The organism is Thermosyntropha tengcongensis, from assembly GCF_055381335.1.
This window is the reverse complement of sequence record NZ_AP042437.1, coordinates 1,356,544-1,817,916: the sequence shown is the minus strand read 5'-3', so window position 1 is coordinate 1,817,916 and position 461,373 is coordinate 1,356,544. Positions and strand designations below refer to the sequence as shown.

Genomic DNA, 461,373 nt, shown 5'->3' with positions numbered 1-461,373 from the left:
GAGGCAGTGGAAAAAGCGGGGGACGCTGTCATAAGGGTGTTCTTGAGGAGCCTGTTTTTAAAAAGGGTAAAAGGGGAAGAAGAGGTAAAGATTTTGTTGAGGGAGACCTTAAAAGAGGTAAGGGAGATAGGAGGAGAGTACGGCTATTTATTAAAGAGCGTAATTTTGTATATAATAAAGACAGCGGAGAAGCTGGAAAAAGAAGTGCTGTTTGACTATGTGGAAGAGCTGATCCCGGAGAGGAGGGGTGAGATAATGACGATAGCTGAGCAGCTTATAAAGGAAGGCATGGAGAAAGGTATAGAAAAAGGTATAGAGAAAGGCATAGAGAAAACAGCTATAAACGCGTTAAAGAAAGGATTACCCATAGAGACCATAGCTGAACTTACCGGTCTTTCTGTTGAGAGGATAGAGGAGTTGAAGAAAGGGCTTAATTAAAAAGAAAGTGACAGATTTAAAGAGATGGCAAATTTGAAAAACAAATGAAAAAGAGCGGGGATTTGTTTCCTGCTTTTTTATTTTGATTTTTAATGGCTCCTGAATAAGGGGCTTTACCTTCAGAATGTCTTTTACTTAAAATCAAGGCCTGTAAAATTAAGGCTCATCCAAAAAAGGAATTTCTTTTGTTTTAAAGAAATATTTTCCTGAAGCTAAATCCTTGCCCTGGATTTAGCAAGCTGAAAATTCCGGCTTATTTGGAGACCTTTAAAAATTGCCTTTTAACCTTTGAGAAGAGCCACCAGACCTTGCCTTGATAGATTTTGCCCTATTGGAATAAGCGGGCTTTTTAAGGGCGGGGTAAGCGCTTTTAAAGCTTTATTTAAAAATCCTTGCTTTTTAAAACGCTTTTTAAAAACGTTTCAAAAAACTTTCTAAAAAAGGAGGATGATTTTATGTTTAAAACCTTGAAGAAAGCGATAGCTTTGGTAATGATAACAAGCTTTATGTTTTTAGTACCCGGCCGCATGGCAGCTGCTGACGAGGCTGTAGCCGTACCCAACAAGCTGGTGGTATTCAAGATAGGTGATTTCAACTATTATGAGCAGGATCTGAATACCGGGGCAACAAAGAAAGTGAAGATGGACACTTACGCACAAATAATGCCGCCTGGAAGAACCTTTGTGCCTGTGAGGTATCTTGCCAACGCACTGGGAGTAAATGATGAGAGCATAGTATGGGACAATGCGTCAAGGAAGGCAACCCTTAAAGGGGGAAGGGTGCTGGAGCTTTTCATAGGCAGGAAAGAAGTGGTAATAAACGGCAAAGCACAGGGAATAGATGCAGCACCAGCGATAGTCCCTCCGGGCCGCACCATGCTTCCAGCCAGGTATGCAGCCGAAGGATTGGGATTTAAGGTTGAGTGGGACGAAGCAAAAAAGCTGGTTATAGCATATCCTGAGGAAAGTGCAAAGCCTGACATGAGTAAAGTGTTAGAGCTGATAGAGCCAAAAGCAGATCCGAATGCACCAGTGATACCTGAATTCAAGAGCGTAAGCCCCAAAAATGCTATAAAAGACAGGCAGGAAGCGTACATGGCCCACAAGGCTCTGGTAGACACCATAGTGAACAACCGCCAGACGGGTGAGTTTTCGTTTATTGCCCCCATACTGCCGAAGGGATTTAAGTGGAGCATAACTCTTTATTACAACACGAAGCCTACAATAATGCATTCTACTTCTTTATTGGAGTGGCATGAATATATGATTCCCGGCAAGAAATACACCTTCAACATACCACCGGAGAAGTCGAAGGGAGAGGCATTAATGATATTCGACATAGTTCCAGAAACCCCGCCCTGGAATGATGAATGGAGGTCTATTTACGACATAAATACGGGCAAGCACGAGTTTTTCTCCTTCGTAACAGGCAAATAAAAGCCTCATAGAGAAGAGAAAAATAAAGGGGGAATAGCTGGGCGGCATTGGATTATCTCAGGTATACGACTTAATTTAATTCCTGTTTTGAAAAGGTTTCTGCGATGGCTTTCCGGGCAGCTTGAAAAGGGGGCAGACGCTCCCTTATTTTTATGGTTGTAATATTTTCCTCAGGAAGGTATTATAATCTAAATAATAATTATTATCATTTAGGGGTGATGTATTTTGTCTGTTTTTTTGGAAAAAATATCAAGTAATGGGTATAAGCTTACTCCGCAGCGCAGGCTTATTTTAAAGGTTATGGAAGATAAGGACATGCCTATGACGGCAGAAGATATAGCAAGGGAGATAAGAAAAGAAAGGCCGGGGGTTTCGCTGGCTACTGTTTATAGAAACCTTAATTTACTGGTAGGGATTAACCTGGTTAACAAATTTCATGGAGGCGGAGAAGCGGCTTTATACCAGCTGGCCAGAAGGCATGAGCATCACATGACCTGCCTTGTCTGCGGCAGGATTATAAACCTTCCTTTTTGCCCTTTAAAGGGAGAAATAAATGATATTGCAGGCAGGTACGGCTTTGAGATAAAAGGCCACTACTTTGAGATAACTGGCTATTGCGGCGATTGCAGGCTGAAAATTGACAGGGGGAATACAGGATGTCAAAAAGATTAAAGGCCAAGCTCAGTATTTTTATACTTCTGGTTTTTGTTCTGCAGCTTGCTGGCTGTATCAGGAAAGAAGAAAGCAAAGTGCCAGAAGAGGGGGGGATAAAAGTTTTTGTAAGCATTTTGCCGCAGGCTGACCTGGTAAGGAAGATAGGGGGAGAACTGGTAGAGGTTGAGGTTTTGATACCTAAAGGGGCAAGCCCGGAGAATTATGAACTGCCTCCTGATAAACTTAAGGATTTGAACGAAGCGGATGTATATTTCATGGTTGGAAAGCTGCCTCTGGAAAAGGCGTGGGCAGAAAGGATAAAGGGAGTAAATAAGGATTTGCTGATAGTTGATACTTCCAGAGGCATAAAAATCATAGATGACAACCCTCATATCTGGCTTTCCCCCCGTTTGGCTGTTATACAGGCATATAATATCCTGGAGGCTTTAAAAGGGATTGATAAGGAAAATGAGGCCTATTATGAAGAAAATTATTCTGCTTTAAAAAATGAACTGGAAAAAATGGATAAAGATATAGCTGACTTATTTGCGGATGTGAAAAACAAGGTGTTTCTTACCTATCATCCGGCCTGGACTTATCTGGCCAGGGATTACGGGCTTACGGAACTGGCTATTGAAGAACACGGCAAAGAACCAGCGGCTAAAGATATGGCCCGTATTATTGATATAGCCAAAAAGAATGGAATAAAAACGGTTTTTGCCACTCCGCAGCATAATATAAAAAGTGTCCAGACGATAGCTAGAGAGCTGGGAGGGGAAGTGAGGGTGATTGACCCCTTGATGGAAGATTATGGACAGCTTTATGAAACAGCCCGTTTAATAGCAGACAGCATGCGAAATGCGGAGAATGAAAGATGAGGGGTTTAAAATGGGGAAGGAAATGAACATAATAGAACTGCAGGGCTTGTGGGTAAAGATAAATGGGCGCAGTGTCCTGGAGGACATAAATCTTAAAGTAATGGAAAAAGATTTTCTGGGGATTATTGGCCCCAATGGGGGCGGCAAAACTACCCTGCTCAAAGTGATAGCCGGGCTTATAAGACCGCAAAGGGGGACCATAAGGATTAAGGGAGAAAACCGTGTAAAACCGGGATATGTTGGCTATGTCCCCCAATATGCCTATTTTGATTATGATTTTCCCATTACGGTGGAAGAGGTGGTTTTATCCGGGCGTTTAATGCATAAAAGGGGAAGAAGGTTTTCAGGTGACGATTACAGGATTGCTTATGCTATGCTGGAAAAGGTAGAAATGTATGATTGCCGAAAAAGGCAGATAGGAGAACTTTCAGGAGGCGAAAGGCAGCGGGTTCTGGTAGCCAGGGCTCTGGCGGTAGAACCGGAGATCCTTCTTCTGGATGAACCGACTGCCAGTGCTGACCAAAGCTTTGCTGCAGGTTTTTATGAGCTTTTGCGTGATTTAAACCGGGATATTACCATTATACTGGTTTCCCATGATATAACGGCTGTATCCAGGTATGTGAAGACTCTGGCCTGTTTGAACCGGACTTTGTATTATAGTGAAGATAAAATACTTACCCCGGAGCTTATCGAAAAAGTGTATCACTGCCCTATTGATTTGATTGCCCACGGTATGCCGCACCGTGTGCTGATGCCGCATGATGGGGTGGCAGGTGATATATGATGGATTTTCTGCAGTATGATTTTGTTCAGCAGGCTTTATTGGCCGGGGTTCTGGTAAGCATAGCCTGTGGCATTGTGGGGACTTATGTAGTAATAAAGCGTATAGTTTTTATAAGCGGCAGTATTGCTCACATTGCATATGGCGGTATAGGCCTTGGCTATTTTTTGGGAATAAATCCTATCTGGGGGGCTTTTGCTTTTACGGCTTTGTCAGCCTGGGGAATGGGGGTTATAAATTACCGGGCCAGGCAGCATGAAGACACCCTGATAGGGATAATGTGGGCAGCTGGTATGGCGATAGGGATTATCCTGATACAGATGTCTCCCGGTTATGCAGCCGACCTTATGAGCTACCTTTTCGGCAATATATTGACGGTTCCCCGGGAAGATCTGATATTTACAGGGATTCTGGATATAATAATACTTATAACCGTATACTTCTATTTTGATGAATTCAGGGCGGTAGCCTTTGATGAAGAGTTTGCCCGGACTATAGGGGTTAATACTGAAAAGTTTTATCTTATTATGCTGTTTTTGATAGCCATGACGGTAGTGGTTATGATAAGGGCGGTAGGGGTAATCCTGGTAATAGCACTGCTCACCATTCCTCCTACGATTGCCCGTCAGTATACGGGAAGCCTTTTGCATATGATGATAACCTCGATTTGGCTGGGAATTGTTTTTACAGGAGGAGGGCTTTGGCTTTCTTTTCAGTTTAACCTGGCTTCCGGAGCTACCATAGTGCTTCTGGCAGCAGGAGGGTTTTTGGTTTCTCTGGCCGTGAACTCGCTTAGGAATAAAAAGATAGATATAGTACTGGAAAAAAATAATTTTTATGAAAAAGGCTAATTATTTATTATTTAGGAAGAAAATAAGGCTTGTGTTATAATTGAAAATATAATGAATATATAATGTACAGGTAGCTGGCATCTGAAGGTTATACGGAATGGGAGGGATAAGGATGGAAACCCTGGAATGCATACTTACCAGGCGGAGCATACGCCGTTTTACAGATAAACCGGTATCCGATGAGGTTTTATATAAGGTGCTGGAAGCGGTAAGATGGGCTCCTTCCTGGGCTAACACCCAGTGCTGGGAAGTTGTTGTGGTGAGGGATGATGAAACGAAAGAAAAAATAGCTTCTCTCCTTTCCCCCAATAATCCTGCCACCAATGGGGTAAAGGAAGCACCGGTAGTGCTGGTGGTGTGTGGACGAACCGGTTTGGCTGGCTTTAAAGACGGGGTGGCCAGAACTGATAAAGGCGACTGGTATATGTTTGACCTGGGGATAGCCTGTCAAAATCTTTGTCTGGCTGCTCATGATCTGGGATTGGGAACTGTGCATGTAGGAAGCCTTGACCATAAGGCTCTGGATGAACTTTTAGGGTTGCCTCCGGATGTAAAGAGTGTGGAGGTAATTCCTCTGGGATATCCAGCTAAAGAGGGAAAAGCGCCTCCTCGCAAGGAGTTAAGGGAGTTTGTGCATTTAAATAGATATGGCAATAAAATAGACTTATAGTATACGGCAGAGCCTCATGCTCTGCTTTTTTAAAAAATGGGTGGGGAAGGGAATTTGCGTCAGGGAGTGATTGTTACGTCAGTCAGCATATTTGATATAATAGGACCGGTTATGGTGGGGCCTTCCAGTTCCCATACCGCAGGGGCTGCCAAAATTGGCAGTGTAGCTCGCAGGGTGTGTAAAGGGAAAATCGTGGAAGTAGATTTTTATCTGCACGGTTCTTTTGCTCAGACTTATAAGGGACACGGGACTGCCAAAGCCCTTTTAGGCGGTATTTTAGGCATGAGCCCCTGTGATGAAAGGATCAGGGATTCCTATAAGATAGCCAGAGACCAGGGGATAAGATTTACTTTTCACCAGGTGGATCTGGGAGATGTACATCCCAATACGGTAAAGATAGTTATGCGGGATGACACGGGAGAACAGCATGAACTTACAGGTTCTTCTATCGGGGGAGGCAAGATCCTGATAACCAATATTGACGGTATGGAAATGGAGTTTACAGCGGAGTATCCTACCATTATAAATAAGCATCTGGACAAGCCGGGGACGGTAGCCAAAGTTTCCTCTATACTGGCCAGGTATGACATAAATATCGCTTTTTTAAAAGTTTTCCGCAAAGCCCGTGGAGGTTTGGCTTCTATGGTAATAGAAACTGATAATCCGTTAACTCCGGAGATTTTGGAGGAAATAAAGACTATCCCGACTATAAAGCAGATTATGTTTATAGATGTAAATGGCATATAAATTATGGAGGAGTAAATAGTTATGTATCATTTTAATCATGCATGGGAAGTTTTAAATTTGTGCCGGGAGCATAAATTGAGCTTGCCGGAAGTTGTCATGCGTTCGGAAGCGGAAGAAACCGGAAGGACACTGGAAGAGATATGGGGTTTGACGGAAAGAAATTTTAAGGTAATGGAAGAAGCGGTAAGAAAAGGATTGGCTCCTGATATTAAATCGGTAGGGGGATTAATAGGAGGCAATGCCTGTAAGCTAAGCCTTTATGCGAAAGAAGACAGCTTGAGCGGGGATAAAGTACTTAAAGCTGCCAGTTATGCCCTGGCGGTTAGCGAAGTTAACGCGGCCATGGGGAAAATAGTGGCCGCTCCTACAGCGGGGTCAAGTGGAGTGGTGCCGGGAGTCATTATTTCTATAAAAGAAGCAAGAGGCCTTAAAGTCGAGGATGCTATAAATGGGCTTCTGGTAGCAGCGGCAGTAGGCAAGATTATAGCTGTTAATGCTACCCTTTCCGGGGCGGAAGGGGGATGTCAGGCAGAAGTGGGAGCAGCTGCTGCCATGGCTGCTGCGGCAGCGGTTTTTATGAGCGGCGGCAGCAATGAGATGTGTTTTGATGCAGCTTCTATTGCTTTGAAAGGACTTTTAGGGCTGGTGTGTGACCCGGTGGCCGGGTTAGTCGAAGTGCCCTGTTCTAAACGGAACGCTCTGGCAGCTGCCATGGCGCTTACTGCAGCTGACATGGCTCTGGCAGGCATAAAAAGTTTTATACCATTTGATGAAGTGGTAGAAGCTATGTATCGTGTAGGCAGGCAAATGTCACCCGATTTAAGGGAAACGGCACGCGGGGGATGTGCAGCAACTCCTACGGCTTTAGCTTTTGCCAAACGCATACTGGAACAGGACAATAATCTTTAATTTGCAAGAAAAACCTGGAAAACCTGGCTTGTGCCAGGTTTTTCTTATTATAAGGTTAGCCAGGAAGGGATAAAATATAGCGAAAACAAATTGCTTTAAAAAATAAGGGGGTTTTTATGGCCAAAAATATTTTTAGGATTTTAGTATTATCTTTGTTTTTTATTATTATTCCCGTACGGACAGATGCTGCCTATAAACCAGCCTCGCCGGCTAACAAGGATAATGTTGTTATTATAAACCGCACTGATTTTCCGGCCCTTTATCTAAGTGAACCTCATGTTAAAGGGGAAGCGGTTTGGCTTTTGCAGGCCAGGTTAAAAGAATTAGGTTATGATGTGGTACCCAATGGAATATATGATGAAGATACGGAAAAGCTGGTAAGGCTTTTTCAGCTGGCCAATGGAATGAAGGATAGCGGGGTGGTTAACCGCCAGGTATGGCTTAAATTGATGGAAGAAGAGAAAGGGGAAGACTGTTTTACGGAAAACAGCGGACAGCTTAAAGGCCGGGTAATTATTGTTATTGATACTGCCACCCGCAGGCTGACAGTTTACGAAAACGGAAAAGAAGTAGTAAGCTATCCGGTGGCAGTAGGCAAAAGTTCCACTCCTTCCCCGATTGGGGAATGGCGTATAGTGCATAAGTCGTTAAACTGGGGAAACGGATTTGGCACCAGATGGATGGGGCTTAATGTCCCCTGGGGAATTTATGGCATACATGGCACAAATAAGCCGGGTTCCATAGGCACGTATGCCTCACACGGCTGTATAAGGATGTTTAACCGGGATGTAGAGAAGCTTTATCCCATGATACCCTGGGGGACTACGGTGCGGATAGTCAAAAACGGCAAAATGTATCCGGAAAAGGTGGTCCCCAAACCCCTGAAAAAAGGGAGCAGTGGGCAGCAGGTAGTTTATGTGCAGGCCAGGTTGAAAGATTTAGGCTATGTATTTGACCGGGCTGATGGCAGATATGGAAATATGACTGAACTTGCAGTAAAATATTTCCAGATAACCCACGGCCTTGAGCCAACCGGAGAAGTAGATGAAGAGTTTTATCGTGTTTTAGGCTTGATCCCTTAAAAAATTATTGACATATGTTCATATACCTCCTAAAATAAAAATAGACATATGCCCAAAAAAGGAGGTGTAGATTATGCCGGGTTTTGACGGAACCGGTCCTTTAGGATATGGACCAGGAAGCGGAAGAGGTTTGGGATTTTGTGGCAGAGGATTAAGGTACGGTTTTGGCTATGGCAGGAGAAGAGGCAGAGGTTTTGGATGGAGCAGAAGTTTTGGTTGGGGACCTGCCGGGTATGCATTTGATCTTAAAGGATATAAAAAATATCTGGAAGAAGAGTTGAAGGCAGTAAACGAAGAACTTTCCCGGGAAGAAAAAGAATAAAATATAATTCCCCCTTTTGTACTGTAAAGACGGCTTGCCATACAAGAGCCGTCTTTTTTTATTTTAATAAAAATATTTTTCAGGTTTATTATTTCGACAGGGAAAAGATGGGCTGAATAGGTATAATTTATATAAATATTACAAATTTTATTATTTTTATGTTCTTAAGGTAACAGATAATTAACAAAAAGTGCCCATTATTTTTAAAACCGGGAGGTGCAGTTTTGGATTCAAATCTTTTATACCGTAGGACGGTAGGTGCTTTGAGGGAAAGAACAGGTTTTAATATTTATAATAATAATATAGAAAGACTTGAGGATTTGGATATTTTTTTCCTGATAACAGATGAAGCTTTTAATATGCTGATAGGGAGCCAGGAAGTCAGAAATTTATGGCATTTAGATGGATTAAGAAAAGAGATAGCCTCTTTTGATATAGAAGATAAGTCAAAAATCATAGAAGTGAAGATGGATGAAAAAGGGGTAAGAAATTTTAAGATATATAAGAAAGAGTTTATTGATTATACAGGAGAAAAGTGCTTTGTTTTTTACGGTGTGGATATTACAGATGTTATTAGCCAGAAGAAGAAGGCGGAAGAGGTTAACCGGATTAAAAGTGAGTTTCTGGCTAATATAAGCCATGAGATAAGAACCTCCCTGGTAGGTATTCTGGGATTTTGTGAAATAATGGAAAACCGTAGTGGATTATTAATCCAAAAAGAAAGCATAGAAACTATACATTACTGTGCTAAACAGCTTCTGGGTCTGGTAAATGATGTGCTTGATTTATCCAGGATTGAAGCGGGACAGGTAACGATAAGGCAGGAAAGGTTTAATCTTTTCAGGTTGATAAAAAAGACTGCTTTTGCTTTTCAGCCCAGGATAGAAGAAAAAGGGCTTGCTTTTTGCCTGTTAATTGATGAAAGAATACCGGAAGAGGTAATAGGGGATGAAGTGCGGCTAAGGCAGATACTGAACAATCTTTTGCTTAATGCGGTACAGTATACGGATGAGGGCTATGTCAAGCTGGAAGTTGTCCTGGAAGAAGAAGGAAAAGTCGGGTTTAAGGTTTATGATACGGGAAGAGGGATTAAAGAAAATGATGTGGAGCTTGTTTTCCGGCCTTTTGTGCGTCTGGCAGTTGCGGAAAGGGAAAGCACGGGCAGTGGATTGGGATTGGCTATTACCAAACAGATGGTTGAACTTATGGGAGGGAATATATGGTACAAGCCTAATGGTGATAAAGGGTCAATTTTTGGCTTTTCTTTGCCTTTAAAAAGAGTTGAAGAGGGAAAAGGAATGACGGAACAGGAAAAGGATGATATCTCTAAATCTTTATATAATTTATCTTCCGCCAGGCAGGTTTTACTGGTAGAAGATATAGCTGTAAACCGCAAATTAATCAGCTATATGCTTAAAAATCTGGGCTATGAAGTGATAGATGCTGAAAATGGGAAGAGGTGCCTGGAAATTTTACAGGAAAAGAGGCCTGATGTTATACTGCTTGACATGCAGATGCCCGTTATGGACGGATACCAGACAGTTAGGATTATAAGGCAGACGGAAGGGATAAGGGATATACCGGTTGTTGCTTTGACTGCCTATGCGATGGAGGGAGATGGGGAGAAATGCCTGGAGGCAGGCTGTGATTATTATCTGAGCAAGCCTTTTACCCAGGAGCAGCTTAAGAAAGTTATAGAAGTATGCCTGAGTGACAGGTTATAGAATTTTAATGTCGTTTAATGTAATATGTCGCGAAATATTTTTTATTATTAAAAGGATTTTATGCCTAAAATGTTAAATATAATGTATATTATAAATTAAGGGAGAATTTTTAAAGTAGCCTGGTTTAAGGCAGGATGAGGAGGGTTAGAAGATGGCTGATGAAATACAGCTGGTTGTATTTACTCTAAAACAGGGTGATGTTACCTGCGAATATGGGGTACCGATAACGAAAGTGCAGGAAATCATACCTATGACTACCCCCACTAAATTGCCGCAAACTCCTGATTTTGTAGAAGGCATCATAAATCTGCGGGGCAAGATTATACCTATTATTGATTTGAAAAAAAGATTTAATATGGGAGCTTCAGAAATTACAGGGGAAACCCGCAGTGTAGTGGTAGAGGTGGAAGGACAGACAGTAGGCATAATTGTGGATGAGGTAAGTGAAGTGCTGCGGCTGCCGGTAAGCAGTATTGAACCTCCTCCTGCAGTTATGGGCGGAATTACCGCTGAATATTTGAAAGGGGTAGGTAAATTAGGGGATAGGCTTTTGATACTTCTGGATATGGATAAGATACTTACTGAGCATGAAAAAAAAGAGCTGGCAGAGGTAAAGGAATAGATTTTATTGTTGGCATAAACAGCCCTGGAGGGATAAAGTTTCCAGGGCTATTATTTTTGGGTTATAATGCATATATAATAATTTACAGGGTGGGTTAATATGTTGATAGGTATAGATATTGTGGATATAGAGCGTATAAGAGAGGTGGTTAACCGGACTCCGCGCTTTTTAAAGCGGGTTTTTACTCCCCAGGAGATTGCTTATTGTTTTGGCAAAAAAAATCCTTACCCGTCCCTGGCGGCCAGGTTTGCAGCCAAAGAAGCATTGCGCAAAGTACATCCCTGTTTTGCTAAAGGGATAAAGTTTCAGGAAGTAGAAGTGAGAAACAGGAAAGATGGAAGGCCTGAGATCGTATTATATGGAAATGCTTTGCTTTTTAAGGAGAAGGCAGGGATAGAAACTATATCCCTCAGCTTGTCCCATTCCAGAAATCAGGCAGTGGCGGCTGTCATAGCAGAAGGAGGGATAGAGTGAAGATATTGAAAGCGGAAGAAATGAGGATTATTGATAAGACAGCTATTGAGGAATATGGGATACCTGGCATTGTCTTGATGGAAAATGCCGGGATAAGAACCGTGGAAGTTATAAATGAAATACTGGGAGATATAGTGGATAAAAAAGTGGTGGTAGTCGCGGGAAAAGGGAATAATGGAGGAGATGGGCTGGTAATAGCCAGGCAGCTTATGAATGGTGGCGCAAAAGTTGCAGTTTTTCTTATGGGCAGAGCAGATGAGCTTACTCCTGATACGAGGATAAATTATGAAATTCTGCAAAAAATAAAAGGAGACATTTATCCTCTGCATGAACCGGAACATATGGGCGAATTTGCCGAAAAAATCAGGGAGGCTGAAATAGTAGTTGACAGCATATATGGAATAGGATTTAGGGGAAGTTTAAGCGAATTTGAAGCCGGGGTAGTAAATATAATTAATAAGAGGGAAGTGCCGGTAGTGGCAGTAGATATACCGTCAGGAGTAGAGGCTGATACAGGCAGGGTACATAACATAGCGGTAAAAGCGACCCATACCGTTACTTTTGCAGCACCCAAACTGGGCCATATTTTAGAACCGGGAGCAGTTTTTACAGGACAGCTTACGGTGGCTGATATATCTATACCCCGTTTTTTGCTTAAGCAGGAGACTTTAAAAAATAATCTTATTATGCCAGAACTGATAAGGCCATATATAAAAAGGAGAAAACGGGAAACCCATAAGGGAACTTATGGACATGTGCTGGTAGTAGGAGGTTCCCTGGGGATGACCGGGGCGGTAAGCATGGCTTCTTATGCTGCTCTGCGTGCTGGAGCTGGGCTGGTTACCGCTGCAGTTCCTGAATCCTTGCTTCCTGTAGTGGCAGCTTCCCGGCCGGAAATTATGACTTTTCCCCTGGCGGAAACCGGGAAGGCAGCTATTGCCCTGGAGGCACTGCCGGCTATAGAAAATCTTTTGGGGGCAGTGTCTGTTTGCGCGGTAGGCTGTGGCATGTCCCGCTATACAGAGGCTAAGGCCATAATGAATTTTATACTTGAAAAATCAGGGGTGCCTCTGGTAATAGATGCTGATGGCATTAATGCCCTGGCGGAAGATTTAAGTATTTTGGAGAACCGGCAGGTACCCGTGGTTTTGACTCCTCATCCCGGGGAGATGGCAAGGCTTTTGAAAAAGAGCACAAAAGAGGTACAGTCTGACAGACTTAATATAGCACGCAGATTTGCGATGGAATGGAATGTAACTTTAGTTTTGAAAGGCAATAAAACCGTGGTGGCAACTCCAGGCGGAGATACCTATATAAATTTGACCGGAAATCCAGGTATGGCAACTGCAGGCAGTGGAGACGTGTTATGCGGCATTATTGCCGGTTTTATTGCCCAGGGTCTTAATCCCCAGATGGCAGCAGTAGCCGGGGTATACGTCCACGGAAGGGCAGGCGATCTGGCTTCTGACTCTAAAGGGGAAAGAGGGCTTATAGCTCTTGACCTGGTGGAGTGGTTGCCGGAGGTTTTAAAGGAAATGGAAAATAGCCAGTACTAAAGATAATAATTAAGTGAAAAGAGGGGTTAAAAATATGCTGGCCAAGGACATAATGACAAGAGAAGTTATTACGGTTAAGCCGGATACAACAGTGGAAGAAGCTGCCAGGATTATGGTGGATAACAAAGTAAGCGGGCTTCCGGTAGTAGATGAGGAAGGGAAAATACTGGGCATAGTTACTGAAAAAGATTTGATGGTTAAAGCGTCTGAGCTTAAGGTGCCTTTTTATATTACTTTATTTGACAGTATTATTTTTTTAGAAAACCCCATAAAATTTAATAACCATATAAGAAAATATTTTGCTTCCCAGGTGAAAGAGGTAATGACTGCCCGGGTGATTACGGTAGACGAGGATACTCCGGTTAAGGAAGTAGCCCGCATTATGCAGGCAGAAAAGGTGAACCGGGTGCCGGTTACCAAAGATGGAGCTATAACCGGAATTATTACCCGGAACGACATTTTAAAATCGCTGGTAAGAAAAGATGGATAATAAAAGGCCTACCTGGGCAGAAATAGATTTAGGAGCTTTAAGGCACAATATTCGCAAAATCAGGGAAGCAGCAGGCAAGGCCAAAATAATGGCAGTAGTGAAGGCTAATGCTTATGGGCATGGGATGCTGGAAGTATGCAAGGTTTGTCTGGAGGAAAAGGTTGAATATTTTGGGGTAGCCAGCCTGGATGAAGCTTTATCACTGCGCAGGGAGAATGTAAAAACTCCGCTGCTTATTCTGGGGTTTGTTCCTCCCTGCTATGCCGACATAGTAGTAGAAAATGGCATAACGAGCACGATTTTTAACTGGCAGGCGGCCAAAGCCCTGTCGGAAGCAGCAGTTAAGAGAGGGGAAAAAGCCCGGATACATCTTAAGATTGATACCGGTATGGGAAGATTAGGTTTTTTGCCGGATGACAGCAGCATTGAGATAATAGAAAAAATAGCCAATCTTCCTGCAATATTTATAGAGGGCATATTTACCCATTTTGCTACTGCGGATGCTGAAGATAAGACTTTCGTCTATGAACAGCTGGCCAGGTTTAATCAATTTGTAGCCGAAATTGAAAACAGGGGGATAAAAATTCCTTTAAGGCATTGTTCTAACAGTGCCGCTCTTATTGACATACCGGAAGCTCGTTTTGATATGGTTAGGGCAGGCATAATTTTATACGGGCTTTATCCCTCAAGACAGGTAAACCATGATAAGCTGAAAGTTATCCCGGTAATGCGTTTAAAGAGCAGGATAAGCTTTCTAAAAGAATTGCCGCCTGGATATACGGTAAGCTATGGCAGGACTTACTGCTGTACTAAACCGACCAAGGTGGCAACTGTTCCTATAGGATATGCCGATGGATACAGCCGGCTTTTATCCAACAAGGTGTGGGCGATGGTAAGAGGGGTTAAGGTCCCTTTAATTGGGACAGTATGTATGGATCAGTGCATGTTTGATGTATCAGAAGTAGAAGGGGTAAAGGAAGGAGATGAGGTTATTCTCTTTGGACGTGAGGAGGATGGAATAACTGCTGATGATTTGGCTTCTATCATAGGGACGATAAATTATGAGGTGGTATCCTGCATAGGACCCCGGGTTCCCCGGGTGTACATTGATGGTTAAAGGAAGAAGAAATTATTGGATTTGCGAGCACCTTTCTATTTTATATATAATGTTTATATCGGTTTATATGTTTGGTTATTTTGGAGGTGCTCGTCTTGCCAGCCTCAAAGAGGATAATAATTACAGTTCCGGAAAACCTACTTTCCGAGGTTGATAATATAATGCTTGCTGATTCTAAAACGCGCAGTGAAATAATAAGGGATGCTATAAAGTTTTATCTGGGGGAGCGTAAAAGAATTTTAATGAGAGAACAGATGAAAAAGGGATATATGGAAATGGCAGAAATAAATCTGCGCATAGCCTGTGAAGATGTGGGAGTGGAAGATGTGAGTGTGAAAAATAGCCTAGAAAAATTGTTGGAGTGATATACTTGATGATAAAACGAGGTGAAATTTATTTTGCTCAGCTAAATCCGGTTATAGGATCAGAACAGGGCGGAATAAGGCCGGTTTTGGTTGTGCAAAATGATATTGGCAACCAGTATAGTCCTACCACGATTATACTGGCCATAACCTCACAAATAAATAAAGCAAAGCTTCCTACCCATGTTGAGTTAAAAGCGGAAACTTATGGTTTGGAAAAAGATTCAGTTATACTGGCAGAACAGATAAGGACGATTGATAAAACCAGGCTGAAACAGCGTATTGCTGTATTGAATGAAGAAACGATGAAAAAAGTCGATGAGGCTTTACTTATAAGCCTGGGTTTAACCGAATTATAAATCATACATAAAAAGGATTCCCGGTCTTAAAAGGCCGGGATAATTTTTTGTTTAGATAATAATGTTTTTCTAACCGGGGTGGTTATATGCATATGTATAATTAACTTACAGGTGGGAGGGGATTTTTTGCGGCCGATTATTGGTATAACAGGAAATTTTATAGAAGATGAAAATTTTACCGGAGTCAGGAAATATTATATTGATGCGGTATTAAAGGCAGGGGGGAATGGGATTATTTTGCCTCCTGTTGTTGATGAAGTAATAGTAAATAGCTACCTTAGTATATGCCAGGGCTTTATTTTTACAGGAGGAGGGGATATAGACCCTTTTTACTGGGGGGAGGAACCGTCGCCGGCAGTAAGAAAAATAAACCCCCTGCGGGACAAGTTTGAGATGATGCTGGCTACGAAGGTTTTGGGAGGGGTTAAACCGGTTCTGGGTATATGCCGGGGATGTCAAGTTTTGAATGTAGCTGATGGGGGAAGCCTTATCCAGGATATTTCTACTTCTTTGTCTCACGAACAGAATGCCCCGGAAAATCACCCTTTTCATGATGTATTTATAGCCAAAAACAGCATCTTGTACAGGATACTGGGAGAAGACAGGATAAGGGTGAACAGTTTTCACCATCAGGCGGTATATAAACCTGGATTAAATATGAAGGTGACCGCCAGATCATCTGATGGGACGATTGAAGCAGTTGAAAGCAGGAATCATCCTTTTGTTGTAGGTGTGCAGTGGCATCCGGAATGCATGGAAGATAAATACTCTTTTTACTTATTTAGGTCTTTCATAAATGCTTGTCTTCAGTATAGCTGTTAGTATTATAATATATTAAATCCATGCGGATAGGTATTTGAACATATAAGCTTCCTGATTCATAAGATAATAAGGGAGAGGAAAGGGGAAAACAATTCTATGCTGGCCATAAAAAACGGCAGGATACTTACCATGGACAGGGAAGGGTTAATAGAAAACGGTACTATAATTATTGAGGACGGTTTTATTAAAGAAGTAGGCACGGATATAGAAATAGGGCCGGAATATGAAGTTATTGATGCTAAAGGATGTTTTGTAACGCCGGGGTTTATTGATGCTCATACCCATATCGGGCTGGAAGAAGAGATATACCGGGTAGAAGGGGATGATGTGAACGAAGTAAGTGACCCGGTAAGCCCCCAGCTGCAGGCAGTTGACGGGGTTAATTTTGCAGACCTGGCTTTTGCTGATGCTTTAAAAGGTGGAGTAACCAGAACGGTAAGTATGCCGGGGAGTGCCAATATCATAGGCGGGCAGGCAGTTTTTTTAAAAAACCTGGCCTGCAGCATGACCGAAATGGTTTATAAAAATCCTCTGGCGGTAAAAGCAGCTTTGGGTGAAAATCCTAAAAGGGTATATGCAGCAGAAAAGAAATCCCCCAAAACCCGGATGGCCAATGCCAGCCTCTTAAGGCAGGCTTTTTATACTGCCTTAAAGAAAATGGATAAAAAGGATTTGCCACCTGAAGAGGAGTTCAGGCTTTTGCCGCTTTTTAAGGTTTTAAGAAAAGAGATGCCGCTATTTTTGCATGCCCATCGGGCAGATGATATTTTAACGGCTTTGCGAATAAAGGATGAGTTCGGTTTTGACCTGGTAATTCAGCATGGGACCGAAGCTTTTATGATAGCTGACGAACTTGTAAAAAGGGATGTACCGGTATTTTTGGGGCCACTTCTTGTTAACCGGGCTAAAGTGGAGATGAAGGAGGTTTCCTTCCGGAGTGCTTACCTTCTGGATAAGGCAGGAGTAAATTTTGCTTTTGTAACTGACCATCCGGTAATCCCGGTTGAACATTTGCGAGTTTGTGCGGCTTTAGCGGTAAGGGAAGGCTTGCATGAAGAAAAGGCTCTTAAAGCATTAACCCTGAATCCGGCCAGAATACTGAAATGTGATGGTGAACTGGGCTCTATCACTCCTGGCAAAAGGGCAGATATAGTTATTTTTGATGGACATCCGCTGGAATTCCGCTCAAAAGTAAGATATGTCCTGGTTGATGGGCTTTTATGGGGGGATAATCTTGAATAAGGGAGATATTTTTACCGTATATATTGATGGCAATATCCTTACCGTTTGTGTATTGGGCTTTTATAAGGAAGAATACAGCGGTGAGGAAATGGTTATTCTGGCGGTAGTAAACCAGGATAATCTGGTGCATATTCCAGCAGCAGATTTTGAGGCTATTTTCCCCCATAAAAAATATTTGAATTAAAGAGTGCTATATTTAAGGCTCCCTCTGAGCGGGGAGCCTTTTAATTTGGCATTATTTACATAAAGGAACGGAGGGGTTTTATGCGAATTTTGTAAAAAAATGATGTTTTTAAGAGGTGAAATAGACTTGACTAAAAAATTAGCAGCAACGGGGCTTATATTCTGCATTTTATTTGCCATTTTTGTTTATCCTTCCCAGGCAGCCAGTATTAACATAAAAATTGACGGACAGCTGTGCACCTTTGAAACTGAACCCCAGCTGGTAAATAACCGCGTTATGGTGCCGGTGCGCTTTGTAGTTGAACATCCTTCATTAAAGGGGGAAGTTTTTTGGGATGGAAGTGCGCGCAAGATAGCCATTAACTGTCAGGGAAGGTACATAGAATTTTACATAGGCAGCCTTAATGCTCTGGTGGACGGCAAGGTTTGTTATTTTGACGCACCTCCCTATATTTATAAAAATCGGACTTATATACCTTTAAGATTTTTAGTTGAAACTTTGGGAGCCAAAGTGGCCTGGGATGGGAAAAAGCGAGAGGTTGCCGTAAATTTTGGTGATGCAGGGGCTAGAAAAATTGTATTTGCTTATTATTATTACCGGGCATTTGATGAATTAAAGCAGAATGCTGACCTTTTTACGGATGTGGCTTTCCGCTGGTTTATAACTAATGGCAAAGGGGACCTTAATTATGAGTACCGGGATGATTACGGGGAGATTTTAAAATTTGCCCGGGAACGCGGAATAAGAACCCATGCGAGTGTGGCTTTAATGGTAAAAGATCCGCTGCATGAGCTTTTGACCAGCAGCCAGAACCGAAAAAGGCTTATTGATAATATTGTTTATGTAGTAAAAAGGGATGGGTATAATGGCGTAAATATTGACTTTGAGTTTATAGATCCTGCTGATGGGCCTTATTTTACCACTTTTTTGCGGGAACTGAAAAATGCGCTGGGCAGTGATGTTACCCTTTCAGCAGCGGTTTTTGCCCGTACTGGCAAAGAAAAATGGCCGGTAGCTTATGAATATGAAAATATAGGGAAAATAGCGGACTATGTGGTAGTTATGGCTTATGATTACAGTTATTCTACCTCATCTCCGGGGCCAGTTGCTCCTTTATGGTGGGTAAGACAAGTGGCAGCCTATATGTCGGCACGTATCGATCCCGCAAAGGTGCTCCTGGGAGTGCCTACTTATGGTTATGATTGGTCTTCCGCTGGAGGAAAGGCAACTACGGTTACTTTAACCAAACTTAACAGCCTGAAGAGCAAATATAAGCTTAATGAGTATTTCGACAGCTCAAGCATGAGTCCGTATTATATATATTATGATGAATATGGAAATAAGCATACCATCTGGCTGGAAAATAAAATGAGCCTGGGGGAAAAGCTTAAGGTAGCGAAGGATTATGGGTTGGGGGGGATTTCCTTCTGGCGGATAGGAAACGGTTTTGCAGATTTATACGAGATTTTAAGGGAGTAAAGAGAAAATTAAAAATTTCGTCAAATATTGTGATTTATAATATATAATTAATGTGTAAAGCAGGCCGCCTTTTTGAAGGCGGTTAAATTTTGCCTTTCAAAAAGGTAATTTAAGGAGGAGAAAAGGTTATACTTTAGGGAGGGGATATTGTGGAAAGGCAGCCTGATCTTTTTGAAGGGTTATTTCCAGAATTGGAAAAGGAAGAGGTAAAAGATGTAAGCCGGGAAGAAGTAACCTTGCCTTTTCTGGCAGGAGTTAAAATAGAAGAGGCTTATCCTCATATCAATGATCTGGATGAACTTAAAAAGATAGCGGTTAATTGCCAGGGCTGCCGTTTAAGGTCAGGCTGTAAACAGGTGGTATTTGGAGAAGGACCTCATAACAGCCGTATTATGTTTGTTGGCGAAGGTCCAGGCCAGGATGAGGATGAACAGGGAAGGCCTTTTGTAGGACGAGCAGGACAGCTTTTGGACAGGATACTTAAGGCGGCGGAAATCCCGCGAGAAGAAGCTTATATTACCAATGTGGTAAAATGCCGTCCTCCCGGAAACAGGCTGCCTAACCCGGATGAAGTAAATATTTGCCGGGGTTATCTGGAAGCCCAGATAAGGATAATAAAACCAGATATTATAGTCTGTTTAGGGTCTCTAGCCAGTCAGGTGATTATAAGCCCTAAAGCCCGCATCACCCAGATAAGGGGAAAATGGTTTAGCAGGCAGGGAATAATGATAATGCCTACTTTTCATCCAGCAGCGCTTCTTCGCAATGAGTCTTATAAGCGTCCCTGCTGGGAAGACTTCAAGCTTATACGGGATCAGTTCAATAAACTTAAATAAATGGGTATTTAATGAGGTGAGTAAATGGAACTGGTGGTTACAGGTGCTGAAGATATGGAAAAATTGGGGGAAAAGCTGGCTAAGATGCTTGAAAGAGGGGATATAGTCTATTTAATCGGGGAACTGGGAGCCGGCAAAACTACCCTGGTAAGAGGCATAGCACGGGGATTGGGATATAGGGGCAAGGTTACCAGTCCAACCTTTACCCTTATGAATATTTATGAGGGATCAGTGCCGATTTTTCACTTTGACTTTTACCGACTGGACAAGGATGCAGATTTGCAGGATTTGGGCCTGGATGACTATGTGGAAAAGGAAGGGATATCCCTTGTTGAGTGGCCCAAGCTCCATTCAGGCTTTTTGCCGGAAGAAGCCCTTTTTGTAAATATAGATATTCTGGATAATGATTATGATAAGGGAAGGATAGTAAGTATTGTCGCTAAAGGTAAAAAATATGAACAAAAGATTAAGGAGTTGAAGGGGATTGCTGCTTTTGGCAATTGACAGCGCTACTCCGGTAGCCGGGGTAGCTATTTTAAATGGGGATAAGGTTTTATATGAGGAATTTTGTCATTATAAAAAAACCCATTCCGAAACCTTGTTGCCCATGATTGATCGTGCCCTTAAAGTTTGCGAATGTACTCTTAATAATATTGATGTGATTGGTGTTACAGCCGGGCCAGGTTCGTTTACCGGACTCAGAATAGGAATGGCAGCTGCAAAAGGTTTAAGTTTAGCAACCGGAAAGCCGCTGGTTGGGGTATCTACCCTGGATATGCTGGCAGCTAATGTTTTGCCCTGTGAAGATATACTTGCGGTGCCTGTTCTTGATGCGCGCAAAAATGAGGTTTACAGTGCAATTTATGCTTTCAGGTATGGGACCGTGCAGAAGGTAGTGGATGAAAAGGCATGGGGAATAGAAGAATTGGCTTTAAAAATAAACGAGAAAAAAGAAAGCCTTTTTAAAAAACATGTGGTGATGCTGGGCGATGGCTATCATCCTTATGCTGAATACTGGCAGGAGGTTTTGGGGGAAAACCTGATCCTGCCTCCGGAACATCTGATGTATCCCCGCTCAGCTGCTATGGGTAAAATAGTTCTGGCCAGGGCAGAACGAGGGGAGTTTGCCGATGTGTTTACGTTGACACCAGTTTATTTAAGGCTTTCAGAGGCTGAATACCGTTTGGGAAGAGGAGAGCTCTAAATGGAAGCAAAAAGCATTCCTTTTATTATAAGGAAAATGACAGAAAGGGATCTGGATGAAGTAGTGCGTATTGAAAATGAGTCCTTCCCGGTCCCCTGGTCCCGGGAAGCTTACCGGCATGAGCTAAAAAACAATTTCGCCGTATATCTGGTTTGTGATTTTGAAGGTGAAGTAGTCGGCTATGGCGGCATGTGGATAGTATTTGAAGAAGCGCATATAACTAATATTGCCGTAGATAAAAATTTTCGCGGCCGGGGGATGGGAAGAAGGCTTCTTGAGGAACTGGAAAGGATAGCGCGGGAGAAGAATGTCCTGCGCATAATACTGGAGGTTAGGCCTTCCAATGAGGTAGCCCGCAGGCTTTATCAGAGCATGGGCTTTGTGGAAACCGGTATCCGCAAGGGCTATTATTCTGATAATGGAGAAGATGCTATTGTAATGACCAAGCTGCTTTTTTAAGGACGAAATTAATGACACTTTTCAACAGAATTCACTTTTTATCCACAGATTTTTGTGGATAAACTCATAAAACTGGGGATAAATTTTGTGGAACTGAGGGTGAAAAGAGTGCAGGATATAAAGATTTTAGGGATTGAAACATCATGTGATGAAACAGCGGCTTCGATTGTGAAAAACGGCAAAGAGATAATGTCGAATGTGGTGAACTCTCAGATAAAGGTTCACCAGCAGTTTGGCGGGGTAGTGCCTGAGGTAGCTTCCCGCAAGCATATTGAGAATATAGCTATGGTGGTTGATACTGCTTTTAAAGAAGCAGGCATAGGTTACGAAGATATTGACGCTGTGGCGGTTACCAACCGGCCAGGGCTTATTGGCGCTCTTCTGGTAGGGGTTTCATTCGCCAAATCATTTGCTTATGCCCTCAATAAACCACTTATAGATGTAAACCACCTTTACGGGCATATTTATGCTAATTTTCTGGAACATGACGATATAGAGTTCCCTCTTGTTTGCCTGGTGGTTTCCGGGGGACATACCAGCCTTCTTTTTATGCAGGATATGGAGAAGTATGAGGTTATTGGGGAGACGCTGGATGATGCGGCAGGAGAAGCTTTTGACAAGGTGGCTCGTTTTCTGGGATTAGGCTATCCTGGAGGGCCAGCAGTTCAGAAGGCGGCAGAACAGGGAATAAAAGGACGCTATCAGCTGCCCCGGGTTTTTTTGGACCGGGAAGATTTCGACTTCAGTTTCAGCGGGCTTAAGACAGCAGCTATGAATTTGTGGACCAGGCTTAAGAGACAGGGAGAAGAAAATGTTTACGATATGGCAGCAGAATTCCAGGCTGCTTTAGTTGAGGTACTGGCAGTTAAAACGGCTCGTGCTGCTGAAAAATATAGAGCCAGAAGTATTCTTCTGGCGGGAGGGGTAGCTGCCAACAGCGAACTCAGAAGGGCAGCAAAAATGGAAGCTGATAGATTAGGAGTTGAGCTTTATTATCCTTCTTTAAAGCTGTGCACAGATAATGCAGCTATGATAGCAGGCAGTGCTTATTATAAGTTTGTCAAACAGCAGTTTGCTCCCCTTAACCTGAATGCTTATGCTTCCATGACTGTTTTGTGAAGAAAAGCTGTGGATAATGTGTATAAGTCTGTTGATAACTTTTAAAGTTTTTTGGGATATCTGATAAAGAAAATAAGGGATGAACATGGAAACAGAAAAGCTGATTAATTTTTTTGTGGATAAGTAAAGAGGAGGAGTGAAAATATTGCATCCGGTTTTATTAAAGCTGGGGCCTTTTACGGTATATTCCTGGGGTTTTATGCTGGCTCTGGCGGTTGTCATAGGTATCTGGGGAGTAGGAAAGTTATTTGAAAGGGAAGGCTTTTCTCCCGATACTGCCCTTAATATGTCCATATTTATGGTTTTGGCCGGGGTTATTGGTGCCAGGTTGCTTTATATTGTAGTTTATGAATGGCAGGATTTTTTAAATAGCCCTTCATCAGTTTTATGGAGAGGCAATTTGGCTGGTTTAATATGGTATGGAGGCTTTATAGGAGGGTTTTTGGCCTATTACATATATGTTAAGAAAAATAGGCTTCCTTTTTTTAAAATAGCTGATATGTTTGCTCCTTATATAGCTTTGGGCTATGCTATCGTAAGGATAGGCTGTTTTTTGAACGGCTGCTGTTATGGGGCAGTAACTGATTCCGCCTGTGGCGTAGTTTTTCCTTATGTAGACCATTTTAACCGTTATCCGACTCAGCTTTACAGTTCTTTTCTAAACCTGGTATTGTTTTTTATTTTATGGCGGCTTTATGAACAGAAAAGGTTTGACGGGCAGGTTTTTGCAGTTTATATAATAGGGTATTCTGTCTATCGCTTTATAATAGAATTTTTCCGGGAAAGCCTTATAAACTACGGCATTTTTACATTGGGACAGGTATATACTATAGCCCTTTTTGTAATAGGGATTATACTGTACTGGTGGCTTAAAACCAGATCTCATATAAACAGCGGCAGGGGTGGTAATAATGGATGATCGTCGTGATGAGCTAAGAAAAATGATAAGTGAGAAGCGCAAAAGCCTTTCTCCGGAAGAGGTAGAAAAATTGAGCCAGAGGATATGCCAGAAACTTCTGGAAATAGATAAGATTCGCAAAGCACGGGTTATTATGGGTTTTTCCAGCATCAAGAATGAGGTTAACCTGATGCCTTTTCTTGAAGAGCTTAGAAAAGAGAAGACTATTGTTTTGCCGCGGGTTATGGATAAGGAAAACATGGAGGCTATAGAATACCGGGGTAAGGAGTATACCAGCAGCGGGCCTTTTGGCATAGTGGAACCGGTGGGGGAACCTTTTGATCCTTACAGGATTGATGTAGTGCTGGTACCCGGGTTAGTCTTTGACTATAAAGGGTATCGTCTGGGTTATGGAAGAGGGTATTATGACCGCTTCCTTCCCCGCTTAAGAAAAGATGCTTTCTTATGCGGCATATGTTATGATTTTCAGGTAGTCGAGACAGTATATCCCCATGAAGCAGACTTCCCGGTCCACTGGATTGTTACAGACAAATCTGAAGTAGCTGTAAACCTGGATTATTTTTAAAGATACAAAGGGGAAACGGTTTATGTTTTATACGTTTCCCCTTTTTTAACTTCGGTTATTTATTTACTTCTTTAAGAGCGGCAAATACTCCGCCCAGGCCTGCCAGGTCGCTGGGGATGATAAGTTTGGTAGCCTGCCCGTCTCCCAGTGCTTTTAAGGTTTCCAGCGCTTTTAAAGCGAGGACTTTGTCGTCAGCAGCTGCCTGTTTTATCATGACCAGGCTATCAGCAAAGGCTTTTTGCACCATGAGTATAGCTTCTGCTTCTCCCTGGGCCTGCAGTATTTTGGCCTGCCTTTGCCCTTCTGCTTCTCTTATCTGGGCTTCTCTTATCGCTTCCGCATTAAGGATGGCAGCCTGTTTTTTACCTTCTGCTTCCAGAATAGCTGCTGTTTTTTGCCCTTCTGCCCTTAATATGGCCTCCCGTTTTTCGCGTTCAGCGCGCATCTGTTTTTCCATGGCATCCTGGATATCTTTGGGGGGGAGGATGTTTTTGAGCTCTACCCGGTTTACTTTTATGCCCCATTTATCCGTAGCTTCGTCGAGTATCGAACGCAGCTTGGTATTTACTATGTCGCGGGAGGTTAAGGTTTCATCAAGTTCCAGTTCCCCTACGATGTTGCGCAGGGTGGTAGCGGTCAGGTTTTCGATGGCCAGGATGGGGTTGGCTATTTCATAGGCGTATTTAAAAGGGTCAGTTACCTGATAATATACTACGGTGTCAATCATCATGGTAACATTGTCTTTGGTAATTACCGGCTGAGGCGGAAAATCTACTACCTGTTCCCGCAGATCGATGATATAGCGAAAGCTGTCAATAAAAGGAATTATGATATTTATGCCCTGCTGGGCAGTTTTATGGTATTTTCCCAGCCTTTCCACTATTCCCACGGTTGACTGTTTGATTATTTTGATAGAAGAAAAGCCGATTATTATGACAAATATGACAATAAGCACCTGCAGAATAACACCTAACATAAAAACACTCCTTTCCTTTTTATGTTTATGGACCAGGGGGAAGGTTCTTGTGGCTTAATCCCTGGTCAGGCTTTTTTTACCTTGAGCTTTACTCCGTCGATGCCGACTACTTCGATGCGGGTGTCAGGTTCTATTTCTTCATCAGATATGGCTGTCCATATTTCCCCATTTACCTTAACTTGCCCGGTAGAAAGCGGTTTTATTATACTGAGGGTTATGCCGTGCTGGCCGATGAGGGCGCTTACATTGCTGGCTTTGTCTTCAGTGCGGATAAATTTGATAACCAGCGGACGGGTAAATATGATGAATAACAGGGTAAGAAGAGCAAATACCAGGAGCTGGCTTTCCAGATGGGAAAGGATATTGAGGCTTACCCCCAGGGCTACTAAAAGCGCGGAAAGAGACAGCCACAGGAACCAGAAACCGGCTGTGAATATTTCAATTACTCCAGCTATGATAGCTGCTATAATCCAGTAAGAAGCAGGCAAAGCAAAACCTCCTTTCGTTTTATTCCTAAATGTATGATAACATAATAAACTTTATCTATTACAGATAATTGCCGTATTATTTTAAAAATTTTTTGGAAAAAGTTATTTATTATTACAGGTTGTTGGTGTTTATTCGTTATACTATAATAAGAATAACGAATAAGGGATATAATTATTTAATATTTGAGCATGGTTTTGTTTTATGATTTACTATTACTTAGCGTTATATTAATTGGGGTATAAGGAGGAAAAATAGGTGAAGAAGGTTTTTTTGGTTTTGGTTTTAGTGCTGGCTGTGCTCACAGGTACTGCCTGCAGCAGCGGGCAAAAAGAGAACGAAAACAAGAAGGCGGAGTTGAAAAAAGATGCTGCTTTGCTCGTTTTTGCCGGGGCAGCCAGCAAACCCCCTACGGAAGAAGCAGCCAAAGCTTTTGAGGAAAAGACGGGGGTAAAGGTGGATCTCGTTTTTGGTGGTTCCGGTTATGTGCTTTCCCAGATGGAACTTGGCAAAACCGGGGACATATATTTTCCAGGTTCCTCCGACTATATGGAATTGGCCAAGCAAAAGGGCCTTGTAATCCCGGAAACTGAAAAATATGTAGTTTATCTGGTAAATGCTATAAATGTGCAAAAAGGAAATCCGAAAAATATCCACTCCTTAAAGGATCTGGCCAGGTCGGGCATCAAGGTGGGCATAGCCAATCCGGAAGGGGTTTGTGTAGGGCTTTATGCGGTAGAAATAATAGAAAAAAACCTTTCCCCTGCTGAAAAAGAGATGCTTAAAAAGAATATTGTAAATTATCCGGAAAGCTGTGAAAAAACAGCTAATGCTGTAGCTATGGGTACTGTGGATGCGGTTATCGGCTGGAGCGTTTTTGAACACTGGGATCCGGAAAAAATAGAAACTATTCCCCTTAAGAAAGAAGAGATTATAAGGGTGGGCTATATCCCGGTAGCAGTATCTTCGTTCAGCAAGAATAAGGAGCTGGCTCAGGAATTTATAGATTTTCTGGTTTCCGAAGAGGGACAGAAATTTTACAGGAAATATAAATATTTTACTACTCCGGAAGAGGCATTTGCTTATATAGGGGAGAAGCGCCCGATTGGTGGAGTATATAATCTGCCGGAAGGCTGGGTTATAAAATAATGAGCTTTAAAAAAATATGCATATTATGTGCTGCGGTTATATTTATTGTTTATGCAGGTTTGATAGCAAGCCTGTCCAGTTTTTTTTCCCTGGAAAGGATGTTTAATATAATAGCTTCAGGGAGAACCCTTTATGCTATAAAGCTCAGCCTTTTAGCCGCTACCGCAGTTACTTTTCTTTCCATGCTGGTGGCGGTGCCGGCTGCTTTTGCCCTTTCGCGCTATGATTTTGCAGGCAAGAAACTGGTGGATACGGTGCTGGAGCTTCCCCTTTTTGTTTCTCCAGCTGCCCTGGGGGCCATGATTCTAATATTTTTTAATACCTCGCTGGGGATCTGGATACAGGCTAATATAGAACAGTTTGTCTTTACTGTTTATGGGGTTTTGCTGGCTCAACTGGTGGCAGTTATGGGAATCTCGGTAAGGCTTGTTAAGGCCGTGTTTGACCAGATACCTGTCCGCTATGAAGAAGTGGCGCGTACCCTGGGAGCTTCAGCCGGCAGGGCTTTTTTCACGGTTACTCTGCCCAATGCCTGCAGAGGGTTGCTTTCGGCTTTTGTTCTTACCTGGGCTAAAGCTATCGGGGAATTTGGTGCTACGGTAACCGTGGCAGGGACTATAGCCTTGAAGACCGAAACTCTGCCGATTTCTATATATATGAGGCTGGCTACTGCTGATATAGAAGGAGCAGTTGCATCTATAATTATTTTAATAGCTATAAGCCTTCTGGTGCTTTATGTTTCCCGGTTTTTGCTGGCAGGTGATAATTATTATGCTGGAAGTTGAAAATCTCCGGGTGCAGGGTGGAGATTTCACGGTGAAGGATATAAGTTTTGCAGTTGCCAAAGGGGGCTGCCATGTCTTGCTGGGGCCTACCGGGAGCGGCAAAACTTTGGTGCTGGAAACTATAGCCGGGCTGCGCAGGGTGCAAAAAGGCAAAGTGAAAGCATATGGACGGGATATTACTTATCTTTTGCCGGAGAAGAGGGAAATAGCTTATTTGCCTCAGGATTTGGCCCTTTTTCCGAATATGACTGTACGGGAAAATATAGCTTACAGCCTGCGCATGAAAGGTTTCCCCAAAAAAGAGCAGGAAAAAAGGATAGTTCCCATAGCAGAAGCTTTAGAAATAGGAAGCCTCCTTGACAGGAAGATTCATTTCTTGAGCGGAGGGGAAAAACAGCGGGTGGCTTTGGCCAGAGCGCTGGCCAGCAACCATAAAATTATGCTACTCGATGAGCCTTTGTCTTCTTTAAATGTGGCGCTCAGGCGTGATATATGGAGGATTATCAAGGAATTGCAGAATAAGCATGAGCTTACCCTGGTAGTGGTTACCCATGACCTGGAAGAAGCTTTGTTTCTGGGTGACAGTATAAGCCTGATGGCCAGAGGGGAAATTTTGCAGTCAGGAGAAAAAAGAGAAGTTTTTTATAATCCTTTAACGGTAGAAGCGGCCAGGATACTGGGGGTAGAAAATTATTTTGCTGCAGTGGTGGAAGAAGTAAGGGAAGGATATGTAAATGCTTATGCCCCTTCGCTGTTTTCTCATCTCTTTATAAAAGACAGGCATCCTGAAAAACATAAAGGAAGTGAAGTAGTTTGCGCAATAAGGGGAGGAGATATCCTGATAGCTGGCCAGGATGCTTCTGATGAGGGATTTAATACATTCGACTGTGTTATTCAAGATATATGGGATAAGGAAAATAATATAGTACTATCAGCTGCTCCCCTTGAAAATCCTGGTTTTCAGCTGCAGATTGCGTTATTCAGGATGCGCAGCTTTGCATACTGCAAGGGGCAGAAGATAACGGTCAAACTGCCCCCCGATGCGCTGATTATTTTAAATTAGGGTTATGAATCAGGAAGAAAAATGTTATATAATGTTTATAAAAAATAAAAACTCCGATTCAGTTTAGCCTAAGGCTTAAAGCTATGGCGGCTGAACGACAGGGTATAAAGGGAAACCTTTATGCCTCCCGGGTAGGAAAGGAGTGTAATTCTAAAAGCAGGGATTCTTACACCCTTTTCCGGGGTGTTTTATTTTTATTATGGGGAGGATGGCTATGGACAGGGAAAAGATAGCGGCTTTGTTAAAGGAGAGGGCTAAAGGAGGCAAAATAACCTGCACGGAAGCAAGAAAAATAGCAGAAGAGCTTAAAGTTTCCCCCAGAGAAGTAGGCAATATGTGTGATGAGCTCAAGATAAAGATTTGTGCCTGTGAATTAGGCTGTTTTTAAACAGGGGGCATTTAAAATGGTAGATGGATGGGGAAGAGAAATAAATTATATGCGTATTTCGGTAACCGACCGCTGTAATCTGCGCTGCCTTTACTGTATGCCTGAAGAAGGGATAGATGATAAACTTAGTCATAAAGGGATTTTGAGTTTGGAAGAGCTGGCCTATCTTGCCAGGATAGCGGCTATGGTAGGAATAAAAAAGGTGCGGCTTACTGGAGGAGAGCCTCTGGTCAGACGGAATATTGAAAAACTTGTTGAATATATTGCCGGAATACCGGAAATAGATGATATTGCCCTTACTACCAATGGCATAAGGTTCAAGGCTTTGGCAGACAGGCTTAAAGAAGCGGGCCTTAAGCGGGTAAATTTCAGCCTGGACAGCCTGAAAGGGGAGAGGTATTACTATATTACAAGGGGTGGAGATATTAGGCCTGTTAAGGAAAGTATATTTAAAGCTCTGGAATTAGGCTTAAATCCGGTAAAAATAAATACCGTAGTTATAAAAGGCTTTAATGATGATGAGATAATGGATTTTGCTTCTCTGGCTTACAGGTATCCTCTGCATATAAGGTTTATTGAGTTTATGCCGGTAGGGGATCTTCTTTTCTGGCATAAGGACAAGCTGATTAAGAGTGAGGAAATAAAATCACAAATAGAGAAAGAGTTTGAGCTTACCGTTCCTGAAAAAATTGCGGGAAGCGGCCCGGCCAAGTATTTTAAGATAAACGGTGGACAGGGGTCAATTGGCTTTATAAGCCCCATGAGCAATCATTTTTGTCATGAATGCAACCGCATCAGGCTTACAGCTGATGGCAAACTAAGAGGATGCCTTTACGGCAAGGAAGAAGTGGATTTGTGGGAAGCCATGAAAAAGGGAGCTTCTGATGAGGAAATGGTTTGCCTTTTTATGGAAGCCATTAATAATAAGCCAATCAGACATAAAATGAATGCTGGCTGGGGAGCAGAAAATGAGCGCAAAATGTATCAGATAGGGGGATAAAAGTGGATTTTACCCACATTAATGAACAGGGCAGAGCTAAAATGGTGGATGTCACCTGTAAAGCTGATACGGAAAGGCTGGCTGTGGCACAGGCCCGGGTGGTCGTGAGGCGGGAAACCCTGGAAAAGATTAAGAGCGGTGGCCTGAAAAAGGGGGATGTTTTAGCAGTGGCCCAGGTAGCAGGGATAATGGGGGCCAAGAAGACTTCTGATATTGTTCCCATGTGCCATCCCCTTATGCTTACGGGTGTAGATATAAATTTTGTGCTGGATGAGGAAAACAGTGAGATAATAATAACTTCCGAAGTAAAAACAACCGGTAAAACAGGAGTGGAAATGGAAGCCTTGACGGCAGTAAGCATTGCTGCCCTTACTGTTTATGATATGTGTAAGGCAGTAGACCGCTGGATGAAGATTACAGATATAAAGCTTATCGAAAAAAAGGGAGGCAAAAGCGGGCATTTGATAAGAGAGGAAGATTAAGGGGGATTTGGTTTGAGAGAAGGAGTTTTATATTCTATAAGCATAAGTCCGGAAAGAGGACAGCTGAAGACAGAAGTCCCTGAGGCCAGGGTGATTGAGAATTATGGGATTGAAAACGATGGGCATGCTGGCGACTGGGACCGGCAGGTTACCTGCCTTAATAAAGCCAGTGTGGATAGAGTGAATAAGGAATATGGGCTTAATGTGGGACCGGGAGGATTTGCCGAAAATCTTCTGATCGAAGGGATAGACCTGGTAAGTATAGGGGTAGGCGGAATGCTTAAAATCGGTTCTGATGTTGTCTTAAAGGTTATGCAGATAGGAAAAGAAGATCATCCCAGTGTTGTTACCAGAACTTATGGGGGGATAACCCTTCTACCCTATGAAGGATTGTTCTGCAGGGTGATAAAGGGAGGAATTATCCGCAAAGGGGATAAGGTTGAGGTGTTATGATGTACAGGACAGGCATTTTAATAATGAGCGACAAGGGATCTAAGGGAGAGAGGGAGGATTTGAGCGGAAAAGCTATAAAGGAAATACTGGGGGAAAAGTATGTTTGTGAATATTATGCCATACTACCGGATGAAAAGGAGATTATAATTGATAAACTCAAATATGCCTGTGATGAACTAAGGCTGGATCTGGTTTTAACTTCGGGAGGAACTGGTTTTTCTATGCGGGATGTTACCCCGGAAGCTACCAGTGAAGTGGTGGAGAGATTAGTTCCTGGCATTCCGGAAGCTATCCGTTTTTACGGCCTTCAAAAAACCCCCCGGGCCATGCTGTCAAGAGGAATAGCAGGAATAAGGGGGAAAACCCTGATTATTAACCTTCCCGGAAGTGTAAAAGGGGTAAGGGAAGGCCTGGAAGCTGTCCTGCCGGCTTTAGAACATGGGCTTGATATACTTAAAGGAGAAGATGGAGAATGTGGGCAGCCTTGATAATTTATTAAAAACTATGATTTTTAAAGGTATAAAAAGAAAAAAGAAGGAGCATAATATAAATCGGAAATATTGGGCAGATTTAATAAGTGTTGTTATTTGAAAGCTTATTAAGTCTTGCCTAATATTATAGATAGCGATTAGCACTCGCACTTAATGAGTGCTAACAACAAACGGAGGAAAAAACTAAATATAAAAGGAGGTATACCTGTGAAGATTCAACCGTTAGGAGATCGTCTGGTAGTTAAAGTAGCCGAAGTAAAAGAAGAAAAGACTAAGAGCGGACTTTATGTTCCGGATACTGCCAAAGAAAAACCGCAGGAAGGCGAAGTTCTGGCAGTAGGCCCAGGAGCACGCAATGATAAAGGTGAAAGAATGCCGATGGACATCAATGTGGGCGACAAGGTTATTTTCTCCAAATATGCAGGAACCGAAGTAAAGATTGATGGTGAAGAATACCTTATACTCTCAGAGCGGGATGTTCTGGCTATAATTAAATAATTACCAGCAGAAAAGGAGGTAAAAGTAGATGATTGCAAAGGAAATCAAGTTTGGCGAAGAAGCTAGAAGGGCTTTGGAAAGAGGAGTAGACGCATTAGCTGATGCGGTTAAGGTTACTTTAGGTCCTAAAGGAAGAAATGTAGTATTGGACAGAAAGTTTGGTTCTCCTACTATCACCAATGACGGTGTTACTATTGCACGTGATATAGACCTCAAGGATCCCTGGGAAAATCTGGGATGCCAGCTGGTTAAAGAAGTTGCCACCAAGACTAACGATGTAGCTGGAGACGGAACTACTACGGCTACTGTTCTGGCACAGGCTATGATTAAAGAAGGCCTTAAGAATGTAGCTGCTGGTGCCAATCCGATGATAATGAAGAAAGGAATTGAAAAGGCAGTTAAGGCAGTAGTGGAAGAAATCAAGAGAATAAGCAAACCGGTTGAATCCAAGGAAGCTATTGCCCAGGTTGCCTCTATTTCTGCCAGTGACCCGGAAATCGGACAGCTCATCGCTGATGCTATGGACAAAGTAGGAAGAGACGGAGTTATTACGGTGGAAGAATCCCAGTCTGTAGGAACTTCTCTCGAAGTAGTTGAAGGAATGAGCTTTGACCGCGGATACATCTCCCCCTATATGATCACCAATGCTGAAAAAATGGAAGCTGTTTTAGAAGAACCCTATATCCTCATTACTGACAAGAAAGTTTCCTCTATACATGAAATTCTGCCTGTATTAGAAAAAGTTGTACAGACCGGCAAACCGCTTCTTATCATAGCTGAAGAAGTAGAAGGAGAAGCTTTGGCTACTATCGTAGTTAACAAATTGAGAGGAACCTTTACCTGTGTAGCTGTAAAAGCTCCTGCTTTTGGCGAAAGAAGAAAAGCTATGCTTGAAGATATAGCTATACTTACTGGCGGTAAAGTTGTATCCGAAGATATGGGAGCTAAACTGGAAAATGTAGACCTTGACATGCTGGGCCGTGCCCGTCAGGTAGTAGTAAAGAAAGAAGAAACTATCATCGTTGACGGCGCTGGTTCTGAACAGGCTGTAAAAGACCGTATTGCCAACATCAAGATGCAGCTTGAAGAAACCGAATCTGAATATGACCGTGAAAAACTGCAGGAAAGAATGGCTAAACTGGCTGGTGGGGTAGCTGTAATCCATGTTGGTGCTGCTACTGAAACCGAGCTTAAAGAAAAGAAACACCGCATTGAAGATGCTTTAGCTGCTACCAAGGCTGCTGTAGAAGAAGGTATTGTTCCGGGTGGCGGGACTGCTCTTATCAATGCCATGAAAGTGCTGGACAGCCTTGAAGCTGAAGGAGATGAACTTACCGGAATTAAGCTGGTTAAGAAAGCTATGGAAGAGCCGCTGCGCCAGATTGCTAACAATGCTGGTGTAGAAGGTTCCGTAGTGGTAGAAAAGGTTAAAGAAGCTGCTCCTGGCATAGGCTTTAATGCCCTTACCGGAGAGTATGAAGATATGATTGCTGCGGGAATTATTGACCCGGCAAAAGTAACCCGTTCTGCAATCCAGAATGCTGCAAGTATTGCGGCTATGCTGCTTACCACCGAGGCCGTAGTTGTAGAAATTCCGGATAAGGATGAAATGAAAGCTATGACCGGTGGCGGCGGAATGCCGATGATGTAATAAGGCTCTCCCCCCTTTAAATATAGATAAAACTGCTGCAAAACCGCTTTCGGGCTTTTAGCCTGAAAGCGGTTTTTTGTTAGTGAAACAGGGGACGGTTCTCTGTTTCAAAATGAAACAGAGAACCGTCCCCTGTTTCACCTTCTTGTTTACAAGATTTGTCAGAAAATTCTGAAAAATACATTGACTTTTTTGTTGAGATTGATTTATTATATGCGTAACCGTGAAATAAAAAGGTTGAAAAAAGGAAAAATAAAACAGATGCTTGATGGTGGTGGAGTATATGAAGGTGAAAATTTTAGGCATGGGGCATGCCCTGCCTGATAAGATACTCAGCAATAAGGATCTGGAGATGATGGTAGATACAAGTGATGAATGGATAAGAGAGAGAACAGGCATCATGGAAAGAAGGATAGGAGAAGAAGGTATAACTACTTCTGACCTGTGTGTAAAGGCAGCTTGGGATGCCCTTTTTAAGGCTGGGATAAAACCGGAAGAGCTGGATTTGATAGTGGTAGCCACGGTTACCCCGGATATGCTTTTTCCATCTACAGCTTGCATCGTTCAGGACAAGCTGGGTGCCTATAATGCGGCTGCTTTTGATCTGGGAGCAGGGTGCACCGGTTTTGTTTATGCTATGGCAGCAGCAGAAAAATTTATGCTGGCTTCTTCGTATAGGTATGCGCTGGTAATAGGGGCAGATATGCTTTCCCGGATAACTGACTATACTGACCGGGGCACCTGTATCCTGTTTGGAGACGGTGCCGGGGCAGCTGTTTTAGGCAAAGAGGAAGGTGAATGCGGTATTATCGCAACTTATCTGGGGGCTGATGGAAGGGGGGCCGACCTTCTTTATATGCCAGCTGGAGGGGCTAAACTTCCTGCCTCGGAAGAAACAGTAAAAAACCGCTTGCATTATATAAAGATGAATGGCAATGAAGTATTTCGCTTTGCTACCAGGATTATGGGTTTGGTAAGCGACAGGCTTATAGAGATGGCCGGCCTTACTTATGATGAAATTGATTATTTTGTGCCGCACCAGGCCAATATCCGCATCATTCAGACGGCTATGAAGAGGATGGATATTGGGGAGGAAAAGACGATTATCAACCTGGAGCGGTTGGGGAACATGTCGGCAGCCTCGGTACCGGTAGCTATGTCTGAAGCCAGCGGGGAAGGGAAGTTTAAGGAAGGGGATATTATTTTAACTGTGGCCTTTGGAGCCGGGCTTACTTTTGGCGGAGCCCTGATAAGGTGGGGGAGGGGTTAGATGTTTCAAAATAACCGGGTTTGTAAGCTTTTGAATATAGAATACCCCCTTTTGCAGGGGGGGATGGCCTGGATTGCCGGTGGGAAACTGGCAGCCGCTGTATCAGAAGCGGGGGGCCTGGGGATTATAGGCGCAGGAGGGGCCGATGCAGGATGGCTTAAGAAACAGATAAAGCTGGTTAAATCTTTAACAGATAAGCCTTTTGGGGTTAATCTTATGCTGGCTTCTCCCAATATTCAGGAACTTGTTGAAGTAGTAGTTGAGGAAAAAGTGCCGGTAGTTACAACTGGAGCTGGCAATCCGGGCATATACATGGAGAAGTTTAAAGAATCAGGCATTAAGGTTATACCGGTAGTAGCTTCAGTAGCTTTGGCCAGGAGGCTGGTGCGGCTGGGAGCTGATGCGGTTATCGCGGAAGGGATGGAGTCAGGAGGCCATATAGGGGAGATGAGCACTATGTGCCTGGTCCCCATGGTAGCTGACGCGGTAGAGGTGCCGGTTATTGCTGCAGGAGGCATTGCTGATGGAAGAGGTTTTATGGCGGCATTTGCGCTGGGGGCTGAAGGGGTGCAGATAGGGACCAGATTTATCTGCGCTGAGGAGTGTGAAGTCCATCCGGCATATAAGGAAAAGGTTATAAAGGCCAGGGACCGGGCAACGGTAATTTGCGGAATGTCAACCGGGCATCCGGTAAGGGCTATCCACAATAGGTTTACCCGTTATTACCTGGAATGTGAATTTTCGGGGATGAAAAAAGAAAGCCTGGAAGAACTGGGCAGGGGAAAATACCCCGCTGCAGCTCTGGAAGGGGAAGTAGACAGCGGTACCGTACTGGCAGGTGAAATTGCCGGGCTCGTAAAGGATGTAAAGCCGGCAGGGATTATCGTGAAAGAGATAATAGAACATGCTTTAGCTGTAAAAGCGAAGTGGGAGGAGTTTTAGATGCGGCTGGGATTTGTGTTTCCAGGACAGGGTGCTCAGTATAAAGGTATGGGAAAAGAGATAGCAGATGCTTTTCCGGAAGCCAGGGAAGTTTTTGAGATGGCTGACGAGATACTGGGGTATAAGTTGAGTGCAGTTTGTTTTGAGGGTGAACAGGAAAGATTGGATGAAACTTTGTATGCTCAGCCGGCAGTTCTTACTGCCAGTTTGGCTATCCTGAATGTGGTAAGAAAGCAGGGGATTACTGCTTCGGTTTATGCAGGGCTAAGCCTTGGTGAATATACAGCTTTAGTGGCTGCTGATTATATAGATTTTGAGGAAGCATTGCCCCTGGTGGTTAAAAGGGCAGAAATTATGCAGAATGCGGTCCCTTTGGGGAAAGGGAAGATGGCTGCTGTTTTAGGCATGGAAGCTAAAAAGGTGGAAGCTGTTTTGAATGCGGTGGAAGGAATGGTTGATATTGCCAACTATAACTGCCCGGGGCAGGTGGTGATTTCCGGGGAAAGCAGGGCAGTGGAGGAAGCAGCGGCCAGGATTAATGCTGAGGGAGGAAAAGCCAAACTGTTGGCGGTAAGCATTCCTTCCCACAGCCCTATGATGCGAAAGGCAGCTGAAGAATTAAGGCTTTATCTGGAAAAGGTAAATTTTAAGCCAGGTAAAGGAAAGGTAATAAGTAATGTTAATGCCAGGGAAAATGATTATACAGATTTGGCGGATATTCTTGTAAAACAGCTTTATTCCCCGGTTAGATGGGAAGAATGTGTAAGGTATATGCTGGGCGAAGTTGACTATCTGGTAGAAATTGGGGCGGGAAATGTTTTGTCAGGCCTTATAAAACGTATTGACAGGACCAGGCTGCTGGGTAATGTCCAGGATATTAAGTCACTTGAAGCACTGCTAAAGGAGGTAGAAAAGCTTGGAAAATAGAGTGGCGATAGTTACCGGCAGTTCAAGGGGAATAGGAAAAGCGATAGCTTTGCGTCTAGCCAGGGAAGGCTATAAGGTAGTAATAAATTACCTGAATGATGAGAAAGAAGCTGAAGGGGTACTGGAAGAGATAAAAAAGGCAGGGGGGGAAGGTATAACTGTTAGAGCTGATGTTTCTTCTCCCCCGGAAGCGGAAAATCTGGTTAAAAGCGCAGTTGATGCTTATGGGCGGCTGGATGTCCTGGTTAATAATGCCGGGATTAATAAAGACCAGCTTATGCTGCGCATGAGTGATGAGGAATGGGAAAAGCTCATAAAGACTAATCTCAATTCTGCTTTTTACTGCAGCCGGGCAGCTTTAAGGCCGATGATGAAAAACAGGTTTGGACGCATAATAAATATTTCTTCTGTAGTAGGGATAAGCGGAAATGCCGGACAGGCTCACTATGCAGCGTCTAAATCCGGGCTCATAGGGCTTACGCTTTCTATGGCCAAAGAATATGGAGGACGCGGGATTACTGTGAATGCAGTAGCCCCTGGATATATAAAAACCGACATGACTGATGTTTTGCCTGCAGAGGTTAAAGAGCGCATCATTGCAGGAATAGCTGTGGGCAGGATGGGAAATCCTGAAGATGTAGCAGCTCTAGTTTCTTTCCTGGCTTCTCCGGAAGCTTCTTTTATAACCGGTCAGGTTATAAGGGTTGATGGAGGCATGTCTATTTTATAAAAATACAAAAATTTATGAAGGAGGAATACTGTATGTCAGTTTTTGAAGTTTTAAAGGAGATAATAATTGAGATTAAAGATGTACCGGAAGAAATAGTAACCCTGGATGCTTCTTTTGAAGAAGATCTGGATGCTGACTCTCTGGATATCGTAGAAATGCTTATGCTCCTGGAAGAAAGGTATGACATCCAGATTCCGGAGGAAGCAGCGGAAAAGATGAAAACAGTAAGGGATGCAGTTGAATATATTGAGGAAAGGCTAAAAGAAAAAGTCTAAATAATTGGGGTGGGTTGAATTTGGCAAAAAGGGTAGTTATAACTGGCCTGGGGATGGTTTCACCCCTGGGCCATAATAAGGATATTTTTTGGGATAACCTGGTAAGTGGCCGTACCGGTATAGGCTATATTGACTATTTTGATACTTCTGGCTTTCCGGTCAAGATTGCAGCCCAGGTAAAGGATTTTAAGGCAGAAGATTATTTGCCAAAGAAAGAGGTAAGAAGGATGGACAGGTTTGTCCAGTATGCCTGTGCGGCTGCCCGGATAGCCCTGGAAGATGCCAGGCTTAATCTGGAAAAGGAAAATAGGGAAAAGATTGGGGTATGGATTGGCTCCGGCATCGGCGGCATTGAAACCCTGGAAAAAAACCACCGGCAGATGCTGGAAAAAGGAGTAGGCGGAATCAATCCCTTTTTTATACCTATGCTTATTCCCAATATGGCCTCCGGGCAGGTAGCTATAATGCTGGGAGTAAAAGGGCCTAATGGCTGTACAGTTACTGCCTGCGCTTCCGGGACCAATTCGATTGGCGAGGCTTTCCGCATAATCAGGGATGGGCAGGCAGAAGTGATGATAGGGGGAGGCAGTGAAGCAGCCATCACCCCTCTGGGAGTAGGGGGGTTTTGTGCCATGAAGGCACTGTCTAACCGCAATGATGAGCCACATAAAGCCTGCCGGCCCTTTGACAGCGAAAGGGAAGGTTTTGTCATGGGGGAAGGGGCCGGTATTGTAGTTTTGGAAAGCCTGGAACATGCGCTTAACAGGGGTGCTCATATTTATGCTGAAATAATAGGTTATGGGGCCAGTGCTGATGCCTGCCATATGGTGCAGCCGGATGAGGAAGGAAGAGGAGCGGTCCTGGCTTTTAAAATGGCACTTGCCCAGGCGGGCATAGAACCTTCGGAAATAGATTATATTAATGCACATGGGACAGGCACCAGGCTCAACGACATGATTGAAACCAGGGTAATAAAAACGGTTTTTGGGGAATACAGCTATAATTTGCCGGTAAGCTCAATTAAGGCAGCTACCGGGCACATGCTGGGAGCAGCGGGAGCCATTGAACTTATTGCTTCGGCTCTGGCTCTGGAAAATAATCTTATTCCTCCTACCTTGAATCTGGAAAACCGGGATCCGGAATGTGACCTGGATTATGTACCTCTTAATCCCCGGAAAAAAGAGATAAGAACCGTGCTGTCTGATTCTCTGGGTTTTGGGGGACATAATGCAGTCTTGATATTACGCAAGCTGGGTTAGGTGATGTTTATGCAGAGTGAAGAGATAATGAAGATAATCCCGCACCGCTATCCTTTTTTGCTGGTAGACAGGATAGTGGAACTGGTTCCGGGGGAAAAGGCAGCGGGGATTAAAAATGTTACGGTTAATGAACCTTATTTTGCCGGGCATTTTCCGGGCAATCCGGTTATGCCGGGGGTTTTGATGATAGAGGCAATAGCCCAGGTAGGAGCGATAGCCCTTTTAAGTGATGAAAGGCATAAAGGGAAGCTTGCTTTTTTAGCCGGAGTTGACAAGTTTCGCTTTAAAAAGAGGATAGTGCCGGGAGATGTCCTTTATATTACAGCTGAACTTATTACGGTAAAAGGGAATATCGGCAAGGCTAAAGGGAGTATAAGCCTTGATGGGAAGCCGGTCTGCGGAGGTGAGTTCCTGTTTGCCTTATCCTAGCAGGCAGGGATAAAGTATGTTTAAAAACAGAAAGTATTATGTAGTAAATCCGACAGCAGGCAAGAATCCTGAACTGGAAAAGAGGGGGGAAGGGAAAGAAGCATGTCCTTCCTGTCTTATAAGGCTTAATCCGGAGGTTTTAGCTGAAAACTGCCGGGTTTGCCCAGAATGCGGGTATCATTACCCATTGAGCGCTCCAGAAAGGATAGAAATGCTGGTTGATGAGGGCAGTTTTACCGAATTTGATAGAGAGCTTACCTCCCATAATATTTTGGGATTCCCTGATTATGATTTAAAACTTAAGGAAGCTAAAGAAAAATCAGGGCTCAATGAGGCTGTTGTAACCGGCAAAGCCTCTATAGGCGGCTATAAAGTGATGCTGGGGGTTATGGATTCCCGATTTGCCATGGGAAGTATGGGCTCGGTGGTGGGGGAAAAAATTTGCCGGCTGGCAGAAAGGGCGATAGAAGAAAAGTCTCCTTTGATATTATGCACTGCCTCCGGAGGAGCCCGCATTCAGGAAGGCATGTTTTCCCTCATGCAGATGGCAAGGACCAGTGCGGCAATAGAAAGATTAAACAGGGCAGGGCTCCTTTATATATCCCTGATGACCCATCCTACTACCGGGGGAGTAGCAGCCAGTTTTGCGGCTCTGGCTGACATTATTATTGCTGAACCGCAGGCCTTAATCGGTTTTACTGGACCCAGAGTGATAAAACAGACGATAAGGCAGGAACTGCCGGCTGATTTTCAGCAGGCAGAATTTCTTCTGGAACACGGGATGATTGATATGGTGGTAAAGAGAAATGAATTAAGGGATATGCTTATTAAACTGCTAAAACTCCACCAGGGAGGAAGATATGAGCAAAAAGTTTCAGTTTGAGGAACAGCATGAAACGCTTTTAAACAAGCTTAACGAACTTAAAAATATTTCATCTTCTACTGGCTTTAATCTGGATAAAGAAATCAGGCTGCTGGAAGAAAAAATCAAAAAACTTAAAGAGGAAAGATACTGTAATTTAAGTCCATGGGAAAAGGTGGTTTTAAGCCGGCAGATGGATAGGCCGTCCTGCCGGCAGTATATAGAGGAATTGTTTGCTGATTTTGTGGAGCTGCATGGCGACCGCACTTTTGGCGATGATAAGGCGGTTATAGGGGGGATAGCTTTTTTTGAAGGGATTCCGGTAACGGTAGTAGGACACCAGAAAGGTAAAAATACCAGGGAAAATATAGAACGCAATTTTGGTATGCCGCATCCGGAAGGTTTCAGAAAAGCCAAAAGGCTGTTTCTGCAGGCTGAAAAATTTGGAAGGCCGGTAATAACCTTTATAGATACCCCGGGGGCTTATCCCGGAGTAGGGGCTGAGGAAAGAGGGCAAGCCTGGGCTATTGCTGAAAACTTGATGCTTTTATCTGGACTTAAGGTTCCCATTATAAGCATTGTTATTGGAGAAGGCGGAAGCGGCGGAGCTTTAGCCCTGGCAGCAGGAGATAAGCTTTTTATGCTTTCCAATTCTGTTTTTTCCGTAGCTTCCCCGGAGGCCAGCGCTTCTATCCTGTGGAAAAGCCTTGATGATGTGGAAAGGATGGCGGAAGCCTTAAAGCTTACTGCTGATGACCTCAAGGCTTTTGGCATAATTGATGATATTATACCAGAACCGGTAGGGGGAGCTAATCAGGATTTGTCCTCGACGGTGAAAAGTATAAAATCCTGTCTGCAAACTGCTTTGGAAGAATTATTAGTTTTAGGGACAAAAGAGCTCTTGCTGAGAAGATATGAAAAGTTCCGCAATGTAGCCAGAGTATGTTAAACAAAAAGCTGCTGGAGTTGCCAGCAGCTTTTTGTTTTTACAGGTCATAATACATTTCAAATTCCATAGGATGAGGAATGTCGTTGACCTTGCGCGCTTCTTTCCTTTTGGCCTCGATCCAGATTTCAATGAGGCGCTTCGGGAATACTCCGCCAGCTAACAGGAACTCATGGTCTTTTTCCAGGGCATCCAGAGCTTCATCCAAAGATTTGGGCAGAGATTTTATTTTAGCCTGTTCTTCCGGCGGCAGGGTATAAAGATTTACGTCATAAGGACCGAATCCTTCTGCTACCGGGTCAATCTTTTTCTGGATTCCATCCAGCCCTGCCATCAGGATAGCGGAAAAGGCCAGATAAGGATTGCAGGTAGCATCAGAGGAGCGGAACTCAAACCGCTTCTGCTCCGGCGCTTTGGCATAGGCCGGGATTCTTATCACTGCACTGCGGTTGGCAGTAGCGAAACATATGCTTACAGGTGCTTCGTATCCGGGAACCAGACGCTTGTAGGAGTTAGTGCTGGGATTGGTAAAGGCAAGAACAGCTGGTGCGTGTTTTAAAAGGCCGCCGATAAAGTACAGGGCTTCTTTGCTGAGGCCTGCATAGCCGTTTTCATCATAGAATACCGGCTTGCCTTCTTTGAACAGGTGTATATGTACATGCAAACCGCTGCCTGCTTCTCCATAGAGAGGTTTGGGCATGAAGGTAACTGTTTTTCCTTCCTGGAAAGCCAGGTTTTTGATAAGGTATTTGGCCAGCATGGTTTTGTCAGCCATTTCCCGCATGGGTCCGAATTCTACTTCAATTTCAATCTGGCCAGGGCCGCCTACTTCATGATGGTGGTATTTTACCGGTATGCCGTTTTGTTCTAAAAGCATGCTCATACGGGAGCGCAGGTCATACAGCACATCCTGAGGGGCAGCTATATGATAACCGCCTTTTAAGGGGATTTTATATCCCAGGTTCTGGTATTCATTGTTCCCGCTGTTCCATATCGCCTGTTCGGCATCAATCCTGAAGCCGGTTTTGTTAGGAAGGGCTTCATAGCTTACATGGTCAAATACATAAAATTCATATTCCGGGCCAATTCTCATTTCATCAGCTATGCCGGTAGATTTCATGTATTCTTCAGCCTTAAAGGCTACTGTGCGGGGATCCTGGTCGAAGCGGTAGTTTTCCGGTTCGGCAATAACATACACATCGCCTATCATGCTCAGGGTAGGAACTTCAGTGAAAGGGTCATATACAGCAGTAGATATGTCAGGGATAAATACCATATCGCTTTTTTCAACCGGAGCAAAACCGTAGTTGGAGCCGTCAAAACCTATGCCGTATTTTAAGGTATCAGGCTTAAAACGGCCGACAGGAATGCTTAAATGCCTCCACCTTCCGATAAGGTCAATCATTTTGAAGTCAATCATCTGGATGTTTTCACGTTTGCAGAATTCCATCACTTCATCGTATGTTTTAAACACAAGAGAACCCCCTTTGGTTTTATAAAATTTGTGTATATAAAATTGCATTACGGAATAAGTATAACTTATGGCCTTGCATAAATTCAATTGTTATTTTTGGCATAATATTCTTGTTAAAAAGGGAAGCATATATCAGCCTCAAGCTTAATATCTATGTAGCAGCTGGATTAAAAATATTTATGAAAAGCTTGAGGTGAGAAGTTATCAAAAATAAAAGATGGATTATAATCATTTTTCTCCTTGTGCTGGCTTTATGCCTCCTCTTTGCAGCTCCCTATGCACATGACTGCTATGTAAAATCAAAACTTGACCCCCGGGTAGAATTAGATAAAGCTCTTAAGCGAATGGCAGAGATTAAAAGTTTTCGCTATAGTTTGCATTCAGGGTTTACGGTTGACGGCAGGGGGGAGGTGATAAGCAGGGTCGAAGGAGAGAAAAATGGCGATAATACGCATATAAAGGGGGAGATGGTTAACACACCGGTTGATATCTATTATATCGACCAGACGATTTACAACTACGACTGTTTTGCTAATAAATGGCTGGTAATTGAAAGCGATCAGACTAATTTTGAAGACTTGATGATAAGCGAAATGCACCCGCTTTCTAATTTCAGGTTCAATGATATAGCCTCTGTTACGAAAAAGGGTTTTGAAAAACTAAAGGGGCGGGAATGTCTGGTGGTGATGTGCAAACCGGCAGTAGAAAATAAACTTTTAGAAACTTTATGGCATAATTTCACTTACACTATCTGGATAGATTATAAGGATAATGTTATAAAAAAGGCGCTTCTTACAGCTGATAACAAACAGGCTGCCAATACCAGGCTTAAAATAAAAGCCGAATTCTGGGATTTTGGTGAAGATATAAAAATAACTCCTCCAGATACAAGTACCAGGAAAAAATAAGCGCATAAGGGCCAAATGGGAAATCCATTTGGCCCTGGTTTATTTTATTTAACCCGCGTGCCTTCCTTAAGGTCCAAACTTCCGTTTTTCACAATAACATCTTTTTCATGCAGGCCTTTTTTTACCTCTATGTCCCCATCGCTGACTAATCCCGTAACAATCGGCTGATATTTTATTTTCCCATCAACTATTTTCATTACTGCCGGCTTGTTATTCAAGATGCGGACTGCTTCCCGGGGAATAGTGAGTACATGCCGGTGCTCTTCGGTTATGATGGCTATATCTACTTTATAGCCAGGTTTAAGATATGATTTTTCATTAAGGCTTATCAGGACCGGAACCCGGTATTCAACTACTCCCAGGGCGGATTTTTTTTCTTCTGCTTTAGGATAGATTTTTTTAACCTGGCCTTTAATCCTGGCATTTTCCAGAGCCGGAGAGGTGATGATAACCTCCTGGCCTATTTTTATTTGGGGCATGTAATCAATCAGTATATCTGCTTTTATTTCCAGATTTTCAGAGTCTCCCACCACTGCCAGCAAGGTGCCTGTGTTTACAGGCTGGCCTTTTTTAACATTTATTTCCATGAGGATTCCTTTTATAGGGCTTTTTATTATTAAATTGTCCTGCTTTTTTTCCAATTCTTTTATTATTTTATAAAGCTCGTTTTTTTGCCAAAAAAGGTTATCCCGATAGGCCAGCTCTTTTTGCAAGCTGTTTTCCAGTTTTTTGACCAGGGATTCCGCTTCTTCCAGCTTAGTTTGGCTTACTGCTCCTTCTTTAAAGAGAGCAGCTGTGCGCTCCAGGTTAATCCTGGCATCATTTAACTCCAATTCAGCCTGTTTTATAGCTCCTTCCGATGCCGCCAGGCTAGCTTCCAGTGCCAGCAGATTAGCTCTGGTTTCAGAGATTTTAAGGCTTAAATCCGTGTTTTCCATAACAAACAAAGTCTGTCCTGGAGCTGCTTTTTGGCCGATTTCCACACTTATATTTTTTATCGTACCGTTTTGTTCCGCAAAGATTTTACTTTCCAGAGCCGGCTGTATTATGCCTGTATCTTCGATGGTTTTTGTTATAGTGCCTTTTTTTACGACTATAGTTTCGGTTTCTATTCCCTGGTTTCTAAAAAAAGCAAGACTTGCCAGGATAATAATACATAGTATAATCCCTGACATAAGAAAGTATTTTTTGGGCACTAGCTTCCTCTCCCCTCGCCATGTTTTTAATCAACAGTCTTGAGTATTTCAGCAGGTGCCAGGTTTTTTAACCTGCGTATACCCAGATAGTGGCCGATAATAATAAATATTATGCTGCCTACTGCTGCCAGAAAATAGGTAGAGGGATAAATTATTACCGGCATGGAATAAAGGTCGGTGCTGACTGTTTTTATATAGGCATGAGCCATGGCACGGCCTAAAGGCAGTCCGAAAATTATGCCAGGAACAGCCTGCAGAAAGGTTTCTTTAAATATCAGGCTGGAAATCTCATGATTCAAAAAACCCATAGCCTGCAGGGAGGCCAGTTCCAGCCTGCGTTCCGTAAAACTCATTATGGATGTATTATAGATGATGGCAAACCCCAGTATGACAGCAAATACTGCCATTATACCTACGAAGTATATAGTGCTGTCCAGCATTTTGATGATATTGTCTTTTTCATTCTGCCGGCTTATTATAGATGTTATTCCGGTTATATCCCCAAGCTTTTCCGTAATATATGCTGTTTTGCTTTTATCGATTCTAAGCATGGCTCCGTTAATAAGAAAGGCTTCTCCTATTATCTGGTTGGCCTGGCTTATGGAGACAAAAGAGTTTCCTCCGATAAGCTGATGGTTTATCCCCAGCACTTTCAATCTGGTTTCTCTGTTTTTACAGGAGGGGAGCAAAGGTTCTACTGTTACGGTTTCTCCTATATCGAGATTAAGCTTGCGGGCAGTCTTTTCCCCTATGATTATCCCTGTTTCAGGGATGGCAATCTTAGAACCTTTTTTGTCAACCGGGTTTTCCAGGGAGCTTTTTTCCAGAAGCCCTGACAGCACAGCGTTTTCTATTCTATTTTTTGCTTTGATTTTAACCGGCACTTCCAGGAAAGGTTCTATTTTTGTGATGCCGTCTATATTAGCCAGGCTGTTAATTTCGCTGATGCTTACGGGAGAAGCAAATTTTATGAGCAAATCATATTTGATTTCCCGGTTGAAATGCTGGTCAAACATATAGTCTATGGAATCATTTATAAAAAACGAAATTATAAGAAGGGAAACGGCCAGGGCAGTTCCCAGGGAGGTTATGAAAAAGCGCATACGGTTGCGGTTTATAGTTCTCAGGGTCATTTTAAGGGAAGCACCCAATTTTTCCCACAACCACGGCCACTTCTCTACAAGGGAATGTCTGCTCACAGCTGGCAGCTGGGGACGCATTGATGCAGCTGGATTAATTTTGGTGACCGAGAAGGCAGCGGAAAATCCTGCTATTATACCTATAAGCAGGCTTAACAGGGTGCTGTATATTATAACCTGCAGGTTAATTCCTCCTATAGCATAGGGAAGATTAAAAAATTGAGCATAGAGATCGGAAATAGCAGAAGCGAATACCAATCCCAGAATTATACCCAAAATTGCTCCCATGATGCTTACCGCCAGGGTATAGCTGCTGAAATGCAGCATCAAGCTGCGGTTGCTGTATCCTAAAGCTTTCAAAATACCTATTTCCTTATGCTGCCCTTTGATCATGCGGTTTAACAAAATGAACTGGATGGCAGCAGCTGTTATCAGAAATAAAAAAGGCAGAAAGCGGGAAGTTGTTAAAAGTCCGTCCAGTTCTCCCTGCAGGACGGCATGGCTTAACTGCTGACTGCGGGGAAAGCTGCTTAAAATGCCATAAGGAGCCAGGATTTTTTCGATTTTTTGGACGGCTTTTTTTTCATCAGCCCCCGGATTAAATTTTACCAGTACCTGGTTTATTTGCCCGTCAAGGTTTAATATTTTTTGTGCCTGGCAGGTAGGCAGCATTAAAATGGCAAAGTTGTAAGGCTGGGGAAAAAGGGTAGCTGCATCTTTTATAATATAGGTAAATTCAGGCCCGGTAGCAGTTCCTGTTATAGTTAAGGTTATCAGCCTGTCTTCTGCTGCTGCGGTTATTTTATCCCCTAAAGCTAGACTGTTGGCAGCCAGGTATTGAGGGTCAATCATAGCTTCTATTCTATTTGGTGAAGTATTTTTTTCAAAAAAACGTCCTTTAAGCAGTTCAATACGGTTAAGTTCACCATCAAGGGGCAGGCTGTAGCTGGTAAGCCTTCCGGTAGCCCGGCTTTTATCATTTTTTATAATAGTGATATCCTGCTGGATTCTTCCTGAGGCTTTATTTATTTCCGGGAGCTTTTCGATTTGTTTGGTTATATCTTCCGGGGCTTTTACCACCTGAAAATAGTAGTCGGCAAAATCGTTGCGCTGATAAAAAAGATCGCGGGATCTGGTGAGATTTTGAAATCCGGTGGCAACAGCTATATATACTGATATGCCTATGGTTACAATAGCTACCATAGCCAGAAACTGGCCTTTAGTTTTCCAGATGGTGCGCAAAAGTTTTTTGAAAAGGATATACATTACCATTCAATCCTTTCCGGATGAACAGGATTTTTGTTAACGGTTATTTCTAGTATTTTTCCGCTGCCCATACGTACTATTCTGTGGGCCATAGCGCTGATGGCAGAGTTGTGGGTAACTATGATGATAGTAGTACCCAGTTCTTCATTTATTTCTTTTAAGAGGGATAAAATTTTTTGACCGGTGCTAAGATCGAGAGCTCCGGTAGGTTCATCACACAAAAGCAGGCGGGGCTTTTTGACTATGGCGCGGGCAATGGCTACCCTTTGCTGTTCACCTCCGCTTAACTGGGAAGGAAAATGGTCTTTTCTATCTTCCAGGCCTACTTTTTTTAGTATCTGGTAACTGGAAAAAGGATTTTTGACCAGACTGGCAGCCAGTTCTACATTTTCCAGGGCGGTAAGGTCAGCGATGAGATTATAGAACTGAAAAACAAAGCCTGTCTGGGTTCGGCGGTATCTGGTCAATTCCTGATCACTTAGCCTGCTCAAGTCGAGATCGTAAAAAAATATTCTCCCTGAAGAAGGGCGGTCCATGCCTCCGATTATATTTAAAAGGGTACTTTTTCCTGAACCGCTGGGGCCAAGTATAACTACTATTTCATTTTCGGGGATTTCAAGATGGATATTTTTAAGTGCCGTAGCGGTTATTTCTCCTGAATAATAAATTTTGCTTACATTTTCAATTTTCAATGCGGTTTTCTTCATGACAGTCCTGAACTCCTTCTAGTTTATGGATTTATTATATCAAAATGCCTTATTTTTGGCTGGTCAATTCTATTTTTTAATATTATTTGCACCAAAGGAAAGTTGTTGATATAATCCTTCATATAGAGGAGGGATAGAATTGAATCGGAATGATGTAGAAATATTATATGATAAGGAAACTATAAGCAAGAAGGTAAAAGAACTGGCTGAACAGATTAGCCGGGATTATGCAGGCAAGGATCTTTTGCTGGTGGGGATACTGAAGGGTGCTTTTGTTTTTATGGCTGACCTGATAAGGGAAATTGATATACCGGTAGAGCTGGATTTTATGGATGTTTCCAGTTACGGCATGTCTACCGTTTCTTCAGGTGAAGTGCGTATTTTAAAAGACCTTGATTACTCCATAAAAGACAAGGATGTTCTGGTAGTAGAGGATATTATTGATACCGGCCTTACTCTTAAATATATAAAAGACCTTTTGTTAAAGAGAGAGCCTAGAAGTGTCAAAACCTGCTGCCTCCTGGACAAGCCGGCCAGGAGAAAAACTGATATTGATGCCGATTATGTAGGCTTTGTTATCCCGGATGAGTTTATTGTGGGATATGGCATAGATTATGCGGAAAAATACCGCAACATTCCGGAAATATGTATTTTAAAACCTTCAGTTTATCAGAAGTAGAGGTGTAGTAATGAAAAAAGAGTTAGTTTTGGTTCTTGATTTTGGCGGACAGTATAACCAGCTTATCGCCCGCCGGGTAAGAGAATTATCAGTATACAGCGAGATGGTTCCCTATGATATATCGCTGGAAGAGATTAAAGCCAAATCTCCGGATGCTATAATTTTAACCGGAGGACCTTCCAGTGTGCATGAAAAAGATGCTCCTTCCTGTGATCCGCGCATTTTCGAACTGGGAGTCCCGGTTCTGGGAATATGTTATGGCATGCAGCTTATGGCCTATAAACTGGGAGGAGTAGTGGGAGAAAGCACTATAAGGGAATATGGGCGCAGCTATCTTAAGGTAAAAGAAGATGATCCCCTGTTTAAAGGCTTGGACAGGGAAATGCAGGTTTGGATGAGCCACGGGGATTCGGTAAACCGTTTGCCGGAAGGTTTTCGGATTACTGCCAGCACCGAACATTGTCCGGTAGCAGCCATGAGCTGTCCGGAAAGAAAATTATACGGGGTACAGTTTCATCCGGAAGTTAAGCATACCGTTTATGGTATGGAGATATTGAGGAATTTTCTTTTTGAGGTAGCCGGGCTTAAAGGCGACTGGGACTTAAGCGATTTCATAGCTGAGAGTGTTGAAGAAATAAAGAATAAAGTAGGGGACAAGAAGGTTTTATGTGCTTTAAGCGGTGGGGTTGATTCTTCTGTAGCCGCTGCTCTGGTGCATAAGGCAGTAGGAGACCAGCTGGTGTGCGTATTTGTTGACAACGGCCTTCTGCGCAAAGGGGAAGCTGAACAGGTAATAGAGACCTTTAAAAATAAAATGGGCATGAATCTTATATTTGTCGATGCTGAAGAAAGGTTTTTGAAAAAATTGGCAGGAGTAACTGACCCGGAGAGAAAACGCAAGATTATTGGTGAAGAATTTATCAGGGTATTTGAAGAAGAAAAGGCTAAACTGGGAGAAATAGATTATCTGGTACAGGGAACGGTATATCCTGATATAATTGAGAGCGGTACCAAAACAGCCCATACCATAAAGAGCCATCATAATGTGGGCGGACTGCCTGAGGATATGGATTTTGAGCTTTTGGAACCCTTAAGGCTTCTGTTTAAGGATGAAGTAAGGTTAATTGGGGAAAAGTTAGGATTGCCCAGGGAAATCGTGTGGCGCCAGCCTTTCCCGGGACCAGGGCTTGGAGTAAGGGTTCTGGAAGAAGTTACTAAAGAAAAGCTGGAAATTTTAAGAGAAGCGGATGCCATTGTGCGTGAAGAAATCAAGAAGGCTGGACTGGAACAGGAATTATGGCAGGCTTTTGCTGTGCTTCCGCCTATCAAGAGTGTTGGAGTTATGGGAGATGCCCGTACCTATGCCTATCCTATAATTATCCGGGCGGTGGTAAGCGATGATGCCATGACGGCTGAATTTGCCCGTTTGCCTTATGAATTGCTGGATATAATGGCAAGAAGGATAGTAAATGAAGTAAAAGGAGTAAACCGGGTAGTATATGACATAACCAGCAAACCTCCGGGAACCATAGAATGGGAATAATAAAAGGAGGGGGAATACCATAAAGGTATTCCCCCTTTAAAATTTAGTCCAAAATAATGACTTTTACTGTTCTCATGCCCCAGTTATAGGCTTCGGTTTTGGAATCCATGAACAAGTCAATACGGTTGCCTTTTATCTTGCTTCCCTGGTCAGCTGCTATCGCTTCCCCGTAGCCTTCAATGTAAAGCCTGGTTCCCATGGGGATAACATCAGGGTCAACCGCTACTATACCTCTTCTTAAAGGTTGGCCGTCATATGCTACATTACCCCACGGGCCGTTTTCGGCCGGGTCAGCAGTATAAGCAGTTGCTACCATGGTTATCGTTTTTTGCTCTTCTTGTTTTGCTTTTTCAGTTTCAGGTTTATCTTCTGCTTTTGTTTTTTCTGTTTGTTTTTTTTCTATTTGTTTGATTTCTGCCTTATCATTTTTGAATTCTTCTGCTGCCATGGCATTATCGATATGGGAAGCCATATAACCAGCAGCAGTTACCAGAGTTAAAAGGCACCATATTATAAGCAAGCCATAAGCTGAAAATTTTCTGTTTTTAATCATAACCAAATCCCTCCTTCTAGAAACAAAATGGTGCTTTAAAATTAAGCACCATGTGAAAAAATATTTTATTTGTCAAAGCCTTGTTAATCTTATCAGGAAATTACGCAGGATTCAAACAGGCTTACCTTTTTTTAAAGGCAGTCTGAAAGTATAAATTTATATAAACCATTATAGCTCGATTTTAAAAGCATAATTCGACGGTATAAGGCTTTATGCTGCCTTATGTAAAATATTTACATAAAGATTCTGGTTTCTAGTCAGTTTGAAAAATAGCATCGGAAGGGCAGCTGTCCATACATTCACCGCAGTCTATGCATTTATCCAGGTCGATTTTATAAACCCCAATAGGGCTTATGGCTTCACATGGACATACATCAGCACATAATCCACAGGAGGAACATTTATTTTCATCGATTATAAAGGCCATAGTATTTTCTCCTTCAGCTTATAGCTGGGAAGCTATAAGTATTTTTTGTATATTGTTGGTGCCTTCCAGAGTGGAAAGAGACCTGGCATCCCGCACCAGGTGTTCTATGTAGGAATTTTTGTCATAGCTTCTGGCTCCTATTATGTCAGCAGCTTTTAAGGTAATTTCCTGAGCTGTGGTACTGGCAGCCAGTTTAGCCATGGAAGAATGCATGGAAAAATCACTGCCGTGGTCCATAAGCCAGGAGGCTTTCCAGGTTAGCAGGCGGGCCATTTCCAGTTTGGTGGCCATTTCTGCCAGATCAAAAGCTACTGCCTGATGGTTTCTTATTTTGGAGCCAAATTGTATTCTGTTTTCTGCAAATAAGAGAGCTTCTTCGTAAGCTGCCCTGGCAATTCCCAGGGAAGCTGCTGCTACCATGACCCTTCCCAGGTCGAAAGTTTGGGTAAGCAGGAAATATCCGCTTCCCGGTTTACTTTCTTCGATCACATATTCATGAGGGAGAAGAACATTTTCAAATATTAAACGGCATATATTAAGATATTCCAGTCCGGAAGTATTATATTTGTGGCCTATTTTAAGTCCATCAGTGTTAGAGGGTACCAGGAATATTCTGAGCCATATTTTATCTACCGGCTTCTGCGTGAAGGCAGCCAGGGTTATGAGCCTGGAAACTCCAGCGTTTATGATAAAGTCTTTGGTTCCGTTAATTATAAAGCCTTCGTCAGTTCTGGCGGCCATAGTATGCATTTGCGCCAGGTCGGAACCCCCCTCAGGTTCAGTCAAGGCAAAAGAAGCCAGTTCGGCTTTTTTACCGGTAAACCAGGGCAAAAAACATTCTTTTTGCTTTGCATTGCCGGCCAGCATTATGGGTTCAACCGCATGAATGGTAGCTACTATCATAGCTGCAGCATCCGGGAAAAAAGAAGCTATTTCTTCTATGATGAGGACGGTGGTAGAACGGTTAAGTCCCAGCCCTCCATACTCTCTGGGGATAGTGGGACAAACCAGATTATATTCGGCAAGGGTAGATAATATTTCTTTTTTGAAACCCGGTTTGTTAAGGTATTTTTCGCGGATTTTTTTAAGTTTGATTCCTAATTCTTCGCGTATAAGCATTATTAGTTCCATCTGTTCCGGGGAAATGCTAAAATCCATCTCTATCGCCTCTCCTTTTTACGCCATTGTAGATATTCAATATAGCATAAGAGTTCTCTGAGGTTTTCTTCATCCAGTTCTTTAAGCAGAAGGTTTATTTTCTCAATAAGTTCAGTATTGTTTATAGATGAGCTTGTAAAATCTTTGCCAGTCAAAGAAGATTCCAGAAAGTACTCCAGCGGCTTATCCAGGATTTCGGAAAGTTTTTCCATATGCGAAAGATAGAGACGCCTTTTACCCTTTTCGTAGTTGGAAAGGGCTGATTGGGAACATCCCAGAGCTTTGGCCAGTTGTTCCTGGGTAAGCCCTTTCTCTTCCCGGGCCATTTGTATTTTGCGTCCGATTTCCTTAAAGCTCATCTGACTTCAAGCCCCCTTTAATCTATATAATAGTCTATTATTTGTTTTAATCCTACTGTTTGACTCAATTTTAAGCATAAAAAAAGGGAGGTTTTCCTCCCGTATCTTAATAATGGATTAAATATAGTTAAGCTTTTTGGCTTCAAATGTAAGCCAGTCTCTAAAGTCCGGGTGGGCTATTCTTATCAGGGATTTTACCCGATCTCTCATATTATAGCCTTTAAGATAGGCTACCCCGTATTCGGTTACCACATACTGGGTATCATTGCGGGTGGTAGTTACATAGGCACCTGGGGTGAGAGTAGGCACTATTCTTGATTTCAGCTCTCCGGTAGTTTTGTCTTCATAGGTAGAATACAAAGCCAGGAAAGCTTTGCCGCCTTTTGATCTCCAGGCTCCTTCAACAAAGTCCATCTGGCCTCCAGCTCCTGAATAGACTTTGGTTCCAATGGCTTCGGAGGCACACTGCCCGGCCAGATCAACTTCCAGGGTAGAATTTATAGAAATTACATTGTCATTAAGGCCGATGTAATAAGGGTCATTAGTTATTTCACAGCTGTGCATTTCTACCATGGGATTTTCCCGTACGAAATCGTAAAGCTTCTGGCTGCCAAAGGCAAAGCAGGCTACCCATTTGCGGGGCATGAAATTTTTCCTGCGTCCGGTTATCACTCCCTGTTCATAGAGGTCAACCATAGAGTCGCACAGCATTTCTGAATGGATTCCCAGGTCCTTCTTATCTTTTAAATGGAGGGCGACGGCATTGGGAATAGTGCCGATTCCCAGCTGCAGACATGCGCCGTCAGGAACCAATTCCGCTATATATTGCCCTATAAGCTCATCTTTTTCGTTTACCGGGATTTCGGGCAGGCAAACTAGAGGTTCATTATTTTCAACTACGGCTGCAATTTCAGAAATGTGAAAATGGTTGTTGCCGTAAGTGCGGGGCATATTTTCATTTACTTCGACGATTATTTTGCATCCTGGACTGTGGTGGATAAAGCCGTAGATATAGTCAGGATGGATGCCGGTGCTGAAAAAGCCGTGCTCATCCATGGGAGATACAGTGATAAGTGCTGCTTTCATATTGGCAACTTCTACCATTTTGGGACCGTCAAAAAGGCGGTGGGGGACAAAAGAATACAGGCCTTCGTTTATGAAATACCTTTCAATAGGACCGCTGTACATGACATCAATTGTATTGTATTTATTGATTTCGGCAAGTATTTCGGGCTTGTGAATATCCATAAATCTTACGCTCAAGCACCCTAAAAACTCACATCCTCTAAGTTCACCTGATGCCATGCAGTGAGCCATGGCATTTATCAGCTTTGGTGGCTGGCCGTTAGTTAAAGGGGTTGCGATAAAGGAATTTTGCGGAATAAGCTTTACCGCTTCTTCAGCAGTCATAAGCTTGCTTTTATATAAATCTTTAACTTTATTTTTATTCATTTACCCCTTCCCCCTTAAAAGTTTACTGCTTGCGGAATTATTCGTAAATCTTTTCCCCTTCGGCAAAGGCATTGAGGGCATCAGCTTCACTGTCGCGCTTATTGGTGTTTTTGATTTCTTCTGCTCTTTCTTTGTACCATTCATGCTGGCTTATAAGGGTCATGATTTCATTGGTGCCTACCCATATCATGGAAAGCCTCAGGTCGCGCACGATTTTTTCAATCGGGTAAACATCGGTATAGGCTATGCCGCCCATTACCTGCATGGCCAGGTTTACAGCATCCCAGCATTGTTCGGTAACAAATTTTTTGGACTGGGATACCAGCCTTCTTACCCGGGAAGCTTTTACCTTTGGATCATCAGCGGCAATAGCGGTGGTGTATATCACACTGCGGCAGGTGTCCAGCTTGAGGACGGCATCAGCCACTTTAAAGCTTACTGCCTGGAAGTTTTTAATCTGGGTGCCGAATGCTTTGCGTTTGGTAGTATAATCAGTCGCTATTTCTACTGCCGGCCTGGCTGCTCCGATAGTCATGGCAGCCGTTCCCAGCCTTTCTGGAACCATCATCTGATAAAATATGGGGGCAGCTCCGTTAACTTCTCCAATCACATTTTCTTTGGGAACCCGGACATCTTCAAAGACTACCCTGGCAGTTCCCCCGCCGCGGCATCCCATCAACCCGTAGAGGTATTCGGTCTTAACTCCCATTTCCCTTTCCACCATAAAACAGGTCATGCCTTTATGGGGAGGGGCATCAAGGTCGGTTTTGGCATAAACCAGAAAATAGTCGGCGCCTTCACCGCCAACAATAAATCTTTTTTGCCCATTCAGGATAAAGTCGTCTCCGTCGCGTCTGGCTACCGTAGTTGCCCCGAAGAAATCAGAGCCCCCGCGCGGTTCAGTTAAACATTCAGCAGCAAATTTTTCCCCTTTGCAGATAGGAGGCAGGAACCTTTTTTTCTGTTCTTCGGTGCCGAAGTGTACGATGGCTTCTGTTACTACATCCCCGGTAACTCCCCAGGTGCAGCCGAAAATATAGCCAGGTACGCATATTTCTTCGGCTACCATCACGTCATCTACCCATTTTAAGCCTCTGCCGCCGTATTCTTTGGGGACTCTTATGCCGATGAGGTTCCTTTTTCCACATTCCCGGATGAAATCTTTAGGGTATTTTATCCTGTCAGCGTCCATATCCAGGATATATTCCCGGGGAATCGATTTTACAAATTCTCTTACCTCATCCCGCAATTTTAGCTGTTCAGGTGTCATCAAAAAATCAAACATAAATCCTTCTCCCCCTTGATGTAAAATGCAAATTTTATTACATTATGTAATTAAATTATTACATTTGTAATAGAGATATGTCAATTTGATTTTGCAATATTATGTAAAAAGCAGGCATAAAGCAGGTATTTATTTATCAAGTGCGGGCTTGACGGGAGGGAGAAAATAGGAATAGAATTTTTTTACCAGCATCAGAATGGAAAATGACAGGGCTAAATGGGGGAGGATGTTTTACATATATAATGGGTGAGATAAGGGTTAGTGGAGGTAGGCATGTATAATCTGAAATTTAAAATATGGCTGGATAAAGAAGGCAAGGTATTTGGACCGGGGCCTTATGAGCTTTTAAAGGGGGTTAGGGAAACCGGTTCCTTATCCAAAGCTGCCAGCAGTATGCATATGTCCTACAGCCAGGCTTACAACCTTATAAAAAGCCTGGAAAAAAGGCTGGGTTTCCCGCTTATCATAAGCCAGAGCGGAGGGAAAAAAGGAGGGGGTTCTGCCCTTACCCCGGAAGCGGCAGAACTTGTGGATAAATATGCTGCTTTTTATAAGGAATGTGAGGAAGCTTTGCAGAATATATTTGAAAAGTATTTTAAATAAATCATCATTCATGCAGTTCCCTGAATAGCAGTTTTTAAGCTTTATTAAAAAATTTTACCCCTGGCACAGGGGATAAATTCCTGGCTGCCAGGGGCAGAAGAATTAATTTTTATAATAAAATATTTGATAGTTGTGCATCAATGCTTTTTTAACAATGCATTTATTGTATAACCATGACTGGAGTAAACCGCATATGCAGAATAGTGGCAGCAGATAGAAAGCATGATTTTTACAAAAGCGTTTATTTGGAAAAGTAAATTTTTTGTAAAGACACTTGCCGTTAAGGAATTTTTTCTATATAGTTTAAAAAAACTGCATACCAGGTATGCGCAGGGGTGCCGTTAAAGGCTGAGATTATACCCTTTGAACCTGAACTGGGTAATACCAGCGGAGGGAGCGCAGTGAGGGGTTTTTATACCTGACGCATGCCTTTTTGGGCAAACGTCAGGTTTTTTTATCTGGAAAGGGGGGATGAAAAGGTGAAGAAGCGTAATTCCCCCTTCGCCTGCCTGGTATCCAGGGGAAAATATAAAGGGGAGGAAAGAAAATGCTCATAAATGATATAAAAATAACTGCTTCTATTATTGATGAGTATTATTCAGTGCTGAAAGAAAATCTGGAGTGTGATCTTATAATCGTGGGAGGGGGACCGGCAGGGCTTACGGCTGCTTTTTATGCCGCTAAAAGCGGGCTTAAGACAGCAGTCCTGGAAAGCCGCTTATCTCCCGGCGGCGGCATGTGGGGAGGCGGCATGTTCTTTAACCAGATAGTTTTCCAGAAAGAAGCAGCTGAAATTCTGGATGAAATAGGGATTGTGCACCGGATAAACCAGGACGGCTATTTGGTGGTGCCTTCCTACCGGGCGGTAGCTCAGCTTATCCTGGCTGCGGATAGGGAAGGAGCCAAGATTTTAAATGGCATAACGGCAGAAGATGTTATGGTGAGGGAAAAGCGCGTCTGCGGGGTAGTCGTAAACTGGACTGCTGCGGTAAAGCTTGGTATGCATGTGGATCCCCTTTCTCTGGGGGCTAAGGCAGTTATCGACGCTACCGGGCATGATGCGAGTGTAGCCAGAATTTACCTGGCCAAATCCGCTGAAAAGCTCCCGGAAGACAGGGAAGATAGGGTTAGGACTTCTTCCATGTGGGCGGAAAAAGGAGAAGAAATGGTGGTAGAATATACGGGTTTCATAGCAGAGGGGCTTATAGCAGCCGGCATGAGTGTAAGTTCCCTTTTTAATACCCCCCGTATGGGGCCTATTTTCGGGGGCATGCTCTTATCAGGACGCAAGGCAGCAGGGCTGGCTTTAGAATATGTAAAGAAGGTGAGTTTATGACCCAGCTTATAAAGGCGAAGCGCGGAGAGGTTACTCCCCAGATGCTGGAGGTGGCGGCTAAAGAAGGCCTGTCCCCTGAAGAGGTTAGAAAAGGGGTGGAGGAAGGTTACATAGTTATACCTTTTAATATAAGGCATCAGGGATTAAAAGCCTGCGGCATAGGCAGAGGCCTTACGGTAAAGGTAAATGCCAATCTGGGGGTATCCAAGCAGGCATCCAGCCTGGAAAAGGAAATCAGAAAGCTTAAGGCGGCTTTAAAAATTGGGGCTGATACGGTTATGGACCTTAGCACCGGCAGGGAGCGCGACAGGATAAGGCAGGAGTTTGTAAGGGTTTCTGAGGTGCCGGTAGGCAGTGTGCCTGTTTATCAGGCTGCTGCGGAAGCGGAAGAGAAAAAGGGAGATATCCTGGCTATGACCGAAGAAGATATGTTTAAGGCTGTGGAAAAACACATCCAGGACGGCATAGATTTTATAACCGTCCACTGCGGCATAACCAGGTCTTCCCTGGCCGTTCTTGATAAAAACCCCCGACTTATGGGGATAGTGAGCCGGGGAGGGGCGATAACCGCAGCCTGGATGAGAAAACACGGCCGGGAAAACCCTTTTTATGAAAACTTTGATTATCTTCTGGAACTGTGCCTGCGCTATGACACTACCTTGAGCCTGGGGGATGGTTTGCGGCCAGGGTCCCTGGCGGATGCCAATGACCCGGCCCAGATAGAGGAGATGGTTATCCTGGGAGAGCTGGTGAAGAGGGCCCGGGAAAAAGGGGTGCAGGTGATGGTGGAAGGTCCCGGGCATATGCCTTTAAACAGCATAAAAGCATGTATTGACCTGGAAAAAAAGCTCTGCCATAATGCCCCTTTTTATGTGCTGGGGCCTCTGGTAACCGATATTGCAGCTGGCTATGACCATGTGGCAGGGGCTATCGGCGGGGCGCTGGCTGCTTTTTATGGAGCCGACTTCCTCTGCTGTGTAACCCCTGCTGAGCACCTGGGGCTTCCGGATGAAGAGGATATAATAGAAGGGGTGGCGGTTTCCCGGCTGGCTGCCCACGCTGCCGATTTGGCCAGGGGCAAAAAGCGTGCCTGGGAAAGGGATATGGCGGTATCAAGAGCCAGAAGGGAACTGGACTGGGAGAAACAGATAGGGCTTTCGCTTCATCCGGAAAAAGCCTTCTTTATATACAAGGACAAAAACCCTGATGCCTGTAAAGGCCAGCCCTGCAGCATGTGCGGAGAATACTGCGCGGTCAGGATGGATAAGGACAGTTTGTCCAGGCTTTTTTGAGCAGAAAGGCAGCTTCTTCAGGGTCAGGGCTTTTAAGGATAAATGAAGAAACGGCTATACCGCTTGCTCCTGCTCTCTTTATCTCAACTGCCCGGTCCGGGTTTATGCCTCCTATGGCTACCACCGGTATCTTAACCCGGGCTGTGAAAATTTTAAGTTTTTCAGGGCCGATTACCGGAGCTGGATTTTCCTTGGTGGCAGTAGGAAAAACCGGGCCTATGCCCAGGTAGTCGGCCCCTTCTTTTTCACCTTTTTCTGCCTCTTCCAGCTTGTTAGCCGTAAGGCCGATGATTTTATGCGGGCCGAGTATTTGCCGGGCGGTTGGAACAGGCAGGTCTTTTTGCCCCAGGTGTACTCCGTCCGCGTTTACAGCCAGTGCTATATCTACCCGGTCGTCTATTATGAAAGGTATGGAACAGGGGGAAAGGGCTTCTTTTATATTAAGGGCCAGGCTGTAAAAATCCCGGTCAGCTAATTTCTTGGCCCGCAGCTGGACGATAGTCGCTCCTCCCTTTACGGCCTTAACTACCTGTTCTGTCGGGTTAAAAGGGGAAAGAAGGTCAGCGTCTGCTACAAGATACAGTGAATAGTCAGGCTTTGTTTTCATATCCGGTTATCCTCCTTATATAAAATGCTTGAGGACAGGGCATCCCTGGCCGGGGCGAAAACTTTGCCTTATCGCTTCTTCGAGGTAAGTTTTGGTTTTGCTGACTGCCTCCGGAACTTTAAGCCCGGCAGCCAGGTAGAAAGCGAGGGCAGAAGAAAAGGCGCAGCCGGTTCCCCTTATTTCCCCTTTTTCTATGCGCTGGCTCTTGAAGCGGTGAATTTTTTCCTGGCTGGCTGCTATATCAACCGGTTCCCCTTCAAGATGCCCTCCTTTCACGATAACCCATCCAGGGCCGTATTTAAGGAGTTCTTTTGCTGCTTTTTCCATATCTTTCACTTCTTTTACCGTATGGCTGGATAAAAATTCAGCTTCCGGTATATTGGGGGTTATAGCTGTGCACAGGGGGAAAAGCTTTTCTTTTAGCGCTTCTGCTGCCTCTTTTTCCAGAAGCGGATAACCGCTGGTTGAAATTATGACCGGATCCAGAACTACCGGTATTTCCGATTTTAGCCCCTTTAAAAACCTGCTTACAGTTTCGATGTTTTCCCTGCTGTACAGCATGCCTATTTTTATGCCGTCTATCCTGAAATCTTCGGCTACCGCTTCAAGCTGCCTCTGCAGGAAAGCATCACCTGCTTCTTTGACGGCGCTGACCCGGGAAGTGTTTTGGGCGGTAAGGGCAGTTACTACTCCGGTAAAATAACCTCCCAGAGAAGATACTGTCTTGAGATCGGCCATTATCCCTGCAGCTCCTGAAGGGTCGAAACCGGCAATGCCTAAAATATTAAGCATAAAAATCCCCTTTCTTTAGGTTCGCATTTTTATTCGGCGAAAGCTTTTTTCGTGCAATAATTACAGAATAATTAGGGCTAAAGTTTTAAAATCAAAAACTGCAAAATATTTCATGCTGGTGATGAAGATTTTTGCTGCCATTCCCTTATGCCTTTGCATAAAATTCTAATTTATTCAAAGGCGAAATTTAAGATGTCAATGACAAAATAATTTTTTGAATTGTTAGCTTGGAGGAAATCAAATATATTTAGTTAAGCTTTATTTAGTTAAACTTTATGGTTGGGAGTTTATTAAGGATTAGGGAAAGGAGAGTTTTTATGCGCATAAAAAAGGTAATAGCCTGGGTGCTTATTTTGAGCTTCAGCCTGAGGCAGGTATGGTATATAAACACCTGCCTTTTTGCTTGATATTTTGCATACATTGTTCATATTTTTGGCGTCATAAATTGTAAAATTTGCTGGATAACTGGTGCTGATAAATGGTTGCTTTGAGCCAGGCAGAACATAAAATAATATTGAATAATTTTAATTTTCCTAATAAAATAAATATTAAGAAAAATAAGTTAAATTTAGTTATTAAATGACAAAAAAGGTTGAAAAAGGGAGGTGCTGTTATGAGGCTGATGGCTGATGTTACGGTTACGGTGACTTCCAATGGAAGGGATTATATGGACACAGTGAGGATGGAGTTTGAAGACGAAGATTATGCGGAATTTGATTTTGGCGGATTTTTCAGGGAACTGGTAAACAAACTGAACCCGCTGGTAATAGAAAAACTGCCCAAGGAAAGGATTGTAGTCGACATTAAAAACATAAGAAAAAGCATGGTAGATAAGGAGAAAATCGAAGAAGCCTACACCAAATGCGAAAGATAGCCTCCTTTTTTGAGCTGCTTTTTGCTGCACATAATGCCGCTTATTTTCCTGCCTGGCATTTTTGGAATATTTTCCTCTGGATTTGAAATATCACTGGACTTAGATGAGATGGGTAATGATTTATGGGATACTGTTAAAGCTTTTCTGATAATAAAATTCGAATTCCACTACCCTTTAAACAGCAGTTTTTAAAGCTTTTATGCCGGTTTTTGCGTATCTGTAAATAAAACATTTCCAGCATTTGCCTTAAATTAAAGAGATGGGGTGGTGGAATTTTATTTTGTCTTGATTTTTATTTTTTTCGTCCCCGTTATTTAATGCTTATGGATTTATTCCTTATAGATTTGAGGGATAAACAGGCAGAATGGCTATTTTAAAGGTCTTCGATTTTGTTGTAGCGGAGTATCTCTTCCCGCTTGCGCAGCATATTTTCATAATCAAGGCGGTATCTTTTTTTATGATAGTATTCTTTAAAGGCGGCGATATATTTTTCAGATGTGAAATATTTTTTCATCCGTTCTGAAATATAATGCACCTGTTCGCTTGGTTCATACAAAACCGGTCTGTCTTCTGCAATATCTATGATGGTTCCGGTAATTATGCCCCAGGAAATGTCAGCCAGGGAATAGTCGTCAAGGTCCCTTATTATTGCTCTAAGGAAGGCTTCCTGCACGGGGTCAAAAAACTTGAACTGTTTGGAGTACATGATAGCTCCATGTATGTGGTTGGGTATATCGAAATAACCGTCTTTAAAGATTTCACTGGACAGATTGTAGAGAAGCCTGAAGCAGTATTTGAGAATGCCAAGGCCTGGGCTGCTCTGGCCTGGAAGCTGAGGCCTTTCTTTGGTGAAAGTTCCCCGGGGGTTTCTGGCGGAGAGCCATTCGATAAGAATCATGTCATAGGGAAATATTTCTTCATCTGCCTCAAAAAACTTTTTATCCGGCATGAAAAAATTTTCGCTTACCCGCAGGTCAAGGAGCTGGTTTTCGGGAATAATATCCTTCCAGTACAGTTTTAGATAATGTATATGATTTTCGTCCCGGTCGATGACAAGCTCAATATCATCAAACCCTATCGATTTGAGATGGGAAAGCATGCCAGTTTCTGCAATCTTTTCATACATCTCCTGTTTCGTAAATCTTCCCAGGAATAAATCATTGAAGCTGTTGAAGTTCTGCAGGTTGCCCAGATTGCCTATTATATCAAGTTCGCTGAAACTTATGTCTGCTGGTTCGGGGATGGCCAGGTCGACTTTGGTAAAATTTTTGAAATTTTTCCCTTTAGGGTGCTGGTCAGGCAAGGGAAATCCCCTCTCTTCCTGGAAGGTTTTTAAATAAAAAAGGTATCAGCGGCATATTTCAGTATGTGGCAGTTTTTCTGCCGTATCAAGAGCAGATGTAAAAACGGAGAATAAACTATTTTATCAATAAACAGGCTTCTTTTAAAATTATAACAGCAAAACGGCAAAGATTATACTGCAATTTATTTTAGCACAATTTAAGGAGGGCAGGTTAAAAGAATTCGTTTCCCAATTTTGAGAATTCAAAAAATTAACCTGTTAGTCCTTACTTGCCATCTTTGTCCTTATATATTACATAAAAAATTAAAGTTGATGTTCTGTATGTCAAATCTCCTCCAGTGTATGATGATATTGGTGTGCTTATATTGGCATTTGATGGTTTTACTTCTCTGTTGTAGGTTGATTTCCATGTCCATTTGATATGGTCTAGTTGGGAAGTGCAGGGGTCTTGTCCTGTGAATTTTGATTTGTAGTCGTTTAATTTGGAGGGTTCGACTATTTCTTCCCATACTCTGGTGTCGGTTGTGTAGTAATACTTCCAGCTACCATTATTTAATTTGCGAATTTCCAATGCTAATTTCGAAAAACTTGCTGCTTCAACCTTGGGAGTTAAAATTACAAATGACATAACAAATGCTAAGAGAATAATTAAACCAGTCAACCTGTTATTATAATTTCTGCCAATCAACTTACACTCCTCCTTACCATTTTATTTTACCTTCATCAAAATCTGCAGTTTCTGTTATATCGTGAACAAGCTGAGCCTCCATTACATATCCCTTTCCATTAGATGTTAAATAAACCTGCAATACGACTACATGGTTGTCTCTTGTGTCAATGCCATATATCACTTCTTGTTCTCTCCCAAATGCTCCTGGTGTAGTACCTAACAAACTTCTGTCAAACTTGACATAAGGATATTCCTTCTTTATAAATTCTGCCAGTTCATTGTAGCGTTCGTCACTCAATACTGAAGGATTGGGAGTAAACTTGGCATCGCAATCATTTGGTGCGTGCTTTGCATATCTTGCAAGTTCACTTTTCACATATGCTATCTCCTGTGGGGTGAGGGTTGAGGGAGCGGGGTTGTTCTTTTTGTTGATTAGGTCGATGATGTCGTTGATGTCGGGTTTTTCCATTCCTTCAGGGTATGCGATGACAAGTTTGTGATTGCTGTCCCAGTCAACCTTGAACCCAAGACCTTCTGCTACATACCTTGCAGGCAGCATGGTGCGACCTGGCTTTTCGATAAAGGGGGCTACATCCATAGTTAAACCTTCCTGCTGGGAGTCTGGCTTGGTTACCTGCATTGTCTTACTGCCGATTTTGAGTTTGAGGGTGTTTTTGCCCTTGAGGGTTGCGGTTTGCTGTTGCGCGTTCCAGTTGATATTGTCGTTGTCTACTCCAAGAGCATTGGCTAAAAATCTGACAGGAACAAAGCTTCTATTGCTTACTACCTTGGGGGCTGCGTCCATCCTTGTCGCTTCAATATACCCACTGTCCACATCCTTCACATAATAATTATAATCCCCCATCCTGAAAACAATCACCTTATTATACCCGGCATATAAAACCTCATCCCGGGAAAAATCATCCCCTATATACTCATAACCAGCTGTAGCAGGAGGAGAAAAAACCAGAGAAAAAACAGCTAAAGAAAACAAAAACCTTCTAAAAAACGAAAAAGGAGAAAAAGCCATAAAAAACCATCCTTTCCTAAAAAATATTAAAGCAGCCAGAGAAAAAATTCCTCATAAAAAAAGAAAATCCTTTCGTAAGGAATAAAAAATAACAAAAAAACCTCTTTAAATCTTTATCCTGAAAATTAAAAAAATAGATTTTAAAACTTAATTTTCTAAGAACAAAAAATGATTTTAGGTTTTAAAATTTAATTTTTATTAAAAATTTAAATTACATTTAAAATCCAATTGATAAAGAACAGATGTTTGAGGATTAAACATAAAACTCCTTGTCTAAAGCCATTTAATTCCATATAATCTAAACAAAAAAGGAGAAAGCCTTAATGAGCGACATAGCAAACCTCCACGACAGATACTTCAAAGAATACCTGGAAAACCCCGGGATAGCGGAAAAATTCCTTAATGAAATCCTTCCCGAGAGGATAAAAAACATAGCTGACCTGAAAACCCTTACCTTCCAGAAAGAAAGCTTCATAAGCCAGGAACTGAAAGAAGCCTATTCCGACCTCCTTTTCAAAGGCAGGCTAAAGAGCGGGAGAGATATATACATATACTTCCTGATAGAACACAAAAGCTACCTGTATGAACTGACCCCCTTTCAGCTCTTAAAATACATGGTAAACATCTGGGAAAGGGAGATAAACAAAGAGAAAAAGAAAAAACTGACCCCCATAATCCCGGTAGTCTTCTACCACGGGGAAGAGAAGTGGAGGTCCTCTTGCGAATTCACAGAGCTTATAGAAGGGGAAAGGGAAAAAGGGGAGCTAGAAGAATACCTTCCCCGCTTCAGGCATATATTATATGAGCTGGGGGAAAAAGAGGCAGTGGAAAAAGCGGGGGACGCTGTCATAAGGGTATTCTTGAGGAGCCTGTTTTTAAAAAAGGTAAAAGGGGAAGAAGAGGTAAAGATTTTGTTGAGGGAGACCTTAAAAGAGGTAAGGGAGATAGGAGGAGAGTACGGCTATTTATTAAAGAGCGTAATTTTGTATATAATAAAGACAGCAGAGAAGCTGGAAAAAGAAGTGCTGTTTGACTATGTGGAAGAGCTGATCCCGGAGAGGAGGGGTGAGATAATGACGATAGCTGAGCAGCTGAAGCAGGAGGGAAAAATGGAAGGTATAAGGGAAGGGATGGAGAAAGGCATAGAGAAAGGTATAGAGAAAGGGCGTGAAGAGACATTAAAGCAGACAGCAATAAATGCTCTAAAAAAGGGATTGGACATAGAAACTATAGCTGAACTCACTGGGCTTTCTGTAGAGAGGATAGAAGAGTTAAGGAAAGGGCTAAATTAGGAAATTATATTCTTTAAAGAAGATAACTTGAAAAAGCAGCCAGATAAAGAACAGAGAGGGCGGGGATTTGCTTCCTGCCCTCTCTGTTTACCCTTTTTGTGGTTCCTTAATAATGGGTTTTGCTTGCAAAAATATATTTTATCTTTTTAAAATTAAGGCTCAACTAAAGAAGAATCCCATCTAAAGGAAATATTTTCTTTAAAATGAAAAACCTGCTGTAATTTTAGCGGGCTAAAAAATTCCCGGCTGCCGGGGAAGAGTTTTTTAAAAAATTTGCCTTTTAATGGAAAAAACATAAAAAAAGAAGTATATCCATGCTTCCTACCTTTTTACTATGCTCTCATCTCTGGCTATCGGTGTGCTTATATCTATATGACCGGCCAGGGTTTCCTGTTTTTCACCATTTATCAGGATCTGTACCTTTTCTACTCCAGCTGTTTCGGCTGCTGTATTTACTATAGACATTATGGTCAGGATTTCCCCGGCGCTTCCCCCTGGATGTTCAGTTTGCAGCTCGCGGGAAAAGTCAAGGTATAAGATGCTGTCTTCCTTTTTTACAGATAAAATGCCTGTTTCTGGGGGTATAGTCGGATAATGGCCTTCCTTTTGGGGGCCTTTTATTAATTCTTCTATGGCGGTTTTGACGATGTCTTCTGAAGAGGCCTTACTGGAAACTGTAATCTGTCTGGATTCCGGAAGCAGGTACATGGCCTGCTGATCGGCGAAATAAAGGGTTATTTTTTTATTTATTGTTTTGGGCTCCGGGTTTTCCGGCGCTTTTTTGGGCAGGCAGCCGTTTAAGGCGAAAAAGGATATTATGCATAAAAGCAGGATAATATAAAAGGTTTTTTTATTCCGCAATTTTCTTCCTTCCTTTCTTTGCATGATAGATTAAGTTTTCTCTATTATAACTTATATGCATATTATATGGTATAACTTGCAGTTTAAGAGGGAAGAATCCGGATAAAAAGGGAAAAGTGAGGTAAAACAGGGTGAGGGAGGAAAAATTTTTGGATAGCTTCGGCGATAATGCCTGGCAGGAATTTGTCAGGCTGCTGGGGGCCAGTATTATTACCCGTCTGGAAGAGATAGAAAATGAAGTAGACTGGGATAAACTATTGAATCTGGGGGACGATGAAATAAAGAGGGAGGCTTATCAGCTTAAAGAAGACCTGGCGCGCATCAAAAAGTTGATTAAAGATTTGTAAAGCTTTTGTTAAAAGATTTTTTAGCACGTTGACATCGTTTTAAACCTTTGTTAGTATCAAAATGAGGTCAAAATTTAATAAAGAAACGCGAAAGTGTGCCTAGGGTTCCGCATGTAGCAGTACATGGTCTGGTCCAAGTGGCACAGGTGCCTTTGGGGGATAAAGGCACTACACCGTATAGGGATAAAAGCCCAGGCGGACAGGTTTCGTTTCAGAGCCTGTCTCCTGGGCTTTTTAAATTGTTACATAATAATCAGGGAGGGATATCATGCCCAAGGTTGGCATTATTATGGGGAGTGATTCTGATCTCCCGGTTATGAAGGAGGCCGGGGATATGCTGAAAGAACTGGGCATAGACTATGAGTTTACGGTTTGTTCTGCCCACCGTTTGCCGAAGGAGACTGCAGAGTATGCCGAAACGGCTGAAGAAAGGGGACTTGATGTCATTATAGCTGGAGCAGGAGGAGCAGCTCACCTTCCCGGGGTTATTGCCGCTTCTACTGTAGTGCCGGTTATTGGGGTACCAATAAAGACTTCTACTTTATCGGGAGTAGATTCGCTTTATTCGATTGTGCAGATGCCAAAAGGGATTCCAGTGGCAACGGTAGCGATAAACGGCAGTGCCAATGCTGCTATTCTGGCAGCAGAGATAATCGGCGTAAAAGATGAAAAAATAAGGCAAAATATTAAGGAATACCGCAGGAAGATGGCAGAAGAAGTGAAAAATAAAGATAGAAAGCTTAAAGAACTTGGGGTTGAAGCTTATCTGGAACAAAAAGGAGGTAAATAGATGATTGAAAGATATACCCTGCCGGAGATGGGAGCTATCTGGAGTGAGGAGAACAAGCTCAAAAACTGGCTGAAGATTGAGATTGCTGCCTGTGAGGCATGGGCAAAACTGGGCAAGATTCCAGAAGAAGCGGTGGAAGCGATTAAAAGGAAGGCCAATTTTAACATAGAAAGGATAAGGGAGATTGAGGCGGAAGTCCACCATGATGTTATCGCTTTTCTTACCAATGTGGCGGAATATGTGGGGGAAGAATCCAAGTATATACATCTGGGGATGACTTCTTCAGATATTCTGGATACAGGCCTGGCTATGCAGATGCGGGATTCTGCTGACCTTATAATGGACAAGCTTGTAAAGCTCAAGGAAGTTATCGGGGAAAAGGCCAGGAAGTATAAATATACCCTGATTATCGGGCGCACCCACGGGATACACGGGGAACCTACCACTTTCGGGCTTAAGATGGCTTTATGGTATACGGAGATGGAAAGGAATATAGAAAGGCTAAAGCAGGCCAGGGAAATGATATCTTATGGGGCCATTTCAGGCGCGGTAGGCAATTTTGCCCACCTGGACCCCAGGGTAGAAGAATATGTGTGTGAAAAGCTGGGCTTAAAGCCGTGCAAGGTTTCTACCCAGATTATCCAGAGAGACCGTCATGCCCAGTTCATGTGCAGCCTGGCGGTTATTGCCAGCTCCCTGGAAAAGATGGCTACGGAAATAAGGAACCTCCAGCGTACGGATATTCTGGAGGTGGAGGAGCCGTTCCGCAAAGGGCAGAAAGGCTCATCAGCCATGCCGCACAAGCGCAACCCGATGATGAGTGAAAGGGTGGCCGGGCTTTCCCGCGTAGTACGTGCCAATGCCCTGGCGGCGCTGGAAAATGTGGCGCTCTGGCATGAAAGGGATTTAACCCATTCTTCGGTAGAAAGGGTAATCATACCGGACAGCTGCATACTTGTAGATTATATGCTGGCCAAGTTTACCGGCATTATGGAAGGCCTGGTGGTATATGAGGATAATATGCGGGAAAATATAAACCGCACCCGGGGACTTGTATTTTCACAGGAATTGATGCTGGCTCTGGTCAAGAAGGGGATGCTGAGGGAAGAAGCTTACCGTCTGGTACAGAGAAATGCCATGAAGAGCTGGGAAGAAAAGCTTGATTTTAAAGAGCTGGTGCTGGCTGATGAAGATATTATGAGGGTTATTACTCCGGAGGAGCTGGAGGCGGCTTTTGATTTGTCTATCTACACACAGAATGTAGATTATATTTTTGAACGCTGCGGGCTTTAAAACCTTAAATAACGGGAGGGGATTATGATGGCGGCAAGAGGAGAATTTTTGTATGAAGGCAAAGCCAAAAAGATTTATGCTACTGATGACACCAGGGTTTTGTGGATGTATTACAAGGATGACGCTACGGCTTTTGATGGGGCCAAAAAAGGGATTATCAATAATAAGGGGATAATGAACAACCGGGTAGCCAACATGCTTTTCCGTCTTCTGGAGAAAAACGGCATAGAAACCCATCTGGTGGAAGAAATAGATGAAAGAAATGTGCTGGTAAAGAAGCTTGACATGATACCGGTAGAGATCGTGGTGCGCAACCGGGTGGCAGGAAGCCTTGCCAAAAGGCTGGGTTTGGAAGAAGGCACTGCCCTTAAGGGGACTATCCTTGAGCTCTACTATAAGAGTGATGAGCTGGGCGATCCTATGATAAATGAATACCATGCGGAAGTTATGGGCTGGGCTACCAGGGAGGAACTCAAGGCTATGCAGGAAAAAGCCCTGGAGATAAATGAAGTGCTTACTCCTTTCTTTGACAGTATTGGCATTATACTGGTGGATTACAAGCTGGAGTTTGGGCGCATAGATGGCCGCATAGTCCTGGGGGATGAAATATCTCCCGATACCTGCCGTTTGTGGGACAAGGAAAGCCTGGAAAAGCTGGATAAAGACCGTTTCCGCAGAAATCTGGGCAAAGAGGAAGAGGCTTATATGGAAGTGGTAAGAAGGATTGAAGGAAAGCTTGGCAATTTAAGGTAGATTTATAAAGCAGGGGAGGGTATATGTTTTGTATAAGGCGCATGTTTATGTAGTTTTAAAGCCCGGGGTCCTTGATCCCAGGGGGGACGCGGTGAAAAAATCGCTGAATGTCATGGGATATGCCGGGGTTAATGAAGTGCGTATAGGAAAGTTTATCGAAGTATGGCTGCAGGCTGGAAGCAGGGAAGAGGCCTTAAGGGAAGTGGAGAAGATGAGCGGAGAGCTTCTGGCCAATCCGGTAATTGAGGATTACCGGGTAGAGATAGTGGGGGGAGAGTAAGGGCTATGCGTTTTGGGATAGTGGTATTCCCGGGTTCGAACTGTGATGTGGACTGTTATTATGTGATAAAAGAGGTAATGAAGGAAGAGGCCTTTTATGTTTGGCATAAGGAGACTGATTTGCGCTCTTTTGACGCTATTATTCTCCCCGGAGGATTTTCCTACGGCGACTACCTGAGGGCAGGGGCGATTGCCCGTTTTTCCCCGGTAATGTCGGCAGTAAAGGATTTTGCTTCCCGGGGAGGGCTGGTTATAGGCATATGCAATGGATTCCAGATTCTTCTGGAAGCCGGCCTGCTTCCGGGAGCCATGCTGCGCAACCGGAGCCTTAAGTTTATATGCGACCAGGTACACCTCAAAGTAAACCGCACTGACACACCATTTTCCCACCTGTTTTCGGAAGGAGAAGTTGTAAAAATCCCTATCGCTCATGGAGAAGGCAATTATTACTGTACTCCGGAAACCCTTGCTGAGCTTAAAGCCAACCGGCAGATAGTCTTTAGCTACTGCAGCCCCGGGGGGGAAGTAAGTGATGAATATAACCCTAACGGGGCACTGGCGAATATAGCCGGGATTGTTAACAAAGAAGGCAATGTCCTGGGAATGATGCCTCACCCGGAAAGGTGCAGTGAAGCTATTTTAGGCGGAACTGACGGCTTTAAGGTTTTTGCTTCGATGATTAAATGGGCAAAGGAGGCATCAAGATGAATTACCGTGATCTGGGATTAACTGATGATGAATATAAAATGATTGTTGATTTTATGGGGCGGGAGCCGAATGAACTGGAACTAGGCATGTTTTCGGTTATGTGGTCCGAACACTGCGGCTATAAAAATTCCCGTCCGCTTTTAAAGCTTTTTCCCACGCAGGGAGAATGTGTAATTCAGGGGCCGGGGGAAAATGCCGGCATAATCGATATAGGCGATGGAGATGCCCTGGTTTTTAAGATTGAAAGCCACAACCATCCTTCAGCCATTGAGCCTTATCAGGGGGCAGCCACCGGAGTGGGAGGCATAGTACGGGATATATTTACCATGGGGGCAAGGCCGGTAGCCCTCTTGAATTCCCTGCGCTTTGGACAGCTTAATGATGACAGGGTAAAGGAACTGTTTGCCGGGGTAGTAGCCGGAATAGGGGATTACGGGAACTGCCTTGGCATACCTACCGTAGGGGGAGAAGTATATTTTAATGACTGCTATAAAGAAAATCCGCTGGTTAACGCTATGTGTATAGGCCTGGTAAAAAAGGATGAAATAGCAAGGGCAGTGGCCGGGCGGGAAGGAAGCCCTATTATGCTGGTAGGGGCCAAGACAGGAAGGGACGGCATTCACGGGGCTACTTTTGCCTCAGAGGAGCTTTCGGAAGCTTCTGCGGAAAAGAGGCCTTCTGTGCAGGTAGGGGACCCTTTTATGGAAAAACTGCTTATTGAGGCATGTTTGGAGCTTATCAAGGAAAACCTGGTAGACGGGATGCAGGATTTGGGAGCAGCTGGCCTTGTAAGTTCGGTTGCGGAAACGGTAAGCAAAAAAGGGCGGGGAGCCTGTATAGATGTCCTTAAAGTGCCCAGGCGGGAAGAAGGGATGACTCCCTATGAGGTTATGCTGTCAGAATCCCAGGAGAGAATGCTGGTTATCCCCCGGGAGGGGTGTGAGGAAAGGATTGCCCAGATTTTTGATAAATGGGGATTAGATGCCTCTGTTATTGGGGAAGTAACCGGAGATGGCATTTTTCGGGTGCTGGAAGGAGAACGGGAAGTGGCGGCTGTTCCGGTAAAGGCGCTTACTGAAGGGTGCCCGGTTTATGTAAGGGAAGGCAGGGTGCCCGACTATTACCTGGAAGCGAAAGAGCTAAAAGAGGAAGATTTGCCTGAAATAGATGTGAAAGAAGCCCTGGTAAAACTCCTCTCTTCCCCCAATATTGCCAGCAAGAAATGGGTTTATTCCCAGTATGACTATCAGGTGATGACCAATACGGTTGTTCTGCCCGGGAACGGGGATGCTGCGGTGTTGAGGGTTAAGGGGAGAGAAAAAGGCTTTGCTGCCACGGTAGACTGCAACAGCCGCATGGTTTATCTTGATCCTTATAAAGGCGGGATGATGGCAGTGGCAGAGGCTGCTTTAAACCTGGCCTGTGTAGGAGCCAGGCCTTTGGCCTTTACCAACTGTCTCAATTTTGGCAATCCGGAAAAACCGGAAATCTACTGGCAGCTTAAAGAGGCGATAAAAGGCATGGCTGATGCGGCTTCTGTTCTCAATACACCGGTGGTTAGCGGCAATGTAAGCCTATATAATGAGAGCACAGAACGGGCGGTTTACCCTACTCCGGTGGTAGGCATGGTAGGGATTCTGGAGAATATCCAGAATCGCTGTGACATGGCTTTTAAAGAAGAAGGGCACTTAATCTGCCTTCTGGGCAGAATGCGCAGGGAACTGGGAGGTTCTGAATACCTGGCCGTATGTCATGGAATAGAAAAGGGACAGGTTCCGGATATAGATCTTAAAGAGGTGAAAAGGCTTATAGACCTGCTCCTTTGTCTTACACGGGAAAAGGTTTTATCCTCCTGCCATGATGTGAGCGAAGGGGGGCTGGCGGTAGCCCTGGCAGAATGTGCCATAAAAGGGGATAAAGGTTTTAAGGTGAAGCTGCCGGTACTGGATAGGGGAGTTATGTTTTCCGAAGCCCCTGGAAGGGTAGTAGTAAGTTTGCCTGAAGGTAAATGGGAATTTTTGAAAAAGGCATGCGCAGAGGCTGGGATTGCCTGCACGATTATAGGAAGAGTAGAAGGAAGGAAACTGATTTTTGCTGATGAACAGGGGAAAGAAGTAGTGCTGCCCCTTGATAAAGCCAGCAGCCTGTGGGGGGAGGCGATTGCGTGTTTGATGAAATAGAAGACAAATTTAAGCATGAATGCGGGGTTTTTGGGATTTTTGCCAAAGGGAGCGAGGATATAGACGTAGCGCGTACCGCTTTTTATGGCCTTTATGCCCTGCAGCACCGGGGCCAGGAAAGCGCAGGCATTGCGGTGTCTGATGGCAGGCGGATAAGGCTGGAAAAAGGCATGGGATTGGTTACCGAAGTTATACGGAGTGAAAATATAAGAAATCTTAACGGCTATATGGCTATCGGCCATGTACGCTATTCTACCACCGGGGAAAGCAGTGCTGTAAATGCCCAGCCTCTGGTTTTCCATTACCTTAACGGTATGGTGGCTCTGGCCCATAACGGCAACCTGGTTAATACGGAGGAAATGAGAAAACGTTTGGCTACCTATGGATCGGTTTTTCAGACTACCACTGATACTGAGGTGGTAGCCAACCTTCTGGCCCGCTATTCGCAGGATAAGCTGGAAGATGCCCTGGCCAAGTGTATGATTGATATGAAAGGCGCTTATGCCCTTCTTATCATGACTGAAGATAAGCTGATCGGGGTAAGGGATCCCTTCGGGATAAGGCCTCTTTGCCTGGGAGCGATAGGCGATGCTTATGTGCTGGCTTCGGAATCGGCAGCTCTGGATACGGTAGGGGCAGTTTTAATAAGGGATATAGAACCGGGAGAGATTGTAGTCATTGATGACAGCGGCATGCGTTCTATAAAAGCGTCTAATCTTCCTGTACGTGCTCACTGTGTTTTTGAATATATCTATTTTGCCCGGCCGGACAGCACCCTGGATGGGATTAATGTTTATAAAGCGAGAAGAGAGCTGGGGAAGCAGCTGGCCCGGGAAAACCGCATAGATGCGGATCTGGTAATCTCTGTTCCCGACTCCGGAACGGCTTCTGCGCTGGGCTATGCGGATGAAGCGGGGCTTCCTTTTGAAGAAGGTTTGATGAAAAACCGCTATGTAGGGAGGACTTTTATCCAGCCTACCCAGCAGATGCGGGAGCTGGGGGTTAAGCTTAAGCTCAACGCTATTGAGGAAGTGGTAAAGGATAAAAGGATTATCATGATAGATGATTCCATTGTACGGGGTACTACCAGTAAAAAGATAATCCAGATGTTAAGGGAAGCTGGAGCCAGAGAGATACACATGCTCATAGCTTCACCTCCTACCCGTTTTCCATGCTTTTACGGCATAGATACTTCAAGAAGGGAAGAACTTATAGCCAGCAAGATGGATATAGAAGCGATAAGGGAGTTTATAGGGGCAGACAGTTTGGGATATATAAGCATGGAAGGGATGTTTAAAGCCCTGAAGCGGGATGACAAATTTTTCTGCGCTGCCTGCTTTAGCGGCAATTATCCGGTGAAAATAGAGTAGTGGAGGAAAGGTTATGGAAGAAAAGGGGATTACCTATAAGGACGCGGGAGTAGACATTGAGGCAGCCAGCAGGTCAGTGGAAATGATAAAAAAGTGGACAGAGATGACGAGGAGGAAAGAGGTATTATCCAGCATAGGCGCATTTGGAGGTTTTTTTGCCCTGGATGTTAATAAGTATAAGGAGCCGGTTCTGGTTTCCGGCACTGATGGGGTAGGGACCAAGCTTAAAATTGCCCAGCTTACCGGCAGGCATGATACGGTAGGGATAGACCTGGTAGCCATGTGTGTAAATGACATACTGGTACACGGTGCTGAACCCCTCTTTTTTTTAGATTATATCGCGGTTGGCAAATTGAAGCCGGCAATGATAGAAGAACTGGTGAAAGGGATAAGCCTGGGGTGCCTGGAAGCGGGATGTGCCCTGATAGGAGGGGAAACCGCGGAACTGCCTGGTTTTTACGGTGAAGATGAGTATGATCTGGCAGGCTTTGCTGTGGGGGTGGTAGATAAGGAAAAGCTTATTGACGGCAGCCGGATTGAGGAAGGGGATGCAATAATAGCCTTGCCTTCTTCTGGACTCCATTCCAACGGTTATTCCCTGGCCCGCAGGGTGCTTTTGGAGGAGGCCGGCTATAACCTGGAAGACCGGGTGGAGGAGCTGGGAAAGACCCTGGCGGAAGAGCTTTTAACCCCTACCCGCATTTATGTAAAACCGGTGTTTTCTCTGCTGGCGGAGGTTGATGTAAAGGGGATGGCTCATATTACGGGAGGAGGCATTCCGGAAAATTTGGCCCGCATAATGCCGGATGGCTTGATGGGAGAAATAGAAGAGGAAAAGCTTCCTTTTTACCCGGTTTTTAAACTGATTCAAAAATGGGGAAAGGTGAAAAAAGAAGAAATGCTTAGAACTTTTAACTTAGGAGCCGGATTTCTTATTATAACCCCTTTACATCATCTTGATAAAGCTTTAAAGCATTTGCATATTAAAGGAGAAAAGCCTATAGTAATAGGAAAGGTTAAAAAAGGCGAAGAAAGGGTAAGGATAGTATGATAAGGATAAAAGAGCCAGGAAGATTAAATCTTGGGATTCTGGCTTCTGGAAGGGGGAGCAATTTCCTGGCCATATATGAGGCAGTAAAGAAAGGAAAGCTTGATGCTGACATAAAGGTTTTGCTGAGTGATAAAAAAGAGGCTTTAGCGCTTTTGAAAGCCCGGGAAAGAGGGATAGACGCTTTTTTTATCGACCCTCTGCATTATTCCTGCCGGGAAGAATTTGAAGAGGCGATGGTTAAGGTTTTAAAAAACTGCGGAGTAGATGTGGTAGCCCTGGCAGGTTATATGCGGCTTCTGGGAAAAAATTTCCTTAAGGAATTTCCTCTGCGGGTTTTAAATATACATCCTGCACTTCTGCCTTCTTTTACCGGCCTTGATGCACAGAAACAAGCCCTGGAATACGGGGTAAGGTACAGCGGGTGCACGGTGCATATTGTGGATGAAGGAATGGATACCGGGCCTATTATCCTGCAGGAGGTGGTTCCGGTTTATCAGGAAGATACAGTGGAGACTCTGTCTATCCGTATTCTGGAAAAAGAACACCAGATTTACTGGCAGGCTCTGCAGCTTATGGCAGAAGGCAGGCTTTATCTCGATGGACGCAGGGTGATTATAAGGTAAAAAAGGAGAGGGGAAAAATGAAAAAACGTGCGCTTATAAGCGTTTCTGATAAAACAGGAGTAGTCCCTTTTGCCAGGGGGCTTAGTGAACTTGGCTATGAAATAATATCTACCGGTGGTACCTACAAGCTGCTCAGCGAAGCGGGGGTAAAGGTTGCCAAAGTATCAGATATTACAGGTTTTCCGGAAATACTTGACGGCAGGGTGAAGACTCTGCATCCTGCTATTCACGGCGGCATTCTGGCTTTAAGGAATGAAGAACACCTGAACCAGCTTGCGGCTAACCATATTGGGACTATTGATATAGTGGCGGTCAATCTTTATCCTTTCCGGGAAACTATAAAGAAGCCAGGGGTATCGCTGGCAGAAGCGATTGAAAATATTGATATAGGCGGGCCAGCTATGATAAGAGCCGCAGCCAAAAATTATCAGGGTGTTATTGTGGTTGTAAATCCTGCCTGTTATGAGAAGGTTCTGGCTTCCCTGAAGGAAAAAGGGGATGTTGACCAGGATATGAGGTTTATGCTGGCAGTAGAGGCTTTCAGCCATACAGCAGCTTATGACAGCATGATAAGCCGCTATCTGGCGGAGATAAAAGGTGAGGCGCTGCCGGATAGCTTTGCCCTGGCAGGAGAAAAGGTGTATGAACTGCGGTATGGCGAAAATCCCCACCAGAAAGCAGCTTTTTACCGGGACATGATGCCGGTAAGGGGGCTTGCCGATGCAGAACAGCTTAACGGCAAAGAGCTTTCCTATAATAACATAATCGATGCGGAAGCTGCTTATCTTCTGGTACAGGAATTTGAAGAGCCGGCCTGTGTTATTATAAAACATACCAATCCCTGCGGGGTGGCTCTGGGAGAGAATCTGCGGGAAGCTTTTGACAGGGCTTTTGCAGCGGATCCGGTATCTGCCTTTGGAGGTATTGTAGCTTTTAACCGGGTGGTAGATATAAAAGCGGCTGAAAAGGCGGCCGAGTTTTTTATGGAAGTGGTTATTGCCCCTGGTTATGAAGAAGAGGCTCTGGATTTTCTGAAAAGTAAAAAGAACCTGCGCATACTCAAACTGGAAAACGGACTTAAGCCTAAGCTGGCTGTAAGAAGTGTTCTGGGAGGATTTCTGGTGCAGGAAAGTGGTGATAAAGATCTTGCCCCGGATGGTCTGCAGGCAGTAACCCGCTTGAAACCCGGGGAGGAAGAGATAAAAGACCTTATCTTTGCCTGGAAGGTAGTAAAACATGTAAAATCCAATGCTATTGTTATTGCCAAAGATAGGGCTACGGTAGGCATAGGAGCTGGACAGATGAACCGGGTAGGGGCAGCGCGCATAGCTCTTGAACAGGGTGGGGAAAAATGCCGGGGGGCAGTTATGGCTTCCGACGCTTTCTTCCCCTTTAAGGATACAGTAGAACTGGCTGCCCGTTATGGCATTAAGGCTATAATCCAGCCGGGTGGTTCCATGCGGGATGGAGAAAGCATAGAAGCCTGCGACGAACATGGTATAAGCATGGTATTTACAGGCATCAGGCATTTTAAACATTAGGGGGGAATATGGTGGGTAAAAAGGTGCTGGTAGTAGGCCAGGGAGGAAGGGAGCATGCCCTGGTGTGGAAGCTGTCATTAAGCCCTCAGGTGGAAAAGATATATGCTGCTCCTGGCAATCCGGGAATAGCTGAATTGTCGGAATGTGTAGATATAGGGGCGGAAGATATAGAAGGGCTGGCAGATTTTGCCCTGGAGAAAGGTATAGACCTTACCGTGGTGGGGCCGGAAGCTCCTTTAATGAAAGGGATAGTGGATGTTTTCAGGGAGAGAGGACTTTTAATATTTGGACCGACAGCAGCTGCTGCCCGGCTGGAAGGGAGCAAGGTTTTTACCAAAAATCTTTTGCAAAAATACGGTATTCCCACTGCTTTTTATGAGGTTTTTGATGATGCTGAAAAAGCACTGGATTTTGCCAGACATTATACGGAAAAAGGGAGAAAGATAGTTATAAAAGCAGACGGCCTGGCGGCCGGCAAAGGGGTAGTAATAGCTGAAGATTTTTCCCAGGCGAAAGAAGCTATAGAAAATATTATGGTAAAAAAGGCTTTGGGGGAAGCAGGGAACAGGGTAGTAATGGAAGAGTTTTTGCCGGGAGAAGAGGTCAGCGTTTTTGCTCTGAGTGATGGCAAGGATTTTGTAATCCTGGGGGCTGCCCAGGACCACAAACAGGTTTTTGACGGGGACAAAGGTCCTAATACAGGAGGTATGGGGGCCTATATAAACCCTCCGCTGTATGATGATATTTTAGCCTCTAAAGTAGAGGAGAAAATTATAGGTCCGGTTATTGAGGCTATGAAAGAGGAAGGGAGTCCCTATTCCGGAGTCCTTTATGCCGGGCTGATGGTGGTTAATGGTGAGCCAAAGGTTTTGGAATTTAATGCCCGCTTTGGCGATCCGGAAGCCCAGGTTTTGCTTCCCATGATTAAAGATGATGTTTATACCCTTTTTGAAAAGGTGGCTTTGGGAGAACTAAACGGTTACAAGCCGCAGATGGAGGAGGGGAGCTGTGTATGTGTAGTTTTGGCTTCCGGCGGCTATCCGGGAAGTTATGAAAAAGGAAAGGCGATAACTGGAGTAGACAGGCTTAATGAGGATACCCTCCTTTTTCACGCAGGAACTGCGTTAAAGGATGGAAAGCTGGTAACAGGTGGGGGAAGGGTATTGAATGTAGTTTGCCGGGGGCAGAATATAAAGGAATGTATAGATAAAGTTTATAGAGAAACTGAAAAGATATATTTTGAAGGTATGCATTACAGGCGCGATATAGGACATAAAGCACTGCACAGGAAAGGTTTGGAAACATGAGGATTAAAGGTTATGGCTGGCTTATCCTGCTTCTGGCTGTTGTTTTGATGGTATTTTCCCTGCCTTTGCGGGAATTTTTGAAGATTACCTTTATTTTAGGAATTCCTTTTATATTTCTGCTGGGGTTTTGGGTTAAAAGGCCCAGGTATTCTGCTTCCTGGTTTATATCCCTTATCGGGTTAGTTTTAATTGCCGGGATATACGGTTATATGCTGGTTAACCTCCCTGAAAAAATAGAAACCAGGAAAATAATAATAGAAGGGGCTAATCTGGAAGCTGAAGGCAGGTATGATGAAGCGATTGCTAGATATAAAGAACTTGGCAGATTGGGCAAGACTTCCAAGATGGAAGAGAAGATAGAACATGCCGAAAAAGAAAAAGAAGCTTATCTTACTTTAAAACAGGCAAAAGAGCTCATAAAAGAAGGCAGGGAAGAGGAAGCCTTAAAACTTCTGGACAGAATACCTGAAGGTACCAGAGCCTATCATGAAGCAAAGAGCCTAAAGGACAAGACAGAACAAAAAGACCGGGGGGACGGTTCTTCTGTTCCATAATCATGCAGTCAGGAGGAAAGTATGGTAACACTGGAGGATGTAAAAAAGAGCCAGGTTTTAAAACAGTACATGTTGAGCGGCAATGAATATATAGGGAATATAGGGGCTATTGAGCATAATATGAAGCATGCCGAATGGACAGCAGAGCTTTGCCGGGATATTTTGCTTAAGGTGGGTTCTACTGAAAGGGAGGCAGAATTGGGAGCTATTGCCGGCTATCTCCATGATGCCGGCAATCTTGTAAACCGTTATGGACATGGTTTATCCGGTGCCATGATTGCTTTTTATGTACTTCTGGATTTAGGTATGGATTATGAAGAAATAGCCACTATTATGGGTGCTATAGGCAATCATGAGGAACAGGCCAGGGGAAGCAGTGTAAACCGGGTGGCAGCAGCTCTTATTCTGGCTGATAAGTCTGATGTACACCGCTCCCGAGTCAGAAAAAGGGATAAATCCCTGTTTACAGCCAGAGACCGGGTAAATTATGCGGTAACTAAATCTACAATAAAAGTTGATAATGAAAACCGGCGTATTCTGCTGCTCATGCGTATAGATACCAGGGTCTGTTCGGTTATGGAATATTTTGAGATATTTTTAACCAAGATGCTTATGTGCCGGCGGGCAGCTGATTATTTAGGTTATCAGTTTGCCCTTATTATAAATGACCATCAGCTCCTGTAAATTTTAAAAGGTTAGGGGGAATCGTTTTGGGTTATTTCCCAAATTGGCGAGATGAAAAGACAGATGTGCTGGTAAAGGCTTTTTTGTGCCTTAAAGATGAGGAAGATGTCTATCGCTTTCTGGATGATATATGTACCATAAGCGAAATAAAGGCGATGGCACAAAGGCTGGAAGTAGCTCAGATGCTGATGGACAACACCACTTATAATACTATTGCCAGGGAGACAGGGGCCAGTACGGCTACCATCAGCCGGGTCAAGAGATGTCTTGATTATGGGGCTGATGGTTATAAAAGGGTACTAAAAAGACTGAAAGAGGAGATAAAGGATGAAGAATAAGAAGATACCTAAAGGGCTAAGGGATCTTTTACCGGAAGAAGCCAGGAAAAAACGGATAATCGAAGAAAGGCTCATGCGGCTTTTTGAAAGCTACGGCTACCGTGAAGTGGTGACTCCTACCTTTGAATATCTGGAAGTCATAGAAGCCGGAACGGGAAATATAAGAGAGGAATTATTCCTTTTTATGGACCGGGAAGGAGGAATTTTATCCCTGCGTCCGGAAATGACAGTATCTATTGCCCGGTTTGCTTCTATTCATCTGGCTGAGGAAAAATTTCCCCAGCGTCTTTATTATATAGCCAATGTTTTTCGGCATGTTCAGCCTCAACTGGCCAGGTACCGGGAATTCTGGCAGGCGGGGATTGAACTTTTGGGAGCCTCCGGGGTATGGGCAGACGCGGAGGTTATAAGCCTGGCGGTTAAGGCTTTAAAAACGATAGGTGTTAAAGATTTTAAGGTAAGCATAAACCAGATAGGGATTTTTAACAGTCTGCTGGAAGACGGAAGTTTAGAGTATGAAGATAAAACCAGGATAAGAGAGCTTATTGAAAGGAAAGACCTGGTAGAACTTGCCAGGCTGCTGGATGGGATGAACATAAATGATGAGCTTAAGGAAACCCTGGTGAAAATGCCGGTCTTGCATGGAGGATTGGAAATACTGGATAAGCTTCCCTATATTGAAAAAAATGCCAGGGCTTATGCTGCTGCCAGGGACCTTGTGGAAATATATGAAGCACTTAAGCTTTGCGGAGTAATAGATAATATTGTCGTGGATACCGGGGTTTTAAGAGGGCTTGATTACTATACAGGCATAGTTTTTGAAGGATATTCTCCTGACCTGGGATACGGCCTGCTGGGAGGGGGACGTTATGACAACCTCCTTGGGAAATTTGGCCTTAATCGTCCAGCTACCGGTTTTGCCATAGGTATAGACAGGCTGTCTCTTATTATTGATGAACCAGGTGAAGTGGTGCCTTTTTATCTGGTAGGAGGAAATGATATCGGAAAGGTAATGAAAAAGTGCGAGGAACTCCGCTTGATGGGATATATAGCCGAAATGGATGTCAGCAGGAACACAAGGAGCGAACTGGAGGAGAAAGCCAAAGCGGTTCCGGGCTGTCAGGTAATTTATATAGATTAAATGGTTATGGAGGAATTATAGATGACTCAGGATTATCTTACTATCGCTTTATCTAAAGGGACGCTTTTGAAGCCTACCCTGGAGCTTTTTCAAAAGTCCGGGATGCCGGTTGCAGGGGTAGAAGAAGAAAGCCGGGCTATGGTTTTTAATTTTGATCGGGAAAAAATAAGATACATAATGTGCCGGCCTACTGATGTGCCCACTTATGTGGAACAGGGAGCAGCGGATCTAGGGATAGTAGGCAAAGATGTGATAGTGGAACAGAGGAAAGATGTGTATGAGCTTTTGGATCTGGGTTATGGCTACTGCCGTTTTGTGGTGGCAGTACCCAAAGAAAAGGAACATATAAGTCTGCGAGAACTCAATTACAAGCGGGCAGCCACCAAGTTTCCGGTGGTGGCGGAAAATTTTTTTAGAAGCCAGGGGCTGCAGGTGGAGATTATAAAACTGCACGGCAATGTGGAGCTGGCTCCCATTATGGGGATTGCTGATATGATAGTCGATATAGTTTCTACTGGCAGGACATTGAAGGAGAATAACCTGGTAGAACTGGTGAGGATAATGGATTCTACTACCCGTTTGATATGCAACCGGGTAAGTTACCGCACCAAGTATGACCAGATTAAGCCTCTTCTGGAATCTTTTGCAGAAATAATAGAGAAAGGTGGTAGTAAGTAATGAAGGTAAAAAGGTTTAAGGCAGGAAGTGAGGAGTTAAAGTCGTTTCTGGCCTCCAACCTGGAAGACCTGAAAAAGTATGAGGAAGGGGTGGCCCAGATAGGACAGGAGGTAAAGGCAAGAGGCGATCAGGCGATATTTGATTTCAACCTCAAATTTGACAGGGCCCACATTACCCGGGAAAATTTTCGGGTTAGCCCGGAAGAGATTGAAGAAGCTTACAGCCTGGTAGATGATGATTATATATATGCCCTGGAGGCAGCCATAGAGAACATAACTGCTTTTCATGAAAAGCAGCTTAAAAATTCCTGGCTTTCTACCGATGAAAGAGGCAATATAACAGGCCAGATATATCGCCCTCTGGAAAGGGTAGGCATATATGTGCCTGGAGGAACTGCTGCTTATCCTTCTTCGGTATTGATGAATGCCATTCCAGCTCTGGTGGCAGGAGTAAAGGAAATTGTCATGGTAAGCCCTCCGGATGCCAGAGGGAAGATGAATCCCTATACCCTGGTAGCTGCAGCTGAGCTGGGTTTAGAGGAAATATATAAAATGGGAGGAGCGCATGCTATTTTTGCTCTGGCCTGGGGAACAGAAACGGTAAGAAAAGTTGACCTGATAAGCGGGCCAGGCAACATATATGTAACGATTGCCAAGAAGATGGTCTATGGAGATGTGGATATAGACATGCTGGCTGGGCCCAGTGAGATACTTATTGTGGCTGACAGCAAGGCAGATCCTGTATATCTGGCAGCTGACATGATGTCCCAGGCTGAACATGATATTTTGGCCCGCAGCATTCTGGTAACCGACAGCAGTGAGCTTATAGACAAGGTAGAAGCTGAACTTAACCGGCAGATACAGCATCTTTCCCGCAGGGAAATAATAGAAAAGTCGCTTGGCGACTATGGGGCCTTGATTCTGGCTTCTGATATGGATGAAGCCTGTGAGGTGGCTAATGAAGTGGCTCCTGAACACCTGGAGCTTATGGTGGAAAATCCTTTTGACTATTTGAGCAAAATCAAGAATGCGGGAGCCATATTTATGGGACAGTATACACCTGAGCCGGTGGGAGACTATTATGCCGGACCTAACCACATTCTGCCTACAGGAGGCACTGCCAGATTTTATTCTCCGGTAACGGTCGATACTTTTATGAAGACTTCCAGCATAATTTATTATTCAAAGGCAGGAATTAAAGCGAGTGCTGATGACATAATAAAGTTAGCAGAAGTGGAAGGGCTTACGGCTCATGCCAATTCAGTAAGGGTAAGAAAGGAGAGATTGAATGATTAAGGACAGCCGGGTAGCAGAAGTTCAGCGCAAAACGGCGGAAACGGAAGTTCTGGTGCAGCTGGATCTGGATGGGACCGGCAACCACCAGATTGATACTGAAATTCCTTTTTTGAGTCATATGCTTACCCTTTTGGCGGTACACAGCCTCTGCAACCTTAAGGTTACGGCCAGGGGAGATATTGAGGTTGATGACCACCACTCGGTAGAGGATATAGGGATATGTCTGGGGGAAGCCCTGCGCAAGGCCCTGGGAGATAAAAGAGGCATCAATCGCTATGGGGAAGCTACTGTACCTATGGATGAAGCCCTGGTAAGGGTAGTTATTGATCTTTCCGGGCGTTCTTACCTTGCATATAATGTAAAATTTAAACGGGGTAATATTGGCAATTTTGCCCTGGAAAACATAAAGGAATTTTTCAGGGCGGTTGCCAGCAATGCGGGAATGAATCTGCATATTGACCTTATTCGGGGTGAAAATGACCATCATATTGCGGAAGCTGTTTTTAAGGCTTTTGCCAGGGCTTTGAAGATAGCCATAGATTATGAACCGCGTATAGAAGGGGTATGGTCATCCAAAGGAAATTTATAATAACCTGGTGGTGGAGGAGTTAGTATTGATAACGGTAATTGATTATGGCATGGGGAATTTGGCCAGTGTTAAAAACGGGTTTAATAAGCTGGGACATGAGGTTTTGATAACCGACCGGGCAGAAGATGTTCTAAAGGCAGAAAAAGTGGTTTTACCCGGAGTGGGTGCATTTGGGGATGCTATTTTTAACCTGAAAAAACTGTATCTTGATGAGGCGGTAAAGGAAGTTATAAAGCGGGGGACCCCTTTTCTGGGAATTTGCCTGGGTATGCAGCTTCTTTTGAGTGAAAGCTATGAAGATGGTTTTAATGAAGGGCTTGATATTGTTCCTGGAAAAGTGATAAGGTTTGAGCTGCCTCCTTCCTATAAAGTTCCACACATGGGGTGGAATGCAGTCAGGATAGATTCCTCAAGCCGTCTTTTTAAGGGGGTCCCTGATAACAGCTATTTTTATTTTGTTCATTCTTATCATGCAGTTCCCCTGGATGAAAGCTGGGTAGCCGGCAGGACTGAGTATGGCATAAATTTTGTCTCTGCCCTGGAAAAGGATAATGTTTTTGCCACCCAATTTCATCCAGAGAAATCAGGGGAAGCCGGTTTAAAAATTTTGCGCAATTTTGGAGAGATGTGAGATGATTATATATCCAGCTATAGATATAAAAGAAGGGAAATGTGTCCGTCTTATACAGGGAAAAGAGGAAGAAAAGAAGGTTTATGCCTTGAATCCATCTGATGTAGCCAAAGATTTTGCCCAAAAAGGGGCCAAATATCTGCATGTAGTTGACCTGGACGGAGCTTTCAGGGGAAGCCCCCAGAACAAAAAGGTAATAAAGGATATCGCAGAAGCGGTGTCTGTTCCGTTCCAGGTAGGAGGCGGGCTTAGAAGTGAGGAAGATGTAAAGGATATTTTGAGTCTGGGGGCAAGCCGGGTTATTATAGGCACCCGTGCGGTAAGCAGCCCGGATTTTGTGAAGAAGCTCCTTGATATTTTTGGGCCGGAAAAGATTGTGCTGGGCATTGATGCCAGGGATGGCATGGTGGCAGTTGATGGATGGGTGGAAACTGCCGATGTAAAGGCAGTGGAGTTTGGGATTCAGATGAAAAGTTTGGGAGTAAAAACAGCGGTAGTGACTGATATAGCTAAAGATGGCATGCTGAAAGGGCCTAATCTGGAATTTATAAAAGAGATAGCCCAAAGTACAGGCCTTAAAGTTATAGCCTCCGGAGGGGTTTCCAGCCTGGAAGATGTAAGGGCGATTAAAGCGTTAAAACCCTGGGGAGTAGAAGGGGCTATAATAGGCAAGGCTCTGTATGAGGGTAAAATAAGCTTGCAGGAAGCTTTAAGAGAAGCAGAAGAATAGTTTGGGAAAGATGAGGGGTTTTAAATGTTGGCCAAAAGAATAATTCCCTGCCTGGATGTCCATGAAGGAAGGGTAGTAAAAGGGGTTAATTTTGTAAACCTGAGGGATGCTGGCGATCCGGTCGAACTGGCTTCCTTTTATGACAGAGAAGGGGCTGATGAGCTGGTATTCCTGGATATAAGCGCTTCCCATGAAGGAAGGAAAACTATGATAGATGTCGTAAGGCGTACAGCCAGGGAGGTTTTTATTCCTTTTGCTGTAGGGGGCGGGATACGGAATATTGATGATATACGGGAGATGCTGAAGGCAGGTGCTGACAAGGTTTCCATAAATTCTGCCGCTGTTAAGGAACCCGGTTTAATTACTGAAGGAGCAAGGAAGTTCGGCAGCCAGTGTATAGTGGTAGCTATCGATGCGCGTAAGGCAGGGGAAGAAAGATGGGAAGTATACATAAATGGAGGGAGAATTCCCACCGGGATTGATGCGGTAGAATGGGCAAAGAAAGCAGAAAAGCTGGGAGCCGGGGAGATACTCCTTACCAGTATGGACAAGGATGGGACCAGGGATGGTTATGACCTTGATCTTACCCGGGCCATAAGTGAAAATACAGGCATCCCGGTTATCGCGTCCGGGGGAGCGGGAAATCTTGAACACCTGTATGAAGGATTGGTAAAGGGCATGGCTGATGCAGTTCTGTGCGCTTCTATTTTTCATTACCGGGAGTATACGATAAGACAGGCCAAAGATTATCTGAAAGCTAAAGGGGTGCCGATAAGAGTATGATGGAGGACTTGAAATTTGACAGCAATGGACTTATTCCTGCCATAATTCAGGATTATAAAACAGGACAGGTTTTAATGATGGCTTACATGAATGAGGAAGCTCTAAAAAAGACAGTAGAAACAAAAAAAACCTGGTTTTATTCCCGCAGCCGGCAGAAGCTTTGGATGAAAGGGGAAGAGTCCGGGCATGTGCAGGAGGTAAAGGAGATACGCTATGACTGTGATGCAGACGCGTTGTTGATAAAGGTGGAGCAGACGGGTGTAGCCTGCCATACCGGGCATTATTCCTGCTTTTACCGGGATATAGAGGGAAGAGAAGTGGAAGAAAAGGTTCTAAACGAGGAGAATATTTATGCATTGGGGAAAGAGGGACCTTCTATCCTGCTGGAACTGTATGAAGTGATAAAGAACAGGAAACAGGAAATGCCGGAAGGTTCTTATACCGCCTATCTTTTCAGCAAGGGAATAGATAAAATCCTTAAAAAAGTAGGGGAAGAAACGGCAGAAGTTATAATTGCTGCCAAAAATCCGGATAAAGGGGAAACCATCTACGAAATAGCTGATCTTTTTTATCACCTGCTGGTGCTGATGGTGGAAAAAGGGGTAGAATTGAGTGAGGTATTTGGTGAATTGAGGAAAAGAAGGTGAAAAGCCGGGGCATCCCGGCTTTTATATATTTTTTAGAAGTACCAAAAGACCTTCGCTTATAGGCTTTAGTATATAACTGTCTACTCCTATGGCGGTTGCTTTTTGAACAGTTGCTCTATCAGCTATGCTGGTGAATATTACAACTTTTGTATTTATTTTTTGTTGGCGTATTTCTTTTAATACCTCTATTCCATCTATACCAGGCATAACAATGTCTAAGAGGATGATTTCCGGTGGTGGATTGTTTTTAAGATATTGCAGGCATTCTTCCCCACTGCTTAAAGTCCCTAATACGTTAAACCCTGCTTGTGTAAGGGTATCGCGTGCGGTTTGCCGCAAAAGAGGACTGTCATCGACTATGAGGATAGAACGTGGCTTAGTTTCCTGTAAAGAAAGAGAAAGCCTTATCTGGACATTATGGTCTTTTACGTTAAATATTAGAGAGGTTAAAGGATACGACATTTGCAAATATACGGATGAACCACTTATTACGGTAGGCGGTGTTAAATCAATTTTTTTCTGGACTTCATACATGCGGGTAGCAGCTCCTCCAGCTGCCACATTGAGGAATTCTTTTAAGGCGCTTAATGATATTTCGTCTAATGAAGATAAAGTCATTCCGCCCATCATGAGGCTGGCGGTTTTAAGAGCCGTTTCTTCTGTAAAACTCAATACTGCATGCCCGTAAACATCGCCAGTTATGCCAAGCATAATGTGCAGGGAGGCATCTGAAGGCATAGTGGTGAGTGATTCTGTTTTGGAAAGCTGACAGTCAGCATTTAGCAGCATAGATGCTGTATAGAGCATTGATTGAGCGAAAAATTCCAGAATTTGCATAATATATCCTTCCCTCGTATTAGCGATTATATTAAAAATTATATCTTAAAATTTAATGTTATAGGTATAAAAAAATTAAGCCAGCATTATCTGTTTTTTATGCTGGCTTTTTTTATTAATTTAATAATTTTTTATTTTTAAGGTTTGTATATTTTGCAAGGTATTCATGTTGTGGGATTTTATTATTGCTGGTGATATTGTATAAAGATAATTGCCTATATACATGATGCGCTGGATGTTTTTATGGCTTTCATACCAAGAGTCCCCTGCTTTCAGGTAGTCTTCTTTTTCCAGGTGGGTGATGGTGCCTTTGAGTTTAAGCCCTGTCTTTAAGTCTATGGTGTATATATATGCCCCCTGGAAAGAGAAGCTGCCGTACGGGGGTATTTCCTGGTCAGGATTTTGTTTTTGCTCTGGTTTTATCTTCATTACTGTAACCGGAAATGCTAATATATTTTTTTCTTTGGAAAAGAGCAGGGCTTTGTGATTATGAAGAAGTTCAGATTCAGTTCCTCGATCGCCGATTATGACTTTGCTTTTTTCTACTGGATTATTTACATCACTTACATCAAAAATGGCTATTTTCATCCCCTGGTAGAAAGCCTGGCCTTTTATTTCCACGGTATCTTTACCAAAGCCTATGATATGGTTCTGGTCATAAGGGTGCAGATAATCACTGTAGCCGGGTATTTTTAACTGGCCTAAAATTTTTGGTTTTTGGGGATTTTTAAGATCGATAACAAAGAACGGGTCTACATTGCGAAAAGTAACCATATAAGCACGTTCCCCCATGAAGCGGGCAGAATAAATCTTTTCTCTGGGGGCTATGCCTTCCAGTTTGCCTATAAGTTTCAAGTCTTTATCAAGTATATAGATGTTGTTTTTTGAGGTATATTCGTTTTCTTTCCATATATCCCCACTGGTGGTGGCTATGCGAAAAGTTTCCTTATATTCATCCATGGAAAACTGGTTTAAAATGCGCCCCTTTACTTCACCTTTTCCGGTATAGACTGCCCTGCCATTTTGAAGGGCAAATTTATAGATTAAAGTTTTGCTTTCCTCTTCAGCTGGCTGGCTGGAATCCTTCATTATGCGGTATACGGGTTCTTTGCTAAGGACAATGTACAGATTGCTGGGTGAGGCATATATGTTTTCACTGTATCCCAGGTAAGCGTTTACTTCCGCGGTATTAGAAGTATCGTCCAGATTAAAGCCTGCCACTACCAGATAGGAGGTAGAGATATTGTCCGGGAAATAGCGTATTTTTTCGCACGGCACTTCTTTGAAATCCTTGCTGTTTTTGTCATTGGTATCCCTGTAGGCTGGAAGTTCCACTTCTTTTATCCCCTGATACCAGTAAAAATGATGGTTGGCAACCAGATACACGGAGTTTTCTATCCGGCGGGAAGACAAAAGATAGCCCTTTATTTCTACTTCTCTGGTTTTTTGGGGATGGTAAGGATTTTTTATATTGTAAACTATGGCTTTGGTAGTAACTGTATTAAAATAAGGAGGACATATCTGCACCCGGGCATAAGGAGCAGGTATTATCTGGTCCGGCGGCAGGCAGCTGCTGGTACCCAGAACTACCAGGTAGTCTTTCCCCAGATATATTTCTCCAGGGGCAAAATTAGGGTCGTCAAATTTTATTCTGGAAACCAGGGACATATCATTGGCAGGTACTGCCTTTACTATGTCTATTTCTTCTGTATTGACATAATAGATATATTTCCCGTCAGTTTTTACTATATCTGCTTCATCTACCCCTGCTACTTGAATATTGGTGGCTGAATAGTCAGAGGTTCCTTCGTTTTTAGTTTCCGGCAGGGCGGTTTTAGCCTGCCCGTCGGCGTAAAGGGTGCGTATGGGCATAGAAAGTGAAGAATTTTCCAGAAGATTGATTAATTTGGCCATGCTTCCTATTTTGGGAAGATCTCTGTCTGCATAATTTTGCTTTTCCTTGGCGCATAATATTTGTCCTCCAGCTAAAAATAAGGTCAAAAGAAAAACTATAAACAACGGGATACGAATTTTTTTGGCTTTCATTTTTTTTCCCTCCTTTTGCCCATTTATACGCAGGAGGGATTAAAAATCTTACACATTTATTTTACAGGGTGGATTTATGAGATACATTAAAAACATTTTAAGCGGTATTATATTAGCTTTACTTGCAGGGATAGTCCTGTATTTTTTTATACTGTGGAGGTTTAATCTGTAAGAAGAATAAATGTCCTGGATAAAAGCATAATAGATAAAAGATAAATTGTTTAAGGAGGGAAAAGGTGAAGAAGGTAATTGCTGTTGAGGATAGTTTAAATGAGGTAAAAGATTTTTTGTCATCCAAAGGCTGTTATGTTGTTGATGCAAGTGAAGTAAAGAAAGAAAAAGTAGACGCTTTTGTCATAGCTGGCAACAGTGATTTGAGTTCGAGCCGGGAAGCGATGCAGAAAAGCCTGGTTATAAATGTAAATGGCAAAACCATGGAGGAACTGTGGGCAGAAATCGATAGCTAGACAAAAAGGAGGCTTTTTGCCTCCTTATATTTTTTATTTGATTTATGGTGCGGATGAAGGGATTCGAACCCCCACGGATGAACCGCCAGATCCTAAGTCTGGTGCGTCTGCCAATTCCGCCACATCCGCATGAGATTTGGTACAAAGATATTATACCTTGATATACTTACTATTTCAACTTTCTTTTTGGCCAATATTAGAAAAAAATTACATCAAAAACAAAATATACCTGAAAAAACTCTGCAAAAAAAATTAAACCGGGAGAAAAACTAAAACTAGTTTTATTAACAATTTTATATTATGAAGGGGTTGAAAATATGCTTGATACCATAGTCAAAAATGCCATGATTCCCCAGGGTGATGAACTGGTCAGGGCCAACATTCTGGTGGAAGATGGCAAAATAGTGGGGATTACCCGTAAAGAATTTGAAGCCAGAAATGTTATTGATGCGGAAGGTAATATGGTATTGCCTGGATGTATTGATTCCCATACCCATTTTATGGATCCTGGCTTTACTCACCGGGAAACATTTACTACTGGCTGCCGGGCAGCTGCTTATGGAGGGATTACTACTGTTATAGACATGCCCTGCTGCAGTGTCCCTTCTGTTAGAGGCGTGCCGGAAATGGAACATAAGCTGGAGGCTATACAGCCCCAGGCTCTTATTGATTTTGCTCTCTGGGGAGGAGTAACTGGTGAAGATGTGAGAGAAGAAAAGCATTTCCGCATAGTAAGAGAGCAGGCTGATGCCGGGGTAGTTGCCTTTAAGGTTTATATGACTCCTTCAGTTCCTTCTTATCCCCGGGTTACAGACCCGGAAATGCTGGAAACCTTCAAAGCAGTAGCGGAAACCGGCCTTCCAGTAGGGATTCATGCTGAAAATTTTTCCATGACTGATTTTTATACCCAGAAGTTTATCCGCGAAGGGAGATTGGATGCACCAGCCTGGGCAGAAGCAAGGTCGATTTTGGCTGAAAAGGTAGCTATCGAACTGGGGATAAGCTTTGCTGAAGAAGTAGGCGCAAGGCTGCATATTGTGCATATGAGTACCGGTATAGGGGCTCAGCTGGTGGGAGAAGCCAAAATGCGCGGTCTGGATGTGACTTCCGAAACTTGTCCTCACTATTTGGTATTGAACTACAAAGATGCCATGAGTGAATATGGCGCCTTTGCCAAAATAGCTCCTCCTTTGCGTACTGAAGAGGATAATGAAATGCTGTGGGAAGGATTGAGAGATGGCAGTGTAGATTTTATTGCCACTGACCATGCCCCTTATGAAATAGAAACCGAAAAAGCTAAACCAGGTATGACTATATGGACAGCCTTCCCTGGCATACCAGGAGTAGAGACTATGGTACCGATTATGGTGAGTGAAGGTTATAACAAAGGAAGGCTTACCCTTTCGCAGCTGGTTGATGTTTTAAGCCGTAATGCAGCTATCCATTATGGGCTTTATCCTAAAAAAGGAGCCATGTTTATAGGTTCCGACGCTGATTTTACAGTTATTGATGTGGACAGGGAATGGGTAATCAATAAAGAAGATCAGCAGAGTATGGCAAAATATACTCCCCTGCACGGCATGAAGCTTAAGGGGAAGGTAGTAAAAACCATTGTCAGAGGGAAAGTAGTTTTTGATGAAAAGAAAGGTATACTGGTTAATCCGGGATATGGACAATTTATAAAGAGGCAGACTATAAGCAAGCTGGATAAGGTAATAAGGTTTTCTTCAATAAATGATGTTTTTTAAAAAATAAAAATTTAAGGAGGTAGTTTTTATGCCGGAAAGACATTGTATAACTATTATTGATATGTTAAATGACTTTATAGGACCTAAAGCACCTTTAAGATGTCCTGGAGGGGAAGCTATTGTCCCTAATCTGCAGAGGCTGGTAAAATGGGCTCATGAACATGAAAATGTGCGTGTAGTTTTTGTACAGGAAGCACATCGCAAGAATGATGCTGATTTTAAGGTAAGGCCTGTCCATGCTATAAAAGGGACCTGGGGATCTGATTTTATTCCTGAGCTTAGGCCAGATGAGGAAAAAGGGGACTACATTGTACAAAAAAGAAGACACAGTGCTTTTGCCTATACTGATTTAGATTTGTACCTGCGGGAAGAAGGCTGTGATACTGTAGTAGTTACCGGAGTTTGGACCAATGTATGCTGCCGTTCAACTGCTTCGGATGCTCTGTACCGTGCCTACAAGGTTATTGTTATAAGCGACTGCAATGCTTCAGCTACTGAAGAAATGCATCAGTCAGGCTTGAGAGATATGGCTTTGTTTGCTGAGGTCATTACCCTGGATGAATATATGAAGAAATATGATTATCTATAAATTAAAATAAAAATTTAAGGGCCTTTGTGAACTGGCAAAGGCCCTTTTATTATGATTTTTTTTCGGCATACATGCGTTTATCGGCCAGTTCTACCAGCAGATAAGGATTGTCAGCTTCATCAGGATATACAGCTGTTCCTATGGATACACTTCTAAAATAACCCAGATTTATGATAGCTTTGCGCAAACGTTCGACTATATTTTGACAGAGGTTATACCCAATCTCGGGCAGTATAATGGCGAATTCATCCCCGCCATAACGGAATACCATGTCAGAATCCCGCAGATTTAATAGTATAGAATTGGCTACGTCTTTTAAAGCTTGATCTCCGACCAGATGCCCTTTTTCATCATTTAACTTTTTGAAATCGTCAAGATCTATCATTATAAGGCTGAAGCTTTTTATAGGGCTATTGGAAGATGTTAGAACATGAAGGACTTCGAAAAAAATTTTATGTGTAAAAAGCCCGGTTAAACCGTCTTTGGAAGCAGCTGATGTCAATGTCCTGAGTTCGTCATATATAAGCATGTTGGCAAATATGGCTATGAGGGATATGGTAGCTGATAAATGCAGAAAAGTTTTTATATGTAGGCCGGTTAAAATCCCCAAAAGGGAAATTATTCCCCAGTTCAGGGCAACTGCTTTTAATAATTTTTGCCGGGAAGGATGTACGGCAAAAATTAGCAAAGGCAGTGCAAATCCGAATATAAAAGGAGATTCCAGGCCTCCGGAAAAATAACATAATATAAATACTATGGTATTATCACTCAAAGCAGTAGCCAGATTAGGATATGAAAGCACAGGATGAAGAGGCGGGAAGATTAAAATTATTCCTGCGTATATTATCAGAGAAGCTATAATAAACAGAAATTTTATATCGTAGGCAGGTTCAATTAACAGGTATAGAAACAGGCCTATAATCAGAACCATTAATCTTAACCTGGCTATAAGTTTCTCTTTATGCAGTTTATTTTTTTCCTGCCATATTAATTTCAGATTATTTTCCATATTTTTTATATCCATAAGGTGTACCGCCTCAATTAAGATATACATACAGGTGAAGTGAAGATTATTTTAGAACACAGGTCAAAAATATGCAAGAACAATTTCCAGATAACTTCCAGAACAGGGCTAAATTATCATTATGCAGATGGTTTTCAATTTATGTTACTGTTTTTTAAAAGGCTGGCTGGCATTATTTTGGCTGCCGGAAATCTGGTTTTCAATTCATCCAGTGTTTTATCAAGATTATCGGATTTAAAATCGAATAAAGAGGGCTGTTCTATAATACTGCTTGAAAGATTGCTGCTTTTTATACCGATAAGCCTTATTTTTTTGCCTTTTGTATCTATTTTTTTCATAAGACTACTGGCTATTTCAAATATAACCAGATTTTTATCAACTGGATATTCCAGAGTTTGGCTTTTGCTTAAGGTAGTAAAATCAGACAGGCGGAGCTTAAGGGTTATGGTTTGGGCCTGCAGCTTTTCTTTGCGCAGCCTTTCTCCTAATTCAATACTCAGTTTAAGCAGGATTTTACTTATTTCTTCAATATTACCTGTATCTGCTGGGAGGGTTATTTCCTGGCTGATAGATTTGGTTTCCTGATAAGGCTCAACCGGTCGGCTGTCTTCTCCTCTGGCCAGCTGCAAGATGAAATCGGTACTGGAGCCCAGGATTTTATTTAATATGGTTTTTTCTGTTTTAAGAAGGTCTCTGATAGTATATATACCTATATTATTAAGATTTTGGGCGGTTTTGGGGCCTATCCCCCATATTTTTTGTACTGGCAGGGAAGGAAGAAGGTTTTGTACCATATCAGGCGTAAACATGAGAAGGCCGTCTGGTTTAGACAGGTCGCTGGCAAGCTTTGCCAGGAACTTGTTGGGAGCTATGCCTATCGATATTTTTATTCCTACCTTTTCCCATACCTCCTGTTTTATTTTTAAGGCTATGTTGTATGAAGAGCCGAACAGATGGTGACAGCCGCTGACGTCTAAAAAAGCTTCATCAATAGATAATTTTTCTATAAGCGGGGTAAAACTGGCCAGGATGGAAAAGACCTGCCTGGAAACCCCGGCATATTTTTTCATATCAGGCCTTATAAATATCCCTGTGGGACATAGGCGGTAAGCTTCTGAGATCGGCATGGCAGAGCGTACTCCATATTTTCTTGCCTCATATGAACAGGTGGCTACTACACCTCTGTTCCCGGGAAGGGCTCCTATAATTACCGGTTTTCCCTGTAGAGAAGGATTATCGCGCTGTTCTACAGATGCATAAAAGGCATCCAGGTCACAATGCAGTATATCCACTTCTCATCTCTCCGAACATTTGTTTTATAAATTATATTATAAGTATAAAACAGATAAAATGAAGACTTATTTTTAAAAAGAAGGCTTTTCCTTGAGAAGGTGGATATCATGAGCATTAAAGACATACCTGCATTCAGCTTTTATCCTGGCAAGTGGTTCTGCCGTCGGAACAGGAAGCTCAAGAACCTGCCTGGACAGGAGAAAGTTTTTAATTTTTTCCCGGGTATCCGAAGGCCAGAATTTGTCTTTTCCGCTACCCTGCCGGTATTTTTCCCACAATTCTTCGGGGATGTTTTTCCACCATTCACCATAGTCAAATAAGGCGTCTCCCAGGAGAGCAACTTTGCCTTTTTCGGTATCGATGGTTACCACCTGGTGGCCGGGGGTATGTATTCCTGTTAGATAAACTTTTATGCCAGGGAGTATTTCACAATGGCCATTTACCAGCTCAAAACGGGATAAAGCTGGCATAAAATGGCGGGCAAAAAAGCCGGTTTCTGCATATAAAGGCAGGTTTATGAGTTCTTTTACTTCCATGGCCTGCACAAAAATTTTGGCTTCAGGGAAGTGAGGGATTCCTCCAGTATGGTCCCAGTGGAGGTGGGTTTGAATTATGGCTGAAACATCTTTTGGGTATATGCCTTGCTCATATAAAGCATTCACCAGCTCTTCTTCCGGGTTTCTTTCATAGGTTGATCTGGAACCGGGAAGAGACGAGGGTTCAAATCCGGTATCTACCAGTATATTTTCTCCTTCCGGACTTTTTAGCAGGAATACAAAGCTGGGTATTTTTATGCTTTTTTTGAAAAAATTTTTACCGCTGGCCAGTGTTATTATAAAAAAACCATTAAATACAGGAATTAATTTATATTTCATAAATATTAACCTCCGGTTTAATTGTATTAATATAGAATATATTGCAGGCAAAACTGAAATATTTATAATTTGGATATACTATTTTAATATTAAATTTACCTGCTTAAAAATAAAAAAACTGAAGGAAGTATGCGGCCTTCCCCCAGTTAAAGATTTTTTAGGTTAAATCTTCCCAATCGCTGTTTTGGTCTATAATTTCGTAATAGTCGCTATTTAGCGAATCTTTTATGAGTGGGTTGTTGCAGATTATATCCTGTAGATAAGCTACTCTTTTGCGGGAATTATTGTCCTTTTCTATAGTTCATCACCTCCTGTACCTAGTTTACCCTGGTTTTAAGTTTATATTAGGCTGAATTTACAGAATATAAAGATTATCTTGCTTTTCTATACTGTTTTTAAATTTTTGTTATAATGTATATAAAAGATGGGACAGTAGGGGTACAGGAGGGAAATATTTTAAATATTGCCAGGGGGTGGAGAAAATGATTAATGTAGCAATTGTTGGGTTAGGAGCCGGAGGAACATCGGTTTTAAAAGCTTTACAGGGAATAAGCCAGGTCAGGGTACTGGGAGTATGTGATGTAAATGAAAGGGCTCCAGGAGCTATACTGGCACGTGAAAAAGGGATTCCGTTTTATACAGATATAAACCGCATACTTGACTTATCAGGGGTTAATGTTATTATTGAGGCGACAGGGAATCCTAAGGTAGAGCAAATCATATATGAAAACAAAAAGGAAAATGTGGCGGTAGTTGATTCCCATGGTGCGGATCTTATGATGACTATGGTGGAAGCCAGGGAAGAAATGATAAGGAAATTGCATGATGAAGCGCGGAGATTGGCTGATATGGCATCTGAAATGACAGCCACCATGCAGAATGTAAGCAGGATAGTGGAAGAAGTAGCCAATTTTGCTCAGGAAGTAGCCAATGGAGGCCAGACTCTGCTGGAACTGGGCAATTTGGCTTCTATGCATCTGGGAGAAACGGGAGAAGTGTTAAATATTATAAATAATACTGCCAAACAGACCAAGCTCTTAGGTTTTAATGCAGCTATTGAAGCAGCCAGAAGTGGTGAGCACGGCAAAGGTTTTGCGGTAGTGGCTGATGAAGTGCGCAAACTGGCTGAAAACAGCTCGGCTTCAGTGCAGAGGATTTCCAGTATACTGGGTAATATAGAGGATTCGGTGAAGAAAATTACCAAAGGGGTTACAACTGCTGCTCAGGTAGTACAAAAGCAGGCGGATTTAACCCAGTCGGTTTTTGCTAATATAGAACAGCTGGAGGCTATGGCAGAAGAGCTTGACAGAATGGCCCATAATTTGGCTAACCTGGGTTAAATGGAAGGCCGTCTTGAGAATTTGCTTAAGACGGTTTTTTTTAATTTTATGATTTTTATGTTTTAAGATTATAATAACTTAAATACTACAATTTATATATGTCAGGCTGCTTTTAAGGGGGCTTAAAATGTTTGAAGAATACAGCATGCTGAATAAAGGGGTAGTACTTATAACCCCTTTTTATTACCAGCAAAGAGGCAATAGGGTTACTGCTTCCCGTTTGCTGGAAGGATATATAAAAAGCGGCATTAAAGCTGATCTGGTTTCCCTGGATGACGAAGGATGGGTTACAAAGATAAAAAATATTTTATCAAAAAATGACATACAGGTTTTACATGGATTTAATATCCGTTATATGGCAAAAGCTTTAGAAAAAATGCCAGCCTTAAGGGAATGGCCGCTTTTGCTTACTCTTACCGGAACAGATATAAACCTGGACATGAAAAGGGAGAAAAACAGCGATTTTGCTTCCATATTAGATTGGGCTTCTTATATTGTGGTTTTTCAGCCTTATTTTGCCGATATGCTGACGGAAATTTACCCTGATACAGCGAATAAAATTAAGGTTATTCCTCAAGGGGTAAAAATACCTCATGTGGAGGGCAAAACCAGAAAGGATATAAACTGGGGTGATAAGGAAATAATTTTTATTCTGCCCAGTGGAATAAGGCCGGTAAAAAATATTATGCTGGCTGTAGATGCCTTAAAGGAAGTTTACCCGGTATATTCCGATGTAAGGTTAGTTTTGGCAGGGCCGGTTATTGATAGAGGCTATGGAGAAAAGGTTTTTAAGGCTATAAAAGGGCATAAATGGATAAGATATCTGGGTGAGATTGAACATGATAATATCGGCGATTATTTGGCCTTGAGCGATGTGGTTATAAACTGTTCTCTATCGGAAGGCCAGCCGCAGGCAGCTTTGGAAGCTATGGGGCTGGGAAAGCCTGCTGTATTAACAAGAGTGCCAGGCAATCTGGGGGTAATAGAGGATAAAAAAGAAGGGCTGTATGTGAACGGTATTGATGATTTAATAAGGGCAGCTAAATTTTTGATTGAAAATCCCGAAGAGAGAAAAAGAATGGGCAAGAGAGCAGAGATACTGGTTAAGAATAAATACAGGCCAGAATGGGAAATAAGGCAGTATATACAGCTGATTAAGAAAATAAGCAGCCAGGAAGCAGAACAGCGGAGGTTTTGATTCGTTCATAAAAACCGGCTGGAAAAATAAGATGGCCGCAAACTGTTAATAGAATGATTGCGAACTAAAAAAGTGAAAGGAAGTAGAATTCAAGCAGGGCATGAAATTTTGCAAAAAATATAAAAATCGTCTTCAGTTTAAACTGAAGACAATTTTTTAAGAGCATCTGATTATTATATTTTTTACCTTGTGCCCAAAAGCACAAGGCTGATTTTTCAAGATGGTGGGTCATCCGCGACTCGAACGCGGGACACCCTGATTAAAAGTCAGGTGCTCTGCCAACTGAGCTAATGACCCATGCATTAAACTGGCTGGGGTGGCTGGATTCGAACCAACGAATGACGGAGTCAAAGTCCGTTGCCTTACCGCTTGGCTACACCCCAACGGTACGCATTATATCAACTTTCACCTGGGGTTGTCAAGGGTAATTTATGGGGTGGATGATGGGACTCGAACCCACGACCCCCAGAGCCACAATCTGGTGCTCTGACCAGCTGAGCTACATCCACCACGAATGGCGTCCCCGGGAGGATTCGAACCCCCGACCTACGGATTAGAAGTCCGTTGCTCTATCCAGCTGAGCTACAGGGACATAAAAATGGAGCGGGTGAAGGGAATCGAACCCTCGCAACCAGCTTGGAAGGCTGGGGCTCTACCATTGAGCTACACCCGCCCGCAAGGAGTATTATACTACGTCTAAATTATAAATGCAAGAGAATTTTAAAAAATTTTTTAGATCCTGTAGAGTGTCCATAAAATCAGGTATGGACAAGGTATTATTTTTTGACAAGCTTTAAGCAATAGATTAAATTATATAACACAATATAACATAAAAAGCCTTAACTGGCTATAGAGGAGGTAAAAACTATGAAGGTAGTGGGAATAGAAAAAGAGGCCCATCGTTTTATACTGGATAATGGAGGAGCGGTAGTAGTAGATATTATATACCAGCCGTGTTCGTGAGCTCCTCCTCAGCCGATGAGGTCCGTGAAGTTAGGCCGACCTCAAGAAAATGAGAAATTTGTTTTAAATATAATTGATGGTGTGCATGTCTATATTTCTGAATACTTCAGCCAGTCTAAAGGAAAAGACCAAAAAATAGGCCTCAGGCATCTTTACTGGGGAGATGATCTTTACCTCCTGGATGCAGAGCAGGAAACCCCATAATTATATTATTGTGGAAAAGCAGGAGGAAAAAACTTTAATCCTCCTTGCTTTTTTTATTCTTGAAAATTATCCTCTACAAAGTCCCAGTTTATTATGTCCCACAGCTTTTCTACATAAGAGGCGCGTGCATTGCGGTAATCAATATAGTAGGCATGTTCCCACACATCAAAGGTTAAAAGCGGTTTTTGCCCTTTTACAATAGGGGTGTCTGCATTGCTGGTACTTTCAATATAAAGGTTCCCTTTTTCATCTTTAACCAGCCATACCCAGCCGGAACCGAATAGTGAAACAGCAGCTTTGCTGAATTCTTCTTTGAATTTTTCAAAACTTTCCCACTTCTGGTTTATAGCTTCCAGAAGCTTGCCGGAAGGTTGGCCTTTGCTGTTTGGAGTTAAACAGTTCCAGTAAAAAGTATGGTTAAATACCTGAGCAGCATTGTTAAATAGAGGGCCTGAGGAGCGAAGTATTATTTCCTCCAGGGTTAAGTTTTCCATGGGAGTGTCTTTAATCAGGCTGTTGAGGTTGTTTACATAGGTCTGGTGGTGTTTCCCGTAGTGATACTCAATAGTTTCCCGGGAAATTACTGGTTCCAGTGCATTCATTTCATAAGGTAGAGGGGGAAGCAGATATGCCATGCTAATGCCTCCTTTTTCTTGGGTAGTAAAAATTTTCTATATTGAGATTATAATATATGAAAATTATAAATACAATGGGATATCAGATGGAATATAAAAATAAGTTATTTAATGGATGCTTTATGCTAATATTTTGCCTTTTTTTCATAATTTTTACTTTTCAATGTGCGAAAATGATAAAATATAGTTATACAAAAATACAAAAAAAGAAGGAGGGCATGGCATGCTGGTAACCAGAAAAGCTCCTGATTTTGAAGCAGATGCTTTTTATCAGGGAAAAATTGTTAAAGTAAAGCTGTCTGACTATCGTGGAAAATGGGTAGTTCTTTGTTTTTATCCGGGAGATTTTACCTTTGTATGACCTACCGAGCTTTCACACATAGCTGTAAGCTATGATAAACTCAAAGCTCTTGGGGTAGAAGTCCTGGCAGCAAGTGTAGACAGTGTGTTTTCCCATAAAGTATGGAATGAAACTGAGCTTTCCAGGATGGTGGATGGAGGAATACCTTTCCCGATGCTGTCGGATAGAGGAGGACGCATAGGGAGTTTATATGGCGTGTATGATGAGGAAGCTGGTGTGGATATAAGGGGAAGATTTTTGATTGATCCAGATGGAGTAATTCAGGCAGCTGAAATTTTGGCGCCGCCGGTGGGAAGAAATCCAGAGGAACTCTTGAGGCAGATAAAGGCCTTCCAGCATCATAAAAATACCGGTGAAGTAATGCCCTCAGGCTGGCAGGAAGGAGATCCTACCTTGAAGCCTTCTACTGATTTGGCTGGCAAAGTTTGGGAAGTATGGCAGCCTCCCAAAGCTTAAAACCGCTTTTTATCCTTCTTGACAGGAATTTATTATAAATGTTAAAATAAACACGCTGTCCGGGGCGTGGCGCAGTTTGGGAGCGCGTCTGATTTGGGATCAGAAGGCCGCAGGTTCAAGTCCTGTCGCCCCGACCATTTTTGCATGACAAGAAAATAGAAGAAACAAAAAGGGCTTTTATTGCAGTGGTAAACTGTGATAAAAGCCTTTTTATAATTTTGCAATATGCATAAAAAGAAGGCAAAGCTTAAAGCTTTGCCTTTTGTAAATGTTGGAGTCCAGTACAGGAGTATATAGCTCGGGTTTAAAACCAGGGAAGAGCTTTCATTACTACATAGACTATTATGGTAGTTACGGCCATGGAGGTTACATTGCCTATAGTAGGATGAAAGTCTTCGGGCAGTTTGCTGTTCAAGTATTCTGCATAAGGAGCGCCGATGATTCCGCTGAGAATTCCGGCAAAAAGTGCTACTGGTATACTTCCGCCAAATGCCAGTACGCAAGCTGGAGCTGAACTTACTACCGGAACAAAGGTAGCATACCAGCCTTTTTCTATCCACTTGTTAAAGTAGAGCAAGATACCAGTAGCAGAGCCGACAATCTGAGCCAGGATCATGGCTGGAAGCAACCCGGAACCGTAGGCAGGATGCTGGGTATTAAGAATAAAGTCGACAGTTACTCCTATCAGTAAAAAGAGGCCTGCGATTTCGTTACCATAAAATTGCGCTTCTGAAAAATCGGCCAGAATTCTTCTTATAAACCAGGAGGGTTTGGACATATCGCTGATTAATTCTTCCCTGGTTTTTTCTACTGCTGGCTTATCCAGTTTTTTGTAGGGTACTTTTTCCATCCAGGGAAGCACTTTGAATATCTGACATAATATGATACCTATCAGGGCCATGGTAGTAACATTGGCAACTACTACCGGCACTTCGACTACAGATATTACTTTAGTCATGAGCCAGAATGCTATAGGAAATGCTATAAAAGCCCCTAATATGGAACCGGTTATAAGAGCGCGCGGATTGGGGCCGTAAATTAACATCAAGGCAGGTGGGCCGCCTACTACGGTTATGAAAGTGGGCAGCCAGGTATATTCGTTAAAAAGATGGGTATAGTTCAAGAAATATAGAACAATAACCATCGATAGTACCTGGGAAGCAAAAACCCAGGGCCACATGTTGGTTCCATAACATATGCTGAACCCGGCCAGATGTGAATTTTTAACATCCAGACGCCAGGCTATAAAAGCACCGATTATTAAAAAGATGCCTGCAAATACTCCAGCGTAAAATTCAGCTTCTGTAAAGTCCATAAGCATCCACAAAAGCTTGTAGAAAGGATCACTGCCAGCTTTAGCTACGATTTGGTTATAGTTTAAGAAAGTTTGAAGGCTTTTTATGGAGTTAAGACCCCAGTATATAAGCAAACCAATAAATAAAGCCAGTACAAATCCAGTTATAGAACCAGCAGGGCGATTAAGAAAGCTGGATGAATTTTTGGCGTTAGCATCTGACATTATCTTTCCCCCCTTGCCAATATATAACAGATGTAAATTTGGGCAGCTTTTGCTATCGAATCAATTTGAATATACTCGTCTTTTTTATGAGCCATATGGTCATCACCAGGGCCTATAATTATAAAAGGTATATTTTTATAAGGTATGAGCTGGGAAGCATCGGTGTAAAAATGGATTCCAGTAAACTCAGGTTTGCTTCCATCGTCGCTTATGACTTTGGTCATTATTTGCACCAGAGTGCTGTCAGCAGCAGCCTGCAGAGGTGGACGGTTATTTTCTACCTCTACTTTTATATCCAGATTGGAATATTTATGAATAAACATATCAGCCAGCTTGTAGGCGGTGTTCAGGATTTCTTCATGGCTGTCGCCGGGGTTGGTGCGGATGTCTAAAGTAGCCTGGGCCTGATCGGGAATGATGTTAGTTTTAAATCCTCCCTTGAATTGAGTAACAGCTGCTGTTGCTTTGCCGAGCAGGGGATGTTTTTTTTCATGCTGGAGTATTTTTTGTTTTAGCTCATTTAAATAATTTATAAGATACTCTACTGCATTTACCCCTTCATCAGGGTGGGAAGCGTGGGAAGATTTGCCGCGGACTGTAATATTAAGCCACAGAGCCCCTTTTTCACATATGCCCATTTTGCAGTTGGAGGGTTCGCATATTACCGCTTCTATAGCGTCATCTAAATAGCCCTTGTCTCGCAAAGCTCTTATTCCCAAGCCAGTTGCTTCTTCATCGGCAGTAAAGCAGAATTTTAATGTGTAAGGCGGCATGATTTTGTTTTGTAAAAAATATTGCAAAGTGAGCAGCATGGCAGTTATGCCGCCTTTCATATCTGATGCTCCCCGGCCGTAAACGTAATTGTCTGCTATTATTCCTGAAAAAGGCTCAAAGGTCCAGACATCTTCTTTATTTACAGGTACTGTATCTATATGGCCGATGAAAGCCAGGGATTTTTCCTGGCATCTGCCTGGCAGTACAATAATAAGAGAAGACCTATTTTCTGTGTGATCGATAATTTCGTAGCTGATTTGGCTATCAGAGAGAAGGGAAAGTATGAGATTAACTATTTTTTTCTCTTCCCCTGGAGGATTGGAAGTATCGGTCTGGATAAGCTTTTGCAATATTCTCACATAGTCGGAGTTATTTATAAATTTTTTGATATCTGCAAACATTTTCACCACTCTAATCCTGGTAGGCTATGGCTGCCAGGTCACCTACTCCAGTTTTACGCACCATACCGAATTTGCTTATCCAGCCACCGGCTCCATGTCCTCTTCTTACAGCACGATTTTCAAAAGCTACTATTTCGCCGTTTACTATGGTATAAGTAGCCAGCTTATCATAAGGGTCGATAACCGTTATATTGGCCAGGGATCCTTTCCCTAAATGGCCGACTTCTTCTACCCACCAGCTGCATTCGGTCCTTTCGGCTATTAGCCGGGCCGGGTTACAGGTCATGGTAGCAATAGCATCTTTTAGAGACAGTACTCCGATTTCGGCCAGTTCCAGAAGAGCAGGGATATTGTCGCGGGTATCTCCAAAGCCTTTCATGGTCGCATCATTTTGTCCATCAGAAATAAGGATATTTACTATTCCTTTTTCCAGGGCATCATAAGCAAGTTTTTGCGCAGCTTCCGGCATGAGGAGACCTTCGCGGCTGCCCTGGCCTTTTCTGAGCATGGTAGTTACAAATTCTCCGCTTATGTGATCTTTTTTGCAGAGTTCAATAATTATTTCCATGCTCTCTACAGGATCCCCGTGTGTTCCGCAGCCGGCTGCGGTAGCATGTGCCAGATGAAGTGGACGGCCTTTGGAAAGACTGGCCAGACGCTCTGCGTGAGCAGGATCCTGGGTATGTGACATATATACCAGTTTGGCTTCGGATGTAATGGTAAATATTTTTTCAATATTTTCATCAGACATTATGAAATGTCCCATATGATCTTTAATACCGACTGTAAGGGGAGCGGTGGTGAAGGTGATGCGATTGCGGGTCATCTTGTTTAATCCGATTTCCTCGCTTAATTCGCCTTTAAAAAGCTGGATGAGCTCTTCCACTGAGAGCATGGTCCCCAGTACATTGGCAGCTCCCAGGTATACTCCCAGATTTATGGGAAGTCCCCGGTCAACTTCTGCTCCCAGGAGAGCAGGAGCCATAAAGGTATTGCCAGCTCCCGGCGATAACCCCATGGTTACTCCATCAGCAACTGCATTTTCGATAGGATGGGTACTTATTTCAAATAAATCGCCCAGGTGCAGGTGCATGTCAATTAATCCCGGCACAACCAGAAGATTTTCGCAGTTGATGACTATATCGCCTTTTTCTGGTTTTATATCTTGAGCAACTTCTGCAATGCGGTCCCTGATTATAGCAACATCTTTTACTTCTTCCACCTGGTTAGCGGGATCTATTACTTTCCCGTTTTTTAATATCATCCTTCCTGAGAAGCCCATTTTGCTTATCGGATCATGGAGCTGGCTGTTTTTTACTGAAGCCAGGGTATCCGGCAATGAACCTACTTTAGTTCTGTACATAATATTTTCCTCCTTTTTATGAATAATTTCACTAATTTGAGCTTAACAAAATTTATACATTATGTCTTTGTCCATAAAAGACAAAAAAAATCCGGATTTATATTCCGGGATGACAAGAAATTTCGTTTTTTATATGCCAAAGCTTTAAAGCCAGGGCCAGGTTTAATTTTTCTTCTGCATCTATCTCATTTATCCCCAGAAGTGAACATATTTTGTTAAATCTATATTTAATAGTGTTGTAGTGAAGGAACAATTCCCTGGCAGCTGCTTTAAGGTTCCAGTCGTTTTTGGCTATATACCATAAAGTGGGAAGCAGATCACTTTGGTTGTTTTTGTCATATTCGATAATTTTGTGTAGATATTTATTTTGGATTTCTTCCGCTATTTCGGTATGGCAGACACTTCCCAGTAATTTGTAGATTCCAAGCTCATCATAAAAAATAATTGTATTTCCTTTATACATGTTGCGACCAAGCTGTATGGCTTTCAGGGCATCCTGATAGCTTTTATGGGCCTCGGTTATACAGGGATAGAAATTGCCTATACCTATGGTAACAGTGAAACTGGTTTCTTCGGCTATTTTTTGCTTGATTTTATTGCAGGTCTCTTTTAAGTTGGCTTTTTTCTTATCCAGGTCTATTTCTGCTGTTTCTAAGAGAAATACTATGTTATCTGTGAAAGCCGTCCAGACTGCTTCCGGACAGCAGTAGTGAAAAGTATTTTTCGCAATTTTGAGGGCTTTCTCCTGAATATATTCAGGTTTTACATTTTTTTTCAGATATTGAGCTTTTAAGTTGTCGATATCTATTACCAAAACTATTATTCCTTCGGTGAATTTCCAGCCGTATATCTGGGCGCGGCTTAAAACTTCCTCCCGGGATTTAATGTTATTGAATATGATGTCATGAATAAATTGATCCCGGTAGCGGGTTTCAATCTGCCTTTGCAAAATTCTTTTCTGCAATTCGAGAATAAGGACGGTTACAGCATGTTCTACTGCTTTATTTTCATATTCATTAAGATTAAGGTTTTTATTCATATTTATTATTAGGTATCCGCAGGTGTTGTTGTTTACTATGACAGGATAAGATTTGTATTGATTTAAAATCTGGTTTATTGATTCAAGGTTAAGGTAAGAAAAAGAAGGAGTGATCCATATTTTGTTAAACTCAAGGTCTATATAGGCTATTTCCCTGCTGGTTATATCAGAAAGGGTGGCTATTATCTGCTGGGGATCACTCCCTTCTATTACCATGCGGGTAAATGAATTATGAATATTTTCAGATAGTTCCAGCAAGCGGGCCTGGTTGTTTACAATACGGCTTAAAACGGGATTTATAATGTCCGTAAATGCATATTTATTTGGAATATGGATAAGGGGTATCCCCAACTCGTCTGATTTTTGTATTACGGCTTCCGGCAACTTTTTTATAAAGCGGTCCAGTTTGATGCCCAAGGCAGCTGCTCCTGCATTGTTTATATTGGCAAGCAAATCCATGATTTCAAGGGGATTGTCGCGCATTATGTAGCCGGTAGTTATTAAAAATTCCCCGCCCTTCAGCCATTCATGTATATCAGGCGCATCCATGACGCTTACAGTAGTTACCCGACGGTTAATTCCGCTAACTCCAGCAATAATTTTAAAGTCAGGGAATATATCAAACATATTTTTGACTGTTAAGTGCAATTTATCACCTGCTTTCCTGATTTTTACTGTCTTTTAAGGGGGGTTAAGATGTGCTAAACACTAATTTAACATGAAAATAATATTAAATACATCTGAACATATGCTAAAATTAAATGGAAAATTAATGCATGATTAAGAAGAGAAGGGGAGAAGAGGATGCCAGGGTTCATGAACAGCATGAAGACAAGGATTATAATCTATCTGGTCTTATTTAATGTGATTATTTTTTCGATATTCTACTGGAATAATATGGCTCTGCAAAAAAAGCTTATAGACGACTTTGAAAAAGAATATGCGCTTAAGGTTATGGGGACTGTTGCTGACAGTGTGAAAAACGCGGAAGAGGAGGCGGTGATTCTTTCTGGTTCCCTTTTGGCGCATGAGGATATTATAAAGGCTTTTGCGGAACAGGATCGGGAAGGGTTGAAAGCTATAGCTGATCCTATTTTTAAAAGTTGGAAGGAAAAACATGGTGTATCACTTTTGGTTTTTGTAAATTCGGATGCTTCTGCTTTTTACAGGGCAAATTTACCGGAAAAATATGGAGATGATGTAAGCTTTCGCCCTGCCCTCATGAAGTCTATACAGGAGAAAAAACAGGTAGTGGCGGTAGAAAAAGGAGTGGCAGGCTATGGGATACGCTGTATCAATCCGGTATACTATAACAACAGGTTTATAGGGGTAATAGAGGTTGGCATGTCTCTGGAAGGAGAGTTGGGAGAAAGGCTTAGTAGGCTGGAGGGAGTATATGTAGTTAAAAACAGCGATGGGCAGGTTTTATGGCAGAAAGAAGAGGCTAAGCTGGAACTGTCAGATGAAGATAGGAAGAAGGTTTTGGCGGGAGAAACTTTTTATCGGGTAAGTGCGGATAAAAAATACCTGTTAACATTAATTCCTGTTAAAGATATTGAAGGCAAGGTAATAGCCTTTGTACAGGGAGAGGTTCCCCGGCAGGCTTTCCTGGCGGCAGAAGCTAAGGCTAAACAGAGGGCTTTGCTGGTTATAGTAATGGGGCTTTTATTTCTTTGTCTGGCTGCTTATATAGTCCTGCACAGTGTGTTTAAATATGTGGCTCCCCTTAAAGAAGTGATTGGGGAAGTTAGCGAAGGGGATTTGACCAAAGTTGTTGACATTACTTCCAAAAATGAAATAGGGATGATTGCTGAAGATTTTTCCCGGTTGCTTGAAAAAATCAAAAATGTTTTCTATGAACTTTTCCATGATACTTCTTCTCTTACTACCAATGCGTACTTTATGAATGATGTGGCAGGTTCGGCAGTTTTTAAGCTTAAAAGGAGCATAGAAGAACTGGAAAGTATAGGATTAAGGCTCAAGGAAGCAGGTGAAAACCTGAAAGAAGCAGATGCGGGGGTAGAAGAGATTGCAGGTGCTTCCCAGATGGTGGCAAAACAGACCCAGCATATGCAGGAGGCTTACCTCAAACTGGCTGATGATGCCCGGAAAGGGAAAGAAGATATTGGACAGATAAAAGAAGTGATAAATACCCTGGAAGTAAGGGCAGAAAAAGCAGTAGAAAAGGTGAGGGAACTTACTTCTATATCCAATGATATTGGACAGATTACCGATACTATTATGGCAGTATCTGAACAAACCAATCTTCTGGCCTTGAATGCAGCTATTGAATCAGCCAGAGCTGGCGAACACGGAAGAGGTTTTGCGGTAGTCGCGGAAGAAATCCGCAAGCTGGCGGAAGAAACCGCAGGCTATACCAAACAGATAAGCAGCCTTATTGAGCGGGTACGGGCTAACATTAACAGTTTTGTAGTAGAGATTGAATCAGTAGGGCTGGCAGTAAGGGAAAGCGGCAGGATAACCGAAGGAGTAGTAAAGAGTCTGGAAAGTATAATTAATAATATTGTGGCGGTAGAAGGAAGCATACTTGATATCAGCAGCGCTGTGGAAGAACAGAGTGCTTCCTCGGAGGAGATTTCTGCAGTAGTAAATGAGGTAAGTTCAGCAGTGACTTCTCTTATCTCTGCTTTGGCAGGGCAGATCAGGGAAGCGGAAAACCGTATAGGGGATTTCGAAGAACTCATCAAAGTTATTGAGGAAACCAACAACATATCTGACCGTTTGCGTGGAATATTAGCCCAGTACAAGCTGCCTCCGGAGGTAGTTCTCGACCAGGTGAAGCAGGATCATCGGGGATTTGTAAAGAAACACGAGTTTATTGTAGAACATAATCTGTATATAGATCCGGAAACTATATTTGACCATGAACAGTGCCGGCTGGGTAAATGGATTAAGAATGTGCAGGATGAGAGGATACTTGGGGCATTTTTTGAATATGTAGATAAACCGCATAAAGAACTGCATGGTTTGGCCAGAGAAGCGGTAAGGCTGAACAATGAAGGAAAAAGAGATGAGGCAAAGCGTAAGATTGAAGAGATGGAAGAAGTTTCACGGGCAGTTATAGCAGGTATAGACAAGTTATTGGAAATCATTAGCAAATAAATTAATAAATGGAAGGAATTGGCACCACCTTTGTGGAAATAGTTATCCTGATAAACTATGAAACAAGGGTGGTGTAATTTTGCTGATGAAAAGCTGTGTTAACAGCCAGGTAGAGATCTGGCGAGGGCAGATTTTAGAGATGCTTTGCAGCCAGGATATAAGCGGGGCGGTGAAAAGGTTAAAGGAAGCTTTGCTGGCCAATTCTAGAGATGTAACTATTCTTAACCTGATGGCTAATTGCTGTTATATTCTGGGAGAGTTTGCCGGTGCTGAGTGGTACTGGAACGAAGTTTTAAAGTTTGAACCTGCCAATAAAATTGCCAGGAGCAAGTTAAAGAATATTAAAAATCCCGCTTTTGGGTTCTGGCTTAAACGTTATTATAAAGCTCTGGATTTAATACAGGTTCGAGAGTATGAACAGGCTAAAGATATTTTAGAGGAACTCCTTAAGGAAAATGATGGATTTGTAAGCATATACAAGTTTTTAGGCATCTGTCATAAGGAACTCGGGGAAGACGAAAAAGCTCTTAAGATGTGGAGGCAGGGGCTTAAGCTGGACAAGAATAATGAAGAACTGCACAGTTTTATTGCCCAGTCCCTGGCCAGGAATGATAAGGGTTTGGCTTATTTCAAGCAAGATAGGAAAGAAAAGAAGGTAAGGGAATTTTCACCTTATTTGCCTTCAGGCAAAAACCGGATTGCCTGGGCGGTTTCCGGGATCATAGCTTTGGCTTTAGGTGTGCAGATTATTTCATCAGTAGATAACCGGGATTCATATAGAACAGATATTGATAAAGCTGCTGTATCGGGAACGGTTGTTGACGGTAAGAAAGAAAAAGCAGGTAATGCGGTACCTGTTTTGAGTACTGTACAGGCAGCGGATAAAACGGATGGGAATGCCAAAAAAGAGGAAATATATTCCAATAAAGATAATGAGATTTATTATTATACACAGGGATATAAATTATATAAAAAAGGGGATTTGAAGAATGCAGCTGTGCATTTTGAAAAGGTGGTAGCCATAAATTCGCACAGTTATATAAATCGGGAAGCGCTGTATTATTTGGCGCGGGTTTGCTATATCCAGAACGATTATAACCGTGCGGAGCAGTATTATCTTACCTATTTAGATTTATTTCCCGGATCTAACTACCATGATGAGAGCCTTTATTATCTGGCGGCGTTATATTATAAGAAAGGGGATATTGATAAGGCTGAACAGATGCTGAAGAGGCTCAAGGAACTTTTTCCTAATAGTGGTTATATTACAAGTGATTTATATAAAAAAATTATGCAATGATAAAAAAAGTTAAGGGGCTGCTGTTTTTGTGTTGAGGGCAGGACCCCTGTTTTATTTTTCTTAAAATAAATATACAAATTATTATAAAATTTGTTATCATGGAAGTAGAATATTATATCATTTTGTTATAATAATCTTTTATTGTCATAAAGCTGAGGGAGGAGTATTGGGGGGGTCTTGTATGACCAGGCTGGATGGACCAGATGCCCATATTTATAGTGAAAATAAGGGATATGATGTAAAACCGTGTTTTGTTAGTGAATGCTTGGTAATTCATTTTCCATTGGGCAAAAAAAATCAGTATGGAAAGTATCTGGAAAATGCTATAAATAATCTCACTACTTATGCCAGGAGTTACTATTATAACTGGGAAAGAAGTGCCAGGGATAGGTTTATGTCTTATACGCAGAATACAGAGATAGATGAAAAAATGAATCAGGTTTTCTGGCTGTGGTATTTGACTAATTACAGATTTTACCGTGATGTATCACCTATTATCGATTTTTACTTTGTTGAATATGAAGACAGGTTTGATGAGAAGATGAAGGAGGTTTTGCGGGCTTTAAAAAGGTCTTACCTGTCTGTTTACCAGGTAGAGTGGATTAGGAATAATACGGTGGCGATAAGGGATATATTTTGCGGCAAAGAGTTTGTTATAGAGAGAAATTTTGGTGATGTGACCAAATTTGTAGGAGAAGGGGATCTTCTGCTTTTAAGGCTTGTCCAGATAAATAATGCAGTAATAGCAGCTGGCAAAACAGTAGTTATTTCTTCAGAAAATAAAGAGTTTTTATGTGAAGAGATAAATTCACATCGTATACATGGGCAGATTAATGATATGGAAGTTTTCTTGCGGGAGTATGGGGAGATTTTATGCGGATTGGTGATGGATTTAAGTTTAGGGATAAGAAAAAATAGTATAAAGAGCCGGAGTTTTTGCTGGAAACAGGGTAATAGAGATGAAATGATAAGGCTGTTTAAAAAAAATAATTTTGTTGTTCTTGATAGAGGTTATAAGTATATAAAAATGGCCTGTAAAGAAAGTGATAATAGTTTCAAAAGGATTTATCTGGGCAAGAGTTTGCTGCTTATTGTTGCTGAAAATAAAAGCTGTTTAGATTTGCTGACAGACAAGGTTAATGAGATAATCAGCAGATCTGATTTTAAAGGCGAATGGAGCGAAGGTTTTAATTTTACTGATGCGGAAGAAGCTGAGGAAATATTAGGGGAAATAATGAATGATAAGCATCTGGAAAACTGGCTTAATACTCCTAAACGGGAATTAGATAATATGAGCCCTTTGGAAGCAGCAGGCAGTTTGCGCGGGAGGGCTTTGCTGGAACAGCTTCTGGATGAGCTGGAATTGGCAGAAGTTAAGGCCAAAAGCCTGGGAGAGTATTGTCTTTCTGTAAACGTTATAAGAAAAAAACTTAATCTGGATAAAAGCAGGATTGGGAAAGAAATCCTTGATACAGAGGCGCTGGCATTAAGAGTGGCAAAATTCAGGGCTAGACAGGAAGTAACTCCTTATGTAGCGGCTTATACCTGGATTAATGAGTCTTATCGCCAGGTGGCAGCAGCATTTTATAGATTGTATTATCATATTCCAGAAGAGAGAAATAAGCTGGCCTGGATAGTTTTTATGTGGAATGAATTTTCAAGTATTTTTAAGCCTTATGTTTATAAAATGGAATGGTGGATGGCGGCATTGGAATATGCTTATGCCGAACTGTCAGGGAATAAGAACTGTTTTTCGAAAGTTGGCAAAAGATTTGGAGTGGCGAGCAGCTTAATAAGAAAAAATTCCGGGGAGATAATTCGCCATTTTACTCAATATCCCCTTGATTTTTCGCTTTCACTTGCCCAGTATCCCCGTTTTGAGGAGCTTGATGAGGGGGATAAGATAAGGGCTTATGAAGAAATTTGGACTTATTTGCAGATTTTTAAAACTACTATTGAAAAGGGAATAAAAAGCAAAGAGGAGGAATATAGGGAAGATTTTTATAATTTTATAGATGAAAATCGCAAGTTCTGGAATAAAAACTTTCAAGCTACCTACAGACAATTTTGGCAAAGGGCTGTACTGCTCGATTGTATGGATGAAAATAATAGAACAATAGCTAATGCTTTTTGGGATATGCATGCCTTTATGTTTCCGCCCCACTTAAAGACGGCTGCTTTTAACCTTATGATGAGTTATGTGGGAGCTTACTGGGTAAAGGTTTTGAATTCGGCTGAAATATGGCTGGAAGATATTTTTACCGGCGAAAAATATAAAATATATGGAGTAGTAGATGGAAGATTAAAAGAGAAGATAGTCCCAGGCATGATATGTATAACCCGTTTGCTTCCCTTAAATGAAAGTTTTTGGCTTTTTCCCCCTATTTTTATAGTGATGCCTGAACTTACTGAATCATTTATGGCCAAGGTACCTGTGTTTCTGGAAGAATATAATCCTTATGATTTAAGTGATTTTAATTATCTTAAAGCAAGAGGAAACATACTTCTCAAATCTTATTTAATAGCTTTGGATGAAATGGAACAAAATACTTTGAATCTGATTAACCAGCCTCTGGAAATTTCCTGGCAGGTAGGGGAAATCATAGACTCTTCTAAAGCTTTGAAACAGCTCAAAAATTACAGCAAATTCCAGTTATTAGAGCAAAAAGGGGACAATGCATCTTTTCTCTGGATAACTTTTTCTCCTGATCAAAATTACCAATGGGGATATGTGATCATTATCAACAATAAGATTTTTTTTACTATTCCCCCGGGCAAAGATAAGAATAAGCTAATCAGGGATATACGCAGGGCTTTGAAAGGAGAAGACATAGTAATTTTTTTCCAGGATTATAAAGGAAGTTTGGCAAGCCTCAAACGTCTGGAAACTTACATGGTAGGGCATTTGGCTAGATTTTTTAACCGGTATCCGGAAATGTCTCTGGCTCTTCTTAGGCAAGATGATTTAGGTGATGAAGAATTGGAGATGAAACAGGGAATTTTTCTTTTAAAGCTGGGGGCCAGGCTTATGGAATGTTTGAAAGAAGAGGAAATTTCAAATTAATTATTTTAAGGTCAGTGATTTAAAAATTTTTGTCTATGGCAATAATGATTATAGATGGTGTGCTTTATAAAAAATATGGCCAAGGCTCTTGACTAAAAGGGGAATAATTATATATCCTTATAAAGGAGACAATCGAGTGCGGAAGTGGCTCAGTGGTAGAGCATCGCCTTGCCAAGGCGAGGGCCGCGGGTTCGAATCCCGTCTTCCGCTCCATAAAGAAAAAAGTACCTCGGCATAAGCCGAGGTGTTGTGTTTTTAATAAAATTAGGGTAAATTCTTTAAGAGGGCTTTTTAGTATGTAAGGGTAAATATACTCTAAGCCTTTGATTCAATATTTATTTAATCTAAATATTATCGGTTAGGAGGAGCATAAATGGAGGCCAGATTAGAAAAGATAGAAAACAGTGAGGCATGCATACAGATTGAGGTGGATGCGGAAAAGCTGGAAGAAGGTTTGCAGTATGCCTACCGCAAAATAGTAAAGAAAGTTTCTATTCCAGGATTCCGTAAAGGGAAAGCGCCCAGACCCCTTCTGGAAGCCTACTATGGCAAGGAAATTCTCTATCAGGATGCTCTGGAATATATAGTTCCTGACGCTTATGAAAAAGCTTTAGAAGAACTTAATATTGAGCCTATTGCAGAACCTGACTTTGAAATAGGTGAGATCGAGGCAGGAAAACCTTTTACTTTTAAGGCTATTGTTCCGGTAAAACCGGAAGTTAAACTTGGCAACATAGAAGGCTTAGAGATAGAAGTACCTGAATTGGTAGTAACAGAAAAAGAAGTGGAAAAGAGCCTTGACAATTTACGGTCAAGTTATGCTGAGCTGGTAACTAAAGTTGATGAACCGGCTGAATTGGGGGATACCGTAGTTATTGATTTTGAAGGATTTATAGGTGATGAACCGTTTGCTGGAGGCAAAGGAGAAGATTATCCGCTGGAATTAGGATCCAAGACTTTTATTCCAGGTTTTGAAGAACAGCTGGTAGGAGCCAGGGCAGGAGAGACAGTAGAAGTAAATGTAACTTTCCCTGAAAATTATCATGCAGAAGACCTGGCAGGGAAAGAAGCTCGTTTTGTAGTTAAGGTAAATAAAGTGGAAACTAAAAAATTAAAGGAATTAAATGATGAGTTTGCTCAGGAAATAAGTGAATTCAATACCTTGGAAGAATTAAAGGCCGACATAAGAAAGAGGCTTGAAGAAACTGCGGAAAGACAGAAGAAGGAAATAATGAAAAATGAAATAGTGGAAAAGCTTTTAGAAGTGTGTGAACTTACTGTACCTAATGCCGCAGTTGAAGATCAGGCCAGAAGGATGATGCAGGAATTTGAACGGAATCTTTATATGCAGGGGCTTAATCTGCAGGCCTATTTTAATGCCTTGAATATTACCGAAGATGAATTTATGCAGGATATTCGGCCGGAAGCTGAAAAGAGAGTAAAAACCAACTTTATTTTGGAAAAAATTATAGAAGAAAAAGGTTTTGAGGTTACCGATGAAGAAATAGATAAGGAAATAAAAGAAATGGCAGAAAATATGGGCATGGAATTTGAAAAGGCTAAAGAAACCTTTAAGGGGATGAGGGAAAGAATGGCCTATGCCCTTAAAGTGGACAAGGTTTTTGACTACTTAATAGATAATGCTAATGTAAAGGTTAAGCAGCCAGAGGAAAGGGAAGAAAAATCGGAGTAAAAAAATTATAGGGTAAAGAATAATATAGTTTGTAAGCAAAACGCATAATCATAAAATGTGTGCTGTTTAGAAAGGGGTGGAGCAGATGTCTTATCTGGTTCCTATGGTAGTAGAACAGACGAACCGCGGAGAGCGAGCCTATGATATTTATTCCAGGCTATTAAAGGATCGTATAGTGTTCCTTGGCAGTGCAATAGATGATACAGTGGCTAACCTGGTAATAGCCCAGCTGCTTTTTTTGGAAGCTGAAGACCCTGATAAGGATATATATCTCTATATAAACAGCCCAGGCGGATCTATAAGCGCAGGAATGGCCATTTATGATACCATGCAGTATATAAGGCCTGATGTTTGTACTATATGTGTAGGATTGGCTGCCAGCATGGGGGCGTTTCTTTTAGCAGCAGGCACAAAAGGGAAAAGATATGCTTTGCCAAATGCGGAGATTATGATTCATCAGCCGCTGGGAGGAGCTCAAGGACAGGCAACCGATATAGAAATTCATGCTCGCCGTATACTGAAGATGAAAGATTCTCTAAACCGCATACTGGCAGAACGGACCGGGCAGAAGCTGGAAAAAATACAGCAGGATACGGAAAGGGATTATTTTATGACTGCTCAGGAAGCCAAGGAATATGGTATTATTGACGAGGTGATAACTAAAGCTAAAAAAGCTAGCTCTAAATAGCTTTTTTAAAGAAGAGGTGAAGTTATGCATAAATACGGGGACGAAAGAGGCCAATTAAAATGTTCATTTTGTGGGAAAAGCCAGGATCAGGTTAAAAAACTGGTGGCAGGACCTGGTGTATATATCTGTGATGAGTGTATTGAGCTTTGTAATGAAATAATTGAGGAAGAACTGGCCGATGATTTTGATTTTGAACTGGGAGATATTCCAAGGCCGCAGGAAATAAAAGCTATACTTGATGAGTATGTCATTGGACAGGAAAAGGCGAAAAAAGCTCTGGCAGTAGCAGTTTATAATCATTACAAGCGTATAAACCTGGGGAATAAGTTAGATGATGTTGAACTGCAAAAGAGCAATATTTTGCTCCTGGGTCCGACTGGCAGCGGAAAAACCCTGCTGGCTCAGACTTTGGCCAAAATTTTGAATGTTCCTTTTGCTATTGCTGATGCTACTTCTCTTACCGAAGCTGGATATGTTGGGGAAGATGTAGAGAACATTCTTTTAAAACTTATCCAGGCGGCTGATTATGATATAGAGAAGGCAGAGAAAGGCATAGTATATATTGATGAAATAGATAAGATAGCCCGTAAAACGGATAACCCCAGCATTACGCGAGATGTTTCCGGGGAAGGGGTACAGCAGGCTCTGCTTAAGATACTGGAAGGGACTATTGCCAGTGTTCCTACCCAGGGAGGGCGCAAACATCCGCATCAGGAGTTTATACAGATTGACACTACTAATATTTTATTCATATGTGGAGGAGCATTTGAGGGCATCGACAAAATTATTCAGCAGCGTATAGGACAGAAGAGCATAGGTTTTGGGGCTGATATAAAGAGTAAAGAAGAAAAGAAAATTGGTGAGATTTTAGAAATGATTCTGCCGCAGGATCTTTTGCGCTATGGGCTGATTCCAGAATTTGTTGGCCGAGTTCCCATAATAGTTACTCTTGATGCTTTAGATAAACAAGCATTGATTAGAATTCTTACTGAGCCCAAAAATGCTATTGTAAAACAGTACAAGAAGCTGTTTGAGCTGGATGGAGTTGAGCTTGAATTTACTGAAGATGCACTGGATGCAGTAGCTACGGAAGCTCTAAAGCGGAATACCGGAGCTAGAGGGCTCAGAGCCATTATAGAGGATATTATGCTCGATGTTATGTATGAGGTTCCTTCCCGTGCTGATGTGACGAAAGTGGTAATAACCAAAGAAGTTATTGAAAAAAAAGAAAAGCCTTTGCTGGTTACTATAGATGCCAAAAGAAAAGTCAATTAATTTAAAATGAGGAAAAGGTAGCAGGCGCTACCTTTTTTTACTTGTGCTTTTTTTTCATTCCTTGGGGAATTAGCGGGGATAATATTAAAAAATTCCTTAAGGAAAGGAAAAAATTTATGAATGAATTTTTTATAAAATATGGCGGGGTTTTATATTTAGTCCAGCTGTTTTTGGCTGTAATAATAGGGATTTATTTTTGGACTCTCCTTAAAAATCAGCAGAGTAAAAAGGTTATTGTATCAAGAGAATCAGAACGGGAAAGCTTGAAACTGAAAAAAATGCGCAGCATAAAGCTTACTGAACCTTTGTCCAGTTTGACCAGGCCTACCAGCTTGGAAGATGTTATAGGACAGGAAGAAGGCATAAGCATTTTAAGGTCTGCTCTTTGTGGGCCTAATCCCCAGCATGTGATTATTTATGGCCCACCGGGAGTGGGAAAAACAGCAGCTGCCAGGCTGGTTCTGGAGGAAGCCAAAGCCAACCCTTTATCTCCGTTTGGCAAAGATGCTAATTTTGTAGAAGTAGATGCTACGATTACCCGTTTTGATGAAAGGAATATTGCTGATCCCCTTATTGGTTCCGTACATGATCCTATTTATCAAGGAGCCGGAGCTATGGGAGTGGCAGGTATTCCTCAGCCCAAACCCGGTGCCTGTACCAGGGCTCATGGCGGAATACTTTTTATTGATGAAATAGGCGAGCTGCATCCTATGCAGATGAATAAACTTTTAAAGGTTTTGGAAGACCGCAAGGTTATCCTGGAAAGTGCTTATTATAACGAAAATGACCGTAATATTCCTCCCCATATTCATGATATTTTCCAGAATGGACTACCGGCTGATTTCAGGCTGGTAGGCGCTACTACCCGCATGCCGGAGGAACTGCCGCCTGCCCTCAGGTCACGCTGTGTAGAAATCTTTTTTAAACCCCTGGAAAAGGAGCATATAAAAATTATAGCCTCTAATGCCGCTTCCAAAATTTCTTTTGAACTTGAGGAAGAAGCCTTGCAGGAAATAGTCAAGTATGCCAGTAATGGACGGGAAGCGGTAAATATGGTCCAGCTTTCCGCAGGGATAGCTATGATGGAAGGAGAGAAAAAGATAGATGCAGGAATAATAGAAAAGGTTTTAAATAATGGAAGATTTTCGCCCCGAATAGATGTAAAGCCTTCTGATATACCGAGGGTAGGAGTGGTTAATGGATTGGCTGTTTACGGTGCCAATGTGGGAACTTTAATAGAAATTGAAGCTTCCGTATTCCCGGCTTTAAAAGGGAAAGGGGAAGTAATAGTTACCGGGGTAGTAGAAGAAGAACAGGTGGAAAATGGAAGCCGCAAAATAAGGCGCAAGAGCATGGCCAAAGGCGCTGTGGAAAATGTGCTTACCGTATTAAAAAGCGGATACAACCTTAACATCCGGGATTATGACATTCATATAAATTTCCCGGGAGGGATTCCCGTAGATGGGCCTTCTGCGGGAGTAAGCATAGCCGTGGCTGTTTATTCTTCTATGTTTAAAATTGCTGTAGACAATACAGTTGCTATGACTGGTGAGGTTTCAGTACATGGAAGAATAAAACCGGTAGGCGGGGTAATAAGCAAGATTGAAGCAGCCAGACGCGCCGGAATAAAGAAAGTGATAATACCTGCAGACAATTGGCTGGGTATTTTTGATGAATTTCCGGAGTTAGAGGTTATACCGGTGCAGAAACTTGATGAAGTATTTAAGATAGCTTTGCTCCCTGAAAAAACAACTGTTTTAAGGGAATATAATTCGTTATCTTTTTGAAAGGAAAGGTATTGCTTGTGACAGCTTATCTTTATATAGTAGGTAATAAAATAAAGAATTTGTTCTGGATTAAACAGGAATTATTGCGCAGTGTATCCACTTGTAGTAGAATGTATTTGCTTGGGAGGTGTTATAGTTGCAGCAAGAAAATGCATACCGGATTATGCCGATGCTTCCGCTACGGGGAGTATTAGTTTTCCCTTATACTGTCATACATCTGGATGTAGGAAGAAAGAAGTCGGTTAATGCTATAGAAGAGGCTATGATGGTTGATAAAGAAATATTTCTGGCGACGCAAAAAGACGCACAGAATGATGACCCTTATGAAGATGATGTTTATCATATAGGGACGATTGCTGAAGTACGGCAGATATTAAAGATGCCGGGCGGAACCATGCGCATACTGGTAGAAGGGATATGCCGGGCCCAGGTTAAAGAATTTATAGCTATGGATCCCTATATAAAGGTGAAAGTGGAGGAGTTTAAAGAGAATAACCTGGAAAAAGATGCCGAAATCGAAGCCTTGATGCGTACATTGGTTTCCCAGTTTGAACAGTATGTGCGGATGAGCAAGAAAATTCCTCCGGAAACCGTAATATCAGTAGTGGCTATTGAGGAGCCAGGAAGGCTGGCAGATGTAATTGCTTCTCATTTAACCCTGAAAATAGATGAAAAACAGAAGATACTGGAAGCTCTTGATGTAAATGAACGTCTGGAATATCTCTGCGAAATTTTAGCCAAAGAAATGGAAGTTCTGGAGCTGGAAAGAAAGATAAATATCCGCGTACGCAAGCAGATGGAAAAGACCCAGAAGGAGTACTATTTAAGGGAACAGATGAAAGCTATTCAGAAAGAGCTGGGAGAAAAAGACGAGAAGGGCGCAGAGATTGAGGAATTAAAAGAAAAGATTGAAAAGGCTAACTTGCCCAAACATGCGCGGGAAAAAGCGTATAAAGAACTGGAGAGGCTTGAAAAGATGCCACCTATGGTGGCAGAGGCAGTAGTGGTAAGGAATTATCTGGATTGGCTTTTATCCCTTCCCTGGTCGGTAGAAACCAGGGATCGGCTGGATATAAAAGCAGCTGAGGATATACTGGAGAAAGAACATTATGGCTTAAAAAAGCCCAAGGAAAGGATTATAGAATATCTGGCCATTCGCAAGCTGGCTAAGAAGATGAAAGGGCCCATACTGTGCCTGGTTGGCCCTCCGGGGGTAGGAAAAACTTCTCTGGGAAGGTCGGTTGCTCATGCCTTAAATCGTAATTTTGTACGCATATCGCTGGGCGGGATAAGGGATGAAGCGGAAATAAGAGGGCATCGGCGTACTTATGTTGGTTCTATGCCGGGAAGGATTTTGCAGGGAATGAAACAGGCAGGCTCAAAAAATCCCGTTTTTCTCCTGGATGAAATAGATAAGATGACTATGGATTTTAGAGGAGACCCTGCTTCTGCTTTATTGGAGGTTTTAGATCCTGAGCAGAACAACAGCTTTAGCGATCACTACCTTGAGATACCTTTTGATCTTTCCAAGGTCATGTTTATAACAACTGCTAACTCTGTACACAATATTCCGCGTCCTTTGCTGGACCGTATGGAAATAATAGAACTGGAAGGATATACCGAAGAGGACAAAGTGCATATTGCCATGGATTATCTTATACCTAAACAGATAAAAGAGCATGGCCTGAAGGATACTAATATATCTTTTAGTGAAGGGGCTGTGCGCAAGATAATAAGAGAATATACAAGGGAAGCTGGTGTCCGCAATTTGGAACGCCAGATTGCAGCCATCTGCCGCAAAGTAGCCCGTAAAGTAGTAGAAAACGGGGACTATTATGCTAATATAACCGCAAGCAGTGTGGTAAAGATGCTGGGGCCTGAAAAGTATCGCTACGGGACGGCAGAAAAAGAAAATCAGATAGGGGTAGCTACTGGTCTGGCCTGGACCGAGATGGGAGGGGATATTTTAGCTGTAGAAGTAGCCCTGCTTAAAGGGAAGGGAAATCTAACCCTTACCGGAAAACTGGGGGATGTAATGAAGGAATCTGCACAGGCAGCCCTTACTTATGTGCGTTCAAGGGCAGAAGCGCTGGGGATAAGCGATGAGGTAAGGGACAGCTATGATGTACACCTTCATGTTCCAGAAGGGGCTATCCCCAAAGATGGTCCGTCAGCAGGTATTACTATCGCTACTGCTTTGGCCTCAGCTATGTCAGGAAAACCGGTCAGAAGTGATGTGGCCATGACGGGAGAGATAACATTGCGGGGCAGGGTGCTTCCGATTGGCGGTGTAAAGGAAAAAGTTCTGGCTGCTCACCGGGCTGGTATTAATACAGTTATTCTGCCAGTAGAAAACAAAAAAGACCTGGAAGAAGTTCCGGTTAATGTAAAGAAAAAGATGCGGTTTGTACTTGTAGAACATATGGATGAAGTTTTAAAAGAGACTTTAGCCGAAAAATAGAAGTAAAGACCAGGTTTAAGGCCTGGTCTTTAGATTAAAATGTGTTTAAAAGGTGATAGAAAATGCTGCAGATCAAAAAAGCAGATTTTAGGGGTGCTTTTGTAGATTTGGATAAGCTGCCCAAAGGGGAATATCCGGAGATAGCGCTGGTAGGCAGGTCTAATGTAGGAAAATCTTCTCTTATCAATAAAGTTGTAAATCGCAGAAATCTTGCCAAGTCCAGTTCAAGTCCTGGAAAAACGCGCACCATAAATTTTTATATGATAAATGACAGCTGGTATTTTGTAGATTTACCTGGTTATGGCTTTGCTCAAGTTTCCAAACAGGAAAGATTGAAATGGAAAAGAATGATAGAGGGCTATTTGAGCAGTAGAGAGCAGCTTAAAGGAGTAATTCAACTTCTGGATATAAGGCATGAGCCTACGGAAAATGATGTTTTGATGAAAGAATGGCTTATGTATCATCAAGTTCCGGTTTTAATGGTAGCTACCAAAGCAGACAAGATTTCAAGAGGCGCCAGGCACAAACATTTACAGCAGATAAGAAGAACATTAGGGTTGGGCGAGCATGATATTTTAATACCTTTTTCCGCGGAAACTGGTGAAGGGGTAAATGAGGTTCTGGCAGCTATAGAGGAAATTTTATAAAAATAAAAGGCCGGGACATCCCGGCTTTTTATTTTATTCTCGCTTTCATGTACTGGACTAATTCTTTCTGCGGCTCAGAAGTTATTTTGGAGAAAAATTCCTCCAGCATCTGGATTACCGTTTCCCTGCCTTTTTCTTCTTTCAGGAGTTCCCTCGGGGTTTTGCCTCCTGTTTGTTCATAAGGCATATCCAGCCAGCGCTCGGTTTCGTAATCTTTTATCAGGGTAAACCATATATCTGCTGCTGGAGGAGAAGGAGGCTTGGTAAGGAAAAAGCTGCTTAGGATTTTAAATTCTTTATCAGGCAGGATGTTTTTAACCGTTTCCTGCAGTTTAACCACATCTTCCAGTACATCAGCACAAATAGCTGCATATTCATCACTTACGGCAATCCTTATATAACCACGGTTTTCCTCAACTGGCTTGAACCAGTTTATGCCTGAAGTTTCATGCACAAGCTCATACTGGGGATTTTCATAAAGCTTTGATAAGATAACCTCTTTTTCTCCTTCTAAAATGGGAGTATACCGCATATCGTGCAGATTTATCCAGGTTTTGTGCAGGGCATGGTCAAAGATGCCGTATAATATTTCCCCTTTAAATTTTAAAAGCCAGTTTATATCTTCTTCTTCTATTTCTTTGAGGTATTCCATGTGGTTTATTATAAATTCCCTGGTTTCCGGTTCATTTTTTATAAGTAAAACCATACCAGAAAAAAGGCTGATGTCAGGAAGTTTTAAGAGCCTTCCCAGGAGCAGGTAAGAATCGGGTGATTCTTTTGCTTCCCAGGCTTCTTTAAGCAGGACTTTTTCTTCTTTATTAAGGAATATATCTTTTACTGTCAATGTTCGCTCTTCAGCCTTTATTATTTCATATACCGAAAGATATGACATAACCAGGGCTGATAAGCAGGACTTAAGGTTTTTTTCCATAAAATTCCCGTTTTCATTAAGATAATAGTAGCCTAAAGTATTTCCTTTAGAATCGGTTTTGTCAAACCACAGCCAGTCAGAAAATATAGATTCATTCTGGTTAGGCAAGGTTTTGCTGGTGGTAAAACGTAAAAAAAGCTCTTTAGCTTCGTTTCTTATTTTTTTAAGGCCTGTCTGATAATAATTGTCCAGTTTGGCTTTGGTGGCAAGTATAAGCTGGCTGTAGTGTATAAAAGGATCAGATGAGATCTGGGCAAGCTCTTCCAGCTGTCCGCAGCATTTTTTGTATTTTTTTCCGCTTCCACAAGGACAAGGTTCGTTTCTGCCTATTTTTAGGTTAGCCATTATTTATACCCCCAAGTGATTTTAGTGATTTGACCACTGCTTAAGGTTTAGCTTATCATAATACAGGCAGGATGAACAATGATTAAATTATGTTTATCAAAAGGCATTTTGTTTAATAATTTGATATATACAGAAATGCTTGCCTTGGATAACTTATATTAATTAAAATTTATAAAGTATAGCTTAAAAAATAAAATCAGAAGGTATTTCCTTATTTAGAGGAGGTTTTTGAATGTCAGCTGATAATTTGCTGCCGAGTGTTTATAATCCCGGGAATGTAGAGAAAAAGTGGTATGAATACTGGCGTAATAATGGCTATTTTACTCCTAGCGAAGATCGCAGCAAGAAGCCTTTTTCTATAGTCATGCCTCCCCCCAATGTTACGGGATCACTTCATTTGGGACATGCTCTGGATAATACTTTACAGGATATTCTTGTGCGCTGGCGAAGGATGCAGGGGTATAATACCTTGTGGCTGCCGGGGACTGACCATGCTGGTATTGCAACCCAGGCCAAGGTAGAAGAAGCTTTGGCTAAAGAAGGTTTAAGCAAATATGATCTGGGCAGGGAAAAGTTTCTGGAAAGGGTATGGGAATGGAAGAATCTTTACGGCAGCCGTATAACCAGTCAGCTTTGCCTTTTAGGAGCTTCCTGTGACTGGACGAGAGAACGGTTTACTATGGACGAAGGTTGTTCACGAGCAGTACGGGAAGTTTTTGTTAACCTTTATGAAAAAGGGCTTATTTACCAGGGAGACTACATAATAAACTGGTGCCCGCGCTGCCATACTGCTATTTCTGATATTGAAGTGGAACATGAGGAAACAGCAGGTAATTTATGGTATATAAAGTATCCCGTAGAAGGGGAAGATGAGTATATAGTAGTGGCTACCACCAGGCCAGAAACTATGCTGGGGGATACGGGAGTAGCAGTACATCCTGAAGATGAAAGGTATAAACACTTGATCGGAAAAAGTGTGCGGTTACCCCTTGTAAACAGGGTAATACCGATTTTTGCTGATGAATATGTGGATAAGGAATTTGGAACTGGTGCCGTTAAGGTTACTCCTGCTCATGATCCTAACGATTTTGAAATGGGGCTGAGGCACAACCTGGACCAGATCGTAGTCATGGATAAACATGGAGTAATGAATGAAAATGCTGGGAAATACCAGGGATTGGATCGCAGTGAATGCCGCAAGGCTATTGTAAAAGATCTGGAAGAACAAGGGTATTTATTAAAGGTAGAACCCCACAGCCATGCAGTTGGACACTGCCAGAGATGTGATACGGTAGTTGAGCCTATGGTATCCAAGCAGTGGTTTGTAAGGATGAAACCTCTGGCTGAGCCGGCTATTAAGGCAGTTGTTGATGGACAAATACGTTTTGTACCGGAAAGATTTACTCGTATTTACCTTAACTGGATGGAAAATATAAAAGACTGGTGTATATCAAGGCAGTTGTGGTGGGGACACCGCATTCCGGTTTGGTATTGCCAGGATTGTGGTGAAGTTATCTGCAGCAAAGAAGATCCTGACAGATGTACTAAATGTGGGTCAGATAACCTGAAACAGGATGAAGATGTTCTGGATACCTGGTTTTCCAGTGCTTTATGGCCTTTTTCTACCATGGGTTGGCCTGATGAAACCCCAGATCTGGAATACTTCTTTCCTACTGATGTTTTGGTAACGGGAAGAGATATAATATTCTTCTGGGTAGCCAGGATGATTTTCTCGTCCCTTGAGCATACCGGTAAAATTCCTTTCCGGGATGTAAATATTCACGGGCTTATCCTTGATGCTCAGGGGCGCAAGATGAGCAAGTCTTTAGGAAATGGTATAGATCCTATTGAGGTAATTGAAAAATATGGAGCAGATACCTTGCGCTTCTCTTTAATTACTGGCGTAACTCCCGGTAATGATGTGCGTTTTCACTGGGAAAAAGTTGAAAACACGCGCAATTTTGCCAACAAGATATGGAATGCTTCCCGCTTTGTGCTGATGAACCTTAAAGGGTATGAAAAGATAGAACTTAATTTAGAAGAGATGGGCCTTCCTGACAAATGGATTACTGCAAGGCTTAATCTGACCATAAAAGAGGTAGAAAGGCTTCTGGAACAGTATGATGTAGGGGAAGCAGCCCGTATGCTGTATGACTTCATATGGGATGAATTTTGTGACTGGTATATTGAACTGGCCAAACCCAGGCTCTTTAGGCCCAGAAATAACCGGGAAAAGCTGCTGGTACAAAATGTTCTGGTAGAGGTGTTAACTACTACTTTAAGGCTTTTACATCCTTTTATGCCTTTTATAACCGAGGAGATTTATCAACATTTGCCGGGACATACAGAAACTATCATGCTGGATCCCTGGCCTGAGGCTAAGGAAAATGAAACCCTTTTGGATGCCCTGGAAGAAATGCAGCATATAATGCAGACCATAAGAGGGATAAGAAATATAAGGGCTGAATTTAATGTAAGCCCGGGGGCTAAAATAAAAGCAGTGATACTGGTTAAGGATAAAAATAGGTTATCAGTGTTTACAGAAAATAAACTGTATATAGAAGAGCTTGCTAATTTAAGCGAAGCCGAAATAGTCGAAGAGATGAAGAGTAAACCTGAACAGGCGGCAACCGCGCTTACAGCCTGGGCTGAAATTTATGTTCCTCTGGAGGGGATTATAGATATTGAAAAGGAAATATCCAGGCTAAATAAGGAATTAGCCCAGGTAGAAAGCGAACTTTTAAAGGCGGAAAATAAGCTTAAAAATGAGAACTTCCTTGCTAAAGCCCCGCAGGAAGTAATTGAAAAAGAAAAGAGCAAGGCAGAAGAGGCCAGATTGAAGAAGGAGGGAATTTTACAACGATTAGCAATATTGAAAAACTCATAGAAGAACATTTATACAATCTTACGGCTTTGGGAAGCCAGCCAGGATTGGAACGTATAGAACAGCTGTTGAAAGAGATGGGAAATCCAGAAAAAGATTTGAATTATGTGCATATAGCCGGGACTAACGGAAAAGGTTCGACTTCGCTTATCATCGCTTCAGTTCTTGCTGAAGCAGGATATAGGGTGGGGAGATTTATTTCCCCCCATGTGCACTCTTATCGGGAAAGGTTTACGATTAATGGGCAGGAAATTGATGCTCCCACTTTAAAACGTTATATAGATGAGGTAGAAGAAAAAATAAGGAGCATGACGGAAAAAGGGTTTCCTCATCCTACTGAATTTGAGGTACTTACAGCTATAGCTTTTCAGTACTTTAAAGATGAAAAAGTTGATATAGCTGTTATAGAAGTAGGAATGGGTGGTTTGTATGATTCTACCAATGTTATTACCCCGCTGGTTTCCGTAATAACCAGCATAGGGCTTGACCATGTTGAATTTTTAGGCGGAACCATAGCTGAGGTTGCCTATAATAAGGCAGGTATAATAAAAAATGGGGTTCCGGTAGTGGTAGGAAGGCTTCCCGAGGAAGCTTTTAAAGTGGTGCTCAAGGTAGCTCAGGATAAAGCAGCTTCCATATATGACAGCAGTATGACCTGGGTAGAAAGGGAAGAACAGAATATTTACGGCCAAAAGGTTACTATTGAATTTAATGGCCATGAACTTAGAGGGGTTTCTTTTTCTCTTCTGGGTGATTATCAGCTGGATAATCTGGCTACTGCCTATACAGCCTTGATGATTTTAAAAAGGCAGGGGTTAAAAATAGAAGATGAAGATGTAAGAAAGGCGCTATCTTCCCTTAAAATACCGGCCAGGCTGGAGATAGTAAGCAGAGACCCCCTGGTAATAGTAGATGTAGCTCATAATCCGCATGGTGCCGAGGCTCTTTTAAGTTCACTGAATAATTTGCTTCCCGGTAGGGAAAAAGTGCTGGTATGCGGGATAGTCGATGATAAGGATGCTTATGAAACTTTAAGGTTTTTGGGACAGAACACCATTAAATGTATAGTAACCAGGCCTGAAGGCCCCAGGGGTAATAACTGGACGAGGGCAGCTGATGTTTTAATTTCTTTGTATCCGCAGATGGAAGTATATCAGATAGAAAATATTGAGGAAGCAGTTAAGAAGGGCCTGGCAGTTTTGCCATCCGATGCTTATCTGCTTATAACGGGTTCTTTTTATGTCATAAATCAGGCTAGGCGTGTTTTTATAGACCCTTAGATTGTTAACACATTCTTAACAGCAAGTTAAATTTATTATTGATATAATGTATACAGAAACTATTAAGGGGGCTAAAAAGTGTTTTTTCGCTTAAAGCCGCGTGATGAAAAATTTTTTGTCTACTTTGACCAGATGGCGGATATTTTGTGTGAAGCTTCCAGGATTTTGAAAGAATTTTTATCTGAATATAAAGAACCGGAAAAAAATCTGGAAAAGATGAATGAGGTAGAGGAACGGGGAGACCAAATATTATCAAGGGTTATGAAACAGCTTAACAGCTCATTTGTCACGCCTTTTGACCGGGAAGATATTTTACTTCTGGTAAGAGAGCTTAATAATGTGATTGACCATATACAGGGCACTATGGAAAAGATAGTGATCTACAAAGCTGGAAAACCGAAAGCAGATTATATTTTAAAACTGGCTGCGGTTTTGGAAGAAGCGTCTTTAGAGATCAGAAGTGCGGTTAAAAAGCTCCCTGAAATACGCGAACAGTATAAAGAAATAATAAAATCCTGTGACAAGATAAGAACACTGGAACATGAAGGGGATTACCTGTACCGGGCAGGTATTGCCCTTCTTTTTGAGAAAACGGAAAATGTGGTAGAGGTTATCAAATGGAAAGAAATTTATGAACATCTGGAAAGCAGCCTGGATGATTGTGAAAATGTAAGTAATGTATTAAAGGGAGTAGCAGTGAAATATGTTTAATTTATCGCTTATAGTTTTAGTTGTTTTGCTGGCTCTCGCTTTTGATTATATAAATGGCTTTCATGATACGGCCAATGCTATAGCTACTTCGGTATCTACCAAGGCTTTATCGCCGCGTACAGCCATAATTATGGCTGCTTTTTTAAATTTTTTAGGAGCCTTAAGTGGAACAGCTGTAGCTACCACCATCGGAAAAAATATCGTACCCCCGGAGGTTATTTCACCTCTCGTATTGATTGCCGCTCTTTCAGGGGCTATTTTTTGGAATTTGTTTACCTGGTATTTTGGCATTCCCAGCAGTTCTTCGCATGCCTTAATTGGCGGATTAAGTGGAGCTGCTGCAGCAGCGTTTAGTTTTGATATCATAAACTGGCATGGGTTTGTAAAGATATTTGCAGGACTTATTATTTCCCCAATTATAGGTTTTGTTATGGGAAGTATAATAATGACTGTTTTTTTCTGGCTTTTTAGATGGTCTTCCCCTGCTAAAACCAACAACAAGTTCAGAAAGCTGCAGGTATTGGCGGCAGCTATGGCTTCTTTTGCTCATGGCTCCAATGATGCTCAGAAATCGATGGGAATTATAACTATGGTTTTGTTAGGGGGAGGTTTAATAGAAAGCTTTCTGGTTCCTTTGTGGGTAAAGGTGGCCTGTGCTACCGCTATGGCTATGGGAACAGCGGTGGGAGGCTGGAAGATTATCCGCACTATGGGAGGCAAAATTTTTCGTATTGAACCAATAAATGGTTTTGCTGCTGATTTTACTTCTTCTATAACTATTTACAGTGCTACCCTGCTGGGAGCACCGGTAAGTACCACCCATGTAGTTTCCTCATCAATAATGGGAGTAGGTGCCGCTAAAAGGTTTAAAGGAGTAAGGTGGAATATTGCCCGTCAGATTGTGCTGGCCTGGTTGATAACCATTCCTTCTTCAGGACTGGTAGCTGCTATATTTTACAGGGTTTTAAATATATTAAGCTGAACAGGTGTATAATGTTATAGCTATTTTTTTCACAAAATGTTAAAATGGATTATCAATAGATAAAAGGAGTGGGAGATTTTTGAAGGTCTTCAAAATTCCAGAGGCAACGGTAATGAGGCTTTCGGTTTACTCCCGGTACCTTAATCAATTAGCCAGAGAAGGGGTCGAAACTGTTTCTTCCGGAGATATAGCTAAAGGAACAGGAGTAAGTTCAGCACAAGTAAGGAAAGATTTGGCCTATTTTGGAGAGTTTGGTACTAGAGGAGTAGGTTATAAAGTTGATGAATTATACAATCATCTTATTAAAATATTAGGCCTGGACAGGGATTGGAATGTTATAATTGTGGGAGCTGGGAAACTGGGATCAGCGCTTGCCCTTTATCAAGGTTTTGCCGAAAGAGGTTTTAAGATTACCACTGTGCTGGATGTAGATCCTGATATAATTGGTACCAGGCTGGGAAATATAGAAATAGAACCTTTAGAGCTGCTGGAAGACAGGGTAAGGGAAAAAAATATAACTATAGGGGTAGTTGCAGTACCAGGTTCAGCTGCTCAGGAAGTTACAGACCGGCTGGTTAAAGCAGGGGTAAAAGCAATACTGAATTTTTCTCCCCGGGTTTTAAAAGTGCCGCGGGATGTAGTTTTGCGCAATGTTGATCTATCAGTAAACCTGGAGGTATTAAGTTTCAACCTTGCCTTTAACAGATAAACCGGATTAATGAAATTATAATAGTTAAAAGCTCTCCTTATGAGGGCTTTTACTGTTTTTAAATACCTTGTTTTTACCAGTAAGTAATGCTAAACTTTAGAAAAACATGGTATAAGAGGGGAATGTATAGTGGCCAAATCACGCTCATATCCTGGCTGGCAGGTATTATTGCTGCTGGCTGTTTTGGGTGGAATTGTTGGGGGATGGATAGGGAATGCTATAATAAATTGGGTGCCTGCTTTAAATTTTTTAGGTATGACCCAAAGCCTGGGCATACCAGGTTTTACACTTGATTTACAGGTATTCACTTTTACTTTTGGCTTTGTCCTTAATGTAAATTTTTTTACTCTGCTGGGATTTATTTTAGCCTATATCTTTTATCGCAGACTATAATTGGCTAAGGGGAGATAGTTTGAACAGGATAATACTTGCCTCAGCTTCACCAAGACGCAGTGAACTTTTAAAAAATATAGGATTGCCGTTCATAAAATATCCTGCTCTTACCGATGAACAGATTTTCCCTGATGAAACCCCGGAGGAAGGGGCAAAAAGGCTTGCTTTAGATAAAGCAGAGTATGCAGCCAGAAACTGTAATTGTGATGAAGGCATAATTATTGCTGCTGATACGGTGGTAGTTTTAAATGATAAAGTTTTGGGAAAACCTGTAGATGAAAAAGAGGCTTATGATATGCTAGCTATGTTAAGTGGGAAAAGCCATCAGGTAATAACTGCCGTGTGCCTGAAAAATTTAGCTGACAATAGAACTCTGCTGGAAGCAGAGACTACCAGGGTTTATTTTCGGGTTTTGGAAGAAGGGGAAATACGGAATTATATAAAGACAGGAGAACCCATGGACAAGGCAGGTGCCTATGGAATTCAGGGGTTAGGGGCTTTGTTTGTGGAGAAGATAGAGGGATGCTACTTTAATGTGGTAGGCTTGCCTTTATATCGCCTGTATAATATGTTAAAGGATATGGGGGTTAATATTTTAGGGGGGTAAAGGTTTGGGCGAGTATAATATTGGGATTAAGGATATGCCTGTTGATATGCGCCCCCGGGAAAAAATGCTGGCCAAAGGAGAGAAAAGTTTAAGTGAAGAAGAACTCCTGGCTATAATATTAGGGATGGGGACCAAAAACTTAAGTGCCCTTGATCTGGCAAAACATCTGCTGGTCAAATACCGGGGACTTCGCAATTTAAGAGAAGTAAGCCTTAATGAGCTTACCAGCGAGTATGGGGTAGGGTTAGCTAAAGCAGTTGCTATCAAGGCCGCTTTTGAATTGGGAAGGCGTGCTGCTTTGAGCATTAGTCAGAAGGAGGTTGTAAAATCTCCGGAGGATGTCAAAAATATAGTGATGGAAGAAATGCGGTATTTTGACCGTGAGCATTTTCGAGTTTTGTATCTGGACCGCAAAAATGGAATTATTTTTATGGAAGACATATCGGTAGGCGGACTGCACAGTGCAGTGGTACATCCCCGGGAAGTTTTTAAAAATGCTATAAAGATGAGTGCAGCTGCTGTAATATTGATACATAACCACCCCAGCGGTGATCCTGCCCCCAGCAGGGAAGATATAGAGATTACCAGGCAGCTTATGGAGGCTGGTAAAATACTGGGGATTGAAGTTCTTGACCATATAATAATTGGCGATAACAGATACTGCAGCTTAAAAGCGGAACATTTTATATGATGAAGGAGGAAACAGCTTTGTTTGGAAAAGATATGGGAATAGATTTGGGAACTGCCAATACTCTTGTGCACGTTAAAGGAAAAGGAGTAGTAATAAATGAACCTTCTGTAGTAGCTATCCAGAATGATACCGGAAAAGTGCTGGCAGTAGGCGATGAAGCGAAAAGGATGATAGGGAGGACTCCAGGAAATATTGTAGCCATAAGGCCTATGAAAGATGGGGTTATTGCTGATTTTGATGTAACCCAGGCTATGCTTAAATATTTTATAACCAAAGCCTTAGGGCAAAAAACTCCGCTGGCAAGACCCCGGGTGGTAATAAGCGTTCCTACTGGATGTACCACTGTAGAAGAAAGGGCAGTAAGGGAGGCAGCTCTGCAGGGAGGGGCCAAGGAAGCTTATCTTATAGAAGAGCCTATGGCAGCAGCTATTGGAGCTGGTCTTCCTGTACATGAACCTACAGGAAATCTTATTGTCGATATTGGAGGAGGTACTACGGAAGTAGCAGTTATATCTTTAGGTGGCATTGTAACCTCCAAATCAGTAAGGGTAGCTGGAGACGACATGGATGAAGCCATAATTAACCATTTAAAGAAGAACTATAATCTTTTGATTGGGGAAAGGACGGCAGAAGATATAAAAATCTCCATAGGTTCTGCGCTGTGGGAAGGCCCGGAAGAATTTTATGAAGTAAAGGGCAGGGATTTGGTAACCGGTTTGCCCAAGGTTATTAAAGTGTCCAGTTTGGAAATACAGCAGGCCTTGAAGGAAACTATTGATGCTATTATAGATGGAATAAAGGTATGTTTGGAAAAAACACCTCCTGAACTGGCTTCGGATATTATGGACAGGGGCATAGTTATGGCAGGAGGCGGTTCGCTCTTAAGAGGGCTGGATAAGCTGATAAGTAAAGAAACTAACATGCCAGTCTATGTATGTGAAGATCCATTAAGGGCGGTGGCCAGAGGAACCGGTAAAGTGCTCGAAAATATCGAAGTTTTAAAACGTGTATTAATTTCTCCCAAAAAAACATTTTAGACAGGTGAAGGGCTTTGTTCAGATTTATAAAAAGGAGATATTTTTGGATAATAATTTTTATATTTTTTGTTTCGCTTATTCTAATTAAATGGAGTCCGGACGAACGAGAAGATATAACGGTGGCTGAAAATTTAATTCGTGAAATTTATACCCCGCTTTTTGGCGGGGTTAGTGGCGTTAAGGAAAAAATCTCGCATGTGGGGGTTTTTTTTGAGGATAGGAAAAAATTGCAGCAGACTATTTCTGAACTGGAAGAGGAAAATAAAAAACTTAAGCTGCAGAATCAAGCCTTGCAGGAATATAAAATGGAAGCTGTGCGGCTTAAAAAGATTTTAGGGTTTAAGAATGACAACCTGGAAGTTTACAGTTTGGTAGCTGCCAAAGTTATAGGGAGAAAGCCGAATAACTGGTATCAGGTAATTATTATTGACAAAGGGGAAGCAGACGGGATTACCAAAGATATGCCGGTAATAACTCCCGAAGGGCTGGTGGGAGTGGTAACCAGCACCAGCCTTAATGCATCCTATGTAAGCCTTTTGACGGACAGGTCGGTAGCAGTTGGAGTACTAATCCAGAACACGCGCGAAACTAATGGGATAGTAGAAGGAACCGGGGAAAGCAATATTCTACGCATGACCAATATTCCCTATTATTCAGTTATTAAAAAGAATGATATTATTGTAACCTCAGGTTTGTCTCTTATTTATCCTAAAGGGATAAGAGTTGGCAAGGTGGAGAAAGTATACCGTGATGCAGGAGGTATTTTGCTGTCAGCTGATATAAAACCGGCGGTTGATTTTGATAAATTGGAAGAAGTGCTGGTGGTTACTGATTTTAAACCGGTTATAGAAGAGAAGACTGAGGAGAAGGAAGAATGAGGTATTTTGTTCTTACTATATTACCAGTTATGGCATTATTTTTACAGTCGACATTTTTTGGTTTTTACAGTATAAGTGGTGTTATACCTGATTTAGTTTTGATTCTGGTTGTTTTTTTTGCCTTGTTTAATGGTCCTGTTCAAGGTGCAATTTATGGTTATTTATGCGGTTTGCTGGAAGACTTGTTTTTGGGAAGGCTTATTGGAGTTAATGCCCTCTCCAAGGCTTTGACTGCCTATATTATCGGCCGCTTACAGGGGAATGTTTTTAAAGAAAATTTGCTGGTAGGCGTTCTGGGAGTGCTGCTGGCCACATTTATCAACAGCTTTTTTGTTTTAGTTTTAAGTTTTGCTGCACTGGACGGGTTTCCTTTAGATTTTGATATTTTTAAGATAACAGCTTTCCAGATTGTTTATAATCTTTTTTTGGCAGTCCCTGTTTATGTATGGTATTACAATGCTGCCCATTTTGGAGTGCTGAAACAGGGTGGGGATAGATTCAATGAAATCAGCAAAATTAGAAAAAAGGTTTAAAATATATACTTATGTTATTATTGGGCTTCTGGCCGTATTGAGTATCAGATTGGCTGTACTTCAGCTCTTGCATAATGAGGTTTATCAAACCCAGGCCAAGCAGAACCGTATAAGGATTCTGGCTATAAAACCTCCCCGGGGGGAAATATATGCATTAAAGGGGGAGGTCTTAGCCACCAACAAATTAGTTTATACCCTGACTATATCTGCCCTGGAAGGAAATCAGGAGCCGGTAATTCAAAAGTTGGCGGATATTTTAAAAGATTATTATCCGGAGATAACTGCTGATAAAATTAAGGAAAAGATTAATGAACAGCGCTACCGACTGTATGAACCAGTAGTTATTATGCGGGATATTCCCTGGGATCTGGTAGTAAAAATTGAGGAAAACCGCAGATATTTGAGCGGAGTCGATGTGGATGTCGAACCGCTGCGCAGCTATCCTAATGCTGCTTTAGCTGGCCATGTTTTAGGCTATATTCATTCTATAACCCAGGAAGAGCTCACCGCAGCGGGCGAAGGTGTTTATAATATTAACAGCCTGGTAGGAAAGTCAGGTATAGAAAAGCAGTATGAAAAGTATTTACGGGGAAAATACGGAGCCCGCAGGGTAGAAGTAGATGCTAAGGGGCAGCCGGTAAGAGAACTGGTTACTCTTGAACCGGTGCCTGGCAATAATATATACCTTACTTTGGACATGAATCTGCAGAAAGTAATGGAAAAAAGTATGGATGAAGTGCTAAAAAACCTTCAAAAATCCGGACATCCCAAAGCCAAAGTGGGGGCAGCTGTAGCTATAGATGTAAAAACTGGCGAAATTTTAGCTATGGTAAGCAAGCCGGATTTGAATCCAGATGATTTCAAGGGCAATTTATCACCTGATAAAGCAGCCTATTATTTTCCGCAGGGGCAGGTTTATGATCCCCTGCAGCCCGGCGCAGTTACCAACCGGGCCATACAGGCAGTATATCCTCCAGGATCAACTTTTAAACCTGTGACTGGAATGGCAGCTTTGGAAGCAGGAGTGATGGATCCCTTAAAAGATTATGTCAATTGCCAGGGAAGGTACTGGGTGCCTCCGTATATAAAATGTACAGGGGTTCATGGCAATGTTAGCTATTATAAGGCTCTGGCGGTATCCTGTAATACCTACTTTCAGGAGATGGGACGCCGGGCAGGCAAAGATGAATTGATAAGGGTAGCTTCTGAATTTGGGCTGGGCAAGCCTACAGGCATTGACTTGCCTGGAGAGAAGAGCGGACTTTTACCTACTCCGGAGTGGAAAAGGGAGCTTAACGCTTTGCTTATTGACCGCAAGTATGAACAAAAAAGAAAAGATTTGGAAGAAAAATACAATAACCTGTTGAGAGAGGCCTCTTCCAGGGAAGAAAGAGAACGTTTGCTTAAGAAGAAAGAGGATGAAAAAGCTATACTGGAGGCCCAATATAAAATTGATTACAATTTTAATACCAAGTGGCAGCCTTTTGATACCTTCAATATGTCAATTGGACAGGGCTCCAATAACTATACTGTAATCCAGCTGGCTAATTATGTAGCAGCCATTGCCAATGGCGGGAAACTTATGCAGCCTCATGTAGTAAAAAAGATAGTTACTCCTCAGGGGAAAGTGGTAAAAGAGTTTAAACCAGTGGTGGTAAGAAAAGTAAATGTTAGTCCGGAGACTATTGCGGAAACTAAAAGAGCTATGCTGGAAGTTACCCAGCCGGGAGGAACTGCTTATCATCTTTTTGCTAATTTTCCTCCCGATATCAAAGTAGGGGCTAAAACAGGAACTGCAGAAACAGGAAGAGCAGGTGATAACCGCAAACGTGACTTTCATGGCGTGTTTATTGCTTTTGCACCGGTAGATGATCCGCAGATAGCTTTTGCTGGTATAGTAGAATATGGTTTTAGTGGTGGAGGATCAGCAGGTTATGTAGCCAAAGCAGTTTTTGAACAGTATTTTGGAATAAAAGATTATATTGCTGAGATGGAAGCAAAGAACGAAAATACACAAAAAATGGCAAGCGGCGATCGCGAATAATGGAATAATTTTTGAGTTTATTTATGCCTAAAATAGGGAGATTTAGAATTTATTCTCCCTATTTTTTTATTTTTCTTCAAAGGAAAAAAAAAGAAATAATAGAATTGATAGGTAAAAATATTAATAGTGAATGGAGGGCTATACAGTGTCAGCAGCAGTAAAGGTTTTAGAGGGAGAAAAAGTAATCGACCTTAGCCGGTATGACACTTTTGGGGATATCAAGAACGGGCTTAAGGAGGAGATAAAGAGGAAAAAAAACTTTGTCGTTGGCAGCCAGGTATATGTGTATATAGGTGATAAGAAACTTACACATAAGCAGATACGGGAACTGGAAGATATTTTGCTGGATTATGGCTTGCATTTAAAGGAATTAATGACTAATGGTCCTCCGGAAACTGAAAGTGGCAGCTTGGCGGATAATGAGAGGGAAAAACCTGGCGGATTTCCAGATGATATGCCAGAATACGAAGAAACTGCCCTGATCAGGAGAAACCTGCGTTCCGGGCAAAAATGTTTTGCCAAAGGAAATATAGTAATTTTAGGGGATGTAAATCCGGGAGCAGAAGTTATAGCTGGCGGTAATATTCTGGTGATGGGAGTTTTAAGGGGAATGGCACATGCGGGAGCTTTCGGAGATGAAAAGGCTATTATAGCTGCTTACCGGTTAAGTCCTACGCAGCTTAGGATAGCCAATCATATTACCCGCCCTCCCGATGGAGAGGTAATTATGGTAAATACTCCTGAATTAGCACGTATAAGAGCTGGTAAGGTAGTTATTGAAAAGTTAAAAATATGAGGAGGAAAAAGAATGAAGGGAAAAGTTATTGTTATTACTTCCGGGAAAGGTGGGGTAGGCAAAACAACAACCACCGCCAATATAGGGGCTGCTTTAGCTATGATGAATAAAAAGGTGGTGCTTATTGATACTGATATCGGTCTGCGCAATCTTGATGTGGTAATGGGGCTGGAGAACCGTATAGTATTTGATATTGTTGATGTGGTGAACAATAACTGTAAATTAAGGCAGGCTCTTATTAAAGACAAAAGATTTGAAGGGCTTTATCTTTTGCCGGCGGCGCAGACAAAAGATAAAACAGCGGTAACTCCACATCAGATGAAAAATCTTACCAATGAGCTTAGAGGGGACTTTGATTTTATTCTGGTTGACTGCCCGGCCGGGATAGAGCAGGGTTTCAAAAATGCTATTGCCGGGGCAGATGATGCCATAGTGGTAGCTACTCCTGAAGTTTCTTCTGTAAGGGATGCAGACCGCATTATAGGACTTCTGGAAGCAGCTGGACTTAATAATCCGCGTCTTATAATAAACCGTTTGCGGAGTAAAATGGTTAAGCGGGGAGATATGATGGATATAGGGGATATAATTGAGATTTTGTCCATAGATCTTTTAGGAGTGGTGCCGGAAGATGAAGCTATAGTTATTTCAACTAATAAGGGAGAACCGGCAGTAACTGATAGCAATTCCAAGGCGGGAGCAGCCTATCGGCGTATCGCACGCAGGATAGTGGGAGAAAATGTGCCTATTGAGTCCCTCGACGAAAGTAACTTTATGGAGAGGTTCCGCAGAATGCTTAAATTAGCGAGATAGGTGAGGGAGGGTATGGTTTTGTTAGATATTTTAAGTAAAATATTTAATAAAGACACGGTGGCCAGCAAAGATATTGCGCGTGAAAGGCTGAGATTAGTCCTGGTACATGATAGGGCTTCAGTATCTCCTGATTTTTTGAATGCGCTTAAAGAGGACCTGATAAGGGTTATAAAAGAATATCTTGATATAGATGAAGAGGCCCTTTTGGTTAACCTGGAAAATGAAGAAAATTCAGTGGCTCTGGTTGCCAACATTCCGGTAAGAGGGTTTAAGCGGGCAGTTAATGCTTAAAAAGGAATAAGAAAAGGAGGTTAAAAATTCCTCCTTTTCTTATTTTTTATATACATTTATTGGGTTATAGCTTTACTTTAAGGCTAGCCTCCTGTGATATAATAGGCGTGGGAGGTAATATATAGTGGAACTTAAAAGGCTTAAATTTATAGATAAATCATTTGTTTTTGCCTGGGCTATGCTTATGGCCCTGGGTTTGGTTGTTTTATTCAGTGCTTCCAGCGGGATGTCTTCTGATCCCTATTTTTATGTCAAAAAACAGCTGGCTGCTATTATTGCAGGCTTGATATTAGCTTTTTTTATCATGAGGTATGATTATACACAGTTTTCGCGCTACAGCTGGATTTTGTATGGATTAGCAGTTGTCATGCTGCTTATGGTATTGATTTTAGGTCAAGAAGTGCGGGGAACGACGGGATGGATAAGCATAGGGCCGCTTCCTCCTGTGCAGCCGGCAGAATTTACTAAGGTTTTAGTTATACTGGCTTTTGCTGATTTTATAAATAAAAAAAGAAGCAAACTTGATTCTCTGGAAGGAATAATGCTCTGTCTGCTTTATATAGGCGTACCTTTTGGCCTTATAATGCTGCAGCCTGATCTGGGTACCGGACTTGTATATATTGCTTTTACTCTGGTAATGCTGTTAATAGCAGGAGCCAATCCCCGTATAATATGGTCTCTGGTGATAATATCCCTTGTGGTGGCTTTAATAATGATTTTTATGCATTTTAGATTTGGGACCTGGCTTCCCCTGGAAGATTATCAGATAAAAAGGCTTTTGGCTTTTGTTGATCCATATAATGATGGACAGGGAGGAAGGGGATTTGGCTGGAACACCATCCAGTCTTTGATCGCCATAGGATCAGGAGGTTTAACGGGAAAAGGGCTTTTTAACGGGACCCAGGTGCAGTTAAACTTTTTACCTGAGCATCATACTGATTTTATTTATGCCGTTATCGGGGAAGAGCTAGGTTTTATTGGTGGGGTTTCCGTTATCATCCTTTATGGCATCCTGCTTCTTAGAGCTATTTATATAAGCTACAGTGCACGTGATTTATATGGTACATTAATAGTAGCTGGCATAAGTGCTATGTGGCTCTTTCATGTTTTTGAAAATATAGGGATGTCTATAGGTATTATGCCGATAACCGGGATTCCGCTTCCTTTTTTAAGCTATGGTGGAAGCTCGATTCTTACCAATATAGTGGCGGTAGGCTTAGTTTTAAGTGTCAACCTGAGAGGCAAAAAGATAGTTTTTTAAAAAAATTTTAAGGGGGTAAAATGGTGGATTTTAATCCAGATGATAAACATGAAAAAAATAGTGCTGATGAAAGCTGGCTGAAAGAGGCACTGCTTTTTATCCCTAATTTTATGAAGCTTATGTACCGGCTCATGAAAGATGAAAGAGTGCCTAAAGGGGATAAAATCCTGTTAGGGGCAACGGTAGCTTATGTTTTATCTCCTTTTGACTTTTTGCCTGATGTTATACCTTTTTTAGGAAAATTAGATGATCTTTTGCTTTTAGCCTTAACCACTAAAAGGATTATGGATAGTGTTGATCAGGAAGTACTGCTGTCTTACTGGGATGGAAGTGAAAATCTTCTGCAGATGACAGAGAAGATTATCGATCTGGCGGTAGGCTTTGTTCCTCCTGGTATTTACCGAAAGTTAGTAAAGAAAACCGAATCACCGCAGAATGAGAGAAAAGAGGAATATATCGATGTGGAATATGAAATAAAGTAAAGGACAGGGTTTTTTAATTCCCTGTCCTTTTTTAGTTAGCTAAAACGGGCCAGCTGTTTTTCCAGGGTTTCTTTGGCTTCTTTTACCATGGAGGTTATGAGTTCTTCACAGGTGAGCACTTCTTTAATCATTCCTATCGATTGGCCTACCATAAGAGCGGCATTGTCGACCTCTCCTGTAGCCCAGGCTTCTTTGGCCCTCTGGCCGGAAAGGAGAGGTATGATTTCCATCAGATCACCGCCTCTAGCTTCTATTTCCAGGACCTGTTCGGTAAGCTTGTTTTTAAGTGCTCTTCCCTGCAAGCCAACTGTTTTACATATAAGGGTAGTTTCATATTCTTCGCGCTTGATAAGCTCTTCCCAGATTTTTGGATGTACCGGGCATTCTTTGGTAGCAATAAAGCGGGTGGCCATAAGTACTCCTTCCGCGCCTAAAGCCAGGGCCGCTGCCATTTGTTTGCCGGTAGCAATACCACCGGTTGCTATTACCGGAATATTGACACTTTCCACTATACGGGGGAGCAGTACCATGGTAGTGACATCATCATTGAGGGGATGGCCGCCTTCTTCAATGCCTGCTGCGATTACTGCATCATAGCCGTATCTTTCTATGTTTTTGGCATGGCGTACTGCACCAACTTTATGCATGACTTTTACTCCAGCTTTATGCAGCATATCCAGGTATTTTACAGCAGGTTTTCCTGACACTTCGATAACTTCTACTTTTTCTTCCGCACAAACTTTGAAGAAATCGTCAAATATTTCTTCTGTAAAGCGCATGGAGGGAAGCAGGGTGATGTTTACCCCTATGGGTTTGCTGGTAAGTTCGCGTGCTTTTTGGATAGCCTCCCTGAGTTCTTCTCCGGTGTTGTAATTGCAGGCGGTTATGTTTCCCAATCCTCCCGCATTGGAGATAGCAGCACATAGTTCTGGTGTAGCAAGCCACAGCATTCCTCCACATATAATGGGATATTCGATGCCGAATAACTCAGTTATCCTGGTTTTCATAGTTATTTTCATAAATAGTCCTCCCCTATAAAAAGTATATATTAATTATATATTACAATAGCAAAATATTTAAATCAAAATATTTTTTGCGTTCAGGATAAAAAATAGAAGTAATAAAAAAAGCTGTATTTTTATATTTATGTAAAAAAGTATGTCCTATAAAAGGAGGGGGAGCTGTGTTAGGAAGTTTCAGGCTAAGGATGCTGTTAGCCCTGTTGCTTGCTATACTCACCAGTTTGTCTTTGCAGTCGGAAAAAGGGAGTCATGAAGTGGTAGAACCTGTATTAAGATACATAATGAAAGATTATGGTATAGAGGATAAAATTATTTCTTTATTAAAAGCGGACCGGGAAAAGGATGAGGTTTTGCCTGCCTCTTCTGAAAGCATCAGCTGGCAGAAACCTTGTGATTTTTTATATGTAGAAAAACCTTATGGATGGTACTGGAATGAAAGCAGAAAAAGGCAGGAGTTTTCCACAGGCATAAAATTTAAAGTAAAAAATAATTCACCTATAAAGCCGGTAGCCAAAGGGGTAGTAAGTGAGATAGGAGAAAACGATGAAGGAAGATATTTGATAGTAAAACACGAAGACGGCTTTTTTTCCATCTATGGAGGCATGAAAGAGATTTTGGTGGGAAAAGGGGATAGAGTGGACAAAAACGATATTCTGGGTAAAAGCACTGATTTTTTATATTTAGAGCTGAGAGATGAGGATGGTCCGATAAATCCGGGAAGTATCAGCGAGTAGATGAGAATAGGGCGATTTGGGGAAATAGGCTTAAAAGTCAATCTTTTGGTAATGATATTATGTCTTGTTTATGTACTGATAGGCCTGGAACAGGAAATAATGATGATAGGGGCTGCTGTATTGGTACATGAACTGGGGCATATTTTTGTGGCTAAAGCTATGCAGGTTAAGATACTGGAAGTGGAATTTTTCCCTTTTGGGGGGCAGGCAAAAATAGAAGACTTTACTGGCCTTAAGCCGGATAAGGAGATATATGTTTCTTTAGCCGGGCCAGCAGCCAGTTTGTTTACTGCAGCGGTTTTTTATTTTCTTGCCGATAAAAGCCTTAATTATTTTATAAAAGTTAATCTATTGCTGGCTGCTTTTAACATACTGCCGGCCTTGCCTTTAGATGGAGGCCGTATTTTAAGAGCTTTTTTGTCACGCTTCACAGGTTACAGGAAAGCAACTGATGTTGCTGTCTTTTTAGGAGGATTTTTTGCTTTTTTGCTGGCAGGTTATGGAGGATACAAACTGGTTTTTTTTGATCTAAAAGGCATAAATTATGTATTTATTGGGATCTTTTTGTTTTTAGGGGCCAGCAGGGAAAAATGGCTTTTGAATTATGCTTTTATGCGCTTTCTGGTTAACAAGAAAAAAGAGCTGGCCGCGAAAGGGTTTATGAAAAGCCGCCAGCTGGTAAGCTATCCTGATACAGAAATAAAAAAAATCCTGGTTACCTTAAAGCCGGAAGAATATACCCTGGTAGTAATAGTGGATAGAGAACAGCACATACTGGGTATGTGCGGGGAAGCAGAACTTATTGAGTGCATACTGACCAAGGGGCCAGCTGCCAGGTTGAGCGATTTGTAACAAAATCGCTACAGGTTTTCCTTTATGGCTTTAAGCTTTTGTATCATTGCCTTTTTTTGCTGATGATAAGAGTTTTTTATATTTTTTAGTTCTTCTGCATAGGTATAAAATGCGTCTGTCATATAAGGATGGTTGATAGCAAAAACGAGAAAGGGATAATCTTTTTTGGTTACTATTACTCCTGTTTCGTCTTTAATGGAGATATTCAAGTTAGTGTAGCTGTTATCAGATACCGTGAACAGTTCATAATTATTAAATCTTTCCATAGCCAGAACGATTTCTTCCAGATATTGCTTGTAAGTTTCAGGGCTTAACCTGGCCTCTATTAAGCCTTTTTCTGTAAACAGGGGTATTGTTATTTCTTCCGGATGCTGCCTTTTTTCCAGAAAGAGCATGCTTATGATGTCAGTATGGTTGTTATACATTAAATTATCCATAAAATTATGGTGGATTTTTTGATGCTGTTTTAGAACCTGATTTTTTTCATCCCTATCCAAACTGGAAGCAGCAAGGATTTTATCTAAAAGGCTGGCAGAAATAAGGAATCTGCCGGGTATGGTGTCAAGGGTTGTACTGTCGGCTTTAGCCTGGGTAAATCTAACCTGCAGTTTTATTATGTTTTTTTCTTTGCCGATAGACAATACCTGCATCAGAGGGCGGCACATAGCCAGGAATTTTTCAAATTCTTTTTGCATACATTCTACCAGCCTGGGGTCGGTGGAAAAAATGCGCAGAGCTTGATTTTCAAAGCCTTCCAGGGTGGTAGAGGTTAAAACGGCTGTTTTTTCTGCCACAAAAATAGTGCGATAAAAATGGTAAGGCCGGTAAAGCGGACAGTAATAAGGTTCCACATTGCCGGTCATATATAAGGGAAGCCATAATTCTATGCCGGCAAACATTTCCTGCATATCCCGGCTTATGTTGTGCACCATTTTTACGCGGCAGCTTTTTTTTATAATCTGATAGGATTTGTAAAAAAAGACTTTGAAAAACTCGGGATCGCTTCTAAACCAGTCTATTTTTTCATCACTGTAAAGCCACAGGGTGCCAGGTTCAGTACAAAGGCTTGCAGCTTCCAGAAATTTTAATGCCCCCTCTTTTTGCCCTTCTATTCCGTAAAGGAATTCTGTTTTGCCAGCTGAGATTTCTCCCCATGTTCCGCCGGTATTTTCAGGTAAAGGGAATAGCGAAAAGTTATCTGCGGAAAATGATTCTACTTTTTGTAAAAACTTTTCTACCAGTACCGGATCGGGAAGCCGATCATCCAGCAGCCATTTATGTATAAAAGAGGCTATATCTTTTTCGCCGTCCAGAAAAGAAGGCTGCAGGCCGGTTATTTCTAAAAGCTTGTTTTTTTGTGAGTCGTTTTTAATCTGTTTGGCCACTATCTCGGCTATTTTTTCTATATAACTGCTTTTTTGGGCAGGAAATCTGGTGCCTTTTCGCCAGCGGCTGACCAGAGAAGGGTCAATGGCCAGCGAACGGGCCAGGCGGCTGTTGGATATATTAAATGCGGAAAGCAGGAGGTTTAATTTTTCATGAAAATGCATGTTTTTATCACCTCAAGAAAATTTTAACACAGGGAATAAAGTTTAGGATTAAAAAAGTTAAGGACAAGCTTTTAGCTGCAAACAGGCTTTTGTTATTGATGAAGCAGTGCTAGACTTTTAGTTAAGAGGTTTTTGGGATGGCTATTACAGGGCAGGGAGGTGAAAATATGAGGGTGAAAGTAAAACTTTTTGCCACTTTCCGCAAAGGGCGTTTCAAGGAAGAAGTGTTTGACTATCCGGAGGGCATTAAGGTGCAGGATGTAATTGAAGAACTTAGAATCCCTTTAAAAGAGCTGGGGATAGTTTTTATAAACGGAAAAGATGCTGCTATGGATGCTGAACTTAAAGATGGGGATGTCCTGTCTATTTTCCCTCTGGTAGGAGGCGGTTAGAATTGGATATAAGGGAGATACCTTTACGGTATATGCGCAATATGGAAGCGATAGCCCCTGAAGAACAGAAAAAAATATTCAAGTCTCATGTAGCGGTAGCAGGCTGTGGAGGGCTGGGCGGCTATGTAATTTCTTACCTGGCCAGGATGGGGGTAAAAAGGATTACGGCTTTTGACCCGGATTGTTTTGCAGAACATAACCTTAACCGGCAGCTTTTTTCCGGGATATCTTCTCTGGGAAGGAGCAAAGTCGAAGTTGTCCAAGAAGCGATAAAGGATATTAATCCTGACGTGCAGTTTTACGGGTTTAAAGGCAGGTTTCAGGAATTTCTGGATAAAGAGAAAGGAGACTATACAGTAGTGATTGATGCTCTGGATAATCTGGGGGATCGGCTGGAACTTGCGAGCTGGTGTTCTAAAAAAGGGATTCCCCTGGTTTACGGTATGGTAGGTGGATGGTACGGACAGGTGGGAACGCAGTTTCCGGGCGAAAATACCCTTGATAAGGTTTGCCAGTTGAACATAAGCAAAAAAGGGATAGAAGAAAAAGAGGGGGTTTTGCCATTTGTGCCTCCCCTGATAGCCGCACTTCAGGCAGCAGAAGCGGTAAAGATTATACTGGGACGGGGAGAGCTTTTAAGGAATAGGCTCTTGCTGATTGATCTTCTGGATATGGAAACCGAGATTCTGGAATGGTAAATTTGTGTTATATATATGTAACATTGGTGTCAATATAGTGACAATAATGTGACATATATGTTGCAGAACATGGACGACAGTTACTGGATTTAAGGCACCTCAGGTGCCTTTTTTGCTGGCATAAAATTTGCATTAAATCATATTTTGAAAGATAGGTACGGGAATTAGCTTTTTAAAGAAGGTTTACAAAAAAAGAGCAAGGGAGGGAGTAAACTGGCTTGCTTCAAGGTAAGCCAGGAGAGGTATGGGAAAGAGTCTTTATGTGCAACCAGAAAAGTGTACTGGCTGTCGTACCTGTGAACTAACCTGTTCTTTCCTGCATGTGGGAGAGTTTAATCCTTTGCGCTCCCGGATAAGTGTAGTGAGCTTTGAGAAAGAAGGCTTTTTTTATCCAGCAGTATGCCAGCAGTGCAATCCGGCTCCCTGTATGATGGTATGCCCGGTAGGGGCTATAGTGCACAATGAGTCTACAGGAGCCAGAGAGGTAAACCATGAGGTATGTATCCGCTGCAAGATGTGCATGATAGCCTGTCCGTTCGGCGCAACTTTCTATGATGACAGGGCCAATCAGATTATCAAATGTGATTTGTGTGGAGGAGAACCGGCCTGTGTGAAGATGTGCAAGGGAGAAGCATTGAGTTTTACAGTTTTAAGCCCGGCAGTAAACAGTAAGAAACGGGCAGCAGCAGCCAAGATTAAAGAAGTTTTAGAGGAGGTAAGGTAAAGATGTATGGATGGATGGGGAGAGTTTTACGGGTTAATCTTACCGCAGGCACCATCACTAAGGAAAACCTTAATCCTGAGCTGCTGCACAACTATATAGGGGCACGCGGATTGGGGACCAAAATTTTCTGTGATGAAGTAGACCCGAAAGTGGAACCTTTAAGTGAAGAAAATAAGGTAATCTTTATGACAGGCCCCTTAACTGGTACGCTGGCCAGCTCCGGCAGCCGCTATAATGTAGTTACCAAGGGGGTTTTAAATGGCACCATTGCTGCTTCCAACTCAGGAGGAAGCTTTGGGCCGGAGTTAAAATATGCCGGGTATGATGGCATAATCATCGAAGGAAAGGCTAAAGAACCTGTATATCTGTGGATAAATGATGAACATGTAGAATTGAGAAGTGCATCACATCTCTGGGGGGCTGATGTAGTAACAACTGTTGATACCATAAAGGCAGAAACAGATGAAGAAGCCAAAGTGGCCTGCATAGGGCCAGCAGGTGAAAACCTGGTCAAGTTTGCCTGCATAATGAATGAATATAACCGGGCAGCTGGCCGCTCCGGAGTAGGCGCTGTGCTGGGCTTTAAGCAGCTTAAGGCAATTGCGGTAAGAGGAACGGGCGGTATTAAAGTAGCCGACCGGGCAGGTTTTAAAGAGGCAGCTCTGGATGCAAGGAGAAAACTGAAGGAACATCCGGTAACTGGTGCGGGATTGGCTGCTTACGGTACCAATGTTCTTATAAATATACTGAATGAGCATGGCGGGCTTCCTGTCAAGAATTTCAGCGAAGCTGCGGTATTCCCCAATGCAGAAAAAATCTCAGGAGAATATCAGGCGGAAAAATACCTGGTAAGAAACAAAGGGTGTTTTGGCTGTTCCATAGCTTGTGGACGTGTAACCCGCATCAAGGAAGGACCTTTTAAGAGCTTCGGGGAAGGTCCGGAGTATGAAGCTACTTGGGCTTTTGGTTCTAACCTGGGTATTGATGATTTTGAGGCTATAAGTAAAGCTAATTTCCTATGCAATGAGCTGGGGCTTGATCCCATAACTATGGGTGGGACTCTGGCCTGTGCGGTAGAAATGGTACAAAAAGGTATTATCCCCCGGGATAAGGCAGATTTGAACTGGGGTGATGGAGCTATGCTGGTAGAAATGGTAAGAAAGACAGCTTACCGGGAAGGCTTTGGTGATGAACTGGCAGAAGGCTCTTATCGTCTGGCTGAAAAATATGGGCATCCGGAATTTTCCATGACCGTTAAGAAGCAGGAGCTTCCTGCCTATGATCCGCGGGGGCAGCAGGGTATTGGGCTAGAATATGCTACCTCTAACCGGGGAGGATGCCATGTAAGAGGTTACATGACTTCTCCGGAAGTTTTAGGAGTCCCGGAAAAGGTGGACCCGGATGCTACGGAAGGCAAGCCAGAACTGCTCAAGTTATTCCAGGATTTAACTGCTCTGGTTGATTCCGCAGGGATTTGCCTTTTTGTAACTTTTGGCATTGGGCTCCCTGAAATAGCTGAACAGCTCAGGACTGCTACCGGGCTTAATATAAGCGATGAGGAATATTTAAGAGCAGGTGAACGTATCTGGAATCTGGAGCGACTCTTTAACCTTAAGGCAGGCTTCAGCAAGAAAGATGATACCCTCCCGGAAAGATTGCTTAAGGAGCCTATGAAAGGTGGACCTCATGCTGGAAATGTTGTCAAGCTTGATGTAATGCTTCCCGTTTACTATAAGGTGCGCGGCTGGGATGAAAACGGTGTACCTACCGAAGAAAAACTTAAAGAGCTGGGCTTAGCTTAAGGCAGATTCTTAGCGCTCTTAATAAAAGAAGCCTTTCCTGTTTGAAGGGATTATCTCTTCTGGAAAGGCTTCTTTGTTATGCATTCTCTATTTTTTCTGTTAAGGAGGAATTTTCATGCAAGGGGTTTTAGATGAAGCAGCTGTAAAAAAATCCTGTGAAGAGATATTAAGAAATTATCCTCCCGAACCCCGGTATATTCTGGCTGTTATGCAGGATATGCAGAAAAGGTTTAATTATCTTCCCAGGGAAGGGCTGAAGATGCTGGCGGTTTATACAGGGGTTCCCTTCAGCCGTGTATATGCTATGGCTTCTTTTTATAAAGCTTTTAGCCTTAAGCCTAAAGGACGTTATGTAATAAGGGTTTGTGACGGAACGGCCTGTCATATAAAAGGCTCAGAGACGCTGGTGGAGCAGATTTATAAGTATCTGAAAATAAGGCCGGGCGAAACCACCCCTAACGGAGATTTTTCTCTGGAAACAGTAAATTGTCTTGGGGCCTGTGCTTTGGCGCCGGTAATGGTAATAAATGAAAAAGTCTATGGCAAAGTTACCCCGGCCGATATAGAAAGAATTATCAAGGAATATGGAGGCTGTACCGATGAAGGAAAATCTTGCTAAAAGCGAAAAAACTGTAAAGATAATGGTATGCTGCGGAACAGGCTGTACAGCAAATGGAGCCCGGGAAGTTCTTAGCCGCTTTGAGGAAAAACTTAAAGGAAACGAAAATTTTGAGGTAATACCGGTGTTGAAAGCTACTGGATGTAATGGATGGTGTGAAAAAGGGCCTCTGGTAAAAATTATGCCTGAAGACATCACCTACTGTCAGGTGAAAGCGAAAGATGTAGACGAGATAGTGGAAAAAACCCTGCTGAAAGGTGAAAAAATAAAGCGGCTTTTATATCGGGATCCAGTAAGCAAAGAATTTTTGCAGTCTTTGCATCAGACGGATTTTTATCGCAAGCAGAAAAAGATAGCTTTGCGCAATATCGGGGAAATTGATCCTGGTTCCATAGATGACTACATAGAACGTGGGGGCTATAAAGCGTTAGAAAAAGCCTTGCGGAATATGACGCCTGATGAAGTGCTGTCTGAGGTTATCAAATCCGGTTTAAGAGGCAGGGGAGGAGGAGGTTTTCCTACCGGGCGCAAGTGGAAGGCCTGTAAAGATACCCCTCGCTTTCCCAAATATATAATATGCAATGGGGATGAAGGAGATCCTGGCGCTTTTATGGACCGCAGCATAATGGAAGGAGATCCCCATACTATCATTGAAGGGATGCTCATATGTGCCTATGTTTTACAGGCGGAAAAAGGTTTTATTTATGTACGTGATGAATATGACCTGGCTGTCAAATATCTGGGACAGGCTATTATGGATGCGCGCAAGCGGGGCTTTTTGGGAAGGAATATTTTAGGAAGCTCGCTTTCGTTTGATATAGAACTGGTGAGAGGTGGCGGGGCTTTTGTCTGTGGTGAGGAAACGGCCCTTATTAAGTCCATTGAAGGTTATCCCGGAGAACCGCATGACAAATATGTTTTTCCTACCGAAAAAGGCTTGTGGGGACAGCCTACAGTTATAAATAATGTAGAAACCTGGGCTAATATACCGGTAATTGTCCTTGAAGGAGGAGAAAAATTTGCTTCTATAGGCACCAAGGGAAGTCCGGGAACGAAAGTTTTTTCTCTGGTTGGCAAAGTGGTAAATACCGGATTGGTAGAAGTGCCTATGGGTATAACCTTGAGGGAAATAATTTATGAAATCGGGGGAGGGGTGCCAAACGGACGGCAGTTTAAGGCTGTCCAGACAGGAGGCCCTTCCGGAGGATGTATTCCTGCTCACCTGTTAGATTTAGAAGTAGATTTTGATACCCTTACCCGGGAAGGTTCCATGATGGGTTCAGGCGGCATTATCGTCATGGATGACACTACCTGTATGGTAGAAGTTGCCCGCTATTATACTAATTTTCTGGCCGGGGAATCATGCGGAAAATGTGCGCCCTGCCGGGAAGGTTTAAAGGCACTTCTTACTATACTTAATCGTATAGTTAAGGGCGAAGGGGTAATAAAGGACTTGAAACTTTTGGAAGACATTGCTGAAGTTATGCAGGAAGCTTCGCTTTGTGCCCTGGGACGCACAGCACCTAATCCGGTTTTATCCACCCTTAAATATTTCCGGGATGAATATATTGCCCATATTGTTGATAAACGGTGTCCCGCGGGGGTGTGCCCTGAGCTTACTGTCTTTGAAATTGATGATAAATTGTGTAATGGATGTACTCTTTGTAAGAAAAACTGTCCGGTAGATGCCATTATAGGGGAAGCCAAACAAGCGCATGCTATTTTGCAGGATAAATGTATACACTGTGGTGAATGTTATCGCAATTGCCGGTTTAGAGCTATCAAGGTAAAGTAGGGGAGGCGTTCTGATTTGAAGCTTATAATTGATGGTCGGGAAGTTGCAGCTTATCCCGGAGAAACTATTTTGGAGGTGTGCCGGAGGGAAAACATATTTATACCTTCTTTATGCTATCATCCGGCCTTTAAGGGGCAAGGGGTATGCCGCATGTGTATGGTGGAGCTGGAAAATGAAAAGGGAGAAAGAAGGCTGGTTGCTTCCTGTACTTATCCGGTACAGGAAGGTTTAAAAGTTATTACTTCTTCCGAAAAGATAGACAAAGTGAGAAAGACCATAGTCAGATTGCTGGCCGGGCGGGCTCAAGGCAGCACTTATATGAAGGACCTGGCAGAGCAGTACGGGGTAGAGCCTTTTATGCTGCCGGGTTTAGATAATGAAAAATGTATACTTTGCCGCCTTTGTGTCAATGCCTGCCAGAAGGTGGGAAGCTCAGTTCTGGCTGCAGTTTGGCGGGGAATTGACAAGAAGATAAGCACTCCTTATGACCAGGCAGCTGAAGAATGTATAGGCTGTGCAGCCTGTTATGAAGTATGCCCGACAGGTGCGATTGAAATGAAAGAAGAAGACGGCGTAAGGATTATATGGAATAAAACTTTTAATCTGGTTAAATGTGCCTCCTGTGGCAGGCCATATGCAACAGAAGAGCAGATAGCCGTGCTTAAAGATAGAGCAGATTATAGCGGTTTAAATCTTTGTGATACCTGCCGAAGAAAAGAAATGGCTGTTAAGCTGAAGCACCTGAGTTTTTAAAATTTATGTACTTCAGGCCAGCCCTGTAAAATGAGGCTGGCTTTTTGTGTTATTATTTTTATTAGGACTTGCTTTTTAAATTCTGCTTGCGGGCAGGATTTAAAAGGAGGGAGAAGATGAAAGAAGTAAAAAGGGCCTGGCAGGGTTTTGTGGCTACAGGTAAGCTGGATGGTTTTGAAGTACGGAAGGAAATTGGGGAATCCTGGCTTAGATGTTATAAAAATAAGGTTAATCCGGTTGGCGAATATAAGCTTCCGGTTATTAGCAGAGAGGAAATAGAGAAAATAAAGGAGAAAAAATCAGCGCTTTTAAAGCTGGCTCTTCCATTAATGCAAAAACTTTATCAGTTTGTGGCAGGTTCGGGGTTTATCGTGGTTTTGACCGATGAAAATGCTCATGTGCTTGAATCTATGGGGGATGAAGAAGTTATATCCAGGATTGAAGAACTTCTGGTTCCAGGTACCTGCTGGGCAGAAGAGTTTGCTGGTACTAACGCTATAGGGACAGTTATAAAACTTGGCCGGCCTTTGCAGGTTTCTGGAGAGGAGCACTACTGTTCTTTTCTGCACAGCTGGACTTGTTCAGGAGCTCCTATCAGGGGAGAAAACAATGAAATTATTGGGGTTTTGGATATTTCCGGACCCTGTGACCTGAGTCATATACATACCCTGGGTATGGTGGTGGCAACAGCAGAAGCTATTATGTCCAACCTGAAAATAGAGAAAAAGAACCGGGAACTTAAAACGGTTAATAAGCAGATGCAGGATGTTTTTTTAAATATGTCAGATGGAGTAATTTTTGTGGAAAGAGACGGTACCATTGGGCATGTTAATCCAGCAGCGGAAAAGATTTTGCAAAAGGGCAGCCGTATGCTTAAAGGTAGTTTTATAGGAGATATAATAGCTTTCCCGCGGGATATAAGAGGCAGCTGGGAAAAAGGGGAACCTCAGGAATACAGTGATGTTGAAATTACAGTTAAAAACGGCGAGGAGGATGTAAACTGTATTGCTTCAGGGATTGTAGTACGGGATGAAAAAGGAGAGATAACCGGTACACTTATTATAATAAATCCGGTAAAAAGAATAAGAAGGCTGGTAAACAGGTTCAGCGGAGCCCATGCCACTTTTTGTTTTTCAGACATTATAGGAAAAGATCCCCGGTTTGTGGAAGCGGTTAAAATGGCGAGGATGGCGGCAGCTACCAGTAGCAGTGTCCTTTTGCAGGGAGAAAGCGGAACGGGAAAGGAACTTTTTGCCCAGGCCATACATAACGGCAGCGCTCGCTGTAATGAACCTTTTGTGGCGGTAAACTGCGGTGCTATTCCCCGTGAACTTCTGGGAAGCGAACTTTTTGGTTATGCAGATGGAGCTTTTACCGGAGCTAAAAAAGGAGGAAGACCGGGAAAGTTTGAACTGGCTTCGGGAGGAACCCTTTTTCTGGATGAGATTGGGGAAATGCCTCTGGGAAAACAGGTAGCCCTTTTAAGGGCTATTCAGGAAAAGGAGATTACCAGGCTGGGGGATGATAAGGTGATCCCGGTAGATGTGCGTATAATATGTGCTACCAACAAGGATCTTTATCAGGAGGTTTTAAAAGGCAACTTCCGCCAGGATTTATATTACCGGCTTAATGTTATATCTATTGTACTTCCACCTTTGAGGGAAAGGATAGCTGATATTCCACTGCTTTTTTATCACTTTTTGGAAGATATAAGTGAAAAGATGAAGATTAAGGTGCCTCAGGTAGATAAAGAAGTTTTAGACTACCTTTCTGTTTACAGCTGGCCCGGTAATGTACGGGAACTGCATAATGTAGTAGAAAGGCTTTTAAATATAACTGGAGGGGATAAGATAACTGCAGCTCATCTGCCGGAGGAGATAACCGGGGTAAGGAGCAGGTTACGGGAAGCGGGAACTAGCAGCTACCATACTTTAGAGCCTTTTTTATCGGTGGAACAGGAAAGGCAGAGGTATAAAAGGAATTTGGAGGGGGAAGAGTACCGTATGCTTTTAGGCTTGATAAGCAAATATGGGGGGAATGTAACCAGAATAGCGAAAGAAATGGGGGTTTCCCGCAATACGGTATACCGAAAAATGAAAAAATATGGTATTTTAATATAAAAATAGCAATGGGGGAATGCTGATGGAGGCATTAAAAATAAAAGAAGGGATATACTGGGTGGGGGTTCAAGATCCTGATTTACGGACTTTTGATATAATAATGTATACTTCTCATGGCACGAGTTACAATTCTTATCTTATAAAAGATGAAAAAATAGCGTTAATAGATACGGTTAAAGAAAAGTTTGCTGTTGAATTTATAGAACGTGTTAAAAGCGTGGTTGCCATTGAAAATATAGATTTTTTAATACTCCAGCATGCTGAGCCTGACCATGCGGGAGCGGTGCGAAAAATTTTAGAGCTAAATCCTGATATTACTGTTGTAGCACATCCTAATACTATTGAATTTTTACATGAAATATTGAATCAGGATTTTAAATATAAAAGGGTAGGAAATGGCAAAGAACTTTCACTGGGGTATAAAAAACTTTATTTTCTAAGCGCTCTTCTTATGCACTGGCCTGACAATATTTATACCTATTTAAAAGAAGATGGCATACTTTTTTCCGGGGATTCTTTTGGAAGCCATTATTCTGATGAAAGGCTGTTTGATGATGTAATAGGGGATGTTTTTTGGCCGGAATTTAAATATTACTATGAAAAAATAATGCATCCTTTTAGGGAAAGGGTTTATATTACTTTGCCTAAACTAGATAGGCTAAATATAAATATGATATGTCCAGCTCATGGGCCTTTATTGCGAAAAGACCCGCAAAAATATATTGAATTTTATAAAGAATGGTCTTCTCCCGTGTTGATGGAAGAAATACCCAAGGTAGTGATAGCCTATGTAAGCGCATACGGCTATACGCGAATGCTGAAAGATGCTATTGTTAAAGGATTTGAAAAAAACAGGAAAATTTCAAATAAAATGCTATGATCTGGAAAAGACAGAACCCGAAGTGGTGCTGAAAGATCTGGAAAATGCATGCTGTCTTTTGGTGGGTTCGCCAACTATAAATAAGGATGCTCCTTTGCCGATTTGGCAGTTTTTAAGTTTATTATCTCCTGTTATCCATCAGAACTTGATTGCTTCAGCTTTTGGCTCTTATGGCTGGAGTGGGGAAGCTGTTCATAACATTGAAAAACGGCTGGGCATGTTGAGGATGAAGGTTCTGCCAGGGCTGAGAGTTCGGTTAAAACCAGGGGAGGAAAAACTGAAGCAGGGAGAAGATTTTGGCCAAATGGTAGCCAGGGCAGTTTTGGAAAGAAGAGAAGCTGACATTAAAAATGTTTTTTTGCCTGTAAACTGTAATACGAATAAGCATAGAATAGCCAGGATGCGAAAGTATCAGAATAATGACATAATAGTCTACTGGTTTCCGAATAAATGTATACATGACACTAATTGTTTTGTCAATTTGCCGCAGGTTTTTGATCCTGAAAAAAGGCCCTGGGTAAATCTTAACGGGGCAGATCCGGTAGACATTATGAGAAATATAGACAATTGCCCTTCCGGTGCTTTGCAATATTCTATCCCAGAGAGTTCCAGTATCTCTGCCGAATTTGAGGGTGGAGCTGGATTAAGAAGGGACTATAGAAAAAGAGATTAGTTGAACTGGCTTCCTTAAAAAGTTTTAAGGAAGCTTTTTTATTGTCTTAAAGAGAATTTATGTTATAATTGTACTATATGTAGTAATACACATATGATGATTTTTAAAGATGAAGCAGGCATTGAAAGGGGGTGCCTTATGTTTGAACTGGATGTCAAGAGCCGCAAGCCTATATATGAACAGCTGGTAGAAAAGATAAAGGAACTTATTATTAATGATGTATTAAAACCTGATGAACAGCTGCCCCCGGTAAGGATCCTGGCGCGGGATTTGTCTATAAATCCCAATACTATTCAGAAGGCGTACCGGGAGCTGGAAAGAATGGGTTATATTTATTCTATTCCAGGCAAAGGAAATTATGTTAATCCTGAAAAACCTAAAGAGAAAGAAGGAAGGATTATGGAGTTAAAAGAAGAGCTGAAGAAGATAATTATGGAGATGATTTTTTTAGGATTGACCCTGGAGGAGATTGACAGGCTGATAGATGAAATAATAACCCTGGAAGGAGGGGAAAAAGGTGATAGAAGCTAGAGGGGTAGCCAAGAGTTTTTATGATATAAAGGCTTTGCAGGATGTAAGCATGTATGTAGAAAGGGGCTCCATATATGGACTTCTAGGTTCCAATGGGGCAGGCAAGACCACCCTTTTAAAGATACTGGCAGGTATTTACCGGCAGGATGCTGGTGAAGTGTCGATAGAGGGAAAACCAGTTTTTGAAAATCCGCTTGTTAAAGGGAAAATAGCTTTTATTCCTGACCAGCTTTATTATTTCCCTAACTATACCATAAATGACATGGCTGCCTTTTACAGGCGGGTTTATCCCTGCTGGAATGAAGAGAAATATTTAAAGCTGAGGCAGGTTTTTGGCATTGACCAGGATAGAAAGATAAGGACTTTATCCAAAGGCATGCAGAGGCAGGTCGCTTTTTGGCTGGCTTTATCGCTGGAACCGGAGATTATGATTCTTGATGAACCCCTGGACGGTTTGGAGCCGGTTATGCGCAAAAAGGTAAAAAGCTTGCTTATAGGGGAAGTGGCGGAAAGAGATGTGACCATAGTTATTTCTTCCCATAATTTAAGGGAACTGGAAGATTTGTGCGATTATATAGGCATACTGCACAAGGGCAAAATGCTTGTACAAAAAGAACTGGACGAATACCGCTCAAACATCCATAAGGTACAGCTGGCTTTTAACCGGGAAATCCCGGATAACCTTTTTATTCCCGAAAATGGCCAGTGTGTGGAAAGGCGCGGAAGTGTGCTGGTTTTTATAAGCCGGGGGCAGAGAGATGAGATATTAAATCGTTTCAAGGCTTATGAGCCGGTTATTCTTGATATTTTGCCTCTTACCCTGGAGGAAGTATTTATATATGAGATGGGAGGAGAGGGTTATGCCGTTAAACAGCTATTTGAATAAGGGGATTTTGAGAAATAACCTGAAGAGGTTTGGCTGGATAGGTGTTTCGTATTTTATAGGCCTGTTTTTGTTTGTCCCTTTCCGTATAATCATGCTGCAGTATGCTTACCCCCAGGTTCAGGTTGTGCCTTACAGCGCATATAATTATGTTGCTGTTTTTAACCCTAACCATTCTCCCGTACTGTTGCTGTTTCTGGTGGGTATGCCGGTTCTGGCAGGAACCCTTCTTTTCCGCTATTTGCATACCGGGGAAGAAGTCGCCTTTAACCATGCCCTGCCGGTAAACCGCAAAGTTTTTTACCATACCCATATGTTAACTGGCCTTATATTGCTTCTGGTTCCGCTTTTATTGACATTTTTCATATCCTGGATGCTTAGCGGGATTTATGGCTTAGAATTTATAAGTTCTGTCTTTCTTATCAGGTGGCTCTTTATATCAGCGGTTCTCAACCTGGTTGTTTTGTCTACCTGTGTGCTGATGGGTGTCATAACCGGCATGTCTTTTTTGCAGGTGCTTTTAACTTTTATTCTGCTCGTTTTACCCAGCGGGATTATAGCCATATTAAATCATAACCTGGGATACCTTCTCTATGGATGGCCGGCAGAATACTACAGCCATGGGCTGGACAGATATTCTCCCCTGTTAAAGCTCATTGCTTTTTATGGGTCCAGTGCTTATGAATATGTAGCTAAGTCTCCTCTCAGTATAAAGATTGACTACCACGTAATCGCACTTTGTCTGGTTATTGCTGCGGTCTTCTATTTTTTGGGCCTCTACCTTTACAATATGCGCAAACTGGAAAGGGCGGGGGAGGCCATAACCTTTGACCTCCTGCGGGAAATCTTCCGCTACGGAGTAGTATTCTGCTTTATGCTGGCAGCAGGCAGCTATTTTGGCGAAACCCAGGGAAGCAGAGGCTGGATTTATATCGGCTATTTTATAGGCTCCATCCTTTCTTATATAGGAGTAGAGATACTGCTGTCCAGGTCGCTTGATATTTTCAGGTTAAGGGTCTGGAAAGGTTATATGGCATATGCCCTGGTAGTTGTGGCTCTGCTGGGTATATTAAATAATGACCTTACTGGTTATGAGAAGAGGATACCTTCTTTTGACGAAATAAAGTATGTGTATATGGATGAAACTTTTGGCTATTTCCAGTCTAACCGCGAATTTGAAGAACTTTTGGAGAGAGGGGCTGATATTAAGGAACTGGAAAGCCAGGGCTTGACCAGGCCAGTTGTGACTGTATTCCATGAAGGAGAAAATATAAAAAATATTCTTCGTTTACAGAAGGATATAATAGCTGACCGCAGAAGCGGAAAAGAGACGGCAGGGAAACGTTTATGGCCTAAATACCGTCAGGTGTGCCTGGTCTATGCCACAAAAGACGGAAGACTTTTTTGCCGGCAGTATAACATAGAGTGGAAAAAGTATGCCAGCGAATTAAAGCCTATTTATGAATCAGAAGAATATAAGAAGGCACACTTCGGTATTTACAGGCTTAAGGTTGCTGAAGTAAGGGAAATGTCGATAATTTCTTATGATGCAAGCGATAAAAAGGTTGTAATAAAAGATCCGTCACTTATCGCACAGGCCATAGAAGCATTGAAGAAAGATGTAAGCGCCATGACTTATGAAGAGATGTTTAAACCGGGGCGCGCCAGCTGGGGAAGCGTAGATTTCTTGCGGAAAAGTGAAAATCCGGGAACAATAGGGGGATATCAGACTGAGTCAGTTAGCTGGGAAAAATCTTTTGTCTATTTTGATGAATGGCTTAAGAAAATAGGCAAATATGAAAAAGCCCGGGTTATAGCGGGAGAAGATGTGAAATATGTGCTGGTAAAAAAGATAGAAGATAAAGATCCCCAGCAGTTTGTCCAGAAAATGGAGAGACAAAATCTTGAAGTGGATGAACTTATCCAGGAAAAAGGGTTTAAAAAGATAGAAGATGTTAAAATAATAGAGTACTGCCTTAAAAACTGCCTCTCCCTGTACGGGGTAAATGAAGAACCGGATTATTTGAAAGGGTACACGGTGATTTTTGTGTATAAAAACAAAGATGGGGAAAGCCCTGGATTTCCTTATATTATAACCAGTTTGCCGGCAGGGGTTTAAAAGGGTGTTTAAACGCTGGGTTTTATAGCCCGGCGTTTATTTTTCTAAAGAAAAGGGAATAAATATACAGTCCGCGTATTTTTTATGAGAAAAGGATTTTTGAGGTGATTAAAATATTTTTGCTTGACGGGCAGGATTTCGATTGGGTAAAATTTTTATTTAAATATGCGTTTTTTTGGTATAATATTGACCATGAATGCTGGTAAGAGAAAATTAGGAGGTAGTCTTGAAATGGCTTTAACTATAAAGGAAGTGGAACATGTGGCCATGCTGGCCAGGCTAAGCCTTTCCGAAGAGGAAAAGCAGATTTTTGCAGAACAGCTGGGAGCTATTCTGGATTATGTGGAAAAATTGAATGAACTTGATACCGAAGGGGTAGAACCCCTGGCTCATATACTGCCGGTTTTTAATGTATTTCGGGAAGATGAGGTTAAGCCTGGCAGTACCAGGGATGAAATATTGTCTAATGGACCTCTTACGGAGGATGGATATTATAAGGTGCCGAAAATAATTTAAGGAGGTTCTCCTGGATGCAGCTTTATGAAATGACAGCACATGAGGTAAGAAATCTGCTGGCTAAAAAAGAGGTTTCAGCCAGGGAAGTTTTAGATTCGGTAATGGAAAGGATAGAAAAAGTAGAAGATAAGGTAAAATCTTTTGTAACGATAACTTCTGACTTAGCTTATGATAAAGCAGACTGGTGTGATAAAGAGAGTGCAGAAGGAAGCATAAAAGGTATTCCCTATGCCTTAAAGGATATTATCTGCACGAAAGGGATAAAGACTACCTGTTCTTCAAAAATGCTTAAGGATTTTGTGCCCTTTTATGATGCCACCGTGGCACGTCTTTTAGGTGAAGAACACGGGGTGCTGGTAGGAAAGCTTAATATGGATGAGTTTGCCATGGGCTCTTCTACTGAACAGTCAGCTTTTTTCCCCACCCGTAATCCCTGGGATTTAGAAAGGGTTCCAGGAGGGTCTTCCGGAGGTTCAGCTTCTGCAGTAGCTGCTGATGAGGTGTTTTTTACTCTGGGGACTGATACCGGGGGCTCCATCAGGCAGCCTGCTTCTTTTTGTGGCATAGTAGGGATGAAACCCACCTACGGCAGAGTTTCCCGCTGGGGCGTGGTAGCTTTTGCTTCTTCTCTCGACCAGGTAGGGGTTTTCAGCAAGGATGTGGAAGATTGTGCCCTGGTTATGAATATAATCTGCGGCAAGGACCCTCTTGATTCTACCAGTGTTGAGATTAAAGTTCCCGACTTTACTTCTTTTTTGAGCACCGATATAAAAGGTATGAAAATTGCCTACCCCAGGGAATATTTTGGAAAAGGGATTGATGAGGATATCAAATCTGCGGTTATGAAAGCTTTAAAGCATTATGAGGAAATGGGAGCAGTGGTAGAAGAAGTATCCCTCCCGCATAGTGAATATGCCCTGCCTGCCTATTATATAATCGCACCGGCAGAAGCGAGTGCAAACCTGGCTCGCTTTGATGGGGTAAGGTACGGCTTGCGGGATTTTAAAGCGGAAAATGTTGTAGATATGTTTTCTAATACCAGAAAGGAAGGATTTGGCCCGGAAGTAAAAAGAAGGATCATGCTGGGGACTTATGCGCTAAGTTCTGGCTATTATGATGCCTATTATCTCAAAGCGTTAAAGGTTAGAAGGCTTATATATAACGATTTTGCCCGGGTTTTTGAAAAATTTGACATTATAGTTTCTCCCACCACCCCTACGGTTGCTTTTAAATTAGGGGAACAGAGCGATCCCTTAACCCTTTATATGAATGATATTTTAACGGTCCCGGTAAATATGGCCGGACTTCCCGGAATGTCTATACCCTGCGGTTTTAAAGATGGGCTTCCTATTGGTATGCAGATAATAGGAAAAGCGTTTGATGAAGGGACTATGCTTAAAGCTGCTTATGCCTTTGAACAGACTACTGATTATCACAAGGTTAAACCGGCACTGGAGGTGAAGTAATTGAACAGCGAATTTGAAGTAGTAATCGGGCTGGAAGTTCATGTAGAACTTAAAACCAGGACCAAGATATTCTGCTCCTGTTCAACTGAATTTGGAGCAGAGCCTAATACTCAGGTATGTCCGGTATGTTCCGGCTTTCCAGGTATGCTTCCGGTCTTAAACCGCAAGGTAGTGGAATATGCTATCCGGGCTGGTTTAGCCTTGAACTGTGAAATTGCAGAATTTTGCAAGTTTGACCGCAAAAATTATTTTTACCCGGATTTGCCCAAGGCTTACCAGATTTCTCAGTATGACCTGCCTATCTGCAAAAATGGCTATGTAGATATAGAAGTGAATGGAGAAAAGAGAAGAATTGGGATTATAAGGGCCCATATGGAGGAGGATGCAGGTAAACTGGTACATCAGGGAACGATTACCTCTACACCTTTTTCCCTGGTAGACCTTAACCGTTCCGGGGTACCGCTTCTGGAGATAGTTTCGGCACCAGATCTCAGAAGTGCGCAGGAAGCAAGGGCTTATATGGAAAAACTCCGCTCTATACTCCTTTTTGCCGGGGTATCTGACTGCAAGATGCAGGAAGGCTCTTTAAGGTGTGATGCCAATGTATCGGTAAGACGTCGGGGAGAAACTAAACTGGGAGTTAGAACGGAGATTAAGAATCTTAATTCATTTAAGGCTTTGGAAAAAGCTATTGAATATGAAGCGAAAAGGCAGATAGAGGCTATTGAGGACGGGGAAGAGATTATCCAGGAAACCCGCACCTGGGATGAGGAAAAACAGGTTACCCGTTCGATGAGGTCCAAGGAAGAAGCGCATGATTACAGGTATTTCCCGGACCCTGACCTGCCGCCTTTGAGAATCAGCCGGGAATGGGTAGAAGAAATAAGAAGGAGTATGCCGGAACTGCCAGAACAGGCTAAAAAAAGGCTTATGGATGAATATGGACTGCCCAGCTATGATGCAGAAATTATAACTTTAACTCCTGAATATTTAGCCTTTTTTGACCGGTGTGTAAGCCTTTATCCGGATGCTAAAACGGTGTCTAACTGGATGATGGGTGAATTGAACAAATATTTAAATCAGAATAACCTGGAAATAACGGAGGTAAAGTTTAAGCCAGAACATTTGGCTGCTATGCTAAAGCTTATTGATAACGGAACTATAAGTGGCAAGATGGCCAAGACAGTGTTTGAGGAAATGTTTAATACCGGGAAAGAACCGGAAGTTATCATAAAAGAAAAAGGCATGGTGCAGATTTCTGATACTGATACCCTGAAAGGGATTATAGAAGACGTAATCAAGGGTAATCCCAAGGTAGTGGAAGATTATCGAAGCGGAAAAGAAAAGGCGTTTGGCTTTTTGGTCGGACAGGTAATGAAAGCTACCAGGGGGCAGGCTAACCCGGCACTGGTAAATGAGCTGTTGAGAGAATATTTGAACAAGGAGTGATGTTATGAAATGGGAAAGGATGAACCTGGACTGGTTTAACCAGGCAGGGGCTAAGGTTTATATAGTTGATACTACTTTGCGGGATGGTGAGCAGACGGCCGGGGTAGTATTTTCCAATGAAGAAAAGATAAAGATTGCCAGATACCTTGACCAGATTGGAGTAGACCAGATTGAGGCTGGTATACCGGTAATGGGCGGTTTTGAGAAAGAGTGCATTAAGGAGATTGTAAATCTGGGCCTAAAAGCCAGTATAATGGCCTGGAACCGGGCAGTAATAGGTGATATTAAGGAATCCCTGTCCTGCGGAGTAGATGCGGTAGCTATTTCTATCTCTACTTCTGATATTCATATTGAATATAAGCTAAGGACTACCCGGCAGGATGTCCTGAATCGCATGTCGGATGCAGTCAAGTTTGCCAAAGATAATGGAGTCTATGTTTCAGTAAATGCAGAAGATGCTTCCCGTTCCGATATAGATTTTCTTACCGAATTTGCTCTGGTAGCCAAGCATGCAGGAGCCGACCGTCTGCGCTTTTGTGATACGGTAGGTATCCTTACTCCTTTGTCTACTTACAGGTATATAAGCACTCTGCGGGAAGCTGTAGGTATTGATATAGAAATGCATACCCACAATGATTTCGGGATGGCAACTGCCAATGCGCTGGCTGGGGTTTATGCAGGTGCCAACTATGTAGGGGTAACGGTCAATGGATTGGGAGAGAGGGCAGGTAATGCCTGCTTACAGGAAGTTATAATGGGTTTAAAGTACCTCATGCGTATTGATATGCCCCAGGATACCAGATTGTTCCGGGAGGTAGCCGAATTCGTAGCTAATGCTTCCGGAAGGCCGCTGCCAGTAAGCAAGCCTATAGTAGGAGCCAATATTTTTGCTCACGAATCCGGAATTCATGGGGATGGCGTATTGAAAAACCCGCTTACTTATGAAGTTTTTAGCCCGGAAGAAGTGGGATTGGAAAGGCAGATAGTAATAGGCAAACATTCAGGAACGGCTGCCCTTAAAGCCAAGTTTCTGGAGTATGATATTGAGCTTACGGAGGAAGAAGCCAGAGACATACTGGCCAGGGTGAGAGAAAAATCTATAGAATTAAAGCGGCCTTTATTTGATAAGGAGCTGCGGGTAATATATGAAGAATATAGAAAAGAGAGGGGATAAACTTTGGGTAAGACGATTGCCGAAAAGATTTTATCGATTAAAAGCGGCCAGGATGCTAAGGCTAATGACATAGTGATAGCTGATCTTGATTTTGTTATGGGCCAGGACGGTACTTCACCTTTAGCTATCCGGGCATTCAGGGAAATGATGGCGAAAAAGGTTTTTGATCCTAAGAAGATAGCGATGGTTATTGACCACAGTGCCCCCAGCCCCTTGCAGGGAGTATCCGAACTGCATCATCAGATGAGGGAATTTGCCAGAGAGCAGGGGATTTATCTGTATGACATAGGAGATGGAGTATGCCACCAGCTGCTTCCGGAGCAGGGACATGTGGTACCTGGCAATCTGGTTATCGGTGCAGATTCCCATACCTGTACTTATGGAGCCATAAATGTTTTTTCTACCGGGGTGGGATCTACTGACCTGGCTGCTGGCCTTATATCCGGCAAGCTTTGGTTTAAAGTGCCGGAAACCATAAAGTTTGTGCTTAATGGCAAACTTCCTCACGGGGTATTTTCCAAGGATCTTATTCTTTACCTTATCGGTGATGTTACTGCTGATGGTGCTACCTACATGGCAGCAGAATATACCGGTGAGGCGATAAGGGATTTATCGGTGGAAGCCCGCTTCACCATAAGCAATATGGCTATTGAGATGGGAGCCAAATGTGGCCTTATGGAGGCTGATGACAAAGTTATTGAATGGGTAAAACAGCACACCGATAAACCTTTTGAACCGGTAAGCCCGGATCCGGATGCGGTTTATGCCCAGGTGAGGGAATATGATGTGTCTAATCTGGAACCCCAGGTAGCCAAACCGCATACCGTAGACAATGTCTGTCCGGTAAGAGAAGTGGCAGGAACTCCTATTCAGCAGGGAGTTATTGGTACCTGTACCAATGGCAGGATGGAAGATTTAAGAATTGCGGCTAAAATTTTAAAAGGAAGAAAAATACACAAAGATACGCGTCTGGTGGTAGCCCCGGCTTCCCGTCAGGTTATGCTGCAGGCGATAAGGGAAGGAATACTGGAAATCTTTGTAGAAGCAGGTGCAGCAGTTGTAACTCCCGGCTGTGGGCCGTGTGTAGGAACCCATAATGGGATACCTTCTGATGGAGAAAATGTAATATCAACAGCAAACCGTAATTTCAAGGGAAGAATGGGGAATAACAAAGCTTTCATATACCTGGCATCTCCTGCTACGGTGGCTGCGTCTGTGCTGACCGGTAAAATTACGGATCCGCGGGAATTTTTATAAAGGAGGCTAAAGGTGAGGCATGGAATTAAAAGGTAAAGCGCATAAATTTGGGGATGATGTAAATACCGATTATATTATATCGGGGCGTTATAAATTTAAGACTCTGGATATGAAAGAACTGGCCAGACATGTAATGGAAGATTTGGATCCGGATTTTTATTCCAAAATTACTCCTGGCGACTTTATCGTGGCAGGACGCAATTTTGGCTGCGGATCTTCCAGAGAACAGGCTCCTTTGGCGATTATACATGCTGGCATAAGTGCGGTAGTAGCCAAATCATTTGCCCGCATATTCTACCGCAACTGTATAAATACCGGTTTGCCGGTAATTGAGTGTGATACAGACATGATTGATCCTGGGGATGAATTGTCTATTGATTTAGAAAAAGGGGTTTTGCATAATCTTACTAAAGGCATAGATTTAAAAATAACTCCTCTGCCCAGGGTTATGCTTAAAATTCTTTCTGATGGCGGCCTGGTGGAACATTTTAAAAAATACGGCACCTTTAATTTTGACTAAAAAAAGGGGGAAATATCCCCCTGTTTGTATTAAAGGGGATTTGCATATTGTATGCATTTTTCTGTATTTTAAATTAAAAAAGGAGGAATATATATGGTTATGGGGGAAAAAATTACTGTCAATAATGGGGTTTTAAATGTGCCTGACTATCCTGTTATACCTTTCATAGAAGGGGATGGGACAGGGCCTGATATTTGGGCTGCTGCTTCCCGGGTTTTTGATGCGGCAGTGGAAAAGGCTTATGGGGGAAAGAGGAAGATTGTCTGGAAAGAGGTTTTGGCCGGGGAGAAAGCCTTTAATACGGTAGGTGAATGGCTGCCTAAGGAAACCCTGGACATTATAAAAGAATATATAATTGCCATAAAAGGGCCTTTGACTACTCCGGTAGGAGGCGGTATACGTTCCTTAAATGTCGCTTTAAGACAGGAGCTTGACCTTTATGTGTGCTTAAGGCCGGTGCGTTATTTTACTGGGGTGCCATCTCCGGTGAAAAGGCCGCAGGATGTGGATATGGTTATTTTCCGGGAAAATACGGAAGATATTTATGCCGGAATAGAATATCCCATGGGTTCTGAAGAAGTCAAAAAGCTTATAAGATTTCTCCAGGAAGAGATGGGAGTAAACAAAATCCGTTTTCCGGAAACTTCAGGAATAGGTATAAAGCCTATATCCAAAGAAGGAACAGAAAGGCTGGTTAGAGCTGCTATTGAATATGCCATAAGAAATAAACGGAAAAGCGTTACCCTGGTACATAAAGGCAATATCATGAAGTTTACCGAAGGGGCTTTCAGAAACTGGGGTTATGAACTGGCAGAAAGGGAATACGGGGATAAGGTGTTTACCTGGGAACAGTATGACCGCATAAAGGAGGAAAAAGGCACTAAAGCTGCTGATGAGGCGCAGAAGCAGGCAGAAGCAGACGGCAAGATAATAATAAAAGACACTATTGCTGATATATTCCTGCAGCAGGTTTTGACCCGCCCCCGGGAATTTGATGTGGTGGCAACCATGAATCTTAATGGAGACTATATTTCTGATGCTCTGGCTGCCCAGGTGGGAGGTATAGGTATTGCCCCAGGGGCTAATATTAATTATATGACCGGACATGCTGTTTTTGAGGCAACTCACGGTACAGCACCTAAATATGCAGGTTTAGATAAAGTTAATCCGTCTTCAGTTATCCTGTCAGGGGAAATGATGTTCCGCCATCTGGGCTGGAATGAAGCGGCAGACCTTATTATTTCCGCAATGGAAAAGACTATTGCGCAAAAGATAGTAACCTATGATTTTGCCCGTTTGATGGAAGGGGCTACGGAAGTTAAATGTTCTGAGTTTGCTGATGCTTTGATTTCCAATATGTAAATAATTTTTAAAAGGGTATATGTTATTTATGCGGAAGGTGTTAAAATTACTTTAAATAAAAGTGGCAGTTATAGAGAAAACGGGGTGGGGAAAATGAAAATAGGCGAATTTTATAAAAAAGACGCACCAGTTCTTTCATTAGAGATTTTTCCTCCGAAAAGGGATTATCCGCTGGAAACGGTATTTGAAACGATAGAGGAACTTAAAAATTTAAACCCTAAATTCATAAGTGTAACCTATGGTGCAGGAGGAAGCAGCCGGGGAAGAACGGTGGAGATTGCTGCCAGGATTAAAAGGGATTATGGAGTTGAGCCTTTGGCCCACCTTACCTGTGTAAGCCATACCCGGCAGGAAGTTTTGGAAATTCTGGAACAGCTGGTTAAAGAAAATATCCATAATATTTTAGCTTTAAGGGGCGATCCGCCGGAAGACGATCCGAATTTTGACTTCAGCAAACAGGAATACCACTATGCCTATGAACTTATACGCGATGCCAAAAAGGTATATGATTTTGGTATTGCAGCAGCTGCTTATCCGGAAGGACATAGGGAATGCAAGAGGCTTAGCGAAGATTTGAAGTATCTAAAGCAAAAGGTGGATGAAGGGGTAGATTTTTTAATTACCCAGATGTTTTTTGATAACCGTTTTTACTATGATTTTGTTGATAAGGCGGTGGCTATGGGCATTAACTGTCCCATTATTCCCGGAATTATGCCAGTTTTAAATCCCAAGCAGGTAAGGCGCATAATATATTTATCGGGAGGCGCATCTATACCATCCAAATTATTGGATTTGGTGGAAAAATATGGGCTCAAACCAGAAGATATGGAAAAAGCGGGGATAGATTATGCCAGTGAGCAGATAAGGGATCTTCTGGAGGAAAAGGTTGGGGGAGTACATCTCTATACCATGAATAAAGCCAGGCAAATAGCACAGATTGTAAGAAATGTAGGGTTGGCTTAAAAACAAAAGCTGAGTGTTATTTGTAAGGCACTCAGCTTTTGTTTTCTAATACCAGGCTAAGCCTACGGAGCCGGGACCTACATGGGAACCGATTACCGGCCCGGCTTCGGTTATAATAACAGGCCCCCTATAAAATTCTTTAACCTGTTTATAAATGGCTTCTGCTTCAGAAGGCGCGTCTACATGAGCTACGGAAACTATCTGAGCAAAAGGGGCTTCTTTTTTTAATTCTTCGATGATCCTTTTTACTGCTTTCCCTTTGGTGCGTACTTTGTCATACACTTCTATACGCCCGTTGCCGATAATGGATAGTATAGGTTTAAGCTGCAGGAGATTACCCAGAGTTTTGGCAGCATGGCTTATTCTCCCGCCTCGATGCAAATATTCCAGATTGTCTACTACAAACAGTATTTTGCTCTTTTCCTGCACCTGTTTTAGTTCAGCGATTATTTCCTCCATGGCCATTCCTTTTTCACTGAGTTCGCATGCTTTCATTACCTGGAAGCCCAGGCCAATCACAGTGGAAAGTGAATCTATAATTTCTATGCGTACTTTATCATTATTAAGCATATTTTTAGCGATCTGGGCTGCCTGTACGGTCCCGGAAATCTGGGATGATATCAGGATAACCAGGGCTTCGTCTCCTGGCTTTAGGGTTTTAAATATTTTAAGAAAATCCCCGGATGAGGGCTGGGAAGTTTGCGGAAAAACAGGCTTGCTCCGCAAAATTTTGTAATATTCCCGGTTAGATATATCTATACCGTCGCGCAAGGATTTTCCTTCGATGTTAACTTTAAGGGGTACTATTGTTATGTTGTTGGTTTGTGCAAATCCTGGAGGCAAGCTTGCTGTGCTGTCGGTAATTATTAGCCGCATAATCTATCACCTTGTAATCCTGTTTTGTTATCTATTATGCTGTGCTTATCTGTTTGATGACATACCTTATATAAAACAAAATTTTCTTCTTAAGTTTACAACTTGTTCAGGATTTATGTAAAGGGAAAAATCTAAGAAACCTGGCTTTCTGTGTTTTGATACAATGAATAAAGTTTTTGCTGCATAATATATATGGTTTCCCAGGTATGCGATTTGGCAGCTTTTTCCATTCTGGCTGCGGTTTCAGAAATTTCATTAAAGCCATACATGCCAGCCATGCCTTTTATATCATGGCTTATACTGCAGATTTTATCTACATTTCGATTAGCTATGAATATATCAAGTTCTTCCAGCATCTCTCCCAGAGTAGATAAAAATTCAGGAATAAGTTCAGCTATAAACAGATTAGGGGAAAGAGGGGAAACTTTTTTGGGTTTGACCTGTGTTTTTAAATATTTTTTGATTTCTTCAATTAATTCTTCCGATTTAAAAGGTTTGGCAATATATGAGTTGCATCCGCAGGCCAAACACTTTTCCCTGTCTCCGGTTATAGCATGGGCAGTTATAGCTATAATGGGAATATCTTTAAGCTTTTCATCCTGCCTGATAAGACGGGTAGTTTCATAGCCGTCCATCAAAGGCATCTGCATATCCATAAGGATTATATCAAAATACTCTTTTTGCAGTATATTAAGGCATTCTAAACCATTAGCTGCGGTTGCCACTTCAAAGCCGTAGCCAGTAAGCATTTCGGATATAATTTTCTGATTTAATTTATTATCCTCAACTAAAAGGATGCTGCGAGGAAAAAACTCGATTTGGTGGCTCACATCATTATTATTTATTGAGGCTTGTGTATTTCCCTGGTTCTGGTTATAAACTTCTTCCCTATCAGAAACTGGTGTTACAGGGATTCTCAAACTTACAGCAGTGCCCTGCCCTATTTTGCTCTTTATATTTATAGTTCCTCCCATGGCTTCCACCAGTTTATAGCAAATGTAGAGCCCCAGTCCCGTACCTCCATAACTGCGGGATGTTGAATTGTCTACCTGGGTAAAAGGATTAAAAATGTTTTTAAGTTCATTTTCAGGGATGCCGATGCCTGTATCCGTTATAGCCACAGACAAAAAGGTGCTATCTTCTGCATTGATTATTTCCGCACTAAAGCTTATTTTGCCTTTATGTGTAAACTTTGCGGCATTAAAAAGGATTTGCGATAAAATTTGCCGTACCTTTACAGGGTCAGCCAGCACATAAGCAGAAGATCCCAGGTTCAGGCTGAATTCCAGTTTAAGGTTCTTTTCCGTTATTAAAGGTTCTATTATGGTAAGCAGGTTTTGAAAAACTTCATATAGATTGCACGGCTGGGGTACTACTTTAAGGAGTCCGATTTCTATTTTGGAGACATCCAGTATTTGGGTTATTATATTCAGCACTTCTTCACTGCACTGGCGAATTATAGATATATTTTCATGTTGCTTTTGGGTAAGGTCGCTTTTTTCCAGAAGATCCACCGCCCCTAAAATACCTATGAGAGGGGTTCGAATTTCATGGCTCATATTAGCCAGAAACAGGCTTTTGCTGATACTAGCAGTTTCGGCTTCTATTTTTTGTTTTACCAGTTCTGTTATATCACTGGACATTATAAGCAATCCTTCCAGATAATAATGATTATATAGTGGTGTTATTTTGTGCAAAAACAGCCTTTCCTCACCTTCTACAGTGAGCGGTTTTTGTATTTTGTACTGCTTACCTGATTTTATATGTTGCTTTATTTCTTCTATTTCTTGCTCAGACAGGGAAAGTTTGCAGCGCATAAGATCCAGATCGCCCTTTTTGTAGTCTCCGTATAATCTTTTAGCCTGTTCATTCATATAGAATATATTATTGTTTTTGTTTAAAGCTACCGCGACTATGCTTTCCTGAACATTTTCCAGGATGTGGGCCTGATATCTTGCAGGCATGAAGCGGGTTTTAAGTCTAATGTAAAAGTCACTTTGACTGAGTTTGAATATAAAAAACAGGATATGCAGTATTAACAGCAAGGCTAGATAGATGGCTGCTATTACTACTATTGTTTCAGCTGTTTTTATTAAATCTTCATATTGTAATATCCCATATTTATTTATGAAAACTAAAAAAATGACACCTGTCAATGTAAAGAGCAAAATCCAGTAGGCATAAAAATGATAGTGTATTTTTTTTGACACTTTTTGTTTCCTCCTTGGAAAAAAGAAATTAAAGTCTTAAAATGGGTGACAAATATAAGATACACCATAGGCTATGAAAAACATGTCTTCTCTTGCCATAAAACATGGAAAATTTTTGCAAGATTATGTTGAATTAAAGGGTTTTACGGGTATTTTTGCGGACGGATCTGAAAAATAAAACGAATAGTTGCTGAAAGAAATAAAAAGGGTGCTGCATATAAAAATAATGACAGGTTTTAAAAAATAAAGTGTTTTTAAAAAGGAATAACGGAGGTGATGCTGAATTAAGTAAAAAGTAAATTAAACAGGAGGTGCAGTACAGGATGAAATATGGTCGTAGTTTAAAAAATGTATGGTTTTTGCTGGCTGCTTTTTTTATAATAAGCATGTTTTTTTATCTATCATATCCGGCTGAAGCAGGCCCGGCTCTGCAGGTATATGTAAATGGGCAGAAAATAGAATCCGATGTTCCAGCTCAGATAATCGGGGGACGCACCATGCTGCCGGTAAGGGCGGTAGCTGAGGCTTTGGGCTTCAGTGTAGAGTGGGATCCCAAAGAGTACAGGGTTTACATAACAGGCAGGCAGGCAACAGATAATAGTCCTTTGCCGGTTGTTGATACAAATATACCTATAATGGGAGAAGCGGTAGCTACATCTGAACAGCTGCGCCAGCTCCTTAAGCAAAATAACCCGGAAGCTCCTGATTTGGTTGACCTGTATCTGCAGATAGGCAAAGAATATGGAATAAGGGGAGATATAGCTTTCTGCCAGGCAGCCAAGGAAACAGGATGGTGGCGTTTTGGGGGATTGGTAAGGCCCGAGCAGAATAATTACTGTGGGCTGGCAGCTACCGGAAGAGCCGCTACTGGAGAAGAAAGCTTAAATGGAGCGGATCCTTCGCTGGTCTGGTATGAAGCAGGCAAGCACGGAGCTTTTTTTGCTGCTCCTTCTGTAGGGGTAGAAGCCCATATTCAGCATCTTTATGCCTATGCTACAGATGCTCCTCTCCCGCCGGGTAAGAAGCTGGTGGATCCGCGTTTTACTCTTGTGAAAAGAGGGACAGCCAGGTACTGGACAGATTTGAATGGAAAATGGGCAGTTCCCGGTAATGGTTATGGAGAAAGTATTTTAAACGATTATTATCGTAAAGCTTTAGCCACAGGAAGTAATGGGACAGGCTATACCGGTGATAAAGTGCGGGCTCTGCAGATAGAAAATGAACAGCTCAAGGCAGAAATTGCACGGCTAAAAAGGGAATTGCAAAATAAAACCAGATAAGGCAGGCTTTGGCCTGCTGTTTTTATTTATTAAAGTTGCAAAAATTTTTAAACTATAACCTCTAGGGTTTAAAATTCCGACTAAAATTAATATAATAAAATAAGTACATAGTTTTTCGTGCTTTATTGTCGAATTTGTATCTAAATAGCATAATTCGTCAGGGAAACAGCTGGTTGGGGGTGATGGATAAGAGGCTGTTTATTGGGGTAAAAGGTGAGTTTTTACTTAATTTGTCTAATTTTTGGAGGGGGTATAAAAGGTGGCTTCTAATTTTCTTTATTCAACCAGGGATCATAAATTTATTCTAAAAGAATGGCTGGACATGGAAAAGATTTTGGCATTTGATGCTTATAAAGATTATTACAGTTTAGATGATATCGACATGATTCTGGAACAGGCTTTAAAGGTAGCCAAAGAGGTAGTAGCACCCAGCCGGGATGATAATGACAGGGTACAGGCAGTATTCAAAGATGGCAAAGTAACGGTTCCCCAGTCTTTCAAAGATGCTTACTGGTTCCTGCAGAAAAATGGCTGGGGTGCTACCAATGAATGGGAAGAATATGAAGGAAGGCTTCCTGAGCCTTTGTTCCGTGCATGTGGGGAATATTTTGCCGGTGCTAATGCAGCACTTATGCCTTATGTTCTGGCAACTGCCGGGGCAGCCAGACTGATTCAGAGTTTTGGCAGTGAAAAAGTTAAAAAGCTGTTTATGGAAAAAATGTTTACCGGTGAATGGGCTGGAACTATGTGCTTGACTGAGCCTAATGCCGGTTCTGATGTAGGGGATCTTTTGACCAAGGCTATTCCCACTGAACAGGAAGGGGTTTATAAAATAAAAGGTACCAAATGCTTTATCACCGGTGGGGAACAGGATATTACCGAAAATATAGTACACCTGGTTCTGGCTCGTGTAGAAGGGGCCAAGAAAGGGACCAAAGGTATCTCTTTATTTGCAGTTCCCAAAATGTGGGTGGATGATGATGGCAATATCATAGGGCCTAATGATGTACAGTGTGTTGGTATTGAACACAAGATGGGCATTAAAGGTTCCGCTACCTGTGTAATGTCTTTTGGTGAAAACAACGAATGCCGCGGCTGGCTGTTAGGTAATCCTCCGGATGCAGAAGGTAATGCCGAAGGTATGGCTCAGATGTTCCAGATGATGAATGGAGCCCGTATGGAAACAGGACATGCTGCCCTTTCGGAAACTGCGGTAGCTTATCATAATGCTGCTGATTATGCGACTCAGAGGATCCAGGGACGTCCGATTACCAATCCTAACTCTGATCGGGTTCCGATTATTAAACATGAAGATGTAAGAAGAATGCTTCTGGATCTCAAGGCTTATACAGAAGCTATGCGGGCTTTGATTTTCAGGACTTATTATTTCTTTGACATCGTTCATCACACCCAGGATGAGGAAGAAAAGAAGAAGCTGCAGGGCTTTATTGATGTAGCTACTCCAATAGTTAAGGCTTATTGTTCTGATCGTGCCTGGGAACTCTGTGCGGAAGCTATGCAGGTATTTGGCGGCAACGGCTATTCCGAAGAATATCCTATTGCTGAACTTTGCCGTGATGTAAAGATTTATTCCATCTGGGAAGGAACCAACTATATACAGTCCATGGACCTGGTAGGGCGCAAGTGGATGCTCGGCAAAGGCAAGGTTTTTGCTGCCTGGCTGGCGGATATCGAAAACTTTGCCAATGAATATGCCAATACTCCTGGCTTAGAAACTGAAATGGCTATTTTGAAAGATGCTGTTAATGCTTATCGTGAAATTCAGGCTACTATTGGCAAATATGTAAGTGAAGGCAATATTAGAATGCTTCCTATGTATGCTACCCGCATTCTTAGAGCAACAGGAGACCTGGCTTGTTCCCATGTAATACTTGACCAGGCCCGGGTAGCCTTGAAGAAGATTGAGGAATACGGCAAAGATCATTATGACTATGCTTTCTATCAGGGTAAAGTAATGGCTGCCAAGTATTTCGTTCACAACATTCTGCCGCATCTCTTCATGATAAGAGATATAATTAAGGATGGGGATAAGTCAGTATTAGAAATTGAAGAAGAAGCTTTCCTTACTTATAAATAATTGAAAGCTGGTTTGATAAAAATCCATATACGGAAAGGATAGGCCAAAAGCCTGTCCTTTTTTTATGTAAAAACAAAATTGATAATTTATTCACAAAAGAGGAATTATTCAGACATATACAGAAATATACAAATAAAATTGCAACCTGTTTTGATAAAAAATAATTATGTTAAATACATAGCAGGAAATAAAAAGAAGAAAAAGAATAATATGTATTATATGCTAAAGTTTATCATCATATAATAGTTGCTGGAGAGGAGGCTTAGCAAACAAATATTTAGTTGGGGGGGATGAATGGATAAACATCTATTAAATATAGTTAAGGTAAATAAAATTGATACTTGTATCTACTGGGGGATTATTGGGGTATTGAAACATGTGAGAGGGGTGTAAAATATGGCAGCTAATTTTGCGTACGGCAATATAAGGGATTTAAAGTTTATAGTTAAGGAATGGTTGCCTACAGAAGAGATTTTTTCATATGACCGGTACAAAGAATATTACTCCAAGGAAGATGTGGATTCAGTTTTGGAGCCTTGCTTAAAAATGGCCAAAGAACTTATTGAGCCTACCAATGATGATGGGGACAAAAACCCGGTGAAATTTGAAAATGGAAAGGTTATCCTTCCCAAATCTTTTGGCCCTCTTTTTAAGAAACTGCAGTCGGAAGGATGGGGTACCAGCAATGTAGATGAATCGGAAGATTCTATGGTATTGCCGCATCTTCTGCATGCTATGGTTTGGGAGATGTTTTGGGCGGCTAACCCGGCTTTTATGCCGTATATTGCTCTAACAACTGGAGCTGCTAGATTAATTCAAAAATTTGCTGATGAAGATTTGAAAAAGATTTTTCTTCCGAAGATGTTTTCGGGGGAATGGGCAGGGACTATGTGCCTTACGGAGCCTACAGCCGGTTCCGATGTAGGAGATATTTTATCCAAGGCTTATCCTACTGATGATCCGCGTATTTTTAAAATTAAGGGAAATAAAATATTCATAACCGGTGGCGACAATGATTTTACCGAAAATATAGTGCATATGGTTTTGGCCAGGGTAGAAGGGGCAGTGCCTGGTACAAAAGGTATTTCGCTTTTTATAGTTCCTAAATACTGGGTAAATCCGGACGGCACCCTGGAAGACAACGATGTGCAGACTACCGGAGTAGAACATAAGCTGGGACAGCACGGCTCATGTACAGCAGCTTTAAGCTTTGGGGAAAACGGCAACTGCCGGGGATGGCTTTTGGGAGCTAATCCGCTCAATAATAATGGCCTGGGTGAAGGAATGGCCCAGATGTTTAATATGATGAACGAAGCCCGACTGGAAACTGGGCATGCGGCGTTAGCATGTATTGCCAATGCTTTTTACAATGCCAAGGATTACTGTAAAGAGAGGGTGCAGGGAAGGCTTATAACTAATCCCAAAGGCGACCGGGTAGCTATCATTAACCATGAGGATATAAGGCGCGCACTGCTGATGGGCAAGGCCCATGTAGAAGCTATTAGAGCTATGATGTACAGGACTTATTTTGCTATTGATGTGAAGCACCATGATCCAGATCCGGAAAAGAGGGAAAAGGCAAGCGAACTTATTGAAATTACTACTCCGATATTGAAGGCTTATCCTTCTGATGAGGCATGGTGGCTTATAGGTGAAGCTATCCAGTGTTATGGCGGATATGGATATTGTGAAGAATATCCGGTAGCTCAGATAGCCCGTGATGTGAAGATTTATTCTATCTGGGAAGGAACCAATTATATCCAGTCCATGGATTTGGTTGGACGCAAGTGGCTTTTGAAAAAAGGACAGGCTTTTGCCCGCTTTATCCAGGAAATGCGTGATTTTTATGAAGCTAATAAGGAAAGCGAAGTAGTAAAAGAGATTGCTGCTGCCAGAGAAAACAATGGCGGGATAGATTTAAGCCTGGATAGGGAATTTGCTATTTTGGGCAAAGCTTTGGATGCTTATGGCAGAATACAGGCAGCTATTGGCAAGTATTTTGGAGAAGGCAAGATATCCATGATGCCTTTGTATGCCAGAAGGATACTTACGGCTACCTCACAGCTTTACGCAGGAAGGTGCATACTGGATCAGGCTCTGGTAGCGGCCAGGAAAGCCCTGGAAGTTGGGCCAGATTATTATGATTACAGCTTCTATGTCGGGAAGGTTATGTCAGCCAAGTATTATCTGCGCAATGTAGTGCCTAATGTTTGGTTAACCGCTGAAATAATAGAAGAAGGAGATACTTCAGCTTTAGATATACCGCTGCAGGCTTTTGAATATTAATACAGCCTTTTATACCCCCTTTTTCGAGGGGGCTTTTTTATTTTCTGAAGCCTTGTATTTTTGTTAAGATTGCCAACAAAAATTTAGAAAATTTAAATTTTAATCGAAAAAAGGATTTATGAGAATATCTGCGAAAATATACCATTATATAATAAAAAATAACTGGGGAGGGTTTATGATGGCGTTTAACTGGGCGTATCATACCAGGGATTTCTTGTTTATTCTAAAAGAATGGATGGACACCGACAGAATTTTTGCCTATGACAAGTTTAAAGATTATTACAGCAAAGATGATGTCGAAATGATTCTGGATCCGGTGTTCAAAATCTGTCGGGATATGATTGCACCGAGTAATGATGATGGGGAAAAGAATCCAGCTCGCTTTGAAAATGGCAAAGTATATGTACCGGAATCTTTTGCCAAGAACTTCAAGTATATCCAGGAAAATGGATATGGAACTGCAAACATTGATGAAGAAGCAGAAGGTACCCTGCCTTATGTAGTTTATGCTGCCATCCAGGAAATGATAGCTTCTGCTAACCCGGCCTGGGCTCCTTATGTTGCGCTTACTACCGGTGCTGCAGGGCTTATACAGGCTTTTGGCGATGAAAACTTAAAGAAGATGTTCCTGCCCAAGATGTTCTCCGGAGAATGGTCGGGAACTATGTGTTTGACTGAACCTACAGCAGGCTCTGACGTAGGCGACATTCTGTCCAAGGCTTATCCTACCGAACATCCTCGCATCTTCAAGATCAAAGGCAACAAGATATTCATAACCGGCGGCGAACAGAATATGACCGAAAATATCGTCCATCTCTTCCTGGCCCGTGTAGAAGGAGCAGTTCCTGGAACAAAAGGAATCTCCCTGTTTGTTGTTCCTAAATACTGGGTAAATGAAGATGGAACTTTAGAAGATAATGATGTACAGTGTGTAGGAATAGAACATAAGATGGGTCAGCATGGTACTGGTACAGCTGCATTGAGCTTTGGTGAAAACGGCAGATGCCGCGGCTGGTTACTGGGAGTAAATCCTCTGGAAAATGAAGGTAAAGGCGAAGGCATGGCTCAGATGTTCAAGATGATGAATGAAGAGCGTCTGGGTACCGGGCATGCAGCTCTGGCAGTTATGGCCAATGCTTACTACAATGCAGCCCAGTATGCTAAAGAGAGAATTCAGGGTAGGCCGCTTACCAATCCTAATGGCGATCGGGTAAAGATAATTGAGCATGAAGATGTAAAGAGAATGCTCCTTTATGCCAAAGCTCATATCGAAGCAATAAGAGCCATGATATTTAAAGCCTTCTACTATGTGGATGTTAAAGAACATGATCCGGATCCGGCTGAAAGAGAACGGGCACAGGAAATGGTAGATATTTTAACTCCTCTGGTAAAAGCTCATGCCTCTGATGAAGCATGGCCGGTAATTGCTGAATGTATCCAGACTTATGGTGGATATGGATATTGTGAAGAATATCCGGTAGCTCAGGCTGCTCGCGATGTAAAGATCTATTCTATCTGGGAAGGAACTAACTACATCCAGTCTATGGACCTTATCGGAAGAAAATGGATGATGAAGAAAGGCCAGGCTTTTGCCCGCTTTATCCAGCAGATAAGAGATTTCGTAGAAGCCAACAAGAATACTCCTGGATTTGAAAAAGAATTTGCTAACCTGGAAAAAGCACTCAATGCTTATGGTGAAATCCAGATGGCAGTAGGCCAGGCTTTTGCCAACAAGCAGTTTGGACTGGTACCCACCTATGCCCGCAGAATTTTAACCGCAACTTCTTATCTGTACTGCGGAATGCTGATTCTGGACCAGGCTATGCTGGCTGATGCCAAGATTAAAGAATTAGGAACCGATCATTATGATTACAAGTTCTATGCAGGAAAGGTGGCAGCTGCCAGGTATTATCTCATGAATACAGTGCCTTATGTATGGACTCTGGCTGAAATAATGAAATCTGGCGATACTTCTGTAATTGACGCTCCGGTAGAAATTTTTGATTATTAATACTATATTCGATTTGCAATTAAGCTAATAAAAACAGCAGCTTTGCTGCAAGGCAAGGCTGCTGTTTTTTTGGCTTAAAATGAAGTGAATATTTTGGCATAGGGATTTATTATAATTTATTTACAGGTTTTTGTGCTTTATATAGCATAGTTATTGGGAAAATTGTGCAAAAAGGAAGTGGTTTTAATGGCTGAATATCCTGCTCCCTGGGATCTTAACGGATACGGGTATATTTTGGTTTATCGCTTTCCTAGGGATTTTAGCTTGAAAAATGCGTTTATTCCGGAAGAAGATAAGGCTTGTTTTGCTGGTGGTTTTGGTTGTGTAATGCTGGTGAACTACGAAAATTCCAACGCCGGGCCTTATAAGGAGCTGCTTTTTATACCGGGCAGGTTAAAAAAACCGGAGGGAAAGTTTTATTCCATAACCAAGATTTATGTAAGTACAAAAGAAAGCGTGGAAAATGGGAGGGCTAACTGGGGGATTCCCAAGGAACTGGCGGCAGCTTCTTTTGACAGCATAAGGCAGAATGAGGAGCAGGTAAGTTTTATTAAGGATGGACGGCAATTTTTCCGTGCCACTTTGCAGGCCAGGGGGCTAAAGTTCCCTTTAAATACGGGTATTATACCCGGTATTCTCTATCAAAAAATGAATGATAAAGTTTTTTATACCCGCTTTAAAGGAAAAGGCTGGGCTAGGTTGGCAAGTTTAAAAGAAGTTTATTGTGATCCCGATTTCTTCCCTGATTTATCAGCAGTAAAACCTCTTCTGGCGGTAAAGGTGGAAAGTTTTAGGATTACTTTTCCCCCGGCAGTAATAAGGGAGGGTTAAAAACTATGCAGATAAAAGGTAAAAGGATAGTTATAACTGGTGCAGGTTCTGGTATTGGCCAGGCTATTTTATGCGAAGTGCTTAAATATAAGGATGTAAAAGTGGTGGCTGCAGATTTGACGGGAGAAAATTTGCGGGTAAACGATGAAAGGGTTTCTTTTTTTACTGGTGATTTATCTTTTAGAGAAAAGATTGACGAACTTATAGATTATGCTCTGAAGCAAATGGGAGGAATTGATATATTTTTTGCCAATGCCGGTTTTGCATATTATGAGAAAATAGATAAGCCGGATTATTCGCATATCGAAAATATTTTCCGGGTAAATGTTTTTGCCCCTGTTTATATTGCGGAAAAGATGGAAGCTATAAATAAAGGCCAGCAGTATAAGATAGTGATAACTGCTTCCGCGATGGCGAAATTGCCTCTCCCCGGCTATGCACTTTATTCGTCGACCAAGGCAGCTGTTGACAGCTTTTTTGATGCCTACCGTTTTGAAAAAGAAGATAAAAAATGTATATGCCTGGTTTATCCTATTGCCACCAGGACTAATTTTTTTGCGCGGGCGGGGGAAAATATACCTGTACCTTTTCCGGTGCAGAAGGCTGATACGGTGGCCAGAAAAATTATAAAGGGAGTTGAGAAGGATAAGAGCGAAGTTTATCCTTCCAGTCTGTTTAAGTTTATTAACCGGTATTTACCTTTTGTATTGCCTCTATATAAGGTTTATATGAATAAGAAATTTAAAGATTATTTGCGAAGTATGGCGAGTTGATTGGCCATGTATACTGTACTTTAGAGGAAGGAATATTGTTTTACATGTCCCGGGTGTTATATACTCAAAAAGAAAAAATTATTAAAAAAGGAGTTTGGAGGAGTTTATGAGCGGGAAAATAAGGGTAGCTATTGTAGGTTACGGCAATATAGGAAAGTATGCTCTGGATGCAGTAAAGGCAGCTCCTGATATGGAGCTGGCAGGGGTAGTGCGCCGTTCGTCATCCCTGGGAGATAAACCGGCAGAACTGGCAGACATTCCGGTAGTAGGGTCCATCAAGGAACTGGAAGGTGTAAAGGTAGCCCTTCTCTGTACTCCTACCCGTTCTGTTCCCCAGTATGCCAAAGAAATACTGGCCTTGGGAATTAATACCGTTGACAGCTATGATATTCATGGGGAACTGGCCGATTTAAGAATTGAACTGGACAGAATAGCCAAAGAAAATAATGCAGTAGCAGTAATATCTGCTGGCTGGGATCCGGGAACTGATTCTATGGTACGCTGCATGTTTGAATTTATGGCTCCTAAAGGCATAACTTACACCAACTTCGGCCCAGGGATGAGCATGGGGCATTCTGTGGCTGTAAAAGCTATTGAAGGGGTAAAAAATGCCCTTTCCATGACTATCCCGCTGGGTACCAGTGTACATCGCCGCATGGTTTATGTAGAACTGGAAGAAGGTGCTGATTTTGCCGCAGTAGAAAAGGCAGTAAAAACTGACCCTTACTTTGTAAAAGATGAAACCCATGTAATCCAGGTAGAAGATGTAGATGCCCTTATTGATATGGGGCATGGCGTGCTTATGGAAAGAAAAGGGGTATCAGGTGGTACCCACAATCAGCTTTTGAGCTTTTCCATGCGCATAAATAACCCGGCTTTAACAGCTCAGATTATGGTAGCTTCAGCCAGAGCCAGCGTAAAGCAGAAGCCAGGCGCTTATACCATGATTCAGATACCTATTATTGATTACATGTATGGAGATGTAGATGAAATTATCCGCAAACTGGTATAACCATTTGCCAAACTTTTCCCCTGATGCTTTAAAGGTATCGGGGGATTTTATTTTTATGAAAATTATAGATTGTTGTTTTATAAGATTTTTTGGGTTAAGATATAAATATATGGAAAAAGGAGGGGTTAAATGCCAGTTTTACCTGTGAGTGATGGGGTTTACTATGTAGGGGTACAGGATCCAGAATTGCGTATTTTTGACATTGTAATGTACACAGAATATGGAACCAGTTATAATGCCTATCTGGTAAAAGGAAGTGAAAAGACAGCTCTTATCGAAACCGTAAAGGTAAAATTTTTTGATGAGTACATAAGAAACTTGCAGCAAGTAGTTGATTTATCGAGCATAGATTATCTCATCATGAACCATACCGAACCTGATCATGCCGGCTCGGTAGAGAAGCTGCTGGAAAAGATTCCTAATTTGACGATACTGGGCAGTTCCACCGCTTTAACTTTCCTGAAAGGTATTACCAACACTAATTTCCCCGGACGTTCACTGGCAGATGGAGAAGAGATTGATCTGGGAGGAAAGACATTAAAGTTTATAAGCGCTCCTTTTTTGCACTGGCCTGATTCTGGATATACCTACCTTAAGGAAGATAAAATCTTGTTTACCTGTGATTCTTTTGGCTGTCACTACGCGGATGACAAGGTGTTTAGTGACCTCATAGAGGGAGACTTTTATGATGCGTACAAATATTACTTTGATGCTATAATGGGGCCTTTTAAGCCTTATGTGCGGGAAGCTTTGGAAAAGATAAAAGATCTGGATATAAAGATCATATGTCCGGGACATGGGCCGGTTCTGCGCAGCAACCTCGATTATTATGTAGACCTTTACCGTAAGTGGTCAGAACCGGTGGTAAGAGAAAGCGATAAGCCGCTTATTGTCATAGCTTACGTTAGTGCGTATGGCTATACGGAAACATTGGCCAGCAATATTGCTGAAGGTATAGAGACGGCTGGCGATTTCGAGGTAAAGAAATATGACCTGGTATATGCAGACAGGGAAGAAGTGCTTAAAGATATAGAACTGGCAGATGGCATCCTTATCGGTTCCCCTACTATAAACGGGGATGTTCTTCCTCCGGTATGGGAGCTTTTAATAAGGCTTTCCCCGATTGTACACGGGGGGAAAGTAGCCGCTGCTTTTGGGGCTTATGGCTGGAGCGGGGAGGCAGTTCCAAGTATAGAAAATCGGCTTAAGGCTTTGCGTATGAAGGTGTTGCCGGGGCTTAAGGTAAACTTTAAGCCTTCGATGAGAGAGGAGGAGTTGGCATTTACTATGGGTATGGAATTTGGCAAGGCAGTTATAGCCCAGAAACAGGATGTTTCCAAAATGAGATGGCGCTGTGTAATATGCGGGTATGAACATGAAGGGGCTGAGCCTCCTGAAGTATGCCCAGCCTGTGGGGTAGGCAAAGAAAACTTTGTTCCTGTAAATCCTGAAGATGAATTTGTAAATGATACAGGAAGAAAGTTTGTCATCATCGGAAGCGGCATAGGAGCTTTGACAGCTGCCGAAAATATCAGGAAGCGCGACCGCAGTGCAACTATAACTATGCTGACAGACGAAAAGTATTTGCCTTATTATAGACCGGCTTTGTCTGACCTTTTGAGTGAGGATTTGCCGGAGGAAAGGCTTTATATTCATGATGAGGCATGGTATGCGGAGAGGAATATAGATTTAAAACGAGGCCTGCCGGTTGTAAGGATAGAATTAAAGGAGAAAAAGGTTATAACCGGAGATGGACAGGAATTCCCCTACGATAAACTGATAATTGCTACCGGTGCCAGCAGCAATATCCCCCCGATTCCGGGAGTAGAGCTAAAAGGTGTTTATGCACTGAGAAGCCTTGATGATGCCTTAAAGGTAAAAGAGGCTATACAAGGAGCCAAAAAAGCAGTAGTTATTGGAGGAGGAGTTTTGGGGCTGGAAGCAGTCTGGGAAATGGTTAATGCTGGTCTTAAAGTGGCGGTAATTGAAGGATTTGATCGCCTAATGCCCAGACAGCTTGATGTTGATACTTCCCGCAAGCTGGAAGAACTCATAAAAGGATATGGGGTAGAACTCTATCTGGGAGCGGGAGTAGAGGCTATAATCGGGACTGACCGGGTAGAAAAAGTAAAGCTTAAAGATGGGACGGAGATTTTAGCTGACATGGTTCTGCTTTCCACCGGTGTACGTCCTAATACGGCTCTGGCCAAGGAAGCAGGTATAGTGGTGGAACAGGGTATAGTGGTAGATGAAAAGATGCGCACCAGCGCACCTGATGTTTATGCAGTGGGGGATGTTGCTCAGTACAACGGCAGGGTTATAGGATTGTGGCCGGTTTCCATGGAAATGGGGCGCATTGCAGGAGCAGTGGCAGCTGGTGAGGATTGGGCAGAATATAAACAGCCTCTCATTTCCACTATGCTGATGGCTTTTGGCAAGGAGATTTTCTCGGTGGGAGAAGTAAACCTGCCTCCAGAAGAATGCAGGGTGGTAGAAGTAAAAGATCCGGTTAACGATTATTACAAGAAGAGTTTTATAAAAGACGGGGTACTGGTGGGGGAAATCGTTATAGCTTCCCGGGTAGATACTACCCATACCGTAAACCGGCTGGGCAGGGATGAAAGCGGACAGAAGAGATATAACAAATGGGAATGCCGGGTATGTGGATATATTCATGAGGGGCCTGAACCCCCCGATGAATGTCCGGTATGTGGAGCACCCAAGGACATGTTTGATCCGGTAGAAGAATAGGGTATAATTTTTAATGAAGGCCAGCTTTCAGGCTGGCTTTTTGTTATGCGGCTAAAAAAGCTTAAAAGGCAGCGCTTTGTGGTAAGATATATACGTTAAGAAATTGCTAAAACTGGAGGAAGAACATGAAAGAAAAGCTTTTTCGGGATATACTGCCTAAAGTCTCTAAACCTGTACGCTATATGGGGAATGAGATTAATATAATCCGCAAGGATTGGGACAGTGCCAAAGTTAAAATGGCTTTTTGTTTTCCGGATGTATATGAAGTAGGCATGTCACATATCGGAGGTAAAATACTTTATGGCCTTATAAATGAAAAAACTGACCACCTTTTGGAGAGGGTCTTTGCTCCCTGGCCGGATATGGAAGAAGTGATGCGCAGGGAGAATATTCCCCTTTACACCCTGGAGTCTTATCGGCCGCTTACCGATTTTGATGTATTGGGTTTTACCATGCAGTATGAACTTTCCATAACCAATATTTTGAACATGCTTGACCTGGCAGGGATTCCTCTGTGGGCAGAAAAAAGGGATGAAAGGTATCCGCTGGTAGTGGCAGGAGGACCGGTAGTATTTAATCCGGAACCTTATGCAGATTTTATTGATGTATTCCTCATTGGCGACGGGGAAGAACTCCTGCCTGAGTTTCTGGATGCAGTTTATGCAACGCGCAGTTTGAAGAAGGAAGCAAGGCTTTTAGAATTAGCCAGGATTGAAGGGGTATATGTGCCAGCTCTTTATGAGGTAGAATACAATCCTGATGGTACTATAAAAAGAATGTACCCTAAATGTGCGGGAGTACCGGAAAAAGTAAAGAAAAGGGTGGTAAAGGACCTGGATAAGGCATATTTTCCAGAAAAGCCAATACTGCCCTATATGAATATAATTCATGACCGGGCAGTCCTGGAAGTTATGCGGGGGTGCCAGCGAGGGTGCCGCTTTTGCCATGCTGGTATAGTTTACCGGCCTTCCCGGGAAAGAAGTATTGCTACTTTAAAAAGGCAGGCTGAGAATCAGATCAGGCATACAGGTTATGAGGAAATTTCTTTAACTTCCCTGAGCAGCCTGGATTATTCAGGGATAGAGAGGCTGGCGCGAGAGCTGGTGGCTGAATACGGAAACCGGGGGATAGGGATATCTTTGCCTTCGTTAAGGGTCGATGCTTTTTCTATTGATCTGGCCAATGAGATACAAAAGGTCAGAAAGACAACTTTAACCCTGGCGCCGGAAGCAGGAAGCCAGAGGATGCGCAATATTATAAACAAAAATGTTACCGAAGAACAGCTTTTGGAAGCGGTGGAAGCTGCTTTTAAATCAGGCTGGAATGCAGTTAAACTTTATTTTATGATCGGCCTTCCTTATGAAAGGGAGGAGGATTTGGACGGCATAATTCAGCTTATGGAAAAGGTAAGGGATGTAGGCAAAAAATACGCCAAAAGAGCAGTAGAGGTAAGGGGAAGTATTTCCTGTTTTGTCCCCAAAGCCCACACTCCTTTTCAGTGGCAGCCACAGGACAGTATAGAAGAGCTGGAAGCCAAGAAGAGGTATATGCTGCGGGAAAAGAAAAAGGGTATAAAGTTGAGTTTTCATGACAGTGAGACCAGCTATTTGGAAGGGGTATTTTCCCGTGGTGACCGCAGATTATCAAAAGCTGTCTACCTGGCTTATAAGAAAGGCTGTAAATTTGATGGCTGGAGTGAATATTTCCGCTTTGATTTATGGCAAGAGGCATTTCATGAATCAGGTATTAATCCAGATTTTTATACCCGGCGCCGTCCTTCTTACGAGGAAATATTCCCCTGGGACTTTATTGATATAGGGGTAACCAAGGCTTTTTTGAAGAGGGAAAATGAAAAGGCAGAAAAGGAAGCGCTTACTTTGGACTGCCGCCACGATGAATGCAGCGGCTGCGGCATATGCCCGCGTTTCGGGGTTAAAGTTGATATAAGGGAGGGAAAAGAAATTGCGGATAAGAGCTGAATATAGCCTGTATTCTGATTTGAGGTTTTTCTCCAATCTCGAAATGATGAGGCTTATGGAACGAAGCCTGCGCAGAGCTTCTCTCCCTTATGCATTAACAGAAGGCTTTAACCCGCATATAAAGCTGTCCCTGGGCACGGTTTTACCGGTAGGGCTCTGGGGATTAAGGGAGTATATGGATGTAGAGCTTAACGAAGATGTTACAGTAGAGTATTTTACGCAAAAAATGAATGAGGTTTTGCCATCAGGGGTGAGGATAACAAGAGCAATCGCTATTCCTGAAAAGGCACCTTCTCTTATGAAGATAATCAATGCGGCTGCTTATACTTTTGTTGTTAAAAATAACTATGATTTAAAAGCCTGGCAAGAAAAGGTTTTAAGTGCAAAACATTTATTTGTAAAAAGCAGGGGGAAGAAAAAAGATGTAGAAAAAGATTTAAAAGAGGGAATTTTTAAAATAGAAATAGATCATGAAAATGATCGGGCTTATGTTACAGTATGGGTAGCTGCCGGGGAACCGATTAATGTAAGGTATGATGAGCTATATGATTTGTTAATAGCTACCGGGATAGCAGGCCATGATATAATAGATGTTTACCGCAGCGGAAATTATATAAAAGAAGGGGAGTTTTTCTATACTCCATTAGAAAAGGTGATTTAAAGGTGAAGCGAGAGATTATTGTTGAAGTGTATCCCTGGGAGTCGCGGGTAGGGGTAGTTGAAGATGGCCGTCTGGTGGAAGTTTTCTGGGCCAATGAGGATGAAAATGTAGGCAATATTTACAAAGGAAAGGTAAAAGATATATTACCCGGGTTATCCTGTGTTTTTGTAGATATTGGCCTTAGCAAAAATGCTTTTTTGTATGCCGGAGATATAGTCTTGGGAGGGAAAAAAGCAGGCCTTAATGTACTGCAGCTGATAAAAACCGGGCAGGATATAATGGTACAGGTAAAAAAAGAAGCTTTTTCGGAAAAAGGGGCCAGGGTTACCTGTGATATAAGCCTGCCGGGACACCTTTTGGTGCTGCTGCCTTTTCAAAGCGGAATATCCATTTCCCGTAAGATAACGGATGATGATATGAGAAAGAGGTTAAAAGGCATAGTAGAGGAAAATAATCCCCAGAATATGGGGGTTATTGTACGTACTGCCTGTATGGAGGCAGAAGAAAAGGATATAGCTGCTGAGTTAAACAGCCTTTATCAAATATGGGAGGATATCAGGAAAAGGTATGAGAAGGCAAAAGCGCCCAGCCTTATCTATGAAGATATAGATGTTCTAGACCGTACTTTGCGGGATTACCTGGATGGCAATACCAAAAAGGTAATTATAAATAATGCTAAACTGAAAGAAAAAGTAGCCCATTTTATAAAGCAAAAAGCTAATATAAATATAATGGTACAGTATGAAGAAGGGGATCTTTTTGAAAAGTACGGGCTGGAAAAAGATATTCGCAAGGCTTTGAAAAGGAAGGTTTGGCTGAAAAGCGGAGGCTACCTTATAATAGATGAAACTGAGGCGATGACGGTTATAGATGTAAACAGCGGCAAATATACTGGCAAAGATAATTTTGAGGAAACTATATTTAAGCTTAATCTGGAAGCAGCCAGGGAGATACCGAGACAGTTAAGGTTGAGGAGTATAGGAGGAATAATATTAATAGATTTTGTAGATATGGAAAATAAGCGGCACAAAGAGGAAGTTGTCAGAGTTCTGCAGGAAGAGCTGGCCAAAGACAAAGCTCATACCCGTATAGTAGGGATTACTGGTCTTGGTTTTCTTGAAATGACGCGTAAAAAATCGCGTTACGGGATTTCCGAGTTTTTTACCCAGGAATGTAATGTCTGCGGAGGTAAAGGAAGGCGTATAAATAATTTTGCCCTGGCCTGTGAAATAAAGCGTAAACTTGCCAATATGGGGTATCTGGAAAGCGAAGAAATAGTGTGCGAAGCTAATCCCGAACTTCTGCAGTTTGTAGCCAATGACCCTTCTAACCTGTCTTACATAGAAAAAAAGAGTGGAAAACGAGTAAAGCTGGTTGAAAACAGCGATTTGGGGACTTATGAATACAGGATATATTCTGCTTCTGAAAAATTTAGGCCGTAAATATTCTGGAAAGAATTTTAAATATGCTGCACATTGACTAAGTAATATTTTTATGTTATTCTCTTATGTGGGTTGCTTGCTTTTGTAACCGCTCAATCCGGGTTATCAAACGGCGTAAAGGCCTACCTGGGATTGGCGAGTCTAAAAATGTGGAGGTGTGTTAATTGTACGCAGTAATTAAAACAGGCGGCAAGCAGTACAAAGTAAGCGAAGGCGACATTATCAAGGTAGAAAAGCTGCCGGTAGAGGAAGGTCAAGAGGTAGTCCTTGACGAAGTACTGCTTATAAATGATGAAAACGGCAATGTAAAGGTAGGAAAACCGGTAGTAGAAGGTGCCAAAGTTATTGCTCAAGTTCTGGAACAGGGCAAAGGGAAAAAAATCTATGTTATGAAGTATAAGCGCAGAAAGAACTACCGCAGGAAAAAAGGGCACAGGCAGCCTTTTACCAAGATTAAAATCCAGAAGATTGAAGGGTAATGATTAAAGTAACTATATTTTATCAGGGTGAATATATAACCGGTTTTACGGTTAAAGGACATGCTGGCTATGCTGATCCGGGGTATGACATATACTGTGCTGGTATATCAGCCATTACCCAGACAGCGCTAATAGGGCTTTTAAAACACCTTAAAAATAAGCCTGATTATTATGTAAAGAAAGGTGACTTAAAGGTAAAGCTTCCCGGACATTTAGATGAAGAAGACCTTAATAAGGCTCAGATTATACTTTCCACTATGGAAGCTGGGCTTTCTTCTCTCAGGGAAGCATATAAGGATTATGTTCAGCTTGAAATAAGGAGGTGCTGAAGATGTTCAGATTTGATCTGCAGCTTTTTGCTCATAAAAAAGGGGTAGGAAGCTCTAAAAACGGACGTGACAGTGAATCTAAAAGATTAGGTATAAAAAGATATGATGGTCAGGTAGTAAGAGCTGGCAATATACTGGTTAGACAGAGAGGAACCAAGATTCACCCGGGTAAAAATGTTATGAGAGGCGGAGATGATACCTTATTTGCTGTCGTTGACGGTGTAGTAAAATTTGAAAGAAAAGGCCGTGACAAGAAGCAGGTAAGTGTATATCCTCTGGAAACTATAACTATGTAATTAAACTGATGACGAAACCCCTGGAGTTTTTCAGGGGTTTTTGTTATTATTAGGCAGATGAAGGGTTTTTAACAGGGGGAATGCATGGTGGAAGCGGAAAAAATGGTAAGTATTCTAAGGCGGGTAAGGCATGATTTGGGGAATCACCTTCAGGTTATAAGCGGTTATCTCGATTTGGGTTACCTGGATGAAATAAGAAACTACATAGATGAGATTACTGAATATATGCAATATGAAAAATGGCTGTTTTCTTCAACTGAGCCGGAGATTGCTTTGTATCTTTATTACCAGATGTTGAGAGCAGAAGAATTAGGAGCCATAATAAGGTATAAGGATATAAAAGTGGATAATTTGCGAATAATAGAAAAGGCTGATGAACCTTATGCAACTGTGGCCCAGCTGTGTGGAAAATTAAACCGGGAAAATGGTATGCTTTTTGAAGTGGTGCTTAAACAGGAAGGTGACGAATTAAAAATGCAGGTAAAGGGCGCACATACGGAAATTATTCAGGTACTTAAGGAGTGAGGCTATGTTTGTCGATTATGCCAGGATTTATGTAAAAGGCGGGGATGGAGGGAATGGAGTGGTAGCCTTCCGGAGGGAAAAATATGTGCCGATGGGCGGACCTTCGGGAGGGGATGGGGGAAGGGGAGGCAATGTAGTTTTTGTAGCTGATGAAGGGCTTAAAACCTTGATGGATTTTCGTTATAAGAAACATTTTAAGGCTGAACGCGGGGAACATGGCCAGGGCAAAAACATGCATGGAAAATCGGGAGAAGACTTGATTGTCAAGGTTCCTGTAGGTACCGTTATAAAAGATGATGCTACCGGGGAAGTGATAGCTGATTTAACCCAGCATGGACAGGAAGTGATAGTAGCCAAAGGCGGCAGAGGGGGACGGGGTAATGCCCGTTTTGTCACTTCTGTCAACCGGGCTCCCACTTTTGCGGAAAATGGCGAACCTGGAGAAGAAAGATGGATAAGGCTTGAACTTAAACTTCTGGCTGATGTAGGACTGGTAGGATTTCCGAATGCCGGCAAATCTACGCTTATATCCAGGATTTCTGCCGCTAAACCTAAAATAGCTGATTATCCTTTTACTACCCTGGTACCTAATCTGGGAGTAGTACAGACTAAAAACAAGGAAACTTTTGTAGCAGCTGATATACCAGGACTTATCGAAAATGCATCAGAAGGAGCCGGCCTGGGGCACGATTTTCTGCGCCATATAGAAAGAACAAGGGTTTTATTATTTTTGCTTGATACAGCCCAAACCGAAGGGCGTGATGTATTGAACGATTATCAGATCCTGCGCAGGGAGCTGGAAAAATATAATCCAGAGCTTTTAAAAAGGCCTTACTTGATAGTGGCCAACAAGATGGATATCCCTGAAGCATATGAGAATCTGGTTCGCTTAAGGGAGGCTTATGGAGATAAGGTTCATCCTATATCTGCAGTTACCGGAGAAGGGATAGAAGAATTGATAGAAAAAACTTATGAGCTTTTAAAGAGCGTGCCGGAAGATTTGTATGTCGGCGAAGAGAGAATTGTGCGCAAATATGAAGAAGAAGTGCCTTTTGTAATAAATAAAGTAAACGGGGTTTATGAAGTTAGCGGCAAAAGGATTGAAAGACTGGTAGCCATGACCAACTTTAATACCGAGGAAGGGTTAAGAAGGTTTCAGCATGCTGTAATCAGGATGGGTTTGGAAGATGCTTTGAAAGAAATGGGAATTAAAGAAGGAGACATTGTCCGCATAAAAGATTTTGAATTTGAATATACTGAATAGTTTGGGTGATATTTATGATAGAAAGAAAAGATTTGGCTAAATGCAGGCGCATAGTTATAAAAGTAGGGACCAGCACCCTAACTTACAAAAATGGGCAGCTCAATCTGCAGCGTATCGATAAACTGGTAAGGCAGATGGCCGACCTGCATAACCAGGACAGAGAGGTCCTGTTGGTGAGTTCAGGTGCTATCGGAGTAGGAGCCAGCCGCATGGGACTAAAGAAGGTGCCTCTTACCATGCCGGAAAAACAGGCACTGGCTGCTATAGGGCAGGGAGCCCTTCTGCATATTTATGAAAAGATTTTTGCTGAATATGGCAAAATTGTAGCTCAGGTTTTGTTGACCCGCGGGGATTTCGATGAAAGGATACGTTATTTAAATGCTACCAATGCTTTGCTGGCTATTCTTAATATGGGGGTAATTCCCATCATAAATGAAAATGATACGGTAGTAGTAGAAGAAATAAGGTTTGGGGATAATGATACTTTATCTGCCCTGGTAGCCGGAGTGGTAGATGCTGACCTGCTTATAATACTCTCTGATGTAGATGGCCTTTATGATTGCGATCCCCGGCTTAATAAGGATGCCTCGCTTTTAAGCGAAGTTTATGAGATAACTGAAGAAATGGAAGAAAATTCTAGAAGCCGGGGAAGCAAGTTTTCAAGTGGCGGCATGTATACCAAACTTAAGGCGGCCCGTATGTGTATGGCATCCGGTATTCCTATGCTGATAGCCAATAGTGATGAAGATAATGTAATAACGCGGTTGATGAATGGGGAGAAACTGGGGACTCTCTTTGTACCCAGGGAAGAAAAAATGCAGGCCCGTAAAAAGTGGATCGCTTTTGGCCGGCTGCCGCAGGGAGAAATAATAGTTGATGACGGAGCGAAGGAAGCTTTGCTGGCTAAGGGCAAAAGCCTTCTTCCCTCCGGCATAGTGGAAGTGAAGGGGGATTTTCAGATAGGGGAAGTAGTTAAGGTATTGGACCTTGCAGGAAGGGAAATCGCTCGGGGGCTTACCAACTACAGTGCACAGGAGGTGCGGCTTATTGCAGGCAAAAATACCCGCAGCATAGAAAAAATATTAGGATACAAAGATTATGATGAAGTCATCCACCGCAACAATCTGTGGGTAGAATTTTAGTTTACATAAGGGGGAGTAAAAAATATGGATGCTAATCTTAAAACTATGCTTATCGAGCAGGGAAAGAAAGCTAAAAAGGCAGCGCGTTTTTTAGCTACTGCTTCTACTGAACTCAAAAATAAAGCCCTGCTCGCTATGGCGGAAAGCCTGGAGGCCAGCCAGGATGAGATTATCAGAAATAACCGGATAGATTTAGAGGAAGGGAAAAGGATGGGCTTAAGTTCAGCCATGCTGGAGAGGCTTACTTTAAATCCAGCGCGGGTAAAAGCAATGGCTGACGGTTTGCGGGAAATTGCTGCTCTTCCTGATCCGGTAGGGGAAGTCCTGGAGATGGTAAGGAGGCCTAACGGGCTTGATATAGGGAGGATAAGGACTCCTATTGGAGTTATAGGCATAATCTATGAATCAAGGCCTAATGTAACAGCAGATGCTGCTGGCTTATGCTTAAAATCAGGCAATGCTATTATATTAAGAGGAGGAGAAGAAGCTTTAAATTCCAACCGTTCTATTGCCAGGGCTATATCTGAGGCGGCTGTAAGCTGCGGCATACCGGAAGGCGCTATTCAGCTGGTTGATAGTGCAGACCGGAACGCTGCCCTGTTTATGATGAAAATGCACGATTACCTGGATGTTTTAATACCGCGGGGAGGCAAAGGCCTTAAAAAAGCGGTACAGGAAAACGCCAGCGTACCAGTTATAATGACCGGAATGGGCAACTGCCATGTCTATGTAGATGAATTTGCCGATATAGAAAAAGCCGTAAGGATTGCTTTTAATGCCAAAGTACAGAGACCTTCGGTATGCAACGCCTGTGAAACCCTTCTGGTGCATGAGAAGATTGCGACCAGCTTTTTACCGCTTATAGCCGAAAAATACAGAGAAGCCGGTGTGGAAATGAGAGGCTGTCCCAGGACCAGGGCTGTGCTTGAGGGAATCAAAGAGGCTACTGAGGCAGACTGGGAAGAAGAATATCTGGACCTTATAATAGCTATTAAAGTAGTTTCTTCTATTGAGGAGGCCATTGAACATATAAATACTTATGGAACCGGACATAGTGAAGCAATCGTAACCGAAAATTACACCCATTCCCGGTTATTTATGTCAGCGGTAGATGCAGCGGCCGTTTACACCAATGCTTCGACCCGTTTTACTGATGGAGGAGTATTTGGGTTTGGTGCCGAAATGGGAATAAGTACCCAGAAGCTTCATGCTAGAGGGCCTATGGGACTTAAAGAGCTTACTACCACCAAATTTATAATTTATGGTGATGGACAGGTTAGAGAATAGAGAGAGGCGGGAAATTCCCGCCTATTCTATTATTTCCAGGTTATATTTTTCGATTTTGGCCTTATCTTCCGGTTTAAGCTTATAATCACGGTCAAGAAGTTTGCGTTCTTTGGCTTCGCCGCATAATTCAGTGGAGAGGTAGCGCAAACCGTTGTCGTTGAGCATAGTAACGATGCATTTTTTGTCCGGGTATTTAAGGGCTACTTTGCGAGCTGCTGCTACATTGCAGCCAGCTGATATGCCGCAGAATATGCCTTCTTTGCTGGCCAGTTCTCTGGCCATAGCTATGGCTTCTTCTGAGCTTACCAGCACTACCCCATCGATATATTCCAAATCCAGTATTTCAGGAATAAGACCGTCGGCAATTCCCTGTACTTTATGCGGACCAATTTGGCCATATGCAAGAATGGGGGATTCCTTTGGCTCAGCGATATATACTTTTATGGCAGGGTTTTTGCTTTTAAGATATTTGGCGGTTCCGGTTACGGTACCTCCTGTTCCCTGACACATGATAAAGACATCAATTTTTCCTTCCGTTTGTTCCCATATTTCAGGCCCTGTATTTTCAAAATGGGCTTCTACATTTTCCTGGCGGCAAAATTGATCGATATGAAAAACTTTATCTTTATACCTTCCTTTTATCCGTTCAACTTCTTCCAGTACCAGATCGACATCTGTTTCTGCTCCAGGAGTAAGCACCAGTTCAGCTCCATAGGCTTTTATGGTCTTTTTACGTTCTTCACTCATCCCTTCTGGCATGACGATTATCACTTTATATCCTTTGGCTGCTCCCACCATGGCGGTGGCAATTCCGGTATTGCCGGTAGTACCTTCCAGAAGGATCATGCCTTCCTTAAGTTCGCCCCGTGCTTCTGCTTTTTCTACAATAGCTTTGACTACCCGATCTTTGAGACTGCCGCTGGGATTTACATATTCAAGTTTGGCCAGTATTTCCGGCTTGAGGTCAGCAGCAATATTTTTAAGCCTTATCATAGGGGTTAGGCCTATGGCTTCCAGTACATTATCTGCTATGTGACGGTTTCTTTCCCAGTCCATTTCCAAAACCTCCATGCCTAAAGTTTATAATTTCCATTCCCTGCCGAATTTTATTTCTCTCTTTAAAGTAAATTTTTCCTCCCGGGGATGATTAATTATAAAATCCGGCAGTTTGCTGGTTTCCCTTTTGAAAATGCAGAACAATTCTTTAAAAAATATGGGCCTTTTTTCTTCATCCCGCAGGCTCAGGTTTCTGGCTTTTAGCTCATCGGCAATAAGGTTGTTGAGGTATATCTCGTAATCAAAGAGTTTTTGAAAAAATTCATGCCAGTGTTTGAGCAGGGGCTCTTCTTCCCAGCCTATGCCAGGGCATACAAAGTGACGGCATATAGTTTCCCGCAAATCCTGGGAAAGTATGCAGCCTTTCTGGGAATCGTGAAAAAGGCAGCGATAGCTTTCCCCATCCGCCATGCTGTTTACGGTAAGGGAAGCGTCCAGAATGGTGATATGGGGAATGTTAAAAAGGGACTCCAAAAGTTCAGGTTTGTTTTGCATAAGATAAGCAAAATCGGTGGGATAAAAAACTGGCGAATAGTAGCCGCAGCATCCCTTGCCATCCAAACGCGGACACCGGGCGCAAAGGTCTACTTCAATATAACTGCGCAGTCCATTATTATGAAAAACCAGGGTAATCTCTTTCTCCATTTTTCCCTCTCCTACCTTTAATACCAACATTATAGATTTTTTAAGGTTTAAAGGGAAGACTTATTTTATGATTTGCATTTTAAGCAGGAGGCCGTTATTATTTACTATGTGAGGAAAGAATAAGAAAAAGGAGCAGGTGATTTTTTGGCAGCACTGGGCATTATGGGAGGAACTTTTGATCCTGTTCACATTGGGCATCTGCTGGCTGCAGAATGGGTAAGGTTTGAGTTTAATATGGACAAGGTGATTTTTGTTCCGGCAGCCAGCCCTCCTCATAAAGCTGGAGAGGGGGTAACGGATATTGAACACCGCTATCAAATGGTAGAGATAGCTATAAGGGATAATCCGTATTTCGGGATTTCTCCGGTGGAAAAGGAGAGAGATGGAAAATCATATACAGTTGATACCATGGCTTATTTTAGGGAGCTTTATCCGGGAAAAGATTTATATTTTATTATGGGAACAGATTCCCTGCTTTCTTTTTCTACCTGGAAAAATCCTGATTTGCTGGTTACTCTGTGCAGTTTTATAGTAGTAAGCCGTCCGGGTTATATTATACCTGATGATTTTTGGAAAAAAGAAGGATTGCCTTCTTTGCTGCGGAAAAAGCTCTATGTAGTGGAAATACCGGGCATGGATATATCTTCCAGCGAGATAAGGGAGAGGATTAAACAGGATAAATCTGTAAGATATCTTCTGCCGCGAGAAGTAGAGGAATATATTTATATACATAAGCTTTACCGGAGGTAATATGATGTATGACATAAATAAAATAACAGAAGCAGTGAAGGCCAGACTTTCTGTCAACCGTTTTGAGCATTCCCTTAAAGTTGCTGCAGAGGCAGAAAGACTGGCTGAGAAGTTTGGATTAGATAAAAAAAAGGCTTATCTGGCAGGTATAGTACATGATTATGCTAAGGGGATAGCTGGTGATGAGCTGTTAAAAATGGCCGAAGAATTTAACCTGGTGGATGATGAGATATACCGGGAGGTCCCGGATCTTTTGCATGCACCGGTAGGGGCTTTTCTGGTAAAAAAGGAGCTTAAAATTGATGATCCTGAAATATTAAGTGCTGTAGCCAAACATACTTTGGGAGATATAGATATGAGCCTTCTGGATAAGGTTATTTTTTTGGCTGATATGATTGAACCTGGCCGTGATTTTCCAGGCATAGAGCGCTTAAGATGCCTGACTGAGAGAAACCTTGACCAGGCTATGCTTTATGCTCTGGAGTCGACTATTCGCTACTGCATGGAAAGGGGAAGGATAATCCATCCCCAAACGGTGGCGGTAAGAAATTTGTTTTTGCGAAAACTTAAATAATTGAGGTTTTTTAAGTTAAATGACACCATAATCTGCAAATTGTGCTAATATAATAATTGTCGAATATTTAACAAAAAATATTAAAAATTTTAAGGAGGAAGTGTGATTGGCTTATAATAAAGGTGAAGTGCTCAAGGCTCTGGTAGAAGCATGTCTGGATGAAAAGGCTTTTGATGTATCCATACTGGAGGTCAAAGATCTTACTATACTGGCGGATTATTTTGTTATCGTAAGCGGAAGAAGCCATTTGCATGTGCGGAGTATTGCGGAAAATGTAATCAATGAGATGGAAACATATGGAATAATCCCTCTGCGCAAGGAAGGCTTTCGAGAAGGAGCCTGGATAGTTCTGGATTATGGGTTTATTATTCTGCATATATTCCGGGAAGCAGAAAGGGAATATTACAATCTGGAAAGCCTGTGGGGAAATGCTCCCAGATTGACATTAAGCGAGATTTAAATAAAAAACAGGGAAAATCCCTGTTTTTTTATTTAAGAAAGGGGGAGGGGTGGGTGAAAACACCCAACCCTGGGGTGTAAAATATATAGCAACTAAGTTGCTACCTTATTTAACTACAATATTCACCAATTTTTGCGGCACCACTATAATTTTTACTATTTTTTTATCTTTTGTCAATTCTTTAATGCGGGTATTTTCAGTTACTTTTTGTTTTAGTTCTTCTTCCGGAATATCTGGTGCCACATTTATCTTGTCCCGCACTTTTCCGTTTACCTGAATGACGATTTCTATTTCATCCTGTACCAGAGCTTCAGGATCATATTCAGGCCATTTTTCCAGATGGATGCTGCTTTTATTTCCAATCAGATGCCACAGCTCTTCACAGATATGGGGGCAAAATGGGCTTAAAAGAAGCAGCATGGCATTTATAGCTTCTTTTATTACTTTCAGGTTCTGATTTTCGGTATTTGCATAATCATTAAGGGCATTGGAAAGCTCCATTATAGCACTGACTGCTGTATTAAAATTGAACCTTTCTTCAATATCTTCCGTCACTTTTTTAATGGTGGCATGGGTTTTATAATGCAGTTTTTTAGCTTCACCATCCAGCACTTCCCCTGGAGCAGGCAAACTGACAGAAGCTATTTTTTCTGCATAGCTGGTTACCGTGCGCCATACCCGGTTAAGGAAGCGATAACAGCCTTCCACTCCCTGGTCGCTCCATTCCAGATCTTTTTCTGGTGGAGAAGCAAAAAGTATAAAAAGCCTGGCTGTATCAGCGCCGTATTTATTGATTATTTCTTCCGGGCTTACTACATTGCCTTTCGATTTAGACATCTTGGAGCCGTCTTTCAAAACCATGCCCTGGGTTAAAAGATTGGTAAAAGGCTCTACACAGGAAAGCATCCCGATATCATACAGGAATTTGGTAAAGAACCTGGCATACATAAGGTGTAATATAGCATGTTCCACTCCACCTATGTACTGGTCTACAGGCATCCAGTAGTCAACAGCTTTTTTGTCAAAAGGCACTTCTGTTTCATGAGGGCTGCAGTAGCGGTTGAAATACCAGGAAGAGCACACAAAGGTATCCATGGTGTCTGTTTCTCTTCTGGCTTCTTTACCACAGTTAGGACAGGTAGTTTTATAGAATTCTTCCACATATTTTAAGGGAGATTCTCCATTAGGCTTAAATTCAACATTCTCTGGCAAAAGGACTGGTAAATCCTTTTCCGGTACCGGCACAATTCCGCAGTCCTCACAGTAAATTATGGGAATAGGGGCTCCCCAGTAGCGCTGGCGGGATATGAGCCAGTCGCGCAGGCGGTAGTTTACCGTACCCTGCCCTATACCTTTTTCTTCCATATAGGCGATTACTGCTTTTTTGCCTTCTTCTACCGTGAGACCGTCAAAAGTTCCGGAATTAACCATTATGCCGTCACCAGTATAGGCAGCAGTCATTTCCTCACCAGAAGCTGGTGAATCTTCACCTTTTATAACTACCTTGATAGGAAGGTTATATTTACGGGCAAATTCAAAGTCGCGCTGGTCATGAGCAGGCACGGCCATTATGGCACCGGTTCCGTATTCCATTAGAACATAGTTGGCTATCCAGATGGGAACCTTTTCGCCATTCATGGGATTTATAGCATAGGCTCCGGTAAATACCCCTTCTTTTTCGGTCTCATTGGAAGTACGGGTTATTTCATTTAAGTACTTCATGCGCTCAACAAAAGCTTTAACTTCCTTTTCCTGGGGTTTACCCCGGCATATTTTTTCTACCAGAGGGTGTTCTGGAGCCAGAACCATATAAGTTACCCCAAAAACCGTATCCGGACGAGTAGTAAAGACGGGTATTTCATCACCAGTTTCTTCTACCCGCATGGAGAACTGACAGCCTTCACTGCGTCCAATCCAGTTTCTCTGCATGGTTTTTACTTTTTCTGGCCAGCCAGCAAGCATATCCAGATCATCAAGCAGCCTCTGGGCATAAGCAGTGATTTTAAAGAACCACTGTTCAAGCTGCTTTTTCTCCACCAGTGCCTCACAGCGCTCACACTTGCCTTCTACAACCTGTTCATTGGCTAAAACTGTTTGGCAGGACGGGCACCAGTTTACAGCCGAGAATTTTTTGTAAGCCAGGCCATGTTCATAGAGCTTTAAAAACATCCACTGGGTAAACTTGTAGTAATCAGGTTTACAGGTGGCTATTTCGCGGGTCCAGTCATAGCTTATTCCCAGGCTTTTAAGCTGCCTTTTCATGTTAGCTATGTTATCGTAAGTCCATTTGGCGGGATGGTGGCCGTGTTTTATGGCAGCGTTTTCTGCTGGCAGACCAAAGGCATCCCAGCCCATGGGATGCAGGACATTATATCCGTTCATAGTTTTAAAGCGGGCTACTACATCTCCTATGGCATAATTGCGTACATGTCCCATGTGCAGGTTGCCAGATGGATAAGGAAACATTTCCAGATTATAATATTTGGGTTTTTCGCTATCTTCCTTTACCTGGTAAAAGTCATTTTCTTCCCAGTATTTCTGCCATTTCGCTTCAATAGTCTTAAAATCGTACCTGATGTCCATATTAGATTTCTTCCTCCCTGCAGGAACATTTATTATATTTATTTAATAAAAATAAAAACTCTCTTCCCAGCTTAAGGGACGAGAGTTTCCCGCGGTACCACCCTTATTGACAAATAAAATAATGGTGGAGCTAGAGGGATTCGAACCCTCGACCTCTTGAATGCCATTCAAGCGCGCTCCCAACTGCGCCATAGCCCCACGTCTTTGTCCGCTCATTACCATAACGGAAGTTCCCGTTACAGGCTACTCATTTCGCCTGTAAAGCTCCCCGGCGAGTTCAGCCTTAATACTGCCTTGCACCAGCCGGCAGCTCTCTTACTTATCAGCCTACTACTCCAGTTCCTCGCTTTGTATTATTCAATTGACAAGAACAATTTTATGATAATTTTTTGCACAAGTCAAGAAGAAAATCTACATTTTTTGAAAAAATTTTTATGTCGGTAAATGGAAATGAGCGCATAAAGTTTTTTTAAAAACAAAAACTAATAGCGATGTAATAAAGAAAGGAGGATTTACCGTGGAATTGAATGGAAAACAGACTATAAGCTGCAGTGTTTCCAGCTGCAAACATTATTCTAACAACTATTGCAAACTGCAGCAGATTCAGGTAAGCCCTACCAGTAATGTAAACAGCGGCTGTGCAGAAGATGAAAACTACTGTGCAAGTTATGAGAAAAAATAAATAAAACAAAAAGGAAGAGCATATGCTCTTCCTTTTTAAGTTATGTTGTAAGCTTAATTATTTAACTCTCTGCCAGATAGCAGCAGCACCGTGGCCATGTCCGATACACATGGATTCAACGATGTATTCTACATCAGAGAAGTCAGGATCAGCAAACATAGCAGTAATGTCGCATGCTATGCGAGCACCGGTACATGCCAGCGGATGTCCGATGGAGATTCCGGAACCCCATACATTCAGGCGGTCTTTCGGCAGATTGAGGGTCTTCTGTACATATACGGACTGGGAAGCAAATGCTTCGTTAACTTCCCACAGACCGATCTGATCCTGGGTCATGCCAGCTCTCTTGAGTACCTTCGGAATAGCAAGGGCCGGACCGATACCCATGATTTCAGGTTCTAAACCTATTACTGCATAGGAAACGAGTTTCATCTTGGGTTTGAGACCGAGTTTCTTTACGCCTTCTTCGGTTGCCAGAACTACACCGGCAGCAGCGTCGTTTATCTGGGAAGAGTTACCAGCAGTTACAGTAGCTTTTTCATCCTGCATGAAAACGGTAGGCATAGCTGCCAGGCCTTCCAGAGTAGTGTCAGGACGGGTACCCTGGTCGATAGCTACTACTACTTCTACATCTTCTTCGCCTTTTTCGGCTCTGGCTTTGGCCAGATGATCGCTGGCTACATAAGCAGCTTCTTTATTGAAGGGGTTGGGATTTCTCTTGGTGCTGGCAGCAGGAACTTTTACTTTAATCGGGATGGTTACACTTCCGACTTTGTCTTTTTCCTGAGCCTTGGTGGCTTTCATGTGGGATTCATAAGCGAACTGGTCCTGTTCTTCACGGGTAATGTTGAAGCGGCGAGCAACTATTTCAGCGGTGTATCCCATGTTGATAGCGCCGAGATCCATGTATTTGCCGAGGTCAGGATGGATATCTGCACCGGCTCCCATGGGGATGTGGGTCATGTGCTGAACTCCACCGGCAAACTGTACATCTCCGCCCCATCCGCACATCATGGTGGAGATAGCAAACTGGATGGACTGTAATCCAGATGCACAGAAGCGGTCAACGGTACAGCCAGCAACTTCATAAGCACCATCAGAGAGGATCCATGCCAGACGGCCGATGTTAAGACCCTGTTCCATGAAAGCGTTGGCACAGGTTGCCCAAACTACGTCGTCGATGATTTCAGCTTGTTTTTTCTTATCTTCCAGGCCGCATCTCTTTCTCAGTTCTTTGTAAACGATAGCGGTTAATTCTTCAGCGCGGATATTGGTGAACCAGGACTGCTTGCCTGCACGGGCGATAGGAGTACGCGCAGCTTCTACTACAAATACTTCCTTCATTAAATAATTCCCCCTTAAGTATAATTTTTCGGTCTGCACTCAGGCTGCTTAGCAGCCAACCACTCTACTTACAGTATTCCATAAAAATAATAAATAATCCATAACTTTTTTCTAAAAAAATAAAATTTAAATTTTCTAAATTGTCTAAAGTGATATCAAAATTTTTTATTATCAATATAAAAATATTGTTTGAAAAAACGAACCTGACAGCTAAAAAAATTTTCCACAATAAAGGTGTTTTGGATTTTTTAGCGAATATTGCTGCTGAGGTGGTAATAATGTTTAACCTTGACAGAAAATGGACGGCGGGTTTGGTGCTTGTTCTGTTACTAACTTTTTATGCCGGGATAAAATATGCTGAATTTAAAAATAATGCAGGCACGAAAGGAGTAGTTTTGCAGAATGAAGGGCAGGAAAGCGCGGTGGATGAGCTAAAGAATGCGGAAGAAGGCGGAATTTCATATATTGAGGTATATGTGGGTGGACAGGTAGCTAAACCGGGAGTATACCGCTTGCCCAGGGGGGCCAGGGTTTATCAGGCAGTAGAGCAGGCAGGGGGAACTACTGAAAGGGCAGATCTGAAATATATTCCGCTGGCCAGAATACTGGAAGATGAAGAGACGGTGTGGATTCCTTCCCCGGAAGAGACGGCAGGGATGGGGGATAGCTGTAATACAGACTTTTCTTCCCCGGGCGGGGGCGCATCAGGCAAGGTCAATATTAATACTGCTTCCGCTGAGGAAATGGCAGATAAGCTTAATGGTATAGGGCCTCAGCTGGCCAAACGCATAGTTGATTACCGAAATCAGAAAGGGAAGTTTAAAAGCATAGATGAAATTAAAGATGTAAGCGGGATTGGGGAAAAAAGGTTTGAACAGATAAAAGACCAGATATGTGTGCGATGAAAGAAATATTTTTACCCTGGTGGATAGAGATTTTTGCAGCTTTTGCCCTGGGCATAGTTTTGGCTTATTACAGGCTTGACTTTTTGGTTTGCCTTCTGGCATGTTTTATATTGCTTTTTGCCCTTGCCAAGGGCAGGTTGGATTTTCATATGCTTTTTCCGGCTTTTATTTTGCTGGCCGGCTTGCTGTATTTTAATCTAAATGAGGTCAGGCTGCCTTCCCCGTTGCCGGCAAGTATAGATGATTTTGCGGTAAAAGGCCAGGTTGCGTCTTATCCCCGCTGTGATGATAAAAAATGCAGTTTTGTTTTAGAAGTGGAAGATAAAAGGCCTTATTTGAAAAAAATACAGGTTTTTGCCTATTTTGATGCTCATTTAAACCGCGGGGATGAAGTCCTGATAAGAGGGGAACTTAAAAAGCCAGAAAAGCCGGGAAACCCGGGTGAATTCGATTATGCCAGTTTTTTGGAAAAAGAAAAGATATTTTATATTTTGACCACAGACAATGAAAAAGATTTGCGTTTATTAAAAGAGGCGGCAGGAATAAGCTATTTTTTAGGCTGCTTGCGAAAGAAAACGGAAAAGATAATAAAAGATACCCTTTCTGATAAAGAAGCTGGCATCCTTTTGGGGATGCTCCTTGGAAAAAAGGAGGAGATAGATCCGCAGGACTACCGGGAATTTCAAAAAAGCGGAATAGTGCATATTTTTGCGGTTTCAGGATTACATGTAGGATTTTTGGTATTTTTGATGGCTTTTATTTTATCTTTTTTATCTCTTGCCCCGGGGGCTAAAACGGCAGTTATTTATATAGTTTTGCTGTTGTACGGGAGCATAACCGGCTGGCCAGCTTCCGTAGCAAGGGCAGTTATAATGGCGTTAGCGGCAGTTACCGCTTTTTATCTGAAAAGGGAGGTTAGTCCCTTAAACAGCCTGGGGCTGGCAGGTTTTATCATACTTTTATTAGATCCTTACGCTCTTTTTAAAACCGGTTTTCAGCTTTCTTTTATGGCTACCTGGGGATTGCTTTATATTTATCCGCTGCTTAAAAAAGCTATAGATTATAAAAAATGGTGGCTTGATTTGATATTGGTTCCTTTATCTGCCCAGCTGGCAGTTTTGCCTCTGATAGCCTATTATTTTTATCTTTTCACCCCAGCAGCGTTGGTTGCTAATATTTTTGTTTCCTATCTGGCAGGAGGAGCAATAATTGCTGGCTTTTTGGGAATGCTGGCAGGCTTTCTTTTTCCTTTTTTAAGCCCGCTTTTTATTTATCCAGCAGGATTTATGATAGAAATCATGCAGATGGTGGTTAATGCAGCCAATGCTTTCCCTTTTTCTTATCTGTGGGTAAAAAAACCGGAGGTTTGGCTGCTCATTTTCTATTATGCCGGTATTTTATTTTTATGTGGCGCTTTATATTCCAAGACATGGAAGAAAGCAGCTTTTGAAATTTTAATTATAACAGTTTTTTTTATTTTCCTCCTTTTGCCTCCTTATTTCTATAATCGGGGTGTTTTGGAGATAACTTTTATTGATGTGGGGCAAGGAGACAGCATACTGATTAAAACCCCGGAGGGGAAATTTATCTTAATAGATGGGGGAGGGAGCAGATGGACAGATATAGCGGGGAGAAAACTGCTTCCCTACCTGCACAGCCGGGGGATAAACAGGTTTTATATGCTGGTAAATTCTCATCCTGATACTGACCATCTTAAGGGGTTAGAGGAGGTTGCCCTTGAGCACAGGGCTGATTTTTTGTGTCTGCCTGGTAGTCTGGCAGATGTTCATGAATATGATATTCTCAAATCCCGGGTTTTTAAGCATGGGGGAAAGTTGCTTTATTTGGAAAAGGGGAAGAGGCTTAATATCGAAAAAGATTTTTATATAGAAATTTTATATCCGGAAGGGGAGTATAAAGGAGGGAAATATAATGATTATTCTCTGGTCCTGTATGTTAAATACCGGGGTTTTTCTGCCTTGCTTCCCGGGGATATAGAGGAAGAAGGGCTGCAGAATTTGCTTTATGAAGGGATAAAAACAGCATATGTGGTAAAAGTGCCCCATCATGGCAGCAGAGGCTCTTTGTATCCTGGCTTTTATGAAGAAGTTAATCCATATCTGGCTGTTATATCGGTAGGAAAAAACAATTTTGGCCATCCGCATGCGGAGGTTTTGAATTTTTTAAAAGAGAACAAAATAGAAGTCCTGCGTACAGACGAAAAGGGAGCCATCACTTTGCTGAGCGACGGCTCCCGCCTTACGGTTTCGACTTTTAGACATTAATATTTTTTAGGCCAACCTTAAGGCAAAGTTGATGATAAAAGCTACTGCTATCAAATAAACCAGCCAGTGTACTTCTTTAGCTTTACCGCTTATTGTCTTCACCACGGCATAGGAGATAAATCCAAAAGCTATACCCTGGGCAATACTGTAGGTAAGCGGCATAACAATTATAGTAAGGAAAGCAGGCAGAGCATCAGTAAAATCACTGAAGTCTATATCCTTAATACCCTGGATCATAAGTGCTCCAATTATTATAAGAGCAGGAGCAGTAGCATAAGCTGGTACCAAACCTACCAGCGGGGCAAAGAATATGGCCAGGGCAAAAAGTATGCCTACTACTATAGCAGTTAAGCCTGTCCTTCCACCTTCTGTTATACCTGCTGCGTTTTCTACATAGGTAGTTACGGTACAGGTACCTACGATTGAACTCCACATGGTACCAATAGACTGTGCCAGGAGGAAACGATTAAGATTAGGTATTTCCCCGTTTTCGTCAATCAGGTTGGCACGGCGGCTGAGCCCTATTAAGGTACCAATGTTGTCAAACATTTCTACAATAGTAAAACTGAATACTATTGAGAACAAACCATATTTTACCGCAGCCCCCAGGTCAAGTTTGCCAAAAGTCGGGCTTATGTCAGGTGGTGTAAAGCTTATTATATCGCTTATAGCTGTAGGACGGTCGAATATACCAAGGATCATACCCACAATAGTGGTGGCCAGTATTGAAATCAGAAGTCCGCCCTTTACCTGACGAGCCATAAGCGCGCCAGCCAGGAATACACCTAAAATGCTTAAAATAACCGGAGGACTGGTAATATTACCTATTCCTACCAGAGTATTAGGATTGTCTACTACCACGCCTGCTGCTCTTAAGCCTATAAATGCTATAAAGAGACCTACCCCGACACTCATGGAAATTTTAAGCACTTCAGGGATAGATTTGACTATATACTGCAGAGCTCCGGTAACCGTCAGGATAAAGAAGAAAACACCCGAGAAAAATACTGCTCCCAATGCGGTCTGCCAGGGAAGTCCCATTCCCAGAACGACCGTATAGGTAAAGAAAGCCTGCAGGCCAAGTCCCGGGGCTGCTGCCATAGGCATATTGGCCAGAAACCCGACTAAAAGAGTAGTACCTACAGTTGCCAGTACTGTTGCCGTGATAGCTGCTTCTTTAGGTATTCCTACCTCACTTAATACATTAGGATTTACAAAAAGAATATAAGCTAAAGTTACAAAGGTGGTAAAGCCCGCAATTATTTCGGTACGCAGATCAGTACCACGTTCGTTAAGCTTAAAAAATCTCTCCCAGATACTAGACTCCAAGCTTAAGACCTCCCAGTATTTTATAATTTTTATAATATTTTGATGGTCTTGCGCAAGCCAATTATATTTTACAAGCAATAAGTGTGCCAAACTCTTAAAAACCCTGAAAAAGGGATTTGAATAAAAAAGACTATTTGTACATGGTGTGAACATTTTTCCTGCTGGGAAATAATTTCAAAGCTCACATAATATGCTTTTCTCGTTCATAAATTGAAGCGAGAGAGGCGATGTATATGCAGAGGGATAAGATTTTAAAAGGACGGGTAGGCCCTCTTTTGCTTAAGCTTTCATTTCCGCCAGCCCTGGGGATGATTGTTTTCTCAGGACTTAATCTTTTAGATACTTTTTTTATTGCCTGTTTAGGGTCCAGGGCCCTGGCTGTTTTAACCCTTTCTATACCCCTGCAGGTTTTCATAACTTCTTTGATTTCAGCAACCGGCAATGGCATTACCTCTGAAATAGCAAGAAAACTGGGATGCCATGATATGAGGGAAGCAGATAATACAGCCTTTCATGCTGTCTTGATAACTATCATCTATGGGATTGTTTTCTGGCTTCTGATAGGCTGGTATATGGAGCCCCTGCTTTCGCTTTCAGGGACTCCTTCCCAAAGTTTGGCTGTGGTCAGGGATTATATGTCGATAATGCTGTGGACCTGTATTTTTTCTTTTGTACCGATAACGGCAGGAAATATCATGCAGGGAGAAGGGGATACTTTATGGCCGATAATGATAGCTCTTGCCGGTATGATGGTTAATGTCCTTTTGGATCCGTTTTTTATTTTTGGCCTGGGAAGTTTCAGGGGAATGGGGCTTAAAGGGGCAGCTTTAGCTGCAGTTCTATCTCAGATGGCTGCTGGTATTCTGGCAATAGCTGTGATGCTGAAAAGAAAAGGCAAGATTTTAACCTGGTCGTTAAAAAATTTTTATCCCAGCTTAAGGGTGCTGCGAAATATTTATCAGGTAGGCTTGCCAGCCATCCTCATGGAATTGGCTGGAATTATTATCATGAGTTTTTTTACCAGGATAGCGGGAGGATATGGTTCTGCGGCTCTGGCAGCTCTGGGTATATTTTTAAGGGTAAGGGCGTTTATATTTATGCCTGTATATGGGCTTATGCAGGGAAGTATGCCGATAGCTTCTTTTGCCTATGGGGGGGCTAATTTCCTGCGGGTGAGAGAAACCATGGTAAAAGCTTCTTTTTTTGCCTGTATTTACACTACTTTAATATGGTTTGTTTTGCAGTTTTATCCTTCCCCGTTAATAAGGCTTTTTGCTCATGATGAGGTACTTATCGTTACCGGAATTGATGCGGTAAAAATAGGGACTATGTTTTTGCCTCTTGCTGGACCTTATCTCATACTGCTTAATATTATGCAGGCAGTAGGAAAAGGGGCTATGGCCATGCAGCTCTTTTTAGTCAGGCAGTTAGGGATTTTGCTTCCTTTGCTGATTATTTTGCCAGAATATTATGGAATAAATGGCATATGGCTGGCTTTTTCGGGTTCAGAACTTATAGGGGGAATTTTGTCTATTTTCTTTTTTCTTAAATTGTGGCGGGAATTGCAGGATGAAAGAAAAACCCCTATGGTTATTTTTTTTAGGTGGAATTACATATTAAAAAGGCTTTTAGCCTGGATAAAGTAATAAAGTAATAAGAAAGGGAAAGACCTTTAGGTCTTCCCCTTAAAGTGCTTATTTGGAAAGTATATCACGAGCGGCAATTATCCCTGATACGCTGGCCTGAATAAGCCCTCTGGTAACTCCTGCACCGTCTCCTACAGCCCAGATGCCTTTAACAGGTGTTTCCAGATGGTTGTTTAATTTAGGCCTGGCAGAATAAAATTTGGCTTCAATACCGTAGAGCAAGGTATGATCAGAAGCAATACCGGGTATAGCTTTATCCAGGGCTTCCAGGCATTCAGTAATACCTACCATATAGCGGTGGGGAAGAACTAAAGAGAGATCGCCAGGTACGGCTCCTTTTAAAGTGGGTTCCACCATTCCTTTTTCGATGCGGGAAGGAGTAGAACGCCGGCCCCGTTTAAAGTCACCATAACGCTGTACGATTATGCTGCCGCTCAACATATTGGCCAGGCTGGCAATACATCTTCCGTATAATATAGGTTTATCAAAGGGTTCGGTAAATTCCTGGCTCAAAAGCAGGGCAAAATTTGTGTTGTTGCTTTTGCTGCTGGCAAACGCATGGCCGTTTACTGTTATAATGCCATTAGTATTTTCCATAACTACATGTCCGTTGGGGTTTACGCAGAAGGTTCTTACCGTATCGTCAAAAGTGCGGGAATTATATATTATTTTGGGTTCCCAGATATTGTCGGTGAATTCCTGCATGGTTACGGCAGGAACCTCTACTCTTACCCCCAGATCTACCTGGTTATTGCTCAAGGCTATACCCAGTTTTTTAGCCTGTTCGGAAAACCAGTGAGCTCCGTCTCTGCCGGGGGCCAGGATTAAATAAGGAGCTGTAAAGTTTCCCTGGGCGGTTTTGACTAACTTTATGCCCGAATTTTCCACCTCTATATCTATAACCGGAGTATCAGTTTTTATTTCAACTTTTTCCTTAAGGAAAAGAAACATGTTTTTAAGCACATTTAAAGTATTTTCTGTACCCATATGCCTGATTTTCGCAGGGATCAAGCGAAGGCCAGCCCGTGCAATCCTCAATTCCAGGTCTTTGACTTTATCATTGTCTTCGCCGAATATCCGGTTGGGAGCTCCAAATTTTACATATATGTCATCTACATAGGCTATCAGCTTTTCCAGATTTGCTTTACCTATATAATCAGCCAACCAGCCTCCAAACTCGGTGGTAAGGGTTAATTTGCCGTCAGAAAAAGCGCCTGCTCCCCCCCAGCCGCTCATTATGGAACAGGGTTTGCAGCTTATGCAGCTTTCTGTCTGGGTACCGATAGGGCATTTTCTGTTTTCTACTTTTCTGCCTTTTTCTAATAGAAGTATTTTAAAATTGCTGTTCTGGCTTAGTTCCATAGCGGCAAAAATTCCAGCTGGACCTGCACCTATAATTATTACATCATAGTCGGCTTTCATGCTTATCCCTCCTGATATGGTATGCTAAACTTCTCTGACGGCTTCTACCGTAAATTTATCACTTTTTTACAGGTTAAGCTACAAGATAAAAAAGGGTTTTAAGTAATTCAGGGCTGGTTTGCTATAATTAATACATAGTTGGGCGAAGTGTTTAATATGCCATTTTTCGCAAATTAATGTGCCATATAGAGAAATTGCTTTAAAAGGGGAATTTTTATGCAGGAAAATATTATTTATATATGGGGAAAAGAAGCTTATCTGGTTGATGAAGAAGTTAAAAAAATTATTTTTTCTCTGCAAAGTGAAGAAACGGAAATTGAATATCTGGATGTGGAAAATCTAAATGGGCAGGAACTCTTGCAGAGGCTGGACTTTAGCCCCCTTTTTGCTTTAAAGAGGGTAGTAGTTATTAAAAATCCTTACTGGTTTGATAAAGTGCGCCGTAAAGAAGTACTCCTCGAGATAGTTAAAGCCCTGGAAGAGTATGCCAGGAATGCTTCTGATGATCAAACCCTGGTGGTTACCAGCCTGGAAAATAATACTTCTAATCCTGTAGCTGGCTGGTTAAATAAGAATGCCAGGGTAATAAAATGCGAAGAAAAAGGGAAAAGCTTCTTAAACAGGTGGATTAAGGAAGAATTCGGCAAAAGGGGCAAAAAGATAACCGAAGAAGGCGCTAGTTTTTTGGTGCAAAGCGGGCAGGATATGTATTATATGCTGAATTTGATAGAAAAAGTTGCCCTTTTTAAGCAGGAAAGCCAGATAGTAACAGTTGATGATATACAGGAAGAGGTGGAAAGCAAGGAAGAGATTAAGGTTTTTAAATTTACCGATGCAGTTTTAAAAAGGGACAAAAAAGAAGCTTTTGCCGCCTATTACAGGCTGCGGGAACAGGGAGTGAGCCCTATTTTTATACTGTATATGACGGTAAGGCAGTTTGTATCGCTGGCTAAAGTTAAGTTTTATATGGAAAAAGGCTGCAGCAGGCGGGAGATAGAAGAAAAAACCGGCTTTAAGGATTTTGTTATAAATAAAATGACAGGCTATTCGCGCAATTATACTGCAGGAGAAATAGAAGCTTTTTTTGCCCGGTTTCTGGAAGCTGATTTGGCTTTAAAGAGTTCGGAAAGTGCCAATGAGGATATTATAATGGAAATTCTTATAAGCGAAATAACCAGATAAAAAAATAAAACCTGTCGAATGACAGGCTTATTTTGCTAACTGATTAAATTTTTGCATAAGTTTGGATTTTTTGCGAGCTACCGTATTTTTATGCAGGATTCCTTTATTAACGCTCTTATCTAAAAGAGATATAACCTGAAGCAGGTTTTCTTTGGCTTGCTCCATATTATTTTCCTGCAGAGCTGCTAAATATTTCTTTTCTGCGGTTTTGATTCTGCTCTTATACGCTCTGTTCCTTAAACGGTTTGCTTCTGCTTTTCTTGCCCTTTTAGCAGGTGTCTTACTTTTAGCCAAGATTTCACCTCCTCGAATTCTTACACTAACAGAATTACTATAGCATTACTGGTTTTAAAATGCAACCTGCTTTTATGTATTTTTTGGTCTGTGTTTGTGGGTTATTCCCGGTTCTATCTGCTGTTTTTTGGCATAAATTTTTAAAAATAGGCTTCAAGACAGGGGGGAACCGGGTGAGGAAGGTTTATTTGCAGAATTTCTTCAAGGGTTTATTTTTTTTAGCAGTTTTTATATTTATGCTGATAGCAGGTGTAAGTTTAGATATGAATAAATTTTATGAAAAAGAGCTTTCGGGAATCAGGTGGGGCAGACTTATTCTCCCGGTTTCCAAAATCCATATAAGTTCTAAACTTGGTACGATGGCTTTTGGTCAGGTTAATCTTGCTTTATCAGGCAATCTGGAACCATTTTTTTTAAAGGCTTATAAAAAAAATCTGCATGAGGAACTTATGGTATCTACTATCCAGGCTTTAGCTTATACAGCAAGCTATTCTGAAAGAGAAGAGATTGAAGAAGAAAATGTAAAAATTCCTGCTGTGCAAAATGAGGGAGAAAAAGAAACCGAAAGAAGAGTATATTATTCTTTTCCCCCGCATTATAAAGCAGTTATGTACTGTACCCACACTTCTGAATCTTATATTTTGAGCAGTGGGAAAACTAAGCATGAAGGGGAAAGAGGCCTGATAGATGAGGTGGCAAGAAACCTGGCTTCAGAGATAAATAAGAGAGGCTTGCGAGCTGAATATATAGATACCATACATGATTATCCTGATTACAGCCAGAGTTATGTAAAATCCAGGGAAACCGTGAAGAAAATTTTACAGACCGAAGACAAAATCGTAGCCCTGTTTGATATTCACCGGGACAGTATTCCCGGAGTTAATACCGGAGAAACAGTGGATATAAATGGGAAAAAGAGTGCACGTATCCTGATAATTGTAGGAACTGATGAAAGAAAACCTCATCCCAATTGGCGGAAAAATTTGAGTTTTGCTGAAAAAATATATCATGCAGGGGAAAAAATGTATCCCGGGCTTATAAAGGGGGTAAGAACTAAAGCAGGGACTTATAATCAGGAATTTCATGAAAAAGCGCTTTTATTAGAGTTCGGCAGTGATTATAATACTTTGGAGGAAGTTCTATATGCTACAAGTTTATTTGCTGATGTTTTAATTACTGTGCTGCAGGAGGAAGGATAATATTGGTGGCAAGAGCAGGAAGGATTTTTGTTTTATTAATGATCATCGGTTTGGTTGTTGCCGGTCTTAATATCAGTAATTATGGAATAAGCCAGCTTACCATGGAAAAAAGAGGGGCTGTACTGGATGCTGAATTCCGAAATGGAAGCCTTGTTGTTACTGCTTTAGGCAAAGATTATGTTTATGGGGGGTACCGAAATATAGACTATAAAGATTTTTATAAACTGGCAAAGGAGATAGAAGATTATTTGCAAAAAATCTGGCGTATTTTTGAAGCTGTTTTTCTTTATGAAGTAGGAGAATGAAAAACTGAAACAGGGGACGAAACTGAAACAGGGGACGGCAGACTGTGTGAGAATCTGCTCTTTTAATAACTTGGCTGTTTATTTTAAAAGCATTATTTTTATTATTGAAAAAGATATAAAAAATAGGCTGGCTTCTGCTATACCAGAGCCAGCCTCTCAATTATTTCCCTAACTCCCAGGATATTTATTACTCTTTTTAAGTTATAGGCCAGTAAATGCAGTTTATTCTCTGCATTTACAGAAACTAATCCCCTTGTCAGAAAATAACCATATCCCCATATCCGCTTTATTGTGCCGAATGGGTGCTCTACTATCATTTTCCTCTGTATATACAGTTGATTGTTTTCTTTGGTCCTTTTATCTACTACTTCTAACAATGACTGTGCTAAGTTGCGACTAACAGTCCTGCCATTTTTAGATTGGGTACATTTATCCCTTAAGCTGCATTGTTTGCATGCACGGCTATTTTTATATACCTGGTATTTTACTCCTTTTTCTTGCCGTATTTTGCTTGGATATAATGTCTCCCCTGCTGGACAGATGTAGATGTCTTTCTCTTTATCATATATAAATTTGTCAGGTTGAAATTCCGGGTCAGCTATATTGCCAGTAAATCTCTGCTTTGCTACATATGCTTCTATCTGATTTTTTTCACATTCAATTAAATCGCTGGTAGAATAATAGCCTTTATCCGCTAAAACTTTTATCGATTCCACTTCAAGTATTTCTTTGGCTTTTTTGGCCATGTTGCTCAGTTGCCCTTGATCTGAAGGATTATTTATTACTTCACTATCTACTACCAGCTTATGTTTATGGTCTACTGCTATTTGTACATTATAACTTACTTCTAAACCGTTATTGTTAACTGCCATTAAACGCGCATCTGGATCAACAGTTGATATCTCTGTCGCTCCTGTTTCTCTCATCTGCTCTTGCAAAGCCGTATATTTTTCTTTCCTCGCTTTTAACTCCTCTATTCGCTTCTGAATTTCTTCTGCGCTTGGAATATGGATATTAGCTTCTTCATGATCACTACTGTCTAATTCTTTTAAATAGTTTTCTATTTTTTCATCAATATATTTTAAATGCCTTTGTATTTTCTTCTGGTTAAAGTTGTTATGCTTGGAATTGCTGGCCCTAAATTTGGAACCGTCAACAGCCAGTACCTCTTTCCCAAACAAGTCCCACTCTTTACATAATAGTGTGAACTGCTTGAATAAGGCTTTTATTGCTTCCGGATTGTCTTTCCTAAAATCAGCTATGGTCTTGAAATCTGGCTTTAGTTTGCGTAATAGCCAAATTACTTCAAGGTTTCTTTTTGTTTCATCTTCTAGTCTTCTGGAGGATCTGATTTTATTCAGGTATCCGTATAAGTATAATTTTAATAAGTCTCTGGGATCATATGAGGGTCTGCCTTTTTGGTTGGGTGTCGCTCTTTTGAAACCAAGCGCTTCCATATCTAAAGATTCTACAAATGCTTCTATCACTCTTACTGGATTGTCAGGTGTAATATAATCATCTATTGCTTCAGGAAACAGGGTGATAAGTTCCCGATTTTCTCCTTCTATGTATCCCATTTTCTCACCTCTCTATCACCCTGTATTCGACTTTTCTTGCATTAATCCCTCTTTCTGATGAAAGTTTTTTCACACAGTCTGCCGTCCCCTGTTTCAGCGTCCCCTGTTTCAGTTGAACAGATAGGCGGTATTAGATATAATTTAATGGATAAATTTGAGGTGTTTGCAGCTTGGAGGGTTATAAATTGCAGGAAAGGATAAGAAATTTTAGCATAATCGCTCATATAGACCACGGTAAATCTACCCTGGCAGACAGGCTGCTGGAGTTTACCGGGGCTATTTCGGACCGGGAAATGCGGGAACAGTTTTTGGACAAGATGGATTTGGAACGGGAAAAGGGAATTACTATAAAACTGCAGCCGGTAAGGCTTAATTATAAAGCAAAGGATGGCAATGATTATATATTAAATCTTATTGATACTCCGGGACATGTGGATTTTACCTATGAGGTTTCCCGCAGCCTGGCTGCCTGTGAAGGGGCTTTGCTGGTAGTAGATGCTTCCCAGGGTATAGAAGCGCAGACCCTGGCTAATGTATATATGGCTATGGATTTAGATTTGGCTATAGTGGGAGTTATTAATAAAATAGACCTTCCCGGAGCCAGGGTAGAAGAGGTAAAGGAAGAGATTCAAAATGTTATCGGGCTCGCTCCCGATGAGATATATCCTATTTCTGCCAAGCTGGGCATAGGTATTGAAGAGGTGCTGGAAGCAGTAATAAAACATATTCCCCCTCCTAAAGGGGATGTCAATGCACCTTTACAGGCCTTGATTTTCGACTCTTATTTTGATCCTTATAAAGGAGCTATTTCCTATATAAGGGTAGTTTCCGGCAAAGTTAAAAAAGGCGATATTATAAAGATGATGTCGACAGGAAAAGAATTTGAAGTTACGGAATTAGGTGTTTTAAATCCTTACATGACTGAGGTGGATTCGCTGGAGGTAGGCGAAGTTGGTTACCTGGCAGCCAGCATAAAAAATGTCAGTGATACCAAAGTGGGGGATACCATAACTTTGGCGGAAAATCCAGCTGAAAAGCCTTTGCCAGGTTATAAGGTGGTAAAGCCTATGGTGTACTGCGGGCTTTATCCACTGGAGAACAGCGAATTTGAAAAATTAAGGGATGCTCTGGACAAGCTTAAGCTTAATGATGCTTCCCTGGTTTATGAGCCTGAAACTTCAGAAGCTCTGGGATTTGGTTTCAGATGCGGCTTTTTAGGCCTTTTGCATCTGGAAATTATAAAAGAACGGCTGGAAAGAGAGTATGATTTAAGCCTCCTGGCTACTGCACCCAGTGTTGTCTATAAAGTGCAGCTTACTGATGGTTCTGAGGTAGAAGTGCAGAATCCCAAACACTGGCCTATGCCACAGAAGATTGATAAGGTTCTGGAACCTTTTGTCAAGGCTTCTATCATGGTACCCAGTGATTATATAGGAGCAGTTATGGAGCTGTGCCAGGAAAAAAGAGGCCGTTATGAAAATATGGAGTATCTTTCTAAAGACAGGGTATTGCTGACATATAAACTGCCTTTATCAGAAATTTTGTATGACTTTTTTGATGCCTTAAAATCCCGTACCCGTGGCTATGCTTCTTTAGATTATGAAATAAGCGGTTATGAGGAATCGGATCTGGTTAAGCTTGATATCCTTCTTAATGGTGAAATAGTGGATGCTTTAAGTTTTATAGTGCACCGGGAAAATGCTTACTATCGAGCAAGGGCTATAGTGCAGAAATTAAGAAAAATTATCCCCCGCCAGCTTTATGAAGTAGTTATCCAGGCGGCCATTGGGAGTAAAGTTATTGCCCGGGAAACCGTCAAGGCTCTGCGCAAAGATGTTCTGGCCAAGTGTTATGGCGGTGATGTAACACGCAAGAAAAAGCTTTTGGAAAAACAAAAAGAAGGCAAGAAAAAGATGAAGCAGATAGGACATGTGGAAGTACCTAAAGATGCCTTTATGACTATTCTGGATATAGAAAATGAATAGGAGGATAAAAATGAAAGGGGAAAACAGGGAAGCCGGCATTTATGTTCATATCCCTTTCTGCCTCCGCAAATGCAGCTACTGCGATTTTTATTCGGAAACTGTTTTTAATGAAGAGACTTTAAACAGCTATGTAGAGGCTCTGCTTAAAGAAATAGAAATATTTGAAGAGGGAAAAGATTTGAATTTTATTTCTGTTTATATAGGCGGGGGAACGCCTTCCCTGCTTGAGGGTAAGCATGTTGAGGCACTTTTAAAAAAAATAAGGAGCAGATTTGTTTTAAAAAAAGATGCTGAAATAACTCTGGAAGCTAATCCTGCTACTTTAGATAAGGGCAGGATTAGCCGTTTTTATGAGGCGGGAGTTAACCGTTTTTCTATAGGAGCGCAGAGTTTCAGGGATGAGGAACTTAAAATTCTGGGCCGGGTGCATACGGAAAAAGATATTTTACAAACGGTAGAAGCTTTAGACGGTCTGGGGATAAAAAACTATAATCTTGATCTTATTTACGGCATTCCGGGGCAGACGGCAGAGAGTTTTGAATACAGCCTGAAAAAGGCGGTTTTTTGCCGTCCTGCTCATATTTCAGCCTATCTTTTGCAGCTGGATGATTCTGTTCCTATGGCAGAGGCGGTTAGGAAAGGTGTTTTTACCCTGCTTTCTGACCAGGAAGAACATGATTTATATTATATGGCTATTGGTTATCTTGAGGAACAGGGATATGAACAATATGAGCTTGCTAACTTTTGCCTGGATGGGTTCTTTTGCAGGCATAATCTCGTTTACTGGAGGGCAAACGAGTATATAGGCCTGGGAGCTGGAGGGGTAAGCTATATTGAGGGAAGACGTTTTATGAATTTTCCTTCGGTAAAGAAATATATGCAAAACCTGCATAAAGGCCTGCTGCCAGAGAGAGAAGAGCTTGAATATATGGCTACCAGGGAAGAAAAAGCAGTTGATGCTATCATATTGGGCTTGAGGTTGTGTCAGGGAGTAAATCTTGAGGAGTTTAAAGAACGTTTTGGAATAGATATAAAAGAAAAGTATAAGAATATAATACGGAAGTATGAAGAAGAAAAACTGCTTGCTGTGAAGGATGGATACATGTATCTTACGAAAAAAGGCTATTTTCTTTCTAATGAAGTTTTAAGGGGATTTATAATAAGTTGAGGTATGCTTGACAAAGAATATATGAGGTGATATTTTTTTAGTAAATACTGATTAGCACTCAATAAAGGAGAGTGCTAACAGAGGTGATGAGAGATGACCCTAGATGATAGAAAAAAACTTATCCTGGAATCTATAATTAAGGATTATGTGGAAACGGCAGAGCCGGTAGGCTCCAGGGCGGTAGTAAAGAAGCACGGGCTTAATATAAGTGCAGCTACTGTACGCAACGAAATGGCCGACCTGGAAGAAATGGGCTATTTGGAACAGCCTTATACTTCGGCAGGAAGGATTCCTTCCCAGTTAGGCTACCGGTATTATGTAGATTGTATGATGCAGAAAGAGACTTTGTCTGATGAAGAGATTGAGCTTTTGCAGAAGATACTGCGGGATAATATACATGAGTGGAATGAGGTAATTGAAAAGGTAAGCATTTTTCTGGCGCAGGCTACCAGTTACGCTTCATTTGTAATTTTTCCTTCCCTTTCTTTTAGCAAATTTAAATATTTGCAAATTTTGCCCATTGAAGATCACAAGGCATTAGTCATTGCCGTTACTGACAGTGGGCTTATAATGCACCGCAAGATAGAAGTTACGGAAAATATTGCCTCTTCTGATCTGGAAACCATATCCAAGGCCTTCAATAAGGTTTTTGGAGGAAGAAAACTTAATGAAATAAGCAAGACTGACCTTATGCTTATAAGGGACAGTTTAAGAAGGCGCAAAAAAGTTATTGACAGGGTACTGGATGCCGTAGAGTATATGCTGGCCGGTTCCAAAGAGGAAAAGATAGCCATAAGCGGTACCTTGAATATCCTTAATGAGCCTGAGTTCAAAGACCTGGAAAAACTGAAGAAGATACTGGCCATTTTAGAGGAAGATGTACTGCTTCGAAGCCTTATTCCCGAAGATGTGAAAGAAGAGGTGGAAATCCGCATCGGTACCGAGAATAATATTGAAGGCATAAAAGAAATCAGCATAGTAGTTTCTGGTTACCATACCCTGGGACAAAAAGGGAAGATAGGTGTAATAGGCCCTATACGCATGGAATACTGGAAAGCAGCCGGTACAGTGGAAACGGTGGGCAAGGTGCTGGAACAGATTTTGAAGGATAAGTTTTAACTGGAGGTAGTAATGAGCGATAATCTTTTGTCATCCAATCAGCAGGTAGATGATAAACTGCAAACCTTACTTCATAACGCCGGTGCTGCACGTGCTATTTCCCAGGTGGTAGAAGGCACGATAGGGCCTAAAGGCCTTGATATAATGATGGTTGACCGTTTTGGGGATGTAGTTATAAGCAATGATGGAGTAACCATTTTGAAATTTATGGAAGTAAACCATCCTGCTGCCCGGATGATAATAAATACTGCCCAGGCGCAGCAGTCGGAAGTTGGGGATGGTACCACCACCACTACTATAATAGCAGGTGCTCTGGTGGCTGAAGGCTGCAGCTATGTGCTAAAAGGGGTACCGGTAACCAAGGTTATCGAAGGCATCAACTATGCAGCAGCCAAAGCTGTGGAGCTTATAGAGAAACAGACGGTAAAGATAGAAGATATGGAAGATGATTTGCTTTTTAATGTAGCCTGTATAGCGGGAAGAGGCCAGAACGATTTGGCCTCCCTTGTTCTGCAGGGAGCCAAACTGGTAGGAATAGAAAAGCTTAAGGAGAAAGATTACAAATTTGCCGAGGCGGTTTTGGCCCGGGAACTGGCGGAAAATGAAGTCTTTAAAGGTATTGTCATAAATAAGGAACCTTTGAATGATGGGATGCCCCGGCTAGTAGAAAATCCAAGGATTCTGGTTATTGATGATGCACTGCAGCCGGTTGATGCGGAGCATGAAGTGATAAAAACCGATGCTGGCTTTCAGTATTACATAAAGGCCAGGGAGGAGTATGAAAGGAATCTGCACCGCATATGTGACGCGGGAATAAATGTAGTTGTCGTGGACCGCTCGGTTGATGATTTGGCAGAACAGATTTTTACTGAGCGAGGGATACTTGTTTTTTCCCGGGTTTCTTCCAGCCAGATAGATAACCTGTGCCGGCATACCGGGGCTAAGAAAGTAAAAAGGGCAGTTTTGAAAAGGGATATAGAATCTATAAAGTCCTATACCGGGACAGCCAGATTGGTAAAGGTTGACCAGAAATTGAAACATGCCTGTTTTTATGAGGGAGGAGGAGAAAACCGGGCTACCGTTATTGTAGGTGCTGCTACCGAGGAAGTTGTGGAAGAAAGAGAGAGGATGGCTAAAGATGCCGCTTCTGCCCTGCAGGCAGCTTTAAAGGGAGGGGTAGTGCCGGGAGGAGGAGCTGTTGAGGTATGGCTGGCCGGGTGTATGGAGGAGTACGCTAAAAAAATTGAAGGAGTAGCTTCTTTTGGGGTTTTGTGTTTTAAGGAGGCTTTGCTTAAGCCTTTTTACTGTCTGGCAGCCAATGCAGGCTTTAATCCTCTGGAAAAATTGGGAGAAGTGATGGGAGCTCAAAATCGGGAAAAAAATCCAGCTCTTACCTTTGACAGTGATAGCGGCAAAATTATTGATGCTTTTAAGAAGGGGATTGTAGATCCAGCTCCTGTTAAGATTCATGCCATAAAAGCGGCCAGTGAAGTGGCAGTAGCCATTTTGCGCATAAATACAATTATAAGGATGAAAGATGATGCCTTAAGGAAAAATGAGCTGAAAACCGAGTAAAGAGGTGAATTTTTAGATGCCGGAAAAAGAGTTGAATGAGGAAAATGTAATAAATGAAAAAGCTGAAGGGCAAGAAGAGATAAAGGAGGTAGGAGAGGAGGAAAAAAAAGCAGACAGTGAAGAGGAAACAGGCGGCGAAAAAAACGATGAGATGGTAAGGCTGGAAGAAGAGCTGAAAGCTAAAGAAGAAGAGGTAAAGAAATATTATGAGCTTTATTTAAGAGCTTTGGCTGAGCTTGATAATGTGAAAAAGAGAGCGGCCAGGGAGAAGGAAGAGTACATAAAATATGCTTCTCTCCCTCTTATAAAAAAGTTTCTAGGCGTAATTGATGATCTGGAGAGGGCTCTTACTGCTTCTCTTTCCAATCAGGATTACCAGAGCTTGAGCAAAGGTTTGGAAATGGTGGTCAAGAAAATGCATAAAATCATGGAGGAAGAAGGGGTAGAGCCTATCGAAGCGGTAGGTAAGCCTTTTGATCCTCAGTATCATGAAGCATTTGCTGTAGAGGAAAACAGTGAATATCCATCTGACACTATTATTGAAGAAATGCGCAAGGGGTATGTAATGCACGGCCGGGTCATAAGGCCGAGTTTAGTTAAAGTAAATAAGGGTTAGTTTCAAAAATAAAAGCATATTACTCTGGAGGTGTTTAAGGTGGGCAAGGTTATAGGTATAGATTTAGGAACTACTAACTCCTGTGTGGCAGTTATGGAAGGAAATGATGTTATAGTTATCCCTAATGCCGAAGGAGAAAGGATAACCCCTTCTGTAGTCGGTTTTTCCAAGTCAGGAGAAAGACTGGTGGGCAGAATAGCTAAACGGCAGGCTATTACCAATCCTGACCGCACGGTTATTTCTATTAAACGCAAGATGGGAACTGATTATAAGGTAGAAATAGATGGCAAAAAATACACTCCCCAGGAAATATCCGCTATGATTCTGCAGAAGCTTAAGGCTGATGCAGAAAGTTATCTGGGGGAAAAGATAACCCAGGCGGTAATAACGGTCCCTGCTTATTTTACTGATGCGCAGAGGCAGGCGACCAAGGATGCCGGAAAAATTGCCGGGCTTGAAGTCCTGCGTATAATAAATGAGCCGACAGCAGCTGCCCTGGCTTATGGCCTGGATAAAGAAGAAAATCAGACTATATTAGTCTTTGACCTGGGTGGAGGAACTTTTGACGTTTCTATTCTGGAAATAGGGGATGGCGTTTTTGAAGTAAAGGCTACCAGCGGAAATAACTACCTGGGCGGAGATGATTTTGACGAACGCATTATAAACTGGCTTATTGAGGAATTTAAGAAAGATACCGGCATTGATTTGAGAAATGATAAAATGGCTATGCAGCGTTTAAAGGAAGCAGCTGAGAAAGCAAAGCATGAGCTTTCCAATGTTTTAACGGCTGAAATTAATATTCCTTATATTACGGCTACCCAGGAAGGACCGCTGCATCTCGAGAAAACTTTAACCAGGGCCAAGTTTAACGAACTTACCGCTGACCTGGTAGAAAAGACTATGGGGCCAACCAGGCAGGCTTTGAAGGATGCCGGCCTTAAACCGGAGGATATAGATAAGGTTATTCTGGTAGGAGGTTCTACCCGTATACCTGCTGTGCAGGAAGCTATCAAAAACTTCATTGGGAAGGAACCATTTAAAGGGATAAATCCTGATGAAGTGGTGGCTATCGGTGCTGCTATTCAGGCAGCAGTTCTGGCTGGAGAAGTAAAGGATATAGTCCTTCTGGATGTAACTCCCCTTTCCCTGGGTATCGAAACTTTGGGAGGAGTATTTACCAAGATTATCGAAAGAAATACTACTATTCCTACTTCCAAGAGCCAGATATTTACAACTGCTGCTGACAATCAGACTTCTGTCGATATTCATGTTCTGCAGGGAGAAAGAAAGATGGCAGCCGACAATGTTACTTTAGGACGGTTCCAGCTTACCGGTATTCCACCAGCTCCCCGGGGAGTTCCTCAAATTGAGGTTACTTTTGATATCGATGTTAACGGGATTGTGCATGTATCAGCCAAAGACCTGGCTACCAATAAAGAGCAAAAAATCACCATAACTTCTTCCAGCGGCTTAAGCCAGGAAGAGATTGAAAGAATGGTAAGGGAAGCCGAACAGTATGCGAAAGAAGATGAAGAAAGGTTGGCCAGGGTTGAAGCGCGCAATCAGGCAGACAGCACCATATATCAGGCGAATAAGACTTTGAAAGATTATGCTGATAAGATAGACGAAGAATCGAAGAAGAAGATTGAGCAGGCTAAAGCTGATTTAGAAGCAGTAATGAATGGGGATAATGTGGAAGAAATTAAGGCTAAGACTAATGCCCTGATGGAAGCTATTTTTGCGTTTACCACCAGGATGTACCAGAATGCTTCTGGTGAAAGCGGAGCAGATGCCGGCAATGATGGCGTTTATGATGCAGATTATGAGGTAAGAGATGATAAATAAATGAAGCCTCAAAATTACCCGGAAGCCATCTGGTTTTCCGGGTTTTGACTGTTTTAGAGAAGGATTGATTAGATTTCAGGTTATTTTTTTGCTAGAATTTAAACTGGTATTTTATGTGGAGAAAAAAGTCATAAGAGTGCGCTTTACAGGGAAGGTGGGATAAAATGGCAGCCAAGCGCGATTTTTATGAGGTCCTGGGAGTAAGCCGCGATGCTACCCAGGAAGAGATAAAAAAGGCTTACCGGCAAATGGCCAGGAAATACCATCCTGATGTAAATAAAGAAGACCCCAATGCTGCGGAAAAATTTAAGGAAATAAATGAAGCCTACGAAATTTTAAGCGATCCGCAAAAGAGGGCAGCTTATGACCGGTTTGGGCATGATGCCTTTGACCAGGCGCGCAGCGCAGGAGCAGGAGGCTTTGGAGGTTTTGGTGGTTTTGGCGGCTTTGAGGATTTAGGCGGTTTTGGGGATATTTTTGACATGTTTTTTGGCTCAGGTACTGCTTCCAGAAGGCGCCGAACTGGTCCCCAGCGCGGTGCTGACCGGGAGATAAGATTGGAAATAGACCTGGAAGATGCTGTGTTTGGAGCCGAGAAAGAGATAGAAATAAGCCGTATGGAAAAGTGTGAAAAGTGTAATGGAACAGGAGCTGAACCTGGTTCCGGGGTAAAGACCTGTCCTACCTGTCATGGGCACGGACAGGTGAGAAATGTGCAGACTACGCCTTTTGGACGTTTTGAAACTATTAAAACCTGCAGCCGCTGCCATGGAGAGGGAAAGATAATAGAAAAGCCATGTGCTTCCTGTAAAGGGAGCGGCCATGTAAGAAGAGCGCGCCGGATTAATATCCGTATTCCAGCCGGGATAGACAGCGGTTCCCGCCTCAGGATTCAGGGCGAGGGAGAATTGGGGTTAAGGGGAGGTCCGCCGGGGGATTTATATATAACAGTAGTTATTAAACCCCATCCCAGGTTTGAAAGGGATGGCTATGATTTGTACACGGAAGAAGAAATAAGTTTTGTCAAGGCTGCTTTAGGTGGGGATATAGAAATCACGCTCCCGGGAGAGGAAATCTATACTCTGCGCATACCGGAAGGAACTCAGCCGGGGGATGTGCTTAAGGTAAAGGGAAAAGGGGTTCCTTATCTTAATAGCCAGCGGCGCGGTGATTTAAATGTCGTAATAAAGGTTAAAATACCTACTAAGCTTACTAAAAAGCAGAGAGAGCTTTTGGAGAAATTCTATGAAGAGGAAAGTGGAGAAGAAAAGCCGAAAAAAGGTTTTTTTGAAAAATTTAAAGATGCTATGGGATAAAGGAGTATAAGATTATGAAGTGGAAAGAGATAAGTGTAGTGACAGAAGGAATATGTGCGGAAGCGGTAGCCGGCATATTTCATCAACTGGGTTCAGGAGGAGTAGTAATTGAAGATTTTCAAGCGGCCAGAAGGTATGAAAATCAGGAAAAATGGAATCCAGACCTATTTTCGCCTGATTTTTATGAACATGATTTTGTGGTGATAAAGGCCTATTTTAGTGAGGAACGCCAGGTTTTGGAAGATGTAAACAAGCTGCTTGCTAAAGTGGAAGAAAACTTTGGGGTAAAATGCAAGGTGTTTCTGGATGAGGTAAAAGATGAGGACTGGGAAGAATCCTGGAAAAAATACTACCATACCTTTAAGGTGGGAAATCGCATAGTCATAAAGCCTTCCTGGGAAGATTATACGGCTGAAGATGATGAAATAGTGGTGGAAATCGATCCCGGAATGGCATTTGGCACTGGAGTGCATGCCTCAACCCGTTTCTGCCTCCGGTTTTTAGATAAGTATCTCAAGGGAGGCGAAAAGATAGTTGATGCCGGCTGCGGTTCGGGAATACTTTCTATTGCTGCGGTGAAGCTGGGAGCTGAAAGTGTTCTGGCTATGGACATTGATGATGTCGCTGTTAAAGTAGCCAGGGAAAATGTAAAGCTTAATGGGCTGGAAGACAAGATACAGGTAGAAGAGGGAGATATTATAGAGAAAATAGGCACTCTTGAAGTTGACATGATACTTGCCAATATAACAGCAGAGGTAATAAATGAACTTTTACCGGAAGCGGCGAAAGCCTTGCAACCGGGAGGCTGGTTTTTTGGCTCTGGTATAGTTGACAGCCGTTTTCCCGGTGTGCAGCAAAAGCTTGATGAATGTGGGTTTGTTATAGAAGAGATTTTGACTGATGTAGATTGGGTAGGGGTAGCAGCCCGCAAAAAATAGGAGCAGATAGAGAAAAGTATTATATTTAGCCTTAAAGAAGGAGGGTGCTTATGCACCGCTTTTTTGTTAAAAAGGATAATATAAAAGGGAGAGAAGCTTTTATTGATAAAGAGGAAGCACACCACATACAAAAGGTTTTAAGGCTTAAAGAAGGGGACCGGATAGTCCTTTTCGATGGCCAGGGAACAGAATATCATGCCTTTTTACAGGGGGTAAAGGATAAAAAGCTGGTGGCTTTTATCGAAGATGTTTTAGAGGTGGACAATGAACCGCCTGTTAAGGTGAATTTAGTGCAGGGAATACCTAAAGGGGACAGGATGGAATTAATAATACAGAAGGCGGTGGAGCTGGGAGTTTTCAGGATATATCCGGTTTTGACTGAGCGGACGGTAGTAATGCTTAAAGGAGAAAAAGAGGCCAAAAAGGTAGAAAGGTGGCAGCAGATAGCAGTTGAAGCCTGCAAACAGTGCCGGCGCAATGTGGTTCCTGAGATAAAGCCGGTAGCTGCTTTTAAAGATATGCTGGGGATTATGGCGGGAAAACCTGCTTTCATGCTGTATGAAAATGAGGAAAACAAAGGCTTGAGGGATGTTTTAAGGGAGAAAAAGGATGAGGTAAAGGATGAGATATTTTTGCTGATAGGGCCGGAAGGCGGTTTTGCTCCTCATGAAGCTGATCTTGCCAAAAAAGAGGGGATTATCCTGTGCCGTTTGGGGCCAAGGATTTTGCGAACCGAAACGGCCAGCCTGGCTGCCATAAGTATAATTCTTTATGAACTGGGAGACCTGGGATAAAAGGAATAAAGGGGTTATGGGAATTGCTAAAGGCTGCTTTTTATACTTTAGGGTGTAAGGTTAATCAGGTAGAAACAGAGGCCATAAAAGAAGAGTTTATAAAGAGAGGTTATCAGATTGTTGGTTTTGAGGATAAAGCAGATGTTTATGTAATAAATACCTGTACGGTTACCCATATAAGTGACCGCAAGTCCAGAGCGGCAATAAGGAGGGCGGTGCGGAAAAACCGGGAAGCAGTAGTTGCGGTAGTCGGATGTCTGGCGCAGGTTGATAAAGACCAGCTTTTGAGTATTGAAGGGGTAGACCTGATTGTAGGCAATAAGGAAAAATATAACCTGGCAGCTCTCGTTGATGAATATATAAAGGATAGAAAACCCCGGGTGATAAACCCGGTTATCAAGCCTGGGGACAAGCTGCCTCCAGTAATTTACACCTACCGTCATGAGCGAACCCGGGCTTTTGTAAAGATTCAGGATGGCTGCCAGAGCTTTTGTTCATACTGCATAGTTCCCTATGCACGGGGACCAGTAAGAAGCAAAATGCCTCCTGATGTTTTGGCTGAGGTTAAGCAGCTTTTAAAGCTGGGATACAGGGAGCTGGTTTTTACCGGCATACATACAGGTATGTACGGGGCAGACCTTCCCGGATGGGATCTGGTAAGGCTTTTAAAATTTATACTGGCAGAAGCAGAAGGTGATTACCGTATAAGGCTAAGTTCTATTGAGCCTCTGGAGGTGAGTGAGGGGCTTTACAGGCTGATAAAGGAGGAAAAGAGGCTGTGCCGCCATTTGCATATCCCCCTGCAGAGCGGGAGCGACAAGGTTTTAAAAGACATGAACCGGCGTTATACCAGGAAATATTATTACGATCTTATTATGGAAATCGCTTCCCAGATACCAGGTATAGCTTTTACTGCTGATGTGATGGTAGGATTTCCTACGGAAACGGAGGAAGATTTCAGGGATACCTATGAGCTCCTGGAGAGCCTTCCGGTTTATGATTTGCATGTATTCAAATATTCACGCCGTCCGGGGACCAGGGCTGCGGATATGGTTTCCCAGGTTACCGAGGAAGAAAAAAATGAAAGAAGCGGGAAACTGCTCAAATTGGCCGATAAAAAAAGAATAAATTTCATTTCGAAATTTTTGGAATGTGAAATGATGTTGCTGGTAGAGAGAAAATCGGGTATAAAAAGTTATATAGGCTTGAGTGATAACTATATTGAGGTAGAATTTGAGAGCGACAAAGATTATACGGGGCAAATAGTAAGGGCAAGGCTTGTTCATACTGATGGAGAAAAGGGATATGGAATTTTGGTGTAAGATAACTTATAGCACAAGCAGCATCATTATGGAAGGTGAAAGAGATGGGTTATAAAGAAATAGGGAAAAAATTGCAGATGGCTAGAGAAGAAGCAGGATTAAGCCAGGAACAGCTGGCCAGCATGCTGGGATGTGCGCAGTCGACGCTTTCCAATTATGAAAAAGGAAAGAGGCGCATATACTTGGCGCAGTTAGAGCAGATTGCTGAAGTTTTAGGCAAGCCTATCGAATATTTTTTGGAAAGCAGTACCGCTGCAGAAAACAGCCGCAAGGAAGAACTGAAAAATATTAATTCGGCACTGGATGATGAGCCGGAACTGCTGCAGATAATAAATGCCCTCTATGACCTGCCGCGGGATAAAAGGCGTTCGGTTATGGATTATATTATCTGGCAGAAAACGCGCAGCGAGGGGGGGAAATGATGTTCAGAAGCACCGTTTCGTCCAGGGACCGGGAACTGGTGATGATGGTAAGGGAACTGGTGGAAAAGGAGATTAAGCCTAAGGCCGTAAATTATGATGCTGATGAAAGTGGAGTCTTTGACTGGACACCGGTAAATATACTGGCCAAGTATAACCTTATAGCCCCCAATATACCTGAAGAGTATGGCGGAAGAGGTTTATGCAATATAACGACAGCTATGATACTGGAGGAAATCGCAGCAGGTTCAGCAGGCCTGGCTGCTGTTTTACTTACCAATTTACATGCAGTAAGCCCTCTTTTAACTGTTGGCACCAAAGAGCAGAAAGAAGAAATACTGCCTTTGATGACGAATCCTTCTCCCAAACTGGCTGCCGCGACTATCATTGAACACAGGCCTAATTTGGAGCTGGTTGCCCAACCGGAAACCATGGATATAAGGCATTCATCAGTAAATGTGCAGGAGGTAAAAGAAGGGGATTTAATAGTAAAAGGCATAAAAGATTATGTGATGAATGCAGGGATTGCCAGCTTTATAGCTGTGGCCTTATCTACCAGTCCCTCACAGAGCAAGTCAGGCCTTCAGATTGCTATTCTGCCCATGGAGACAGAGGGGATTACCGTGGGGAATCCCCGCAGGGTTTTAGGGCTCAGATACTGCAAGGCCAATGAAGTTATTTTCGATAATGTGCGGGTAAATGAAAAATACCTTATAGGCAAAAAAGGAAGCGGATTTCTGGTTTTTATGCAGAATTTAGACCGTATAACCCCACTGGCTGCTGCCCTGTCGCTGGGGGTAGCCAGAGCAGCCTATGAAGCAGCTCTGGAAGCTTCTAAAAGCCGTATGTTTATGGGTAAGCCTATTTTTGAAGAAAGTGCGGTAAGTTTTGCCCTGGTTGAAATGGCCACCAAAATTAATGCTGCCAGACAAAGTGTACATCTGGCTTGCTGGCTTATAGACCAGGATCTTGATTATTCTCAGGCTTCCTCCAAGGCTAAGATAATTGCCAGCAGTGTAGCTCAGGAAGTTACTGCCAAAGCTATGGAGATTATAGGGGGCCAGGCTTATCTTTATGGCCATCATGCTGAAATATATATGCGGGATGCCAAAATGCTTTCCATCATTGATGGAAGTGAACAGTTCCACCGCAATCTTCTGGCTGCTCAGTTATATTAGGAAGCGAGGAAGGAGAATTATTATGGCTAGTTTTGTTTTGAACAAGGATGAAATAGAACTCATAAATGAAGTGCATGAACTGGCAGTAAAGAGGATAGCTCCCAGGGCCCTGCAGCTTGATGCTATCGGTGATGACATACAGGACTGGTCTATTCCTGAGATGCTGGCCGAGAAAAACCTTCTGGCGCCTCTTATCCCCAAACAGTACGGGGGAAGGGGTTTAAGCATGGTGGCTACTGCTGCGGTAATTGAAGAACTGGCTGCTGGCTGTGCGGGAGCTGCAGCGACTGTGGTGCAGAATATTTATGCCATAACTCCTCTTTTGATAGCTGGCAGCGAAAAGGTTAAAGAGGAATTTTTGCCCCTGCTTACTGATAAAAAGCCGAAACTTGCCGCCATCGCCATAAATGAAGCCAGGCCTGATTATAACCTGGAAAGGCCGGAAAAAAAGGATAATGAGGAGATAACCCGCATATCTTCAACATTTTACCAGGAAAATGATAAAATAGTCATTGAAGGGAGCAAGGACTACATAATAAACGGGGCAGAGGCTTCGTTTATCCTGGTTTTGGCAAGGGATAAAGATTCCCGGCATAAATCGAGCCTGCAGTTTTTACTGGTGCCGGGAAGCAGTGAAGGGGTAGAGGTAAAAGAAGTTCTGCACAAAATGGGGCTTAGAACCTGCCATACAGTGAAACTCGGTTTCAATCAGGTTAGCATACCTGAGGATTATGTAATAGGCAGAAGGGGAAGCGGTTATCTTTTGCTATTGCAAACCTTTGACCTTAACCGTACTTTGCTGGGAGCTATTGGCGTTGGCGTAGCCAAGGCTGCCTTTAACCTGGCTCTCAAAATCGCCCGCAGCAACTCGCTTTTGGGTACCAGCTCGCCTTCAAGGTATTATATATCTTCTACCCTGGCTGATATGTCTACCCAGATTGATGCCGCCAGGCTTGCGGTAATGAGGGCTGCTTATTATATAGACGCAGATGAAAATTATGCCCGGGTATCAGGTATGGCCAGGCTTTATGCTACCCAGGTAGCCCAGCAGGTTACTTCCAGTGCTGTAGATATTATAGGGCGTCTGGGATTTCTCATCGGACACCCGGCAGAAAAATATCTGCGTGATGCCCAGATGCTTTCTATGATAGCTGGCAGCGATTATCTGCATAAAAAGGTTTTGGCAGCGCAGCTTTAGACTAATTTATTCACTCCTTGTGGGGAGCCATGGTTCACTTCTTCTCTATAATCTGATAAAATCATAGTACATGGTATAATTTAGAATTTAAGAGGTATAAAATGTAGTTAGGAGGTGAAAAAGTGCCAGGAGACTGCATATTTTGCAAAATAACAGCCAAAGAAATGAATGCCAGGATTGTATATGAAGATGAAAAAATTATGGCTATCGAGGATATTAATCCGGTAGCTCCCGTGCATATACTTATAATACCTAAAAAACATATAGCTTCCCTGGATGCGGTAGCTGATGAAGACCTGGAACTCATGGGACATATACAGCTTACTGCCTCCAAACTGGCCAAAAAGCTGGGAATAAATGAAAATGGCTACCGCCTGGTCAATAACTGTGGAAGCGGGGGTGGGCAGACCGTATTCCACATTCATTACCATCTTCTGGGAGGAAGGGCTTTTGCTTGGCCGCCGGGCTAATCTTGACTATATTACTGATGAATAGTAAAATAGAAAAGCATTTATTTACACCTGGTTGATGAGGGGAGGGATATGATGAGCGAAGTAAGAGTAGGCAAAAACGAGTCACTGGATAGTGCTCTTAAAAGGTTTAAGCGCAGCTGCCAGAAGGCTGGTGTTATGCAGGAAATAAGAAAACACGAGCACTATGAAAAACCAAGTGTGCGCAGAAAGAAGAAATCAGAAGCTGCCCGCAGAAAGAAAAAATACTAAGGAGGTAATCCTTTGTCTCTAAACGAAAGACTGCTTAGTGATATGAAAGAGGCAATGAAGCAGAAAGAAGCTGGCAAGATAAGGCTGGCTACCATAAGGATGGTAAGGGCTGCCCAGAAGGAAATGGAGATTGACAAAAAGCGTGCACTTACTGATGAAGAATTGGTCCAGCTGATAAGGCGGGAAATGAAGAAACGCCAGGATGTCATTGCCGATTATGAAAAAGCCGGCCGTATGGAAATGGTAGAGCAGTTGAAGGAAGAGATAAGCATTTTAGAGGAATATCTCCCCGAGCAGCTAGGTGAAGAAGAACTGCGAAAAATGGTAAAAGAGGCTATTGCAGAAGCAGGTGCCGAAAGCAGCAAGGATATGGGCAAGGTTATGAAAATCCTTATGCCCAGAATTCAGGGGCGAGCAGACGGCAAGGTGGTAAATGAAATAGTAAAGGAAATGCTGGCATAAGAAGTCTAAGTCTGGTAAATTCTAATAAGATTTACCAGACTTTTTAATTGCCGAAAAAGGGGGAAGGGCAAATGATGAGTTTTATGAACAGAAACAAAAAAAGGTTTATATATATAATCACCGGACTGGTTATCATATCCTTTCTGGCCAGTATAGTGGCATTTGCCTTTATCTAGATTTAGTTTAAAAGCCAGATATAATAGTTGAGCAGGCTGGCAAAAGCTACCCATATTATATATGGTATCATCAGATAGGCGGCGGTTTTTTCTGCCTTATAGAAATAATAGGTAGTTATAATTATAAAAATAAAGAGGATTATTATTTCTACCAGGGCGATTCCCAAAAGTTCGAAACGGAAAAATATGATGCTCCAGGCAAAGTTAAAAAGGAGCTGGATGAGATAAAAGAGCAAAGCCTTTTTAACAAGAGGATTACCGGGGCCTTTTAGATAAACACGGTAACATGCTATACCCATAAGAAGGTAAAGCAAAATCCATACCGGCCCAAAAACCCAGGCAGGAGGAGCAAAGGCAGGTAAATTAAGCCTCTGGTATACTTCGCGCTGGGATGCGGACAGGTATGCGCTTAAGGCTCCTGTTAACTGGGGTATCAGAAGGCTTATTATAAGAGCTGATCTTTTTTGCAATTTTACACCTCCTTTTTAGTGATTTTACCATTATTTGTTGTATTAATGTATATTTTTAAAAAAATAAGTTTTATAAGGCTTATAATCCAATTTTATGGTTTTTTTTTTTTGATAAAATAGTAACATATTGTGTCTGTATTCAGGCTAAAACTATGTTATGAGGGAGGTAGAGAAAGATGTCAGCGATTAGTGGGGATGGAAGTAATCAGATAAGAAAGAGCCGTAACTTTCTAAAAAACCTTAAGGTGAGTTCACTTATCCTGTTTTTGCTTGTTCTAACTTCCCTGGCTCTGGCTTACCTTTCTTATTCGTCGCTTAAAGAAATGCGCATTTTAAGTGAAGACATGAACCGGCTTTATGAAAAGAACATGCTGGTATCCCTCAAACTAAAAGAGATGGAAACCGAATTTTACATAATAAGGCTGCAGATGACAGAAATGCTTTATTCAGGCCGGTATGACGAAAAAGCAGCTTCTCTCATAAAGGAGAAGAAAACCAGCTTAAAGAGCATACTCGATACCTACCGCAGTTACGATTTATCCCCGGAAGAAAGAGCATTATTCGATAAGATTGAACAAAATTACAATACCTATATGGAACAGGCATTAAGGGTAACCGAAAGCCTTAAACAGGGAGATCAGGTATCCCCGGAAGAGGCAGCCGCTTTTGCTGTCTATGCTTCTGATGTGCAGGATAACATAAATAAACTGGTAGCGTTAAATGCAGAGACAGCGGATAAAAAAGTTAAAGAGGCCAATTTTCTATACAGCAAGGCACGCAGTGTATTTGCTGGAATAACAGTTGCTTTGATATTAGTCTTACTTATACTTACTTTTATTTTGCGGCAGCTTATTATCGGCTATATGGCACAGATAAATGAGGTTCTGGATAAAGTTGCCCATTATGACTTTACCGTAGATTTAGAAGAAGACGGCAGCAACGAATTTGCCCAGATGAACAGGTCTTTGGCCCAGGTTATAAAGAACATGAAGCAGGCTCTGGCAGAAGTAAAAGAAAGCGCAGGCCGGGTAACCGGGCAGTCGCAGACGCTGGCAGCCGTTTCTGAAGAGTTATCAGCTTCTTCCCAGGAATTGGCCACCACCATGCAGCAGGTGGCAGAAGGAGCTACCAGCCAGGCTCAGGATCTGGCAGATATCGTAAACTCACTGGCCCAGCTTACTGCCAATATCGAGAATGTATATAGAGAGCTGCAGAATGTAAAGGATGAAACAGAAAATGCGGAAAACAAGGCTAATATAGGCAAACAGGAGATGGATGAGCTGGTAAAATCGATTGAAGAGATAAGCAAGGCTTTTGCCCTGGTGGTGAACAAGGTAGAAACCCTTACCTCGTCTGTACGCGAAATAAGCGGCATAACCGAAATAATATCAGGCATATCCGAACAGACTAACCTTTTAGCCCTTAATGCGGCTATTGAAGCAGCAAGAGCGGGAGAACACGGCAGAGGCTTTGCAGTGGTAGCGGAAGAAGTGCGCAAACTGGCGGAAGAATCAAAAGCTTCCACGGAAAAAATCATCAACCTGGTTAACTCTATAACGCGGGATACGGATGATGTTATAGCAACTTCCCGCACCGTTGAAACCTCGGTAAAAGAACAGACAGAATCGGTAGAAAAAGCGGTGAAATCTTTTGCCGACATTCTGGAAGCGGTAGAAAACATTGCCCCCCTTATGGATAGGACTTACAAGGCGATGGATGAGATTGTAAAGTCGAAAGAAGAAGTAATGCAGCGGGTAGAACAGGTAAGCGCGGTAACCGAGGAAAATTCCGCAGCTACGGAAGAAGTGGCGGCTTCTTCAGAAGAGATGAGCGCTTCTTCCCAGGAGCTTACAGCTACCGCTCAAAATCTGGCAGCTATTGCGGAAGATATGCTGCGCACTGTAGAGCGGTTTAAGGTTTAATAATGTTTTTTAGTAAGGCCTGGGGAGGAGATAAAAATTGGATAGAACTATATCAGATAATGCCTATGTTGAGCTTATTGAATTTTTTCCTCTCCCCTTTTATGTTTTTAAAGATGAAAAAATTGTTCTTAGCAATAATAAAGGAGCTTCCCTTTTGGGCGAGGAAAAGGGAAGCATAGTGGGAAAATCTCTGCTTTCTTTTTTACCCTGCCAGCAGCCGGAAGGATTAAGCTCCCGGGAAAAAGTCAGCCAGGCATGGGAAAGGGCAGCAAAGGAAGGTTTTCATCGTGCCCGCTGGTTGTTTAAACCGGCGGATAGGGAGGGGTTTTGGGGAGAAGTAGCTGTATACCGGCACGGCGAATTTTTTCTGGTTACCGTTATTAATCTTGATGGGGCGGGGAATTTAAAACCTGCGCTTAATCTTGCTCCGGTAAGGGATTACCTTACCGGAGTTTATGACAAGAGGTTTTTCCGGGAACGGCTGGAAAGCCTGTGTCTAAATGGCCGAGGAAAAAGATTTGCCCTTTTTTTATTGACCTTGACCATTTTAAAGAGATAAATGATGCTCTGGGACATCAGGCGGGGGATAAGCTTTTAAAGGATATAGCAGGAAAAGTGGAAGAAGTCCTGCCAGATGGAGCGTTAATTGCCCGGTATGGGGGAGATGAATTTGTAATTTTGCTGGAAGGCATAGCGGAAAAAGCAGATGCGTATGATATAGCCTGCCAGGTCATGGAGGCTATCAACCAGCCTTTTTATATGGAGGGAAGGAATTTTTTCGTATCAGCCAGTATAGGTATAGCTTTTTATCCAGAAGATGGGAAAGACGCGGATACCCTCATAAAAAACGCGGATATTGCCATGTACAGTGCAAAGGCGAAAAGAAGCGTATTGGCCCAGAGTATAAAGTTTTTTGCAACGGAAATGGAGGAGGAGGTTAAGGAACGGTTTTTTATCTATAACTGTTTGCGCAGTGCGCTGGAGAAAGGTGAGCTAAGCCTTTATTTCCACCCTATCGTAAACCTGGAGGAGGGCAGGAGCCAAAAAGCGGAAGTTCTTCTGCGCTGGGAAAATGAGATCATGGGCAAAGTGCCGCCGGAAAAGTTTATCCCGGTAGCGGAAGAAACCGGGTTGATTCACAATATAGGAGATTTTGTAATAAGGGAATCCTGCCGATTTATAAGGGAATTTGGCCAGGCAAGCGGACAAAAGGTTTCCTTATCCATAAATATTTCATTAAAACAGCTGGAAAATCCCTGGTTTGCTGGAGAAGTGAAACAGATGATTGACATGTTTGAAATTGATGGGGAACAGCTGGAATTTGAGATTACGGAAAGGGTATCAGGAGGGGATATAGAAGTTATTGCTGAAAACTTGAAAAGGATAAAAGAATTAGGCATAAGTGTGGCTATGGACGATTTTGGAACAGGTTATTCCTCACTGTCTATGCTGCTTAATCTGCAGGTTGATAAAGTAAAAATTGACCGCAGCTTTATAAAGAATATTTTTAATAAGCGGGAAAACATGATTGTAAAGGCTATTGTTTCCATAGCCAGGGAATTAGGTATGGAAGTGGTGGCTGAAGGAATAGAAGAGGAAGAACAGATAGAAGTTTTAAGGGGTTTGGGATGTCAATACGGGCAAGGCTATTTTTGGGCCAGACCCATGCCCTGGCAGGAATTTGTGGATTATCTTAAAATATAAAAACTGCACATAGATAAGGGCCTATGTTAAACATAAGCCCTTATTTTATTTTGTAATAAAAAGCGAATAAAATATTATGAAATGATATAATTGTAGTAAGGGGGGAGGATATGTTAAAGCTGAGCAAGCTGCCACAAGAATATTTTAAAATAATTGAAACGGTTTTTAATGAATTTGATGGGGCACTGATTATTGATGAAAAAGGCATCATAAGGGTATTTACTGATAATTATGCCCGGGAGACCGGCTTAAAAAAGAAGATGTGATAGGAAAAGGGTAGATGAGGTATTTCCCAATACGCGCATGCTGGAGGTTTTAGAAAAAGGGGTTCCCATAATTGCAGATATATGGGAATATAATGGCAAATCTCAGGTGGTTTCCCGCATACCTATAACTGCCAACGGGCAGATTATTGGGGCAGCCGGTTTTAGCATATTCAGGTATCATGAAGAGGTCTTGAAGTTTGCCCAAAAAATTACTGCTGTTTTTTCAAGTTTGGAAACGAAGAAGAAAGAAAAAGTAAAAAGAGATGCCATGGCCAAATATTCTTTGGCTTCGATTGTCGGTAGAAGTGAAGCGATTATGGAAGCCAAGGAAAAGGTAAGGATGGTGGCCTCCTCGATGTTATTGTTATGCCGGGAGGGCATTGTATTCCGCATGATTTTTCGGTTGCCCTGAGCAAGAGGGCGGGAGAACTGCGCAATGTCACCATATGTTTGGGTTTGGCGCTTAAGCTTTATGATTATATGCAGCCCCAATTCAGAGAAAGTTTTCATATTGAAACCCCTTTTGTAGGCCCAGTCGAAAGGATATGTATGGAATGGAAGACCGCCGAGTATGTACCTTTGCATCTTAATGAGATGGGGTTATGGATGGACCGGAAAAAACCTAATGTAGCGGCTATTGTGGTTACTCCTCCCGATGATGAGGGATATATGAACAGGTCGTGTTTTGGCGGATTGGTACCTAAAAGGGCTATTGAAAGGGCAGAACTGGTTATAGCAGAAGTTAATCCAGCTACTCCCTGGCTGAATGGAGATGATCTTAAAATTCATGTTTCTGAGGTAGATTATATAATAGAGAGTAATGCAGATTTGACAGAAATACCTGATATACCTATTACGGAAGTAGAACGCAATATAGCTCATTATATTGCGGAAATGATCCCGGACGGGTCTACGATTCAGCTGGGTTTGGGAGGATTGGCTAATGCTATTGGCTATTTTTTAAAGGACAAAAAAGACCTGGGTGCTCATACGGAAGTAGTGCAGAACAGTTTTAAGGAATTGATGGAAGCTGGGGTTATAAACGGATCGCGCAAGAATTTTTATCCTGGAAAGGTTTTGGCTACCTTTTGTGTGGGAGACCGCAAGATATGGGATTTTGTTGACCACAATGAAGACATAATCTTTACTGAAGTTGAATATAACAATAATCCTTATATTATAGGGCAAAATGATAACCTGATTTCAGTTAATAATGCTTTGATGATAGATCTGACAGGACAGGTGGCCTCAGAGTCAATAAGGCATAAACAGTATAGCGGAACTGGAGGCCAGGTCAATTTTGTAGTAGGCGCCAAATATTCTAAAGGCGGAAAGAGTATCATTGCTTTGAATTCTACTTTTACAGATAAAGAAGGTAAGTTGAAATCGAGAATAGTGCCGTTTTTACCCCAGGGGACTATTGTTTCTACTTCCCGCAATGATGTGGAGTATGTGGTAACTGAATATGGGGTGGCCCATCTTCGTTACAAAGGGGTTTCTGCGCGGGTTAAAGAGCTTATAAATATAGCGCATCCTGATTTTAGAGATGAACTTAAGTTTCAGGCCAGGCGCTTTGATTGGATATAAAGATTATACAGAAATCTGTTGTTAGCCGGGAAAACAGGGGAGTACCTGTTTCCCGGTTTTTGTAATTTAAGAGGGTTTATACGAATATATTTTTAGGAAAAGTTAAATAAAGGCTTTTAAAACTGGGGGTAAAAAGATGAGCAGGCGCAAGGAGCTGGTTAATAAAATAATGACTGATTTTTTTGAAATACCGAAGGATTTGGTGCTGGATCTCCCTAAAATAACTATTATTGGCAGAGATGAGCTTTATCTGGAAAATCACCGGGGAATCATTGAATATAGTCCCCACCGCATCAGGGTAAACCTTATACGCGGTTTTTTGGAAATAGAAGGAAAGGATCTGGTTATAAAGGCGCTTCTGGCGGAGGAAATGAGTATAACCGGAGAAGTTTATATGGTAAGGTTTATGGATTAAGGGGGGATATTTTGGCTATTCGTTTTTTTGATCTGGTAGGAGGAATAAAAAAGGTTCGCCTAAAGGGGAAAAAACAGGAAAGAGTAATAAATATGGCTTCTGCTAGAGGTATATATATCTGGGGGATTAAAAAAGTTGGGGACCATATAGAATTCAGGGTCAGGGACAGCGCTTTTGAAGCTTTAAAGAATATTGCTGGAGAAAGTGGACATGAACTGGAAATAGTTGAAAAAAAGGGATTTTATTTATGGCGAGGGATTATAAAAAGACGGCTGGGATTTATAACCGGGGCTCTGGTTTTTATACTGGCTTTATATTTTTTGTCTTCGTTTGTGTGGACTTTGGAGGTAAGTGGCAACAAAAAAGTTGATAGGAATAAGATACTTATAATAGCTGCTAAATATGGACTTTATGAAGGGGCTCCCAAATGGGGATTTAAGCGTAGTGAGGTGGAAGAAGGCATATTAAGGGATTTAAGCGAGCTGTCTTATGTAAAGGTTGATATAAGAGGGGTTAAGGCTAATATAGAAGTGGTGGAAAAAATCCTGCCCGATGAAAATGTTAATGCCCCTTGCCATCTGGTAGCTGGAAGAGATGGGATTATCTATGACATGCTGGTTTTGCAGGGAGAACCTAATGTTAAAATAGGAGATGTAGTGGCTAAAGGTGATATATTGATATCAGGGGTTATTTTTCCCAAGTATGATTTGCTAGCAGAGGAAAATGAGGAAGATAGCAGCCTTAAAGAAGAACTTAAGCCTTATACGGTAAGAGCGCGCGGAGAGGTTAAAGCCAGGGTGTGGTATGAAGGTTATGGCGAATGCCCTTTTAAGAAAGAAGAGGTATTTATGACCGGAAAGCAGTATAAGAGGTTTTATTTGAAGGCTGGAAACAGGTTTTTTTATCTTAAAGGGAAAAAAGAGCCGGTTTTCCAAATGGCAGTGAAACATAAAAAACAAAGGGTTGTAAGAACCCCGCTGGGTGATTTGGGCTTAGGAGAGGAGATATGGAAAGAAAAAGACAAAAAAGTTACGGTTTACTCCGAAAAAGAAGCCTTAAGAATAGCCAGGGAAAAGGCCCTTAAGAGTTTAAAAGATAAACTGGCCAGGGATACAAAAATTTTAGAAATGAAAACCGAGGTAATTTCATCTCCCAGTGATGCTATGGTAAGGGTTAAGGCTTATGCGGAGGTAGTTGAAAATATAGCGGTTTGCCAGTCTATAGCGGAAGAGAAGAAAGATTAGCTTTGTAAATTGGTAATTTAAATATAGCATGATATAATAAATAAGATATAATCTCTGTTTAAGTAGGGGGATTGTTTTTTGACCGAAAGAGAAGCGAGAATATCTATAAAGGACAATAATAAAGCAGTTGCTTTTTTTGGAGTCAATGATGAAAACCTTCGTTATATAAGGGATATCTGTTCGGCAGATATATTTGCCAGGGGAGGGGATATATATATAAGGGGAAATGAGGAGGAAGTGGAGGAAGCTTATGAGCTTCTGCACCGGCTTATAGATGTGGTAGAGAGTGAAGGACAGCTTAGCATTAATGATATAAATTATTACAGTAACCTTATACGATGTGGAGATAAGGCAAGACATCAGGATATTGTGTCAGGTACCCTTTTGAAAACTGCCCGGGGAAAGCCTGTAAAGGCCAAGACTTTGGGACAAAAAAGATATATTGAAGCTATTTTGCAGAATGATATAGTATTCGGTATAGGGCCTGCCGGAACAGGAAAGACTTATCTGGCTGCCGTTATGGCGGTACGTGCTTTAAAAAACCGGGAAGTGGAAAGAATTATACTGGTGCGTCCGGCGGTAGAGGCAGGAGAAAAGTTAGGTTTTCTGCCGGGAGATTTTATTGAAAAAGTTAATCCCTATCTTAGGCCTTTATATGATGGGCTTTTTGATATTTTAGGAGTGGATGTTACCCAGCGGTATCTGGAAAAAAATATTATAGAGATAGCTCCTTTAGCTTATATGCGGGGGAGAACCTTGAATAATGCTTTTATTATTCTGGATGAAGCCCAGAATACAACCCCCCAGCAGATGAAAATGTTTCTTACCAGGTTAGGCTTTGGCTCTAAAGCGGTGATAACGGGAGATGTAACCCAGGTAGATTTGCCCAAGGAAGAATATTCAGGATTGATTGAAATTCAAAAAATACTTAAAAATGTAGAGGGGATAGCTTTTCAGTATTTGACCAAGGAAGATGTGATAAGGCATCCCCTGGTGCAGAAAATTATTGATGCCTATGAGGCTTATGAAGCAAAGGAACCTAAATATAAAACTAATAAGGAATAGATTTAGGATATTTTATCCAAGGAGAGCCTTCTTTAAGGGAGAGTATTTATGCTAAAAGACTTTTTGAATATAGGTTCATGCAGTTTACACGATTTCTTTACTAATCCTAGAGTACAAAAGGTGCTGGGGGTTTTGGTTTTTTTCGGTATAACTATAACTATTCTTTTCAGCAATTTTAGCCCTAAACAGCTTTCTTTAAAGCCTGATGAAGTAGCCCCCAGGGATATACAGTCTAATGTTACCACTATTGTTATTGATGAGAAGAAGACTGCTGAACTTAGAGAACAGGCTGCCAGCAAGGTGCAGAAGGTATATCAGGAAGATAATTTTGCAGTTTCCAATGCCAAAACGGAGATAAATAATTTTTATACAGGTTTGAATCAGGTTTTGCAAAGTGGGGACGAGAATAAGGAAGAGAAGATAAAGAAACTGCTGGAAGGGGCAGTAGGGGACCAAAAATTTCAGCCATCTATTTCTTATTATGAACTGGCACGCTATCTGGTACAAACGGGAAGCGATAATTTGCTTCAGATACAGCAGGTTATATGGTCTATTATTTATAATGCACTTCAGAAGCCTATAACGGAAGAAGCCCTTCCTGATACGGTAAAACAGATAGAAAAAGAAATAGATGGACTTGCTTATACACCGCAGGCAAAAGAAATAATGAAAATTACTGCCCATGGCTTTATGCGTCCCAACATGATTTACAACCAGGAAGCTACGGAGAAGGCTATAAAAGAAGCGGTAGAAGCAGTTCAGCCGGTACAGAAGACTATCAAGGCAGGAGAAATAATTGTCAGAGAAGGAGATAGGGTTACTGAGGAGCAGATATCAATATTGGAGCAACTGGGCATACAAAGAAGCAAAAGCTATCCCTTAACCCTGGTGGGGGCAGGGATTTTTGTGCTTATTACTTTCTGGCTTATAATTGAATTCTTGCGAAGGTATTATAAAGATATTTATGAAAATTCTTCGTTGCTTCTTTTGATAGCTTTGATTTTCATACTTATCCTTCTTATTACCAGGTTTTTGACCGTCATAAAAATAGGGGATAAACCGGAACTTAATAATCTTATGGGTTATGCGGCACCGGTAGCAGCAGGCTCCATGCTTATTGCTATGCTTTTAGATAACCGTCTGGCTTATTTTATGACTATGATTATGGCTCTTTATGTAGGGCTTTTAACCGAAGGCAATCAGCTTTTTTACGCTATCGTAGCTTTTGTAGGAGGTACGGTAGGGGTTTTCAGGGTTTATAAGCTCAGCCAGACTTCTGATTTGGCCAAAGCTGGCATTTATGTAGCTTTGGCTGATATATTGACGATAATAACTTTGATCTTTATAAGTGGAAATGTAAGCTTAAGCCTGGTTTTCACGGGAGCAGCTATTGGTGCTATAAACGGTTTGCTGTCGGCAGTCTTGATGATAGGGGCTCTGCCATATCTGGAAACTGCTTTTTCTATAACCAGCATGATAAGGCTTTTAGAGCTTTCTAATCCCAATCATCCGCTCTTAAAAAGGCTGCTTTTAGAAGCTCCCAGCACTTATCACCACAGTCTGCTGGTAGGAAATCTGGCTGAAGCAGCGGCAGAAGCAGTAGGGGCTAATCCGCTTCTGGTAAGGGTAGGGGCTTATTATCATGATATAGGAAAGCTTAAAAGGCCGGAATATTTTATAGAGAATCAGCGGGGCGGGGAAAATCCTCATGCCAAAATTGCTCCTGCTTTAAGTGCCCTTATTATAACTTCTCATGTGCGGGAAGGGCTGGAACTGGCAAGGGAAGCCAGGCTTCCCCGGATTATTATGGATTTTATAGAACAGCATCATGGCACAAGTTTGGCGCGTTATTTTTATAACCGGGCTCTGGAGGAGCATGAAGAGGGAGAAGTTAGTGAGGAAAGTTTCAGGTATGAAGGACCGCTTCCGCAGAGCCGGGAAGTAGCTCTGGTTATGCTTGCCGATTCAGTGGAAGCAGCTGTCAGGTCGCTTCCTGATCCTACTCCGGAAAAAATTAAGGCTATGGTGCACAAAATAATAAAGGAAAAACTTGATGATGGACAGCTGGAATTAAGTGAACTTACCTTCCGTGATTTAAATACCGCAGCAGAGGCTTTTTGCAAAGTTTTAGATGGGATTTACCATAAGAGAATAGAATATCCGGAGAACATAGCTAAAGAATTGAAGAGGAGCGGATTAGATGGAGATAATGATAACCAATAGCCAGGACAAGATTATTTTTACGGAAGAGATGGAGAAAATAGTGGAAAACGTTATCCTGGCCGCAGCCCGCATGGAAGGATTAACCGAGGGAGAAGTAAGTGTGCTTATAACTGATAATGATTTTATTCACCAGCTTAATCTTGAATACCGGGGTCAGGACAAGCCTACTGATGTATTGTCTTTTGCCATGAATGAACGGGGAGAAGATGAGCCGGATTTTATAGAAGAGGAAACCAATATGCTGGGTGATATAGTAATATCTTTGGAACAGGCTCTTCTGCAAAGCAGGGAATATGGCCACAGTTTGGAAAGGGAGCTGGGTTATCTGGTGGCTCATGGTATGCTGCATTTGCTGGGTTATGACCATGAAAATGAAGAAGAGAGAAAAATTATGCGTGAGAAAGAAGAGAGGATAATGACGGAGTTAAAACTGGAAAGGTAATAAGGCCATGAAAGCTAGGAATCTAAAGGAAAGTTTTGTTTATGCCCTTTCAGGGCTTAAGGAAACGGTAGTAAAAGAAAGAAATATGAAAATCCACCTCCTGGCTGCTGCTTTGGCAGTTTTGCTGGGGGGATCTTTAAAGATCAGCCGCTTAGAGTGGGGATTTATTATAATTACTATATCTATGGTATTGACGGCGGAAATGATAAATACAGCTATTGAAAGAGCGGTAGATCTGGCTACTGATAGTTATCATCCTTTAGCCAGGGCAGCCAAGAATGTTGCTGCTGGTGCCGTTTTTTTAAGTGCTTTGATGGCGGTGGCCATAGGATTTATAGTTTTTGGGCCTTATTTGTTAAAATTAATAAAGATATGAGGGGAAAATCGATTTATGGATATAAATGTGCTTATAGAAAGTGCCAAAGAAGCGCGAAATCACGCTTATGCCCCTTATTCAGGCTTTAGAGTGGGGGCTGCTTTGTTAACCAAAACCGGCAAGATATATAAAGGGGCTAATGTAGAAAATTCTTCGTACGGGCTTACGGTATGTGCAGAAAGGATAGCTGTTTTTAAAGCAGTAACTGAGGGAGAGTATGAACTGGAAGCTGTTTGTGTGGTAGGTTCAGGAAGCGGTTTTACCTACCCCTGTGGGGCATGTCTGCAGGTTATGTCTGAATTTGCTCCGGAGCTGAAAGTTATTGTGGTTGATGAAAATGACAGCTATAAGGAGCATTTCTTAGGCGATTTGCTTTTTAACGCTTTTCGTTTGGATAAACAGGAGGGATAATATACGTGAGATCAGGATTTGTTAGTATTGTAGGACGACCGAATGTAGGGAAATCTACTCTGATAAATACCATAATAGGCAAAAAGATAACTATAGTATCTGAAAAGCCGCAGACTACCAGGACCTGTATTCAGGGTATATATACCTGTGAGGAAGGCCAGATAGTGTTTGTCGATACTCCTGGCATCCACAAGCCTAAACATCTTTTAGGTGAGTATATGGTTAAAGTTTCTACCCGCAGTATAGAAGATGTTGACCTGGTATATTTTGTAACTGATGTCACCAAACCGTTTGGCAGCGGGGATCAGTTTATAATTGAGCAGCTAAAAAATGCAGTAGTGCCGGTATTTTTGGTAGTTAACAAGATAGATTTGGCTTCTGAAGAAGAGATAGATGAGCATATACAGAGCTTTAAAAGCCAGATGTATTTTACCCGCATAATTCCTATATCTGCCTATCAAAACAGCAATATAGATAAATTATTAAAGGAAACCTTTGAGTTTTTGCCGGAAGGGCCTCTTTATTATCCGGAAGAGGACCTTACCGACCAGCCGATATCTTTTATCGCTGCTGAACTGGTCCGGGAAAAGGTTTTGCTCTTGACCAGGGATGAAGTACCCCATTCGATTGCTGTAGAAGTGGAAGAGTTCAAAAATGAGGAAGGCAGAAAGGCTTATATAAGGGCAGTTATATATACAGAAAGGGATTCCCAGAAAGGAATAATCATTGGGCGCAATGGCCAGATGCTTAAGAATATAGGAGAGATGGCGCGCAAAGATATTGAACTCATGCTGGGAATGCCGGTTTATCTGGATTTATGGGTAAAAGTCAAGAAGAACTGGCGGGATAATGAGGCTAATTTGCGTCAATTAGGTTTTAGACTATAGGGTTAGGAGTAAGGTAATTATGCTTATGCTGGCAGGATATATTGATGCTACCAACCTTAAGGCGGAGGCCAGGAGAGAAGACATAGAAGAATTGTGCCGGAATGCGGTAAGGTATAATATGGCAGCTGTATGTGTAAATCCCTACCGACTTTCGCTGGCGGTTTCTCTTTTAAAAGAGACTCAGGTTAGGTCCTGTACGGTAATAGGTTTTCCTTTAGGGGCTGAACTGCCTTCGATAAAGAAAGCGCAGGCTTTGGAGGCACTTAAAGAAGGCGCGCTGGAACTTGATGTGGTAATGAATATAGGAGCATTTAAAGACGGGAATTATGAACTGGTTGAAAAAGAGATTAAGGATTTATTAAGCCTGCAAAAGGATTTTGACTTTACTCTCAAGGTAATTGTAGAAACTGCCCTGCTCAGTGAGGACGAACTTAAGGTGGCTACCCGGATAGTGAGCCAAACGGGAGCTCATTTTATAAAAACTTCTACCGGCTTTGCCAGCCGGGGGGTTAGTTTAAGGGATATTGAAATAATAAAGGCCAATAAGAGCGATAATTTAAAAATAAAAGCAAGTGGAGGCATAAAAGATAAGGATTTTGCTTTAACTCTGGTAGAGGCTGGAGTACACCGGCTGGGAACCAGCAGCCCGCTTAAAGTGCTGGGACTTTGAAAAGAGGGGAGAGATCCCCTCTTTTTGTTTGGCTGCCGGATAAACAGCAAAAAGGGGTTAAGAAGTTATTATGGCGAAAAAGACGGTCTGTTTTTTCATGATTTTATTATTTTCATATTTTTATCTTTTCGTAAATTATCCGGAAGCCTGGCTGCACAACAGTTTATATAAAAGTTTTTTGGCTTTTTATGGCTATAATGCGGGAAGGAATGCAGAGGTGAAAGTCCTTTACCATAAAGGGCTGCGTGACCTGGGGGATAAAGAGATAAGAGTGAAGGCTTTTGTTCCCGGAGAGACAAAAAATTTGAGTGAGGAACTTAAAAAAGCGCTTAAAGAAGGATATACAGCAGTGGTGGAATGTTCTCTTCTGGATTCCTTTCACACTACTCCTTATGGGCAGGTTCTGGCAAAAGAGATGTACAGCAAAGCTTACCGGATAGTAGTTTTTGATGGGGGGCACCACCTGCCTACATTAGGTATGGCTCCGGATGTTATAATTATACCGGAGATAAGGGGATATGCCGCGCACAGCTACATGCAGGATGCTATAAAAGTGGAAACCGTAGTTTATCTGGCAAAAAAAGCCTGTCTGAACACGATGATTGTGTCTGTTCCCCGCTGGGCTTTGGTTAAGGAAAAAAGCAATTTGGAAAATATAGCTTATAAGGCTTTGCACAGGGAGACAAGGAGAATATCATCTTTTTCCCCTTTTCATCCCTGTGCGTGTAACAGGATAAGCAAAGTAAACGGACTGATATTTGCTTATGTGGAAAAGGAGTATTATAAGGATATAGCTGGTTTTGTAAAATGTATTAAAAGGTTGGGCATTGATGATGTAAATGAGATATATCTGGCATTTGATTACAGGTTTGCTGACCGGGAAAGTGCCTGTGCCTATGCTGAAGATGTGGAGGATGTTTTGAAAATACCGGTATATGTGGTAAATGAACCTTTTACGGCATTTAATGTTTTATGGGGGAAGAAGCATGTATTACGGAAGCAGGGCCATAGTCCTTAAAAGCCTGGATTATCAGGATGCCGACAAGCTGGTTACTATTTTTTCTGAAAAGGAAGGCAAAATAAAGGCAGTAGCCAAAGGGGTAAAAAAGCCGAAAAGCAGTCTCAGGGCTGTTTTGCAGCCTTTTAGCCATTCTTTTTTGTATTTGAACCGGGGTAAGGACCTGGACCTCATTACCCAGGGAAAACTTTTGGATTTCTATCCTCATATCAGGGAAGACCTGGGACGGACTTTATATGCAGCCTATATCATGGAGCTTTTGGATAAATCGCTTCTGGAAAGGAATCCTTCCCCGGCGCTTTATAATGAAACCCTGCAGGTTTTAGGCTATATAAATGAGAAAGGGGCAAAAAGGTTAGCCATACGATATTTTGAAATGCAGCTTATAAAAGAGCTGGGTTACAGGCCGAGACTGGAGGAGTGTGCTGCCTGTGGGAAAAAAACGGCTATTCCCCGCTTTAACCTGGCAGAAGGCGGAATATTGTGTGATGATTGTGCCAAATTCTTGAAGACCGATTTTATCCTTTCTGCTGAAGCCTTTAGCCTCCTTAAGTTTCTTACCCGGGCCAATTTAAAATCTCTGGAAAGGGTAAAGGCTTCGGATGAAGCCCTGAATAAGCTGGAAAAGCTTCTTGAAAAATATCTGGAATACTATCTGGAAAGCAAGCTGCATTTGAAAAATACCATATACCAGCTTAAAAAAAATTTACCGCTTGAATTTGACAAGGATTAAACCTGTTGCTACACTTTTAGATAAAGCAGTTTTTAAAATTTGATATATGGGCGATGAAGAAGAGGAGTAGGAAAGGGATGCCTTGAAAGAGAGCCGGGGCAGGTGGGAGCCGGCAGGCTAAACTTTCTGAAGGCGCTTCTGAGCTGCGGGAGGAAAGCCTTACGGCGAGTAAAGCCCGCATTAATGAAGGAGGGTGCTTATTTAGCGCCAACCAGGGTGGAACCGCGGGTAGTAAGCCCGTCCCTGCATGGGGGACGGGCTTTTATTATTTTAAAGGCTTAAGGCAAAACTAGCTAAAAGGAGGTAAAAAGACATGAATTTTCAGGAGATTATCCTGCGTTTGCAGAACTTCTGGGGAAAACAGGGATGTATAATCCAGCAGCCTTATGATGTGGAAAAAGGTGCGGGAACCATGAATCCTGCTACCTTTCTTAGAGCTTTAGGGCCAGAACCGTTTAATGTGGCTTATGTTGAACCATCCAGGCGTCCGACTGACGGGCGTTATGGTGAAAATCCCAACCGGCTGCAGCATTATTATCAGTATCAGGTGATATTAAAACCTTCTCCTGATAATGTTATTGACCTTTATATTGATAGTTTACGTGATTTGGGCATCAAGCCGGAAGAACACGATATACGCCTGGTAGAAGATAACTGGGAATCTCCTACTCTGGGTGCCTGGGGATTAGGCTGGGAAATATGGCTGGATGGCATGGAAGTAACCCAGTTTACCTATTTCCAGCAGTGTGGAGGTTATGATTGTAATCCGGTATGTGCGGAAATTACGTATGGATTGGAACGCATAGCCATGTTCATCCAGAATAAGGAAAGTGTTTTTGATATTGAATGGGTAGATGGCATCACTTATGCCGATGTACATCATCAGGGGGAAGTTGATTATTCACACTACAATTTTGAATATGCTGATATAGATACCTTAATGACCATGTTTAACCTGTGTGAAAAAGAAGCTATAAGGATAGCGGAAAAAAATCTGGTTTTACCGGCTTATGATTATGTTCTTAAGTGCTCGCACCTCTTTAACCTCCTGGATGCCAGAGGAGCTATAAGTGTAACGGAAAGGATGAGTTATATATTAAGAGTGCGCAACCTGGCCCGTATGGTAGCGGGAGAATACCTGAAGCAGAGAAGAAGATTGGGATATCCCTTGATTAAGGATGAAAAGCTAAGACAAGAACTTTTAGCCAGAGAGGAGGTTTAAAAAATGGCAAAAGATTTGGTTTTTGAAATAGGGGTGGAAGAGATTCCTGCAGCTTATATGCCAAAAGCGCTGGAAGATTTTAAAAATAATGCTATAAACAGCTTTAAAAAGGCACGGCTTAATTATGAAGAGGTAAAAAGTTTTGGCACCCCGCGCCGACTAACTTTATATGTAAAAGGGTTGAGCGAAAAGCAGGAAGATGCAGTGATCGAAAACCGGGGTCCTAAAAAGGCGGCTGCTTTTGATGAAAAAGGTAATCCGACAAAGGCTCTGGAAGGATTTGCCCGCAGCCAGAATATCGACATAAATGATGTAGAAGTGCGGGAAGTTAATGGGGTAGAGTATGTTTTTGCCGTGAGGACTGAAAAAGGCCTTTTTACAAGAGAAGTATTGCCTGAACTGCTTTATGAACTGGTTAAAGCGTTTTCTTTTCCCAAGTCCATGCGCTGGGGAGGGTACAGTTTTCGTTTTGCCCGGCCTATAAGGTGGCTTTTGGCTTTATATGGAGAGGAAAAGATTGAGTTCAGCCTGGAAAATCTGGTGAGTTCCCATTATACTTACGGACACCGCTTTTTGTCAAAAGGCCAGCTTGCAGTAAAGGATACTGATGACTACTTTAAGGTTTTAGAGGAGAATTATGTGATTATAGACCAGGATAGGAGAAAACAAATAATCTGGGAACAAATTGAAAAAATAGCCTCTGCTGTGGGAGGACAGGCTTTAAAGGATGAGGAGCTGCTGGATGAGATTAATTATCTGGTAGAATATCCGACTGCTTTTGCTGGCAGCTTTTCCTCTTCCTATCTGGAGGTGCCGGAAGAAGTTTTAACTACCACCATGATAGAAAATCAGAGATATGTGCCGGTGTTTGACAAAGAAGGAAAGCTTATGCCAGTTTTCATTGGGGTAAGAAATGGTACAGATGAATTTATTGATGTGGTGAGGGCAGGAAATGAAAGAGTTTTAAAAGCTCGCCTGGAGGATGCGCTGTTTTTCTGGAAGGAAGACTTAAAACAGCCTTTGGACAGTATGGCGAAAAAACTCAAAAGCATCCTCTTTCATGAACGGCTGGGAACTATTATGGACAAGGTTGACAGGATTACCAGTATAGCGCTTTTTATGTGCGAAAATTACGGTTTGAGCGATGCGGAAAAAATAAGGAGAGCAGCCTACCTTTGCAAGGCTGATCTGGTAAGCAACATGGTTTATGAATTTCCGGAACTGCAGGGTATAATGGGAAGATATTATGCCTTGCACCATGGTGAAGATAAAGAAGTGAGCGAGGCTATTTTTGAACACTATTTACCGCGCTTTGCGGGAGATAAGCTGCCTCTTACCCAAACAGGAACAGTTCTCAGCCTGGCTGAAAAGATTGACAATTTAACCGGGTTTTTTGCCATGGGCATAAAGCCCAGCGGTTCACAGGACCCCTATGCTCTGCGCCGGCAGGCTATGGGGATAGTAAATATTATTCTGGATAAAGGATTAAGAATTGATTTATCTTCCGTAATAGAAAAGGCTTATCAGGAAGTAATGCCTTTTAATCCGGATAAAGGAAAAGAAGAAACCAGAGAAGAAGTTTTGGAATTTATACTGCAGCGTATGCGGGGAATTATGCTGGAACAGGGAATTTCCTATGATATCGTTGATGCTGTTTTGGCTTGTCCGTCCGGTGATTTGGTAGATATTGCGATGCGTACGTCGGTATTGAAAGAGCTTAGAGGAGATGCTGTTTTTGCGGAATTGATGACTGTGTTTAACCGCTGCCATAATCTTTCCAGGAAGTGGGAATCTACCCGGGTTGATGAAGATGTGCTTGTAGATGAAACTGAGAAGGTACTTTATAAAAAGTATGCAGAGGTTAAAGATGAGGTAGAAGGGGCTCTGGCAGGAGGGGATTATAAATCAGCCCTGGAAAGGATAGCCCATCTGCGCAGGTATGTAGATGACTTCTTTAATGCGGTCATGGTCATGGCAGAGGATGAAAATCTTAAAAAAGCAAGGCTGGGAATTTTAAAATCTATTGTAAAATTATGCAATAAAATTGCTGATTTTAGTAAAATCGTGGAATAAAATTTTTTAAAAACAGGATTTTTTTGCGCCATATAGTATAGTATAATTAAATAAACTTAGGCAAAAAGTATATCATATTTTGGTGATTGCAATGATAGAGTTAACCGAAAGGCAAGAAAAAATCCTGGAAATAGTAAAAAAATATGGCCCCATTACCGGCGAAAGCATTGCGGAGATGCTTAATGTTACCCGGGCAGCCTTAAGGCCTGATTTGGCGGTTCTGACTATGTCAGGCTATCTGGAGGCCAAGCCCCGGGTAGGCTATACTTTTCGCAATGGAGCCGTGGAGAATGAAATCCGCAAGATCCTTAACCGCTATCGGGTAAGGGATGTAAAGTCGGTTCCGGTGGTGGTAAAGGAAACCTGCAGCATATATGATGCTATTGTGGCACTTTTTACGGAAGATACAGGAAGTATTTATGTAGTGGATGAGGATAATTTTCTGGCTGGGGTAGTTTCGCGCAAAGATTTCCTGAAAGCTACTCTGGGACAGATGGATATTAATAAGGTTCCCATAAGTGTGATAATGACCCGGATGCCCAATATAATAACTACTACTCTGGATGAAACGGTAGTAGAAGCAGTAAGGAAGATTGTCGAACATGAGGTGGACAGCCTCCCGGTTGTTAAATGTTTTATAGATGAGAATAATGAAGAAAAGCTGCAAGTAGTTGGGAAAATAAGCAAGACTACCATAGCCAGGCTATTTTTAGATCTGGCTATGAAAAGATTTGAGGGGGTTTAAGCTTTGACAGGGCATTTGCCAGGAGTATATATTGTATCCGATTCCATAGGGGAAACTGCTGAGATGGTCGTGAGAGCAGCCGCCAGCCAGTTCAATTCTGGCCATATGGAAATAAGAAGGGTACCCAATATATCTGACCGGGATACGCTGCTGCATGTAGTGGAACAGGCAGCGGCCAACAATTTTATTATCGCTTATACTCTGGTTATTGATGAACTGGCTGATTATTTAAAGCAAAAGGCTCTGGAGGCGGGAGTAGTATGTATAGATATATTGGGTCCAGTTATCGAGGCTTTTAAGAGGGCTAGCGGCATGGAACCCAAGAAAGAGCCTGGCCTTCTGCGCAAAGTTGATGAAATGTATTATAAAAGGGTGGAAGCTGTTGAATTTGCAGTACGCTATGATGATGGAAAAGATCCCAGAGGGATTAATCTGGCAGACATTGTTCTCGTAGGTGTTTCACGTACCTCCAAGACTCCATTATCCATGTATCTGGCTCATAAAAGGATAAAAGTGGCTAATGTTCCGCTGGTTCCGGAAGTGGCCCCTCCAGAAGAATTATTCAGACAGGAGAAAGGCAAGGTTATAGGGCTTACTATAAAACCGGAACAGCTTTATCACATCAGGGCGGAAAGGCTAAAAACCCTGGGGCTTAAAGGACAGGCCAGTTATGCTGATGAAAAACGCATTTTGGAAGAGCTGGAGTTTGCAGACAAAGTAATGAAGAAAATTGGCTGTCCTGTAATAGATGTCACCAATAAAGCAGTGGAGGAAACAGCAAGCAAAATTTTGGAAATTTATTATAGGAGGTTGAGCAATGTCTAGTCACAAGTATGTTTATCTTTTTGAAGAAGGCAATGCTGACATGAAGTACCTCTTGGGGGGCAAGGGTGCTAATCTGGCTGAAATGAGCCGCATAGGCCTTCCGGTTCCTCCTGGTTTTACTATAACCACGGAGGCCTGCAATTTTTATCTTAAAGAAAATAAGAACTTTCCGGAAGGCATGATGGAGCAGGTTTATGCTGCGCTCCGAAAAATTGAGGAAAAAACAGGAAAAGTTTTTGGGGATGCCAAAAATCCTCTGCTGGTGTCCGTGCGCTCCGGAGCAGCTATCTCTATGCCGGGAATGATGGATACCATACTTAATTTAGGCTTGAATGATGAAACGGTAAAAGGCCTGGCGGCTTTGACTGACAATGAAAGGTTTGCCTATGACTGCTACCGCCGCTTTATCCAGATGTTCAGCAATGTGGTCCTGGAAGTTGAACATTCCCTTTTTGAAGATATTATAGAACGGTACAAGAGCAAATTAGGGGTAATTTTTGATTATGAAATACCTGCTGAGGAGCTTAAAAAGATAATTGAAGAATATAAGGCTCTGGTAAAGAAGGAAAAAGGGTTTGACTTTCCTCAGGATGTGAATGAACAGCTCATAATGGCTATCCGGGCAGTTTTTGATTCCTGGAACAATCAGCGGGCTATAGTCTACCGGCGTATAAATAAGATTGATGATAACCTGGGTACTGCGGTTAATGTACAGTCCATGGCTTTTGGCAATATGGGAAATGACAGCGGTACGGGAGTAGCTTTTACCCGCAATCCTTCTACCGGGGAAAATGAACTTTACGGGGAGTTCCTGGTTAATGCTCAGGGAGAAGATGTAGTGGCCGGGATCAGAACCCCTATGCCTATTTCCAAACTTAAAGAGGAACTGCCGGGGGTTTATGAACAGTTTATAGATACCTGTGCCAAGCTGGAAAAACACTACCGCGATATGCAGGATATCGAATTTACTGTGGAAAAAGGCAAGCTCTACATGCTGCAGACCAGAAGCGGCAAACGTACTGCAAGGGCAGCCGTTCATATTGCTGTTGATATGGTAAATGAAGGTTTGATAACGAAGGAAGAAGCCCTTTTAAGGGTTGATCCTGAACAGCTTAACCAGCTTCTGCATAGGCAGATAGACCCAGCAGCCAAGCTGGAGCCTATTGCTCAGGGACTTCCTGCTTCGCCTGGAGCAGCCTGTGGTAAAGTGGTATTCGACGCTGATCTGGCTGAAAAAATGGGAGAAGCAGGGGAAAAAGTAATTCTGGTGCGCAATGAAACTACTCCTGATGATATACACGGCATAGTTTTGGCACAGGGAGTTTTGACTTCCAGGGGAGGCATGACTTCTCATGCCGCGGTAGTGGCCAGAGGTATGGGAAAACCGTGTGTATGTGGATGTGAAGCTATAAAAATAGATATGGCTAACAAACAGTTTACCGTAAATGGTACGGTGGTAAAAGAAGGAGATATAATATCTATCGATGGAGCTACCGGAAAAGTTATGCTGGGTGAAGTACCTATGATAGAACCCAGTTTGTCCGGAGAGTTTGCCACTCTGCTTGGCTGGGCAGATGAAGTAAGAAGGCTGAAGGTCAGGGCTAATGCTGATAATCCCCAGGATGCAGCTAAAGCCAGAGAATTTGGAGCTGAAGGCATAGGCCTCTGCCGTACCGAGCATATGTTTATGGAAACAGAAAGGCTTCCTATCGTACAGGAAATGATACTGGCTGACAATGAGGAAGAGCGCAGGAAAGCCCTGGACAAACTTTTGCCTTTCCAGAAAGGTGATTTTTACGGTATATTGAAAGCTATGTCTCCTTATCCAGTTACCATAAGGTTATTGGATCCTCCTTTACATGAGTTTTTACCGGATTATGAAACATTGCTCCTGGAAATTGCTGAATTAAAATACCAGGGTGCTGATCCGGCAGTTATAAGGGAAAAAGAAGAACTGGCAGCCAAAGTACATAGCCTGTCCGAAGCTAATCCTATGCTGGGGCATAGAGGATGCCGCCTGGGTATAACCTATCCAGAAATTTATAGGATGCAGGCGAGGGCTATTTTCGAGGCCATGATTGAGCTTAAGAAAGAAAATATACCTACTTTTGCTGAAATTGAAATACCGCTGGTAATGGATGTGGCTGAGCTGGCTCTTATGAAAGAGGAAATAAATGATGTCTACCGCCAGATTAAGGAAGAAACAGGAATAGAGCTGGATTATGCAGTAGGTACCATGATAGAGCTGCCCCGTGCCTGCATAGTTGCTGATGAGCTGGCCAGAGAAGCTGAGTTCTTCTCCTTTGGTACCAATGACTTGACCCAGACTACTCTGGGATTCAGCCGTGACGATGCAGAAGGCAAGTTTATCCCGGTTTATCTTGATAAAAAGATAATAAAAGATAATCCGTTTGCCGTATTGGACCGTAAAGGGGTAGGCGGCTTGATGAAGATAGCTGTGGAAAAAGCAAGGGGAGAAAATCCGGATATACTCCTCGGTATCTGCGGCGAACACGGCGGTGAGCCAAGTTCAGTCGAATTCTGCCATATGATAGGACTTGATTATGTAAGCTGTTCTCCTTACCGTATTCCGATTGCCAGACTGGCTGCTGCCCAGGCGGAGATAAAAAATCGTTAACTTTGTTAACTTTTTTAATTAAAAAAAGCGTATATGGGCTAAAAACCCATATACGCTTTTTAAATATTACTTTTTAGGAAATTTATTCTGTTGTTAAGCAAGAGAACATATAAAGAGTTCGCGGTATTTAGTGTTTTAGCGGTAAATGCGTCTAAGCCGAAGAAGATAGCCCATATACCGTAAAAGATGTTATATATTTGGGCAAAAGTAATGCTTTGGTTTATAATACGGTAGGTTTTCTGTGACAACATGATATAATCAGCTAAACCTGCGATGTTATTTTCATCTATGAGACAATCAGAATTTAAGAATACTTTATCAGCTGCCGGGCTGATAAAACTTATGCTTAAATCTGCTGCCTGCATGGCAGGAATGTCGTTTATGCCATCTCCTACCATTATTACTTTACCCTGCTGTTTTTTGTGCTGTATAAGTTGTGCTTTTTGTTCTGCATTTTTATTGGCATAAACATTAGGTATATTTAGCTTGGAGGCAATAAAATCTGCATTTGTTTTGCTGTCACCTGTAAGAAGTGAAATATCACTGATCTTAAGTTTTCTTAGTTTAGTTATTGCTTCAGGCACTTGTTCGCGTAATTTGTCTTCCAGTACTATCATGCCGGCTAATTTATTATCTATACTTACCAAAATGGGAGTTAAGGCTTGTTTTTGCAAGTCTCTGTATATGTTCAGGGCTTCATTTATATCAATACTGTTATCTGTGAGAAGTTCAGAATTACCTATTATTATATCATGCCCATCATATTGTGCTTTTACTCCCCTGGCTGGTAAATATACTGAACTTTGCAGCTTTGAAAAATCAATTTTTTCATTTTTAAGATCACGTATAGTTAAAGATATGGGATGGTAATTTTCGACTTCACATGCTGCACATATATTGAGTAGCTTTTCTTTTGTCAGGGTATTATCAAATAATTTTATGTCACGAATTTGCATTTTACCGTAAGTTAGGGTTCCTGTTTTATCAAACACGATCTGTTTGGCATCAATTATATTATTTAAGGTATTGGGATTTTTGAGGTATATTTTATTTTTATTCAAAAGAGCAACATAGTTTTTAATACCGGAGCTTTCAGCTACCCCCACTGCAGATGGAGTTAATACCAGCATAATAGATAGAGAACGCATTATATCGCGTGTAAACAGATAACTGGCTGTAGCAGCAGAAAAAGCTACTGGTGTTATCCATTTTTGAAACTGGTGGACTCTTTTGTGTAACGGAAATTTTTCAATGCTTATATCCAATTTGGGCTCAAAATCTGGTATATTAGTAACTTTTATTTCTAATTCTCCTGATAATATACTTAGACCGTGAGCTACCTTGCGGCCTTTTTCTATATTTTCAATTACCATTTGGCCGTTATAGTAAATGCTGTTAGTGACTGCTTTACCGTCTATAACCTTACCATCTACAGGTATTATTTCTCCTGTGTTAACTTTGATAATATCGCCAGGCTTTAATTCATTTATTGACATTAATTGGAATTCATTATTATTTTTGACCCAGGCAGTTCCTGGAGGGTTGGTTATTTTTTTAGTTATAATATCGTGTATTGATACATCAGCAGCATATTTTAGATAGTCGTTTAGTTCTTTCAATGCCAGGACAAGCACCCCTTTGGCACTTTCTCTGATAATAGTGAGGGAAAGTGCTGTAAGTTTTAAAAGTATGTCACTATCAGCTGGAACTTGTTTGGTAAGTTTTTTATACAAGCTTTTAACCAGAGGATAGCCTCCTATAATAGTAGCTGCTGAAGCTATCTGAAGTAAGGTTACATTTTTGCTCAATGCAAATTTGCCGTATTTAGACTGTTTAAGTTTAAATAAAATATATATTGCTGAGTATATTAAAAATTTTTTGCCGGTTTTCTTTTTTTGCTGGGCGAGATTGAAGTATTCTTTATATAATTCGGTTTTTTCTTTAATTTGTTCTTCTGACATATTTAATGCTGATTCTATAGCTTTTTGTAAGTTGGATTTAATGACATCAAGAGATATTTTTTGCGGGTCATATTCAATTAGAATAGTGCCTAATACAGGATTGATTTTGCAGTTTTTTAGTCCATATATGCTCTTGGCATAAATTTCAATATACTTCGCAACTGATTCATTTAAAACACCTGGATCGTATAATCGAGCTCTCCCAGGAATTACACTGCGTTCCTGCATATTTTCACCTCCTATTAGTTGGCGGCATTTTCTACAAAATTATCCTGGTTTTCAGATAATGTGGGAATTGTATATACTGTTTTAGAATCTTTTTCTATTTGTGGCAGCAAAGTATAAATCTGTTTTTTGTTTTTTAATGAGCTTATGCGCCCCAATATACCTGAGGAGAAAAGCACAATACCCCAATCAAATATATTTAGTGGGGTAGTAGTGAAAATAAACCGCAGCCACGGTACATAGACTACTGCCAGTAAGAGACTGCTAGAAGCAAGTACAGAAGGTAACAGGTATTTGTTGTGGCCTGGTATTGATACCAGGTCAGCTGTTTCTTCGTAGCGACAGTCAAATACATTAAACATCTGGTTTGCTACTATATTGGCAAGCACCATAGTTTTGGCTTTAGATATGTTATAGGGATATAAAAGTAATGACATTTTAAATAATGCTAAACTTGTTAAACCTATGCTGCTGCCTCTTTTGAATATATTTTTCTTCATATTTTCATCAAAAATATTTTCCTGGGGCATAGAAGGGGGATTTTTCATGATGTATGGTGAAGGAGGATCCATACCCAGAGCCAGAGCAGGGATTCCTTCAGTTACCAGGTTTATCCATAGAATATGCCCAGGTTCAAGTGGGATGGGCATTTTAAGGACAGTGGCTGAAGATATTACCATTAATTCCCCTAAATTGCCAGCCAGTACATAGCGTATAAATTTTCGTATATTATTTTTTATAGCGCGTCCTTCTTCAATGGCATTTACAATAGTAGCAAAGGAATCATCGGTTAAAGTAATACCTGCAGCTTCGCGTGTAACATCGGTTCCACATTTACCCATAGCTATACCTACATCAGCTTCTTTAACTGCTGGGGCATCATTGACTCCATCTCCGGTCATTCCAACTACAAATCCTTTATTTTTAAGATGTTTTACTATTTTTAGTTTTTGGGAGGGAGAAGCCCGGTAGATTACCTGAATTTTATCTATATTATTTTCAAGTTCTTTTTCATTTAGTTCTTCGATTTCCATACCGCTTAATACCAGGCCATCGGTAAGGATGTTAAGCTGTTTAGCAATGGCTATAGCTGTATTTTTATGGTCACCGGTAATCATTATTACTTTGATACCTGCTTCTTGACATTTTTTGACAGCCGTGACTACCTCGGGGCGGGGAGGATCCATCATACCGGCTAGGCCTAAAAAAGTTAAATTTTTTAGCAGATTTTGTTCGTCCAGGGTATCGTTCATCATAACTTGTTTTATATCATCATGATCTATTTGTTTACTGGCAAGTGCTATAACCCGGAGCGCTTTTTCTGTCATTGCTTCCAGAGCAGATGTAATCTGTTTTTTATCTTCGATATTTAAAGGGATTTCTCCATTTTCATCGTGAAGTTGTTTATCACACAGGGCAATTATTTCATCAGCGGCTCCTTTGACGAAAAGCCAGCATTCTTTGTTTTCATTTTCTACTATAACTGCCATAAGCCGTTTTTCGGAATCAAAAGGGATTTCCCGTATCCGTTTGTATTGTTTGTTAATTTTATTTTTGTGCATACCTGCTTTATAAGCCGCAGCTAATAAGGCTGTTTCCGTTGGATTACCATGACTTTGCCATGAGCTGGTGGCATTGTCTAAATACAGCTCAGCATTATTGCAGAGAACAGAAGCTAACAGAGTTTTTTCCAAAGAAGGTATATTTTCCGGTTTTATATCTTTATCTTCATGGATGAATTTGCCGAAGGGGTAAAAGCCTGTGTTGGTGATTTTATATAGTTTATTGCCTGCATATATATCAGTAACCGTCATCTCGTTTTTGGTTAAGGTACCAGTTTTGTCGGAACATATAACAGAAACATAAGCCAGGGTTTCTAAAGTGTTTAGTTGTCTTACAATGGCATTTTTCTTGACCATACGTTGTACGCTGAAGGCCATGGATATAGTTATAATGGCAGGCAGACCTTCTGGAATAGCACCTACTGCCATGCTGACTCCGGTGCGCAGCATATTGAAAAATGATTGACCACGCAGTATACCTATTAATGTGATAAGGGCACTGGTGGCTATGCATGCGAACGAAAGATTATGTCCCATTTTATTAAGTTGTTTTTGCAGAGGAGTTAATTCATTTTCTACTTCTTCAAGAAGTTTGGCTATTTTACCCATTTCTGTCGCCATCCCGGTAGCTACGACTATTGCCCGTGCGCGTCCTCTGGTAACCAAACTTCCCATAAATAACATATTTTCTTGTTCTGCTAGCGCTGTGTTGCCGATACATGTCACATTGCTTCTTTTTCTAACCGGTATAGATTCACCGGTTAAGATATCTTCTTTTAATTCCAGACCATAATCTGTTATAAGCCGGCAGTCAGCGGGAACTATATTACCGGCTTCCAATTCTATAACATCACCAGGCACTAGATGAGTGGCAGGGATAGTTTGTTTTTTTCCATCACGTATAACAATAGCTTCCGGACAGGTAAAGTCTTTTAGCAGTGCAAGAGACTTTTCGCTTCGGTATTCTTGAATTAAGCTGATGATAGTTTCAAGTACAACTATAATGAGAATACTTATACCATCTGCGATATTACCTAATGAAAAGGAAGCTATGCCAGCACCTATTAATAAGCCGTTTATGAGATTAATTTGTTCAGATATCATGGAGAATAAAGAACGTTTTTTCTCGGTTTGCAAACGGTTGGGACCATACATATAAAGTCGGCGTAGACTTTCCTGAGAGGAGAGACCGTTTTGCATATCAGATTCAAGCAGGTTTATAACTTCTTCCCATTTCATTTCATGCCATGATTTGTCCATAATGGAATGCTTGGCTGTTATAGGGGTTTTAAAAGGGATTATGTTGTTTTTAGAATAAGAAGGGTTATTGTTAGTGAAATAGCCTGCTGGCTGGGTAATCAGGCTTTGTTCAATTTGGGATATATAAAATAATAATTTATCTAGATTTATCAGTTCTGGCGAAAACTCAATAAGAGCTCTTCCCGTAACAGGATTAAGTTTTATATTGTATACTCCGGTGATGGCAGACAAATTTTCATGAATAATTTTGGCATTGCCGGGATTTTGGTTGATGGCATGTAATGATATGCGTAATCTACCGGGTATATAATGAAAATATTGTTTTGGCAACTTTATACCACCTCACCAGCGAATTAAACTAAAAATAAGTTTTTCCAGGGAAGAATAAATTATGCATATAAACTAAAAAAGCCAGGAATTTATCCTGACTTTATGGATGCTAGAATTTGATTAACTTCCACCAGGGGGCAATATTTTTTAAAAGCCCCAGCTGGTGCTGTTTGTCTATTTTTTTGATATATTCTATAAATTGGGACACGAAAATTTCCCATATTTGTAAAGTTTCTTGCCACACTGAAAAGTCATTTTTTTTGTTTATATTTATGCTTATGTCAACTGCTTCCTTTAGCAGGACAAAGGCGGTTTTAAGCTTTGCTTTTAACTGCTCAGTTTCCAATTAATTATCCTCCTTGTCATTATTGGGTATAATCGGGTTGCCTGGCAATGGTGTTACATTGCCGGGTGCGGGCTGGGTGTACTTGTTTTTTTCATATTGAGCTTCCGCGAAAATATCCTGAACTTCTTCTATTAGTCTTTCCAGCGAAGCCTGAACATTTTCCGATAAGCCAATACCAGCACCCAGAACTGATTTTAGCACTGGCCTTAGAGATTTTCCCATATAAGGGAGTAAAAATATTGCCGTTAGTGCCGCGATAGTACCCAATTTAAAACCGCGTCCTTCTGGTGAAGCCAGCCAGTTATCGATGCGTCCCCGGATAGAATTGGAGTTTTGTACCTGTTTGATAGCTTCAAGGAGATCTCTTCTGGTATATCCCATCTTCTGGATATCGTACATTATTTCATTTATTATATCCCGGCTTTGGGGATAGGGGTTGCGGGCAAGATAGTCTTGGTATATTTGTTGTGCCTTAAGGTCAGCCATTATTTCCTGTTTTAGCCCTTCCAGAAACATTTTTTTAGCTTTTTTTTCCTGGTAGTCATAATAACCCATGCGATCGCGCAATTTTTCCGCGATTTCATTTTTCATGTACATAAAGTCATCCCGGGTGTTGGAATACTTGTTTCTCAGGTTATTCCATAGGCTGGTGTTGCTATTATTTTTTTGCAATTCGAGCATTATCTCTTCGATCAAATTATCCATAGTTTCTTGATCTATTGAGTAGTGCTGGTAGGAATTATTGTTTTGCCTGGTATTGGTATTTGCCTGCTGAGCAATTTCTTCAAAAAGCTGTTTTTTTAGTTCATTGAACTGCTGTTCGTTTAGATAATTTGTTTCTTGTTGAACATTTTGCATCTAGTATCACCTCAGCTGTTAATTTTATAATATTTATTTCCGCAAAATATGAAATATATACCTGTAATTCCAGAAAATAAAATAAAGCCATAGTTTTATTAATAATTTTTTAAAAAAGGGTAAAAATATAAAAAAATTTGTGAGGTGATATGGCTGTGAATCAGGTTTTTCTGCGATATGCGTTGGGAGTGGGAGTAGGGCTGGCAGTAGTAAAAATCTTTAAAAATCCTATAAGAAAGCTGGCGGTAGCTACTACAGCAAAGGCAATGAATGCTTCCGATATGGTAGTGGACAAAGCTTCTAATTTAAAGAGGGAATGGGATAAACTGCTGGAAGAAGCTCACATGGAAAAAGAAAAGAAAAAAATGTTCATAAACAACACTATTGATAGGGGGAAAAAAGAAGTAGTAACTTATATGCAAAAAACAGCTGATTTTATGAATGACCTGGCTGATATAGTTGAAAACAATAAGGCAGAAACAAAAAAACTGGAGATTGATGCTGATGATGAGGATTAATATTTGACTGTTAATTAAAGGCTTGAATATATGAAGCAGATAAGGCTGGTTAGAAAGCCTTATCTGCTTTATGGAGGGAAGAATGGAATTTTAGTTTCTGTATCTTTGTCAAAAACGATTAAACGGCTTGTGGAGCATATTCAAAGTTGTTGTTATAAAAATATTGATCTAGCAAACGGTAAACAGGCTCATTATTATATAATTTTTCTTCATACAGGTTGAGATGATAGATTATCTGTTCGTAAATATGGTTGCTGATAGAAATAGTGAATGTTTTAAAAAAACCATCAATTAATTCCTGAATTATTTCTTCAATTTGTTGTCTATTTTGTTCCTTCCCTAATCCTGTAAGTTTGAGCAACCTGTTAGGCATATCTATTTTTTTCTCTATTACCCAGGGAAGTTTATTAAAAACTAAGGACCAGGATAAATCAACTGCTATTTTCCCATTTTCTAACAACAACATGTAATTTATACATTCCTGGCCAAATATTTTGAGATAATTTACATCCGGTTTTATTTCAGCAGGCAGCTGTAAATTTAGCATGGGTATAAAATGCCTGTCCATTATATTGTTGACGCTTTTTTCAATTTTTATTTTTAAATGGTTAATTTCATTATTTTTTATAATATTTGAGATATACTCAGATATTACATATTTATTTTTTACAGCATTTTTTAATATGTTATTAAATTCGTCTTTTTTTAGTGCAGTAAAATTATTAAGTTCCTGTTCTATGGCGAATGAAGTTTGTTCCAAAACGTCAATTATCAATTTATCTATATTTTTGCTTATAAATCTGCTGTTTTCATAGTAAAGAACTTTATGCATTTCAAGATTTCCTCCTGCTTATAAACTGCTGGTTTTAGTTTAAACCTGATATTATAAAATGGCTTTAGATTAATGTAATTTTTTTGTAAAAATTGTAGATTTTCATTATAAATAGCAGGAGGAATTTTTTATGTAAAATATAAAATATTATTATAAAGATATTTTCAGCAGGCGAGACGAATTAAGGAGCACTGATAAAGTATTTAGATTACTGATTATAAAACTGCTCAAGGGGCTGCTTATCCCGGCTAGGGCTAATCCAAGGCCGGAAAGATTGAAGATACCGGCAAGGGCCAGGTTTTGCCTGGATATTTGGAAACTTAATCTGGAGATTTGAATAGTTTTGTTTATATTGTCAAGATTTGAATCCAGTAATATTATATCAGCATTGTTTATTACAGCTCTTTGAGGGGAAGATCCGGGTACAAAACTTACATCAGCTGTACGTAATGCAGGTATATCATTTATACCATCGCCTATTACAGCTACTTTTTTAGCTTTTAATTTGACTTTTTGTACTATATTTTCTTTTTCAGCAGGTGAAACTTCTCCATATACAAAATCTGCTCCTATTTTTTTTCCTATATTTTGAGCTGCATATCTGTTGTCTCCTGTAAATATTCCTATATGTTTAATACCGGTTATGCGAAGATTGTGGATGCTTCTTATATTTTGGGGATTAATTATATCCTCTAAAACAATCAAACCTGCTATCTGGTTGTCAATGCTTACATAAAGCACAGAATATCCTCTGAGGGATAAACTTTTATATTTTAGTTCTATATCTTCAGGAATAGTAATGTTTTGAGTTTTCATAAACCTGCTGTTACCGACACTTACTGTTTTGCCTTTAATATTGGCTTTTACACCTTGTGCTATTTGCAGATTTAATTTTTTTATAGGGAGCAGTTCCATATTTAGTTTTTGAGCTGTATTAATCAGAGCATATCCGCGGGGATGCATTGAGTCTTGTTCAGTAGAGGCAGCCAGTTTTAAGATTTGTTCCGGTGAATATTTATCAGTGGTTGCGATTATTTGCTTAAATTGTGTTTCGGTAGTTAAAGTTCCTGTTTTATCAAATATTATAGTATCTGTTTCTGCCAGGTTTTCTAAAGATTTAATGTCTTTGATTAAGATATTGTTTTGTGCTGCTTTGGCTAATGCAAAACGATAAGCCCCTAACGCTGACATACTTGCAGCTGTAGGGTTAGCGGCAAGAAGCACAGATATGGATCGTTTGATATCACGGGTAAATATAAATGAACTTAATGCACAGATAAAAGATATTTTAGTTATTTTATTAATATAAGAATTTATATCGTTACTTACTTCAGTATTGACAGTGGCTTTTTTAACTACTTCATCCAGATCAGTAAGTATTTTATCATCAAAGGAGGTAGTTATTTTTATTTCTCCAGATTTTATGAAACTACCGGCCATAACATGATCCCCGCTTGATTTAATAAGAGGGATAGGGTTGCCACTTACTGAAGATTCATCAATTACTGCTGAACCTTCTATTATTTGGGCGCTATAAGGAATATATTGCGATTTTTTTAAAACTAAGGGTTTATTAGCAAAATAAGAACTGTCATCCAATCCAGGAAGTTTTTGCAATATATCTTCTAGATTTTCCTCCGAAGATTTCATTACCATACTATATATAAGTGCATTTAAATAACTTAACCATAATACTAAAATGCCCAAAATATTTTTTTGTAAAAATAACAAAACAAAAATGGTACTGCCTACCAAAAGGTCGTGATTGATTTTTAGCTTACCGGTTAAAAATTTAAGACCGCTGTTTAAAAAAGGGTAAGCAGCAATTATATTTATGATAGCATTAAGATTAAAAACTAAAGGGCGCATAGGAGCCTTTTTTGGTGAAGATATGCGATTTATCAAAAGAAAGAGTGCTGCAGCACCTATAATGAATAACCTTATTATTTGAGCTTTTATACTTATGTCTTCAGGTTCGGTTATAGGTAAATTTTTTTTAGCTGTTTTATTTTCGATTTTTTTTTCTATAATAGTTAATTTTTTTTCTATTTCTTCTGAAGAGAGCTGCTGGGGATTATATTGGATAAGAATACGCCCGGTAAGTTTATTGATTTTTAAAATATTGATATCAGGGGTATGCAGTTCCTGTTCAATGATTTTTAGAATAACAGGATTGTTTTTTATCTCAGGAAAGTTGAGGCGTATTCTGCCTGGTATATAATGAGAAATGCGGGATAGAATTTGTGTTTGCATTTTTATCACCTCATGAAATTGAAAATAGTCCTTTTAGCAGTTTTTGTTTCAGGCCAGTGATTTATACTTTTTTTAAAAAATACTTAAGGATAAGGAAATTATATACATTATAGTATTAATAATACATATAGGAATTAATGTTAATATTTTTAACTTAAATACAACAAAAAAAAGATGCTTACATTTGTTGAAAGATTATACAGGTAGGACAAACATTTCGTAGTTTGTCTCTTTTTTTTTGTTGTGACTAAAATATGATAACTTCTTAGTTTAAGGGAGAGTGATGAAGTGAACTGCAAAACGAAGTTTAAGTTGGGGAGAATACTTTTATTATTGATGTTTTTTACTGTAAGTTCTTTAATTATTACGGGTGATGTTTTAGCCGATTATGGAAATTTAGATTTAAAGTTAGGAAGCAAAGGTACATATGTACAAAATTTGCAGCGTGATTTGACTTTTTTAGGTTATGATACCAAAGGGGTAGACGGGATTTTTGGCAGCAATACCTATAATGCAGTAGTCAGATTTCAGAAAGATAATAACCTGTATCCTGATGGCATAGTTGGCAGACAGACTAAAGAGATGCTTTTAAGGAAAAAGGCGGAAAGGACTTATGTAGTAAAATCAGGAGATACTTTATATAAAATAAGTTTAAAATACGGAATAACTGTAAATGCATTAAGACAGGCAAATAATCTCAAATCTGACATGATATACCCTGGACAGGTGCTATTAATACCTGCATCGAATATGACTGCTCCTTCCCGCAGTGGAATAAGGTATCCGGAAGCAGCAGACTGGTGGACTGAAGTGCAGTATGTATTTACCAGAGGCAGTATTGCTACCGTTACTGATGTAGATACCGGAATAAGTTATCAGGTAAAGAGAAAAGGCGGTACCAATCATGCTGACTGTGAACCTTTAACCAAAGCTGATACCGCCAAAATGAAGCAGATATATGGTGGGCAGTGGAGCTGGGCAAGACGGGCAATAATAGTAAGTGTTAACGGACGTGTTTTTGCTGCTTCTCAGAATGGAATGCCCCATGGGCTATATGATATTTATGATAATAATTTTGACGGCCATTTTTGTATCCACTTCAAAAACAGCAGAACCCATGGAACTGACAGGGTGGATGAAGCTCACCAGGCAGCAATAATGAAAGCAGCCAGCTACAGGATATAGGTATAAAACAGGAGAAAACCCGGAATATTCCGGGTTTTCTCTATTTTTAGTCATAAATTGAATTTGTGTGAAATAAAATAAATAATTAAGCATAAATATAGAGGAATATGATTTAAAATGTAGTATTAAAATAGCAGTGGAGGTGTAATTAAATGTCCGAATTGTTAATTGTAGCAATAAATGGAAGCCCTGATCGGGAAGGAAATACCGCATTTTTGCTAAGAAAAGCAGCCGATGAATGTGAAAAAATGGGGGCCAGGGTTGAATTCATCCACTGTCAGCAGGTAATTAAAGACCTGGCTACCCCTTTTTGTGTGGCCTGTTCTGCACCTTGTTCCGGAAAATGTTTTAAGGATAAAGAAATGGAAAAAGCTTTAGAGCTTATTTCTAAAGCTGACGGCATTATTATGGGGAGTCCGGTTTATTTTGGTACTGTTTCTGCACAGCTTAAGGCTTTTTGGGATAAAACAAGAGGCTTAAGAAATGATAAAAAACTTCTTAATGTGGTAGGAGGAGCTGTGGCGGTAGGAGCTTCCAGATTTGGCGGACAGGAAACTACTATCAGGGCTATGCAGGATATGATGCTGGTACAGGGTATGATAGTAGTAGGAGACGGTTATTATGATGATGACTGCGGACATATGGGAGCTGCAGGGCAAAGACCGTCCTGGGAAGATGATAATGCTGTATTAAGAGCCTCTATTATTGGTAAGAGAATAGCTGAGGTAGCAGGAGCTACTAAGCCTTTGAGGATGCGCTAGGTTTATTGCTGTTTTTGTTGAGGAGTAAGATATTAAGGCGGTTTAGCACGCAAAATCCTTAAGCTTAGGGCTTTAAGGATTTTTGTTATTTTTAGCAATTTTAAAGGGGGGAAGAAGTTTTGCATATAAGAGAAGAACTGGAAGCCAGGGAACAAAAGATGCTGAGCACTTTTGCTACTTTAGCCATCAATTCCAGGGGCAGAAGGGAGAAAGAAGAGATGGATCCTATTCGAACCTGTTTTATGGTGGATCGGGATCGGGTAATTCATTCCAAGTCATTTCGCCGCCTTAAACATAAAACACAGGTTTTTATTGCTCCCCCCGGTGATCATTACCGGAGCCGCCTTACTCACACCCTGGAGGTAAGCCAGATTGCAAGAACAATAGGGGCTGGCTTAAATCTTAACCTTGATTTGATTGAGGCCATAGCCCTGGCCCATGATGTAGGACATACCCCTTTTGCCCATGCGGGTGAACAGGTTTTGGATGAGCTTTTGCCTGGAGGATTTAAACATAATGAAAATAGTATTCGGGTTTTAACCCGGGTGGAACAGCATAAGGGCAGAAATGGACTTAACCTTACTGAAGAAGTTTTGGATGGTGTTCTTTATCACAGTGGCTATGATAAAGAAGATAAGAAGCCATTTACTCCTGAAGGGCAGGTCGTACGGCTAAGCGACAAGATTGCTTATGTGCAGCATGATATTGATGACTCTATAAGAGCAGGGCTTTTGACCCTGGAAGATATTCCGAAAGAATATCTGGAAGTGCTGGGCTACACCCACAGCCAGCGGATAGCTACCCTGGTTACTGATACTATATACAATACCCGCAGAATTTGGGAAGAATCGGGTGAGCTTATCGTTGTCCCCAGTCCCCGGATAGAAGAAGCCCTGAAAGGTTTAAGAAAATTCATGTTTGAAAATGTATATACTGGTCCGGTATGTCAGGCAGAAAGAAGCAGGGCTTCTTTTATTATTGAGCATTTGTATGATTATTATCGCAAGAATCCGGGCAAGATGAGCCCTCTTTACCGGGAGATAGCTGATGAGGAAGGACTGGAGAGAGCAGTGGCAGATTATATTTCCGGCATGAGTGACGAATACTGTATTTCTGTGTTTAAAGATTTATATATTCCTCAGTCTCTGGTGCCGGAAGCCTTCAGGTTATATGAAGAAAAAAAGGGTGAGATAATTAAAAACTAAAAATGTTAGACATATTTAGAATATTTAGAAGGAGTTTATCTTTTTTTATCGAATAGTAGGTGAGGTAAATGAATTCTTATCAAGGTAGCAATGATATAGTTGAAGAAATAAAGCTAAGGCTGGATATAGTTGATGTAGTTTCAGAAACTGTAAGTTTGACACGCAAGGGAAACCGCTACTGGGGGAAATGCCCTTTTCATCAGGAAAAAACACCGTCTTTTTGTGTTACGCCTGAAAAAAATATGTATTACTGTTTCGGCTGCCATGCCGGTGGCGATATATTTTCTTTTGTAATGAGAAGGGATGGAGTAAGTTTTAAGGAAGCTCTGGAGATTTTAGCAGCTAAAGCGGGGATTAATATTTCTTCCGCCAGTTTTAAAAAAGAAAATGGGGATATCAGGAAAGTTATCCTCGATATTAATAAAAAAGCCTCCCTTTTTTACCATGACATGCTGAAAAAGCCGGAAGGGCAAGAAGCTAGAGAATATTTGGCAAAAAGGGGTATAACAGAGGAAATTGTTGATCTTTTTAAATTAGGTTATGCTCCGGATGATTGGGAAAGCCTGAAAGCTTTTATGCTTTCCCAGGGGGTGGCAGGTGATTATCTGGTTAAATCAGGTTTGTTAAAAAAGAGCGAGAAAACCGGAAATTATTTTGATCTTTTCCGCAATCGCATAATTTTTCCGATTTTTAAATATAATGGCGATATTGTGGCTTTTGGGGGAAGGGTTTTGGATGACAGCCTTCCCAAATACCTTAATTCCCCGGAGACTGAGCTTTTTTCCAAAAGAAGCAATCTCTATGGCCTTTTTCAGGCCAAAGAAGCGATTAGAGAGGCTAATGAGGCTATCCTGGTGGAAGGTTATATTGATTGTGTAAAGCTTTACCAGGCTGGTATAAAAAATGTGGTAGCTTCTCTGGGAACGGCTTTTGCACCGGAACAGGCGAGACTTCTGGCGCGTTATACGGAAAAGGTAATAATCCTGTATGATGGTGATGAAGCAGGACAAAAGTCAGCTTTGAGGGCAGGAGAGATTTTACATGAAGAAAAGCTGCAGACTTATGTGGCATTACTTCCCGGGGGACATGATCCGGATGAGTATATCGATTTAGTCGGAAAAGAGGATTTTTTGACATTTATACAGAATAATAAAATAAGCTATATAGAATTTAAAATCGACAGATATATAAAAAATCAGAAAACGATGCAGCTGGAGGATAAGATACGGGTAATAAATGCGATAAAATCCGATATATTGGATTTAGAAAGTGAAATAGCCAGGGACTATTATATAAAAGTGCTGGCAAAAAAATTACAGCTGGAAGAAAATCTTATATATCGCGAGATAAACCGTATAAACCCCAAAAAAACGGATAAAACTGGGAATAAAACTATAACAAAAAGGTATAATATAAAATACGGTAATTATACATGGGAAGATAGATTAATGGCGGCTATGCTTATGGACAGCGCAGTATTTAAATATGTAAAAGAAAAAGCAGGTTACGGGATATTTACTAATGAGGATTATCGCCAGATATGTATGGTATATGATGAGATAGGTGAAAAGGATAATATGGAAAAAGAAAGGCTTTTAGAAGCCAGGCTGCAGGAAAAAGGACTTATGTCCTGTTATGCTAAATTAACTTTTTTAATACAGGATGGTAATGTTTTAAGCAAGGCACAGATAGCCGATGTAGTTAAAAGATTTTTAGAAAGCAGGAGAGAAGCTATCTGGCAAAAATTTTTTGCCAGGATAAATATTTTGAAGGATAAAGGGGATTTTAAGGAAGTGTTGAAGTTTCTGGTTTATCTTGATTTATTTCTAAATAATGCCCAGGAAGGGGGGATAAGATGAAATTGGACAAGAAGCTGGATGGAATAGTAAAAATGCTGGAAACAAAAGCCAAGAAAAAAAAGTATATAACCTATAATGAGATTATCGATGAATTACAGGTTTTCAGTAACTTAGAACCTGAAGATATTGAAGAAATATTAGAACGCCTGCATTCATCGGGCATAAACGTAGTTGTTGGGGATTCTGATATTGATGCTGGCATTGATGATGCTGGTCTTGATATAGACCCGGAAGCTCTTGATTTAGAAGAGGTAATGATCCCAGAAGGGATTGAAATAGATGATCCTGTTCGCATGTATTTGAAGGAAATAGGAAGGGTGCCTCTTCTTACAGCTGATGAAGAAATAGAATTGGCCAAAAGGATTGAAAACGGGGATGAAGAAGCGAAAAGAATGCTGGTAGAAGCCAACCTGAGACTGGTAGTAAGTATTGCCAAACGTTATGTGGGAAGAGGGATGTTGTTTCTGGATCTCATTCAGGAAGGCAATCTGGGCCTTATGAAGGCGGTAGAAAAGTTTGATTATCGCAAAGGCTACAAATTCAGTACCTATGCTACCTGGTGGATAAGGCAGGCTATTACCAGAGCCATAGCAGACCAGGCCCGCACCATAAGGATTCCTGTGCATATGGTGGAAACTATAAATAAATTATCAAGGGTACAAAGGAGCCTTCTGCAAAGCCTGGGAAGAGAGCCTACCCCGGATGAAATTGCGGAAGAAATGGATATTCCTGTGGATAGGGTTATTGAAATAATGAAGGTAGCCCAGGAGCCTGTATCACTGGAGACTCCTATTGGAGAAGAAGATGACAGCCATCTGGGAGATTTTATAACTGATGAAGATGCAGAGTCTCCTGAAGAGTCAGCCTCTTTTGTACTGTTAAGGGAACACCTGGATGGGATCTTGAGTACCCTGACTGAGCGCGAAGAAAAAGTTTTGCGCCTGAGGTTTGGATTGGATGATGGCAGGCCGCGAACTTTAGAAGAAGTAGGGCAGGAGTTTGGGGTTACCAGAGAACGCATAAGGCAGATTGAGGCTAAAGCGTTGCGCAAGTTGAGGCATCCCTCCCGCAGTAAAAAACTTAAAGACTATATAGAATAAAAAATAAAAAATGTGTTGACAATTTAAAAGGTGGCGTATATAATAAATATCGTTGAGGCGATGATGATGTTCCTCGATAGCTCAACGGTAGAGCATCCGGCTGTTAACCGGAGGGTTGCAGGTTCGAATCCTGCTCGGGGAGCCATTTAGAAAACTTTAAAGCGGTAACCACGTTACCGCTTTTTACTTGAATAAATTGCAGCGAAATAAGTTTTAGTCTATTGACCTGAGGGAAAAAATTTAATATACTTATTTCGCGGGTTAAATTTCCCGGGCCTATAGCTCAGTTGGTAGAGCTACCGGCTCATAACCGGTTGGTCCCAGGTTCGAGTCCTGGTAGGCCCACCATGTTTGGCCCCTTGGTCAAGTGGTTAAGACACCGCCCTTTCACGGCGGTAACAGGGGTTCGAATCCCCTAGGGGTCACCAAATACGGGCGATTAGCTCAGCTGGGAGAGCACCTGCCTTACAAGCAGGGGGTCGTAGGTTCGAGCCCTGCATCGCCCACCATAGCGAAATTATAAGAGCTCAGTTTGAAAACTGAGCTCTTTCTTTTTGGGGATTATTTGGGATTTTCTTTTTTTGTCTCCCTTTCCTCAAGTTCGAGCTTGTATATTTCAAAACCATCACTGTTAAAGCGGGCATGGATTTTATAGCAGATAGTCTGCATGAAATCCGGGCAATCGATCTGGTAGGTGCGGATAAAGATAATTTCCTTTTCTTTTATTTCCCATCTGATAAATGGCAAATCTTCTTCGGTAATCATAGGCAGTCCTTCCCTGGGGATTATTACCTGCTTTTTGATTTCTGGCTGATAGGCGGTTGCATAATTGATAATTTGCCAGGCTAATTCCGCACAAAAACCTTGTTCAAGGTATTTTAGAATCTCGCTGTTGTTTTCTCCGTGATCAGATATGATAAAACCTTTTTCTATGTGTGTTTCTTTCAGGAAAAGGTTATAAAAACTGTAACGGTATATGAGTTCGGAAAGTAAAAGTTTTTTTATTTCTGCCCTGCTTAAAGCCTCTGGATTAAAGATGGGATTTTCCGCAGCATAAAGAGGAGCAGGAGCTAAATTAAAAAATACAATCAATATCAGGGTATAAGCTGCCAGTTTTTTCATACAATACTCCTTTTTTTAATTTATTATAATATTTTCCAGATAATGGAACGATAATTTTTGGTCGAAATAAAGCAGAACAAAATAAATAAAATTAAGACATTTTGTAATAAAAATATTACGAAATACTGTAATATCATATTGAATAGTGATAAAATAAAAATAACGGACAGGAAAAATTGATGGTGAGGGGGAAGGACTATGGAGATGCTTGAAAGGTTTGAAAAAGAAGTAAAAACCTTGCCGAGGATGTTCTACAATACGGTAGAGAATTTCCCTGAACGGCCAGCCATGAGGTTCAAGATGGAAGGGACTTATGTCACTCTGAGTTATAAGGGTTTTGCTGATATTGTCCAGGAAATAGCCAATGGGCTTTTAAGTTTAGGGGTGGCTAAAGGCACAGCTATTGGGCTTATGGCTCATACCTGCGAAAGATGGGGCTGGGTTGATTTTGCTATCCAGTGTGCAGGAGGAATTACAGTTACTATATATCCGACTTTATCAGCCGGGGAAGCATCTTTTATTTTAAAACACTCCGAGGCCAAACTCCTTTTTGTAGGCAACAGTGATATTGCAAGCCGTATAGAAACCGCCTTGCATAATCTTCCGGAGCTGGAATACATAATTGTAATGAATTCTACTTATCAGGGCAACCATCCCAAAATAATGAACTTAAGTGAACTGCGGGACAAAGGAAAGGCCTATGCCCTGCAGAACCCTATGGCGCTGCAAAACCGCTGGGAATCCTTAAAAGGCAGTGATCCTTCCAGCATAATATATACTTCAGGTACTACCGGGAATCTTAAAGGAAGCCTTTTAACACATGAGGACCTTATCGGGGCTCTGGCACGCAGCCTCAAACACATGGAAATAGGCGGCTATCCTGTAACTTATAATGATGTAGCTTTTTCCCTTTTACCCCTTGCCCATATATGGGAAAGAAATAATTCTTATCTGGCCATGATATCTGTAGGAGGCTGTATAGGATATGCTGAAAAGCCTACCACTCTGATTCAGGATATCCAGCAGATTAAGCCTACCTGGGTCCTTCTGGTGCCGCGCTTGTGGGATCGCATTTATGCCGGATTTAAGGCAGCCTTTTGCAGCAGTCCTGAAGGCAAGGAGCTTTTTGATTGGGCTTACCGGATAGGTGAGAAGGTACTGGAGAAAAGGACCAAGCCTAATGGCGCTATAGATTTGACAGAAGATCCTGCCAAATATTTAGATGAAGAATTGGCCCGCGATTTTAAGAGGGCGGATGCCATGGTATTCAGCCAGCTCAGGCAGTTTTTGGGAGGCAATCTTAAAATACCCTATTCAGGAGGAGGACATCTCCCGCCTGATCTGCATCGCAATTACCTGGTTCTTAATTTCCCGCTTCTCAACGGCTGGGGTCTTACTGAAACAGCAGCCGGCATAAGCCATGGCTATCCCAACGCCACCAAGATTGGCTGGCTTTCCAGGATGGTTCCCGGTGTGGAAGCTAAGCTGGATGAAGATGGGGAAATTTTGGTAAGAGGGGTAGGCATAATAAGAGAATATTATAAAGATCCGGAAGAAACCAAACTGGCTTTTACTGAGGATGGCTGGTTCAGGACAGGGGACATTGGGGAATTTGATGAGGATGGATTTTTAAGGATTATTGAGCGCAAAAAACATATCATAGTTATGGATACCGGAAAAAATGTGGCTCCTGCAAAGATTGAATCTAAATTTATTAACAGCCCAATAATAGAACAGGTAGTAGTCCTGGGAGATAACCGCAAGTTTATTTCTGCACTTTTGGTTCCCGCTTTTGATGTAATCCTTTATATGATGAGGGAGAAAGGTATTGCCTTTGATGAAACGAAACTGAAATATGCAGAGATAAATGGGATAAATACCTGTATAGAGGTGGGAGAAGATGTTATAAGCCATCCTTTTGTGAAAGAAATGGTAGCGGAAGAGGTTAAACGCATAAACCAGTATCTGGAAGACTATGAAACTATTAAGGACTACCGCATCCTCCCGCATAAATTTACTGAAGAAGCTGGAGAACTTACCCCCACCTTGAAGATAAAACGCAAGGTAGTTATGGAAAAATACAAGGATTTGATCGAAGATATATATAAATAAAAATAAGCGGCTTTAAAGCCGCTTATTTTATACCTCATAAAAGCTTACTCCCAGGAGGCCGGGACCGGTGTGAACCCCCAGAGTGGGGCTGATGTCAGAACATATAAACTCCTGGATGTTAGGAAGTTTTTTAAGCCTTTCTACCAGTTTTTCAAATTCTTCTTTGGCTCCCCCGTGCATTACTGCCAGATTTATTTTTTTGTTTTGTACGGTTTCCTCTACAATTTCTGCCAGTTTTTCAATAGATTTTTTGCGCCCTTTGGCTTTGGCATATACGAAGTACTGCCCTTCTTCATCTACAGATATTATAGGCTTTATGTGCAGAAACTGGCCGAGCATGGATGCCACTTTGCCTATGCGTCCGCCGCGGCGCAGGTATTCCAGGGTTTCAATTACATAAAACACTTTTACCTGGGACTGGATTTTTTGTACATGTTCCACAACTTTATCCCAGCTCATGCCGGAGGCGATGCTTTTTGCCGCTTCCATCACTATAAAACCGCTTCCTATGGATAGGGTTTTGGTATCCAAAACTTTTATTTTGAGGTCATTAATTTCCCTGGCTATCATTTTTACAGTATTATAAGTGCCGGATAGCTTGCTGGAAAGATGGAGGGCCAGTACATGGCTGAAGCCTTCTTCCCTGATCTTTTCCAGAGTAGTTTTAATCTCTTCCGGAGCAGGCATGGAAGTGGTGGGGATTTCTTCCGGCATGCGGGAATATACTTCTTCCGGCTGAATATCTTCGCGGTCGGAATAAGCTTGATTTCCGTAAATAACCTTAAGGGGCAAAACTTTTATCCCGTATTTCTGGATAATCTCCCGGGGGAGATCACAGGCACTATCTGTTAAAATCGCTATTTTTTCAAACAAAACCTTCACCTCAGATTTTGGATATTTAATTAATTATATGGCTTTTCCATTTTAAAAGCAATTTTTATTTCTTGACATGGAATGACAATTAATATAGAATACTTGCGTAAAGGATATTTACTTTACACCTTGGAGAAGATATTATATGCTTGCCAAAAGGGAATACCTCATAATGCTTAAGGATTTTTATGCGTCTCTGCTCACAGATAAACAGCAATATGTTCTGGAACTATATTATGAACATGACCTTTCCCTCTCCGAGATAGCTGAGGAGATGGGAATTTCCCGCCAGGCCGTCCATGATCTTATAAAGCGGGCGGAAGGGCTGCTTAATGACTACGAAGAAAAGCTGAAACTGGTGCATAGATTTTTGATTATTAAAAATAGAATAGAGGAAGTATGTAATCTGATGCAGGATGCAGAGTTTTTAGGCGATTGCAGTAAACGCGATGAAGTAGTAGGCATGTTGCGTGAGATAACCGATCTTTTATAGGGAAAAGGAGAGGTAAGGTGGCATTTGAAGGATTAACAGACAGGCTGCAGGATATATTCAGGAAATTGAGGGGCAAAGGCAAGATAACCGAAGAAGATGTAAAAGCTGCCATGCGGGAAGTGCGTCTGGCCTTGCTCGAAGCAGACGTCAATTTTAAAGTGGTGAAAGATTTTATAAACCGGGTAAAGGATAGAGCGGTAGGACAGGAAGTTTTGCAGAGCCTTACCCCCGGCCAGCAGATTATAAAAATTGTTTATGATGAAATGACTGAACTTATGGGGGGAAAGGAAAGCAAGCTTAATTTAGGCTCCAGGACACCGGCGGTAATTATGGCAGTAGGGCTGCAGGGGGCAGGAAAAACTACAACGGTGGCAAAATTGGCCAAGACTCTGGTTAAACAGGGAAGAAGGCCGCTTCTGGTAGCCTGCGATGTGTACCGCCCAGCAGCGATAAAGCAGCTGCAGGTACTGGGAGAACAGATTAATGTGCCGGTATTTTCTATGGGGCAAAATAATCCGGTAGATATTGCCAAAGCTTCTCTGCAGTATGCCAGGTCCAACAACCGGGATGTAGTTATACTGGATACGGCTGGACGCCTTCACATAAATGAAGAGTTAATGGAGGAGCTGAAGAATATAAAGGCAGCGGTTGCTCCTGATGAAATACTGCTGGTAGTAGATGCCATGACCGGGCAGGATGCAGTAAATGTAGCAGAGTCCTTTAATAATGACCTGGGCCTAACAGGAGTAATACTTACCAAGCTGGATGGAGATACCAGGGGAGGAGTTGCTCTTTCTGTTAAGGCAGTAACCGGTTGTCCCATCAAATATGTAGGGATGGGAGAAAAGCTTGATGCGCTGGAAGTTTTCCATCCTGACCGTATGGCTTCGCGTATACTGGGGATGGGGGATATCCTGACCCTGGTTGAGAAAGCCCAGGCCAGTTTTGATGAGAAAAAGGCCCGGGAGATGGAACGCAAAATCCGCCAGCAGGAATTTACTCTGGAAGATTTTTTGGAACAGATGCAGCAGGTAAGGTCTATGGGGCCTTTAGAAGAAATTTTGGGCATGATACCTGGTTTAGGAAAACAGCTTAAAGGGATGAAAGCAGAGTTTGATGAAAAAGAGCTTGCTCATATAGAAGCTATAATCAAGTCCATGACTCCCGAGGAAAGAAGAAATCCGGAGATAATAAATGGCAGCAGAAAAAAACGGATTGCCAGGGGAAGTGGAACCAAAGTACAGGATGTAAACCGTCTTTTAAAGCAGTTTGAGGAATCGCGCAGGCTTATGAAGCAGATTACTGATTTGGCAGGCAAAAAAGGCAAAAAGGGTGGTTTTCCACCTATAAAATTTCCTTTTTAATACCGCAGTTTAATGGCAATAATATAAAGGAGGTGAAGTAAGTGGCAACCAAGATCAGACTTAGAAGGATGGGGGCAAAGAAAAAGCCTTTTTACAGAATAGTGGTGGCTGATGCCAGATCTCCGCGTGATGGAAGGTTTATTGAAGAAATAGGCTATTATGATCCCAATACTACCCCTGCTACTATAAAGATTGATGAGGAAAAGGCATTAAAATGGCTCAGGAGTGGGGCTAAACCTTCTGATACCGCTAAATCTCTTTTGCAAAAAGAAGGTATACTGGCTAAATTTGCTGAAACCCGCAAATAGCATGGAAAGGAGCAGGGGGTGACATTAAGTGAAGGAATTAGTTGAGTATATTGCTAAATCACTGGTAGATAACCCCGATGCAGTTGAGGTAAGAGAAATTGAAGGAGAAAGGTCAATTATACTGGAACTGCGGGTTGCTCCAGAAGATATGGGAAAGGTTATAGGCAAACAAGGTAAAATTGCCAAATCCATCAGGACCCTTACCAAGGCAGCAGGTGCCAAACAGGGAAAAAGGGTAGTGGTAGAGATACTCAAATAGGGCTAGTTTTAGCCCTATAACCTTTATTAAGGGTTTTTTATGAGGTGATTTTTGGTGAATTATGATGAAATGGTCGCTATTGGCAAGATAATAGGCACTTTCGGGTTTAAAGGAACCGTGAAAATTGCCCTGTTAACGGATTTCCCGGAGAGGTTTAGGGAATTAAAGAGGGTAAGGCTGTACGGGGAAAGGATAAACCGGGATTTCGAGATTGAAGAAGCTAAAGCCTACAATAATATGTATTTGATAAAATTTAAGGGAATCGAATCCAAAGAGGAAGCTGCCAAATATAAAAATGTGTTCCTGATGATTCATGAGAGTGAGGTTTATCCTCTGCCTGAAGGGTATTATTATCATTTTCAGCTAAAAGGGCTTAAGGTATATGATGAAGAAAAAGGCTTTTTAGGGGAGCTTACTGAGATATTGGAAACAGGAGCCAATGATGTATATATAGTAAAATCTGAGGAATATGGCGAAGTTTTGCTGCCAGCTATCAAGAGTGTGATAAAAGAGGTAAATCTGGAGGAAAATGTAATGAGGGTAAAACTCCTTCCTGGGATTATTGACTAATCGCGTTAATTGGCTAAATTAGTGAGCAGGGAGGATAATGGTGAGGATAGATATATTAACCCTTTTTCCGGAAATGTTTGTTTCACCTTTAAATGCAAGTATCATAAAGAGAGCGCAGGAAAAAGGAAAAGTAGTTATAAATCTGGTGAATATAAGGGATTATGCCGGGAATAAACATGGACAGGTGGACGATTACCCTTATGGAGGGGGAGCCGGCATGGTCATGAAGCCTGATGTGGTGGTAAGGGCTATTGAAAGTGTAAGGGATGACAATTCCTGGGTAGCCTATATGTCACCACGAGGCAAGCCTCTAAATCAGGATAAAGTTAGAGAGCTGGCAGGAAAACCACATCTAATCTTGCTTTGCGGCCATTATGAAGGAATAGACGAAAGGGCACTGGATTTTGTCGATGAAGAGATTTCTATTGGAGATTATATATTGACAGGAGGAGAACTTCCGGCTCTGGTGGTAGTAGATGCAGTGGTAAGGCTGGTTCCTGGTGTACTGGGAGATGAAAAATCAGCTGAAGATGAATCTTTTTCCAGAGGCCTTCTGGAATATCCCCAGTATACGCGGCCCGGTGTTTTTCGCGACAGGAAAGTGCCGGAGATTTTACTTTCTGGTCATCATGAAAATATAAGGCTTTGGCGCAAAAAACAGAGCCTTTTGACTACTCTGCTTAAACGTCCGGAATTGCTCTTGAACCGGGAATATGATGAAGAAGAAAAAAGATTATTGCAGGAAATACTTTTTGGCAGGGAGCAGTGAAATTTTGAGAAAGGCCAAGGTATATATAGCCCTCTTGCACTATCCTATGTATAACAAGAGGATGGATATTGTAACTACCTCCATAACTAATCTCGATCTTCATGATATAGCCAGAGCTGCCCGCACTTATGACGTGGATGGTTTTTTGGTGGTTCATCCTTCGGAAAACCAGCATAAACTTCTAAAAGAGATTGTTGCTTACTGGCAGGAAGGCTATGGGGGGGAATATAATCCCGACCGTAAGGAAGCCTTTGACATACTAAGGACTTTTTATACCCTGGAAGAAGCCATGCAACATATAGAAAAGGAAACCGGTCAAAAGCCGCTGACCGTGGCAACTGATGCCAGGGTATATCCCAATACGGTTTCCTATCGTACTTTGAAAACTAAAATAAAAGAAGATGAAAATGTTTTTCTTGTCCTTTTCGGTACCGGCTGGGGTATAAAACGAGAACTCATGGAAGCATGTGATTATATACTGGAACCGGTAGAAAAGGATCGCACTTACAACCACCTGTCGGTACGCAGTGCGGTAGCCATAATTCTGGACCGCCTTTTAGGAGAAGAATGGTATTTATAATGTTTGTTTTTATCCCTTGTTAACAGTAATTGTTTATGCTAAAATCTAAATGTTATGTGTAATAAAGGTGGTCCGCTGCATGAAATATGCATGAACACCTGGTGGAAGGAGGTAAGAAAGTGCAGGACATAATCCGTTCAATCGAAGAAGAATATTATAAGAAAGATCTGCCTCAGTTTGGACCTGGAGATACTGTCAAGGTACATGTAAAAGTTATCGAAGGCAACCGGGAAAGAATCCAGGTTTTTGAAGGAACAGTAATAAAGATAAGAGGAGAAGGGCTTTCCAAGACTTTTACCGTACGCCGCATATCTTTCGGCGTAGGTGTAGAAAGAACTTTCCCCTTACATTCTCCTAAAATTGCCAAGATTGAAGTAGTAAGAAAAGGTAAAGTGCGTAGAGCACGTCTCTACTATCTGCGTGAACTGACTGGCAAAAAGGCTAAGGTTAAGGAAAAGGGAAGATAAATATAATACCGATTTTTTGAGAGAATACCATTAAAGGTATTCTCTTTTTTTGGAGGTAAGTTTTTATGGTAATAAACTGGTATCCGGGACATATGGTGAAGGCCAGGCGCGAAATAGAAAACAATGTAAAGCTGGTAGACATGGTAATTATTCTTCTCGATGCCAGGGCTCCTTTTTCCTGCCGCAACAAAGATCTGGAAAATCTGGTCAGCAAAAAGCCTTTAATCATGGTTTTAAGCAAGATTGACCTGGCGGATGAGGACTGTACGAGAAAATATATGGAAAAGCTGGGTGAAGAAGGTTTCAGGGTGGCAGCAGTAGATTCAATAACCGGAAAAGGTATGCCGCAGGTGTTAAGGGAGATTGGAGAAGCATATAAACCACTGGCTGACAGGATGCTGGCCAAAGGAAGAAGGATAAGGCCAGCCAGGGTTATGGTAGCGGGAGTGCCTAACATTGGCAAATCTACCTTTTTGAACTGTCTGGTGGGGCAGAAAGTGGCCAGAACGGGAGCCAAGCCAGGGGTTACCCGGGGGAAGCAGTGGATAAGGGTGCGGGAAGATATTGAATTTATGGATACCCCGGGACTCATGTGGCCTAAAATAGAAAATGAGGAGCAGGGTTTAAAACTTGCCCTGATTGATGTGATAGGGGAAAATGCTTATCAGGAAGATGAAGTTGCTTTATATCTGGTTAAAATTTTAAGAGAAAAAAGGCCGGAAATATTAAAGGAAAAGTTTAAGCTGGCGGAGATAGACGGAACTGACCTGGAGATATTGGAGAAAATAGGGAGAAAAAGGGGATGCCTTATTAAGGGCGGAGAAGTGGATTTTAACAAGACATGCAGCATGCTGCTCAATGATTTTAGAAAAGGGAGTTTGGGCAGAATAAGCCTGGACTAAATACATAAAGAGGTTGTCAAAACCCTCTTTTTTTTTTGCAAAAATTTTTTCAAAAAAGCAGGAATTTTTTAAATCCAAAAGAATATAAATCTATTGTGTATATGAAGCTTTAATCTAAATTATAACTTTAAGTTATAATTTAGAAAGGCTGATTAAAAATTAAGGAGGAGGTATTACATATATGGACCGCAGTAAGTGGTTTATTTTAATTACTGGACTTATTATCGGAGCTATTGCTGCTGTTCTGGTGAAGTTGGGGAATCCACCTAACATGGGCTTTTGTATCGCATGTTTTGAGCGGGACATAGCCGGCGCTCTAGGTTTGCACAGGGCGGCTCTGGTGCAGTATATGCGCCCTGAAATTATCGGTATAGTCCTGGGAGCACTTTTAACCTCGCTGTTTGCCGGGGAATTTAAAGCCCGCGGAGGTTCAGCTACTTTTGTCCGTTTTGTTATGGGCATTTTTATGATGATTGGCGCCTTGGTATTTTTGGGATGTCCCTTGCGTGATGTTTTGCGCATGGCGGGCGGAGATTATAATGCAGTGGTAGGATTTATAGGCTTTGTTTGTGGTGTGGCTACCGGGGTGTTTTTCTTGAAGCGAGGTTTCAATTTGGGACGCAGTGAATACAGCCATTCCAATGCGGGTGGGCTTGTGCTTCCTTTCATTTTCCTTTTATTCCTGTTTTTCCTGCTTAAAGGGCTTGTATTTAATCCGGAAGCAGGCGGCCCCCTTTTCTTCAGTGCGGAAGGGCCAGGTTCCAAATTTGCGCCCCTTGGTATATCCCTGGCTGCTGGACTTGTAGTAGGCGCTTTGGCTCAGAGAACACGGCTTTGCTTGAGTGGAGGAATAAGGGATTTTATACTTATAAGGGACAGCTACTTGCTTTTAGGTTTCCTGGGGATTTTTATCGGGGCTTTGATTTTAAATATAGCTTTTGGTTTCTTTAAACCTGGATTTGCTGACCAGCCGATAGCTCATACCATGTCGGTTTGGAACTTCCTGGGACTTTACCTGGTAGGAGTGACGGCAACCCTCCTGGGCGGATGCCCCTTAAGACAGCTTATCCTTTCCGGCGAAGGGGATATGGATGCTGCAGCGGTAGTTTTCGGCATGATTGTAGGTGCAGCTTTTGCCCACAACTTTATGTTTGCAGGTTCTCCCAACGGGGTAGGCATCTACGGCCAGATTGCCTGTGTGGTAGGTATCCTTGTTATGTTCTGGCTTGGCTTTAGTTTCAGGGAAGAATAGGAGGGAAAAGCATGGAAAAGGTGGATGTAAGAGGCTTAAGCTGTCCTATGCCGGTATTGAAGACCAAGAAGGTTATGGACAGCGGAGCGAAAGAAATATTAGTGGTGGGAACCAGCCAGGTATCCAAGGAAAATGTGGCTAAACTTGCCAGATCACAGGGATATGAAGTTGTGATGAAAATTGATAATAAGGATAACTGGGAAATGGAGCTCAGAAAATAACTTTCCTGGCTAAAACATATTAAGCTAAAATAGAGGAGAACACTTTTGTGTTTTCCTCTTTTTTGTTATAGATGTAAAATTAAAGGAAGGGCGGGCTTTTCTTTGCCAAAAAAGGTCTTGGGAATTATTTTGGTTGTGTTTTTGGGCTGTTTTAGTTCTTTTGTTTTATATATTAATATGGCTTCTCATACAAATAGTGTTCCGGCTGTTAAAAAAGAAGAAAGAGAGAATTCCCAAGAAGAGGTTATCCGAACTATAAACCTTACAGCTACTGGAGACTGCCTTATGCATAATACCCAGATTATGTCAGGAAGAAATCCGGATGGAAGCTATAATTTTGACTCTTTTTTTGCGGAAGTGGAAGATTTGATTAAAGAAGGGGATTATACTTCGGTATGCTTTGAGGCTCCTATGGCTGGCAAAGAAGCGGAATATACCGGATATCCCCTTTTTAACAGCCCGGATGAGATAGTTTATACCTTTAAAAAGGCGGGATTTGACCTTATAGTTACGGCCAATAACCATATTATGGATCGTGGCTATAAAGGAGCCGTAAGGACGATGGAGGTTATCGAAAAAGCAGGACTTGATTATGTAGGTACCTATAAAAACAAGGAAGATAGTGAAAAGTTTCTGATTAAGGATATTAACGGGGTAAAGGTAGGGTATATAGCTTATACTTACAGCACCAACGGCATTCCGGTTCCGGAGGAACATGCCTATTTTTTGAATTATATTGATGAAGAAAAGATATTAAGCGATATTGAGAGGCTAAGGCCAGAGGTTGATGTATTGATTCTGATTCTGCACTGGGGAGTGGAATACAGTCCCCAGCCTACCCAGGAACAGAGGATGATGGCGCGTAAGTTTCTGGAAAAGGGAGCTGATGTAATACTAGGGAGTCATCCTCATGTTATCCAGCCTATGGAGGTAATTAATATCGGCGGCAGGGATAAAGTTGTTTTTTATTCTATGGGAAATTTTATAAGCCACCAGAGAGGTATTGAACGCAACAGCGGAATAGTGGTAAAGCTCAAGTTTGCCAAAGACCTCAAGCGAAATATTACGGTTTTAGAGGAGGCAAGCTATACTCCCACTTTTTCCCATATGTATTATGAAAGCGGCAGGCTAAGATTCAGGGTAGTGCCAGTCAAGAGGACGATAGAAAAGATAATAAGCAAAGAGGAAGCTTATCTTGATGAAAGTTATGTACCAGTTCTGGAAGAGGTTTTAAATGCTACTTCTTCTACACTGGGTCCGCCTTTTTATCGCCGTTTGGAATAAAGCTGCAGGGAGGCTTTCGGGAATGAAAACTGGTATAGAGGAAGAAAGAGCCAGGATTGATATGTTGAGTGCATATGAAAAAGAGGCCTATGAAAGGGGCCTAAGATACATAGCAGGAGTTGATGAGGTGGGACGCGGCACTATTGCAGGCCCGGTAGTGGCAGGGGCGGTGATTTTGCCGGCCGATTTTTTCCTGCCCGGGGTTGATGACTCTAAAAAACTTACCGCCAGGAAGAGGGAAAAACTGGCGGAAGAGATAAAAAAGAAAGCTTTAAGCTGGGCAGTTTCCTATGTTTGGCCTGAAGTTATCGATGAAATAAATATATTAAATGCCACCCGCCTGGCTATGAAACTGGCCGTTCAAAATTTAAACCTGGCTCCGGATTTGGTACTAACGGATGCAGTAAAAATACCCGATATAAATGTTGAACAGATAAATATAACCAAGGGTGACCGGCTGAGCGTATCTATTGCCTGTGCATCGATTATAGCCAAGGTGGAAAGGGATATAACCATGCAGAACCTGGATATTCTCCTGCCGGGGTATGGAATGGCAGAACATAAAGGATATGCGACCAAAAAGCATGTGGAGGAGCTTTTGAAAAAAGGGTGTTCGTTTTTGCACCGCAAAAGCTTTGAGCCGGTTAAATCTTTAGTTTATGGAGGCCAGAATGTACAGCCGTGTCTCTTTGAATAAGTTACAGCTTAATATAACTTCTCCTGAGGGAAATGAGCTTAAGCTGAGCCAGGGAGAAATCCTTAAAGGGCAGGTAAAAGATGTAAAAGATAATGGCCTTGTACTTATCTATCTTAAAGGCAGGCTTATTGAAGCTTTAAGTGAAGTGATGGTAAAGCCGGGAGATACCCTTTATCTTATGGTGGAAGATTTTAAGGATAAAAAGGCTTATCTTAAAGTGCTGACTCCGGAGAGCTTGAGCAGGCTGGAGAATGATGCCCTGGCTTTTCGCCTCAGGGAACTGGGGATTTCCCCTCAGGAACAGGAGGTATTGATAGCCAAAAAACTCATCCAGCACCATTTGCCCCTTACCCAGGAAAATGTAAGAAAGCTTTTAAGCGGGGTAAAAATGCTGGGGGAATTTAATGCCAGAAATTTAGAAATAGCAGCCTTTGCCCTGGCTAAAGGCATACCTCTCAATAAGGAAACTTTGAGCCTGATTACCTATCACCTTGATAAGAATACTGGCCTGGCCGAATTGATAGATGATGTTTTAAAGCTGTCGAGCCAGTATGCTGAAGAACCTGGGCTGCTGGATGCTAATCAGCCTGAAGAAACAGGAAAAGGAAGGTATATAGATGCCGCCGGCTTCAAAGGAACAGCAAAACCGGAAGTAAGCGGGGAACAAGGCTTAAACCAGGGATTAAGCGGCAATAAGGCTGATTATAAATTATCGGAGGCAAAAATAGAGAGCAGTCTGCGCATGGAAAATATATCTGGCTTAAAAACAGATATGCCAGAAGGGGTTAATTTATCTAAACAGGCTATTTTTGATTATTTCAGGATTTCTGACAGGTTTAGGCCCCTTATGATATTTTTGGGAAAAGTCTTTGAAGAAATAAGGATTAATCCAGCCCTTTTAAGGGAAAACAACCTTCTGGCAGCCAGATTAAAAGAAGTTCTGGCTGCTGAAAAGGATTTAATTCAGGTTTTAGACAGGTTTTTAGAAGCGGCTGCCGGGGAAAAAGGAGTAGAAAAAAGCCATCCAGCTGCTCAGTTTTTAAGAGCTCTGGAAAGCATAGAAAAGGAAATCAGCGGGAACAGGCTTTTTAATTTTATAAGCCGCCAGGGTGCGGATAATAGTTTCAATTACTACTACTTTGCCTGGCCGGTAAAGCTTAATGACAGCACCTATCTTTTAGAGATGAGGGTAAACCGGGAAAAAAGGTATAAGAGTTTAAAGGACGCAGATAGTTTAACTATAGCGGTAGCTCTGGATACTCCCCGTATGGGGAAGGTTTTGTTCCATGTGAGCTGGATAAAGAATTACAAGCTTGAACTAAGAGGGGTAGTCGAAACAGTACCGGTAAAAGAATATATAGAAAAAAACATTTCTGAACTGGTTGATGTTTTATCTGGCCTGGGCTACCGGGTTGATTATCTGGGAACCAGAGTGGCTGAAAGCCGGGAAGAAATGGTTATAAACCGTATAAGGCTGATGGAAACTGAAGAAAAGGTAAAGCCTTTTGGTATTGATGTGATAGTTTAGCAGGAGGCTAAATTTATGGAAGAGCTAAAACGGGAAAAGGCAGTAGCTTTGCGCTATGATGAGGAAAAAGATAGAGCCCCCCGGGTAGTGGCCAAAGGGAAGGGGATAGTGGCCAGAAGGATTAAAGAGCTGGCAGAAGAATATGGGGTGCCCTTGCATAAGGATGAAGTCTTGTCCGATTATCTTTTGGCCCTTGATTTATATGAAGAAATCCCCCCGGAACTTTATGCAGTAGTAGCGGAGATACTTGCTTTTATATACCGTGTGCATGAAAAATATTAGGGGGAAGCTTATGAAAAGAGAAGTGGGAAGGCTGGGAGAAAAGATAGCGGTTGATTATCTTGTACAAAAGGGATATACGATTTTGGCCCGCAATTACTATACCCGCTATGGGGAAATTGATATAATATGCAAAAAAAATGGGATTCTGGTGCTGGTAGAGGTAAAAACCCGACAGAAACTTGGTTATGGAGAACCTGAGGAGGCAGTTACCAGGCATAAGATAAGTCATCTTAAGAAAGCAGCAGGTATTTATTTGAGCCAGACAGATATTTTTTACGATGAAGTGAGATTTGATGTGGTAAGCATTTTGCTCAAGGATAAGCGATGTGAAATAAAACATATTGAAAGTGCTTTTTGAAAATCAGCATAATCAGGTTAAGGTGGTAGATATGGAAATAGATAAGAAAGAGTTGCAAAGGCAGAGGATGATGATCTGTTTTATTGATGCAGCGGTACAGATAATAGAAGAAGAAGGGATAAAAGGGGTTACTGCTCGCAAAGTGGCTGATTTGGCAGGCTATAATGTAGCTACCCTTTACAATTATTTTTCTAATCTGGAGCATTTAATTCTTTTTGCTGCTTTGAGGTTTATGCGGGAATATACAGAAAGCCTGCCTTTTTATGTTTATAATGCACAAAATGCTCTGGAGAGGTTTATAAAAATCTGGGAATGTTTTTGCTATTATTCTTTCAAACAGACTGAAATTTATAATGCTATTTTCTTTACCAGGATTGATGAACCTTTGCAAGATATTATAAGCCAGTACTATGAACTTTTTCCTCAGGATTTGTCCAATCAGCCAGAAGAGCTTTTGCCTATGCTTACGCGGACAGATATTTATGAAAGGGACAAGGTCATTTTAGAAGAGTGTGCCAAAGAAGGTTTTATAAAACAGGAAGATATTGATGAAATAAATGAGCTTCTCCTGCTCATATATCAGGGGATGCTGTCAGGGCTGATAAGCAAAAGGCTAAATTACAGTGTAGAAGAAGCTGTAGAAAAGACTATGTTTTTTATAAAGAAATGTTTGCATTTTTATTTGATTAATGAGGATAAAGGGTATTTATAAAAAGATTGTTGAATATGATATTAAAACCCGGGAATGACAATTCCCGGGTTTGTTTTTTGGCTTGTGAATTACCTGGTTTTGGTGGTTGGAGAGCCATAAGAACTTAAGTTTTTAAGGGTGATGAATTAATGGGGATTAACGGGCTGAAAAATAATTTTTATTATTTGCGATTGGTAATTTTATTTGAAACTGCTGGCAGACCTTAAGAAATAGCTTTTTTTAATTTGTTAATTTAATCACTTTTTTATATAATTAATTATTTTTTATTATATATTGTGAAATATTTCATAAACATGTTTACTAAATAAACATGTTTATGATATCTTGGAATCAGAACCAGGTTAATCGCTTTTTATACCCGATTAATTTTTTTTATATGAGGAGGTGGCTCTTAAATCTAAAAAATTTATTTTATGACTTCCATTAATTTAATAAAAAAGAAAGGGGAGAGATGAATGCGGTTAGAAATTGGTAATTTCCCAGTTCACCAAATTCGCTTTGGCGAAACTACTTCTTATAATAATGGTGTTTTGACTATCAATAAAGAAGAGGCATTAAAAGTGGTTATGGAAGATGAACACATAACGGAAGCAGATATTGTTATCGCCTGCCCGGGAGATCCGGTCCGTATTGTTCCGGTAAAGGAAGCTATTGAACCACGGGTAAAGGTTAGCGGTGGTACTATGTTTCCGGGAGTTACCAATGAGCTGGTGCAGGTAGGAAGAGGGCGGACTCATGCCTTAAAAGGTGTAGATGTACTGGTTGTTGGCAAACACTGGGGAGGATTTCAGGATGGTTTAATCGATATGAGCGGTCCTGGTGCTAAACACACCTTTTATTCCAGCCTTAAGCATATCTGCCTGGTTGCGGATACAGATGAGGAATTTGAAAGATATGAACAGCAGAAGAAAAACCATGCCTTAAGATGGGCTGGACATCGCCTGGCTGAATATATCGCAACCTGTGTAAAGGATTTGGAACCTGAAACCCTGGAAGTTTATGAACTCCCGCCTATTACCCAAAGAAGTCCTGAAGTTAATGCTCTCCCCGGGGTGGTTTATGTCATGCAGCTTGATTCCCAGATGGAAGAGGATGGCTATAATGCGCTTGTCTATGGATGGGACTCCAATCACATGCTGCCTACTTTTATGCATCCCAATGAGGTTTTAGACGGAGCTATTGTTTCCGGAAGTTTTATGCCCTGCTCGTCAAAGTTTTCCACCTACTGCCATCAAAATAACCCTACTATAAAACGTTTATACCAGGAACACGGCAAGACTATAAATTTCCTGGGTGTAATCATGTCTAATCTCAATGTTAATCTGGAAGAAAAGACTCGTTCTGCCCTTTTTGTGGCTCAGATCGCCAAGAGCCTGGGAGCGGTAGGGGCTATAGTGGCGGAAGAAGGCTATGGCAATCCAGATGTTGATTTTATCAAGTGTATTGTCGCTTTAGAAGAAGCAGGCATCAAGACGGTAGGCATTACCAATGAGTGTACAGGAAGAGACGGCCGATCTCAGCCTCTGGTAGCCCTGGATGAAAAAGCTGATGCTCTGGTTACTACTGGTAATGTTTCGGAATTAATAGAGCTTCCTCCTATGCCGGTTGTAATTGGAGAATTAGAAGCCTTAGCCCGGGATGGTTTATCTGGTGGCTGGGAAGGATGTGTCCGTCCGGATGGTTCAATAATTATGGAAGACAATGCTATGTTCTGCGGTGATACTATATGTGGCTTTTCCCGTAAGCGTATGGCAGAATTTTAAGGAGGTGTGGACATGAAAAAAGGGATACTATATATTAATCAGTTCTTTGGGCAAATAGGCGGAGAAGAGATGGCAGATTATGAACCGGAAATAAGAGAAGGGCTGGTAGGGCCTGCTGCCTTTTTGCAGCAGCAGCTTAAGGATATAGAGATAACCCATACCATTATTTGCGGTGACAACTTTATGGGTTCCCGCAAAGAGGAAGCGGTGGCAAGAATAATGGATTTTCTGAAAGACAAGGAAATTGATATCTTTTTTGCTGGTCCTGCATTTCGTGCAGGTCGCTACGGAGTTGCCTGCGGGACTATATGTAAAGAAATTAACGAAAAACTCAATATTCCTGCCATAACTTCCATGAATGAAGAAAATCCCGGAGTGGAGATGTTTAGATATACGGATATCTATATTTTTAAAGGCGGTAAGAGCGCTGCCCATATGAAAGAAGATATCACAGCCATGGCCAGATTTGCCAACAAACTTATGCATGGAGAGCCTCTCCTTCCGGCTGCTGAAGAAGGTTATTTCGGGAGAGGGAAAAGACATGAAATATATCCTGAAAATGGGCCTATGGCAGCTGACCGGGTAGTAGACATGCTGCTTAAAAAACTTAAAGGAGAACCTTTTGAAACTGAACTTCCTATGCCCAGGACGGAAAGGATTCCGATTGCCCCTCCGGTTGCTGATTTGAGCAAAGCCACCATTGCTTTAGTTACTTCAGGTGGTATTGTACCTCATGAAAATCCTGACCGCATACAGTCAGCTTCGGCTACCAGATGGGGTAAATATAATATAGCTGGAATGGATTTTCTATCCCCCGAAATTTTCAAAACTATTCATGCCGGCTATGATCCAAATGCGGCTAATGAAGATCCCAATCGAGTAGTTCCCCTTGATGCCCTTAGGGCTTATGAGAAAGAAGGGAAAATAGGCAGAATTCATGATTATTTCTATACTACGGTCGGAACTGGAACTACCCAGGGCGAAGCTGCCCGCATGGGACGCGAAATAGCTAAAGAACTTCTGGAAGCGGGAGTAGATGGGGTTATACTTACCTCTACCTGAGGTACCTGTACGCGTTGCGGTGCAACGATGGTAAAAGAGATTGAAAAAGCCGGTTTGCCTGTTGTCCACATGTGCAACCTGGTTCCTATATCCCTTACTGTAGGCACCAACCGCATTGTTCCTACTATATCTATCCCCTATCCTTTAGGTGATCCTGCATCTCCCAAAGAAGAACAGTGGAAGCTTCGTTATCACCGGGTTGGGGTAGCTCTGGAAGCCCTGGCTACCGATATTAAGGAACAGACAGTATTTAAAGTAAAAATATAGCCTGTAAGGTAGCTGCTTTAAATGAAAAAGGGGGATGAAAATATGGATAAAAAGCAGGGTAACAGCGTTTTTTATATATCTTTGGCTATAGTTCTGGCTATTGCCCTCTGGGGATTAATTTCCCCGGAGGCTTTTGGAAAATATGCCAATAATTTATTTGGTTTTTTGGTAGATAAGTTTGGATGGTTTTATCTTTTGGCAATGTTTACATTTGTTGTTTTCTCCCTGGGGCTTGCTTTCAGCCGTTATGGAAATATAAAACTGGGGCCGGATGATGCTGAGCCGGAATTTAAATACTTGACCTGGTTTGGTATGTTGTTCGGCTGTGGTATGGGGATTGGACTTGTATTCTGGGGAGTTGCTGAACCTCTTTATCACTTTACTTCTCCGCCTTTTGGCATTACTGCAGGAAGTCCTCAGGCTGCTGACTTCGCTATGCGTACTTCTTTTTTCCACTGGGGTTTTCATGCCTGGGCTAACTATGCAGTAATTGGACTAGCTTTAGCTTATTTCCAGTTTAGAAAAAATAAACCCGGACTTATAAGCACTATTTTTATCCCCCTTTTAGGTGAAGAGAGAGTTAATGGGCCTGTTGGCAAGATTATAGATATTTTGGCGATTTTTGCTACGGCAGCCGGGGTTGCTACTTCACTGGGAATGGGGATTTTACAAATAAACAGTGGACTTAACTTTATGTTTGGGGTACCTACTACCAAATTAGTTCAATTAATTCTGATAATTATCATTGCTATAATCTACATCTGGACTGCAGTGACAGGGATACAAAAAGGGATAAAGCTGCTTGCTGATATTAACCTGGTTTTTGCTGGACTTATAATGCTTCTGGTATTTGCAGTAGGGCCGACAGTTAAGATGCTGAATGGATTAGTAGCTGGACTGGCCAATTATATAAACTTCTTTATTGCAGACAGTTTCCGGCTTTCGATAAATGGAGACAACAGCTGGATCGGAGGATGGACTGTGTTCTACTGGGCATGGTGGATTGCCTGGGCTCCTTTTGTAGGTACTTTTATTGCCCGCATTTCCAGGGGACGTACCATTAAGGAATTTGTTATAGGGGTTACCTTTGTTCCTGCCCTTGCTTCTTTTATATGGTTCAGTGGCTTTGGCACTCTGGGGCTTAACCTGGGTGCAGAAGAAGCTGCTAAAGCTATTGCAGGTGGAACAGAAACTGCTCTCTTTGCAGTAGTGCAGCACTATCCTTTAGGGCAGATTATTTCCATAATTGCAGTAATACTTCTCTTCACTTTCTTTATAACTTCTGCTAATTCCGCTACTTTTGTTCTGGGTATGCTTTCTTCCAATGGGGATTTGAATCCTAATAATACTATTAAGACTTTATGGGGAGTTTTGCAGGCCCTTTTGGCTACTGCGCTTCTGTTTGCTGGCGGATTAAAGGCTTTGCAGATTGGTTCAATTGCAGCAGCATTCCCCTTTGCCGTCATAATGATTTTGGCATGTGTGTCCATGTATAAGGCTTTAGCCGAAGAAACAGGTTCAGCAGTTGTTAAATAGTGTTAAGAGGCAGGTGACACAAAGAAATGGAGAATGTATATGATCTTCTGGTATTAGGTGGAGGGCCGGCAGGACTTTCTGCTGCCATGTATGGAGCAAGAGGAAGATTAAAAACCGCCATAATTGAAAAAGGACGTCCTGGTGGACAGGCTGCCACCACTTCCGAACTTGAGAACTATCCTGGATTTGGACGGGGAACAACCGGACCCGGACTTACGGAAGCCATGCTCAACCATGCTTTAGATTTCGGAGCTGAACTTATAAAAGACACTATTGTTTCCCTGGACCTCAAATCCAATCCTAAAAAGGTAGTAGGGAGAAAAGGGGAATATTACGGAAAAGCAGTTGTTTACGCTTTAGGCGCAGTGCCCAGAATGCTGAATGTGCCTGGCGAAGGGAAACTTCGGGGTAAAGGCGTAAGCTACTGCGCAACCTGTGATGCTGACCTTTTCGAAGAACTGGATGTAGTAGTGGTAGGCAGCGGGGATGCTGCAGTGGAAGAAGCTGAGTACCTTACCAAATTTGCTGAGAATGTAACGGTTATAGTAATTCATGAAGAAGGCAAAGTAGATGCCAACAAAGTATCAGCCGAGAGAGCCTTTAAGAACCCCAAGATTAAATGGATATGGAACTCAACCGTAAAATCCATAAATGGGGATGAACTGGTAGAAAGCGTAACTTTAAAGAACATCAAGACCGGAGAAGAAACCGAATATCCGACGAACGGGGTATTCATCTTCATAGGTACCCAGCCCATGAGTGAGCTGGTAAAAGACCAGTTAGAGCTCAATGCCCAGGGATATATCATAACCGATGAAAAGATGGCAACCAACATAGAAGGAGTATTTGCAGCAGGAGATGTAAGAGCCAAATATTTAAGGCAGGTAGTAACAGCTGCAGCAGATGGAGCAATAGCAGCGGTAGCGGCCGAGAAGTATGTGCATGAAACCGATTTGTGGGAAAAAGAAGTGTTAAAGGCCGAAAAGCCTGTACTGGTAGCTTACTACAACCCGACCGATATGGAAGGAACCGAAAAGATAGGGATAGTGGACCAGTTTGTAAGAGAGAACAACGACAAGCTGTCGCTGGTAAAAGTGGACGCTACCCGTAATGAGCTGGTAGAAAGGCGTTATGGCATAGACAAGAACAGGCTGCCTTTGGTGCATCTCTTTGTAAATGGGGAGATCAAGGCAGAGACTTATGATTTAAGCGTAGAAGGCTTAAAAGCGATAACCAATCTATAAAAAAGGAGGAGTGAAGAGATGAGTGCCAAGCTTCTGGAAGTAGATAAGGACAACTTTGAACAGGAAGTGTTAAATGCTGAAGGGGTAGTAATGGTAGACTGGTGGGGCCCCAAATGTGAGAAGTGCCTTGAGCTCATGCCGTATGTAGAAGAACTGGCTGAGAAATACCAGGGCAAGATGAAATTCTGTTCCTGCAACACCCAGGGGAACAGGAGGCTGGCGATAAGCCAGAAGGTATTGGGACTGCCGGCTATGCTCTTCTATAAGAATGGAGAAAAGATAGATGAGCTTTCCGGTCAGGATATTACCTCGGAAGATATAGAAGAAAAGATTAAAAAGTATGCAGAGCAATAATTTGAAGGAGGTTTTGAAAATGGATAAAAGCTTTTTTGAAAACAAAAAAATCTGTATATTAGGTGACCGTGACGGTATTCCTGGTCCGGCTATCGCTGCCTGCATGGAAACTATAGGAGGAGAAATAATCTTCACCAGCACTGAGTGCTTCGTCTGAACTGCAGCCGGGGCCATGGACATGGCCAATCAAGCTCGTATTAAAGAAGCTGCTGAAAAATACGGCAATGAAAATGTAGTCGTGGTAATTGGTGCTGCTGAAGCTGAATCTGCTGGATTAACAGCTGAAACTGTAATGGTTGGCGACCCGACTATGGCAGGTCCTTTGACCGGAGTTGAGCTTAAACTGAAAGTGTTCCACATTTTCGAGCTTAAGGACCTTATTGATCCTCAGGTTTATGAAGAACAGCTCGGCATGATGGAAATGGTTTTAGATGTAGATGCTCTTTGTGCCGAAATGGAAAATGTCAGAAAAGAATGTGGATGCTAGATATTAAAATTCACGGGTAAGTCTCTTAACCGGGGACTTACCCCCTCTTAATAAATTTGTAAAGGAGGTAAAAGCTTTGAGCTATCCAGTAATCAAAGCAGCTTCTTATGTACTGGTACATGCACCTAACATACTGTTAGAGCATGGGACAACCATCACATCAGAGAAACTGTTGAACCCTGATTCCGAATATTTAAAAGCCCTTCCCAAGCATTTAAGGAGCTTTGAAGATGCAGTAAACTATGCTCCCAATCAGGTATATATAGGCAACATGAAGCCGGAAGACTTAAGGAACCATCCTTCCCCCTGGTACCAGAACCCGGTTAATGGGAGCAGAGATGGCAAATACGGTGAAATCATGCCGGAAGATGAATTTTACGGCTTAATGAAAATAGTAGACCGCTTCGATCTGGTAGAATTATCCCCTGAATTTGCAAGCGAGATCAAACCAAAAATAGAAGCCAGGAACCTTTTCAGCGCCAAACAGCTTGCTGCCCTGGACAAGACCAGAGACCTGGCAGAAATAGAAAAAATGGTAGAAAAACACGAAGCAGACGGCTTATACCTTGACGGCAAGCTGGTAGGGTGTGTAAGAGCAGCACATGAAACCGACATCAACCTTTCCGCCCACGTAGTGTTCGAGAACCTGGTATCCAAAGCATCCGGAGCATTGGCCCTGGCCAACCTTATAAAAAAACACGGCATAAATCCCCTGGACATAGATTATATAATTGAGACCTCCGAAGAAGCAGTAGGAGACATGAACCAGAGAGGCGGAGGGAACCTGGCCAAAGCCATAGGGGAAGTATGCGACCTTATGAATGCCACCGGCTGTGATATAAGAGGATTCTGTGCAGGTCCTTCCCACGGCATAGTAAACGCATGTGGCTTAATAAAAGCTGGGATATTCAAAAACGTAGTAGTAATGGCTGGAGGATCCTCAGCCAAACTAGGCATGAACAGCCGTGACCATGTCAAAAAAGGGATGCCGGCATTAGAAGACATGGTAGGAGGCTATGCCGTATTAATAAGTGCCAACGATGGACAAAGCCCGGTAGTAAGGACCGACATAGTAGGGAGACACAAAATAGCATCCGGCTCTTCCCCGCAGGCAGTAATGCAGGCCATAGTAGTAGACCCCTTGGAAGAAAACGGATTAAAAATAACCGACATAGATGTATTTGCACCGGAACTGCAGAATCCTGAGCTGACTGTACCAGCAGGAGCAGGAGATGTCCCCCTTGCCAACTACAAAATGATAGGAGCCATGGCAGTCAAAAAAGGAGAAATAGACAAAGCCGAACTGGCAAGCTTTGCTGAAAAACATGGAGTGCCTGGATTTGCACCTACCCAGGGACATATACCGTCCGGAGTACCCTTAATAGGACATCTCATAGATGACATAAAAGAAGGCAAAAAACAGAGAGGCATGATAATAGGAAAAGGCAGCTTATTCCTGGGAAGAATGACCGACCTCTTCGATGGAATAAGCTTCATAATAGAGAAAAACAGCGGCAAGATTGAAGAAACCAAACAGGACAGCGAAGAGTTAAAACAGCAGATAAGAGAAATAATAGCAGAAGCCATAAAAGAAGCAGCCGAATCTCTTGCCGGGAGGTGATAAAATGACAGAACAGGCCAAAAAAATAGCAGTAGAAGTACTAAAAGAAACGGCAGAGATGATAAAAACCGGAAAAGGGAAAGCGGCAGTAAAAATAGGCTTAACCACCTACGGGAGTGAAGTAGGTGCAGAAGCTCTGATAAAAGGGGCCAAAGAAGCCATGAAAAAAGATTCCAGCCTGGAAGTAGTAATAATAGGCCCCTGTCCTGATGAGAGCCTGAAAAACTATCCAGCAGAAGACGAAGACAGCGTACACCGGATATTGGAGGACCTGTTAGACAGTGGGGAAATACAGGGAGCAGTAACCATGCACTATCCCTTCCCCATAGGAGTATCAACCGTAGGGAAAATAATAACCCCGTATAGAGGAAAACCCATGTATATAGCGACCAGTACCGGAACCAGTGATGTAAACCGTGTACAGGCCATGGTAAAAAATGCCGTATATGGGATAGCGGTGGCCAAAGCAGATGGCATAGAAGAGCCGACAGTAGGGATATTAAATATAGAAGGAGCAAGACAGGTAGAAAGACATCTAAAAGCCATGCAGGAGAGAGGCTATCGGTTCAAGTGGGGAGAATCAGCCAGAAGTGATGGAGGGCAGGTATTAAGAGGGAACGACCTCATAATAGGAAGTGTAGATGTACTGGTAACCGACACCTTGACCGGGAATGTACTCATGAAGCTTTTCAGTGCTTACAACAGCGGGGGAAGCTATGAGACATTAGGATATGGATACGGGCCTGGAGTAGGCAAAGGATTTGACAGACTGATCCATATATTATCAAGAGCTTCCGGGACTCCGGTAGTAGCCAATGCGATAGAATACTGCGCCTCCATGGTAAGAGGAAAATTTCTGAAAATAAAAGAAGAAGAGATAGCCAAAGCCGAGAAAGCAGGCTGGATAGTAGAAACAGCCAAAGAAGCGAAAGAAGGAAAAGAAGAAGTGGAAATGCCGCCGGAGAAAGTGGTAGAGAGCCAGATAAGCGGAATTGACATACTGGAAATGGATGATGCAGTAAAGGCCTTGTGGAAGAACAAGATATATGCAGCAAGCGGAATGGGATGTACAGGGCCTGTTATCCTGGTAGCCAAAGAAGACCATGAAAAAGCGGTAGAAGTCCTTAAAAACAGCGGATTTTTATCTTAAGCCCTGCCCCCTGCACCTTTCTGTAAGTATTAAGTTAATAACAGCGGAAAGGTGCAGTTTTTTAACTAAGACTGTTGAGGAGAGATGGTAATGGTTATTACGGGACTGGTTATTATTCTTCTATTAGTCTTAATACTGCCCTTCGCTTTTAAGATAGTGGAGGAACAGCTGGAGATTTTCCTTTTTATTATGGGAATTGCAGCTGCCCTGATTTCTGGAGTCATGAACCGGGAACTCCTCATTGCTGCCCTCGAACATCCTATCATGATAGCCTCGGCTGTTTTTATCGCTGGTGCCCTCTTTCACATCCTGCGCGAACCGTTCACAGGCTTTATGCAAAATATTTTCAATAAAATTCCCGTGCCGGTAGTTGTTTTTCTGGTAATAGTAATATTAGGTTTGCTATCAAGTATCATTACGGCGATTATTGCCTCGATTATTCTGGTGGAAATAATCTTCCAGCTGCCTCTTAAAAGGAGGCATAAAATAGTGATATGCGTAATTGCCTGTTTTTCCATAGGGTTAGGTGCTGCATTGACTCCCATCGGGGAACCCTTGGCTACTATCGCTATTGCCAAGCTTAATCAGGAGTTTTTATATCTGGTAAAACTTTTAGGGAAATTCATCATACCTGCGGTTATAGTTTTTGGAGTTTTGGGAGCAGCCTATGCTGCCTGGGCAGTAAAGGAAGAAAAAGATGTGCCTTCCTGTGACCTGGCTGTAACTGTGGAAGAAGAAGCTGAAGAAATGGAGCAGGATACCTGGCGGGGGATAGTAATAAGGGCATTAAAGGTGTATCTTTTTGTTATGGCCTTAACCTTTTTGGGGGAAGGGTTCTATCCCTTGATAGATGCCTATGTTTTAAAGCTTGACTATCGTCTGCTTTACTGGGTAAATACGGTTTCGGCGGTTTTGGACAATGCCACCCTTACAGCAGCGGAAATAAGTCCCAAAATGAGCACCATGCAGATTGAAGCTGTTCTTATGGGGCTTATTATTTCCGGAGGCATGCTAATTCCTGGCAATATTCCGAATATAATATCAGCTTCCAAACTGCGGATAACCAGTACGGAATGGGCTAAAATAGGGGTGCCACTAGGGGCAATAGTCATGGGGATTTTTTATGTTATCCTTTTTGTTTAGTAATAAATTGAAATAATGCCTGGCTGCTGTCAACTAAATGAAATTTTCAAAGTATATTGTAATGAGATAAGATGTTTTGGGGAGAAAGCTATGAAGATATTATTTGTCAATAATGCGCCTTATATAACGTATGGCATAGCAGCTGGCCTGGCTAAAATAGGAGAGGAGCCTTATATAGTACCTTTGTGGATGTATCACTGGGATGAACAGGTCAAAATATTAAAGGAAAAATTGGAAGAAATAAATCCCCATTTTATTTTTGCTGATGGGGACCCGCCTAATGTTAACTGGGAAGCCATTAGCGAAAATGTGAGGTTTTTCAATATTCCATTAATTTACTGGGCTACTGAAGACCCTTTATGGTTTAAGGAAATATCACTTTGCCGCTGCCAAAGTGCTGAATATGTCTGCACCACTACCTGTGAACTTATACCTGAATATCAAAAAATGGGGAAAAAGGCGACTTTAATGCTTTTTTGCTGCAATCCCGATTTTCACCGTACCCTCAAAGCTAATCCGGAATACATGTGTGACATTATGTTTGTAGGCAGCAATTATGAAATAAGAGCCTGGGTGTCTCGCTTTATGCTGCTGCCTTTAATAGAAAGAGGCTATAACCTTAAAGTATGGGGGTACTGGTGGAGGGATGATGATAAACCTTTTACTATACCGCCTGAATTTTATTGCGGGCTTTTACCGTATGATAAGCTTCCGGAAGCTTATGCTTCTGCGAAGATAATTCTGGGTATGCATCTGGATAATACTTCCCTGACCCAAACCAGCATGCGTACCTATGAAGTTTTGAGCTGTGGCGCCTTTTATCTTACCCAGTATACCAAAGCCCATGAACATTTGTTTAAGCGGGGAGTTCACCTGGACTGGGTAAATAACGGTGAAGAGCTTATAGAAAAGGTAAATTATTACCTTTCCTGTCCGGAAGAGAGGAATAAAATAGGAAAGGCTGGACAGGAGTATGTTTATGAATATCATTCAGCAGAAGCACGGGCCAGAATGCTGGTGGAATTTTTAAGCGCCTGAGTTAAGGTATATTTTTTCAATCTTGTTTAGATCTTCGCTGAAACCAATCATTATTAAAGTATCTTCGGGCAAGATTTTTTCTGATGGCTGCGGATTTATCAAGATATTATTTTGCCTTACGATACCTACAATATTTATCCTGTTATGCATTTTAGAGAGCAGGTTTTCGATATTTTGGTAGGCAAGGGGAGAATCATCGGTTACTATCACTTCTTCAAGCTGCAGCTTTGTTTTGCCCAGGGTATAGATAGTGTCTACCAGTTCTACTGTTTTAGGTTTTAACATGGCTACAGCCATTTGAAAACCGCCAATTTGTTCAGGGGAAATAACCCGATTGGCTCCTGCCTGGTAGAGTTTATTTATGGTTTCGGGGCGGTTAGCTCTGGCCACAATTTTTATGGCGGGATTTAGTGCCCTGGCGGTTAAGGCTATAAAGACATTAAGAGCATCTTCCGGCAGGGCACATATTATGCCCTGAGCCTTTTTTATGCCTGCAAAAATGAGTATATCATCCTGGGTAGCATCTTCATTCATTACCAGGTAGCCTTTTTTCTCCATCTGCAGGGCTATTTCCGGATTAGAATCTATAACCAGAAAGGGGACCTTTTCCCCTTTCAGTATGGCAGCCACATTTCTTCCCACTCTTCCTGCTCCGCATACTATAATATGATTTTCCAGTTTTTGAATCATATTTTTCATTTTGCTTTTCTCCACCATGTTAGTTATTTGCCTTTCGATGACTGTATTGGTTACTGTTCCCAGGGAATAGCCTATTACTGCTACCCCGGATAAAAGTATGAACATCAGAAAGGTTTTGCCGGCTGTAGTTTGAGGTATATAATCACCATATCCTGTAGTGGTAAGGCTTTCTACAGTCACCCATAATGCCTGAAATAAGGGCCAGTGTTCCAGAAATGACAATCCCAGGGTTCCCAGCAGTATTATCAGTAAAAGTATAAGAATTCCACTGGCTATTTTGAAACGCGTTTCCAATTTTATTAGCCCCTTCTTGGTTATATTTTTTGTAATGGTATTATTATTCCTGACGGCAAAAAATTTGTTATTAAATATAGCGCAAAAAATCGCATAAGACAATAAAGTTGATTAATTTTTTAATTCATTATTTTCTAGTATTAAATTAATATAATGGCCAGGGCTCTGGCAGGATGGCAAGTTAAGAAGAATGTTATTTAGATTCATTTCTCGTGGAGGTTTAATTTAAGAAATATCTGGGAGTGCAAAAGGAGGAGGAAAAAGATATAATAATCTAAAATTCTGGCTGGAATAAAAGGAGTGATTATTATAAATATGCCTGTACCAGTTATTGGAGCTCATCTTCCTATCAGCAAAGGCCTCAAGGCGACTGCGGACGATGCGGTTTTGAAGGGAGCAGAAGCGGTGCAGATTTTTCTTCGCAATCCGCGGGGAAGAGGAGCCAGAAATTTTACAGAAGATGAGGTTGCTTATTTTAAAAATAAGCTGCAGGAACACGGGATAAGTCCCATAGTGGTGCATATTCCTTATATATGCAACCCGGCTTCTGTAAAAGAAGATTTATACTCTTTTGCGAAGCAGGTGATAGAGGAAGACCTTTCCAGATGTGATATGGTGGGTGCTGATTATCTGGTTTTACATCCAGGGGCTTATACAGGAGCTACTCTGGAAGAAGGCATAAAAAGGGTGGCCAGGCTTTTAGACGGAGTACTCCAAAATTACCAGGGGAATACCATGCTTCTTCTGGAGACTATGTCTGGCCAGGGAACGGAGATAGGTAAAAGCTTTGCTGAACTTAAAGCTATCATTGACAAAATGGAAATGGGGAACAGGGTAGGTATATGTTATGATACATGCCATACCTATGCAGCAGGTTATGACTGTACTACTGAAGAAGGGATAAAAAGTATTCTGGCAGAGATAGATGCTGCTTTTGGACAGGAAAGGGTAAAACTGGTGCATGCCAATGACAGCATGAAAGGGCTGGGAGAAAAAAGGGATCGCCATGCGCATATTGGGGAAGGATTTATCGGAGAGCCTGGTTTTTCTTTGCTGCTGCATGATAATTTTTTCAGAAAACTTCCTTTTATACTGGAAACGCCTTATGAAAGAATTGAGGAGGATTTAATAAAACTTAAAACCTGGCGATAAAAAAGATAATTGATATATAAAATAATAATATTTTATTAACAAAAAATTTGACGAAAAAAATCATATAAGGCAAAATAAAAATAAAGCATATTTTAGATTCCCATTATGCAGGAAAGGGGAGAAGGTTTTATGTTAATCTACGGCAAAGAGGTAAGGGATGCTATAAAGGATGAAATAAAAAAATATGCCTCTATTCACAGGATGCATATGGTAATACTGCAGATTGGAGAAGATCCAGCTTCCCAGATGTATGTAAACGGTATCTGCAAGTTTGCTGATGAAACAGGAGTAGATGCGGATATTCTCAAGTTATCAGCAGGAAACAGCCAGGAGCAGATTATACATATAATAGAATATATGAACAATGATCCGGATATTACGGGAATAATGCTGCAGAAACCGCTTCCCCCGGGTTTCAGCCTGGAAGTCCTGGCCAATGTAATTGATCCGCATAAGGATGTGGAAGGGATTACTAACTACAATTTGGGAAAACTTATAAGCTATGAACAGGGGATAAGGCCAGCTACCCCCAAGGCTATCCTTACCATGCTTAAAGCTCATAATATTCCGGTGGAAGGCAAAAAAGTCACTATCCTGGGACGCAGCACGATTTTGGGACAGCCTCTGGCAGCTATGATGACCGCAGAAAATGCGACGGTAACTTTATGCCATTCCAAAACCGTAAATCTGGAAGAAGAGACCAGAAGGGCGGATATACTGGTAGCAGCAGTAGGTAAGCCGAATTTTGTAACCCCGGATATGATAACTGAAGAAGTGGTAGTCATTGATGCCGGTATTAATTTTGATGAAGAAGGAAGGATGCTGGGAGATGTCCATCCGGAAGCCAAGGAAAAGGCAAGGATAGCCAGCGCGGTTCCTGGAGGGGTAGGGATGATTACCGTAGCTGAATTGTTTAAGAACCTGGTATACCTGAAAGAAGAGCAGGAAAGGCGAAAAATGCAGAAAAAATAAAATTCAGTGATTAGGCGATTTCGCTTATTTCTAAACAACCTCCTACGGAAAAACAGTGCGGAATAAATTTTTTAGCTTTAGTTGATTCTAAGCTAGCTTTGTTAAGAAGAGTGTTTATTATTTTTATGTAATCTCCTTTCATATAAGGAGAAGAAGTTTTTTTCCTGGGTGATTTTTTTGCTCCCGCTATGCCAATAGAAACATTAATAGGGATATTTAAGCTGAAGTTATATTCATTTACATTGTTGATAATTTTTTCTGCCAGATTTATGCTTTCTTCTAATTGTAAAGGCGCAATAAGAGCAAATTCGTCTCCACCGAAGCGGCACCATTTATAGTCGGGAGTAGTTTTCTTGAGTATGCTGCTTAATTCGCTGAGTATTATATTGCCATTTATGTGACCATATTTTTTATTTATTAGGCCAAACTCGTTTATATCCAGAAAAAAGATAGATATTTCCTCTTCGTTATCAAGTGTGCGCAGCCCTTGAAAATAAAGGTAATCACCTTTGTATAGGCCGGTTAGAGGATCAGTATATTTTGAGACTGTAACGAGTAGAGAATTAAAATCAACGATTCCCGTTATTTTGTCGGGATTATTTTTAATTATCAATATTTTATGCTTATTGTTTTCTAATTTTTCGTAAGCTTCCCATATAGAAAGGCAGGGTGCTGCTATTTCAAAATCATTCATATGCACATCAACTGCAATTCTATTTGGGTGACTTTCCAGTAAATTTTCTAAAGTTATGACTCCTAAAAACTTTCCTTCTTCTGTTACAACAAAATATTTAATCCCCTGTTCACTATACGAAATCATTTTTTTCACGCTGGTGATGGCGTTAACTGTGATAAAATTGGAGTGAGCCACACTGGATACTTCTTGTATCATATGTCGACCACCTTACTGATCTGGAGTGAAATGTCGAGTTGCATTTTGATGAGCATATCCTCATCCATTATTTTTTCGCTTTCTTCTATTATAAGCTTTATTATTTTTTCGGGTGCCATTATTCGGCAAAGGGCTTTGCGTATTATTATTGCCTCAATAAATGGGTGCTCAATCTTTATTATGTCATATTGTTCAGGAGAAAGAACGTCGACCATGCGTCTGGCTGCTTCCGGCCCAATGGGAGCTTTTTTACCTACTACCAAAACATCCTGGATAGGAGGAACCTCGAATTCTGAGAGACGCATATTTATTTCTACTTTTTTACTTCCTTCTTTATTACTGCTCATATTTTAAATCATACTCCCATTTATGATTATTTATTAATTCAAGTTTTTTAAATCCTCTTTATTAATTTATAAACTAAAAATTAATAAAAAACAAACCACAAAAAGCAAAAAAATAGTTAATTTTGTAACATTTTTTACTTACGATTACATAAAAAGGCAAAAGTAATGAAGGTATTATCTTATCAATTTGCTGTGTTCGACCATGATGCAGCAGTTTTTTATTATGGTTAGTCCTTTTTTACCGGCTAGTTTTTCTTCTTCTGCCGGGCATTCGATGCCTAACTGGAGCCAGAGGACAGGAACTCTTTTTTCCAGGGTTTCTTTTATGATACCAGGCACCTCTTCACTTCGCCTGAATACATCGACTATATCAATATCAAAAGGGATCTCTGATATAGAGGCATAGGATTTTTCACCCAGCACCTCGTTAAGGGTGGGGTTTACAGGTATGATGTTATATCCCTGTTCTTTAAGGTATCTGGCTACCCGGTAGCTGGGACGGTCCGGATTGTCAGAAAGGCCTACTACAGCTATAGTTTTCGCTTTTTCAAGTATTGCTTTCTTTATATGGTCCTCATTAATCACGGTCTGAATCCCTCCTTAATTAAACAGGTAAGAAAAGGCAGAGATCGGCTCTGCCTTTTCAATTTCTAGAATGAACGGAATTTTGTACCTGGAGTGCTGCAGATAGGGCATTTTTCAGGTGCCTCATTTTCGGCTACATAGCCGCAAACCGGGCATAAGGCAAATCCTTCAGCAGGAAAATCAGAACCTTCTTCCAGAGCCTTGAGGGCCTTTTCAAAAAGTTTAGCATGTTCTTTTTCGGCTTCATTGGCCAGATGGAAAGCCGTTTTAGCCTCTTTGGCCCCTTCTTTTTCCGCCTCTTCGATAAATTCCGGGTACATTACGGTAAATTCATGAGTTTCCCCTTCTAAAGCTGTCTGCAGGTTTTCTCTGGTGCTTTTAACCCCATTAAGCACCTGAAGCTGTCTTAAGGCGTGGATAGTTTCTGCTTCGGCCACTGCTTTGAACAGGCGGGCTATTTTGCTGTAGCCTTCTTTTTCGGCTTTTTCAGCAAAAGCTGTATATTTGCGGTTGGCCTGTGATTCACCGGCAAAAGAAGCTTTAAGGTTCTCCAGGGATTTCAATGTTAAACTCCTCCTTTTTTAGCTTAATTTTTCCTGTTTCCAAAATTTTTATAATTATAGCATATCCGATGTCCCTTTTTAAAATTATTCATGTAAATTAAGAAGGTTTTTATAATCAGCTGCCCCAGTATTTGCGGTCCAGGCTGCGGTACTGAATAGCTTCTGCCAGGTGATGGGTTTTGATGTGGCATGATTCTTCCAAATCTGCTATGGTGCGGGCCACTTTGAGAATGCGGTCATAAGCCCTGGCATTAAGATTCAGTTTCGTAAAAGCTGTCCTGAAAAGGTTTTCAGATTCTTCATCTAACTGGCAGTATTTTTTAACTTCTGCTGGCCCCATCTGGGAATTAAGCTTTATATTTTCCAAAGCGAAGCGTTTATGCTGTATTTGCCGGGCAGCTTTGACTTTTTCCCGCAGAACAGCTGAATTTTCCCCTTCTTTTTGTTCCTTCAGATGTTCGTATTTTACTCTTGGCACTTCTACATGCAGATCCAGGCGGTCTAAAAGAGGGCCGCTTATGCGGCTTAAGTATTTTTGAATCTGCACAGGGCTGCAGCGGCATTCTGCTTCCGAACCGTAGTTGCCGCAGGGGCAGGGATTCATGGAACATATAAGCATGAAATCAGCTGGAAATGTATGTGTAGCCTGGGCGCGGGCTACTGTAACAATGCGATCTTCCAGGGGCTGGCGGAGGGCTTCCAGCACATCGCGCGCAAATTCCGGCAGTTCATCTAAAAAAAGTACCCCATTTTGTGCCAGGCTTATTTCTCCAGGTTTAGGAATCCTTCCGCCTCCGATTATGCTGGAGCTGGATGCATTTTTGTGGGGGGCTCGGAAAGGACGTTCGATTATTACCGGATTTTTAGGGGTTAGAAGGTTAGCTACTGAATATATGCGGGTAGTTTCCAGTATTTCTTCCCGGCTCATCTCGGGAAGGATGCCGGGAAGACGGCGAGCAAGCATAGTTTTTCCCCCACCAGGAGGGCCTATGAGCAAAACATTGTGCATGCCGGCAGCAGCGATGAGCATAGCTCTTTTGGCCATTTCCTGTCCCTTGACTTCGGAAAAATCATATTTCTCTTTTTTATGCTGGTTTATGCGGGTAGGAGCTACGGGGGGAAGCGGCTCTTTTTTCTCTACATAGGACACTGCCTGCCCTAAATTTGCTGCGTAAAATGATTCGATTTCCGATACCAGCCCGGCTTCTTTCCTGTTTTCTTCAGGGACTATAAAAATAATTTTTTCTTCTGACTGAGCCAGTTCCAGAGCCATAGCCATTATGCCGGGAACCCGCCGCAGGCTGCCGTCTAAAGCGAGTTCCCCTGCCCAGTAGTGATTGAGCGGGATATCGCCGTCGATTTGTTCCGATGCCTTTAAGATGCCCAGGGCGATGGGAAGGTCAAAATGGCTGCCCTCTTTTTTGAGGTCAGCAGGGGCCAGATTTACGATTATCCTGCGCCCGGGAAATTTAAAACCGCTGTTTTTTAGGGCGCTTCTTACCCTTTCCCGGGCTTCCTTGATGGCAGTGGAAGCCAGCCCCACTATTTCAAAAGCAGGCAGGCCGCTTTGTATATCTACCTCCACCTTTACTTCTTTAGCCTCTATGCCGGTTATTACCAGGGAATTGACAACTGCCAGCATAATCCTTCACCCCGCACAGGTTAAGCTATTTTCTAAGCATAAGTTAACCAGATTTATTAATTTCTGTAAACTTAAAAATTGGCAGTTTTTTGCTTATACTTAACAAATATCAAAAAAATCCAAATTTAGTTTAATAAGCCATGCTGAAGAAAAAATTACCAGAAAATTGTGCTATAATATTAAAAAAATGGCAATTAGAAATAGCATGAAAATCCTGGCCTGTAAAAAATGTTTTGATTTTATTTTTATGACAAAAATGTGTCGCACTGCTTTGCTAGTATGAATAAAAAAAATGATGAGGATTGGCTGTTTTTTAGTTTTATGAACGTTTTAAATAAAAACGGGTATTAATAAAAAAACTGGCTGATTAATCCAGAATTTTAAATGGGGGATTTCAGGATGGACGATGATATTAATTTATTATCACCTGAATTTATCGGGGATTACTTGATGACAAGCGAGGTGGTGGAGGAAATCCAGATTGATGACGAATTGACAGGTGTTTTTTTCCGGGCTAAAAAAGACATTTATAACTTTATAAATTATCCCTACCGGCTGGTTTGCTATCCCAGAGGCAAAAGAGAGCCGGTATTGATGATAAACCTGGAAAAATCACCTGCGGGTTACTTCTGGGGGGCTACCTCTGTATCTTCCCACTACAACCTGGGGCCGGCGGAAGGAGAAATAGATTATGAGCTGTTCAGGAAAAAGGCCGTGGAAATGATTGCCAGGGTAAAGAAAATGGATGAAGAAACAGAAGAGATATATAGTTCTCTGGAAGATTGCTGCCTGCCTGATGATTTCGTGGAATCTGATAGCCTGGAAGAATTGATTAGATTTTTTAAGATGCTGGGTATCAGCTTGCCGGAAATAATGCCGGTTAGAAGGAAGGGAAGAAGGAAGTATTTGAGGAAGAAAAAGTGATGTACATTTTTATGAAATCAAATAAAAAAATGGAGGTTAGAAGATGAATAACGATAATCTATTAGAAGTGCTTGGTATACATGATAAAGAAGATGTAATAAGCAACTTGTTGACTTATTGTTTTAATAATCATGAAGAATTTAGGAATATGTTTGATGAGGCAGTACTTAAGAGATTTAAAGATGAAAGAGAAATAGCAATGTGGAGTCGAAAAGCATTAGCCAGTGCTGTGAAATCAGGACTGATTAGTGGTTATGCGGACGGGACTTTGAGACCTGAGGATAATATTACAAGGTCTGAGGTAGCTGTTGTTATAGCTAGGGCTTTGAAGGCAGATTTAAAAGGAAAAGCTGAACTTATGTTTAAAGATAGAGATACTATACCGTTCTGGGCTAAATCTTCAATTGCTTGGGCAACGGATAAAGGCATAATTGCTGGTTTCCCTGATAGAACCTTCCAAGGTAATCGTTGGGCGACAAGGGCTGAGATTTGTACGATATTAGCAAAACTGGTGGGGATAAATTAAGCCAGAAACTGATAGAAATTTATTAATACCTGCTTTTTAAAGGTAGACTAAAAAGCAGCCAGGATTTATACATGGTTTAAAAGCCTGCTCTTGTATATAATAAAAACGATAATAAAAATAGCGGAGAAGCTGGAAAAAGAAGTGCTGTTTGACTATGTGGAAGAGCTGATCCCGGAGAGGAGGGGTGAGATAATGACGATAGCTGAGCAGCTGAAGCAGGAGGGAAAAATGGAAGGTATAAGGGAAGGGATGGAGAAAGGCATAGAGAAAGGTCGTGAAGAAACCTTGAAGCAGACAGCAATAAATGCTCTAAAAAAGGGATTGGACATAGAAACTATAGCTGAACTCACTGGGCTTTCTGTAGAGAGGATAGAAGAGTTAAAGAAAGGGCTTAATTAGAAGATAACAGACTTTAAAAAAATGGTAGCTAAAAAGGCAGGGGATTTTTCCTGCTTTTTTGTTTTTCTGAGTTTTTGCCGTGAATGCCAGTTTAAGAAATATAAATAATTTGTTTATGCAGGCACATTAGCAGCAAAGTCTACATATTTATATTTAAAAGGCTTATATAGAGACATTTTTTGGAGTGTGCTTAAAGATTGAATCTAAAAAAGAAAGAAAATTTTTTAAGGCTTTACAGGCATTATCAGAGGCGGGAGAAGGAAGGGAAAATAAGGGTATTGTGTGTCAACCACCTCCTGTACTACCTTAATTTTGGGCTTTTTGCCGCTATGGAAAAGATGGGGTATACTGTCTGTATTTTACCCCTTTCTAAATATGCCCTTCATGAGCAAAAGGACATTTTGGCATACTGGCTAAACGAATTTAAACCCCACTTTATTTTTACACCTGGCTGGTCCATAAATCTATTTGATATTAGGGTTTTTCTAGACACAGTAAAGGAACATGAGCTGCCTCATTTTTACTGGGCTACGGAAGATCCGCTTTTTTTTGAGGAAGTTTCCCTTATTTTTGCCCCGCACTGTGACTATGTTTTTACTCTGGCTGAAGAATGCAATACCTGGTACAGGGAAAGGGGGATACCTTCTTCTACCCTTACTTTTGCCTGTAATCCGGATATTTTTAAACCTGTACCTCCCAAAAAAGAATACAGCTATGATTTGGTTCTGGCTGCCAGTAATTATTACTGGTTTGGCAAAGGTAAAAGATTCAGGCGCGAAGCGATAGATATTATATTAAAGCCTCTGGTAGACGGCAACTATAACCTTAAGGTATGGGGGGGAGATTGGACTAACCCTGAATCTGATTATACTATTCCGTCTCACATGTATGGCGGCTATATAGATTATCGCGAAACTCCCTATCTTTATTCTTCTGCCAGGATTGTACTGGGTTTGCAGTCTGTTAATACCTCCTTAACCCAAACCAGCTGCCGGACTTACGAAATAATGGGCTCAGGTGCCTTCCATCTTACCCCTTTTACTCCTGCCTATGCCAATTTTTTCCGCAACTTTGAACATGTGGTCTGGTCGACATCGCCTGAAGAAACTGTAAGTCTGGTTGATTATTATTTAAGGCATGATGAGGAAAGGAAAAAAATAGCTCATAAAGCAAGGGAAGAGATTTTAGAGCGGCATACCTATATACATCGCGTAAAGGCTATGGAAGAGAGGCTGGTTTCTTTTATAAAAGACCTGTGAACGGAAAAGGGAAGCGGTGGTTTTAAGCCTAAGGGGAGGAAAGGTTAAACTATGGGCAAAAAAACAGTTGTGGTTACTGGGGGGGCAGGGATTATCGGCTCGCATTTGACTGAGTATCTGGTCAGGCAGGATTATGAAGTGATAGTTGTTGATAACCTTTCAGCAGGAAGAATAGAAAATCTTCCGCGTTTTGGCAAGGTGTATTTTTATCAGAAGGATGTAAGGGATGAAACTTTGGAGCGGATTTACGACAAATACAAGCCTTTTGTGCTTTTTCATCTGGCTGCTCATTATGCAAATGAGCTTTCCATAAAAGAACCGGTTTATGATTTAAGGGTTAACGCGGAAGGCACTCTTATACAGCTTAAATTGGCGGTAAAAACCGGTATCCAGCGTTTTGTGTACTCCTCTACTTCCTGCGTTTATCTTCCTTCATTTAATCCTTTAAAAGAAGATGCTCCCTTAAAGCCGCATACACCATATGGCATATCAAAGCTGGCAGGTGAATATTACACTGTTTTTTACGGGGAAAATTATGGGCTGCCGTTTACAATAATCCGGTACTTTAACGTATATGGGCCGAAAGAACCTGACAGCATGTACCGGGGTGTTATTGCCAAATTTATGTCAGCAGCGGTAAGAGGTAAACCCTTGTTTATTACCGGTAATGGGGAAGAAGTCAGGGATTTTACTTATATGGAGGATGCAGTAAAAGGAACTGTTCTGGCTGCTTTTTCTGAAAAAGGAATTAATCAGGTTTTTAATATAGGGACCGGCAGGGGAACCACCATCAGGGAGGTTGCAGATATACTAAGGGATTTAAAAGGCAAAGATTTGGAAATAAAGTATGAAGAAAGGAGAAAGTGGGATCAGACTCTGTATAGAGTGGCTGATATAAGCAAAGCCAGGGTTTTGCTGGGATATGAACCTGAATACGGTCTTTATGAAGGTTTGCGGTTTACCCTGGATTGGTATGAAAAAAATTTGGATACCGGTGAATAGAAAGAAGGTGGAGAGGGAATAGAGAATGAATACAGTTATTGTTCCTTTGACTAAAGGGCTTTATATTTCTGAATATTATAGAGAAAGAAACTTTATAAACAGTGAGGTTTTGTTTGTCGGCAGATTTAAGGGAAAAGGCGATATTTACCGCAGTCTGGTGTATTTTGATATTGAATATCTTAATGAAATTATTCCCCCTTATAGTTTAATACAAAGTGCTTGTTTAAAAATGCACATTGTTCGCAACGACCTTTTGGATGGACAAAAGGCAAAAATTTGTGTATATCCGGTAATTAAACCCTGGAGGGACGATGGGGTTAAATGGAATGATCAGCCTGAATTTGATAAAAAAGAAGAATTTGCTTTAATGGTGAAAGATGGACTATACGGGGGCATTGATTTTGATATAACTGTTCTGGCAAAAGATTGGTATGAGAAAAAAAGGCCTAATTATGGGATGATTATATGCGGCGAAGAAGGATGCGATGCCTTGATTGCCCTGGGAGGATTAAGCTTTCAGGAGGTTTGTAAGAAACCGGTGCTGATAATAAGCTACTCCAGTTTTGATTATTATAAATAAATTTAAATAATCAAAACCTGTATAATAATCCTTTTTTTTTGGCAATCTAGAAAAGAAAAAGCCAAAAGAAAGGAGTAAAAAAATGATTGGTGCCGTAGTACGCTTTATCGTATCAGCACTGGTTTTAATGCTGGTAAGCTTTTTGATACCGGGAATAAGTGTAAATGGATTTGTGGGAGCTTTAATCGCTGCTCTGGTTATTGCAGGGTTAGGCTATGTGGTAGAGATGATTATGGGAGATAAGGTATCTCTCAAAGCCAGAGGAGTGGTAGGTTTTATTACTTCAGCAGTAGTTATATATCTGGCTCAGTTTATTATTCCCGGCTTTTTGTCAGTATCTCTTCTGGGCAGCCTTATTGCCGCTTTTGTAATTGGTATAATTGATGCGTTTGTGCCTACGGAATTGAGATAGAGAATACTTTGAGAAAATGGGCTGTACTGGCAGCCTGTTTTTTTATGGATTTAAGGTTTTATAAAATATTTGCGAAAATATTAAATTGCAAGTAAAATGAACAAGAGATAATTTTTATGCTTGATGTTCAGGAGGTTTATATGCTGGGATTTATAGGTAATATAGGGCCTTGGGAACTGGTTTTGATACTGCTTATTGCCTTGATTGTAGTGGGGCCGGGAAAACTTCCGGAAGTCGCCAGATCTCTTGGGAAAGCGGTAAATCAATTTCAAAAGGCTACCAGCGGGGTAAAAAGGGAGATAGAAGATGTTATAAGACTGGATGACAAACCTAGTTCAGCTTCCAGTATTAACATAAAGCCTGAAGGGAGGGCGGAAGATAAGCCTTCCGAACAGGAAGATTTCGTGTTAGAGGCAGTTGATGAAAAAGCGGCTGCTGAAGATGATGCCCGCGAAAGTTGATTTTTAAAATTTAATAGATTTTTAAACACTCTTATCAAGAGAGGTGGAGGGACGGGCCCGATGAAACCCGGCAACCGCCTGTATAAGGTATGGTGCCAAATCCTGCAGGTTTTAACCTGGGAGATAAGAGGGTAAAAAGGCCCTCTTTGTAAGAGGGTTTTTTTATTTAGGAAAATAAAAAGAAAGCGGGGTAATTGAAGTGGAAAGTTTGGAAGTCTTGCTTAAAGAGAAGATTTTAATCCTGGATGGGGCTATGGGAACTATGCTGCAGGCTAATGGCTTAAAGCCTGGAGAGTGCCCGGAATGGTTTGGAGTCAATAATCCGGAGGTTTTAGGGGAAATACATTATAAATATATAGAAGCAGGTGCTGATATTATCCAGACCAATACTTTTGGGGCTAACCGTTTCAAGCTTATGGAATATGGACTGGAAGACAAGGTTTATGAGATAAACAGTGAAGCGGTAAGGATAGCCAAAGAGAAGGCAAAAGGCAAAGCCCTGGTGGCTGCTTCCATTGGCCCAACCGGGAAGCTTTTGAAGCCAGTAGGCGATGTTTCTTTTGATGATTTGTACGAGGCTTTTAAGGAGCAGGTAATAGCCTGTGAAAGGGCAGGTGCTGATCTATTGTCAATTGAAACCATGACTGATATTGGCGAAATGAGAGCAGCCCTGATCGCGGCCAGGCATAATACCAGGCTTCCTGTCCTGGCACATATGACTTTTGAAAAAGACGGCCGCACTATGATGGGAACTGATCCAGTAACGGCTCTTATCATACTGGAAGCACTGCAGCCTTTGGCTATTGGGGCTAATTGTTCGGGAGGGGCTCTGCAGCTTCTGCCTGTCATTGAAGAAATGAACAGGTATGCCAGTGTATTTTTATCAGTTGAACCTAATGCCGGTTTGCCTTTGCTGGTTGATGAAAAAACTGTTTTTCCTGATACTCCTGAAGAAATGGCAGAATATGCTTTGCTTTTGCGGGATGCTGGTGCCAATATAATAGGGGGCTGCTGCGGTACCACCCCCGAGCATATAAGAGCTATAGCAGAGGCAGTAAAAGGGCTTTCACCTTTACCCAGGGAGAAGAAGAAAATATTTGCGTTTGCTTCCCGCAGCCGTCATGTCATAATAGGCCCTCCTTATCCCCTGGCTTTTATTGGGGAGAGAATTAATCCCACCGCCCGCAAGAAGCTGGCTCAGGATATAAAAGAGGGGCATATGGTTATGGTGGTGGAAGAAGCCAAAAAACAGGTGGCCAGCGGTGCTCCCATGCTGGATGTGAATATGGGGGTTCCGGGGATAGATGAGAAGGAAGCCATGAAAAAAGCAGTTCTCTCTATACAGGCAGCGGTGGATGTGCCTATTTCTATCGATTCGACCAATCCGGAAGCTGTAGAGGAAGGCTTGAAGAATTTTGTGGGAAGGGCTCTTATAAATTCCACTACCGGGGAAGAAAAAGCTTTGGCCAAAATCCTTCCTCTGGCTAAAAAATATGGAGCAGCCGTTCTGGGGCTTTGTCTGGATGAAAATGGCATTCCTCCTACTGCAGAAGAGCGAATCGAAATCGGGCGCAAGATTTATAGAGAAGCCAAAAAATATGGGTTAAGGGATGAGGATATATACCTGGATTCCCTGGTAAAAACGGCAAGTGCCGAACAGGCTGAAGTTATGGAAACGATAAAGGGACTGACCCTTATCAAGAAAGAACTGGGGGCGGGAACGGTTCTGGGGGTAAGCAATGTATCCCACGGGCTTCCCAGCCGGGAGGTTTTAAATTCTACTTTTCTGGCTATGGCCCTGGCAGCGGGGCTGGATCTTCCCATTATGAATCCTTTTGACAGCCGGATGATGGATGTGGTAAGGGCAGCAGCGGTGCTTTTAAACCGTGACCCGAACTGCAGTGATTTTATCCAGTTTTATAAAGACGCCAGGGGGCAGGGCGCGGCAGAAAAAGAAGGGATCAGGCATCCTTTGTGCCGGGATTGCAATATACCTGAACTGCTGGCCAAAATGGAAAAGGGAGAAGACAAAAGCGCAGCAGGCAAAGAAAATGCTTCCCCAAAAAACGAGGTTGCTGACACAGGCCTTGCCAAAATTCAAAATGCGGTGCTGGAAGGCAATGTGGAAGGCATTGTTGCCTTGATTGAAGAAGTTTTGAAACGGGATAAGATTGAGCCCCTGAGTATTATTAATAATGCGCTTATACCGGGCATAGAAAAAGCAGGGGAGCTTTATGACAGAAAAGAATATTTCCTGCCCCAGCTTATGCGATCTGCTGATGCCATGAAAACGGCGTTTTCCTATCTAAGGCCGCTTTTGGCCGAGGAAAGCGATGTAAGTAAAGGGGTAGTAGTTCTGGCTACAGTCGAAGGGGATATCCATGACATAGGAAAAAATATCGTCGGGGTAATGCTGGAGAATTATGGTTTCAAGGTTATAGATTTGGGGAAAGATGTTAAGGCTAAAGATATTGTAGATGCTGCGGAACGCGAAAAGGCAGATATAGTGGGATTGAGTGCGCTTATGACTACTACCATGCCGCGCATGAAAGAGGTTATTGAAGAAATAAAGAAGCGCAGGCTTTCCTGCCGGGTTATGGTGGGGGGAGCGGTGCTTACCCAGGAATATGCGGACAGTATAGGGGCAGACGGCTATTCAGAAGATGCGCGTTCGGCAGTGCTTCTCGCGCAAAGGCTGTTGAATGTAGGAGGATATAAAGCCATAAATTAGATTTATATATATTACATTTATTACCCCTATAAAAATTTTATATATAAAAAATGTATTTATAACTGTTATCCTATTCTGTAAGGGGCAAAGGGAAGCTATTTTTATGAAAATAGCTTTTTGGCGGCTGATGTCGATATAAATGATTTTTATAGGGGGCGGAAAGATGAAAATAGCTAACAACATGCTGGAACTGGTAGGGGAAACACCGGTCGTAAGGCTTAACCGCCTGACAGAAGGAATGCCGGCTGAAGTTTATGTGAAGCTGGAAGCTTTTAATCCAGCTGGAAGCCTGAAGGACAGGGCAGCCTTTTATATGCTGGAAAAAGCGGAAGAAGAAGGTAAGCTTAAAAAAGGCATGACTATTATTGAGGCAACTACCGGCAATACCGGGATAGGTCTGGCTATGGCTGCTGCGGTAAAAGGGTACAGACTGGTTATCGTGATGCCGGCCAACATGAGTGAAGAGAGAAGGAGGCTCCTTGAGTTTTACGGAGCTGAGGTTATTTGTACACCGCCTATTCAGGGAATGGTGGGAGCGGTGGAAAAGGCCAAAAGTATTGCAGAAGCTGAGCCTCATAAATACTATCATGTACAGCAGTTTTCCAATCCTTATAATGCGGAAAGCCATGCTCTTTATACAGCCCGGGAGATACTTGAGCAGATGGGAAAAGAGCTTGATGCTGTAGTTATCGGCGTGGGAAGTGGAGGTACCATAACCGGGGTAGCTGAAGTTTTGAAAAAGGAAATACCTGATATTGATATAATAGCGGTGGAGCCGAAAAATTCTGCAGTTTTAAGCGGATGTCCGGCTGGTGCGCATGAGATACAGGGAATTGGGGCAGGATTTATCCCGCCTATATTGAATATGGATTTGATAGACTACATTTTTACCGTTAAAGATGAGGAGGCTGTAAATACCTGCAGGCAGCTGGCGAGCAGAGAAGGTATAGCAGTTGGCATCTCATCGGGAGCAGTTGTTTTTGCAGCTATTAAAATGGCGGAAAGGATGAGATATAGAAAAATACTGGCTATAGCCCCTGATGGGGTGGAAAAATATATGTCTACGGTTTTGTTTGGATAAAAAGGGGGAATTTGGAAAGTGAATGTACAGGCAGTTACCGATTATCTGGTATCGTGGCTGAGGAAAGAAGTGGAAAAAGCGGGAGCCAGGGGAGTAGTCTTTGGAATAAGCGGCGGTATTGATTCAGCTGTAGCGGCAGTAATTGCCAAAAAAGCTTTTGGAGAAAATTGCATAGGGCTTATCATGCCCTGTGAAAGCAGCATGGAAGACAGAATGCATGCCCAGCTTCTGGCGGAAACCTTTGATATTGACTACCGCATAGTGGAGCTGACGGATATTTACAGGCTTCTGGTTACCAAGTTTGAATCTTATTTGAAAATAGAGGGCGAAAAGGGAAGGCTTTTGAGGGCTAATATAAAACCAAGGCTGCGCATGATTACTCTTTATTATTCAGCGCAGGCCAGGGACTACCTGGTGGTGGGCACGAGCAACAAAAGCGAGATAAATATAGGGTATGCGACCAAATACGGGGATAGCGCTGTAGACCTGCAGATTCTGGGCGATTTATTAAAGGAAGAGGTTTATGAACTTGCTCATTATCTGGGCATACCGCAGGAAATCATCAATAAGCCGCCTTCAGCCGGCTTATGGGAAGGGCAAACCGATGAAGGGGAAATGGGCATAACCTACGCAGAACTGGATAATTACCTGAAAAGCGGGCAGGGGGCTCCGGAAGTAATAAAGAGGATTGAAGATATGCACAGGAGAAGTGAGCATAAGCGAAAAATGCCCCCTATAGCTTATATTCCTCCTGAATATAGATTATAATTTTATAGGAACTGATTATGGGAGGACAGTAACTGTGAATACCAGAAAGCGCAATGTTTTTATAAGGATAATAATTGCAGTGGCTGTTTTTGTTTATATAGCCTTTATGGCTTATAAGGAACTTCCTCTTTTTGATTTTAAAGTTATTGCGGCTTTTTTTGGCCTGTATCTTTTGTGGACGGTGGTGGCAGAGTCTTTAATTTATAAAGACCCTGACACTTATGTGATGGAAGATGATGACCGCAGGTCTTATCTGTATGTGCAGCTTTCTTTCCTGCTGGCTCTTTTTTACGCGGCTATAGATTTTGTGGATTTAAATTACACTAGAATTAAGGCTTTAGAACCGGTTATAATTTATATTGGCTTTGCTCTGTTTATAGTTTCCTGTTTTGTGCGCTGGTGGGGCTTTAATTCTATAGGCAAATATTTTAATCCGCGGGTAGCTATTTATGAGGATCATAAGCTGATAACCGGAGGTGCCTATAAAAAGATAAGGCATCCCTTGTATCTGGGAACCTTTTTGAGTATAATCTCTATTCCCCTGGTTTTTAATTCCTGGGGGGCTCTTTTGCTTATTTTATTCCTTAATCTGCCTGCACTTGTTTATCGCATAAAGGTTGAGGAAGCTCTGCTTGTTAAGCATTTTGGCGATGAGTATCTGGATTATATGAAAAGAACTAAGCGCATGATTCCCGGAATATGGTAATATTTATTTAGTTAAGATTGTGCAAGGAGGAAGTTGGATGGCAGGACATTCAAAATGGGCGAATATAAAACATAAAAAAGCTCGTTCTGATGAGAGAAAAGGCAAAGAATTTACCAAAATTGCCAGGGAGATAATGATTGCCGTTCGCACCGGCGGCAGTGCAGATCCGGATGCTAATTCCAAGCTAAAGCTGGCTATCCAGAAGGCAAAAGCAGTTAATATGCCTAATGAAAATATACAGAGGGCAATAAAGAAGGGTACGGGAGAAATCGAAAGTGAAGCTTTGGAAGAAATAATATATGAAGGATATGGTCCAGCCGGTGTAGCTATATTGATGGAAATAGCTACTGATAACCGCAATCGGACTGCTTCTGAAGTAAGGCATATTTTCTCCAAAAATGGAGGGAATATGGGGGAAAGCGGCTGTGTAGCCTGGATGTTTAAGCGATCCGGCCTCATAAGTATAAAAAAAGAAAATCTCAAAATGGATGAAGAAGAGTTTATGCTTTATGTTATGGATTTAGGGGCTGATGATATAAAAGATGAAGGAGAAGTATACGAAATTATAACAGCTCCCGAAAACTTTATGGAGGTTAAAGAAGCTCTGGAAAAAGAAAATATTCCTTTGGAGATGGCTGATGTAGTGATGCTGCCGGAAAACACGGTAGAAATAACTGATGAGGAAACTGCTGCCAAGGTGCTTAAGCTTATTGAAAAACTGGAAGATCATGATGATGTCCAGAATGTTTATACCAATGTTTCTATCCCTGATGAGCTTATGGAAAAGTTATCATGAAAATAAAAGGTGGCTTGAGGAAGGAAACCTTAAGCCACCTTCTTAATTTTTTTTATTTTTCTGCTGCTTCCGGTACTTCTACCTTTAATTCACCATTTACAAAGCTTATTTTAGCCTGTTTGGAGTTTATCCTCAAAGGTAAGGCAGCCAGAACGCTTTTTAGATTTAGTTTGGGATCAAGGGGCATATCGTTGAATTCCCCTATTTTTATCCAGGGCATGTTGGCTTTTATTACATAGTCAGAATCTTTGCGATAAACTTTTACCGGTATTTCAAAGGTTAAGTCGTCTTCCTCTTCTGCGAAAATATTTTCTCCCCAGCTGATATCTCCATAGGGTGACAGGATATCTACTGGAGTTCCTGCCCAGTTATCAAACATGGTCAGCACTTCTTCCATTTTTTCCATCTCGTTATTAAGGCTTTGCAGTGCAGCCTGGTAATATACAGGTTCTTTTTCATTTTTTTCGGGTATTTCCTGAGGTTCTACTTCCCATATGATGCCATTGCATAATGCTGCTTCCATAAATTGAAAAATATCTTTCCAGTAAGATTGATTTTCTGGTTTTTCATTTTTGGATAAACCAGGTTCTTCTACCCAAAAGGTTTCTTCTACATCTCTCCATGCATAGTTGGGATCAAAGAAAGTGTAGTCCAGCACGATATTGTTGAGAATATCGGGGAGTACTCTTTTAGCCATTTTATTCACCTCCTGTAATACATCAGGCCGAATTGTCTGCAATTTTCAGAAATTTTAAACAAATTTGACCTTCGTTTGACCTTCATACTTATTTTAAATCATATTTAGGATTTTTATGCAAGTACAATTTTATCCAAAATTTATATTAAAAACCATATAGATACCGAATTTTGACTGTAAAAGGGCAAAATAGTCAGGAAAAGGAGTATATATAGTATTTTTTTGGCAAAAATTTTATATGAGGTGATCGATGTGTATAAAGGATGGCAGGGAGTTTTTTTCCTGGCTATTTTAGGTTTCTTTTTCGGGATTGGTTATTTTTTGGCCAGCTTTTGGTCAGATTTTCCGGATGTTGATAAAGCGAAAAAGCCGGTAATTGAGGTAAAGGAAAAAAGCAATCTAATCAGTGAGGATACCCAGGTAATATATGAAGAAGTCTATACCAGATGCGGTCATGTTATTATATCTGAATTCCCTGAGCGGGATAGCTTAAATGGTAAAACTATAGATGATATAAGCAGTATCTACAGTTCCCGGGAAGGATATGAGATTAAAAAAGACGGGGAAAGTCTGGTTATAAGGCATACAGTTGATGAGTACTGCCCTGCTGAATATGAAAAGAGGAGATTAAAGGAATATAAGGGCTATGTGGCTATATTTAAGGGGCCAAAAGAAGAAGAAGTTTTAGAGAAAGTTACCAATATAAAGATGGGGAATCTTCCTGCTGAAGAACAGGACAAGATAAGGAGAGGGGATTACGAGTTCAGGGATGAAGGGGCTTTACAGGATGCTCTGGAAAATTTTGATGAATATATATAAATTTAAAAGCGAACAAAAGTTTGCGTAAGGATAAGGCAGCAAGAAAGCCTTATCTTTTTTTTATGTGCCAGGAAGGCATTAGAATTGTAAGTATTTTTAAGGTATTATTAAAAATGATTTATATACCTGGAAACGGCTGCAGGAAGTAAATGACAAAAGGATTTTTAGGGGAGAAGGATTATGTTAATTTTAGGTATAGATCCGGGTACGGCAACAACCGGATATGGGCTGATTGAAGTAAAAAAGGGCAAAGAACTCCTGGTTGAGTATGGAGTTATTACAACCTCACCAGATATGGAGATGTCTATGCGGCTTTTTAAAATTCATACCGGTTTAAATGATATTATTGATAAATTTAAACCGGCTGCTGCGGCCGTAGAAGAGATTTTTTACCACCGTAATGCCAAAACAGTTATTACTGTTGCCCAGGCCAGGGGAGTAGCTCTTTGTACACTGGCAGCATCGGGCATTAAAACGGCAGAATATACTCCCCTGCAGGTTAAACAGGCCGTGGCGGGTTATGGAAGTGCTGACAAAAAACAGGTACAGACTATGGTTAAGTATATTTTACAGCTTGACCATGTTCCTAAACCGGATGATGCTGCTGATGCTCTGGCGGTGGCTATTTGCCATGCCCACAACCTGCGGGATAAATATTTATAGCAAGAGGGGTTTTATGATGATTACATTTTTAAGGGGAAGGCTTTTTGCATGTGAGGAAGAAAACATAGTTATCGATGTAGGAGGAGTAGGCTACACTGTTTATGTACATAAGCGAAGTTTTTTGGAAATGCCTGCTATAGGTGAAGAAATCTTTATATATACCTGTATGCAGGTTATGGAAAATGAATTCAGGCTGTATGGGTTTTTATATAAGGAAGAACAGGAGCTTTTTAAAAAGCTTATTATGGTTTCCGGAATGGGGGCTAAAAGTGCCTTGAGTATCCTGGGGGCAACCGAACCTGCTGTCTTTTACCAGGCAGTAATCAATGGAGACGAGAAGTTTTTGACCAGCCTCCCAGGCATAGGAAAGAAAACAGCCCAGAGGCTGATATTTGAACTTAAAGAAAAATTGCTGCAGGCTAGAATGACTTCTCCTGCCGGAGAAAAAGGGGAAAAAACCGGGGAACTTATAGAAGTTCTGGAAGCACTGGGCTATAAAAGAAATGAGTTTTATCCTATCCTGGCGGAACTGAATCGTGAAAATAGGCTGCAGGGCAGTATTGAAGAAAACCTTAAAATTGTTTTGCGCATGCTGGGACGGGAAAAGAAAGGGTTTTAAACAGAAAAAGGAGGTGCTATTTTGGCAGATGAAAGGATTATATCACCTCATTTGTTAGCAGAGGATGAAGGGACTGACTTATCCATAAGGCCGTTAACTTTAAAGGATTATATAGGACAGGAAAGGGTAAAGGAAAATATAAGTGTATTTATTTCTGCTGCCCGCGAGCGGAAAGAATGTCTGGATCATGTTCTCTTAAGCGGTCCGCCTGGATTGGGAAAAACTACCCTGGCTACTATAATTGCCTGTGAAACGGGAAAACCTATAAGAAAAACCTCCGGCCCGGCTATTGAGAGGCCGGGAGATCTGGCAGCTATACTTACCAATCTGGAACCGGGAGAGATACTTTTTATCGATGAAATACACCGCTTAAACCGCAGTGTGGAAGAGATTCTGTATCCGGCTATGGAGGATTTTGCTCTGGATATCGTTATCGGCAAAGGGCCGGCCGCCAGAACTTTAAGGCTTGACTTGCCCCCTTTTACCCTTATTGGAGCTACTACGCGCCCAGGCCTTTTAACTTCTCCCCTGCGGGATCGTTTTGGCATTCAATGCCGGCTTGATTTTTACGATATAGAAGATCTGGTTTCCATAATCAAGCGAGCGGCCGGGATATTGAATATAAAGATTGAAGAAGACGGTGCCCGGGAGATTGCTAAAAGGGCGCGGGGAACCCCCCGTATCGCCAACCGGCTTTTGCGAAGGGTTCGTGATTATGCCATGGTTAAGGGAGATGGCGTAATTGACTGTAAAATTGCCCGTCTGGCTTTGGATATGATGGAGATAGACGAATGGGGACTTGATGTTTTGGATCGCATGATACTGGAGACTATAATTGTAAAGTTTAACGGGGGGCCAGTGGGGCTTGAGACACTGGCTGCCGCTGTTTCCGAAGAAGCAGATACCATAACGGATGTTTATGAACCTTATTTGCTCAAATTAGGCTTGATTCAAAAAACGCCGCGCGGTAGAATTGCTACTGAACGTGCTTACCGGCATCTGGGTTATGATGCCAGGAATGGTGAAAGCGGCAGTCTGTTTGAGTGATGGATTAATTTTAAAGCTGGTGGTAATAATGGCTAAAGTATTGCTGCATATATGCTGTGGCCCCTGTGCTATTTACCCTCTGGATGTGCTGCGGGAACAGGGACATAATGTTATGGGGTATTTTTACAACCCCAATATTCATCCGTATACTGAGTATATAAAGCGGAAGGAAGCGCTGGAGAAGTTTGCCCAAATAGCTGGTTTAAAAGTTATTTATGATGAAAAATATGACTTTGCCGATTTTTTGCGAAATGCTTCCTACCGTGAGGCCAGGCGCTGTTTGATGTGCTATGAGATGCGGCTGAATCAGGCTGCTCATATAGCTAAAAAAGGCAAGTTTGATTATTTTACGACTACCCTTCTGGTCAGCAAATACCAGAAACATGAGCTTATTAGTGAGGTAGGAAAAGCAGTCGGAGAGAGATATGGAATACCTTTCCTTTACTATGATTTCCGGGAAGGGTTTTCTAAAGGGGTGGAAAGATCCAGGGAAATGGGGATTTATCGCCAGCAGTACTGCGGATGCATTTACAGTGAAGTGGAAAGATATGCTCCCCGGGATGTGTTGAAAGGTGTTTATAAATCAGATGATTAGAAGAGGAGGGGGAGATGGTGAATCTTATGGAAAGCATGGCCAGAATTTTTATCGGCTTAGGTTTGCTTCTGCTTTTTGTCGGACTGGTATTCCTGTTGTTGTCCAAACTGGGCAGCAATATTTCTCTATTCAGGCTGCCGGGGGACATTTATATAAAAAAAGAAAATTTCACTTTTTATTTTCCGATAACTACTTTTTTGCTGCTCAGCCTTTTTTTAACCCTGATTGCAAATCTTATATTCAGGAGATGAAGTATGCAGGAAAAGAAGGATATTTATAACTTAAAAAGCTATGAATATCATCTGCCGGAAGAACTGATAGCTAAATTCCCGGCAGAACCAAGGGATTCTTCCCGCCTTCTTGTACTTGATAGAAGGACAGGAGCTGTGGAAGATAGGATTTTTCGTGACATAATAGAATATCTGGAGAGCGGGGATACTTTAGTTATAAACCAGACAAAAGTAATTCCTGCCCGCCTTCATGGATACAAAGAAAGTGGGGCCAAAGTGGAAATACTGCTGCTTAAGAAGCAGGGAGAATTCTGGGAATGCCTGGTAAGGCCGGCTAAGCGGCTTAAACCGGGTCATATAGTTTTTTTTGGTGAGGACATACCGGTTACCGCTGAAATAGTTGAGATAACCGAAACAGAAGGAGGCCGGCTTATAAGGTTTAATAACTGCCCGGATGACTATGAATTTATTGACAAAATGGGGGAAATGCCCCTTCCGCCGTATATAAAAAGAAAGGCGGAAGAGAGAGACAAAAGCCGCTACCAGACGGTTTATGCCCGGGAAGCAGGTTCAGCGGCTGCGCCTACTGCCGGCCTTCATTTTACCGAAAGACTTCTGGATGATTTGAAAGCTAAAGGGGTAAATATTGCCAGTATTGTTCTGCATGTAGGCCTGGGGACTTTTCGCCCGGTAGCCTGTGAAGACATAAGGAAACATAAAATGCACCGCGAATGGTATTGCATTGATAAAGAAACGGCTGACCTGTTGAACAGTACCAGAAAGGCAGGCCGAAGCATTGTTGCAGTAGGGACTACAGTGGTAAGAACTCTGGAAACAGTATATAATGATGATTATGGATTTCGGGAAGAAAGCGGAGAAACGGAAAAGTATATATATCCAGGCTATCAGTTTAAGGCAATAGACAAACTTATTACCAATTTTCATCTGCCTGGTTCATCCCTTATTATGCTGGTGGCTGCTTTTGCCGGCTATGAAAATACTATGGCCGCCTATAACCATGCGGTGGCTCACAGATACCGCTTTTTCAGCTATGGAGATGCCATGTTTATAAAATAGAGAGTACTGGAGGAGTTTATGCTTAAGTTTAAGGTTGTAAAAAAAGATGCTGCTTCTTTTGCCCGTCTGGGGGAACTGGAGACTGCACACTGGAAATGTGTGACTCCTATATTCATGCCGGTAGGCACCCAGGCTACGGTAAAAACCCTTACTCCGGAAGACCTTTATGAAATTGGGGCTGACATTATATTATCGAATACCTACCATCTTTATCTAAGGCCGGGAGAAGCCTTGATAGAGAAGGCAGGAGGCCTGCACAAGTTTATGAACTGGAAAAGGGGAATACTTACTGACAGCGGCGGTTTTCAGGTTTTCAGCTTGAGCAAGCTGCGCAAGATAACTGATGAAGGGGTTTACTTCAGCTCACACATAGATGGCTCGCGGCATTTTTTAACTCCAGAGAAGGTTATGGATATTGAACAAAAATTAGGTGCTGATATTGCTATGTGTTTTGATGAATGTGCCCCTTATCCCTGTACTTATGAATATGCAAAAGAGGCTTTGCGGCGCACCAGCCTGTGGGCTAAAATCTGCAAAGAATCTCACAAACGCGAGGACCAGGCTTTGTTTGGCATTGTGCAGGGGAGTATTTTTGACGATCTCCGCAAAAAGAGTGCCGAGGATATTGTTTCCCTTGATTTTCCCGGTTATGCGGTAGGAGGTTTAAGCGTAGGGGAACCAAAGCCTGAGATGTATCGCATACTGGAACTTACCCATACGCTGCTGCCTGAAGACAAGCCTCGCTATTTGATGGGGGTGGGGGCTCCGGAAGATCTGGTAGAGGGAGTAAAAAGAGGGATAGACATGTTTGACTGTGTTCTTCCTACCCGGCTGGCAAGGCATGGTACGGTCTTTACCCATCAAGGCAAAATTACTGTGCGCAATGCTGGCTTTGCGGAAGATTTTAATCCCATTGACCCGGAATGCGACTGTTATGTGTGTAAAAATTACAGCCGGGCTTATATAAGGCATTTGATAAAAGCAGAAGAGATGCTGGCACACAGGCTGCTTTCTTATCACAATATTTATTTCCTGGTAAAACTGATGGAAAATATGAGAAAGGCCATAGCGGAGGAAAGGTTTGGAGAATTTTACGATAATTTCTTCCGGCAGTATAAGTTTTAATAAAAGGGATTTTAAATTTTTTATCGAATTATAAATGAGTTTTGAAAAAATAAGGAGGATTAGAGAGAATGGGTACCAATGAAATTTTAACCTTAATTATCTATTTTGGAGCATTTATTGCTATTTTTTATCTTTTTATTATCTGGCCGCGCAAAAAGCAGGAGAAAAAGCACAGCGAACTTCTGGCCAGTTTAAGGAAGGGGGATAAGGTAGTAACGATAGGCGGGATAAAAGGAGAGATTGCCAGGGTAAAAGATGAAACTTTTATAGTAAGGGTTAATGATAACACGGAAATTGAGTTTTTAAAGAAAGCGATTGCTTACAAGGTAGAGGATTAGTATGGTGACTCTGAAAGATGTAAAGGAAAATCCTTTGGTAAAGGCTTTTATAAAAAAAGGTAATGAACATCTGGGACAAATGGGTTATACTGATCATGGTTTTGTACATGTTTCTCTGGTTGCCAGCTTGAGCCGGGAGATAATGCTAAAGCTTGGTTATGATGAACGTACGGCAGAATTGGCAGGTATTGCAGGTTATATGCATGATCTGGGAAATGTGGTAAACAGGAATGGACACAGCCAGAGCGGTGCTCTTATAGCCATGGAGATATTGCGCCGTATGGGGATGGATCCGGCAGAAGTTGCAGTAATTGGGGCAGCGATTGGCAACCATGATGAGGGGAGCGGTCATCCGGTAAATGAAGTGGCAGCTGCTCTGATCCTTGCTGACAAGTCGCATGTTCACCGCAACCGGGTGCGCAATACTGATGTATCTACTTTTGATATTCATGACCGGGTAAATTATGCAGTGCAGGAATCAGGACTTCTGGTAAGGGAAAAAGAAAAGATTATCACTATGAAGCTTGCCATAGATACCAGCATATGCCCGGTTATGGAGTATTTCGAAATATTCTTAAGCCGCATGCTTATGTGCAGGCGGGCTGCTGATTTTCTGGGCTGCAAATTTGAACTGATAATCAATGGGGCCAAGCTTTTGTAAAAATTATTAAGTTTTAGCCTGGGCTTAAGCCGGGCTTTTTAGTGGGAAGGAGGAAAAAAGGTGAAAAAAGGTACCAGTATTTTGATAATAGCTATTATTATCGCTGCTTTAGCAACCGCTGCTTATTACCTGTATGAACCGATTAAAAAGAATATCAAATTAGGACTGGATTTAAGGGGAGGACTTCGCGTAGTTCTGGAGGCAGAAGAGACCGAAGGGCAGAAAATAACCCCTGATACTATCCAGAAAGCTTTAGGGATACTCCGCAACCGTGTAGACAGTTTAGGGGTAAAGGAGACTAACCTGTTTCCCCAGGGAGACAGAAGGATAGTAATTGAGATTGCGGGAGAGAAAGATCCGGAAGCTGCTGTTGATCTTTTGAAGACTACTTCCCAGCTTGAATTCTGGGATGAACAGGGAAATGTTTTGCTAACCGGAAAAAACCTCAAAGATGCACAGGCTACTGTTGATCCCCAGAAAGGTGCCATGGTGCAGCTGGAATTTGATAAAGAGGGGACCAAGCTTTTTGCCAAGGCTACCCAGGAAAATTTGGGAAGGCATATTGCCATCGTAATTGATAATAAAGTGATAAGCGCACCGGTCGTAAGGGATGTTATAACTACCGGACAGGCAGTTATCGAAGGGGATTTTACGGCCAAAGAAGCGCAGGATTTGGCTGTGCTTTTGCGCTCTGGAGCCCTCCCGGTTTCTTTTAAGGTAATGGAAAAAAGGTCTATTGGGCCTACTCTGGGTGCTGATTCCCTGGAAAAAAGCATAAAAGCGGGAATTGTTGGCATTATAGCCGTTTTGATTTTCATGCTTGGGTATTACAGGCTGCCGGGACTTATTGCTGATATTTCCCTGGTTTTATATGCTTTAATTGTTCTGGGGGTTATGTGGGGATTAGGTTCAGTACTGACACTGCCTGGCATTGCCGGTTTTGCCCTTTCGATTGGCATGGCAGTTGATGCCAATATAATCATATATGAGAGGATAAAAGAAGAGCTGAGGGTCGGCAAAACTCTGCTGGCTGCCATTGAAGCCGGTTTTAAACGCGCGTTCTGGACGATATTCGACGCTAATATAACTACCTTGATAACGGCTCTGGTTCTCATGTATTTTGGCACCGGGCCTATTAAAGGATTTGCTGTTACCCTTTCCATAGGAATAATAGCCAGCATGCTGGTAGCATTGATCTTTACCCGCTATATGCTTGTTCTCTTTGCCAATATAACCAAAAACACCAAATTATACGGAGTTTAAAGGGGGGATATAGATGCAGATAGTACAGAGAAGAAAGATTTTCTATGTTATTTCCCTGCTCATAATTATTCCGGGCCTTATATCGCTCTTCATGCAGGGGCTAAATCTGGGAATAGATTTTACCGGAGGCTCTATACTGCATATAAAGCTGGAAGAGAAAGTAACCGCCGGCGAAGTGCGCTCAGTATTAAGCCAGTTTGACCTGGGAAGGGCGGAAGTGCAGAAAAGCGGAAGTGAATTTTATATCCGCACTAAAGAACTGAGCCAGGAAGAAACAAAAGAGCTTATGAAGGCTTTAGGAGACAAGTTCGGCAAAGTGGAATTTTTAAGTGCTGAGAGTGTAGGGCCGGTTATCGGAAAAGAGCTTACCCGCAATGCCGTTTTAGCTCTGCTTATCGCAGGAGTTTTGATGCTTATTTATATAACTATAAGGTTTGAATTTCATTTTGGTATTGCAGCGATTGTCGCCATTATCCACAATGTGCTTGTGGTGCTGGGGCTTTTCTCGCTTTTCCAGTGGGAAGTAAACAGCTCATTTATAGCCGCCATACTTACGGTTATAGGTTATTCTATAAACGATACGATCGTTATTTTTGACCGTATTCGTGAAAACCTAAGCTTCAAGCTTAAGGAAGATCGCATGACGCTGATAAACCGCAGTATCATGCAGACTCTCAATCGTTCTATCAATACAGTTTTGACTTCAGCTTTTACTTTGCTTGCTCTTTTGGCCTTTGGCGGTGCAACCATAAAAATATTTGTCCTGGCCATGCTTATAGGTTTTATAAGCGGAGCCTACTCATCTATCTTCATTGCCAGCCCTATATGGTATGAGCTTAAAGCCAGGGCTTAGTTTGATAAAAAGGAGGGTATTTCCCTCCTTTTTATTTTGGGGAAAAGATATTGGCAAAAAAGAAGATGAGGTTTAAAATAAACACAGAAAAAGACAAAAAACGGGGGCGAAGGTATGCAGGGATATCTTATCGGTGCACTGGTTTTTATTTTGGGAGTAGCTATTTTTGTTTTCCAGAATACAGCTGAGGTTACGGTGCATTTTTTGAGCTGGACTTCCCCCAGGGTTTCGCTGGCGGTAGTAGTTTTGATTGCAGCTCTGTCTGGTGCAGTTATAACTTTTCTCATCGACAGTTTTCGCCAGTTCAAGATTGCCCGTAAGATTAAAGAATTAACCCAGGAGAACCGCAAGCTGCAAAAGCAGATAAAAAGTTTATCTGGAGGGGATAATGATAAAGAAAAACAAGCTAAAGGCAAGGCTTCAGAAAATGTAAATCAGCCAAAATAGCATCTGGTAAACCAGGGAATTAAGTCCCTGGTTTTTTATGTATGCTGTATATTTATGCAGGCTGATTGACCCCTGCCGGTTTATAATGTTAAAATAACGAAGATTTTACTCAGTTTGTGAAGGAGGCTGGGAATTTGTATTTGACTGGCACGATGAAGATAAATGAAAAAGGACATTTAGAAATAGGTGGAATAGATGCAGTTGAACTGGTAAAGGAATTCAAGACCCCTCTATGGGTTATAGATGAGCAGGGATTTAGGGAAAACTGCCGTAAGTTCAGGGAAGCTTTTGCTGAATATGGGGAATCTCTGGTTATATATGCCAGTAAGTCCCTTAGCTGCCTTGCTCTGGTAAAAATTGCGGAAGAAGAAGGACTGGGGCTGGATGTGGTATCAGGGGGCGAGATTTTCACCGCTCTTAAAGCAGGATTCCCCATGGATAAGGTTTTTTTCCACGGCAATAACAAAAGCCGGGAAGAGCTTTTTATGGCGGTAGAAACCGGGGTAGGGCGTATTGTAGTAGATAATTTCTATGAACTTGAACTTTTAAACCGCGTATGCTCAGAAATAGGCAAAAAACAGGATATAATGCTGCGCATAACCCCGGGCGTGGAAGCTCACACCCATGAATATATAAAAACAGGCCAGATAGATTCCAAGTTTGGGTTTACGCTTCCTGATGGGCAGGCTTTGGAAGGGGTAAAAGCAGCCCTTGACTGCCGCTGGCTTAATCTGAAAGGACTGCACTGCCATATTGGTTCCCAGATTTTTGAAATGGCATCGTTTCGTCATGCGACTGCTGTAATGATGGATTTTTATGGAATGCTGAAAAAAGAGTTCGGTTTGGAACTGGAAGAATTAGATATGGGCGGCGGGTTTGGCATTTTTTATTATAAAGGTGATGAACCGTGCGATCCTAAAGAGTGGGCAGAGGCAGTTATGATTACGGTCAGGGAGAAGGCAGCTGAATATGGAATTAGAGTGCCTAAAGTAATAGTGGAGCCGGGAAGGGCTATATCAGGACCGGCGGGCATCACTCTCTATACGGTTGGTTCAAGCAAAGAAGTTAAGGGGATAAGAAAGTATGTAGCCGTTGATGGAGGTATGGGGGATAATCCGCGCCCTGCCCTGTATGGCTCAAAGTATACGGCTATTTTGGCCAATAAGGCTGATAAGCCGGCCGCCGAAAAGGTTTCTATCGCCGGCAAGTGCTGTGAATCAGGGGATATGCTTATCTGGGATATAGAACTGCCAGAGGTAGAGCCGGGAGATATTTTGGCGGTTTTTGCTACCGGTGCCTATAATTATGCTATGTCCAGCAATTACAACCGGCTTCCCCGGCCGGCCATGGTGCTGGTAAATGAGGGAAGAGCTGATGTAATCGTAAAAAGGGAAACTTATGAAGATATTATACGCAATGATGTTTTGCCTGAACGTTTGAGAAAATAGAAATGCGGGGCTTTTTCCCGCATTTTTGTTTTTTTTATATAGCCTGCTGTTTTTTACCATGGCTTTCACATTTGTGCAGCAGCTCAAGGGCTTTAGTTTCTGCATCTGGCTGGGCAAAAAATATACATTTGTCTTTATAGATAGAGCTGAATACTGCCCACCGTGCTTTGTAGTCTTCTTCATCCACCCACTCCGGCATTTCGCGCGAAGCAGCCTGGATAGCTGCCTTTACCGATCCTAAAACCAGTTCACCTACATGTATGCAGCCACCTTCATTCATTACCTTTGCTTTTACCACATTATAAAAACCAGGGCCTACCTGCTGGCCGATGAGGTTTTTTATGCTCTGTACCCCCTGCGAGCAGATGGAAAAAGGAATTTTTTCCGCTTCTATTTCCGCTTCTATGATTTTATTTGTTTTATATTCAAATACGATTCGGCTTTTTAAGCAGTGGATGTCATCCTGCCAGCAGCCTTTGACTTCATAACCTTTGTGGGGTATGACTTTTACGGTATATTTTTCAGATTTTTCGTACATCATTCCACTCTCCTTTACTGCTTTTATCAGCCTATTATAAAAAGGGGGATTCAGGAAAGCAAATAAACAATATTTATGATGTCATTATTTTTTGTTTTTATTATTCCTTATTATGGGATAAATGATTTAAATTTAAGGTTTGATACCTAAATTTAAAATTAAGGCTTAATTTATGGTATAATGCAGGTAATCATTGGGATGGGGGAGTAAAGGTGGATATAATCACTTCACACAATGCGCTGGATTTCGATGGTTTGGCAGCTATGGTGGCAGCCAACAAACTTTATCCTTCAGCTCATAAAGTTCTGGCCGGGACTTTATCTAAAAATGTGAAAAAATTTATGGCGATTTATAGGGATTCTCTGCTGGTGAAGAGCCCCAGGGAGATAAATTTTGATGAAGTAAAAAGGCTTATTGTGGTTGACACAGCCAACCCCAACCGTTTGGGACAGCTTAAGGATTTGGCCTTGCAGGGCGGAATAGAGATACATGTATATGACCATCATCCGGTTATGATGGATGACCTGAAGGGGGAAATCGCGGAAACACATGAGGTAGGAGCGGCTACCACTATTCTGGTGGAAAAACTGATAGAAGCAGGGATTGATATAACTCCCTTTGAGGCCACTATTCTGGCTTTAGGCATATATGAAGACACAGGCAGCCTGCTTTTTAAATCCACTACCTGGCGGGATGCCTATGCAGTCGCTTATCTTCTGCAAAAAGGGGCTAACCTGTCGGTAATAGCTAATTTTATGGAATTTTCTTTTTCAGAAGAACAAAAAGGGCTTATGCAGGACCTTTTGCAAAATATTAAGCATTTAAACATAGGCCATACAGATATAGCGGTTGCATGTGCCTCAAGAAAAGATTTTATTCCTGGGCTTGACCTGGTGACTTACCGGCTTATGGAAGTTGAGAATAGTGAGGCTGTTTTTACCCTGGTGCTGATGGAAGGAAAGGTTAACATTGTGGGAAGGAGCCGTACCGATGCGGTTAAGGTAAATGAGGTTTTAGCGGAGTTTGGTGGCAGAGGGCATGAAAAAGCAGCATCGACAGTGATTAAGGGTAAAAGTATTGAAGAAATGCTTGCCTTGCTGGAAAAAAAGTTAAGAGAATGTGTGGTTCCCGGAATTACTGCCCGGGATATAATGTCTACTCCGGTCAAGACGGTTCCTTTGCATTTTACCATGGAAGAGGCCGGCAGGGTGATGCTGCGCTATGGCCATACCGGTATGCCGGTAGTAGATGGGGATAAGATGGTGGGGGTTATATCAAGGCGCGATGTTGATAAGGCAAGAATGCACAATTTGGGGCATGCCCCGGTTAAGGCCTTTATGAGCACTGCTGTTGAAGCAGTGTCTCCTGATACCCCGCTAAGCCAAATCCAGAAGATAATGGTGGAAAAGGATATAGGGCGGCTGCCTGTTGTAGAAGAGGGCAGGCTGGTAGGCATAGTTTCCCGGACCGATATACTTCGTACTCTGCATGGAAACGATTATCCTGAAGACCACATGATATTGTACAAGCCGGGAGGATATGAGTATTTTAACGTAAAAGAACTGCTGGAAAAGAGGATGCCGCGCGATATACTGCAGCTGTTAAAAACGGCAGGAGAACTGGCGGAAGAACTAGGTTACCAGGTTTACTGTGTTGGCGGTTTTGTTCGGGATTTACTGCTTTCTTATCCCAATTTCGATATCGACCTGGTAGTGGAAGGGGAAGGAGAAAATCTGGCCCTTAAGCTGGCAGAAAGATTAGGAGGAAGAGCCAGGGTCCATAAACGTTTTGGTACGGCAGTCGTGGTAATAAATGATGATTTTAAGATAGATGTGGCTACTGCCCGTACTGAATATTATGAATTTCCGGCTGCCTTGCCCAAAGTTGAAAAATCCTCCCTTAAAGAAGATTTATACCGCAGGGATTTTACGATAAATACTCTGGCCATTGCCCTTAATCCGGACAGATATGGTGAGCTTATCGATTATTTTGGAGGCAGGCATGATTTAGAACAAAAATATATAAGGATTTTGTATAATTTGAGTTTCATCGAAGATCCTACCCGCATAATGCGGGCAATAAGGTTTGAAAAGCGATATAATTTTACGATTGAACCTGATACCTTGCGGCTGGGCAAAGACGCTATCAGCCGCCGTATGCTGGGAAAACTTTCTGATAAAAGGATTTTTAATGAACTGGTAATAATCCTGAGTGAGCCCGATCCCTTGCCTGCCTTGAAGAGAATGATGGAGATTGGGGTTTGGCCGTATGTTCTGCCTGAAGTAGACCTGGATGCGGTGAATGAAGGTTTGCTGCGGCGTATTCCCGCGGTTGCTGCCTGGTTTAAGGAAAGGTACCATGTTCTCGATATACGAAGCTGGCTTATATATATGGGGGCTATTTTATCGTTTGCTCCCCCGGAGAGCAGAGCAGATGTTGTTAACCGTTATCCTTTCGACAAACAGGCAGTTAAGGCAATAAGGGAAATAGAAAGAGCGCGTGAAGTTATAGAGGAAATTAAAAATTGGCAGGAGATAAAACCGAGCAGGATTGACGGGGTAATTGGAGAGTGGGAACAGGAAAGCAAGATTTATCTGCTACTGTGTGTGCAGGATGAAAACATGTGGGAAAAAATAGTAGAATATATAGATAGCAAGGAGAAAACCTTCCTGGAGATAAATGGAAACGACCTTAAGGCTTTGGGTTTGAAGCCGGGTCCGGTCTATAAAAAGATACTTGACAGGCTTTATCTTATGAAACTGGATGGAATGGTAAGCGATAAAGATGATGAAATTGAAATGGTCAAAGAATGGATAAAGGAGCGTTGTATATGAATGTACCTTCTATTATTGAGATGATAACCTGGCTTCCGGCTATCTTGATTGCTTTAACTTTTCATGAATATGCTCATGGCCAGGTGGCAGACTGGCTGGGAGATAATACCCCTTATTACCAGGGACGCCTTACCCTCAATCCTTTAGCTCATATCGACTGGCTGGGGTTTTTTATGCTCATGGTTTTTAAATTCGGCTGGGCTAAACCGGTGCTGGTAAATCCTTATAATTTCAAAAATGTAGGTGTAAAAAAAGGAATGATGCTGGTTTCTTTAGCCGGGCCAGGTATGAACATACTGCTTGCTCTGGCTGGCATGCTGGCCTATAAGTTTTTGCTGCCTTTTGAGGGAGCAGAATGGGGTATATATGCCATAAGGCTTATAGAGCCTCTTATATGGATCAATCTTATTTTGGCTGCTTTCAACCTTATACCGGTACCCCCGCTGGATGGAGCCAAGATTTTGGCTGGTATTTTGCCGGATTCCGGGGCAAGAGTGATTTATTCTATGGAACAGTATGGCTTTCTTATTCTTCTGGTGCTTATTTTTACCGGGGCTACTTCAGCCATCATATGGCCACTGGTTAAAATAATTTACGGCTTTTTGCATCTTTTAGTATTTTAAAATTGAGGGATAGCTTATGGGTTATGTGGTTGATTTGGAAGTTTTCCACGGGCCTCTGGATCTTCTGCTTTACTTGATTGAGAAAAATGAAATAGATATATATGATATACCGGTAGCCCGGATAAGTGACCAGTATATAGAATATCTAAAAAAAGAAGATAGGATAAATATGGAAAGCCTGGGCGATTTTTTGCTTATGGCCTCCTATCTCCTGCAGCTTAAATCGAAGATGCTCCTTCCACGGGTATCTTTTGACGAAGAAGAAGGGGAAGAGGAGGCAGATCCAAGGGCAGACTTGGTAAAAAGCCTTCTGGAATACCGCAGGTATAAGAAGGCTGCTCTTTGGCTAGAAGCCAGGCAGGAAGGAGATATAAGAAGGGTATTTTTCCGGGAATCTCATTATGAAGTGACATTTGTTGAAGAATTGACAGTTGATACCAGAGACTTGATAAAAGCCTATAAAGCTGTTATTAGCAGGCTGCCTGAGGTGGAGGAAGGGTATGAAGTTCCAGTCGGTGATATAAATGTAGCAGAAAAAATGGAGGAAATTTTGGCTAAACTTGCAAAAAAGAAGGAGATTATTTTTCAGGAACTGTTCCATGGTATAAAATGGAGAAGAGAAGCCCTGGCTCTTTTTTTGGCTTTGCTTGAACTTATTCGTCTGGGGAAGGTTATGGCCTGTCAGGAGGCTCAGGAGATGCCGATAAAAATATTTTTGCGGGTGGAAGAAGGCTTATGATTATGCGTGATCAGATTAAAGCGGCCATCGAGGCAGTTTTATTTGTAAGGGCAGAAAAGATGAGTATAGATGAGCTGGCTGGGATTCTAAATATTGTGAAAGATGACCTTATAGTCATACTGGATGAACTTGTGCAGGAATATAATGAAGATATAAAAAGGGGTATACAGATAGTTGTTGACCAGAATGAAGTTTTTATGTGTACCAAAAAAGAATATTCAGATATTCTGGCGCGTATAAGCCGCACAGTCAAGAAAAAGCTTTCCAGGGCAGCTGTGGAGACCCTGGCCATAATTGCCTACAAACAGCCGGTAACCAGGGCAGAGATTGAAAAAATACGGGGAGTAAAGGTGGATAAGATTATATCCAGCCTGCTGGAGAAAGAGCTTATTGCTGAGGCTGGATATAAAGATGTACCGGGCAGGCCGGTTTTATATGTGACTACTGATGAATTCCTGAAACTTTTTGGCTTGTCAAGCCTTAAAGAACTGCCGGAGTTAGAGGGGGAATAGATGATGAGTGAAAGATCCTATGAAGAAGAAGTAAAAATTAAGGCAGAAAAGGCAAGGCCTTTGGCCAGGTATATGAGCAGCACCCAGGATTTGGTGGAAATGCAGATAGAAAAAGCGATGGCCAGGGGTGAATTTGATAACCTTAAAGGAGCGGGCAAACCTATCAAGTTTTATGAAAATCCTTTTGAACCTCCCGAACTGCGCATGGTTTTCAAGATACTTAAAGATAATAATTTCGCTCCTTACTGGATTGAACTGGGGAAAGAAATTGATGCCGATTTTGAAAAACTTAACCGGGAAGTTGAATATTTTAAAAAATATATACACATGTTCTTCAGCCAGAAGAGAAGCAGTCAGGCCTATAAAAATTTCGAAAAGAAAAAGGCGCATTTTTATTATGAAAGCCGCCTGGCTTTGGAACGTATAAGCAAAAAGATTGTTGACTATAATCTGCATTGCCCTACTTTCCGGGAAACCAGGGCCAATATAGTGGTAGATGATGAAATGTACAAAATAATAACAGCTATTGAAAAAGAAATCGAAAATTTAAAATAACGGCTGATGTATAACTCTTTTTAAAATATGGAAACTATTATGAAAAACAGGAGAATTAGCTAATTATGTGGGTTATATGCATCAGCCTTCTTGTTTTTCTGGCCTTGCTTGCACCTTTGAGAATAAAGGTATCTGTCAAAATAAGATTGGAAGATGAAAAAGCAAGGGTGAGTTTGCAGTTCTGCTGGGGCAGATTATGCATGAATAGCTTTACTCACAGATTGGATATAGAAAGTATTGAAAAAATCCTGCGGGAAAAAAAGTGGCTGAAGAACCGGGAAGGCTTAAATGTAGGAGATATTAGAAAAATATACCAAAAAATGTTAAGGGGAATTTTTATCGAAAGGTTTGCCTGGAAAACGACTCTGGGATTAAACAATGCTGCCTATACAGCTTTAGCGGCAGGTGTTTTGTGGATTGTAAAAGGGGTATTTTTAAGTTTTTTGAGCAGCCAAACCAGGATAAAAAAGATTTATGTTTCTGTTTATCCTGATTTTATGTTCCAGGATAAAAACTCAGAGCTTCTTTGTATAGTACGGACGGCAACCGTACATATTATTCTCATAGGAATATATATATTTTACTTGAAAATCAGGAGGTTTAGGTATGGAACAGAAAGAAACCGGCAATAACCCTCATCCTATTGAAGGATTGATGAAAACTGCCATGCAGAGCATAAAGGAAATGGTGGATGTCAATACGGTAGTAGGTGATGCCGTGGAAACCAATGATGGTACGGTTATAATTCCGGTTTCCCAGGTGGCTACAGGTTTTGTAGCCGGGGGAGGGGAATATGAACTGTCAGATGGGAAAAAAGGTGATAGCCTTCCGTTTGCAGGAGGAAGTGGAGCTGGGGTGTCGGTTAAGCCAATAGGTTTTTTGGTAGTTAGAATGAATGATGTGCGTTTGATGTCTGTAAGTGGAAATCCTCTGGCAGAAAGGATTGTAGATTTAGCCCCCCAGTTTATTGAAAAAATGGAAAGCCTCATAAAAGAGAAAAATAAGGGAAATGAAACAAAAATGCAGTAAGAGTGTCCAGAACAGTTCAAAAACTTTGAACTGTTCTATTTTTTATGGAAATTTCATAACCTTCTAGCAGGAATTTTTGCTGGGAGGGTGGGTAATGCTCAATATAATATGGCTTGTGCTCCTTGCAAGCGGGATTGTTACAGCAGCTTTTAATGGGAATATAGAAGTTGTGACAGAAGCAGCGCTGGGAGCAGCTAAAGGAGCAGTTGAAGTATGTTTTGATTTAGTGGGAGTTATGGCGTTATGGCTGGGAATAATGAAGATTGCGGAAAAAGCCGGTTTGGTAGAAAGTTTGGCCAGGGTAATGAAACCTTTGACCGTAAGGTTGTTTCCAAGCGTTCCTCCGGAACATCCAGCTATGGGGGCTATAATATTGAATTTGAGTGCTAACATGTTGGGTTTAGGCAATGCGGCTACCCCTTTTGGCATGAAAGCTATGCAGGAACTGCAGAAGTTAAATAATAACTCAAAAGAAGCCTCGGAAGCTATGTGTACGTTTTTGGCTCTTAACACTTCCTGTATAACATTGATTCCAGCCACGATTATTGGAGTCAGGCTGTCTTTTGGTTCCAGCAATCCTGCTGAAATTGTAGGGCCCTGCATTTTTGCTACGGCTTTTTCCATGCTTATAGCTGTTTCCCTTGATTACTGGTTCAGGAAGAGGATGGGGAGGATAAGATAGGTGCTTTTTGAAGTCATGAATATAATATCCAGATGGGCTATTCCTTTTTTGCTTTTTACCATTCCGGTTTATGGCCTTATAAAAAAAGTTCCGGTTTATGAAACCTTTGTGGAAGGTGCTGAAGAAGGCTTTACCACTGCTGTAAAAATAATTCCTTTTTTGGTGGGCATGATGGTTGCCATTTCGGTTTTTAGAGCTTCGGGAGCCATGGAATATTTGAGCAGTATTTTAGATCCGCTTACTTCCAAACTGGGGGCACCTTCTGAAATTTTGCCTCTGGCTATTATGCGCCCTCTTTCTGGCAGCGGGGTGTTAGGAATGGCAACTGAACTTATGCGCGTATATGGGCCAGATTCTTTTATTGGCCGCTTGGCTTCTGTGATGCAGGGAACAACCGATACTACGTTTTTTGTTTTGACTGTTTACTTTGGCTCTGTGGGTATTAAAAAATACAGATATTCGATTATTACAGGATTATCTGCTGATATAAGCGGATTTATCGCGGCTTTATATATATGCAATTTATTATACAGATAACCTTTATTTATAAATAGTTTGTGCTATTGACATGTTAAGGTGAGAAGGATATATTAAAATTGGTTTTGCGATAAAAATCACAAACTTTAAGTTAAGTAATAATGTCTGTTTTATAAAAATAGTATATATGCAGATGAAGGAAAAGGGAGAATGGGCTTGTCCCATACCGAAGGAGCAAGCTAAGCATGAATGTGCCTGATGTTTAGCGAAACTCTCAGGTAAAAGGACCGTATCCTGATGCAGCTCTGGAAAGTCTTAAAAGACGCCGAAGGAGCAAGCTGTTAAAAAGCGAATCTCTCAGGCCCATAAGACAGAGTAAAGGCATGGAGGATGTCTTATACTCTGTCTTTTTATTTTGCCTGGCTGCTTTAGATGCATAAGGCAATAAAACATATTTATGGTGAGCATTGTAAAGTAAAATCGTGGAAGTATTGAATTATATAATCCACTTAAGATAGACTGAAAACGTAGGGAATTTTGTTAATAAAATGTTAAGAAATAATTAAAAAAAGATTAAATTATGTAAAATATTTTCCAAAAAATACATATTACAGGCAAATTTCGCAGTTTGATGTGCTGTACAGAAATTTGGCGACAGCGGGAATAAAACAGGAGTTTTTAGGCAGAATAAATGTGAGATCAATTGTGGTCTAAAAAGTTTTTCTATGTTTACTAAACGTGAAGGAGGAAAGTTTATATGTCCGGTGAAATGAGCCTCAACATCAAAGACTTAAAACTGGTATCCGAGAGGCAGAAGCTGGTAGATGTATTGATGGATCCCAACCAGTATGCCGAAAAAGTTTTAAAAGGCGGAAAAGTGGTAAACGTAATTACCCGGGAGATTTATGAAGCAGATGTAGCTATCCACGGGGAATACATCTTAATGGTAGGGGACTGCTCTTCCCTTATCGGACCGAACACTGAAGTATATGACATGAAGGGCAAATATATATGCCCTGGATTTATCGATTCCCATATGCACTTTGAGAGTGCCATGCTCACCATCACTGAATTTTCCAGATTGTCCATACCTACCGGAACAACCTGTTTAATATCTGACCCGCATGAAATAGGGAACGTATTGGGCCCCATGGGAATAAAGGCTATGTGTGAAGAAGCAGCCTTAATGCCCCAGCATGTATTTTCCAGAGTACCGGCCTTAACCCCTGATTCACCTGGCCTGGAGACTGCAGGCTACAACATAACCTCCAAAGACCTGCCGGAAATGCTTAACTATCCGACCGTATCCGGGATAGGGGAAACCCAGGGAGTAAGCGCTGCCAAAGATGTATACAAACACAATCCGGCTGTATTCAGGGATACCATAGTATCAACTGTATATGCAAAAAGCCTGGGCAAAAAAGTGGACGGCAACGCGCCGGAACTCTTTGGGCCGCACCTGGCAGCACACATCATAGCAGGCGGAACCGATGTATCCTGTCATGAAACCACCACCAAAGAAGAAATGATGGAAAAACTGCGCTATGGTGTATATGTGCTGATGAGAGAAGGTTCAACCCAGAGGAACATGCCGGAATGCATAAGGGCCATAACCGAGGAAGGCATGGACTCCCGCCGTGCGATACTGGCAACCGACGACATGCTGGCCGAAGACATAGCCAAATACGGGCACATGAACGACATCATAAGAAGGACCATCAAACAGGGAGTAGACCCGGTAGAAGCCATCCAGATGGCCACCATCAACCCGGCAACCTGGCACGGCCTTGATGAACTGGGAGTACTGGCACCCGGCAAGCTTGCAGATATAGCCGTAATCGAAGGCAAACTGGAAGACATGAACGTATCCGAAGTATTCCTGAAAGGGCAGCTGGTAGCCAAAGACGGAAAACTGTTAATAGATCTTCCCAGGTACACCTATCCTGACTATGTAAAACACTCCGTAAAGAGAGCGCCGGTAAAACCGGAAGAACTCAAAGTAAAATGCGACAAAGAAGGCAAAGTAACCGTAAGGTGCATAGGGCTGATAGTAGACCAGAACCTGACTGATGCAGTAGAGGCAGAAATGGTAGCCGAAGGAGGCTATGTAAAACCGGACCTTCAGAATGACCTTCTGCCGATAGCGGTAGTAGGGAGACATGGACAGCCTGATATAGGAGCCACCTTTGTCAAAGGATTTGGCTTAACCTCCGGGGCTATAGCCGAGACCGTATCCCACGACACCCACAACATAATAGTAATGGGAACCAACTATGAAGATATGGCACTGGCTGTAAACCGGATAATAGAATTGCAGGGAGGATTAGTATTAGCCAAGGACGGAAAAGTGATCGGGGAGCTGCCGTTAAGGATAGGGGGCTTAATGACTGATGAGCATACTGCAGAAGAGCTCACAGAGATCATGAGCAACCTGACCCGGATGGCAGCAGAAGAACTTGGCTGCAAGGTACATGCACCGTTTATGCACCTGGCATTCCTCTCCCTGTCTACCAGCCCGAAATGGAAGATAACCGACAAGGGAGTAATTGATGCCAACAACTACTGTGTAATCCCGACTATCAAAGAGTAATTTCTAAAGTCGAGTTTAAGCGACAAAGGAAGGAGTGTTTTTAAAAAATGCGGAAGATTGAAATCGACCCCCGGAATTTTAACCAGCAATACGAGATTATTGATTTATCGCAGCCTATTTACCAGGGAATGCCGCTCTTCCCCATCCATCAGAAGACCTTTATCATGGTGAACCAGACCCACGAAGAGAACCAGAAGGCGACCGGTTCTCCGACCCTTGGATTCTCAGCCCGTAATCTGCTCCTCAGCGAGCATGCGGGGACTCATGTTGATGCGGTTTGGGAATACGAACCTAATGGGCCAACGATTGACCAGATGGGATTCGAATTCTTCATCGGTGATGCCATCTGCGTAGACCTGAGGCATGTACAATACCCCAAATATATTGAACCGGAGGATATTCAAGAAGCTCTGGACAAGGCTGGACTCGAGATCCGCAAGGGCGACATTTTTATAATGTGGACGGGCCATTACGATCGCCACTACCCGACCAAGGAATATGCTGAAGGGCCGTACACTGGTGTGTCCGAAAGGGCAGCTGTATGGCTGGCGGAGCAGGGTGTCGTCAATATTGGTATCGATGCTCCGGCCATCGACCTGACTCCGGACGATCTCAACTTCTCGGGTCACTGGGTATGCGGCCGGTACGGTATAACCAACAGCGAGCACTACTGCAATCTGGACAAGGTAGCAGGCAAGCGGTTTATATACATCGGTCTGCCGCTCAAAATCAAGGATGGGTCCGGTTCTCCCATCCGGGCTATTGCTCTTCTGCCCAAAAATCAGAAATAAGCTGTCTTTGGACCATGGGTTAGAAAAAGTAGCTTGTCAGCAACAATTAGAAGCTGCAGTTTTTATGGAAAAAGAGGATGAAGAATAAGTAAAAAACAGGGATTAAGGCTTAAGTCCTTAATCCCTGATAGAAATAAAATGCAAGGAGGAGACCTTAATTGAAGAAGTATATTCATGCCGTACCTAATTTCAGCGAAGGAAGGCGCATGGAAGTAGTAGAAGCGATTGTGGCACCCTTAAAAGGGGTACCGGGAGTAAAGCTTATTGACTACTATCCGGATTATGACTTTAACCGCACCGTAGTAGAAGTGATAGGAGAGCCGGAACCTTTAAAAGAAGCTCTTTTGCAGATGGCCGGCAAAGCCTATGAACTTATCAATATGGAGGAACAGCAGGGAAGCCATCCGCGCATAGGGGCCCAGGATACTATTCCCATCTTCCCCCTGGCCAACATAACCCTGGAAGAGTGCGTACAGCTGGCAGAAGAGATTGGACAGGAAATATACAACCGCTATAAAGTGCCGGTATATTTCAGCGGCGAAAACGCCCGCAATGAACAGAGAAAAGACCTGGCTTTCATAAGAAAAGGGCAGTATGAAGGATTAAAAGAGGTAGCCCATACCCCGGAAAGGGCGCCGGACATTGGGCCTGCCGCTCTGCATCCGACAGCGGGGGCAACTATTGTCAGTGCAGCCATGAGAGGGCTTACCGCAGTAAACATAATCCTGAACACCGACAATTTAGAAATAGCCAAGACCATAGCCAAGATGATGAGAGGTCCGTCTGGCGGATTCTCCACCGTACGCGCGGTAGGATTCCGTCTGGAAGACAGGAATCAGGTGGCAGTATCCATGAACATGTTCGATACCGATGCTACACCGATATACAGAGCCCTGGAAGTAGTAAAATTCGAAGCAGCCAGATATGGCCTGGAAGTAGTAGGAACCCAGATAGTAGGGACTGTACACCTGGATGCCCTGCTTAACTGTGTGGAATACTACCTGCGGCTGGTAGACTGGGACCGCAAGCAGATTATTGAAAATCACCTGATTGGGCTGTAAGGGGGAAGAGGAATGTTAGTAGAAATGAAAGTAAAAGAATTTATAGCTGAACTGGCTTCAGACTCTCCAGCTCCTGGTGGTGGAAGTGTATCGGCAGTATCAGGAGCCTTAGCAGCAGGACTTGTTGCCATGGTATGTCGCTTGACTATTGGCAAAAAAGGATATGAAGAAGTACAGAGCGAAATGGAGCAGGCTCTTGCTAAAGCTGAGGCTTTACATCAAAAATTGACCCAGCTGGTTGATGATGATACTAATGCCTTTAATGAAGTAATGGCAGCTTTCAAAATGCCAAAAGAAACTGAAGAAGAAAAAGAAGCGAGAAAAGCTGCTATTCAGGAAGCTTATAAAAAAGCAGCGGATGTACCTTATACCATTGCTAAAACCTGTCTGGAAGTTTTGACTTTGGCTGAAGGTATTGTAAATAAAGTCAATACTAATGCTATAAGCGATATCGGGGTTGCTTCCCTGGCAGCTCATACCGGACTGGAAGGAGCAGTAATGAATGTAAAGATAAATCTGCCTTCCATCAAGGATGAAGCATATGTAAATAATAGAAAGAAAGAAATTGAGGAGTTTTTAAAGCAAGGCGGCGCGAGCAAGGACAAAATTTATCAAGCAGTATGCAAGATGTTAGAAGCGTAAATTAATGAGAACGGCTTTTATTGAGATCGGGTTTAAAAATTAATAATTTCGGATGACAGAAGCGAGAGAATTAAGGTGAAATCCTTATACCGAAGGAGCAAGCCAGATATACTGCATCCGGTATCTGGTGAAACTCTCAGGTCGGCGTATCGCTTCTGGACGAAACTCTGGAGAGTCGTAAGACACCGAAGGAGCAAGCCTTATTCTTAATAGGGCGAATCTCTCAGGTTAGGGAACAGAGGACAAGGATCACCTATAAAGTCTTCTGTTCCTTTTTTAAGTCATTTTTGGAGGAATTTTTATGTATCGGGACGAGGTTTTAATAATAACTAACAACCCGATGGTTAAAAATATAGATAAGTATGAAATATGCTGGGTGGAAGGAACCTCACAGGCTGTTTATTATACGGCTTTAAATTTTGTTGGTACGGGACACAAGCTGCTTTCCCATCCTTTGGCGGGCAGTATTAAGCCTAACCAGAATCCGTATCGTTCGATTGTAGTGAGCAAAAAACAGGGATTGCCGGATGAAAATGATTTAAAGATTATAAATCATGCGCTGGAAAAAGTTGAGGTTATGGCTGCCGAGGCTACTCGTCCTGATTTAAAAGTAAACTATGCTGAAGATTTTCAGCTGGTTGATAAAGAACTGCTTTTAAATGCATTGGATTCATTACTTGAAAGGTAGGTGACCTAAAAATATGGAGAATGTATATGATCTTCTGGTATTAGGTGGAGGGCCGGCAGGACTTTCTGCTGCCATGTATGGAGCAAGAGGAAGATTAAAAACCGCCATAATTGAAAAAGGACGTCCTGGTGGACAGGCTGCCACCACTTCCGAACTTGAGAACTATCCTGGATTTGGACGGGGAACAACCGGACCCGGACTTACGGAAGCCATGCTCAACCATGCTTTAGATTTCGGAGCTGAACTTATAAAAGACACTATTGTTTCCCTGGACCTCAAATCCAATCCTAAAAAGGTAGTAGGGAGAAAAGGGGAATATTACGGAAAAGCAGTTGTTTACGCTTTAGGCGCAGTGCCCAGAATGCTGAATGTGCCTGGCGAAGGGAAACTTCGGGGTAAAGGCGTAAGCTACTGCGCAACCTGTGATGCTGACCTTTTCGAAGAACTGGATGTAGTAGTGGTAGGCAGCGGGGATGCTGCAGTGGAAGAAGCTGAGTACCTTACCAAATTTGCTGAGAATGTAACGGTTATAGTAATTCATGAAGAAGGCAAAGTAGATGCCAACAAAGTATCAGCCGAGAGAGCCTTTAAGAACCCCAAGATTAAATGGATATGGAACTCAACCGTAAAATCCATAAATGGGGATGAACTGGTAGAAAGCGTAACTTTAAAGAACATCAAGACCGGAGAAGAAACCGAATATCCGACGAACGGGGTATTCATCTTCATAGGTACCCAGCCCATGAGTGAGCTGGTAAAAGACCAGTTAGAGCTCAATGCCCAGGGATATATCATAACCGATGAAAAGATGGCAACCAACATAGAAGGAGTATTTGCAGCAGGAGATGTAAGAGCCAAATATTTAAGGCAGGTAGTAACAGCTGCAGCAGATGGAGCAATAGCAGCGGTAGCGGCCGAGAAGTATGTGCATGAAACCGATTTGTGGGAAAAAGAAGTGTTAAAGGCCGAAAAGCCTGTACTGGTAGCTTACTACAACCCGACCGATATGGAAGGAACCGAAAAGATAGGGATAGTGGACCAGTTTGTAAGAGAGAACAACGACAAGCTGTCGCTGGTAAAAGTGGACGCTACCCGTAATGAGCTGGTAGAAAGGCGTTATGGCATAGACAAGAACAGGCTGCCTTTGGTGCATCTCTTTGTAAATGGGGAGATCAAGGCAGAGACTTATGATTTAAGCGTAGAAGGCTTAAAAGCGATAACCAATCTATAAAAAAGGAGGAGTGAAGAGATGAGTGCCAAGCTTCTGGAAGTAGATAAGGACAACTTTGAACAGGAAGTGTTAAATGCTGAAGGGGTAGTAATGGTAGACTGGTGGGGCCCCAAATGTGAGAAGTGCCTTGAGCTCATGCCGTATGTAGAAGAACTGGCTGAGAAATACCAGGGCAGGATGAAATTCTGTTCCTGCAACACCCAGGGGAACAGGAGGCTGGCGATAAGCCAGAAGGTATTGGGACTGCCGGCTATGCTCTTCTATAAGAATGGAGAAAAGATAGATGAGCTTTCCGGTCAGGATATTACCCCGGAAGATATAGAAGAAAAGATTAAAAAGTATGTTGAATAGTCTGGAGGGATAAGGATGCGATTAGAACTTGGCAATATTCATGTCAAGGATGTTAAATTCGGGGATAAGACCGAATTTAAAGATGGTGTAGTTTATATTAACAAGGATGAACTTTTAAAAGAAATACAGGATGAACGCTTTTCAAAAATTGATGTAGAAATTGTACGCCCTGGTGACTCAGTAAGAATTTGTCCGGTAAAAGATGTTCTGGAACCGAGGGTTAAGGTTTCCGGTAATGGCCAGGTTTTCCCCGGTTTCTTTGGCAATGCTGAAATTGTAGGGTCAGGAAGAACCCATGTTTTAAAAGGTATGACTGTTTTAACGGTAGGTAAGATCGTCGGCTTCCAGGAAGGAATTATCGATATGACCGGACCGGGAGCAGATTATACACCTTTTTCCAAAACTATAAATGTAGTAATACTGGTTGATAAGGTGGAAGGTTTACAGCAGCATGAACATGAAGCAGCTGTAAGAATGGCTGGACTTAAAGCTACCCGCTATATAGCTGAAGTAGCCAGAAATGTAGAACCTGATGAAATTAAAGTATATGAAACCAAGCCTTTATTTGAACAGCTTAAAGAATATCCTGACCTTCCCAAGGTTGCTTATGTTTACATGCTGCAGAGCCAGGGACTTATGCATGACACCTATCTTTATGGTGTAGATGCCAAACAGATTTTGCCAACTTTCATTTATCCGACGGAAGTAATGGATGGGGCTATTATAAGCGGTAACTGCGTATCTTCATGTGACAAAAATACTACTTTCCATCACATGAATAACCCCATTATATATGATCTCTATGAAAGACATGGCAAGGATTACAACTTTATAGGCGTTATCTGCACCAATGAAAATGTTACCCTGCTTGATAAAGAACGTAGCTCGAACTTTACTGCCAAACTGGTAGAATATCTGGGTGTTGACGGGGTAATTATCAGTGAAGAAGGCTTTGGTAATCCTGATGCTGACCTTATAATGAATTGCCGCAAGATTGCTGCTTTAGGTGTTAAAACTGTTTGTGTAACTGATGAATATGCAGGAAGAGATGGAGCTTCCCAGTCACTGGCAGATTCCCATCCTTCTGCTGACGCGGTAGTAAGTGGCGGAAATGCTAATGAAGTAATTACTCTGCCCAAATTAGACCGTGTAATAGGCTACATCGATGCCGTTAACGTAATTGCTGGTGGCTTTGATGGTTCATTGGCAGAAGACGGTTCTATAACTGTTGAGATACAGGCTATTACTGGTGCTACTAACGAATTAGGTTACAACAAAATGGGAGCTTTGGGCTTCTAATTTTTAAAAATAATATAGAGAGTTAGAGGAAGGAGAGTGTTTTTAATGGATAAGAGCTTTTTTGAAAATAAAAAAATCTGTATATTAGGTGACCGTGACGGTATTCCTGGTCCGGCTATCGCTGCCTGCATGGAAACTATAGGAGGAGAAATAATCTTCACCAGCACTGAGTGCTTCGTCTGAACTGCAGCCGGGGCCATGGACATGGCCAATCAAGCTCGTATTAAAGAAGCTGCTGAAAAATACGGCAATGAAAATGTAATCGTGGTAATTGGTGCTGCTGAAGCAGAATCTGCTGGATTAACAGCTGAAACTGTAATGGTTGGCGACCCGACTATGGCAGGTCCTTTGACCGGAGTAGAGCTTAAACTGAAAGTATTCCACATTTTCGAGCTTAAGGACCTTATTGATCCTCAGGTTTATGAAGAACAGCTCGGCATGATGGAAATGGTCTTAGATGTAGATGCTCTTTGTGCCGAAATGGAAAATATCAGAAAAGAATGTGGATGTTAATTGGCTAAGAAAAGGAGTTGAAAAGAAAAATGGCAGAGATCAGGGTTGTCCATTATTTGAACCAGTTCTTTGGTCAAATAGGTGGAGAAGAAAAAGCTGATATAGCTCCCTTGAAACAGGATGGACCTGTAGGACCGGGTACTGCGCTGCAGCAGGCTTTAGATCCGGATATGAAAATAGTGGGAACTGTAATATGTGGAGACTCTTATTTTAATGAAAATACAGAGACAGCTTTAAATGAAGTAATTGAAATGATTGCCAGCTTTAAACCGGACATCGTGGTTGCAGGACCTGGATTTAATGCTGGACGTTATGGAATGGCATGTGGCGCTGTATGTAAAGCGGTACAGGAAAGACTTAATATTCCGGCTCTGACTGGACTTTATGAAGAAAATCCTGGAACCGATATGTATAAAAAAGATGTTTATATTATCAAAACCGGTAATTCAGCTGCCCAGATGAGAAAAGCGATTCCTGCCATGGCCAAGCTGGCAGTGAAACTGGCAAAAGGACAGCCAATTGGCTCACCTGATGAAGAAGGCTACTTTGCCAAAGGGGTACGCAAAAACGTATTCCATGAAAAGAGAGGTTCTGCCCGTGCTGTTGATATGCTGGTAGCTAAATTAAAAGGCGAGCCTTTCAAAACTGAATATCCCATGCCGGTTTTTGACCGCGTAAAACCGCGTCCAGCAGTTAAAGACTTGAGCAAAGCCAAGATTGCTCTGGTTACTTCCGGCGGTATTGTACCGAAAGGGAACCCTGACCGCATTGAATCTTCCAGTGCTTCCAAATACGGAAGGTATGATATAACCGGCGTAACTGACCTTACTGCTGAAACTTATGAAACTGCTCATGGTGGATATGACCCGGTTTATGCTAATCAGGATGCCGACCGGGTACTGCCGGTAGATGTTCTGCGTGAAATGGAAAAAGAAGGCATAATCGGCAGCCTGCACAATGTTTTCTATACTACAGTTGGGAATGGTACTTCCGTTGCCAACTCCAAAAAATTCGCCCATGAAATAGCCCTGGAACTTAAGGAAGCTGGAGTGGATGCGATTATACTCACCTCTACCTGAGGTACCTGTACCCGTTGCGGTGCAACGATGATAAAAGAACTGGAAGATGTAGCAGATGTACCTGCTGTACACATCTGTACGGTAGTTCCCATTTCCAAGACCGTTGGAGCTAACCGCATAGTTCCGGCAGTCGCCATTCCTCATCCGCTGGGTGATCCCAGAATGAGTGCGGAAGAGGAAAAAGCCTTGAGAAGAAAAATTGTGGAAAAAGCTCTTAAGGCTTTGTGCACTGATGTTGACGACCAGACGGTTTTCTAAATTTATAAGTCTAAGAGGGTTAGGCCTTTTAAAGGCTTAACCCCTTATATAAATAAAATGTAAAGGAGGTAAAAGCTTTGAGCTATCCAGTAATCAAAGCAGCTTCTTATGTACTGGTACATGCACCTAACATACTGTTAGAGCATGGGACAACCATCACATCAGAGAAACTGTTGAACCCTGATTCCGAATATTTAAAAGCCCTTCCCAAGCATTTAAGGAGCTTTGAAGATGCAGTAAACTATGCTCCCAATCAGGTATATATAGGCAACATGAAGCCGGAAGACTTAAGGAACCATCCTTCCCCCTGGTACCAGAACCCGGTTAATGGGAGCAGAGATGGCAAATACGGTGAAATCATGCCGGAAGATGAATTTTACGGCTTAATGAAAATAGTAGACCGCTTCGATCTGGTAGAATTATCCCCTGAATTTGCAAGCGAGATCAAACCAAAAATAGAAGCCAGGAACCTTTTCAGCGCCAAACAGCTTGCTGCCCTGGACAAGACCAGAGACCTGGCAGAAATAGAAAAAATGGTAGAAAAACACGAAGCAGACGGCTTATACCTTGACGGCAAGCTGGTAGGGTGTGTAAGAGCAGCACATGAAACCGACATCAACCTTTCCGCCCACGTAGTGTTCGAGAACCTGGTATCCAAAGCATCCGGAGCATTGGCCCTGGCCAACCTTATAAAAAAACACGGCATAAATCCCCTGGACATAGATTATATAATTGAGACCTCCGAAGAAGCAGTAGGAGACATGAACCAGAGAGGCGGAGGGAACCTGGCCAAAGCCATAGGGGAAGTATGCGACCTTATGAATGCCACCGGCTGTGATATAAGAGGATTCTGTGCAGGTCCTTCCCACGGCATAGTAAACGCATGTGGCTTAATAAAAGCTGGGATATTCAAAAACGTAGTAGTAATGGCTGGAGGATCCTCAGCCAAACTGGGCATGAACAGCCGTGACCATGTCAAAAAAGGGATGCCGGCATTAGAAGACATGGTAGGAGGCTATGCCGTATTAATAAGTGCCAACGATGGACAAAGCCCGGTAGTAAGGACCGACATAGTAGGGAGACACAAAATAGCATCCGGCTCTTCCCCGCAGGCAGTAATGCAGGCCATAGTAGTAGACCCCTTGGAAGAAAACGGATTAAAAATAACCGACATAGATGTATTTGCACCGGAACTGCAGAATCCTGAGCTGACTGTACCAGCAGGAGCAGGAGATGTCCCCCTTGCCAACTACAAAATGATAGGAGCCATGGCAGTCAAAAAAGGAGAAATAGACAAAGCCGAACTGGCAAGCTTTGCTGAAAAACATGGAGTGCCTGGATTTGCACCTACCCAGGGACATATACCGTCCGGAGTACCCTTAATAGGACATCTCATAGATGACATAAAAGAAGGCAAAAAACAGAGAGGCATGATAATAGGAAAAGGCAGCTTATTCCTGGGAAGAATGACCGACCTCTTCGATGGAATAAGCTTCATAATAGAGAAAAACAGCGGCAAGATTGAAGAAACCAAACAGGACAGCGAAGAGTTAAAACAGCAGATAAGAGAAATAATAGCAGAAGCCATAAAAGAAGCAGCCGAATCTCTTGCCGGGAGGTGATAAAATGACAGAACAGGCCAAAAAAATAGCAGTAGAAGTACTAAAAGAAACGGCAGAGATGATAAAAACCGGAAAAGGGAAAGCGGCAGTAAAAATAGGCTTAACCACCTACGGGAGTGAAGTAGGTGCAGAAGCTCTGATAAAAGGGGCCAAAGAAGCCATGAAAAAAGATTCCAGCCTGGAAGTAGTAATAATAGGCCCCTGTCCTGATGAGAGCCTGAAAAACTATCCAGCAGAAGACGAAGACAGCGTACACCGGATATTGGAGGACCTGTTAGACAGTGGGGAAATACAGGGAGCAGTAACCATGCACTATCCCTTCCCCATAGGAGTATCAACCGTAGGGAAAATAATAACCCCGTATAGAGGAAAACCCATGTATATAGCGACCAGTACCGGAACCAGTGATGTAAACCGTGTACAGGCCATGGTAAAAAATGCCGTATATGGGATAGCGGTGGCCAAAGCAGATGGCATAGAAGAGCCGACAGTAGGGATATTAAATATAGAAGGAGCAAGACAGGTAGAAAGACATCTAAAAGCCATGCAGGAGAGAGGCTATCGGTTCAAGTGGGGAGAATCAGCCAGAAGTGATGGAGGGCAGGTATTAAGAGGGAACGACCTCATAATAGGAAGTGTAGATGTACTGGTAACCGACACCTTGACCGGGAATGTACTCATGAAGCTTTTCAGTGCTTACAACAGCGGGGGAAGCTATGAGACATTAGGATATGGATACGGGCCTGGAGTAGGCAAAGGATTTGACAGACTGATCCATATATTATCAAGAGCTTCCGGGACTCCGGTAGTAGCCAATGCGATAGAATACTGCGCCTCCATGGTAAGAGGAAAATTTCTGAAAATAAAAGAAGAAGAGATAGCCAAAGCCGAGAAAGCAGGCTGGATAGTAGAAACAGCCAAAGAAGCGAAAGAAGGAAAAGAAGAAGTGGAAATGCCGCCGGAGAAAGTGGTAGAGAGCCAGATAAGCGGAATTGACATACTGGAAATGGATGATGCAGTAAAGGCCTTGTGGAAGAACAAGATATATGCAGCAAGCGGAATGGGATGTACAGGTCCTGTTATCCTGGTAGCCAAAGAAGACCATGAAAAAGCGGTAGAAGTCCTTAAAAACAGCGGATTTTTAGGCTAATGCCTGAAAATAAATAAAAATATAAATGAAGGAGGACTGAAATTTAATGAAGAGCGACATTCAAATTGCACAGGAAGCCAAAATGCTCCCTATCGTGGAAGTAGCCAAAAAAATTGGGCTTACTGAAGATGATCTGGAGCTTTACGGCAAGTATAAGGCCAAGGTTTCTCTGGATGTTTGGGAAAGAATCAAGGATAAACCTTGTGGAAAATTAATCCTGGTTACTGCTATAAATCCTACTCCGGCAGGAGAAGGTAAAACTACCACCACTGTTGGATTAGGACAGGCTTTAAACAGGGTTGGCAAAACTGCTATTATAGCTCTGCGTGAACCTTCTTTAGGACCCAGTTTTGGAGTAAAAGGTGGGGCTGCTGGCGGTGGATATTCTCAGGTTGTACCGATGGAAGACATCAACCTGCATTTTACCGGCGATATTCATGCAGTATCTACAGCTCATAACCTTCTGGCTGCTTTGATAGACAACCATCTGCATCATGGTAATGAGCTTAATATAGATCCGCGCCAGGTTGTATGGCGCAGAGTAGTTGACCTGAATGACAGGGCTTTAAGAAATGTTATCGTAGGCCTGGGCGGCAAAGCTAATGGTGTGCCTCGTGAAACGGGATTTGATATAAGCGTTGCTTCCGAAATCATGGCCTGTCTCTGCCTGGCTAAAGATTTGATGGATCTTAAGGAAAGATTTAAGCGCATGGTAGTTGCATATACCTACGATGGCAAACCGGTAACTGCTGATGACCTTAAAGCAGCTGGGTCTCTGGCTCTGTTAATGAAAGATGCTATCAAGCCTAACCTGGTACAGACTTTAGAAAATACTCCTGCTTTTATACATGGCGGGCCTTTTGCTAACATTGCTCACGGAACTAACAGCTTGATGGCTACCCAGATGGGATTAAGGCTTGCTGATTATATGGTAACTGAGGCTGGATTCGGTGCTGACCTGGGTGCTGAAAAATTCTTTAACATCGTATGCCGCTATGGCAATATGAAACCTGATGCGGTAGTTATAGTAGCTACTATCAGGGCTCTTAAGAACCATGGTGGAGTGCCGAAGGACAAATTAGGCGAAGTTAACATGGAGGCCTTAGAAAAAGGTGTTGCTAACTTAGAAAAACAATTAGAAAACGTACAGAAGTTTGGTCTGCCGGTAGTAGTTGCTTTGAATGAATTCCCGACTGATACTCAGGAAGAAGTAGATCTGGTAGTAAAGAAATGCAATGCTCTGGGAGCAGAAGTTGCAGTATCCCAGGTATGGGCTAAAGGTGGAGCTGGCGGAGAAGATCTGGCTCGCAAGGTTATTGCTGCTGCTGAAAAACCCAGCAATTTCAAATTCCTCTATGAATTAGACATGCCGGTTAAAGCAAAAATTGAAAAAATTGCTACTGAAATTTACGGAGCCAAAGGAGTAATCTATACTCCAACTGCTGAAAAGAATATTGCCAAAATTGAAGAATTAGGTTACGGCAACCTGCCTATATGCATGGCCAAGACCCAATTCTCACTCTCTGACAATCCGAACCTGAAGGGAAGACCGACTGGCTTTGAAATTACTATCAGAGAAGCTAAAGTTTCGGCAGGAGCAGGATTTATCGTAACTTATGCAGGTGAAATCATGACCATGCCTGGATTGGCAAAAGTTCCTGCTGCTGAAAAGATTGACATTCTTCCCAGCGGAGAAATTGTTGGTCTGTTCTAAATGTAAACGGCAAATAAAAAGGGTAGCTTAAATGCTACCCTTTTTTATTTACCTTTTATTCAGGATTAATGAAAGCAGTTCTTCTCTTGTCTGGTGTCTGGTTTCAAAAAGTCCCCTTAAGGCTGAAGTTACAGTTATAGAACCTGGCTTTCTTATACCCCGCATGGTCATGCACATGTGCTCTGCTTCTATTACAACGCCTACTCCATGAGGATTTAGAGTTTCATATATACAGTCGGCAATCTGAGAGGTCAGCCTTTCCTGCAGCTGCGGCCTTTTGGCATAAGCTTCAGCTACCCTGGCCAGTTTACTTATGCCGATAACTTTTCCTCCCCGCGGAATATAAGCGACATGTGCTTTCCCGTAAAAGGGAAGAAAATGATGTTCACACATGGAATACAAAGGGATATCTTTTACTAAAACCAGTTCATCATGGAACTCTGAAAAGGATACCTGTAAAAATTCCTTCGGTTCACACCAGAGCCCGGAAAATATTTCTTCATACATTTTGGCCACTCTCCTGGGAGTGTCTCTTAACCCTTCTCTTTCCGGATCTTCTCCTATAGCTTCTAAAATCATGCGAAAAGCCTGCTCGATTTTCGGTTTATCAATCTGTTTGCATGCCATTTTTTATGCCTCCAAACTTTAAAAATTAAGATGATGACTTGTGTTTATTTATATATAGTTTAAACGGTAGCACAAAAAAGTATTTATAGTTGCTAATTCATTCAGCTTAAGTTTAGCATATCATGTTAAAAAAAGTAATTGATAATGGAAAGAAGTCATATTAAAGAATTTTATTAGGATAGTAAGGTTTTAGTTATCGATTAAAATTTACAGAATAAAGCAGGGAAAGGTTGTTTGATATTTGGCATAATAATGACTGATTTTGAAAAGGATAAAATACAGAAGATGTAGAATTTTTATATAAATTATGCTTTAAGGAAGGATGGAGGTTGCGTTTAGCTAAATACCTGGCACAGGCAGGGGTCGCATCGCGTCGCAAGGCAGAAGAAATGATAGAACAAAAGAGAGTAAAAGTAAATGGGGTTATTGTAGATACTCAAGGTATAAAAATTGATCCGGAAAGAGATGTTGTGGAAGTTGATGGTCAGGTAGTTAATAAATGTAATGATAAGATATATATTTTATTAAATAAACCGGCTGGCTATATAAGCAGTGTTTATGATCCTCAGGGAAGACCTACGGTAGTCCAGCTGGTGAAAGAAGTAAAAACCAGGATTTACCCCGTAGGAAGGCTGGATTTTGATACCGAAGGACTGCTTTTGCTTACCAATGATGGCGATTTTACTAACCTTATGCTTCATCCCCGTTATGAGATAACTAAAACTTATGAAGCTTTAGTAAAGGGCATGGTAGGCAGGGAAGCATTAGAAAAGCTTAAAAAAGGTGTGCTTTTAGAGGATGGCATTACTGCACCGGCCAGGGTAAAGATCCTCAGGAAGGGAAAAGACAAAACTTTGCTGGAGCTGAAGATTCATGAAGGAAGAAAAAGGCAGGTAAAACGCATGTGCAGGGAGATTGGACATCCGGTACTAAAATTAAAAAGGACTTCATTCGGCTTTTTAAATTTGGATGGCTTATCTGCTGGAGAGTATCGCTACCTAACTCCTGATGAGGTGGAAAAGCTTAAAATGATGGCCTGCGGACGGAGGCATTAGAATGATACTGGCATTTACAGGTGATGGTAAGGGAAAAACAACGTCGGCAGCTGGTTTGGCGCTTAGAGCCTGGGGACAGGGTAAAAAGGTTTTATTTATTTCTTTTTTAAAATCAGGTTTAAAAAGCGGTGAGTTTAAAGCGATAAAGAAAATAAATGTTGAAGACTTTGTAACAGCCTGTTTTGGACGCAGTTGCCCTTATGGCGATGAGGACTGCTGTCTGGGTAATTTGGAATGCATAGTTTTGCCTTCTAATATTGAAAATAGGGATTATGAAATAATTAGAGAAGGGCTCCTTTTTGCAGAAGAACAAATAAAAAACAGTTTTTGGGATATAGTTATACTAGATGAAATAATCAATGTTTATAATCTTTTCCCTGTTTACCGGCAGGTTATTTTAGATTTGCTCAAAAATATCCCCGTTGATGCGGTTATTACCGGTAGAAGCTGTCCCGCAGAAATTATAGAGCTCTGCCATCTGGTAAGTGAAGTAAAGTTTATAAAAAATCCTTACGATAAAAAGATAGAAGCTAAAAGAGGTATAGAGTATTGATTTATTTTTAATTGGAGTTGGCGGCTTTAGGGTATAATAAAATTAATAGGAATTTGGTCCAGGTTAGTTATAAAATGACCCTGCTTAAACAGCAGAGTATTTGCTTAAAATGACAGTAATAAAATAAGCAGGACCGGGGGGAAGATTTTGAAAAAATTAAAGCTAAAAGTCAGGTTTGATTTTTTGGGAAGAGCAAAGCAAGGTAAAATATTCGGCGGTAAAACAAGTGAACAGGTAGCGGAAGAAATAAGACAGCATAAGGTTTCCCTTATGCGCAATGTTCCTATTCAGGGAATAACTATTGAAGATATAGATATGAGCGGGGAAATTTATTTTGTTTATGATGAATTTAGCGGCAAATCATCAGCCTATGCCCCTGTAGTCATAACTTTTACTGCTGATTCACTGGAAGATGCGGTAAAGTTTACTATGAAAGAGGAGTTTAGGACGGTTGAAATATTAGAACCGGAAGAACTTGTCTTATCCAAGCTTGATATAGGAAGAATCTTGTTAAAAATTTCAGAAGAAATGGCTAACTACAAGTTTTACCTGGAAAGAAAGCTGGATAACTGGAAGTAGCAGTTTTAAGGGGAGGTAAATTAATGGGGAGAGTTTCACTGGATGATATAGTTAGAGCGGTAAATGATTTGCCGGCTCTGCCAAGTGTGGTAGTCAAAGTCATGAAACTGGCAGAGGATCCCAATTCTACTGCTCAGGACATAAATAATGTTTTAACTCAGGATCAGGCTATGACAGCCAGGGTTTTAAAACTTGCCAATTCTGCTTTTTATGGCTTTCCGCGGCGTATTGCTACGGTGACTGATGCTACTGTTTTTTTGGGATTCAAGACTATAAAAAGTATTGTAATGGCAGCTTCCGTGAGCGATATTCTGAATGCCGAAATGACAGGCTATGCCTTAGAACACGGAGAATTATGGAAACATTCACAGTGTGTAGCCATGGCGGCCAGGCATATTGCACGCAAAGCTAAATTTGCCCAGCTTGATCTGGCATATACCAGCGGCTTGCTGCATGACATAGGCAAGGTTATACTTAACAATGCCATGAAGCAGTTCTATCATGAAGTAGTGGCAAAAGTAAGTGAAGGGAATATCGATTTTATAGAAGCTGAAAATATGGTATTGGGATTTAATCATGCCATGGTAGGTTCCAAGGTGGCGGAAAAATGGAATCTCCCACTGGAACTGGTTGATACTATTGCTCACCATCATAGCCCGGAAAAGGCGAAAGTAAATAAACCTTTAACTTCTATTGTTCATCTGGCCGATGCTGTTTGTGTGTCTATGGGTATAGGAATAGGCATAGATGGTATGCTTTATGCGGTCTCTGAGGAGGCATTAAGAATATTAAAAATGGATGAAGAGGATATATATGCTATTATAAATGAGCTTACCGATATATTCTCTGATGAGCAAAGCTTCAACTTTTAGCCAGATATAAGGACATTTTGTTTTTTACAGATGCTAGGGGAATGTCCTTGTGTCTGGTTATTTTTTTAACAAAATGTTATTTTTTTTTTAACAGATTATAAAACCTCTAGAATTTTATTTTTTTTAGTAATATACTTTTTTATTATATTACTTTATATTAATTTTGCTACAAATAAATTCAAAGAAAGAAGGATTATTTTGGCAAGTACTGTTATTTTTTCCGGTGGCTTTGGCAGTGGAAAGAGTGAAATAGCTTTAAATTTTGCCGTAGAGAAAAAAAACGAAAATAGTGGGGAAATAATACTGGCTGATCTGGACATAGTAAATCCTTATTTTGCTTCCCGGGAAATGAGAGGGATTTTGCGGCAAAAAGGGATAAGGGTACTGGCACCTGGTGAAGAACTTATATTTGGAGATGTACCGGGTATACCATCTGAAATTATTGGAGTTTTACAGCAGAGAAACCACATTATTATTGACCTGGCAGGTGATGAAGTAGGGGCAGTAGTGCTGGGATATATCAGGGATTATTTATTAAAGAGGGAGGAACTTGATTTTTTCCTGGTTATAAATCCTTATCGCCCTTTTGCCGGGGATATAGACAGCATAAAAGAACTTAAGTATTATTTGGAAAGGGCTTCCAGGCTCAATTTTACGGGTATTATAAGCAACCCTAACCTGGTGGAAGAGACTACGGTGCAAATAATAAAAGAGGGGCATGAAAAGGTTTTAGAATATGCAGAAGTGTTGAATCTCCCGGTAAGGTATTTGACAGTTGAAGAAAAGTTCTATGAAGAACTGGCAGTTTTTTATCCGCAAATATTAAAGAAAATAAAAATTAATTTAAGGCCACAATGGATATAGTCTATTTACATAGGGGGAAAAGGTAGTATGGCAAGAGGGATATTAAGTTTTCATATGGATCGCTGCAAAGCTTGTGAATTATGTATCCATTTTTGTCCCAAAGATACCCTGGGATTGGATAAGAATATTATAAATGCTTTGGGATATCATCCGGTTACTGCCATAAATCCTGAAAGCTGCACGGGATGTGGTACATGTGCTATTATGTGTCCTGATTTAGTTATCGAAGTGGAAAGGGAGTGATGGTAGTATGGAAAAGGTCTTGATGAAGGGGAATGAAGCTTTAGCTGAAGGCGCGATAAGGGCAGGGTGTAAGGCATATTTCGGTTATCCTATTACTCCGTCAAGTGAGATTGCTGAATATATGGCCCGCAAATATCCCAAGATAGGCGGGGTTTTTTTGCAGGCGGAAAGTGAAGTGGCAGCTATAAATATGGTATATGGAGCTGCTTCTACCGGGGCCAGGGTTATGACTGCTTCTTCAGGACCGGGAATAAGCCTTAAACAGGAAGGAATTTCATTTATTGCAGAGGCTGAGCTTCCATGCGTTATCGTTAATATATCGCGCGGAGGTCCGGGATTAGGAGGCATTCAACCTGCTCAATCAGATTATTTTCAGGCTACCCGGGGAGGAGGGCATGGCGACTATCACACCATTGTCCTGGCTCCTGCCAGTGTGCAGGATATGATGGATTTTGCCATGGATGGTTTTGAACTGGCAGATAAATATCGCATACCGGTAATGATAATGGCAGAAGGAACCCTGGGACAGATGATGGAGCCTATTGTTTTGAGAGATCCTGTTACTCCAGCTTATGAAAAGCCCTGGGCGACTACTGGATGTAAGGGAAGAAGACCTAATGTTATTACTACTCTCCATTTGCCTCCCGAAGAATTGGAACAGAGGAATAGATATCTAAAAAGCAAATATGATTTGATAAGGTCTAAAGAAAAGAGAGCCGAAACTTTTATGACCGAAGATGCAGAATTAATTTTGGTTGCTTTTGGACTTATGTCCAGAGTAGCTAAAAAGGCAGTTATTGAAGTGCGCAAAAGAGGAATAAAGGCTGGGTTAATAAGACCTATAACTCTATGGCCTTTCCCTGATGACTATATAGTAGAGGCTGCTGAAAACGGGGCTAAGCTGTTCTTATCTTTGGAAATCAATATGGGGCAGATGGTAGAAGATATCAAATTAGCCTTAAATGGCCGTTCCCGGGTTGAATTTTATGGAAGAATAGGCGTTATTCCCAATCCAGAAGAGATTATCGGTGTAGTTATGCAGATAGCAGAAAGGGAGGGGCTGTAATGAAAGTAGTAGCTAAAAGACCGGAAAGCCTCTATGACAAAAAATTTCACTACTGTCCGGGATGCACGCACGGTATTATTCACAGGGTAATAGCGGAATGTATTGATGAAATGGGACTGCGGGAAAAAACTATCGGCGTTTGTCCAGTAGGCTGTGGAGTACTGGCATACGAATATTTTAATTTCGATATGCTGGAGGCTGCCCACGGCAGAGCTCCGGCCATAGCTACTGGAATAAAGCGGATGCTTCCGGAGAATTTTGTTTTTACCTATCAGGGGGATGGAGATTTAGCATCCATAGGTATGGCAGAAATTGTTCATGCTTCTGCGCGGGGAGAAAATATAACCGTTATTTTTATCAATAACACCATTTATGGAATGACCGGTGGGCAAATGGCACCGACCACCTTAATTGGGCAGGTTACTACCACTTCCCCTTATGGACGCAAGCCTGAATTGGCAGGCTATCCGGTAAGGATGGCTGAACTTCTGGCTACCAATGAAGGGTCAGCATATATTTGCCGGACGTCGGTACATAATCCAGCCAATGTAAATAAGACGAAAAAAGCTATAAAGAAGGCTATTCAAACCCAGATGGAAGGAAAAGGTTTTTCTATGGTGGAAATCCTGTCGACTTGCCCCACTAACTGGGGAATGAGTCCTATTAAAGCGCTGGAAAGGGTAGAAAAGGAAATGATACCGTATTTCCCGCTGGGAGAATTTAAGGTCAAAGAGTAAGGAGGTATGGAAGGATGGAAGAAAAACAGGTATTGTTTGCAGGTTTTGGAGGCCAGGGAGTTCTTTCCATGGGGCAGTTTTTGACTCATGCGGCATTAAGCGCAGGTAAACATGTATCCTGGGTTCCTTCCTATGGTGCAGAGATGCGGGGAGGTACAGCCAATTGTTTGGTGACTATATCAGATGAAGAAATAAGCTCGCCTATAACTGAAAACCCGCTTATGGCAGTTATACTCAACAGGCCTTCTCTGGATAAATTTGAAAATAAAATAAAGCCTAATGGGACCCTGGTAATAAATTCTTCACTTGTTGACCGTGATCCTAGAAGGGATGATCTAAATGTATTAAAACTTCCGGTTAATGAACTGGCAGATAGAATAGGAAACCCCCGGGGAGCCAATATGATACTTTTGGGAGCTTATCTTGAAAAAACCAAAGTAGTAGAGGTTGAAAAAGCCCTGGAATATTTTGATGTTATATTTAAGGGAAAAAGTGAAGAAGTTATAAGAAAGAATAAGGAAGCCTTTTTGGTCGGCGTGGAATATGCCCGCCAAAACTGGTAAAAAAATGTAAATACAGTAATAATTTATTATAACCTCCAGCATATAAAATTGAGGCTGGAGGTTTGTTATTTAGGGATAAAGTTTAGCCCCCGGGCATAATATAGAGGAGAAGCTTGTTCCGGGGTGAGTGGAAAATGAAGAAATTGGCAGATAAAGTGGAAAAAATTTTGTTAAGAACCATAGTGGTAACCGTTTTAATCATAGTTGTGGTACAGGGACTTATGGTAAAAGAGCCTTTTCGGCTGTATTTAAGCTGGGGAGAGCGGCTGGAGGGGCAGAAAATTGAATATCCGGTAAATAAAGTGGATTATGGGGCTTATAATGAGTTTGATGTAAAATCTCCCTATGCCTTTATGGTTATTTCTGCGGAAAAGTATTCTAGCTTGCCTAAAGCAGTAGTTTTGGTTAATAATAGGGAAGTAAAAAGATTTACCAGCAATGAAGTAAGGCTGAAGGTTATGGCAGGAGATAAGGTAGAGATTGATTCTACCTTTTATGATCTCCCTGTTGAGTACAGGATAAAGGAAGTTTCCAATAACTTATCCTACCCGGAAAAAGGCAGCGTATACAGATCAAATGGAGGCCAGGATGGTGGTATGGTAATGATTGGGGAAATTATAGTAAAATAATAAGTGTAATAAATTCTAAAGGTGGGATAAGTTTTATGGAAGTAGGGAGTAAAGCAGTAGCCAGTGCAGCTATAAAGATGGCCTTAACGGCAACCCGTCAGGAAGAAAATATTTTAAAAGATGAACTTTATAATAAATATGGAATAAAGGCGGTAGCTGTTGATTACGGAGGAGAATTTATTACTTCAGTGGGCAAAATTGTAGAAAGATCAGTAGTAGCTGCCAAAAGGGAAGGAGTAATAAAAGATACTCATGCCGAAGAGGGAGCTGTGGCAGGTGCAGCCAGGGAGGCTATTGCCCAGCTTATGCCTAAAGCCCTGGGTCTTAATGTAGGAGGAAAAATAGGGATCGCCCGCTATAAAGATCATGTTAGTGTAGCTATATTTTTAGGCATTGGGCTCCTTCACCTGGATGAGGTGGCCATAGGGCTGGGGCATCGTGCTGTTTCCTGAATAAATTAGAAGCGGAGTTGATGGTGATTGAAAGTTAGAGGTATAAGAGGGGCTATAACGATAGAAAAGGATACGCCGGAAGAAATACTGGAAGCTACCAAGGAACTGCTTTTCAAGATAAAGGAAGAGAATGATTTTGAGGTAGACGATATCGCCAGCATTCTTTTTACAGTAACCTCCGATGTCCGTTCGATTTTCCCTGCTCAGGCAGCCCGCATGATAGGGTGGGATAAAGTCCCTCTGCTGTGCTTTCAGGAAATAGAAGTTCCTGGTGCTCTTCCCCGTTGCATAAGGGTTCTGGTACATATAAACACAGAAAAAAGCCAGGAAGAGATTAAACATATTTATTTGCGGGAAGCCAGAAAATTAAGAGAAGATTTGACGAGTTAGAAGGGAGAAGTATTCATTCTCCCATAACTTTTATAATAACCCTCTTTCTTCTTCGCCCATCAAATTCGGCATAAAATATCTCCTGCCAGGGGCCTAAATCCAGATCCCCATCAGTTACCGGCACTATAACCTGGTGGTGGACGAGGATACTTTTAAGATGAGCATCTCCATTATCTTCACCGGTACGGTGGTGATGGTAGTCAGGACCGAAAGGGGCTATTTCTTCCAGCATATTATCGATATCTTTAAGGATTCCGCTTTCGTTGTCATTGACAAAAACCCCCGCGCTTATATGCATGGCACTTACCAGTATAAAGCCTTCCTTTATACCGCTTTTTTTGCAGGCTTCCCTGACTTTATCGGTTATGCGTATATACTCTCTTCTTTTTTCTGTATTAAACCACAGATATTCGGTATAAAATTTCATTTTCAAACCTCCTTAATTTATTCTTCTGCCTGCAGTTTGACTCTGGTTTGTTTTAATAACGGCATTTCTTCCCGTATTTTATCTATAATTGACAAATCAAGGGAAGCAAAAATAACTTCCTCTTCACTGCCGCCTTTGGCTATTATTTCGCCCCAGGGATTTACTATCATGGAATGTCCCCATACCTGAAATGAGGCTTTTGGGTTGCGGGCAGGAGATGCAGCAATGACATAGACCTGGTTGTCTACTGCCCGGCAGCGCATAAGAAGCTCAAAATGATCTTTACCTGTTTTAAGGCTGAAGGCAGCAGGGATAACCAGCATTTTTGCCCCTTTTAGGGAAGCCAGCTTGGCCCATTCGGGGAATCGGCAGTCATAGCATATAAGGACGGCAAAAGGAAGCTGGGGATGAGGAATTACATCTATTTTATTTCCTGCTGTAAATATATCTGATTCTTTAAAGGTTATTTTACCGGGAATGTCCACATCAAAAAGATGGGCTTTGCGGTATACTCCTTTAAGTTCCCCCTGCTCATTGAAGATAAAACTGGTGTTGTATATTTTCCCCTGGCTGTCTTTTTCCGGAATAGTTCCGCCCACCAGATATATTTTATGTTTTACCGCCTGTTCCTTCAGAAATAGTGTGGAAGGGCCTGGATAAGTTTCTGCATACTGAGGCATAAGGTCAGTTTGATAAGGAGCATTGAAAATTTCCGGCAGTACCACCAGCTCAGCTCCTTTTTCTACGGCTTCTTTTATCATTTCTTCTGCTTTTTTGAGGTTTTTTTCTTTGTCTTTTTCTACTTTCATCTGGCATACAGCTACATTAAGGCAGGCCATAAAAAATCTCCTTTACCGGATTAAATTGCAGAAAAATGGGGTTATTCTTTTATAATGCACATAAACAGATTTTTTTACTAATTATATACCATTTTATTGTATTATACTAATAGAGCAATGGCTTACAGGTGATTTAGTATCAAGAAAACCGGGAAATATAAGTAAGAGATTTAAGTTTTCATGGAGGAAAAAACTATGCGCCCGTTTAGACTGGTAGCCAAAGAGGCTAAAGATGGAAATACAGTGATTAAAATAAATACTCCAGATAATACAGTTTTTATCGGAGAAGGTTATTGTACGGTTATTGCTGGTCCCTGTGCTGTGGAGAACAGGGAGGATTATATAAAGCTGGCTGAATTTTTAAAGGATAACGGAGTACATATGTTAAGGGGCGGCCTTTTTAAACCCCGCACTTCTCCTTATTCTTTCCGGGGATTGGGAAAAGAAGGCCTTTCGATTATGGTGGAAGCCAGGAACTTAACGGGACTTCCTTTGATAACCGAAATTATGGATGTAAGAGATTTGGATATTTTATATGACCATATTGATGTTTTTCAGGTAGGCAGCCGTAATATGCAGAATTTTACCCTTTTAGACGAACTGGGGAAAATAGACAAGCCGGTTCTTTTGAAGCGGGGTTTATCCGCGACTATCGAGGAATGGCTTCTGGCTGCCGAATATATTTTAAAGGGAGGCAATGATAAGGTTATCCTCTGTGAAAGGGGAATCAGGACTTTTGAACCTTATACCCGCAATACTGTAGATATAGGAGCGGTAGCTCTGGTGAAGCACCTTTCCCACCTTCCAGTACTGGTTGATCCCAGCCATGCTACTGGCAAATGGGAACTGGTTATGCCGGTAGCTAAAGCGGCCATAGCGGCAGGAGCTGATGGGGTTATGGTAGAGGTGCATCAGGATCCGGAAAAAGCTTTGTCTGATGGTAAACAGTCCTTGAATATGGATAATTTTTGCAGGATGATGCAGGAGCTCAGGAAGTATGCTGCTCTGGAAGATAAGAAAATCTATATTGATTAAGGAGAGGAAAAAAAGAGGGTGAAGAGGGTTTGGAATTTGCTATTTTAAAAGATATAGTTATAATTTTTGCTCTGGCGGTGGGGGTGCTTTTTATATGCCACCGGCTTAATATTCCTGCTGTGGTAGGCTTTTTGCTTACAGGCATTCTGGCAGGTCCGCACGGCCTGGGACTGGTAGAGACTTCTGAACAGGTACATGTTATAGCGGAATTTGGGGTAATACTTCTTCTATTCAGTATAGGTCTGGAATTTTCTTTCAAAAATCTGGCCGGTATAAAGAAAACGATTTTACTGGGAGGAAGCATACAGGTAGGGCTGACTGTTTTATTTACCTTTGTTCTGGCTGAACTTACAGGGCTTAAAGCAAATCAGGCAGTTTTTTTGGGTTTTTTGGTTTCTTTAAGCAGTACAGCTATAGTTTTAAAACAGCTTACCGAAAGGGCGGACATAAACACTCCTCACGGCAAAACCGCCCTGGGAATACTTATTTATCAGGATATAATAGTAGTTTTCATGATGCTTTTTACTCCTTTTCTGGGAGCGGGAGGAGAAAACGGGGAGCCGATAATTTCTATACTTTTGAAAACAGCTTTTATAATCCTGGTAGTTATGCTGTTAACCCTTTATATAATCCCTCCTTTGCTGTACCAGATTACGCGTACCCAGAGCCGGGAGCTTTTTATGCTCAGCATTATGGCGATATGTTTTTCAGTAGCCTGGCTGACTTCCAGTGCCGGATTGTCCCTGGCGCTGGGGGCTTTTTTGGCAGGGCTTATTATTTCTGAATCTGAGTACAGCCATCAGGCATTATCAAATATTATGCCTTTTATTGACACTTTCACCAGCCTTTTTTTTGTTTCTATAGGCATGTTGCTGGATGTCAGTTTTTTAATCGAACATATAGGGATTATCCTTTTATTAACTCTGGGAATAATTTTAGGCAAGGGACTTATTGCACTTATTGCTACCCTGGTTTTGGGCTATCCCCTGCGGATTGCTGTTCTAGCCGGTTTATCCTTATCACAGATAGGCGAGTTTTCATTTATTCTGGCTCAAACCGGTGTTGAGCATAAACTGGTAGGTAATTATATGTACCAGGGCTTTCTGGCATCTGCCATTATAACGATGATGCTTACCCCTTTTATAATGAATGTTGCGCCGCGGGTAGCCGTTTCCGTGTACAGGCTGCCTCTGCCTAAAAGGCTTCTTAAGGGTACGATGCCGGAAGTAGAGGAACTGGAAGAAGATCTTAATCTGGAAGATCACCTGATTATTATAGGCTATGGCCTTAACGGAAGGAACCTGGCGCGGGCAGCAGCTTATGCCGGCATACCTTATGTTATACTGGAGATAAATGCCGATACAGTGAGGGAAGAAAGGGCCAAAGGAGAGCCTATATATTATGGTGACGCTACCCATGAACTGGTATTAAAACATGTGAATGCAGAGAAAGCCAGGGTGGTAGTAATAGCTATATCTGATTCTGCTGCCACCCGAAGGGTTACCTATGTAGCGCGCAAATTAAGCCCTCTGGCCTATATTATTGTAAGAACCAGATTTGTCGCGGATATGCATGACCTTTATGAACTGGGGGCTGATCAGGTTATACCGGAAGAATATGAGACTTCTATTGAAATCTTTGCCCGGGTTCTGGCCAGGTATATGGTGCCCCATGAGGAGATAGAAGCCTATGTAGAGTCAGTGCGCCAGGAAGGATATGAAATGTTTCGCAGTTTATCAAGGGAAAATTTAAAAATTACCAGCCGGAATGAAGTTTTTAAGGGTATGGAGGTAAGCAGCATAAGGATACCTTATAAATCTTTCCTGGCGGGAAAAAAGATTGAGGATATAGAACTCAGGAAAAAGTACGGGGTGACCGTGGTGGCTATCCAGCGCGGCAGAGAGGTTATACCTAACCCGGGAGGACATGACTTGATTTTGCCGGAAGATATACTTTTTTTATTGGGAGAAAAAGAAAAGCTGCATAATTTTGTCCATAAATTCCTCCCTGCCGAGTAAGAGGATGCTATTGAATTTTTGCCAATATTAATATAACCTATTATATGTAGGACGGTATGGAAATTTAAAAATGGTAGTATGGTAGGATGGTGGGAATATAAGCAGGTAGTTTCTGCCATTGGTAGGCCTGTTTATGCTGCCAATGGCTTTATTTTGAGCTTTTTCTCACCCTCCAGCAAAAAAAGGAGGTAGTACAGGATGATTATTGTAATGAAAAAAAATGCCGCTCCTGAACAAATTGAGGCCATAGTGGAAAAATTGCAGGAAAAAGGTTTTAAAGCCCACCTTTCGGAAGGAGTAGAGAGGACTATTATCGGGGCTATTGGCGAAAGAACCCAGGCCATTATGGATTATTTCACCCGCCAGCCGGGAGTAGAAAAAGTAGTGCCTATTCTGCAGCCTTTTAAGCTGGCCTCCAGAGAGTTTCATCCTGAGTGCACCAGGGTAAAGGTAGGCGATACCGTTATAGGAGATGGCAGCCTTACGATAATCGCCGGCCCCTGTGCGGTGGAAGGCAGGGAGGCTTTCCTTGAAGTTGCCCAGGCAGTAAAAGAAGCAGGAGCAACCATGCTTAGGGGCGGAGCTTTTAAGCCGCGTACTTCTCCTTACTCCTTTCAGGGATTGGAGAGGGAAGGCCTGGAAATACTTAAAGAAGCCCGTGAAATTACCGGACTTCCGGTGGTGACCGAAGTAATGGATCCGCGCATGATCGATATTGTAGCTGAATATGCGGATATCCTGCAGGTAGGAGCCCGTAATATGCAGAATTTCTTCCTTTTGCGGGAATTAGGAAGGGTTGACAAGCCAGTACTTTTAAAACGCGGGCTTTCTTCCACTATTGAAGAATGGATAATGGCTGCTGAATATATTATTTCGTCTGGGAACAGCCAGGTTATAATGTGTGAAAGAGGGATACGCACTTTTGAAAAATATACCAGAAATACACTGGATTTGAGTGCGGTACCTTTGATCAAGCAGCTTACCCACCTGCCGGTAATAGTTGATCCCAGCCATGGCACAGGAAAATGGGAGCTGGTTGAGCCTATGTCTATTGCGGCAGTAGGGGCAGGCTGTGATGGCATTATGGTAGAAGTGCATCAAAATCCGAGTGAAGCCTTGTCAGATGGTCCGCAGTCTTTAACCCCTGATAATTTCAAGTCTATGGTTAAAAAAATAAAATTGCTGCATGAAACTATGCAAAAGATTTCATGAGGAATGGTAATTTATGAAAAAGAACATATTTATAGTAGGATTGGGACTTATAGGTGGTTCCCTGGGTTTGGCCTTCAGGGAATCACCTCTTGTTAATGAGATATTTGGTTTTGACATTGATAAAGAAGCAGAAAAAAAGGCTCTGGAAATGGGGATTATTGATGCAGCCCTGCCTTTGCGGGAGGGAGCCCAAAAATCCGGGATTATATTTTTGTGCACTCCTTTGAATACCTTTGCTTCTATAATTGATGAAATAAATGATGTGCTGCTTCCGGGAACTATAATTACTGATGCAGGGAGCACGAAAGAAAATGTCATGCATGTTTTTAGAAAGCTTCCCGATGGGGTATGGGGCATAGGAGGCCATCCTATGGCCGGATCCGAAATAAAAGGCATAAACGGAGCTGACCGCTATCTGTTTGAAAATGCGGTTTATGTGTTAACACCCCCTTCTGATATTCCTGACGGAATAATAGGCTATCTTGAGGAACTGCTTTCTTTTACCGGGGCCAGGGTAAAAATTATGGAGGCTTCCTATCATGACAGGCTGGTTGCTACCATAAGCCATGTCCCCCATCTGGCTGCTGCTGCCCTGGTAAACCTGACGGAAGGAAAAGATGATAACCTGATGATGGCAGCTGGAGGCTTCAGGGATACTACCCGCATAGCTTCTTCTAACCCTGAACTGTGGCAGGATATACTTTTTTCCAATCGGGAATATGTAGGGGAGAAGCTGGACGAGCTTATCTATATCTTACAGCGCATGCGCAAAGCGCTTGGCGATAATGACCGGGAAGCCTTATATAAGGAACTGGCTGAAGCTAAGAAAATAAGGGACCAGATTCCGCACAAAAGAAGAGGGCTTTTGCCGGAGTTTTCGGACATAGTATGTATAGTGCCTGATAAACCCGGAATAATAGGGAAAATAGGAGACATTCTGGGCAGTGAAGGGATAAATATTGTGGATATTGAGATTTTACGGGCCAGAGAAGGGGATGGAGGCTCTATACGCATAGGGGTTAAAGATAGGGAAACCGCGGAAAAGGCAGTTTTATGCCTGAAATCTTTTGCTATAAAAGCCTGGGTAAGATGAGGAGGAAAAGCGTTGCGCAAGAGAATAGTAAAAGCCAAAGGATTAAAAGGGGAAATAAAGGTAGCCGCTGATAAGTCTATCTCGCACCGGGCCGCTATTTTTTCTGCTTTGGCCAGCGGCGAAAGTGTTATACACAATTATCTGGAAGCGGCAGATACTATATCAACTTTAACCTGCCTGCAGGGATTAGGAGTAGATATAAAAAAGGATGGCCATGAAGTATACATTAAGGGCAAGGGGCTAAATGGGCTTAAAGAACCGGAAACTGTCCTTTACTGTGGGAATTCCGGAACTACCATGCGGCTTTTGACAGGACTTTGTGCCTCTTATCCGTTTTTTACCGTTTTAAGCGGGGATAATTCCCTGAATAAGCGGCCTATGAAAAGGGTTATAGCCCCACTTGCCATGATGGGGGCTGAAATCATGGGCAGGAACAATGGGAGCTATCCGCCTCTGGCAGTAAAAGGGAATCATCTGAAGGGGATAAAATATGAGCTGCCGGTAGCCAGCGCACAGGTCAAATCAGCTTTGCTGCTGGCCGGGCTTAATGCGGAAGGCAAAACGGTAATCAGCGAACCTTCTAAATCGAGAGACCATACAGAAAGGATGCTTAAAGCCATGGGGGCTGATTTAGAAGTCGAGGGGCTTAATATAACATTATATCCAGGCCGGGAACTTTCTGCCCAGGAGTTTTTAGTGCCTGGCGATATATCATCTGCTGCCTTTTTTATGGTGGCCGCCTCCCTGGTTCCGGATTCAGAAGTTCTCATAAGGGAAGTAGGGATAAATCCTACCCGTTCGGGTATTATTGAAGTGCTGGAAAAAATGGGGGCTTCTATAAAATTAGAAAATTCAAAAACAGTGGGAGGAGAACCGGCTGCTGATATAGTGGTAAAAGCTTCTCATTTGAAGGCTATTGATATAGAAGGGGAAATAATACCGCGATTGATTGATGAGCTTCCGGTCATTGCGGTGGCTATGGCAGCTGCAGAAGGCATTTCAACAGTAAGGGGGGCTGAGGAACTCAGGGTAAAAGAAACTGACCGCATTAAAGCGATTGTTTCCGGGCTTGGCAGGATGGGAGTTAAAGTTACGGAACTTGAGGATGGCTTTATTATTGAAGGAAATCGGGAAAATATAAGGGGAGCGGAGGTGGACAGCTATGATGACCACCGTATCGCTATGAGCCTTGCTGTAATGGGGCTTATTGCTGAAGGGGAGACTTTTATAGATGGGGCAGAAGCAGTTAATATTTCTTTCCCCGCTTTTTGGGATATAATAGAGAAAATATCTGTTTAAGGGAAAAACTTTTTCCTTTTTAAGGAATGTGCTAAAATAATAAAGTATTAAAAAAGGTGATAAAGTTTATGAAAATAGCGATTGATGGTCCAGCGGGGGCAGGAAAGAGCACTATTGCCCGCCTTCTGGCGCAGAGATTAGGTTTTATATATATAGATACCGGGGCCATGTACCGGGCACTCACTCTCAAAGCCCTCCGAAATGGCATAGACTTAAGTGATGAAGATGAGCTTTATCAGCTTATTTTGCATACAGATATAAGCTTCTGTTATGGCGATGGCGAACAAAAAATCCTCTGTGATGGGGAAGATGTAAGCGAAGATATACGAAAACCGGAGATAAGCGCCAATGTTTCACGGGTAGCCTCTTTCCCTGGTGTTAGAAGGGTAATGGTAGAAAGACAGAGGAAAATGGCCGATAAGGTTTCAGTGGTTATGGACGGCAGGGATATAGGGGAGTGTGTGCTTCCTGATGCGGATTACAAATTTTTTCTTACCGCCAGTATCGAAGAAAGAGCTAACCGGCGCAGAAAAGAATTGGAAGCCAAGGGCTATGATATAGATCTGGAAACGCTTAAGGAAGAGATAAAAGCACGTGATGAGGCTGATACAAACCGTAAAGTAGGGGCTTTAAAAATATTGGAAGACTCTATTGTCATAGATACCAGCAGTATGAGCATAGAACAGGTAATAGATAACATGCTGAAAATAATTGGGGAGAAATAGAAGATGGTTTACCGTTTAGCCTGGATAATTATGCGCCTCTTTTTTACTTTCCTGGGTCTTAAAATTGAAGGTGCCGATAAACTGCCTGAAAAAGGTGCTGCTATCGTTGTTTCTAACCATGTAAGCAATTGGGATCCCATAGTTGTTGGCATATCATTTAAGCGGGTCATTTATTTTATGGCGAAAGCTGAGCTTTTTGAAAACAGGCTTTCAGCCAGGTTTTTTACCTGGCTTAATGCCTTCCCGGTCAAACGCGGCAGTGCTGACCGCAATGCCATAAGGAAAGCTATAAGCATTTTGGAAGAAGGAAAAGTATTAGGAATTTTTCCAGAGGGAACCCGCAATCAGACAGGTGAAAATCTGGAAGCCCAAAATGGAGCAGCTATGCTGGCCTTAAAGACGGGAGCTCCTATTGTTCCGGTAGCCTGTATAGGAACAGGAAGAAAGCTCCCAGTAGGCTGGAAAAATCCCCTGATAGTAAGGGTAGGGGAACCTATGTTTCTGGAAGAGTTTAAAGGGCAAAAAGTAAATTCAGCTTTATTAAACCAGGTCAGTGAAAGGATAATGCAGGAAATAAATCTTCTTTTACAAAAATAAGGAGGATTTAGATTTTTTTTTGCGAATATTATAAAAATGTTGGCGAGGTGCATAACTTTGCAGGTTTACCTGGCAGAAAAGGCTGGCTTCTGTGCCGGGGTAAGAAGGGCTTTTGAAATGGCAGAAAAAGCTGCTGAAAGGCCTGGCAGATGGTATACCTGGGGAAATCTGGTGCATAATGAGGAAGTTGTAGAGTATTTTAGAAATAAGGGTATAGTGCCTGTAGAAACACTGGATGATATTGAGGAAAACAGCGGATTGATAATACGTTCACATGGAGTTTCTCCAGAAATAATAGATAAAGCTAAGGCCAGGGGAATAATAATTGAAGATGCTACCTGTCCTCTGGTTAAGAAGGTACACGATCTGGTAAAGAGCCTTCACAGCGAAGGATATGAAATAGTTATATTTGGGGATAAAAATCATCCAGAAGTAGAAGGGATTCTGGGATATTGCGGCTATAATGCCCGGGTGATAAAGAAGGCTGAAGAAGCTCTGGAAATAAATAATACCGCCAAAATCGGACTGGTATCGCAAACCACCAAGGATGAAAATGAGTTTTTTAAAACAGGTGAAATTTTACTGAGAAAAGCACGGGAAACGAGAATCTTTAACACTATATGCCCGGCTGCCCGGGAAAGGCAGGAAGCTGCTTTAGAACTGAGCTCAAAAGTAAATCTCATGCTGGTAATTGGTGATAAAAAAAGTTCCAATACCAATACTCTATATGAAGAGTGCAAAAATACCGGGGTAAAAACATATAGAATACAAAATGCTGGAGAAATTGATAAAGCCTGGTTTGAGGGAGTTAATGCAGTAGGGATAACTGCAGGAGCTTCCACCCCGGATTGGATAATTAAGGAGGTTGTTGATAGGATGACAGGTTATAATGAAGAGGGAAAATACACCAAAGGGGTGGAAGAATCTTTTGCCCGTCTGGAAGCGGAAATGGCTGATTTTATTCCTCCTGAGCGCGGGGATATTATAAAAGGTGTAGTAGTAGAGGTGCGCGATAATGAGGTAATGGTAGATGTGGGAGGAAAATCAGAGGGGGTTATTCCCTTAAAGGAACTTTCTATAAAAGAAGTAAATTCTGCCAAAGAAGTAGTTAAGGCTGGGGATGAAATAGAGGTATTAGTTTTAAAATGGGATGATGATGGTGCCATTCTGCTGTCTAAAAAGAGAGTAGATGCGGTAAGGGCTTTAGACCGTTTGGAAGAAGCTTATAAAAGCGGTGCTGTTGTGGAGGGAACTGTAATTGATACTGTTAAGGGAGGGCTTCTGGTTGATGTAGGGGTGGTAGCGTTTTTGCCAGCCTCCCATCTGGAAGAAGGCTATGTGAAGAATTTAGATGAGTACAAAGGTAAAAAACTTAGTTTTAAGGTGCTTGAATTTAATCGCAATAAGCGAAAAGGTTCCCAGGTAGTCCTTTCCCGCAAGGAAGTAGTTGCTGAAGAAAGGGAGAAAAAGAAACAGGAATTCTGGCAGCATATAGAAGAAGGACAGATCCGGAAAGGTATAGTAAAGCGCATAACTGATTATGGTGCCTTTGTTGATCTGGGTGGTTTTGAAGGGCTTTTGCATGTGTCTGAACTTGATTATAAGCGGATTGAACATCCGTCTGATATATTAAAAGAAGGACAGGAGATAGAGGTAAAAGTTATCGGGCTTGAGCCTGATAAAGGCAGGATTGCCTTGAGCCGCAAAGCGGTGCTTAAAAGCCCCTGGGAAGTTGTAGGAGAAAAATATAAAAAAGGAGACATAATCGAAGGCACAGTAGTAAGAATAGTTCCTTTTGGCGTTTTTATTGAGGTAGAACCGGGTGTAGATGGGCTTTGCCATATTTCCCAGCTGGCTGACCGCCGGGTAGAAAAGCCGGAACATGTGGTCAAAGCTGGAGAAAAAGTAAAGGTTAAAATACTGGATATGAATATAGAAGAGAAAAAGCTGAGCTTATCTATTAAAGAAGCGCTTGCTGATATCGATCGCAAGGAAGTGGAGGCTTATTTACAAAATCAAGAATAGTTTTTAAAGGCGAGGTGGCAGGAGATATGCCTATATATGAATTTAAATGTGCTTCCTGCGGCAGGAAATTTGATATGCTCCTTTCTTTAAAGGAAAGGGATAAGAAGGTAAAATGTCCGGAATGCGGATCTGATCAGGCAGAAAGGCAGCTGTCGAGCTTCTTTGCCAAAGGGGCAGGCGGTTCTTCCTGTACTGCAGGAAGCTGCGCAGGATGCAGCGGATGCCATAGTTCGCACTAAAAACTGAACATGTGATAGACTGCGTTAAGCAGTCTATTTTTGTACCTTTTTATCAAAAATAAAGCTGTGGGGGATAAAGGTATGCAGAAAGCGACCGGGATTATTCTGGCGGGGGGAAAAAGCTCGCGCATGAATTTTAACAATAAGGCTTTTTTGTATATAAAGGGAAAAAGGATTATAGAGATAATATTAGAAAAATTTTCTTCTTTTTTTGCGGAAACGATAATAATAAGCAATGAACCTTTGCTTTATGAATATTTAAGAGTTCCGGTATATAAAGACATTTATCCCGGATTAGGGCCGATGAGCGGTATCCATGCCGGCCTAACTTATGCCAAAAGTGGTGCTGTATTTGCTTTAGCATGTGATATGCCTTTTATAAACATGCAGATGGTAGATTACATGCTGGAAAAACTTGACGGTTATGATGCCGTAGTGCCCAGAATAGATAATTTTCTTCACATGACGGCTGCTGTTTACAATAAAAGCTGTCTGCCCAAATTAAGCTATAATTTGCAGAATAAAAAGCTGAAAATGGCCCTCCTGTTTGAAGAATTAAATGCTCTGGCTATCGAGGAAGAGGAAATCGCGAGGTTTGGAAATAAAGCGGAAATGTTTCATAATATAAACAGTGAAGAAGATTTGTTAAAAGCAGAAAAAATAGCAGGGAGGTTATTATTATAAGAGGCAAGCGTAAGGAAGAACATATAAATATTGCAGTATATTCCAAGGATGGGCCGGATACGAATGGTTTTGAGGAAGTTTATCTGGTGCACAATTCCATACCGGAACTTGATATGGAAGAAATAGACCTGTCGTGCCAATTTTTGGGTAAAAAGCTGAATTTGCCGCTGATTTTGAATGCTATTACAGGAGGGACCCCGCTGGCAGAGGAAATAAATTGCAATTTGGCCCTGCTGGCTAAAAAATATGGCATAGCCATGGCTGTAGGATCGCAAACGATAAGCATTGATAATCCAGAGCTGGCTGCCACCTTCAGCATAGTAAGGGAAATAAATCCGGAAGGAATAATTATTGCCAATATAGGGGCTAACCGTCCGGTAGAAGATGCCCTGGCGGCAGTGGAAATGATAAAGGCCGACGCTCTGCAGCTTCATTTTAATGTTCCCCAGGAACTGGCCATGCGGGAGGGAGACCGCTCTTTTAAAGGCATTATCGATAATGTAGCCAGAATTATAGAAAGGTGTCCGGTGCCGGTAATTGCCAAAGAGGTAGGTTTTGGCTTTTCCAGAGAAAGCGCTGTTCTTTTATACCAGGCAGGGGTAAAAATAATTGATGTGGGAGGTACGGGAGGGACTAATTTTATAGTTATCGAAGATAAAAGAGGAGGAATGTTTGGGGGAGAACTGGATAGCTGGGGCTTGCCTACTGCCTGGAGCCTGGCTGAAGTATTAAGCCTTAGACTGCCTTTTACCGTTATAGCTTCAGGTGGTATAAGAACCGCGTTAGATGCTGCCAAAGCCCTGGCAATGGGAGCTGATCTGGTAGGCATAGCTGGTTCTTTTCTTAAGGTTCTTTTGAAAGAAGGAGCCGGGAAACTTGAAAAAATGGTGGATGAGATGCTCTATCGGCTGCAAGCTGTTTTTCTCATGACTGGAGCCAGAAATATCTATGAATTGCGGAAAAAACCGGTTCTGATAACGGGCAGAACTGGCGAGTGGCTCAGGCTCAGGGGAATTGAGCCAGAGGATTGGGCCAGAAGATGAAGAAGCGGTTTTTGTTTTTGTCTAACCAGAAGTTGCAGAAAGGGAAGAGGTGATAGAGTTGATAAAGCGGACAGGAATTTTTATTTTAATCTTAGCTATTCTGGCTATTTCTTTTAATCCCTTTTATGTTTGGGCATCTGATCTAAGCGAGGCTTATTTTACGGTAGGGAAGGGCGAATTTTGGGTTAATGGCAGCAAGTATTTAATGGATGTCTGCCCTTATATCAAGGAAAAGCGGGTTTTCCTGCCGCTCAGGTTTGCTGCCTATGCGGTAGGGATTAAAGATGAGAATATAATATGGGATGCTGCTTTAAATACCGTATTTTTAAATGCCGGGGAAAATAAGGTAAAAGTAAAACCTGGGAGTAAGATACTATGCATAAATGATAAACAGATAGTAATGGATGTGGCTCCAGAAATATACAAAAACCGTCTTATGCTGCCTGTAAGATGGATAGCGGAAGCTTTGGGAGCCAGGGTGGAATGGGATAGTGTTTACAGGAAGGTTACTGTAATTTATGAGAGTAAAAGCCAGGGCAGCAGCCTTAAGTCGGCAGAAGAGAATAAAATTGAGTATAGTTCATACAGCGGTGAGGTTATACCCAAACAGTATATATGGGAATACAGGTATGGAAATCAGTGGACCTGGAAGGTTGACCTGCCCCAGGCTATGTACGCTTACTACCACAGTAAGCCCAGATTGCATGAGCAACTGGAAATGGATTACAAGCGTGACATAGAAAAACTGAATGCTAAAGGGGATAAGCTGAATCAGGAGCTTGCCTACTGGTACTGGTATTATCAGATATATCCTGAGGATTCCAGAAAAGAGGCTATGTATAAGTACCAGGCTTTAAATGAAGTAATTGCCCGTATCAATCAGGAGAAAATGAACCTCAATCTTGAATATGAAAGGATAAGGAGCTTTTATCAGGGAGAAATAGATCGCATGGTGAGAGAAGGTTATGTGCCCTATGTGACAGAGGAAGCCAACTATATGCTTATTCAGAAACTGGCGGCTTCTCTTTTGAGCAAGGCTTCCGGCAGCGCTAAAGATAAAATCGAATTTGCTGCTGCCTTTGTCCAGGAAGCTTTGCCTTATGTGGCTGAAGAGAATGAATATCCCAGATATCCTATAGAAACCCTGGTTGAAGGAGGTGACTGCGAGGATAAAGCAATACTTTTGGCTGCTTTCTTGAAAGCTATGGGATATAAAACTGCTCTGCTCATTTTTGATGGCAATCCTGGACATGCTGCGGTAGGAGTAGATTGTCCCGAAGCTCTGGGGAGCTATTATGAAAAGGATGGAGTAAAGTATTTTTACCTGGAGACTACCAATAAAGGCTGGCGTTTGGGGCAGGTACCCCCTGAATATAAAGGAAAAAGCGCTTTGGTTTATCCAGTTCCCTAAGCTAAAAAAGATGCGGGCTTTTGCCCGCATCTTTTTTAGTTTATGTGGTAAATGGTAAGTAAATCTGCATTAAAATAATATTGGTAACAGTCCTTCTTTGCCATCTTTGTCCTTATATATTACATAGAAAATTAAAGTTGATGTTCTGTATGTCAAACCTCCTCCAGTGTATGATGATATTGGTGTGCTTATATTGGCATTTGATGGTCTTACTACTTTGTTGTAGGTTGATTTCCATGTCCAGTAGATATAGTCTAATGAAGAGTTACATTTGTCTTCTGGGTTTTTAAACCGTGACATATAGTCGTTTAATTTGGAGGGTTCGACTATTTTCTCCCATATTCTGTTGTCGGTTGTGTAGTAATACTTCGCGCTACCTCCATTTAAGTCCTTTATTGCTTCAGCCAGTCTGGATAAATTTCCAGCTTCTGCTTTAGGTATTGGTACTATGAATGAAAATACAAATACCAACAAAGTAATTAAACCTGCAAGTCTCTGTTTGCGCTTCTGGTTAATCAAGTTAACTACCTCCTATTTGTATTTTTTACCTTCTTTATAATTTGACCAATCTGTCAAATCACATGTTAACTGAGCCACCATTACAATTCCCTGCCCTTTAGATACAAAATGAACATCTAATACGACCACATGGTTGTCTCTTGTGTCAATGCCATATATCACTTCTTGTTCTCTCCCAAATGCTCCTGGTGTAGTACCTAACAAACTTCTGTCAAACTTGACATATGGGTACTCCTTCTTTATAAATTCTGCCAGTTCATTGTAGCGCTCATCGCTCAATACTGAGGGATTGGGAGTAAACTTGGCATAGTCGTCATTTGGTGCGTGCTTTGCGTATCTTGCTATTTCACTCTTCACATATGCTATCTCCTGGGGGGTGAGGGTTGAGGGAGCGGGGTTGTTCTTTTTGTTGATTAGGTCGATGATGTCGTTGATGTCGGGTTTTTCCATTCCTTCAGGGTATGCGATGACAAGTTTGTGATTGCTGTCCCAGTCAACCTTGAACCCAAGACCTTCTGCTACATACCTTGCAGGTAGCATGGTGCGGCCTGGGTTTTCGATAAAGGGTGCTACGTCCATAGTTAAACCTTCAGGCTGGGAGTCTGGTTTGGTTACCTGCATTGTCTTATTACCGATTTTGAGCTTGAGGGTGTTCTTGCCCTTGAGAGTTGCGGTTTGCTGTTGCGCGTTCCAGTTGATATTGTCGTTGTCTACTCCAAGAGCATTGGCTAAAAATCTGACAGGAACAAAAGTTCTATTGCTTACTACCTTGGGAGCTGCGTCCATCCTTGTCGCTTCAATATACCCGCTGTCCACATCCTTCACATAATAATTATAATCCCCCATCCTGAAAACAATCACCTTATTATACCCAGCATATAAAACCTCATCCCGGGAAAAACCATCCCCTATATACTCATAACCAGCTGTAGCAGGAGGAGAAAAAACCAGAGAAAAAACAGCTAAAGAAAACAAAAACCTTCTAAAAAACGAAAAGTGAGAAAAAGCCATAAAAAACCATCCTTTCCTAAAAAATATTAAAGCAGCCAGAGAAAAAAATTCCTCATAAAAAAAGAAAATCCTTTCGTAAGGAATAAAAAATAACAAAAAAACCTCTTTAAATCTTTATCCTGAAAATTAAAAAAATAGATTTTAAAACTTAATTTTCTAAGAACAAAAAATGATTTTAGGTTTTAAAATTTAATTTTTATTAAAAATTTAAATTACATTTAAAATCCAATTGAGAAAGAACAGATGTTTGAGGATTAAACATAAAACTCCTTGTCTAAAGCCATTTAATTCCATATAATCTAAACAAAAAAGGAGAAAACCTTAATGAGCGACATAGCAAACCTCCACGACAGATACTTCAAAGAATACCTGGAAAACCCCGGGATAGCGGAAAAATTCCTTAATGAAATCCTTCCCGAGGGAATAAAAAACATAGCTGACCTGAAAACCCTTACCTTCCAGAAAGAAAGCTTCATAAGCCAGGAACTGAAAGAAGCCTATTCCGACCTCCTTTTCAAAGGCAGGCTAAAGAGCGGTAGGGATATATACATATACTTCCTGATAGAACACAAAAGCTACCTGTATGAACTGACCCCCTTCCAGCTCTTAAAATACATGGTAAACATCTGGGAAAGGGAGATAAACAAAGAGAAAAAGAAAAAACTGACCCCCATAATCCCGGTAGTCTTCTACCACGGGGAAGAGAAGTGGAGGTCCTCTTGCGAATTCACAGAGCTTATAGAAGGGGAAAGGGAAAAAGGGGAGCTAGAAGAATACCTTCCCCGCTTCAGGCATATATTATATGAGCTGGGGGAAAAAGAGGCAGTGGAAAAAGCGGGGGACGCTGTCATAAGGGTATTCTTGAGGAGCCTGTTTTTAAAAAAGGTAAAAGGGGAAGAAGAGGTAAAGATTTTGTTGAGAGAGACCTTAAAAGAGGTAAGGGAGATAGGAGGAGAATACGGCTATTTATTAAAGAGCGTAATTTTGTATATAATAAAGACAGCAGAGAAGCTGGAAAAAGAAGTGCTGTTTGACTATGTGGAAGAGCTGATCCCGGAGAGGAGGGGTGAGATAATGACGATAGCTGAGCAGCTGAAGCAGGAGGGAAAAATGGAAGGTATAAGGGAAGGGATGGAGAAAGGCATAGAGAAAGGTATAGAAAAAGGCATAGAGAAAGGTATAGAGAAAACAGCCATCACAGCTTTAAAAGAAGGGCTGGACATAAAAACCATAGCTAAAATAACCGGACTTCCTTTTGAGAGGATAGAGGAACTGAAAAAAGAGCTTAATTAAATGAGAAAAAGTAGAAAATTAATTAACTGTTTTTTATTTTTCCTGTATAATAATACTTTTTTAACTGTTTTTTTAAATCCTGCAGCAGCGAAAAGTGGATGATAAGAAAGTGCATAAATTAAGAAAAGATGCGTGCTTTTGCCCGCATCTTTTTATCTTACCAGCAGGACTTTACAGGGAGCATGATACATGACTTTAGCTGCCACGCTGCCCAGCAGGAAATCCTTGATAGCGGAAGTACCGCGGTATCCCAGGACAATCAGGTCAAATTTTTTCTGGCCGGCAAAGTTTAAAATAGTTTCGGCTGGATGTCCCATAAGTATTTCGTTTTTTATGGTTACCCCTTCTTTTTGTGCTATTTCTTCTACCTCTTTGAGCTTGCCTTTGAAAAAAGCATTCCCTTCGGTTTTCACATCATCTACTTCCCCGCTTAAAAATGCAAAATCAGGAATCTGGATTATTGATACTGTATACAATTCGGCATTATATTTTTTAGCCAGATCAATTGCCACTTCCAGTGCTTTAAAAGAAAAATCGGAAGCATCTAATGGAACCAGAATCTTCTTAAACATCTTTTACTCCCTCCTTTTTAAGCTTCTTCAGTCTCTTCTATAAATTCCATATGTTTACGGGGATCAAACCACCTCTGGGCAATTATGGTAGGTATGATGGCACTTAATACTACTGCCGTTACTAACAGGGAAAATTGAGTTTTGTCAATAATGCCGGCGGAAAGCCCGTACATGGAACTTATGGTACCGAAAGTTAATCCGGTACTCATGAGCAGAGTTATGTAGGCAGCATCCTGTCTTACATATTTATATGCGAAGGGGAAAACTCCTATCCCTTTGGCGACAATTTTTACCATAAAGAGCATGACCAGCAAACCTAAATTTAGATAAATGGCAGACAGGGAAACATTCATGCCTGCTTTCATGAAAAAGAACGGAGTAAGCAGTGAAAAAGATATAACCCTTAGTTTACGGGGAATAGCAGGATTTTGCCGGAATATTTTGGATACTACCAGCCCCAGTATGAAGGCAGGCAGTACAGCATGACTTGCTCCTAACTGGGCCAAATACATGAGCAAAAACAATACCAGGAAAATAAGCTTTATTTCCGGCTCTATGACTTTGTCGCCGTACTTGTTGAATATATAGGTGAAGATGCGGGGAACGAAAATTATTACCAGTGCTGATCCAATAATGAACAGCAGAGTAAGCAGGCTGAATTCAGCGAATAAAATGCTTAAAGCAAGTGCGGTTCCCAAATCAGTGACAAAACAGGCTGCCATGAGTATTTTCCCGATTTCGGTATTGGTAAGCCCGGTTTCTACCAGTACGGCATAGACTACCGCCAGAGAAGTGGTGGAAAGGGCAGCTCCCGCGATTTCCGCTGCCTGAAATGACCAGCCGGCAATATAATATGCATAGGCAAAGGCCCCCAGGAAGGGAATTAAAAAGGAAAATCCACCTATAAGCATGCTTTCTTTGAATTTTTTCTTCATTAAATCAGTGTCTACTTCCGCTCCTGCCAGGAAAGTCAGCAGAATGGAGGCAAAAGCGGCTAAAAAGTCAATCCATGGGGTGGTGTGAAGGCCTAAAAAGTTGCCTCCGATTATACCCATGGCAATTTCTATTATAGTTACGGATAAGGCAGCCTGAATAGAGATTAAGCTGGCAATGAAAATCAATATGCTCATTATAAGTGCGATACTGATGTCGTTCATGGCTTACTTCCCCTTTTTCCAAAATTATGCATGATATCTGCTGCTTTATTTGATGATTTTAATATTTGTTTTTAACCGGTTATCACCTCCTTAATTTGCAGAAAAAGAGAAAACTCCTACCTTGCAAGGTAGGAGTTATTATCTCACAGGGAGAAGTTTATTGGCTTTATATGCCAAAGAGCGAACTCCATCGCTCCTATTTTATTTTGTAATTGTAATTTACATTATTTTTTTATTGATGTCAATATCTATACATAATATCCGATGTACTGGGAAATATATTTACAAAAATATGAGAGAAAGGATGAGCATGATGACCAATTTCCCTATCGGACTGATAATTCTGGTTGCCGTATCGATACTTATATATTTTGGAGCAGCCCATCGGGTTTTAGACCGGATGCGCTTGAGTGATAAAGCTGCTTTGGCGGTTATTGCCGCTATTATTATCGGAAGTTTTTTTGATATTCCTGTAACGTCAAGGATAACCGTAAATCTGGGAGGGATTATAGCTGTTATACTGGCAGTCTATGTTTGGATAGGCGCAGGTACTGCCTATGAGAAGATAAGGTCCCTGGTTGCAGCTGTGGTAACAGCACTGGCTTTATTCCTGGCGGCCAGATTTTTAGGGGCGGAACCGGAACAGATATTTATTGATCCTATCTATATATATCCCATAGTTGCTGGTATAGTAGGCTATCTGGCGGGAAGGTCCAGAAGAGGTGCCTTTTTTGCAGCTGTAATGGGAGTTTTGGCTCTGGATATAGGTCAGTATGTGTATCTGGTAACCAACAATATTCGGGGTAAAGTTGTTATTGGAGGAGCTGGTGCCTTTGACTCCCTTATACTTGCCGGTATCCTGGCTGTGCTCTTGGCGGAAATAGTTGGTGAAACCCTGGAAAGGATACAGGGCGGGCCTGATACTGACGACAGGGCAGAAGAGCTTATCCAGAACCTTAGAGAGCCTGAACCGGCGCGGAAACCTTTAGATGGGGGAGAAAATTATCCTGAGAGAGGAGAGAAAAATGATGAAAAATAGGCTGATAGTCTTATTTCTTCTTTCCGCTTTTATATTTGCTTTAAATGGGGTATCTTTAAGTGCACATGAAGAAGCTCCTTCAGGCCAGTATTATACCCTGGTTGATGAACACAATAATATTATTCACCAGACTTCCATCAAGGTTCAGGTAGGGGATGAATATATAAGTGAAGACAATTCGCGATATGAAGTGGTAGAAATTATAGGCCATACCGCTCGCTGCAAATATAAAGGAAAAGAGAAAATGCCGGATATAGATATTGATAATGCTGAAAGCAAAACATCAGGAAATTTTTTAGGGGAAACGGCCATACCGGCAGTTAGCGGCAAAAAACCTACTATCGCGGTTTACTGTACTCACAGTGATGAATCATATGTCCCTACGGATGGAACTGAAAGCAAGCCGGGTAATGGCGGTATTTATGATGTGGCAGAAGCTTTTGTAAGAGAGCTTAAAAATAGAGGTTTTGATGTGAAATATGACAGGAGCAATCACAATCCCCATGATATAAATGCCTACAGCCGCTCCCGCCGGACTGCGGTAAAGCTTCTCAAACAAAACCCGGATGTCATATTTGATGTGCATCGGGATGCTGTTCCTCCTGGACAGTATCAGGCCAGGGTAGGTGGAAAAGAAGTTACCAAGGTAAAACTGGTGGTGGGAAGGTCTAACCCTAATTCCAAGACTAATCTGGAATTTGCCAAACGTATTAAAGCGGTTATGGACAAGAAAAAGCCTGGCCTTTCCAACGGCATATATATAGGCAAGGGCGATTATAATCAGGATTTAAGCCCCCGCGCCATGCTTATAGAAGTTGGTGCCCATACCAATGACAAGAATGATGCGATAGAGGGGATAAAACAGTTTGCCAGCATCATGCCTGCATTATTAGGGGTAGAGAGCCAAACCGGAAATGTTCCAGCCAGGAAGCCTTTAACAGAAAAAGAAAATAAGAGCGCTTATGGAACTGTGATAGCGGTTATTGTAGTTCTGGCTGCTGCTCTGGGAGGATATTATTTGCTCAATCAAGGAACGGCAGGTAAGCGTAATGGATAATTATGCAGTAGTAATTTTAACCGGCGTTGCAGCCGGTTTTTTATCCCGGTTTGTGACTTTGCGCAGTGATTACCGGCATTATCCGGCTGTCCCCCATGGCTATTTCACACATCTGTCACTGGGATTTATTGCTGCATGTTTAGGAGCAGTAGCTGTTCCTGCCATAGCCAAACCAGATTATGTTGCTGTAACTTTTCTGGTTCTGGCAGCCCAGCAGTTTAGAGAGATAAGGAATATGGAAAGAGAAACCATGACTAAACTGGAAGAGACTAAACTCGTAAAAAGAGGAGCTGACTATATAGAAGGGATTGCCCGGGTATTTGAAGCCCGCAACTATCTTTCCATATTTACAGCCTTGATTACAAGCGGGGCAGCTTATCTGTTTGGATGGCAGTATTCTATCCCTTTTGGAATAGTATGTATTTATCTGTCTATCCGTCTTATGCGGGGGGCGTATATAGGCGATATAGCGGAAGTAGTAGACGCGACTGTGCATTTTGAAGGCAGTTTGCTCATGGTTGATGATGTAGTGATAATGAACGTGGGTCTCCCTGCTACGCGGGAAAAAATCCTCAAGGAAGGCATAGGGGTTTTAATAAAGCCCAAAGATGATGATGCAAGGCTTACTTTGCATAATCCGGGGCAGCGCATGGCTATCATTCATGATGTAGTGTCAATTTTAGGGACCAAGGTTGATATAAATGAGACAGAGCTGGTTCCTCTGGCGAGAAAGCATATTGATAAAGGATATTTAGCTTTTTTTATACTTCCCAATGAGCCTGATAGAGAGATACTTAAACAGGTTATCAAAAATGTTCCTCTTATTGAAACAGCGCAGGGTACAGCCTTAAAAAGCTTTTACGGCAGAAAGGCGGCAGATTGATGGATACCAGGATATCAGAATACATTTTGGCTATTGTTACTACAGATATGACCAAGATACAGGGGGGAGGATGTCCAGTATTTTATGCGGAAAATGAAAAAGAAAAAGAAAAGATAAGCTTGCTTTTAGCCAGGGCTTTGGGGGGAGTAGTGCATGATTTGGAAAATGGGGTTTATTTTATCTGTAAACATTAAGGGGTAATTATGAAAGTGATATATCACTGTTTTGGAGGTTCCCACTCATCGGTTATATGTGCTGCCCTCCATCTGGGAATTCTGGATAAAGGCCGCGTTCCTTCCCTGGAGGAATTATTAAGGCTTCCGTATTTTGATAAAACAGGGGCTTATGATTTTGGAAATTTTCGCTTTATGGGAATAGATAAAATGGGCAATGAGATATATGTTCTGGGGAAAAAGAGCCTGGCTGACAGGTATACCCTGCTTATAACGGGTATAGCTGACATTTTAGGGGTAAAAAATGAAATAATGGCTCTGGATACTAACTGCAAGGTTAACTGGATTATGAAGATAGGCGGATTTTTGTCAAGAAGGGTAGGGCTGGTAAGCCTGGGCCGCTTTTTGCTGGGGATAGGCATTAAAAAAGCTTTTCCCGAACTGGTGCTGTTGGTGGAAAAGACGGAAAAAGAGATAGCGAAAGCTGAAAAAGAGGGAGCTAATTGATAGTTATATTTTTAGGAAGAACAGGTATTTATTGTGAATATGCGGCTTCCTTTATTTATATGGGATATGAAGATGATAAGGCAGCCAGGATGGCTGCATTTTACGGAAGCAAAAGCAAATTATTCCTGCATGTGCCTGTGTATATAGGGAAAGACCATAAAGATAACCTTATTTACACTTTAGGTGTGGGCAAAGAAGTGGATATGGCCAAAAAGACTATTGAGCAGCTGGTGCAGATTTTGGGCTTTTCCAAAAAGGATTTGCTGGTTAAAAAGATTAGCGGAAAAGGGGAATGGATTTTAGAACTTATAGGCAGATTTTGGCCAGACAGTTTTCTTAAAAGACAGCTTATTTACTTTTTGGTTTTGGCAAACATGAAAAATATAAAAAAACAGATTATAGATTAAAAAAGTAAGAAAATAAAAGTATTAGTAAGCTAATTTTAAATAAATATCTTTAACGATATCAAATAGGCTAAAATATAGTTTGTTTCTTTTTATATTAAGTAGTATTTAATAATTAGAAAGTCAAATAAAGTCAAAAGGGAAAATAAAGTCAAAAAGGAGGGATGTGAAATGTTCGGAGGGTTGACACCGTTTAACAGGAGGAGAGGAGATTTAACAAGGAGAGGTTTTGAGGTATTCGATCCGCATGAAGTTGTGGAAAGCTTCTTTAATGATTTCTTCTATCCCAATTTTTATCAGCCGCATTATATGAAGGCGGATATCAGGGAAAATGAAAAAGAGTATATAGTTGAAGTAGAAATGCCGGGAGTAAATAAAGAACAGGTAAATATTGAGCTCAGGGATGACAGGCTTACTGTTTCGGTGGTTCAAAATGAAGAAATAAAAGAAGAAGGTTCCAATTATATCCGTCGGGAAAGACGCTCAGGTTCCATGAGCCGCACCTTTATTGTGGAAGATGTTGATGAAGAAAAAGTGTCTGCCAAATTGAAAGATGGAGTTTTGACGGTTACTCTTCCCAAGAAAACCGGAGGAAGAAAAAACCGCAAGATTGAAATAGAATAAATACTTAAATTTTTAAACAGGCCGGGTTTTTAGCCTGGCTTATTTTATGTTTGTTTTTATTTGACTTAAATAACAAGGTGCTGATCTTGCGCAAGATGTTTTTTTGTTAGATAATTGTTAGGAATATAAAATTATGGAGAGGTTTAGCTGTGGGTGCCTGTATAGCTGATATAATAGAAGATAGCATTGCCGAAGAGATAGGTTTGGAGAAGGGCGACATTATTCTTTCGATAAATGGGAAGGAAATAAATGATATACTTGACTACCAGTTTTATGTGCAGGATGATTTTATAGTAATCGATGTGAAAAAGGCTGATGGTGAAGTAGTAACAGTGGAAATTGAAAAAGATGAAGATGAAGAGCTGGGAGTTATATTTGAAGATGTGGTTTTTGACCGTATGAAGGTGTGCCGGAACCGCTGCCTTTTTTGCTTTGTTGACCAGATGCCTCCCCGCATGAGAAAAACTTTATATATAAAAGATGATGATTTCCGCTATTCTTTTCTTTATGGCAATTTTATAACTTTGACTAATCTTAAGGAAAAAGACTGGGAAAAAATAATATCCATGCGTTTAAGCCCTTTATATGTGTCTGTGCATTGTATGGATCCGGAACTTAGGGCCAGGATGCTCAATAATCCAGAAGCTAAAAATATCAGCCGCGATTTGGGAAGGCTTAAAGATGCAGGAATAGAAGTTCATACTCAGATTGTATTGTGTCCGGGGATAAACGATGGAGAAGTTTTAAAAGACAGCATAGAAAAACTGGCTGCTTTTTATCCTTCAGTTCGTTCAATAGGTATTGTGCCGGTAGGGCTTACCAAATACCGGGAAAAGCTTTTCCCTTTGCGAACTTTTACTCCCGAAGAGGCTGAGGAAATCATCTGCCTTATAGATGAATATCAAAAAAAATTTAGAAAAGAATTAGGTATAGGACTGGTTTATCTGGCCGATGAGTTTTTTGTGAAGGCAGGCAAGCCTTTTCCAGAAGCTGATTATTATGATGAGTTTTGCCAGATTGAAAATGGTATAGGAATGGCCAGGATTTTGCTGGATGAGTTTGAAGAGATAGTGCCTGGGCTTCCTCGGAGAATAGAACCGAAAGAAGTGTTCCTGGTTACTGGTTTTTCGGCGGTTCCAGTTCTTGGGCCAATTGTTGAAAGGCTTAATCTTATAGAAGGTTTGGATTTAAAGCTTATACCGGTAAAAAATGAGTTTTTTGGGGAACAGGTTACGGTAACCGGGCTTTTGACCGGGCAGGATATTATTAATACACTCAAGGGTGATTACCGGGATAAGATAGTTATTATTCCGGAGGTAGTATTTAAAGAAGGAGAAAAGATTTTTTTAGATGATGTAAGTTTAGATGATGTAAAGAAAAAAACTGGAGCCAGGATTTATACGGTTGATGGAAGCGCTGTCTCTTTAGTGCGGACTGTTTTAAAATCAGGGAAAAAATGGAGGAAGGATTATGGCAAAACCGGTAGTGGCGATTGTAGGAAGGCCTAATGTGGGTAAGTCTACCTTGTTTAACCGTTTGATTGGAGCCAGAAAAGCGATAGTGGAAGATATACCCGGAGTTACCAGGGATAGAATTTATGATAATTCAGAATGGCAGGGGCGCGAATTTATAGTTATTGATACAGGCGGCATCAGGTTCGACGAAGGGGATATTTTTGCCCCGGAAGTCAAGATGCAGGCAGAACTGGCCATTGAAGAGGCAGATGTTATTATATTTGTAGTAGACAATAAAACTGGCATTACCATGGAAGATGAACAGGTGGCTGAGATGCTGCGCCGTTCAAAAAAACCGGTGGTAGTGGCTGCCAATAAGGTAGAAGACTTTTCCAAACATATTTCTTATTACGAATTTTATCAGCTGGGGCTGGGAGATCCGATACCTGTATCTGCCATGCATGGCATGAATACAGATGAGCTTTTGGATGCGGTAGTGGCTAAATTTCCTCCTAAAGCAGAGGAAGATGATGAAGAGGACCGGATAAAAATAGCTATTGTAGGCAGGCCCAATGTAGGCAAATCTTCCCTGGTAAATGCTTTTTTGGGAGAAAAAAGGGTGATAGTGAGTGATGTTCCGGGTACTACCCGTGATGCTATCGACACTCCTTTTACCTATGAAGGGAGAAAATATACCTTAATTGATACTGCCGGTATAAGGAGAAAATCAAGGATAAAGGATGCTACGGAAAGATATAGTGTGATAAGGGCTTTGCGCAGCGTAGACCGTTCCGATGTAGCTTTAATAATGATTGACGCTACTGATGGGGTAACTGAACAGGACAAGAAAATTGCCGGCTATGTGCATGAACAGGCCAAGGCCAACATAATTGTAGTTAATAAATGGGATTTGGTAAAAAAAGATGAGCACACCATGAATATATATGATGAAAAAATCAGGGATGAGCTTAAGTTTTTGGCTTATTCACCTATTCTTTATGTGTCAGCGGTTACCAAACAGAGGGTTTTTAAAATCCTGGATATAGTAGATTTTGTGGTGGAACAGCATAATCGCCGGATTACGACAGCTGAACTTAACCGGGTGGTAAATGAGGCTGTTATGCTGAATCCCCTGCCTGGTGGCGGAGGCAAGAAAGTTAAGATCTTATATACTACCCAGGTAAGGACTGCGCCTCCTACTTTTGTATTTTTCGCCAACCATCCGGAGCTGATTCACTTTTCTTATTTGAGGTACTTGGAAAATGTGCTCAGGCAGAATTTTGGTTTTGAAGGAACCCCCATAAGGCTTTTGGTAAGGCAGAATGAAAAAAAGGAATTTAGCTGAAATGCTGGCAGTGAAGAAAGGAAAAGAAATGCCTGGTGTCGTATATAGAAGAATCTGCATATAGATTTTAGAAGCGGGGAGGATAAAGGTGCTGAAAGCAGCTCTAATAGTTTTATCTTATCTTTTAGGCTCAATTTCTTTTTCCTATATCTTCAGCCGCCTGTGGGGGGGAGTAGATATAAGGAAAAGGGGGAGCGGCAATGTGGGAGCTACCAATGTTCTTCGCACTTTGGGGCTTAAGGTAGCTCTGCCTGCTTTTATGGGGGATTTTTTTAAGGGGCTTTTGGCAGCTTTCTTGGGTATGAAGCTGGGAGGAGAAGCTTTAGCTTCTGCCTGTGCACTGGCTGCTGTTATTGGACATTGCTATCCGGTATTCCTGGGATTTCGGGGAGGAAAAGGGGTAGCTACAGCAGGAGGGGCCGTACTTTTCCTTATGCCTGATGTTTTAGGCTTGCTGGCTTTAGTTTTTCTTACAGTAATTTTTATGTCCCGCTATGTTTCTTTAGGTTCTATTACCGCAGCTTTTACTTTGCCTATTTTGGCTTTTATTTTGGATAAACCTTTAAGTTTTATAATTTTAAGTATTGTACTGGCCGTTCTGGTTATTTATAAGCACCGGGAAAATATAGAGAGGCTTTTAAACGGCCAGGAACCCAAAATAGGCGAAAAGGCTTAGGGAGGTTTATAAACTGCATGAAAAAAGCATGTGTATTAGGGGCTGGCTCCTGGGGAACAGCTCAGGCTTTGCTGCTGAGTGATAATATAGAAAAGGTGGTTTTGTGGGGGAGAAGGGAAGACGGTATCGAAGCTGTAAGGGAAGAAAGGGAAAATAAGAGGTTTCTTCCGGGAGTCAAGCTTTCTTCTAATATAGAAATAAGTGATGATATGGCCTATGCTCTTCATGATGCTGATCTGGCAGTACTGGCTGTGCCTGCACAGGCCGTGCGGGGAGTTGTCAGGATGGTGGGGAATTATCTGGAGAGCAAAACTTATCTGGTAAATACGGCCAAAGGGATTGAAATAGACACCGGCATGCGCATGAGCCAGGTGGTGGAAGATGTTCTGGGAAAGGAAATAAGGCAAAAGTTCGCTGTATTATCTGGGCCCAGTCATGCTGAAGAGGTAGCCCGCAGAATACCTACGGTAGTTACGGTAGCTGCTTTTAAAAAAGATACCGCTTTTTATGTGCAGGATGCTTTTATGACTTCCTATTTCAGGGTTTATACTAATCCGGATGTGGCTGGAGTAGAACTGGGAGGAGCTTTGAAGAATATTATAGCCCTGGCTACCGGAATAGTACAGGGGCTTAATTACGGAGACAATACGAAAGCGGCGCTTATTACCCGGGGTTTAACCGAGATAACCCGCATGGGAATAGCTCTGGGAGGAGATGGGCGCACTTTTTCCGGCCTAAGTGGAATAGGGGATTTGATTGTAACCTGTGGCAGCAGATATTCCCGTAATTTAAGGGCCGGGGAGCTTATAGCCAGGGGATATGCTCTAAATGAGGTATTGGATAAGATAGGAATGGTAGTGGAAGGGGTTTATACTACCAGGATAGTTTATGAACTGGCGGAGGCTATGAAAATAGATATGCCAATTACCCAGGCCTGTTATAATGTCCTTTATAAGGGGAAAAAACCGGAAGCAGAGTTAAACCAAATAATGAGCCGGCAAAAGAAACACGAAATTGAAGAAATAGTAAATGATATAGAAGGATGGTAAAAAGTGTGAATAAAAAATCACACTTTTTTTGTTTTCTGGTTATATTACCGAATATTGATAAATATATTTATACTGTTATAGCGTAAGTTTGCATAATAGGTGTCCGTACACCAAAAGGGAGGGTGCCTTTAAAGTCTAAATCCGAGGGAGGGAGAAAGGAAAGTGGAAGGATACAATATTTTAAATGATATCGCTAATAGAACTGGTGGCGATATTTATCTGGGAGTAGTAGGGCCGGTTAGGACTGGAAAGTCAACTTTTGTTAAGAGGTTTATGGAGTTAATGGTCATTCCTAACATAAAAAATATATATGACAGAGAACGGGCCAAAGACGAACTTCCTATAAGCGGTGCCGGGAAAACCGTTACCACTACGGAACCTAAATTTATACCTTCCAATGAAGCTATTGAAATAACCACGAGTGGGGGGATCAGCCTTAAGGTCAGGCTGGTTGATTGTGTAGGCTATACGGTTGAAGGGGCTTTAGGATATGAAGAAGATGATGAACCACGTATGGTGAGAACTCCCTGGTTTGACTATGAAGTTCCTTTTGAAGAGGCAGCTGAAATAGGAACCAGGAAGGTAATTACTGACCATTCTACTATTGGGTTCGTCATAACCACTGATGGCAGTATAAGCGATATCCCCAGGGAAAATTATGTAAAAGCAGAAGAAAGGGTAGTAAATGAGCTGCTGGAAATTAACAAACCGTTTATTATCCTTTTAAATTCACTTAATCCTCATAAAAAAGAGACTCTAGATTTGGCTGAGGAATTGGCAGCCAGGTATGGTGTTACGGTAATTCCGATAGATGCTGCCAATATTACTCAAGATGAAATCTATGCCATCCTGGAAGAAGTGCTCTATGAATTCCCTGTACAGGAAGTAAATATAAAGCTGCCTAAGTGGGTAGATGAACTGAAAGAAGATTTCTGGTTCCGTGAAAGCATGGAAACGGCCATAAGGGAAGTTTTAAGTGATATACACAAGGTAAAAGATATCGACAAGGCGGTTGAAAAACTATCGGATATTGAAAACATAAGTTATGTTAGCCTCAAGGAGATGAATCTGGGTACCGGTACAGCATCTATTGAGGTTGAGGTTCCCGAGGAGATGTTCTACCGCTGCCTTAGCGAAGTAAGCGGATTTGAAATAGAGGGAAATCATGATATTATGAGGCTTATGCAGGATTTGAGCGTAGCCAAGAAAGAATATGACAAAGTTGCAGATGCCTTGAGGGAAGTAAGGGAAACTGGCTATGGTGTGGTAACCCCCAGGCTTGATGAAATGTTCCTGGAGGAACCTGAACTTATACGGCAGGGAAGCCGTTTTGGGGTAAGGCTTAAGGCTAAGGCTCCCTCCCTCCATATTATAAGGGCTGATATCACTACCGAACTGACTCCCCTTATCGGCACGGAAAGCCAGTGTGAAGAACTGGTAAGATATATTCTGGATGAATTTGAAGAAGATCCGGCCAAGATTTGGCAATCAAACATTTTTGGCAAATCACTGCATGACCTGGTGCGTGAGGGCATACAGAACAAGCTGCATCGTATGCCGGAAAATGCTCAGGTTAAACTGCAGGATGCTCTGCAGAGAATTGTTAATGATGGAAGCGGCGGAATAATATGTATATTAATTTAATACAGGGTTAGGCCAAAATGTTTTCTTAAACCCCGGCTGCCTGAGGGCCGGGGTTTAACTTTTTTATTGTAATTGCATATTATAGATGTTATAATGTTTGGTGTCCGTTTGAAAAAGAAAAAGGTCTATATATTGTGGACAGTGAGGTTTTATATGTCGGATGCCAGGAAAAATTATAATTACTACATAGTAAGAGAAGACATACTTCCGGAATCAATTGTCAAAACAGCCAGGGTTAAGGAGCTGCTGGCCAAAGGGGAAGCTTCTAATGTCCTGGAGGCAGTAAATAAACTGGGTATAGCCCGCAGTACCTATTACAAATATAAGGATGGAGTTTGGCCTTTTTTTGATGCAGCCAATCTGCATATCATAAATGTTTCTCTGCTTTTGAACCATGTTTCCGGGGTTTTGTCAAGGGTGTTAAACCTGGTTGCTTCCCTTAAGGCGAATGTGCTTACTATAAATCAGAGCCTGCCTTTGCATGGAGTAGCTTATGTTACTTTATCTTTGAGCATTGAAGAGATGACTGTATCGGTTGATGAGTTTTTGCTGGCTCTCAATAAGTTGGATGGGGTAATAAGGGCGGAAATAGTAGGAAAAAGTTAGACAGGAGGTTTTATTATGGTTAAAATCGGACTTTTGGGCTGTGGAACCGTAGGTTCTGGTGTGGTAAAGCTTTTGGAACAAAATCGGGATATTATTGCTCATCGTGCCGGGGAAGAGATTGTCCTGCACAAGGTTTTGGATCGGGATGTGGAAAAATGCCTCCGGTTAGGCATTAATCCCGAAAAAATAGCTGCTGATGTAGAAGAAATATTGAAGGATGAAGAGATAGATATCGTGGTGGAACTTATAGGGGGAGTGGAGCCTGCTTACAGCTATGTTATGGAAGCTATTAACCGGGGAAAGCATGTAGTATCTGCCAATAAGGATCTTATCGCGGTAAAAGGACGGGAGATACTGGAAAACGCAGAAGCTAACCGGGTTGATTTTTATTATGAGGCCAGTGTGGGAGGGGGCATCCCCATCATATATCCCTTAAAACAGTCTTTGGCCGCTAACCGCATAAAAGAGGTTATAGGTATATTGAACGGAACTACCAATTATATGCTTACCAAGATGAGCCGGGAAGGCTTAAGCTATGAACAGGTGTTGAAAGAAGCGCAGGATTTGGGATATGCCGAAGCGGATCCTACTTCTGACGTGGAAGGGCTCGATGCAGCAAGAAAGATTGCCATTTTATCTTCTATTGCCTTCAACAGCAGGATTACCCTGGATGATGTTTATGTAGAAGGGATAACCCGCATTACTCCGACTGATATAAAATATGCTGCTGAACTGGGATATGTAATAAAACTTCTGGCTATTGCCAAAGAGGATGAAGAGGGCAATGTAGAAGTGCGGGTAAATCCGGCTTTTATACCGGCATCCCATCCTCTGGCCGGGGTAAATGATGTGTTTAATGCGGTGTTTGTAAAAGGTGATGCGGTAGGAGATGTAATGCACTACGGCAGGGGAGCAGGACAGATGCCAACGGCCAGTGCGGTAGTGGGAGATATAATAGAAATAGTGCGCAATATGCGTTATGGATGCAGTTCGCGCATAGGATGCACCTGTTATGCCGATAAAAAAGTCTTAAAAATAGAGGATACCAGATCCCGCTTTTATATACGCATGTCCGTGGTGGACCGTCCCGGGGTTTTGGCCGGAATAGCCGGCATATTCGGCAACAATAATGTAAGTATCGCTGCTGTGGTTCAAAAAGAAGGAGGAGAGATGGCAGAGCTTATTTTAATTACCCATGAGGTTAAGGAAAAGGATTTGCAAAAATCCCTGGAAGGAATTAAGGATTTGCCGACAGTAAAGGATATAGGAAATGTAATCAGGCTGGAAGGAATAGAAAGGGATTAATAAGGGAGGAAATATGATTAATGTAAAAGTGCCAGCCACTACTGCCAATCTGGGCACCGGGTTTGATAGTTTAGGTTTGGCTCTGGATTTAATGCTTGATGTGGATGTAAAGTGTTCTGATGGTGAAGGCAAGGTTTATTTCAAGGGCTATGGAGCTTCTGAAATAGAGAAAAATCCTCACTCCAATCTGGTTATCCAGGCTATGGAGAAGCTTTTTTTGGAAGCTGGAGAAAATATGCCGTCAGTTGATGTTTATATAGAAAATAATATTCCTTTAGGTAAAGGCCTGGGCAGCAGTGCAGCGGCTATTGTGGCCGGGCTTTATGCAGGCAATGCTTTGCTCAAGAATAAGTTAGATGAAGATGATTTGATAAATATAGCTGTAGAGATGGAGGGGCATGCTGACAATGTAGTTCCAGCCATAGTGGGCGGCTTGACGGTAGTCATGCTGGAAAATGGGAAGGTTTATTATCAAAAGCTGAAATTTCCCGATGAACTAAAAGTTATTGCAGCTGTGCCAGATTTTGCCCTTCCGACCGTTAAAGCAAGGAAAGTCTTGCCGCAGAATGTGGAAACTGAAAAACTGGTATCCAACCTGCAGAAAGCGTGTTTCTTGATGGCCAGTTTCTGCACACATGATTTCAGATTTTTGGATATCGCCATGAACGATAAGATTTTTCAGCCAGCCAGAAAAAAATTTGTACCTGGTTTTGATGAAATAGTAGTCGAAGCCAAAAAAATGGGGGCTTTAGGGGTGGCTCTAAGTGGGGCCGGACCTTCGGTAATAGCCCTGGCCAGGCAAAATGAATACAGTATTGGAGAAAAAATCAAAGAAGTTTGGGGTTTACATGGTGTTAATAGTGATGTATTCTATCTCAAGGTGCATGAAAGCGGAGTAAGCTGTATGAGTTTTTAATAAAGTAATATTCTTGCAACAAGGAGTGGGAAACTTTGGCCTTATTGGTTACTAAATTTGGAGGTACTTCGGTAGGAACTCTGGAAAGGATAAAAAATGTAGCCCTTCGGCTTAAAGAAATGCAGGCCAGGGGAAATGATGTAGTAGCTGTAGTTTCTGCCATGGGAGATACTACAGATGAGCTTATCGATTTAGCTAAGCTTACTGGAGATAACTTATCTCCCCGGGAAATGGACATGCTTTTGTCTACAGGAGAACAGCAGTCAGCAGCCCTTCTGGCATTAACCCTGCAGAATCTGGGCTGTGATGCTATCTCGCTTACCGGCTGGCAGGCAGGAATAAAAAGTGATGATAAGCACAGCAAAGCCAGGATAAGCGGGATTGACACCACCAGGATACGGGAAGAGCTGGCGAAAGGGCGTATAGTTATAGTAGCGGGATTTCAGGGTATATCCCCGGACGGCGACATAACTACTCTGGGCCGGGGAGGTTCTGATACCACAGCGGTGGCTATAGCTGCTGCCCTGAAGGCTGACCGGTGCCTGATTTTTACTGATGTAGATGGGGTTTATACTGCTGATCCGCGCATTGTTCCTGAGGCACGCAAACTTTCCCAGATTTCTTATGAAGAAATGCTGGAGATGGCAAGCCTGGGAGCTGGGGTTCTGCAGTCGCGGTCTGTTGAATTTGCCATGCTTTATGGAGTAGATATTGAAGTTTTGAGCAGTTTTGAAAATAAACCCGGAACTTTGGTAACGGAGGTAAGTAATATGGAAAAACAAAGGATTGTAAGTGGTGTAGCAGGGGATAAAAACTGTGTTCGCTTTGCTCTTTTTGATGTGCCTGATGTTCCTGGCATAGCGATGAAGATATTTAAAGCCCTGGCCAAGGAAAATATAAATGTAGATATGATAATTCAGAGTGCTATGCGGGACAACCGCAATGATATAGCTTTTACCATTGAACAGAATGACCTGAAAAAGGCGATACCGGTAGTAGAGGCTATAGTTGAGGAGATATCAGCTTCCGGTTTTTCCTATACGGATGATGTAGCTAAAGTTTCTATTGTCGGGGCCGGTATGCAGACTAATCCAGGGGTAGCAGCAGCTATGTTTGAGGCACTGGCAGAAGAAAATATAAATATCCATATGATAAGCACTTCCGAAATAAAGGTATCCTGTGTTATAGATGAAAAAGAGCTGGAAAAGGCAGTAAGGGCCTTGCATAAAAAATTTGAGTTAGATAAGGCTTAAGTACCTTGACTAAATAAGGATTATGATATAAAATAATCCTTGCGTCGGGGTGTAGCTCAGTTTGGCTAGAGCGCTTGCTTGGGGTGCAAGAGGCCGCTGGTTCAAGTCCAGTCACTCCGACCATGTAATGGATATAAAAAAGCCTTAACCTTTACAGGGGTTAAGGCTTTTTTATATGTGTTTTCCTTCTATCATGCATGTAAATGCTTCCCTTCTGGGCTTTAACGGCTTTTTTTACTTCAGCAGCCGCTTCGCTTATATAGAGGTGGTTTTCAAACGGATTGTCCCGGGTGCTGCTGACTCCTGCAATGGAAAGGGTCATAATGGGAAAGCGGGTTAAAACTCCCTGCCTGTTTGCAGTCTCAATATACCCTTTTTGTACTGTTTCTTTATCATAGAGTTTTACTATATTCTGGTCAAAGTCCTTTATAATGCATCTGGCGATGTTTTCAGCTTTATCCGGGGTAGTTATCACTACAAAGTCGTCTCCTCCTATATGGCCGACCAGATCATCCGGATTGCCGTGAATCTGGGTTTTTTCGCTTATTATTCCCGCCAGCAGGCTTATAGCCCTATCTCCATGCTCAAATCCATAATAGTCATTGAAGGCCTTAAAATTGTCTAAATCAATGTACAATACCGTAAACTCCTGTTTCATGTCAATAAGGTTGGTTATCCGTTTTACGATACAGCGGTTGCCGGGAAGCCCGGTAAGAGGATTGGCATCTTTAGCCTGGGCAATTTGCATTTTGGCCAGGGTATCAAGGATTTTGGAAATGGGGACCATGCCGGCATAAACCTGATTTTTGGTAACTATTACATAGTCGGTAAATCCTTTTTCCAGCCGTTCAGCTACCCGGTAAGCTGCGTCTTCCAGGGGAGTAAAACAGGGAAGTATGAGAGGGTACTTGTCCATCACATTTTTCACCGGTTTTTTGGCAAAAAGGTCGTAGCCGTATCTGGTTCCCAGCATGGAAAAAAGCCGATCGCGCATAATGATGCCGATGGGGATTCCGCTTTCACAGATGGCATATCCGTTTATAATTTTATTTTCATTAAAAAGGTTTACTACTTCACTTACAGGGGTATCAGGGCTTAGCGCGTCCTGATACATCACAATATCCCCTATTTCGCAGGAAAAATTGCTGCTGGTGTTCAAGGTGTTAAAATAGCATATACAGGTGTTTTCTTTAATATTTTTGTTGATTTCGGGAGCTATCTCCTGCTTGATATGGGGGGCAGGCTTGCCTATAAGGTAGCCTTGCCCGTAGTCGCAGCCGATAGCGGACAAGGTTTTTAATTCTTCTTCGGTTTCAATACCTTCACATATGATTTTGGCACCGATTTTATAGCAGAAATTAACGAAAGTTTCCAGTAAGGCTTTTTTGGTGGGGTTTTTGTCAATATCTCTTATTAAGGACATATCTATCTTTACAAACTCCGGTTTGATTTCTGCTATAGCCTGCAGGCTTGAATAGCCAGCCCCTGCGTCGTCCACAGCGATGAGAAATCCTGCGCTTCTGTAATGATGGAGGGCTTCCTTGAATTTTTCATAGTTATCAATAGAATCGCGTTCAGTAAGTTCCAGAACTATGTTGCGGCTGTCTATATTGTGCCTATCCAGCAGCTGGCGAATAAATGCCAGATGGCGCTCATAGCTGTAGATTATCTGGGGGCTTATGTTTAAGAAAAGGTAATGTTCTTTTATATGCGTGATGCTGCTGGTTATGGCTTTTTCATGACATATGATTTCGGTTTCGTAAAGAAAATTATAATGATGGGCAGCCTTAAACAGAGAAAGGGGTGACTCCAGGCACGATCCCTGCGGCCCGCGGGAAAGGGCTTCAAATCCGACTATATTGCCGCTCTTGAGTGATATTATAGGCTGGTAGAAAGAACGGATTTTTTTCTGCTCGATTATGGTTTTTAAAACCTGCCATCTGGCATGTTCTGAAGCATCGGCATAGTTTTTGGCCGTGAAGGTTGCTTCTTTGATAGCTTTGTAGATTATGGATTCTATAAAAGCACCGGGGAGATTTTGTATTTTTGCATATCCGAGATATATATTTAATTTTTTCCCCAGTTTTAAAGGGGACAAAATCTGGTTTATTTTAGTTTCCAGGTCTTCTTTAAGCAGAGAGTAATGGCTTTCAAAATCTTCATCAATATTGGGAGCGTCAGTAAAAATAAGAAAGTCATCCCCGCCCAGGCTTACGGTGGTCAGGTTTTTTCTTAAGCCGTAAAAGTTTATAGATGCAGATTTTAAGAATTCTGCTACCGAAAAAAGAATACAGGCACAGGTTTCACTTCCACAGGTGTTTTCTATGCTTTTAAAGTCTTTTATGTCAATGTAAAAGAGAGCTAGAGGCATTTTTTCACGCAAGCCTTCCAGCATTGGAAATACAGATACCAGGGTAGGCAGGCCGGTTGTGCGGTCATTTGTTATAAAGGAAAGGTTTTCTTTTTTCTTTTTACCCCAGCTTTTAACCAGCAATACAGGAAAGTTATTTGAGATTGGCAAGGGATAAAAACCTCCTTGATATAATATGCTTTCTATTTGAAGCATACAGGATAAATGTGGTTTTATTTTTAAAGGCCTGCTAAAAAAATCTAAATAAATGTAAATTTTTCTAAAAAATAAACCCCCTGGTCCTAAAAAACCAGAGGGCTTTGCTGAATCGTTTTACAGCTTTATAAGCCGAAAATAGCGTCATCAATCGCCAGGCAGGTAGTGTCTTCATTCTTCAAAACCTGCAGGAAAGTGCCGATTTCAGGTATTATGTTGTTGATGAAGAACCTGGCGGAAGCTACTTTTCCGGCATAGAAGTTATAGTCATAATGCTCCTGGCCCAGTTCGTCAATTTTCTTTTGTGCGATAAGGGCCATTTCCAGAAGTATTTTTCCTGCCCACAATTTCCCGGTGGCGTGAAGCATCCTGGTGGCATAGAGCTGGATCATGCCTGGTTTGCTGTAAAATCCCTGCCAGATCTTAAGTATTTCGTCATACTGGGCTAAAGCGTTGTTAAACAGGGAAAATTCTTTTTCAAAGCCGGGAGTATTCTTGTTTTCTTCTGCAAACTGGCGGATGTGATCGAGCCAGGCGGCGAATACCTGCCCATTTTTCATAGTCATTTTACGTCCTACCAGATCCATGGCCTGTATGTAGTTGGTTCCTTCCCAGATGGGATAGATGCGGGCATCCCGGTAAATCTGGGCGATAGGATATTCTTCGGAAAAGCCATAGCCGCCGTAGCACTGCAGAGCTTCAGATATACACTGAAGTGCCATATCCGAACAGTAAGCCTTGACTATGGGGGTATTTACCGCTAGGAACATGCTTGCTTTTTTCCGCATTTCCGGATCAGAACTGTAATTTTCAATATCTGCCCACCAGAAGGTTTGCACTGCCATGGCTCTGAATGCTTCGATGTGGGCTTTCTGGAACATAAGCATTCTTTTTATATCTTCATGTTTTATGATTGGACATCTGCCAGCTTTAGGATCTGAAGTGGGACGTCCCTGGATACGCTGGCGGCAGTATTCCACTGCATTGTGGTAAGCGGATGCAGCCAGGGCACAGGCTGACAAACCGGTCATAAGTCTCTCTTCATTCATCATCTTAAACATCTGGGCCATACCCTGTCCTACGCCATCTTCTCCAGGGGGATCTCCCAGAAGGAAGCCTTTGCATTTGCCTTCTTCCCCGAAATTTATGACACAGGTAGGAGAACCGCGGTGTCCCAGTTTATGTTCAATACCCGCGCAGTGTACATCATTGAATTCTCCCGGATTGCCGTTTTCATCAGGCAGATATTTGGGAACTACAAACAGGGATAACCCCTTGGTGCCTGGAGCTGCTCCTTCTATGCGCGCCAAAACCAGATGGATGATATTTTCGGTTACATCCTGTTCGCCGCCGCTTATAAAACACTTGGTCCCTTTTATAAGGTAAACTCCCGGCTCATCGGTGGGGATGGCTTTGGTAGTAGCGTCTCCCACATCAGAGCCTGCATTAGGTTCGGTAAGATCCATGGTACCTGACCACTGGCCGCTGTACATCTTAGGCAGGTAAGTTTTTTTAAGCTCTTCACTGCCGAAATCCCTTATTAAGCCTGCAGCTCCGGAGTTGGCGAGCCACAAGGTCTGGATAGAGGGATTGGCAGCTATGAAGTATTCGTTGAGGGTCCAGACGACTGATAGAGGAAGGGCTGACTCATCTTCTGGATCAACATTGGAGGCAGCAAACCCGTTGTTGACTATAAAATAGTAGGCATCTTTGGTAGACTGCGGGGTGATTACTTTGCCGTTTTCAAATTTGGCACCGATCTGGTCAGAGTCAATATTGGAAGGAGCTACGACTTCTTTGGCGCCTTTCAGGGCATTTTCCAGTATAAAGTCCAGGTCGTCTACGGAATAGCCATCTTTGAACCTTTCGGTGTTAAAAATGGTGTTCATGTCCAGCCATTCCTTGAGGATAAATTTATGGTCGCGGGTGGTGTTCATGAAGGTTGATGACATTTTCTTTTCCTCCTTGTTTCAATAATTATTAATGCTTATATTTTAATTTTAACAATTAAAATAATAAAATATCAATAATCGAATAAAATATTTGGGCAGAATAAAAAAGTCAGCCGTCCTTAAAAGGCTGACTTTTAAGATTTTATATATTTACGCCTTCTTCTCTTAATTTGCGGGATAAGTCAGGAAGAGAGGGAAGGTTAGCAAAATTTAAGGCCAATACCGGGATTTTAGCGGCTTTTGCTGATTTTTCCAGGAAGTTTTCCGCTATTTGTTCTTTTTTCGCGTTGCTTCCTTCATGTACCTGGATGATGAGCACGGGTTCCAGGTTTCCCTGGCGGCAGATTAAAAAGTCTACACTTTTGGCATTTATGCGCTTTAAGTATTCCGGACTATTGGATATATGGGGGTCAACATGCAAAAAATCAGACAGGCGCACTTTGGGAAACACCAAAAAATTTCCTTCTTTAAAGACCTGGTTTAACATCCCGTATACTTCTTTTTCGGCCGGGGAGAGCAGGCTTTCTTTTTTGGTATAGGGCAAATTGTTCATGTCTATCCAGGCTTCACTTATATCTATAATTTTGCCGCCTTTTTTAGGTTTTGTTTTCGGAGGTTCAGGCATTGTTTTTTCTTTATAGACATCCCATAAAAGTTTGAGCAGTATAAGGCCGATTAAAGCGAGAACAGCTTGTCCCATATAAAACCTCCTGTTTAGAGTTGATCAAAAATTATTTTTTTCATTATTATACAATATTATCAGCTATTGCAATCTGGATAAAAATATTTATTATTAGGAAAGGAGCATATTTCATGATTTAGGCAGTAAAAGCCTTAATAATTAAAAGATGCTTTTCAACAGGGAGGATAATTTAATGAAATATGAAAGCAGCAGAGGTAAATATCGAGGCTTAACTTCAGCAGAAGTCATAAAAATGGGGATAGCTCCTGATGGAGGACTTTTTGTGCCGGAGTTTATACCCCGCCTTACAGAAGAAGATTTGGAAAATATGGGAAGCTTAAATTATCAGGAAAAGGCGGTTTATATTTTAAAAAAATTCCTGACTGATTTTACCGGGGAACAGATTGCAAACTGTGTTAATAATGCTTATAGCAGCCAGAGTTTTGACCATGAAGATATAGCTCCCCTGGTCGCCTTGAACAGCAGGACTTATATTCAGGAATTGTGGCATGGTCCCACCTGTGCTTTTAAAGATATGGCTCTGCAGATATTGCCTTATCTGCTTACTACCAGTTCGTATATTACCGGGGAAACTGATGAAATAGTCATCCTGGTTGCCACTTCAGGAGATACCGGCAAAGCGGCACTGGCCGGTTTTAAAGATGTTGACAATACCCGGATAATAGTTTTTTATCCTGATGAAGGGGTAAGTGAAGTGCAGAAAAGGCAGATGATAACCCAGGAAGGGAATAATGTCCTGGTGGCTGCTGTAAGGGGTAATTTCGATGATGCCCAGAACGGGGTCAAGGAAATATTCAATGACCGGGAATTCAAAGAACTCTTGCAGTCCAGACACAGGAAAATGTCGTCTGCCAATTCTATAAACTGGGGAAGGCTTTTGCCCCAGATAGTGTACTATATAGCTGCCTATCTGGATTTGATAAAGAAAGGAGCCATAAAAAAAGGGGAAAAGATAAATATAGCGGTGCCTACCGGCAATTTCGGAAATATCCTGGCAGCCTTTTACGCAGGCAAGATGGGTATTCCGGTAAATAAACTGATATGTGCTTCCAATGCCAACAATGTGCTGACTGATTTTATAAGGACCGGGGTTTATGACCGCAACCGCAAGTTTGAGAAGACTATTTCCCCTTCTATGGATATACTTATTTCATCTAATCTGGAAAGGCTTTTATATGAGCTGACAGGACGTGATGACAGAAAAGTTTCTTCGTGGATGGAAGAGCTCAAAAATAAAGGGCGTTATGAGGTAGACAGGCTGACAGGCGAAAGGGTAAGGGAGATTTTCTGGGCTGGTTTTTGCAATGATGAAGAGACTATAACGACGATAAGGGAAGTGTGGCAGAAACACAATTATCTTCTGGATACCCATACCGCAGTAGCTTTTAATGTCTATCAGCAGTATCTGAAAGATACCGGTGATGATACAGTTACCGTAATTGCTTCCACTGCCAGCCCTTTCAAATTTGCTGGCAGTGTGGCGGAAGCTGTAGTGCCGGAAGAGATGAGAAAGGATAAAGACGAATTTGCGGTTTTAAACCTTTTGGCTTCCTATACAGGATGGGAAGTTCCTGCAGGGATAAGGGATCTTGACAAGAAGCCTGTACTGCATGATACCGTATGCGACAAGGATGAAATGCGGGAAGTGGTTTTAAAATTTCTGGAATAAGATAATAAAAAACTACCGCCTCTTATTTAAAGCTGGCGGTAGTTTTTTATATTATTTTCCTCTTATAAAGAAGTCCATCAATTTATGGCCGCTTTCGAAAAACATCCCTTTCCGCGCATATTTTTCATTATATATGCCCGGACTTTCATAACAGGGATTATTTTTGTCATATATCATAAAGGGTACCGGTTCTGCGGTATGGGTTTTCAAAGAGAGAGGGGTCGGGTGATCTGGCATTATCATTACCCTTATATCCTCAAAATAGTCCAATGCTTCCCGTATAATGCCTACCACCTCTTTATCAATTTGTTCAATAGCCCATATTTTCTTTTCCAGATTTCCCTGGTGGCTTGCTTCATCTGGCGATTCTATATGCAGGTAGACAAAATCCTGCCCGTTTTTGAGCTCTTTTATAGCAGCTTCTGCTTTTCCTCTAAAATTGGTTTTAATACTTCCGGTAGCTCCTGCAACCTCTACCGGTTTAAGCCCGGCTGCTATACCCAAACCTTTTACCAGGTCCACAGCTGCCACCACGGAGCCTTTAAGGCCGTATTTTTTATAAAAGCTGTTAAGGCAGGGCTTTCTCCCTTCCCCCCACAGCCAGATGGAGTTTGCTTCTTTGAGCCCTTTTTGACGGCGTTTTTTATTGACCGGATGCTCTTTAAGGATGTCCTGGCTTTTTTGCATAAGCTCAAGGATTATTTCCGCATTATCTCCCTCTGGCAAATAAGGGCCTATTTTTCTGTCCGATATGTCATGGGGAGGAGTAAGGCTTAGTTTATAATCTGCTGCCTCTTTCCATACCATGAGATGGCGGTAGCTTATACCGGAATGAAAGCTTATTTTTTCCCCTCCCAGTTTTTGCTGCAGGCAGCTTATAAGCTCCCCTGCTTCATTAGAAGAGATTTCCCCGGCACTGTAGTCGAGCATTATCTTGTTACCGTATTCCTCATCCCCCGAGAGGGTGACCAGATTGCAGCGAAGGGCCAGATCATTATCATTTAGGGGTACTCCCATGCTGATAGCTTCCAGGGGAGAACGGCCTGTATAGTAGATGGCAGGATCATAACCCATAACCGAGAGATTTGCCACGTCACTTCCGGGAGTATATCCTTCGGGTATAGTTTTTACCAGACCGATGAATGCATACTGGGCCAGAATATCTATATTAGGTGTCCTGGCATATTCCAGGGGGGTTTGGCTGCCGAGTCCAGAAACCGGATAGTCAGCCATTCCATCGGTTAACAAGAGTAAATACTTCACTTGATTCAACTCCTATGTCAGATAGTTATGCTGTAAAAATGAAGGATTTTTTGGCTGGGCATGTTTTTACCGCTCTATAAATTTTATAACATTTTTATTTTAAGGGGAAGACAAAGCAGAAAGGGTATTAGGATATAAAAAATAAGAAAAAAGAGGAAAGAATCCATATATATAGAAATATAACTATAAAAAATATTAATGTCACTAAAATTATTGTTTATGGGGGGATAAAATTGAAAAGCCGCTTTTTAGAAGAATTTCCTTACATAGTAAAAATGCTTGTGCCGTTATTTCCCAAGGATACTACCTTTTATGCCACTGATCTTGAAAACTTCATCTTTAAAGACACTACTAATTTTGACGTGCCTTTTGTAAAAGTAGGAGGTCCTTTTGCCAAAGGGGGGCCAGCTGACAAAGCTATTCAAACCAAACAGGTGGTGCAGATGGAGATAGATGAGAGCTATTACGGGATGCCGCTTAAGGTTATAGCAGCTCCTGCTTTTGCTGATGATGACAGGAATAAGGTGGTAGGTGCTTATGGCATAGCGGTAAGGAGGGACAATGCTTTTAATCTGCGCAAAGTAGCCGATACCTATCAGAAAGGGATGCAGGAAATAGCAGCTGCTATTGAAGAGACAGCAGCTTCCGCCAGTGAGATAACAGCAAGCGAACAGAAGCTGAATGAAGAGATAAGCGCTATTTCTGGACTGGCAGCTGAAATTATAAAGGTTTTGGAATACATAAGAAGCATTGCTGATGAAACCAAGATGCTGGGATTGAATGCAGCCATTGAGGCGGCGAGAGCGGGAGATGCCGGCAAGGGCTTTGGAGTGGTAGCGGCAGAAATACGCAAGCTTTCAGAAAGTTCCAAGGAAACGGCCGGAAAAATAAGAGAACTTACCAAGCAGATAGAAGAAAAGATAAACCTGGCCTTAAAGAGTTCGGAGGTTACCCTTCGCGCTACTCAGGAGCAGGCAGCAGCCACGGAAGAAATGAATGCTGGAATAGAGGAACTTACCAGCATGCTGGATGAACTGGTGCGTATTGCCTACGAAATATAACTTTATCAAATCATATAATCGATAACTGCTCCCGGAAACAGCTTGCTTATTTTTTCATTGAAAAAATCTTTCATCTGGTTAAGTTTATCATCTGTATATACGAATTTCCCATAGCCGAATTGGCCGTACTTAAATTTGCGGTCCCTGTTTTCATCCATGGGAAGGAGAGTATCCGGAAAAACCTCCAGGATATTGTTTTTAGCCCTGGCTGTAAAACGGTGGGAGATTATTTCCAGGGTAAAGTCGCTTAAGTCAGCATCTTCAAGATATGAACGCATTTTATGCAAAAGGTCTCCGTACTCTGTTTCCCAGCCTTCCTCAAGTATCACAGGAGCGATTATTACCCCGCTCGGATAGCCATGGCTGGCTACCTTTTTCAGACCGGCAAGCCTTTCTGTGAGATCAGGGGTGCGGTGTTCATAAGTTTTTATTATTCGTTCAGTGTTGAGGCTGAAGCGGATGCGGGTATGTTTGTTATGCTCAAGGGAAAGGAAACTGTCGACATAGGGAAATTTTGTGACAAACCGCAAACGTCCGTATTCTTCAGCCGCGAAAAACTTTATGGCATAACTTAATGCGCCGGAATAAGGCTCAACAGCAACCGGATCAGAGGTAGCAGCAGCTTCAAATATGGTTATTTCAGGTTTCCTTTTTTCTATATACTTTTTGGCCTGCACAAGTATTTCGTCAATATTTACGTAGATGCGGGTATAAGGCTTTTTGCCCAGCTGTGTATTAAGGTAGCAGTATTCGCATATTCCTTCGCATCCGGTTACCAGGGGAAGCTGATAGTGGGCAGAAGGTTTGCAGGTTTCAAACTTTAGATTTTTCCTTATGCCAATTACCAGTGTGCTTTTCCCCTGAAAAAAGGCTTCCCGCGGATTTTTGCCTGGGATGCCGGTAACCCGGTTGTGTGATTTGAGAAAGTTTATATTAAGGCCTTCCTGACGAAGCTTTGCATATATTTTTTTCCCCAGAGGATAATTAAGGGCTTCTTTTTCAAAAAATACTCTTTTAAACCTGACAGCAGTAAGCAATTGATTATTCCTCCTTGCCAGCCAGTTTTTTATTTTTAGTCTTTCATTAAATAAGAATAATATTAAGCAGGGCAAAAAATTTTAGAAAATGTTTGACGAAACGTCAGATAGGTGATATAATAAACATCGTTGTGGAGCTGTGGTGTAGCGGTTAACATGCCGGCCTGTCACGCCGGAGATCGCGGGTTCAATTCCCGTCAGCTCCGCCATAAAATCTAAATTGCAGATTGACAATCAAGACTTAAGCAGCTATAATAGTCAATGCAGCGACAGAAAAGGCTTCTGCCTCGGTAGCTCAGTCGGTAGAGCAGTGGACTGAAAATCCACGTGTCGGTGGTTCGATTCCGCCCCGAGGCACCATTATAAGCGGAAGTAGCTCAGTGGTAGAGCATCGCCTTGCCAAGGCGAGGGCCGCGAGTTCGAATCTCGTCTTCCGCTCCATAAGAAAAATAAAGCGTTACCTTGGTAACGCTTTTATTTTGCCATAAAAACTTGTCCAGTACTTTAATATGTTTCCAGTGCTTTATATAAATTACTTACTTGCTAAAACCTCGAGGTTTTGCTTGCAATATAGGAAAAAAGCTGTTATAATAAATCCTGCGTGAGAGATATAACCCTTTATAGGGGCGGGTGGCGAAGTGGCTAACGCTGAGGTCTGCAAAATCTCCATTCACCGGTTCGAATCCGGTCCCGCCCTCCATAGAAAAAATCTGCATGCCCGGGTGGCGGAATAGGCAGACGCACGGGACTTAAAATCCCGCGGTTGGCAACAACCGTGCCGGTTCGACCCCGGCCTCGGGCACCATATAAGAAAGGGAGGCGCTTGTTGAAGCGTCTTTTTGCTTTAAAAGAGTCCAAAAAAGGCCTGGTTTTAAAACCAGGCCTTTTTTATTGGCTGTATTATAATTTAACCTTAAAATCAACATAACCTGACTCCTACAAAAAGAACCACGCTTTTTCTTATAATGCGGGGATTTAACAGGTGATACTGCTTGTGTTCCACTATGATTACAGGACAAAGTTCAGCATCAAGCGGCAGTTCAGGCCAGATAATATAGCCTAAAAAAGGTTTGACAAAATGTGCAAAATGAACCTTCTGGTCATCAGATGTTGAACTGTAGGTTACTTCAAAAGTTATATGCCCACTTATAATGATTTTGCTTCCTTCAATGGTCTTGATAGCTTTTATGGAATCTATCTCTGGTATAACTTCAAAATTTATAATTTTTTCTACATCAGGCTTTAATTCAGGGATTTGCAGGGTTCCATCAATCAAGATCTGGGTATAATGATCAGGCAGGTTATCTATTATATAAGTGTGCGAAGTTTCCGCAGTAAGCCCTCCGCAGTCAGTTGCCACTGCTTTTACTACATGGGCACCTTCCGAAAATCCTGATGTATCCCATTCATAAATAAATTCAAGACTTTTGGCATTTCCTGCTATTTCTGTGTGTACCAGCACATCATCAATATATATATCTACTTTGGCTAGACATTCATTATCATGGGAAGATATTAAAATGTCTACTATATCTGAAACAGTAGAACTATCCGGCGGTGAAACTATATTTACCACCGGCGGGATGTTATCGATTACGATATCCAGAATTTTGGCGGTAGTATTTGAGCAGCCGTCAAAAGCAGTTGCTTTCAGCTTATAATGCCCATCGGCAAGTAAAGTGGTGTCAAAAGGGGCAGCATAAATACTGTCAAAAGGAGTAGTTACAATAGCGATAAGGTTATAGTTTATCCCTCCGTCACTGGAATATTCAAAAATCACTTGTGTAACCCCTACATTGTCAGCAGCATTTGCCTTAAGTGTTATAGATCCTCTTACAAAACTGTTGTTGGCTGGTGATATCCAGCTAACGGATGGAGGGGTATTATCAATGGTAAATACTCCATTAGATACATCTTCTGCTGTTAATATGCTATCTGAGGTAATAATTTTTATCAGATAATTATTTCCGCTGGAAAGGCTTGCTGTGTTCCAGAAGTAAGAGCAAGGGCAGATGCCGGTGATTCCAGTAGCCAGAACATTAAAACTGCTGCCTCCGTTGGCTGAATACAGTATCGAAAAAGTTAAAGGAGCTCCCATAGGATGTGATGCTTCCCATATTATGTCTGTACCGGGAGGACATATAATTTCCCCTCCATTAGGGCTGATTATTTTGACCTGTGGGGGCAGGTCTATTTTTACCTGTATATCAGCATGGGATGTTTTGCCACATGTGTCAAAAGCGATGGCTCTTAATGTATAAGTTCCGGGGGATAGAGTGTCAAATTCCCAGTTGGTGCTGTAAATATCCATATCAGGGATGGTATCTATGCCGATAATATTGAAAGATATGCCATCGGCTGAGTATAAGAATTCTACCTTGCTTACTCCTACATTGTCGGTAGCTAGAACTTCCAGGGTAAAGGGAGAGGCAGTGATAAGGCTTCCATTTACAGGGGATATCCAGCTGACGGAGGGAGGTGTATTGTCAATGATAAAGGTGCTGTCTGAGGTGTCTTCCCCTTCCAGTTCACCATCAGAAGCTATGACCTTGATAATATAATTGTTGCTGCTTATAAGCCCTGATGTGTCCCAAACATAGGACATAGAAGTAAGTCCTGTGGCCAGAGTAGTATAGGTAACTCCACCATCAGCTGAGTACTGAATTTTATAGGTTAAGGGGTCGCCGTCCGGATCAGATGCCAGCCAGGTAATGGTGGTGCCATTACAGATTATTTCGCCTCCATTAGGATTTAATACGGTAACCTGAGGAGGGCGGTTTATTATGCTGACTTCGGCTGTATCAGTTATACTGTAGCTGGCTGGCGAAGTATCGGTACCGGTCATGGTAACCTGGTTTATAAATATGTGGGTAGTTGCCGGCGGTGCCAGGGCAGTAAGGGTAATGGTATATGCTGCTGGAGTAAGGGGGGGGATGGAAGGCATATTCCAGGTAATTACATTACCAACAATTGAACTGGGAGCTGGAACAGCGGATACAAAAGTTAGTTCAAGAGGTAATGTATCTTTTACCACTACATTATTTAAAGGTAAGGTACCGTAGTTGCCCAAAATAATAGACCAGGTAACGGTATTATTGGGGTTTACTGTCTGATAGGCCGGAGTTTTGTCAAGAAAAGGGGCTGCACCCGGAGTAGCTTGAATAGAAGTACAGTAATTTAGTGAGTAGCTTTCATTGAAGTTGTCACCATAATAGGTGTAGTAGGAAGCGATAGTATTAAAGCCGGGAGCAGGAGGGATGACACTGGCAGTAAAAGTCAGTATAGTGCCGGGACCGGTATGACCGGAAAGGGCACTTTCATCCCAGGTCAGGGTTTGCCCTACTATACTGGTAGGTGGAATACTGGCATCAAAATTATAGGTTACAAATGGAGCCAGGGTGATGGTAACTGAAGCAGAAGTGGCTTCACTGCCTCCTTCATTATCCAGGGAAAAGACTACAGTGCTGGGAAACCCGGCTGGGATACTTAAAGGGGAAGCATTAAGCACGATACGCGGCTTGCCTACGGAAAAAAGCACAGAATTGAGAATGTAGCGCAAGAAAATCATGTCAGTATTGTCAACGTGGGTATAAGGTTTTTTCATGTCATACTTGTATTCATGGCCGCCTTCGTATACAATCTTGCCTGCTCCGGTACCGCCTTTATAGCTGCCTGCTGCCAGAAAATCATAATTTGAAGTTCCTTTTCTGAAATAAGCCAGCCTCTGGGCAGAAGGGCGATAAGTAGCAGTCCAGGTATTTACAGACCCTCCCGGACGGCTGGGAGCAGTAGGGGTAGAAACTGCCTGGGTTAAAGGGAAATCAGGCTTTTCTACAAAAAAGGTATCTCCCTGATTGGCTACGGAAAGTGCAGTGGTTATAAAAGGGCCTACAATAGTTTCGATACTCTGGATGGAGTGGCAGGTGGCATGCAGCATTCCACCTATACGCAAAAATGTGTCCAGGGCATCGCGGGCGGCAACTTCCACCGGATTGTTTCCAGCCCAGTCGCCATCACTGGTGTGGGCAGACAGGAATATATCATATTTTAATCTTTTACAGGGATCAGTGGCACTGGTTAAGAAGCCGTAATTGGCAATAGTGGCATGGTCGAGCACATCGGGGGAGCTTGTTGTCCACACATTTCCATTGGAATCAGGAATTCCTGCGCTGTTGAGATATTTTATTATTATTTGAGCATTGCGTTCTTCTATGCTTATGCGGGGAGCGCGCTTAAGGGTCATGGCAACAGGAGCAGAGAAAGCAGATGTTGCTTGATGGACTGTTACAGAATGGTTAAGCTGCCATGACTGAATTATGGGCAGGGCAGAAGCTGCATAGCTGAAATCGATTATAAAAGGGCCTCCTGCATAATTATGGTTGGTTATAATAGCAGAAGTTTGTATATCCTGGGCTGATGCGACAAAGTCTGTATCATCAACACTGGTTTTTCCAGGCTTAATAGCCCACTTGACCGGAATCCCCTGTTTAAGAAGGGCATATACCAGGCCGTAGGCACTTATCATGCCGGTATCAAGGGTAGCTTTGTTCTGGTAGGTAGTATCCATAGGAATGATATAGGAGCCAGCGGAAAAGTATTCGACTGCCATTTTTACCCTCCTTTCTGTTAAGGATTATTCTGGGTTATATCAATGTGAATGACGATAACCTTGGATAAGTGCCGGTTATCTATCATATGAATCTGGGCATGTTCTTCTGTAATTTCTACACATATAGGACTGCCGGGAGGGGGACCTCCAGGCCATTCTATCAGTTTGGCGAATGGTTCTTCGAAATGGGCTCCGTGTACCTGCTGGTCTGGTACATCAGCTACATATTTTATAACAATGCGAGCCAGGCCTTCTATGATAACCTTGCGTACCGGCAGAGAGGGCTGGGTATTTGTCATAATCCTAGTATCGATGACTTCCGCTTTGGTAATTTCATAGCGGATCATATACCCTAAAAGTTTTTCCATAGGCGGTTTTTTGTCAGGTATGGTAAGGTTGTGGTTTATGACGAGTTCATCCCACATATTTATCCCTCCTCATTTATCAGGTGTTTTTCTGAAGCCATATAAGGAGGATTATTTCATAGGAAATGGTTCGCTCATCAATTTGTACATATTGTTCATATTCTACACAGACATGTACTATATACTGGTTGATATCGAAATCCAGGGGAAGAAGCGATCCGTCCTTATTTTTTATTAGAGCCTGGAAAGGAATATCAAAGTGGGCAAAATGCATTTTTTGGTCTTCTGTTTTTGCTATATACTCAATTCCTATCATAAATTTGCCTACAGTAAGGATTTTTTTTCCCGGCGGCTTTTTTACAGTTATGGTTATAAATTTGGTTATATCTATTTCGTGCATAGTATTGAAAATCTGCTCTTTAGGAGGTTTGTTGACTGGTATTTCTACAATTCCATTTAAAGGCAACTGCGTATAGTAATCTATTTCGTCTCCAGGACGGGGACAAAGTTCAAAGCTGGTTTTGCTGCTTGTGCAGTATTTATCCATTACACTTAGCCTCCTTAAGGTAGTTTTTAACAATAAGAACCTCCGTTGGGAGGCTCTTATGATGATAATTTCTGATTTGTCTTTATTATTTTCTATATACTTCCAGATGGATAAGAAGTGCCTTAAAGATTCTCCTTTCATCTTCTTTTATAAATACCGCTTTTTCTATAATGGGCTTAACTATGATAGGAGTTCCCTGCGGTGGGCCTCCAGGCCATTCGATAAGGGTGCAGAACTGAACATCGAAGTGGGCAAGATGTACCTGCTGATCGTCTACCAGAGCAGAATATTTGATTTTTATTTTGGCGATACCGGTTATGATAACTTTTCTAAGCTGCAGGGAAGTATCTTCAGGATAGACTAAAGGAGTATCTATTACTTCTGCCTTGGTTATTTCTATATCAACCATGGTATCTAATATACATTCCATAGGGGGTTTTTGCGGGGGGATGATCAATTTGCTGTCAATAGGCACTTCTGTAAATACCCCGGTAAAAGTAAGCATATAATTACCTCCTTAAAAAATTATTTTTTCTCCAGCCAGATTAAAATGACCAGAACCGCTTTTATTTCTCTTTTGTTTAATTGATGATACTGCTCATGTTCCAGGCATATATGAATTTTATAATCCTCTATATCAAAGTCGGGGTCATCTATGAGGCCGCGGTTGGTATAGGGGTCACAGGGGCGATAGCCTATTATTCCCTGGAAGGGGATATCCCAGTGGGCGAAATGTACCTGCTGTTCAGGCATATCTGCCGAGTATTCAATCCCCAGCTTTAAGGTACCGCTTACCACTACTTTTTTACGCAGCTTTTCTTCGCGGTCTCCCAGGTCTACGGTTATAACTTCTACATCAGTAACCACAAAATTTTTGATTACATTGGTAATCAGTTCTTTATCCGGTTTCTGGGGAGGTATATATAAATGTTCACATATAATTACTTCGGTGAAATAATGCTGTTCGGGATCGGTAGGACATAATACATCCGCCAGGCTTATAGTATCATTTAAGCAAGTCACTTTATGAGCCCTCCTTTATGATATTTCTTCTGCCCAGATAAGAAGCAGCAGCTCAAAATACATTTTGCGTTCATCTATCTGCTTCTTAATCAGTTTTTCAATACAGACATGAACTACATAACCGTTGGTGAATATGGAGTCATGAGGATCGATTAAAAGGCCGCAGTCATTTAGAAGTATAGTCTGGAAAGGCAGCTGGGCGCGGAAAAAGTGTACCTTTTGATCGGGGGTTAAGGCAGAATACTGGATTCCCAGATAAATATTGCCGGCAACAAATATTTTGTTTCCGGGGTTAGGCTGAAGCGGGACAGGATCATCAGGAAGGGTCACTGTAACCGTCTGGACGTCAACCAGTTCAGCTTTGACATCGATATTTACTATCTGTTCGGCAGAAGGCTTTTGAACGGGGATTTCTACCACATCAGATACAAATATTTCCTTAAAATACTTGGCGACTCTATCCGGATAAGCAGGACAGAGTTCCACTACACTGGCAGGCATCAGAGTCATCATTAAACCTCCTTAAATGTTTTTTAAATAAAAAGCCAGAAGATAAAAATGTTAACTTTTGCTATTTATCATCTGGTGTATTTTATGTAAAAAGGCAAATTCGTGTTACGGTTTTAAGACCTGGGGAAACAAAAACCTTAAAGTCTGAATATTTTATAGTAAAGAGATAGCCAGGCTTGAAGGATTTTTTGAAATAAGCCGATAGGGAAAAGAAAGGATGATAAGAATGTTTGACAAGATTGAGCAGCATGGTTTGCCTGAAAGGTATCCGCCCAGGGATCATATATGCCACTACAAACAGGTAAGCATAAATGAATATCTGGTTGTTCCCTGTGTTAAACCCCCGATAGAGCAGCTTTTGGAGGTAAAGGTGCATCCTGTTGTAGATGAATGTGTGATTATAGAAACGCCGGTAGGCAAGAAGCTGGTGATAAAAGGTTATGTGGAGCAGAAGATAATCTATGTTGCCGATGTTCCCTGCCAGTCAGTGCATGCAGCCCATTTTACCATACCCTTCTGCCATTTTGAAGAAATATCGTCAAGCTGTATATGGAGCACGTGTGATTTAAATAAGCCAAATGTACTGGTAGAATATGTATGTGCCCAAAAAACCGGGCCTAAAGAAATAGCCAAATGTGTAATACTTTTCATATGGTGGCCTAAAAAAAGCCATCATCTGCCCCCTTGTCCCCCGCCTGTGCCGCCTTGTCCGCCCAGTCCTTGTTCAACCGGGGAAAGTGGGACTCATCATCACCATAATTATGTACCAGTATGCAAAAACTGCAGCATGTACGGAAACTGTCCCATACAGATTAAATAATAATAAAAAACAGGGATTGCGAAGAGTCCCTGTTTTTTTAGTAACTTTTTTGGCTAAAAACTCATAATTTAGTAGAAGGTATGATTAAAAGGGTGGCTGTTGTAATGTCTGCAAAAATTGAGTATTTTGGCGATAAGACATTGTTTCCCCAGCCAGGGCATATACTGGCTTTCAATCAGTTTATAGTGGAAAAGTGTATAGAGATTCCGCGAGATAAGCCCAATATGGCAAGGATTGTCGATGTCAAGCCTTTGGCTGAAATAGATGTTTACCAGTTTATCGACAGCCCGCAGGTAAAGAAAGTTTTTATCCGCGGGCATATAGAACAGGAAATACTCTATATAGCTGATATACCCTGCCAGGTAGTGTATGGATTTCAGGCAGCTTATTCTTTTTGCACATTTATAGATTTGCATGAATGCGGCATAGCTGATTTTAGCCAGCTAGAGAGTTTAAAACCTAAAATACTGATTGAATTTATGGAAACTTTCAAAACCTGTTCCCGTTCTGTAAGCCAGTGCACAATTTTGTTTGTATGGTATCCAGGGGCAGGTGTTATTCCGCCTGGACCTCATCCCCTTTATACTTATCCTCCCTTTTTTCCCACCATAAACATAATACAGGAATGCAAAAACGAATGCCGGCCTAAAGTAGTAAAATCGCGTCCCAGGACCAAACATTACATTTATAAATAAGCGGTGGCTGATATTAACTTGCAGTATCAGCCACCTTTTCCTGTACCGCAGTATTTTCTGAAGGAGGCTTAAAAACTATATCTATCAAATTCTGCAGTTCCAGAGCAAGCAAGGATAAGCCTTCTGTCCGGTCATTTAGTTCCTTGCTGTTCTGGTACTGCTTTTTGGTTAATTGGAGTATATGCTCGAGTTTAGCAAAGACTTCTTCATTCTGCTGGTATATGGCATTGAGTTCTTCAGCGACCTGGGGCAAACTGGCAAGCAGGCTGTTGGTGGAACTGACCGAGTTTTCAATATGTTTGAAACCTTCATTTATGTCGGACTTGATGGCATCGAAAACTTTTCTGGTATCTTCAATCTGGCTATTTATATCTTTTATAAGTTTATACATGTTATTGAATTCAGCCAGCAGTAGGGCAAATGAATTTTTGGCCTGGTCAAGCATATAAAAGGCTTTTTTGGAGAAATTGCGCGCTTCCAGGGCTAACTGGCTGATTTCTTCAGCTACTACTGCAAAACCTCTGCCTGCCTCACCGGCCCTGGCTGCTTCTATGGTGGCATTTAAGGCTAAAAGGCCGGTATGGGAAGATATTTTTTCAATGGATATATTTATGTCATTGAGGTTTTGCAGGTGTTTTTCCGTTTCCTTTACTATTTTTTGAAGGGATGCTGCATAATTGTCAGTAGAAAGCACTTTATCATGGGTAGCTAGAAGGGATTTTTCCCCTTCCCTTGCTGCCTGCAGGATGTGCTGGCTTATTTTTATGCTTTCTTCATTCTGGATTTTTATGTCGCTGGCTGTTGCAGAGAGTTCCTCCATGAAATTTTTTATGCTGGTTATGGATGCGTTTTGTTCGCGCATTTGATAGTTTATATCTTCTACCCGGTTTTTTATATGGCTAGCTGCCTGACGGTTTTCTTCCGCAGAATTTTTAAAATCTGCGCTGTCAGCATTTAATGTGGATACAGAATAGGTGATTTTATCAAAAAACTGCTTGAGGAAAGCAAACATCTGATTGAAGCTTTTGCTCAGCACCGCTATTTCTTTTATATCCGTTGGGGAGGCAATAGCGGCATCAAATTTCCCCTCTTCTAGGGAAACTGCCAGCTGGCTTATTTCATGCAAAGGCCTGGTAATAGCTTTTATACTGCGGGAAAAAATCAAAAAAGCCAGCAAAACTATACCTGCTGCCAGGGAATAGGTGACATATTTGAGCCTGTATATGGGCCTTAGGATTTCATTTTTTTTAAAGACCAGGAGGGCTAATATCTGGTTGTCAGCTGAATAGGCGTAAGAAATTATGTAATTTCCTTTTTCCAGGGTGCCTTTTTGGTTTTTTATCATGGCAGATATCTGCTCTGGCTTAAACCGGAGATTTTTTTCTTCTCCGGCTATCTGTATGATGTTATTCTGGCTGTCTATAAGGTACTGGCTGATGTTGTAGCCGTGTTCTCTAAGATATTCGGTACGCTGGCCGGTAAGGTAGTAGTTCAGTTTGTTGTTAAAGTTTCTGGTGTCTGTGGTTGCCCGGAGGACATTCATCTGCTGGACTATATTTTGGGCAGAAACTACGGCCTGCTGTTTTATAAGGGAAGTAAGCTGCTGTTTTTGTAAAGAAAGATTTAAAATGGTAAAAGGGATAGTGATGCAGAAAATGATGAAAGTGGCGATAAGCATAAGTTTGGTTTGCAATTTCATGGCCTGTTTCCTCCTGCTGTACGTATTTGGTTAACCATGGAAAAATTATAAGAAGGGAAAGTAAAAAAAATATGGGCGTTTTTTTAATGGATGAATGGTATTTTGTAAAGAAAAATAAAATTGAACTTTTTTATAGGATTTTAATCGAATTTTTATTTCTCATAAAATCCTATCAAAATACTAGGATTTATGTTATAGTAGTATTTAGAGGTTGGACTAACAAATGGGGAGGAAAAAATGAACAGGAAAGATAGGAAAATAATGGAGAGGATTACAGAATTAAAAGAACAAAAATCGGTTTTTATAATTGCCCACTACTATCAAAGGAAAGAAGTGCAGGAAATTGCCGATTTTGTGGGCGATTCCTATGCTATGGCCTTGGCGGCGCGTGAAGCGGACAGGGATACCATTCTGGTGGCTGGAGTGGATTTTATGGCTGAGACTGCAGCTATATTATGCCCTGATAAAATTATCCTTTCACCGGAACCTCAAGCTACCTGCCCTATGGCAGATAGTGTAGATGTGGATGTTATTGAAAAATACCGGAAGGAAAATCCGGAGGTGCTTATTGTAAGCTATGTAAATACCCCCGCTGCCGTAAAAGCATTGAGCGATGTATGTGTAACTTCTTCCAATGCCGAAAAAATTATAGAGAGATTAGGGAAGGATAAAAAAATCATGTTTATCCCCGACCGCAATTTAGCTAGTTTTATTGAAAAGAAGACGGGCGGGGTTATGGAAAAATATCCTTCCTGCTGTCCGGTACATGCAAAGCTTGCTGCTGCTGATATTCAATTATTAAAGCAAAGGCACCCTGATGCTTTAGTTCTCGTACATCCAGAGTGTGAGATGGAAGTCTTAAAGTGGGCAGACTATGTCGGCAGTACCGGGGGAATTATAAAATATGCAAAAACTTCAGGTGCCAGAAAATTTATTATTGGAACCGAGGAGGGGATATTGCATCCTCTGCAAAAGGCAAGGCCGGATGCTGAATTTATTCTGGCCAGCGATGAGCTTATCTGTCCTAATATGAAGAGCATAACCCTGGATAAAATCCTTTATGCACTGGAAAATGGGGAAACAGTGGTAACTGTGCCGGATAAGATAAGCCGAAAGGCTTTGAAAGCGCTGGAAAGGATGATAGATTTAAGTATATAGGCTAAAAATCAGGAGGCTGTTTTATGAAACTGTCTACTCGCGGAAGATATGGACTTCGGGCTATGCTCGACATAGCACGATCCAGCAGGGAAGGAGAACCTGTTTCTATATCAGCTATTGCTGCCAGCCAGGGTTTGTCAGAAGGTTATCTGGAGCAGATTATGATGACTCTCAAAAAAGCAGGTTTGGTGTACAGCAGCAAGGGAGCCAAAGGGGGGTACACTTTAGGCAAAAAACCGGAGGAGATTACCGCGGGTGAAGTAATAAGGGCTCTGGAAGGGGATATAACACCGGTTGACTGTGTAAACCCGGGGCGATCCAGTGCCTGTGAGCGCTCGAATTTTTGTGTTACCCGCATAATCTGGGAAGAAGTAAGGGATGCTATTAACCAGGTTTTAGATAAATATTCGCTGGCTGACTTACTGGAAAATGAAGAAAAACTGCTGAAGGAGAGATGAAAGTGAGGCTGGTTTATCTTGATCATAATGCTACCACCCCGGCTGCTGATGAGGTGCTTGAGGCCATGCATCCCTATTTTGCTGGCCATTTTTATAACCCATCTTCCATTTACAGCCCGGCTCAGAGGGTAAGAGAAAAAGTGGAAGAAGCGAGGGGCAAGGTAGCCAGGCTCTTAAATGCGGAGCCTTCCGAAATAATATTTACCAGCGGCGGCACGGAAGCCAATAACCAGGCTATAATCGGTGGAGCCAGGGCCAATGTAAAGAAAGGAAAACATATTATCACCTCGGCAATTGAACACCATGCGGTGCTGGATACCTGTTTGCGTTTGGAAAAAGAAGGGTTTAGAGTGACGGTGCTGCCGGTTGACGAGTACGGGGTGGTAAGGCCGGAAAGCCTGGAAAAGGCAATCAGTCCGGAAACTGTCCTGGTAAGCATAATGTATGCCAATAATGAGGTAGGAACTGTCCAGGATATAAAGACTTTGGCCGGTATAGCCCATAAAAATGGCAGCCTTTTTCATACCGATGCTGTGCAGGCGGTAGGCAAGATAAAAGTGGATGTGAAAGAGCTGGGAGTAGATATGCTCTCTCTTTCCGCTCACAAATTTTACGGGCCTAAAGGTATCGGCTGCCTTTATGTAAAAAAGGGTGTAAAAGTAGAAAGCCTGTTAACCGGCGGAGGACAGGAAAACCAGATGCGGGCTGGAACCGAAAATACTCCAGGGATCATCGGGTTGGGCAGGGCAGCTGAACTGATAATGGAAAGACGGGAGGAGATGGAAAAAAGGATAAGGGAGCTGGAAGAACTTCTGCGCAAGGGCATAGCGGAAAAAATACCTGATGTCATCTTTACCGGCCATCCCCAGAACCGGGTTCCCGGCTGTGTAAGCCTGTGTTTCAAGTATGTAGAAGGAGAAGCTATGCTGCTTCTCCTTGACCAGCAGGGCATAATGGCGTCCAGCGGTTCTGCCTGTTCTTCCAAATCCCTCAAGGCTTCCCATGTACTGCTGGCTATGGGCATACCTGACGAAACAGCGCATGGTTCCCTGCGTTTAAGCTTGGGAAAAGATACCAGCAGGGAGGATATAGAATATGTCCTGGAAATTTTGCCCAGGGTGGTGGAAAAACTGAGGGCCATGTCACCATTATACCGGAGGGGAGATAGATAGTATGTATTCAAGGGAAGTTATGGATCATTTTTTAAATCCCCACAATGTAGGAAGCATTGACCAGGCGGACGGGATAGGTGAAGTCGGCAATGCTTCCTGTGGAGATATCATGCGGATAGAGATAAAGGTAGAAGATGATAAGATTACCGATATAAAATTCCAGACCTTTGGCTGTGCGGCAGCTATTGCTACCAGCAGCATGATAACCGAAATGGTAAAAGGGAAAACCTTAGCTGAAGCAGAAAAGATAACCAATAAAAAGGTAGCTGAAGCTTTGGGAGGGCTTCCCCCGGCTAAAATGCACTGTTCTAATCTGGCAGCTGATGCCCTTAAAAAAGCTATTGCTGATTACCGGGAAAGGAGAATGGAAAATGATAGCCTCAGACATAACCTCTTTGATAGGAAGGACTCCGATAGTAAGGCTGGATAGGCTGAACCCCTGCCGGGAAGTGGAAGTTCTGGCCAAGCTGGAATTTTTTAATCCGGGAGGCAGTGTAAAAGACCGTATTGCTTTAAGTATTATAAGGAAAGCGGAAGAGGAAGGAAAATTAAAGCCGGGAGGGACTATCGTGGAAGCCAGCAGCGGCAATACCGGCATAGGGCTGGCTATGGTGGCCGCTGTCAAAGGCTACCGGCTTATCCTGGTTATGCCGGAGAACATGAGCATAGAGAGGAGAAGACTGCTTGCCGCGTATGGCGCACAGGTAGTTTTAACCCCATCTGAAAAAGGCATGGCCGGAGCCGTAGAAAAGGCAGAAGAGCTGGTTAAGGAAGAACAAGGCTATTTTATGGCCTGCCAGTTTGACAATCCTGCCAATCCAGAAATGCATTATCTTACCACCGGGCCTGAAATATGGGAAGATACTGAAGGCAGGATTGACTATCTGGTAGCCGGGGTAGGGACGGGAGGAACCTTAACCGGAACCGGAAGGTTCCTTAAGGAAAAAAAACCTTCCATTAAGGTGATAGCGGTAGAGCCTCTCCTTTCTGCCGTTTTGTCGGGGGAAAAACCGGGAAAACACGGAATTCAGGGAATAGGAGCCGGTTTTATACCTTCGGTGCTGGACAGGGATATAATTGATGAAGTGGTAAAGGTTGCTGATGAAGATGCCTTTAGTACTTCCCGGCATCTGGCCAGGGAGGAAGGGATTTTGTGCGGCATTTCGGCCGGAGCGGCTGTGTATGCCGCATTAAAAATCGCAGAAAGAGCAGAGAAAGGCAAGCGGATAGTCGTCATCATACCGGATACGGGAGAAAGGTATTTGAGCACCCAGCTTTTTGAATAGAAGGTGATTTTTTATGTCCAGGGTATCGCTTAATATCGAAAATATGCACTGTGCTGGCTGTGCAGCCCGGATTGAAGACAAGCTTAAAGCTAAGCCAGGCGTGGAAAAGGTTTATGTTAACCTGGCCCTTAACCAGGCGGAAATTGACTATGATGAAAAAAAGCTTGCTCTAAAGGAAATAACTGATGAAATAGAGAGTTTGGGCTATAAAGTCGCTCTTTGCCGTCTTGAATTGCTGGTTGAAGGCATGGGATGCGCTGCCTGTGCCGCTAAAATTGAAGGGAAGCTAAAGGAACTGCCAGAAGTCAAAGATGCATCAGTAAACCTGGCCACCGGGCAGGCACTTATAGAATACTATGGGACGGGGAAAGACAAGTTTTTTATAGAGCTGATAGGGAAGCTGGGGTATAAGGCCTATACTTCCAGAAGAGAAGAAAAAGATTTATTTGCTGTGCAGCATGAAGAAAAGGAAAAGCTGAAGAAGAAGCTTACACTGGCTTTATTTTTGGCTGTACCTTTTGTGCTGATAATGATTTCTCATCTTCTCCCGGTTTCATTTCCTTCATTTTTGATGTCCCCCTGGCTGCAGCTTATACTGGCAACCGTGGTACAGTTTGTGCTGGGCTCTTATTTTTATCGGGGGGCTTACTATGCGCTCAAAACCCGGGGAGCCAATATGGATGTCCTGGTAGCCATTGGCACAAGCGCAGCTTATTTTTACAGCCTTTTTGCTCTGTTTTTTCTGCCTGATGCCCCTCTTTATTTTGAAGTCAGCGTAATGCTCATAACGCTTGTTCTGCTGGGCAAATATATGGAAGCATCTGCCAGGAGCAGGGCTTCAGATGTTATGAGAAAGCTGTTCGATTTAAAACCTAAAACGGCAGTAGTTATTACTCCGCAGGGGGAAAAAGAAGTAGCAGTTTCTGAAGTGCAAAAGGGGGACCTGGTTCTGGTAAAACCGGGGGAGAAAATCCCTGTGGATGGGGAAATAATAGAAGGCTATTCGTCAGTTGATGAATCCATGTTAACGGGAGAAAGCCTGCCGGTTGACAAAAAACCGGGTGATGCCGTGATAGGCGGCACTGTCAACAAGTTTGGGGTTATAAAGGTAAGAGCTTCCCGGCTGGGAGAAGAATCAATTTTGGAGGGCATTATAAAGCTGGTTGCTTATGCGCAATCTGACAAGCCTCCTATACAGAAGATAGCGGATAGAATAGCTGGTTATTTTGTGCCTGTCATTCTGGTTTTAGCTATGGCAACTTTTATAATGTGGTATTTTGTTTTCGACAAAGGGGATTATACCCAGGCTCTTCTTACTTCAGTCGCAGTTCTGGTCATTGCCTGCCCCTGTGCCATGGGGCTTGCTACCCCGGTATCGGTGATGGTTGGCACAGGAAGGGGAGCAGCTTCAGGCATAGTTATACGGGGAGGGGAACATCTGGAGAAAGCAGGAAAGGTAGATGTGGTGGTCCTGGATAAAACCGGCACTGTTACCGAAGGGAAGCCGGTTTTGACCGATATAGAAGTGCTGCCTGCCTGGTTTTCGAAAAAAGAACGTGTTTTGGCCTGGCTAAAATCGGCGGAGCTTTTAAGCAATCATCCGGTAGGCATAGCAATAGCTGAAGGTATTGGCGCTTTAGCTTCTGAAATGGAAGGGGACTGGCAGGAGTTTCAGATAATACCGGGAAAAGGAATAAGAGCCAGGCTGGATAACAATGATATCATAATCGGGAATTATAGCTTTATAAAAGAAAGCGGCATTTATAATCCCCAAATTGAGGACATATTATATAATTATGCCCGGGATGGCAAGAGTGGGGTAGTGATGGCTGTGAATGGCGAGATTGCCGTAACAGCAGCGGTAGCTGATCGCGTAAGGGAAGGCGCAGGTTTGGCAGTTCAGAAACTAAAAGATATGGGGATTGAGGTATGGATGTTGAGCGGCGATAGTATTGAAGCCTGTATCAGGATAGCCAGAGAAGCAGGCATAGAAAAGGTAAAAGGTGAGCTTATGCCGCATGAAAAAGCAGAGGAAATAAAGAAACTCAAGGGTGAAGGGAAAACGGTGGCCATGGTGGGAGACGGCATAAATGATGCTCCGGCTCTGGCAGTGGCTGATATCGGCATAGCCATGGGAGGAGGAACTGACATTGCCGCGGAGACAGCAGGGATAATACTGATGGGAAGCGATATAACCAAACTTCCTGCTGCTATTTTACTGAGCAGGGCTACCATAAAAAATATAAAGCAGAACCTGTTCTGGGCCTTTATATATAACGCAATGGCCATACCTCTTGCTATGGCAGGTTTTTTAAGCCCGCTAATTGCCGGTGCGGCTATGTCTTTAAGTTCGGTTTCCGTAGTACTAAATGCCTTGAGGCTTAATGGGGTTAAGCTTGATTAAAAAAGGGAGGGACAGAAATATGCAGGGCAAGGTGCTGGCGGTTAACATTTCCGAAAAAAAGGGAGAGAAAAAACATAATATAGGGAAAGCATACCTTAAAGAGGACTGGGGGATAGAGGGGGATGCTCACAGCGGCAAAGGTTTGAGGCAGGTCAGCCTGCTTTCCTGTTCCAGTATTGAAAAAATGAAACAGCAGGGGTTAAATCCTGCCTTTGGCGATTTTGCCGAAAACCTGACGGTAGAAGGAATCGATGTTTTTTCTCTTCCCCTGGGAACCAGGCTTAAAGTAGGGGAAGCAGAGATTGAGATAACTGCTGTCGGCAAAGAATGCCATAATCATGGCTGTGCCATAAAAAGACAGGTGGGAAAATGCGTAATGCCTTTGGAAGGGGTTTTTGCCCGGGTTTTAAAATCAGGCTGGGTACGAGCCGGAGATGTCATCGAAGTGAAACAGGGGGACGGTTCTCTGTTTCAGGATGGCAGGTAGTATAAAGGTGGGAAGGAGAAGAAAAGATGGGGCATAAATTCGATGAGAAAAACATGCATAAGCTGGATAATCCGTTAAGGAGAAAAATACTTCCCCCGGCCAAGATTTTGAATAATATAGGGCTCTCTTCCGGCATGGTGATGGCTGATATAGGTTGCGGTACTGGCTATTTTACCCTGCCGGCAGCCAGGATAGTGGGAAAAGAGGGCAAAATCCTGGCTCTGGACCTGTCAAAAGAGATGCTGGCTGCCTTAAAAGAGAAGCTGGATTTAGAAAATATTAACAATGTAGAGTTGATCCAGAATGAAGAAAACTGCTTTCCCCTGGAGGAAAATTTGGTTGACCTAGCATTACTGAGCTGTGTTTTGCATGAAGCTGAAAATAAAAAGGATTTTCTTGAAGAAGTGTTAAGAATTATAAAGCCAGGTGGAAAGATAGCGGTAGTAGAATGGGAAAAGATAATGACTATGTTTGGCCCTCCCTTAGCGGAAAGAATTGACAGAAAAGAGATGAAAAAACTCTTACAGGGGGCAGGTTTCAGGGATATATCGGAAAAAGGCATCAGCGGAGTGTTTTATCTTATGCAGGCAGCCAAATAACGGGACATTTGCAGAGGAGGCTTTCTGGGTGATAGATCTGGATAAAGCACTGGAAAAGGCAAAAGGATGGGCTTATGAGGCGGGAAAAGCCCAGCTGGAGTATATGGATAAAAAGCTTAACATAGGTACCAAATCGACGGCCATTGATTTGATAACTGAGGTGGATTATTTGTCAGAAAAGATTATCCTGGGCGGGATCAAGGAAGATTATCCAGAACATGGAGTTTTATCGGAAGAGGCCGGGACTGCCTCTTTATATTCCGATTATATGTGGGTGGTAGACCCTTTGGATGGAACGACCAATTATGCGCAGGGGCTTCCGGTTTTTGCTGTTTCTATTGCCCTTAAGTACAGGGAAGAAACAGTTTTGGGCGTAGTGTATGCCCCTTTTTTGAGGCAGATGTTTACAGCTGTAAAAGGCAAAGGAAGCTTTCTGAATGACAGGGAAATAAGGGTAAGCAGCAAAACCGAATTTAAAGATGCGTTCCTGGCTACCGGTTTTCCCTATGACCGGGCTATACATCCTGACAACAACCTCAAGTATTTTTGCCATCTTAAGCCGAAGGTCAGAGGGATAAGGCGTTTAGGTTCAGCAGCCTATGATCTGGCCTGTGTGGCAGCCGGGATATTTGATGGCTACTGGGAGCTGAACCTGAGCTGGTGGGATGTGGCAGCCGGCGCGCTTCTGGTAGAAGAGGCAGGAGGAAAGGTGGTATATCTTAAAGAAAAGCGCGGTGTTTCCCTGGTGGCAGGAAATGAAAAAATTTGTGCCAGGATTTTAGAAGAGCTTAAGGAGGCTGATTTAAAGGAAAAAGGGACAGGAATTTAAAAAAGGGGAGAGGATTTATGAACCAGGTAATTGCCTTTATTGCCTCAGTAATAGTTTTAGGTGCCTATGCCCTTTTGCAGACTGGAAAATTATCAAATGAAGGCCGGATATTTAATTTCATGAATTTTGTGGCCACCGGTACTTTAGCCTTAATAGCCTGGCTGGAGCATCAGTGGGGCTTTTTATTTTTGGAGGGAACCTGGGCGATAGTGAGCATGTATGCCCTGCTGAAGTTCTGGGGCAAAAAGATATGGGTATAAATTTTAACAGTTAAAGATTTTGTATATTGTCGTGCATATATATGTGAATAAAAGAGGAATAAAAGAGAGCAGCATAGAATGTTATATTATGCAGAAATAAATCTGAAACTGTCGAAGCACTATAAGGAGAAGGATGAGCAGCTTATGCACGATAATATACAGATGCTGGAAAAAGGAAGCATCAGCAGGGCCTTGATAAGCCTGTCTCTTCCCGGTACAGTAGCTATGCTGGTTAATGCCATGTACAACATAATTGATACCATATTTGTGGGAAGAGGGGTTGGAACTTTAGGAATTGCTGCCGTGGCTATCTATCTTCCCATTCAGCTTCTGGTATTTGCTCTGGCCCAGATGATAGGAGTAGGGGCAGCTTCTTATATGTCCCGCTGTCTGGGGGCGAAAAAATTAGAAAAGGTAAATCAGATCTGCGGCAATGCTTTTTTATACAGTGGGATTACCGGTTTATTTTTTATGACGGTTGGCCTTATCTTTACCGGGCCGGTTCTTAAAATTTTCGGTGCCAGCCCTACCGTTATGCCTCTGGCAGCAGACTATGCCCGGCTGATGTTTATAGGTACCCTTTATTATCCTTTCTGTACAGCCATGAACAGCCTTATAAGGGCAGAGGGAAACGCGTATGATGCCATGTTCTCCATGATAATCGGTTTTGTGGTAAATATTGTTCTGGATTATGTCTTTATTTTCCCTCTCCATATGGGAGTGAAAGGGGCTGCTCTGGCTACGGTTACTGCCAAATTATGTTCCCTTTTATACATAGTTTTTTATTTATTTAAAAGGAAAACGATAATAAAGATAAAACCTGCATATTTGCGTTTTGATGCGGAAATTTTCCGGGAAACAGTATTGATAGGGTTTTCTACCTTTGTAATAGGGGGAGCCCGTTCTTTATCCTGCATAGTGAGCAACCATGTTCTGGGCTTTTACGGCGGCGATCTGGCAGTTGCTATTTATGGGGTAATTTATAAGATAATAATGTTTCTGGGAATGCCGGTATCAGGCATAAGCCAGGGCATGAGGCCGCTTATAGGATACAACTATGGAGCCAGACAGTATAAAAGGGTTGTAAAGACCATAAAACTTGGACTGTTTTATTCGTTTTTGATCGCTGGAAGTGGGACTTTGCTGGCAGAACTGTTCCCTGCTTTTACTATGTCTCTGTTTTCCAAAGACCAGAAGCTTATCCAGGCAGGAATAGAGGCTATGCGCATATGCCTGATTTTTATCCCTTTAACCGGTGTGCAGGTGCTGGGAACTACTATATTCCAGTCTCTGGGGCGGGCCAAACCTTCTCTGGTTATGGCTTTATTAAGGCAGGGATTTATTTTTATCCCCCTGGTATTGCTTATGCCTTTAATTATGGAAAACAGCCTTTTGGGAGTATGGCTGGCTTTCCCTTTAAGCGACCTGATTTCGGTATTAATCATTGCTCCTGCTATAAACAGGGAGATCATGATTTTATACCACCTGGAAAATAAAAAGCTTATAAAAATGACGGGTTAGAGTATAAAATAACCCTGGCGAGCCAAGATGCCCACCAGGGTTTGTTTATTTATTCAGGAGTTCTATAAGCTTTTCCTTTATATATTCTTTTATTTCCCTGCCTTCGATGGCAGCTTTCCCTTCTTCCATATCATCAGGCTTTACCCGGAAAAAGTTGATGATAAGCTTGTTGTCTTTGATTATATATTCGTCAAAATGGAGAGGGGAGAAGATTACCTCGATAACGTCATATTTGCCGCATTTTTCGTTTTTATCAAGCTCAGATGCTATATCATCGAGATTGAGCTTTTTCAGGGGCTTAATCATCATATTGGTGTATTCAAGGTCTTCCGTCATCCACATGTTGTTGTTCCAGAAACGCCCTTCTTTCTTTGTTTTCTGGGAAAGGAGCTCCCGGTTGGTTATGGCGCTTAAGACCTTGCGCACCGATTCCGCATTGAATTCTTCGTCATAGCAGGCGGAAAGCCCGGGCATGCGGGCAATTTCATTAAGGTATGTTTCGTGCACCTTTTCCCTTTCTACGGTTGCTGTCCAGAAATAAAGCATGGCCTCGATTTCTTCCAGGTTTAGTTTGATGTTAGGCAAGATAAAACACTCCTTTGATTGATTTTTGCGGGCACTAGAGAAGATGTTACAAAATATTTCATAATTTATCGAAAGTTCTTTAAAGATTATAAGGCTTGCAAGGAAGTTTAGCAAATATATAATAATAAAAATTTGGCAGAAAAGAGTGGTTATATAGGACAAATTGCCCTTGAAATGATGGGCTGGTGAGGTATAAATTAAGGAGGAAAAATTTGTTTTAATGTCAAATATCTCATAAAAAATTGTAACGACAAAAAGTTACTGACAAACAGTTGTCATAGTTTACAGGTAAGATAAAGGGAGATAGTTTTAGAAAACGAACAAAACAAAAAATGGCATAAAACAGAGGATATGATTTTATTCGCGGAAAGAAAGGAGCTAGCTGTCGATGTACGAGATAAACTGGGATGAGGAGACTGGAGGCATACTGCTTGCTGACAGCCTGGAAAAGTTTATGAGCCTGGAAGTCAGGCCGGTTTTTTTTGAAGAGCTTGATTTGCTCGGTTTTAACCGGTACTGGGAATATCCGCGGGATGAAGAACCGCTGCTCTGGGCATGGGGAGGGAGAAAATACTACTACCGGGGGGAGCTGGTGGCGGAAGCTGAAGGAGGAGGAATGTTTACCCCCCCGCATGTAAAAATTTATAAGGAAGGGTTAAGGCTTAAAAAGGTAGATGTAGATAACATGCTGAAGAAGAATGAAGATCTCATGCAGGGCCTGGTTCAAAAATCGCTGCAGTTTATTTACAAGGCCTATCATCGCTACAGGAAAGAGGTGGATATAGCAGCAGTGGCCTTTTCAGGAGGAAAGGACTCCCTGGTCCTGCTCGACCTGGTGCAGAGGGTGCTGGAACCGGAGCAGTTTGTCGTCATTTTCAGCGATACCGGCATGGAAGTGAGCGACACCTATAAGGCGCTGGAAAAAGCCAGGGACAAATGGAACCACCTCCGCTTTTACACTGCCAGGTGCCATAAAGACGCTCTTACCACCTGGAAGGAGATAGGGCCTCCCAGCCGCATCCACCGCTGGTGCTGCACAGTACATAAATCAGCCCCTACCCTCCTTCTGTTGAGGGAGATTGCCCAAAAGCCTTCGGTGAAAGCCCTCATTTTTGACGGGGTGCGCAGCGCGGAAAGCGCCAGCCGCTCCACCTATATGCCGATTACCCGGGGCGGGAAGCATAAGATGCAGATAAATGCAAGACCTATTTTGAACTGGAATGCGGGGGAGGTGTATCTTTACCTTTTCAGCCACCGTCTGCTCTTCAACCGCTCTTACCGCTACGGGATTACCCGGGTAGGCTGTTCGGTGTGCCCCATGGTTTCAGAGTGGAAAGAAGCGATAAGCACCATGGTATACCTTGAAGATATTGGGAAGTTTATCGATGAGCTGCGGATATACGCAGCCAGAGCCGGGGTAAAAGAGGAAAATGTCGATAAGTATCTGGAAAAAGGCACCTGGAAAGGGAGGGCAGGCGGGCGCTTTCTGGAAAACGGCGGCCGAAGGGTTACAGAGAGGCAGGAAGGGGAAGAGACGCTTTACATCCTGGAAAATCCGGGGGAAGACTGGCTGGAATGGGCTAAAACCCTGGGGCATGTCGTTCTGCTGGGGGAAGGGAAGGGGATAGTGGAGAGAAATGAAGGAAGCTACCGTTTTACAGTAAAAAAGGAGGAGGGGCGAACCGAGGTAGCTGTTGCAGGCCTTTCCTCAGCTGACCGCTTTACCCTGCGCGATTTCCGGGCTGTGGCTCTAAAGAGCGCTTATTGCGTGCACTGCCGCAGCTGCCAGGTTGAATGTCCGACTGGGGCTTTAATTGTTGAAGATAGTGTTTCTATTTCAGACGAGTGCGTAAAATGTGGTGAATGTTTAAAATTAGGCGATAAATCATGTTTAGCTGCTTATTCTTTAAGACCAGACGGAGGTTTAATTATGAATGAAAAAATTTTGGAAGATTTAAAACTGCCCGATTATAAAACCTTTGGTATAGAAAAAAACTGGCTGCTGCCTTTTCTGGAATACATAGAGAGCAGGGGGGAAAAGCCTTCCGGTTTGGGGAACCGGCAGGTGGAAGCGATGCAGCAGTGGATGGAACATGCGGAGCTGATAGCGCGGGAAAACCAGAAAGGCTTTAGCCTGTCCGAACTGGGGAAAAAGGTGAAGCAGAGCGGTGCTGATGACAGCCTGGTGTGGGCGGTAATCTGGGTTAACCTGTGCCGCAATTCCCCGCTCGTAAACTGGTATGTGCGTTCTGTAGGCTGGGGGGAAGTAAGGGCGAAGGATGACCTCCTGGAACTGATGGGGCAGACTTTTGCCAAGAGCGAAAGGACCAGGAAGAATGCGCTGAATGCGCTTTTGAACCTGCTGGGAAGAAGCCCGCTGGGCCATGAGCTGGGGCTGGGAGAAATAAGGGAAGAAAGTAAAAAAAAGATGGTTTATAAAAAAGGCTGGCAGAATCCGCTGCCCGGGGCAGTCCTTTATTCCATGTACCGCTATGCGGAGAAAAAGGGTCGCTATGAGCTTACCGTACGGGAGTTTTATGAAAAAGGGGCGGAAGAAGGGCCTTATGTTGCCTTCGGCATAGGGAAGGAGGAATTGAAAGCTATCCTGCGCGGGCTTGCTTCTTATGGTGACGGCTTGATAAGCGTGGATTTGGTAAAAGATCTGGACAATATATTTTTAAATCCAGCCAGAAGGGCGGTGGAGATTTTAGATTTGTCATGAAATGCATGAAATGGGATGATTTTAAAGGATGGAAAAAACACCAGGGTTTTGGTTTGCGGCAGGAGTGGGTGGCCGGCTTTTTAAGGCATTACCCGGACTGGCAGGATAAGGTCCCTTTAGGCATCCGGCAGGTGGAGTCCCTGCAGGTTTGGGCAGTGACGGGAGGGCTGGAGGAAAGGAAAGGGGTTATTTCCCCGCTGGGAGAGCTTTTTATGAAGGAAGGGGCGCATAACCTTTTTCTCTGGCAGCTGTTCTGGGTGAAGACGGTGTTCAGCTTCCCTACTGCCCGCTGGTATGTGCACCAGGGCACGGGAAGGTTTGATTACGCAGCGCTTAAGGAAAAGATGAAAAAAGAAGTACCGCGCTTGCGCGAGCGGACTGTCTATGATGCGCTGGTAGAGCTTACAGGATTATTCAGGCATACCCCCATAGGAGCGGATTTGGGGCAGGGGGAAATAAAGAGGGAGGAAGGTGCAGACAGCAGGTACTGTATCGAACGCAGAGGGATAGTGCCTGATGAGAAGGCCCTGCTTGCTGCTATGGCACACCTTTTCGCAGAGGAGCGGAGGCTTTCTTTAAATATAGAGGAAGACCTGACCTGGCCCTGGACAGTTTTTGGCTGTGACAGGGAAGCGGCTTTGGCAAAGATTTTTTGTTCTTCCTGGGAGCTTTTAGGCTTTGACAGCAGTACTAACACAGTACTATGGCAGGGAAAAGAGGGGGAGCTTGAAAAATGGCGGACTTTAAGTATATTGACTATTTAATGGTAAAAGAAGATTTTATTCCGGTTTTCACTGAGGATGTCGACCGGGGCAACCGCAGCAGCTGGAAATCTTTTATCCCACATGAGCAGATGAGGGAACTTCTGGAAAAACTGATTTCAGCCCTGGACCGGGAAAAAAAGGATGACATAAAGTCATTCTGGCTTAACGGCGCTTATGGAACGGGGAAAACTTTTGCCTCTTTTGTGGTCAAGCATATCCTGGAAGATGATTTAGAGGAAGTAGAAGAATATTTCAACCAGTACAGCAGCATAAAGCACCTCTGGCCGCGGTTTGCCAACCTGCGCAGGCAAAAAGGGCGTTATGTGGTGGTTTACCGTTCAGGAAGCGGGCATATAGGAAGCGACCGCAGGCTGATCATTGAAATGCAGTACTCTATAATCAAAAGGATGCAGGAGCTGGAGTATGACACTTTTGTGCCCGGCATAATAGAACAGATAGTGGACAAGCTCTATGAAAACCCGGTTATCAGCTGGGAAGGGATTTTTGACAAGTACCGGGACCGCTTCCGGATGTTTGCCAGTGCTGAAGAGCTGCTGAAGGCCCTGCAGAAAAAGGATATAGAAGCGGGTGAGATTGTGGCGGGGATTATGGAAGAGGAAGGCATAGCCCTGCTCGATTCCCCGGAGGAGATGAAAAGATGGCTCAAGGAAGTTATCGACAAAAATAAGCTGGCGGGAATAATTTTTATATGGGATGAATTCAGCGAATTTTTCAGCCGCAACCGGAATTTGACTACCCTGCAGGAACTGGCGCAGGCTACTTATGCTATGCCTTTTTACCTTTTCCTTATAACCCACCGGGCTTTAAGCCATTTTATACCCGGGGATGATGAAGGGGCTCTGCGCAAACTGCAGGACAGGTTCCACAACCAGAGGCTGGAAATGAAGGAGGTAACTGCTTATACCCTGCTGGGAAACGCTATTTTTGCAAGGCCTGAAAAAGAAAAAGTTTGGCAGGCCAAACTGGGCACTATCTGGGATAAAAGGGTGGAAAGGCTGTATGCCCACCTTAATCTGGTAGCCAAAGACAATGTCAATATTAATGAACTGAAAAAACTGGTTCCCATCCATCCTTATGCCGCTTACCTTTTGTCACATATTTCCGGGCTGTATAATTCCAGCCAGCGGACCCTGTTTAGCTTTTTGAAAAGTGAAGAAAAGGGCGGCTTCCAGTGGTTTATAAAAGAAGACATCAAAGAAGGCTTTTACTGGCTTACTGCTGATTACCTGTGGGATTATTTTTTTGAAGCCCAGTTTGACAATATGGAGATGAGCGAGGCTTTAACTTATGTAGTATCTTATTATGAAGGGGTAAAGGAAAGGGTAAAAAACGAGGAAGAGAGAAAAGTCCTCAAGGTTATCCTGCTGCTTATTGCTTTGAGCCGGCAGCAGGGACCCGCTGCGAACAGCATGCAGAAGCCGGAATTTTCGACCTTGAAAATAGCTTTTGCCGGTACGCTGCTGGGGGATGAGCATAATTTAGAGAAGGCAATAGAAAAGCTGGAAAAAGAGAGGATAATCTTAGTTTCCAGCTATGAGGGCAAAAAGGAATTCCTCCTGCCGGGAAGCCGCATTGACGAGGAAATACTGAAGGAAAGCCGCCAGTATGTAGATGGGAATGTGGAGTTTGAAAAGCTGCTGAAGGATGGTGACGGACTGGCGGTAGAGGCGCTCAAAAGCTTATTCCCGCTGGAGGGGGCTCTGCAGAAGCGTTTGAGGCTGGGGATGCTTTCAGCCGATGAGTTGAGAAAAAAGAGCGTTCAGGCTTTGAATATAGGCACTAAACCTTATGAAGTGGCAGTTTACCTGGTAGTGGGGAAAAAGGAAGATGATTTGTACCTGCTTGATGAGCTGCCGGATAAGGTGAAAGAACACAGCCAGAGCATAATAATGGTAAGCCAGAATCCCCTGGGGGAAAGGCGTTTTGTTGATTTAAAGGAACATATGGTATACAAACGTGCCTATGAAAGGATGGGCGAAAATGCCCAGGCCCAGTATCACAGCAAGAAAATAGAAGAGATTATAGATAGGTGGAAGGAAGAAATAAGAAACGGACACCTGGCAGTTTTTTATGGCGGCAAAAAATATGCGTGCAATGGCGCAAACAGCGCTATAGAAAAGGTCAGGGACATAATCCAGGCGGAGATTTTTTACTATGGGCCTGAAAATATACCTGCTGCCAATACGATGTACAGCCGGGGCGGGAGCAGGCCAGCTGCGGAAATAGGTTTGGGCATAAAGGAGGCCAGGCAAAATCCGGAAAAAGAAGTTGTAAACACGCTGGAGAGAGCAGGCCTCTGGTCTGAAAAGAATCTGTCCTCCCTTAATATTAACCATCCGCTGGTAGAGATGCAGAAAGAGCTGGATAAGTTTTTTGTGCAGAATAACGGGAGGATTAGACTGCTGGAACTGTGGGAGAGACTTAAGGAGCCTCCTTTTGGTCTGATGGAGTCCCAGATGGGCATGCTTATTTTTGCCAGGCTTATGCGCAAATATATTGAAGGCTTTTATCTGTTTGAAGGGGCTAATTCGGTGCCTTTGAATCCGGACAAGATGGCTTCGATTTTGCCTGAGATTATTAAAGAGACCAGGAATGCTGAGAATTATTTTATATGCCGGGTTTCTAAAGAAGGGGAAGATTTTTGCCAGCTGGCGAGAATCATGTTTAACCTGCCTGACTATAAGGCATTATACCCGGAAGTGGCGCGCAAGAATATGCGGGAAATCGTTAAAAAGCTGGGCTATCCGGTATGGAGCGTTTATTATGCAGTGAAAGGGCACCAGAGCGAGGGCTTTAAGGAAGCTTTATCATGCCTGCACCAGGTGTTGTGTTATGACCAGGAAGAATTAAGAGATGAAGAAATGCGGCATTTTAAAGAAAAGGTTGAACCTTATATGAAAGGAATCAGCTCCTACCTGCAGGAAGAACACATGCGCAAGGGTATGGAGGAGTTTTATCTGCAGAGCGAGCCCGGGCTTTGTGATTATAAGGAGAGCCGCTATATGGGGTATGTACACCAGCGCTTGAAAAAGATGCTGGAAGAAGATGTTTATCTGTGGCGTGAAGAAAGGGTAAAAAGCAAACTGCCGGAAGTTGTAAGTGAAATAAAGCTTATAGAGCTGACAAAAATGCTTACCGGGCAGGAGTTAACAGATATAAATGGGGTAGCTGACGCGCTGCAGAAGTCGTTTAGGAGAAAACTCCCCTGGTTTAGCTATAAGAGGATAACCAATGATGGACTTGTAAAAGAGGCTCTTGACCTGCTGGAAGAAGCATTGAAGGACAGCCAGCAGGCAGCCAGGAAAGCGAATGCGGAAAGGTTTAAAAATAAGGCTTACGAGATTAAAAGGCTGCTTGAGGACAATGAGGCGCTTGTTCTGGAACTGGCCCAGCAGTACACAAGCCAGGAGATAAGCCCTGAAGACGCGAAGGAGATTTACAGACTGCTGCCTGACCTGTTCACAGCGACAGAAGAAAGGGTGAAGCAGGAGTTAGAAAAGGCCCTTGACAGTTTATCGCGGAGAAAAGCTGTTAAAATCCTGGAGGAAACCTGGGAAGGCTTGACTGGCACTTTGTCCCCCGAGGAATGGAGCAGAAACAGGCAGATCCCTATCCACTGGGTATTGGGTGATAGTGATTTCTTGGATTTTTACGATAAGTATGCTGTAAGGCAGAACTTGCCCGAGGAAGAACTGCAGGGCATGGTGGGGTTCCTTAAAAGCAGGGAAGAAAGCCTGCAGGTTTTGCAGGACAGGGACAGCCTACTGGATAGATTTGCCGAAGCGGCGGCGGGAGAATACAAGGATTTATTGGTCGGAAACCGGGAGCTGATTGAAGAACTTCATAAATATTTGGCAGCCAGGATGGGGAATAATGTAAGTCAGTGGATTATACAGCATGCTCAGATTAACAAGCTGGTAAGGGAGTGGATAAATGAAAACTACCGGCGTGTTTTCCAGCCCCGGGTGGAAGAGGTTATCAACAGGCTTTCCCAGGAAGAGCTGAAGCGGTTTATAAAGGAAAAGGCAGTAGAAGATTCCCTGCTGGGCATGCGGATTTTGCTGGCTTTTAATCGATGAGAGGGTTGATGGGTTTTATGAGAGGCATGGTTGAATTTGAAAAAATAGAAGAATTGATAGGGTACCTGCAGGAAGAGAAAGGGAAAAAGCGGCGCTATGCGGCTTGTTTTATACTGGTTGAGGATATTGAGGTTTGGACGGATTTAATAGAACGGCTGAAATTTACAGCAGATAAAACGGTGGCTTTGTCTTCCTGCTGCAGCAGCGGGGATATATTCCCTAAAATGGGAGAAGTTTATGATTTGCTTTCTAATACAGGCAGTGGGGAGACAGTTTTGCTCCTGCCGGTTTCTGAATGGCTGCGACTGGATTTTGAAAGGGGAAAAGATTTTCTGGTTCGTATAGCCGAACTGCCGGCAAGTGGGGGCAGAAGGGTTTATATCCCGCTTTTTAGAGGGCGGGAGATGCTGGAAAATATTTTTTCAATTTTGGTAAGGTATAGAATAAAATTTATTGATGATTATGAATTTTATTATGCAGGAAAAAAGGCGGCATCAGTATGCCAGCTGGAAATTTTGCCGTTCAAGCTGGATAGAGATGGCACTGAAGTGGTAGAGGGAATAAAAGACTATCTATCTCTGTGGGAAAATGGGGCTAGGGATTATGTCTGCCTTTCTACCAGCTGGGCTCCTTCCCTGACCGATGTTTTTTCTGTCCATCATTTTGAGGTTGTCGTTTATAAGTCAGCCTATTATTGGCTTAAAAGTACTGACAACAGCTTTGCATTTGAAAGGGAATGGGGAAGCAAGGAAGATTGGAAATGGCTGGCTGGCATGGTTGCCCGGAATGGAGACCTGGAAAAGGTTTTTAGAGGTGTTTTTAATATCGCTTCTTATGACCGTGATATCCTGTTTATCAACTGGCATACTTATGATAGGCATAAAAAGTGGCTGGCCTGGCTCTGGTGCCAGCGGGAAGAAAAGGAAGGCAGCTATCTTTATGAAGTTTTAAAAGAGCAGGGAAGGCTGGAAGATTTGGAAAAAAACGCGGTTTTGAAGATTTTTTCGCTGCCAGCGGTAACCCCTGAGCTGTGCTGCCAGCGCAAGGTTCTGCTTGTTAGGCTGGGAGTAAAGGCCATGCCGGATTATTTCTGGCAGGAATATGAATCCCTGGATGACCCCTTGGGAAAACTGTGTGCGCTCACGGATATCTCCGAAAGAGAGAGGGAAAATATCGTTTGGTGCGCAGCCAGGCTTTTAGAAGAGGGTGAGGAAAGCTGGCAGGCATATCTGCAGGTGATTTATCCTGATTTGTGGAATTATTTGTATGGCCTGACGCTGGAAGACCGTTTTGCCGATGCCTATTTTAAGGCGTATAACCGCTGCCGGGTAAAAGACAAATGTGATGATGAGCTCCTCAATTTGCTTGCTGCCTGGAATGAGGAAAAGCTTTGGGCTTATCCGGTGCGGAGGGATGTGCTGGAAAAAGAGAGAACTGATGCCAGCTGCGTAATATGGATTGACGCTATGGGTGTGGAATGGGCAGGATTATTTTTGCATGAACTGCAGGAGGAAGGGCTGGCTGTTGATGTTAAGGTTTGCCGTTCAGCACTGCCTACCATAACTGAATATAATCGGGAATGGCGGGAAAATGATGAAATGGTGGCCAATGAGCTGGATAGAATAGCCCATGACCCGAATTACTGCTATCCTGCTTATTTCTTGAAAGCTTTAAGTTTCATAAAATATGTGGTGGAAAAAGTGAGGGAGAATATAGCTGTTTATAAAAGGGTAATAGTTACCTCTGACCACGGCCTCAGCCGGTTTGCCCTGAAGAATGGGCAGAAGATAGAAGGCGAAGGATTGGCCAGGGTTGAACGCGGCGGTAGATATGCGGTGCTGGAAAAAGGTGATGTGCCGCAGTATGTGCAAGCAGACTTGAACCCTAATTTTTGCGTTAAAGAGGATAAAATTATAATTATGGATTATAGCCGTTTTAAAGGCAGCGGCATGACAGGAGGGGAGGTTCACGGCGGGGCTGCCCCTGAAGAGTGCCTGGTACCGCTAGTCATTGTAGAGCGCAGGGGAGAAGAAGAGATTTACATAAAATTAATCAGCAAGATAGTGGAATTCAACCTGCATCGGGAAGGGACGCTGGAGATAGAGGTAAATAAGGATATGCCTGGCCTTAAATTAAAGATTGGCAGCAGATATTTCGAAGGACAGCAGCAGGGCGGCAGGAGATGGGCCTTTATTTTAAAAGGCCTGGAAGAAAAGGATTACGAGGCTGATTTGTGGGCAGGCAGCCGCAGGATAGGTTCTGTTGCCTTTGCGGTAAAACACCGCAGAGGGATTGAGCAGGATGATTTAGGATTGTAGGTGGTGTTTTATGAGCAGGGCGGAGATTTCCGAAAAGACGAAAGAATTTTTCCCTCAGATGGTGATTTATAAAAATCCCCAGCAAAACAGTTTTTTTGCTTCCCGCAGCATCCCCTCTTTCCTGCGCGACTGGATTATAATGCGCTATGCGGATGAAGAGGGAAAGATAGATTTGGAGCAAGTGACTGCTTTTATAAATAAAAACCTGCCTTCCCCTAATGATTGGGAAAAAATTAAAAATGACATGATAAACAACAGCGAAAGGGTGCGTTTTCTGGCCAAGATAAGGGCAGAAATTGACGTTAAAACGGGAGAAGGGCTATTTTCCCTGCCGGGCTTAGGCTTTCCAGCGCGCAAATATGAAGCTATTATCCACAGCAATGTGCTTCGGAAATACCATGAGGAACTGCTGGGGGAAAATGAGACCTGGGGAGTAATCGAGTGCGAATACAACCGCTACGCGATAAAGGGAAAAGAAGCGGCAGTTGTGCTGGTGGATTTTAAGCCATTTAGGCCGTATAAAGTTGACCTTGACTACTACCGGGAAGCCAGAAAGCAGTTTTCACTTGATGAATGGCTGGATGTGCTGCTGCAGGCTATTGATTTTAACCCTGATGGCTTTCTTAGCAAAAAACAAAAGCTTACCATGTTGAGCAGGCTCCTGCCTTTTGTGGAAAGGAGGGTTAACCTTATTGAGCTTGCTCCCAAAGGGACAGGAAAATCCTATGTTATGTCACAGATTTCCAAGTATGGGTGGCTGGTAAGCGGGGGAAGCATTTCCAGGGCCAAGCTGTTTTATGATATTTCCCGCAAATCTCCTGGCCTGGTCAGCAGATATGATTTTATAGTGCTGGATGAAGTGCAGACCATAAGTTTCCCGGATGAAAATGAGATTGCAGGGGCCTTAAAGGGATACCTGGAAGCTGGGGAATGCCGGGTAGGCAGCGAAAGGGTAACAGGGAGTGCCGGGTTTGTGCTTATGGGCAATATCATGGATGAGCTCATGAATGAAAATAAGTATATGTTTTCTGAACTGCCGTCTGTTTTTAAAGAGGGGGCTTTGCTTGACCGCTTTCACGGCTTTATAAAAGGCTGGGATATCCCCCGCATGCGGGAAAATATGAAGGCGGAAGGATGGGCATTGAATGTTGAGTATTTTTCTGAAATTATGCATGCTTTAAGGAATGAACTGGTTTATCCTGCTCTGGTTGACGAGCTTTTGGAAGTGCCTCCTTCTGCTGACCATCGGGATACTACCGCTATTAAGCGGATTTGTTCCGGTTTTTTGAAGCTTTTGTTCCCTCATGTCACGAAAGTGGAGGAAATTGATAAGGAAGAATTTGCTGAATACTGCCTGCAGCCTGCCATGCAGATGAGATTGATTATAAAGAAGCAGCTGCACCTGCTTGAACCGGAAGAGTATCATGATGCGGTGCCGGAAATAAAGGTAGCAGGAAGGTGAGGAGGCGAAAAGTTGCCTAGAAAAAAGATAGTTTGCCAAAACTGCGGCCTGCAGGTAGATAAGGATACTCTGGCTTTACATAAGAAGCTTTTTACTGAAAGGGTAGACAGGTTTTTTTGCCTTGCCTGTCTGGCGGATTACCTGGAATGTACGGAGGAGAGCCTGCAGGAAATGATAGATAATTTGAAAAAGAGGGGCTGTGAATATTTCAGGTAGCAAATATTTGTAATGTATTCCTGCTTTAAATATGTTTAAAGTAAGGAAAAGGCCAGCTGTCTGTTAACCGAATGCGGGCTGTCAACACATTTATTGTTGACAGCCTTTATAATGCCTATAGTTCTTTTTCTAAAGCGGCCAGGGCTTTTTCAAATCCCCCCGGATTAGTTTCCCTGGCAATTATATTTTTGATTTTCTGGTTATATTCGCCTACTACTGGTGATACTTCCTTAACTACCGCTCTTCCTTTATCAGTAAGGCTTATCTTGAGGCTCCTCCTGTCCTGGGGGTCTTCTTCCCTTGTTACCAGCCCCTCTTTTACCAGCCGGTCAACAATTCCAGTCACTACCGGGCTTTCAAGCTGAAGGGCAGCTGCCATATCTTTCAGATTGCTGCTTTCCAGGTTTATAAGGTAAAAGAGAACCCAGGCCTGGCTGATGGTTATTCCGTAAGCTTCCAGGATTTTATTGTAATAGCGGGTCATTTTACGGGAAATGGCACCCAAGCGAAAACAGAAAAAATTTGTGAAATCCATGTTTTCACCCCTTTTTCGGTTATGGCTGCCTTTCAGGCACCGATTTTAATTATTATAATAATATTTCAATATTGTAATATTATCATATTATGTGTTATCATAATACCATAATTTACCCTGGAATAGAGCGGAAAAATATCGGGCGCGATATTTTAAGGCAGGTTGATTATGTCCGGGAGGGGGATAATTATTATGGAAGATTGGCGCAAAACATCCTGTGTCCTTTGTCCGCAGAACTGCGGCCTGGAAGTAAAGGTGGAAAACAACCGGATTGTAAAGGTGAGGGGAGATAGGGAAAATCCCCGCAGCAGGGGGTATATATGCAATAAGGGGCTAAATATAGCCTATCACCAGCATACCAGCCAGCGGCTCAAGTACCCGTTAAAGAGGGTAGGGGATGATTTTATAAGGATTTCCTGGGAACAGGCAATAAAAGAGATTGCGGATAAGATAAGGGAAATTGCAGGGAAATATGGGCCCCGCGCGATTGCCTATGTGGGTGGGGGTTCCAGTGCCTGCCATTTTGAGGCTGCTTTTGGCCTCCGGTTTTTAAGAAGCCTTGGTTCGCAGAATTTTTACGGCCCGCTGGGACAGGAGCTTACCGGTTCTTTCTGGGTACAGGGCAGGGCTTTTGGCAAACAGTACCTGGCTACCCTGCCTGACCATGAAAATGCCGACATGCTTCTGGCTGTGGGATGGAACGGCATGAAAAGCCATCAGAAGCCCCGGGCCCCCATTGTTTTGAAAGAGTTTGCCAAAAATCCGGATAAGGTTCTGGCGGTCATTGACCCCAGAAAGTCGGAAACAGCGGCTATTGCTGACATACACCTGCCGGTAAGGCCGGGAACCGACGCGCTTCTTATCAAGGCGATGATTGCGATTATACTGGCCGAAAACTGGCATAACAGGGAGTATATTGAAAAATATGTGCATGGATTTGATAACATATTAAGCATGTTTGAAAACTTTGATGCGAAAAAAGCGGTGAAGGTGTGCGAACTTGACTATAGCCAGGTGAGGGAAGTTGCCTACCTTTTTGCTACCCGCAGGTCATGTTTTCACCGGGATCTGGGAGTTCTCATGAATCGGCACAGCACAGCCACTTCCTATCTTCTGGAGATAATCCTGCCTGCCATATGTGGAAGGCTTTGTGTCCCGGGAGGCAATGTCATACCAGGCTATCTTGTTCCTTTAGGTTCCCATACTGATGAAAGGGATCCCAGGTACTGGCGGACAGTGGAGACGAATATGCCGCTTATTATGGGAACCTTCCCTCCCAATGTGCTGCCGGAAGAGATATTAAGCGGCAGGGAAGAAAGGATAAGAGGGGTTATAGTTACCCAGTCCAACCCCCTGCGCTCTTATGCTGACACCACGGCTTATGAGAAAGCTTTTAAGCAGCTTGAGCTGCTGGTTACCATGGAAATCAACCTGACCGAAACAGCCAGGCTTTCCCATTATGTGCTGCCTTCCCGTTCGGGGTATGAATCTTATGACAGCACTTTCTTCCCCTGGACCTATCCGGAAATTTACTTTGCCATGCGGCATCCGGTAGTAGAGCCGGAAGGAGAACCCCTGGAAATAAGCCAGATTTTTGTAAAACTGGCGGAGGAAATGGGGTTTATCCCTCCTATTCCCGATTATCTCAAGGAGGCAGCAAGGAAGGGAAGAAAAGAATTTGCCATGAATCTTATGAAATATCTTAAGGAAAATCCTAAGGCGGCTTCCCTTATGCCTTTTGTGCTGGCCAAGACCCTGGGAGAAGTTTGGGGTTCAGCCAATCTGGCTGCCCTCTGGGGAATTTTGCAGGGAACAGGGGAAGAATTCAGGAAAGCAGCAGCCAGGGCAGGGTTTGCAGAGGGGCCCTGGCAGGGGGATGAGATATTTGAAGCGATAATGAACCATCCGGAAGGGCTGTTTATAGGCAAGCTGGATCCAGAAGACAATTTTTCCATGGTTAAGACTGAAGACAGGAAGATAAATATATTTATACCGGAACTGGAAGAGTGGGTAAAAAGCATCACTCCCGAAGCGGAAGAAGAGGCTCTAAAGCCGGATCCCCGTTTTCCTTTTATTCTGAATGCCGGAAGGCACACTTCGGTTAATGCCAATACCCTTATGCGCAATCCGGAGTGGCTGAAAGGAAAGAGAGCCTGTACCCTGGCCATGCATCCGGAAGATGCTGAAGCTCTTGGCTTAAAAGATGGGCAGATGGTAAAGGTGATAACCGAAGCCGGGGAAGAGGTAATTGAGCTGGAAGTAACTGATGAAGTAAGAAAAGGGCAGGTAATAATCCCCCACGGCTTTGGGCTGGAATATGAAGGCAAGGTATATGGCATTAACGTAAACCGGCTTACCAAAAATACCCACCGCGACCCCTGGGCAGGCACCCCGCTTCACCGCTATGTCCCCTGCCGGGTAGAGCCGGTTTAGGAAGGCGAAGATTATGTTTAACATAAGCCTGCCAGAAGCGCAGCAGCTGATATGCATAAATGCCAGGCCGAGAGAGCCGGAAAAAGTTTCGCTTTACAGGGCGTTTGGGCGCACAGCTTTTGAGGATGTGTATGCGGGAAAAGACCTGCCGTCAGCCAAACAGGCAGCGCAGGACGGGTTTGCGGTAGCCGAAATCAGGGGGGAAGGAAAGGGGTATAAAATCGCTTCTGCTGATAATCCGGCTTGGCTGGAAAATGATGAAGCTTTGCCGGTAGAAACCGGGCAAAAGCTGCCGGATAACAGCATAGCCGTAATTCCCCGGGAAGATGTACAAATCGAGGCCGGCTTTATAAAGGTAAAAAGAGAAGCCAAAACAGGCAATTTTATAAAAATGCCCGGAGAAGATTTTAAAAAGGGCGAAAGGCTAATTGCCAAAGGGGATATCTTAAGTCCCGGGCGCATAAGCCTTCTGGCCGCTTATGGCTATAGTGAGGTAAATGTTTACAGAAAGGCGAAAGTGGCTTTAATGACCCTTAATCCGCATATCAACACTCCCCCTCATAATATAACCGACAGCAACAGCTATCTTCTGGCAGCACTGGTAGAAAGAGAAGGGGGAGAAGTCCTGGCTGTTGAACATGCCGGGGCTAAATCCCAGGCGGAACTGGAGATTCTGCTGGAAAGGCTTAAAAGGGAAGCGGATATAGTTATAGCCACCGGATCCACCTTTGGGGGAAAAAACCGGGATTTGGCCCTTTTTATCAAAAAAATGGGTGGGAAAATACTCTTCAGCGGGGTAAGGATGCAGCCGGGAGGACACAACGGGGCGGTGCTTTTTGACGGCCTTTTGTTTCTTTCCCTTTCCGGCAACCCGGCTGCCTGCGCGGTAGGCTTTCACCTTCTGGCGGCCCCTTTTTTGCGGCTTTATCAGGGCAGGTCCCCGGAGCTTTCAAGGATAAAAGCCTTGTCTGACAGTGATTTTTCCCTTTCCGCTAAAGGAAGCTGGAGGTTTTTGCGGGGGTATTTTTACCTGGCAGATGGACCAAAGGTAAAAATCTTGCCCGGGCAAAAACCGGGCATGATAAGATCGCTCCTGGAATACAACTGCCTGGTAGAAGTAAGGCCGGAAATCAGAGAGATAAACAAGGGGGAACAGCTGGATGTTATCTTGATTTAAAGAGGGGGCGGTTTTTTGGCCTCAGACGAAATTTCCAGAATTTTTTCTCTCCTATCTATTGCCAAACGGGTAGAAAAAAATTACAATTTTCTTGTATTATTGACATGCTCTGATTTTTATTTTGGCAGGATGGAGGGAAAAAATGGAGGAAAAAGGCAATAATATGCAGGTAAGGGCCCGGGAAACCTTTACCTCCGGACTGGGGGCTATTGCGGCAACCCTGGGTTCGGCCATCGGTTTGGGGAATATATGGAAATTTCCAGCTCTGACCGGAGAAAATGGAGGAGCTGCTTTTTTATTTATCTATCTTCTTTGTGTAGCTTTTATAGGCCTGCCGGTAATGCTGGCGGAATTTATCATCGGGCGCAGGACGCACAGCAACGCGATAGGGGCCTTTAAAAAGCTGGAAGGGGAAAAGCCCTGGTATGTAGTGGGCTGGATGGGGGTTCTGGCCAGCATCCTTATTTTGTCTTTCTATACTACAGTGGCAGGCTGGGTACTGGCTTATGTTTTTAAAGCGGTGGGGGGGAGTTTATCGGGAATCGACGCAGCGGGGGCAAAGCAGGTTTTTGACCAGGTGGTAGGGCATCCGGTATATCCCCTTCTCTGGCAGCTGACAGTTTTTCTTGTCATAAGCCTTATCATAATGGCGGGGGTGCAGAAAGGGATAGAACGCATTACCAAAACCCTTCTGCCAGTACTTTTTGTGCTTCTGGTGATATGCGACATAAGGGCACTGACTCTGCCGGGAGCCAGAGAAGGCCTTAATTTTCTCTTTAATCCCAACTTTGCGGAAATTACGGCCCTGACAGTGCTTATTGCCATGGGGCTTGCCTTTTTTAAGCTTTCTATCGGGATGGGGACTATGCTTACCTACGGAAGCTACATGCGGGATGATGATAACCTGATAGCCACGGGGGGAAGGGTGGTAATAGCTGATACGGTTGTTTCCATCATGGCGGGTATGGCTGTTTTCCCGGCGGTGTTTGCTTTCGGGTTTGAGCCGGCAAGCGGGCCCCCCCTCCTGTTTTTGACCATACCTATGGTATTTAATTCGATGCCTTTGGGACAGGTATTTTTAAGCCTTTTCTTTATACTGGCTTTTATTGCGACTATAGGGGCCATGATTTCCATGCTGGAAGTGCCGGTTGCTTTCCTGCATGAAGAAAAAGGCTTAAGGAGGAATACGGCAGTAATAGTTACGGCAGCTGTCATAGCTTCCATAGGGAGTTTGGCCACTTTGTCCGGCAGTGTGCTTTCCCATATACTTATATGGGGCAAGAACTTTTTTGACCTGTTTGACTTTGCCAGCTCCAATATCTTGATGCCTCTGGGCGGCCTTGTAATCGCTGTTTATGTAGGCTGGGCCATGGGGAAAAGCCGTGTTGCCGAGGAACTGTCCAACCGGGGCAGCCTAAGGCAGGATAAAATAGTAAAAGCCTTTTACTTCGTTATCCGCTATATAACACCCATAGCCATCACCATAATTTTGCTCAACGGGCTGGGGATAATAGGATTTTAGCCTGAAAACTGAAACAGGGGACGGTTCTCTGTTTCACTTTAGTGAAACAGAGAACCGTCCCCTGTTTCACCCTGTTTCACCTCACCTTTTTGTGATATATTTTAATAAAAAGAATTTATGGGGGCAAATAGTTTATGGTTGAAAAAATAAGGGATAATTTATACAGGATAAGTATTCCTCTGCCTTCTACTCCGCTCAAGGCGCTGAATTCGTATGTAATAAAGGGAAAGGAACGAAACCTCATAATAGATACCGGCTTTAACCGGGAGGAATGTTTTGCTGCCATGCAGGGCGGGCTTGAAGAGCTTTCGATAGACCTTGAAAGGACTGATCTTTTTGTAACCCACATGCATGCTGACCATTCCGGGCTTATATCCCGTCTGGCCACCCCTTCTTCCCGCATATACTGCAGCCATAAGGATGGAGAAATAATAAATGCTTCCCGGCGGGGGGAAAACTGGCAGGGAGTGCTGGCCCAGGTAATAAGGTACGGGTTTAAAACAGATGAAGATATAACCGATTATCTGCCGGGCAAAAGGTACCGGACTTCCGGCCAGGTTGATTTCACATATGTCAGGGAAGGGGACCGGATTGAGATAGGGGATTACTGTTTTACCTGTATTGAAACCCCGGGACATACCCCGGGCCATGTCTGCCTTTATGATGAAAACCATAAAATCCTGATTTCCGGAGACCATATTTTGCCTAAAATAACTCCCAATATATCCAGGTGGTTCAATACCGAAAACCCGCTTGCTGATTATATAGAAAGCCTTGGCAAGGTGGAAGGGCTTGATGTAAACCTGGTTTTGCCGGCTCACCGCAGCGCTTTTGCTGACCTTAAGGGGAGGATAAGGGAGCTTCGGGAGCATCATAGGCGAAGGTGTGAAGAAGTTTTAGCCTTGCTGAAGGAAGATGAGCCTGTAGACGCGTTTACGCTGGCTTCCCGTATGGAATGGGATATTACCCTTTCCTGGGAAAACTTCCCGGTTCCCCAGAAGTGGTTTGCCCTGGGTGAAGCGGTATCTCACCTTAAATATCTGCAGGCCAGGGGGCTGGTGGAAGAGATAGAGGGAGAAATAGTAAAATACAGGAAAGTCAAAATTGAGTCGTAAATTGTTATTTTTTAGCTAAATATGCGAAAATGGTATATGAAAAAAAGGATTTTCATTTCTTGTGCCGAAATCCTGAATATGGTAAATACTAATATGAATAACAAACAGACTGGGGGGATGGGAGTTGAAACTTTTGAGAATTGAGAATTTCCGGCTTACTGACCGGAATAAGGCAGCAGGAGACGCTTACTTCGAATGTGATGGAAAAGAATACCGAGCTGAGCTCATCTTCTACCTGCAGGGATATCAGTGCTTGAGCATTCGGGTAGGCAGACATGACCCCTCACTTAATACCAGAGATATTGAGAATTATGTGGACCAGCACAGCCGTGAGCTCAGGCAGCAGGTGCAGCCTGATGTGGAGCGGGTAAAAAAAGAAAGGGAAAGAATTTTAAACCAGTTGCAATAAAAACCGGAAAGTGGTATAGTATAAACTCATAATGGGATAAATTTATTTTGCATTATTTTCATTGTTATTTTAACTTTTGTTCTCATATAATCAAAGTATAGGGAGTACAATTTAACAGGGCTAATGGCTACAGTTTCATATATTTTTTACCATTTGTGTGCCAGCAGCGGATGCAGCCTTAACCTGTAGCTAATAGATGCGGAGGTGAATTTTATGAAAAAAAAATGGGGAAAAGGAGACCCGGTTAATTTATCCGACCTTTTAAAAATTACACCGGTAGCCAATGAGATCATGCAGCTGAGCAAGGAACTGGAGATGACTCCAGGCGATGTCATGTGGATAGTGAACCAGATAATAGATAATGTTCAGGAAATAGATGATCTGGCAGAATCAGAAAATATCCAGCTGGGAGATATCGAAGATTTCCTGGAAGAATACTGGGATGACGACCTGGATGAAGATGATGATGATGACGAAGTGGCCGGGGAAAATGCCCCCAAAACAGCTTATACCATAAATGTAAAGGTAAGCAGCGATGGCCGCTTCCCGGAAATAGGCTTCAGGGCCGGGGTAAATGACAAGGAGGATATCGGCTACTTTTTTGATATGGTAATGGAGATGCTGGATAAGCTGGACTAGAAAAGGATAAAAGGCGGTTTTGGCAGGTTCTGTCTGCCAGAACCGTTTTTTTATGGCAGCATATGTAAAGAATGGCAACCATATTGTGGGAAAGATGCCGGATGGTATAAAATAGGCTTTAAAGGCGCTGTTTAGCAGGCTAATAAGTGATGCCTGCACCAGGCAGCCTGGTGGGGAGGATTTTTTATATTTTTTAAAAGGCAGGAAAGCGGCTCAGAAAGGAGATTTAAAAAAGGCAGCTTGAATGGGGGCAAAAGCATTAAAAAATAAAGCAGGTTTTGCCTGCTTTTTTACCTGGAGGCTGGCTGATATGCGGAAAAAAAGATTGGGGATGTTTGTTTTTTTGTTTGTTTTTTTCCTGCTCCTTGTTTCCGGATGCGGGAAGGAGGACAACACCTACCGGGTTTTGCGGGTAGTGGATGGGGATACTATTGTCATTGACTACCAGGGACAGGAAGAAAAGGTGCGCTTCATAGGGGTTGATACCCCGGAAACCAAACATCCGGAAAAAGGGGTGGAATTTTACGGAAAGGAAGCTTATGCCTTTACCAGAAAGCTTCTGGAAGGGGAAAAGGTGAGCCTTCGTTTTGATGTGCAAAAAAGGGACAAATATGGGCGCATTCTGGCCTATGTATACAAAGGCGACATTTTTGTAAATGAACTGCTGGTAAAAGAAGGCTATGCCAGGGTGCTTACAGTCCCTCCCAATATAAAATATGCCGAACATTTTCTTGGCCTGGAAAGAAAAGCCAGGGAAGAGGGAAGAGGGCTGTGGGGCAGGGAAGCTGAAGAGGTGAAGGAAGCCGTCTACATAGGGAATAAGAACAGCAAGAAGTTTCACCGGATGGACTGCGAAGGGGCAGCCAGGATGAAGGAAGAAAACAAGGTAAGCTTTAAGAGCAGGGAAGAAGCGCTGAGAAACGGCTATAGCCCCTGCAGCCTCTGCAATCCCTGAGAATCAGCGGTTTTTGACGGCTGTTTTTTCCGCTTTCCACCTTTTATATATGTCATAGGCTTCATAAAGGGGTGAATAGGCTAAAAGGGCGGTAGCAAGCTCCACTACCCCCATAATCCCGCATACCGCGGCCAGGCTGCCGGTTACCATGCCGGTGCCGGAAGTGAAGAAAAAACAGAAGGAAAATATATAGCGGGCAATAACACCATCTTTGCTGAGCATAATAAAAACCCCAAAAAAATTTTTTTTATTTTGTCCTTGAACTGACAGATATATGTCATTTGTAAACTGTAAAATAAAAGAAAAAATCAAAAGGGGAGCTTTATTTTATGCAGGAAGCGGTGAAAAAGGTAAGGGAGTACATAAAAAAGGGCAGGTGGCATGACTACCTGGTCGTTCTTCCCACTTCTGAGCTGAGGGACTATTTTATAAAAGAGCTTCTGGCTGAGGAAATTGAAGGGATGTTTTATCCCAACATTTATACCTTTGACTCTTTCGTGGATGAAATCCTGCACCGGGAAAATATTTTTCCCCGCACAGCCAGCAGCATAGGGCGTCATGAACTTATGCGCAGGGCAGCTCCCGGATACAGCTACGGCATTGTGGAAAACTTCCTTTCCGCCGCGGCAGAACTGAAAAAAGCCGGCATCCTTCCGGAATTTTTGCGGGAAATATCGGAAAAAGAAGAGTTTTCTTCCCTCAGGGACCTTGCGGAAAAATACAGGGCCTATCTGGAAGTGCTTGCAGAGTCAGGCTGGGAAGAAGCTGAAGACAAATATGTGCGGGCCAGGGAGCTGATAGCCGGGAACAAGGCAAGGATGCTCAAAAATATCGATTATTTTTATGCCGACCGGTTTTTTGACCTTACCCCCCTGCAGGAGGATATATTGAAGGAAACAGCCAGGAGGGCCAAGGAAAGCGAAGTTTATATCCTGCCAGCCGGGGAAGCTGACCTCAAAAAATTCAGGGAGCAGGAAAGATGGCTGCCGCCTGAAGGGAATCATGTTGCCCGCTATATATTTACCGGCCGCAAAGCGGAAGATGTTTACCCACACCTGGAGATACTGGCAGCAGCCGGACGGGAAGGGGAGGCAAGGGGAGCGGTAAGGATTGTAAAAGAACACCTGGACAGGGGGAAAAGGCTTGAAGATATAGCTGTAGTCTGCCGCTATCCGGAAAAATATGCCCCTTTTCTGAGCCGGGTTTGCGATAGGGCTGGCCTTCCTCTGGCTCTGGATGTAAAGCGGCCTTTATCTGCCAGTTTGCTCATGAAAAACCTTGTAAGCCTTTTAAAGCTGCGCATGCAGATGGAAAAAGGCTTTCCCTTTTCAGAGCTTTTGGATTTGCCTTTTATATTCCCCGCTTCGCTTGCATCCAGGCTGGATGGGCAGATGGAGTTAAGGTACCCGTTTGCTGAGATAAAAGACATGCTGAATGAAAACGGTGATGAAGAACTGCGGTATATGCTGGATGTTCTGGAAAAGCTGAGCCTCATTCCCCGGGAAGGCACCTGCCGGGAAATGGGGGAGGCGGTTAAAGCCTGGCTTGATGAGCTTTCTTTGACCGAAAATATCCTTTCCCTGCCGGAAGGGCCTGGCTTAAGGGAACGCTTTTCCCTGGCTGGCCGGGACCTCAGGGCTCTGGAAAAGCTGGGCGAAATCCTGGAACAGATGGCAGAAGCAGATGCCCTGCGGGATAAAAAGGTGAGCCTGCCTGAGTTTATTTACCGTCTGGAGCTTTACCTTAAAAACACCTCCTATGTCTATGCACCCGGACAGCCGGGAGGGCTTAAGGTTTTGCCCCCCGGGGACATGAGGGGGCTGAGCTTTCCGGTAGTTATCATACTGGGGCTGGATGAGGGTACCTTCCCCATAAAGCCGGAAAACAGCTGGGTTATAAGGGATAAAGAAAGAAGCCTTTTAAAGGGAAAATACGGGATTTATCTGGCTTCTTCCCGGGATATATACCGGCGGGAGAAAATCCTGTTTTACCTGGCTTTAGGGGCAGCCCGGGAGAAAGTTTACCTCATGTACCCTTCCTGTGATGAAGAAGGGGAGGAGCTTTTGCCGTCTTCTTTCATAAATGCGGTAGTGGAGGCGGTGCCAGAACCGCTTTTGCCCCGCGAAAGCAAACCGTGGCTGAGCTATGAGGAGCAGCTTTCCCTGCTGGCTTCTTGTTATCCGGAGGAAGCCGCTTCCTGTCTTGAAGAAGGGGGAATGCCTGAAAGCCTTGTAGCCTCTGTAAGGCAGGGAAAGCCTTTTAGAGCCCAGGACAGTTTCATGTCTGGAGAGGCGCTGTCGTATCTGGCAGCCAGATACCGGGACAGGACATGGAGCGTGAGCCAGCTTGACAGCTATATAAAATGCCCCCTGCAGTATTTTTTTGGCTATGAGCTTGATCTTAAGACCAGGGAAGAGGAGAGGGATGACCTTTCCCCCCTTGCCTCAGGTATCCTGCAGCATGAGATATTGTGTTCCTTCTTCACCTGGTGGAAGGATGAGGGTTTTCCCCTGCTGGGGGAAGAAGAGGTGAAAAAGAGGCTTGATGAGGAGCTGCGGGACAAAAAGCCCCCGGAAAAGGTACATAAATCAGTTTGGGAAATCAGAAAGGAAGAGATTTCTGAACGGCTTGCCCGTCTGGTTGTGGAAGAGATGAAAAGGGGGCAGTTCAGGCCGGAACATATGGAACGGGAGTTTCTGGCCAGGCTGCGGGAGGAAAGCGGAGAGGCCATGAAAATATCCGTCAAGGTTGACCGGATAGACAGGCTGGAAGAAGAGGGCGAAAGTGTCTACGCGGTTTATGATTACAAAAATTCGGAAAACAGCATCCCGGGAAGGCAGGCAGCCCTCAATCTGGCTTCCCTGCAGCTTCCTCTGTATGTCATGGCAGTGCAGGAAGCGCTTAAGGGGGAAGTTGCTGGAGCTGGCTACATAAACCTGAAAAAGGCGGAAACCGGGACTGTTCTGCCGAAGGAAGGCTGGAAGGTCAAGCTTCTGGGCAAAGGGAGCCATGCCAGGGAAGTGCCTGCTGAAGAGTGGCAGGATTGGCTAAAGCGTGCCAGAAACAGGGCGCTGGAGATAAGGGAGGACATAGCCGGAAAAGGGTTTTTCCCACCCCTTCCCCATCCAGCCTGGCCAAATACCTGCCAGTACTGTGCCTTTGCCTCTATCTGTTTTTACCGCTAAAGGAGGGGACAGGATGGACCTGGAATTTAATGAAGAACAGCAGTATATCCTTGACAATATGCATATTCCCCTGCAGGTTTCCGCAGGGGCTGGCTCCGGCAAGACCAGGGTGCTGGTGGAAAGGTACTACCGGCTTATCAGGCAGGGGGTAAGGATGGGGAATATACTGGCGGTTACCTTTACCCGCAGGGCGGCTGGAGAGATGGTAGACCGGATAAGAAAGAGGATAGCGGAGGACAAAAGCCTGAAATATGAGGCCAGAAGCTATCTGGAAGAAGAACTGGCTTTTGCTTTTATCGGCACCATCCACAGCATATGCGCGAGGCTTCTGCGGGAAAACCCGCTGAAAGCCGGCATTGACCCTTATTTTCAGCTGCTGGATGAAGTGGAAGCCTACAAGCTTAAAATGGAGGCTATCCGCAGCATAGTCTATGAACACCTGGAAAAAGACGGGCCTTACCTTAGGGAATATATAAAGATTTTCGGCCTGAAAGCGCTTTTTTCTGACCTCTATGATTTTTTGCAGATAACAGCCAGCCGGGGCCTTAAAATAGAGGAACTGGTTAAGAAAACCGGAAATGCCTGCCTGGAAGTGCAAAACCGGATTTCAGAGCTTCTTAAAGAGCTGGAAGCGAGCGTCTGTGAGCTGGAAGGGGTTAGCCTGACGCTCAATAAAGGGGCCAACCGGGAAAAAATCGAGAGGCTGCTTGCGGATTTTCCGGCTTACCTTCCCTGGCTGGAAAGCCTGAGGGAAAATCCTTCCTATAATCCTGAAACCTATAAAATACTGGAAAAAATGGAGGGATATGAGCTTAAGGCCCAGGGAGGCGCAGGGGAAAGTATAAGAAAATTTAAGGACATCCTTACCAGCCTTAAGGCTGCGGTGGGGGAACTAAAATATTTCTCCCTGCTTGAAGAGGCTTTTCTTCCGCTGGCTGTTGAAATAAGAGAGCGGATAGAAGAGGAGAAAAAAAGGCTTAACCTTCTTGATTTTGATGACCTGGAAGCCAGGACCCTGGCCATGCTTCAGGATAATCCTGATTTACTGGAGAAATACCAGCAGCAGTTCCAGTACATAATGGTGGACGAATTCCAGGACACCAACTACCGGCAGGTGGAAATATTCAGGCTTTTGAGCCGTGATTTTAAAGGGAATATATTTACGGTAGGGGACCCCAAGCAGTCTATCTACCGCTTTCGGGGGGCCAAAGTGGAGCTTTTCGGGGAAACCGGAAAAAAGATAGAAAAAGCCGGGGAAATAGTGGGGCTCAACCGCAACTACCGCACCCTGTCCCCCATAATCGAATTCATAAACCATTTTTTTGGGAAGGTAATGTCCGGCGAAGCGATACCTTTTGAGCCCCTGGTGCCGGAGCGCATCAGCGATTCAGCCCCGAAAAGCACTGCCTATCTGGTAGGCGGCTATGATGAACAGAAGATGAAAAGGCAGGAAGTGCAGGCCTATCTTGCGGCGGCGGTTATTCAGGAAATGGCTTTCAATGAAAAATTCCTTATCCCTGATGAAAAGGCGGGAAAAGGAAGAGTCATAACCTATGGCGATATAGCCCTGCTCTTCCGGACTACAGCCAATATGCACATATTCAGCCGCATTTTTAAGGACTACGGCATCCCCTGCTATGTAATAGGAAGCCGGGACTTTTTTACGGCCGAAGAAGTGGCGGCCATGCTGGAACTCTTGAAAGCGGTGCAGGATAGTGGGGATGAAATCGCTCTGGCGGGGGCGCTGCGCTCTTTTTTCTTCCAGGTGGAAAACGAGACCCTGTGGCTTTTGAAAAAAGAAGGGGATAACCTGCGGGAAAGCCTTAAAAAAGCGGAAGGGCTTTTGGTAAGCGAGAGGGAAAAAGAAAAGGTAAGATGGGCGGAAAATATCATCTCCAGGGCAGAAGGCCTGAAAAACCGGCTTGCCCCTTCGGAGCTCATAAGGTTTTTGTGGGAAGAAACCCGGGGGGCCTTTATACCCCTTGCCTATTCGGAACCGGAGCAGAAGGCGGCCAACATAAGCAAGCTGGCCGGGATAGCCTTCAGCCTGGAAGAAAAGGGCATAAACAGCCTCAGGGATTTCCTGGCCTATATAGATGAGGCGCGAAACCGGGAGATTAAGGAAAAGCAGGCCAGCATCGACAAAGAGGCGGAGAACCGGGTAAAGCTCATGACCATTCACCAGTCTAAAGGCCTTGAATTTCCGGTAGTCATCGTCCCCGAGCTGGAAAGGGAGTTTAATGAGGAAGACATCCGTCGGAACATACTGGTGCGGGATAAGGACGGGGTCTTTATGAGAATGGGCTCCGGGGAAAGCAGCCGGGAGGAAAGAAAAGCCAGCAGGCGGGGGCGGGCGGAACAGGATGAAAGGCGAGAGAATATTTCCGAATACAAAAGGCTGCTTTATGTAGCCCTGACCCGCTCCCGGGACCTGCTTATCCTGACCGGACTGGCCGGTTTTGATGAAAGCGGGAATCTGAAGATAAAGCCTGCAGACAGCGAACCGCGCAGCTGGCTTGATTTGCTGCTCATGGCCTACGGGATTCCCGGGACCTGTACGCTTGCAAACCCCTTCTGCCGTTTTGTGGTGGGCAGCATGATTGACATACCGGAAAAGAAGCAGGCGCTTCCTGTTTCATTTATCCCGGATAGCCTGCCGCATAAGGAGAAAAACCCCTTTAGGGATAAGGAAAAAATCAGTTTAACCCTCAGGCGGGTTTCCCCCACTTTCCTTGCGGAATACAGCCACTGCCCGTTGAGTGCCTATATGACTTACGGGGAAAAAGTGAATATTGCAAGCCTCAAGCGGGAAAAAGAAGGGCTTTCCTCAGCCGGCCTCGGGCGCATCGTGCATTATCTGGCCGAAAAATCTGACAGCCGGCAGAAAGCCGAACAGATACTCAAAAACTACCGGGATATCTCCGATACGGAAAAAGAAGAGGCCCTGGGGCTTTTTGAGGTTTACCTGGCCAGCAGGAAGATGGCGGATATAAGGGAAAACAGCCATTACTGCCGGGAGGTTCCCTTTATACTGAAGATTGGCGAATCCCTGTACCTCAACGGCATTATAGACGGGCTGGGCATAAGGGATGATGAAGTGTATATCGTGGATTTAAAGACCGGCCAGAAGCGGGAGGAATATGGGCTGCAGCTTGCTGCCTACAGGAGGGCAGCGGAGAAAATCCTGCCGGGAAGGAAAATAAATACCCTTATATTTTACCTAAAGAGCGGGGAAATAGAAGAAACCGGAGGCACCCTGCCTGCGGAACTTAAGCCGGAACATGGCTTTTACACGGCAAAAAGCGGGAAATGCGCGGGCTGTGTTTTAAAATGCCTGTGTTTCCCGGAGGAAGGGAGGATGAAAAGGTGACCTTTGAAGCGGCAAGCCTTTTTCCTGTCCTGGCAGGCGCAGCGGCTGGCTTTCTTGCCGGCTGCCTGTACCTCAAAGGGAGGCTGGGGCAGGAAAGGGAAAGGGGAAGGAGATGGGAAGAGCAGGTTTTAAGCCTTAAATCGGAGCTGAGCCTGCGGGATGGCGAAATCAGGAGCCTCAGGGAAGAAAATACCTTGTTGAAAACGGAGAACGCAGGGCTCAAGGTCAGGCTGGAAGAAGAAAGCCGCGGCTTTGGTGAGAAAATGAAGCTCCTGGAAGAGGCGCAGGCCAGGCTTTCCGATGCCTTCAAGGCTTTGTCCGCGGAAGCCTTGAAGAGCAACAACCTGTCTTTCCTGGAGCTGGCAAGGAGTGTCCTCGAAAAATACCAGGAAGGGGCCAGAGCTGACCTGGAGATGAGGCAGAACAGCATAAGGGAGCTGGTATCCCCACTTAAAGAAGCTCTGGACAAGGTGGATGAAAAGATAAGCCTGCTGGAAAAGGAAAGAAGCGGTGCCTATGCCGGCCTTATGGAACAGGTGAAGATGATGGCCGAAACCCAGGCCAGGCTGCAGGAAGAGACCTCCAGCCTGGTAAATGCCCTGAGGAGACCGCAGGTAAGGGGAAGATGGGGAGAGATTCAGCTGAAAAGGGTGGTTGAACTGGCAGGGATGCTGGAATACTGCGATTTTGCCGAACAGGAAGCCCTGGATTCGGAAAAGGGAAGGTTAAGGCCTGATATGCTCATCCTGCTTCCCAACGGGCGCAAAGTGGTGGTAGACTGCAAGACCCCACTGGAAGCTTACCTGGAAGCCGTGGAAGCTGGTACGGAAGAGGAAAGGGCCAGTAAACTGCAGCTTCATGCTAGGCACATAAAAAACCACATAAACCAGCTGAGCAGCAAGGAGTATTATGCGGAAATCGCGGAAAGCCCGGAATTTGTAGTCCTCTTTATCCCCGGGGAAGCCTTTTTCAGTGCTGCTCTGCAGGCTGACCCCGGTTTGATTGAGTACGGGGCGCAGAGGCAGGTTATCCTGGCTACCCCCACCACCCTGATTGCCCTCCTGAGGGCAGTTGCCTACGGCTGGCGGCAGGAAAGGATAGCCAGAAATGCCCAGGAAATAAGCAGGCTGGGAAAAGAGCTTTATGAAAGGCTCTATACCATGACCGGCCATATGAAAAAACTGGGCAGGGCCCTTGATGACGCAGTAGCATCCTTCAACGGCATGATAGGCTCTTTTGAAAGCCGGGTGCTGGTTTCAGCGCGCAGGTTTAAAGAGCTGGGGGCAGCTGGCGAAAATAGCGCGGAAATTCCTGTGCTGCAGCCTATTGAAAAAAACGCGCGGGAATTATATAATAATAATCATAACTTGTTAGACTAACTTATGGAGCCGGGGCTTTAACAGGTTATAAGTTCATTTCTTACCTCCAGTTAATGTTAAATTTACATCCATGACATACAATGGGGTTAGAGTGAATATAATGAAGTCATGGGAGGAGGGATGAAGAATGGACTACAGGCTCATTGATGAAATCTTGAGGGAAATCGGCCTTGAGCATATCGATGAGGATGAAACCGAAGACAGCGAGTAAAAAGGCAGCCATTGAGGGGAAAAAACCCTGGTGGCTGTTTTAATGTGAAAAGTTTCTCCTTGTGCCCCCCTTCGTCTTACCCCTCTTGATTTTACCCCCTGAAGCGTATATAATGATAAGCGAAAACATTATAGCAAGCATGGGTCGTTAACTCAGCGGGAGAGTGCTTCCTTGACGCGGAAGAAGTCACAGGTTCGAATCCTGTACGACCCACCATAAAAAGAGTGAGAGAGCGGGGTTTCCTGGAAAACTCCGCTTTTTGTTTTTCTTCAGCTTTTTAAGAATTTTTTCAAAAACCCCTAAAGTTTCTCCCCTTCTTTCCGATAATATACCCAGAAGCCAGAAAGGCTTGATTAAACCTTGCAGTATCCCGGGAATTGCAGGTTTAAAAAAGGCGAAAAGGGAAGTTCGCTAAAAATTTCAAAGGAGGGAATCTTAATGATAATTAACCACAACCTTATGGCGATGAACACCCATCGTCAGCTTTCACTCAACAACCTGGCATCCCAGAAATCCATCGAAAAGCTCTCTTCCGGCTTCCGGATTAACCGGGCAGGGGATGACGCAGCAGGGCTGGCTATCTCTGAAAAGATGAGAGCCCAGATAAGGGGTCTCAATATGGCCTCCAAGAACTCCCAGGATGCTATTTCCCTTATTCAGATAGCTGAAGGAGCCCTTAACGAAACCCACGCCATACTGCAGAGAATGAGAGAGCTGGCGGTTCAGGCAGCCAACGACACCAATGTGGCTGTAGACCGTGCGGAAATCCAGAAGGAGATTAACCAGCTTACCTCGGAAATCAACCGTATAGGCAACACTACCGAATTCAACACCATGAAGCTTCTCAACGGGACTTTGACCAAGCAGGTAGCCTCTACGGAGGAAGTTTTAAATGCTGGTTCCCGGACTGTTTTATATGCTACTGGTGTAAGTGGCGATTCTAAACTTATGAATGCCTTGAAACAGATAACAGTAAGTAACGGAGATTTTTCTTCTGCAGTTGACAGTGCAGGCGATACTATTGTGATAGAAAAAACTTCTACCGGCTTGACAGTGAAATTGGATGCTACTGCTACTTCTGGCGCATCTTTTTCAGCTGTGGATACTGTAACTGCTGACAGCAATGGAAATTATGTTTATAACAACCATGGAGTTTCCTTTAGTATTTCTGCTGCTGATTTCAGCACTATATCTAATGGAGCTACTATAACGGTTAATGTGACTGGTACAGGAACTATTTCCACTTTAAACGACTGGAGCAGTAATGCTAGCGGGCAGGTTACTATTAGCAGTGGAATAACTGTGGCTCAAACTGCTGATAACAAAAATATACGCAGTGTTTGGGTAGAAGCTACATCTTCTGGAATAACTGTCAAATTGCTAAATAGCACGGATACATCTTCAGCAACGGTAATCCATGAGGATTATAAGCTTGTAACTGCTCTAGGAACTACTTACAGCTTTTCTGCCCATGGAATCAGTTTTGATGTAAAAATTGGTTCCACTGGCGGTGCCATAAGTGCCATTGGTAATTTCAGCTTAACAAGCCTGGGAACTACTACCAATGTATTGAGTTATAATGATAACTCCCTTAAATTCCAGGTAGGAGCCAATGAGAAACAGGCCATGGTGCTGGAGATTTCCGATATGAGGTCTTTGGCCCTGGGCATTTCCAGCGCAACTGCGGGCAGCGCTTTTGTATCTACCAAGACGGTTACCAATGGTACTGACAATGTAGAGGTTGAGTATGCCCTTGATGTATCGACCCATACCAAAGCGGCAGGTGCCATAACTATCATCAACAACGCTATTGAGAAAGTATCTGCCGAAAGGTCCAAACTGGGGGCTGTTCAGAACCGACTGGAACACACCATCAAGAACCTGGATACTTCTGCTGAAAACCTGCAGGCTGCCGAGTCCAGAATAAGAGACCTTGATATGGCAAAAGAAATGATGAACTTCACGCGCAACAACATACTCCAGCAGGCAGCGACCGCTATGCTGGCGCAGGCGAACCAGGCTCCCCAGACTGTACTCCAGCTTCTCAGATAGCTTAAGGAATATTTGCAAAAGCCGTCCTTATTCAGAAGGGCGGCTTTTTTTGTAAATGGCAAGGTTATTTTTGTTTTTGGGCTAAAGAAAAAGGGCTACCATGCGATATAATAAATATGAATTTTAAAAAAGGTGGTTAATATGTTGAAAAAAGTGCAGGAAGCCAATAAAATCCTGAAAGTCAATATGCAGGCATTGTGGGACAGGTATCCGGAAATAGCGGCCCGGCTGGAAAATGTTCCGCTGGGCAGGGATTTTGAAATATCAGCGACCGGTAAAAAAAGGTATGTAAATGTATATTGCAGAAAAGGCGGTTTTTATTACTACGATTATGAAAATCCCCTGGAGGATGTCGAAAAACAGCTTCAGGAACTGAATTTGAAGAATGCCAAGATAGCTGTTTTTCTGGGCTTCGGTTTGGGATATGAAGTGGACTATTTTGCCAGAAATATGGCGGAAAAGCTGGGAACCCAGAGGATTATAATCGTGGAAAGGGATATGGAGCTTTTTAAAACAGCCCTTGCCATGTTCAACTATGTCCCCATGATGTACGATAAAAATATAAAACTGCTGGTGGGAGTAGAGGAGGATAAGCTTTTTACCACTATTGAGAAAATATTGCATGAGCCTAATAACATATTTTATATAAAAGCCATGAAGCCGGTTTACCACCTTTCTTCCTTCAGGCTACACAGGGAATACTACATGAAAGTTATCTCTGCCCTGAAGGAGAGTACGCTTTATGTATTGAGCTTTTACGGCAATTCTCCCCATGATTCCCTTATCGGGGTTGAGAACATGCTGGCAAATGTAAATGAGATTGTAAGAAACCCCGGCATCAACCTGCTCTATGATAAATTCAAGGATAGACCGGCTGTGGTAGTGGCAACAGGACCTTCTCTCAATAAAAACAAGCATCTGCTGAAAGGCTTGGAGAACAGGGCCCTCATCATAGCTGCTGATGCTTCGCTGAGGATACTTCTGGATATGGGGATAAAACCGCATATTGTCACTTCTTTGGAGCGGGAAGAAGAAACCGTTGGTTTGTTGGAAGGTTTTACCGAAAAAGAAGTGGAAAATGTGTATCTGGCAGCCTGCCCGGTGGTGCAGCCGAGGATGTATGAAGTATATCCGGGTCCCCGTATTATAGTTTACAGGAATTTTGACCATTTCCGGTGGCTTAATGTAGAAAGGGGGATTCTGCCCATAAAGCATTCAGCTGGCAATATGGCTTTTAAAGTGGCGGAAGCTTTGGGCTGCAACCCTATAATCCTTATCGGGCAGGATCTGGCTTACAGCCGGGACGGCAAAACCCATGCAGCTGGAACTCTTTATGGAGATGAACAATCTTATTTTGTGGATGCTGACAAGTTTTATGTAATGGGAAATGACGGGCAGCCCATACTTACCAACCGCACCTGGAACGAATTCCGGCTGGGGTATGAAGTGGATATAGCTGAATACAAAGGCATCTGCATAAACAGCACTGAAGGAGGGGCTTATATAAAAGGGACTGTATGTATGCCTTTCAGCCAGGCAATAGAGAAATATATAAACGAAGATTTTTATCCCCTGCAGATTATAAGAGAGAGCCTGGCTTCCTTTACGGCTGATAATATAGAGGAAGATTTGCGGAAAGTCAGGGCCAGGATAGAAGAAGCCAGGGAACACCTGGAACAGATGATGGAATATGCCAGAGAAGCTTTTAACCTTTTGCGCAGCAAGGAAGCCGAGCTGGCAGAAGTTCTGGAAGGTGAGGGGGAAACAGGATTATTTGCGAGGGAAGATTTGGCGGAAGTTTACAGAAAGGTTATGGAAAGAAAAATGCAAATATTTTCGCTGCAGCCGACTATGCAGCTTTTCCTTATGCATATAATCCAGTCCTATCATATAAAATTTCATATTGATATAAACGAAATGCCTGATTATTATGAAGGGGAAAAACTGGTGGCTGCTCAACTCCTCTATCATATCAAGTGGTTTGCGGTTATGCATGATATTATCGGGATATGTATTGAAAGATTGGATAATGCTCATAAAAATTTATTTTGTTAATTTAAAGGAAGGAGGATTTAATATGAAATACTGCCGCAAATGCGTGATGCCTGATACGCGTCCAGGTATAGTATTTGATGATGAAGGGGTTTGTAGTGCTTGCAGGCACCATGAAAAGAAAAAGTATGTTAACTATGAAAAAAGGTTTGAAGAATTAAAGAAACTATGTGATAGATACCGTTCAAAAAATGGTGAATATGATTGTATCATAGCGGTTAGCGGAGGGAAAGATAGTCATTTTCAGGTACATGTCATGAAAGAGAAAATGGGCATGCATCCTTTGCTGGTTACCGTTGAAGATAATATGACTATGACTGAGGCTGGTAAAAGCAACTTAAAAAACATTTCTGAAGAATTTGGATGCGATATAATCTCATTAAAACCAAATATAAAAGTGCAGAAAAAGATAATGAGAAAAACTTTTGAAAAATATGGCAAACCCACCTGGTTTATTGACCGTTTAATATACACCTATCCTCTTCATATTGCTTTAAAATTCAATATTCCTTTAGTAGTTTATGGTGAAAATGTAAGTTACGAATATGGCGGTGTTGATGATGAAGAAACTTATTCAGCTAGAAAGCAGATTTATAATGGGGTAGCTTCAGATATACCGTGGGAAGAGCTTATAGATGAAGAGGTATCAATGAAGGACCTGGTCTTATTAAAAGCGCCTGAACCAGAGGAAATGGAAAGCCTGGAGCCTATATATCTGAGTTATTTTGTAGAGTGGAACAGTTATAAAAACTATCTTTTTGCTAAAAGCAGAGGCTTTAAAGATTTAAAAGGAGAATGGAGAAGGACTAATCATATCGAAGATTTTGACCAGGTTGATAGTATTGGATATTTGATACATCCATGGCTAAAATATCCTAAATTTGGGCACTCAGTAGCTACTGATTATGCTTCTAGGTTTATAAGATATGGGCTAATAAGCAGAGATGAAGCTATTGAGCTGGTGAAAAAGCATGACCATGACCTTGACCAGAAAATAATAGATGACTTTTGCTCTTTTGTAGGCTATTCACGCAGTGAATTCTGGAGTATTGTTGAGAAATTCTATAATCGGGAGATATTTGAAAAAGACGCAATGGGTAGATGGGTATTGAAAAAACCTGTCGGCAGTATAGATTAAGCTTATAAGGTGGAATCAGACATGTTTTCTAAAATCCTGGTAACGGGAGCAGATGGCTTTATAGGAAGCCATCTGGTAGAAGAGCTTGCAGGAAGAGGATACAGGGTAAAAGCTTTTGTATTGTACAATTCATTCAATTCCTGGGGATGGCTTGACACCTTCCCGCAGGATGTTTTGAAAAAAATAGAAGTAGTTGCCGGTGATATAAGGGATCCAGGTGGAGTACGGCAGGCTATGCGGGATGTAGATGCAGTTTTTCATCTGGCAGCCTTGATTTCTATTCCCTTCAGCTATCATTCACCTGACTGCTATGTTGACACCAATATAAAGGGAACTCTAAATGTGCTGCAGGCAGCCAGGGACTTAAAAACTTCCCGGGTTTTAATTACGTCCACTTCCGAAGTGTATGGGACAGCACAGTATGTGCCTATTGATGAAAGGCATCCTTATCAGGGACAATCCCCTTATTCGGCAAGCAAGATAGGGGCGGACAGACTGGCGGAAGCTTTTTACCGCAGCTTTGACCTGCCGGTAACTATTGTTAGGCCTTTTAACACTTATGGCCCCCGTCAATCAGCCAGAGCTATCATACCTGCCATAATAGTACAGCTTCTTGCAGGGAAAAGAGAGATAAAACTTGGCTCTCTTAGCCCTACCAGGGACTTTAACTATGTCAAGGATACGGTAAATGGCTTTATAGCAGTAGCTGAAGCGGAAAAAACCATCGGAGAAGAAATAAATATAGCGACTCAAACCGAAGTTTCCATAGGCCAGCTGGCGGAGATGCTTATCAACAAAATTAATCCTGAAGCCAGGATAGTTTGTGATGAAGAAAGGATAAGGCCGGAAAAAAGCGAAGTTAACCGGCTTTTGGGATCCAATGAAAAAATAAAAAGGCTCACCGGCTGGCAGCCCGGATATACTCTGGAAGAGGGGCTTGATGAGACTATAGAATGGTTCAGGCATAATCTTATGAGATACAAGGCAGATATATACAATATTTAGATTAAGTGAAATTATAAATTATCATATAGTTCGAATCGCCAAAAACTTGCTGATTTATCCCTGAACGGGAGGGTTATTGGGTTTGGAAGAGATAAACATAAAAGACTTTATGATAGAAGAAGAAAGTTCGATGCTTGAGGCGATGCAGCTTTTAGACAGGGTAGCCCGAAAAGTTTTGCTGGTGGTAAGAGAGGGCAGATTAGTTGCCACCCTGACAGATGGGGATATAAGAAGGTGGATTTTAAAAAAAGGGGATTTGGGGGCTAAAGTAAAAGATATAGCCAACTACAATCCCAAATATTTAAGAGAACACGAAAAAAACCGGGCGGGCAAGTTCTTGAGGGAAAACTCCATAGAGGCGGTACCTATCCTTAATGAAAATAATGAAATCATATCCATAGTATTGTGGACCGATGAAGAGATAGGAACCAAAAAACAACTGGATGTGCCGGTGGTCATAATGGCAGGAGGTCTGGGCACCAGGCTTTATCCCTATACCAGAATATTGCCAAAACCTTTAATTCCAGTAGGGGAAATACCTATTACCGAACATATAATAAACCGGTTTGTAGATTGTGGCTGCCGCAGTTTTTATCTTATAATCAACTACAAAAAAAACATGATAAAAGCTTATTTTAATGAAATGAAAAAGGATTTTGAAATTTTTTATATTGAAGAAGAAAAGCCGCTGGGCACAGGGGGAGGGCTAAGCTTATTAAAAGGCCAGATAAATTCTACATTTATAATGTCCAACTGTGATATCTTGATTGAGGAAGACTATTATAAGATTTACGAACACCATAAGAACGAAAAAAACTTGATAACCATGGTCTGCTCGCTTAAAAACCTGAAGATACCTTACGGAGTTATTGATATAGATGAAAAGGGCCAACTGGTAAATATAAGAGAAAAGCCGGAAAATTCATTTTTGGTTAATACGGGAATGTATATAATAGAGCCGGAGGTCATAGAAAAAATGGAATATAATAAATCTGTTGACTTTCCGGAAGTTATAAAAAAATATTTAAAACAGGGAAGAAAAATTGGCATCTATCCCATAAGTGAAAACAGCTGGCTTGATATGGGACAATTTGACGAACTGGAAAAAATGAGGAGAAAATTAGGTTATGAAGAATAAAAAAATTTTACTGATTGGCGGTGGCGGGCACTGCAATTCGGTACTGGATAGCCTTCTTGACAGCCAGGAATTTTCGCAAATAGGCATAATAGACATAAAAGAAAATATTGGCAAAGATATTATGGGGGTTTCTATAATTGGATGCGATGATGATATCCCCTATTTTTTCAGGCAAGGTTATGAGTATGCCTTTGTGACATTGGGAGATAAATTGAAGCTTAAAATATCTCTTTTCAATTTACTGGAAAAAACGGGATTTATAATACCCAATATTATAGATCCTTCTGCAGTAGTGAGCAGAAACGCTTTTATAGACAAAGGGGTTTTTATCGGCAAACATGCTGTAATAAATGCAGGTGCAGTAATTAAAAAAGGTGTTATCATAAACACAGGGGCAATTGTAGAACATGACTGTGTGATAGAAGAATTTGTCCATATTGCCCCAGGCGCTGTTTTGTGTGGTGGAGTTCAGGTGGGAAGGTTTACTCATATAGGGGCTAATAGCACTGTAAAACAGCAGTTGAAAATAGGTGATAACTGCATTATTGGCATGGGAAGCGTTGTTGTAAAAAACATAGGAGACAGAGTAGTGGCTTACGGGGTTCCTTGCAGGGAGGTAAAGCCTGTTGAAGGTTTATATAATTGCTGAAGCAGGAGTTAATCACAATGGAGATATTGAACTGGCCAGGAAAATGGTTGATGAGGCCAAAAAAGCGGGAGCAGATTGCATAAAATTTCAGACCTTTATTGCGGAAAAAGTTGTATCCAGGAATGCGAGAAAAGCTGACTATCAGTATAAAAACAGTGCAGGGAATGAAACCCAGCTGGAAATGATAAAAAAGCTGGAATTATCTTTCGGTGAATTTAAAGAACTTCATAGCTATTGCCAGCAGAAAAAAATAGATTTTCTATCAACTCCTTTTGATCTGGAAAGCATAGATTTCCTGGCAGGCCTGGGGCTTGCCAGATGGAAAATACCTTCCGGGGAGATCACCAATTTACCATATTTGCTGAGAATAGCCAGATACAAAAAACCGGTAATACTCTCTACCGGCATGAGTACGATAGAAGAAATAGAAGCAGCAGTTGATGTGCTGAAAACCGGCGGCATTGAAGATATAACTTTACTGCACTGCAATACTGAATATCCTACCCCTTATGAAGATGTAAACCTTAAAGCGATGGTGACCATGCAGGAGATATTCAAACTCCCTGTAGGATATTCAGACCATACTCTGGGGATAGAAGTGCCGGTGGCAGCTGCAGCTCTGGGAGCAACAGTAATAGAGAAACATTTTACTCTTGATAAAAACCTTCCCGGGCCAGATCACAAAGCAAGTTTGGAGCCGGAGGAACTGGGAAAAATGGTGCAGGCAATAAGGAATATAGAAAAAGCTTTAGGAGATGGGGTAAAAAAACCCTCTCCTTCTGAAATAAAAAACCTTCATGCAGCACGCAAAAGTATTGTGGCCAAAAGGAGTATAAAAAAAGGAGAAATATTTACGGAAGAAAATATAACTGTAAAAAGGCCGGGCAGCGGAATAAGTCCCATGAAATGGTTTGAAGTTTTGGGTAAGGCAGCCAAAAGAGATTTTGCAGAAGATGAGCTGATTGAAATATGAGAAAAAATATATGTGTAGTAACAGCCAGCCGGGCAGAATACGGGCTACTAAAACCTGTAATAAAGAAACTGAAAACGGAACCGGAATTTAATGTGGATGTTGTGGCAACAGGAGCCCATCTTGCTTCGGAATTTGGGTTAACTTACCGGGAAATAGAAAAAGATGGGATAGAGATTGATGAAAAAATTGAGATATTGTTGAGCGGGGATACTGCTGTATCAGTTACCAAAGCTATGGGACTGGCTTTAATAGGTTTTGCTGACTATTTTATGCGCAAAAAACCAGATTTGCTTATACTGCTGGGGGATAGATATGAAACCCTCGCGGTAGCTATTGCAGCTTTCAATCAGCGGATTCCCATAGCTCATTTATATGGAGG

448 protein-coding genes, 20 tRNA genes, 8 riboswitches and 2 other annotated features (2 of these 478 cut by a window edge) are annotated in these 461,373 nt (G+C 42.3%); of the genes, 381 read left to right on the top strand and 87 right to left on the bottom strand.

Going from position 1 to position 461,373, the window contains the following annotated elements; translation table 11 throughout:
* From ACZ42E_RS08780 to ACZ42E_RS08635, 30 genes are all read left to right on the top strand, one after another.
* On the top strand, window positions 1-438 hold the 3' portion of the coding sequence (locus ACZ42E_RS08780) for an Rpn family recombination-promoting nuclease/putative transposase (RefSeq protein ID WP_464893518.1). The gene continues 207 nt to the left of window position 1, outside the view; the window shows 438 of its 645 coding nt (coding positions 208-645); its start codon lies off the left edge, out of view; its stop codon occupies window positions 436-438.
* 392 nt (window positions 439-830) lie between these two features.
* A complete protein-coding gene (locus ACZ42E_RS08775; protein WP_464891956.1) occupies window positions 831-1,874 on the top strand; it encodes a copper amine oxidase N-terminal domain-containing protein in 1,044 nt (347 codons plus the stop codon).
* A gap of 225 nt (window positions 1,875-2,099) precedes the next feature.
* On the top strand, window positions 2,100-2,546 hold the full coding sequence (locus ACZ42E_RS08770) for a Fur family transcriptional regulator (RefSeq protein WP_464891955.1): 447 nt from the start codon (window positions 2,100-2,102) through the stop codon (window positions 2,544-2,546).
* Window positions 2,531-3,406 carry a metal ABC transporter solute-binding protein, Zn/Mn family gene (locus ACZ42E_RS08765; RefSeq protein WP_464891954.1) on the top strand — a complete coding sequence of 292 codons (876 nt, stop codon included), beginning with the start codon at window positions 2,531-2,533 and terminating at the stop codon, window positions 3,404-3,406. Before ACZ42E_RS08770 ends, ACZ42E_RS08765 begins: the two co-directional genes overlap by 16 nt.
* 10 nt (window positions 3,407-3,416) lie before the next feature.
* Window positions 3,417-4,190, top strand: coding sequence for a metal ABC transporter ATP-binding protein (locus tag ACZ42E_RS08760; protein WP_464891953.1), 774 nt, complete (start codon window positions 3,417-3,419; stop codon window positions 4,188-4,190).
* Window positions 4,187-5,038, top strand: a complete 852-nt coding sequence (locus ACZ42E_RS08755; RefSeq protein ID WP_464891952.1) for a metal ABC transporter permease — start codon at window positions 4,187-4,189, stop codon at window positions 5,036-5,038. Before ACZ42E_RS08760 ends, ACZ42E_RS08755 begins: the two co-directional genes overlap by 4 nt.
* Window positions 5,039-5,150: 112 nt before the next feature.
* Window positions 5,151-5,708, top strand: coding sequence for a nitroreductase family protein (locus tag ACZ42E_RS08750; RefSeq protein WP_464891951.1), 558 nt, complete (start codon window positions 5,151-5,153; stop codon window positions 5,706-5,708).
* Between the two features lie 54 nt (window positions 5,709-5,762).
* On the top strand, window positions 5,763-6,455 hold the full coding sequence (gene sdaAB, locus ACZ42E_RS08745; RefSeq protein ID WP_464891950.1) for an L-serine ammonia-lyase, iron-sulfur-dependent subunit beta: 693 nt from the start codon (window positions 5,763-5,765) through the stop codon (window positions 6,453-6,455).
* A gap of 21 nt (window positions 6,456-6,476) precedes the next feature.
* Window positions 6,477-7,364: an L-serine ammonia-lyase, iron-sulfur-dependent, subunit alpha gene (sdaAA, locus tag ACZ42E_RS08740; protein ID WP_464891949.1), complete on the top strand. Its 888-nt coding sequence runs from the start codon at window positions 6,477-6,479 to the stop codon at window positions 7,362-7,364.
* Window positions 7,365-7,480: 116 nt separating this feature from the next.
* On the top strand, window positions 7,481-8,446 hold the full coding sequence (locus ACZ42E_RS08735) for a L,D-transpeptidase family protein (protein WP_464891948.1): 966 nt from the start codon (window positions 7,481-7,483) through the stop codon (window positions 8,444-8,446).
* Between the two features lie 73 nt (window positions 8,447-8,519).
* On the top strand, window positions 8,520-8,768 hold the full coding sequence (locus ACZ42E_RS08730) for a DUF5320 domain-containing protein (RefSeq protein WP_464891947.1): 249 nt from the start codon (window positions 8,520-8,522) through the stop codon (window positions 8,766-8,768).
* Window positions 8,769-8,992: 224 nt separating this feature from the next.
* Window positions 8,993-10,492 (top strand): response regulator, encoded by a 1,500-nt coding sequence (locus ACZ42E_RS08725; RefSeq protein WP_464891946.1) that lies wholly within the window; start codon window positions 8,993-8,995, stop codon window positions 10,490-10,492.
* A 151-nt stretch (window positions 10,493-10,643) separates the two neighbouring features.
* Window positions 10,644-11,114 (top strand): chemotaxis protein CheW, encoded by a 471-nt coding sequence (locus ACZ42E_RS08720; protein ID WP_464891945.1) that lies wholly within the window; start codon window positions 10,644-10,646, stop codon window positions 11,112-11,114.
* A 99-nt stretch (window positions 11,115-11,213) separates the two neighbouring features.
* Window positions 11,214-11,588: a holo-ACP synthase gene (gene acpS, locus ACZ42E_RS08715; protein ID WP_464891944.1), complete on the top strand. Its 375-nt coding sequence runs from the start codon at window positions 11,214-11,216 to the stop codon at window positions 11,586-11,588.
* The gene (locus ACZ42E_RS08710; RefSeq protein ID WP_464891943.1) at window positions 11,585-13,144 is read left to right on the top strand and encodes an NAD(P)H-hydrate dehydratase; all 1,560 of its coding nucleotides are present in this window, start codon (window positions 11,585-11,587) and stop codon (window positions 13,142-13,144) included. Before acpS ends, ACZ42E_RS08710 begins: the two co-directional genes overlap by 4 nt.
* A 13-nt stretch (window positions 13,145-13,157) precedes the next feature.
* Window positions 13,158-13,634 (top strand): CBS domain-containing protein, encoded by a 477-nt coding sequence (locus ACZ42E_RS08705; RefSeq protein ID WP_464891942.1) that lies wholly within the window; start codon window positions 13,158-13,160, stop codon window positions 13,632-13,634.
* The gene (gene alr, locus ACZ42E_RS08700; RefSeq protein ID WP_464891941.1) at window positions 13,627-14,751 is read left to right on the top strand and encodes an alanine racemase; all 1,125 of its coding nucleotides are present in this window, start codon (window positions 13,627-13,629) and stop codon (window positions 14,749-14,751) included. The genes ACZ42E_RS08705 and alr overlap by 8 nt, the downstream gene beginning before the upstream one ends.
* A gap of 95 nt (window positions 14,752-14,846) precedes the next feature.
* Window positions 14,847-15,116 (top strand): CopG family ribbon-helix-helix protein, encoded by a 270-nt coding sequence (locus ACZ42E_RS08695; protein ID WP_464891940.1) that lies wholly within the window; start codon window positions 14,847-14,849, stop codon window positions 15,114-15,116.
* Window positions 15,117-15,121: 5 nt separating this feature from the next.
* Window positions 15,122-15,472 (top strand): type II toxin-antitoxin system PemK/MazF family toxin, encoded by a 351-nt coding sequence (locus ACZ42E_RS08690; RefSeq protein ID WP_464891939.1) that lies wholly within the window; start codon window positions 15,122-15,124, stop codon window positions 15,470-15,472.
* Between the two features lie 126 nt (window positions 15,473-15,598).
* Window positions 15,599-16,294, top strand: coding sequence for a gamma-glutamyl-gamma-aminobutyrate hydrolase family protein (locus tag ACZ42E_RS08685; protein ID WP_464891938.1), 696 nt, complete (start codon window positions 15,599-15,601; stop codon window positions 16,292-16,294).
* A 96-nt stretch (window positions 16,295-16,390) separates the two neighbouring features.
* A complete protein-coding gene (locus ACZ42E_RS08680; protein ID WP_464891937.1) occupies window positions 16,391-17,536 on the top strand; it encodes an amidohydrolase in 1,146 nt (381 codons plus the stop codon).
* Entirely contained in the window at window positions 17,529-17,720 is a 192-nt protein-coding gene (locus ACZ42E_RS08675) for a hypothetical protein (protein WP_464891936.1), read from the top strand. The genes ACZ42E_RS08680 and ACZ42E_RS08675 overlap by 8 nt, the downstream gene beginning before the upstream one ends.
* 99 nt (window positions 17,721-17,819) lie before the next feature.
* Window positions 17,820-19,199 (top strand): glycosyl hydrolase family 18 protein, encoded by a 1,380-nt coding sequence (locus ACZ42E_RS08670; RefSeq protein ID WP_464891935.1) that lies wholly within the window; start codon window positions 17,820-17,822, stop codon window positions 19,197-19,199.
* Between the two features lie 149 nt (window positions 19,200-19,348).
* Window positions 19,349-20,035, top strand: coding sequence for a uracil-DNA glycosylase (locus ACZ42E_RS08665; protein WP_464891934.1), 687 nt, complete (start codon window positions 19,349-19,351; stop codon window positions 20,033-20,035).
* Window positions 20,036-20,059: 24 nt separating this feature from the next.
* The gene (tsaE, locus tag ACZ42E_RS08660) at window positions 20,060-20,539 is read left to right on the top strand and encodes a tRNA (adenosine(37)-N6)-threonylcarbamoyltransferase complex ATPase subunit type 1 TsaE (protein WP_464891933.1); all 480 of its coding nucleotides are present in this window, start codon (window positions 20,060-20,062) and stop codon (window positions 20,537-20,539) included.
* Entirely contained in the window at window positions 20,529-21,239 is a 711-nt protein-coding gene (gene tsaB / locus ACZ42E_RS08655) for a tRNA (adenosine(37)-N6)-threonylcarbamoyltransferase complex dimerization subunit type 1 TsaB (protein ID WP_464891932.1), read from the top strand. The genes tsaE and tsaB overlap by 11 nt, the downstream gene beginning before the upstream one ends.
* Complete coding sequence (gene rimI, locus ACZ42E_RS08650) at window positions 21,240-21,698, top strand: ribosomal protein S18-alanine N-acetyltransferase (RefSeq protein WP_464891931.1); 459 nt, start codon at window positions 21,240-21,242, stop codon at window positions 21,696-21,698.
* Between the two features lie 99 nt (window positions 21,699-21,797).
* Window positions 21,798-22,817 (top strand): tRNA (adenosine(37)-N6)-threonylcarbamoyltransferase complex transferase subunit TsaD, encoded by a 1,020-nt coding sequence (gene tsaD, locus ACZ42E_RS08645; protein WP_464893517.1) that lies wholly within the window; start codon window positions 21,798-21,800, stop codon window positions 22,815-22,817.
* A 136-nt stretch (window positions 22,818-22,953) separates the two neighbouring features.
* Window positions 22,954-23,736: a prolipoprotein diacylglyceryl transferase gene (gene lgt / locus ACZ42E_RS08640; protein WP_464891930.1), complete on the top strand. Its 783-nt coding sequence runs from the start codon at window positions 22,954-22,956 to the stop codon at window positions 23,734-23,736.
* Window positions 23,729-24,301 carry a 5-formyltetrahydrofolate cyclo-ligase gene (locus ACZ42E_RS08635; protein ID WP_464891929.1) on the top strand — a complete coding sequence of 191 codons (573 nt, stop codon included), beginning with the start codon at window positions 23,729-23,731 and terminating at the stop codon, window positions 24,299-24,301. Before lgt ends, ACZ42E_RS08635 begins: the two co-directional genes overlap by 8 nt.
* Window positions 24,302-24,356: 55 nt before the next feature.
* Here the strand turns inward: ACZ42E_RS08635 and ACZ42E_RS08630 are convergent, their stop codons facing one another.
* On the bottom strand, window positions 24,357-25,277 hold the full coding sequence (locus tag ACZ42E_RS08630) for an SPFH domain-containing protein (RefSeq protein WP_464891928.1): 921 nt from the start codon (window positions 25,275-25,277) through the stop codon (window positions 24,357-24,359).
* A 65-nt stretch (window positions 25,278-25,342) separates the two neighbouring features.
* On the bottom strand, window positions 25,343-25,765 hold the full coding sequence (locus ACZ42E_RS08625) for an NfeD family protein (protein WP_464891927.1): 423 nt from the start codon (window positions 25,763-25,765) through the stop codon (window positions 25,343-25,345).
* A gap of 256 nt (window positions 25,766-26,021) precedes the next feature.
* Between ACZ42E_RS08625 and modA the strand changes: the two genes are divergently transcribed.
* The 19 genes from modA to ACZ42E_RS08530 all read left to right on the top strand — a co-directional run bounded on the left by modA (window position 26,022) and on the right by ACZ42E_RS08530 (window position 41,366).
* A complete protein-coding gene (gene modA, locus ACZ42E_RS08620; protein ID WP_464891926.1) occupies window positions 26,022-26,912 on the top strand; it encodes a molybdate ABC transporter substrate-binding protein in 891 nt (296 codons plus the stop codon).
* The gene (locus ACZ42E_RS08615; RefSeq protein ID WP_464891925.1) at window positions 26,912-27,697 is read left to right on the top strand and encodes an ABC transporter permease; all 786 of its coding nucleotides are present in this window, start codon (window positions 26,912-26,914) and stop codon (window positions 27,695-27,697) included. The genes modA and ACZ42E_RS08615 overlap by 1 nt, the downstream gene beginning before the upstream one ends.
* Window positions 27,684-28,760: an ABC transporter ATP-binding protein gene (locus tag ACZ42E_RS08610; protein WP_464891924.1), complete on the top strand. Its 1,077-nt coding sequence runs from the start codon at window positions 27,684-27,686 to the stop codon at window positions 28,758-28,760. Before ACZ42E_RS08615 ends, ACZ42E_RS08610 begins: the two co-directional genes overlap by 14 nt.
* A gap of 39 nt (window positions 28,761-28,799) precedes the next feature.
* Window positions 28,800-28,919: riboswitch (molybdenum cofactor riboswitch) on the top strand.
* A gap of 55 nt (window positions 28,920-28,974) precedes the next feature.
* Window positions 28,975-29,148, top strand: a complete 174-nt coding sequence (locus ACZ42E_RS08605) for a hypothetical protein (RefSeq protein WP_464891923.1) — start codon at window positions 28,975-28,977, stop codon at window positions 29,146-29,148.
* A 16-nt stretch (window positions 29,149-29,164) separates the two neighbouring features.
* Window positions 29,165-30,148 (top strand): GTP 3',8-cyclase MoaA, encoded by a 984-nt coding sequence (moaA, locus tag ACZ42E_RS08600; RefSeq protein ID WP_464891922.1) that lies wholly within the window; start codon window positions 29,165-29,167, stop codon window positions 30,146-30,148.
* Between the two features lie 2 nt (window positions 30,149-30,150).
* Window positions 30,151-30,630, top strand: a complete 480-nt coding sequence (gene moaC / locus ACZ42E_RS08595; protein WP_464891921.1) for a cyclic pyranopterin monophosphate synthase MoaC — start codon at window positions 30,151-30,153, stop codon at window positions 30,628-30,630.
* Between the two features lie 12 nt (window positions 30,631-30,642).
* Window positions 30,643-31,083 carry an MOSC domain-containing protein gene (locus tag ACZ42E_RS08590; RefSeq protein WP_464891920.1) on the top strand — a complete coding sequence of 147 codons (441 nt, stop codon included), beginning with the start codon at window positions 30,643-30,645 and terminating at the stop codon, window positions 31,081-31,083.
* On the top strand, window positions 31,083-31,571 hold the full coding sequence (locus ACZ42E_RS08585) for a MogA/MoaB family molybdenum cofactor biosynthesis protein (RefSeq protein ID WP_464893516.1): 489 nt from the start codon (window positions 31,083-31,085) through the stop codon (window positions 31,569-31,571). The genes ACZ42E_RS08590 and ACZ42E_RS08585 overlap by 1 nt, the downstream gene beginning before the upstream one ends.
* A gap of 210 nt (window positions 31,572-31,781) precedes the next feature.
* A complete protein-coding gene (groES, locus tag ACZ42E_RS08580; protein ID WP_464891919.1) occupies window positions 31,782-32,072 on the top strand; it encodes a co-chaperone GroES in 291 nt (96 codons plus the stop codon).
* Window positions 32,073-32,103: 31 nt separating this feature from the next.
* A complete protein-coding gene (gene groL / locus ACZ42E_RS08575) occupies window positions 32,104-33,723 on the top strand; it encodes a chaperonin GroEL (protein ID WP_464893515.1) in 1,620 nt (539 codons plus the stop codon).
* 283 nt (window positions 33,724-34,006) lie between these two features.
* Complete coding sequence (locus tag ACZ42E_RS08570; RefSeq protein ID WP_464891918.1) at window positions 34,007-34,993, top strand: beta-ketoacyl-ACP synthase III; 987 nt, start codon at window positions 34,007-34,009, stop codon at window positions 34,991-34,993.
* Window positions 34,994-35,935, top strand: a complete 942-nt coding sequence (fabK, locus tag ACZ42E_RS08565) for an enoyl-[acyl-carrier-protein] reductase FabK (RefSeq protein ID WP_464891917.1) — start codon at window positions 34,994-34,996, stop codon at window positions 35,933-35,935.
* Complete coding sequence (fabD, locus tag ACZ42E_RS08560) at window positions 35,936-36,862, top strand: ACP S-malonyltransferase (RefSeq protein WP_464891916.1); 927 nt, start codon at window positions 35,936-35,938, stop codon at window positions 36,860-36,862. It abuts the gene before it with no gap.
* The gene (gene fabG / locus ACZ42E_RS08555) at window positions 36,852-37,592 is read left to right on the top strand and encodes a 3-oxoacyl-[acyl-carrier-protein] reductase (RefSeq protein WP_464891915.1); all 741 of its coding nucleotides are present in this window, start codon (window positions 36,852-36,854) and stop codon (window positions 37,590-37,592) included. Before fabD ends, fabG begins: the two co-directional genes overlap by 11 nt.
* 32 nt (window positions 37,593-37,624) lie before the next feature.
* Window positions 37,625-37,867: an acyl carrier protein gene (gene acpP / locus ACZ42E_RS08550; RefSeq protein ID WP_464891914.1), complete on the top strand. Its 243-nt coding sequence runs from the start codon at window positions 37,625-37,627 to the stop codon at window positions 37,865-37,867.
* Between the two features lie 20 nt (window positions 37,868-37,887).
* On the top strand, window positions 37,888-39,126 hold the full coding sequence (gene fabF, locus ACZ42E_RS08545) for a beta-ketoacyl-ACP synthase II (protein ID WP_464891913.1): 1,239 nt from the start codon (window positions 37,888-37,890) through the stop codon (window positions 39,124-39,126).
* 3 nt (window positions 39,127-39,129) lie between these two features.
* Window positions 39,130-39,555, top strand: a complete 426-nt coding sequence (gene fabZ, locus ACZ42E_RS08540) for a 3-hydroxyacyl-ACP dehydratase FabZ (protein ID WP_464893514.1) — start codon at window positions 39,130-39,132, stop codon at window positions 39,553-39,555.
* 16 nt (window positions 39,556-39,571) lie between these two features.
* A complete protein-coding gene (gene accD, locus ACZ42E_RS08535; RefSeq protein ID WP_464891912.1) occupies window positions 39,572-40,438 on the top strand; it encodes an acetyl-CoA carboxylase, carboxyltransferase subunit beta in 867 nt (288 codons plus the stop codon).
* The gene (locus ACZ42E_RS08530; RefSeq protein ID WP_464891911.1) at window positions 40,416-41,366 is read left to right on the top strand and encodes an acetyl-CoA carboxylase carboxyltransferase subunit alpha; all 951 of its coding nucleotides are present in this window, start codon (window positions 40,416-40,418) and stop codon (window positions 41,364-41,366) included. The genes accD and ACZ42E_RS08530 overlap by 23 nt, the downstream gene beginning before the upstream one ends.
* A gap of 37 nt (window positions 41,367-41,403) precedes the next feature.
* Here ACZ42E_RS08530 and glnA read toward each other — a convergent pair whose 3' ends face one another.
* A complete protein-coding gene (gene glnA / locus ACZ42E_RS08525; RefSeq protein ID WP_464893513.1) occupies window positions 41,404-42,813 on the bottom strand; it encodes a type I glutamate--ammonia ligase in 1,410 nt (469 codons plus the stop codon).
* Between the two features lie 266 nt (window positions 42,814-43,079).
* Here glnA and ACZ42E_RS08520 point away from each other — a divergent pair, with 266 nt between their 5' ends.
* Window positions 43,080-43,745, top strand: a complete 666-nt coding sequence (locus ACZ42E_RS08520) for a hypothetical protein (RefSeq protein ID WP_464891910.1) — start codon at window positions 43,080-43,082, stop codon at window positions 43,743-43,745.
* 44 nt (window positions 43,746-43,789) lie between these two features.
* On the opposite strand, the gene ACZ42E_RS08515 is transcribed toward ACZ42E_RS08520, so the two are convergent.
* From ACZ42E_RS08515 to ACZ42E_RS08505, 3 genes are read right to left on the bottom strand one after another with little or no spacing between them, the layout of a single operon-like run.
* The gene (locus ACZ42E_RS08515; protein ID WP_464891909.1) at window positions 43,790-44,920 is read right to left on the bottom strand and encodes an efflux RND transporter periplasmic adaptor subunit; all 1,131 of its coding nucleotides are present in this window, start codon (window positions 44,918-44,920) and stop codon (window positions 43,790-43,792) included.
* A gap of 47 nt (window positions 44,921-44,967) precedes the next feature.
* On the bottom strand, window positions 44,968-47,352 hold the full coding sequence (locus ACZ42E_RS08510; RefSeq protein ID WP_464891908.1) for an ABC transporter permease: 2,385 nt from the start codon (window positions 47,350-47,352) through the stop codon (window positions 44,968-44,970).
* Window positions 47,346-48,053 carry an ABC transporter ATP-binding protein gene (locus tag ACZ42E_RS08505; RefSeq protein WP_464891907.1) on the bottom strand — a complete coding sequence of 236 codons (708 nt, stop codon included), beginning with the start codon at window positions 48,051-48,053 and terminating at the stop codon, window positions 47,346-47,348. The genes ACZ42E_RS08510 and ACZ42E_RS08505 overlap by 7 nt, the downstream gene beginning before the upstream one ends.
* A gap of 139 nt (window positions 48,054-48,192) precedes the next feature.
* On the opposite strand from ACZ42E_RS08505, the gene hpt reads away from it, so the two are divergent.
* Complete coding sequence (hpt, locus tag ACZ42E_RS08500; RefSeq protein WP_464891906.1) at window positions 48,193-48,732, top strand: hypoxanthine phosphoribosyltransferase; 540 nt, start codon at window positions 48,193-48,195, stop codon at window positions 48,730-48,732.
* A gap of 10 nt (window positions 48,733-48,742) precedes the next feature.
* Window positions 48,743-50,275, top strand: a complete 1,533-nt coding sequence (gene guaA, locus ACZ42E_RS08495; protein ID WP_464891905.1) for a glutamine-hydrolyzing GMP synthase — start codon at window positions 48,743-48,745, stop codon at window positions 50,273-50,275.
* A gap of 43 nt (window positions 50,276-50,318) precedes the next feature.
* On the opposite strand, the gene ACZ42E_RS08490 is transcribed toward guaA, so the two are convergent.
* From ACZ42E_RS08490 to ACZ42E_RS08465, 6 genes are all read right to left on the bottom strand, one after another.
* Complete coding sequence (locus tag ACZ42E_RS08490; RefSeq protein ID WP_464891904.1) at window positions 50,319-50,828, bottom strand: 3D domain-containing protein; 510 nt, start codon at window positions 50,826-50,828, stop codon at window positions 50,319-50,321.
* 253 nt (window positions 50,829-51,081) lie between these two features.
* Window positions 51,082-51,255: a DUF362 domain-containing protein gene (locus tag ACZ42E_RS08485; RefSeq protein WP_464891903.1), complete on the bottom strand. Its 174-nt coding sequence runs from the start codon at window positions 51,253-51,255 to the stop codon at window positions 51,082-51,084.
* Between the two features lie 18 nt (window positions 51,256-51,273).
* Window positions 51,274-52,413 carry an acyl-CoA dehydrogenase family protein gene (locus ACZ42E_RS08480; protein ID WP_464891902.1) on the bottom strand — a complete coding sequence of 380 codons (1,140 nt, stop codon included), beginning with the start codon at window positions 52,411-52,413 and terminating at the stop codon, window positions 51,274-51,276.
* Window positions 52,414-52,415: 2 nt separating this feature from the next.
* A complete protein-coding gene (locus ACZ42E_RS08475) occupies window positions 52,416-52,772 on the bottom strand; it encodes a helix-turn-helix domain-containing protein (RefSeq protein ID WP_464891901.1) in 357 nt (118 codons plus the stop codon).
* A gap of 117 nt (window positions 52,773-52,889) precedes the next feature.
* Entirely contained in the window at window positions 52,890-54,224 is a 1,335-nt protein-coding gene (locus tag ACZ42E_RS08470) for an acetyl-CoA hydrolase/transferase family protein (RefSeq protein WP_464891900.1), read from the bottom strand.
* Between the two features lie 37 nt (window positions 54,225-54,261).
* Window positions 54,262-55,509 carry an acyl-CoA dehydrogenase family protein gene (locus ACZ42E_RS08465; RefSeq protein ID WP_464891899.1) on the bottom strand — a complete coding sequence of 416 codons (1,248 nt, stop codon included), beginning with the start codon at window positions 55,507-55,509 and terminating at the stop codon, window positions 54,262-54,264.
* 273 nt (window positions 55,510-55,782) lie between these two features.
* Between ACZ42E_RS08465 and ACZ42E_RS08460 the strand changes: the two genes are divergently transcribed.
* The 3 genes from ACZ42E_RS08460 to thiC all read left to right on the top strand — a co-directional run bounded on the left by ACZ42E_RS08460 (window position 55,783) and on the right by thiC (window position 58,740).
* Window positions 55,783-56,112: a winged helix-turn-helix domain-containing protein gene (locus ACZ42E_RS08460; RefSeq protein WP_464891898.1), complete on the top strand. Its 330-nt coding sequence runs from the start codon at window positions 55,783-55,785 to the stop codon at window positions 56,110-56,112.
* A 321-nt stretch (window positions 56,113-56,433) separates the two neighbouring features.
* Window positions 56,434-56,525: riboswitch (TPP riboswitch) on the top strand.
* 134 nt (window positions 56,526-56,659) lie between these two features.
* The gene (locus tag ACZ42E_RS08455) at window positions 56,660-57,448 is read left to right on the top strand and encodes a sulfide-dependent adenosine diphosphate thiazole synthase (RefSeq protein WP_464891897.1); all 789 of its coding nucleotides are present in this window, start codon (window positions 56,660-56,662) and stop codon (window positions 57,446-57,448) included.
* Window positions 57,445-58,740 carry a phosphomethylpyrimidine synthase ThiC gene (thiC, locus tag ACZ42E_RS08450; protein ID WP_464891896.1) on the top strand — a complete coding sequence of 432 codons (1,296 nt, stop codon included), beginning with the start codon at window positions 57,445-57,447 and terminating at the stop codon, window positions 58,738-58,740. The genes ACZ42E_RS08455 and thiC overlap by 4 nt, the downstream gene beginning before the upstream one ends.
* On the opposite strand, the gene thiE is transcribed toward thiC, so the two are convergent.
* Window positions 58,703-59,347 (bottom strand): thiamine phosphate synthase, encoded by a 645-nt coding sequence (gene thiE / locus ACZ42E_RS08445; protein WP_464891895.1) that lies wholly within the window; start codon window positions 59,345-59,347, stop codon window positions 58,703-58,705. The two genes, thiC and thiE, sit on opposite strands and share 38 nt — an antisense overlap.
* A 15-nt stretch (window positions 59,348-59,362) precedes the next feature.
* Window positions 59,363-60,139, bottom strand: a complete 777-nt coding sequence (thiD, locus tag ACZ42E_RS08440; RefSeq protein WP_464891894.1) for a bifunctional hydroxymethylpyrimidine kinase/phosphomethylpyrimidine kinase — start codon at window positions 60,137-60,139, stop codon at window positions 59,363-59,365.
* 613 nt (window positions 60,140-60,752) lie between these two features.
* Here thiD and ACZ42E_RS08435 point away from each other — a divergent pair.
* The gene (locus ACZ42E_RS08435) at window positions 60,753-61,013 is read left to right on the top strand and encodes a hypothetical protein (RefSeq protein ID WP_464891893.1); all 261 of its coding nucleotides are present in this window, start codon (window positions 60,753-60,755) and stop codon (window positions 61,011-61,013) included.
* Window positions 61,014-61,386: 373 nt separating this feature from the next.
* Here the strand turns inward: ACZ42E_RS08435 and ACZ42E_RS08430 are convergent, their stop codons facing one another.
* From ACZ42E_RS08430 to ACZ42E_RS08420, 3 genes are all read right to left on the bottom strand, one after another.
* On the bottom strand, window positions 61,387-62,316 hold the full coding sequence (locus ACZ42E_RS08430) for a hypothetical protein (protein WP_464891892.1): 930 nt from the start codon (window positions 62,314-62,316) through the stop codon (window positions 61,387-61,389).
* Window positions 62,317-62,581: 265 nt separating this feature from the next.
* On the bottom strand, window positions 62,582-63,004 hold the full coding sequence (locus ACZ42E_RS08425) for a hypothetical protein (RefSeq protein WP_464891891.1): 423 nt from the start codon (window positions 63,002-63,004) through the stop codon (window positions 62,582-62,584).
* Window positions 63,005-63,017: 13 nt separating this feature from the next.
* On the bottom strand, window positions 63,018-64,016 hold the full coding sequence (locus ACZ42E_RS08420) for a copper amine oxidase N-terminal domain-containing protein (protein ID WP_464891890.1): 999 nt from the start codon (window positions 64,014-64,016) through the stop codon (window positions 63,018-63,020).
* Window positions 64,017-64,339: 323 nt separating this feature from the next.
* On the opposite strand from ACZ42E_RS08420, the gene ACZ42E_RS08415 reads away from it, so the two are divergent.
* On the top strand, window positions 64,340-65,308 hold the full coding sequence (locus ACZ42E_RS08415) for an Rpn family recombination-promoting nuclease/putative transposase (protein ID WP_464891889.1): 969 nt from the start codon (window positions 64,340-64,342) through the stop codon (window positions 65,306-65,308).
* Between the two features lie 321 nt (window positions 65,309-65,629).
* On the opposite strand, the gene ACZ42E_RS08410 is transcribed toward ACZ42E_RS08415, so the two are convergent.
* Complete coding sequence (locus ACZ42E_RS08410) at window positions 65,630-66,169, bottom strand: GerMN domain-containing protein (RefSeq protein ID WP_464891888.1); 540 nt, start codon at window positions 66,167-66,169, stop codon at window positions 65,630-65,632.
* A 149-nt stretch (window positions 66,170-66,318) separates the two neighbouring features.
* On the opposite strand from ACZ42E_RS08410, the gene ACZ42E_RS08405 reads away from it, so the two are divergent.
* From ACZ42E_RS08405 to hisIE, 23 genes are all read left to right on the top strand, one after another.
* A complete protein-coding gene (locus ACZ42E_RS08405; protein ID WP_464891887.1) occupies window positions 66,319-66,516 on the top strand; it encodes a hypothetical protein in 198 nt (65 codons plus the stop codon).
* 88 nt (window positions 66,517-66,604) lie between these two features.
* Window positions 66,605-66,716: riboswitch (guanidine-I (ykkC/yxkD leader) on the top strand.
* Between the two features lie 68 nt (window positions 66,717-66,784).
* Window positions 66,785-67,306: a 5-(carboxyamino)imidazole ribonucleotide mutase gene (purE, locus tag ACZ42E_RS08400; RefSeq protein ID WP_464891886.1), complete on the top strand. Its 522-nt coding sequence runs from the start codon at window positions 66,785-66,787 to the stop codon at window positions 67,304-67,306.
* Window positions 67,307-68,599, top strand: a complete 1,293-nt coding sequence (gene purB, locus ACZ42E_RS08395; protein WP_464891885.1) for an adenylosuccinate lyase — start codon at window positions 67,307-67,309, stop codon at window positions 68,597-68,599.
* Between the two features lie 27 nt (window positions 68,600-68,626).
* Window positions 68,627-69,352, top strand: a complete 726-nt coding sequence (gene purC / locus ACZ42E_RS08390; RefSeq protein ID WP_464893512.1) for a phosphoribosylaminoimidazolesuccinocarboxamide synthase — start codon at window positions 68,627-68,629, stop codon at window positions 69,350-69,352.
* 28 nt (window positions 69,353-69,380) lie between these two features.
* On the top strand, window positions 69,381-69,632 hold the full coding sequence (purS, locus tag ACZ42E_RS08385) for a phosphoribosylformylglycinamidine synthase subunit PurS (RefSeq protein ID WP_464891884.1): 252 nt from the start codon (window positions 69,381-69,383) through the stop codon (window positions 69,630-69,632).
* A gap of 5 nt (window positions 69,633-69,637) precedes the next feature.
* Window positions 69,638-70,339: a phosphoribosylformylglycinamidine synthase subunit PurQ gene (purQ, locus tag ACZ42E_RS08380; RefSeq protein WP_464891883.1), complete on the top strand. Its 702-nt coding sequence runs from the start codon at window positions 69,638-69,640 to the stop codon at window positions 70,337-70,339.
* Window positions 70,336-72,519: a phosphoribosylformylglycinamidine synthase subunit PurL gene (gene purL, locus ACZ42E_RS08375; protein ID WP_464891882.1), complete on the top strand. Its 2,184-nt coding sequence runs from the start codon at window positions 70,336-70,338 to the stop codon at window positions 72,517-72,519. Before purQ ends, purL begins: the two co-directional genes overlap by 4 nt.
* Window positions 72,504-73,889, top strand: a complete 1,386-nt coding sequence (purF, locus tag ACZ42E_RS08370; RefSeq protein ID WP_464891881.1) for an amidophosphoribosyltransferase — start codon at window positions 72,504-72,506, stop codon at window positions 73,887-73,889. The genes purL and purF overlap by 16 nt, the downstream gene beginning before the upstream one ends.
* A 13-nt stretch (window positions 73,890-73,902) precedes the next feature.
* Window positions 73,903-74,940 (top strand): phosphoribosylformylglycinamidine cyclo-ligase, encoded by a 1,038-nt coding sequence (gene purM / locus ACZ42E_RS08365; protein WP_464891880.1) that lies wholly within the window; start codon window positions 73,903-73,905, stop codon window positions 74,938-74,940.
* A complete protein-coding gene (gene purN, locus ACZ42E_RS08360; RefSeq protein WP_464891879.1) occupies window positions 74,937-75,563 on the top strand; it encodes a phosphoribosylglycinamide formyltransferase in 627 nt (208 codons plus the stop codon). Before purM ends, purN begins: the two co-directional genes overlap by 4 nt.
* A 17-nt stretch (window positions 75,564-75,580) precedes the next feature.
* Entirely contained in the window at window positions 75,581-77,104 is a 1,524-nt protein-coding gene (gene purH, locus ACZ42E_RS08355) for a bifunctional phosphoribosylaminoimidazolecarboxamide formyltransferase/IMP cyclohydrolase (protein ID WP_464891878.1), read from the top strand.
* Between the two features lie 8 nt (window positions 77,105-77,112).
* Window positions 77,113-78,411, top strand: coding sequence for a phosphoribosylamine--glycine ligase (gene purD / locus ACZ42E_RS08350; protein WP_464891877.1), 1,299 nt, complete (start codon window positions 77,113-77,115; stop codon window positions 78,409-78,411).
* Window positions 78,408-78,965 (top strand): tetratricopeptide repeat protein, encoded by a 558-nt coding sequence (locus ACZ42E_RS08345; protein WP_464891876.1) that lies wholly within the window; start codon window positions 78,408-78,410, stop codon window positions 78,963-78,965. Before purD ends, ACZ42E_RS08345 begins: the two co-directional genes overlap by 4 nt.
* A 21-nt stretch (window positions 78,966-78,986) precedes the next feature.
* On the top strand, window positions 78,987-79,649 hold the full coding sequence (locus ACZ42E_RS08340; RefSeq protein ID WP_464891875.1) for a phosphohydrolase: 663 nt from the start codon (window positions 78,987-78,989) through the stop codon (window positions 79,647-79,649).
* Window positions 79,650-79,675: 26 nt separating this feature from the next.
* Complete coding sequence (locus ACZ42E_RS08335) at window positions 79,676-79,987, top strand: YerC/YecD family TrpR-related protein (RefSeq protein ID WP_464891874.1); 312 nt, start codon at window positions 79,676-79,678, stop codon at window positions 79,985-79,987.
* The gene (gene hisZ, locus ACZ42E_RS08330) at window positions 79,977-81,128 is read left to right on the top strand and encodes an ATP phosphoribosyltransferase regulatory subunit (RefSeq protein ID WP_464891873.1); all 1,152 of its coding nucleotides are present in this window, start codon (window positions 79,977-79,979) and stop codon (window positions 81,126-81,128) included. Before ACZ42E_RS08335 ends, hisZ begins: the two co-directional genes overlap by 11 nt.
* 21 nt (window positions 81,129-81,149) lie before the next feature.
* Window positions 81,150-81,806: an ATP phosphoribosyltransferase gene (gene hisG / locus ACZ42E_RS08325; RefSeq protein WP_464891872.1), complete on the top strand. Its 657-nt coding sequence runs from the start codon at window positions 81,150-81,152 to the stop codon at window positions 81,804-81,806.
* Window positions 81,806-83,101, top strand: coding sequence for a histidinol dehydrogenase (gene hisD / locus ACZ42E_RS08320; RefSeq protein WP_464891871.1), 1,296 nt, complete (start codon window positions 81,806-81,808; stop codon window positions 83,099-83,101). The genes hisG and hisD overlap by 1 nt, the downstream gene beginning before the upstream one ends.
* Window positions 83,094-83,690 (top strand): imidazoleglycerol-phosphate dehydratase HisB, encoded by a 597-nt coding sequence (gene hisB / locus ACZ42E_RS08315; protein ID WP_464891870.1) that lies wholly within the window; start codon window positions 83,094-83,096, stop codon window positions 83,688-83,690. Before hisD ends, hisB begins: the two co-directional genes overlap by 8 nt.
* Before the next feature lie 25 nt (window positions 83,691-83,715).
* Entirely contained in the window at window positions 83,716-84,321 is a 606-nt protein-coding gene (gene hisH / locus ACZ42E_RS08310) for an imidazole glycerol phosphate synthase subunit HisH (RefSeq protein ID WP_464891869.1), read from the top strand.
* Window positions 84,308-85,051: a 1-(5-phosphoribosyl)-5-[(5-phosphoribosylamino)methylideneamino]imidazole-4-carboxamide isomerase gene (gene hisA / locus ACZ42E_RS08305; protein ID WP_464891868.1), complete on the top strand. Its 744-nt coding sequence runs from the start codon at window positions 84,308-84,310 to the stop codon at window positions 85,049-85,051. The genes hisH and hisA overlap by 14 nt, the downstream gene beginning before the upstream one ends.
* A 24-nt stretch (window positions 85,052-85,075) precedes the next feature.
* Complete coding sequence (hisF, locus tag ACZ42E_RS08300; RefSeq protein WP_464891867.1) at window positions 85,076-85,834, top strand: imidazole glycerol phosphate synthase subunit HisF; 759 nt, start codon at window positions 85,076-85,078, stop codon at window positions 85,832-85,834.
* A complete protein-coding gene (gene hisIE / locus ACZ42E_RS08295; RefSeq protein WP_464891866.1) occupies window positions 85,831-86,481 on the top strand; it encodes a bifunctional phosphoribosyl-AMP cyclohydrolase/phosphoribosyl-ATP diphosphatase HisIE in 651 nt (216 codons plus the stop codon). Before hisF ends, hisIE begins: the two co-directional genes overlap by 4 nt.
* A 21-nt stretch (window positions 86,482-86,502) precedes the next feature.
* Here hisIE and ACZ42E_RS08290 read toward each other — a convergent pair whose 3' ends face one another.
* Together ACZ42E_RS08290 and ACZ42E_RS08285 are read right to left on the bottom strand one after the other, a co-directional pair.
* Window positions 86,503-87,318, bottom strand: a complete 816-nt coding sequence (locus ACZ42E_RS08290; protein WP_464891865.1) for a response regulator — start codon at window positions 87,316-87,318, stop codon at window positions 86,503-86,505.
* A gap of 120 nt (window positions 87,319-87,438) precedes the next feature.
* Window positions 87,439-89,364 carry a beta-propeller domain-containing protein gene (locus tag ACZ42E_RS08285; RefSeq protein ID WP_464891864.1) on the bottom strand — a complete coding sequence of 642 codons (1,926 nt, stop codon included), beginning with the start codon at window positions 89,362-89,364 and terminating at the stop codon, window positions 87,439-87,441.
* Window positions 89,365-89,600: 236 nt separating this feature from the next.
* Between ACZ42E_RS08285 and ACZ42E_RS08280 the strand changes: the two genes are divergently transcribed.
* Window positions 89,601-89,831: a YkuS family protein gene (locus ACZ42E_RS08280; protein ID WP_464891863.1), complete on the top strand. Its 231-nt coding sequence runs from the start codon at window positions 89,601-89,603 to the stop codon at window positions 89,829-89,831.
* 45 nt (window positions 89,832-89,876) lie between these two features.
* On the opposite strand, the gene ACZ42E_RS08275 is transcribed toward ACZ42E_RS08280, so the two are convergent.
* Window positions 89,877-89,960 (bottom strand) — tRNA-Leu (locus ACZ42E_RS08275).
* 188 nt (window positions 89,961-90,148) lie between these two features.
* Between ACZ42E_RS08275 and allB the strand changes: the two genes are divergently transcribed.
* Together allB and ACZ42E_RS08265 are read left to right on the top strand one after the other, a co-directional pair.
* Window positions 90,149-91,579, top strand: a complete 1,431-nt coding sequence (gene allB / locus ACZ42E_RS08270; protein WP_464891862.1) for an allantoinase AllB — start codon at window positions 90,149-90,151, stop codon at window positions 91,577-91,579.
* A 28-nt stretch (window positions 91,580-91,607) separates the two neighbouring features.
* Window positions 91,608-92,168 (top strand): cysteine hydrolase family protein, encoded by a 561-nt coding sequence (locus ACZ42E_RS08265; RefSeq protein ID WP_073093345.1) that lies wholly within the window; start codon window positions 91,608-91,610, stop codon window positions 92,166-92,168.
* Between the two features lie 49 nt (window positions 92,169-92,217).
* Here the strand turns inward: ACZ42E_RS08265 and ACZ42E_RS08260 are convergent, their stop codons facing one another.
* From ACZ42E_RS08260 to ACZ42E_RS08250, 3 genes are all read right to left on the bottom strand, one after another.
* Entirely contained in the window at window positions 92,218-93,192 is a 975-nt protein-coding gene (locus ACZ42E_RS08260; RefSeq protein ID WP_464891861.1) for a GGDEF domain-containing protein, read from the bottom strand.
* A gap of 134 nt (window positions 93,193-93,326) precedes the next feature.
* Complete coding sequence (locus ACZ42E_RS08255; RefSeq protein WP_464891860.1) at window positions 93,327-94,484, bottom strand: DNA polymerase IV; 1,158 nt, start codon at window positions 94,482-94,484, stop codon at window positions 93,327-93,329.
* A gap of 72 nt (window positions 94,485-94,556) precedes the next feature.
* Complete coding sequence (locus ACZ42E_RS08250) at window positions 94,557-95,360, bottom strand: N-acyl homoserine lactonase family protein (protein ID WP_464891859.1); 804 nt, start codon at window positions 95,358-95,360, stop codon at window positions 94,557-94,559.
* 482 nt (window positions 95,361-95,842) lie between these two features.
* On the opposite strand from ACZ42E_RS08250, the gene ACZ42E_RS08245 reads away from it, so the two are divergent.
* On the top strand, window positions 95,843-96,700 hold the full coding sequence (locus ACZ42E_RS08245; RefSeq protein ID WP_464891858.1) for a methyl-accepting chemotaxis protein: 858 nt from the start codon (window positions 95,843-95,845) through the stop codon (window positions 96,698-96,700).
* A gap of 127 nt (window positions 96,701-96,827) precedes the next feature.
* On the top strand, window positions 96,828-97,898 hold the full coding sequence (locus ACZ42E_RS08240) for a glycosyltransferase (RefSeq protein ID WP_464891857.1): 1,071 nt from the start codon (window positions 96,828-96,830) through the stop codon (window positions 97,896-97,898).
* A 221-nt stretch (window positions 97,899-98,119) separates the two neighbouring features.
* Here ACZ42E_RS08240 and ACZ42E_RS08235 read toward each other — a convergent pair.
* The 5 genes from ACZ42E_RS08235 to ACZ42E_RS08215 form a co-directional block, all read right to left on the bottom strand.
* Window positions 98,120-98,195: transfer RNA gene (locus ACZ42E_RS08235), tRNA-Lys, on the bottom strand.
* A gap of 11 nt (window positions 98,196-98,206) precedes the next feature.
* Window positions 98,207-98,281 (bottom strand) — tRNA-Gln (locus ACZ42E_RS08230).
* 49 nt (window positions 98,282-98,330) lie between these two features.
* A tRNA-His gene (locus ACZ42E_RS08225) sits at window positions 98,331-98,407 on the bottom strand.
* 6 nt (window positions 98,408-98,413) lie between these two features.
* A tRNA-Arg gene (locus ACZ42E_RS08220) sits at window positions 98,414-98,490 on the bottom strand.
* A gap of 7 nt (window positions 98,491-98,497) precedes the next feature.
* Window positions 98,498-98,571 (bottom strand) — tRNA-Gly (locus ACZ42E_RS08215).
* 314 nt (window positions 98,572-98,885) lie between these two features.
* Here ACZ42E_RS08215 and ACZ42E_RS08210 point away from each other — a divergent pair.
* Complete coding sequence (locus ACZ42E_RS08210; RefSeq protein ID WP_464891856.1) at window positions 98,886-99,065, top strand: hypothetical protein; 180 nt, start codon at window positions 98,886-98,888, stop codon at window positions 99,063-99,065.
* Between the two features lie 53 nt (window positions 99,066-99,118).
* On the opposite strand, the gene ACZ42E_RS08205 is transcribed toward ACZ42E_RS08210, so the two are convergent.
* On the bottom strand, window positions 99,119-99,700 hold the full coding sequence (locus tag ACZ42E_RS08205) for a superoxide dismutase (protein ID WP_464891855.1): 582 nt from the start codon (window positions 99,698-99,700) through the stop codon (window positions 99,119-99,121).
* Between the two features lie 223 nt (window positions 99,701-99,923).
* Here ACZ42E_RS08205 and prxU point away from each other — a divergent pair, with 223 nt between their 5' ends.
* Together prxU and ACZ42E_RS08195 are read left to right on the top strand one after the other, a co-directional pair.
* The gene (prxU, locus tag ACZ42E_RS08200) at window positions 99,924-100,517 is read left to right on the top strand and encodes a thioredoxin-dependent peroxiredoxin (RefSeq protein ID WP_464891854.1); all 594 of its coding nucleotides are present in this window, start codon (window positions 99,924-99,926) and stop codon (window positions 100,515-100,517) included.
* Window positions 100,518-100,577: 60 nt separating this feature from the next.
* A tRNA-Pro gene (locus ACZ42E_RS08195) sits at window positions 100,578-100,654 on the top strand.
* A gap of 167 nt (window positions 100,655-100,821) precedes the next feature.
* Here the strand turns inward: ACZ42E_RS08195 and ACZ42E_RS08190 are convergent.
* The 4 genes from ACZ42E_RS08190 to ACZ42E_RS08175 form a co-directional block, all read right to left on the bottom strand.
* A complete protein-coding gene (locus tag ACZ42E_RS08190; RefSeq protein WP_464891853.1) occupies window positions 100,822-102,036 on the bottom strand; it encodes a hypothetical protein in 1,215 nt (404 codons plus the stop codon).
* A complete protein-coding gene (locus ACZ42E_RS08185; RefSeq protein WP_464893511.1) occupies window positions 102,036-103,211 on the bottom strand; it encodes a M20 family metallopeptidase in 1,176 nt (391 codons plus the stop codon). The genes ACZ42E_RS08190 and ACZ42E_RS08185 overlap by 1 nt, the downstream gene beginning before the upstream one ends.
* 10 nt (window positions 103,212-103,221) lie before the next feature.
* On the bottom strand, window positions 103,222-104,574 hold the full coding sequence (locus ACZ42E_RS08180) for an amidohydrolase family protein (RefSeq protein WP_464891852.1): 1,353 nt from the start codon (window positions 104,572-104,574) through the stop codon (window positions 103,222-103,224).
* 97 nt (window positions 104,575-104,671) lie between these two features.
* A complete protein-coding gene (locus ACZ42E_RS08175; protein WP_464891851.1) occupies window positions 104,672-106,240 on the bottom strand; it encodes a PucR family transcriptional regulator in 1,569 nt (522 codons plus the stop codon).
* A 177-nt stretch (window positions 106,241-106,417) separates the two neighbouring features.
* On the opposite strand from ACZ42E_RS08175, the gene ACZ42E_RS08170 reads away from it, so the two are divergent.
* From ACZ42E_RS08170 to yihA, 10 genes are all read left to right on the top strand, one after another.
* Complete coding sequence (locus tag ACZ42E_RS08170) at window positions 106,418-108,736, top strand: methyl-accepting chemotaxis protein (RefSeq protein WP_464891850.1); 2,319 nt, start codon at window positions 106,418-106,420, stop codon at window positions 108,734-108,736.
* A gap of 85 nt (window positions 108,737-108,821) precedes the next feature.
* Window positions 108,822-110,036: a tetratricopeptide repeat protein gene (locus ACZ42E_RS08165; RefSeq protein WP_464893510.1), complete on the top strand. Its 1,215-nt coding sequence runs from the start codon at window positions 108,822-108,824 to the stop codon at window positions 110,034-110,036.
* Window positions 110,037-110,217: 181 nt separating this feature from the next.
* Complete coding sequence (locus ACZ42E_RS08160) at window positions 110,218-113,100, top strand: DUF7986 domain-containing protein (protein ID WP_464891849.1); 2,883 nt, start codon at window positions 110,218-110,220, stop codon at window positions 113,098-113,100.
* Between the two features lie 138 nt (window positions 113,101-113,238).
* Window positions 113,239-113,313 (top strand) — tRNA-Gly (locus ACZ42E_RS08155).
* A 160-nt stretch (window positions 113,314-113,473) separates the two neighbouring features.
* Window positions 113,474-114,793: a trigger factor gene (gene tig, locus ACZ42E_RS08150; protein WP_464891848.1), complete on the top strand. Its 1,320-nt coding sequence runs from the start codon at window positions 113,474-113,476 to the stop codon at window positions 114,791-114,793.
* 85 nt (window positions 114,794-114,878) lie between these two features.
* Window positions 114,879-115,481: an ATP-dependent Clp endopeptidase proteolytic subunit ClpP gene (gene clpP / locus ACZ42E_RS08145; protein WP_464891847.1), complete on the top strand. Its 603-nt coding sequence runs from the start codon at window positions 114,879-114,881 to the stop codon at window positions 115,479-115,481.
* A 24-nt stretch (window positions 115,482-115,505) separates the two neighbouring features.
* Complete coding sequence (gene clpX, locus ACZ42E_RS08140) at window positions 115,506-116,756, top strand: ATP-dependent protease ATP-binding subunit ClpX (protein ID WP_464891846.1); 1,251 nt, start codon at window positions 115,506-115,508, stop codon at window positions 116,754-116,756.
* 116 nt (window positions 116,757-116,872) lie between these two features.
* Window positions 116,873-118,543: an ATP-dependent protease LonB gene (gene lonB / locus ACZ42E_RS08135; protein WP_464891845.1), complete on the top strand. Its 1,671-nt coding sequence runs from the start codon at window positions 116,873-116,875 to the stop codon at window positions 118,541-118,543.
* A gap of 136 nt (window positions 118,544-118,679) precedes the next feature.
* Window positions 118,680-121,004, top strand: a complete 2,325-nt coding sequence (lon, locus tag ACZ42E_RS08130; RefSeq protein ID WP_464891844.1) for an endopeptidase La — start codon at window positions 118,680-118,682, stop codon at window positions 121,002-121,004.
* Between the two features lie 62 nt (window positions 121,005-121,066).
* Window positions 121,067-121,651, top strand: coding sequence for a ribosome biogenesis GTP-binding protein YihA/YsxC (gene yihA, locus ACZ42E_RS08125; RefSeq protein WP_464891843.1), 585 nt, complete (start codon window positions 121,067-121,069; stop codon window positions 121,649-121,651).
* A 28-nt stretch (window positions 121,652-121,679) separates the two neighbouring features.
* Here the strand turns inward: yihA and ACZ42E_RS08120 are convergent, their stop codons facing one another.
* Window positions 121,680-122,927 carry an SEC-C metal-binding domain-containing protein gene (locus ACZ42E_RS08120; protein ID WP_464891842.1) on the bottom strand — a complete coding sequence of 416 codons (1,248 nt, stop codon included), beginning with the start codon at window positions 122,925-122,927 and terminating at the stop codon, window positions 121,680-121,682.
* Window positions 122,928-123,159: 232 nt separating this feature from the next.
* Here ACZ42E_RS08120 and ACZ42E_RS08115 point away from each other — a divergent pair, with 232 nt between their 5' ends.
* The 17 genes from ACZ42E_RS08115 (at window position 123,160) to ACZ42E_RS08035 (ending at window position 139,316) form a co-directional block, all read left to right on the top strand.
* Window positions 123,160-125,814 carry a valine--tRNA ligase gene (locus tag ACZ42E_RS08115; protein WP_464891841.1) on the top strand — a complete coding sequence of 885 codons (2,655 nt, stop codon included), beginning with the start codon at window positions 123,160-123,162 and terminating at the stop codon, window positions 125,812-125,814.
* Window positions 125,815-125,840: 26 nt separating this feature from the next.
* Entirely contained in the window at window positions 125,841-127,091 is a 1,251-nt protein-coding gene (locus tag ACZ42E_RS08110) for a bifunctional folylpolyglutamate synthase/dihydrofolate synthase (RefSeq protein ID WP_464891840.1), read from the top strand.
* A gap of 78 nt (window positions 127,092-127,169) precedes the next feature.
* Window positions 127,170-127,802: a DUF47 domain-containing protein gene (locus ACZ42E_RS08105; protein WP_464891839.1), complete on the top strand. Its 633-nt coding sequence runs from the start codon at window positions 127,170-127,172 to the stop codon at window positions 127,800-127,802.
* Window positions 127,795-128,784, top strand: a complete 990-nt coding sequence (locus ACZ42E_RS08100; RefSeq protein ID WP_464891838.1) for an anion permease — start codon at window positions 127,795-127,797, stop codon at window positions 128,782-128,784. Before ACZ42E_RS08105 ends, ACZ42E_RS08100 begins: the two co-directional genes overlap by 8 nt.
* A 79-nt stretch (window positions 128,785-128,863) precedes the next feature.
* The gene (locus ACZ42E_RS08095) at window positions 128,864-129,493 is read left to right on the top strand and encodes a redox-sensing transcriptional repressor Rex (protein WP_464891837.1); all 630 of its coding nucleotides are present in this window, start codon (window positions 128,864-128,866) and stop codon (window positions 129,491-129,493) included.
* A gap of 129 nt (window positions 129,494-129,622) precedes the next feature.
* The gene (locus tag ACZ42E_RS08090; protein ID WP_464891836.1) at window positions 129,623-129,886 is read left to right on the top strand and encodes a DUF4321 domain-containing protein; all 264 of its coding nucleotides are present in this window, start codon (window positions 129,623-129,625) and stop codon (window positions 129,884-129,886) included.
* 19 nt (window positions 129,887-129,905) lie between these two features.
* Window positions 129,906-130,493, top strand: coding sequence for a Maf family protein (locus ACZ42E_RS08085; RefSeq protein ID WP_464891835.1), 588 nt, complete (start codon window positions 129,906-129,908; stop codon window positions 130,491-130,493).
* A gap of 4 nt (window positions 130,494-130,497) precedes the next feature.
* Complete coding sequence (gene radC, locus ACZ42E_RS08080; protein WP_464891834.1) at window positions 130,498-131,184, top strand: RadC family protein; 687 nt, start codon at window positions 130,498-130,500, stop codon at window positions 131,182-131,184.
* Between the two features lie 17 nt (window positions 131,185-131,201).
* Window positions 131,202-132,221: a rod shape-determining protein gene (locus ACZ42E_RS08075; RefSeq protein WP_464891833.1), complete on the top strand. Its 1,020-nt coding sequence runs from the start codon at window positions 131,202-131,204 to the stop codon at window positions 132,219-132,221.
* A 119-nt stretch (window positions 132,222-132,340) separates the two neighbouring features.
* Window positions 132,341-133,099 carry a rod shape-determining protein MreC gene (mreC, locus tag ACZ42E_RS08070; RefSeq protein WP_464891832.1) on the top strand — a complete coding sequence of 253 codons (759 nt, stop codon included), beginning with the start codon at window positions 132,341-132,343 and terminating at the stop codon, window positions 133,097-133,099.
* A complete protein-coding gene (gene mreD / locus ACZ42E_RS08065) occupies window positions 133,096-133,632 on the top strand; it encodes a rod shape-determining protein MreD (RefSeq protein ID WP_464891831.1) in 537 nt (178 codons plus the stop codon). Before mreC ends, mreD begins: the two co-directional genes overlap by 4 nt.
* The gene (locus ACZ42E_RS08060) at window positions 133,601-135,676 is read left to right on the top strand and encodes a penicillin-binding protein 2 (protein WP_464891830.1); all 2,076 of its coding nucleotides are present in this window, start codon (window positions 133,601-133,603) and stop codon (window positions 135,674-135,676) included. Before mreD ends, ACZ42E_RS08060 begins: the two co-directional genes overlap by 32 nt.
* Window positions 135,677-135,821: 145 nt before the next feature.
* The gene (gene minC / locus ACZ42E_RS08055) at window positions 135,822-136,472 is read left to right on the top strand and encodes a septum site-determining protein MinC (protein ID WP_464891829.1); all 651 of its coding nucleotides are present in this window, start codon (window positions 135,822-135,824) and stop codon (window positions 136,470-136,472) included.
* Between the two features lie 12 nt (window positions 136,473-136,484).
* A complete protein-coding gene (gene minD, locus ACZ42E_RS08050; protein ID WP_464891828.1) occupies window positions 136,485-137,282 on the top strand; it encodes a septum site-determining protein MinD in 798 nt (265 codons plus the stop codon).
* A gap of 18 nt (window positions 137,283-137,300) precedes the next feature.
* Complete coding sequence (minE, locus tag ACZ42E_RS08045; RefSeq protein ID WP_464891827.1) at window positions 137,301-137,573, top strand: cell division topological specificity factor MinE; 273 nt, start codon at window positions 137,301-137,303, stop codon at window positions 137,571-137,573.
* A 124-nt stretch (window positions 137,574-137,697) separates the two neighbouring features.
* Window positions 137,698-138,834 carry a rod shape-determining protein RodA gene (gene rodA, locus ACZ42E_RS08040; protein ID WP_464891826.1) on the top strand — a complete coding sequence of 379 codons (1,137 nt, stop codon included), beginning with the start codon at window positions 137,698-137,700 and terminating at the stop codon, window positions 138,832-138,834.
* Window positions 138,835-138,854: 20 nt separating this feature from the next.
* Window positions 138,855-139,316: a YkvA family protein gene (locus ACZ42E_RS08035; RefSeq protein ID WP_464891825.1), complete on the top strand. Its 462-nt coding sequence runs from the start codon at window positions 138,855-138,857 to the stop codon at window positions 139,314-139,316.
* Between the two features lie 35 nt (window positions 139,317-139,351).
* On the opposite strand, the gene ACZ42E_RS08030 is transcribed toward ACZ42E_RS08035, so the two are convergent.
* A complete protein-coding gene (locus ACZ42E_RS08030; RefSeq protein ID WP_464891824.1) occupies window positions 139,352-140,335 on the bottom strand; it encodes an NAD(P)H-dependent flavin oxidoreductase in 984 nt (327 codons plus the stop codon).
* A 164-nt stretch (window positions 140,336-140,499) separates the two neighbouring features.
* Here ACZ42E_RS08030 and ACZ42E_RS08025 point away from each other — a divergent pair, with 164 nt between their 5' ends.
* Both ACZ42E_RS08025 and ACZ42E_RS08020 read left to right on the top strand, forming a co-directional pair.
* Complete coding sequence (locus tag ACZ42E_RS08025; RefSeq protein WP_464891823.1) at window positions 140,500-141,072, top strand: murein hydrolase activator EnvC family protein; 573 nt, start codon at window positions 140,500-140,502, stop codon at window positions 141,070-141,072.
* Window positions 141,073-141,924, top strand: coding sequence for a M50 family metallopeptidase (locus ACZ42E_RS08020; protein WP_464891822.1), 852 nt, complete (start codon window positions 141,073-141,075; stop codon window positions 141,922-141,924). It begins immediately after the preceding gene.
* Window positions 141,925-141,932: 8 nt separating this feature from the next.
* Here ACZ42E_RS08020 and ACZ42E_RS08015 read toward each other — a convergent pair whose 3' ends face one another.
* Entirely contained in the window at window positions 141,933-143,474 is a 1,542-nt protein-coding gene (locus ACZ42E_RS08015; protein ID WP_464891821.1) for a hypothetical protein, read from the bottom strand.
* Between the two features lie 167 nt (window positions 143,475-143,641).
* Between ACZ42E_RS08015 and ACZ42E_RS08010 the strand changes: the two genes are divergently transcribed.
* The 21 genes from ACZ42E_RS08010 to metF all read left to right on the top strand — a co-directional run bounded on the left by ACZ42E_RS08010 (window position 143,642) and on the right by metF (window position 166,170).
* Window positions 143,642-143,866: a MoaD/ThiS family protein gene (locus ACZ42E_RS08010; protein ID WP_464891820.1), complete on the top strand. Its 225-nt coding sequence runs from the start codon at window positions 143,642-143,644 to the stop codon at window positions 143,864-143,866.
* Window positions 143,867-143,868: 2 nt separating this feature from the next.
* Window positions 143,869-144,564: a HesA/MoeB/ThiF family protein gene (locus tag ACZ42E_RS08005; protein ID WP_464891819.1), complete on the top strand. Its 696-nt coding sequence runs from the start codon at window positions 143,869-143,871 to the stop codon at window positions 144,562-144,564.
* A gap of 262 nt (window positions 144,565-144,826) precedes the next feature.
* Window positions 144,827-145,288 (top strand): 4Fe-4S dicluster domain-containing protein, encoded by a 462-nt coding sequence (locus ACZ42E_RS08000; protein ID WP_464891818.1) that lies wholly within the window; start codon window positions 144,827-144,829, stop codon window positions 145,286-145,288.
* Window positions 145,289-145,290: 2 nt separating this feature from the next.
* A complete protein-coding gene (locus ACZ42E_RS07995; RefSeq protein ID WP_464891817.1) occupies window positions 145,291-147,090 on the top strand; it encodes an aldehyde ferredoxin oxidoreductase family protein in 1,800 nt (599 codons plus the stop codon).
* Window positions 147,091-147,205: 115 nt separating this feature from the next.
* The gene (nuoE, locus tag ACZ42E_RS07990) at window positions 147,206-147,709 is read left to right on the top strand and encodes an NADH-quinone oxidoreductase subunit NuoE (RefSeq protein ID WP_464891816.1); all 504 of its coding nucleotides are present in this window, start codon (window positions 147,206-147,208) and stop codon (window positions 147,707-147,709) included.
* A complete protein-coding gene (locus ACZ42E_RS07985; protein WP_464891815.1) occupies window positions 147,690-149,504 on the top strand; it encodes an NADH-ubiquinone oxidoreductase-F iron-sulfur binding region domain-containing protein in 1,815 nt (604 codons plus the stop codon). Before nuoE ends, ACZ42E_RS07985 begins: the two co-directional genes overlap by 20 nt.
* Window positions 149,505-149,519: 15 nt before the next feature.
* The gene (locus tag ACZ42E_RS07980; protein WP_464891814.1) at window positions 149,520-150,257 is read left to right on the top strand and encodes a 2Fe-2S iron-sulfur cluster-binding protein; all 738 of its coding nucleotides are present in this window, start codon (window positions 149,520-149,522) and stop codon (window positions 150,255-150,257) included.
* A gap of 116 nt (window positions 150,258-150,373) precedes the next feature.
* Window positions 150,374-152,377: a sigma-54-dependent Fis family transcriptional regulator gene (locus tag ACZ42E_RS07975; protein WP_464891813.1), complete on the top strand. Its 2,004-nt coding sequence runs from the start codon at window positions 150,374-150,376 to the stop codon at window positions 152,375-152,377.
* 22 nt (window positions 152,378-152,399) lie between these two features.
* The gene (locus ACZ42E_RS07970) at window positions 152,400-153,257 is read left to right on the top strand and encodes an FprA family A-type flavoprotein (protein WP_464891812.1); all 858 of its coding nucleotides are present in this window, start codon (window positions 152,400-152,402) and stop codon (window positions 153,255-153,257) included.
* Window positions 153,220-153,930 (top strand): (4Fe-4S)-binding protein, encoded by a 711-nt coding sequence (locus ACZ42E_RS07965; RefSeq protein WP_464891811.1) that lies wholly within the window; start codon window positions 153,220-153,222, stop codon window positions 153,928-153,930. The genes ACZ42E_RS07970 and ACZ42E_RS07965 overlap by 38 nt, the downstream gene beginning before the upstream one ends.
* A 138-nt stretch (window positions 153,931-154,068) precedes the next feature.
* Window positions 154,069-154,461 (top strand): GntR family transcriptional regulator, encoded by a 393-nt coding sequence (locus ACZ42E_RS07960; RefSeq protein WP_464891810.1) that lies wholly within the window; start codon window positions 154,069-154,071, stop codon window positions 154,459-154,461.
* The gene (locus tag ACZ42E_RS07955) at window positions 154,448-155,347 is read left to right on the top strand and encodes an ABC transporter ATP-binding protein (RefSeq protein ID WP_464891809.1); all 900 of its coding nucleotides are present in this window, start codon (window positions 154,448-154,450) and stop codon (window positions 155,345-155,347) included. Before ACZ42E_RS07960 ends, ACZ42E_RS07955 begins: the two co-directional genes overlap by 14 nt.
* Complete coding sequence (locus ACZ42E_RS07950) at window positions 155,322-157,463, top strand: DUF6449 domain-containing protein (protein ID WP_464891808.1); 2,142 nt, start codon at window positions 155,322-155,324, stop codon at window positions 157,461-157,463. Before ACZ42E_RS07955 ends, ACZ42E_RS07950 begins: the two co-directional genes overlap by 26 nt.
* 231 nt (window positions 157,464-157,694) lie before the next feature.
* Window positions 157,695-157,979: an Asp-tRNA(Asn)/Glu-tRNA(Gln) amidotransferase subunit GatC gene (gene gatC, locus ACZ42E_RS07945; RefSeq protein ID WP_464893509.1), complete on the top strand. Its 285-nt coding sequence runs from the start codon at window positions 157,695-157,697 to the stop codon at window positions 157,977-157,979.
* Window positions 157,980-157,993: 14 nt separating this feature from the next.
* Entirely contained in the window at window positions 157,994-159,445 is a 1,452-nt protein-coding gene (gene gatA / locus ACZ42E_RS07940) for an Asp-tRNA(Asn)/Glu-tRNA(Gln) amidotransferase subunit GatA (protein ID WP_464891807.1), read from the top strand.
* A complete protein-coding gene (gatB, locus tag ACZ42E_RS07935) occupies window positions 159,446-160,894 on the top strand; it encodes an Asp-tRNA(Asn)/Glu-tRNA(Gln) amidotransferase subunit GatB (protein WP_464891806.1) in 1,449 nt (482 codons plus the stop codon).
* Between the two features lie 4 nt (window positions 160,895-160,898).
* A complete protein-coding gene (gene nifV / locus ACZ42E_RS07930) occupies window positions 160,899-162,068 on the top strand; it encodes a homocitrate synthase (protein ID WP_464891805.1) in 1,170 nt (389 codons plus the stop codon).
* 3 nt (window positions 162,069-162,071) lie between these two features.
* Window positions 162,072-163,325 carry a 3-isopropylmalate dehydratase large subunit gene (locus tag ACZ42E_RS07925; protein ID WP_464891804.1) on the top strand — a complete coding sequence of 418 codons (1,254 nt, stop codon included), beginning with the start codon at window positions 162,072-162,074 and terminating at the stop codon, window positions 163,323-163,325.
* A 19-nt stretch (window positions 163,326-163,344) separates the two neighbouring features.
* Window positions 163,345-163,845 carry a 3-isopropylmalate dehydratase small subunit gene (locus tag ACZ42E_RS07920; RefSeq protein WP_464891803.1) on the top strand — a complete coding sequence of 167 codons (501 nt, stop codon included), beginning with the start codon at window positions 163,345-163,347 and terminating at the stop codon, window positions 163,843-163,845.
* A 93-nt stretch (window positions 163,846-163,938) separates the two neighbouring features.
* Complete coding sequence (gene icd, locus ACZ42E_RS07915; protein ID WP_464891802.1) at window positions 163,939-165,207, top strand: NADP-dependent isocitrate dehydrogenase; 1,269 nt, start codon at window positions 163,939-163,941, stop codon at window positions 165,205-165,207.
* A 93-nt stretch (window positions 165,208-165,300) separates the two neighbouring features.
* Window positions 165,301-166,170, top strand: a complete 870-nt coding sequence (gene metF, locus ACZ42E_RS07910; RefSeq protein WP_464891801.1) for a methylenetetrahydrofolate reductase [NAD(P)H] — start codon at window positions 165,301-165,303, stop codon at window positions 166,168-166,170.
* Between the two features lie 45 nt (window positions 166,171-166,215).
* Here metF and ACZ42E_RS07905 read toward each other — a convergent pair whose 3' ends face one another.
* Entirely contained in the window at window positions 166,216-167,046 is an 831-nt protein-coding gene (locus ACZ42E_RS07905) for a DegV family protein (RefSeq protein ID WP_464891800.1), read from the bottom strand.
* A 131-nt stretch (window positions 167,047-167,177) separates the two neighbouring features.
* On the bottom strand, window positions 167,178-169,256 hold the full coding sequence (locus ACZ42E_RS07900) for a response regulator (RefSeq protein ID WP_464891799.1): 2,079 nt from the start codon (window positions 169,254-169,256) through the stop codon (window positions 167,178-167,180).
* A gap of 323 nt (window positions 169,257-169,579) precedes the next feature.
* On the opposite strand from ACZ42E_RS07900, the gene ACZ42E_RS07895 reads away from it, so the two are divergent.
* The 18 genes from ACZ42E_RS07895 (at window position 169,580) to ACZ42E_RS07810 (ending at window position 191,702) form a co-directional block, all read left to right on the top strand.
* Window positions 169,580-170,536, top strand: coding sequence for a stalk domain-containing protein (locus ACZ42E_RS07895; protein WP_464891798.1), 957 nt, complete (start codon window positions 169,580-169,582; stop codon window positions 170,534-170,536).
* Between the two features lie 259 nt (window positions 170,537-170,795).
* On the top strand, window positions 170,796-172,634 hold the full coding sequence (locus ACZ42E_RS07890; protein WP_464891797.1) for an acyl-CoA dehydrogenase: 1,839 nt from the start codon (window positions 170,796-170,798) through the stop codon (window positions 172,632-172,634).
* A gap of 396 nt (window positions 172,635-173,030) precedes the next feature.
* The gene (locus tag ACZ42E_RS07885; protein ID WP_464891796.1) at window positions 173,031-174,920 is read left to right on the top strand and encodes an acyl-CoA dehydrogenase; all 1,890 of its coding nucleotides are present in this window, start codon (window positions 173,031-173,033) and stop codon (window positions 174,918-174,920) included.
* Between the two features lie 178 nt (window positions 174,921-175,098).
* Window positions 175,099-176,931: an acyl-CoA dehydrogenase gene (locus ACZ42E_RS07880; RefSeq protein ID WP_464893508.1), complete on the top strand. Its 1,833-nt coding sequence runs from the start codon at window positions 175,099-175,101 to the stop codon at window positions 176,929-176,931.
* A 186-nt stretch (window positions 176,932-177,117) separates the two neighbouring features.
* Window positions 177,118-177,762: an acetoacetate decarboxylase family protein gene (locus tag ACZ42E_RS07875; protein WP_464891795.1), complete on the top strand. Its 645-nt coding sequence runs from the start codon at window positions 177,118-177,120 to the stop codon at window positions 177,760-177,762.
* Window positions 177,763-177,767: 5 nt separating this feature from the next.
* Window positions 177,768-178,535: an SDR family NAD(P)-dependent oxidoreductase gene (locus ACZ42E_RS07870; protein ID WP_464891794.1), complete on the top strand. Its 768-nt coding sequence runs from the start codon at window positions 177,768-177,770 to the stop codon at window positions 178,533-178,535.
* A 106-nt stretch (window positions 178,536-178,641) separates the two neighbouring features.
* Window positions 178,642-179,547 carry a diaminopimelate dehydrogenase gene (locus tag ACZ42E_RS07865; protein WP_464891793.1) on the top strand — a complete coding sequence of 302 codons (906 nt, stop codon included), beginning with the start codon at window positions 178,642-178,644 and terminating at the stop codon, window positions 179,545-179,547.
* Window positions 179,548-179,676: 129 nt separating this feature from the next.
* Window positions 179,677-182,298 carry an FAD-dependent oxidoreductase gene (locus ACZ42E_RS07860; RefSeq protein ID WP_464891792.1) on the top strand — a complete coding sequence of 874 codons (2,622 nt, stop codon included), beginning with the start codon at window positions 179,677-179,679 and terminating at the stop codon, window positions 182,296-182,298.
* Between the two features lie 125 nt (window positions 182,299-182,423).
* Window positions 182,424-184,277, top strand: a complete 1,854-nt coding sequence (locus ACZ42E_RS07855) for a TIGR03960 family B12-binding radical SAM protein (protein ID WP_464891791.1) — start codon at window positions 182,424-182,426, stop codon at window positions 184,275-184,277.
* Window positions 184,261-184,938: a TIGR03936 family radical SAM-associated protein gene (locus ACZ42E_RS07850; protein ID WP_464891790.1), complete on the top strand. Its 678-nt coding sequence runs from the start codon at window positions 184,261-184,263 to the stop codon at window positions 184,936-184,938. Before ACZ42E_RS07855 ends, ACZ42E_RS07850 begins: the two co-directional genes overlap by 17 nt.
* A 2-nt stretch (window positions 184,939-184,940) precedes the next feature.
* A complete protein-coding gene (locus tag ACZ42E_RS07845; RefSeq protein ID WP_464891789.1) occupies window positions 184,941-186,380 on the top strand; it encodes an Rne/Rng family ribonuclease in 1,440 nt (479 codons plus the stop codon).
* 76 nt (window positions 186,381-186,456) lie between these two features.
* Window positions 186,457-186,533, top strand: a sequence feature (ribosomal protein L21 leader region).
* An 11-nt stretch (window positions 186,534-186,544) separates the two neighbouring features.
* The gene (gene rplU, locus ACZ42E_RS07840; RefSeq protein WP_464891788.1) at window positions 186,545-186,859 is read left to right on the top strand and encodes a 50S ribosomal protein L21; all 315 of its coding nucleotides are present in this window, start codon (window positions 186,545-186,547) and stop codon (window positions 186,857-186,859) included.
* Window positions 186,859-187,188, top strand: coding sequence for a ribosomal-processing cysteine protease Prp (locus tag ACZ42E_RS07835; protein ID WP_464891787.1), 330 nt, complete (start codon window positions 186,859-186,861; stop codon window positions 187,186-187,188). Before rplU ends, ACZ42E_RS07835 begins: the two co-directional genes overlap by 1 nt.
* 2 nt (window positions 187,189-187,190) lie before the next feature.
* A complete protein-coding gene (gene rpmA, locus ACZ42E_RS07830) occupies window positions 187,191-187,484 on the top strand; it encodes a 50S ribosomal protein L27 (RefSeq protein WP_464891786.1) in 294 nt (97 codons plus the stop codon).
* An 84-nt stretch (window positions 187,485-187,568) separates the two neighbouring features.
* Window positions 187,569-188,009: a Spo0B domain-containing protein gene (locus ACZ42E_RS07825; RefSeq protein WP_464891785.1), complete on the top strand. Its 441-nt coding sequence runs from the start codon at window positions 187,569-187,571 to the stop codon at window positions 188,007-188,009.
* Between the two features lie 4 nt (window positions 188,010-188,013).
* Window positions 188,014-189,273 carry a GTPase ObgE gene (obgE, locus tag ACZ42E_RS07820; protein WP_464891784.1) on the top strand — a complete coding sequence of 420 codons (1,260 nt, stop codon included), beginning with the start codon at window positions 188,014-188,016 and terminating at the stop codon, window positions 189,271-189,273.
* 14 nt (window positions 189,274-189,287) lie between these two features.
* Entirely contained in the window at window positions 189,288-190,415 is a 1,128-nt protein-coding gene (gene proB / locus ACZ42E_RS07815) for a glutamate 5-kinase (RefSeq protein WP_464891783.1), read from the top strand.
* A 24-nt stretch (window positions 190,416-190,439) separates the two neighbouring features.
* Window positions 190,440-191,702 carry a glutamate-5-semialdehyde dehydrogenase gene (locus ACZ42E_RS07810; protein WP_464891782.1) on the top strand — a complete coding sequence of 421 codons (1,263 nt, stop codon included), beginning with the start codon at window positions 190,440-190,442 and terminating at the stop codon, window positions 191,700-191,702.
* 21 nt (window positions 191,703-191,723) lie between these two features.
* Here ACZ42E_RS07810 and cysK (ACZ42E_RS07805) read toward each other — a convergent pair whose 3' ends face one another.
* Together cysK (ACZ42E_RS07805) and ACZ42E_RS07800 are read right to left on the bottom strand one after the other, a co-directional pair.
* The gene (gene cysK / locus ACZ42E_RS07805; protein WP_464891781.1) at window positions 191,724-192,773 is read right to left on the bottom strand and encodes a cysteine synthase A; all 1,050 of its coding nucleotides are present in this window, start codon (window positions 192,771-192,773) and stop codon (window positions 191,724-191,726) included.
* A 9-nt stretch (window positions 192,774-192,782) separates the two neighbouring features.
* A complete protein-coding gene (locus ACZ42E_RS07800; protein WP_464891780.1) occupies window positions 192,783-193,403 on the bottom strand; it encodes a hypothetical protein in 621 nt (206 codons plus the stop codon).
* 144 nt (window positions 193,404-193,547) lie between these two features.
* Between ACZ42E_RS07800 and nadD the strand changes: the two genes are divergently transcribed.
* The 3 genes from nadD to rsfS all read left to right on the top strand — a co-directional run bounded on the left by nadD (window position 193,548) and on the right by rsfS (window position 195,187).
* Entirely contained in the window at window positions 193,548-194,153 is a 606-nt protein-coding gene (nadD, locus tag ACZ42E_RS07795; protein ID WP_464891779.1) for a nicotinate-nucleotide adenylyltransferase, read from the top strand.
* A gap of 1 nt (window position 194,154) precedes the next feature.
* Window positions 194,155-194,727: a bis(5'-nucleosyl)-tetraphosphatase (symmetrical) YqeK gene (gene yqeK / locus ACZ42E_RS07790; RefSeq protein ID WP_464891778.1), complete on the top strand. Its 573-nt coding sequence runs from the start codon at window positions 194,155-194,157 to the stop codon at window positions 194,725-194,727.
* 106 nt (window positions 194,728-194,833) lie between these two features.
* Window positions 194,834-195,187 carry a ribosome silencing factor gene (gene rsfS, locus ACZ42E_RS07785; RefSeq protein ID WP_464891777.1) on the top strand — a complete coding sequence of 118 codons (354 nt, stop codon included), beginning with the start codon at window positions 194,834-194,836 and terminating at the stop codon, window positions 195,185-195,187.
* A 105-nt stretch (window positions 195,188-195,292) separates the two neighbouring features.
* Here the strand turns inward: rsfS and leuS are convergent, their stop codons facing one another.
* Together leuS and ACZ42E_RS07775 are read right to left on the bottom strand one after the other, a co-directional pair.
* Window positions 195,293-197,770, bottom strand: coding sequence for a leucine--tRNA ligase (gene leuS / locus ACZ42E_RS07780; protein WP_464891776.1), 2,478 nt, complete (start codon window positions 197,768-197,770; stop codon window positions 195,293-195,295).
* 122 nt (window positions 197,771-197,892) lie between these two features.
* A tRNA-Ala gene (locus ACZ42E_RS07775) sits at window positions 197,893-197,968 on the bottom strand.
* A gap of 319 nt (window positions 197,969-198,287) precedes the next feature.
* Here ACZ42E_RS07775 and ACZ42E_RS07770 point away from each other — a divergent pair.
* A complete protein-coding gene (locus ACZ42E_RS07770) occupies window positions 198,288-198,452 on the top strand; it encodes a DUF1540 domain-containing protein (protein WP_464891775.1) in 165 nt (54 codons plus the stop codon).
* Between the two features lie 57 nt (window positions 198,453-198,509).
* Here the strand turns inward: ACZ42E_RS07770 and ACZ42E_RS07765 are convergent, their stop codons facing one another.
* Window positions 198,510-199,796, bottom strand: coding sequence for a thiolase family protein (locus tag ACZ42E_RS07765; protein ID WP_464891774.1), 1,287 nt, complete (start codon window positions 199,794-199,796; stop codon window positions 198,510-198,512).
* 239 nt (window positions 199,797-200,035) lie between these two features.
* Here ACZ42E_RS07765 and ACZ42E_RS07760 point away from each other — a divergent pair, with 239 nt between their 5' ends.
* Entirely contained in the window at window positions 200,036-200,701 is a 666-nt protein-coding gene (locus ACZ42E_RS07760) for a helix-hairpin-helix domain-containing protein (protein ID WP_464891773.1), read from the top strand.
* The gene (locus ACZ42E_RS07755) at window positions 200,698-202,986 is read left to right on the top strand and encodes a DNA internalization-related competence protein ComEC/Rec2 (RefSeq protein ID WP_464891772.1); all 2,289 of its coding nucleotides are present in this window, start codon (window positions 200,698-200,700) and stop codon (window positions 202,984-202,986) included. The genes ACZ42E_RS07760 and ACZ42E_RS07755 overlap by 4 nt, the downstream gene beginning before the upstream one ends.
* Window positions 202,987-202,992: 6 nt before the next feature.
* On the opposite strand, the gene ACZ42E_RS07750 is transcribed toward ACZ42E_RS07755, so the two are convergent.
* Window positions 202,993-204,315, bottom strand: coding sequence for an NCS2 family permease (locus ACZ42E_RS07750; protein WP_464891771.1), 1,323 nt, complete (start codon window positions 204,313-204,315; stop codon window positions 202,993-202,995).
* 233 nt (window positions 204,316-204,548) lie between these two features.
* Between ACZ42E_RS07750 and ACZ42E_RS07745 the strand changes: the two genes are divergently transcribed.
* Window positions 204,549-205,961, top strand: coding sequence for an MATE family efflux transporter (locus ACZ42E_RS07745; RefSeq protein ID WP_464891770.1), 1,413 nt, complete (start codon window positions 204,549-204,551; stop codon window positions 205,959-205,961).
* 48 nt (window positions 205,962-206,009) lie between these two features.
* Here ACZ42E_RS07745 and ACZ42E_RS07740 read toward each other — a convergent pair whose 3' ends face one another.
* Window positions 206,010-207,383, bottom strand: coding sequence for an NAD(P)/FAD-dependent oxidoreductase (locus ACZ42E_RS07740; protein ID WP_464891769.1), 1,374 nt, complete (start codon window positions 207,381-207,383; stop codon window positions 206,010-206,012).
* A 216-nt stretch (window positions 207,384-207,599) separates the two neighbouring features.
* On the opposite strand from ACZ42E_RS07740, the gene holA reads away from it, so the two are divergent.
* Entirely contained in the window at window positions 207,600-208,565 is a 966-nt protein-coding gene (gene holA, locus ACZ42E_RS07735; protein WP_464891768.1) for a DNA polymerase III subunit delta, read from the top strand.
* A 27-nt stretch (window positions 208,566-208,592) separates the two neighbouring features.
* Here holA and rpsT read toward each other — a convergent pair whose 3' ends face one another.
* Window positions 208,593-208,859, bottom strand: coding sequence for a 30S ribosomal protein S20 (gene rpsT / locus ACZ42E_RS07730; protein WP_464891767.1), 267 nt, complete (start codon window positions 208,857-208,859; stop codon window positions 208,593-208,595).
* Window positions 208,860-209,122: 263 nt separating this feature from the next.
* On the opposite strand from rpsT, the gene spoIIP (ACZ42E_RS07725) reads away from it, so the two are divergent.
* Complete coding sequence (gene spoIIP / locus ACZ42E_RS07725) at window positions 209,123-210,058, top strand: stage II sporulation protein P (RefSeq protein WP_464891766.1); 936 nt, start codon at window positions 209,123-209,125, stop codon at window positions 210,056-210,058.
* A gap of 2 nt (window positions 210,059-210,060) precedes the next feature.
* Window positions 210,061-210,363 carry a hypothetical protein gene (locus tag ACZ42E_RS07720; RefSeq protein ID WP_464891765.1) on the top strand — a complete coding sequence of 101 codons (303 nt, stop codon included), beginning with the start codon at window positions 210,061-210,063 and terminating at the stop codon, window positions 210,361-210,363.
* Between the two features lie 137 nt (window positions 210,364-210,500).
* On the opposite strand, the gene ACZ42E_RS07715 is transcribed toward ACZ42E_RS07720, so the two are convergent.
* On the bottom strand, window positions 210,501-211,940 hold the full coding sequence (locus ACZ42E_RS07715) for an IS1182 family transposase (RefSeq protein WP_464891764.1): 1,440 nt from the start codon (window positions 211,938-211,940) through the stop codon (window positions 210,501-210,503).
* A gap of 185 nt (window positions 211,941-212,125) precedes the next feature.
* Between ACZ42E_RS07715 and lepA the strand changes: the two genes are divergently transcribed.
* The 16 genes from lepA (at window position 212,126) to ACZ42E_RS07635 (ending at window position 228,597) form a co-directional block, all read left to right on the top strand.
* Window positions 212,126-213,925, top strand: coding sequence for a translation elongation factor 4 (gene lepA, locus ACZ42E_RS07710; RefSeq protein ID WP_464891763.1), 1,800 nt, complete (start codon window positions 212,126-212,128; stop codon window positions 213,923-213,925).
* 10 nt (window positions 213,926-213,935) lie between these two features.
* Window positions 213,936-215,093, top strand: a complete 1,158-nt coding sequence (hemW, locus tag ACZ42E_RS07705; protein ID WP_464891762.1) for a radical SAM family heme chaperone HemW — start codon at window positions 213,936-213,938, stop codon at window positions 215,091-215,093.
* Between the two features lie 93 nt (window positions 215,094-215,186).
* Window positions 215,187-216,212 carry a heat-inducible transcriptional repressor HrcA gene (hrcA, locus tag ACZ42E_RS07700; protein ID WP_464891761.1) on the top strand — a complete coding sequence of 342 codons (1,026 nt, stop codon included), beginning with the start codon at window positions 215,187-215,189 and terminating at the stop codon, window positions 216,210-216,212.
* Between the two features lie 12 nt (window positions 216,213-216,224).
* On the top strand, window positions 216,225-217,787 hold the full coding sequence (locus tag ACZ42E_RS07695; protein ID WP_464891760.1) for a TCP-1/cpn60 chaperonin family protein: 1,563 nt from the start codon (window positions 216,225-216,227) through the stop codon (window positions 217,785-217,787).
* 16 nt (window positions 217,788-217,803) lie between these two features.
* A complete protein-coding gene (gene grpE, locus ACZ42E_RS07690) occupies window positions 217,804-218,403 on the top strand; it encodes a nucleotide exchange factor GrpE (RefSeq protein WP_464891759.1) in 600 nt (199 codons plus the stop codon).
* A gap of 39 nt (window positions 218,404-218,442) precedes the next feature.
* Window positions 218,443-220,248 carry a molecular chaperone DnaK gene (gene dnaK / locus ACZ42E_RS07685; protein ID WP_464891758.1) on the top strand — a complete coding sequence of 602 codons (1,806 nt, stop codon included), beginning with the start codon at window positions 218,443-218,445 and terminating at the stop codon, window positions 220,246-220,248.
* A gap of 164 nt (window positions 220,249-220,412) precedes the next feature.
* The gene (dnaJ, locus tag ACZ42E_RS07680; protein ID WP_464891757.1) at window positions 220,413-221,564 is read left to right on the top strand and encodes a molecular chaperone DnaJ; all 1,152 of its coding nucleotides are present in this window, start codon (window positions 220,413-220,415) and stop codon (window positions 221,562-221,564) included.
* Between the two features lie 14 nt (window positions 221,565-221,578).
* Window positions 221,579-222,502: a 50S ribosomal protein L11 methyltransferase gene (prmA, locus tag ACZ42E_RS07675; protein ID WP_464891756.1), complete on the top strand. Its 924-nt coding sequence runs from the start codon at window positions 221,579-221,581 to the stop codon at window positions 222,500-222,502.
* A 50-nt stretch (window positions 222,503-222,552) separates the two neighbouring features.
* On the top strand, window positions 222,553-223,296 hold the full coding sequence (locus ACZ42E_RS07670; protein ID WP_464891755.1) for a 16S rRNA (uracil(1498)-N(3))-methyltransferase: 744 nt from the start codon (window positions 222,553-222,555) through the stop codon (window positions 223,294-223,296).
* Between the two features lie 23 nt (window positions 223,297-223,319).
* Complete coding sequence (gene mtaB, locus ACZ42E_RS07665; RefSeq protein WP_464891754.1) at window positions 223,320-224,618, top strand: tRNA (N(6)-L-threonylcarbamoyladenosine(37)-C(2))-methylthiotransferase MtaB; 1,299 nt, start codon at window positions 223,320-223,322, stop codon at window positions 224,616-224,618.
* 44 nt (window positions 224,619-224,662) lie between these two features.
* Complete coding sequence (locus tag ACZ42E_RS07660) at window positions 224,663-225,040, top strand: helix-turn-helix domain-containing protein (protein ID WP_464891753.1); 378 nt, start codon at window positions 224,663-224,665, stop codon at window positions 225,038-225,040.
* On the top strand, window positions 225,037-226,215 hold the full coding sequence (locus ACZ42E_RS07655; RefSeq protein ID WP_464891752.1) for an acyl-CoA dehydrogenase family protein: 1,179 nt from the start codon (window positions 225,037-225,039) through the stop codon (window positions 226,213-226,215). Before ACZ42E_RS07660 ends, ACZ42E_RS07655 begins: the two co-directional genes overlap by 4 nt.
* Window positions 226,216-226,237: 22 nt before the next feature.
* Window positions 226,238-227,413, top strand: a complete 1,176-nt coding sequence (locus ACZ42E_RS07650; protein ID WP_464891751.1) for an acyl-CoA dehydrogenase family protein — start codon at window positions 226,238-226,240, stop codon at window positions 227,411-227,413.
* 122 nt (window positions 227,414-227,535) lie between these two features.
* The gene (locus ACZ42E_RS07645) at window positions 227,536-227,883 is read left to right on the top strand and encodes a histidine triad nucleotide-binding protein (protein ID WP_464891750.1); all 348 of its coding nucleotides are present in this window, start codon (window positions 227,536-227,538) and stop codon (window positions 227,881-227,883) included.
* 75 nt (window positions 227,884-227,958) lie between these two features.
* A complete protein-coding gene (rpsU, locus tag ACZ42E_RS07640) occupies window positions 227,959-228,135 on the top strand; it encodes a 30S ribosomal protein S21 (RefSeq protein ID WP_073091239.1) in 177 nt (58 codons plus the stop codon).
* A gap of 12 nt (window positions 228,136-228,147) precedes the next feature.
* Window positions 228,148-228,597: a GatB/YqeY domain-containing protein gene (locus tag ACZ42E_RS07635; protein WP_464891749.1), complete on the top strand. Its 450-nt coding sequence runs from the start codon at window positions 228,148-228,150 to the stop codon at window positions 228,595-228,597.
* A 178-nt stretch (window positions 228,598-228,775) separates the two neighbouring features.
* Here the strand turns inward: ACZ42E_RS07635 and ACZ42E_RS07630 are convergent, their stop codons facing one another.
* Window positions 228,776-229,243, bottom strand: a complete 468-nt coding sequence (locus ACZ42E_RS07630; RefSeq protein WP_464891748.1) for a TspO/MBR family protein — start codon at window positions 229,241-229,243, stop codon at window positions 228,776-228,778.
* A 176-nt stretch (window positions 229,244-229,419) separates the two neighbouring features.
* Between ACZ42E_RS07630 and ACZ42E_RS07625 the strand changes: the two genes are divergently transcribed.
* The 22 genes from ACZ42E_RS07625 (at window position 229,420) to ppdK (ending at window position 251,709) form a co-directional block, all read left to right on the top strand.
* Entirely contained in the window at window positions 229,420-231,165 is a 1,746-nt protein-coding gene (locus tag ACZ42E_RS07625; protein ID WP_464891747.1) for a methyl-accepting chemotaxis protein, read from the top strand.
* Between the two features lie 37 nt (window positions 231,166-231,202).
* Window positions 231,203-231,724, top strand: coding sequence for a PAS domain-containing protein (locus tag ACZ42E_RS07620; protein WP_464891746.1), 522 nt, complete (start codon window positions 231,203-231,205; stop codon window positions 231,722-231,724).
* Complete coding sequence (locus tag ACZ42E_RS07615) at window positions 231,658-232,869, top strand: putative bifunctional diguanylate cyclase/phosphodiesterase (protein WP_464891745.1); 1,212 nt, start codon at window positions 231,658-231,660, stop codon at window positions 232,867-232,869. Before ACZ42E_RS07620 ends, ACZ42E_RS07615 begins: the two co-directional genes overlap by 67 nt.
* 110 nt (window positions 232,870-232,979) lie before the next feature.
* Window positions 232,980-233,135 (top strand): hypothetical protein, encoded by a 156-nt coding sequence (locus ACZ42E_RS07610; protein WP_464891744.1) that lies wholly within the window; start codon window positions 232,980-232,982, stop codon window positions 233,133-233,135.
* A 37-nt stretch (window positions 233,136-233,172) separates the two neighbouring features.
* Complete coding sequence (locus ACZ42E_RS07605) at window positions 233,173-233,547, top strand: hypothetical protein (protein ID WP_464891743.1); 375 nt, start codon at window positions 233,173-233,175, stop codon at window positions 233,545-233,547.
* Window positions 233,502-234,722 (top strand): acetyl-CoA hydrolase/transferase family protein, encoded by a 1,221-nt coding sequence (locus tag ACZ42E_RS07600; RefSeq protein WP_464891742.1) that lies wholly within the window; start codon window positions 233,502-233,504, stop codon window positions 234,720-234,722. The genes ACZ42E_RS07605 and ACZ42E_RS07600 overlap by 46 nt, the downstream gene beginning before the upstream one ends.
* 136 nt (window positions 234,723-234,858) lie before the next feature.
* The gene (yqfC, locus tag ACZ42E_RS07595; protein ID WP_464891741.1) at window positions 234,859-235,137 is read left to right on the top strand and encodes a sporulation protein YqfC; all 279 of its coding nucleotides are present in this window, start codon (window positions 234,859-234,861) and stop codon (window positions 235,135-235,137) included.
* Between the two features lie 11 nt (window positions 235,138-235,148).
* Window positions 235,149-236,381 carry a sporulation protein YqfD gene (yqfD, locus tag ACZ42E_RS07590; RefSeq protein ID WP_464891740.1) on the top strand — a complete coding sequence of 411 codons (1,233 nt, stop codon included), beginning with the start codon at window positions 235,149-235,151 and terminating at the stop codon, window positions 236,379-236,381.
* A gap of 78 nt (window positions 236,382-236,459) precedes the next feature.
* Complete coding sequence (locus ACZ42E_RS07585) at window positions 236,460-237,446, top strand: PhoH family protein (protein ID WP_464891739.1); 987 nt, start codon at window positions 236,460-236,462, stop codon at window positions 237,444-237,446.
* A gap of 48 nt (window positions 237,447-237,494) precedes the next feature.
* Window positions 237,495-239,669: an HD family phosphohydrolase gene (locus ACZ42E_RS07580; protein ID WP_464891738.1), complete on the top strand. Its 2,175-nt coding sequence runs from the start codon at window positions 237,495-237,497 to the stop codon at window positions 239,667-239,669.
* Entirely contained in the window at window positions 239,647-240,111 is a 465-nt protein-coding gene (gene ybeY, locus ACZ42E_RS07575; protein ID WP_464891737.1) for an rRNA maturation RNase YbeY, read from the top strand. The genes ACZ42E_RS07580 and ybeY overlap by 23 nt, the downstream gene beginning before the upstream one ends.
* A gap of 7 nt (window positions 240,112-240,118) precedes the next feature.
* Window positions 240,119-240,487: a diacylglycerol kinase family protein gene (locus ACZ42E_RS07570; RefSeq protein WP_464891736.1), complete on the top strand. Its 369-nt coding sequence runs from the start codon at window positions 240,119-240,121 to the stop codon at window positions 240,485-240,487.
* Window positions 240,488-240,502: 15 nt separating this feature from the next.
* The gene (gene cdd / locus ACZ42E_RS07565; protein WP_464891735.1) at window positions 240,503-240,898 is read left to right on the top strand and encodes a cytidine deaminase; all 396 of its coding nucleotides are present in this window, start codon (window positions 240,503-240,505) and stop codon (window positions 240,896-240,898) included.
* 5 nt (window positions 240,899-240,903) lie between these two features.
* Window positions 240,904-241,785 carry a GTPase Era gene (gene era, locus ACZ42E_RS07560; protein ID WP_464891734.1) on the top strand — a complete coding sequence of 294 codons (882 nt, stop codon included), beginning with the start codon at window positions 240,904-240,906 and terminating at the stop codon, window positions 241,783-241,785.
* Between the two features lie 19 nt (window positions 241,786-241,804).
* Window positions 241,805-242,455, top strand: a complete 651-nt coding sequence (gene deoC / locus ACZ42E_RS07555) for a deoxyribose-phosphate aldolase (RefSeq protein WP_464891733.1) — start codon at window positions 241,805-241,807, stop codon at window positions 242,453-242,455.
* 70 nt (window positions 242,456-242,525) lie between these two features.
* A complete protein-coding gene (locus ACZ42E_RS07550; RefSeq protein WP_464891732.1) occupies window positions 242,526-243,473 on the top strand; it encodes a hypothetical protein in 948 nt (315 codons plus the stop codon).
* A complete protein-coding gene (gene recO, locus ACZ42E_RS07545; protein WP_464891731.1) occupies window positions 243,442-244,206 on the top strand; it encodes a DNA repair protein RecO in 765 nt (254 codons plus the stop codon). The genes ACZ42E_RS07550 and recO overlap by 32 nt, the downstream gene beginning before the upstream one ends.
* Window positions 244,207-244,250: 44 nt before the next feature.
* Window positions 244,251-244,454: a binding site (T-box leader), on the top strand.
* A 65-nt stretch (window positions 244,455-244,519) separates the two neighbouring features.
* Window positions 244,520-245,428: a glycine--tRNA ligase subunit alpha gene (glyQ, locus tag ACZ42E_RS07540; protein ID WP_464891730.1), complete on the top strand. Its 909-nt coding sequence runs from the start codon at window positions 244,520-244,522 to the stop codon at window positions 245,426-245,428.
* 3 nt (window positions 245,429-245,431) lie between these two features.
* The gene (glyS, locus tag ACZ42E_RS07535; protein WP_464891729.1) at window positions 245,432-247,501 is read left to right on the top strand and encodes a glycine--tRNA ligase subunit beta; all 2,070 of its coding nucleotides are present in this window, start codon (window positions 245,432-245,434) and stop codon (window positions 247,499-247,501) included.
* Window positions 247,502-247,595: 94 nt separating this feature from the next.
* On the top strand, window positions 247,596-248,246 hold the full coding sequence (locus ACZ42E_RS07530; protein WP_464893507.1) for a helix-turn-helix transcriptional regulator: 651 nt from the start codon (window positions 247,596-247,598) through the stop codon (window positions 248,244-248,246).
* A 3-nt stretch (window positions 248,247-248,249) separates the two neighbouring features.
* Window positions 248,250-249,071, top strand: a complete 822-nt coding sequence (locus tag ACZ42E_RS07525) for a pyruvate, water dikinase regulatory protein (protein ID WP_464891728.1) — start codon at window positions 248,250-248,252, stop codon at window positions 249,069-249,071.
* Entirely contained in the window at window positions 249,064-251,709 is a 2,646-nt protein-coding gene (gene ppdK, locus ACZ42E_RS07520) for a pyruvate, phosphate dikinase (protein WP_464891727.1), read from the top strand. The genes ACZ42E_RS07525 and ppdK overlap by 8 nt, the downstream gene beginning before the upstream one ends.
* A gap of 59 nt (window positions 251,710-251,768) precedes the next feature.
* Here the strand turns inward: ppdK and ACZ42E_RS07515 are convergent, their stop codons facing one another.
* From ACZ42E_RS07515 to ACZ42E_RS07500, 4 genes are all read right to left on the bottom strand, one after another.
* Window positions 251,769-253,898: a heavy metal translocating P-type ATPase gene (locus ACZ42E_RS07515; RefSeq protein WP_464891726.1), complete on the bottom strand. Its 2,130-nt coding sequence runs from the start codon at window positions 253,896-253,898 to the stop codon at window positions 251,769-251,771.
* A 14-nt stretch (window positions 253,899-253,912) separates the two neighbouring features.
* The gene (locus ACZ42E_RS07510) at window positions 253,913-257,047 is read right to left on the bottom strand and encodes a cation-translocating P-type ATPase (protein ID WP_464891725.1); all 3,135 of its coding nucleotides are present in this window, start codon (window positions 257,045-257,047) and stop codon (window positions 253,913-253,915) included.
* A gap of 109 nt (window positions 257,048-257,156) precedes the next feature.
* Window positions 257,157-257,393, bottom strand: a complete 237-nt coding sequence (locus ACZ42E_RS07505) for a hypothetical protein (protein ID WP_464891724.1) — start codon at window positions 257,391-257,393, stop codon at window positions 257,157-257,159.
* Window positions 257,394-258,251, bottom strand: a complete 858-nt coding sequence (locus tag ACZ42E_RS07500; protein WP_464891723.1) for a hypothetical protein — start codon at window positions 258,249-258,251, stop codon at window positions 257,394-257,396.
* A gap of 155 nt (window positions 258,252-258,406) precedes the next feature.
* On the opposite strand from ACZ42E_RS07500, the gene ACZ42E_RS07495 reads away from it, so the two are divergent.
* Window positions 258,407-258,769 (top strand): hypothetical protein, encoded by a 363-nt coding sequence (locus ACZ42E_RS07495; protein WP_464891722.1) that lies wholly within the window; start codon window positions 258,407-258,409, stop codon window positions 258,767-258,769.
* Between the two features lie 118 nt (window positions 258,770-258,887).
* Here ACZ42E_RS07495 and ACZ42E_RS07490 read toward each other — a convergent pair whose 3' ends face one another.
* Both ACZ42E_RS07490 and ACZ42E_RS07485 read right to left on the bottom strand, forming a co-directional pair.
* Window positions 258,888-259,601, bottom strand: coding sequence for a hypothetical protein (locus ACZ42E_RS07490; RefSeq protein WP_464891721.1), 714 nt, complete (start codon window positions 259,599-259,601; stop codon window positions 258,888-258,890).
* 150 nt (window positions 259,602-259,751) lie between these two features.
* Window positions 259,752-261,854 carry a heavy metal translocating P-type ATPase gene (locus tag ACZ42E_RS07485; RefSeq protein WP_464891720.1) on the bottom strand — a complete coding sequence of 701 codons (2,103 nt, stop codon included), beginning with the start codon at window positions 261,852-261,854 and terminating at the stop codon, window positions 259,752-259,754.
* A 288-nt stretch (window positions 261,855-262,142) separates the two neighbouring features.
* Between ACZ42E_RS07485 and ACZ42E_RS07480 the strand changes: the two genes are divergently transcribed.
* The 9 genes from ACZ42E_RS07480 to ACZ42E_RS07440 all read left to right on the top strand — a co-directional run bounded on the left by ACZ42E_RS07480 (window position 262,143) and on the right by ACZ42E_RS07440 (window position 268,473).
* Entirely contained in the window at window positions 262,143-263,039 is an 897-nt protein-coding gene (locus tag ACZ42E_RS07480; protein WP_464891719.1) for a LysM peptidoglycan-binding domain-containing protein, read from the top strand.
* Between the two features lie 161 nt (window positions 263,040-263,200).
* Entirely contained in the window at window positions 263,201-263,800 is a 600-nt protein-coding gene (locus tag ACZ42E_RS07475) for a flavodoxin family protein (protein ID WP_464893506.1), read from the top strand.
* 119 nt (window positions 263,801-263,919) lie between these two features.
* Window positions 263,920-265,005, top strand: a complete 1,086-nt coding sequence (locus tag ACZ42E_RS07470) for a deoxyguanosinetriphosphate triphosphohydrolase (protein WP_464891718.1) — start codon at window positions 263,920-263,922, stop codon at window positions 265,003-265,005.
* A 68-nt stretch (window positions 265,006-265,073) separates the two neighbouring features.
* Window positions 265,074-266,864, top strand: a complete 1,791-nt coding sequence (dnaG, locus tag ACZ42E_RS07465; protein WP_464891717.1) for a DNA primase — start codon at window positions 265,074-265,076, stop codon at window positions 266,862-266,864.
* Window positions 266,861-267,964, top strand: coding sequence for an RNA polymerase sigma factor RpoD (gene rpoD, locus ACZ42E_RS07460; RefSeq protein WP_464891716.1), 1,104 nt, complete (start codon window positions 266,861-266,863; stop codon window positions 267,962-267,964). The genes dnaG and rpoD overlap by 4 nt, the downstream gene beginning before the upstream one ends.
* 70 nt (window positions 267,965-268,034) lie before the next feature.
* Window positions 268,035-268,109, top strand: a tRNA-Asn gene (locus tag ACZ42E_RS07455).
* A 127-nt stretch (window positions 268,110-268,236) separates the two neighbouring features.
* Window positions 268,237-268,312, top strand: a tRNA-Ile gene (locus ACZ42E_RS07450).
* Window positions 268,313-268,317: 5 nt separating this feature from the next.
* Window positions 268,318-268,392: transfer RNA gene (locus ACZ42E_RS07445), tRNA-Glu, on the top strand.
* 5 nt (window positions 268,393-268,397) lie between these two features.
* Window positions 268,398-268,473, top strand: a tRNA-Val gene (locus tag ACZ42E_RS07440).
* Window positions 268,474-268,525: 52 nt separating this feature from the next.
* Here ACZ42E_RS07440 and ACZ42E_RS07435 read toward each other — a convergent pair.
* Entirely contained in the window at window positions 268,526-269,086 is a 561-nt protein-coding gene (locus ACZ42E_RS07435; RefSeq protein ID WP_464891715.1) for a hypothetical protein, read from the bottom strand.
* Window positions 269,087-269,284: 198 nt separating this feature from the next.
* Between ACZ42E_RS07435 and ACZ42E_RS07430 the strand changes: the two genes are divergently transcribed.
* Window positions 269,285-271,198: an AMP-dependent synthetase/ligase gene (locus ACZ42E_RS07430; protein WP_464891714.1), complete on the top strand. Its 1,914-nt coding sequence runs from the start codon at window positions 269,285-269,287 to the stop codon at window positions 271,196-271,198.
* 27 nt (window positions 271,199-271,225) lie between these two features.
* Here the strand turns inward: ACZ42E_RS07430 and ACZ42E_RS07425 are convergent, their stop codons facing one another.
* On the bottom strand, window positions 271,226-272,080 hold the full coding sequence (locus ACZ42E_RS07425; protein WP_464891713.1) for a DegV family protein: 855 nt from the start codon (window positions 272,078-272,080) through the stop codon (window positions 271,226-271,228).
* Window positions 272,081-272,216: 136 nt separating this feature from the next.
* Between ACZ42E_RS07425 and ylxM the strand changes: the two genes are divergently transcribed.
* From ylxM to ACZ42E_RS07290, 27 genes are all read left to right on the top strand, one after another.
* Window positions 272,217-272,564: a YlxM family DNA-binding protein gene (ylxM, locus tag ACZ42E_RS07420; RefSeq protein ID WP_464891712.1), complete on the top strand. Its 348-nt coding sequence runs from the start codon at window positions 272,217-272,219 to the stop codon at window positions 272,562-272,564.
* 17 nt (window positions 272,565-272,581) lie between these two features.
* Window positions 272,582-273,928 carry a signal recognition particle protein gene (gene ffh / locus ACZ42E_RS07415; RefSeq protein WP_464891711.1) on the top strand — a complete coding sequence of 449 codons (1,347 nt, stop codon included), beginning with the start codon at window positions 272,582-272,584 and terminating at the stop codon, window positions 273,926-273,928.
* Between the two features lie 41 nt (window positions 273,929-273,969).
* Entirely contained in the window at window positions 273,970-274,236 is a 267-nt protein-coding gene (rpsP, locus tag ACZ42E_RS07410) for a 30S ribosomal protein S16 (RefSeq protein ID WP_464891710.1), read from the top strand.
* A 28-nt stretch (window positions 274,237-274,264) separates the two neighbouring features.
* On the top strand, window positions 274,265-274,495 hold the full coding sequence (locus ACZ42E_RS07405) for a KH domain-containing protein (protein ID WP_464891709.1): 231 nt from the start codon (window positions 274,265-274,267) through the stop codon (window positions 274,493-274,495).
* A 54-nt stretch (window positions 274,496-274,549) separates the two neighbouring features.
* Entirely contained in the window at window positions 274,550-275,065 is a 516-nt protein-coding gene (gene rimM, locus ACZ42E_RS07400) for a ribosome maturation factor RimM (protein WP_464891708.1), read from the top strand.
* 40 nt (window positions 275,066-275,105) lie between these two features.
* On the top strand, window positions 275,106-275,834 hold the full coding sequence (trmD, locus tag ACZ42E_RS07395) for a tRNA (guanosine(37)-N1)-methyltransferase TrmD (RefSeq protein WP_464893505.1): 729 nt from the start codon (window positions 275,106-275,108) through the stop codon (window positions 275,832-275,834).
* 4 nt (window positions 275,835-275,838) lie between these two features.
* Complete coding sequence (locus tag ACZ42E_RS07390; RefSeq protein WP_464891707.1) at window positions 275,839-276,414, top strand: RNA methyltransferase; 576 nt, start codon at window positions 275,839-275,841, stop codon at window positions 276,412-276,414.
* Between the two features lie 119 nt (window positions 276,415-276,533).
* Window positions 276,534-276,881 carry a 50S ribosomal protein L19 gene (gene rplS, locus ACZ42E_RS07385; protein WP_464891706.1) on the top strand — a complete coding sequence of 116 codons (348 nt, stop codon included), beginning with the start codon at window positions 276,534-276,536 and terminating at the stop codon, window positions 276,879-276,881.
* 65 nt (window positions 276,882-276,946) lie between these two features.
* Entirely contained in the window at window positions 276,947-277,783 is an 837-nt protein-coding gene (ylqF, locus tag ACZ42E_RS07380) for a ribosome biogenesis GTPase YlqF (protein WP_464891705.1), read from the top strand.
* A 181-nt stretch (window positions 277,784-277,964) separates the two neighbouring features.
* Window positions 277,965-279,035 carry a YedE family putative selenium transporter gene (yedE, locus tag ACZ42E_RS07375; protein ID WP_464891704.1) on the top strand — a complete coding sequence of 357 codons (1,071 nt, stop codon included), beginning with the start codon at window positions 277,965-277,967 and terminating at the stop codon, window positions 279,033-279,035.
* Window positions 279,036-279,046: 11 nt separating this feature from the next.
* Window positions 279,047-279,256, top strand: a complete 210-nt coding sequence (locus ACZ42E_RS07370; protein WP_464891703.1) for a sulfurtransferase TusA family protein — start codon at window positions 279,047-279,049, stop codon at window positions 279,254-279,256.
* Window positions 279,257-279,433: 177 nt separating this feature from the next.
* Entirely contained in the window at window positions 279,434-280,540 is a 1,107-nt protein-coding gene (locus ACZ42E_RS07365) for a CapA family protein (protein WP_464891702.1), read from the top strand.
* A 22-nt stretch (window positions 280,541-280,562) separates the two neighbouring features.
* Window positions 280,563-281,237, top strand: coding sequence for a ribonuclease HII (locus tag ACZ42E_RS07360; RefSeq protein ID WP_464891701.1), 675 nt, complete (start codon window positions 280,563-280,565; stop codon window positions 281,235-281,237).
* The gene (locus tag ACZ42E_RS07355; protein ID WP_464891700.1) at window positions 281,230-282,765 is read left to right on the top strand and encodes a hypothetical protein; all 1,536 of its coding nucleotides are present in this window, start codon (window positions 281,230-281,232) and stop codon (window positions 282,763-282,765) included. The genes ACZ42E_RS07360 and ACZ42E_RS07355 overlap by 8 nt, the downstream gene beginning before the upstream one ends.
* Window positions 282,766-282,780: 15 nt before the next feature.
* The gene (locus tag ACZ42E_RS07350; protein ID WP_464891699.1) at window positions 282,781-283,047 is read left to right on the top strand and encodes an EscU/YscU/HrcU family type III secretion system export apparatus switch protein; all 267 of its coding nucleotides are present in this window, start codon (window positions 282,781-282,783) and stop codon (window positions 283,045-283,047) included.
* 10 nt (window positions 283,048-283,057) lie between these two features.
* Window positions 283,058-283,405 (top strand): YraN family protein, encoded by a 348-nt coding sequence (locus ACZ42E_RS07345; RefSeq protein ID WP_464891698.1) that lies wholly within the window; start codon window positions 283,058-283,060, stop codon window positions 283,403-283,405.
* Window positions 283,395-284,117 (top strand): TetR/AcrR family transcriptional regulator, encoded by a 723-nt coding sequence (locus ACZ42E_RS07340; RefSeq protein WP_464891697.1) that lies wholly within the window; start codon window positions 283,395-283,397, stop codon window positions 284,115-284,117. The genes ACZ42E_RS07345 and ACZ42E_RS07340 overlap by 11 nt, the downstream gene beginning before the upstream one ends.
* A gap of 455 nt (window positions 284,118-284,572) precedes the next feature.
* Complete coding sequence (locus ACZ42E_RS07335; protein ID WP_464891696.1) at window positions 284,573-285,880, top strand: glycine/sarcosine/betaine reductase component B subunit; 1,308 nt, start codon at window positions 284,573-284,575, stop codon at window positions 285,878-285,880.
* Window positions 285,881-285,892: 12 nt separating this feature from the next.
* Window positions 285,893-287,209, top strand: coding sequence for a betaine reductase selenoprotein B (gene grdH / locus ACZ42E_RS07330; RefSeq protein WP_464891695.1), 1,317 nt, complete (start codon window positions 285,893-285,895; stop codon window positions 287,207-287,209).
* A gap of 42 nt (window positions 287,210-287,251) precedes the next feature.
* A complete protein-coding gene (locus ACZ42E_RS07325) occupies window positions 287,252-288,745 on the top strand; it encodes a glycine betaine uptake BCCT transporter (RefSeq protein ID WP_464891694.1) in 1,494 nt (497 codons plus the stop codon).
* 26 nt (window positions 288,746-288,771) lie between these two features.
* Window positions 288,772-289,989, top strand: a complete 1,218-nt coding sequence (gene trxB / locus ACZ42E_RS07320) for a thioredoxin-disulfide reductase (protein WP_464891639.1) — start codon at window positions 288,772-288,774, stop codon at window positions 289,987-289,989.
* Between the two features lie 18 nt (window positions 289,990-290,007).
* Complete coding sequence (gene trxA, locus ACZ42E_RS07315; RefSeq protein ID WP_464891693.1) at window positions 290,008-290,343, top strand: thioredoxin TrxA; 336 nt, start codon at window positions 290,008-290,010, stop codon at window positions 290,341-290,343.
* A gap of 19 nt (window positions 290,344-290,362) precedes the next feature.
* On the top strand, window positions 290,363-290,830 hold the full coding sequence (gene grdA / locus ACZ42E_RS07310; RefSeq protein WP_464891692.1) for a glycine/sarcosine/betaine reductase complex selenoprotein A: 468 nt from the start codon (window positions 290,363-290,365) through the stop codon (window positions 290,828-290,830).
* 76 nt (window positions 290,831-290,906) lie between these two features.
* On the top strand, window positions 290,907-292,451 hold the full coding sequence (gene grdC / locus ACZ42E_RS07305) for a glycine/sarcosine/betaine reductase complex component C subunit beta (protein WP_464891634.1): 1,545 nt from the start codon (window positions 290,907-290,909) through the stop codon (window positions 292,449-292,451).
* 4 nt (window positions 292,452-292,455) lie between these two features.
* Window positions 292,456-293,601 carry a glycine/sarcosine/betaine reductase complex component C subunit alpha gene (gene grdD, locus ACZ42E_RS07300; RefSeq protein ID WP_464891691.1) on the top strand — a complete coding sequence of 382 codons (1,146 nt, stop codon included), beginning with the start codon at window positions 292,456-292,458 and terminating at the stop codon, window positions 293,599-293,601.
* A 90-nt stretch (window positions 293,602-293,691) separates the two neighbouring features.
* On the top strand, window positions 293,692-294,744 hold the full coding sequence (locus ACZ42E_RS07295; protein WP_464891690.1) for a DUF1646 family protein: 1,053 nt from the start codon (window positions 293,692-293,694) through the stop codon (window positions 294,742-294,744).
* 90 nt (window positions 294,745-294,834) lie between these two features.
* Entirely contained in the window at window positions 294,835-295,782 is a 948-nt protein-coding gene (locus ACZ42E_RS07290) for a CgeB family protein (protein ID WP_464891689.1), read from the top strand.
* Here the strand turns inward: ACZ42E_RS07290 and ACZ42E_RS07285 are convergent.
* The gene (locus tag ACZ42E_RS07285) at window positions 295,771-296,775 is read right to left on the bottom strand and encodes a potassium channel family protein (protein WP_464891688.1); all 1,005 of its coding nucleotides are present in this window, start codon (window positions 296,773-296,775) and stop codon (window positions 295,771-295,773) included. The genes ACZ42E_RS07290 and ACZ42E_RS07285 overlap by 12 nt on opposite strands.
* A gap of 300 nt (window positions 296,776-297,075) precedes the next feature.
* On the opposite strand from ACZ42E_RS07285, the gene ACZ42E_RS07280 reads away from it, so the two are divergent.
* Together ACZ42E_RS07280 and ACZ42E_RS07275 are read left to right on the top strand one after the other, a co-directional pair.
* Window positions 297,076-297,927: a deoxyribonuclease IV gene (locus ACZ42E_RS07280; protein WP_464891687.1), complete on the top strand. Its 852-nt coding sequence runs from the start codon at window positions 297,076-297,078 to the stop codon at window positions 297,925-297,927.
* 105 nt (window positions 297,928-298,032) lie between these two features.
* Window positions 298,033-298,899: a bifunctional 5,10-methylenetetrahydrofolate dehydrogenase/5,10-methenyltetrahydrofolate cyclohydrolase gene (locus ACZ42E_RS07275; RefSeq protein WP_464891686.1), complete on the top strand. Its 867-nt coding sequence runs from the start codon at window positions 298,033-298,035 to the stop codon at window positions 298,897-298,899.
* Window positions 298,900-298,909: 10 nt separating this feature from the next.
* Here the strand turns inward: ACZ42E_RS07275 and ACZ42E_RS07270 are convergent, their stop codons facing one another.
* The 5 genes from ACZ42E_RS07270 to ACZ42E_RS07250 all read right to left on the bottom strand — a co-directional run bounded on the left by ACZ42E_RS07270 (window position 298,910) and on the right by ACZ42E_RS07250 (window position 302,928).
* Window positions 298,910-299,791 (bottom strand): GGDEF domain-containing protein, encoded by an 882-nt coding sequence (locus ACZ42E_RS07270; protein ID WP_464891685.1) that lies wholly within the window; start codon window positions 299,789-299,791, stop codon window positions 298,910-298,912.
* Window positions 299,788-300,138, bottom strand: coding sequence for a hypothetical protein (locus tag ACZ42E_RS07265; protein WP_464891684.1), 351 nt, complete (start codon window positions 300,136-300,138; stop codon window positions 299,788-299,790). The genes ACZ42E_RS07270 and ACZ42E_RS07265 overlap by 4 nt, the downstream gene beginning before the upstream one ends.
* A gap of 174 nt (window positions 300,139-300,312) precedes the next feature.
* Window positions 300,313-300,723: a CoA-binding protein gene (locus ACZ42E_RS07260; protein WP_464891683.1), complete on the bottom strand. Its 411-nt coding sequence runs from the start codon at window positions 300,721-300,723 to the stop codon at window positions 300,313-300,315.
* Window positions 300,724-300,788: 65 nt separating this feature from the next.
* Window positions 300,789-301,286 (bottom strand): rubrerythrin family protein, encoded by a 498-nt coding sequence (locus ACZ42E_RS07255; RefSeq protein ID WP_464891682.1) that lies wholly within the window; start codon window positions 301,284-301,286, stop codon window positions 300,789-300,791.
* A 115-nt stretch (window positions 301,287-301,401) separates the two neighbouring features.
* Entirely contained in the window at window positions 301,402-302,928 is a 1,527-nt protein-coding gene (locus tag ACZ42E_RS07250; protein WP_464891681.1) for a YifB family Mg chelatase-like AAA ATPase, read from the bottom strand.
* Window positions 302,929-303,327: 399 nt separating this feature from the next.
* Between ACZ42E_RS07250 and ACZ42E_RS07245 the strand changes: the two genes are divergently transcribed.
* The 13 genes from ACZ42E_RS07245 (at window position 303,328) to ACZ42E_RS07185 (ending at window position 314,573) form a co-directional block, all read left to right on the top strand.
* Window positions 303,328-303,852, top strand: coding sequence for a hypothetical protein (locus ACZ42E_RS07245; RefSeq protein WP_464891680.1), 525 nt, complete (start codon window positions 303,328-303,330; stop codon window positions 303,850-303,852).
* Window positions 303,853-303,895: 43 nt separating this feature from the next.
* Window positions 303,896-304,378, top strand: a complete 483-nt coding sequence (locus ACZ42E_RS07240) for an S-layer homology domain-containing protein (RefSeq protein WP_464891679.1) — start codon at window positions 303,896-303,898, stop codon at window positions 304,376-304,378.
* Window positions 304,379-304,468: 90 nt separating this feature from the next.
* Complete coding sequence (locus tag ACZ42E_RS07235) at window positions 304,469-304,777, top strand: hypothetical protein (RefSeq protein ID WP_464891678.1); 309 nt, start codon at window positions 304,469-304,471, stop codon at window positions 304,775-304,777.
* A gap of 197 nt (window positions 304,778-304,974) precedes the next feature.
* A complete protein-coding gene (locus tag ACZ42E_RS07230) occupies window positions 304,975-306,036 on the top strand; it encodes a CgeB family protein (RefSeq protein WP_464891677.1) in 1,062 nt (353 codons plus the stop codon).
* 51 nt (window positions 306,037-306,087) lie between these two features.
* Entirely contained in the window at window positions 306,088-307,038 is a 951-nt protein-coding gene (locus tag ACZ42E_RS07225) for an NAD-dependent epimerase/dehydratase family protein (protein ID WP_464891676.1), read from the top strand.
* 25 nt (window positions 307,039-307,063) lie between these two features.
* Window positions 307,064-307,618, top strand: coding sequence for a DNRLRE domain-containing protein (locus ACZ42E_RS07220; RefSeq protein ID WP_464891675.1), 555 nt, complete (start codon window positions 307,064-307,066; stop codon window positions 307,616-307,618).
* 82 nt (window positions 307,619-307,700) lie between these two features.
* Window positions 307,701-308,030 (top strand): phage holin family protein, encoded by a 330-nt coding sequence (locus ACZ42E_RS07215; RefSeq protein ID WP_464891674.1) that lies wholly within the window; start codon window positions 307,701-307,703, stop codon window positions 308,028-308,030.
* 116 nt (window positions 308,031-308,146) lie between these two features.
* Window positions 308,147-308,491, top strand: a complete 345-nt coding sequence (locus ACZ42E_RS07210; RefSeq protein ID WP_464891673.1) for a Sec-independent protein translocase subunit TatA/TatB — start codon at window positions 308,147-308,149, stop codon at window positions 308,489-308,491.
* 28 nt (window positions 308,492-308,519) lie between these two features.
* Window positions 308,520-308,621, top strand: a riboswitch (SAM riboswitch).
* A gap of 69 nt (window positions 308,622-308,690) precedes the next feature.
* Window positions 308,691-311,222, top strand: coding sequence for a homocysteine S-methyltransferase family protein (locus tag ACZ42E_RS07205; RefSeq protein ID WP_464891672.1), 2,532 nt, complete (start codon window positions 308,691-308,693; stop codon window positions 311,220-311,222).
* 163 nt (window positions 311,223-311,385) lie between these two features.
* Complete coding sequence (gene cysK, locus ACZ42E_RS07200; protein WP_464891671.1) at window positions 311,386-312,303, top strand: cysteine synthase A; 918 nt, start codon at window positions 311,386-311,388, stop codon at window positions 312,301-312,303.
* An 18-nt stretch (window positions 312,304-312,321) separates the two neighbouring features.
* On the top strand, window positions 312,322-313,071 hold the full coding sequence (locus tag ACZ42E_RS07195; RefSeq protein ID WP_464891670.1) for an NAD+ synthase: 750 nt from the start codon (window positions 312,322-312,324) through the stop codon (window positions 313,069-313,071).
* Window positions 313,072-313,105: 34 nt separating this feature from the next.
* Window positions 313,106-313,777 (top strand): methyltransferase family protein, encoded by a 672-nt coding sequence (locus ACZ42E_RS07190; protein WP_464891669.1) that lies wholly within the window; start codon window positions 313,106-313,108, stop codon window positions 313,775-313,777.
* A gap of 37 nt (window positions 313,778-313,814) precedes the next feature.
* Window positions 313,815-314,573 carry a YebC/PmpR family DNA-binding transcriptional regulator gene (locus tag ACZ42E_RS07185; protein ID WP_464891668.1) on the top strand — a complete coding sequence of 253 codons (759 nt, stop codon included), beginning with the start codon at window positions 313,815-313,817 and terminating at the stop codon, window positions 314,571-314,573.
* 52 nt (window positions 314,574-314,625) lie between these two features.
* On the opposite strand, the gene ACZ42E_RS07180 is transcribed toward ACZ42E_RS07185, so the two are convergent.
* Window positions 314,626-315,270 (bottom strand): hypothetical protein, encoded by a 645-nt coding sequence (locus tag ACZ42E_RS07180; protein WP_464891667.1) that lies wholly within the window; start codon window positions 315,268-315,270, stop codon window positions 314,626-314,628.
* 252 nt (window positions 315,271-315,522) lie between these two features.
* On the opposite strand from ACZ42E_RS07180, the gene ACZ42E_RS07175 reads away from it, so the two are divergent.
* The 14 genes from ACZ42E_RS07175 to lysA all read left to right on the top strand — a co-directional run bounded on the left by ACZ42E_RS07175 (window position 315,523) and on the right by lysA (window position 326,455).
* Window positions 315,523-316,089 carry a hypothetical protein gene (locus ACZ42E_RS07175; protein ID WP_464891666.1) on the top strand — a complete coding sequence of 189 codons (567 nt, stop codon included), beginning with the start codon at window positions 315,523-315,525 and terminating at the stop codon, window positions 316,087-316,089.
* 180 nt (window positions 316,090-316,269) lie between these two features.
* Window positions 316,270-316,752 (top strand): crossover junction endodeoxyribonuclease RuvC, encoded by a 483-nt coding sequence (gene ruvC / locus ACZ42E_RS07170; protein ID WP_464891665.1) that lies wholly within the window; start codon window positions 316,270-316,272, stop codon window positions 316,750-316,752.
* Between the two features lie 13 nt (window positions 316,753-316,765).
* The gene (gene ruvA, locus ACZ42E_RS07165; protein WP_464891664.1) at window positions 316,766-317,371 is read left to right on the top strand and encodes a Holliday junction branch migration protein RuvA; all 606 of its coding nucleotides are present in this window, start codon (window positions 316,766-316,768) and stop codon (window positions 317,369-317,371) included.
* Between the two features lie 21 nt (window positions 317,372-317,392).
* Window positions 317,393-318,418, top strand: a complete 1,026-nt coding sequence (gene ruvB, locus ACZ42E_RS07160) for a Holliday junction branch migration DNA helicase RuvB (protein WP_464891663.1) — start codon at window positions 317,393-317,395, stop codon at window positions 318,416-318,418.
* A 28-nt stretch (window positions 318,419-318,446) separates the two neighbouring features.
* Window positions 318,447-319,013 (top strand): epoxyqueuosine reductase QueH, encoded by a 567-nt coding sequence (locus ACZ42E_RS07155; protein WP_464893504.1) that lies wholly within the window; start codon window positions 318,447-318,449, stop codon window positions 319,011-319,013.
* A gap of 14 nt (window positions 319,014-319,027) precedes the next feature.
* Window positions 319,028-319,264 (top strand): DUF2905 domain-containing protein, encoded by a 237-nt coding sequence (locus tag ACZ42E_RS07150; RefSeq protein ID WP_464891662.1) that lies wholly within the window; start codon window positions 319,028-319,030, stop codon window positions 319,262-319,264.
* Between the two features lie 3 nt (window positions 319,265-319,267).
* Window positions 319,268-320,320 (top strand): tRNA preQ1(34) S-adenosylmethionine ribosyltransferase-isomerase QueA, encoded by a 1,053-nt coding sequence (gene queA / locus ACZ42E_RS07145; RefSeq protein WP_464891661.1) that lies wholly within the window; start codon window positions 319,268-319,270, stop codon window positions 320,318-320,320.
* Between the two features lie 18 nt (window positions 320,321-320,338).
* Window positions 320,339-321,445: a tRNA guanosine(34) transglycosylase Tgt gene (gene tgt / locus ACZ42E_RS07140; RefSeq protein WP_464891660.1), complete on the top strand. Its 1,107-nt coding sequence runs from the start codon at window positions 320,339-320,341 to the stop codon at window positions 321,443-321,445.
* A 68-nt stretch (window positions 321,446-321,513) separates the two neighbouring features.
* Window positions 321,514-321,783 (top strand): preprotein translocase subunit YajC, encoded by a 270-nt coding sequence (gene yajC, locus ACZ42E_RS07135; protein ID WP_464891659.1) that lies wholly within the window; start codon window positions 321,514-321,516, stop codon window positions 321,781-321,783.
* A 1-nt stretch (window position 321,784) separates the two neighbouring features.
* Window positions 321,785-322,444, top strand: a complete 660-nt coding sequence (locus tag ACZ42E_RS07130; protein ID WP_464891658.1) for an HD domain-containing protein — start codon at window positions 321,785-321,787, stop codon at window positions 322,442-322,444.
* A 60-nt stretch (window positions 322,445-322,504) separates the two neighbouring features.
* Complete coding sequence (gene secD / locus ACZ42E_RS07125) at window positions 322,505-323,707, top strand: protein translocase subunit SecD (protein ID WP_464891657.1); 1,203 nt, start codon at window positions 322,505-322,507, stop codon at window positions 323,705-323,707.
* 13 nt (window positions 323,708-323,720) lie between these two features.
* Window positions 323,721-324,560 carry a protein translocase subunit SecF gene (gene secF / locus ACZ42E_RS07120; RefSeq protein WP_464891656.1) on the top strand — a complete coding sequence of 280 codons (840 nt, stop codon included), beginning with the start codon at window positions 323,721-323,723 and terminating at the stop codon, window positions 324,558-324,560.
* A 114-nt stretch (window positions 324,561-324,674) separates the two neighbouring features.
* Window positions 324,675-325,007: a LapA family protein gene (locus ACZ42E_RS07115; protein WP_464891655.1), complete on the top strand. Its 333-nt coding sequence runs from the start codon at window positions 324,675-324,677 to the stop codon at window positions 325,005-325,007.
* Window positions 325,008-325,141: 134 nt separating this feature from the next.
* The gene (gene lysA, locus ACZ42E_RS07110; protein ID WP_464891654.1) at window positions 325,142-326,455 is read left to right on the top strand and encodes a diaminopimelate decarboxylase; all 1,314 of its coding nucleotides are present in this window, start codon (window positions 325,142-325,144) and stop codon (window positions 326,453-326,455) included.
* Window positions 326,456-326,489: 34 nt separating this feature from the next.
* Here the strand turns inward: lysA and ACZ42E_RS07105 are convergent, their stop codons facing one another.
* Complete coding sequence (locus ACZ42E_RS07105; RefSeq protein ID WP_464891653.1) at window positions 326,490-326,996, bottom strand: DUF2889 domain-containing protein; 507 nt, start codon at window positions 326,994-326,996, stop codon at window positions 326,490-326,492.
* A 209-nt stretch (window positions 326,997-327,205) separates the two neighbouring features.
* Between ACZ42E_RS07105 and ACZ42E_RS07100 the strand changes: the two genes are divergently transcribed.
* The 22 genes from ACZ42E_RS07100 to ACZ42E_RS06995 all read left to right on the top strand — a co-directional run bounded on the left by ACZ42E_RS07100 (window position 327,206) and on the right by ACZ42E_RS06995 (window position 349,433).
* Window positions 327,206-329,827 carry a CBS domain-containing protein gene (locus ACZ42E_RS07100; protein WP_464891652.1) on the top strand — a complete coding sequence of 874 codons (2,622 nt, stop codon included), beginning with the start codon at window positions 327,206-327,208 and terminating at the stop codon, window positions 329,825-329,827.
* On the top strand, window positions 329,803-330,450 hold the full coding sequence (locus tag ACZ42E_RS07095) for a site-2 protease family protein (RefSeq protein WP_464891651.1): 648 nt from the start codon (window positions 329,803-329,805) through the stop codon (window positions 330,448-330,450). Before ACZ42E_RS07100 ends, ACZ42E_RS07095 begins: the two co-directional genes overlap by 25 nt.
* A gap of 16 nt (window positions 330,451-330,466) precedes the next feature.
* Complete coding sequence (locus ACZ42E_RS07090) at window positions 330,467-331,189, top strand: segregation and condensation protein A (protein WP_464891650.1); 723 nt, start codon at window positions 330,467-330,469, stop codon at window positions 331,187-331,189.
* A complete protein-coding gene (gene scpB, locus ACZ42E_RS07085; RefSeq protein WP_464891649.1) occupies window positions 331,186-331,701 on the top strand; it encodes an SMC-Scp complex subunit ScpB in 516 nt (171 codons plus the stop codon). The genes ACZ42E_RS07090 and scpB overlap by 4 nt, the downstream gene beginning before the upstream one ends.
* Window positions 331,702-332,256: a DnaJ family domain-containing protein gene (locus tag ACZ42E_RS07080; RefSeq protein ID WP_464891648.1), complete on the top strand. Its 555-nt coding sequence runs from the start codon at window positions 331,702-331,704 to the stop codon at window positions 332,254-332,256.
* Between the two features lie 65 nt (window positions 332,257-332,321).
* Window positions 332,322-332,888 (top strand): DUF2953 domain-containing protein, encoded by a 567-nt coding sequence (locus tag ACZ42E_RS07075; protein WP_464891647.1) that lies wholly within the window; start codon window positions 332,322-332,324, stop codon window positions 332,886-332,888.
* Window positions 332,863-333,285 (top strand): GerW family sporulation protein, encoded by a 423-nt coding sequence (gene ytfJ, locus ACZ42E_RS07070; RefSeq protein ID WP_464891646.1) that lies wholly within the window; start codon window positions 332,863-332,865, stop codon window positions 333,283-333,285. Before ACZ42E_RS07075 ends, ytfJ begins: the two co-directional genes overlap by 26 nt.
* 94 nt (window positions 333,286-333,379) lie before the next feature.
* Window positions 333,380-333,967 carry a nucleoside recognition domain-containing protein gene (locus ACZ42E_RS07065; RefSeq protein ID WP_464891645.1) on the top strand — a complete coding sequence of 196 codons (588 nt, stop codon included), beginning with the start codon at window positions 333,380-333,382 and terminating at the stop codon, window positions 333,965-333,967.
* 15 nt (window positions 333,968-333,982) lie between these two features.
* Complete coding sequence (locus tag ACZ42E_RS07060; protein WP_464893503.1) at window positions 333,983-334,504, top strand: spore maturation protein; 522 nt, start codon at window positions 333,983-333,985, stop codon at window positions 334,502-334,504.
* A gap of 133 nt (window positions 334,505-334,637) precedes the next feature.
* A riboswitch (glycine riboswitch) is annotated at window positions 334,638-334,744 on the top strand.
* Between the two features lie 3 nt (window positions 334,745-334,747).
* Window positions 334,748-334,820: riboswitch (glycine riboswitch) on the top strand.
* A 381-nt stretch (window positions 334,821-335,201) separates the two neighbouring features.
* On the top strand, window positions 335,202-337,034 hold the full coding sequence (locus ACZ42E_RS07055; protein ID WP_464891644.1) for an adenine deaminase: 1,833 nt from the start codon (window positions 335,202-335,204) through the stop codon (window positions 337,032-337,034).
* A gap of 47 nt (window positions 337,035-337,081) precedes the next feature.
* Window positions 337,082-337,825: a cyclase family protein gene (locus ACZ42E_RS07050; RefSeq protein WP_464891643.1), complete on the top strand. Its 744-nt coding sequence runs from the start codon at window positions 337,082-337,084 to the stop codon at window positions 337,823-337,825.
* A gap of 158 nt (window positions 337,826-337,983) precedes the next feature.
* The gene (gene ftcD / locus ACZ42E_RS07045) at window positions 337,984-338,886 is read left to right on the top strand and encodes a glutamate formimidoyltransferase (protein WP_464891642.1); all 903 of its coding nucleotides are present in this window, start codon (window positions 337,984-337,986) and stop codon (window positions 338,884-338,886) included.
* 12 nt (window positions 338,887-338,898) lie between these two features.
* Window positions 338,899-339,528, top strand: coding sequence for a cyclodeaminase/cyclohydrolase family protein (locus ACZ42E_RS07040; protein WP_464891641.1), 630 nt, complete (start codon window positions 338,899-338,901; stop codon window positions 339,526-339,528).
* Between the two features lie 52 nt (window positions 339,529-339,580).
* Window positions 339,581-339,690, top strand: a riboswitch (glycine riboswitch).
* 3 nt (window positions 339,691-339,693) lie between these two features.
* A riboswitch (glycine riboswitch) is annotated at window positions 339,694-339,769 on the top strand.
* 60 nt (window positions 339,770-339,829) lie between these two features.
* Window positions 339,830-340,216, top strand: coding sequence for a GrdX family protein (locus ACZ42E_RS07035; RefSeq protein ID WP_464891640.1), 387 nt, complete (start codon window positions 339,830-339,832; stop codon window positions 340,214-340,216).
* A gap of 13 nt (window positions 340,217-340,229) precedes the next feature.
* Entirely contained in the window at window positions 340,230-341,447 is a 1,218-nt protein-coding gene (gene trxB / locus ACZ42E_RS07030) for a thioredoxin-disulfide reductase (RefSeq protein WP_464891639.1), read from the top strand.
* Window positions 341,448-341,465: 18 nt separating this feature from the next.
* Entirely contained in the window at window positions 341,466-341,798 is a 333-nt protein-coding gene (trxA, locus tag ACZ42E_RS07025) for a thioredoxin TrxA (RefSeq protein ID WP_464891638.1), read from the top strand.
* Between the two features lie 15 nt (window positions 341,799-341,813).
* Window positions 341,814-343,097, top strand: a complete 1,284-nt coding sequence (locus tag ACZ42E_RS07020) for a glycine/sarcosine/betaine reductase component B subunit (RefSeq protein WP_464891637.1) — start codon at window positions 341,814-341,816, stop codon at window positions 343,095-343,097.
* 45 nt (window positions 343,098-343,142) lie between these two features.
* On the top strand, window positions 343,143-343,610 hold the full coding sequence (gene grdA, locus ACZ42E_RS07015) for a glycine/sarcosine/betaine reductase complex selenoprotein A (RefSeq protein ID WP_464891636.1): 468 nt from the start codon (window positions 343,143-343,145) through the stop codon (window positions 343,608-343,610).
* Window positions 343,611-343,639: 29 nt separating this feature from the next.
* On the top strand, window positions 343,640-344,947 hold the full coding sequence (gene grdB, locus ACZ42E_RS07010) for a glycine reductase complex selenoprotein B (RefSeq protein ID WP_464891635.1): 1,308 nt from the start codon (window positions 343,640-343,642) through the stop codon (window positions 344,945-344,947).
* 77 nt (window positions 344,948-345,024) lie between these two features.
* On the top strand, window positions 345,025-346,569 hold the full coding sequence (gene grdC / locus ACZ42E_RS07005) for a glycine/sarcosine/betaine reductase complex component C subunit beta (protein ID WP_464891634.1): 1,545 nt from the start codon (window positions 345,025-345,027) through the stop codon (window positions 346,567-346,569).
* Window positions 346,570-346,573: 4 nt separating this feature from the next.
* A complete protein-coding gene (gene grdD, locus ACZ42E_RS07000) occupies window positions 346,574-347,719 on the top strand; it encodes a glycine/sarcosine/betaine reductase complex component C subunit alpha (RefSeq protein ID WP_464891633.1) in 1,146 nt (381 codons plus the stop codon).
* Window positions 347,720-347,765: 46 nt separating this feature from the next.
* On the top strand, window positions 347,766-349,433 hold the full coding sequence (locus tag ACZ42E_RS06995; protein WP_464891632.1) for a formate--tetrahydrofolate ligase: 1,668 nt from the start codon (window positions 347,766-347,768) through the stop codon (window positions 349,431-349,433).
* 48 nt (window positions 349,434-349,481) lie between these two features.
* Here the strand turns inward: ACZ42E_RS06995 and folE are convergent, their stop codons facing one another.
* Entirely contained in the window at window positions 349,482-350,060 is a 579-nt protein-coding gene (folE, locus tag ACZ42E_RS06990) for a GTP cyclohydrolase I FolE (protein ID WP_464891631.1), read from the bottom strand.
* A gap of 329 nt (window positions 350,061-350,389) precedes the next feature.
* Here folE and ACZ42E_RS06985 point away from each other — a divergent pair, with 329 nt between their 5' ends.
* From ACZ42E_RS06985 to aroH, 12 genes are all read left to right on the top strand, one after another.
* Complete coding sequence (locus ACZ42E_RS06985; protein ID WP_464891630.1) at window positions 350,390-351,115, top strand: pseudouridine synthase; 726 nt, start codon at window positions 350,390-350,392, stop codon at window positions 351,113-351,115.
* Between the two features lies 1 nt (window position 351,116).
* Window positions 351,117-351,668 carry a cob(I)yrinic acid a,c-diamide adenosyltransferase gene (locus ACZ42E_RS06980; protein ID WP_464891629.1) on the top strand — a complete coding sequence of 184 codons (552 nt, stop codon included), beginning with the start codon at window positions 351,117-351,119 and terminating at the stop codon, window positions 351,666-351,668.
* Window positions 351,669-351,815: 147 nt separating this feature from the next.
* On the top strand, window positions 351,816-352,247 hold the full coding sequence (locus tag ACZ42E_RS06975) for a hypothetical protein (protein WP_464891628.1): 432 nt from the start codon (window positions 351,816-351,818) through the stop codon (window positions 352,245-352,247).
* A gap of 23 nt (window positions 352,248-352,270) precedes the next feature.
* Window positions 352,271-353,119 (top strand): HDOD domain-containing protein, encoded by an 849-nt coding sequence (locus ACZ42E_RS06970; RefSeq protein WP_464891627.1) that lies wholly within the window; start codon window positions 352,271-352,273, stop codon window positions 353,117-353,119.
* 198 nt (window positions 353,120-353,317) lie between these two features.
* A complete protein-coding gene (locus ACZ42E_RS06965; protein WP_464891626.1) occupies window positions 353,318-353,983 on the top strand; it encodes a hypothetical protein in 666 nt (221 codons plus the stop codon).
* Window positions 353,984-354,010: 27 nt separating this feature from the next.
* Complete coding sequence (locus tag ACZ42E_RS06960) at window positions 354,011-354,226, top strand: 4Fe-4S binding protein (protein ID WP_464891625.1); 216 nt, start codon at window positions 354,011-354,013, stop codon at window positions 354,224-354,226.
* A 7-nt stretch (window positions 354,227-354,233) separates the two neighbouring features.
* A complete protein-coding gene (locus ACZ42E_RS06955; RefSeq protein ID WP_464891624.1) occupies window positions 354,234-355,292 on the top strand; it encodes a 3-methyl-2-oxobutanoate dehydrogenase subunit VorB in 1,059 nt (352 codons plus the stop codon).
* Window positions 355,292-356,029, top strand: coding sequence for a thiamine pyrophosphate-dependent enzyme (locus ACZ42E_RS06950; protein WP_464891623.1), 738 nt, complete (start codon window positions 355,292-355,294; stop codon window positions 356,027-356,029). The genes ACZ42E_RS06955 and ACZ42E_RS06950 overlap by 1 nt, the downstream gene beginning before the upstream one ends.
* 14 nt (window positions 356,030-356,043) lie before the next feature.
* Window positions 356,044-356,592, top strand: a complete 549-nt coding sequence (locus ACZ42E_RS06945; protein ID WP_464891622.1) for a 2-oxoacid:acceptor oxidoreductase family protein — start codon at window positions 356,044-356,046, stop codon at window positions 356,590-356,592.
* A gap of 134 nt (window positions 356,593-356,726) precedes the next feature.
* A complete protein-coding gene (locus ACZ42E_RS06940) occupies window positions 356,727-357,221 on the top strand; it encodes a hypothetical protein (protein WP_464891621.1) in 495 nt (164 codons plus the stop codon).
* Window positions 357,222-357,256: 35 nt separating this feature from the next.
* A complete protein-coding gene (locus ACZ42E_RS06935; protein ID WP_464891620.1) occupies window positions 357,257-357,673 on the top strand; it encodes a HutP family protein in 417 nt (138 codons plus the stop codon).
* A 27-nt stretch (window positions 357,674-357,700) separates the two neighbouring features.
* Window positions 357,701-358,063, top strand: a complete 363-nt coding sequence (gene aroH / locus ACZ42E_RS06930) for a chorismate mutase (protein WP_464891619.1) — start codon at window positions 357,701-357,703, stop codon at window positions 358,061-358,063.
* A gap of 13 nt (window positions 358,064-358,076) precedes the next feature.
* Here the strand turns inward: aroH and ACZ42E_RS06925 are convergent, their stop codons facing one another.
* Window positions 358,077-358,490 carry a secondary thiamine-phosphate synthase enzyme YjbQ gene (locus ACZ42E_RS06925; RefSeq protein WP_464891618.1) on the bottom strand — a complete coding sequence of 138 codons (414 nt, stop codon included), beginning with the start codon at window positions 358,488-358,490 and terminating at the stop codon, window positions 358,077-358,079.
* Between the two features lie 17 nt (window positions 358,491-358,507).
* Window positions 358,508-359,329 (bottom strand): carbon-nitrogen hydrolase family protein, encoded by an 822-nt coding sequence (locus ACZ42E_RS06920; protein ID WP_464891617.1) that lies wholly within the window; start codon window positions 359,327-359,329, stop codon window positions 358,508-358,510.
* A 195-nt stretch (window positions 359,330-359,524) separates the two neighbouring features.
* On the opposite strand from ACZ42E_RS06920, the gene aroF (ACZ42E_RS06915) reads away from it, so the two are divergent.
* From aroF (ACZ42E_RS06915) to ACZ42E_RS06860, 12 genes are all read left to right on the top strand, one after another.
* Window positions 359,525-360,364, top strand: coding sequence for a 3-deoxy-7-phosphoheptulonate synthase (aroF, locus tag ACZ42E_RS06915; RefSeq protein WP_464891616.1), 840 nt, complete (start codon window positions 359,525-359,527; stop codon window positions 360,362-360,364).
* 29 nt (window positions 360,365-360,393) lie between these two features.
* The gene (locus ACZ42E_RS06910; protein ID WP_464891615.1) at window positions 360,394-362,382 is read left to right on the top strand and encodes a monovalent cation:proton antiporter family protein; all 1,989 of its coding nucleotides are present in this window, start codon (window positions 360,394-360,396) and stop codon (window positions 362,380-362,382) included.
* Window positions 362,383-362,580: 198 nt separating this feature from the next.
* Window positions 362,581-363,594 carry a 3-deoxy-7-phosphoheptulonate synthase gene (gene aroF, locus ACZ42E_RS06905; RefSeq protein WP_464891614.1) on the top strand — a complete coding sequence of 338 codons (1,014 nt, stop codon included), beginning with the start codon at window positions 362,581-362,583 and terminating at the stop codon, window positions 363,592-363,594.
* Window positions 363,595-363,607: 13 nt separating this feature from the next.
* The gene (locus tag ACZ42E_RS06900; RefSeq protein ID WP_464891613.1) at window positions 363,608-364,687 is read left to right on the top strand and encodes a prephenate dehydrogenase; all 1,080 of its coding nucleotides are present in this window, start codon (window positions 363,608-363,610) and stop codon (window positions 364,685-364,687) included.
* Window positions 364,688-364,699: 12 nt separating this feature from the next.
* Window positions 364,700-365,986 (top strand): 3-phosphoshikimate 1-carboxyvinyltransferase, encoded by a 1,287-nt coding sequence (gene aroA / locus ACZ42E_RS06895; RefSeq protein ID WP_464891612.1) that lies wholly within the window; start codon window positions 364,700-364,702, stop codon window positions 365,984-365,986.
* A 68-nt stretch (window positions 365,987-366,054) separates the two neighbouring features.
* Window positions 366,055-366,711, top strand: coding sequence for a (d)CMP kinase (gene cmk / locus ACZ42E_RS06890; RefSeq protein WP_464891611.1), 657 nt, complete (start codon window positions 366,055-366,057; stop codon window positions 366,709-366,711).
* A gap of 3 nt (window positions 366,712-366,714) precedes the next feature.
* Window positions 366,715-367,308, top strand: coding sequence for a lysophospholipid acyltransferase family protein (locus ACZ42E_RS06885; protein ID WP_464891610.1), 594 nt, complete (start codon window positions 366,715-366,717; stop codon window positions 367,306-367,308).
* Between the two features lie 36 nt (window positions 367,309-367,344).
* Window positions 367,345-369,333: a bifunctional 4-hydroxy-3-methylbut-2-enyl diphosphate reductase/30S ribosomal protein S1 gene (locus ACZ42E_RS06880; protein ID WP_464891609.1), complete on the top strand. Its 1,989-nt coding sequence runs from the start codon at window positions 367,345-367,347 to the stop codon at window positions 369,331-369,333.
* Window positions 369,334-369,359: 26 nt separating this feature from the next.
* Window positions 369,360-369,572: an FmdB family zinc ribbon protein gene (locus ACZ42E_RS06875; RefSeq protein WP_464891608.1), complete on the top strand. Its 213-nt coding sequence runs from the start codon at window positions 369,360-369,362 to the stop codon at window positions 369,570-369,572.
* A gap of 81 nt (window positions 369,573-369,653) precedes the next feature.
* Window positions 369,654-370,256 (top strand): molybdenum cofactor guanylyltransferase, encoded by a 603-nt coding sequence (mobA, locus tag ACZ42E_RS06870; protein ID WP_464891607.1) that lies wholly within the window; start codon window positions 369,654-369,656, stop codon window positions 370,254-370,256.
* Complete coding sequence (gene fni, locus ACZ42E_RS06865; RefSeq protein ID WP_464893502.1) at window positions 370,247-371,299, top strand: type 2 isopentenyl-diphosphate Delta-isomerase; 1,053 nt, start codon at window positions 370,247-370,249, stop codon at window positions 371,297-371,299. Before mobA ends, fni begins: the two co-directional genes overlap by 10 nt.
* A 58-nt stretch (window positions 371,300-371,357) precedes the next feature.
* Window positions 371,358-372,710, top strand: a complete 1,353-nt coding sequence (locus tag ACZ42E_RS06860) for a stalk domain-containing protein (RefSeq protein WP_464891606.1) — start codon at window positions 371,358-371,360, stop codon at window positions 372,708-372,710.
* A gap of 69 nt (window positions 372,711-372,779) precedes the next feature.
* Here ACZ42E_RS06860 and ACZ42E_RS06855 read toward each other — a convergent pair whose 3' ends face one another.
* On the bottom strand, window positions 372,780-373,229 hold the full coding sequence (locus tag ACZ42E_RS06855) for a hypothetical protein (protein ID WP_464891605.1): 450 nt from the start codon (window positions 373,227-373,229) through the stop codon (window positions 372,780-372,782).
* Between the two features lie 12 nt (window positions 373,230-373,241).
* A complete protein-coding gene (locus tag ACZ42E_RS06850; RefSeq protein ID WP_464891604.1) occupies window positions 373,242-374,336 on the bottom strand; it encodes a copper amine oxidase N-terminal domain-containing protein in 1,095 nt (364 codons plus the stop codon).
* Between the two features lie 228 nt (window positions 374,337-374,564).
* Here ACZ42E_RS06850 and ACZ42E_RS06845 point away from each other — a divergent pair, with 228 nt between their 5' ends.
* Window positions 374,565-375,533, top strand: coding sequence for an Rpn family recombination-promoting nuclease/putative transposase (locus ACZ42E_RS06845; RefSeq protein ID WP_464891603.1), 969 nt, complete (start codon window positions 374,565-374,567; stop codon window positions 375,531-375,533).
* A 152-nt stretch (window positions 375,534-375,685) separates the two neighbouring features.
* Here ACZ42E_RS06845 and ACZ42E_RS06840 read toward each other — a convergent pair whose 3' ends face one another.
* Window positions 375,686-376,105, bottom strand: coding sequence for a universal stress protein (locus ACZ42E_RS06840; protein WP_464891602.1), 420 nt, complete (start codon window positions 376,103-376,105; stop codon window positions 375,686-375,688).
* A gap of 17 nt (window positions 376,106-376,122) precedes the next feature.
* Complete coding sequence (locus ACZ42E_RS06835) at window positions 376,123-377,262, bottom strand: cation:proton antiporter (protein WP_464891601.1); 1,140 nt, start codon at window positions 377,260-377,262, stop codon at window positions 376,123-376,125.
* 292 nt (window positions 377,263-377,554) lie between these two features.
* Between ACZ42E_RS06835 and ACZ42E_RS06830 the strand changes: the two genes are divergently transcribed.
* From ACZ42E_RS06830 to ACZ42E_RS06750, 17 genes are all read left to right on the top strand, one after another.
* Entirely contained in the window at window positions 377,555-378,301 is a 747-nt protein-coding gene (locus ACZ42E_RS06830) for a DUF1614 domain-containing protein (protein ID WP_464891600.1), read from the top strand.
* Window positions 378,288-379,358, top strand: coding sequence for a stage II sporulation protein P (spoIIP, locus tag ACZ42E_RS06825; RefSeq protein ID WP_464891599.1), 1,071 nt, complete (start codon window positions 378,288-378,290; stop codon window positions 379,356-379,358). Before ACZ42E_RS06830 ends, spoIIP (ACZ42E_RS06825) begins: the two co-directional genes overlap by 14 nt.
* Window positions 379,351-380,241: a YIEGIA family protein gene (locus ACZ42E_RS06820; protein WP_464891598.1), complete on the top strand. Its 891-nt coding sequence runs from the start codon at window positions 379,351-379,353 to the stop codon at window positions 380,239-380,241. The genes spoIIP (ACZ42E_RS06825) and ACZ42E_RS06820 overlap by 8 nt, the downstream gene beginning before the upstream one ends.
* A complete protein-coding gene (locus tag ACZ42E_RS06815) occupies window positions 380,241-380,435 on the top strand; it encodes a capping complex subunit for YIEGIA (protein WP_464891597.1) in 195 nt (64 codons plus the stop codon). Before ACZ42E_RS06820 ends, ACZ42E_RS06815 begins: the two co-directional genes overlap by 1 nt.
* Before the next feature lie 9 nt (window positions 380,436-380,444).
* Window positions 380,445-380,921, top strand: a complete 477-nt coding sequence (locus ACZ42E_RS06810; RefSeq protein WP_464891596.1) for a DUF3189 family protein — start codon at window positions 380,445-380,447, stop codon at window positions 380,919-380,921.
* A complete protein-coding gene (locus ACZ42E_RS06805) occupies window positions 380,918-381,328 on the top strand; it encodes a DUF3189 family protein (protein ID WP_464891595.1) in 411 nt (136 codons plus the stop codon). The genes ACZ42E_RS06810 and ACZ42E_RS06805 overlap by 4 nt, the downstream gene beginning before the upstream one ends.
* Window positions 381,329-381,496: 168 nt before the next feature.
* Entirely contained in the window at window positions 381,497-381,949 is a 453-nt protein-coding gene (locus tag ACZ42E_RS06800) for an Hsp20/alpha crystallin family protein (RefSeq protein WP_464891594.1), read from the top strand.
* A gap of 149 nt (window positions 381,950-382,098) precedes the next feature.
* Window positions 382,099-383,457, top strand: a complete 1,359-nt coding sequence (locus ACZ42E_RS06795; protein ID WP_464891593.1) for a DUF512 domain-containing protein — start codon at window positions 382,099-382,101, stop codon at window positions 383,455-383,457.
* A complete protein-coding gene (der, locus tag ACZ42E_RS06790; RefSeq protein ID WP_464891592.1) occupies window positions 383,420-384,748 on the top strand; it encodes a ribosome biogenesis GTPase Der in 1,329 nt (442 codons plus the stop codon). Before ACZ42E_RS06795 ends, der begins: the two co-directional genes overlap by 38 nt.
* Window positions 384,749-384,836: 88 nt before the next feature.
* Window positions 384,837-385,424 (top strand): glycerol-3-phosphate 1-O-acyltransferase PlsY, encoded by a 588-nt coding sequence (gene plsY, locus ACZ42E_RS06785; protein WP_464891591.1) that lies wholly within the window; start codon window positions 384,837-384,839, stop codon window positions 385,422-385,424.
* A 17-nt stretch (window positions 385,425-385,441) separates the two neighbouring features.
* The gene (locus ACZ42E_RS06780) at window positions 385,442-386,473 is read left to right on the top strand and encodes an NAD(P)H-dependent glycerol-3-phosphate dehydrogenase (protein WP_464891590.1); all 1,032 of its coding nucleotides are present in this window, start codon (window positions 385,442-385,444) and stop codon (window positions 386,471-386,473) included.
* Between the two features lie 162 nt (window positions 386,474-386,635).
* Entirely contained in the window at window positions 386,636-388,117 is a 1,482-nt protein-coding gene (spoIVA, locus tag ACZ42E_RS06775) for a stage IV sporulation protein A (RefSeq protein ID WP_464891589.1), read from the top strand.
* A 72-nt stretch (window positions 388,118-388,189) separates the two neighbouring features.
* Window positions 388,190-388,723, top strand: coding sequence for an ACT domain-containing protein (locus tag ACZ42E_RS06770; protein ID WP_464891588.1), 534 nt, complete (start codon window positions 388,190-388,192; stop codon window positions 388,721-388,723).
* A gap of 15 nt (window positions 388,724-388,738) precedes the next feature.
* Window positions 388,739-390,028 carry a homoserine dehydrogenase gene (locus tag ACZ42E_RS06765; RefSeq protein ID WP_464891587.1) on the top strand — a complete coding sequence of 430 codons (1,290 nt, stop codon included), beginning with the start codon at window positions 388,739-388,741 and terminating at the stop codon, window positions 390,026-390,028.
* A gap of 13 nt (window positions 390,029-390,041) precedes the next feature.
* On the top strand, window positions 390,042-390,944 hold the full coding sequence (gene thrB / locus ACZ42E_RS06760; protein WP_464891586.1) for a homoserine kinase: 903 nt from the start codon (window positions 390,042-390,044) through the stop codon (window positions 390,942-390,944).
* A 35-nt stretch (window positions 390,945-390,979) separates the two neighbouring features.
* Entirely contained in the window at window positions 390,980-392,197 is a 1,218-nt protein-coding gene (locus ACZ42E_RS06755; RefSeq protein ID WP_464891585.1) for an aspartate kinase, read from the top strand.
* 45 nt (window positions 392,198-392,242) lie between these two features.
* Window positions 392,243-392,320, top strand: a tRNA-Pro gene (locus ACZ42E_RS06750).
* Between the two features lie 37 nt (window positions 392,321-392,357).
* Here the strand turns inward: ACZ42E_RS06750 and ACZ42E_RS06745 are convergent.
* The 3 genes from ACZ42E_RS06745 to ACZ42E_RS06735 all read right to left on the bottom strand — a co-directional run bounded on the left by ACZ42E_RS06745 (window position 392,358) and on the right by ACZ42E_RS06735 (window position 397,415).
* The gene (locus tag ACZ42E_RS06745; protein ID WP_464891584.1) at window positions 392,358-394,718 is read right to left on the bottom strand and encodes an EAL domain-containing protein; all 2,361 of its coding nucleotides are present in this window, start codon (window positions 394,716-394,718) and stop codon (window positions 392,358-392,360) included.
* Window positions 394,719-394,888: 170 nt separating this feature from the next.
* On the bottom strand, window positions 394,889-396,715 hold the full coding sequence (locus ACZ42E_RS06740; protein ID WP_464891583.1) for an acyl-CoA dehydrogenase: 1,827 nt from the start codon (window positions 396,713-396,715) through the stop codon (window positions 394,889-394,891).
* 142 nt (window positions 396,716-396,857) lie between these two features.
* Entirely contained in the window at window positions 396,858-397,415 is a 558-nt protein-coding gene (locus tag ACZ42E_RS06735; protein WP_464891582.1) for a DUF2726 domain-containing protein, read from the bottom strand.
* A 175-nt stretch (window positions 397,416-397,590) separates the two neighbouring features.
* On the opposite strand from ACZ42E_RS06735, the gene thrC reads away from it, so the two are divergent.
* Window positions 397,591-399,087, top strand: a complete 1,497-nt coding sequence (gene thrC, locus ACZ42E_RS06730; protein ID WP_464891581.1) for a threonine synthase — start codon at window positions 397,591-397,593, stop codon at window positions 399,085-399,087.
* Window positions 399,088-399,138: 51 nt separating this feature from the next.
* Here thrC and ACZ42E_RS06725 read toward each other — a convergent pair whose 3' ends face one another.
* Entirely contained in the window at window positions 399,139-400,350 is a 1,212-nt protein-coding gene (locus ACZ42E_RS06725; protein WP_464891580.1) for a cofactor-independent phosphoglycerate mutase, read from the bottom strand.
* Between the two features lie 233 nt (window positions 400,351-400,583).
* On the opposite strand from ACZ42E_RS06725, the gene ACZ42E_RS06720 reads away from it, so the two are divergent.
* Window positions 400,584-401,411 carry a methyl-accepting chemotaxis protein gene (locus tag ACZ42E_RS06720; RefSeq protein ID WP_464891579.1) on the top strand — a complete coding sequence of 276 codons (828 nt, stop codon included), beginning with the start codon at window positions 400,584-400,586 and terminating at the stop codon, window positions 401,409-401,411.
* Between the two features lie 5 nt (window positions 401,412-401,416).
* On the opposite strand, the gene splB is transcribed toward ACZ42E_RS06720, so the two are convergent.
* Complete coding sequence (splB, locus tag ACZ42E_RS06715; RefSeq protein WP_464891578.1) at window positions 401,417-402,448, bottom strand: spore photoproduct lyase; 1,032 nt, start codon at window positions 402,446-402,448, stop codon at window positions 401,417-401,419.
* Between the two features lie 133 nt (window positions 402,449-402,581).
* Between splB and ACZ42E_RS06710 the strand changes: the two genes are divergently transcribed.
* The 5 genes from ACZ42E_RS06710 to ACZ42E_RS06690 all read left to right on the top strand — a co-directional run bounded on the left by ACZ42E_RS06710 (window position 402,582) and on the right by ACZ42E_RS06690 (window position 403,253).
* Window positions 402,582-402,657, top strand: a tRNA-Asp gene (locus ACZ42E_RS06710).
* 75 nt (window positions 402,658-402,732) lie between these two features.
* Window positions 402,733-402,808 (top strand) — tRNA-Phe (locus tag ACZ42E_RS06705).
* Between the two features lie 6 nt (window positions 402,809-402,814).
* A tRNA-Gly gene (locus tag ACZ42E_RS06700) sits at window positions 402,815-402,889 on the top strand.
* A gap of 183 nt (window positions 402,890-403,072) precedes the next feature.
* Window positions 403,073-403,148 (top strand) — tRNA-Cys (locus ACZ42E_RS06695).
* A gap of 16 nt (window positions 403,149-403,164) precedes the next feature.
* A tRNA-Leu gene (locus ACZ42E_RS06690) sits at window positions 403,165-403,253 on the top strand.
* A 114-nt stretch (window positions 403,254-403,367) separates the two neighbouring features.
* Here ACZ42E_RS06690 and ACZ42E_RS06685 read toward each other — a convergent pair.
* The 6 genes from ACZ42E_RS06685 to ACZ42E_RS06660 all read right to left on the bottom strand — a co-directional run bounded on the left by ACZ42E_RS06685 (window position 403,368) and on the right by ACZ42E_RS06660 (window position 409,505).
* Window positions 403,368-407,057, bottom strand: a complete 3,690-nt coding sequence (locus ACZ42E_RS06685; RefSeq protein ID WP_464891577.1) for an Ig-like domain-containing protein — start codon at window positions 407,055-407,057, stop codon at window positions 403,368-403,370.
* Window positions 407,058-407,074: 17 nt separating this feature from the next.
* Entirely contained in the window at window positions 407,075-407,482 is a 408-nt protein-coding gene (locus ACZ42E_RS06680) for an SPOCS domain-containing protein (RefSeq protein ID WP_464891576.1), read from the bottom strand.
* Between the two features lie 19 nt (window positions 407,483-407,501).
* Window positions 407,502-407,969 (bottom strand): hypothetical protein, encoded by a 468-nt coding sequence (locus ACZ42E_RS06675; RefSeq protein WP_464891575.1) that lies wholly within the window; start codon window positions 407,967-407,969, stop codon window positions 407,502-407,504.
* 85 nt (window positions 407,970-408,054) lie between these two features.
* The gene (locus ACZ42E_RS06670) at window positions 408,055-408,474 is read right to left on the bottom strand and encodes a DUF3794 domain-containing protein (RefSeq protein ID WP_464891574.1); all 420 of its coding nucleotides are present in this window, start codon (window positions 408,472-408,474) and stop codon (window positions 408,055-408,057) included.
* A 20-nt stretch (window positions 408,475-408,494) separates the two neighbouring features.
* Window positions 408,495-408,992: an SPOCS domain-containing protein gene (locus ACZ42E_RS06665; RefSeq protein WP_464891573.1), complete on the bottom strand. Its 498-nt coding sequence runs from the start codon at window positions 408,990-408,992 to the stop codon at window positions 408,495-408,497.
* Between the two features lie 15 nt (window positions 408,993-409,007).
* The gene (locus ACZ42E_RS06660; RefSeq protein WP_464891572.1) at window positions 409,008-409,505 is read right to left on the bottom strand and encodes an SPOCS domain-containing protein; all 498 of its coding nucleotides are present in this window, start codon (window positions 409,503-409,505) and stop codon (window positions 409,008-409,010) included.
* Window positions 409,506-409,728: 223 nt separating this feature from the next.
* Between ACZ42E_RS06660 and ACZ42E_RS06655 the strand changes: the two genes are divergently transcribed.
* Together ACZ42E_RS06655 and ACZ42E_RS06650 are read left to right on the top strand one after the other, a co-directional pair.
* A complete protein-coding gene (locus ACZ42E_RS06655; RefSeq protein ID WP_464891571.1) occupies window positions 409,729-410,322 on the top strand; it encodes a DUF3794 domain-containing protein in 594 nt (197 codons plus the stop codon).
* A 104-nt stretch (window positions 410,323-410,426) separates the two neighbouring features.
* Window positions 410,427-411,017, top strand: a complete 591-nt coding sequence (locus ACZ42E_RS06650; RefSeq protein ID WP_464891570.1) for an SPOCS domain-containing protein — start codon at window positions 410,427-410,429, stop codon at window positions 411,015-411,017.
* Between the two features lie 13 nt (window positions 411,018-411,030).
* Here the strand turns inward: ACZ42E_RS06650 and ACZ42E_RS06645 are convergent, their stop codons facing one another.
* The gene (locus ACZ42E_RS06645; protein ID WP_464891569.1) at window positions 411,031-412,716 is read right to left on the bottom strand and encodes a methyl-accepting chemotaxis protein; all 1,686 of its coding nucleotides are present in this window, start codon (window positions 412,714-412,716) and stop codon (window positions 411,031-411,033) included.
* A gap of 86 nt (window positions 412,717-412,802) precedes the next feature.
* Here ACZ42E_RS06645 and ACZ42E_RS06640 point away from each other — a divergent pair, with 86 nt between their 5' ends.
* From ACZ42E_RS06640 to ACZ42E_RS06585, 12 genes are all read left to right on the top strand, one after another.
* A complete protein-coding gene (locus ACZ42E_RS06640) occupies window positions 412,803-412,970 on the top strand; it encodes a hypothetical protein (protein WP_464891568.1) in 168 nt (55 codons plus the stop codon).
* Window positions 412,954-413,874, top strand: a complete 921-nt coding sequence (gene nadA, locus ACZ42E_RS06635; protein WP_464891567.1) for a quinolinate synthase NadA — start codon at window positions 412,954-412,956, stop codon at window positions 413,872-413,874. Before ACZ42E_RS06640 ends, nadA begins: the two co-directional genes overlap by 17 nt.
* 23 nt (window positions 413,875-413,897) lie before the next feature.
* Complete coding sequence (locus ACZ42E_RS06630; protein ID WP_464891566.1) at window positions 413,898-414,332, top strand: RrF2 family transcriptional regulator; 435 nt, start codon at window positions 413,898-413,900, stop codon at window positions 414,330-414,332.
* The gene (gene nifS / locus ACZ42E_RS06625) at window positions 414,329-415,504 is read left to right on the top strand and encodes a cysteine desulfurase NifS (protein ID WP_464891565.1); all 1,176 of its coding nucleotides are present in this window, start codon (window positions 414,329-414,331) and stop codon (window positions 415,502-415,504) included. Before ACZ42E_RS06630 ends, nifS begins: the two co-directional genes overlap by 4 nt.
* A 1-nt stretch (window position 415,505) precedes the next feature.
* Window positions 415,506-415,934, top strand: a complete 429-nt coding sequence (gene nifU / locus ACZ42E_RS06620) for a Fe-S cluster assembly scaffold protein NifU (protein ID WP_464891564.1) — start codon at window positions 415,506-415,508, stop codon at window positions 415,932-415,934.
* Entirely contained in the window at window positions 415,876-416,790 is a 915-nt protein-coding gene (gene cysK, locus ACZ42E_RS06615) for a cysteine synthase A (RefSeq protein WP_464891563.1), read from the top strand. Before nifU ends, cysK (ACZ42E_RS06615) begins: the two co-directional genes overlap by 59 nt.
* A gap of 13 nt (window positions 416,791-416,803) precedes the next feature.
* The gene (locus tag ACZ42E_RS06610) at window positions 416,804-419,194 is read left to right on the top strand and encodes a heavy metal translocating P-type ATPase (RefSeq protein ID WP_464891562.1); all 2,391 of its coding nucleotides are present in this window, start codon (window positions 416,804-416,806) and stop codon (window positions 419,192-419,194) included.
* Window positions 419,195-419,213: 19 nt separating this feature from the next.
* Window positions 419,214-419,681: an MOSC domain-containing protein gene (locus tag ACZ42E_RS06605; RefSeq protein WP_464891561.1), complete on the top strand. Its 468-nt coding sequence runs from the start codon at window positions 419,214-419,216 to the stop codon at window positions 419,679-419,681.
* 26 nt (window positions 419,682-419,707) lie between these two features.
* Window positions 419,708-420,280, top strand: coding sequence for a class I SAM-dependent methyltransferase (locus ACZ42E_RS06600; RefSeq protein ID WP_464891560.1), 573 nt, complete (start codon window positions 419,708-419,710; stop codon window positions 420,278-420,280).
* A gap of 28 nt (window positions 420,281-420,308) precedes the next feature.
* Entirely contained in the window at window positions 420,309-421,109 is an 801-nt protein-coding gene (locus ACZ42E_RS06595) for an inositol monophosphatase family protein (protein WP_464891559.1), read from the top strand.
* A gap of 17 nt (window positions 421,110-421,126) precedes the next feature.
* The gene (locus ACZ42E_RS06590) at window positions 421,127-421,369 is read left to right on the top strand and encodes a CBU_0592 family membrane protein (protein ID WP_464891558.1); all 243 of its coding nucleotides are present in this window, start codon (window positions 421,127-421,129) and stop codon (window positions 421,367-421,369) included.
* A gap of 78 nt (window positions 421,370-421,447) precedes the next feature.
* Entirely contained in the window at window positions 421,448-422,890 is a 1,443-nt protein-coding gene (locus ACZ42E_RS06585; RefSeq protein WP_464891557.1) for an MATE family efflux transporter, read from the top strand.
* 45 nt (window positions 422,891-422,935) lie between these two features.
* On the opposite strand, the gene ACZ42E_RS06580 is transcribed toward ACZ42E_RS06585, so the two are convergent.
* Window positions 422,936-423,475 carry a TDE2712 family protein gene (locus tag ACZ42E_RS06580; protein WP_464891556.1) on the bottom strand — a complete coding sequence of 180 codons (540 nt, stop codon included), beginning with the start codon at window positions 423,473-423,475 and terminating at the stop codon, window positions 422,936-422,938.
* A 388-nt stretch (window positions 423,476-423,863) separates the two neighbouring features.
* On the opposite strand from ACZ42E_RS06580, the gene ACZ42E_RS06575 reads away from it, so the two are divergent.
* Genes ACZ42E_RS06575 through ACZ42E_RS06550 form a run of 6 tightly spaced genes read left to right on the top strand, consistent with a single transcriptional unit; the run spans window position 423,864 to window position 435,057 of the window.
* The gene (locus tag ACZ42E_RS06575) at window positions 423,864-426,197 is read left to right on the top strand and encodes a phosphoadenosine phosphosulfate reductase domain-containing protein (RefSeq protein ID WP_464891555.1); all 2,334 of its coding nucleotides are present in this window, start codon (window positions 423,864-423,866) and stop codon (window positions 426,195-426,197) included.
* A gap of 5 nt (window positions 426,198-426,202) precedes the next feature.
* A complete protein-coding gene (locus ACZ42E_RS06570) occupies window positions 426,203-426,961 on the top strand; it encodes a hypothetical protein (RefSeq protein WP_464891554.1) in 759 nt (252 codons plus the stop codon).
* On the top strand, window positions 426,931-431,061 hold the full coding sequence (locus ACZ42E_RS06565; RefSeq protein WP_464891553.1) for a hypothetical protein: 4,131 nt from the start codon (window positions 426,931-426,933) through the stop codon (window positions 431,059-431,061). The genes ACZ42E_RS06570 and ACZ42E_RS06565 overlap by 31 nt, the downstream gene beginning before the upstream one ends.
* A 17-nt stretch (window positions 431,062-431,078) precedes the next feature.
* The gene (gene pglZ, locus ACZ42E_RS06560; RefSeq protein ID WP_464891552.1) at window positions 431,079-433,379 is read left to right on the top strand and encodes a BREX-4 system phosphatase PglZ; all 2,301 of its coding nucleotides are present in this window, start codon (window positions 431,079-431,081) and stop codon (window positions 433,377-433,379) included.
* Window positions 433,380-433,389: 10 nt separating this feature from the next.
* Entirely contained in the window at window positions 433,390-434,841 is a 1,452-nt protein-coding gene (brxL, locus tag ACZ42E_RS06555; protein ID WP_464891551.1) for a BREX system Lon protease-like protein BrxL, read from the top strand.
* Between the two features lie 12 nt (window positions 434,842-434,853).
* Window positions 434,854-435,057 carry a hypothetical protein gene (locus ACZ42E_RS06550; RefSeq protein ID WP_464891550.1) on the top strand — a complete coding sequence of 68 codons (204 nt, stop codon included), beginning with the start codon at window positions 434,854-434,856 and terminating at the stop codon, window positions 435,055-435,057.
* Window positions 435,058-435,172: 115 nt separating this feature from the next.
* On the opposite strand, the gene ACZ42E_RS06545 is transcribed toward ACZ42E_RS06550, so the two are convergent.
* Window positions 435,173-435,592, bottom strand: a complete 420-nt coding sequence (locus tag ACZ42E_RS06545) for a MarR family winged helix-turn-helix transcriptional regulator (RefSeq protein ID WP_464891549.1) — start codon at window positions 435,590-435,592, stop codon at window positions 435,173-435,175.
* A 192-nt stretch (window positions 435,593-435,784) separates the two neighbouring features.
* Between ACZ42E_RS06545 and ACZ42E_RS06540 the strand changes: the two genes are divergently transcribed.
* The 7 genes from ACZ42E_RS06540 to ACZ42E_RS06510 all read left to right on the top strand — a co-directional run bounded on the left by ACZ42E_RS06540 (window position 435,785) and on the right by ACZ42E_RS06510 (window position 443,842).
* Entirely contained in the window at window positions 435,785-438,025 is a 2,241-nt protein-coding gene (locus ACZ42E_RS06540) for a molybdopterin-containing oxidoreductase family protein (protein WP_464891548.1), read from the top strand.
* 13 nt (window positions 438,026-438,038) lie between these two features.
* The gene (locus ACZ42E_RS06535; RefSeq protein WP_464891547.1) at window positions 438,039-439,202 is read left to right on the top strand and encodes a molybdopterin molybdotransferase MoeA; all 1,164 of its coding nucleotides are present in this window, start codon (window positions 438,039-438,041) and stop codon (window positions 439,200-439,202) included.
* Between the two features lie 142 nt (window positions 439,203-439,344).
* Complete coding sequence (locus tag ACZ42E_RS06530) at window positions 439,345-440,724, top strand: sodium-dependent transporter (protein ID WP_464891546.1); 1,380 nt, start codon at window positions 439,345-439,347, stop codon at window positions 440,722-440,724.
* 134 nt (window positions 440,725-440,858) lie between these two features.
* Complete coding sequence (locus ACZ42E_RS06525; protein WP_464891545.1) at window positions 440,859-441,839, top strand: MBL fold metallo-hydrolase; 981 nt, start codon at window positions 440,859-440,861, stop codon at window positions 441,837-441,839.
* A 124-nt stretch (window positions 441,840-441,963) separates the two neighbouring features.
* The gene (locus tag ACZ42E_RS06520; protein ID WP_464891544.1) at window positions 441,964-442,248 is read left to right on the top strand and encodes a hypothetical protein; all 285 of its coding nucleotides are present in this window, start codon (window positions 441,964-441,966) and stop codon (window positions 442,246-442,248) included.
* Between the two features lie 213 nt (window positions 442,249-442,461).
* Entirely contained in the window at window positions 442,462-442,887 is a 426-nt protein-coding gene (locus ACZ42E_RS06515) for a hypothetical protein (RefSeq protein ID WP_464891543.1), read from the top strand.
* A 310-nt stretch (window positions 442,888-443,197) separates the two neighbouring features.
* Window positions 443,198-443,842, top strand: coding sequence for a thermonuclease family protein (locus ACZ42E_RS06510; RefSeq protein WP_464891542.1), 645 nt, complete (start codon window positions 443,198-443,200; stop codon window positions 443,840-443,842).
* 3 nt (window positions 443,843-443,845) lie between these two features.
* Here ACZ42E_RS06510 and ACZ42E_RS06505 read toward each other — a convergent pair whose 3' ends face one another.
* The gene (locus ACZ42E_RS06505) at window positions 443,846-444,064 is read right to left on the bottom strand and encodes a hypothetical protein (protein ID WP_464891541.1); all 219 of its coding nucleotides are present in this window, start codon (window positions 444,062-444,064) and stop codon (window positions 443,846-443,848) included.
* 107 nt (window positions 444,065-444,171) lie between these two features.
* Here ACZ42E_RS06505 and ACZ42E_RS06500 point away from each other — a divergent pair, with 107 nt between their 5' ends.
* From ACZ42E_RS06500 to neuC, 12 genes are all read left to right on the top strand, one after another.
* Window positions 444,172-447,027, top strand: a complete 2,856-nt coding sequence (locus tag ACZ42E_RS06500; RefSeq protein ID WP_464891540.1) for a PD-(D/E)XK nuclease family protein — start codon at window positions 444,172-444,174, stop codon at window positions 447,025-447,027.
* A gap of 13 nt (window positions 447,028-447,040) precedes the next feature.
* A complete protein-coding gene (locus tag ACZ42E_RS06495; RefSeq protein ID WP_464891539.1) occupies window positions 447,041-450,397 on the top strand; it encodes a UvrD-helicase domain-containing protein in 3,357 nt (1,118 codons plus the stop codon).
* Window positions 450,394-451,776, top strand: a complete 1,383-nt coding sequence (locus tag ACZ42E_RS06490) for a DNA recombination protein RmuC (protein WP_464891538.1) — start codon at window positions 450,394-450,396, stop codon at window positions 451,774-451,776. Before ACZ42E_RS06495 ends, ACZ42E_RS06490 begins: the two co-directional genes overlap by 4 nt.
* A 352-nt stretch (window positions 451,777-452,128) precedes the next feature.
* Window positions 452,129-452,203, top strand: a tRNA-Val gene (locus tag ACZ42E_RS06485).
* Between the two features lie 222 nt (window positions 452,204-452,425).
* Window positions 452,426-454,039 (top strand): flagellin N-terminal helical domain-containing protein, encoded by a 1,614-nt coding sequence (locus tag ACZ42E_RS06480; RefSeq protein WP_464891537.1) that lies wholly within the window; start codon window positions 452,426-452,428, stop codon window positions 454,037-454,039.
* A gap of 141 nt (window positions 454,040-454,180) precedes the next feature.
* Complete coding sequence (locus tag ACZ42E_RS06475) at window positions 454,181-456,094, top strand: motility associated factor glycosyltransferase family protein (protein WP_464891536.1); 1,914 nt, start codon at window positions 454,181-454,183, stop codon at window positions 456,092-456,094.
* Window positions 456,069-457,229, top strand: coding sequence for an N-acetyl sugar amidotransferase (locus tag ACZ42E_RS06470; RefSeq protein ID WP_464893501.1), 1,161 nt, complete (start codon window positions 456,069-456,071; stop codon window positions 457,227-457,229). The genes ACZ42E_RS06475 and ACZ42E_RS06470 overlap by 26 nt, the downstream gene beginning before the upstream one ends.
* Before the next feature lie 21 nt (window positions 457,230-457,250).
* On the top strand, window positions 457,251-458,234 hold the full coding sequence (locus tag ACZ42E_RS06465) for an NAD-dependent 4,6-dehydratase LegB (protein ID WP_464891535.1): 984 nt from the start codon (window positions 457,251-457,253) through the stop codon (window positions 458,232-458,234).
* A gap of 82 nt (window positions 458,235-458,316) precedes the next feature.
* Window positions 458,317-459,372, top strand: a complete 1,056-nt coding sequence (locus ACZ42E_RS06460; RefSeq protein WP_464891534.1) for a sugar phosphate nucleotidyltransferase — start codon at window positions 458,317-458,319, stop codon at window positions 459,370-459,372.
* Window positions 459,362-460,021: an acetyltransferase gene (locus tag ACZ42E_RS06455; RefSeq protein WP_464891533.1), complete on the top strand. Its 660-nt coding sequence runs from the start codon at window positions 459,362-459,364 to the stop codon at window positions 460,019-460,021. Before ACZ42E_RS06460 ends, ACZ42E_RS06455 begins: the two co-directional genes overlap by 11 nt.
* On the top strand, window positions 459,996-460,994 hold the full coding sequence (gene neuB / locus ACZ42E_RS06450) for an N-acetylneuraminate synthase (RefSeq protein ID WP_464893500.1): 999 nt from the start codon (window positions 459,996-459,998) through the stop codon (window positions 460,992-460,994). Before ACZ42E_RS06455 ends, neuB begins: the two co-directional genes overlap by 26 nt.
* Window positions 460,991-461,373, top strand: partial view of a UDP-N-acetylglucosamine 2-epimerase gene (gene neuC, locus ACZ42E_RS06445; RefSeq protein WP_464891532.1) — the start only. The gene runs 784 nt beyond the window's last position; the window shows 383 of its 1,167 coding nt (coding positions 1-383); it begins with the start codon at window positions 460,991-460,993; the stop codon falls past the right edge of the window. Before neuB ends, neuC begins: the two co-directional genes overlap by 4 nt.

Coding starts and splice junctions, on each gene's coding strand:
- ACZ42E_RS08765 (WP_464891954.1), top strand. CDS start 2,531: ATGTCAAAAAGATTAAAGGCCAAGCTCAGTATTTTTATACTTCTGGTT.
- ACZ42E_RS08760 (WP_464891953.1), top strand. CDS start 3,417: ATGGGGAAGGAAATGAACATAATAGAACTGCAGGGCTTGTGGGTAAAG.
- ACZ42E_RS08755 (WP_464891952.1), top strand. CDS start 4,187: ATGATGGATTTTCTGCAGTATGATTTTGTTCAGCAGGCTTTATTGGCC.
- ACZ42E_RS08750 (WP_464891951.1), top strand. CDS start 5,151: ATGGAAACCCTGGAATGCATACTTACCAGGCGGAGCATACGCCGTTTT.
- sdaAA (WP_464891949.1), top strand. CDS start 6,477: ATGTATCATTTTAATCATGCATGGGAAGTTTTAAATTTGTGCCGGGAG.
- ACZ42E_RS08735 (WP_464891948.1), top strand. CDS start 7,481: ATGGCCAAAAATATTTTTAGGATTTTAGTATTATCTTTGTTTTTTATT.
- ACZ42E_RS08730 (WP_464891947.1), top strand. CDS start 8,520: ATGCCGGGTTTTGACGGAACCGGTCCTTTAGGATATGGACCAGGAAGC.
- ACZ42E_RS08720 (WP_464891945.1), top strand. CDS start 10,644: ATGGCTGATGAAATACAGCTGGTTGTATTTACTCTAAAACAGGGTGAT.
- acpS (WP_464891944.1), top strand. CDS start 11,214: ATGTTGATAGGTATAGATATTGTGGATATAGAGCGTATAAGAGAGGTG.
- alr (WP_464891941.1), top strand. CDS start 13,627: ATGGATAATAAAAGGCCTACCTGGGCAGAAATAGATTTAGGAGCTTTA.
- ACZ42E_RS08680 (WP_464891937.1), top strand. CDS start 16,391: ATGCTGGCCATAAAAAACGGCAGGATACTTACCATGGACAGGGAAGGG.
- ACZ42E_RS08670 (WP_464891935.1), top strand. CDS start 17,820: ATGATGTTTTTAAGAGGTGAAATAGACTTGACTAAAAAATTAGCAGCA.
- tsaE (WP_464891933.1), top strand. CDS start 20,060: ATGGAACTGGTGGTTACAGGTGCTGAAGATATGGAAAAATTGGGGGAA.
- rimI (WP_464891931.1), top strand. CDS start 21,240: ATGGAAGCAAAAAGCATTCCTTTTATTATAAGGAAAATGACAGAAAGG.
- ACZ42E_RS08635 (WP_464891929.1), top strand. CDS start 23,729: ATGGATGATCGTCGTGATGAGCTAAGAAAAATGATAAGTGAGAAGCGC.
- ACZ42E_RS08630 (WP_464891928.1), bottom strand. CDS start 25,277: ATGTTAGGTGTTATTCTGCAGGTGCTTATTGTCATATTTGTCATAATA.
- ACZ42E_RS08615 (WP_464891925.1), top strand. CDS start 26,912: ATGAGCTTTAAAAAAATATGCATATTATGTGCTGCGGTTATATTTATT.
- ACZ42E_RS08610 (WP_464891924.1), top strand. CDS start 27,684: ATGCTGGAAGTTGAAAATCTCCGGGTGCAGGGTGGAGATTTCACGGTG.
- ACZ42E_RS08605 (WP_464891923.1), top strand. CDS start 28,975: ATGGACAGGGAAAAGATAGCGGCTTTGTTAAAGGAGAGGGCTAAAGGA.
- moaA (WP_464891922.1), top strand. CDS start 29,165: ATGGTAGATGGATGGGGAAGAGAAATAAATTATATGCGTATTTCGGTA.
- ACZ42E_RS08585 (WP_464893516.1), top strand. CDS start 31,083: ATGTACAGGACAGGCATTTTAATAATGAGCGACAAGGGATCTAAGGGA.
- ACZ42E_RS08570 (WP_464891918.1), top strand. CDS start 34,007: ATGAAGGTGAAAATTTTAGGCATGGGGCATGCCCTGCCTGATAAGATA.
- fabK (WP_464891917.1), top strand. CDS start 34,994: ATGTTTCAAAATAACCGGGTTTGTAAGCTTTTGAATATAGAATACCCC.
- fabD (WP_464891916.1), top strand. CDS start 35,936: ATGCGGCTGGGATTTGTGTTTCCAGGACAGGGTGCTCAGTATAAAGGT.
- acpP (WP_464891914.1), top strand. CDS start 37,625: ATGTCAGTTTTTGAAGTTTTAAAGGAGATAATAATTGAGATTAAAGAT.
- fabZ (WP_464893514.1), top strand. CDS start 39,130: ATGTTTATGCAGAGTGAAGAGATAATGAAGATAATCCCGCACCGCTAT.
- accD (WP_464891912.1), top strand. CDS start 39,572: ATGTTTAAAAACAGAAAGTATTATGTAGTAAATCCGACAGCAGGCAAG.
- ACZ42E_RS08530 (WP_464891911.1), top strand. CDS start 40,416: ATGAGCAAAAAGTTTCAGTTTGAGGAACAGCATGAAACGCTTTTAAAC.
- glnA (WP_464893513.1), bottom strand. CDS start 42,813: ATGGAATTCTGCAAACGTGAAAACATCCAGATGATTGACTTCAAAATG.
- ACZ42E_RS08515 (WP_464891909.1), bottom strand. CDS start 44,920: ATGTCAGGGATTATACTATGTATTATTATCCTGGCAAGTCTTGCTTTT.
- ACZ42E_RS08510 (WP_464891908.1), bottom strand. CDS start 47,352: ATGGTAATGTATATCCTTTTCAAAAAACTTTTGCGCACCATCTGGAAA.
- ACZ42E_RS08505 (WP_464891907.1), bottom strand. CDS start 48,053: ATGAAGAAAACCGCATTGAAAATTGAAAATGTAAGCAAAATTTATTAT.
- guaA (WP_464891905.1), top strand. CDS start 48,743: ATGAAAAAAGAGTTAGTTTTGGTTCTTGATTTTGGCGGACAGTATAAC.
- ACZ42E_RS08490 (WP_464891904.1), bottom strand. CDS start 50,828: ATGATTAAAAACAGAAAATTTTCAGCTTATGGCTTGCTTATAATATGG.
- ACZ42E_RS08485 (WP_464891903.1), bottom strand. CDS start 51,255: ATGGCCTTTATAATCGATGAAAATAAATGTTCCTCCTGTGGATTATGT.
- ACZ42E_RS08480 (WP_464891902.1), bottom strand. CDS start 52,413: ATGGATTTTAGCATTTCCCCGGAACAGATGGAACTAATAATGCTTATA.
- ACZ42E_RS08475 (WP_464891901.1), bottom strand. CDS start 52,772: ATGAGCTTTAAGGAAATCGGACGCAAAATACAAATGGCCCGGGAAGAG.
- ACZ42E_RS08470 (WP_464891900.1), bottom strand. CDS start 54,224: ATGAATAAAAATAAAGTTAAAGATTTATATAAAAGCAAGCTTATGACT.
- ACZ42E_RS08465 (WP_464891899.1), bottom strand. CDS start 55,509: ATGTTTGATTTTTTGATGACACCTGAACAGCTAAAATTGCGGGATGAG.
- ACZ42E_RS08460 (WP_464891898.1), top strand. CDS start 55,783: ATGTATAATCTGAAATTTAAAATATGGCTGGATAAAGAAGGCAAGGTA.
- ACZ42E_RS08455 (WP_464891897.1), top strand. CDS start 56,660: ATGCTCATAAATGATATAAAAATAACTGCTTCTATTATTGATGAGTAT.
- thiC (WP_464891896.1), top strand. CDS start 57,445: ATGACCCAGCTTATAAAGGCGAAGCGCGGAGAGGTTACTCCCCAGATG.
- thiE (WP_464891895.1), bottom strand. CDS start 59,347: ATGAAAACAAAGCCTGACTATTCACTGTATCTTGTAGCAGACGCTGAC.
- thiD (WP_464891894.1), bottom strand. CDS start 60,139: ATGCTTAATATTTTAGGCATTGCCGGTTTCGACCCTTCAGGAGCTGCA.
- ACZ42E_RS08435 (WP_464891893.1), top strand. CDS start 60,753: ATGAGGCTGATGGCTGATGTTACGGTTACGGTGACTTCCAATGGAAGG.
- ACZ42E_RS08420 (WP_464891890.1), bottom strand. CDS start 64,016: ATGGCTTTTTCTCCTTTTTCGTTTTTTAGAAGGTTTTTGTTTTCTTTA.
- ACZ42E_RS08415 (WP_464891889.1), top strand. CDS start 64,340: ATGAGCGACATAGCAAACCTCCACGACAGATACTTCAAAGAATACCTG.
- purE (WP_464891886.1), top strand. CDS start 66,785: ATGCCCAAGGTTGGCATTATTATGGGGAGTGATTCTGATCTCCCGGTT.
- purB (WP_464891885.1), top strand. CDS start 67,307: ATGATTGAAAGATATACCCTGCCGGAGATGGGAGCTATCTGGAGTGAG.
- purC (WP_464893512.1), top strand. CDS start 68,627: ATGGCGGCAAGAGGAGAATTTTTGTATGAAGGCAAAGCCAAAAAGATT.
- purQ (WP_464891883.1), top strand. CDS start 69,638: ATGCGTTTTGGGATAGTGGTATTCCCGGGTTCGAACTGTGATGTGGAC.
- purL (WP_464891882.1), top strand. CDS start 70,336: ATGAATTACCGTGATCTGGGATTAACTGATGATGAATATAAAATGATT.
- purM (WP_464891880.1), top strand. CDS start 73,903: ATGGAAGAAAAGGGGATTACCTATAAGGACGCGGGAGTAGACATTGAG.
- purN (WP_464891879.1), top strand. CDS start 74,937: ATGATAAGGATAAAAGAGCCAGGAAGATTAAATCTTGGGATTCTGGCT.
- purH (WP_464891878.1), top strand. CDS start 75,581: ATGAAAAAACGTGCGCTTATAAGCGTTTCTGATAAAACAGGAGTAGTC.
- purD (WP_464891877.1), top strand. CDS start 77,113: ATGGTGGGTAAAAAGGTGCTGGTAGTAGGCCAGGGAGGAAGGGAGCAT.
- ACZ42E_RS08345 (WP_464891876.1), top strand. CDS start 78,408: ATGAGGATTAAAGGTTATGGCTGGCTTATCCTGCTTCTGGCTGTTGTT.
- ACZ42E_RS08340 (WP_464891875.1), top strand. CDS start 78,987: ATGGTAACACTGGAGGATGTAAAAAAGAGCCAGGTTTTAAAACAGTAC.
- hisZ (WP_464891873.1), top strand. CDS start 79,977: ATGAAGAATAAGAAGATACCTAAAGGGCTAAGGGATCTTTTACCGGAA.
- hisG (WP_464891872.1), top strand. CDS start 81,150: ATGACTCAGGATTATCTTACTATCGCTTTATCTAAAGGGACGCTTTTG.
- hisD (WP_464891871.1), top strand. CDS start 81,806: ATGAAGGTAAAAAGGTTTAAGGCAGGAAGTGAGGAGTTAAAGTCGTTT.
- hisB (WP_464891870.1), top strand. CDS start 83,094: ATGATTAAGGACAGCCGGGTAGCAGAAGTTCAGCGCAAAACGGCGGAA.
- hisF (WP_464891867.1), top strand. CDS start 85,076: ATGTTGGCCAAAAGAATAATTCCCTGCCTGGATGTCCATGAAGGAAGG.
- hisIE (WP_464891866.1), top strand. CDS start 85,831: ATGATGGAGGACTTGAAATTTGACAGCAATGGACTTATTCCTGCCATA.
- ACZ42E_RS08290 (WP_464891865.1), bottom strand. CDS start 87,318: ATGCAAATTCTGGAATTTTTCGCTCAATCAATGCTCTATACAGCATCT.
- ACZ42E_RS08285 (WP_464891864.1), bottom strand. CDS start 89,364: ATGAAAGCCAAAAAAATTCGTATCCCGTTGTTTATAGTTTTTCTTTTG.
- allB (WP_464891862.1), top strand. CDS start 90,149: ATGCTTGATACCATAGTCAAAAATGCCATGATTCCCCAGGGTGATGAA.
- ACZ42E_RS08265 (WP_073093345.1), top strand. CDS start 91,608: ATGCCGGAAAGACATTGTATAACTATTATTGATATGTTAAATGACTTT.
- ACZ42E_RS08260 (WP_464891861.1), bottom strand. CDS start 93,192: ATGGATATAAAAAATATGGAAAATAATCTGAAATTAATATGGCAGGAA.
- ACZ42E_RS08250 (WP_464891859.1), bottom strand. CDS start 95,360: ATGAAATATAAATTAATTCCTGTATTTAATGGTTTTTTTATAATAACA.
- ACZ42E_RS08245 (WP_464891858.1), top strand. CDS start 95,843: ATGATTAATGTAGCAATTGTTGGGTTAGGAGCCGGAGGAACATCGGTT.
- ACZ42E_RS08240 (WP_464891857.1), top strand. CDS start 96,828: ATGTTTGAAGAATACAGCATGCTGAATAAAGGGGTAGTACTTATAACC.
- ACZ42E_RS08205 (WP_464891855.1), bottom strand. CDS start 99,700: ATGGCATATCTGCTTCCCCCTCTACCTTATGAAATGAATGCACTGGAA.
- ACZ42E_RS08190 (WP_464891853.1), bottom strand. CDS start 102,036: ATGTCAGATGCTAACGCCAAAAATTCATCCAGCTTTCTTAATCGCCCT.
- ACZ42E_RS08185 (WP_464893511.1), bottom strand. CDS start 103,211: ATGTTTGCAGATATCAAAAAATTTATAAATAACTCCGACTATGTGAGA.
- ACZ42E_RS08180 (WP_464891852.1), bottom strand. CDS start 104,574: ATGTACAGAACTAAAGTAGGTTCATTGCCGGATACCCTGGCTTCAGTA.
- ACZ42E_RS08175 (WP_464891851.1), bottom strand. CDS start 106,240: ATGTTTGATATATTCCCTGACTTTAAAATTATTGCTGGAGTTAGCGGA.
- ACZ42E_RS08170 (WP_464891850.1), top strand. CDS start 106,418: ATGCCAGGGTTCATGAACAGCATGAAGACAAGGATTATAATCTATCTG.
- ACZ42E_RS08165 (WP_464893510.1), top strand. CDS start 108,822: ATGAAAAGCTGTGTTAACAGCCAGGTAGAGATCTGGCGAGGGCAGATT.
- ACZ42E_RS08160 (WP_464891849.1), top strand. CDS start 110,218: ATGACCAGGCTGGATGGACCAGATGCCCATATTTATAGTGAAAATAAG.
- tig (WP_464891848.1), top strand. CDS start 113,474: ATGGAGGCCAGATTAGAAAAGATAGAAAACAGTGAGGCATGCATACAG.
- clpP (WP_464891847.1), top strand. CDS start 114,879: ATGTCTTATCTGGTTCCTATGGTAGTAGAACAGACGAACCGCGGAGAG.
- clpX (WP_464891846.1), top strand. CDS start 115,506: ATGCATAAATACGGGGACGAAAGAGGCCAATTAAAATGTTCATTTTGT.
- lonB (WP_464891845.1), top strand. CDS start 116,873: ATGAATGAATTTTTTATAAAATATGGCGGGGTTTTATATTTAGTCCAG.
- yihA (WP_464891843.1), top strand. CDS start 121,067: ATGCTGCAGATCAAAAAAGCAGATTTTAGGGGTGCTTTTGTAGATTTG.
- ACZ42E_RS08120 (WP_464891842.1), bottom strand. CDS start 122,927: ATGGCTAACCTAAAAATAGGCAGAAACGAACCTTGTCCTTGTGGAAGC.
- ACZ42E_RS08115 (WP_464891841.1), top strand. CDS start 123,160: ATGTCAGCTGATAATTTGCTGCCGAGTGTTTATAATCCCGGGAATGTA.
- ACZ42E_RS08100 (WP_464891838.1), top strand. CDS start 127,795: ATGTTTAATTTATCGCTTATAGTTTTAGTTGTTTTGCTGGCTCTCGCT.
- mreD (WP_464891831.1), top strand. CDS start 133,096: ATGAGGTATTTTGTTCTTACTATATTACCAGTTATGGCATTATTTTTA.
- ACZ42E_RS08060 (WP_464891830.1), top strand. CDS start 133,601: ATGAAATCAGCAAAATTAGAAAAAAGGTTTAAAATATATACTTATGTT.
- minD (WP_464891828.1), top strand. CDS start 136,485: ATGAAGGGAAAAGTTATTGTTATTACTTCCGGGAAAGGTGGGGTAGGC.
- ACZ42E_RS08035 (WP_464891825.1), top strand. CDS start 138,855: ATGGTGGATTTTAATCCAGATGATAAACATGAAAAAAATAGTGCTGAT.
- ACZ42E_RS08030 (WP_464891824.1), bottom strand. CDS start 140,335: ATGAAAATAACTATGAAAACCAGGATAACTGAGTTATTCGGCATCGAA.
- ACZ42E_RS08020 (WP_464891822.1), top strand. CDS start 141,073: ATGAGAATAGGGCGATTTGGGGAAATAGGCTTAAAAGTCAATCTTTTG.
- ACZ42E_RS08015 (WP_464891821.1), bottom strand. CDS start 143,474: ATGCATTTTCATGAAAAATTAAACCTCCTGCTTTCCGCATTTAATATA.
- ACZ42E_RS08010 (WP_464891820.1), top strand. CDS start 143,642: ATGAGGGTGAAAGTAAAACTTTTTGCCACTTTCCGCAAAGGGCGTTTC.
- ACZ42E_RS07995 (WP_464891817.1), top strand. CDS start 145,291: ATGTATGGATGGATGGGGAGAGTTTTACGGGTTAATCTTACCGCAGGC.
- nuoE (WP_464891816.1), top strand. CDS start 147,206: ATGCAAGGGGTTTTAGATGAAGCAGCTGTAAAAAAATCCTGTGAAGAG.
- ACZ42E_RS07985 (WP_464891815.1), top strand. CDS start 147,690: ATGAAGGAAAATCTTGCTAAAAGCGAAAAAACTGTAAAGATAATGGTA.
- ACZ42E_RS07975 (WP_464891813.1), top strand. CDS start 150,374: ATGAAAGAAGTAAAAAGGGCCTGGCAGGGTTTTGTGGCTACAGGTAAG.
- ACZ42E_RS07970 (WP_464891812.1), top strand. CDS start 152,400: ATGGAGGCATTAAAAATAAAAGAAGGGATATACTGGGTGGGGGTTCAA.
- ACZ42E_RS07960 (WP_464891810.1), top strand. CDS start 154,069: ATGTTTGAACTGGATGTCAAGAGCCGCAAGCCTATATATGAACAGCTG.
- ACZ42E_RS07950 (WP_464891808.1), top strand. CDS start 155,322: ATGCCGTTAAACAGCTATTTGAATAAGGGGATTTTGAGAAATAACCTG.
- gatC (WP_464893509.1), top strand. CDS start 157,695: ATGGCTTTAACTATAAAGGAAGTGGAACATGTGGCCATGCTGGCCAGG.
- gatA (WP_464891807.1), top strand. CDS start 157,994: ATGCAGCTTTATGAAATGACAGCACATGAGGTAAGAAATCTGCTGGCT.
- nifV (WP_464891805.1), top strand. CDS start 160,899: ATGAAATGGGAAAGGATGAACCTGGACTGGTTTAACCAGGCAGGGGCT.
- ACZ42E_RS07920 (WP_464891803.1), top strand. CDS start 163,345: ATGGAATTAAAAGGTAAAGCGCATAAATTTGGGGATGATGTAAATACC.
- icd (WP_464891802.1), top strand. CDS start 163,939: ATGGTTATGGGGGAAAAAATTACTGTCAATAATGGGGTTTTAAATGTG.
- metF (WP_464891801.1), top strand. CDS start 165,301: ATGAAAATAGGCGAATTTTATAAAAAAGACGCACCAGTTCTTTCATTA.
- ACZ42E_RS07905 (WP_464891800.1), bottom strand. CDS start 167,046: ATGCGGCTAATAATTACCGACAGCACAGCAAGCTTGCCTCCAGGATTT.
- ACZ42E_RS07895 (WP_464891798.1), top strand. CDS start 169,580: ATGAAATATGGTCGTAGTTTAAAAAATGTATGGTTTTTGCTGGCTGCT.
- ACZ42E_RS07885 (WP_464891796.1), top strand. CDS start 173,031: ATGGCAGCTAATTTTGCGTACGGCAATATAAGGGATTTAAAGTTTATA.
- ACZ42E_RS07880 (WP_464893508.1), top strand. CDS start 175,099: ATGGCGTTTAACTGGGCGTATCATACCAGGGATTTCTTGTTTATTCTA.
- ACZ42E_RS07875 (WP_464891795.1), top strand. CDS start 177,118: ATGGCTGAATATCCTGCTCCCTGGGATCTTAACGGATACGGGTATATT.
- ACZ42E_RS07870 (WP_464891794.1), top strand. CDS start 177,768: ATGCAGATAAAAGGTAAAAGGATAGTTATAACTGGTGCAGGTTCTGGT.
- ACZ42E_RS07865 (WP_464891793.1), top strand. CDS start 178,642: ATGAGCGGGAAAATAAGGGTAGCTATTGTAGGTTACGGCAATATAGGA.
- ACZ42E_RS07860 (WP_464891792.1), top strand. CDS start 179,677: ATGCCAGTTTTACCTGTGAGTGATGGGGTTTACTATGTAGGGGTACAG.
- ACZ42E_RS07855 (WP_464891791.1), top strand. CDS start 182,424: ATGAAAGAAAAGCTTTTTCGGGATATACTGCCTAAAGTCTCTAAACCT.
- ACZ42E_RS07835 (WP_464891787.1), top strand. CDS start 186,859: ATGATTAAAGTAACTATATTTTATCAGGGTGAATATATAACCGGTTTT.
- rpmA (WP_464891786.1), top strand. CDS start 187,191: ATGTTCAGATTTGATCTGCAGCTTTTTGCTCATAAAAAAGGGGTAGGA.
- ACZ42E_RS07825 (WP_464891785.1), top strand. CDS start 187,569: ATGGTGGAAGCGGAAAAAATGGTAAGTATTCTAAGGCGGGTAAGGCAT.
- obgE (WP_464891784.1), top strand. CDS start 188,014: ATGTTTGTCGATTATGCCAGGATTTATGTAAAAGGCGGGGATGGAGGG.
- proB (WP_464891783.1), top strand. CDS start 189,288: ATGATAGAAAGAAAAGATTTGGCTAAATGCAGGCGCATAGTTATAAAA.
- ACZ42E_RS07810 (WP_464891782.1), top strand. CDS start 190,440: ATGGATGCTAATCTTAAAACTATGCTTATCGAGCAGGGAAAGAAAGCT.
- cysK (WP_464891781.1), bottom strand. CDS start 192,773: ATGGAGGTTTTGGAAATGGACTGGGAAAGAAACCGTCACATAGCAGAT.
- ACZ42E_RS07800 (WP_464891780.1), bottom strand. CDS start 193,403: ATGGAGAAAGAGATTACCCTGGTTTTTCATAATAATGGACTGCGCAGT.
- yqeK (WP_464891778.1), top strand. CDS start 194,155: ATGATGTATGACATAAATAAAATAACAGAAGCAGTGAAGGCCAGACTT.
- leuS (WP_464891776.1), bottom strand. CDS start 197,770: ATGGACATCAGGTACGATTTTAAGACTATTGAAGCGAAATGGCAGAAA.
- ACZ42E_RS07765 (WP_464891774.1), bottom strand. CDS start 199,796: ATGAAGGAAGTATTTGTAGTAGAAGCTGCGCGTACTCCTATCGCCCGT.
- ACZ42E_RS07755 (WP_464891772.1), top strand. CDS start 200,698: ATGAAAGAAATATTTTTACCCTGGTGGATAGAGATTTTTGCAGCTTTT.
- ACZ42E_RS07745 (WP_464891770.1), top strand. CDS start 204,549: ATGCAGAGGGATAAGATTTTAAAAGGACGGGTAGGCCCTCTTTTGCTT.
- ACZ42E_RS07740 (WP_464891769.1), bottom strand. CDS start 207,383: ATGAAAGCCGACTATGATGTAATAATTATAGGTGCAGGTCCAGCTGGA.
- holA (WP_464891768.1), top strand. CDS start 207,600: ATGCAGGAAAATATTATTTATATATGGGGAAAAGAAGCTTATCTGGTT.
- spoIIP (WP_464891766.1), top strand. CDS start 209,123: ATGAATAAATTTTATGAAAAAGAGCTTTCGGGAATCAGGTGGGGCAGA.
- ACZ42E_RS07715 (WP_464891764.1), bottom strand. CDS start 211,940: ATGGGATACATAGAAGGAGAAAATCGGGAACTTATCACCCTGTTTCCT.
- hemW (WP_464891762.1), top strand. CDS start 213,936: ATGAAAGGGGAAAACAGGGAAGCCGGCATTTATGTTCATATCCCTTTC.
- hrcA (WP_464891761.1), top strand. CDS start 215,187: ATGACCCTAGATGATAGAAAAAAACTTATCCTGGAATCTATAATTAAG.
- ACZ42E_RS07695 (WP_464891760.1), top strand. CDS start 216,225: ATGAGCGATAATCTTTTGTCATCCAATCAGCAGGTAGATGATAAACTG.
- grpE (WP_464891759.1), top strand. CDS start 217,804: ATGCCGGAAAAAGAGTTGAATGAGGAAAATGTAATAAATGAAAAAGCT.
- dnaJ (WP_464891757.1), top strand. CDS start 220,413: ATGGCAGCCAAGCGCGATTTTTATGAGGTCCTGGGAGTAAGCCGCGAT.
- prmA (WP_464891756.1), top strand. CDS start 221,579: ATGAAGTGGAAAGAGATAAGTGTAGTGACAGAAGGAATATGTGCGGAA.
- ACZ42E_RS07670 (WP_464891755.1), top strand. CDS start 222,553: ATGCACCGCTTTTTTGTTAAAAAGGATAATATAAAAGGGAGAGAAGCT.
- ACZ42E_RS07660 (WP_464891753.1), top strand. CDS start 224,663: ATGGGTTATAAAGAAATAGGGAAAAAATTGCAGATGGCTAGAGAAGAA.
- ACZ42E_RS07655 (WP_464891752.1), top strand. CDS start 225,037: ATGATGTTCAGAAGCACCGTTTCGTCCAGGGACCGGGAACTGGTGATG.
- ACZ42E_RS07650 (WP_464891751.1), top strand. CDS start 226,238: ATGGCTAGTTTTGTTTTGAACAAGGATGAAATAGAACTCATAAATGAA.
- rpsU (WP_073091239.1), top strand. CDS start 227,959: ATGAGCGAAGTAAGAGTAGGCAAAAACGAGTCACTGGATAGTGCTCTT.
- ACZ42E_RS07625 (WP_464891747.1), top strand. CDS start 229,420: ATGTCAGCGATTAGTGGGGATGGAAGTAATCAGATAAGAAAGAGCCGT.
- ACZ42E_RS07610 (WP_464891744.1), top strand. CDS start 232,980: ATGTTAAAGCTGAGCAAGCTGCCACAAGAATATTTTAAAATAATTGAA.
- ACZ42E_RS07605 (WP_464891743.1), top strand. CDS start 233,173: ATGCTGGAGGTTTTAGAAAAAGGGGTTCCCATAATTGCAGATATATGG.
- ACZ42E_RS07600 (WP_464891742.1), top strand. CDS start 233,502: ATGCCGGGAGGGCATTGTATTCCGCATGATTTTTCGGTTGCCCTGAGC.
- yqfC (WP_464891741.1), top strand. CDS start 234,859: ATGAGCAGGCGCAAGGAGCTGGTTAATAAAATAATGACTGATTTTTTT.
- ACZ42E_RS07580 (WP_464891738.1), top strand. CDS start 237,495: ATGCTAAAAGACTTTTTGAATATAGGTTCATGCAGTTTACACGATTTC.
- ybeY (WP_464891737.1), top strand. CDS start 239,647: ATGGAGATAATGATAACCAATAGCCAGGACAAGATTATTTTTACGGAA.
- ACZ42E_RS07570 (WP_464891736.1), top strand. CDS start 240,119: ATGAAAGCTAGGAATCTAAAGGAAAGTTTTGTTTATGCCCTTTCAGGG.
- cdd (WP_464891735.1), top strand. CDS start 240,503: ATGGATATAAATGTGCTTATAGAAAGTGCCAAAGAAGCGCGAAATCAC.
- deoC (WP_464891733.1), top strand. CDS start 241,805: ATGCTTATGCTGGCAGGATATATTGATGCTACCAACCTTAAGGCGGAG.
- ACZ42E_RS07550 (WP_464891732.1), top strand. CDS start 242,526: ATGGCGAAAAAGACGGTCTGTTTTTTCATGATTTTATTATTTTCATAT.
- recO (WP_464891731.1), top strand. CDS start 243,442: ATGTATTACGGAAGCAGGGCCATAGTCCTTAAAAGCCTGGATTATCAG.
- glyQ (WP_464891730.1), top strand. CDS start 244,520: ATGAATTTTCAGGAGATTATCCTGCGTTTGCAGAACTTCTGGGGAAAA.
- glyS (WP_464891729.1), top strand. CDS start 245,432: ATGGCAAAAGATTTGGTTTTTGAAATAGGGGTGGAAGAGATTCCTGCA.
- ppdK (WP_464891727.1), top strand. CDS start 249,064: ATGTCTAGTCACAAGTATGTTTATCTTTTTGAAGAAGGCAATGCTGAC.
- ACZ42E_RS07515 (WP_464891726.1), bottom strand. CDS start 253,898: ATGCAGGAACGCAGTGTAATTCCTGGGAGAGCTCGATTATACGATCCA.
- ACZ42E_RS07500 (WP_464891723.1), bottom strand. CDS start 258,251: ATGCAAAATGTTCAACAAGAAACAAATTATCTAAACGAACAGCAGTTC.
- ACZ42E_RS07490 (WP_464891721.1), bottom strand. CDS start 259,601: ATGCATAAAGTTCTTTACTATGAAAACAGCAGATTTATAAGCAAAAAT.
- ACZ42E_RS07485 (WP_464891720.1), bottom strand. CDS start 261,854: ATGCAAACACAAATTCTATCCCGCATTTCTCATTATATACCAGGCAGA.
- dnaG (WP_464891717.1), top strand. CDS start 265,074: ATGAATTCTTATCAAGGTAGCAATGATATAGTTGAAGAAATAAAGCTA.
- rpoD (WP_464891716.1), top strand. CDS start 266,861: ATGAAATTGGACAAGAAGCTGGATGGAATAGTAAAAATGCTGGAAACA.
- ACZ42E_RS07435 (WP_464891715.1), bottom strand. CDS start 269,086: ATGAAAAAACTGGCAGCTTATACCCTGATATTGATTGTATTTTTTAAT.
- ACZ42E_RS07430 (WP_464891714.1), top strand. CDS start 269,285: ATGGAGATGCTTGAAAGGTTTGAAAAAGAAGTAAAAACCTTGCCGAGG.
- ylxM (WP_464891712.1), top strand. CDS start 272,217: ATGCTTGCCAAAAGGGAATACCTCATAATGCTTAAGGATTTTTATGCG.
- ylqF (WP_464891705.1), top strand. CDS start 276,947: ATGGTAATAAACTGGTATCCGGGACATATGGTGAAGGCCAGGCGCGAA.
- yedE (WP_464891704.1), top strand. CDS start 277,965: ATGGACCGCAGTAAGTGGTTTATTTTAATTACTGGACTTATTATCGGA.
- ACZ42E_RS07370 (WP_464891703.1), top strand. CDS start 279,047: ATGGAAAAGGTGGATGTAAGAGGCTTAAGCTGTCCTATGCCGGTATTG.
- ACZ42E_RS07365 (WP_464891702.1), top strand. CDS start 279,434: ATGGCTTCTCATACAAATAGTGTTCCGGCTGTTAAAAAAGAAGAAAGA.
- ACZ42E_RS07360 (WP_464891701.1), top strand. CDS start 280,563: ATGAAAACTGGTATAGAGGAAGAAAGAGCCAGGATTGATATGTTGAGT.
- ACZ42E_RS07350 (WP_464891699.1), top strand. CDS start 282,781: ATGGAAGAGCTAAAACGGGAAAAGGCAGTAGCTTTGCGCTATGATGAG.
- ACZ42E_RS07345 (WP_464891698.1), top strand. CDS start 283,058: ATGAAAAGAGAAGTGGGAAGGCTGGGAGAAAAGATAGCGGTTGATTAT.
- ACZ42E_RS07335 (WP_464891696.1), top strand. CDS start 284,573: ATGCGGTTAGAAATTGGTAATTTCCCAGTTCACCAAATTCGCTTTGGC.
- ACZ42E_RS07325 (WP_464891694.1), top strand. CDS start 287,252: ATGGATAAAAAGCAGGGTAACAGCGTTTTTTATATATCTTTGGCTATA.
- trxB (WP_464891639.1), top strand. CDS start 288,772: ATGGAGAATGTATATGATCTTCTGGTATTAGGTGGAGGGCCGGCAGGA.
- trxA (WP_464891693.1), top strand. CDS start 290,008: ATGAGTGCCAAGCTTCTGGAAGTAGATAAGGACAACTTTGAACAGGAA.
- grdD (WP_464891691.1), top strand. CDS start 292,456: ATGACAGAACAGGCCAAAAAAATAGCAGTAGAAGTACTAAAAGAAACG.
- ACZ42E_RS07295 (WP_464891690.1), top strand. CDS start 293,692: ATGGTTATTACGGGACTGGTTATTATTCTTCTATTAGTCTTAATACTG.
- ACZ42E_RS07290 (WP_464891689.1), top strand. CDS start 294,835: ATGAAGATATTATTTGTCAATAATGCGCCTTATATAACGTATGGCATA.
- ACZ42E_RS07275 (WP_464891686.1), top strand. CDS start 298,033: ATGCAGGAAAGGGGAGAAGGTTTTATGTTAATCTACGGCAAAGAGGTA.
- ACZ42E_RS07270 (WP_464891685.1), bottom strand. CDS start 299,791: ATGATACAAGAAGTATCCAGTGTGGCTCACTCCAATTTTATCACAGTT.
- ACZ42E_RS07265 (WP_464891684.1), bottom strand. CDS start 300,138: ATGAGCAGTAATAAAGAAGGAAGTAAAAAAGTAGAAATAAATATGCGT.
- ACZ42E_RS07250 (WP_464891681.1), bottom strand. CDS start 302,928: ATGCTGGCAGTTGTCAATTCCCTGGTAATAACCGGCATAGAGGCTAAA.
- ACZ42E_RS07245 (WP_464891680.1), top strand. CDS start 303,328: ATGGACGATGATATTAATTTATTATCACCTGAATTTATCGGGGATTAC.
- ACZ42E_RS07240 (WP_464891679.1), top strand. CDS start 303,896: ATGAATAACGATAATCTATTAGAAGTGCTTGGTATACATGATAAAGAA.
- ACZ42E_RS07225 (WP_464891676.1), top strand. CDS start 306,088: ATGGGCAAAAAAACAGTTGTGGTTACTGGGGGGGCAGGGATTATCGGC.
- ACZ42E_RS07220 (WP_464891675.1), top strand. CDS start 307,064: ATGAATACAGTTATTGTTCCTTTGACTAAAGGGCTTTATATTTCTGAA.
- ACZ42E_RS07215 (WP_464891674.1), top strand. CDS start 307,701: ATGATTGGTGCCGTAGTACGCTTTATCGTATCAGCACTGGTTTTAATG.
- ACZ42E_RS07210 (WP_464891673.1), top strand. CDS start 308,147: ATGCTTGATGTTCAGGAGGTTTATATGCTGGGATTTATAGGTAATATA.
- cysK (WP_464891671.1), top strand. CDS start 311,386: ATGAAAATAGCTAACAACATGCTGGAACTGGTAGGGGAAACACCGGTC.
- ACZ42E_RS07185 (WP_464891668.1), top strand. CDS start 313,815: ATGGCAGGACATTCAAAATGGGCGAATATAAAACATAAAAAAGCTCGT.
- ACZ42E_RS07180 (WP_464891667.1), bottom strand. CDS start 315,270: ATGGCTAAAAGAGTACTCCCCGATATTCTCAACAATATCGTGCTGGAC.
- ruvC (WP_464891665.1), top strand. CDS start 316,270: ATGTTAATTTTAGGTATAGATCCGGGTACGGCAACAACCGGATATGGG.
- ruvA (WP_464891664.1), top strand. CDS start 316,766: ATGATGATTACATTTTTAAGGGGAAGGCTTTTTGCATGTGAGGAAGAA.
- ACZ42E_RS07155 (WP_464893504.1), top strand. CDS start 318,447: ATGGCTAAAGTATTGCTGCATATATGCTGTGGCCCCTGTGCTATTTAC.
- ACZ42E_RS07150 (WP_464891662.1), top strand. CDS start 319,028: ATGGTGAATCTTATGGAAAGCATGGCCAGAATTTTTATCGGCTTAGGT.
- queA (WP_464891661.1), top strand. CDS start 319,268: ATGCAGGAAAAGAAGGATATTTATAACTTAAAAAGCTATGAATATCAT.
- tgt (WP_464891660.1), top strand. CDS start 320,339: ATGCTTAAGTTTAAGGTTGTAAAAAAAGATGCTGCTTCTTTTGCCCGT.
- yajC (WP_464891659.1), top strand. CDS start 321,514: ATGGGTACCAATGAAATTTTAACCTTAATTATCTATTTTGGAGCATTT.
- ACZ42E_RS07130 (WP_464891658.1), top strand. CDS start 321,785: ATGGTGACTCTGAAAGATGTAAAGGAAAATCCTTTGGTAAAGGCTTTT.
- secF (WP_464891656.1), top strand. CDS start 323,721: ATGCAGATAGTACAGAGAAGAAAGATTTTCTATGTTATTTCCCTGCTC.
- ACZ42E_RS07115 (WP_464891655.1), top strand. CDS start 324,675: ATGCAGGGATATCTTATCGGTGCACTGGTTTTTATTTTGGGAGTAGCT.
- ACZ42E_RS07105 (WP_464891653.1), bottom strand. CDS start 326,996: ATGATGTACGAAAAATCTGAAAAATATACCGTAAAAGTCATACCCCAC.
- ACZ42E_RS07095 (WP_464891651.1), top strand. CDS start 329,803: ATGGATAAAGGAGCGTTGTATATGAATGTACCTTCTATTATTGAGATG.
- ACZ42E_RS07090 (WP_464891650.1), top strand. CDS start 330,467: ATGGGTTATGTGGTTGATTTGGAAGTTTTCCACGGGCCTCTGGATCTT.
- scpB (WP_464891649.1), top strand. CDS start 331,186: ATGATTATGCGTGATCAGATTAAAGCGGCCATCGAGGCAGTTTTATTT.
- ACZ42E_RS07080 (WP_464891648.1), top strand. CDS start 331,702: ATGATGAGTGAAAGATCCTATGAAGAAGAAGTAAAAATTAAGGCAGAA.
- ACZ42E_RS07075 (WP_464891647.1), top strand. CDS start 332,322: ATGTGGGTTATATGCATCAGCCTTCTTGTTTTTCTGGCCTTGCTTGCA.
- ytfJ (WP_464891646.1), top strand. CDS start 332,863: ATGGAACAGAAAGAAACCGGCAATAACCCTCATCCTATTGAAGGATTG.
- ACZ42E_RS07065 (WP_464891645.1), top strand. CDS start 333,380: ATGCTCAATATAATATGGCTTGTGCTCCTTGCAAGCGGGATTGTTACA.
- ACZ42E_RS07060 (WP_464893503.1), top strand. CDS start 333,983: ATGAATATAATATCCAGATGGGCTATTCCTTTTTTGCTTTTTACCATT.
- ACZ42E_RS07055 (WP_464891644.1), top strand. CDS start 335,202: ATGTCCGGTGAAATGAGCCTCAACATCAAAGACTTAAAACTGGTATCC.
- ACZ42E_RS07050 (WP_464891643.1), top strand. CDS start 337,082: ATGCGGAAGATTGAAATCGACCCCCGGAATTTTAACCAGCAATACGAG.
- ACZ42E_RS07040 (WP_464891641.1), top strand. CDS start 338,899: ATGTTAGTAGAAATGAAAGTAAAAGAATTTATAGCTGAACTGGCTTCA.
- ACZ42E_RS07035 (WP_464891640.1), top strand. CDS start 339,830: ATGTATCGGGACGAGGTTTTAATAATAACTAACAACCCGATGGTTAAA.
- trxB (WP_464891639.1), top strand. CDS start 340,230: ATGGAGAATGTATATGATCTTCTGGTATTAGGTGGAGGGCCGGCAGGA.
- trxA (WP_464891638.1), top strand. CDS start 341,466: ATGAGTGCCAAGCTTCTGGAAGTAGATAAGGACAACTTTGAACAGGAA.
- ACZ42E_RS07020 (WP_464891637.1), top strand. CDS start 341,814: ATGCGATTAGAACTTGGCAATATTCATGTCAAGGATGTTAAATTCGGG.
- grdD (WP_464891633.1), top strand. CDS start 346,574: ATGACAGAACAGGCCAAAAAAATAGCAGTAGAAGTACTAAAAGAAACG.
- ACZ42E_RS06995 (WP_464891632.1), top strand. CDS start 347,766: ATGAAGAGCGACATTCAAATTGCACAGGAAGCCAAAATGCTCCCTATC.
- folE (WP_464891631.1), bottom strand. CDS start 350,060: ATGGCATGCAAACAGATTGATAAACCGAAAATCGAGCAGGCTTTTCGC.
- ACZ42E_RS06980 (WP_464891629.1), top strand. CDS start 351,117: ATGATACTGGCATTTACAGGTGATGGTAAGGGAAAAACAACGTCGGCA.
- ACZ42E_RS06970 (WP_464891627.1), top strand. CDS start 352,271: ATGGGGAGAGTTTCACTGGATGATATAGTTAGAGCGGTAAATGATTTG.
- ACZ42E_RS06960 (WP_464891625.1), top strand. CDS start 354,011: ATGGCAAGAGGGATATTAAGTTTTCATATGGATCGCTGCAAAGCTTGT.
- ACZ42E_RS06955 (WP_464891624.1), top strand. CDS start 354,234: ATGGAAAAGGTCTTGATGAAGGGGAATGAAGCTTTAGCTGAAGGCGCG.
- ACZ42E_RS06950 (WP_464891623.1), top strand. CDS start 355,292: ATGAAAGTAGTAGCTAAAAGACCGGAAAGCCTCTATGACAAAAAATTT.
- ACZ42E_RS06945 (WP_464891622.1), top strand. CDS start 356,044: ATGGAAGAAAAACAGGTATTGTTTGCAGGTTTTGGAGGCCAGGGAGTT.
- ACZ42E_RS06940 (WP_464891621.1), top strand. CDS start 356,727: ATGAAGAAATTGGCAGATAAAGTGGAAAAAATTTTGTTAAGAACCATA.
- ACZ42E_RS06935 (WP_464891620.1), top strand. CDS start 357,257: ATGGAAGTAGGGAGTAAAGCAGTAGCCAGTGCAGCTATAAAGATGGCC.
- ACZ42E_RS06925 (WP_464891618.1), bottom strand. CDS start 358,490: ATGAAATTTTATACCGAATATCTGTGGTTTAATACAGAAAAAAGAAGA.
- ACZ42E_RS06920 (WP_464891617.1), bottom strand. CDS start 359,329: ATGGCCTGCCTTAATGTAGCTGTATGCCAGATGAAAGTAGAAAAAGAC.
- aroF (WP_464891616.1), top strand. CDS start 359,525: ATGCGCCCGTTTAGACTGGTAGCCAAAGAGGCTAAAGATGGAAATACA.
- aroF (WP_464891614.1), top strand. CDS start 362,581: ATGATTATTGTAATGAAAAAAAATGCCGCTCCTGAACAAATTGAGGCC.
- ACZ42E_RS06900 (WP_464891613.1), top strand. CDS start 363,608: ATGAAAAAGAACATATTTATAGTAGGATTGGGACTTATAGGTGGTTCC.
- cmk (WP_464891611.1), top strand. CDS start 366,055: ATGAAAATAGCGATTGATGGTCCAGCGGGGGCAGGAAAGAGCACTATT.
- ACZ42E_RS06885 (WP_464891610.1), top strand. CDS start 366,715: ATGGTTTACCGTTTAGCCTGGATAATTATGCGCCTCTTTTTTACTTTC.
- ACZ42E_RS06880 (WP_464891609.1), top strand. CDS start 367,345: ATGTTGGCGAGGTGCATAACTTTGCAGGTTTACCTGGCAGAAAAGGCT.
- ACZ42E_RS06875 (WP_464891608.1), top strand. CDS start 369,360: ATGCCTATATATGAATTTAAATGTGCTTCCTGCGGCAGGAAATTTGAT.
- mobA (WP_464891607.1), top strand. CDS start 369,654: ATGCAGAAAGCGACCGGGATTATTCTGGCGGGGGGAAAAAGCTCGCGC.
- ACZ42E_RS06845 (WP_464891603.1), top strand. CDS start 374,565: ATGAGCGACATAGCAAACCTCCACGACAGATACTTCAAAGAATACCTG.
- ACZ42E_RS06840 (WP_464891602.1), bottom strand. CDS start 376,105: ATGTTTAAGAAGATTCTGGTTCCATTAGATGCTTCCGATTTTTCTTTT.
- ACZ42E_RS06835 (WP_464891601.1), bottom strand. CDS start 377,262: ATGAACGACATCAGTATCGCACTTATAATGAGCATATTGATTTTCATT.
- ACZ42E_RS06830 (WP_464891600.1), top strand. CDS start 377,555: ATGAGAGAAAGGATGAGCATGATGACCAATTTCCCTATCGGACTGATA.
- spoIIP (WP_464891599.1), top strand. CDS start 378,288: ATGATGAAAAATAGGCTGATAGTCTTATTTCTTCTTTCCGCTTTTATA.
- ACZ42E_RS06820 (WP_464891598.1), top strand. CDS start 379,351: ATGGATAATTATGCAGTAGTAATTTTAACCGGCGTTGCAGCCGGTTTT.
- ACZ42E_RS06815 (WP_464891597.1), top strand. CDS start 380,241: ATGGATACCAGGATATCAGAATACATTTTGGCTATTGTTACTACAGAT.
- ACZ42E_RS06810 (WP_464891596.1), top strand. CDS start 380,445: ATGAAAGTGATATATCACTGTTTTGGAGGTTCCCACTCATCGGTTATA.
- ACZ42E_RS06800 (WP_464891594.1), top strand. CDS start 381,497: ATGTTCGGAGGGTTGACACCGTTTAACAGGAGGAGAGGAGATTTAACA.
- der (WP_464891592.1), top strand. CDS start 383,420: ATGGCAAAACCGGTAGTGGCGATTGTAGGAAGGCCTAATGTGGGTAAG.
- ACZ42E_RS06780 (WP_464891590.1), top strand. CDS start 385,442: ATGAAAAAAGCATGTGTATTAGGGGCTGGCTCCTGGGGAACAGCTCAG.
- ACZ42E_RS06765 (WP_464891587.1), top strand. CDS start 388,739: ATGGTTAAAATCGGACTTTTGGGCTGTGGAACCGTAGGTTCTGGTGTG.
- thrB (WP_464891586.1), top strand. CDS start 390,042: ATGATTAATGTAAAAGTGCCAGCCACTACTGCCAATCTGGGCACCGGG.
- ACZ42E_RS06740 (WP_464891583.1), bottom strand. CDS start 396,715: ATGTCATCAACCTTCATGAACACCACCCGCGACCATAAATTTATCCTC.
- ACZ42E_RS06735 (WP_464891582.1), bottom strand. CDS start 397,415: ATGGGACAAGCTGTTCTCGCTTTAATCGGCCTTATACTGCTCAAACTT.
- thrC (WP_464891581.1), top strand. CDS start 397,591: ATGAAATATGAAAGCAGCAGAGGTAAATATCGAGGCTTAACTTCAGCA.
- ACZ42E_RS06685 (WP_464891577.1), bottom strand. CDS start 407,057: ATGGCAGTCGAATACTTTTCCGCTGGCTCCTATATCATTCCTATGGAT.
- ACZ42E_RS06680 (WP_464891576.1), bottom strand. CDS start 407,482: ATGTGGGATGAACTCGTCATAAACCACAACCTTACCATACCTGACAAA.
- ACZ42E_RS06675 (WP_464891575.1), bottom strand. CDS start 407,969: ATGGATAAATACTGCACAAGCAGCAAAACCAGCTTTGAACTTTGTCCC.
- ACZ42E_RS06670 (WP_464891574.1), bottom strand. CDS start 408,474: ATGCTTACTTTTACCGGGGTATTTACAGAAGTGCCTATTGACAGCAAA.
- ACZ42E_RS06660 (WP_464891572.1), bottom strand. CDS start 409,505: ATGATGACTCTGATGCCTGCCAGTGTAGTGGAACTCTGTCCTGCTTAT.
- ACZ42E_RS06655 (WP_464891571.1), top strand. CDS start 409,729: ATGTTTGACAAGATTGAGCAGCATGGTTTGCCTGAAAGGTATCCGCCC.
- ACZ42E_RS06650 (WP_464891570.1), top strand. CDS start 410,427: ATGTCTGCAAAAATTGAGTATTTTGGCGATAAGACATTGTTTCCCCAG.
- ACZ42E_RS06645 (WP_464891569.1), bottom strand. CDS start 412,716: ATGAAATTGCAAACCAAACTTATGCTTATCGCCACTTTCATCATTTTC.
- ACZ42E_RS06640 (WP_464891568.1), top strand. CDS start 412,803: ATGGATGAATGGTATTTTGTAAAGAAAAATAAAATTGAACTTTTTTAT.
- nadA (WP_464891567.1), top strand. CDS start 412,954: ATGAACAGGAAAGATAGGAAAATAATGGAGAGGATTACAGAATTAAAA.
- ACZ42E_RS06630 (WP_464891566.1), top strand. CDS start 413,898: ATGAAACTGTCTACTCGCGGAAGATATGGACTTCGGGCTATGCTCGAC.
- nifS (WP_464891565.1), top strand. CDS start 414,329: ATGAAAGTGAGGCTGGTTTATCTTGATCATAATGCTACCACCCCGGCT.
- nifU (WP_464891564.1), top strand. CDS start 415,506: ATGTATTCAAGGGAAGTTATGGATCATTTTTTAAATCCCCACAATGTA.
- cysK (WP_464891563.1), top strand. CDS start 415,876: ATGATAGCCTCAGACATAACCTCTTTGATAGGAAGGACTCCGATAGTA.
- ACZ42E_RS06610 (WP_464891562.1), top strand. CDS start 416,804: ATGTCCAGGGTATCGCTTAATATCGAAAATATGCACTGTGCTGGCTGT.
- ACZ42E_RS06605 (WP_464891561.1), top strand. CDS start 419,214: ATGCAGGGCAAGGTGCTGGCGGTTAACATTTCCGAAAAAAAGGGAGAG.
- ACZ42E_RS06600 (WP_464891560.1), top strand. CDS start 419,708: ATGGGGCATAAATTCGATGAGAAAAACATGCATAAGCTGGATAATCCG.
- ACZ42E_RS06590 (WP_464891558.1), top strand. CDS start 421,127: ATGAACCAGGTAATTGCCTTTATTGCCTCAGTAATAGTTTTAGGTGCC.
- ACZ42E_RS06585 (WP_464891557.1), top strand. CDS start 421,448: ATGTTATATTATGCAGAAATAAATCTGAAACTGTCGAAGCACTATAAG.
- ACZ42E_RS06575 (WP_464891555.1), top strand. CDS start 423,864: ATGTACGAGATAAACTGGGATGAGGAGACTGGAGGCATACTGCTTGCT.
- ACZ42E_RS06570 (WP_464891554.1), top strand. CDS start 426,203: ATGAAATGGGATGATTTTAAAGGATGGAAAAAACACCAGGGTTTTGGT.
- ACZ42E_RS06565 (WP_464891553.1), top strand. CDS start 426,931: ATGGCGGACTTTAAGTATATTGACTATTTAATGGTAAAAGAAGATTTT.
- pglZ (WP_464891552.1), top strand. CDS start 431,079: ATGAGAGGCATGGTTGAATTTGAAAAAATAGAAGAATTGATAGGGTAC.
- brxL (WP_464891551.1), top strand. CDS start 433,390: ATGAGCAGGGCGGAGATTTCCGAAAAGACGAAAGAATTTTTCCCTCAG.
- ACZ42E_RS06545 (WP_464891549.1), bottom strand. CDS start 435,592: ATGGATTTCACAAATTTTTTCTGTTTTCGCTTGGGTGCCATTTCCCGT.
- ACZ42E_RS06540 (WP_464891548.1), top strand. CDS start 435,785: ATGGAAGATTGGCGCAAAACATCCTGTGTCCTTTGTCCGCAGAACTGC.
- ACZ42E_RS06535 (WP_464891547.1), top strand. CDS start 438,039: ATGTTTAACATAAGCCTGCCAGAAGCGCAGCAGCTGATATGCATAAAT.
- ACZ42E_RS06530 (WP_464891546.1), top strand. CDS start 439,345: ATGGAGGAAAAAGGCAATAATATGCAGGTAAGGGCCCGGGAAACCTTT.
- ACZ42E_RS06525 (WP_464891545.1), top strand. CDS start 440,859: ATGGTTGAAAAAATAAGGGATAATTTATACAGGATAAGTATTCCTCTG.
- ACZ42E_RS06515 (WP_464891543.1), top strand. CDS start 442,462: ATGAAAAAAAAATGGGGAAAAGGAGACCCGGTTAATTTATCCGACCTT.
- ACZ42E_RS06510 (WP_464891542.1), top strand. CDS start 443,198: ATGCGGAAAAAAAGATTGGGGATGTTTGTTTTTTTGTTTGTTTTTTTC.
- ACZ42E_RS06505 (WP_464891541.1), bottom strand. CDS start 444,064: ATGCTCAGCAAAGATGGTGTTATTGCCCGCTATATATTTTCCTTCTGT.
- ACZ42E_RS06500 (WP_464891540.1), top strand. CDS start 444,172: ATGCAGGAAGCGGTGAAAAAGGTAAGGGAGTACATAAAAAAGGGCAGG.
- ACZ42E_RS06495 (WP_464891539.1), top strand. CDS start 447,041: ATGGACCTGGAATTTAATGAAGAACAGCAGTATATCCTTGACAATATG.
- ACZ42E_RS06480 (WP_464891537.1), top strand. CDS start 452,426: ATGATAATTAACCACAACCTTATGGCGATGAACACCCATCGTCAGCTT.
- ACZ42E_RS06475 (WP_464891536.1), top strand. CDS start 454,181: ATGTTGAAAAAAGTGCAGGAAGCCAATAAAATCCTGAAAGTCAATATG.
- ACZ42E_RS06470 (WP_464893501.1), top strand. CDS start 456,069: ATGCTCATAAAAATTTATTTTGTTAATTTAAAGGAAGGAGGATTTAAT.
- ACZ42E_RS06465 (WP_464891535.1), top strand. CDS start 457,251: ATGTTTTCTAAAATCCTGGTAACGGGAGCAGATGGCTTTATAGGAAGC.
- ACZ42E_RS06455 (WP_464891533.1), top strand. CDS start 459,362: ATGAAGAATAAAAAAATTTTACTGATTGGCGGTGGCGGGCACTGCAAT.